The organism is Janthinobacterium glycogeni (assembly GCF_051380725.1).
In the GTDB taxonomy this organism is placed as follows: domain Bacteria; phylum Pseudomonadota; class Gammaproteobacteria; order Burkholderiales; family Burkholderiaceae_D; genus Janthinobacterium.
The window spans coordinates 55,473-499,952 of the sequence record NZ_JBNYXP010000003.1; the positions used below are offsets into that span (position 1 = coordinate 55,473).

At 64.3% G+C, this 444,480-nt stretch carries 435 protein-coding genes, 3 pseudogenes and 1 riboswitch (1 of these 439 cut by a window edge); of the genes and pseudogenes, 220 read left to right on the forward strand and 218 right to left on the reverse strand.

What is annotated here, in order from left to right; genetic code table 11:
• The first annotated feature begins 246 nt into the window (after positions 1-246).
• From ppc to ACQ4W4_RS08605, 12 genes are all read left to right on the forward strand, one after another.
• Positions 247-3,000 (forward strand): phosphoenolpyruvate carboxylase, encoded by a 2,754-nt coding sequence (gene ppc / locus ACQ4W4_RS08550; protein ID WP_436541600.1) that lies wholly within the window; start codon positions 247-249, stop codon positions 2,998-3,000.
• Positions 3,001-3,165: 165 nt separating this feature from the next.
• Complete coding sequence (gene gap / locus ACQ4W4_RS08555; RefSeq protein ID WP_436541601.1) at positions 3,166-4,176, forward strand: type I glyceraldehyde-3-phosphate dehydrogenase; 1,011 nt, start codon at positions 3,166-3,168, stop codon at positions 4,174-4,176.
• Between the two features lie 90 nt (positions 4,177-4,266).
• Entirely contained in the window at positions 4,267-5,727 is a 1,461-nt protein-coding gene (pyk, locus tag ACQ4W4_RS08560) for a pyruvate kinase (RefSeq protein ID WP_083292642.1), read from the forward strand.
• Between the two features lie 79 nt (positions 5,728-5,806).
• Positions 5,807-6,058, forward strand: a complete 252-nt coding sequence (locus tag ACQ4W4_RS08565; RefSeq protein ID WP_436541602.1) for a hypothetical protein — start codon at positions 5,807-5,809, stop codon at positions 6,056-6,058.
• 61 nt (positions 6,059-6,119) lie between these two features.
• Entirely contained in the window at positions 6,120-6,596 is a 477-nt protein-coding gene (locus tag ACQ4W4_RS08570; RefSeq protein WP_436541603.1) for a DUF3617 domain-containing protein, read from the forward strand.
• A 134-nt stretch (positions 6,597-6,730) separates the two neighbouring features.
• On the forward strand, positions 6,731-7,237 hold the full coding sequence (locus ACQ4W4_RS08575; RefSeq protein ID WP_326457154.1) for a sigma-70 family RNA polymerase sigma factor: 507 nt from the start codon (positions 6,731-6,733) through the stop codon (positions 7,235-7,237).
• A complete protein-coding gene (locus tag ACQ4W4_RS08580; protein ID WP_436541604.1) occupies positions 7,234-8,202 on the forward strand; it encodes a FecR domain-containing protein in 969 nt (322 codons plus the stop codon). Before ACQ4W4_RS08575 ends, ACQ4W4_RS08580 begins: the two co-directional genes overlap by 4 nt.
• A 236-nt stretch (positions 8,203-8,438) precedes the next feature.
• Positions 8,439-10,898, forward strand: a complete 2,460-nt coding sequence (locus ACQ4W4_RS08585; RefSeq protein ID WP_436541605.1) for a TonB-dependent siderophore receptor — start codon at positions 8,439-8,441, stop codon at positions 10,896-10,898.
• 75 nt (positions 10,899-10,973) lie between these two features.
• Positions 10,974-11,342 carry a hypothetical protein gene (locus ACQ4W4_RS08590; protein WP_436497356.1) on the forward strand — a complete coding sequence of 123 codons (369 nt, stop codon included), beginning with the start codon at positions 10,974-10,976 and terminating at the stop codon, positions 11,340-11,342.
• Positions 11,339-11,995, forward strand: a complete 657-nt coding sequence (locus ACQ4W4_RS08595; RefSeq protein WP_436541606.1) for a hypothetical protein — start codon at positions 11,339-11,341, stop codon at positions 11,993-11,995. Before ACQ4W4_RS08590 ends, ACQ4W4_RS08595 begins: the two co-directional genes overlap by 4 nt.
• 354 nt (positions 11,996-12,349) lie before the next feature.
• The gene (locus ACQ4W4_RS08600; protein ID WP_436541607.1) at positions 12,350-16,057 is read left to right on the forward strand and encodes a PAS domain S-box protein; all 3,708 of its coding nucleotides are present in this window, start codon (positions 12,350-12,352) and stop codon (positions 16,055-16,057) included.
• Between the two features lie 13 nt (positions 16,058-16,070).
• Complete coding sequence (locus tag ACQ4W4_RS08605; RefSeq protein ID WP_436542011.1) at positions 16,071-17,066, forward strand: response regulator; 996 nt, start codon at positions 16,071-16,073, stop codon at positions 17,064-17,066.
• 10 nt (positions 17,067-17,076) lie between these two features.
• On the opposite strand, the gene ACQ4W4_RS08610 is transcribed toward ACQ4W4_RS08605, so the two are convergent.
• From ACQ4W4_RS08610 to ACQ4W4_RS08625, 4 genes are all read right to left on the reverse strand, one after another.
• Positions 17,077-17,751, reverse strand: a complete 675-nt coding sequence (locus ACQ4W4_RS08610) for an RES family NAD+ phosphorylase (RefSeq protein ID WP_436541608.1) — start codon at positions 17,749-17,751, stop codon at positions 17,077-17,079.
• A 6-nt stretch (positions 17,752-17,757) separates the two neighbouring features.
• Positions 17,758-18,402, reverse strand: a complete 645-nt coding sequence (locus ACQ4W4_RS08615) for a hypothetical protein (protein ID WP_436541609.1) — start codon at positions 18,400-18,402, stop codon at positions 17,758-17,760.
• 117 nt (positions 18,403-18,519) lie between these two features.
• The gene (locus ACQ4W4_RS08620) at positions 18,520-20,403 is read right to left on the reverse strand and encodes an esterase/lipase family protein (protein ID WP_436541610.1); all 1,884 of its coding nucleotides are present in this window, start codon (positions 20,401-20,403) and stop codon (positions 18,520-18,522) included.
• Position 20,404: 1 nt separating this feature from the next.
• Entirely contained in the window at positions 20,405-21,181 is a 777-nt protein-coding gene (locus ACQ4W4_RS08625; RefSeq protein ID WP_436541611.1) for a DUF481 domain-containing protein, read from the reverse strand.
• A 247-nt stretch (positions 21,182-21,428) separates the two neighbouring features.
• On the opposite strand from ACQ4W4_RS08625, the gene ACQ4W4_RS08630 reads away from it, so the two are divergent.
• The 19 genes from ACQ4W4_RS08630 to ACQ4W4_RS08720 all read left to right on the forward strand — a co-directional run bounded on the left by ACQ4W4_RS08630 (position 21,429) and on the right by ACQ4W4_RS08720 (position 43,985).
• Positions 21,429-22,115 (forward strand): winged helix-turn-helix domain-containing protein, encoded by a 687-nt coding sequence (locus ACQ4W4_RS08630; RefSeq protein WP_152253375.1) that lies wholly within the window; start codon positions 21,429-21,431, stop codon positions 22,113-22,115.
• Positions 22,108-23,460 carry a sensor histidine kinase gene (locus ACQ4W4_RS08635; protein ID WP_436541612.1) on the forward strand — a complete coding sequence of 451 codons (1,353 nt, stop codon included), beginning with the start codon at positions 22,108-22,110 and terminating at the stop codon, positions 23,458-23,460. Before ACQ4W4_RS08630 ends, ACQ4W4_RS08635 begins: the two co-directional genes overlap by 8 nt.
• A gap of 245 nt (positions 23,461-23,705) precedes the next feature.
• Positions 23,706-24,788, forward strand: coding sequence for an acyltransferase family protein (locus ACQ4W4_RS08640; protein ID WP_436541613.1), 1,083 nt, complete (start codon positions 23,706-23,708; stop codon positions 24,786-24,788).
• A gap of 424 nt (positions 24,789-25,212) precedes the next feature.
• The gene (locus tag ACQ4W4_RS08645; protein ID WP_436541614.1) at positions 25,213-26,301 is read left to right on the forward strand and encodes an acyltransferase family protein; all 1,089 of its coding nucleotides are present in this window, start codon (positions 25,213-25,215) and stop codon (positions 26,299-26,301) included.
• Positions 26,302-26,475: 174 nt separating this feature from the next.
• The gene (locus ACQ4W4_RS08650) at positions 26,476-27,372 is read left to right on the forward strand and encodes a VirK/YbjX family protein (protein WP_436541615.1); all 897 of its coding nucleotides are present in this window, start codon (positions 26,476-26,478) and stop codon (positions 27,370-27,372) included.
• 112 nt (positions 27,373-27,484) lie between these two features.
• On the forward strand, positions 27,485-28,459 hold the full coding sequence (gene hemB / locus ACQ4W4_RS08655) for a porphobilinogen synthase (RefSeq protein WP_070218449.1): 975 nt from the start codon (positions 27,485-27,487) through the stop codon (positions 28,457-28,459).
• A 106-nt stretch (positions 28,460-28,565) separates the two neighbouring features.
• Entirely contained in the window at positions 28,566-29,909 is a 1,344-nt protein-coding gene (locus ACQ4W4_RS08660; RefSeq protein ID WP_436541616.1) for an MBL fold metallo-hydrolase, read from the forward strand.
• A gap of 56 nt (positions 29,910-29,965) precedes the next feature.
• Positions 29,966-30,475 (forward strand): peptide-methionine (S)-S-oxide reductase MsrA, encoded by a 510-nt coding sequence (gene msrA / locus ACQ4W4_RS08665; RefSeq protein ID WP_436541617.1) that lies wholly within the window; start codon positions 29,966-29,968, stop codon positions 30,473-30,475.
• A 24-nt stretch (positions 30,476-30,499) separates the two neighbouring features.
• A complete protein-coding gene (locus tag ACQ4W4_RS08670) occupies positions 30,500-31,318 on the forward strand; it encodes a helix-turn-helix domain-containing protein (protein WP_436541618.1) in 819 nt (272 codons plus the stop codon).
• A gap of 216 nt (positions 31,319-31,534) precedes the next feature.
• Positions 31,535-31,933, forward strand: a complete 399-nt coding sequence (locus ACQ4W4_RS08675; RefSeq protein ID WP_436541619.1) for a DUF1842 domain-containing protein — start codon at positions 31,535-31,537, stop codon at positions 31,931-31,933.
• 218 nt (positions 31,934-32,151) lie between these two features.
• Positions 32,152-33,495 (forward strand): MFS transporter, encoded by a 1,344-nt coding sequence (locus ACQ4W4_RS08680; RefSeq protein WP_436541620.1) that lies wholly within the window; start codon positions 32,152-32,154, stop codon positions 33,493-33,495.
• Between the two features lie 12 nt (positions 33,496-33,507).
• On the forward strand, positions 33,508-35,187 hold the full coding sequence (locus tag ACQ4W4_RS08685) for an FAD-dependent oxidoreductase (protein ID WP_436541621.1): 1,680 nt from the start codon (positions 33,508-33,510) through the stop codon (positions 35,185-35,187).
• Between the two features lie 12 nt (positions 35,188-35,199).
• Positions 35,200-35,385 carry a hypothetical protein gene (locus tag ACQ4W4_RS08690; protein ID WP_436541622.1) on the forward strand — a complete coding sequence of 62 codons (186 nt, stop codon included), beginning with the start codon at positions 35,200-35,202 and terminating at the stop codon, positions 35,383-35,385.
• Positions 35,382-36,686, forward strand: coding sequence for a homogentisate 1,2-dioxygenase (gene hmgA / locus ACQ4W4_RS08695; RefSeq protein ID WP_436541623.1), 1,305 nt, complete (start codon positions 35,382-35,384; stop codon positions 36,684-36,686). Before ACQ4W4_RS08690 ends, hmgA begins: the two co-directional genes overlap by 4 nt.
• Before the next feature lie 111 nt (positions 36,687-36,797).
• On the forward strand, positions 36,798-37,991 hold the full coding sequence (locus ACQ4W4_RS08700) for a sigma-54 interaction domain-containing protein (RefSeq protein WP_436541624.1): 1,194 nt from the start codon (positions 36,798-36,800) through the stop codon (positions 37,989-37,991).
• A gap of 233 nt (positions 37,992-38,224) precedes the next feature.
• Positions 38,225-39,304, forward strand: coding sequence for an LLM class flavin-dependent oxidoreductase (locus ACQ4W4_RS08705; protein WP_436541625.1), 1,080 nt, complete (start codon positions 38,225-38,227; stop codon positions 39,302-39,304).
• Between the two features lie 27 nt (positions 39,305-39,331).
• Positions 39,332-40,486, forward strand: a complete 1,155-nt coding sequence (locus ACQ4W4_RS08710; protein WP_436541626.1) for an LLM class flavin-dependent oxidoreductase — start codon at positions 39,332-39,334, stop codon at positions 40,484-40,486.
• A gap of 219 nt (positions 40,487-40,705) precedes the next feature.
• Entirely contained in the window at positions 40,706-43,078 is a 2,373-nt protein-coding gene (locus ACQ4W4_RS08715; RefSeq protein WP_436541627.1) for a TonB-dependent receptor, read from the forward strand.
• Between the two features lie 74 nt (positions 43,079-43,152).
• Positions 43,153-43,314, forward strand: a riboswitch (FMN riboswitch).
• A 170-nt stretch (positions 43,315-43,484) separates the two neighbouring features.
• Positions 43,485-43,985 (forward strand): 6,7-dimethyl-8-ribityllumazine synthase, encoded by a 501-nt coding sequence (locus ACQ4W4_RS08720; RefSeq protein WP_436541628.1) that lies wholly within the window; start codon positions 43,485-43,487, stop codon positions 43,983-43,985.
• 65 nt (positions 43,986-44,050) lie between these two features.
• Here the strand turns inward: ACQ4W4_RS08720 and ACQ4W4_RS08725 are convergent, their stop codons facing one another.
• Complete coding sequence (locus ACQ4W4_RS08725; protein ID WP_436541629.1) at positions 44,051-45,103, reverse strand: ABC transporter substrate-binding protein; 1,053 nt, start codon at positions 45,101-45,103, stop codon at positions 44,051-44,053.
• 259 nt (positions 45,104-45,362) lie between these two features.
• Between ACQ4W4_RS08725 and ACQ4W4_RS08730 the strand changes: the two genes are divergently transcribed.
• The 8 genes from ACQ4W4_RS08730 to ACQ4W4_RS08765 are packed head-to-tail and all read left to right on the forward strand — an operon-like array spanning position 45,363 to position 53,141.
• Positions 45,363-46,112: a class II aldolase/adducin family protein gene (locus tag ACQ4W4_RS08730; RefSeq protein ID WP_436541630.1), complete on the forward strand. Its 750-nt coding sequence runs from the start codon at positions 45,363-45,365 to the stop codon at positions 46,110-46,112.
• A 20-nt stretch (positions 46,113-46,132) separates the two neighbouring features.
• Positions 46,133-47,206 carry an ABC transporter substrate-binding protein gene (locus ACQ4W4_RS08735; protein ID WP_436541631.1) on the forward strand — a complete coding sequence of 358 codons (1,074 nt, stop codon included), beginning with the start codon at positions 46,133-46,135 and terminating at the stop codon, positions 47,204-47,206.
• Entirely contained in the window at positions 47,203-48,045 is an 843-nt protein-coding gene (locus tag ACQ4W4_RS08740; protein WP_436541632.1) for an ABC transporter permease, read from the forward strand. Before ACQ4W4_RS08735 ends, ACQ4W4_RS08740 begins: the two co-directional genes overlap by 4 nt.
• Positions 48,042-48,806, forward strand: a complete 765-nt coding sequence (locus ACQ4W4_RS08745; protein ID WP_436541633.1) for an ABC transporter permease — start codon at positions 48,042-48,044, stop codon at positions 48,804-48,806. Before ACQ4W4_RS08740 ends, ACQ4W4_RS08745 begins: the two co-directional genes overlap by 4 nt.
• Entirely contained in the window at positions 48,799-50,064 is a 1,266-nt protein-coding gene (locus ACQ4W4_RS08750; RefSeq protein WP_436541634.1) for an MFS transporter, read from the forward strand. Before ACQ4W4_RS08745 ends, ACQ4W4_RS08750 begins: the two co-directional genes overlap by 8 nt.
• The gene (locus ACQ4W4_RS08755) at positions 50,061-50,942 is read left to right on the forward strand and encodes an ABC transporter ATP-binding protein (protein ID WP_436541635.1); all 882 of its coding nucleotides are present in this window, start codon (positions 50,061-50,063) and stop codon (positions 50,940-50,942) included. Before ACQ4W4_RS08750 ends, ACQ4W4_RS08755 begins: the two co-directional genes overlap by 4 nt.
• Before the next feature lie 39 nt (positions 50,943-50,981).
• Positions 50,982-52,040: an ABC transporter substrate-binding protein gene (locus ACQ4W4_RS08760; protein WP_436541636.1), complete on the forward strand. Its 1,059-nt coding sequence runs from the start codon at positions 50,982-50,984 to the stop codon at positions 52,038-52,040.
• Positions 52,041-52,088: 48 nt separating this feature from the next.
• The gene (locus ACQ4W4_RS08765; protein WP_211549908.1) at positions 52,089-53,141 is read left to right on the forward strand and encodes an ABC transporter substrate-binding protein; all 1,053 of its coding nucleotides are present in this window, start codon (positions 52,089-52,091) and stop codon (positions 53,139-53,141) included.
• 19 nt (positions 53,142-53,160) lie between these two features.
• On the opposite strand, the gene ACQ4W4_RS08770 is transcribed toward ACQ4W4_RS08765, so the two are convergent.
• Positions 53,161-53,286, reverse strand: a complete 126-nt coding sequence (locus ACQ4W4_RS08770; protein ID WP_256608825.1) for a hypothetical protein — start codon at positions 53,284-53,286, stop codon at positions 53,161-53,163.
• A 161-nt stretch (positions 53,287-53,447) separates the two neighbouring features.
• On the opposite strand from ACQ4W4_RS08770, the gene ACQ4W4_RS08775 reads away from it, so the two are divergent.
• Together ACQ4W4_RS08775 and ACQ4W4_RS08780 are read left to right on the forward strand one after the other, a co-directional pair.
• On the forward strand, positions 53,448-56,141 hold the full coding sequence (locus tag ACQ4W4_RS08775) for a polysaccharide deacetylase family protein (RefSeq protein WP_436541637.1): 2,694 nt from the start codon (positions 53,448-53,450) through the stop codon (positions 56,139-56,141).
• A 2-nt stretch (positions 56,142-56,143) separates the two neighbouring features.
• Positions 56,144-56,518: an immunity 22 family protein gene (locus ACQ4W4_RS08780; RefSeq protein ID WP_436541638.1), complete on the forward strand. Its 375-nt coding sequence runs from the start codon at positions 56,144-56,146 to the stop codon at positions 56,516-56,518.
• On the opposite strand, the gene ACQ4W4_RS08785 is transcribed toward ACQ4W4_RS08780, so the two are convergent.
• Positions 56,503-57,726, reverse strand: coding sequence for a response regulator (locus ACQ4W4_RS08785; protein ID WP_436541639.1), 1,224 nt, complete (start codon positions 57,724-57,726; stop codon positions 56,503-56,505). The two genes, ACQ4W4_RS08780 and ACQ4W4_RS08785, sit on opposite strands and share 16 nt — an antisense overlap.
• A gap of 95 nt (positions 57,727-57,821) precedes the next feature.
• Between ACQ4W4_RS08785 and ACQ4W4_RS08790 the strand changes: the two genes are divergently transcribed.
• Together ACQ4W4_RS08790 and ACQ4W4_RS08795 are read left to right on the forward strand one after the other, a co-directional pair.
• Positions 57,822-59,891: a TonB-dependent receptor gene (locus ACQ4W4_RS08790; protein ID WP_436541640.1), complete on the forward strand. Its 2,070-nt coding sequence runs from the start codon at positions 57,822-57,824 to the stop codon at positions 59,889-59,891.
• 17 nt (positions 59,892-59,908) lie between these two features.
• Positions 59,909-60,454, forward strand: coding sequence for an RNA 2'-phosphotransferase (locus tag ACQ4W4_RS08795; RefSeq protein WP_436541641.1), 546 nt, complete (start codon positions 59,909-59,911; stop codon positions 60,452-60,454).
• Here the strand turns inward: ACQ4W4_RS08795 and ACQ4W4_RS08800 are convergent.
• From ACQ4W4_RS08800 to ACQ4W4_RS08835, 8 genes and pseudogenes are all read right to left on the reverse strand, one after another.
• Positions 60,438-61,427: pseudogene (locus ACQ4W4_RS08800) on the reverse strand (aldo/keto reductase). The gene ACQ4W4_RS08795 and the pseudogene ACQ4W4_RS08800 sit on opposite strands and share 17 nt — an antisense overlap.
• A gap of 165 nt (positions 61,428-61,592) precedes the next feature.
• Positions 61,593-62,275, reverse strand: a pseudogene (locus tag ACQ4W4_RS08805) (aldo/keto reductase).
• Positions 62,276-62,385: 110 nt separating this feature from the next.
• Complete coding sequence (locus ACQ4W4_RS08810) at positions 62,386-63,504, reverse strand: HupE/UreJ family protein (RefSeq protein WP_436541642.1); 1,119 nt, start codon at positions 63,502-63,504, stop codon at positions 62,386-62,388.
• A complete protein-coding gene (locus ACQ4W4_RS08815) occupies positions 63,501-64,712 on the reverse strand; it encodes a hypothetical protein (RefSeq protein WP_436541643.1) in 1,212 nt (403 codons plus the stop codon). Before ACQ4W4_RS08815 ends, ACQ4W4_RS08810 begins: the two co-directional genes overlap by 4 nt.
• Before the next feature lie 72 nt (positions 64,713-64,784).
• Complete coding sequence (locus ACQ4W4_RS08820) at positions 64,785-65,033, reverse strand: hypothetical protein (protein WP_436541644.1); 249 nt, start codon at positions 65,031-65,033, stop codon at positions 64,785-64,787.
• An 18-nt stretch (positions 65,034-65,051) separates the two neighbouring features.
• Complete coding sequence (locus ACQ4W4_RS08825; RefSeq protein WP_436541645.1) at positions 65,052-66,563, reverse strand: DUF4331 domain-containing protein; 1,512 nt, start codon at positions 66,561-66,563, stop codon at positions 65,052-65,054.
• 120 nt (positions 66,564-66,683) lie between these two features.
• Positions 66,684-67,331, reverse strand: coding sequence for an NrsF family protein (locus tag ACQ4W4_RS08830; RefSeq protein ID WP_436541646.1), 648 nt, complete (start codon positions 67,329-67,331; stop codon positions 66,684-66,686).
• Positions 67,328-67,918, reverse strand: a complete 591-nt coding sequence (locus ACQ4W4_RS08835; protein ID WP_436541647.1) for a sigma-70 family RNA polymerase sigma factor — start codon at positions 67,916-67,918, stop codon at positions 67,328-67,330. The genes ACQ4W4_RS08830 and ACQ4W4_RS08835 overlap by 4 nt, the downstream gene beginning before the upstream one ends.
• 130 nt (positions 67,919-68,048) lie before the next feature.
• On the opposite strand from ACQ4W4_RS08835, the gene ACQ4W4_RS08840 reads away from it, so the two are divergent.
• The 4 genes from ACQ4W4_RS08840 to ACQ4W4_RS08855 all read left to right on the forward strand — a co-directional run bounded on the left by ACQ4W4_RS08840 (position 68,049) and on the right by ACQ4W4_RS08855 (position 70,703).
• Complete coding sequence (locus ACQ4W4_RS08840; protein ID WP_436541648.1) at positions 68,049-68,855, forward strand: DUF1223 domain-containing protein; 807 nt, start codon at positions 68,049-68,051, stop codon at positions 68,853-68,855.
• Positions 68,855-69,451, forward strand: coding sequence for a cytochrome b/b6 domain-containing protein (locus ACQ4W4_RS08845; RefSeq protein WP_436541649.1), 597 nt, complete (start codon positions 68,855-68,857; stop codon positions 69,449-69,451). The genes ACQ4W4_RS08840 and ACQ4W4_RS08845 overlap by 1 nt, the downstream gene beginning before the upstream one ends.
• Before the next feature lie 50 nt (positions 69,452-69,501).
• Positions 69,502-70,233 (forward strand): molybdopterin-dependent oxidoreductase, encoded by a 732-nt coding sequence (locus tag ACQ4W4_RS08850; RefSeq protein WP_436542012.1) that lies wholly within the window; start codon positions 69,502-69,504, stop codon positions 70,231-70,233.
• Positions 70,234-70,421: 188 nt separating this feature from the next.
• Complete coding sequence (locus ACQ4W4_RS08855) at positions 70,422-70,703, forward strand: pentapeptide MXKDX repeat protein (protein WP_436541650.1); 282 nt, start codon at positions 70,422-70,424, stop codon at positions 70,701-70,703.
• 104 nt (positions 70,704-70,807) lie between these two features.
• Here ACQ4W4_RS08855 and ACQ4W4_RS08860 read toward each other — a convergent pair whose 3' ends face one another.
• Complete coding sequence (locus ACQ4W4_RS08860) at positions 70,808-71,170, reverse strand: hypothetical protein (RefSeq protein WP_436541651.1); 363 nt, start codon at positions 71,168-71,170, stop codon at positions 70,808-70,810.
• 231 nt (positions 71,171-71,401) lie between these two features.
• Between ACQ4W4_RS08860 and ACQ4W4_RS08865 the strand changes: the two genes are divergently transcribed.
• Genes ACQ4W4_RS08865 through ACQ4W4_RS08875 form a run of 3 tightly spaced genes read left to right on the forward strand, consistent with a single transcriptional unit; the run spans position 71,402 to position 73,704 of the window.
• Positions 71,402-72,622, forward strand: a complete 1,221-nt coding sequence (locus ACQ4W4_RS08865) for an MFS transporter (RefSeq protein ID WP_436541652.1) — start codon at positions 71,402-71,404, stop codon at positions 72,620-72,622.
• A 13-nt stretch (positions 72,623-72,635) separates the two neighbouring features.
• Complete coding sequence (locus ACQ4W4_RS08870) at positions 72,636-73,025, forward strand: DUF5071 domain-containing protein (protein WP_436541653.1); 390 nt, start codon at positions 72,636-72,638, stop codon at positions 73,023-73,025.
• 1 nt (position 73,026) lies between these two features.
• Positions 73,027-73,704 carry a CatA-like O-acetyltransferase gene (locus tag ACQ4W4_RS08875; RefSeq protein WP_436541654.1) on the forward strand — a complete coding sequence of 226 codons (678 nt, stop codon included), beginning with the start codon at positions 73,027-73,029 and terminating at the stop codon, positions 73,702-73,704.
• On the opposite strand, the gene ACQ4W4_RS08880 is transcribed toward ACQ4W4_RS08875, so the two are convergent.
• The gene (locus ACQ4W4_RS08880; RefSeq protein ID WP_436541655.1) at positions 73,701-74,459 is read right to left on the reverse strand and encodes an AraC family transcriptional regulator; all 759 of its coding nucleotides are present in this window, start codon (positions 74,457-74,459) and stop codon (positions 73,701-73,703) included. The genes ACQ4W4_RS08875 and ACQ4W4_RS08880 overlap by 4 nt on opposite strands.
• Before the next feature lie 85 nt (positions 74,460-74,544).
• Between ACQ4W4_RS08880 and ACQ4W4_RS08885 the strand changes: the two genes are divergently transcribed.
• Entirely contained in the window at positions 74,545-75,309 is a 765-nt protein-coding gene (locus ACQ4W4_RS08885; RefSeq protein WP_436541656.1) for an alpha/beta fold hydrolase, read from the forward strand.
• A 2-nt stretch (positions 75,310-75,311) separates the two neighbouring features.
• On the opposite strand, the gene ACQ4W4_RS08890 is transcribed toward ACQ4W4_RS08885, so the two are convergent.
• Together ACQ4W4_RS08890 and ACQ4W4_RS08895 are read right to left on the reverse strand one after the other, a co-directional pair.
• Positions 75,312-75,953, reverse strand: coding sequence for a LysE family translocator (locus tag ACQ4W4_RS08890; RefSeq protein WP_436541657.1), 642 nt, complete (start codon positions 75,951-75,953; stop codon positions 75,312-75,314).
• Between the two features lie 97 nt (positions 75,954-76,050).
• Positions 76,051-77,130 (reverse strand): YeiH family protein, encoded by a 1,080-nt coding sequence (locus ACQ4W4_RS08895; protein ID WP_436541658.1) that lies wholly within the window; start codon positions 77,128-77,130, stop codon positions 76,051-76,053.
• A 107-nt stretch (positions 77,131-77,237) separates the two neighbouring features.
• On the opposite strand from ACQ4W4_RS08895, the gene ACQ4W4_RS08900 reads away from it, so the two are divergent.
• The 5 genes from ACQ4W4_RS08900 to ACQ4W4_RS08920 all read left to right on the forward strand — a co-directional run bounded on the left by ACQ4W4_RS08900 (position 77,238) and on the right by ACQ4W4_RS08920 (position 80,119).
• Positions 77,238-78,137, forward strand: a complete 900-nt coding sequence (locus ACQ4W4_RS08900; protein WP_436541659.1) for a LysR family transcriptional regulator — start codon at positions 77,238-77,240, stop codon at positions 78,135-78,137.
• A 32-nt stretch (positions 78,138-78,169) separates the two neighbouring features.
• Positions 78,170-78,742, forward strand: coding sequence for a helix-turn-helix domain-containing protein (locus ACQ4W4_RS08905; protein WP_436541660.1), 573 nt, complete (start codon positions 78,170-78,172; stop codon positions 78,740-78,742).
• 7 nt (positions 78,743-78,749) lie between these two features.
• The gene (locus tag ACQ4W4_RS08910) at positions 78,750-79,280 is read left to right on the forward strand and encodes a GNAT family N-acetyltransferase (RefSeq protein ID WP_436541661.1); all 531 of its coding nucleotides are present in this window, start codon (positions 78,750-78,752) and stop codon (positions 79,278-79,280) included.
• A 212-nt stretch (positions 79,281-79,492) separates the two neighbouring features.
• The gene (locus ACQ4W4_RS08915; RefSeq protein WP_083287945.1) at positions 79,493-79,756 is read left to right on the forward strand and encodes a DUF378 domain-containing protein; all 264 of its coding nucleotides are present in this window, start codon (positions 79,493-79,495) and stop codon (positions 79,754-79,756) included.
• Positions 79,757-79,768: 12 nt separating this feature from the next.
• Entirely contained in the window at positions 79,769-80,119 is a 351-nt protein-coding gene (locus tag ACQ4W4_RS08920; RefSeq protein WP_436541662.1) for a hypothetical protein, read from the forward strand.
• Positions 80,120-80,177: 58 nt separating this feature from the next.
• Here ACQ4W4_RS08920 and ACQ4W4_RS08925 read toward each other — a convergent pair whose 3' ends face one another.
• Positions 80,178-80,600, reverse strand: coding sequence for a c-type cytochrome (locus ACQ4W4_RS08925; protein WP_436541663.1), 423 nt, complete (start codon positions 80,598-80,600; stop codon positions 80,178-80,180).
• 103 nt (positions 80,601-80,703) lie between these two features.
• Entirely contained in the window at positions 80,704-81,582 is an 879-nt protein-coding gene (locus tag ACQ4W4_RS08930) for an EamA family transporter (RefSeq protein ID WP_436541664.1), read from the reverse strand.
• A 215-nt stretch (positions 81,583-81,797) separates the two neighbouring features.
• Here ACQ4W4_RS08930 and ACQ4W4_RS08935 point away from each other — a divergent pair, with 215 nt between their 5' ends.
• The 4 genes from ACQ4W4_RS08935 to ACQ4W4_RS08950 all read left to right on the forward strand — a co-directional run bounded on the left by ACQ4W4_RS08935 (position 81,798) and on the right by ACQ4W4_RS08950 (position 83,867).
• Positions 81,798-82,283 carry a hypothetical protein gene (locus ACQ4W4_RS08935; RefSeq protein WP_436541665.1) on the forward strand — a complete coding sequence of 162 codons (486 nt, stop codon included), beginning with the start codon at positions 81,798-81,800 and terminating at the stop codon, positions 82,281-82,283.
• 79 nt (positions 82,284-82,362) lie between these two features.
• On the forward strand, positions 82,363-82,845 hold the full coding sequence (locus ACQ4W4_RS08940; protein ID WP_436541666.1) for a hypothetical protein: 483 nt from the start codon (positions 82,363-82,365) through the stop codon (positions 82,843-82,845).
• 20 nt (positions 82,846-82,865) lie between these two features.
• Positions 82,866-83,426: an NMCC_0638 family (lipo)protein gene (locus tag ACQ4W4_RS08945; RefSeq protein WP_436541667.1), complete on the forward strand. Its 561-nt coding sequence runs from the start codon at positions 82,866-82,868 to the stop codon at positions 83,424-83,426.
• Between the two features lie 24 nt (positions 83,427-83,450).
• Positions 83,451-83,867 carry a hypothetical protein gene (locus ACQ4W4_RS08950; RefSeq protein ID WP_436541668.1) on the forward strand — a complete coding sequence of 139 codons (417 nt, stop codon included), beginning with the start codon at positions 83,451-83,453 and terminating at the stop codon, positions 83,865-83,867.
• Positions 83,868-83,921: 54 nt separating this feature from the next.
• Here ACQ4W4_RS08950 and ACQ4W4_RS08955 read toward each other — a convergent pair whose 3' ends face one another.
• Entirely contained in the window at positions 83,922-85,799 is a 1,878-nt protein-coding gene (locus ACQ4W4_RS08955; RefSeq protein WP_436541669.1) for a phytase, read from the reverse strand.
• On the reverse strand, positions 85,799-88,324 hold the full coding sequence (locus ACQ4W4_RS08960; RefSeq protein WP_436541670.1) for a TonB-dependent receptor: 2,526 nt from the start codon (positions 88,322-88,324) through the stop codon (positions 85,799-85,801). Before ACQ4W4_RS08960 ends, ACQ4W4_RS08955 begins: the two co-directional genes overlap by 1 nt.
• 316 nt (positions 88,325-88,640) lie before the next feature.
• On the opposite strand from ACQ4W4_RS08960, the gene ACQ4W4_RS08965 reads away from it, so the two are divergent.
• The 6 genes from ACQ4W4_RS08965 to ACQ4W4_RS08990 all read left to right on the forward strand — a co-directional run bounded on the left by ACQ4W4_RS08965 (position 88,641) and on the right by ACQ4W4_RS08990 (position 95,690).
• On the forward strand, positions 88,641-89,549 hold the full coding sequence (locus ACQ4W4_RS08965) for a GGDEF domain-containing protein (protein WP_436541671.1): 909 nt from the start codon (positions 88,641-88,643) through the stop codon (positions 89,547-89,549).
• Positions 89,549-90,574, forward strand: a complete 1,026-nt coding sequence (locus ACQ4W4_RS08970) for an AraC family transcriptional regulator (RefSeq protein WP_436541672.1) — start codon at positions 89,549-89,551, stop codon at positions 90,572-90,574. The genes ACQ4W4_RS08965 and ACQ4W4_RS08970 overlap by 1 nt, the downstream gene beginning before the upstream one ends.
• Positions 90,575-90,847: 273 nt before the next feature.
• Entirely contained in the window at positions 90,848-92,242 is a 1,395-nt protein-coding gene (locus tag ACQ4W4_RS08975; protein ID WP_436541673.1) for a class I SAM-dependent methyltransferase, read from the forward strand.
• Positions 92,242-93,585, forward strand: coding sequence for a sensor histidine kinase (locus ACQ4W4_RS08980; RefSeq protein ID WP_436541674.1), 1,344 nt, complete (start codon positions 92,242-92,244; stop codon positions 93,583-93,585). Before ACQ4W4_RS08975 ends, ACQ4W4_RS08980 begins: the two co-directional genes overlap by 1 nt.
• Position 93,586: 1 nt before the next feature.
• A complete protein-coding gene (locus tag ACQ4W4_RS08985; RefSeq protein WP_436541675.1) occupies positions 93,587-94,684 on the forward strand; it encodes a hybrid sensor histidine kinase/response regulator in 1,098 nt (365 codons plus the stop codon).
• Positions 94,677-95,690 carry a response regulator gene (locus ACQ4W4_RS08990; protein WP_436541676.1) on the forward strand — a complete coding sequence of 338 codons (1,014 nt, stop codon included), beginning with the start codon at positions 94,677-94,679 and terminating at the stop codon, positions 95,688-95,690. The genes ACQ4W4_RS08985 and ACQ4W4_RS08990 overlap by 8 nt, the downstream gene beginning before the upstream one ends.
• A 58-nt stretch (positions 95,691-95,748) precedes the next feature.
• On the opposite strand, the gene ACQ4W4_RS08995 is transcribed toward ACQ4W4_RS08990, so the two are convergent.
• Positions 95,749-96,276 (reverse strand): SRPBCC family protein, encoded by a 528-nt coding sequence (locus ACQ4W4_RS08995; RefSeq protein WP_436541677.1) that lies wholly within the window; start codon positions 96,274-96,276, stop codon positions 95,749-95,751.
• Between the two features lie 227 nt (positions 96,277-96,503).
• Between ACQ4W4_RS08995 and ACQ4W4_RS09000 the strand changes: the two genes are divergently transcribed.
• Together ACQ4W4_RS09000 and ACQ4W4_RS09005 are read left to right on the forward strand one after the other, a co-directional pair.
• Complete coding sequence (locus ACQ4W4_RS09000; RefSeq protein WP_436541678.1) at positions 96,504-97,286, forward strand: DNA/RNA non-specific endonuclease; 783 nt, start codon at positions 96,504-96,506, stop codon at positions 97,284-97,286.
• Between the two features lie 27 nt (positions 97,287-97,313).
• Entirely contained in the window at positions 97,314-97,568 is a 255-nt protein-coding gene (locus tag ACQ4W4_RS09005) for a hypothetical protein (protein WP_436541679.1), read from the forward strand.
• Positions 97,569-97,598: 30 nt separating this feature from the next.
• Here ACQ4W4_RS09005 and ACQ4W4_RS09010 read toward each other — a convergent pair whose 3' ends face one another.
• The 7 genes from ACQ4W4_RS09010 to ACQ4W4_RS09040 form a co-directional block, all read right to left on the reverse strand.
• Positions 97,599-98,198: a hypothetical protein gene (locus tag ACQ4W4_RS09010; RefSeq protein ID WP_436541680.1), complete on the reverse strand. Its 600-nt coding sequence runs from the start codon at positions 98,196-98,198 to the stop codon at positions 97,599-97,601.
• Positions 98,195-98,968, reverse strand: a complete 774-nt coding sequence (locus ACQ4W4_RS09015; protein ID WP_436541681.1) for a hypothetical protein — start codon at positions 98,966-98,968, stop codon at positions 98,195-98,197. The genes ACQ4W4_RS09010 and ACQ4W4_RS09015 overlap by 4 nt, the downstream gene beginning before the upstream one ends.
• 160 nt (positions 98,969-99,128) lie before the next feature.
• Positions 99,129-101,996: a M16 family metallopeptidase gene (locus ACQ4W4_RS09020; RefSeq protein WP_436541682.1), complete on the reverse strand. Its 2,868-nt coding sequence runs from the start codon at positions 101,994-101,996 to the stop codon at positions 99,129-99,131.
• Positions 101,997-102,084: 88 nt separating this feature from the next.
• Positions 102,085-102,417, reverse strand: coding sequence for a type II toxin-antitoxin system RelE/ParE family toxin (locus tag ACQ4W4_RS09025; RefSeq protein ID WP_436541683.1), 333 nt, complete (start codon positions 102,415-102,417; stop codon positions 102,085-102,087).
• A gap of 1 nt (position 102,418) precedes the next feature.
• The gene (locus ACQ4W4_RS09030) at positions 102,419-102,706 is read right to left on the reverse strand and encodes a type II toxin-antitoxin system Phd/YefM family antitoxin (protein ID WP_070279745.1); all 288 of its coding nucleotides are present in this window, start codon (positions 102,704-102,706) and stop codon (positions 102,419-102,421) included.
• A 72-nt stretch (positions 102,707-102,778) separates the two neighbouring features.
• Positions 102,779-103,765, reverse strand: a complete 987-nt coding sequence (locus tag ACQ4W4_RS09035) for a sensor domain-containing diguanylate cyclase (protein WP_436541684.1) — start codon at positions 103,763-103,765, stop codon at positions 102,779-102,781.
• Between the two features lie 90 nt (positions 103,766-103,855).
• The gene (locus ACQ4W4_RS09040) at positions 103,856-104,755 is read right to left on the reverse strand and encodes a sensor histidine kinase (protein ID WP_436541685.1); all 900 of its coding nucleotides are present in this window, start codon (positions 104,753-104,755) and stop codon (positions 103,856-103,858) included.
• 289 nt (positions 104,756-105,044) lie between these two features.
• Between ACQ4W4_RS09040 and queE the strand changes: the two genes are divergently transcribed.
• From queE to ACQ4W4_RS09080, 8 genes are all read left to right on the forward strand, one after another.
• Entirely contained in the window at positions 105,045-105,680 is a 636-nt protein-coding gene (gene queE, locus ACQ4W4_RS09045) for a 7-carboxy-7-deazaguanine synthase (protein ID WP_436541686.1), read from the forward strand.
• Positions 105,681-105,689: 9 nt separating this feature from the next.
• Entirely contained in the window at positions 105,690-106,136 is a 447-nt protein-coding gene (queD, locus tag ACQ4W4_RS09050) for a 6-carboxytetrahydropterin synthase QueD (protein ID WP_035819191.1), read from the forward strand.
• Positions 106,129-106,638, forward strand: a complete 510-nt coding sequence (gene tadA, locus ACQ4W4_RS09055; RefSeq protein ID WP_436541687.1) for a tRNA adenosine(34) deaminase TadA — start codon at positions 106,129-106,131, stop codon at positions 106,636-106,638. The genes queD and tadA overlap by 8 nt, the downstream gene beginning before the upstream one ends.
• Before the next feature lie 254 nt (positions 106,639-106,892).
• Complete coding sequence (locus ACQ4W4_RS09060; protein ID WP_436541688.1) at positions 106,893-109,256, forward strand: TonB-dependent hemoglobin/transferrin/lactoferrin family receptor; 2,364 nt, start codon at positions 106,893-106,895, stop codon at positions 109,254-109,256.
• Between the two features lie 61 nt (positions 109,257-109,317).
• Positions 109,318-110,475 carry a hemin-degrading factor gene (locus tag ACQ4W4_RS09065; protein WP_436541689.1) on the forward strand — a complete coding sequence of 386 codons (1,158 nt, stop codon included), beginning with the start codon at positions 109,318-109,320 and terminating at the stop codon, positions 110,473-110,475.
• A 153-nt stretch (positions 110,476-110,628) separates the two neighbouring features.
• Positions 110,629-111,546, forward strand: coding sequence for an alpha/beta fold hydrolase (locus ACQ4W4_RS09070; protein ID WP_436541690.1), 918 nt, complete (start codon positions 110,629-110,631; stop codon positions 111,544-111,546).
• 32 nt (positions 111,547-111,578) lie between these two features.
• Positions 111,579-112,496 (forward strand): muramoyltetrapeptide carboxypeptidase, encoded by a 918-nt coding sequence (gene ldcA, locus ACQ4W4_RS09075; protein ID WP_436541691.1) that lies wholly within the window; start codon positions 111,579-111,581, stop codon positions 112,494-112,496.
• A gap of 5 nt (positions 112,497-112,501) precedes the next feature.
• Positions 112,502-113,680 carry a DUF418 domain-containing protein gene (locus tag ACQ4W4_RS09080; RefSeq protein WP_436541692.1) on the forward strand — a complete coding sequence of 393 codons (1,179 nt, stop codon included), beginning with the start codon at positions 112,502-112,504 and terminating at the stop codon, positions 113,678-113,680.
• On the opposite strand, the gene ACQ4W4_RS09085 is transcribed toward ACQ4W4_RS09080, so the two are convergent.
• Complete coding sequence (locus ACQ4W4_RS09085; protein WP_436541693.1) at positions 113,677-114,393, reverse strand: SOS response-associated peptidase; 717 nt, start codon at positions 114,391-114,393, stop codon at positions 113,677-113,679. The genes ACQ4W4_RS09080 and ACQ4W4_RS09085 overlap by 4 nt on opposite strands.
• Positions 114,394-114,537: 144 nt before the next feature.
• On the opposite strand from ACQ4W4_RS09085, the gene ACQ4W4_RS09090 reads away from it, so the two are divergent.
• Complete coding sequence (locus ACQ4W4_RS09090; protein ID WP_436541694.1) at positions 114,538-114,759, forward strand: hypothetical protein; 222 nt, start codon at positions 114,538-114,540, stop codon at positions 114,757-114,759.
• Between the two features lie 7 nt (positions 114,760-114,766).
• Here ACQ4W4_RS09090 and ACQ4W4_RS09095 read toward each other — a convergent pair whose 3' ends face one another.
• The 6 genes from ACQ4W4_RS09095 to ACQ4W4_RS09120 form a co-directional block, all read right to left on the reverse strand.
• Positions 114,767-115,012, reverse strand: coding sequence for a hypothetical protein (locus ACQ4W4_RS09095; protein ID WP_436541695.1), 246 nt, complete (start codon positions 115,010-115,012; stop codon positions 114,767-114,769).
• Positions 115,013-115,085: 73 nt separating this feature from the next.
• Positions 115,086-115,403: a hypothetical protein gene (locus tag ACQ4W4_RS09100; RefSeq protein WP_436541696.1), complete on the reverse strand. Its 318-nt coding sequence runs from the start codon at positions 115,401-115,403 to the stop codon at positions 115,086-115,088.
• 129 nt (positions 115,404-115,532) lie between these two features.
• The gene (locus tag ACQ4W4_RS09105; protein WP_139842750.1) at positions 115,533-115,739 is read right to left on the reverse strand and encodes a hypothetical protein; all 207 of its coding nucleotides are present in this window, start codon (positions 115,737-115,739) and stop codon (positions 115,533-115,535) included.
• Positions 115,740-115,834: 95 nt separating this feature from the next.
• Positions 115,835-116,404, reverse strand: a complete 570-nt coding sequence (gene mntP, locus ACQ4W4_RS09110) for a manganese efflux pump MntP (protein WP_070218395.1) — start codon at positions 116,402-116,404, stop codon at positions 115,835-115,837.
• Between the two features lie 60 nt (positions 116,405-116,464).
• Positions 116,465-117,319: an undecaprenyl-diphosphate phosphatase gene (locus tag ACQ4W4_RS09115; RefSeq protein ID WP_436541697.1), complete on the reverse strand. Its 855-nt coding sequence runs from the start codon at positions 117,317-117,319 to the stop codon at positions 116,465-116,467.
• A 77-nt stretch (positions 117,320-117,396) separates the two neighbouring features.
• Positions 117,397-118,017 (reverse strand): LysE family translocator, encoded by a 621-nt coding sequence (locus tag ACQ4W4_RS09120; protein ID WP_436541698.1) that lies wholly within the window; start codon positions 118,015-118,017, stop codon positions 117,397-117,399.
• A 172-nt stretch (positions 118,018-118,189) separates the two neighbouring features.
• On the opposite strand from ACQ4W4_RS09120, the gene ACQ4W4_RS09125 reads away from it, so the two are divergent.
• The gene (locus ACQ4W4_RS09125) at positions 118,190-119,074 is read left to right on the forward strand and encodes a LysR substrate-binding domain-containing protein (RefSeq protein ID WP_436541699.1); all 885 of its coding nucleotides are present in this window, start codon (positions 118,190-118,192) and stop codon (positions 119,072-119,074) included.
• 9 nt (positions 119,075-119,083) lie between these two features.
• On the opposite strand, the gene ACQ4W4_RS09130 is transcribed toward ACQ4W4_RS09125, so the two are convergent.
• The 6 genes from ACQ4W4_RS09130 to ACQ4W4_RS09155 form a co-directional block, all read right to left on the reverse strand.
• Entirely contained in the window at positions 119,084-119,947 is an 864-nt protein-coding gene (locus ACQ4W4_RS09130; RefSeq protein WP_436541700.1) for an alpha/beta hydrolase, read from the reverse strand.
• An 88-nt stretch (positions 119,948-120,035) separates the two neighbouring features.
• Entirely contained in the window at positions 120,036-120,677 is a 642-nt protein-coding gene (locus ACQ4W4_RS09135; protein ID WP_436541701.1) for a hypothetical protein, read from the reverse strand.
• Between the two features lie 84 nt (positions 120,678-120,761).
• Positions 120,762-121,094, reverse strand: coding sequence for a hypothetical protein (locus tag ACQ4W4_RS09140; RefSeq protein ID WP_436541702.1), 333 nt, complete (start codon positions 121,092-121,094; stop codon positions 120,762-120,764).
• Positions 121,095-121,118: 24 nt separating this feature from the next.
• Complete coding sequence (locus tag ACQ4W4_RS09145) at positions 121,119-121,808, reverse strand: hypothetical protein (RefSeq protein WP_436541703.1); 690 nt, start codon at positions 121,806-121,808, stop codon at positions 121,119-121,121.
• A gap of 98 nt (positions 121,809-121,906) precedes the next feature.
• Positions 121,907-123,574 carry a DUF6138 family protein gene (locus tag ACQ4W4_RS09150; RefSeq protein ID WP_436541704.1) on the reverse strand — a complete coding sequence of 556 codons (1,668 nt, stop codon included), beginning with the start codon at positions 123,572-123,574 and terminating at the stop codon, positions 121,907-121,909.
• Positions 123,575-123,696: 122 nt separating this feature from the next.
• Complete coding sequence (locus ACQ4W4_RS09155) at positions 123,697-124,014, reverse strand: hypothetical protein (RefSeq protein WP_436541705.1); 318 nt, start codon at positions 124,012-124,014, stop codon at positions 123,697-123,699.
• 176 nt (positions 124,015-124,190) lie between these two features.
• Here ACQ4W4_RS09155 and ACQ4W4_RS09160 point away from each other — a divergent pair, with 176 nt between their 5' ends.
• The 3 genes from ACQ4W4_RS09160 to ACQ4W4_RS09170 all read left to right on the forward strand — a co-directional run bounded on the left by ACQ4W4_RS09160 (position 124,191) and on the right by ACQ4W4_RS09170 (position 126,240).
• A complete protein-coding gene (locus ACQ4W4_RS09160) occupies positions 124,191-124,994 on the forward strand; it encodes a sensor histidine kinase (RefSeq protein WP_436541706.1) in 804 nt (267 codons plus the stop codon).
• Positions 124,984-125,241, forward strand: coding sequence for a DUF1488 family protein (locus tag ACQ4W4_RS09165; protein WP_436541707.1), 258 nt, complete (start codon positions 124,984-124,986; stop codon positions 125,239-125,241). The genes ACQ4W4_RS09160 and ACQ4W4_RS09165 overlap by 11 nt, the downstream gene beginning before the upstream one ends.
• 306 nt (positions 125,242-125,547) lie before the next feature.
• A complete protein-coding gene (locus tag ACQ4W4_RS09170) occupies positions 125,548-126,240 on the forward strand; it encodes a DUF3334 family protein (RefSeq protein ID WP_092708686.1) in 693 nt (230 codons plus the stop codon).
• A gap of 57 nt (positions 126,241-126,297) precedes the next feature.
• Here ACQ4W4_RS09170 and ACQ4W4_RS09175 read toward each other — a convergent pair whose 3' ends face one another.
• From ACQ4W4_RS09175 to ACQ4W4_RS09185, 3 genes are all read right to left on the reverse strand, one after another.
• The gene (locus ACQ4W4_RS09175; RefSeq protein WP_436541708.1) at positions 126,298-126,744 is read right to left on the reverse strand and encodes a GNAT family N-acetyltransferase; all 447 of its coding nucleotides are present in this window, start codon (positions 126,742-126,744) and stop codon (positions 126,298-126,300) included.
• 47 nt (positions 126,745-126,791) lie between these two features.
• On the reverse strand, positions 126,792-127,463 hold the full coding sequence (locus tag ACQ4W4_RS09180; RefSeq protein WP_436541709.1) for a hypothetical protein: 672 nt from the start codon (positions 127,461-127,463) through the stop codon (positions 126,792-126,794).
• A 74-nt stretch (positions 127,464-127,537) separates the two neighbouring features.
• Positions 127,538-128,086 carry a DUF2939 domain-containing protein gene (locus ACQ4W4_RS09185; protein WP_436541710.1) on the reverse strand — a complete coding sequence of 183 codons (549 nt, stop codon included), beginning with the start codon at positions 128,084-128,086 and terminating at the stop codon, positions 127,538-127,540.
• A gap of 211 nt (positions 128,087-128,297) precedes the next feature.
• On the opposite strand from ACQ4W4_RS09185, the gene ACQ4W4_RS09190 reads away from it, so the two are divergent.
• The 5 genes from ACQ4W4_RS09190 to ACQ4W4_RS09210 all read left to right on the forward strand — a co-directional run bounded on the left by ACQ4W4_RS09190 (position 128,298) and on the right by ACQ4W4_RS09210 (position 134,055).
• The gene (locus ACQ4W4_RS09190; RefSeq protein WP_034756044.1) at positions 128,298-129,896 is read left to right on the forward strand and encodes an ABC-F family ATPase; all 1,599 of its coding nucleotides are present in this window, start codon (positions 128,298-128,300) and stop codon (positions 129,894-129,896) included.
• Positions 129,897-130,112: 216 nt separating this feature from the next.
• Positions 130,113-131,246, forward strand: coding sequence for a quinolinate synthase NadA (gene nadA / locus ACQ4W4_RS09195; RefSeq protein WP_070218383.1), 1,134 nt, complete (start codon positions 130,113-130,115; stop codon positions 131,244-131,246).
• The gene (gene nadC, locus ACQ4W4_RS09200; protein ID WP_436541711.1) at positions 131,243-132,109 is read left to right on the forward strand and encodes a carboxylating nicotinate-nucleotide diphosphorylase; all 867 of its coding nucleotides are present in this window, start codon (positions 131,243-131,245) and stop codon (positions 132,107-132,109) included. The genes nadA and nadC overlap by 4 nt, the downstream gene beginning before the upstream one ends.
• Positions 132,109-132,867, forward strand: a complete 759-nt coding sequence (locus ACQ4W4_RS09205) for a substrate-binding periplasmic protein (protein ID WP_436541712.1) — start codon at positions 132,109-132,111, stop codon at positions 132,865-132,867. Before nadC ends, ACQ4W4_RS09205 begins: the two co-directional genes overlap by 1 nt.
• Before the next feature lie 108 nt (positions 132,868-132,975).
• The gene (locus tag ACQ4W4_RS09210; protein WP_436541713.1) at positions 132,976-134,055 is read left to right on the forward strand and encodes a TIGR03118 family protein; all 1,080 of its coding nucleotides are present in this window, start codon (positions 132,976-132,978) and stop codon (positions 134,053-134,055) included.
• Between the two features lie 45 nt (positions 134,056-134,100).
• Here ACQ4W4_RS09210 and ypfJ read toward each other — a convergent pair whose 3' ends face one another.
• Both ypfJ and ACQ4W4_RS09220 read right to left on the reverse strand, forming a co-directional pair.
• Positions 134,101-134,988, reverse strand: a complete 888-nt coding sequence (gene ypfJ, locus ACQ4W4_RS09215) for a KPN_02809 family neutral zinc metallopeptidase (RefSeq protein ID WP_436541714.1) — start codon at positions 134,986-134,988, stop codon at positions 134,101-134,103.
• Positions 134,989-135,096: 108 nt separating this feature from the next.
• Positions 135,097-137,619 (reverse strand): excinuclease ABC subunit UvrA, encoded by a 2,523-nt coding sequence (locus ACQ4W4_RS09220; RefSeq protein WP_436541715.1) that lies wholly within the window; start codon positions 137,617-137,619, stop codon positions 135,097-135,099.
• 146 nt (positions 137,620-137,765) lie between these two features.
• Between ACQ4W4_RS09220 and ACQ4W4_RS09225 the strand changes: the two genes are divergently transcribed.
• Complete coding sequence (locus tag ACQ4W4_RS09225; protein WP_436541716.1) at positions 137,766-138,653, forward strand: GNAT family N-acetyltransferase; 888 nt, start codon at positions 137,766-137,768, stop codon at positions 138,651-138,653.
• Between the two features lie 6 nt (positions 138,654-138,659).
• On the opposite strand, the gene ACQ4W4_RS09230 is transcribed toward ACQ4W4_RS09225, so the two are convergent.
• The gene (locus tag ACQ4W4_RS09230) at positions 138,660-139,358 is read right to left on the reverse strand and encodes a DAPG hydrolase family protein (protein WP_436541717.1); all 699 of its coding nucleotides are present in this window, start codon (positions 139,356-139,358) and stop codon (positions 138,660-138,662) included.
• Between the two features lie 107 nt (positions 139,359-139,465).
• Between ACQ4W4_RS09230 and ACQ4W4_RS09235 the strand changes: the two genes are divergently transcribed.
• Complete coding sequence (locus ACQ4W4_RS09235; protein ID WP_436541718.1) at positions 139,466-140,149, forward strand: TetR/AcrR family transcriptional regulator; 684 nt, start codon at positions 139,466-139,468, stop codon at positions 140,147-140,149.
• Here the strand turns inward: ACQ4W4_RS09235 and ACQ4W4_RS09240 are convergent.
• From ACQ4W4_RS09240 to ACQ4W4_RS09270, 7 genes are all read right to left on the reverse strand, one after another.
• Positions 140,112-140,792 (reverse strand): DNA alkylation repair protein, encoded by a 681-nt coding sequence (locus tag ACQ4W4_RS09240; RefSeq protein WP_436541719.1) that lies wholly within the window; start codon positions 140,790-140,792, stop codon positions 140,112-140,114. The two genes, ACQ4W4_RS09235 and ACQ4W4_RS09240, sit on opposite strands and share 38 nt — an antisense overlap.
• A 198-nt stretch (positions 140,793-140,990) precedes the next feature.
• On the reverse strand, positions 140,991-141,767 hold the full coding sequence (locus tag ACQ4W4_RS09245) for a peptidylprolyl isomerase (RefSeq protein WP_034756072.1): 777 nt from the start codon (positions 141,765-141,767) through the stop codon (positions 140,991-140,993).
• Between the two features lie 111 nt (positions 141,768-141,878).
• Complete coding sequence (locus ACQ4W4_RS09250) at positions 141,879-142,658, reverse strand: peptidylprolyl isomerase (RefSeq protein ID WP_436541720.1); 780 nt, start codon at positions 142,656-142,658, stop codon at positions 141,879-141,881.
• Between the two features lie 84 nt (positions 142,659-142,742).
• The gene (locus tag ACQ4W4_RS09255; protein ID WP_436541721.1) at positions 142,743-143,045 is read right to left on the reverse strand and encodes a BolA family protein; all 303 of its coding nucleotides are present in this window, start codon (positions 143,043-143,045) and stop codon (positions 142,743-142,745) included.
• The gene (locus ACQ4W4_RS09260) at positions 143,042-143,671 is read right to left on the reverse strand and encodes a septation protein A (protein ID WP_436541722.1); all 630 of its coding nucleotides are present in this window, start codon (positions 143,669-143,671) and stop codon (positions 143,042-143,044) included. Before ACQ4W4_RS09260 ends, ACQ4W4_RS09255 begins: the two co-directional genes overlap by 4 nt.
• Positions 143,672-143,755: 84 nt before the next feature.
• On the reverse strand, positions 143,756-144,157 hold the full coding sequence (gene msrB, locus ACQ4W4_RS09265) for a peptide-methionine (R)-S-oxide reductase MsrB (protein WP_034756083.1): 402 nt from the start codon (positions 144,155-144,157) through the stop codon (positions 143,756-143,758).
• Between the two features lie 9 nt (positions 144,158-144,166).
• Positions 144,167-145,723 (reverse strand): protein adenylyltransferase SelO, encoded by a 1,557-nt coding sequence (locus tag ACQ4W4_RS09270; protein WP_436542013.1) that lies wholly within the window; start codon positions 145,721-145,723, stop codon positions 144,167-144,169.
• 137 nt (positions 145,724-145,860) lie between these two features.
• Here ACQ4W4_RS09270 and ACQ4W4_RS09275 point away from each other — a divergent pair, with 137 nt between their 5' ends.
• Complete coding sequence (locus tag ACQ4W4_RS09275; RefSeq protein ID WP_436541723.1) at positions 145,861-147,513, forward strand: 3-(methylthio)propionyl-CoA ligase; 1,653 nt, start codon at positions 145,861-145,863, stop codon at positions 147,511-147,513.
• Between the two features lie 6 nt (positions 147,514-147,519).
• Here ACQ4W4_RS09275 and ACQ4W4_RS09280 read toward each other — a convergent pair whose 3' ends face one another.
• Genes ACQ4W4_RS09280 through ACQ4W4_RS09295 form a run of 4 tightly spaced genes read right to left on the reverse strand, consistent with a single transcriptional unit; the run spans position 147,520 to position 152,394 of the window.
• Positions 147,520-149,052 (reverse strand): chemotaxis protein CheW, encoded by a 1,533-nt coding sequence (locus tag ACQ4W4_RS09280; RefSeq protein ID WP_436541724.1) that lies wholly within the window; start codon positions 149,050-149,052, stop codon positions 147,520-147,522.
• Entirely contained in the window at positions 149,039-149,569 is a 531-nt protein-coding gene (locus tag ACQ4W4_RS09285) for a chemotaxis protein CheD (RefSeq protein ID WP_436541725.1), read from the reverse strand. The genes ACQ4W4_RS09280 and ACQ4W4_RS09285 overlap by 14 nt, the downstream gene beginning before the upstream one ends.
• Positions 149,566-150,390, reverse strand: coding sequence for a CheR family methyltransferase (locus ACQ4W4_RS09290; RefSeq protein ID WP_436541726.1), 825 nt, complete (start codon positions 150,388-150,390; stop codon positions 149,566-149,568). Before ACQ4W4_RS09290 ends, ACQ4W4_RS09285 begins: the two co-directional genes overlap by 4 nt.
• 3 nt (positions 150,391-150,393) lie before the next feature.
• A complete protein-coding gene (locus tag ACQ4W4_RS09295) occupies positions 150,394-152,394 on the reverse strand; it encodes a methyl-accepting chemotaxis protein (RefSeq protein ID WP_436541727.1) in 2,001 nt (666 codons plus the stop codon).
• Positions 152,395-153,011: 617 nt separating this feature from the next.
• Between ACQ4W4_RS09295 and ACQ4W4_RS09300 the strand changes: the two genes are divergently transcribed.
• The gene (locus tag ACQ4W4_RS09300; protein WP_436541728.1) at positions 153,012-155,099 is read left to right on the forward strand and encodes a 3-hydroxyacyl-CoA dehydrogenase NAD-binding domain-containing protein; all 2,088 of its coding nucleotides are present in this window, start codon (positions 153,012-153,014) and stop codon (positions 155,097-155,099) included.
• Positions 155,100-155,266: 167 nt separating this feature from the next.
• Here the strand turns inward: ACQ4W4_RS09300 and ACQ4W4_RS09305 are convergent, their stop codons facing one another.
• The 3 genes from ACQ4W4_RS09305 to ACQ4W4_RS09315 form a co-directional block, all read right to left on the reverse strand.
• Complete coding sequence (locus ACQ4W4_RS09305) at positions 155,267-156,115, reverse strand: alpha/beta fold hydrolase (protein WP_436541729.1); 849 nt, start codon at positions 156,113-156,115, stop codon at positions 155,267-155,269.
• Between the two features lie 100 nt (positions 156,116-156,215).
• Positions 156,216-156,614, reverse strand: coding sequence for a VOC family protein (locus ACQ4W4_RS09310; RefSeq protein ID WP_436541730.1), 399 nt, complete (start codon positions 156,612-156,614; stop codon positions 156,216-156,218).
• A gap of 100 nt (positions 156,615-156,714) precedes the next feature.
• Entirely contained in the window at positions 156,715-156,954 is a 240-nt protein-coding gene (locus ACQ4W4_RS09315) for a DUF2798 domain-containing protein (RefSeq protein ID WP_436541731.1), read from the reverse strand.
• A 111-nt stretch (positions 156,955-157,065) separates the two neighbouring features.
• Between ACQ4W4_RS09315 and ACQ4W4_RS09320 the strand changes: the two genes are divergently transcribed.
• Positions 157,066-157,971: a LysR family transcriptional regulator gene (locus ACQ4W4_RS09320; protein ID WP_436541732.1), complete on the forward strand. Its 906-nt coding sequence runs from the start codon at positions 157,066-157,068 to the stop codon at positions 157,969-157,971.
• Here ACQ4W4_RS09320 and ACQ4W4_RS09325 read toward each other — a convergent pair.
• Positions 157,968-158,717, reverse strand: a complete 750-nt coding sequence (locus tag ACQ4W4_RS09325) for a nucleotidyltransferase domain-containing protein (RefSeq protein WP_436541733.1) — start codon at positions 158,715-158,717, stop codon at positions 157,968-157,970. The genes ACQ4W4_RS09320 and ACQ4W4_RS09325 overlap by 4 nt on opposite strands.
• A 193-nt stretch (positions 158,718-158,910) precedes the next feature.
• Between ACQ4W4_RS09325 and ACQ4W4_RS09330 the strand changes: the two genes are divergently transcribed.
• Positions 158,911-159,114 (forward strand): hypothetical protein, encoded by a 204-nt coding sequence (locus ACQ4W4_RS09330; RefSeq protein WP_070218363.1) that lies wholly within the window; start codon positions 158,911-158,913, stop codon positions 159,112-159,114.
• Positions 159,115-159,202: 88 nt separating this feature from the next.
• On the opposite strand, the gene ACQ4W4_RS09335 is transcribed toward ACQ4W4_RS09330, so the two are convergent.
• Positions 159,203-160,903 carry an MFS transporter gene (locus ACQ4W4_RS09335; protein WP_436541734.1) on the reverse strand — a complete coding sequence of 567 codons (1,701 nt, stop codon included), beginning with the start codon at positions 160,901-160,903 and terminating at the stop codon, positions 159,203-159,205.
• Positions 160,904-161,131: 228 nt separating this feature from the next.
• Between ACQ4W4_RS09335 and ACQ4W4_RS09340 the strand changes: the two genes are divergently transcribed.
• The 4 genes from ACQ4W4_RS09340 (at position 161,132) to ACQ4W4_RS09355 (ending at position 164,291) form a co-directional block, all read left to right on the forward strand.
• Positions 161,132-162,310 (forward strand): acetyl-CoA C-acyltransferase, encoded by a 1,179-nt coding sequence (locus ACQ4W4_RS09340; RefSeq protein ID WP_436541735.1) that lies wholly within the window; start codon positions 161,132-161,134, stop codon positions 162,308-162,310.
• Between the two features lie 127 nt (positions 162,311-162,437).
• Positions 162,438-162,740, forward strand: a complete 303-nt coding sequence (locus ACQ4W4_RS09345) for a Dabb family protein (RefSeq protein WP_436497143.1) — start codon at positions 162,438-162,440, stop codon at positions 162,738-162,740.
• Positions 162,741-162,803: 63 nt separating this feature from the next.
• On the forward strand, positions 162,804-163,805 hold the full coding sequence (locus tag ACQ4W4_RS09350; RefSeq protein ID WP_436541736.1) for an NADP-dependent oxidoreductase: 1,002 nt from the start codon (positions 162,804-162,806) through the stop codon (positions 163,803-163,805).
• A 60-nt stretch (positions 163,806-163,865) separates the two neighbouring features.
• On the forward strand, positions 163,866-164,291 hold the full coding sequence (locus tag ACQ4W4_RS09355) for a GNAT family N-acetyltransferase (protein WP_436541737.1): 426 nt from the start codon (positions 163,866-163,868) through the stop codon (positions 164,289-164,291).
• A gap of 97 nt (positions 164,292-164,388) precedes the next feature.
• On the opposite strand, the gene ACQ4W4_RS09360 is transcribed toward ACQ4W4_RS09355, so the two are convergent.
• The 9 genes from ACQ4W4_RS09360 to ygfZ all read right to left on the reverse strand — a co-directional run bounded on the left by ACQ4W4_RS09360 (position 164,389) and on the right by ygfZ (position 173,947).
• Positions 164,389-165,396, reverse strand: coding sequence for an ABC transporter permease subunit (locus tag ACQ4W4_RS09360; protein WP_436541738.1), 1,008 nt, complete (start codon positions 165,394-165,396; stop codon positions 164,389-164,391).
• A gap of 26 nt (positions 165,397-165,422) precedes the next feature.
• A complete protein-coding gene (locus ACQ4W4_RS09365; RefSeq protein ID WP_436541739.1) occupies positions 165,423-166,922 on the reverse strand; it encodes a sugar ABC transporter ATP-binding protein in 1,500 nt (499 codons plus the stop codon).
• A gap of 77 nt (positions 166,923-166,999) precedes the next feature.
• Positions 167,000-167,935: an ABC transporter substrate-binding protein gene (locus ACQ4W4_RS09370; RefSeq protein ID WP_436541740.1), complete on the reverse strand. Its 936-nt coding sequence runs from the start codon at positions 167,933-167,935 to the stop codon at positions 167,000-167,002.
• 63 nt (positions 167,936-167,998) lie between these two features.
• Positions 167,999-168,949 carry a transaldolase gene (tal, locus tag ACQ4W4_RS09375; protein WP_436541741.1) on the reverse strand — a complete coding sequence of 317 codons (951 nt, stop codon included), beginning with the start codon at positions 168,947-168,949 and terminating at the stop codon, positions 167,999-168,001.
• Positions 168,950-168,955: 6 nt separating this feature from the next.
• Complete coding sequence (gene xylB / locus ACQ4W4_RS09380) at positions 168,956-170,437, reverse strand: xylulokinase (protein WP_436542014.1); 1,482 nt, start codon at positions 170,435-170,437, stop codon at positions 168,956-168,958.
• 31 nt (positions 170,438-170,468) lie between these two features.
• Entirely contained in the window at positions 170,469-171,470 is a 1,002-nt protein-coding gene (locus ACQ4W4_RS09385) for a LacI family DNA-binding transcriptional regulator (protein WP_436541742.1), read from the reverse strand.
• A gap of 335 nt (positions 171,471-171,805) precedes the next feature.
• Positions 171,806-172,543: an NRDE family protein gene (locus ACQ4W4_RS09390; protein WP_436541743.1), complete on the reverse strand. Its 738-nt coding sequence runs from the start codon at positions 172,541-172,543 to the stop codon at positions 171,806-171,808.
• Entirely contained in the window at positions 172,534-172,824 is a 291-nt protein-coding gene (locus ACQ4W4_RS09395; protein WP_070311863.1) for a DUF4936 family protein, read from the reverse strand. The genes ACQ4W4_RS09390 and ACQ4W4_RS09395 overlap by 10 nt, the downstream gene beginning before the upstream one ends.
• 7 nt (positions 172,825-172,831) lie before the next feature.
• Positions 172,832-173,947, reverse strand: a complete 1,116-nt coding sequence (ygfZ, locus tag ACQ4W4_RS09400) for a CAF17-like 4Fe-4S cluster assembly/insertion protein YgfZ (RefSeq protein ID WP_436541744.1) — start codon at positions 173,945-173,947, stop codon at positions 172,832-172,834.
• A 176-nt stretch (positions 173,948-174,123) separates the two neighbouring features.
• Here ygfZ and mltG point away from each other — a divergent pair, with 176 nt between their 5' ends.
• Genes mltG through ACQ4W4_RS09415 form a run of 3 tightly spaced genes read left to right on the forward strand, consistent with a single transcriptional unit; the run spans position 174,124 to position 176,821 of the window.
• On the forward strand, positions 174,124-175,110 hold the full coding sequence (gene mltG, locus ACQ4W4_RS09405) for an endolytic transglycosylase MltG (protein WP_436541745.1): 987 nt from the start codon (positions 174,124-174,126) through the stop codon (positions 175,108-175,110).
• 24 nt (positions 175,111-175,134) lie between these two features.
• Complete coding sequence (gene tmk, locus ACQ4W4_RS09410; RefSeq protein ID WP_436541746.1) at positions 175,135-175,776, forward strand: dTMP kinase; 642 nt, start codon at positions 175,135-175,137, stop codon at positions 175,774-175,776.
• 16 nt (positions 175,777-175,792) lie between these two features.
• Positions 175,793-176,821 (forward strand): DNA polymerase III subunit delta', encoded by a 1,029-nt coding sequence (locus tag ACQ4W4_RS09415; RefSeq protein ID WP_436541747.1) that lies wholly within the window; start codon positions 175,793-175,795, stop codon positions 176,819-176,821.
• 59 nt (positions 176,822-176,880) lie between these two features.
• Here ACQ4W4_RS09415 and ACQ4W4_RS09420 read toward each other — a convergent pair whose 3' ends face one another.
• A complete protein-coding gene (locus ACQ4W4_RS09420) occupies positions 176,881-177,234 on the reverse strand; it encodes a hypothetical protein (RefSeq protein ID WP_436541748.1) in 354 nt (117 codons plus the stop codon).
• Positions 177,235-177,387: 153 nt separating this feature from the next.
• Between ACQ4W4_RS09420 and ACQ4W4_RS09425 the strand changes: the two genes are divergently transcribed.
• From ACQ4W4_RS09425 to ACQ4W4_RS09455, 7 genes are all read left to right on the forward strand, one after another.
• Entirely contained in the window at positions 177,388-177,774 is a 387-nt protein-coding gene (locus ACQ4W4_RS09425; protein ID WP_436541749.1) for a VOC family protein, read from the forward strand.
• Positions 177,775-177,831: 57 nt separating this feature from the next.
• Complete coding sequence (locus ACQ4W4_RS09430; RefSeq protein ID WP_436541750.1) at positions 177,832-178,464, forward strand: carbonic anhydrase; 633 nt, start codon at positions 177,832-177,834, stop codon at positions 178,462-178,464.
• An 89-nt stretch (positions 178,465-178,553) separates the two neighbouring features.
• A complete protein-coding gene (locus ACQ4W4_RS09435; RefSeq protein ID WP_436541751.1) occupies positions 178,554-179,333 on the forward strand; it encodes a TatD family hydrolase in 780 nt (259 codons plus the stop codon).
• A gap of 16 nt (positions 179,334-179,349) precedes the next feature.
• Complete coding sequence (locus ACQ4W4_RS09440) at positions 179,350-180,000, forward strand: ankyrin repeat domain-containing protein (RefSeq protein WP_436541752.1); 651 nt, start codon at positions 179,350-179,352, stop codon at positions 179,998-180,000.
• Between the two features lie 268 nt (positions 180,001-180,268).
• On the forward strand, positions 180,269-181,192 hold the full coding sequence (locus ACQ4W4_RS09445) for a class I SAM-dependent methyltransferase (RefSeq protein ID WP_436541753.1): 924 nt from the start codon (positions 180,269-180,271) through the stop codon (positions 181,190-181,192).
• Positions 181,193-181,292: 100 nt separating this feature from the next.
• Entirely contained in the window at positions 181,293-181,541 is a 249-nt protein-coding gene (locus tag ACQ4W4_RS09450) for a hypothetical protein (RefSeq protein WP_436541754.1), read from the forward strand.
• Between the two features lie 153 nt (positions 181,542-181,694).
• The gene (locus ACQ4W4_RS09455) at positions 181,695-181,892 is read left to right on the forward strand and encodes a hypothetical protein (protein WP_070218341.1); all 198 of its coding nucleotides are present in this window, start codon (positions 181,695-181,697) and stop codon (positions 181,890-181,892) included.
• 65 nt (positions 181,893-181,957) lie between these two features.
• On the opposite strand, the gene ACQ4W4_RS09460 is transcribed toward ACQ4W4_RS09455, so the two are convergent.
• Positions 181,958-183,076, reverse strand: coding sequence for a phospholipase A (locus tag ACQ4W4_RS09460; protein ID WP_436497115.1), 1,119 nt, complete (start codon positions 183,074-183,076; stop codon positions 181,958-181,960).
• 285 nt (positions 183,077-183,361) lie between these two features.
• On the opposite strand from ACQ4W4_RS09460, the gene fusA reads away from it, so the two are divergent.
• Positions 183,362-185,470, forward strand: a complete 2,109-nt coding sequence (gene fusA, locus ACQ4W4_RS09465) for an elongation factor G (protein ID WP_436541755.1) — start codon at positions 183,362-183,364, stop codon at positions 185,468-185,470.
• 54 nt (positions 185,471-185,524) lie between these two features.
• Here the strand turns inward: fusA and ACQ4W4_RS09470 are convergent, their stop codons facing one another.
• Genes ACQ4W4_RS09470 through ACQ4W4_RS09490 form a run of 5 tightly spaced genes read right to left on the reverse strand, consistent with a single transcriptional unit; the run spans position 185,525 to position 190,163 of the window.
• The gene (locus tag ACQ4W4_RS09470) at positions 185,525-185,971 is read right to left on the reverse strand and encodes an HlyD family secretion protein (protein WP_495542787.1); all 447 of its coding nucleotides are present in this window, start codon (positions 185,969-185,971) and stop codon (positions 185,525-185,527) included.
• A gap of 33 nt (positions 185,972-186,004) precedes the next feature.
• Complete coding sequence (locus tag ACQ4W4_RS09475) at positions 186,005-186,694, reverse strand: HlyD family secretion protein (protein WP_436541757.1); 690 nt, start codon at positions 186,692-186,694, stop codon at positions 186,005-186,007.
• A 21-nt stretch (positions 186,695-186,715) separates the two neighbouring features.
• Positions 186,716-188,161 (reverse strand): efflux transporter outer membrane subunit, encoded by a 1,446-nt coding sequence (locus ACQ4W4_RS09480; RefSeq protein ID WP_436541758.1) that lies wholly within the window; start codon positions 188,159-188,161, stop codon positions 186,716-186,718.
• A gap of 5 nt (positions 188,162-188,166) precedes the next feature.
• Positions 188,167-189,672 carry a DHA2 family efflux MFS transporter permease subunit gene (locus ACQ4W4_RS09485; RefSeq protein ID WP_436541759.1) on the reverse strand — a complete coding sequence of 502 codons (1,506 nt, stop codon included), beginning with the start codon at positions 189,670-189,672 and terminating at the stop codon, positions 188,167-188,169.
• A 56-nt stretch (positions 189,673-189,728) separates the two neighbouring features.
• The gene (locus ACQ4W4_RS09490) at positions 189,729-190,163 is read right to left on the reverse strand and encodes a MarR family winged helix-turn-helix transcriptional regulator (protein ID WP_436541760.1); all 435 of its coding nucleotides are present in this window, start codon (positions 190,161-190,163) and stop codon (positions 189,729-189,731) included.
• A gap of 130 nt (positions 190,164-190,293) precedes the next feature.
• Here ACQ4W4_RS09490 and ACQ4W4_RS09495 point away from each other — a divergent pair, with 130 nt between their 5' ends.
• The gene (locus ACQ4W4_RS09495; protein WP_436541761.1) at positions 190,294-190,824 is read left to right on the forward strand and encodes an SRPBCC family protein; all 531 of its coding nucleotides are present in this window, start codon (positions 190,294-190,296) and stop codon (positions 190,822-190,824) included.
• 412 nt (positions 190,825-191,236) lie between these two features.
• Here ACQ4W4_RS09495 and ACQ4W4_RS09500 read toward each other — a convergent pair whose 3' ends face one another.
• From ACQ4W4_RS09500 to ACQ4W4_RS09510, 4 genes are all read right to left on the reverse strand, one after another.
• Positions 191,237-191,773 carry a hypothetical protein gene (locus ACQ4W4_RS09500; RefSeq protein ID WP_436541762.1) on the reverse strand — a complete coding sequence of 179 codons (537 nt, stop codon included), beginning with the start codon at positions 191,771-191,773 and terminating at the stop codon, positions 191,237-191,239.
• 103 nt (positions 191,774-191,876) lie between these two features.
• The gene (locus tag ACQ4W4_RS09505) at positions 191,877-192,569 is read right to left on the reverse strand and encodes a hypothetical protein (RefSeq protein WP_436541763.1); all 693 of its coding nucleotides are present in this window, start codon (positions 192,567-192,569) and stop codon (positions 191,877-191,879) included.
• A gap of 138 nt (positions 192,570-192,707) precedes the next feature.
• Positions 192,708-193,100 carry a hypothetical protein gene (locus tag ACQ4W4_RS27570; RefSeq protein WP_495542788.1) on the reverse strand — a complete coding sequence of 131 codons (393 nt, stop codon included), beginning with the start codon at positions 193,098-193,100 and terminating at the stop codon, positions 192,708-192,710.
• Positions 193,101-193,156: 56 nt separating this feature from the next.
• Positions 193,157-194,059, reverse strand: coding sequence for an alpha/beta hydrolase (locus ACQ4W4_RS09510; protein WP_436541764.1), 903 nt, complete (start codon positions 194,057-194,059; stop codon positions 193,157-193,159).
• A gap of 140 nt (positions 194,060-194,199) precedes the next feature.
• Between ACQ4W4_RS09510 and ACQ4W4_RS09515 the strand changes: the two genes are divergently transcribed.
• On the forward strand, positions 194,200-197,400 hold the full coding sequence (locus tag ACQ4W4_RS09515; RefSeq protein ID WP_436541765.1) for a PAS domain-containing protein: 3,201 nt from the start codon (positions 194,200-194,202) through the stop codon (positions 197,398-197,400).
• Here ACQ4W4_RS09515 and ACQ4W4_RS09520 read toward each other — a convergent pair.
• The 4 genes from ACQ4W4_RS09520 to ACQ4W4_RS09535 are packed head-to-tail and all read right to left on the reverse strand — an operon-like array spanning position 197,394 to position 205,856.
• Positions 197,394-200,276 carry a hybrid sensor histidine kinase/response regulator gene (locus tag ACQ4W4_RS09520; protein ID WP_436541766.1) on the reverse strand — a complete coding sequence of 961 codons (2,883 nt, stop codon included), beginning with the start codon at positions 200,274-200,276 and terminating at the stop codon, positions 197,394-197,396. The genes ACQ4W4_RS09515 and ACQ4W4_RS09520 overlap by 7 nt on opposite strands.
• A gap of 7 nt (positions 200,277-200,283) precedes the next feature.
• Positions 200,284-201,474 carry a hybrid sensor histidine kinase/response regulator gene (locus tag ACQ4W4_RS09525; RefSeq protein WP_436541767.1) on the reverse strand — a complete coding sequence of 397 codons (1,191 nt, stop codon included), beginning with the start codon at positions 201,472-201,474 and terminating at the stop codon, positions 200,284-200,286.
• Positions 201,464-202,345: a CheR family methyltransferase gene (locus ACQ4W4_RS09530; protein WP_436541768.1), complete on the reverse strand. Its 882-nt coding sequence runs from the start codon at positions 202,343-202,345 to the stop codon at positions 201,464-201,466. The genes ACQ4W4_RS09525 and ACQ4W4_RS09530 overlap by 11 nt, the downstream gene beginning before the upstream one ends.
• Before the next feature lie 28 nt (positions 202,346-202,373).
• On the reverse strand, positions 202,374-205,856 hold the full coding sequence (locus ACQ4W4_RS09535; protein WP_436541769.1) for a response regulator: 3,483 nt from the start codon (positions 205,854-205,856) through the stop codon (positions 202,374-202,376).
• Positions 205,857-206,138: 282 nt separating this feature from the next.
• Between ACQ4W4_RS09535 and ACQ4W4_RS09540 the strand changes: the two genes are divergently transcribed.
• Positions 206,139-206,591 (forward strand): Hsp20/alpha crystallin family protein, encoded by a 453-nt coding sequence (locus tag ACQ4W4_RS09540; protein ID WP_436541770.1) that lies wholly within the window; start codon positions 206,139-206,141, stop codon positions 206,589-206,591.
• 102 nt (positions 206,592-206,693) lie between these two features.
• Here the strand turns inward: ACQ4W4_RS09540 and ACQ4W4_RS09545 are convergent, their stop codons facing one another.
• Complete coding sequence (locus ACQ4W4_RS09545) at positions 206,694-208,040, reverse strand: MFS transporter (RefSeq protein WP_436541771.1); 1,347 nt, start codon at positions 208,038-208,040, stop codon at positions 206,694-206,696.
• A 217-nt stretch (positions 208,041-208,257) separates the two neighbouring features.
• Here ACQ4W4_RS09545 and cyoA point away from each other — a divergent pair, with 217 nt between their 5' ends.
• The 7 genes from cyoA to ACQ4W4_RS09580 all read left to right on the forward strand — a co-directional run bounded on the left by cyoA (position 208,258) and on the right by ACQ4W4_RS09580 (position 215,041).
• Complete coding sequence (gene cyoA / locus ACQ4W4_RS09550; RefSeq protein WP_175444764.1) at positions 208,258-209,241, forward strand: ubiquinol oxidase subunit II; 984 nt, start codon at positions 208,258-208,260, stop codon at positions 209,239-209,241.
• 84 nt (positions 209,242-209,325) lie between these two features.
• On the forward strand, positions 209,326-211,329 hold the full coding sequence (gene cyoB, locus ACQ4W4_RS09555; RefSeq protein WP_436541772.1) for a cytochrome o ubiquinol oxidase subunit I: 2,004 nt from the start codon (positions 209,326-209,328) through the stop codon (positions 211,327-211,329).
• Positions 211,322-211,960 (forward strand): cytochrome o ubiquinol oxidase subunit III, encoded by a 639-nt coding sequence (cyoC, locus tag ACQ4W4_RS09560; protein ID WP_086144570.1) that lies wholly within the window; start codon positions 211,322-211,324, stop codon positions 211,958-211,960. Before cyoB ends, cyoC begins: the two co-directional genes overlap by 8 nt.
• On the forward strand, positions 211,957-212,343 hold the full coding sequence (gene cyoD, locus ACQ4W4_RS09565; protein ID WP_436541773.1) for a cytochrome o ubiquinol oxidase subunit IV: 387 nt from the start codon (positions 211,957-211,959) through the stop codon (positions 212,341-212,343). Before cyoC ends, cyoD begins: the two co-directional genes overlap by 4 nt.
• A complete protein-coding gene (locus ACQ4W4_RS09570) occupies positions 212,340-213,182 on the forward strand; it encodes an SURF1 family protein (RefSeq protein WP_436541774.1) in 843 nt (280 codons plus the stop codon). The genes cyoD and ACQ4W4_RS09570 overlap by 4 nt, the downstream gene beginning before the upstream one ends.
• Positions 213,166-214,515 carry an ATP-binding protein gene (locus tag ACQ4W4_RS09575; RefSeq protein ID WP_436541775.1) on the forward strand — a complete coding sequence of 450 codons (1,350 nt, stop codon included), beginning with the start codon at positions 213,166-213,168 and terminating at the stop codon, positions 214,513-214,515. Before ACQ4W4_RS09570 ends, ACQ4W4_RS09575 begins: the two co-directional genes overlap by 17 nt.
• On the forward strand, positions 214,505-215,041 hold the full coding sequence (locus ACQ4W4_RS09580) for a response regulator transcription factor (protein WP_034788474.1): 537 nt from the start codon (positions 214,505-214,507) through the stop codon (positions 215,039-215,041). The genes ACQ4W4_RS09575 and ACQ4W4_RS09580 overlap by 11 nt, the downstream gene beginning before the upstream one ends.
• 13 nt (positions 215,042-215,054) lie before the next feature.
• Here the strand turns inward: ACQ4W4_RS09580 and ACQ4W4_RS09585 are convergent, their stop codons facing one another.
• From ACQ4W4_RS09585 to ACQ4W4_RS09645, 13 genes are all read right to left on the reverse strand, one after another.
• A complete protein-coding gene (locus ACQ4W4_RS09585) occupies positions 215,055-215,711 on the reverse strand; it encodes a hypothetical protein (RefSeq protein ID WP_436541776.1) in 657 nt (218 codons plus the stop codon).
• Between the two features lie 286 nt (positions 215,712-215,997).
• Positions 215,998-216,396, reverse strand: a complete 399-nt coding sequence (locus ACQ4W4_RS09590; protein ID WP_436541777.1) for a hypothetical protein — start codon at positions 216,394-216,396, stop codon at positions 215,998-216,000.
• Positions 216,389-216,901: a GNAT family N-acetyltransferase gene (locus ACQ4W4_RS09595; protein ID WP_436542015.1), complete on the reverse strand. Its 513-nt coding sequence runs from the start codon at positions 216,899-216,901 to the stop codon at positions 216,389-216,391. Before ACQ4W4_RS09595 ends, ACQ4W4_RS09590 begins: the two co-directional genes overlap by 8 nt.
• Positions 216,902-216,924: 23 nt before the next feature.
• Positions 216,925-217,275: a hypothetical protein gene (locus tag ACQ4W4_RS09600; protein WP_436541778.1), complete on the reverse strand. Its 351-nt coding sequence runs from the start codon at positions 217,273-217,275 to the stop codon at positions 216,925-216,927.
• A 239-nt stretch (positions 217,276-217,514) separates the two neighbouring features.
• Positions 217,515-218,156 carry a putative DNA-mimic protein gene (locus tag ACQ4W4_RS09605; RefSeq protein ID WP_436541779.1) on the reverse strand — a complete coding sequence of 214 codons (642 nt, stop codon included), beginning with the start codon at positions 218,154-218,156 and terminating at the stop codon, positions 217,515-217,517.
• Between the two features lie 54 nt (positions 218,157-218,210).
• Positions 218,211-218,576, reverse strand: a complete 366-nt coding sequence (locus ACQ4W4_RS09610; protein ID WP_436541780.1) for a hypothetical protein — start codon at positions 218,574-218,576, stop codon at positions 218,211-218,213.
• Positions 218,577-218,601: 25 nt separating this feature from the next.
• Positions 218,602-219,411, reverse strand: a complete 810-nt coding sequence (phnE, locus tag ACQ4W4_RS09615) for a phosphonate ABC transporter, permease protein PhnE (protein WP_436541781.1) — start codon at positions 219,409-219,411, stop codon at positions 218,602-218,604.
• A complete protein-coding gene (locus ACQ4W4_RS09620; protein ID WP_436542016.1) occupies positions 219,408-220,220 on the reverse strand; it encodes a PhnE/PtxC family ABC transporter permease in 813 nt (270 codons plus the stop codon). Before ACQ4W4_RS09620 ends, phnE begins: the two co-directional genes overlap by 4 nt.
• 17 nt (positions 220,221-220,237) lie before the next feature.
• Positions 220,238-221,050: a phosphonate ABC transporter ATP-binding protein gene (locus ACQ4W4_RS09625; RefSeq protein ID WP_436541782.1), complete on the reverse strand. Its 813-nt coding sequence runs from the start codon at positions 221,048-221,050 to the stop codon at positions 220,238-220,240.
• A 125-nt stretch (positions 221,051-221,175) separates the two neighbouring features.
• On the reverse strand, positions 221,176-222,045 hold the full coding sequence (locus ACQ4W4_RS09630; protein WP_436497063.1) for a putative selenate ABC transporter substrate-binding protein: 870 nt from the start codon (positions 222,043-222,045) through the stop codon (positions 221,176-221,178).
• Between the two features lie 26 nt (positions 222,046-222,071).
• Positions 222,072-223,136 (reverse strand): selenide, water dikinase SelD, encoded by a 1,065-nt coding sequence (gene selD / locus ACQ4W4_RS09635; RefSeq protein WP_436541783.1) that lies wholly within the window; start codon positions 223,134-223,136, stop codon positions 222,072-222,074.
• A gap of 45 nt (positions 223,137-223,181) precedes the next feature.
• Positions 223,182-224,273 carry a tRNA 2-selenouridine(34) synthase MnmH gene (gene mnmH, locus ACQ4W4_RS09640; protein ID WP_436541784.1) on the reverse strand — a complete coding sequence of 364 codons (1,092 nt, stop codon included), beginning with the start codon at positions 224,271-224,273 and terminating at the stop codon, positions 223,182-223,184.
• A 79-nt stretch (positions 224,274-224,352) separates the two neighbouring features.
• Positions 224,353-225,495, reverse strand: coding sequence for an FAD-dependent oxidoreductase (locus ACQ4W4_RS09645; RefSeq protein WP_436541785.1), 1,143 nt, complete (start codon positions 225,493-225,495; stop codon positions 224,353-224,355).
• Positions 225,496-225,584: 89 nt separating this feature from the next.
• Between ACQ4W4_RS09645 and ACQ4W4_RS09650 the strand changes: the two genes are divergently transcribed.
• Complete coding sequence (locus ACQ4W4_RS09650) at positions 225,585-226,268, forward strand: TetR/AcrR family transcriptional regulator (protein ID WP_436541786.1); 684 nt, start codon at positions 225,585-225,587, stop codon at positions 226,266-226,268.
• Here ACQ4W4_RS09650 and ACQ4W4_RS09655 read toward each other — a convergent pair.
• Complete coding sequence (locus ACQ4W4_RS09655) at positions 226,265-226,954, reverse strand: LrgB family protein (RefSeq protein ID WP_436541787.1); 690 nt, start codon at positions 226,952-226,954, stop codon at positions 226,265-226,267. The two genes, ACQ4W4_RS09650 and ACQ4W4_RS09655, sit on opposite strands and share 4 nt — an antisense overlap.
• Positions 226,951-227,409, reverse strand: a complete 459-nt coding sequence (locus ACQ4W4_RS09660) for a CidA/LrgA family protein (RefSeq protein ID WP_436541788.1) — start codon at positions 227,407-227,409, stop codon at positions 226,951-226,953. Before ACQ4W4_RS09660 ends, ACQ4W4_RS09655 begins: the two co-directional genes overlap by 4 nt.
• A gap of 102 nt (positions 227,410-227,511) precedes the next feature.
• On the opposite strand from ACQ4W4_RS09660, the gene ACQ4W4_RS09665 reads away from it, so the two are divergent.
• The 7 genes from ACQ4W4_RS09665 to ACQ4W4_RS09695 all read left to right on the forward strand — a co-directional run bounded on the left by ACQ4W4_RS09665 (position 227,512) and on the right by ACQ4W4_RS09695 (position 234,950).
• Complete coding sequence (locus ACQ4W4_RS09665; protein ID WP_436541789.1) at positions 227,512-228,420, forward strand: LysR family transcriptional regulator; 909 nt, start codon at positions 227,512-227,514, stop codon at positions 228,418-228,420.
• A gap of 115 nt (positions 228,421-228,535) precedes the next feature.
• Positions 228,536-229,276, forward strand: coding sequence for a glutaminyl-peptide cyclotransferase (locus tag ACQ4W4_RS09670; protein ID WP_436542017.1), 741 nt, complete (start codon positions 228,536-228,538; stop codon positions 229,274-229,276).
• Between the two features lie 39 nt (positions 229,277-229,315).
• Positions 229,316-230,212: a hypothetical protein gene (locus ACQ4W4_RS09675; RefSeq protein WP_436541790.1), complete on the forward strand. Its 897-nt coding sequence runs from the start codon at positions 229,316-229,318 to the stop codon at positions 230,210-230,212.
• Positions 230,209-230,856, forward strand: a complete 648-nt coding sequence (locus ACQ4W4_RS09680; RefSeq protein WP_436541791.1) for a hypothetical protein — start codon at positions 230,209-230,211, stop codon at positions 230,854-230,856. The genes ACQ4W4_RS09675 and ACQ4W4_RS09680 overlap by 4 nt, the downstream gene beginning before the upstream one ends.
• Before the next feature lie 281 nt (positions 230,857-231,137).
• The gene (locus tag ACQ4W4_RS09685) at positions 231,138-233,159 is read left to right on the forward strand and encodes a ferritin-like domain-containing protein (RefSeq protein ID WP_436541792.1); all 2,022 of its coding nucleotides are present in this window, start codon (positions 231,138-231,140) and stop codon (positions 233,157-233,159) included.
• The gene (gene bufB / locus ACQ4W4_RS09690) at positions 233,159-234,094 is read left to right on the forward strand and encodes an MNIO family bufferin maturase (protein WP_436541793.1); all 936 of its coding nucleotides are present in this window, start codon (positions 233,159-233,161) and stop codon (positions 234,092-234,094) included. The genes ACQ4W4_RS09685 and bufB overlap by 1 nt, the downstream gene beginning before the upstream one ends.
• Positions 234,084-234,950 (forward strand): HvfC/BufC family peptide modification chaperone, encoded by an 867-nt coding sequence (locus ACQ4W4_RS09695; RefSeq protein ID WP_436541794.1) that lies wholly within the window; start codon positions 234,084-234,086, stop codon positions 234,948-234,950. The genes bufB and ACQ4W4_RS09695 overlap by 11 nt, the downstream gene beginning before the upstream one ends.
• Before the next feature lie 65 nt (positions 234,951-235,015).
• Here the strand turns inward: ACQ4W4_RS09695 and ACQ4W4_RS09700 are convergent, their stop codons facing one another.
• The 10 genes from ACQ4W4_RS09700 to ACQ4W4_RS09745 all read right to left on the reverse strand — a co-directional run bounded on the left by ACQ4W4_RS09700 (position 235,016) and on the right by ACQ4W4_RS09745 (position 241,740).
• Positions 235,016-235,264 carry a DUF3297 family protein gene (locus ACQ4W4_RS09700; RefSeq protein ID WP_010398340.1) on the reverse strand — a complete coding sequence of 83 codons (249 nt, stop codon included), beginning with the start codon at positions 235,262-235,264 and terminating at the stop codon, positions 235,016-235,018.
• A gap of 190 nt (positions 235,265-235,454) precedes the next feature.
• A complete protein-coding gene (locus ACQ4W4_RS09705; protein ID WP_436541795.1) occupies positions 235,455-235,781 on the reverse strand; it encodes a hypothetical protein in 327 nt (108 codons plus the stop codon).
• A 197-nt stretch (positions 235,782-235,978) separates the two neighbouring features.
• Entirely contained in the window at positions 235,979-236,380 is a 402-nt protein-coding gene (locus ACQ4W4_RS09710) for a GFA family protein (RefSeq protein WP_436541796.1), read from the reverse strand.
• A 10-nt stretch (positions 236,381-236,390) separates the two neighbouring features.
• Positions 236,391-238,163 (reverse strand): ABC transporter ATP-binding protein, encoded by a 1,773-nt coding sequence (locus ACQ4W4_RS09715; protein ID WP_436541797.1) that lies wholly within the window; start codon positions 238,161-238,163, stop codon positions 236,391-236,393.
• Positions 238,160-238,714 (reverse strand): hypothetical protein, encoded by a 555-nt coding sequence (locus ACQ4W4_RS09720; RefSeq protein WP_436541798.1) that lies wholly within the window; start codon positions 238,712-238,714, stop codon positions 238,160-238,162. The genes ACQ4W4_RS09715 and ACQ4W4_RS09720 overlap by 4 nt, the downstream gene beginning before the upstream one ends.
• A complete protein-coding gene (locus ACQ4W4_RS09725; RefSeq protein WP_436541799.1) occupies positions 238,714-239,235 on the reverse strand; it encodes a MauE/DoxX family redox-associated membrane protein in 522 nt (173 codons plus the stop codon). The genes ACQ4W4_RS09720 and ACQ4W4_RS09725 overlap by 1 nt, the downstream gene beginning before the upstream one ends.
• A complete protein-coding gene (locus ACQ4W4_RS09730; RefSeq protein WP_436541800.1) occupies positions 239,229-240,095 on the reverse strand; it encodes an SDH family Clp fold serine proteinase in 867 nt (288 codons plus the stop codon). Before ACQ4W4_RS09730 ends, ACQ4W4_RS09725 begins: the two co-directional genes overlap by 7 nt.
• The gene (locus tag ACQ4W4_RS09735; RefSeq protein ID WP_436541801.1) at positions 240,077-241,090 is read right to left on the reverse strand and encodes an ATP-grasp domain-containing protein; all 1,014 of its coding nucleotides are present in this window, start codon (positions 241,088-241,090) and stop codon (positions 240,077-240,079) included. The genes ACQ4W4_RS09730 and ACQ4W4_RS09735 overlap by 19 nt, the downstream gene beginning before the upstream one ends.
• Before the next feature lie 77 nt (positions 241,091-241,167).
• The gene (locus ACQ4W4_RS09740) at positions 241,168-241,359 is read right to left on the reverse strand and encodes a hypothetical protein (protein ID WP_436541802.1); all 192 of its coding nucleotides are present in this window, start codon (positions 241,357-241,359) and stop codon (positions 241,168-241,170) included.
• A gap of 192 nt (positions 241,360-241,551) precedes the next feature.
• Complete coding sequence (locus ACQ4W4_RS09745) at positions 241,552-241,740, reverse strand: hypothetical protein (RefSeq protein ID WP_436541803.1); 189 nt, start codon at positions 241,738-241,740, stop codon at positions 241,552-241,554.
• A gap of 306 nt (positions 241,741-242,046) precedes the next feature.
• Here ACQ4W4_RS09745 and ACQ4W4_RS09750 point away from each other — a divergent pair, with 306 nt between their 5' ends.
• Together ACQ4W4_RS09750 and ACQ4W4_RS09755 are read left to right on the forward strand one after the other, a co-directional pair.
• The gene (locus tag ACQ4W4_RS09750; protein WP_436541804.1) at positions 242,047-242,421 is read left to right on the forward strand and encodes a hypothetical protein; all 375 of its coding nucleotides are present in this window, start codon (positions 242,047-242,049) and stop codon (positions 242,419-242,421) included.
• 7 nt (positions 242,422-242,428) lie between these two features.
• A complete protein-coding gene (locus ACQ4W4_RS09755; protein ID WP_436541805.1) occupies positions 242,429-242,758 on the forward strand; it encodes an immunity protein Imm33 domain-containing protein in 330 nt (109 codons plus the stop codon).
• A gap of 23 nt (positions 242,759-242,781) precedes the next feature.
• Here the strand turns inward: ACQ4W4_RS09755 and ACQ4W4_RS09760 are convergent, their stop codons facing one another.
• The gene (locus ACQ4W4_RS09760) at positions 242,782-243,963 is read right to left on the reverse strand and encodes a metallophosphoesterase family protein (RefSeq protein WP_436541806.1); all 1,182 of its coding nucleotides are present in this window, start codon (positions 243,961-243,963) and stop codon (positions 242,782-242,784) included.
• Between the two features lie 154 nt (positions 243,964-244,117).
• Positions 244,118-245,587, reverse strand: a complete 1,470-nt coding sequence (locus ACQ4W4_RS09765) for a hypothetical protein (protein ID WP_436541807.1) — start codon at positions 245,585-245,587, stop codon at positions 244,118-244,120.
• Between the two features lie 318 nt (positions 245,588-245,905).
• Here ACQ4W4_RS09765 and ACQ4W4_RS09770 point away from each other — a divergent pair, with 318 nt between their 5' ends.
• A complete protein-coding gene (locus ACQ4W4_RS09770) occupies positions 245,906-247,279 on the forward strand; it encodes a serine hydrolase domain-containing protein (RefSeq protein ID WP_436541808.1) in 1,374 nt (457 codons plus the stop codon).
• Here ACQ4W4_RS09770 and ACQ4W4_RS09775 read toward each other — a convergent pair.
• On the reverse strand, positions 247,276-247,851 hold the full coding sequence (locus ACQ4W4_RS09775; RefSeq protein ID WP_436541809.1) for a type 1 glutamine amidotransferase family protein: 576 nt from the start codon (positions 247,849-247,851) through the stop codon (positions 247,276-247,278). The two genes, ACQ4W4_RS09770 and ACQ4W4_RS09775, sit on opposite strands and share 4 nt — an antisense overlap.
• Before the next feature lie 199 nt (positions 247,852-248,050).
• On the opposite strand from ACQ4W4_RS09775, the gene ACQ4W4_RS09780 reads away from it, so the two are divergent.
• Positions 248,051-249,682: a phosphoethanolamine transferase gene (locus ACQ4W4_RS09780; protein WP_436541810.1), complete on the forward strand. Its 1,632-nt coding sequence runs from the start codon at positions 248,051-248,053 to the stop codon at positions 249,680-249,682.
• A gap of 68 nt (positions 249,683-249,750) precedes the next feature.
• On the opposite strand, the gene ACQ4W4_RS09785 is transcribed toward ACQ4W4_RS09780, so the two are convergent.
• Together ACQ4W4_RS09785 and ACQ4W4_RS09790 are read right to left on the reverse strand one after the other, a co-directional pair.
• Positions 249,751-250,524 (reverse strand): ferredoxin--NADP reductase, encoded by a 774-nt coding sequence (locus ACQ4W4_RS09785; protein ID WP_086136806.1) that lies wholly within the window; start codon positions 250,522-250,524, stop codon positions 249,751-249,753.
• A gap of 233 nt (positions 250,525-250,757) precedes the next feature.
• Positions 250,758-251,897 (reverse strand): acyltransferase family protein, encoded by a 1,140-nt coding sequence (locus ACQ4W4_RS09790; protein ID WP_436542018.1) that lies wholly within the window; start codon positions 251,895-251,897, stop codon positions 250,758-250,760.
• A gap of 268 nt (positions 251,898-252,165) precedes the next feature.
• Between ACQ4W4_RS09790 and ACQ4W4_RS09795 the strand changes: the two genes are divergently transcribed.
• Entirely contained in the window at positions 252,166-253,671 is a 1,506-nt protein-coding gene (locus ACQ4W4_RS09795) for an anion permease (protein WP_436541811.1), read from the forward strand.
• 6 nt (positions 253,672-253,677) lie between these two features.
• Here the strand turns inward: ACQ4W4_RS09795 and ACQ4W4_RS09800 are convergent, their stop codons facing one another.
• The 8 genes from ACQ4W4_RS09800 to ACQ4W4_RS09835 form a co-directional block, all read right to left on the reverse strand.
• Positions 253,678-254,325, reverse strand: a complete 648-nt coding sequence (locus ACQ4W4_RS09800; RefSeq protein WP_436541812.1) for a hypothetical protein — start codon at positions 254,323-254,325, stop codon at positions 253,678-253,680.
• Positions 254,326-254,387: 62 nt separating this feature from the next.
• Positions 254,388-254,762 (reverse strand): hypothetical protein, encoded by a 375-nt coding sequence (locus tag ACQ4W4_RS09805; protein ID WP_436541813.1) that lies wholly within the window; start codon positions 254,760-254,762, stop codon positions 254,388-254,390.
• A 19-nt stretch (positions 254,763-254,781) separates the two neighbouring features.
• Positions 254,782-257,322, reverse strand: a complete 2,541-nt coding sequence (locus tag ACQ4W4_RS09810) for an EAL domain-containing protein (RefSeq protein WP_436541814.1) — start codon at positions 257,320-257,322, stop codon at positions 254,782-254,784.
• Positions 257,319-260,966 (reverse strand): response regulator, encoded by a 3,648-nt coding sequence (locus ACQ4W4_RS09815; protein WP_436541815.1) that lies wholly within the window; start codon positions 260,964-260,966, stop codon positions 257,319-257,321. Before ACQ4W4_RS09815 ends, ACQ4W4_RS09810 begins: the two co-directional genes overlap by 4 nt.
• 37 nt (positions 260,967-261,003) lie before the next feature.
• Positions 261,004-262,161, reverse strand: a complete 1,158-nt coding sequence (locus ACQ4W4_RS09820) for an ABC transporter substrate-binding protein (protein WP_436541816.1) — start codon at positions 262,159-262,161, stop codon at positions 261,004-261,006.
• Positions 262,162-262,285: 124 nt separating this feature from the next.
• Positions 262,286-263,293, reverse strand: a complete 1,008-nt coding sequence (locus ACQ4W4_RS09825) for an NADP-dependent oxidoreductase (RefSeq protein WP_436541817.1) — start codon at positions 263,291-263,293, stop codon at positions 262,286-262,288.
• A 38-nt stretch (positions 263,294-263,331) separates the two neighbouring features.
• Positions 263,332-264,141: an oxidoreductase gene (locus ACQ4W4_RS09830; protein ID WP_436541818.1), complete on the reverse strand. Its 810-nt coding sequence runs from the start codon at positions 264,139-264,141 to the stop codon at positions 263,332-263,334.
• Between the two features lie 89 nt (positions 264,142-264,230).
• Positions 264,231-264,854 (reverse strand): TetR/AcrR family transcriptional regulator, encoded by a 624-nt coding sequence (locus ACQ4W4_RS09835; RefSeq protein WP_436541819.1) that lies wholly within the window; start codon positions 264,852-264,854, stop codon positions 264,231-264,233.
• A gap of 150 nt (positions 264,855-265,004) precedes the next feature.
• Here ACQ4W4_RS09835 and ACQ4W4_RS09840 point away from each other — a divergent pair, with 150 nt between their 5' ends.
• Positions 265,005-265,325 carry a hypothetical protein gene (locus ACQ4W4_RS09840; RefSeq protein WP_436541820.1) on the forward strand — a complete coding sequence of 107 codons (321 nt, stop codon included), beginning with the start codon at positions 265,005-265,007 and terminating at the stop codon, positions 265,323-265,325.
• 60 nt (positions 265,326-265,385) lie between these two features.
• On the opposite strand, the gene ACQ4W4_RS09845 is transcribed toward ACQ4W4_RS09840, so the two are convergent.
• The 3 genes from ACQ4W4_RS09845 to ACQ4W4_RS09855 all read right to left on the reverse strand — a co-directional run bounded on the left by ACQ4W4_RS09845 (position 265,386) and on the right by ACQ4W4_RS09855 (position 269,328).
• Entirely contained in the window at positions 265,386-267,335 is a 1,950-nt protein-coding gene (locus tag ACQ4W4_RS09845) for an FTR1 family protein (protein ID WP_436541821.1), read from the reverse strand.
• Positions 267,336-267,493: 158 nt separating this feature from the next.
• Positions 267,494-268,198, reverse strand: coding sequence for a hypothetical protein (locus ACQ4W4_RS09850; protein ID WP_436541822.1), 705 nt, complete (start codon positions 268,196-268,198; stop codon positions 267,494-267,496).
• A 92-nt stretch (positions 268,199-268,290) separates the two neighbouring features.
• Positions 268,291-269,328 carry a zinc-dependent alcohol dehydrogenase gene (locus ACQ4W4_RS09855; RefSeq protein ID WP_436541823.1) on the reverse strand — a complete coding sequence of 346 codons (1,038 nt, stop codon included), beginning with the start codon at positions 269,326-269,328 and terminating at the stop codon, positions 268,291-268,293.
• Positions 269,329-269,543: 215 nt separating this feature from the next.
• Between ACQ4W4_RS09855 and arsH the strand changes: the two genes are divergently transcribed.
• On the forward strand, positions 269,544-270,278 hold the full coding sequence (gene arsH, locus ACQ4W4_RS09860) for an arsenical resistance protein ArsH (protein ID WP_436542019.1): 735 nt from the start codon (positions 269,544-269,546) through the stop codon (positions 270,276-270,278).
• 4 nt (positions 270,279-270,282) lie between these two features.
• Here arsH and ACQ4W4_RS09865 read toward each other — a convergent pair whose 3' ends face one another.
• Complete coding sequence (locus ACQ4W4_RS09865; RefSeq protein WP_436542020.1) at positions 270,283-271,236, reverse strand: acetoacetate decarboxylase (ADC); 954 nt, start codon at positions 271,234-271,236, stop codon at positions 270,283-270,285.
• A 70-nt stretch (positions 271,237-271,306) separates the two neighbouring features.
• Complete coding sequence (locus ACQ4W4_RS09870; RefSeq protein ID WP_436541824.1) at positions 271,307-272,536, reverse strand: NADH:flavin oxidoreductase/NADH oxidase family protein; 1,230 nt, start codon at positions 272,534-272,536, stop codon at positions 271,307-271,309.
• A 347-nt stretch (positions 272,537-272,883) separates the two neighbouring features.
• Here ACQ4W4_RS09870 and ACQ4W4_RS09875 point away from each other — a divergent pair, with 347 nt between their 5' ends.
• A complete protein-coding gene (locus ACQ4W4_RS09875; RefSeq protein WP_436541825.1) occupies positions 272,884-273,561 on the forward strand; it encodes a type 1 glutamine amidotransferase domain-containing protein in 678 nt (225 codons plus the stop codon).
• A gap of 16 nt (positions 273,562-273,577) precedes the next feature.
• Positions 273,578-273,991, forward strand: a complete 414-nt coding sequence (locus ACQ4W4_RS09880; protein WP_436541826.1) for a MerR family transcriptional regulator — start codon at positions 273,578-273,580, stop codon at positions 273,989-273,991.
• Positions 273,992-274,010: 19 nt separating this feature from the next.
• On the opposite strand, the gene ACQ4W4_RS09885 is transcribed toward ACQ4W4_RS09880, so the two are convergent.
• The 3 genes from ACQ4W4_RS09885 to ACQ4W4_RS09895 form a co-directional block, all read right to left on the reverse strand.
• Positions 274,011-274,505, reverse strand: a complete 495-nt coding sequence (locus ACQ4W4_RS09885; RefSeq protein WP_436541827.1) for a MarR family winged helix-turn-helix transcriptional regulator — start codon at positions 274,503-274,505, stop codon at positions 274,011-274,013.
• The gene (locus ACQ4W4_RS09890; protein WP_436541828.1) at positions 274,498-275,829 is read right to left on the reverse strand and encodes a S41 family peptidase; all 1,332 of its coding nucleotides are present in this window, start codon (positions 275,827-275,829) and stop codon (positions 274,498-274,500) included. Before ACQ4W4_RS09890 ends, ACQ4W4_RS09885 begins: the two co-directional genes overlap by 8 nt.
• A 513-nt stretch (positions 275,830-276,342) precedes the next feature.
• Positions 276,343-276,642, reverse strand: a complete 300-nt coding sequence (locus tag ACQ4W4_RS09895) for a hypothetical protein (RefSeq protein ID WP_436541829.1) — start codon at positions 276,640-276,642, stop codon at positions 276,343-276,345.
• Between the two features lie 256 nt (positions 276,643-276,898).
• Here ACQ4W4_RS09895 and ACQ4W4_RS09900 point away from each other — a divergent pair, with 256 nt between their 5' ends.
• Positions 276,899-277,243, forward strand: a complete 345-nt coding sequence (locus tag ACQ4W4_RS09900; RefSeq protein WP_436541830.1) for a hypothetical protein — start codon at positions 276,899-276,901, stop codon at positions 277,241-277,243.
• Positions 277,244-277,251: 8 nt separating this feature from the next.
• On the opposite strand, the gene ACQ4W4_RS09905 is transcribed toward ACQ4W4_RS09900, so the two are convergent.
• The 20 genes from ACQ4W4_RS09905 to ACQ4W4_RS10000 form a co-directional block, all read right to left on the reverse strand.
• Positions 277,252-277,641: a DUF6232 family protein gene (locus ACQ4W4_RS09905; RefSeq protein ID WP_436541831.1), complete on the reverse strand. Its 390-nt coding sequence runs from the start codon at positions 277,639-277,641 to the stop codon at positions 277,252-277,254.
• A 238-nt stretch (positions 277,642-277,879) separates the two neighbouring features.
• The gene (locus ACQ4W4_RS09910) at positions 277,880-278,044 is read right to left on the reverse strand and encodes a hypothetical protein (protein WP_436541832.1); all 165 of its coding nucleotides are present in this window, start codon (positions 278,042-278,044) and stop codon (positions 277,880-277,882) included.
• Between the two features lie 15 nt (positions 278,045-278,059).
• The gene (locus ACQ4W4_RS09915) at positions 278,060-278,233 is read right to left on the reverse strand and encodes a hypothetical protein (RefSeq protein ID WP_436541833.1); all 174 of its coding nucleotides are present in this window, start codon (positions 278,231-278,233) and stop codon (positions 278,060-278,062) included.
• A gap of 2 nt (positions 278,234-278,235) precedes the next feature.
• Positions 278,236-278,526 (reverse strand): hypothetical protein, encoded by a 291-nt coding sequence (locus ACQ4W4_RS09920; RefSeq protein WP_436541834.1) that lies wholly within the window; start codon positions 278,524-278,526, stop codon positions 278,236-278,238.
• Positions 278,527-278,916 (reverse strand): hypothetical protein, encoded by a 390-nt coding sequence (locus tag ACQ4W4_RS09925; protein ID WP_436541835.1) that lies wholly within the window; start codon positions 278,914-278,916, stop codon positions 278,527-278,529.
• The gene (locus tag ACQ4W4_RS09930; RefSeq protein ID WP_436541836.1) at positions 278,913-279,554 is read right to left on the reverse strand and encodes a glycoside hydrolase family 24 protein; all 642 of its coding nucleotides are present in this window, start codon (positions 279,552-279,554) and stop codon (positions 278,913-278,915) included. Before ACQ4W4_RS09930 ends, ACQ4W4_RS09925 begins: the two co-directional genes overlap by 4 nt.
• Positions 279,551-280,288, reverse strand: a complete 738-nt coding sequence (locus tag ACQ4W4_RS09935; RefSeq protein ID WP_436541837.1) for a hypothetical protein — start codon at positions 280,286-280,288, stop codon at positions 279,551-279,553. The genes ACQ4W4_RS09930 and ACQ4W4_RS09935 overlap by 4 nt, the downstream gene beginning before the upstream one ends.
• A gap of 2 nt (positions 280,289-280,290) precedes the next feature.
• Entirely contained in the window at positions 280,291-280,842 is a 552-nt protein-coding gene (locus ACQ4W4_RS09940; protein ID WP_436541838.1) for a hypothetical protein, read from the reverse strand.
• A 1-nt stretch (position 280,843) separates the two neighbouring features.
• Positions 280,844-281,245 (reverse strand): hypothetical protein, encoded by a 402-nt coding sequence (locus ACQ4W4_RS09945; RefSeq protein WP_436541839.1) that lies wholly within the window; start codon positions 281,243-281,245, stop codon positions 280,844-280,846.
• Positions 281,242-281,535, reverse strand: coding sequence for a hypothetical protein (locus ACQ4W4_RS09950; RefSeq protein ID WP_436541840.1), 294 nt, complete (start codon positions 281,533-281,535; stop codon positions 281,242-281,244). The genes ACQ4W4_RS09945 and ACQ4W4_RS09950 overlap by 4 nt, the downstream gene beginning before the upstream one ends.
• On the reverse strand, positions 281,535-281,786 hold the full coding sequence (locus tag ACQ4W4_RS09955; RefSeq protein WP_436541841.1) for a hypothetical protein: 252 nt from the start codon (positions 281,784-281,786) through the stop codon (positions 281,535-281,537). Before ACQ4W4_RS09955 ends, ACQ4W4_RS09950 begins: the two co-directional genes overlap by 1 nt.
• A gap of 9 nt (positions 281,787-281,795) precedes the next feature.
• Positions 281,796-282,620 carry a major capsid protein P2 gene (locus ACQ4W4_RS09960; protein WP_436541842.1) on the reverse strand — a complete coding sequence of 275 codons (825 nt, stop codon included), beginning with the start codon at positions 282,618-282,620 and terminating at the stop codon, positions 281,796-281,798.
• A 9-nt stretch (positions 282,621-282,629) separates the two neighbouring features.
• Positions 282,630-282,788 carry a hypothetical protein gene (locus tag ACQ4W4_RS09965; RefSeq protein WP_436541843.1) on the reverse strand — a complete coding sequence of 53 codons (159 nt, stop codon included), beginning with the start codon at positions 282,786-282,788 and terminating at the stop codon, positions 282,630-282,632.
• Positions 282,789-282,895: 107 nt separating this feature from the next.
• The gene (locus ACQ4W4_RS09970; RefSeq protein WP_436541844.1) at positions 282,896-283,516 is read right to left on the reverse strand and encodes a P-loop NTPase family protein; all 621 of its coding nucleotides are present in this window, start codon (positions 283,514-283,516) and stop codon (positions 282,896-282,898) included.
• Entirely contained in the window at positions 283,513-283,998 is a 486-nt protein-coding gene (locus ACQ4W4_RS09975) for a hypothetical protein (protein ID WP_436541845.1), read from the reverse strand. The genes ACQ4W4_RS09970 and ACQ4W4_RS09975 overlap by 4 nt, the downstream gene beginning before the upstream one ends.
• 309 nt (positions 283,999-284,307) lie before the next feature.
• Positions 284,308-284,487, reverse strand: a complete 180-nt coding sequence (locus ACQ4W4_RS09980) for a hypothetical protein (RefSeq protein ID WP_436541846.1) — start codon at positions 284,485-284,487, stop codon at positions 284,308-284,310.
• Between the two features lie 2 nt (positions 284,488-284,489).
• A complete protein-coding gene (locus ACQ4W4_RS09985) occupies positions 284,490-284,636 on the reverse strand; it encodes a hypothetical protein (protein ID WP_436541847.1) in 147 nt (48 codons plus the stop codon).
• Entirely contained in the window at positions 284,629-286,455 is a 1,827-nt protein-coding gene (locus tag ACQ4W4_RS09990; RefSeq protein ID WP_436541848.1) for a replication endonuclease, read from the reverse strand. The genes ACQ4W4_RS09985 and ACQ4W4_RS09990 overlap by 8 nt, the downstream gene beginning before the upstream one ends.
• A 76-nt stretch (positions 286,456-286,531) precedes the next feature.
• Positions 286,532-286,957, reverse strand: a complete 426-nt coding sequence (locus ACQ4W4_RS09995; RefSeq protein ID WP_436541849.1) for a hypothetical protein — start codon at positions 286,955-286,957, stop codon at positions 286,532-286,534.
• Positions 286,954-287,628 carry a hypothetical protein gene (locus ACQ4W4_RS10000; RefSeq protein ID WP_436541850.1) on the reverse strand — a complete coding sequence of 225 codons (675 nt, stop codon included), beginning with the start codon at positions 287,626-287,628 and terminating at the stop codon, positions 286,954-286,956. The genes ACQ4W4_RS09995 and ACQ4W4_RS10000 overlap by 4 nt, the downstream gene beginning before the upstream one ends.
• 212 nt (positions 287,629-287,840) lie before the next feature.
• On the opposite strand from ACQ4W4_RS10000, the gene ACQ4W4_RS10005 reads away from it, so the two are divergent.
• Positions 287,841-288,167 carry a hypothetical protein gene (locus tag ACQ4W4_RS10005; RefSeq protein WP_436541851.1) on the forward strand — a complete coding sequence of 109 codons (327 nt, stop codon included), beginning with the start codon at positions 287,841-287,843 and terminating at the stop codon, positions 288,165-288,167.
• A 155-nt stretch (positions 288,168-288,322) separates the two neighbouring features.
• Here ACQ4W4_RS10005 and ACQ4W4_RS10010 read toward each other — a convergent pair whose 3' ends face one another.
• Positions 288,323-288,979 (reverse strand): SDR family oxidoreductase, encoded by a 657-nt coding sequence (locus ACQ4W4_RS10010; protein WP_436541852.1) that lies wholly within the window; start codon positions 288,977-288,979, stop codon positions 288,323-288,325.
• An 81-nt stretch (positions 288,980-289,060) separates the two neighbouring features.
• Here ACQ4W4_RS10010 and ACQ4W4_RS10015 point away from each other — a divergent pair, with 81 nt between their 5' ends.
• Both ACQ4W4_RS10015 and ACQ4W4_RS10020 read left to right on the forward strand, forming a co-directional pair.
• Positions 289,061-289,774 carry a hypothetical protein gene (locus tag ACQ4W4_RS10015; protein WP_436541853.1) on the forward strand — a complete coding sequence of 238 codons (714 nt, stop codon included), beginning with the start codon at positions 289,061-289,063 and terminating at the stop codon, positions 289,772-289,774.
• A 269-nt stretch (positions 289,775-290,043) separates the two neighbouring features.
• A complete protein-coding gene (locus tag ACQ4W4_RS10020; protein ID WP_436541854.1) occupies positions 290,044-291,423 on the forward strand; it encodes a chitinase in 1,380 nt (459 codons plus the stop codon).
• 36 nt (positions 291,424-291,459) lie between these two features.
• Here the strand turns inward: ACQ4W4_RS10020 and ACQ4W4_RS10025 are convergent, their stop codons facing one another.
• On the reverse strand, positions 291,460-292,044 hold the full coding sequence (locus ACQ4W4_RS10025; RefSeq protein ID WP_436541855.1) for a TetR family transcriptional regulator: 585 nt from the start codon (positions 292,042-292,044) through the stop codon (positions 291,460-291,462).
• A gap of 91 nt (positions 292,045-292,135) precedes the next feature.
• Here ACQ4W4_RS10025 and ACQ4W4_RS10030 point away from each other — a divergent pair, with 91 nt between their 5' ends.
• Both ACQ4W4_RS10030 and ACQ4W4_RS10035 read left to right on the forward strand, forming a co-directional pair.
• Positions 292,136-292,537 (forward strand): nuclear transport factor 2 family protein, encoded by a 402-nt coding sequence (locus ACQ4W4_RS10030; protein WP_436541856.1) that lies wholly within the window; start codon positions 292,136-292,138, stop codon positions 292,535-292,537.
• 147 nt (positions 292,538-292,684) lie between these two features.
• Positions 292,685-293,107: a DUF2061 domain-containing protein gene (locus tag ACQ4W4_RS10035; RefSeq protein ID WP_436541857.1), complete on the forward strand. Its 423-nt coding sequence runs from the start codon at positions 292,685-292,687 to the stop codon at positions 293,105-293,107.
• A gap of 9 nt (positions 293,108-293,116) precedes the next feature.
• On the opposite strand, the gene ACQ4W4_RS10040 is transcribed toward ACQ4W4_RS10035, so the two are convergent.
• Positions 293,117-294,553: an amidase gene (locus ACQ4W4_RS10040; protein ID WP_436541858.1), complete on the reverse strand. Its 1,437-nt coding sequence runs from the start codon at positions 294,551-294,553 to the stop codon at positions 293,117-293,119.
• 101 nt (positions 294,554-294,654) lie between these two features.
• On the opposite strand from ACQ4W4_RS10040, the gene ACQ4W4_RS10045 reads away from it, so the two are divergent.
• From ACQ4W4_RS10045 to ACQ4W4_RS10055, 3 genes are all read left to right on the forward strand, one after another.
• Positions 294,655-295,611 (forward strand): LysR family transcriptional regulator, encoded by a 957-nt coding sequence (locus ACQ4W4_RS10045; RefSeq protein ID WP_436541859.1) that lies wholly within the window; start codon positions 294,655-294,657, stop codon positions 295,609-295,611.
• Positions 295,612-295,674: 63 nt separating this feature from the next.
• Positions 295,675-297,765 carry a c-type cytochrome gene (locus ACQ4W4_RS10050; RefSeq protein WP_436541860.1) on the forward strand — a complete coding sequence of 697 codons (2,091 nt, stop codon included), beginning with the start codon at positions 295,675-295,677 and terminating at the stop codon, positions 297,763-297,765.
• 81 nt (positions 297,766-297,846) lie between these two features.
• Positions 297,847-299,127, forward strand: a complete 1,281-nt coding sequence (locus tag ACQ4W4_RS10055; RefSeq protein WP_436541861.1) for an NRAMP family divalent metal transporter — start codon at positions 297,847-297,849, stop codon at positions 299,125-299,127.
• Between the two features lie 3 nt (positions 299,128-299,130).
• Here the strand turns inward: ACQ4W4_RS10055 and ACQ4W4_RS10060 are convergent, their stop codons facing one another.
• Entirely contained in the window at positions 299,131-299,925 is a 795-nt protein-coding gene (locus ACQ4W4_RS10060) for an SDR family NAD(P)-dependent oxidoreductase (RefSeq protein WP_436541862.1), read from the reverse strand.
• 70 nt (positions 299,926-299,995) lie between these two features.
• Here ACQ4W4_RS10060 and ACQ4W4_RS10065 point away from each other — a divergent pair, with 70 nt between their 5' ends.
• The 7 genes from ACQ4W4_RS10065 to ACQ4W4_RS10095 all read left to right on the forward strand — a co-directional run bounded on the left by ACQ4W4_RS10065 (position 299,996) and on the right by ACQ4W4_RS10095 (position 304,973).
• Positions 299,996-300,394, forward strand: coding sequence for a MerR family transcriptional regulator (locus ACQ4W4_RS10065; RefSeq protein ID WP_436541863.1), 399 nt, complete (start codon positions 299,996-299,998; stop codon positions 300,392-300,394).
• On the forward strand, positions 300,391-301,041 hold the full coding sequence (locus ACQ4W4_RS10070) for an SMI1/KNR4 family protein (protein WP_436541864.1): 651 nt from the start codon (positions 300,391-300,393) through the stop codon (positions 301,039-301,041). Before ACQ4W4_RS10065 ends, ACQ4W4_RS10070 begins: the two co-directional genes overlap by 4 nt.
• A 100-nt stretch (positions 301,042-301,141) precedes the next feature.
• Complete coding sequence (locus tag ACQ4W4_RS10075) at positions 301,142-301,693, forward strand: DUF4142 domain-containing protein (protein WP_436541865.1); 552 nt, start codon at positions 301,142-301,144, stop codon at positions 301,691-301,693.
• Positions 301,694-301,816: 123 nt separating this feature from the next.
• Positions 301,817-302,197, forward strand: a complete 381-nt coding sequence (locus ACQ4W4_RS10080; RefSeq protein WP_436541866.1) for a hypothetical protein — start codon at positions 301,817-301,819, stop codon at positions 302,195-302,197.
• 28 nt (positions 302,198-302,225) lie between these two features.
• Positions 302,226-302,642, forward strand: a complete 417-nt coding sequence (locus ACQ4W4_RS10085) for a hypothetical protein (RefSeq protein ID WP_436541867.1) — start codon at positions 302,226-302,228, stop codon at positions 302,640-302,642.
• A gap of 239 nt (positions 302,643-302,881) precedes the next feature.
• Positions 302,882-303,349 carry a cache domain-containing protein gene (locus tag ACQ4W4_RS10090; protein ID WP_436541868.1) on the forward strand — a complete coding sequence of 156 codons (468 nt, stop codon included), beginning with the start codon at positions 302,882-302,884 and terminating at the stop codon, positions 303,347-303,349.
• Positions 303,350-303,440: 91 nt separating this feature from the next.
• On the forward strand, positions 303,441-304,973 hold the full coding sequence (locus tag ACQ4W4_RS10095) for a methyl-accepting chemotaxis protein (RefSeq protein WP_436541869.1): 1,533 nt from the start codon (positions 303,441-303,443) through the stop codon (positions 304,971-304,973).
• Here ACQ4W4_RS10095 and ACQ4W4_RS10100 read toward each other — a convergent pair.
• Both ACQ4W4_RS10100 and cadR read right to left on the reverse strand, forming a co-directional pair.
• Positions 304,970-306,052, reverse strand: a complete 1,083-nt coding sequence (locus tag ACQ4W4_RS10100) for a hypothetical protein (RefSeq protein ID WP_436541870.1) — start codon at positions 306,050-306,052, stop codon at positions 304,970-304,972. The two genes, ACQ4W4_RS10095 and ACQ4W4_RS10100, sit on opposite strands and share 4 nt — an antisense overlap.
• A gap of 10 nt (positions 306,053-306,062) precedes the next feature.
• The gene (gene cadR, locus ACQ4W4_RS10105) at positions 306,063-306,494 is read right to left on the reverse strand and encodes a Cd(II)/Pb(II)-responsive transcriptional regulator (protein ID WP_034787498.1); all 432 of its coding nucleotides are present in this window, start codon (positions 306,492-306,494) and stop codon (positions 306,063-306,065) included.
• Between the two features lie 99 nt (positions 306,495-306,593).
• On the opposite strand from cadR, the gene ACQ4W4_RS10110 reads away from it, so the two are divergent.
• Both ACQ4W4_RS10110 and ACQ4W4_RS10115 read left to right on the forward strand, forming a co-directional pair.
• Positions 306,594-308,876: a heavy metal translocating P-type ATPase gene (locus tag ACQ4W4_RS10110; protein WP_436541871.1), complete on the forward strand. Its 2,283-nt coding sequence runs from the start codon at positions 306,594-306,596 to the stop codon at positions 308,874-308,876.
• A 71-nt stretch (positions 308,877-308,947) separates the two neighbouring features.
• Positions 308,948-310,012 carry an alpha/beta hydrolase gene (locus ACQ4W4_RS10115; protein ID WP_436541872.1) on the forward strand — a complete coding sequence of 355 codons (1,065 nt, stop codon included), beginning with the start codon at positions 308,948-308,950 and terminating at the stop codon, positions 310,010-310,012.
• A 20-nt stretch (positions 310,013-310,032) separates the two neighbouring features.
• Here the strand turns inward: ACQ4W4_RS10115 and ACQ4W4_RS10120 are convergent, their stop codons facing one another.
• Both ACQ4W4_RS10120 and ACQ4W4_RS10125 read right to left on the reverse strand, forming a co-directional pair.
• On the reverse strand, positions 310,033-310,842 hold the full coding sequence (locus ACQ4W4_RS10120; RefSeq protein WP_436541873.1) for an anti-sigma factor family protein: 810 nt from the start codon (positions 310,840-310,842) through the stop codon (positions 310,033-310,035).
• A 1-nt stretch (position 310,843) separates the two neighbouring features.
• Positions 310,844-311,356: a sigma-70 family RNA polymerase sigma factor gene (locus tag ACQ4W4_RS10125; protein ID WP_436541874.1), complete on the reverse strand. Its 513-nt coding sequence runs from the start codon at positions 311,354-311,356 to the stop codon at positions 310,844-310,846.
• Positions 311,357-311,634: 278 nt separating this feature from the next.
• On the opposite strand from ACQ4W4_RS10125, the gene ACQ4W4_RS10130 reads away from it, so the two are divergent.
• The 3 genes from ACQ4W4_RS10130 to ACQ4W4_RS10140 are packed head-to-tail and all read left to right on the forward strand — an operon-like array spanning position 311,635 to position 313,368.
• The gene (locus ACQ4W4_RS10130; RefSeq protein WP_436541875.1) at positions 311,635-312,030 is read left to right on the forward strand and encodes a c-type cytochrome; all 396 of its coding nucleotides are present in this window, start codon (positions 311,635-311,637) and stop codon (positions 312,028-312,030) included.
• Positions 312,031-312,087: 57 nt separating this feature from the next.
• Complete coding sequence (locus ACQ4W4_RS10135; protein ID WP_436542021.1) at positions 312,088-312,981, forward strand: metallophosphoesterase family protein; 894 nt, start codon at positions 312,088-312,090, stop codon at positions 312,979-312,981.
• A 3-nt stretch (positions 312,982-312,984) separates the two neighbouring features.
• The gene (locus ACQ4W4_RS10140; RefSeq protein ID WP_436541876.1) at positions 312,985-313,368 is read left to right on the forward strand and encodes a cupredoxin domain-containing protein; all 384 of its coding nucleotides are present in this window, start codon (positions 312,985-312,987) and stop codon (positions 313,366-313,368) included.
• Between the two features lie 24 nt (positions 313,369-313,392).
• Here the strand turns inward: ACQ4W4_RS10140 and ACQ4W4_RS10145 are convergent, their stop codons facing one another.
• Positions 313,393-314,409: a formylglycine-generating enzyme family protein gene (locus ACQ4W4_RS10145; RefSeq protein WP_436541877.1), complete on the reverse strand. Its 1,017-nt coding sequence runs from the start codon at positions 314,407-314,409 to the stop codon at positions 313,393-313,395.
• A 274-nt stretch (positions 314,410-314,683) separates the two neighbouring features.
• On the opposite strand from ACQ4W4_RS10145, the gene ACQ4W4_RS10150 reads away from it, so the two are divergent.
• The 3 genes from ACQ4W4_RS10150 (at position 314,684) to ACQ4W4_RS10160 (ending at position 317,377) form a co-directional block, all read left to right on the forward strand.
• Positions 314,684-315,715, forward strand: coding sequence for a sensor histidine kinase (locus ACQ4W4_RS10150; RefSeq protein WP_436541878.1), 1,032 nt, complete (start codon positions 314,684-314,686; stop codon positions 315,713-315,715).
• Complete coding sequence (locus tag ACQ4W4_RS10155) at positions 315,712-316,464, forward strand: LytR/AlgR family response regulator transcription factor (RefSeq protein ID WP_436541879.1); 753 nt, start codon at positions 315,712-315,714, stop codon at positions 316,462-316,464. Before ACQ4W4_RS10150 ends, ACQ4W4_RS10155 begins: the two co-directional genes overlap by 4 nt.
• A gap of 103 nt (positions 316,465-316,567) precedes the next feature.
• The gene (locus tag ACQ4W4_RS10160) at positions 316,568-317,377 is read left to right on the forward strand and encodes an alpha/beta fold hydrolase (RefSeq protein ID WP_436541880.1); all 810 of its coding nucleotides are present in this window, start codon (positions 316,568-316,570) and stop codon (positions 317,375-317,377) included.
• Positions 317,378-317,487: 110 nt separating this feature from the next.
• Here ACQ4W4_RS10160 and ACQ4W4_RS10165 read toward each other — a convergent pair whose 3' ends face one another.
• The gene (locus ACQ4W4_RS10165) at positions 317,488-318,966 is read right to left on the reverse strand and encodes an MFS transporter (RefSeq protein WP_436542022.1); all 1,479 of its coding nucleotides are present in this window, start codon (positions 318,964-318,966) and stop codon (positions 317,488-317,490) included.
• Between the two features lie 129 nt (positions 318,967-319,095).
• Complete coding sequence (locus ACQ4W4_RS10170) at positions 319,096-319,680, reverse strand: GNAT family N-acetyltransferase (protein ID WP_436541881.1); 585 nt, start codon at positions 319,678-319,680, stop codon at positions 319,096-319,098.
• Between the two features lie 97 nt (positions 319,681-319,777).
• Between ACQ4W4_RS10170 and ACQ4W4_RS10175 the strand changes: the two genes are divergently transcribed.
• The 3 genes from ACQ4W4_RS10175 to ACQ4W4_RS10185 are packed head-to-tail and all read left to right on the forward strand — an operon-like array spanning position 319,778 to position 321,477.
• A complete protein-coding gene (locus tag ACQ4W4_RS10175; RefSeq protein WP_436541882.1) occupies positions 319,778-320,659 on the forward strand; it encodes a LysR family transcriptional regulator in 882 nt (293 codons plus the stop codon).
• A gap of 36 nt (positions 320,660-320,695) precedes the next feature.
• Positions 320,696-320,986 carry a DUF6434 domain-containing protein gene (locus ACQ4W4_RS10180; protein WP_436541883.1) on the forward strand — a complete coding sequence of 97 codons (291 nt, stop codon included), beginning with the start codon at positions 320,696-320,698 and terminating at the stop codon, positions 320,984-320,986.
• A gap of 32 nt (positions 320,987-321,018) precedes the next feature.
• Complete coding sequence (locus ACQ4W4_RS10185; RefSeq protein WP_436541884.1) at positions 321,019-321,477, forward strand: hypothetical protein; 459 nt, start codon at positions 321,019-321,021, stop codon at positions 321,475-321,477.
• Between the two features lie 3 nt (positions 321,478-321,480).
• On the opposite strand, the gene ACQ4W4_RS10190 is transcribed toward ACQ4W4_RS10185, so the two are convergent.
• Entirely contained in the window at positions 321,481-322,536 is a 1,056-nt protein-coding gene (locus ACQ4W4_RS10190) for an NAD(P)/FAD-dependent oxidoreductase (RefSeq protein ID WP_436541885.1), read from the reverse strand.
• A 22-nt stretch (positions 322,537-322,558) separates the two neighbouring features.
• A complete protein-coding gene (locus ACQ4W4_RS10195) occupies positions 322,559-323,101 on the reverse strand; it encodes a GNAT family N-acetyltransferase (protein WP_436541886.1) in 543 nt (180 codons plus the stop codon).
• A 100-nt stretch (positions 323,102-323,201) separates the two neighbouring features.
• On the opposite strand from ACQ4W4_RS10195, the gene ACQ4W4_RS10200 reads away from it, so the two are divergent.
• Genes ACQ4W4_RS10200 through ACQ4W4_RS10210 form a run of 3 tightly spaced genes read left to right on the forward strand, consistent with a single transcriptional unit; the run spans position 323,202 to position 325,402 of the window.
• On the forward strand, positions 323,202-324,383 hold the full coding sequence (locus tag ACQ4W4_RS10200; protein ID WP_436541887.1) for a citrate synthase: 1,182 nt from the start codon (positions 323,202-323,204) through the stop codon (positions 324,381-324,383).
• 45 nt (positions 324,384-324,428) lie between these two features.
• Positions 324,429-324,920, forward strand: coding sequence for a MarR family winged helix-turn-helix transcriptional regulator (locus tag ACQ4W4_RS10205; RefSeq protein WP_436541888.1), 492 nt, complete (start codon positions 324,429-324,431; stop codon positions 324,918-324,920).
• 29 nt (positions 324,921-324,949) lie between these two features.
• Positions 324,950-325,402 carry a PaaI family thioesterase gene (locus tag ACQ4W4_RS10210; protein WP_436541889.1) on the forward strand — a complete coding sequence of 151 codons (453 nt, stop codon included), beginning with the start codon at positions 324,950-324,952 and terminating at the stop codon, positions 325,400-325,402.
• A gap of 222 nt (positions 325,403-325,624) precedes the next feature.
• Here the strand turns inward: ACQ4W4_RS10210 and ACQ4W4_RS10215 are convergent, their stop codons facing one another.
• Positions 325,625-326,875 (reverse strand): MFS transporter, encoded by a 1,251-nt coding sequence (locus ACQ4W4_RS10215; protein WP_436541890.1) that lies wholly within the window; start codon positions 326,873-326,875, stop codon positions 325,625-325,627.
• Positions 326,876-326,937: 62 nt separating this feature from the next.
• Here ACQ4W4_RS10215 and ACQ4W4_RS10220 point away from each other — a divergent pair, with 62 nt between their 5' ends.
• The 3 genes from ACQ4W4_RS10220 (at position 326,938) to ACQ4W4_RS10230 (ending at position 328,814) form a co-directional block, all read left to right on the forward strand.
• Positions 326,938-327,930, forward strand: coding sequence for a cupin domain-containing protein (locus ACQ4W4_RS10220; RefSeq protein ID WP_436542023.1), 993 nt, complete (start codon positions 326,938-326,940; stop codon positions 327,928-327,930).
• A 106-nt stretch (positions 327,931-328,036) separates the two neighbouring features.
• Positions 328,037-328,450: a hypothetical protein gene (locus ACQ4W4_RS10225; RefSeq protein ID WP_436541891.1), complete on the forward strand. Its 414-nt coding sequence runs from the start codon at positions 328,037-328,039 to the stop codon at positions 328,448-328,450.
• 64 nt (positions 328,451-328,514) lie between these two features.
• Positions 328,515-328,814, forward strand: coding sequence for a hypothetical protein (locus ACQ4W4_RS10230; protein WP_436541892.1), 300 nt, complete (start codon positions 328,515-328,517; stop codon positions 328,812-328,814).
• A gap of 59 nt (positions 328,815-328,873) precedes the next feature.
• Here the strand turns inward: ACQ4W4_RS10230 and ACQ4W4_RS10235 are convergent, their stop codons facing one another.
• Positions 328,874-329,893 carry a site-specific integrase gene (locus ACQ4W4_RS10235; RefSeq protein ID WP_436541893.1) on the reverse strand — a complete coding sequence of 340 codons (1,020 nt, stop codon included), beginning with the start codon at positions 329,891-329,893 and terminating at the stop codon, positions 328,874-328,876.
• Between the two features lie 221 nt (positions 329,894-330,114).
• Here ACQ4W4_RS10235 and ACQ4W4_RS10240 point away from each other — a divergent pair, with 221 nt between their 5' ends.
• Entirely contained in the window at positions 330,115-331,137 is a 1,023-nt protein-coding gene (locus ACQ4W4_RS10240; RefSeq protein ID WP_436541894.1) for a DNA-binding protein, read from the forward strand.
• Between the two features lie 265 nt (positions 331,138-331,402).
• Here the strand turns inward: ACQ4W4_RS10240 and ACQ4W4_RS10245 are convergent, their stop codons facing one another.
• Genes ACQ4W4_RS10245 through ACQ4W4_RS10260 form a run of 4 tightly spaced genes read right to left on the reverse strand, consistent with a single transcriptional unit; the run spans position 331,403 to position 333,056 of the window.
• On the reverse strand, positions 331,403-331,690 hold the full coding sequence (locus ACQ4W4_RS10245) for a hypothetical protein (RefSeq protein ID WP_436541895.1): 288 nt from the start codon (positions 331,688-331,690) through the stop codon (positions 331,403-331,405).
• A gap of 3 nt (positions 331,691-331,693) precedes the next feature.
• Entirely contained in the window at positions 331,694-332,245 is a 552-nt protein-coding gene (locus ACQ4W4_RS10250; protein ID WP_436541896.1) for a hypothetical protein, read from the reverse strand.
• Positions 332,242-332,676 (reverse strand): DUF1801 domain-containing protein, encoded by a 435-nt coding sequence (locus ACQ4W4_RS10255; protein ID WP_436541897.1) that lies wholly within the window; start codon positions 332,674-332,676, stop codon positions 332,242-332,244. Before ACQ4W4_RS10255 ends, ACQ4W4_RS10250 begins: the two co-directional genes overlap by 4 nt.
• A gap of 29 nt (positions 332,677-332,705) precedes the next feature.
• Entirely contained in the window at positions 332,706-333,056 is a 351-nt protein-coding gene (locus ACQ4W4_RS10260; RefSeq protein ID WP_436541898.1) for a hypothetical protein, read from the reverse strand.
• Between the two features lie 189 nt (positions 333,057-333,245).
• Here ACQ4W4_RS10260 and ACQ4W4_RS10265 point away from each other — a divergent pair, with 189 nt between their 5' ends.
• The 3 genes from ACQ4W4_RS10265 to ACQ4W4_RS10275 all read left to right on the forward strand — a co-directional run bounded on the left by ACQ4W4_RS10265 (position 333,246) and on the right by ACQ4W4_RS10275 (position 337,080).
• Positions 333,246-334,220, forward strand: a complete 975-nt coding sequence (locus tag ACQ4W4_RS10265) for a VirK/YbjX family protein (protein ID WP_436541899.1) — start codon at positions 333,246-333,248, stop codon at positions 334,218-334,220.
• Between the two features lie 11 nt (positions 334,221-334,231).
• On the forward strand, positions 334,232-335,602 hold the full coding sequence (locus ACQ4W4_RS10270) for a serine hydrolase (RefSeq protein WP_436541900.1): 1,371 nt from the start codon (positions 334,232-334,234) through the stop codon (positions 335,600-335,602).
• Positions 335,603-335,727: 125 nt separating this feature from the next.
• Positions 335,728-337,080, forward strand: coding sequence for a serine hydrolase domain-containing protein (locus ACQ4W4_RS10275; protein ID WP_436541901.1), 1,353 nt, complete (start codon positions 335,728-335,730; stop codon positions 337,078-337,080).
• 3 nt (positions 337,081-337,083) lie between these two features.
• On the opposite strand, the gene ACQ4W4_RS10280 is transcribed toward ACQ4W4_RS10275, so the two are convergent.
• From ACQ4W4_RS10280 to ACQ4W4_RS10290, 3 genes are all read right to left on the reverse strand, one after another.
• The gene (locus ACQ4W4_RS10280; RefSeq protein ID WP_436541902.1) at positions 337,084-337,437 is read right to left on the reverse strand and encodes a hypothetical protein; all 354 of its coding nucleotides are present in this window, start codon (positions 337,435-337,437) and stop codon (positions 337,084-337,086) included.
• The gene (locus ACQ4W4_RS10285; RefSeq protein WP_436541903.1) at positions 337,434-339,002 is read right to left on the reverse strand and encodes an EAL domain-containing protein; all 1,569 of its coding nucleotides are present in this window, start codon (positions 339,000-339,002) and stop codon (positions 337,434-337,436) included. The genes ACQ4W4_RS10280 and ACQ4W4_RS10285 overlap by 4 nt, the downstream gene beginning before the upstream one ends.
• Before the next feature lie 92 nt (positions 339,003-339,094).
• Complete coding sequence (locus ACQ4W4_RS10290) at positions 339,095-340,612, reverse strand: MFS transporter (protein ID WP_436541904.1); 1,518 nt, start codon at positions 340,610-340,612, stop codon at positions 339,095-339,097.
• 63 nt (positions 340,613-340,675) lie between these two features.
• On the opposite strand from ACQ4W4_RS10290, the gene ACQ4W4_RS10295 reads away from it, so the two are divergent.
• The gene (locus tag ACQ4W4_RS10295) at positions 340,676-341,572 is read left to right on the forward strand and encodes a LysR family transcriptional regulator (protein ID WP_326459476.1); all 897 of its coding nucleotides are present in this window, start codon (positions 340,676-340,678) and stop codon (positions 341,570-341,572) included.
• Here the strand turns inward: ACQ4W4_RS10295 and ACQ4W4_RS10300 are convergent.
• Complete coding sequence (locus ACQ4W4_RS10300; RefSeq protein ID WP_436541905.1) at positions 341,569-342,141, reverse strand: helix-turn-helix domain-containing protein; 573 nt, start codon at positions 342,139-342,141, stop codon at positions 341,569-341,571. The genes ACQ4W4_RS10295 and ACQ4W4_RS10300 overlap by 4 nt on opposite strands.
• A gap of 91 nt (positions 342,142-342,232) precedes the next feature.
• Between ACQ4W4_RS10300 and ACQ4W4_RS10305 the strand changes: the two genes are divergently transcribed.
• The gene (locus ACQ4W4_RS10305; protein WP_436541906.1) at positions 342,233-342,763 is read left to right on the forward strand and encodes a GNAT family N-acetyltransferase; all 531 of its coding nucleotides are present in this window, start codon (positions 342,233-342,235) and stop codon (positions 342,761-342,763) included.
• A gap of 27 nt (positions 342,764-342,790) precedes the next feature.
• Here the strand turns inward: ACQ4W4_RS10305 and ACQ4W4_RS10310 are convergent, their stop codons facing one another.
• From ACQ4W4_RS10310 to ACQ4W4_RS10320, 3 genes are all read right to left on the reverse strand, one after another.
• On the reverse strand, positions 342,791-343,975 hold the full coding sequence (locus ACQ4W4_RS10310; RefSeq protein ID WP_436542024.1) for a low temperature requirement protein A: 1,185 nt from the start codon (positions 343,973-343,975) through the stop codon (positions 342,791-342,793).
• 20 nt (positions 343,976-343,995) lie between these two features.
• On the reverse strand, positions 343,996-344,982 hold the full coding sequence (locus tag ACQ4W4_RS10315) for a 2-hydroxyacid dehydrogenase (RefSeq protein ID WP_436541907.1): 987 nt from the start codon (positions 344,980-344,982) through the stop codon (positions 343,996-343,998).
• 231 nt (positions 344,983-345,213) lie between these two features.
• Complete coding sequence (locus ACQ4W4_RS10320) at positions 345,214-345,882, reverse strand: hypothetical protein (protein ID WP_436541908.1); 669 nt, start codon at positions 345,880-345,882, stop codon at positions 345,214-345,216.
• A gap of 233 nt (positions 345,883-346,115) precedes the next feature.
• Between ACQ4W4_RS10320 and ACQ4W4_RS10325 the strand changes: the two genes are divergently transcribed.
• The 9 genes from ACQ4W4_RS10325 to ACQ4W4_RS10365 all read left to right on the forward strand — a co-directional run bounded on the left by ACQ4W4_RS10325 (position 346,116) and on the right by ACQ4W4_RS10365 (position 356,806).
• Positions 346,116-348,326 (forward strand): TonB-dependent receptor, encoded by a 2,211-nt coding sequence (locus ACQ4W4_RS10325; RefSeq protein WP_436541909.1) that lies wholly within the window; start codon positions 346,116-346,118, stop codon positions 348,324-348,326.
• A gap of 85 nt (positions 348,327-348,411) precedes the next feature.
• Complete coding sequence (locus ACQ4W4_RS10330) at positions 348,412-349,284, forward strand: hypothetical protein (RefSeq protein WP_436541910.1); 873 nt, start codon at positions 348,412-348,414, stop codon at positions 349,282-349,284.
• Between the two features lie 83 nt (positions 349,285-349,367).
• The gene (locus ACQ4W4_RS10335) at positions 349,368-350,495 is read left to right on the forward strand and encodes a sensor histidine kinase (RefSeq protein ID WP_436541911.1); all 1,128 of its coding nucleotides are present in this window, start codon (positions 349,368-349,370) and stop codon (positions 350,493-350,495) included.
• A gap of 170 nt (positions 350,496-350,665) precedes the next feature.
• Complete coding sequence (locus ACQ4W4_RS10340) at positions 350,666-352,120, forward strand: circularly permuted type 2 ATP-grasp protein (protein ID WP_436541912.1); 1,455 nt, start codon at positions 350,666-350,668, stop codon at positions 352,118-352,120.
• The gene (locus ACQ4W4_RS10345; RefSeq protein WP_436541913.1) at positions 352,114-353,058 is read left to right on the forward strand and encodes an alpha-E domain-containing protein; all 945 of its coding nucleotides are present in this window, start codon (positions 352,114-352,116) and stop codon (positions 353,056-353,058) included. Before ACQ4W4_RS10340 ends, ACQ4W4_RS10345 begins: the two co-directional genes overlap by 7 nt.
• The gene (locus ACQ4W4_RS10350) at positions 353,058-353,867 is read left to right on the forward strand and encodes a transglutaminase family protein (RefSeq protein ID WP_436541914.1); all 810 of its coding nucleotides are present in this window, start codon (positions 353,058-353,060) and stop codon (positions 353,865-353,867) included. The genes ACQ4W4_RS10345 and ACQ4W4_RS10350 overlap by 1 nt, the downstream gene beginning before the upstream one ends.
• Positions 353,868-353,958: 91 nt before the next feature.
• A complete protein-coding gene (locus ACQ4W4_RS10355; protein ID WP_092604876.1) occupies positions 353,959-354,837 on the forward strand; it encodes a proteasome-type protease in 879 nt (292 codons plus the stop codon).
• Between the two features lie 108 nt (positions 354,838-354,945).
• On the forward strand, positions 354,946-356,277 hold the full coding sequence (locus ACQ4W4_RS10360) for an alpha/beta hydrolase (protein WP_436541915.1): 1,332 nt from the start codon (positions 354,946-354,948) through the stop codon (positions 356,275-356,277).
• 103 nt (positions 356,278-356,380) lie between these two features.
• A complete protein-coding gene (locus ACQ4W4_RS10365; protein WP_070218730.1) occupies positions 356,381-356,806 on the forward strand; it encodes a Fur family transcriptional regulator in 426 nt (141 codons plus the stop codon).
• 13 nt (positions 356,807-356,819) lie between these two features.
• On the opposite strand, the gene ACQ4W4_RS10370 is transcribed toward ACQ4W4_RS10365, so the two are convergent.
• The 4 genes from ACQ4W4_RS10370 to zigA are packed head-to-tail and all read right to left on the reverse strand — an operon-like array spanning position 356,820 to position 360,416.
• Positions 356,820-357,338 carry a GNAT family N-acetyltransferase gene (locus ACQ4W4_RS10370; protein WP_436541916.1) on the reverse strand — a complete coding sequence of 173 codons (519 nt, stop codon included), beginning with the start codon at positions 357,336-357,338 and terminating at the stop codon, positions 356,820-356,822.
• A 45-nt stretch (positions 357,339-357,383) separates the two neighbouring features.
• The gene (locus ACQ4W4_RS10375; RefSeq protein ID WP_436541917.1) at positions 357,384-358,172 is read right to left on the reverse strand and encodes a HoxN/HupN/NixA family nickel/cobalt transporter; all 789 of its coding nucleotides are present in this window, start codon (positions 358,170-358,172) and stop codon (positions 357,384-357,386) included.
• Positions 358,169-359,167, reverse strand: a complete 999-nt coding sequence (locus ACQ4W4_RS10380) for a CobW family GTP-binding protein (protein WP_436541918.1) — start codon at positions 359,165-359,167, stop codon at positions 358,169-358,171. Before ACQ4W4_RS10380 ends, ACQ4W4_RS10375 begins: the two co-directional genes overlap by 4 nt.
• A gap of 22 nt (positions 359,168-359,189) precedes the next feature.
• Positions 359,190-360,416: a zinc metallochaperone GTPase ZigA gene (gene zigA, locus ACQ4W4_RS10385; RefSeq protein WP_436541919.1), complete on the reverse strand. Its 1,227-nt coding sequence runs from the start codon at positions 360,414-360,416 to the stop codon at positions 359,190-359,192.
• A 148-nt stretch (positions 360,417-360,564) separates the two neighbouring features.
• Here zigA and ACQ4W4_RS10390 point away from each other — a divergent pair, with 148 nt between their 5' ends.
• The 7 genes from ACQ4W4_RS10390 (at position 360,565) to ACQ4W4_RS10420 (ending at position 367,993) form a co-directional block, all read left to right on the forward strand.
• Positions 360,565-361,221: an ABC transporter ATP-binding protein gene (locus ACQ4W4_RS10390; protein ID WP_436541920.1), complete on the forward strand. Its 657-nt coding sequence runs from the start codon at positions 360,565-360,567 to the stop codon at positions 361,219-361,221.
• Positions 361,218-362,405, forward strand: coding sequence for an ABC transporter permease (locus tag ACQ4W4_RS10395; protein ID WP_436541921.1), 1,188 nt, complete (start codon positions 361,218-361,220; stop codon positions 362,403-362,405). Before ACQ4W4_RS10390 ends, ACQ4W4_RS10395 begins: the two co-directional genes overlap by 4 nt.
• 10 nt (positions 362,406-362,415) lie before the next feature.
• Positions 362,416-362,883 (forward strand): DUF3299 domain-containing protein, encoded by a 468-nt coding sequence (locus ACQ4W4_RS10400; protein WP_436541922.1) that lies wholly within the window; start codon positions 362,416-362,418, stop codon positions 362,881-362,883.
• Positions 362,880-363,344 carry a TlpA family protein disulfide reductase gene (locus tag ACQ4W4_RS10405; protein WP_436541923.1) on the forward strand — a complete coding sequence of 155 codons (465 nt, stop codon included), beginning with the start codon at positions 362,880-362,882 and terminating at the stop codon, positions 363,342-363,344. Before ACQ4W4_RS10400 ends, ACQ4W4_RS10405 begins: the two co-directional genes overlap by 4 nt.
• Positions 363,345-363,427: 83 nt before the next feature.
• A complete protein-coding gene (locus ACQ4W4_RS10410) occupies positions 363,428-365,524 on the forward strand; it encodes a bifunctional 2',3'-cyclic-nucleotide 2'-phosphodiesterase/3'-nucleotidase (protein WP_436541924.1) in 2,097 nt (698 codons plus the stop codon).
• Between the two features lie 56 nt (positions 365,525-365,580).
• On the forward strand, positions 365,581-366,273 hold the full coding sequence (locus tag ACQ4W4_RS10415) for a tetratricopeptide repeat protein (RefSeq protein ID WP_436541925.1): 693 nt from the start codon (positions 365,581-365,583) through the stop codon (positions 366,271-366,273).
• 283 nt (positions 366,274-366,556) lie between these two features.
• Positions 366,557-367,993, forward strand: a complete 1,437-nt coding sequence (locus ACQ4W4_RS10420; protein WP_436541926.1) for a catalase — start codon at positions 366,557-366,559, stop codon at positions 367,991-367,993.
• A gap of 79 nt (positions 367,994-368,072) precedes the next feature.
• Here ACQ4W4_RS10420 and ACQ4W4_RS10425 read toward each other — a convergent pair whose 3' ends face one another.
• Together ACQ4W4_RS10425 and ACQ4W4_RS10430 are read right to left on the reverse strand one after the other, a co-directional pair.
• Complete coding sequence (locus ACQ4W4_RS10425) at positions 368,073-368,405, reverse strand: hypothetical protein (RefSeq protein WP_086136727.1); 333 nt, start codon at positions 368,403-368,405, stop codon at positions 368,073-368,075.
• A 149-nt stretch (positions 368,406-368,554) separates the two neighbouring features.
• On the reverse strand, positions 368,555-369,733 hold the full coding sequence (locus tag ACQ4W4_RS10430) for a chymotrypsin family serine protease (protein ID WP_436541927.1): 1,179 nt from the start codon (positions 369,731-369,733) through the stop codon (positions 368,555-368,557).
• A gap of 257 nt (positions 369,734-369,990) precedes the next feature.
• Here ACQ4W4_RS10430 and ACQ4W4_RS10435 point away from each other — a divergent pair, with 257 nt between their 5' ends.
• From ACQ4W4_RS10435 to ACQ4W4_RS10445, 3 genes are read left to right on the forward strand one after another with little or no spacing between them, the layout of a single operon-like run.
• The gene (locus ACQ4W4_RS10435; RefSeq protein ID WP_436541928.1) at positions 369,991-371,958 is read left to right on the forward strand and encodes a serine protein kinase; all 1,968 of its coding nucleotides are present in this window, start codon (positions 369,991-369,993) and stop codon (positions 371,956-371,958) included.
• A 2-nt stretch (positions 371,959-371,960) separates the two neighbouring features.
• Positions 371,961-373,178, forward strand: coding sequence for a DUF444 family protein (locus ACQ4W4_RS10440; RefSeq protein ID WP_436541929.1), 1,218 nt, complete (start codon positions 371,961-371,963; stop codon positions 373,176-373,178).
• Complete coding sequence (locus ACQ4W4_RS10445) at positions 373,175-374,686, forward strand: SpoVR family protein (protein ID WP_436541930.1); 1,512 nt, start codon at positions 373,175-373,177, stop codon at positions 374,684-374,686. Before ACQ4W4_RS10440 ends, ACQ4W4_RS10445 begins: the two co-directional genes overlap by 4 nt.
• Before the next feature lie 72 nt (positions 374,687-374,758).
• Here ACQ4W4_RS10445 and ACQ4W4_RS10450 read toward each other — a convergent pair whose 3' ends face one another.
• Together ACQ4W4_RS10450 and ACQ4W4_RS10455 are read right to left on the reverse strand one after the other, a co-directional pair.
• Complete coding sequence (locus ACQ4W4_RS10450; RefSeq protein WP_436541931.1) at positions 374,759-376,033, reverse strand: SDR family oxidoreductase; 1,275 nt, start codon at positions 376,031-376,033, stop codon at positions 374,759-374,761.
• Positions 376,033-377,349 (reverse strand): nucleotide sugar dehydrogenase, encoded by a 1,317-nt coding sequence (locus tag ACQ4W4_RS10455; RefSeq protein WP_436541932.1) that lies wholly within the window; start codon positions 377,347-377,349, stop codon positions 376,033-376,035. The genes ACQ4W4_RS10450 and ACQ4W4_RS10455 overlap by 1 nt, the downstream gene beginning before the upstream one ends.
• Positions 377,350-377,575: 226 nt before the next feature.
• Between ACQ4W4_RS10455 and prsT the strand changes: the two genes are divergently transcribed.
• The 3 genes from prsT to ACQ4W4_RS10470 are packed head-to-tail and all read left to right on the forward strand — an operon-like array spanning position 377,576 to position 383,598.
• Positions 377,576-380,359 carry an XrtA/PEP-CTERM system TPR-repeat protein PrsT gene (gene prsT, locus ACQ4W4_RS10460; RefSeq protein ID WP_436541933.1) on the forward strand — a complete coding sequence of 928 codons (2,784 nt, stop codon included), beginning with the start codon at positions 377,576-377,578 and terminating at the stop codon, positions 380,357-380,359.
• Positions 380,360-380,362: 3 nt separating this feature from the next.
• On the forward strand, positions 380,363-382,825 hold the full coding sequence (locus ACQ4W4_RS10465) for a hypothetical protein (protein WP_436541934.1): 2,463 nt from the start codon (positions 380,363-380,365) through the stop codon (positions 382,823-382,825).
• Entirely contained in the window at positions 382,822-383,598 is a 777-nt protein-coding gene (locus tag ACQ4W4_RS10470; protein WP_436541935.1) for a S1 family peptidase, read from the forward strand. The genes ACQ4W4_RS10465 and ACQ4W4_RS10470 overlap by 4 nt, the downstream gene beginning before the upstream one ends.
• A gap of 4 nt (positions 383,599-383,602) precedes the next feature.
• Here ACQ4W4_RS10470 and ACQ4W4_RS10475 read toward each other — a convergent pair whose 3' ends face one another.
• Both ACQ4W4_RS10475 and ACQ4W4_RS10480 read right to left on the reverse strand, forming a co-directional pair.
• Positions 383,603-384,349 carry an N-acyl amino acid synthase FeeM domain-containing protein gene (locus ACQ4W4_RS10475; protein ID WP_436541936.1) on the reverse strand — a complete coding sequence of 249 codons (747 nt, stop codon included), beginning with the start codon at positions 384,347-384,349 and terminating at the stop codon, positions 383,603-383,605.
• A 200-nt stretch (positions 384,350-384,549) separates the two neighbouring features.
• Positions 384,550-385,173: an XrtA/PEP-CTERM system exopolysaccharide export protein gene (locus ACQ4W4_RS10480; RefSeq protein ID WP_436541937.1), complete on the reverse strand. Its 624-nt coding sequence runs from the start codon at positions 385,171-385,173 to the stop codon at positions 384,550-384,552.
• 242 nt (positions 385,174-385,415) lie between these two features.
• On the opposite strand from ACQ4W4_RS10480, the gene ACQ4W4_RS10485 reads away from it, so the two are divergent.
• From ACQ4W4_RS10485 to ACQ4W4_RS10550, 14 genes and pseudogenes are all read left to right on the forward strand, one after another.
• Entirely contained in the window at positions 385,416-386,945 is a 1,530-nt protein-coding gene (locus ACQ4W4_RS10485) for an XrtA system polysaccharide chain length determinant (RefSeq protein WP_436541938.1), read from the forward strand.
• 19 nt (positions 386,946-386,964) lie between these two features.
• Positions 386,965-387,789: an XrtA-associated tyrosine autokinase gene (locus ACQ4W4_RS10490; RefSeq protein ID WP_436541939.1), complete on the forward strand. Its 825-nt coding sequence runs from the start codon at positions 386,965-386,967 to the stop codon at positions 387,787-387,789.
• On the forward strand, positions 387,773-389,296 hold the full coding sequence (locus ACQ4W4_RS10495) for a TIGR03016 family PEP-CTERM system-associated outer membrane protein (RefSeq protein ID WP_436541940.1): 1,524 nt from the start codon (positions 387,773-387,775) through the stop codon (positions 389,294-389,296). The genes ACQ4W4_RS10490 and ACQ4W4_RS10495 overlap by 17 nt, the downstream gene beginning before the upstream one ends.
• Before the next feature lie 12 nt (positions 389,297-389,308).
• Complete coding sequence (gene wecB, locus ACQ4W4_RS10500) at positions 389,309-390,469, forward strand: non-hydrolyzing UDP-N-acetylglucosamine 2-epimerase (protein ID WP_436541941.1); 1,161 nt, start codon at positions 389,309-389,311, stop codon at positions 390,467-390,469.
• A complete protein-coding gene (locus tag ACQ4W4_RS10505) occupies positions 390,466-391,326 on the forward strand; it encodes an XrtA system polysaccharide deacetylase (protein WP_436541942.1) in 861 nt (286 codons plus the stop codon). Before wecB ends, ACQ4W4_RS10505 begins: the two co-directional genes overlap by 4 nt.
• Positions 391,326-392,417 (forward strand): FemAB family XrtA/PEP-CTERM system-associated protein, encoded by a 1,092-nt coding sequence (locus ACQ4W4_RS10510; RefSeq protein ID WP_436542025.1) that lies wholly within the window; start codon positions 391,326-391,328, stop codon positions 392,415-392,417. The genes ACQ4W4_RS10505 and ACQ4W4_RS10510 overlap by 1 nt, the downstream gene beginning before the upstream one ends.
• 15 nt (positions 392,418-392,432) lie before the next feature.
• Positions 392,433-393,722, forward strand: a complete 1,290-nt coding sequence (locus tag ACQ4W4_RS10515) for a TIGR03087 family PEP-CTERM/XrtA system glycosyltransferase (RefSeq protein WP_436541943.1) — start codon at positions 392,433-392,435, stop codon at positions 393,720-393,722.
• Positions 393,719-395,302, forward strand: coding sequence for an exosortase A (xrtA, locus tag ACQ4W4_RS10520; protein WP_436541944.1), 1,584 nt, complete (start codon positions 393,719-393,721; stop codon positions 395,300-395,302). The genes ACQ4W4_RS10515 and xrtA overlap by 4 nt, the downstream gene beginning before the upstream one ends.
• Positions 395,292-396,506, forward strand: coding sequence for a TIGR03088 family PEP-CTERM/XrtA system glycosyltransferase (locus tag ACQ4W4_RS10525; protein ID WP_436541945.1), 1,215 nt, complete (start codon positions 395,292-395,294; stop codon positions 396,504-396,506). The genes xrtA and ACQ4W4_RS10525 overlap by 11 nt, the downstream gene beginning before the upstream one ends.
• A gap of 10 nt (positions 396,507-396,516) precedes the next feature.
• Positions 396,517-398,469: pseudogene (locus tag ACQ4W4_RS10530) on the forward strand (XrtA/PEP-CTERM system amidotransferase).
• 4 nt (positions 398,470-398,473) lie between these two features.
• Positions 398,474-399,697, forward strand: a complete 1,224-nt coding sequence (locus ACQ4W4_RS10535) for a TIGR04063 family PEP-CTERM/XrtA system glycosyltransferase (protein WP_436541946.1) — start codon at positions 398,474-398,476, stop codon at positions 399,695-399,697.
• A complete protein-coding gene (locus ACQ4W4_RS10540) occupies positions 399,694-402,129 on the forward strand; it encodes a glycosyltransferase (RefSeq protein WP_436541947.1) in 2,436 nt (811 codons plus the stop codon). The genes ACQ4W4_RS10535 and ACQ4W4_RS10540 overlap by 4 nt, the downstream gene beginning before the upstream one ends.
• Before the next feature lie 84 nt (positions 402,130-402,213).
• On the forward strand, positions 402,214-402,924 hold the full coding sequence (locus tag ACQ4W4_RS10545; protein WP_436541948.1) for a hypothetical protein: 711 nt from the start codon (positions 402,214-402,216) through the stop codon (positions 402,922-402,924).
• Between the two features lies 1 nt (position 402,925).
• The gene (locus ACQ4W4_RS10550; RefSeq protein WP_436541949.1) at positions 402,926-403,540 is read left to right on the forward strand and encodes an RES family NAD+ phosphorylase; all 615 of its coding nucleotides are present in this window, start codon (positions 402,926-402,928) and stop codon (positions 403,538-403,540) included.
• A 168-nt stretch (positions 403,541-403,708) separates the two neighbouring features.
• Here the strand turns inward: ACQ4W4_RS10550 and ACQ4W4_RS10555 are convergent, their stop codons facing one another.
• From ACQ4W4_RS10555 to ACQ4W4_RS10565, 3 genes are all read right to left on the reverse strand, one after another.
• Complete coding sequence (locus ACQ4W4_RS10555; protein ID WP_230515844.1) at positions 403,709-403,909, reverse strand: Sec-independent protein translocase family protein; 201 nt, start codon at positions 403,907-403,909, stop codon at positions 403,709-403,711.
• A 140-nt stretch (positions 403,910-404,049) separates the two neighbouring features.
• On the reverse strand, positions 404,050-404,523 hold the full coding sequence (locus ACQ4W4_RS10560; RefSeq protein WP_436541950.1) for a MepB family protein: 474 nt from the start codon (positions 404,521-404,523) through the stop codon (positions 404,050-404,052).
• On the reverse strand, positions 404,520-404,753 hold the full coding sequence (locus ACQ4W4_RS10565) for a hypothetical protein (protein WP_436541951.1): 234 nt from the start codon (positions 404,751-404,753) through the stop codon (positions 404,520-404,522). The genes ACQ4W4_RS10560 and ACQ4W4_RS10565 overlap by 4 nt, the downstream gene beginning before the upstream one ends.
• Positions 404,754-404,851: 98 nt before the next feature.
• On the opposite strand from ACQ4W4_RS10565, the gene ACQ4W4_RS10570 reads away from it, so the two are divergent.
• Complete coding sequence (locus ACQ4W4_RS10570; protein WP_436541952.1) at positions 404,852-405,214, forward strand: TfoX/Sxy family protein; 363 nt, start codon at positions 404,852-404,854, stop codon at positions 405,212-405,214.
• On the opposite strand, the gene ACQ4W4_RS10575 is transcribed toward ACQ4W4_RS10570, so the two are convergent.
• The 7 genes from ACQ4W4_RS10575 to ACQ4W4_RS10605 all read right to left on the reverse strand — a co-directional run bounded on the left by ACQ4W4_RS10575 (position 405,203) and on the right by ACQ4W4_RS10605 (position 414,964).
• Entirely contained in the window at positions 405,203-406,207 is a 1,005-nt protein-coding gene (locus ACQ4W4_RS10575; protein WP_436541953.1) for a 2-hydroxyacid dehydrogenase, read from the reverse strand. The two genes, ACQ4W4_RS10570 and ACQ4W4_RS10575, sit on opposite strands and share 12 nt — an antisense overlap.
• Before the next feature lie 87 nt (positions 406,208-406,294).
• Positions 406,295-407,488, reverse strand: a complete 1,194-nt coding sequence (locus tag ACQ4W4_RS10580) for a hypothetical protein (protein ID WP_436541954.1) — start codon at positions 407,486-407,488, stop codon at positions 406,295-406,297.
• Between the two features lie 29 nt (positions 407,489-407,517).
• Positions 407,518-408,708 (reverse strand): hypothetical protein, encoded by a 1,191-nt coding sequence (locus ACQ4W4_RS10585; protein WP_436541955.1) that lies wholly within the window; start codon positions 408,706-408,708, stop codon positions 407,518-407,520.
• A gap of 2 nt (positions 408,709-408,710) precedes the next feature.
• Complete coding sequence (locus ACQ4W4_RS10590; protein WP_436541956.1) at positions 408,711-410,285, reverse strand: MBOAT family O-acyltransferase; 1,575 nt, start codon at positions 410,283-410,285, stop codon at positions 408,711-408,713.
• The gene (locus tag ACQ4W4_RS10595; protein ID WP_436541957.1) at positions 410,275-411,348 is read right to left on the reverse strand and encodes a glycosyltransferase family 4 protein; all 1,074 of its coding nucleotides are present in this window, start codon (positions 411,346-411,348) and stop codon (positions 410,275-410,277) included. The genes ACQ4W4_RS10590 and ACQ4W4_RS10595 overlap by 11 nt, the downstream gene beginning before the upstream one ends.
• 37 nt (positions 411,349-411,385) lie before the next feature.
• On the reverse strand, positions 411,386-412,864 hold the full coding sequence (locus ACQ4W4_RS10600) for an oligosaccharide flippase family protein (RefSeq protein ID WP_436541958.1): 1,479 nt from the start codon (positions 412,862-412,864) through the stop codon (positions 411,386-411,388).
• A 15-nt stretch (positions 412,865-412,879) separates the two neighbouring features.
• On the reverse strand, positions 412,880-414,964 hold the full coding sequence (locus ACQ4W4_RS10605) for a glycosyltransferase (protein WP_436541959.1): 2,085 nt from the start codon (positions 414,962-414,964) through the stop codon (positions 412,880-412,882).
• A gap of 138 nt (positions 414,965-415,102) precedes the next feature.
• On the opposite strand from ACQ4W4_RS10605, the gene ACQ4W4_RS10610 reads away from it, so the two are divergent.
• Positions 415,103-416,395, forward strand: coding sequence for a putative O-glycosylation ligase, exosortase A system-associated (locus tag ACQ4W4_RS10610; RefSeq protein WP_436541960.1), 1,293 nt, complete (start codon positions 415,103-415,105; stop codon positions 416,393-416,395).
• Positions 416,392-417,327: a polysaccharide deacetylase family protein gene (locus tag ACQ4W4_RS10615; protein ID WP_436541961.1), complete on the forward strand. Its 936-nt coding sequence runs from the start codon at positions 416,392-416,394 to the stop codon at positions 417,325-417,327. The genes ACQ4W4_RS10610 and ACQ4W4_RS10615 overlap by 4 nt, the downstream gene beginning before the upstream one ends.
• Here ACQ4W4_RS10615 and ACQ4W4_RS10620 read toward each other — a convergent pair.
• The 3 genes from ACQ4W4_RS10620 to ACQ4W4_RS10630 are packed head-to-tail and all read right to left on the reverse strand — an operon-like array spanning position 417,236 to position 422,036.
• A complete protein-coding gene (locus ACQ4W4_RS10620) occupies positions 417,236-419,179 on the reverse strand; it encodes an asparagine synthetase B family protein (RefSeq protein WP_436541962.1) in 1,944 nt (647 codons plus the stop codon). The two genes, ACQ4W4_RS10615 and ACQ4W4_RS10620, sit on opposite strands and share 92 nt — an antisense overlap.
• Complete coding sequence (locus ACQ4W4_RS10625) at positions 419,176-420,435, reverse strand: pyridoxal-dependent decarboxylase, exosortase A system-associated (RefSeq protein ID WP_436541963.1); 1,260 nt, start codon at positions 420,433-420,435, stop codon at positions 419,176-419,178. Before ACQ4W4_RS10625 ends, ACQ4W4_RS10620 begins: the two co-directional genes overlap by 4 nt.
• Positions 420,432-422,036, reverse strand: a complete 1,605-nt coding sequence (locus ACQ4W4_RS10630; RefSeq protein ID WP_436541964.1) for an acyl-CoA ligase (AMP-forming), exosortase A system-associated — start codon at positions 422,034-422,036, stop codon at positions 420,432-420,434. The genes ACQ4W4_RS10625 and ACQ4W4_RS10630 overlap by 4 nt, the downstream gene beginning before the upstream one ends.
• Positions 422,037-422,244: 208 nt before the next feature.
• Here ACQ4W4_RS10630 and ACQ4W4_RS10635 point away from each other — a divergent pair, with 208 nt between their 5' ends.
• From ACQ4W4_RS10635 to ACQ4W4_RS10660, 6 genes are read left to right on the forward strand one after another with little or no spacing between them, the layout of a single operon-like run.
• Entirely contained in the window at positions 422,245-423,009 is a 765-nt protein-coding gene (locus ACQ4W4_RS10635) for a GNAT family N-acetyltransferase (protein WP_436541965.1), read from the forward strand.
• Entirely contained in the window at positions 422,988-423,233 is a 246-nt protein-coding gene (locus ACQ4W4_RS10640) for an acyl carrier protein (protein WP_436541966.1), read from the forward strand. The genes ACQ4W4_RS10635 and ACQ4W4_RS10640 overlap by 22 nt, the downstream gene beginning before the upstream one ends.
• A complete protein-coding gene (locus ACQ4W4_RS10645) occupies positions 423,230-424,087 on the forward strand; it encodes a hydrolase 2, exosortase A system-associated (protein WP_436541967.1) in 858 nt (285 codons plus the stop codon). Before ACQ4W4_RS10640 ends, ACQ4W4_RS10645 begins: the two co-directional genes overlap by 4 nt.
• Entirely contained in the window at positions 424,084-424,992 is a 909-nt protein-coding gene (locus ACQ4W4_RS10650; protein ID WP_436541968.1) for a hydrolase 1, exosortase A system-associated, read from the forward strand. The genes ACQ4W4_RS10645 and ACQ4W4_RS10650 overlap by 4 nt, the downstream gene beginning before the upstream one ends.
• Positions 424,986-426,272 carry a glycosyltransferase gene (locus ACQ4W4_RS10655; RefSeq protein ID WP_436541969.1) on the forward strand — a complete coding sequence of 429 codons (1,287 nt, stop codon included), beginning with the start codon at positions 424,986-424,988 and terminating at the stop codon, positions 426,270-426,272. The genes ACQ4W4_RS10650 and ACQ4W4_RS10655 overlap by 7 nt, the downstream gene beginning before the upstream one ends.
• Complete coding sequence (locus ACQ4W4_RS10660; protein WP_436541970.1) at positions 426,269-426,970, forward strand: ABC transporter permease; 702 nt, start codon at positions 426,269-426,271, stop codon at positions 426,968-426,970. Before ACQ4W4_RS10655 ends, ACQ4W4_RS10660 begins: the two co-directional genes overlap by 4 nt.
• Here the strand turns inward: ACQ4W4_RS10660 and ACQ4W4_RS10665 are convergent.
• The 9 genes from ACQ4W4_RS10665 to ACQ4W4_RS10705 all read right to left on the reverse strand — a co-directional run bounded on the left by ACQ4W4_RS10665 (position 426,957) and on the right by ACQ4W4_RS10705 (position 439,313).
• On the reverse strand, positions 426,957-427,700 hold the full coding sequence (locus ACQ4W4_RS10665) for a hypothetical protein (RefSeq protein ID WP_436541971.1): 744 nt from the start codon (positions 427,698-427,700) through the stop codon (positions 426,957-426,959). The genes ACQ4W4_RS10660 and ACQ4W4_RS10665 overlap by 14 nt on opposite strands.
• 16 nt (positions 427,701-427,716) lie before the next feature.
• Entirely contained in the window at positions 427,717-428,154 is a 438-nt protein-coding gene (locus tag ACQ4W4_RS10670; RefSeq protein ID WP_436541972.1) for a DUF6678 family protein, read from the reverse strand.
• Between the two features lie 8 nt (positions 428,155-428,162).
• Positions 428,163-429,386 (reverse strand): formate-dependent phosphoribosylglycinamide formyltransferase, encoded by a 1,224-nt coding sequence (gene purT / locus ACQ4W4_RS10675; RefSeq protein WP_436541973.1) that lies wholly within the window; start codon positions 429,384-429,386, stop codon positions 428,163-428,165.
• Positions 429,387-429,476: 90 nt separating this feature from the next.
• Entirely contained in the window at positions 429,477-429,974 is a 498-nt protein-coding gene (locus tag ACQ4W4_RS10680) for a VOC family protein (RefSeq protein WP_436541974.1), read from the reverse strand.
• A 66-nt stretch (positions 429,975-430,040) separates the two neighbouring features.
• A complete protein-coding gene (locus tag ACQ4W4_RS10685; RefSeq protein ID WP_436541975.1) occupies positions 430,041-431,438 on the reverse strand; it encodes a TolC family protein in 1,398 nt (465 codons plus the stop codon).
• Positions 431,428-432,771 carry an HlyD family type I secretion periplasmic adaptor subunit gene (locus tag ACQ4W4_RS10690; RefSeq protein WP_436541976.1) on the reverse strand — a complete coding sequence of 448 codons (1,344 nt, stop codon included), beginning with the start codon at positions 432,769-432,771 and terminating at the stop codon, positions 431,428-431,430. Before ACQ4W4_RS10690 ends, ACQ4W4_RS10685 begins: the two co-directional genes overlap by 11 nt.
• Positions 432,768-434,951 (reverse strand): type I secretion system permease/ATPase, encoded by a 2,184-nt coding sequence (locus ACQ4W4_RS10695; RefSeq protein WP_436541977.1) that lies wholly within the window; start codon positions 434,949-434,951, stop codon positions 432,768-432,770. Before ACQ4W4_RS10695 ends, ACQ4W4_RS10690 begins: the two co-directional genes overlap by 4 nt.
• Positions 434,952-435,053: 102 nt before the next feature.
• The gene (locus ACQ4W4_RS10700) at positions 435,054-438,095 is read right to left on the reverse strand and encodes a calcium-binding protein (protein WP_436541978.1); all 3,042 of its coding nucleotides are present in this window, start codon (positions 438,093-438,095) and stop codon (positions 435,054-435,056) included.
• Positions 438,096-438,431: 336 nt separating this feature from the next.
• The gene (locus ACQ4W4_RS10705; RefSeq protein ID WP_436541979.1) at positions 438,432-439,313 is read right to left on the reverse strand and encodes a LysR family transcriptional regulator; all 882 of its coding nucleotides are present in this window, start codon (positions 439,311-439,313) and stop codon (positions 438,432-438,434) included.
• Positions 439,314-439,423: 110 nt separating this feature from the next.
• On the opposite strand from ACQ4W4_RS10705, the gene ACQ4W4_RS10710 reads away from it, so the two are divergent.
• Positions 439,424-440,923: an MFS transporter gene (locus ACQ4W4_RS10710; protein ID WP_436541980.1), complete on the forward strand. Its 1,500-nt coding sequence runs from the start codon at positions 439,424-439,426 to the stop codon at positions 440,921-440,923.
• Here ACQ4W4_RS10710 and ACQ4W4_RS10715 read toward each other — a convergent pair.
• The 3 genes from ACQ4W4_RS10715 to ACQ4W4_RS10725 form a co-directional block, all read right to left on the reverse strand.
• Positions 440,905-441,441, reverse strand: a complete 537-nt coding sequence (locus tag ACQ4W4_RS10715; RefSeq protein WP_436541981.1) for a hypothetical protein — start codon at positions 441,439-441,441, stop codon at positions 440,905-440,907. The genes ACQ4W4_RS10710 and ACQ4W4_RS10715 overlap by 19 nt on opposite strands.
• 88 nt (positions 441,442-441,529) lie before the next feature.
• Positions 441,530-443,110, reverse strand: coding sequence for a methyl-accepting chemotaxis protein (locus tag ACQ4W4_RS10720; protein ID WP_436541982.1), 1,581 nt, complete (start codon positions 443,108-443,110; stop codon positions 441,530-441,532).
• A 266-nt stretch (positions 443,111-443,376) separates the two neighbouring features.
• Positions 443,377-443,811, reverse strand: a complete 435-nt coding sequence (locus ACQ4W4_RS10725) for a hotdog fold thioesterase (RefSeq protein ID WP_436541983.1) — start codon at positions 443,809-443,811, stop codon at positions 443,377-443,379.
• A 143-nt stretch (positions 443,812-443,954) separates the two neighbouring features.
• On the opposite strand from ACQ4W4_RS10725, the gene lpxO reads away from it, so the two are divergent.
• On the forward strand, positions 443,955-444,480 hold the 5' portion of the coding sequence (lpxO, locus tag ACQ4W4_RS10730) for a lipid A hydroxylase LpxO (protein WP_436541984.1). It continues 374 nt past the right edge of the window; only the first 526 of its 900 coding nucleotides appear in the window; the start codon lies at positions 443,955-443,957; its stop codon lies beyond the right edge, outside the window.

Here is a 444,480-nt window from a genome sequence, read left to right on the forward strand (position 1 = left end):
TGAAAGACAAAAGTTGATTGCCTTTCGCTTAAATGCGTAGTAAATTTTCATATTGTTGCCCTGGCAAACAGCTTGCAAGCCCTTGTTGGTCCTGTGAGTAGGATTTTTATTGATGAAAATCAAGAGGATGGTGAAGCAATAAGGTAAATTTACTACAAAAATAGGATGATGGGCGTTTCCCGGCCGGGAAGCGCGTACTACGCAATCTGTGCGGTGCCGCCGTGGCCGCCCCAGGAAATACATACCATGCAAATGAATGAAGTGAAAGACGAGCTGCTGAGCAGCGATATCCGCCAGCTGGGCCGTCTGCTGGGCGACGCCATCCGCAACCACCTGGGCGACCCCGCCTTCGAGCGCATCGAACATGTGCGTCAGCTGGCCATTCGTTTCCGCCGCGACAATGATGAGGCGGCGCGCGCGCAGCTGTCGGACGCGCTGCAAGCGCTGTCGCAGGAAGAAACCACGCAATTGACGCGCGCCTTCAGCTATTTTTCGCTGCTGGCCAATATTGCGGAAGACCAACATCACATCCGCCGCACGCGCGCCCACCTGATCGCCGGTTCGCCGCCGCGCCAGGGTAGCCTCAGCCATGCCGTCGGCAACGTGTTTGACGCGGGCAAGGCCGATGCGCTGGAAGTTTTCTTTGAAGATGCGTTCGTCAGCCCCGTCTTCACGGCGCACCCGACGGAAGTGCAGCGCAAGAGCATCCAGAATTGCCAGATGGCCATTGCGCGCCTGTTGAGCGAGCGCGACCGCGTGCAAATGACGCCGGAAGAGGCGGAACAGAACGAAGAAGCGCTGGGCCGCGGCATCGTCACCCTGTGGCAGACGCGTCTGCTGCGCACGAGCAAGCTGTCCGTCATGGATGAAGTGGCCAACGGCCTGTCGTTCTATGACCACACGATCTTGCGCGAATTGCCGAAACTGTATTCGTCGCTGGAAACCATGCTGGCCCAGCGAGATGCCCGCTGGGAAGATGCGGAATTGCCCAATTTCATGAAAGTCGGCAGCTGGATAGGCGGCGACCGCGACGGCAATCCGTTCGTCACGGCCGACATCCTGCGCAGCACCCTGCAGGCGCAGGCGGACAAGGTGCTCGATTTTTACCTGGGCGAATTGCGCAAGCTCGCTTCGCAACTGTCGCTGGCGCAAATCCTGAACGCCTGCAGCGAGCCGCTGCGCGCGCTGGCCGAGCGCTCGGCCGACGCCTCGCCGCACCGCGTCGACGAGCCGTACCGCCGCGCCTTGCACGGCATCCATGCGCGCCTCGACGCCACGCGCGTGGTGCTATCCGGCAAGGGCAAGCAAGCGGACGGCGTGCAGCCTTACGCGGCCGCCGCCGACCTGCTGGCCGACCTGGACGTGGTCCAGCATTCGCTCGTCAGCAATGGCTTGCGCGCGCTGGCACGCGGCCGGCTGCGCCAGCTGCGCCGCGCCGTCAAGGTCTTCGGCTTTTCGCTGGCGCCGCTCGACTTGCGCCAGAATTCCGACGTGCATGAGCGCGTCGTGGGCGAACTGTTCGCCGGCGCCCAGCCGGGCCTGGTCTACCTGGACCTCGATGAAGAGCAGCGCATCAGCTTGCTGCTGGCCGAACTGGAGTCGCCACGCCTGCTGACCTCGCCATATGCGCAATACTCGGAAGAAACGACGTCCGAACTCGACATCTTCCGCGCCGTGCGTGCAGCCCACGTCAAGTACGGCCGCGAATCGGTGCCGAACTGCATCATCTCCAAGGCGGCCAGCGTCTCGGACTTGCTGGAAGTGGCCTTGCTGCTGAAAGAAGTGGGCTTGCTGCGCCAGGACAGCCGCGAAGTGGGCGTCAACATCATTCCCCTGTTCGAAACCATCGACGACTTGCGCGCCGGTCCCGCCATCATGGCGCGCGCCTTCGGCTTGCCGTTCTACCGGGGCTTGCTGGCGTCGCGCGCGGACCAGCAGGAAGTCATGCTCGGTTACTCGGACAGCAACAAGGACGGCGGCTTCTTGACGTCCGGCTGGGAACTGTACAAGGCCGAGATCGAGCTGGTGACGGTCTTCAAGGAATATCACATCAAGCTGCGCCTGTTCCACGGCCGCGGCGGCTCCGTGGGACGCGGCGGCGGACCCAGCTATGAAGCCATCCTGGCCCAGCCGGCCGGCGCCGTGCAGGGACAGATCCGTTTGACGGAGCAGGGCGAAGTCATCACGGCCAAGTATGCGAACCCGGAAGTGGGGCGCCGCAACCTGGAAGTGCTGGTGGCCGCCACCATCCAGTCGACCCTGCTGCCGCAGGCGCAGCTGCAGCCGAAGGCTTCGGCCGGCGCGGGCCACCTGGCCGCGATGGAAGAACTGTCCGGCACGGCCCTGAACGCTTACCGCGACCTCGTCTACGGCACGGAAGGCTTCGAGCAGTATTTCTGGGAATCGACGGTGATTTCGGAAATTGCCGCGCTGAACATCGGCAGCCGTCCCGCCTCGCGCAAGAAATCGACCTCGATCGAGGATTTGCGCGCCATTCCCTGGGTCTTGAGCTGGGCGCAATGCCGCTTGATGCTGCCTGGCTGGTTCGGTTTCGGCTCCGCCGTGCAAGCCTACCTGGCCGCCCATCCCGCCGATGGCGCGGACGTGCTGCGCGGCATGTACACGGATTGGCCATTCTTCACGTCCCTGCTGTCGAACATGGACATGGTCCTGGCCAAGAGCGACATCGCCATCGCTGGCAAGTATGCGGAACTGGTCAAGGACAAGGCCTTGCGCGACGCCATCTTTACGCGCATCCGCGCCGAATACGCGGCCACCCTGGACGCCCTGAAGCTGATCACGGGCCAGGAAGAGTTACAACAGGCCAATCCGCTGATGCAGCGCTCGATACGCAACCGTTTCCCTTACATCGACCCGCTCAACCACGTGCAGGTGGAGCTGTTGAAACGTTTCCGCGAAGGTAAACAGGATGCGGCGGCGCGCACGGGTATCCACTTGTCGATCAATGGCATTGCGGCCGGCCTGCGCAACAGCGGTTAGATGGCACCGAACCAAACCTACTGCGCGTCGTGATTTGCGGCCTGCGATGCTCACTGTGCTCAAGCACAGTTCCGCTTCTCAGCCACAACTCCCTTCCGCTCGCTACGGTTTTGTTCGGCGCTGTAAGTGTCAGGTGAATCATTTAAATAATATCAAGGAGACAGCATGACCATCAAAGTTGCCATCAATGGCTATGGCCGCATCGGCCGCAATGTCTTGCGCGCGTTTTATGAAGGCGGCAAGCAGCAGGATATCGACATCGTCGCCATCAACGACCTGGGCGACGCCAAGTCGAATGCGCATTTGACGCGCTACGACACGGTGCACGGCAAGTTTCCCGGCGTCGTCGCCATCGATGGCGACAATATGCTCGTCAATGGCGACCGCATCCGCGTCTTCGCGCAGCGCGATCCGGCCCTGATACCGTGGGGCGAGCTCGGTGTCGACGTGGTGCTCGAATGCACGGGTTTCTTCACCACCAAGGAAAAAGCCTCGGCTCACTTGAAGGGCGGGGCGAAGAAAGTCATCATTTCCGCGCCGGGCGGCAAGGACGTGGACGCCACCATCGTGTTCGGCGTCAACCAGCACGTGCTGAAAGGCACGGACACGGTCATTTCGAATGCCTCGTGCACGACGAATTGCCTCGCGCCACTGGTCAAGCCGCTCAACGACGCCATCGGCATCGAATCGGGCCTGATGACCACCGTGCACGCCTACACGAACGACCAGGTATTGAGCGACGTGATGCATGAAGACTTGCGCCGCGCCCGCTCGGCCACGCATTCGATGATCCCCACCAAGACGGGCGCGGCGGCCGCTGTCGGCCTCGTCTTGCCGGAACTCAATGGCAAGCTCGACGGTTTTGCCATCCGCGTGCCGACGATCAACGTCTCCTTGGTCGACCTGTCCTTCATCGCCAAGCGCGATACCAGCGTCGAGGAAGTCAACGCCTTGCTGAAAACGGCCTCGGAAGGCGCGCTGAAGGGTATTTTGACGTATCAGACGGAACCGCTCGTTTCCATCGATTTCAACCATAACCCGGCCTCGTCGAACTTTGATGCGACCCTGACCAAGGTCTCGGGCCGTCTCGTGAAAGTGTCGTCATGGTACGACAACGAGTGGGGCTTCTCGAACCGCATGTTGGACACCACTGTCGCCCTGATGGCGGCCAAGTAACAAGAACCACCGCTGATCCAGCGAACCAGGACGGCCGGCCCACAAGGCCGGCCCTTGTAGCAGCACGAACTTTATAGAAAGCAGCACACCATGACCATGCAAGTACAGCAACGCGCCACCAAGATCGTTTCCACCATCGGCCCCGCTTCGAACGATATCGATACCCTGGTCCGCATGTTCAAGGCCGGCGTTGACGTCGTGCGCCTGAACTTCTCGCATGGCAAGGCGCAAGACCATATCGACCGCGCCCGCATGGTGCGCGAAGCGGCAGCGCTGTGCGGCCGCGAAGTGGCCATCATGGCCGACTTGCAAGGCCCGAAAATTCGCGTCGGCAAGTTTGAAGAAGGCAAGATTTTCCTGGAAAACGGCGCCAAGTTCATCCTGGACGCGAAATGGGGCGAAAACGGCGAGCTGGGCAACATCGAGCGCTGCGGCCTCGACTACAAGGAATTGCCGCGTGACTTGCGCGCCGCCGACGTGCTGCTGCTCAACGACGGCCTCATCGTCCTGACAGTCGACAAGGTGGTCGGCAGCGAAATCCACACGACGGTGAAAATCGGCGGCGAATTGTCGAACAACAAGGGCATCAACCGCCAGGGCGGCGGCTTGTCGGCCCCGGCCCTGACGGCCAAGGATATGGAAGACGTGAAAACGGCGATGAGTTTCCAGGCCGATTACGTGGCCGTGTCCTTTCCGAAAAATGCCACCGACATGGTCATGGCGCGCCAGCTGGCCAATATCGCCGGCGAAGCGTGGGACCACAAGCCGATGATGATCGCCAAGATCGAGCGCGCGGAAGCCATTCCCGCGCTGCAAGAAATCCTCGACGCGTCCGACGGCATCATGGTGGCCCGTGGCGACCTGGCCGTGGAAGTGGGCAATGCGGCCGTGCCGGCCTTGCAAAAGCGCATGATCAAGATGGCGCGCGCGTCGAACAAGCTGGCGATCACGGCCACGCAGATGATGGAATCGATGATCGTCAACGCCGTGCCGACCCGCGCGGAAGTGTCCGACGTGGCCAATGCCGTGCTCGACGGCACGGACGCCGTCATGACGTCGGCGGAAACGGCCTCGGGCCGCTACCCGATCGAAACGGTGGAAGCGATGGCCGCCATCTGCCTGGACGCGGAAAAATGGGATACCTGCAAGCTGGACGCCGATTTCCTCAACGCCACGTTCTCGCGCATCGATCAGTCGATCGCCTATGGCGCGCTGTTTACGGCCCATCACCTGCGCGTGAAGGCGATTGCCACCCTGACGGAATCCGGTTCCACGGCCCTGTGGATGAGCCGTTGCAACATCGATATCCCCATCGTCGCGCTGACCCCGAGCGTGGGCACGCGCCGCAAGCTGGCCCTGTACCGCAACGTCAGCACCCTGGAACTGACGTCCGGTACCGACCGCGACAAGGTCTTGCAGCAGGCGGAAGACTTGCTGGTCGAACATAAAGTCGTGGCCAAGGGCGACACCGTCGTGCTGACCTGGGGCGAGCCGATGGGCAAGGTGGGCGGCACGAATGCGTTGAAGATCATGAAGATCGGCCAGCACTGACCGTCTCGTCAGCCGCCAGCCGCCTGTAATCTTAAGAATGGCTGAAAAATAGGCCGCTGGCCGCCAAGCGCAATGGCCGATGCCCGATTTGCCATTGCGGTGGCCGCATTTCCGTGTCAGCATGGCTTTCCTGCCTTGCAAGGCGCATCCGGAGCGCATGATGACTGAATACCTGCCTGCCCTGATCTGGTCGCTGTCGGCCTTCGCCTGTCTCTTCATTGCCAAGCGCCGCTCCTTGAAAACGACGGCTGTCAGGGCCATCCTGGTGGTGCTTCTGGGGCCGTTAGCCATTCCCTTCGTGCTGGCCGCCAGGCCCGAGATGCACGGCTAAGCGTGCGGCCTGCGCGCGTTCCTCTTTGCTATATTCACACTTTTAGCTGAATGGAATGCCCATGAAACGCAGTGCGACCTTGTTCCTGATGACTATTTTTTGCGCAGCCGCGTCCGCCTCGGCGGCGCAACCGGCGCAGCGTTTGCAGCGCGCCACAGGCTTGTGGAAGGTAACGCCCGCCACCTCGCCGTTTTCCTGGGAAATCTGTGTCGATCAGCAACGCGACCGTCTGATCGATGACGACTTGTGGAGCGATTTCGAGCAGGAATGCCAGATCGCGTCGCAAAGCCGCCAGGGCGACAGTTATACCTTCCAGTCCAGCTGTCCTGGCGCGAAGCTTGCGGGCAGTTTCCAGGGCGACCTGGCCAAGGCGTATACCCTGACCGCCGACACCACTATCGAACTGAACGGCAAGACCGAGGTGCAACGCACGGAACTGGCGGGCGTATTCCTCGGTGCCTGTCCCGCCGGGCTGGCGCCGGGCGCGAAGAAAATGCGCGGGGGCATGGTCATGAAGAGCTTGTATCTCAGCCGCTAAGAGCCGGCAACCGCGCTGAAACAACGGTTTCCAGCGATAGGCAGGCGCCGGCATTGACGCCCGAGGCAATGATTTGTGATAATGAGAATTATTATCAATTAGACGCGCCTTGCCTTGCGCATCGGAGTCCCCCAGTGAACATTGCGCAGTCCAGCGATTCAATAGCCGGCATCTACAGCCACCACCACGGCTGGCTGATGCGCTGGCTGCGCGCCAAGCTGCAGTGCGCCGACCATGCTGCCGACCTGGCGCACGATACCTTTGTGCGCCTGCTGACGGCGCCGCCGGAAGGACGGCAGAGCCTGCGCGAACCGCGCGCCTATCTCACCACCGTGGCGCAGCGCCTGCTGATCGACCATTACCGGCGCGTGTCGCTGGAGCAGGCGTGGCTGGAAACCCTGGCGCAGCAGCCCGATCTGCTGATGCAGTCGCCTGAAGAGCGTTTGCTGGTATTGGAAGCCTTGCAGCGCATCGATGCCATGCTCGACGGCTTGCCGCCGCTGGTGCGCAATGCCTTCCTGCTGGCGCATGTCGATGGCCTCGCTTATGGAGAAATCGCCCGGCGCCTGGGCGTGAGCGAGCGCAGCATCAAGCGCTACATGGTGCAAGCGTTCGAGCGCTGCATTCTCTTGATCCTGTGAACGCCGCGATCGACCCGCGCGCCGCCCGCGCGGCGGCGCAATGGCTGGTGCGCCTGCACGGGGGGCCTTTGAACGTTGACGAACAGCAAGCCTTCCAGGCCTGGCGCGCCAGCGATCCCGCGCACGAAACGGCCTGGCAGCGGGCCGAGCTCGTGTGCGGCACCCTGGCCGGCGTGCCGCCCGCGCTGCGCCAGGCGGCGGACGGGGCGCCGCAGTCGCCGCATCGGCGTGCCGTGCTCTACGGCCTGGCCGGGCTGATCGCGGCCGGGCCGGTGCTGTGGCTGGCAGGCCAGTCGGCGCCGTGGCAGGGGTGGCGCGCCGCCATCCGCACGGCCAGGGGCGAAATCCGCCACATGACACTGCCTGATGGGACACAACTGGTGCTCAATACGGACACGGCCATCGACCTGCGCTTTGACGGCGCAGCGCGGCAGGTTGTGCTGCGTGCGGGGGAGATCCATGTCGCCACGGCGCACGACGGGGCCGTGCCTGCGCGCCCCTTCCTCGTGCGCAGCAGCAATGGCACCGTGCGCGCGCTGGGCACGCGCTTCAGCGTGCACCAGGGCGGCGGCGTGCTGGCGCCGCGCACGCAGGTGGGCGTCAGCGAGGGCGCGGTGGAAATCGAGCCGGCGCAAGCGCCCGGCGCTTTGCGCAGGGTCGATGCGGGCCGGCAGGGCAGTTTCGACGACATGGCCGTGTCGCCGTTGACGCCGCTGGCGCGGCATGCGGACGCATGGCTGATGGGCGTGCTGGTCGCCGAGCGCATGCCGCTGGGCGAGGTGCTTGAGCAGGTGGCCCGCTACCGCTATGGCGTGCTGCGCTGCGATCCGGCGCTCGCTGCCATGCCTGTGGACGGCATCTTCCAGTTGCACGACCCGGAGAACATCCTGCTCTTGCTGCAGCGCGCCTTGCCGATTCGGCTGGCGCGCCGCACGCGCTACTGGATCAATGTCGAGGCGGCTTGAGATTGTCGGCTTACGCGTGGCCTTGCCACGCTAAGCCGACCTACGACTAAGCCGACCTACGACTGTCGCGCATAGTAGGTCGGCTTAGCCCGCAGGGCGTAAGCCGACATGCTCCAATTTACTTTTGCCTGTCCCTTTTTTCGGCTTGCTTCGTCATACAAGGTAGAGAACGAACAATCCGAACCATCGAAAGGGTTTACATGGCTTTGCAACACCGTACTTTGACAGCAGCACGCATGACGCTCCATCCCACCACCGGCGCCGTGCGCGCCGCGCTGCTCTTGTTCCTTGCCGTGGGCGCGGCCGGCGCCACTTTGCCGCAAAAGGCGCTGGCGGCCGACTCCAGCCAGGCAGCCAGCGCACGCGACTACAGCATTCCCGCCGGCAGCCTGCGCGATGCGCTGGCCTCGTTTGCCGTCGCCGCCGGCGTGAACCTGTCCATGCAGGGCGTGGCGCTGGACGGCCTGGTGACGCCGGGCTTGCAGGGCCGTTATGGTGTCGCGGCCGGTTTGCAAACGTTGCTGCAAGGCAGTGGCCTGGAGGTGACAGCCAGCGGCAGCGGCAATTATCTGTTGCGCAAAATGAATGCCGGCACGGCCGATGGCGGCCTGGCCAGCATGCCCGCCGTGGTCGTCAGCGCCGAGGCGGACCGCGCCACGGAAGGCACGGGTTTATATACGGCGCGCGCGATGTCGACGGCCACCGGGTTGAACCTGTCGCAACGCCACACGCCGCAAACGGTCAGCGTGATTTCGCGCCAGCAGATGGAAGATTTCGATTTGACCACCTTGCAGGACGTGGCGCGCGCCACGCCTGGCCTGTATGGCAAGACGCAGGGCGTGTCCGACCAGGAAACCACGTATTTTGCACGCGGTTTTGCTTTGAGCCACGTCAACGTCGATGGCTTGCCGCTGGATGTCACGGGTTTCAATGAACGCAACGTCTCGGCCGACATGCTGATGTACGACCGGGTGGAAGTGGTGCGCGGCGCCACGGGTTTGATGGAAGGGGCGGGCGCGCCGTCGGGCAGCATCAACATGATACGCAAGCGCCCCACGGCCACGCCCCTGCTGAATGCGTCCGCCCACCTGGGCAGCTGGAAGGACCGGCAGTTGACGGTGGACGCCAGCAATGCCTTGAACGCCTCGGGCAGCGTGCGCGGCAGGGTGGCGGCCAGCTGGCGCGACAGCGACAGTTTCGTCGACGTGGTCAACAATACCAATGGCACCGTGTATGCGATCGTCGAGGCGGACCTGACGTCGTCCACCACGGCCGGCGTCGGCTTTTCGCGCCAGCACAGCCGCACCGACGGCGTGTCCGTCGGCTTGCCGACGTTTGCCGACGGCCGTCACATGGATTTGCCCCGTTCCACTTTCCTGAATAACGCCGATTCCTTCCAGAAACGCGACAACAACGTCGTCTTCGCCGACCTGGAAACCAGGCTGGAGCAGGGCTGGCGCAGCCGCTTCGCCATCACGCATATCGATGCCTCTTCATCGACGCGCAACACCACCAATAGCCGCATCGCTGGCGAGATTTATCGGTTCAGCCAGTCGGAAACGGGCTGGAAGTACAACACGGAACAGGTGGTGGCTGACTGGCGCCTGAGCGGACCCGTCACCTGGTTCGGCCGCCAGCACGACGTCATCGTGGGCGCCAGCTATCGCCACGACGATTCGGATGCGGGGCAGAGCTGGGAGGGCGCCGGGACGCGCGTGATCGATATCCGCCACTGGAATCCGCGCGCCTATCCGATGCGCGGCGCGGCGTTCGAGCCGTACAACTGGGGCCGCAAGACGGACGAGAAGGGCATTTATGCGGCCGGCAACTTCAGCCTGGCCGATCCGCTGCGCCTGGTGCTGGGCGGGCGCTTCGGCTCGTATGCGCAGGATGTCACGGGATGGTACTCGACCAATCCGACCTCGCGCCGCAGCCTGACGGAAAATGCCAAATTTACGCCGTACGCGGGCCTCGTCTATGACGTGGATCAACACCATTCCGTGTATGCGAGCGGCACGCAGATCTTCGAGCCGCAAAGCTCGCTGGACGTGCGTGGCAATACCTTGCCGCCGTTGAGCGGCACCAACCTGGAAGTGGGCGTCAAGGGCGAGTATTTCGGCGGCAGGCTCAATGCCAGCGGCGCTCTGTTCCGTATCCGGCAAAACAACCGCGCCATGGCCGACGAACTCAATTGCCCCACGGGCGGCGCCATCTATTGCGCCCGGGCGGCCGGGCAGGTGCAGAGCGAAGGCGTCGACCTGCAATTGTCGGGCTCGCCCTTGCCGGGCTGGCAGGTCGCGGGCGGCTACACCTATGTGCTGGCCAAGTACACGCAGGACAGCGTGGCGGCGAATATCGGCCAGCGCATCGCCACGGACGAGCCGAAGCAATTGTTCAAGCTGTACACGACTGTGCAGCTGCGCGGCAGCCTGGCGCGGTGGAATCTGGGCGGCTCCGTGTACGCGCAGGACAAGATCTACCGCCGCGACACGGGCTACCTGACGCAGCAGGGCGGCTACGCCATCGTCGGCTTGACGGCCGGGTACCGCCTGAGCGAGCAGGTGCAGCTGCGCGTCAGCGTCGACAATGTGCTGGACCGCCGCTACTATCAGGGCCTCGGCTATGCATGGTCGGGCGGGCTGGAACGCTACGGCGCGCCGCGCAGCGTGCTGCTGTCCCTGAACTACAAGCTGTAGCCGTGGCGCCAGCGGAGCGCGCCCGGGCGGGCGCCTCTGCTACACTGCCGCCGTCTTCACTTTTACACGGTTCCCATGTCCGCCACGCCTGTCTTCACGCCCCTGAAAAGCGCTTTCCAGCAATCGCGCGCCGAGAATAACATCGAGCTGATCTTGCCCGAACTGCTGGCCGCGCAATTGCACGTCGTTATCGGCGGGCAAAGCGAGCAGATCGACCTGTTCCTCGTGCCGTCGCCGAACCCGGAGCGCCGCTGCGTGACGGTGGCGGAAGACCCGGCCTTCCTGGCCGGCATCAATTTCCCCAACATTCCCGTGACGGGCGCGCAACTGCTCGCGTCGATTCCCGCCGAGGTCGAGATCGTTATCCTGCATGGCGACGGCGCCAACTACCTGACGCGCGAGCAGCTGGCGTGGTTCCGCGGCATGCTGGCGCCGACCGCTTGAGCGGAAAGCCGGCACCCCAGCTGAAAGGGGCGCGCGCCGAATGGATACGCTTTGCGCCGGCCGACGATGCCAGTTCCCAGGCAGCGATGATGGCCAATCTGCGTCCCGTGCTGTGGCGCAGCGTACTGCTGGGCGGCTGCGCCCTGATCCTCGCCTTTGTCCTGCAAGCCGTCTGGCGCGACGCGTCCTACGCGGGCGAGGCAGTGCTGCTGCTCCTGCCGGCGCTGGCCGCCTGGATCGCGGGCCTGGTGCTGTTTCCCGGACGCGCTTTGCTCTTTCATGTGGAACTCGACGATGCGGGCCTGCTGCTGCGGCGCCATGCGCGGCGCTTGCCCGGCTGGGACAGGACCGTGCGGCTGGAGCTGGCGCAATTGCAGCGGCTGGACGTGGTCACGTATGGGGGCGCATTGCAGGTCTACCGGACCGCGGCACCGCTGGCGCGCGTGGAGCTGCTGCTCTACACGCGCCTGGCGGACTGTCCGCTGATCCGCGTGGTGGGCTTGCACCTGCCCGTGCCGCAGCGCTGGTCGCTGTGCCAGATCAAGGAGGAGCTCAGCCGCCGCTGTGGACTGGCCGGCATCCCTGTCAACGAGACGTTCGGCCCGCTGAGCCAGCAATCCGAGGCCATCCGCGCGCGCTGGCCGCAGGCGTAGGCCGACCATTGTCGTATCGCCGCCGCAATAACTATCATTTTTGATAACTGTATTGCTGAAGTCCTATGAATATGTTCACAAAGCAACTATACTACTAATTCTTTTAAAAATCATCGTCACGCTGGCGGCCAGCTATCCGCGCCAGAGTTCGTACGCATTCCGCTTTTTCCCTCTGTAAAAAGCACCTTTCCCCCGCGCGGCAGGCGCGGGCGTGATGACCGAGCCTTGCCCTGGTCGATTGCTGCCGTTGTCATTTTCGCTGTGTTGCCGCTTTACTAAAAAGCCCGGCGCCGGCGCGCGGTGCGCCGTCATGTTTTGCGACGTCACGTTTCACTCTATTCGGTTCACGACAGTATGCTGAGTTCCATCTTTGCCGTATCGAACGATACCTTGCCGTACATCTATGGCACGCACAATGCCTGGCTGGTGCTGTTTTCCATCGGCATCGCCATCTTTGCCTCGTTCATGGCCTTGCAGATCGCCGGCATGGCGCGCAGCAGCGAACGCGGCTTCCAGCGCCAGACGGCCATCATCACGGGCGCCATCGCGCTCGGCGGCGGCATCTGGTCGATGCACTTCATCGGCATGCTGGCCTTCGACATCTGCACGCGCGTGTCCTTCGCTCCCGGCCTGACCCTGCTGTCGATGCTGCCCGGCATGGCCGCTTCGTGGGTGGCGCTGCACCTGCTGGCGCGATCGAGCATCAATTGGCGGCAATTGGTGGTCGGCGGCGTGCTCGTCGGAGTCGGGATCGGCTCCATGCATTACAGCGGCATGGCCGCCATGCAGACGTCGCTGGTCCTGCGCTACGAACCCTGGCTGTTTGTGCTCTCGCTGCTGGTGGCCGTCACCATGGCCATGCTGGCGCTGTGGGTGCGATTCGGCCTGAACGCCATGCGCCAGCGCGTCAGTCCGCTGGCATCCCTGCTGGTCAGCAGCGTGGTGATGGGTCTGGCCATTTCTGGCATGCACTACACGGGCATGCTGGCGGCGCGCTTTTCGGGCACGCCCACGGCAGGCGAGAACACGATTACGGTGCAAGCCTCGTTCGTCGCCCTGGCCGTGGCCCTGATCACCGTCACGCTGACCGTCTTTGTGGCCGCCGCGAACGGCTTGCTGCGCTACCGCCAGCTGCTGCGCCACGCCAGCGCCAGCGAATCGCGCCTGCGCGCCATCGTCGACACGGCGGCCGATGGCCTGATTACCATCGATGGTCAGGGCAAGGTGCGCTCCTTCAATCCCGCCGCGCAAAAGCTGTTCGGCTGGCGCGAAGCGGAGATCGTCGGGCGCGACGCCAGCGTGCTGCTGCAACCGGCCGACGCGGCCGAATACGAGGGTTATCTGCGCGACTATCTGGAAACGGGCGCCTCGCGCATCCTCGACAGCGGACGCGAACTCGATGGCTGCCACAAGGATGGCGCCGTGCTGCCCATGCGCGTGGCCATCGGCAAGATCGATACGCCGGGCCAGCCCCTGTTCGTGGCGTTTGTCACGGACATGCGCTCGTCGCGCAGCATGGAGCAGGCGCTCAAGGACAGCGAGCGCCAGTACCGTACCCTGATCCGCAATATCCCCGGCGTGTCCTTCCACTGCAGCTTCGCGCCCGAATGGAAGATGATTTTCATCAGCGACGCCGTTTTCAACCTGACGGGCTGGACGCCGCAGGACTTCATCGAAGGGCGGGTCAGGCTGTTCGACCTCGTGCATCCGGACGACCGCCAGCGCGTCAACGACACCTGCGTGCAGGCGGCCGGCGAACAGCGCGACTTCGAGAACGTCTACCGCCTGATCCACCGCGACGGGCGCGAGCGCTGGGTGCGCGAAAGCAGCGGCCCCGTGCTCGATAACGACGGCGTGGTGCGCTGGATCGACGGCGTCATCCTCGACATCACGGAAAGCGAATTGCGCAACGCCGAATACGAAGGCAAGGTGACAGCCATCTCGCGCGCGACGGCCGTGGCGGAATTCGACCTGCAGGGGCGCATCCTGGCGGCCAACCAGAACTTCCTCGACCTGGTCGGCTACCAGCTCGACGACGTACTGGGCCTGCACCACAGCATTTTCTGCGAGCCCGCCCAGGTGACCTCGCCCGACTACATCGCGTTCTGGCGGCACCTGGCTGGCGGCGAATTCAATACGGGCGAATACAAGCGCATCGGCAAGGATGGCCGTGAAGTGTGGATACAGGCTTCGTACAACCCGATCTTCAATACGGACGGCAAGCCGTTCAAGGTGGTCAAGCTGGCCACCGACGTGAGCGAGCGGCGCGCCATGCAGGAAAACCTGCGCGCGGCAAAAGACCGCGCCGAGCTGGCCGCCGAATCGAAGACCAGTTTCCTGGCCAACATGAGCCATGAAATCCGCACGCCGATGAACGCCATCATCGGCTTTACGGAAGTGCTGCTGGGGACCGCCCTGGACAGCCTGCAGCGCCGCCACCTGGGCACCGTGCGCCAGTCGGCCCGCTCCCTGCTCGAACTGCTCAACGACATCCTCGACACGGCCAAGCTGGAAAAGGGCGCCACCGAGCTGGAACTGGTGGACTTTTCGCTGCCCGACCTGGTCGACCACGTGGCCGCCTCGCTGCGCATTACGGCGCACGCGCGCGACCTGGTGCTGCACGTCGATGTCGATCCCGGCATGGGCCAGTTCTTCCTCGGCGACGCGCGCCGGGTGCAGCAGGTGCTGACGAATTTGATCGGCAACGCCGTCAAGTTCACGGAAGTGGGCCATGTGCGCGTGGCCGTCGGCATGCAGGGCGAGCAGGTGCATATCGCCGTGCACGACACGGGCATCGGCATTCCGGCCGACCGCCTGGACAAGATCTTCGCGCCATTCACGCAAGCCGATTCCTCGATGAGCCGCCGCTTTGGCGGCACGGGCCTGGGCACGACGATTTCGCTGCAGCTGGTCGAACTGATGAAAGGCACCATCACGGTGGAAAGCACCCTGGGCGTGGGCAGCGTCTTCCACGTGTTGCTGCCGCTGGCGCCGGGCAAGGCCGTGGCGCGCCGCAGCGAGCAGCCCGTCGTGGCCTTGCCGCCGCTGCGCATCCTGGCGGCCGACGACGTGCCGCAGAACGTGGAGCTGCTGCTGATCAGCCTGGGCGCCGCCGGCCACCAGGTGATCGCCGCCAGCGATGGCGAGAGCGCCGTGCGCGAGTTCAGCAAGGGCAGCTTCGACATCGTCCTGATGGACGTGCAGATGCCGCGCATGGATGGACTGGAGGCGACGCGCCTGATCCGCGTGTACGAGCGCGAGCAGGGCTTGAAGGCGACGCCCATCATCGCCCTGACGGCCAGCGTGCTGGAACAGGACCGCCGCGCCGCGCAGACGGCCGGCATGAACGGCTTTGCCTCGAAGCCGCTGGAGATGCACAAGCTGACGGCGGAAATCGCCCGCCTGCTCGATATCGCCGTGGCCATGCCGCCGCCGGCGTCCGGCGCGGCGGCGCGTGCGGCCGCCGGCCAGGTCGACTGGCAGCGCGGCATCGCCCTGTGGGGCGGCCGCGAAGCCCTGCAGCGGGCGATCGGCCGCTTCGTGCAGGCCAATGGCGATTGCGCCGCCATGCTGGCGGCGGAACTGGAACGCGGCGGCGGCAGCGTGGCCGGCCACCTGCTGCACCGTATCAAGGGCGCGGCGGGCAATCTGTGCCTGGTGCAGGTCGAAAGCCTGCTGGGACGCATCGAACAAGCGATCGCGCGCCAGTTGCCGGCCACCGAATTGCTGGTGCAGCTGGCCGCCGCCTTCATGGCGCTGGCCGGCGAACTGGAAGAGGTGGAGATGCCGGCCGTGGCCACGCCGGCGCCTGCTGCCAGCGCGCCCCTCGATGTAGCCGCCGCTGGCGCCTTGCTGCGGCAAGCCATCGCCAGCCTGGAGGGCGGACAGCTGGACGACGCCCTGATGGCGCAGATCGCCGCCATGCTGGCGCCGCATGGCCAGCAGCAGCGCCTGCAGGCGCTGGCCAGCGCCATCGACGACTTTGAATTTGCGCGCGCCGTGGGCGTGCTGCGCCAGCTGCTGGCGTGGCTCGAGGCGCCAACGGCTGCCGACCTTTCCTGATATTGGGCTAATGATGACCTTACAAGAAGACAAACCGATCCTGCTGCTGGTCGACGACGAAGCGACGAATCTGCAGGTGCTGCGCCAGATCCTGCAGGACGATTACCGCCTGCTGTATGCCAAGGATGGTGAGAAGGCGCTGGAACTGGCGCAGAACAACCCCGTCGAACTGATCCTGCTCGACATCATGATGCCGGCCATGACCGGCTATGAAGTATGCCGCCAATTAAAAGCCATGCCGGCCACGGCGCCCATTCCCGTGATATTCGTCACCGCCCTGTGCGACGTGAAGGACGAGGCGGACGGTTTTGACGCGGGCGCCGTCGACTACATCACCAAGCCCGTCAGCCCGCCCATCGTGCGCGCCCGCGTGCGCACGCATCTGTCGCTGGTGGACGCCGAGGAATTGCGCCGCTCGCGCCTGCAGGTGATCCAGACCCTGGGCCAGGCGGCCGAATACAAGGATAACGAGACGGGCATGCACGTCATCCGCATGAGCTATTACGCGCGCCAGCTGGCGCTGGCGGCCGGCTACGGCGCGGCCAGGGCGGAGGATTTATTGAACGCGGCCCCCATGCACGACGTGGGCAAGATCGGCATCCCCGACGCCATCCTGCAAAAGCCGGGCAAGCTCGATGCGGACGAATGGCAAGTCATGCGCCGCCACGCGGAAATCGGCGCGGCCATCATCGGCGAGCACGCGGGCGGCCTGCTGAAAATGGCGTGCACTATCGCCCTGACGCACCACGAGAAATGGGATGGCAGCGGCTATCCGCAAGGTTTGAAAGGGGAGGAAATCCCCCACGAAGGCCGCATCGTCGCCATCGCCGACGTCTTCGACGCGCTCACCAGCGAGCGCCCCTACAAGCGCGCCTGGACGGTCGAAGAGGCCATCGCCACCATGCAGCGCGATAGCGGCACGCACTTCGATCCCGCGCTGCTGGCGCTGTTTATCGAGCAGTTGCCGGCCATGCTGGAGATCAAGGACAAGTGGCGCGAGCCGGCGTAGGGGCGGCAGGTCAGGGCGGTTCCACGCGCAGGCGGTCGGCCAGCAACTGTGCATACGCAGGACTGTCGCCGAATGTCAGCTGTGAGCACGCCATGGCCTGGCCCAAGGTTGCCATGTGGCGCGATGAAATGGCATAGGCAAGTTTGCCGGGCTGCCGGCGCGATGGATACACGAAGCCATGAATCGCGCCTGCCTCCTGCGCAATGATCTGGTCCAGCTGCCAGCCCAGCCATTGGCACCAGCCGTGATCGGGGCTGCGCAATTGATCGTAGATACCCAGGCGGCTGGCGGCCAGCCCTGTCAGGTCGAGCAATTGCAGCGGGGCGCTGAACGACAGCGTGGCGATCAGCGCCAGTTCCGCACCATGCGCGATATAAAAGGTGCCCGGACGCGTCACGTCGTTCTGGCAAAGCTGGGCTTCCCAGGCCGCCGTGTAGGCATCGTCCGCAATATACGCCCAGTGATAGGGGAAGCCGGCCGCATCTGCCAGGTCGGCGGGCGGGCCGAAGCGGTATGTGCGTTCGACCTTCGCGGGCCAAATAGACGCCTCGTTCCACGCCGCGCGTACCAAGGCTTGGCCTGCTGGATGGGTGATGATATGACTCAATAATTCAGCGCGCAGCGATGCCAGCGCCGGCAGGCGCGCGGTCATTTCTGGCGGGATGGGCGTTAATTCAAACGTCATGCGGGGCTAGCCTACGATGTCGGCCATGCCCCTATGCTGCCACTTCGCCGCCGCCAGCACCTTGCGCAATCTCTCGCTGGCGGGCAAATCCAGCAGCGCCTGCTGACTGGGGTGGATGTCGGCCCGCGTTTCGAATGATTTTCCTGCGAGCATCTCTGCCGGCGAAAGTTCGTTGAGTTCGTCTGCGCTGCTGATCCAGAAGGCATGGATGTCACTACTGGGCTGGCCGGCGAGGACGGCCAGCACGGGCGCGATCAGTTCCGGCACAGGCTGGACAAATTGCCAGGCCGGAAACTCCTTGCCGATACTGCGTCCCTTGGGCGTCACGCAATAGAACCGCTGGCTTTCCACGGCGCGATACAGCGACGCCTGCGACAGTTCCACCCATCCTTGCTCAATGACATCGGATACCTTGAGTTTTGACACGGGAAGTTGCAGCAGGATCGAAGGCGGTGTGGCGAGCAGCGAAGCGCGCGCCGCATCGAGTGCGCGCGTGACCAGGCCGACCAAACGCTGGCGCTCGGGACCTTGCGCCAACAGGTCGAGTTGTGCGTTTACTAATTGCGAGAATTGTTCCACTACCCGCAGGTCGTTGTCGGTCCATTCCCGGTGCTCGGGCGCCAGGGTGTCGTGATGCAGATGCGCTGTCATGTTCGCTCCTCGGGTATATGCGCCAGGCATGCTACACACAAGATTATCATGTTTCGCAACTTTATCAAGCAAAAAACGCATTTTTCCTGCATCAGACAGCGAGATATATGCGGCTGATCAGGGCAAGCTGTCAGGCAACCGCAAGATCCGCCGTATCTCCAGGATCGCCTGCGGGCTTTCCTGCACGCTGTGCCAGGACGGGATGACTTTTTCCGACAGGGCGCCGTCGAGGTGGGCGCTGGCGTAGGGCACCACGCCGTCGCTCGACTCCGCCAATGGCAGGTCCGGCGTGTCGTTGCCCATGATGGAGTAGTAGCGCACTTTCGGGCTGATGGGCAGGTCCGCCACCAGGCGCACGAACGGGTCCTTGTCGCTGAGGTTATCGATGCTGTTGGGGATGCGCAGCGGTTCGCTGCTGCCCGTGTCGAGCTGCGCCAGGCTGCCGGCCGCGTCGGACAGCTGGTCGAGCATGGTGATGGGCAAGGTGACGAGGTTGGCGATCCAGCGCGCCACCTTGTGGTTGGCGAACGAGGTGCCGCGGTGCGGCGCGGCGATGAAGATGGCGCGGTTCACCTGCGGCATGGCCGTGAAATTGAGGTAGGGCGCCAGGCCCGCGCGCACCTTCTCCGCCTTCTTGCCCTTCAAATTGTATTCTTCCGCGATGGCGTCGAGCAGGGTGTTGCTGGCGTCGGACACCATCAGGCGCGCCAGCACGCCGCCCATGCTGTGGCCGATCAAGACCATGTCGTTCGCGGCGTCCGCCTTGCCCGCCGGGTCGAACTGCGCCAGGGTGGCGGCAAGCGCCTGGCGGATGGCGGCGTTGTTGGCGGCCAGCGGCGCGTTGCTCGGGTAGTACACTTGCCAGATCTGGTAGCGGCGGCGCAGCTGTTCGTCGCCCATCAGTTCATTCGCCACGTTGATCCACGCTTCCGGGCTGCTGGCCAGGCCGTGCAGCATGACGATGGTGCGCTTGTTCGGGTCGTACGGCTGCATCAGGTGCACCTGCGGGCGCGAAATGCCGTCGGCGCGGCCGAACAGGGTGCGCAGCGCCTGCACGCCGAAGCCGGAGCGGGCCAGCCACAGGCCATAGCCGGCCGTGAAATTGGCGGCCACGGGCAGTTCCTGGCCCGCCATGCGCGTCGATTCGCTGCGCGTCGGGTCGACCAGCATCACCAGCAACTGTTGCGTGGCCAGCACTTCCTGCAGGCTGTTGCCGTCGAAGCGGATCAGCGCCGTGACGACGGGGAAGCGCGTTTCCTGGTACGGCACATAGTCGCCTTTCGACGCCTGCGGCTTGGGCATGACGGCCACCAGGTCGGCGCCGAAGCCGTCGCGCCGGTACACATTGCGCAGGCCGGAAAACGTCAACGAGGTGGCCGGCAGCAGTTCTTCCGGCAGGGTGCCGTCTTCGGGCAGGCGCAGGGCCGACAGTTCGCTGTCGATCTGCCAGCCGGCGACGCGGATCACGTGGCCGTCCGGGCGGTACTCGCCGCGGTGGCGGAACAGGTTGCCGACGGCCTTTTGCACGGCATAGTTATAGTAGTCGCGGATTTGCGTCTGGCGTTCCTCGAAGGCGCGCTGGCCCGGCGTGCGCGTCGTGTAGAACAGGTAGGCATAGGCGTAGCGGGCCGATTCGAGCCACGCGGCCAGCAGCTCGGCGCTGGGGTGGCCGCCCTGTTTTTCTTCCGCCAGCGCGCTTTCCAGCCACAATTCGGAGAGGGTCGCCAGGCGCTGTTCGTCGCTGAGCAGCTCGGAGCGGGCCAGGTCGGCGCGGCAGCTGCCCGTATTGGCTTCGCAGGCGGCGATGTCGCTGCCGATGATGCGCAACACCTCGCTGGCTGCGGCGCTCAGTTTGCCCGTGGTGAGGATGTCGCCGCGCCGCTGCTGCAGGTAGTCGGCCGGAGAAATGGCGCTGACGGTGACGGCGGCGCAGCCGCTCAGCAGCGCCGCGGCGCACAGCAGGGCGCCCAGGCGCAAGCGCCGCATCAGCGTGGCCGGCATCTCAGAACGAGTAGACCAGGGTCAGCGAGGTTTGCGTATCTGTGTTCTTCTTGTCGTCCGGTACGCGCGTGTCGTTGCGGGCGCTGAAGGCCGCCTTCATCTGCATGGTGCCGTTGATTTTCGTGCTGAGGGCCGTTTCGGCGATCGAGTGGGTGTTCGAAGTGCCCCGTTCCACGCTGACCGTCTGCGTAAACATGGCTGACTGGCTGATCTTCCACTTCATGGCGGCCGCGCCGCGCACCGTCAGGCCGTGTTCCGATTCGCCCGCGTCATTGGTGCCGCTGAAATAGCCGGGACCGAATTCCACGTCGACGCTCTTGTCGCTGGACTGGTACCAGCGCGAGCCGTGACCGACGGCCAGGGTCGAGTACTTGGTGTAGGCGCCGAACTTGTCGTTCACGTGCGAGGCCAGCACGAACAGCTTTTCATGATCGGCCATCAGCTTGTAGGCGGCCTTGGCGGAGGCGGAAAAGCGCTCGGCCGAGCGCTCGCGGATCTTTTGTCCTTCGTCGTTCGTCGTTTCGTCTTCCTTGAAGTAGCCGCTGAAGATGTATTGGTTGCTCCAGTCATCGAGTTCCTGGCGCGCGTCGATCTTGCCCGTGACGGAGGTGCCGACCGTGTTGCCCGAGGTGGTGATGGCGCCCAGTTCGGCGGACGTGCTCCAGCTGCCGATGGGGATTTCATCGAACAGCATGCTTTGTTTGGTGTCTGCTGCGGCGGCGCCGCCGCAAGTGATGGCCATGGCCAGCGCCAGTGCGAGAGAAGAGGTCGATTTCATGGCTGTATTGGTCTGTGGCGCGCGCCAGGCGCGCCTGATGTTCGTTAGTGGCAGTGGTGGCTATGCTGGCCGCGGCAAGCCGGGAGGCGCCGATAAAACATGCGCGCGCGGGCGCGGCCAAACATTGTCGAGGCTGTATTGTACCCGACCCTGTCATCGCGCGCCGCACGCGGCGGGACTGGCAAGCGGCGCGCGCCTGGCGTATGCTGCGCATGTTTGCTGTCCCGATTTTTTACAAGGAACTCCCGTGCGCTGCCTGGTCATCGAAGACGAAGCCGAAACTTCCCGCTATATCTGTGCCGGCCTGCGCGAGGCGGGCCACGACGTGACCGCCTGCGACAATGGCATCGACGGCATGCGCCTGGCCTGCGGCGAAGACTGGGATGCGCTGGTGCTCGACCGCCTGCTGCCCGGCGAAATCGACGGCCTGGCCATCGTCGCGCGCCTGCGCGGCATGGGCCGCAACACGCCCGTGCTGGTACTGTCGGCCCTGTCCAGCGTCGACGAGCGCGTGCGCGGCCTGCGCAGCGGCGGCGACGATTATTTGTCGAAGCCGTTCGCCATCGCCGAACTGCTGGCCCGCATCGAGGCGCTGCTGCGGCGCGCCGCGCCCGTGCCCGAAGCGACGCAGCTGCAGGTGGCCGACCTGGTGCTCGACATGCGCACCATGCGCGTGACGCGCGCCAACCGGCAAATCGCCCTGCAGCCGCGCGAATTTCGCCTGCTCGAATACCTGATGCGCCACCAGGGCCAGTCCGTCACGCGCGCCATGCTGCTCGAAGCCGTGTGGGACTACCATTTCGACCCGCAGACCAACGTCATCGACGTGCAGGTGAGCCGCTTGCGCACCAAGGTGGACAAGGAATTTTCGCCGCCGCTGATCCACACGGTGCGCGGCGTCGGCTACACCCTGGGCGTGCTCGACGGTGCGTAAGCTGCACCGCTCGATCGCGGCCCGGCTGGCGCTCGGCTATGGCGTGCTGGTGGTCATGTCGATCAGCATCGTGTGCGCCGTGTTCTATTTCGGCACCATCGGCGTGCTCGATCGCAGCGTGGACCGCAAGCTGACCCTGCTCTCGGAGCGCCTCGCCGCGCTGTACGAACAGGGCGGCAGCAGCCGCACGACGGCGGAAATCGCCCATTTGCTGACCGACCGCACCGACAGCGACACGGAGATCTTTTTGCTGGTGGACGCCGATGGCCGCCGCGTGGCGGGCAATCTGTCGTCCTGGCCCGACCTGGGCAGCCCCGTGGGCCGCCTGCTGCACCGCGACGTCACGCGCGAAGGGCGCCGGGTGCCCGCGCGCATGCTGATCCGCGATCTGGCGGGCGGCGCGCGCCTGTTCGTCGGGCGCGACATGGAAGAGGGCAAGTCGATCCGCACCCTGGTGCTGCGCTCGCTGGCCTATGGCGGCGGCGTGGCCATCGTGCTGGTGGCGGCGGGCGCCTGGCTGTTCCGCCGCCAGCTCGAGGCGCGCATCGGCCAGATCCGCCGCACGGCGGGCGAGATCGAGGCGGGCGACCTGAGCCGGCGCATTCCCGTCGCCAGCGAGGATGAATTCGGCTTGCTGAGCCGCGACATCAACCGCATGCTCGACCGCATCGAACACCTGATGGAAGGCGTGCGCCACGTGTCGAACGCCATTGCGCACGACTTGCGCACGCCGCTGGCGCGCATCCGCAACAAGCTCGACGGCGCCTTGCGCCAGCAGCAGGACGTGGCCGGCTACGAGAGCGCGGCGCAGGCGGCCATCGACGACATCGACGACCTGACGCGCGTGTTCGACAAGCTGCTGCAGATCGCGGCGGCCGAATCGGGCATGCGCCCCGAGAATTTCGACGACATCGACCTGCACCAGATCGGCGCCGACATCGTGGAAATGTATGAAGCGACGGCCGACGAGCAGGGCGTGTTGCTGGTGCAGATGTATGGCGAGGGCGTGCCGGCGCGCGGCGACCGCAACCTGCTGGGCAGCGCGCTGGCCAGCCTGGTCGACAACGCCATCAAGTACGCGGGGCCGGGCGCCACGGTGGAAGTGTCGGCCGGCAGCGATGAGCAGGGCAGCTGGCTGGCCGTGCGCGACAACGGGCCCGGCGTCCCAGCGGAAGAGCTGCCGAAGCTGACGCAGCGCTTCTACCGCCTCGACAAGAGCCGCCATTTGCCCGGCAATGGCCTGGGCCTGTCCATCGTGGCCGCCATCGCGGCCCTGCATGGGGGCAGCCTGGAGATCAAAGATGCGGCGCCGGGCTTGCGGCTGAGGCTACGCCTGGTCAACTGAGCGCGCCGGCTTGCGCTGGCCCCGCGACGTGCGACTATTCCTGTGGTACCAATTCATGGAATTGTATATTTTGCATTTTAATATTGCATCATGTTATGATGTTGGTGATGTAAAAATGTTATTTCATTTGACAGAAAAGCAGTGCCAGGGCAGGCCAAACCTTGCCGGTATTGATCATTGTCTTCAGGCAGCGCGTTGCTGTTCTACCCATACAGTTCGGTAAACGATAATCAAGCGAAATTGAAATGATTGATGCAAGTGTCCAGCGTCAGGATGACGGGCGTATTATTTCCCTCGATGCCATGCGCGGGATCGCCTCCCTCGTGGTGGTGGTGTATCACCTGCCTTATATCTACGGTTTTAAGATGCAGTATGCGTATCTTGCCGTGGAATTTTTCTTTATCCTCTCGGGCTGGGTCATGGCCCACAGCTATGAAGAGCGTATCGGCAACGGCTTGCCGTTCAAGACCTTTGCCTTGAACCGTCTGGCGCGCCTGTATCCGCTCTATCTGTGCGCGACTTTGTTTGGTTTTTTCGTCATGCTGGTCAAGATGCGGTTCGGCACGCCGTCGGCCAATCTGGCCTGTCTCGTGCCAAATGCCCTTTTATTGCCCTGTATAAATCCCATCGGCACGGCGTTTCCCCTGAATGGGCCGGCCTGGTCGATCTTTGTGGAGGTGGCGGTCAATATCCTGTGGTTTTTTGCGGTGTGGCTGGGCTTGTCCACCTTGCGCTGGAAATTCTCCCTGCACCTGTGTTTTACGATCTTGCTATGGGGAACAGCTATCTACAGCCACCGCTACATGGGCGGTTTCAATCCGAATGACTTGCATGAGGGTTTGTACCGGGGACTGTTGGGATTTTCGGGAGGCATTTTGCTCTTCAGTTTCCGTCGGCAGCCGTGGATACTCGTCTATTTTGCGCTATTGACGATCGCCCTGCTCCTTGCTTTCAATTTGCGCGGCGACAGTGGCGGCGTCACGCCACTGGTTTTTGTCGTCATGGGCTTGCTGCCCGTGCTGGTGTGGCTGGCAGCGTGGTGGCGCCCGGCGATACTGGAAAACGGTTTCTGCGCTTATCTTGGCGATATTTCTTATGCCGTTTATCTGCTGCATTTGCCTTTGGCAATCTTGTTGCAAAAACCACTGCGTTTGATGTTGCCGGGACCCGGGATTTCCAGCATCGTGCTCAAATCCCTGATCTTCAGCGGCCTGTTGATCGCGCTGAGCACGGCCAGCTTCCGTTGCCTGGAAATGCCGGCCCGCCGCTGGCTGATGCGCCGCTTCCGCAAAGACGACAGGCAACAGCTGCCTTTTCCTGTCCGTTAAACGGTCTTCGACTCGAAAGATTTTGGCTCTGTCCTCGCTAAGTCGGGGGAGTGCAGGAATTTTTATCTGCCCCGGCTGTCTGACGTTCTATAGCAGACAGACGGGAGCCGCCCATGCAGCCAGCCCAGCGGGGAAACCTTCATCGCCTTGCTGCGCAGGGCCGTTGTATTGATCGTATGCATGGCCCGGCAGTGGTTGCGCTGTCCAACATGCAACAGCAGCCATGCTCACCGGCATGGCCAAGCGGGGACATATCCAATGTTTAACAAAGATTATAATTTTATATATTTAAAAAGATATTAATTGCTTTTTTTGCATGCCCATGGAATAGTCTTGCGTCAGGCAATTTTGCCGACGGAATCTTCCGCCCAGCATGCTGCCTGGCGAGGCAGCATGCTGGCGTCTTTCATTCGTAGGGGGGGAAATGGGAAATGCAGCGCCAGATGGCGTGATGGCAGGCGGCCGCGTCGTGTCGCTGGACGGTATACGAGGCATCGCCGCCCTGATGGTTATGGTGTATCACCTGCCGATCATTTTCGGTTTCCATATTCCGCATGCCTACCTGGCGGTCGACCTGTTTTTCATGCTCTCGGGCTGGGTCATGGCCTATAGCTACGAGGAACGCATAGCCCAGGGAATGGCATTCCGGCAATTTGCATTGCAGCGTTTTGCGCGCCTGTATCCCCTGTATGGCGTGGCGCTGGCATTGGGATTCTCATTTGCCTTGGTCAAATACCTGTTCGGCACGCCGACTGCCGCTACCTTGGTGTGCATCGTCCCAAATAGCATCATGTTGCCCTGCATGCTAGATGACCCTGAAAACTTTCCATTGAATCGCCCCGCCTGGAGCATTTTCGTTGAAGTGGCCGTCAATCTCGCCTGGTATTTTGTCGTGCGTTTCGGAATGAACACCGGGCGCTGGAAATTCGCCTTGCATCTTGGGTCGGTGCTGCTGTGCTGGGGTATGGCCTACTTGGTCGAGCGTTTCTTGCGCGGTTATACGCCTGCGGATGTGACTGAGGGGCTGCTGCGCGGCATGCTGGGTTTTTCGGGTGGCTTGCTGTTGTTCTATTGCCGTAAGCAAGCCTGGATACTCGCCTATTTTGCGGCGCTGTCCCTGGTCATTTTGCTGGTCTTTGGCCTCAAGGGGCGCAGCGTCGAACTGATGCTGCTTGCCTTCGTGGTCATGGCCCTGTTCCCCGCGCTGCTGTGGCTGCTGGCCGCCATCCGCCCAGCTGTACTGGAAGGCAAAATATCCGCCTTTCTCGGTGACATTTCTTATGCCGTCTATTTATTGCATGTCCCCCTGGGCCTGATTCTTGTCAATCCCCTGCTGCGCCTGGTGCCTGGCACCGGCCTGGCGCCGACTGCCATCCGCGCCGCATTGTTCACAGCGGTGCTGATCGCCCTGAGCAGCCTTAGCTATCACCGTCTGGAAAAACCGGCGCGGCGCTGGCTTGTGGCCCGGTACGGAAAACCGGCTCAGCGCATGGGGGCTGCCGCGGCGCCGTAGGCGCTCAGGTTCGCAAGCGGCACATTACCAACTTGTAACCCCCTTCATTTTCACCTCCCCCTATCATCCGCACTATCCGGTGTCGCGCGGGTGCCTGCGTGCAGCCGCCTGTCCCGGCCTGCGTGCGGCTGCGGCCGCGCCCCGTTCGTACAGACCCGTCGTAGAGCCGTTCGCATGCATACTTTTACCATCACCGGAGAACTGGCCGCTGTGCCAGCGGCGCGCCAGCATGGCCACCGTATCAAGGCCGCGCTGGGCGCCGTTGTCTTTCCCCTGCAGCGCGCGCGCTGGCAAGCCTTTGTCGCCGGCACGCCTGGTCTGGCGGCGCTGGCGCACGCCCACCCCAGCCTGCGCTACAAGATTTATCGGCCCTACGCCAGCCGCCAGCTCGGCTGCGCGGCGAGGGTGGACCTGCTGTGCGGGCATTACCGCTTCCTGTGGCAGGCGGGCGCGCGGCCGCTGGTGGAGTACGCGGCGCGCCGCGCGCTGGTGCTGGCCGCCATCGAGGGCAAGGATGGCGCCACCTACCGCCTGCAGCTGACGGCCATCCACGACAGCCACCGCGAAGGGGAGCTGTGCCTGCGCCTGACGCGCGACGGCGTGCCGCTGTACCTGGCCAGTTTCCTGTTCCGTCCCCAGCCCGGCGGCGCCGTCATCCAGCTGGGCGCCTTGCAGGGCTTGCGCTCGTCCGCCGGCGCGCAGGCGGTGAAAGAGGCCACGCGGGCGCTGCACGGCTGCCGGCCGAAAAACCTGATGGTGGCCGCCTTGCGCGACCTGGGCGATTTTTTCGGCTGCGCCCATCTTGACCTGGTCAGCAACGCCAACCGCATCGCCCTGAACTGGCGCCGGCGCCGCCATATCTCCTGCGACTACGACCTGGCGTGGCGCGAACTGCATGCGCTGCCTGCCGGCGACGGCAATTACCGCCTGCCATGCGGCCCGTGCCGGATGCCGGACCTGGAGCAGGTGCCGTCGAAAAAACGGGCGGACGCGCGCCGCCGCGGCGCCATGCTGGTGCAGCTGGCGGCGGACATGCGCTGGCAAGTGGCGGCCCTGCTGCACGCGCAGTGAGGTCGCAGGGCGGTGTTTCTTGACCTGCGCGGCTTTTTTGCCGGGCGGCCCGGCGCAAGCGGCGCGATCGGCGTATACTGATCGGCGTTGTTAACCTGAAGCCAGTCACCCCATGCCAGCACAATTCCCCACTTCGCGCATGCGCCGCCTGCGCGCGACCCCGCAACTGCGCGAGCTGTTCCGCGAAACCGAGATCAATCCGCGCGACCTGGTCCTGCCGATCTTCGTCGACGAAGGTTCCAGCGATTTCATCGACATCAAGTCCATGCCCGGCGTGCGCCGCATTCCCGAAGCGAAGCTGGCGCAGGAAATCGAGCGCTATGCGCGCGCCGGCCTGCGCTCCGTCATGACCTTCGGCATTTCGCACCACAAGGACAGCCACGGCACCGACACCCTGAACCCGGACGGCCTGGTGGCGCGCATGTCGCGCATCATCAAGGACGCCGTGCCGGAAATGGTGGTCATGTCCGACACCTGCTTCTGCGAATACACGGACCACGGCCATTGCGGCATCCTGCATGGCGACACGGTCGACAACGACAGCACGGTGCTGAACCTGGGCAAACAGGCCGTCATCGCGGCGCAGGCGGGCGCCGACATCATCGCCCCGTCGGCCGCCATGGATGGCCAGGTGGCGGCCATCCGCAGCGCGCTGGACGCGGCAGGCTTCCACGACACGCCCGTGATGGCGTATTCGACCAAGTTCGCCTCCGGCCTGTACGGCCCGTTCCGCGACGCGGCAGGCAGCACCCTGAAGGGCGACCGCAAGACCTACCAGATGGACCCGATGAACCGCCGCGAAGCGGTGCGCGAGTCCCTGATCGACGAAGCCGAAGGCGCCGACGCGCTGATGGTGAAGCCGGCCGGTGCCTACCTGGACATCATCCGCGACCTGCGCGAAGTGACGCGTTTGCCGATCGGCGCCTACCAGGTCAGCGGCGAGTACGCGATGATCAAGTTCGCCGCGCAGGCGGGCGCCATCGACGAGCGCCGCGTGGTGCAGGAAACCTTGGGCGCCATCAAGCGCGCGGGTGCGGACATGATTTTTACTTACTTCGCGATGGATGTGCTGAATAATCCGTATTAAACATTTCCCATCAAGTTAGTGCTTGTTTTCACCCCCAAAGCAAGAGCTGGGGTCAGACCCGGCGGGTCTGACCCCGGAATTTGCCGTTGGGTTTATTTAGCTTCCCATGCCCCTGAAAATCTCCCGCATCCTGCACGCCGGCTATGTCTTCGAATGCGAAGGCACGGCCATCGCCTTCGACCCCATCGTCGAAAACCCCTTCAGCCGCAACTGCCACGCGTTTCCGTCCGTGCGCTTCGACCTCGACGCCGTGCGCCGGCTGCGCTGGGATGCCGTCTTCATCTCGCATTTCCACGACGACCACTGCTCGCTCGACAGCCTTGACGTGCTGGATCGCGCCACGCCCATCTACCTGTACTGCGTCTTCGAGGAACTGTTCGCGATGCTGCGCGCGCTCGGTTTCACGCAGGTGGAGAAGCTGCAGGTGGACGTGCCCGTGCGCGTGGGCAGCATCGAGGTGATCCCGCGCCGGGCGCTAGACGACGACGTCGATTCGCTGTTCCAGGTGCGCGCCGATGGCCTCAATGTGCTCAACGTCGTCGACTCGTGGATCGGTCCGGAGACGCTCGAGCAGCTGGCCGCGTTCGCGCCCTGGGACATGGTCTTGTGGCCATTCCAGACCATGCGCGAGCTCGCCGTCATCGCGCCGTCGCAGGCGCAGCCTGGCCCGGTCGAGCTTCCCGACGACTGGGTGCCGCAGCTGCGCGCGCTGGCGCCCCGTTACCTCGTGCCCAGTTCCTGCCAGTTTGTGCAGGAGGACTGGTCTTGGTACAACCACGCGATGTTCCCGATCACCTACCGCCGGTTCACCGATGAAATGGGCGCCGCGCTGCCGGACGCGCACATCTTCCGCCTCGACCCGTCGACGGCCGTGCTGCTCGACGCGCACGGCATGACGCCGGCCGCGCCGCTGCCCTGGGTCATGCCCGTGGGCCCGCAGGACGTCGATTTCGACTACCGTCCCGAGGCGCTTGCGCCCGCCACGGCGGACATCGCCCGCCGTTTCGCGCCCTTGAGCGACGCCGACACGGCGCTGGCGCTCGATTTTTGCCAGAACGGTTTACTTGAACGCTACCGCGACATGGAGCTGCCCGAGGACAGCTACTTCCAGCAACCGCGCCTGTGGCGGCTGGCCCTGTACGGCCATGACGGCGCGGCCACCATCCTGCATTACCGCACGCATGGCGACTTGATCGACCTCGTGCCCGACACCGGCGAGGCGCCCGGGTGGACCACCGAGGTACCCTTGGTGAAATGCCATGGCGCGCTGGTGCTCGGTGAATCGCTGACCTCGATGTACATGCGCATCAACGATGGCCCGTTCGATGCCGGGGCGCGGGCCGCACTGGCGGAGGCCGACATCGTCGACGATCCCTTGATCCGCTGCCTGTTCAACGACGCCATCGGCGCCTATCAGGCGGCGCAGCTCAAGCGCTTGCTGGCCCGCTGAAGAAAGTCGCGCGACAGGGTAAGATAGCTGCTTCTGACTACAACGGGAAAGACACCATGGCACAAGACAAGGAAACCGCAATCCTGGCGGGCGGCTGCTTCTGGGGCGTGCAAGACTTGCTGCGCCGTTATCCGGGCGTGATCGCCACGCGCGTGGGCTACAGCGGTGGCGACGTCGCCAACGCCACCTACCGCAACCACGGCACGCATGCGGAAGCGATCGAGATCATCTTCGATCCGAACACCATCAGCTACCGCAAGATCCTGGAATTCTTCTTTCAGATCCACGATCCCAGCACGGAAAACCGCCAGGGCAACGACCGCGGCACCAGCTACCGCTCGGCCATCTTTTACACCAGCGATGAGCAAAAACGGGTGGCCGAAGACACGATACGCGACGTCGACGCCTCCGGCCTGTGGCCCGGCAAGGTGGTGACGGAAGTGGCGCCGGCCGGCCCGTTCTGGGAAGCGGAACCCGAGCACCAGGATTATCTGCAGCGCTTGCCGCACGGCTACACCTGCCATTACATCCGGCCGGACTGGGTCTTGCCGCAGCGCGCGCAGTAAGCGCAGAGGCGGAGGGGAGCAGGCATGCGTTACTGGCGCGTCGAGCGACGGCAGGCGGAAGGGCAGCTGGACTTCGGGCGTACCCTGGAGCTGATGGCTGCCATCGGCCATGCCGACGTGAACGCCGTCGCCGGGGCCATCCTGAAAACGGTCAGCACGGCCGCGCCCATCGCCCAGTGCACGATCTTTGCTTATGAATTCGGCAACCGGCCCCGCACGGTGGCGGTGGCCGACCGGCGCGGCGGGCGGTTTTTGCAGGATATTGCCGACAGCTATGCCCGCCATTACTATGCGCTCGATGGCAACCAGCGCGTGATCGCGCCCGCGCCCGGGCGGAAAATCGATCCCGCCATCGTGCTGCACCAGCAAGCGAGCGACGAGATCGACCATCCCGGCTACCGCGCCACGTGCTACCTGAAACCGAACGTGTCGGACCGCCTGTCGCTGCTGGTGCAGCCGGCCGGCGATATCTGGCTGTCCGTCAATTTTTACCGCGACAGCAGCCAGGGCCAGTTCCAGCCCGGCGAAATTGCCGCCATCGAAACCCTGTCGCCGCTGTTTGCCCATGCCGTCAAACACCACTACCGCCTGAACGGCCAGCCCGCGCAAGGCGTTGCGCCCATGATGCTGGCAAGGCTGCGCCAGCATTGTCCCGCCTTGAGCAAGCGCGAACTGGACGTGCTGCGCGGGGTGCTTGAGGGACTGACGGCTGCGGAAATTGCCGAGACCATGGGCGTGCAGCCATCGAGCGTGATCACCTACCTGAAGCGCGCCTATAAACGCCTGGGCATTGCCAGCCAGCGTCAATTGTTTGCGCTATGTCTAGGGCCGCAAGCTTCTTGAGTGATAGCAAATGCGCCACATGGGGCACAGCATAAAATTGCCGAAATTCAAGGCAACAATGTGAGCATATTGCCATGAAAATAGGAACTATGCTGGTTGCAGAGTGTCGATGCGCCTCAGCATGACGGTTATCGGCAAGGCTGATCAGCCAGTGCCTGTCGCCGCGCGCGATCTCCGCTTTTCATGGCTCAGGTATCATTCCCGAAGGAGTCCATTGTGTCCTCATCTGAATTGAATGCCGTAGAACACGTCTATCTGATCGCAGGCAATCTCGGCCTGCCCGGCGCGCCCATCCTGAATCTGGCCCTGTTTTACAACCCTGACGATGGCACCGTCAGCGGCGAAGCCCTGATCACGCAATCGGTCACGCCGCCGCATGGCCGCGTGGTGATCCGTCCCGTCAGCGGCCCCGTGCACGGCCTGGGCCTGGGCGACGCCACACGCGTCTTTAGCCTGAACGGCGAATATGTCGTCTCCGTGCCGCCACCGGCCATAGGCAGCTACCTGGCCAAATTCGAAGCCACCTTTGTCACCGACAACAACTGGAGCGGTCACGGGTCCTTCAGCTATGACCAGCAGAAGGTCAAAAACGTGCCCATCAAGAAACGCGGCTAAACCCGTCCGCTGACGGCGGGCAAGCCTGGCGGCGGCGTCCTTTCCGGGAGCGCCGCCGTTTTTGCGTGTGTTTTCTACTCCTTCCGGCCGGCGTCTGTCCCCAAAATGGGGACAGCCATGGTCGTAGTGGTCTGCATACTGTGTCGCACGCCGGAGCATCCGGCCGCTCTCACCCCAGAACAACAACAAGGGGAGAGCGACACCTTATGGAGACCAGCATGACCATCGCCCAAGGGGCCACCCCCGCCACCCATGCGCCCGTCCCCGACGCGGCCGCCAATCAGCTGGAACAGCAAGTGATGCGCAAGGTATCGCGCCATCTGCTGGGTTTTCTGTTCCTGCTGTTCGTGTTTTCCTTTCTGGACCGCATCAACATCGGCTTTGCCGGCCTGACCATGATGCAAGACCTGGGCTTGTCCGGCACCCAGTTCGGCTTTGCCACCACCCTGTTTTACATCGCCTACATCGGGTGCAGCATTCCCAGCAACATCGTGCTGGCGCGCATCGGCGCGCGCAAGTGGATCGGCAGTATGATGATCGCCTGGGGCCTGGCCTCGACGGCGACCCTGTTCGCCAGCGGCCCGGCCAGCCTGTATGCGCTGCGCTTCTTAGTGGGCGTGACGGAGGCGGGCTTTCTGCCCGGCATGCTGCTGTACCTCACGTACTGGTTTCCCAGCGCCTACCGTGCGCGGGCCAATGCCCTGTTCATGATCGCCATGCCCGTCACGGCCGCCATCGGTTCGGCCTTGTCGGGCCTGATCCTGGGCCTCGATGGCCACTGGGGCTTGAAGGGATGGCAATGGCTGTTCTTGCTCGAAGGCATGCCTTCCGTGCTGCTGGGCCTGGCCGTCTACGGTTATCTCGACGACTCGCCCAACAAGGCGAACTGGCTGGGCAAGCTGGAACAGCAGATGCTGGCGCGCATGCTGGCGGCCGAGCATCAGCCTGATGCGCCCCGGGAAAAAGTCTCGGTACTGGCGGAAATGTGCTCGCCCACCGTGCTGAAATTCGGCATCGCCTATTTCTGCCTGGTCAATACCCTGGCGATGGTGGCCGTGTGGACGCCGCTGATCGTGAAGAGTTTCAATAGCAATGCCAGTAACACGCAGATCGGCTTGCTGGCGGCGATACCGCAAGTGTGCACCGTGATCGGCATGATCGTCTGGGGCCGCCGCTCGGACCGCTTGCAGGAACGCCGCTGGCATATCGTCTGGCCCATGCTGCTGTCGGCCGCCGGCTGGCTGTTCACGGCCTATGCAAGCAATCCCGTCGTGCAGCTGCTGGGCGTTTGCATGGCGTCGACGGGCGCCTATACGGCCATGTCCGTCTTCTGGACCACGCCGGACCGGGCCCTGAGCCTGGGCGCGCGCGCCATCGGCATCGCCGTCATCAATGCCACGGGCAATATCGGCTCGGCCCTGAACCCCGTCGTCGTGGGCTGGCTGAAGGACTTTACGCACAGCTTTGCCACGGGCTTGCTGTATGCGAGCGTGCTGCTGGTGGCGGGCGCGGCCATCGTGCTCACGCTGCCCATCGCACGCGGCGGCAAAACACATTCTTGAGAGGAGACCATCATGCGCGACACGTTTCACCCTTACCCCCATGTGCCGAAGGTGTATCCGCCCGGCAAGCCGGCCGGCGCCGCCACGCAGCATGTCCCCGTCCTGATCGTCGGCGGCGGCCCCGTGGGCCTGGCCACGGCCCTGGGCCTGGCCCGCCACGGCGTACGCTCGGTGCTGATCGAAGCGGACGACGGCGTGTGCACGGGCAGCCGCGCCATCTGCATTTCGCGGCGCAGCCTGGAAATCATCGAACGCCTCGGTGCGCTCGACGGTTTTATCAGCAAAGGCTTGCCGTGGGCGGGCGGACGCAGCTTTTACCGCGACGAGGAGGTGCTGCACTTCACCATGCCGCAAGACGCGAACCAGAAGCTGCCGCCGATGGTCAACCTGGCGCAGTACCATATCGAGCAATTCCTGCTCGATGCGGCCGAACGCCAGCCCGAGTTGATCGATATCCGCTGGCAAACGCGGGTCACCGGCGTGGAGCAGCGCGCCGATGGCGCCAGCGTCACCGTGGCTACGCGCGATGAAACCTATAAAATCGACACGGACTGGCTGGTGGCGGCCGACGGCGGGCGCAGCGTCGTGCGCGAGGCGCTGGGCCTCAAATTGCAGGGCACCAGCTATGAAGGCCGCTATGTGATCGTCGACATCCACCTGAAGAGCGAGCGCCCGACGGAGCGCCTCGCGTATTTCGACCCGCCGTCGAATCCCGGCTCGACCGTGCTGGTGCACAAGCAGCCCGACGATATCTGGCGCATCGATTACCAGTTGCGCGACGACGAGGATGCGCAGGCGGCCGTGCTGCTGGAAAACGTGGCGCCCCGCGTGGACAGCCTGCTGGCCATGATGGGGGAAACGGCGCCATGGCACCCCGTGTGGATCACCATCTATAAAGCCAATGCCTTGACCCTGGAGAAATACCGGCATGGCCACGTGCTGTTCGCGGGCGACGCGGCCCATCTGGTGCCCATCTTCGGCGTGCGCGGTGCGAACTCGGGCATCGACGACGCGGACAACCTGGCCTGGAAGCTCGCGTACGTGGTCAAGGGGCAGGCGCCCGATAGCTTGCTCGACAGCTATTCGGACGAACGGGTGTACGCCGCCCGCGAAAACCTGCGTCACGGCACGAAAAGCACGGAATTCATGGCGCCGCCCACGTTTGCTTTCGAACTGATGCGCACGGCCGTGCTGGGCCTGGCGGGCAAGCACGCGCACGTGCGCTCGCTGATCAACCCGCGCCAGACCAGCGCCATCGCGTATGCGCAGTCGGCGCTGAACGCACGGGAGGTCGATGCTTTTGCGGCCGGTCCCGCGCCGGGTACGGTCTTGCCCGAATGCCCGCTCGCGCTGACGCAAGACGGCGCGCAGCAAGCGCGGTATATTACCGATTTGCTGAAACGCGCCGATGGCCATTTTACGGGCCTGTATTTCAGCGCCGATGGCGCTGTGCCTGTGGAACTGCTGGCGCTGGGCGACAGCTTGCCGCTGACGACCGTGGCGATCGCCCGCAGCGGCGAGCAAGGGTGCGCCTGGGACCACACGGCGCAGGTATGCTCGCTGTTCGACGCGCAGCCCGGCAGTTTTTACCTCGTGCGCCCGGATGGGCACGTGCTGGGGCGCTGGCGAGAGGTGAGGGTGGGGCAGGTGGCGGCAGCGCTGGCGGCGGCCGGCATCGTCCAATCAAAGTAACAAGGAGACAACATGACCGACATCGAACTCGATAATCTATATACCGAGCTGTGCCACACCATGGGCGGCCTGGGCGAACAGCGTTCGCCCCTGTTCCTCGCCCGCTTCGCCCTGCTGGCCATGGGCGCCATCGGCAAGGCCGACGTGGTGCACGGCTTGCTGCGCGACGCGGCCGACGGCCTGGCGGAGAGCGCATGATAGGCGCCGGCTACCAAAGCGGCTTCGGCAACGAGTTTGCCACGGAAGCCGTGCCCGGCGCCTTGCCGCAGGGGCAGAATTCGCCGCAGCAGGCGCCCATGGGCCTGTACGCGGAACAATTGTCGGGCACGGCCTTCACGGCGCCGCGCGCGCAGAACCGGCGCTCGTGGCTGTACCGCATCCGTCCCGCCAGCCAGCACCCGCCGTTTACCCTGGCTGAAAACACGCGCATCGTCAGCGACTTTCACGTCATGCCCCCCACGCCGCCCAACCAGCTGCGCTGGGACCCGCTGCCGCTGCCCGACGCCAGCCAGCCGACGGACTTCATCGACGGCTGGCAGACCATGGCCGGCAATGGCAGCGCCGAAGCGATGAGCGGCTGCGCCATCCACGTGTACGCGGCCAACCGTTCCATGCAGCGCTTCTTTTATTCGGCCGACGGCGAATTGCTGGTCGTGCCGCAGGAAGGGCGGCTGGCGATTGCCACGGAACTGGGGCTGCTCGAACTGGAACCGCAGGAAATCGCCGTCATCCCCCGCGGCGTGCGCTTCCGCGTGACCCTGCCGGACGGCAAGGCGCGCGGCTATGTGTGCGAAAACTTCGGCACGGCTTTCCGTTTGCCGGACATGGGGCCCATCGGCTCGAACGGCCTGGCCAACAGCCGCGATTTCCTCACGCCGCACGCGGCCTATGAAGACATCGACGGCGAATGCGAACTGGTGGCCAAGTTCGGCGGCCATCTGTGGCGCACAACCCTCGACCATTCACCGCTGGACGTGGTGGCCTGGCATGGCAATTACGCGCCCTACAAATACGATTTGCGCCGCTTCAATGTCATCGGCTCGATCAGCTACGACCATCCGGACCCGTCGATCTTCCTCGTGCTGCAGGCCCCGAGCGAAAATCCGCTGTTCGGCGCCATCGACTTCGCCATCTTCCCGCCCCGCTGGCTGGCCGCCGAACACACGTTCCGGCCGCCCTGGTTCCACCGCAACGTGGCCAGCGAATTCATGGGACTGATCCACGGCGTATACGACGCCAAGGCGGCCGGCTTCGTGCCGGGCGGCGCCAGCCTGCACAACTGCATGTCCGGCCACGGCCCCGATGCGCAGACCTTCGACAAGGCATCGCACAGCGACACGTCCGCGCCCGCGAAGGTGGCCGACACCATGGCCTTCATGTTCGAGACGCGCACCATCCTCAAGCCCACGCCGTTCGCGCTGGACGGCGGCCTGCTGCAAAACGACTATTTCGAATGCTGGCAAGGCTTGCGCAAGCATTTCGATCCGGACCAGGCTTAATCAAACGTTGGTCACGCAGCCCGCGCCAGCGCTCCGCATATGCAAAATCCGGATAAGCTAGCGCGGCACCATTCGTTCCCGCCCGGCGATGGCGCGCGGTATAGTCGCTCCATGGAACTCTTAGCCCACAACTTCAGCAGCGATTTCGCGCGCAGCGCCCACCTTGCCCGTGGCGCCGGCGATGACGGCGACAGCGAGGCGCTGGTCGCCTTCCGCGACCCGCAGCAAATGAGCTTGCTGGTGCGCGCCACGGCCTTTGTCTTTGCCGACCCCCGTTCGCGCCAGCTGCACGAGCTGATCGAACGCATCGCCCCCAGCGAGGCGACGGTGCTGATCACGGGCGAGACGGGGACGGGAAAAGAACTGATCGCGCGCCACGTGCACGGCTTGAGCGGACGCGCCGAACAGACCTTTGTGGCGGTCAACTGCGGCGCCTTTTCCGAAACCCTCGTCGAGAGCGAACTGTTTGGCTATGAAAAAGGCGCGTTTACGGGCGCGCAGCAGGGCAAGCCCGGCTGGTTCGAGACGGCCAGCGGCGGCACCCTGTTCCTCGATGAAATCGGCGACTTGCCGCTGGCGATGCAGGTCAAACTGCTGCGCGTGCTGCAGGAACGCGAAGTGGTGCGCCTGGGTGCGCGGCGCGCCATTCCCATCGACGTGCGCCTGATCGCCGCCACCAATGTCGACCTGGCCGAAGCCGTGCGGGCCGGGCGCTTCCGCGAAGACCTGTATTACCGTCTGCAGGTGATCGGCCTGCCGCTGCGCCCCCTGCGCGAACGCCCGGGCGACATCATGCCGCTGACGCGCCACTTCATGGCCATCTATGCGCAGCGCCTGCACCTGGGCGAGGTGGAACTGGGCCTCGATGCGCAGGAGGCCTTGCTCGGCTATCCATGGCCGGGCAATATCCGCGAACTGGAAAACGTCATTCACCGCGCGCTGCTCGTTTGCCGCAGCGGCGTCGTGCGCGCCGAAGACCTGAGCTTGTCGGGCTGGCACCGCGCACCGGCGCCTGCATCCGCCCCGGTGCCCGTGCCGGACGCGTGGGCCGGCGGCGCCGACATCGCCTATGCGGCCCATGGCGCGGCCGGGCAGGAAGACCTGCTGGCCGCCGAGCGCTTCGCCCGCGCCTGGCAAGCCTTGCTCGACTCGGGAGAGACCGTGGCATTCGAAGCGATGCAGCAGGAACTGGTGCGCGCCGCGTGGGAGCGCAATGAGCGCAACCAGGTACGTACGGCGAAACACCTGAACCTGAGCCGCAACATCCTGCGCACATTCCTGAAAAAGGCGGGCGCCATCGACTAGTCACACGACTACTCGCCTGAAGCCGGACCCGCAGCGCTGCGGCTCCGGCTTTTTTCATGCCTGCTGCGGGCGCAGCACATTGCTGCGATGGACGCAGCCGATTGCTGCGCAAGCAGCAGCTTCGGGCGTCGATGGGTATCGAGCGCATGGCATGCTTTCTGCGAGGAGGGAAGGACAGGCCGCTGCGCGCTGCGCGTACGGCCCTTTCTTCGACCCACGACAGGAGTCCATGCATGACCATCGAATTCATCTGGCAATTGCCCACCGGCGGCGATGGCCGCTACGCGGCGCCCGGCATCACGCGCCGGGGCGAACGGGCCGCCGGCGCGCCCAGCCCCTTGCAGGCGGGCGTGAGCGACCCGCGCGGCGCGCGTCCGCCATTCAATTATTTCGACTACCTGCACCAGATCGCCCGCGCAGCCGATCTTTCCGGCTTCGACGGCATCCAGGTGCGCCACGATACGCAGGGCGATGAAAGCTGGATCGTCGCGGGCTACCTGGCCCGCAGCACGCGCCACCTGAAGCTGATCGCCGAATTCGATGCGGCCTGGGGTTCGGCCGTGTACGCGGCGAAGAACGCCGTCAGCTTTCAGCGCTTCACGGGCGGGCGCTTCGCCTGGCAAATCGGCCATGGCGGCGATGCGGCAGCGCGCCGGCGCCAAGGCGATGCGGCGCCGGAGACGGACATCTTGCCGCGCATCGATGAATTCATCACGGTGGCGCGCGGCGTGCAAAGCACCTCGCCGTTCAGCTTCAAGGGCAAGTTCTTCGAGGTGCAGGACGGCGGCTTCAGGGGGCCGCTGGCGCACCATCCAATCAGCGGTATCTATCTGACGGGCGATAGCGCCGAAGCGCTGGCCCTGTCGGCGCGCCAGGCCGACGTGCACGTGTTCGACGCGGCGCCCGTGACGGACTTGCGGCCTGCCATCGCCAGCCTGGCCGTGCAGGCGCGCCAGCTGGGCCGCGCCGTGGCGGCAGGCCTGCGCATCGACGTGCTGGCCCGCGAAACCTTCGACGAAGCCTTGCGCGATGCGCGCCGCTACCGCAGCGGGGCGGGGCTGCCAGACGAGCTGCCGTCCGATGGCGGCGCGGCCGCGTACTGGCCCGGCTTTGCGCAAGCGCAGACGGGCGCCCACGGCGCCCTGGTCGGCAGCTACGACCAGGTCAGCGCCGCGCTGCAAGCCTACGCGCAGGCGGGTGTCTCGAGCTTCGTGCTGGCGGCCATCCCGCATTTCGAGGAAGCCTACCGCATCGGCGAACACGTGCTGCCTCACGTGCGGGCAGCGTTGACCGCGCAGCTGCAGGCGGCCTGAATCCACACTATTTGAAGGAGTACCTTGATGGCAATCGATTTTTTCTGGCGCATCCCCACGCATGGCGAACCGAGTTCGCACCGCGCCCGCACGCCGTTTCGCGGCGACTGGTTTCCCGGCAATGACAACCTGCGCCAGGCCGGCCTCGGTGGCGGAGGTGCCGACGGTTTTACGTATATCGACTACCTGGCGGAGATCGCCCGCGCGGCCGAGCTATCGGGTTTCCAGGGCGGCCTGATACCGTCGTTTCCCATGACGGACGAGCCGTGGGCCATTTCCGCGCTGCTGGCGCGCGAGACGCGCACCTTCCGCTTCATGATCCCGTTCCAGCCCGGCTTCCTGAATCCCGTGGTGGCCGCGCGCATGACGGCCAGCCTGCAGCGGGCCACGGGCGGCCGCGCCCTGTACAACGTCATCACGGGCGGCGGCGGCACGGCGCAGCTGTGGTGGGGCGATGCGGCCGGCCACGACGACCGCTACACGCGCACGACCGAATTTCTCGACGTGGTGCGCGGCGTGTGGCGCGGCGGACCGTTTTCCTACCAGGGCAAGTTCTACCAGGTGGAGGATGCGGGCCTGGCCACGCCGCTGTCGGAGCAGGATTTCCCCGAAATTTACTTTTCCGGCTCGTCCGACGCCGCCTTGGGTTCCGCCTCGAAGCACGCCGATTACTACCTGACGTGGCTGGAACCGTTCGAGCAGCTGCGCGAGAAATTCGCCCGCGTGCATGAAAAGACGGCGCTCTTGGGCCGCAAGATCAAGTGCGCCGTGCGCGTCGACATCGTGGCCCGCGCCACGGAAGAAGAGGCGTGGGACGAGGTGCGCAAGGGTTTTGAAGCCGTCGATGCCGCCACCCTGCGCCAGTTTCTCGGCGCCGACGGCGGCGATTCCGTGGGCGCGGCGCGCCAGCGGGGCAACCGCCCGACGACCCTGAACAGCTACAAGGACCTGATCACGGCGCCGAACATCTGGTCTGGCTTCAATCTGCTGCGCGGCGGGCAGACGCAGGGCATCGTCGGCAGCTACCAGCAGGTGGCCGAACGCCTGGACGAACTGGTGCAGCTGGGCGCCGACGCCTTTATCCTGGCCAGCACGCCGCACCTGGAAGAAGCGTACAGGGTGGGCGAGGAAGTGCTGCCGCTCGTGCGCGGACACACGTCCGCACTCTTGCGCGCGGCCTGATTCTCCCTGTTGCCGCGACAGCAGCGCCATCGCGTGCTGTCGCGCAGGCAGCATGCGGCGGCGCCGCTGCTGCCAAATCAACAGCGCTATCATGATGATAGTCTTCCTTTGAAATCAATCACTTACCTACCATTTTGCTGCGCTGAGGCAGCGGGCATGCCCCTTGCAATACAGGTCATCACCATCTCGCGTTTTGACTTTCATCAAGGATAATCACCCATGCGCCGTTCGACTGCCCCCGCCGCCGTTTCCTCTTTCCCCTTTCATTTGACGCCGCTGCGCCGCGCGCTGCGCTCGGCCTTCGCCATCGGCGGCCTGATGCTCGCCCCAGGTCTGGCCCATGCGGAAACGCCAGCGGCCGATGTCATGGCCTTCGCCGACGCGAATGGCGTCGGCGAAGGCGCCGCGCTGCAATCGGTGACGGTGACGGCGCAAAAGCGCGAGGAATCGGCACAGAAGGTGCCGAGCGCGATCACGGTGTTAGGTGGCAAGGAGCTGCTCGACACGGGCATCGGCCGCTCGGCCAGCGAAATCCTCAACTACGTGCCGAACGCTTCGGCCGGCACGCTGCAGCACGGCCGCCCGCGCTGGTGGATACGCGGCGTGGGCGCGGGCCAGCAGCAGGTGGATTTTCCGAACCCCGTCGGTTTTTACCTCGACGACGTCTACATCAGCAATTCCAGCGCCACGGGCTTCCCCCTGTTCGACCTGGACCGGGTGGAGGTGCTGCGCGGCCCGCAAGGCACCTTGTGGGGCAAGAACACGACGGGCGGCGCCATCAACGTGATCTCGCGCAAGCCCTCGTTCAAATCCAGCGGCTACGCCAAGCTGGACTACGGCAGCTACGACACCAAGCTGGCCGAAGGCGCCATCGGCGGCGCGCTGGTCGACGAGGTGCTGGCGGGGCGGCTGTCCTTTCACACGGAGCAGCAGGACAAAGGCCGCTTCCACAACCAGTTTACGGGCGAGCGCGATGGAAAACTCAAGGACAGCGCCATCCGCGGCCAGATCAAGGCCCTGATCGGGCGCGACCTGACGGCAAACCTGAACCTGCATTACCGCGACTACACGACCAAGGGCGCCACCACCACGGTGGCCAGCTATGGCGCCAATGGCGTGTACCGCAACGGCTACGTCCCCAGCACCAATCCCGACGACGTGAGCACGAACGCGCCGGCCGACAGCGACGTGCAGCAGGGCGGCGCCCAGCTGAACCTGGAATATGCGCTGGGCGAGCTGACCCTCACCTCCATCACCGGCTATGAAAATTTCAGGAACGAGGCCACGGGCGACAGCGACAACACGCCGCTGGAAGTGGGCCGCAGCCGCGCCAAGGCCAGCAGCCGGCAAGTGTCGCAGGAGCTGCGCCTGACGTCGCCGCAGAACGGCACGGTGAGCTGGGTGGCGGGCCTGTTCTACTTCAATGAAAAGATCGATGCCGATGCGGCCGGCGCGCGCCTGCCCAACGGCACGGCGCCGGCGCTGGCGGGCAGCACGCAGCCCGTCGGCTACAACCGCACCGTCTACCGGCACAAGGCGCGCAGCGCGGCCATCTTCGGCAGCACGACCGTCAACTTCAGCGAGCAACTGCTGTCCACCTTCGGCCTGCGCTGGACCACGGAAACCAAGGACCTGGACTTGCAGCGCGTGCAGGCCGCGTCGAACACGGTGACGTTCGGCGATGCGGCCAACTGGTGGAACACGGTCAAGGGCGGCAATTACGCGGCCGCCTCGGTCGTCAACAACAATTTCACGTCGAATCCGTCCACCACGTGGAATGCGCTGACGTACGACGTGACGCCCGAGTACCGCTTCAGCCGCACCCTGCGTGGCTACCTGAAATACGCGCACGGCATCAAGTCGGGCGGCTACAACACGAGCGCCACGGACGTACGGGCGTTGAACACGGTCAGGCCGGAAACCCTGAACTCGTTCGAGGCGGGCATCAAGTCCGAATGGCTGGACGGACGCCTCAATTTCAACGCCAACGTTTTTCACTACGATTACAAGAACGTGCAGGTCAATATCACGGGTGTGTACAACGGCGACCCCACGCAAAGCGTGAATTACCTGCAGAACGTGCGCAAGGCCCACGTGAACGGCGCGGAATTCGAGATCGAGGCGCAGCCGACGGACAACCTGCACATCAACGCCAATCTGGGCCTGCTGCGCACGGAGTTCGACGACTTCGCCATCCAGAACAATGGCGGCGACCGATCCGGCAACGAATTCGTGCGCTCGCCCCACGTGACGGCCCTGCTGGCGGCCGACTACCGCTACCCGCTGGGCAATGGCGCGCAGCTGGTCTTCAGCGGCGACGTGCGCTACACGTCGAAGCAGTACTACTATGTGGACCCGCAAAGCGATGCGCGCGGCTTGCTGAACCAGGGCGGCTTCGCGCTGGCCAACGCGCGCCTGTCGTATGTGCTCCCGGGCGGCAAGCAGCGCATCACGGCATACGCCAACAACCTGGCGGACAAGGTCTACCGCAACCATACGCTCACCAGCTTCGTGCCGGGCGCCGTCAACGGCGACACGGTGATCATCGGCCAGGGCCGCACGGTGGGCGCGTCGTACACGATCCAGTTCTGATCGCGCAGGGCAGGGGCAGGGGCGATATGCTATAGTCGCCGGGCGTGGCGGCCGCACCCAGTGCGGTGGCCATGCAACGTTCTCAGGGCGGGGTGCGATTCCCCACCGGCGGTAATGGCATGCGTGCCTCGCCCGCGAGCGCTTGCCGGCGCCGTCTTCGGACCATGTCGGCAAGGTCAGCAGACCCGGTGCGATCCCGGGGCCGACGGTATAGTCCGGATAAAGAGAGAGCGGGATGCATCATTGTATTGGTGCCGGCATGCGCCCGGCGCATGGACGGCCTTGCCGTCGGTGCGCGGGTGCGCGTGCCTGTATGCGCAGTCGGGCGTGGCTTTCATGCGCCTGTCATATCCCCTTCGATCCCATGCCCTGTTTTTTGTCATTTTTAAAAACAGGAGTCTTTTGTATGTCACAAGCACACGCAACACCGGGCAAACGCATCGCCTTCATCCAGGCGGGCTGGCACCGCGACATCGTCGCGCAATGCCGCTTGTCCTTCATCGCCGACATGGCGGCCCTGGGCTTTGCCGAGAGCGATATTGACGTCATCGACGTCGCCGGCGCCTTTGAAATCCCCCTGCACGCGCAGGTGCTGGCCAAAAGCGGCCGGTACGCGGCGATTGCCGCCTCGGCCCTCGTGGTCGACGGCGGCATCTACCGCCATGACTTCGTGGCCGATGCCGTCATCTCCGGCATGATGCAGGTGCAGCTGGCGACGGGCGTGCCCGTGCTGTCGGCCGTGCTGACCCCGCACCACTTCCACGCGGGCCACGAGCACCAGGAATTCTACTTCCAGCATTTCAAGGTCAAGGGCGCGGAGCTGGCCGCCGCATGTGCGGCCACCATCCGCTCGCTGCAGCGGCTGGCGCAACCGGCCGCCGCACCGCACGAAGCCCTGGCTGCCTAGGGCGCGTTTGCCTTGATGGCGTAGTCCCCGGGGCCAGCGCCTGTGCATGCGCTGGCCCCGTTTCTTTACGCGGCTTGCCGCAGCAGCGCGTCCAGCCGCCGCTGCGCTTCTTCCAGGGGGCGGCGGTCGATCCAGTGATCGATATCGACGTCGCGGTCCAGGAAGCCGTGCTGCAGCTGAAAATCCTTTTGCTGGCGGAACAGCGCCACCTTGTCGTCGGACAGGTCGGGCGCCAGCGTCAAATGAAAACCGTCGCGGTAGGCTTCGGCCACGGCATCGGCGCCTGCCCGTGTCTCGCCTTGCAGGATGGCCAGCACGTCCTCTTTGTGGCTGCGCGCCCAGTGCGCGGCGCGCAGGGTTTGCGTCAAGAAGCGCACGACGAGATCGAAATGCTGTTCCAGCATCGTTTCATGCACGGTGATCGGCCGCGGCGTGCCGTTATTCACGCGGAAGCGCCGGTCGGGCAGGGCGTCGATGTCGATGCCCACTTCCAGCCCCGCCGCGCGGGCCGCCTCGGCCGCCGCCGCGCCTTTCACGTAGACGGCGTCGACTTCGCCGCGCAGCAGCGGCGCGATGCCTTGCCACAGTCCCGCGCCCAGGTTGGCTTGCGCCGGCGCGTCGGCCCCCACTTCCACCAGCTGCACATCGTCGAGCGTCAAGCCGGCGGACGCCAGCACGCCCTTGTAGCCGGCCAGGCTCATGCCGCGCGCGATGCTGCGGCCGCGCCGGTTCTCGCGCAAGTCCTCGGCGCGGAACACGGGCAGCGCCAGGCGCTTGCCCTGCAGCTGCGCGGGCGTGGTGATGCCGGAACCGGGTCGCACGAGGATGGCTTGCCACTCGTCGATCCAGGTCAGGCCGATCAGGCGCGTGGGCGCCCCTTGGGCGCGCGCGGGCAGGGCCAGCAGGTTGCCCCCTTCGCGCACGAGCGTGGACAGGCCGTGGTCGTAATGGTGGCGCGCCAGTTCGCCGCCCACTTCCTGCAGCGTCTTTAAGGCGATGCCGTCGCGGGCGAATTCCTCGTCCAGCCAGCCCAGTTTATAGGCCAGGCCCGTGGCCGTGGGTACGGGGCAGCGCGTGAACCAGACGGTATCGACGGCGGGGGAGGTTGCGGTAGTCATGGGATTCCTTGGTGAGGTGAGGAAGACCGAACGCTGCACGAAATATGCCTGCTGCCGGGGGCAGACCCGCCGGGTCAGACCCCGGACGTCGCTTGCTGGCTGGCCGACAGCGCGTGCCGGCAACGCTGCTGCCGCGCCAGCAGCCGCTGTTGCGCAGGCAGCAGCGCGCTGCCATTTGTGCGGCCCCGGCGCTGGCACGCGTCTTGCGAAAGTACCGGCATTACTGATTCGTACCTCAACCTCAAGAATGGAGCATGACATGACGGACGTGGCACAAGCGGCAGCACAACAAGTACAGGCGCAGGCATTGACGGCGGCCGAACTGGCCTTCGTCGAGCAGGTGCGGCGCGATGCGCAGATCGCCTTCGATGGCTTGCGCGAGACGGGCAGCCTGACGGCCAACGGCACGGTGGGCTTCGTCGAGCGCACGCCGGGCGGCGACAAGGTCGTGGTGGTCAACGATCCGGGCCCGTTCCGCCGCGGCCAGCCTTTGAAGGCGGCCGTGCTGGCGCTCGATGGCACGGTGATCGTGGGCGACGCCAACAACGGCGGCGCGCGTTACTTAAAACTGTTCCGCGAGCGGCCCGAGGTCACGTCGATCTCGCACGTGCATTCGCCATCGCTGGGCGCATGGGCGCAGACGCACCGCACCCTGCCCATCCGCTACGTGCCCGTGCAGCGCTTCCAGCTGATCCGCGAAATCCCCATCTATATCGACCGCCGCCAGCCCGAGGTCGATTTCATCCTCGGCGAAATCGCCCGCAACACGCATGCCACGGCCATCCTGGAAGCGAACGGCGGCGCCACCGTGTGGGGCAAGCAGGGCTTGCTGAAGCTGGCCGAATTCATCCTGCTGCTGGAAGAGGGCGCGCAGATCCAGATCGCGGCCGAAGCCATCGGCGGTTCGCGCGACTTCGGCCCCGGCGTGCTGCTGCAGCAATGGAAGATGAGCAAGCTGATCGACACGGCGCGCGCGCTGTCTTTGCTGCCTGCCACCGATTTGGTTTAACCTTCAAGAATAGGCTCCCGATGTCATTGCAATTCTTACGTTTGAGCTGGCGCAAGCTGTCTGCCGCCATCGTGGCGGCCAGCCTGCTGGCGCCAGCGATGGCGGCCGCCGCCGATCCGCTGCCGGCCGCCGTGCGCATCGCCGTCGTGGCCCGCACGGCGCCGTCCGGCAAGACCGTGTTTGCCGGTTCCGCCGCCCAGGTGGCGTCGCAAGGCTGGCTGGCGGCCGAGCTGGGCAAGCTGGGCGTGAAGCTGGAATGGGTGCCCGTCACCACCAATTCCGTGGCCACGCAAGTCAATGAGGCGTTTGCCAACCACTCGATCGACCTGGCCCAGTATGGCGATCTGCCATCGATCATTGCCAATGCCTCGGGCTTGCAGACGCGGCTGATCCTGCCCGGCGGCAGCGCCAACAACACCTATCTGGTGGTGCCGAACGCTTCCACGGTGAAATCCATCAAGGAGCTGAAGGGCAAGAAGATCGCCTTGCACCGTGGCCGGCCGTGGGAATACCCGTTTGCCCGCCTGCTGGAAGCGAATGGCATGACCTTGCGCGACGTGAAAATCCTCAACCTGAATCCGCAGGCGGGCGCCGCGGCCGTGGCGACGGGCGGCGCGGACGCCTTCTTTACCCTCAGCGACGCCTTCCTGCTGGAAGATAAAAAGGTCGGCAAGATCATCTGGTCGAGCAAGGCGCCGCCGCAGGACTGGAAGATGCGCGCCGAGCTGTGGGCCGACAGCGGTTTTCTGCAACGCTGGCCGCAGCTGGCCCAGCTGGTGGTGACGGCCTATGTGCGCGAGCACCACCGCGCCGCCGGCGCGGGCGGCGAAGAGGACTATGTGCGCACCGAGGCGGCGGCCGGCCAGGTGGAAAGCGTGGTGCGGCGCGAGCTGGCGGGCGACCATACGCCGTGGCAGGCGCGCTGGTCGCCGTTGTTTACGGCCAGCCTGCGCCAGCATTACGTGGGCGAGGCGGCGTATGCGAAGAGCGCGGGCCTGATCGGGCGCCCCCTGCAAGTGGACAGCCTGTTCGCGCCCCAGTTCGTCAACCAGGCGCTGGCACAGCTGAAATTGCAAACGTACTGGACGCCATGACTTCCCTCGCCAACGCCATCGCCTTGCCGCGTGTCCCTGCGCCCGCACGCGCAGCGCATAGCCCCTGGCTGCAGCGCTTTATCCGCTCGCCCTGGTCCGTGTGGGCGTCGCCGCTGGCCTTGCTGCTGCTGTGGACGGCGGCCACCACCTTCGAGTGGATGCCGGCGCATATCTTGATGTCGCCATGGCAAGTGCTGCTCACGGCCCGCGACCTGGCCGAGAGCGGCGAGCTGGGCCAGCACCTGGGCATCAGCCTGTTCCGCCTGCTGGCCGGTTTCGGCCTGGGCGCCAGCGCCGGCCTGGCCTTTGGCGTGGTGCTGGGGCTGTCGCCTGGCTTGCGCAGCTATGTCGATCCCACCTTCCATATCCTGCGCCAGCTGCCGACCGTCGCCCTGATCCCTTTGTTTATCCTGCTGTTCGGCATAGGCGAGAGTTTCAAGGTGTTTATCGTGGCCAAGGCCAGTTTCTTCATCGTCGCGCTGGCCGTGCATGACGCCATCCGCAACCTGTCGCAGCGCTACTTTGAGGTGGCGCAAGTGTATTGCTTCTCGCGCTGGCAGCGTATCCGCCTGATCGTCTTGCCCGCCATCGTGCCGGCCGCGCTGACGGGCATGCGCATCGCCCTGTCGCGCTCGTGGATGGTGCTGGTGGGCGCGGAATTGCTGGCCGCCGACAGCGGCCTGGGCCAGATGATGGAAATGGGCCGGCAAATGTTCCGCCTCGATGTGGTGATGGTGGGCGTGGTGCTGACGGGCGTGATCGGCTTTGGCCTGGACCGGCTCTGCCACGCGCTGGAAGCACGGCTGATGCGCTGGAAGCGCAGTGGAGAGAACGCATGAAGCAACGTTTGAGTGTGATCTTCAAGGGCGCGCTGCTGCCCCTGGCCTTGCTGGGCGCCTGGCAATGGGCTTCCGGCCAGGGCGCGGCCGCCGCCTACATCTTTGTGTCCCTGGGCGACCTGGCGCACAGCTTGCGCGACCTGGTGATCACGGGCGAGCTGTGGGTGCATTTGCAGGCTAGCCTGGGCCGCACCCTGGCCGGCTTGCTGCTGGGCGGCAGCGCCGGCATCGTCACGGGCGCGCTGATGGCGCAGTCGCCGCTGGCGGACCGGCTGATCGGGCCGCTGTTCCACAGCATCCGCCAAGTGCCGCTGCTGGGCCTGATACCCTTGCTGGGCCTGTGGGTGGGCAATGGCGACGGCGCCAAGCTGCTGGTGATCGCCATCGCCGCCTTTTACCCGACCGTGCTCAACACGTATGCGGGCATGCGCCAGGTAGAGGGGCGCTTGCGCGAAGTGGGGCAGGTGCTGACCCTGACGCGCTGGCAGACCCTGCGCCAGATATTGCTTCCGGGCGCCATGCCGGCCATTGTTACCGGTGTCACGCATGCGCTGGCGTTTGCCTGGCTCGCGTGCCTGGGCGGCGAGCTGCTGTTTTCAGCCGGTCCCGGCATGGGTTCGTTGCTGCTCAATGGCGAAGTGTCGGGCCGCATGGATGTCGTGCTGCTGGCCGTGCTCGTGATCGCCTTGCTGGCGCAGGCGATGAACGTGGCGTTTGCGCGTCTCGCGCGCCTGCTGGTGAAGGGGCGCAGCAGTGAGTGAATCCTTGCCATTCCAGCCAGACGCGGCCGTCAGCGCGCGTGAAGGCGAGCTGCGCGCCTTCTTGCTGCGCTTTATCGGCCTGACCCTGCTGTCGGGCGTGACCATCGGCATGAACAAGGTGCTGGCCACCTTGCTGGGCTTGCATCTGCACGTGAGCAATTTCCAGCTGGCCGCGATCAGCAGCGCGGAAACCCTGGCCATGGCGCTGGGCACCATACCGGCCGGCTACATCTTGTCACGCGGCAATCCGAAGCATCTGTACGCGGGTGTCAGCCTGAGCCTGGCGCTGGCCTTTTGCGTGCTGCCGTGGCTGCCCGGCTGGCAATGGGTGGCCTTGCTGATGTTTTTGGTGGGCTTGTGTATCTCGCTGCGCATCGTGGCCATGAGCACCGTGTTTCTCGTGCGCCTGCCGGAACTGGGGCAGGGCAAGGCGGGCTGGTACAAGGGAACATTAATTCTCGGCATGCAATTCCTCGGCCCCTTGTGCGGAAACTACCTGATCGCGCAACTGGGGCTGAAGGCAGGCTTCTTGATTTCGGCCCTGATGTTCGCCATCCTGGCCGTGCTGGGCTGGCAAGTGTTGCCCAGCAATACGGCGCCGCGCAAGCTGGAAGGCCAAGCCTTGTTGCCCGGCGCGGCCAGCTTGCGCGAACTGCTGCGCCTGCCCATCGTGCGCGTGACTTACCTGTTCGAGATCCTCGCCAGCTTCACGGCGTCCAGCGTTGGCGTGTTTTCCATCCTGCTGGCCATCCGCGTGCTGCACTGGCCTGCGCATCATTCCGTCTGGCTGATGGCCGTGCAGGGACTCAGCTGCGTGCTGGTGCTGCTGTTCCTGGGACGCTTCGTGCTGGGCAGCCGCTACCGCGAGCAGTTGTATGGCGGCGCCCACCTGGCCATCATGGCCGCCTTGCTGATCCTCGGCTTGTGGCCCAGCAGCATCGCCTACCTGGCCGCCTCCGTGCTGCTGGGACTGGGCCTGGGCGTGAATAACCTCGTCAATACAGACAATATCGCCCGCGCGCCCGTCGACAAGGCCAGGGTCTCGGCCCACTTGACCCTGTTCGGCATGGTGGGCGGCACGGCTGGCGCGCTGGCGGCGGGCCGCCTGGCCGACCTGACGGGCTTGCGCAATGTATTCCTGATCTGGCTGGCGCCGTGGCTGGCCGCCTGGCTGGTTTTCCACGGCAGCCGCTGGTTGCGCCGGGCGCCGCCCGCCGCCATTCCTTCCTTCGATCCTAACGCAGAGAGTGCGCCATGAATGATGTTGTTTCCCCCTCGGCCCTGTCACCGCACAAGCAGCACTCGAGCGGCGGCTTGCAGGTGCAGCACGTGAGCAAGTCGTTTTCGCTGAAAGGCGCGCCGCTGCTGGTGCTCGACGATATTTCGCTGACGATTGCCCCGGGCGAATTCGTTGCCATCGTCGGTGCGTCCGGCTGCGGCAAGTCCACCTTGCTGCGCCTGCTGGCGGGCCTGGACACGGACTACACGGGCTTGCTGCTGCACGATGGCGTGCCCATCCGGGGCACGGATCTGCACCGTGGCCTCGTGTTCCAGGATCACCGCCTGTTTCCCTGGCTGACGGTGCAGCAGAACGTGGCCGTGGCGTTCAGCAATACCCGTGTGCCCTTGGCCGAGCGCGCATCGCGCGTGGCGGCGGAAATTGCGCGCGTGGGCCTCGACGGCTATGCAGATGCGTATCCGCATCAATTATCGGGCGGCATGTCGCAGCGGGCCGCGATTGCCCGCGCCCTCGTGGGGCGGCCCGACGTGCTGCTGCTGGACGAGCCGCTGGGCGCGCTCGACGCGCTGACCCGTTTGCGCCTGCAGCAGGAACTGCGCCGCCTGTGGCAGGACGAGGGCATCACCATGGTCATGGTCACGCATGACATCGATGAAGCCGTGTACCTGGCCGACCGCATCGTCGTGCTCGATGCGCGTCCGGGCAAGGTGCGCCGCGTGCAGGACGTGCCGCTGGCCCACCCGCGCCAGCGGGGATCTCCGGGCTTTGTCGCCATCCGCGATGGCTTGCATGCGGATTTCAGCGACCTGGACGACACGCATGCGCCCGTGGCGCAGGATGTAGATCCCAGCAGCTCATGGGATGGCAATGAATGGGCGCGCAGGATGGCGCTGTAGTTTCCTTTTTGACCGGTCCACCCACTCTGGAGATACAAGATGAGCAATAACAACGCACTCGACACCCTGTGGTACACGCGCTGCCCCGTCCCGACGGGCCTGGGAATAGCCTTGCAGCAAGGCTGGCTGGAAGAGGCCTTGCGCGCCGACGGCACCAGCTTGCGCTCCTTGCGCGAGTCGGACCAGGAAGCCGTGCGCGAATCGCATTTCGACCACACCCTGCAGAACTCCGTGCGTCACGGCGGCAATATCCCGGCCCTGTGGGCGCGCGCGGCGGGACGCGAGACGCGCGTGATCGGCCTGTCATGGTCGGACGAGACGCAACTGATACTGACCTTGCCCGGCAGCGGCATCCAGTCGGTGCGTGACTTGAAGGGGCGGCGCTTCGGCTTGCCATTATGGAGCAAGGCGCAGATCGACTTTGCGCGCGCGCAAGCCTTGCGCGGGCTGGAAAACGCGCTGAGCCTGGAAGGGCTGGCCGTGGCGGACGTGGAACTGGTCGATTATGTGGTCAGCACGGGCCAGAGCGAAACGGCGCCGGAGAAGGGCGCGGCCACAAACCTGTTCAGCGGCGCGCGGCGCGGCGGGCAAAGCCCGGAACTGCTGGGGCTGCTGCGGGGCGAAGTGGACGCCATCTTCCTGAAAGGCGCCTCGGCGGCCCAGCTGGCGCAGCAGCTCGGCCTGCATACGGTGATCGACACGGGCATCCATCCGGAGCCCTTGATCCGCGCCAACAATGGCACGCCGCGCACCCTGAGCGTCGATGCGCACCTGCTGGACAATCATTTCAGCTCTGCCGTGACCCTGGTCGACCAGGTGCTGCGGGCCGAAGCGTGGGCGCGCGGCCATGCGGACGAGACGCGGCGTTTCCTCGCGCGCGAATCGAATGCCAGCGAGTACTGGGTGCAAGTGGCTTACGGCAAGGATGCGCATCTGCGCCTGGACACGGACCTGGCGGAAACGTCGGTCGCGGGTTTGCAGGATTTCAGCGACTTCCTGTTCCGCTGGAACTTCCTGCCCAGCAAGGTCGACGTGCGCGCGTGGATCGATCCCCGTCCCTTCGAAGCGGCGCTGGCGCAGACGCGCCGGGCGGCTTGAGCGGGAAGCACGTCGACAGTGGCCATGCATGATGATGAGGAGAATGCGATGCGGCGACGCACGGTGATGGGTGGGCTGGCCTTGCTGCCCCTGGCGGGACAGGCGGTATCGGCGGCGAAGGCGGGGGCGCCGCCGGCGGCCTTGCGCATCGCCTCGACGGGTTTTGCGGAAAACGGCAAGGCGGAACTGGGCGGCATCGCTTACCGGGTGCAGCAGGAAGGCTGGCTGGCGCGCGAACTCAAGCAGCGGGGCGTGCGGCTGGAATGGCTGCCCGTCACGGGCGACACGGGCGCGACCATGAATGAAGCGTTCGCCAGCGGGCGCATCGACATGGCCGCGTATGGCGACTTGCCGTCCGTCATCCTCAATGCGGGCGGCGTGCGCACGCAGGTGATCGTGCCGGCGGGGCGGGGCACGGACCAGTTCCTGCTGGTGCCCACCAGTTCGCGCGCCACGTCATTGGCCGAACTGAAGGGCAAGCGCATCAGCGTGCACCGGGGCCGGCCATGGGAACTGGGCTTGCGCCAGCTGATCGCCGACCAGCGCATGTCGCCCACGGATTTCCGCCTGATTAATATGGACCTCAAGCCGGGCACGGCCGCGCTGGCCACGGGCGCCGTCGACGCCTTGTTCATGATCAATGGCTATCCGCTGGAAGACAAGGGCATCGGCCGCATCATCTGGTCCAGCAAGGGCTTGCCCGAGCGTAAAATGCGCGCGGAACTGTGGGCGCGGCGCGACTTTACGCAAGCCCATCCCGATATCGCGGAACTGGTGGCCACGGCCTGGCTGCGGGCCCAGCACTGGGCGGCGCTGGACGGCAACCGTGAAGCGATCATCAAGGATGGCACGCGCAACGGCACGCCCGACAGCGTGGTGCGGCGCAGCTATGACGATCCGGGCTTGCAGTGGAAGGAGCGCTGGTCGCCCTTGTACGACGACGCCGTGTACCGCCATTACCGCCGGGTGCTGGCGTTTGCGCAGGAACAAAAATTGATCCGCCTGCCGTTGACGGCGGAAGAATTGCTGGAACCGCGCTTCGTGGCGGCAGGCTTGAAAAAGCTGGGCTTGGCCAATTACTGGGAGCCGGCCAAGGTGTAGCGTCAGCGCGAGGCGTGGTTCAGTGCGGCAGGCACACGCGCCCGGCCACAACGTTGTCCGTGCCATCGCCCGCATGCGCGCGTAGTTGCAGCAGCATCAGGGCCACGCCCAGCATCAGCGCGGCTGCGCAGAGTTTCTTGTGCATCGTCTTTTCCGTTTTCACTATCTATGAAGGTGTTCAGCGATATTATTGCCCAAATTCAGCGTGCGGGCTGAGCTTGTGCCTAGCGTGCTTTACAATTATGCATCGGGCGCATCCGCGCCATCTGAATTCTATGCATAGTATGTGAAGGGAATGACAAGCCTGTGACTTCCAAGCCGATCAAGATCGCCGCCACCGTCGTCGTGGCACTCGCCGCTGGGGCCGGCATTTATAGCTACACCCGTCCCGCCGCCACCGCCACGCCGGGCGCACCCGCCTCGGGCAGCCCGGCCGCCGCGACCCAATCGACCGTCGATACGGCCGCCGTGGCCGCCCAGTTCCGCGACTTGCTGGGCAATTTCCGCAAGATTATCGTGCTGCTGGCCGACGAGCAAAGCCTGCCGGAAGGCGCGCGCGATGAAGCCCGCAAGGTGGGGCAGGCCCTGTTCCATGAAAACCAGGAACGCATCGCCAGGCTCGATGCGGCGCTCGACCAGCTGACGGCGCCGACCAATCCGGGCCGCTTCGAAGCGCTCGACAGCCTGCTCACGTATATCGAATCCGATCCCGGCCTGTACGACGCGGACCGCCTGGCTTTCCGCGAACTGCTGCAAAGCATGCTGGCCGACGTGGCCAAGGATACCTCCCTGCCGGCGATCAAGCTGCACAAACGTATTTCCGAGGACCTCGACGCGCTGGGCGAGATCGAGCGTAATTACGAGAAGGAAATCCGGCAAATCTTCGGCAACCTGGGCCAGCGTTCCATTGAACTCAAGCGGGAACGCTGGGACGATTACGTGGCACAGCTGAAAAAACTCTACAGCCGCGAACAGATTCTGAAGGAAAACGGCATCGTCGTGCCGTATGCGGTACCCCCGGCCGGTTCTGTCCCGGAAGCCAAGCCGGCGCCAAAAAAAGATGAAGCGGAAATCTTCGGCCTCGGCTTGCCGAAGAAAACCATCGTGCTGACCTTCGACGATGGCCCGCACCGCCGCTACACGGAAGAAATCAGCGCCATTTTGAAACAGTATGGCGTGCCGGCCGTGTTCTTCAACGTGGGCCGCAACCTCGGATCGCTCGACGCGGAAGGCCACGCCAAGCTGGGCGCGGGCGCGGAAGTGAGCCGCAAGCTGATGAAAGAAGGCTATGCCGTGGGCAACCACAGTTTCAGCCACGCACAATTGTCGAAACAGACGGGCGACAAGCTGAAAGGCGAGATCCTCGGCACCGATACGCTGTTGAAGGCCATCAGCCCCGACCGCGCCGCGCTGTTCCGCTTTCCATATGGCGCGCGCAACAGCGAAGGCATGGCCGCGCTGGCCGACGCGCATTTGAAATCCGTGATGTGGAATATCGATTCGCTGGACTGGGCCGACCCCGTGCCCAGTTCCATCACGAACCGGGTGCTGGCGTCCGTCGACAAGGCGGGGCGCGGCATCGTCCTGTTCCACGACATCCATGAACGCACGGTGAAAGCCTTGCCGGCCGTGCTCGACAAGCTGATCGCCGAAGGTTATCAATTCGCGGGCTGGGATGGCACGAGCTTCCAGGTAGCCAAAAGCACGGCGCCCGCGCCGGAAAAAGTGCCCGTCACCACCGGTTACGCCAATTCCTGGGCCGTCGTGATCGGCATCGACGATTATGCGAAATGGCCGAAACTGCAATATGCGGTGCGCGACGCGCAAGGCATCCGCGAAACCCTGATCGAGAAATTCGCGTTTGCGCCCGAGCGCGTCGTGACCCTGAAAAATGGCGAAGCGACGCGCAACAATATCCTGGCCGCCTTCCACGACAAGCTGGCGCATGGCGGCGTGCAAAAGAATGACCGCATCTTCGTCTTCTTCGCCGGCCACGGCGCCACGCGCAAGCTCAGCTCCGGGCGCGACCTCGGCTACATCGTGCCCGTCGATTCCGACCCGGCGCAGTTTGCCACGGATGCGATCCCGATGACGGAAATCCAGAATATCGCGGAGTCCTTGACGGCCAAGCATGCGTTCTTCGTCATGGATGCCTGCTACAGCGGCCTGGGCCTGACGCGCGGCGCCGGTTCCAGCTCGTTCTTGCGCGACAACGCCAAACGCATCGGCCGGCAAATGCTGACGGCCGGCGGCGGCGACCAGCTGGTAGCCGACGGCGGGCCTAACGGCCATTCCGTGTTCACGTGGACCCTGCTGCAGGGCCTGGCGGGCAAGGGCGACCTGAACGGCGATGGCTTGATCACGGCCACGGAACTGGCGGCCTATGTGGCGCCCGCCGTGTCCAGCGTATCGAACCAGACGCCCGCGTTCGGCAGCTTGCCCGGCTCGGAAGGGGGCGATTTCGTCTTCGAATTGCCGGGCGAGACGGAATTCCTCAGCCCGAACACGACGCAGCTGTCGACGGAAGCCATTGCCCTGAACAGCAAGCTCGACGCCAAGCCGGCGACGGCCAGCGTGACGGTGAAGGATTTGCAGGGCGGCGAACAGAAGATTGTCACGCCGGGCGCCGTGCCGACGTCCACGCGCCAGTTGGCGCAGCGGGCCAACGACCGGGGCTTGCAGCTGTACAAGGAGAAACAGTATGCGGCGGCGGAAGCGCAATTTACGGAAGCGCTGAAATTGCGTCCCGACTTCGCGCTGGCGGCCAACAACCTGGGCTTTGTCTTCTACAAGCAGGAAAAATACCGCGAAGCGGCCCGCTGGTTTGAAAACACGGTCAAGATGGACCCGTCGCGCGCCATCGCCTATTTGAACTTGGGCGACGCCTATGCCAAGGCCGGCGATGCCGCCAAGGCGAAAGCGGCCTATAAAACCTATCTGGAACTGGCGCCGACGGCTTCGACGGCGCCGGCCGTGCGGCAAAAGATGGAGAAGCTGTAAACGTGTGCGACAGCGTGCCCACGGTCCACGTGTTTGTCTGCAGCGGCCGCTTTGCCAGCTGGGAAGCGCTGCAGGCTTACTTGTCTCCCGCGTACACGGAAGACGGCGATGCCGTGCCGTCGCCATTCTTCCTGGAAACGGGCCTCACGTGCTATGAGCCGGCCTGTTTCGAGAGCGCGCTGCTGGCCTCGCCCGCGCCGCTGGCAGAGTTGCTCGATGGCGTGTCGTATGCGGACAGCTGGCTGGCGCAGGCGTGCGTGGATGGGCAGCGCTTGCTGGCCGATACGGTCGTCTGCGTGTTTGCGCCGAATCAGCTGGCGCATCCGCAGCGCAGCTCGCTGCACCATGTGGGCAGCTACGCCTACGACGGTGGCTGAGCGCCATCCTCGCGTTTTTCATGTATGAGCTTGTTGACGCTGGCCAGCAGGCTGGTGCCTGACGTGGTGATGAAACGGGCGCCGGCCGCCTGCGCTTCCGTGCCGTAACTGGCGACCGTATCCTTGCTGCAATACACGACGATGGGCAGGTCCGGCAAGGTCTGGCGCACTTCGCGCACCGTGCGCACACCCGCATCCTTGACCCGGCGGCCGTTTTCCACCCTGGCCATGTCCGTGATGAATAGCGCGTAATGCTTCTGTTGCAGCATGGCCAGCGCCTGCCGCGTCGACACGGCCTGGTCTACCTTGATGTTTTCCCGTTCCAGTTGCTCGACCAGCAAGGTATTGTTGCGAGGATGGTCGTCCAGCCACAGCACCAGGCTGGCAGGCTTTTGCGCCGTCGGCACGCCGGCCAGGGCCGCGACGGCGGCGCCGCCATCGGGCGGGTGGGCCAGCAGCAGTTGCGTGACGGCTTCCTGCATGTCGTCGAGCGACTTTTGCTGCAGGCGGCTCAGTTCCGTCACTTCGATTTCCTTGCCGCTCTCCAGCCGCACGGACTCATTCTTGACGAGGCTGTCAGCCCGCTTGATCATGATCGACAGGTAAATGCGCGTGAGCAAATAGCCGATCAAAAAGCCGTGCACGGAAAAGAACAGCATGATGCCGCCCACTACCGCCATCGCGGTGGCCGTATCGGCAGCCAGGCTGGGCGCGATGAAGGCGGCCATGCTGCGCGCGCTGCCGGGCAGGCTTTTGAGCTCGATCAAGCCCACGCCGACGATGATCTTCGTCAGCCAGTCCGACACTTCCACCAGATTCGAGTTGATTTCCATGGGCGTGGGCGTGCCCAGGAACAGGGTATTGCTGGGGGTGCCGGCCGCCGCTTCGGCGCCTGCCGGCGGCGCCTCGTCGCTAGGACGGCTCTTGCCATTGGTCCGCTCGTCGGGCGGCGCCATGTTGACCGTGCCCGAAGGCAGGGTGCGCGGGATGCCGAACAAAAAACCCAGCAGCATGCCGCTGACGCAAAAGCCCAGGCTCCACAGCAGGGCCGGCACGGCGTGGTAGTAGGGCGGCAGCAGGGCGCCCGCCAGCACGGCCAGCAAGCCCGCCAGCAGGATGAACAGCAGGATGTAGGGCAGCACGTCGCGCTTGCGCACGGCCGCCGTGGCGGTTTTTGTCGCCTTGCCGCTGCTGTCGCTCAGGTCCACGGTCGCTCCTTGAAAAAGGCTGAATCCAGGCAGCCAGCCTGCCGCGTATATATCCCGTAGGAGCCTGTACTGACATCATAAAAAGGGGAGACGCGATGCGATTGATAAAGCGCAAACAGCTGGCAGCTTGTGCCTTGTTGCTGCTCGCCGGCGCCGGCAAGGCGGCTGCGCCGGAGGCCGCATCGAACATGGAATCGTCGCGCACCGTGCGCGTGACGGGCCATTACGACAACGCCGTCGGCACGTCGGACGCGGCCAGCCAGGGCGTCATCACCAATGAGCTGATCGTCAACCGGCCCGCCTTGCGCACGGGGGAGTTGCTGGAATTCGTGCCGGGGCTGATCGTCACCCAGCACAGCGGCGACGGCAAGGCCAACCAGTATTTCCTGCGCGGCTTTAACCTCGACCACGGCACGGATTTTGCCACCTATGTCGACGGCATGCCCGTCAACATGCGCACGCATGCGCATGGCCAGGGCTATTCCGACCTCAATTTCCTCATTCCCGAACTGGTGCAGCGCATCGATTACAAGAAGGGGCCGTATTTCGCGGGCGAAGGCGATTTTTCCTCGGCAGGCAGCGCCCGCATCCGCCTGGCGGACGAATTGCCGCAAGGCCAGGCCAGCGTGTCCGTGGGCCAGCACGGCTATGTGCGCGGCGTCGTCGCCGATTCGGTCGCTGTCGGGGCTGGCACCTTGCTGTACGGCCTGGAAGTGCACCGCAACAACGGCCCCTGGGACGTGCCCGAGCGCGTGCGCAAGGTCAGCGGCGTGCTGCGCTACCGCCAGGGCACGCAAGACGACGGCTTCAGCGTGACGGCCATGGCGTACAGGAACAGCTGGAACGCCACCGACCAGGTGCCGCTGCGCGCCGTGGAGTCCGGCAAGATCGGTCGTTTCGGCTCGCTGGCGCCCGGCGACGGTGGCGATACCTCGCGCACCAGTCTGTCGTACGCGATGCGCCAGCGCACGGAAAACCGGCTGTTCGAACTGGACGCCTACCTGATCCGCTCGCAGCTGGAACTGAACAGCGATTTCACCTACTTCCTCGCCAATCCGGCCACCGGCGACCAGTTCCAGCAGAGCGAGCGGCGCACGGTGGCGGGCGTGAATGCCAGCGAAAGCTGGACCACGGCGCTGTTCGGTCTTCCCTTGCGCAACAAGCTCGGTGTGCAGGCCCGTTATGACCGCCTGTCGCCCGTGGGCCTGTACAGCACGGTGGACAGAGTGCGGCAAAGCACGGTGCGCGAAGACAAGGTGCGCGAAGCCAGCATCGGCCTGTACGGCGAAAACACGGCCCAGTGGCTGCCGTGGCTGCGTTCCGTGGCGGGCGTGCGCTACGACGCCTACCGTTTCAATGTGGCCAGCAGCATAGCCGGCAACAGCGGCGCGGCAAGCGGCCACGTAGTGTCGCCCAAGCTGTCATTGATCCTCGGTCCATGGAGCAAGACGGAATTCTTCGTGAACTATGGCAAGGGTTTTCATAGCAATGATGCACGGGGCACGACGCAGACGCGCTTGTCCGATGGCACGCCTTCCGCGCCCGTCACGCCCCTGGTGCCGACGAAAGGCATGGAACTGGGCGCGCGCACGGAATGGCTGCCGGGCTTGCAAAGCTCGCTGGCCCTGTGGCGGCTCGACGTGGCGTCGGAACTGCTGTTCGTCGGTGACGCGGGCGAAACGGAAGCGAGCCGCGCCAGCCGCCGCCACGGCATCGAGTGGAACAACCATTATGTTGCCGCCCCGTGGCTGCTGTTCGACCTGGACCTGGCCGCCTCGCGCTCGCGCTACACGCAAAACGATCCGGCCGGCAACCATATCCCCGGCGCCATCGACAAGGTGGCGTCGTTCGGCGTGACGGTGACGGACCGGGGCCCGTGGTCGGGTGCGTTCCAGTTGCGCTATTTCGGCCCCCGTCCCTTGATCGAGGACAATAGCGTGCGCTCCGCCTCGACCACCCTCGCGTATGCGCGCCTGGCGTATCAGCTCAACCGCAAGACGCGGCTGTCGCTCGACGTGTTCAACCTGTTCAACAAGCGCGCCAGCGACATCGATTATTACTATGCGTCGCGCCTGCCCGGCGAGGCGGCGGACGGGGTGAATGACCGGCATTTCCATCCGGTCGAACCGCGTTCCGTACGCCTGACCTTGTCATATGCGTTCTGATAACGGTAGACTGGGGCATGACAGATCATTTAGTACATACCAGTAAATTCCTCTCCCTCATATTACGCCACGCCCCCGAAAAAATCGGACTCGCGCTCGATAGCAACGGCTGGGCCGACATCGGCCAGCTGCTGGCGCAATCGGCCCGGCATGGGCGCCGCCTTTCCCGTGAACAATTGGATGACGTGGTGGCGCGCGACAGCAAGACGCGCTATGCGATCAGCGATGACGGCTTGCGCATCCGCGCCAACCAGGGGCATTCCCTGGCCGCCGTCGATATCGCCTTGCCGCCCGCCACGCCGCCCGCCGTGCTGTACCACGGCACGGCCAGCCGCTTTGTCGAGGCGATCCGTACCGGCGGCCTGCTGCCGGGATCGCGCAACCACGTGCACTTGTCGGCCAGCCGTGAAACGGCCATGGCCGTGGGGGCGCGCCATGGCAAGCCGGTCGTGCTGACGGTCGATGCGGCCGCCATGCAGGCGCAGGGTCACGCGTTTTACGTGTCGGCCAATGGCGTGTGGCTGGTCGATACCGTGCCGGCGGGGTTTATCGGCTTTCCCTGAGGCCAGGCCGGACTGCGGCTTCCACGCCGGAGTAGGCCAGCACGGCATCGGGCAGCCTTGCCCCTTGCACCCGGATGGCGGCCACGGCCTGGTTCAATTCCTTCACTTCCGCTGGCGTCAAACGCACGCTGGCCGCGCCGATGTTGTCGAGCATGTGCGCCAGCTGCGTGGTGCCGGGAATGGGCACGATCCACGGCCGCTGCGCCAGCAGCCAGGCCAGGGCGATCTGGGCCGGTGTCGCGTTCTTGCGCGTAGCCCAGCTGTTGAGCAGGGTCACGAGCGCCAGGTTATGCGGCAGGTTTTCCGGTGAGAAACGCGATTCGATCCGGCGGATGTCGCCGTCGGCAAAGCGCGTTTTGGCGTCGATGGCGCCCGTCAAAAAACCCACGCCCAGCGGACTCCACGGCACGAAGCCGATGCCCAGTTCCTCGCACAGGGCCAGCACGCCATCTTCCGGCCCGCGCCACAGCATCGAGTATTCGCTTTGCACCGCCGAAACGGGCAGGGCCGCATGGGCGCGCCGCAGGGTGTTCAAACCCATTTCCGACAAGCCCCAGTGCAAGATTTTTCCTTCGCGCATCAGCTCCTGCACGGCGCCGTCCACGTCCTCGATCGGCACTTGCGGGTCGACCCGGTGCTGGTACAGCAAGTCGATGCGGTCCGTGCGCAGGCGCTTGAGCATGCCTTCCACGACCAGCTTGATGTGCGCGGGGCGGCTGTTCAGGCCGGGGCGGCGCTGGCCCGTCTGCTGGTCGATATTTCAGCCGAACTTGGTGGCGATGACGACGTCCTTGCGAAACGGCGCCACGCCTTCGCCGTGGATGCGTTCCACCTCGTGCGGGCCGTAGGCTTCGGCCGCGTCAAACAGAGTGACGCCCCGTTCGTAGGCCGTGCGGATGATTTGATGCATTTCGGGACGGCTGGGAATCGTCGTCTGGTAGCTGCGGCTCATGTTCTGCACGCCCAGGCCGATGCTTGATACTTCCAGCTGGCCCAGCTTGCGGCGGCCCGCCAGCGTCGCGTGCGCCGTCTGGCCCTGCGCCGAGCTGATCAAGGGCGTGGCGGCAAGGGGGCCCGCCGCCAGCAGGAACCCGCGGCGGCCCGTGCTTGTATCTTTTGTTGGCATGTGTGTTTTCCCTTAAATATCAAGCTTGCGTTCAGCCATCCACTGGACGATGGCCGGGTCGCGGTGCGAAAAGAAGCTGCTGCTGCCCGTTTCCAGGGGGGCGATGGCGGCCATGTAAGGTTGTTGCGGCCCTCGGCGAACGGCGCCCACGCTTGCGGCTGCACGCCGTGCTCGAGCATGAAGGCCACGCTGTCGGCCTGCTGGTGGAAGGGATTGACTTCGATCTGGTTGACGGCGGGTGCGATGTCGTTGAAGGCGATGAGGTCCATCAGCCGGTCGGGCTGGAAGTTGCTGACGCCAATGGCGCGCAGTTTGCCGCTGCGGTACGCGTCCTGCATGGCGCGCCAGGAACCGTGCACGTCGCCAAACGGCTGGTGGATCAGGAACAAGTCCAGGTAATCGAGCCGCAAGCGTTGCAGCGACCGCTCGATGGCGTCGCGCGTGCGCTCGTAGCCTGTGTCCTGCACCCACAGCTTGCTGGTGATGAACAGTTCCTCGCGCGCCACGCCGCTGCGGGCAATGCCCTGGCCGACGGCCGCCTCGTTCAGGTAGGACGCGGCCGTGTCGGTCAGGCGGTAGCCAGAAGCGATGGCGTCGATGACGCTGCGCTCGCACTCGGCGGGATCGGGAATCTGGAAGACGCCGTAGCCGGCGAGGGGCATCGTTACGCCGTTGTTCAGGGTGACATGGTTCATGGCAAAGCTCCTTCGGTCATAGACAGGAGCTACTCTACGGTGTCATCTACTCTTTGATAAGCCGCTGGAATCGGCATGGTCTTATTAGCCGCGTTAATGAATGGCCCTGCTCATGCGCTGATCAGCTTGATATCGGCCACCCGCTCCACCAGCCACACGCACGCCACCAGGGCAATCGCCAGCGAACCGACGGTCAGCACTTGCCGGTACAGCCAGGTCTTGCGCAGCAGCCAGGCGAGGGGCAGGAAGGCGGCGACGATGGCCAGCTGGCCCAGCTCCACGCCCACGTTGAAGCCGAGCAGGCTGGCCAGCAGGGAACCCTGCGGCAAGCCCAGGTCGCGCAGCACGCTGGCAAAGCCGAAACCGTGGATCAGGCCAAAGGCGAAGGCGGCCACGGGACGCTTGCCGTGGAACAGGGGCAGCAGGTTGTTCAGCGCGGCCAAAATGACGGAAGCGGCGATGGCCGACTCCACCCAGCGCGACGGCAGCGAGACGAGCGACAGGCTGGCCAGGCTCAGGGTGATCGAATGGGCCAGCGTAAAGGCCGTGACGACCTGCAGCACGTCATAAAATGCCGCTTTCAATCCCTGCCGCTGGTCGCGCAAGCCCGGCAGCAGCACGGCCGGCAGCAGCAGCGACAACAAAAACAAGATATGGTCGTAGCCGATCCAGATATGCCAGACGCCGTGTTTCACGTAGGCGCCGAACTGCGCCAGGCGGTCGGGCGCGGCCAGGGACATCGTCTGGCGCGGGTTGTCCGGGTCGAAGATGGCCGTTTGCGTCGTGCCGCCGCTATCGATCTTGAGCAGCCCCTTGTGCTGCGGGTCGAGGTCGGCGAACAGCGTATAGCCGATAGTCACACTGGCAGGCGCAGTGCCGGGGCAAGTGGCCCGGAAGCGCAGCACGTTGTAGGCGCCGTCCGTGTGGCTGTCGACCAGCTGTTCGACGGCTTGCAAGGGGCAGACGCCCTGGTCGCTGGCCAGCTGCAGGCGCTGCAGCGCGTAGGCGGCAATCGCCGCATGGCGCGCGCGGATTTCATCCCAGGTCAGCGCGCCGTCGCCATTGCCATCGAGGCCGATGGCGAAATCGAGGTCGCGCAGCGCGATGTCCCATTGCCCTGCGATCTGCTGGCCGTGCACCGCCAGGCTCAGGTAGCTGTCGCTGGGCTTGTGGGCCTGCGCGGGGGCGAGCCAGGCCCACAGGAGCACGATGAACAGGCAGCGTTTCACAGCACACCTGCTTTCTTCGCGGTACTGATTTTCTGTCCACCCTGCGGCCCCAGCTGCCTGACGAGGCGCCGCAGGGCCGCGTCTTCCACGCCATGCGCCGCGATCCAGGCCAGCACCGGTTGCGCCGCCGCGTAGTTGCGGGCGGCCAGGGCCGCTTCCAGCACGATGCGCATGTCGGCCACTTCCTTCTGGATGGCCCAGTTCTGCTGCGCCAGGTGCATGGCGGCCGGCGCATCCTGCTGCAGGAACAGGGCGAAACGGGCCTGCTCGCGCTGGTGCACGGTGTCGCCGCGCTGCATGGCGGCGTTGAAGCGGGCCGCCAATTCCGCTTTCGCCGCCTGGAAGGCCGCTTGCCGGCCGGGCAGCGCCTGCAGGGCCAGCGCGTAGCGCAGCAGCAGGGCGTCGATGCGCTGCTGGTCCTTCAGTAAGTTGACGACTTCCTGCGGGCGCTGCCGCTCGAGCAGGAAATCCGCATAGGCGCCCAGCAGGTAGCTGTCGCGCGGCTGCCGCGCCAGCGAGGTCTTGTAGCGCGCCTCGGCCAGCGTGGTTTCCCCGCGCCGCGTGGCCATTTCCGCCAGCAGGGTGGCGGCCCAGCTTTCCAGCTCGGGCGCCGCGCCGGCGCTGCGCCGCAGGGTCAGGTCCAGCAAATGTTCGCTGCTGGCGGCGCGGCCCGTGACGCTGGCGATATTGGCAAGGCAGGTGACGGTGACCAGCTGCGTGGAAAGCGCCGACAGGCGCGCGCAGGCCGCTGTCGCCTGGGCGTAGTCGCCCTGCACGGTGAGCACGGTGGCGCGCGTCAGCCAGGCCTGGCCGTTTTGCGGCTGCTGCGCGATGACGGCATCGAGGTCTTGCAGGGCGGCGCCGAAATGGTGGGTGCTTTGCAGGATGGTGGCGCGCAGCAGACGCACGGGGACGGGCGGCGCCGCCTGCCGCCACCACGGCGCCAGCGCCGCCTGCGCATAGCCGAGGTAGCGCGGGTCCGTTTCGCTGCGCGCCAGGGCGATGTAGCGCTGGGCCAGGCCGGTGGCCAGCGCCAGGTCCTGCGGCGCGGCGTCGAGTTGCTGGCGCAGGCCGCGCAGGGCGAGCTGCGTGGCGTCGGCGCGGCGCGGCAACTGTTCGATGACGGCGCCGCCATCGTTCGGCGTGTAGGGCGCGCCCCAGGCCAGCAGGGGCAGGCAGGCGCACAGCAGGAAAAGCGGTGTTTTCATTGCGGATGCTTCCGTGTCGACGGTGGAAGGGCGCAGGCGCCGGGCATTCATGCCCCGGCGCCCGCGTGAGGCTTACAGCGGCACCGGTTCCGTGTCGTCCGGCGACGTGGCCACGATGGCGTCGATGTCGATGCCATCCTTGTCGTCGCCGGTGGTCGTGATGACGTCGCTGACGGCGGCATAGAAGGCGTCGGGCATGACCACGGGCGGCGGCGTGGTGCCGCCATTGCCGTTATCGCCGCCATGGCTGCTGCCGCCGCCACCGCAGCCGGCCAGCAGGGTCGTGAGCGCCAGGGCGCCGATTGCTTGGAGCTTTTTCATCGCATTCTCCTCGTTGGCTTACAGTTGCGGCGAACCGGCGATGGGGTTTTTCAGGTAGGGGAAGCCTGCCGTGAAGTAGGTTTCATCGAGGAAGGCGCCGTCCGTGAAGTGCAGGCCGCCGGCGGGTGCATCGGCCGGGGCGCAGCCGATGTTCAGCGTGCACAGCTTGCCCATGGCCACGCGCAGCACCACGTCGACCACGTCGTCGCCGGGGCGGCGGCCGTTCGGGAAGCCCGCGTTGTCGCCGTCGATCACGCCCAGGCGCTTTTGCGCGCCGACGGCCGTAGGAGCGATCGCGGTATTCAGGCGCAGCATTTCAGAGGCGACGACCGTCGCTGGCTGGTTGACACCCTTGATGCCCGTCAGGAAGGCGGCCACCAGGTCGTTGCGGGGGAAGTTGGTGGGCGCCTTGGCGCCTGCCGAGCCGAACAGCACTTCCACCAGGGCGGGCACGGTGGGATTTTTCACGTAATCGGCGAATTGCGCATCGCCCGACGGCTTGCTGGCGTTGAAGCGGTCCTTGTCCTTCAGGCCGATTACCACTTCATTCACCAGGGGCATGCCCAGGCGCGACACCTGCACCCACGCGCCGCCTTCCTTCGATGCGGGAATGGCGCTGCCCGGCGCGGGGTTGAGCAAGCGTCCCTGGCGCAGGCTGGCCGTGGTCCAGCCGCCGATGACGGGGTCGCTGCCGGCCGTCAGGCAAGCGGTCGGCACTTCCAGTTCGAGGGCCGTGACGTTCTTGCGCGCCAGGTCATCCTTGGCGGCCGATTCCGCATTCGCCGCGAACTCCGTGGCGGGCGCCTTGATGTTGATCAAGTCGAACGTTTCGCCCAGGTTCACCACGAAGGGGTCCTTACGCTGGCCGACGAACATGCGCGCCGGCGCGGCGCAGCCTGGGATGTTGACCGTGTAGACGTGCTGCGCGGCATACGCGGCATAGTTGGGAATGGCCTTGTTGCCGATATTGTCGACGGGCTTGTCGAACGTCGTGCCGCCGCCCGTGGCATTGGTCACGGCGCTGCGGGTTCCGCTGCGCCGGTCGCCCCGCACCACCGTCACGCTGTAGGTTTCGCGCACGTTCAGGCCAGCCGGGTTGACGGAATCGATGGCGCCGCCGTTGATGACGAGCGGAATCGAAATTTTCTTGCCGCCCACGGTGAACTGATCGTTCTTGATGGTGTTGGTGAAGCGGAACTGGAAGGTGAGGTCTTCCTTGCCGTCGCCATTGTTATCGATATGGATTTCGTACAGGGCGTTCGGGTCCATGGAGAAATAGTTCGGGCCGCCGTACGCGTCTTGCAGCGGCAGGTAGTCGGCCACCAGGGTCGTGTAGGCGCCGCGTCCCGCCTCGTAGCTGCGGAACATGTAGAAGTCGGTACCGTCGACTTTCGGATTTTGCGTGATGAACGGCGCTTCGCGGTGGCTGGAAGCGTGGGCGGCTGGCGCGACGGCCAAAGGTAAGGATACGGCGAGCAGGTTGCCCAGCAGTGCGGCGCCCAGTGCGGTTTTCGAGCGTGACAAAGACATTTCAATTCTCCCCAATTTTTGTTGGCGTTGACAGACAAGTCCAGGAAAATGCAGGCTGCCTGACTTATACGCACGGGGAGAGAAAGCGGATTCAGTTCTTTGACAAGGGCGTCCCAGGGCTTACCAGGCCAGCACCTTGGGGCCGATGGCGGCGCCGATGGCGGCCGGCACCAGCATGCCCAGCACGTACCAGAAACCGACGAAGCTGGCCGCCAGTTCCGGGCAGTGCAAGCAGTACACGAGGGCGGCCAGGGCCCCGGCGGCGAAGCCGGCGGCCGCGCCCGCCAGGCGCAGGCGGGTGGGTGCCAGCGTGCGCATCAGGCGCAGCACGGCGGCCAGCAGGGGCAGCGACAGCATGGCGATCAGCAGGGGGCAGCTGCGCCAGGTGGCGCCCCAGAACAGGTCGGCGCGCTGTTCGGGCGCGGCTTCCTGCAGGATGACGGCGCCCAGCGCCCACATCAGCAGCAGGGGCATGGCGAGCAGCAGGGGCAGGGCGCGCGTCGGCGCACCCGGCACGCACAGGCGGCGGCTGACATGCCAGGCAGCCAGGCAGACGCAGACGACAAAACCCACCTTGATCCAGAAGTCGGGCAGCAGGGCCAGCTGTTCCAGGTTGGGGCGCACGCCCAGCAGCATGGCCATCAGGGCCACGCTGGCCAGCAGGCCGGCGCCCAGGGTGCCGGCGGCGCGCCAGCCGGCGCCCGGGGGCGGCGCGGCGGCCACGTCGGGGCCGCTGGCCAGCATGGCGATCAAGTCATCGGTTTTCATGATGTGTGTCCTTCTATCCTCAAATTGGCGGCCAGCGCCTTCAAGCCGCGATGCACGGCCACCTTGACGCTGGCTTCCGAAATGCCCATGGCGGCCGCCGTGTCGCGCACGGACCAGCCATCGAGCTTGGTATGCACGATGGCGTCGCGCTGCTGCACCGGCAAGGTGGCCAGCAGCTTGCCCAGGTCGCGGCTGGCCTCGGCCGCCTCGGCATCGGCGCTGGAAAACAGTTCCTGCGCGCTATCTTCTTCGTCATACGGCAAATGCTGCGCCTCGCGCCGACCATGCCGGCGCAGCCAGTCGATCATTTTGTAGCGCGCGATCGCATGGATCCACGACGTCAGCGGCACGCCCGTGTCATACGTCAGCCGCTGGTTGTGGATGGCCAGCAGGCACTCCTGCACCAGGTCTTCCACCTCGTCCGGCCAGCGTTGCAGGCGGCGCCGCAGGAACGCGCGCAAATGGCTGCTGCTGGCTTGCAAGAAACTGCGGTACGCCGCCGCATCGCCTTCGAGCCCGCGCAGCATCAAGCCATGCAGCCGCAATTCCGTGCCATGCAGGTGCTCACTGACTGGTATTCGTTGCATGCGGGCCTTTGGTGACAGGCATTGAAAAAAATAAATATCACTAATTTTGCCGGCGACTGTAACCAATCCGGCCATCGCGGCGAATTGACAGGCAAGCACGTTTCTTCATTCACTATAACGGGTAGTCATCATGCATATCAAGCACCGCCTTGCCGCCAGCCTCGTTCCGCTCTGCCTGTGGGCCGCGACGGCGCCCGCGTACGCGCAACTGGCGTCCGGCCAGCGCTGCGAAGTCAAAAGCGGTGCGCAGACGGCGGCGCTGGTGGAACTGTACAGCAGCGAAGGCTGCTCCAGCTGCCCGCCCGCCGACCGGCGCCTGAACGCCTTGCGCAAGGAAGCGGGGGCGGCCAGCCTGGTCGTGCCGCTGGCCCTGCACGTCACGTACTGGGACCAGATCGGCTGGGCGGACCCGCTGGCGCAGGCGCAATTCGATGCGCGCCAGGCCGAGCTGCTGCGCCACCAGCCGCGCCATGTGGCTTACACGCCGCAGTTCTTCGTCGGCGGCACGGAATTGCGCGGCTGGGATACGCAACTGCCGTCCGCCATCCGCCGCATCAATGCGACCGCCGCGCCCGTTGCTATCCGCCTGTCCGCCGCGCCGGGGCCGGACGGAAAATTATTGCTGGAAGCCGATGCCAGCGCGCCGGACGCGCGGACGGACGGCCAGCTGTATGTGGCCATCAGCGAAAGCGGCATCGTCTCGACCGTGCTGCGCGGCGAAAACCGCGGCGCCACCCTGCGCCACGATGCTGCCGTGCGCCTGTGGCTGGGGCCGGTTGCGCTGGCGCAGGGCCGCGCCCGGCTGCGCCGCGCAGTCAACCTGCCGGCCAGCTGGCGTCCGGAGCAGCTGCAAGTGGTGGCCTTCGTGCAGCGGGCCGACAGCAGCGCCATCCTGCAAGCCGTCAGCACGGCATCCTGCGCGAAGGGAGCGATGTGATGAATGGACAAACGAGCGTGATCCATCCCGCCTGGCTGCGCCTGACGCACTGGCTCAATGCCGTGGCCGTCGTGGTGCTGGCCACCAGCGGCTGGCGCATCTATAACGCGGCGCCATTCTTCCCGTTCGAACTGCCGCGCGCGCTGACCCTGGGCGGCTGGCTGGGCGGCGCCCTGCAATGGCATTTCGCCGCCATGTGGCTGCTGGTGGGCAATGGCTTGCTGTATCTGGTCATCAATATCGTCTCGGGACGGCTGCGGCGCCAGTTCTTTCCCCTGTCGCCGCGAGCGCTGCTGGCCGATTTCATCGCCGCGCTGAAGGGCAAGCTGGCCCATGCGGACCCGCGCCGCTACAACATGGTGCAGCGCGCCGCCTATCTGTTCGTCATGCTCGACTGCATCGTGCTGGTGCTGTCCGGTCTGGTGCTGTGGAAATCCGTGCAGTTTCCCATCTTGCGTGAACTGCTGGGCGGCTACGAGAGCGCGCGCCGAGTCCACTTCATCGCCATGGCGCTGCTGACGGGCTTTGTCGGCGTGCACTTGCTGATGGTGGCGCTGGTGCCGCGCACTCTGGTCGCCATGCTGCGCGGCCGCTAAAGGAAACGATCATGAAAAAAACCATCATTGTGCAAGAGCAGGGCCAGGCCATGCTGGCGGACGCCTTGCGCCAGATCAAACAGCCGTCGCGGCGTTTGTTCCTGCAGCGCAGCCTGACCCTGGGCGGCCTGTCCTTGCTGACCGGCTGCAACGCCAGCGACCCGTCCAGCATCGAGACGGCGTTGACGGCCGTGTCGCGCTTCAACGACAAGGTACAGGGCTGGCTGTTCGACCCGACCAAACTGGCGCCGACTTACCCGGACTCCATGATCACGCGGCCGTTTCCCTTCAACGCGTATTACGGCGAAGATGAGGTGGAAGAAGTCGATGGCGACGCCTGGCGCCTGGAATTGAGCGGCTTGATCGCCGACAGAAAGCCGTGGAGCTTGCCGCAGCTGCGCGCCTTGCCGCAGGAAACGCAGATCACGCGCCACATCTGCGTGGAAGGCTGGAGCGCCATCGGCAAGTGGGGCGGCGTGCCGTTTTCCCATTTCCTCAAGCGCGTGGGTGCCGACACGACGGCCAGATACATCGGCTTCAAGTGCGCCGACGATTATTTCACGAGCATCGACATGGCCACGGCCCTGCATCCGCAAACCATCATGGCCCTCACGTACGATGGCCAGCCATTGCCGCCCAAATACGGCTACCCGATGAAATTGCGCATGCCGACCAAGCTGGGCTACAAGAACCCGAAGCACATCCAGGCTATTTTCGTCACGAATACCTACCCGGGAGGGTATTGGGAAAACCAGGGCTACAACTGGTTCGGCGGTTCCTAGGAAGGCCGGGGAGCTGGCCAGGGCGGCGTTGCATTGCCTTGTCGTACTAGTCGTACTGCCTGCGGCAATGCGCCTGGCCCTGACCACCTCCCGGCCGTCCTATTATTTATCAGCAAGCAGCACCCGTAGCACCGCAGTCGCTTTCACACCGGGCATTCGCCCAACCAACCTAGAGACAAGGATATATCATGAAAACCACGATCACCAGCTTCGCCGCCATCCTCGCTTCCGCCATCCTCATGTCGGGCGCCGCGTTCGCCCAGGATGCCATGAAGAAAGATCCGATGGCCAAGGACGCATCGGCCGATGCCATGCACAAGGACGCCATGCACAAGGATGCGATGGACAAGGACGGCATGAAAAAGCCGATGGCCAAGAAACACATGAAGAAGGACCACATGGCCAAGGATGGCATTGCAAAAGACGGCATGAAGAAGGATGAAATGAAAAAGGATGAGATGGGCAAGTAAGGCCGGCTACCTTGCGCCGCCGTGATGGGGCGCAAGGACTGTTAGACGTATGGGGAGTCGGGCCGATTCCGGTGCCGACACGTGGCTAACAGTGCTGTTATCGCTTAGGCGCTTTTACGACTGTGATGGAAATATAAATAAGCCAGGCCGATAGGTGCAATCAATGGTGCCAACATCAGGCAGGCAATCATGGTGACGATTTTTACAATCACCATCATGATGGCATTCACAAAAAAGACATTGTCGCCAACAATAAATTCAATAATGCTTTCATACACGAAGCGAGAATAGGGATAAAGGGGTACGCACACAAGCAGCCGCCATGGCATGCTGTTTTCGGGGTGTGTTTTGTTGGCCGTGGAACCGATCCAGAAAAACAGTACCGCCATTAAGGCGGCAAAGAAAAATTGGCGGATATAATACTTTTTGGACAGGCCGCCAAACGTTTTAACCAAAATTGTATTCATGTTTTTCATGCGAAAATTTAAATATAGATAATACATTGCTCATGTATTATTTCCAAGTGGAAACTTTTGAAAAAATGAATGTTTGTATGTTACTAACTGGCTGCTCTTCCTGTTGACTTGTCGCTAGCAGGAAGACGCTACGTTGGCGGTGTTTGATGGACTGACCCGGCAGCGTGCGGCTGGCGAGTTTGGTGTAAGCTGCTGGCCTCCTGATTTCCTGCATGCACTGTCATGACCGACCCCTCCGCCACCACGCTGTCCGCCGCCTCGTCCCCTGCCGACAAATCGATCCGCCGCCGCTCGCTGTTCGCCGCCTGCAGCGCGCATGCCGTGCATGACGGCTTGACGGATGTCATCTATGTGCTCCTGCCCATCTGGCAGGCGCAGTTTGCCATCAGCTATGCCATGGTGGGCCTGTTGCGCGGATCATACTCGGGCATGATGGCCGGTTTCCAGCTGCTGGCCAGCCGCATGGCGAAACGCTGGGGCCGCGAGCGCCTGCTCGTGGGCGGCACTGCGCTGGCCGGGGTCGCCTACCTGATCGCGGGGCAGGCGGGCGGCCTGGCCGTGCTGCTGATCGCCTTGCTGCTGGGTGGCCTGGGCGCCAGCACGCAGCATCCACTGGCCTCGTCCATCGTCACCGACACGCATGAGGCGGGCGGCGGCGTGAAGGAAGCGCTGTCGCACTACAACTTTGCGGGCGATATCGGCAAGACCCTGATCCCCGCCCTGGTGGGCTTGCTGTTGCTGGTGTGCAGCTGGCGAGCGAGCGTCTCCTTGCTGGGCTTGCTGGGCCTGGCGGCGGCCGGCTTGCTGTGGTGGCTGCTGCCGAAGCCGGAAGACATCCAGGCCAGCCAGAAGAAAGCGGTCAAGCCCATCATTGGCAGCGGCTCCAAGGCAAGCTTTCGCGCGCTGCTGGCGACGGGCACCCTGGACAGCGCCGTGCGCATGGGCTTTTTGACTTTCCTGCCATTCCTGCTGAAAAGCAAGGGCGCGGGCACGGCCGGCATCGGCGTGGCCTTATCTCTGCTGTTCGTGGGCGGCGCCTTCGGCAAGCTGCTGTGCGGCTATCTGGGCGCGCGCATCGGCATGATGAAGACCGTGTGGCTGACGGAATCGATGACGTCCTTGCTCATCGTCGCAGCCCTGTGGCTGCCGCTGGCCGGCATCATGGCCATGTTGCCCCTGCTGGGACTGGCGCTCAATGGCACTTCGTCCGTGCTGTACGGCGCGGTGCCGGAACTGGCCGAGCCCGGCAAGCGCGAGCACGCGTTTGCCCTGTTCTACACGGGCAGCATCGGCGGCGGCGCGCTGTCGCCCGTGCTGTTCGGCGCGCTGGGCGACCATACGAGCGTGCATACGGCCTTGCTGGTGCTGGCGGCAGTATTGCTGCTGACCTTGCCGCTGGCGTGGAAGGTGCAGCGGGGTCTGGCGCATGGCGGCGCAGCATGACAGGATACCTCGCATGAGTCTGCCATTGCCGCGCGATAAACACGATACGGGCAATGCGCAAGCCCTGACCGCCTTGCCATGGGAGGAAATCCGTCCCGCCATGCCGCAGATCCTCGAGTGGGTGCAGGATGCGAACTGGCCCGTGTCCGCCATCCTCCTGCCTTTTCTGGCCGGCATCGGCCCACGCCTGGCTCCGTATATCAAGACGGTGCTGGCCAGTGACGATGAACAGTGGAAATATGTTGTTTTGCTGGGCATCGTGCGCCATTCCCCCGGGCTTGCTGCCTCCGTGGACGGGGAATTGACCCGTTTCGCCCTGGCGCCAACGGCTGGCGAGCTGGAAGAAGGCGTGGCGGAGGTGGCCCGGGAAATTTTGGCGGGCAGCGCTGCCGGTGTGGCGTAACTTGCCCGCCAGCACCCCCATCGTCTACACTCGCCGCATGAAAAATTTTGAAAAGCGGCGCGACCGCTATGACTTGTTCCGGGCGTTTGACAATCCCCTCGTCAACATCAATTTCCAGCTCGACGTGCCGGACTTCCGGCCCTGGTGCAAGGAACGGAAAATTCCCGTGTTTCATTTTTTCCTGTTCTGCCTGCTCAATACGGTCAGGGACATCGATCAATTCATGTACCGCATCTACCAGGGCGAAGTGATCAGGATCGACGAGTTTCCCGCCTCGTACACCGTCATCAACGGCGACGACAACCTCAATTACACGCGTTTTACGATGACGGACCAGTTAGACCTGTTCATCGAACGCAGCCTGGCAGCCAAACGTATCGCCGAAGCGAGTTCTGCGCTGATCAATACGGGCGAGGGGGAGACCGAGCGCGAGCAGCGCAACAATATCTTTATCACCTGCCTGCCTTGGCTGGAACTGGCAGCCATCGAGCACCCGATCCACCGCCACCGCGACGCCGATATCCCGACCTTTACCTGGGGCAAATTCGGCCCCGCACAGCAGGACGGGCGCATGCGCATACCGTTTTCCGCCCAGGCCCACCATGGCTTTGTCGACGGCTATCATGTGCAGAAACTGGCGCAGGCGTTGTCGCAGCGCATCGCCGCCATCATCGACTAGGTTAAATAGTCGCTGGGCGTCTGGCCCAGCACGCGGCGGAAGGCGGCCGTGAAGGCGCTGGGACTGGCATAGCCGAGGTCGAGCGCCACGCGCGTGACGGCTTGCCCGTCGGCCATGCGGGTGATGGCGGCCAGCAGACACGCCTGCTGGCGCCACTGGGCAAAGCCGAGACCCGTCTGGGCGCGGAATTGCCGCGTAAAGGTGCGCCGGCTCATGCCCGCCTGCGCCGCCATCGCGTCCAGGTTGCTGTCCAGGCTCGGTTGCCGCAGCAAGTCCATGCACAGCCGCGCCAGCCGCGCTTCCTGCGGCAGGGGCGCGCTCAGGGGCAGGGGGCGGGCAGCGGCGATCTCGTCGAGCAGCAAGGCCATCAGCCGTCCGGCGCGCGATTGTTCCACGTACAGGGCTTCCACGGTCACCGCTTCGGCCAGCAACTGGCGCAGCAGCGGCGAGGCGTCCAGCACCTGGCAGTGGGACGGCAAGCCGGCCCCGGCGATGGCGGGAGGATCGATAAACACATTGTGCATGGTCACGGCGCCATGCATGCGCATGCCGTGGACGAGTCCGGCAGGTACCCAGCAAGCGCGTTGCGGCGGCACGAGCCAGTTGCCTTGCGGCGTGTGCACGCTGATGACCCCGCGCGCCGCATACGCGAATTGCCCGCGCACATGGCTGTGACTGGGAAATATCTCGCCGGGGGCATAGTCGCGCGCGGTGGCAATCAAGGAGCGCGGCACTTCCGTATAAAAATCATTCATGGCCCATACTCTACAGTATATGACCTGGCATCGAAGGCGGGCCGATTGATCTGCGCTTACCATCGACTCTTTTTCAGGAGAGCGTATGCACAATAGCTATCATCGCGTGGGCCATGGCCCGCACGCCGTCATCGTCCTGCACGGCTGGTTTGGCGACGCGCACGCGTTCGCGCCGATGGAAACGGCCCTCGATGGCAGCGCCTTCAGCTACGTCTTTATGGACAATCGCGGCTATGGCGGCATGCGCGGCGCGGCGGGTGCGTATTCGATCGACGAGGTCGCCCGCGACGCGCTGGCCCTGGCCGATGCGCTGGGCTTTGCCACGTTCAGCGTGGTCGGTCACTCCATGGGCGGCATGGCGCTGGAACGGCTGGCCTTGCTCGCGCCCTTGCGCCTGCGCAAACTGGTGGCCGTGGCGCCCGTGCCCAGCTGCGGCGTGGCGTTCGATGCGGCTGCCCGCGCGGCGTTTCTTGCCGCCGCCGACGACGTGGCGGCGCGGCGCGCCATCATCGACCGCAGCACGGGCGGGCGCCTGCCGGGCACCTGGCTGGACTGGAAGGCGCAATACTCGTGGGAAAGTGCGGATCAGGCCGCGTTTGCACGCTACTTCCTCGCGTGGAGCGGGACGGATTTCAGCGGCGAAGTGCGAGGAACGGCGTCGAACCTGCCCTTGCTGGCGCTGGTGGGGGAGCACGATCCCCGTTTTAATGCGGACTTGATGCGCCGCACGTATCTGGCGTGGTACCCGCAAGCCCGGCTGGAGGTGCTGGGCAATGCGGGACACTATCCGATGAATGAAACCCCGCTGGCCCTGGCGGCCAGCATCGAGGCGTTTCTATCGGCGCTGTGACCTTATGAGGCCTTGCTGCGCAGGCGCAGCAGGCTCAGGCCCAGCAAGACGAAGGCGCCGCCCGTAATGCGGTTGAACAGCCTGGCGCGGCCCGGCGTGGCCAGCTGGGTTTTCAGCAGGCGCGCCAGGTTGGCGTAGAACAAGTGCGCCAGCATGGCGCAGGCGACAAACGAGGTCGTCAGCACGGTGAACTGGATGGCCACCGGTTCGCCCGGCGTGATGAATTGCGGAAACAGCGCCGAGAAGAACAGGATGGCTTTCGGATTGGTCAGCGCGACCGTCAAGCCCTGGCGGAACAGTTTCCAGAATGAATTTGGATTCGCCGCGCCGGCCACCACGGGCGCATCGGCCACGACACTGGTCTTGCTGCGCCATTGCTTGATGCCCAAGAACACCAGATACAGGGCGCCAGCCAGTTTCAGCAGCATGAAGGCCGTGGCCGAGGTGGCCAGCACGACGCCCATGCCGGCCATGGCTACGCCGGAAATGATGAACAAGCCAAAACCATTGCCCATGCTGCTGATCATGGCGCGGCGCGGGCCGACGGCGATGGCATTCGAGATGGCCAGCAAGACGGCCGGGCCGGGAGAAAACGTGACGAGCAGGGCGACGCTGCAGAAAAGCAGCCAGTTCGAGAGATGCATGGGTGTTCCTGGGTGGGGCCGAAGCCGGATTGGCGGAGTCAAAACAACTGTATTGTACGAAGTTTTCGGCTCCCGCGTCAGCGGCCCCGGCTTGACATCATGCAAACAGGCTGGCGACCACGTGGTTGATGGCGGCGCCGCCGGCGATCAGCCAGCAAAACAGCAGGCCGGCCAGCAGCAGTGGCTTGATGCCGGCGCGGCGGATGGCCGACATGTGCGTCGTCAAGCCCAGAGCCGCCATGGCCATGGCCAGCAGGGCCGTATCGAACTCGGTAATGGCGGCCACGGTGCTGGCTGGCAGCAGGCCCAGCGAATTGAAGGCCACCACGCCGATGAAGATGAAGGCGAACCAGGGGATGGCCAGCTTGGCCGCCTTGCCGTCGCCGCTGCCGGCCCTGGCCTTGCCGCGCGCCAGCACCGCCGACAGGATGACGAGGAAGGGCGCCAGCATCATCACGCGCACCATCTTGGCGATCACGGCCGCATTCGCCGCTTCCTGCCCGATCGACTTTCCAGCCGCCACCACTTGCGCCACTTCATGCACGGTCGAGCCGATGTACACGCCAAAGGCGGATGGTGTTGCCGACAGCACATGCCAGTCTTGATTCAGCTGGTACAGCAATGGATACAAAAAGATGGCGATGGTGCCGAAGACCACGACGGTGGAGACGGCCACGGTGACGTCCTCGCTGCGTCCCTTGACGACGGGTTCCGTCGCCATCACGGCCGCCGCGCCGCAGATCGAGCTGCCCGCGCCGATCAGGATGGCGCTGTTGCGTTCCAGCTTGAACACCCTGGTGCCGAGGAGCATGGCCAGGCCGAACGTGGACGCCAGCACCAGCGCGTCGATGGCGATGCCGGCCAGGCCCACCTGGCCGATATCCTGGAACGTCAGGCGGAAGCCGTACAGGATGATGCCGAGTCGTAATAATGTCTGCTTGGAAAAGGCCACGCCCGCGCCGCAGGTGGGCGCCAGGCGGCCATACACGCTGTTGCCCAGCACAATGCCCAGCATGATGGCCAGGGTCAGGGCGCTCATGCCGTGGCTTTGCAGCCATTCCAGCTTGCCCAGCGCGATGGCGCCCCAGGCGATCACGCCGCTCAGCAGCAGGCCGGGCAGCAATCGGCCGTAGCGGTGGTTGACACTGTTTGTATTCGTCGTTGAGAGGGATGACATGCCGTACTCCATGGTTCTGTGTTCGTATGGACAGACTGTACAGTTCGTCGATTAAATGGTAAAACGGATTGTTTTGGTATATTCAACCAATTTAATGGGTAGATGAGATGGCTTTGACCTTGCGGCAACTGCAGATTTTTCTGGCCGTGGCGGACACGGGCAGCACCAGCGCGGCCGGCGAGTTGATCGCGCTGTCGCAATCGGCCACCAGCGCGGCCCTGAACGAACTGGAAACCTTGCTTGGTGCGCAACTGTTCGACCGGGTGGGCAAGCGATTGCTGCTCAACGACAATGGCCGCCTGCTGTTGCCGCAGGCGCGGCAGATGCGCGACGCGGCCGCCAGCATCGAGCGCCAGTTCGCGGGCGCCGACCCGTCCGTGCCCGTCAGCCTGCAGATCGGCGCCAGCACGACCATCGGCATTTATCTGTTGCCGCAGATCCTCGCGCAGGCGGCGCAGCAGTACGGGCGCAACATCCCGCAGGTGACGATTGCCAACACGGCCGACATCGCCGCCGCCGTGGCGGAATTCCGTGTCGATATCGGCCTGATCGAAGGGCCGTGCCACGAGGCGGGCTTGCTGGTGGAGCCGTGGCTGACGGACCAGATGCTGATCGTGGCCGCGCCTGCGCACCCGCTGGCGCAACTGCGTCACCTTCTCAGCTTTGCGGAGCTGAACCAGGCGGGCTGGCTGCTGCGCGAAGCGGGCTCGGGTACGCGCGAAGCCGTGGAGCAGGCGCTGGTGCCGTATCTGCACTACCTGCGCGCCGCGGGCGAGTTCAGCAACTCGGAAGCGATCAAGTATGGCGCGGCGGCCGGGCTGGGCATCGCCTGCTTGTCGCGCGTGGTGGTGGCCGATTTGCTGGCCAGCGGGCAATTGGTGGAATTGGAAACCATGCTGCCGCCCCTGGAGCGCAATTTCTATCTGATCCGCCAATCGAAGAAAATCCTCTCGCCCCGTTTGACGGGATTCCTGGAACTGTGCCGTCACGCCTCGCGCATGGCTTGACTGTTTTTCTTATATGGAATAAATTCCCATATATGGAAAATTCGACATTTGCAGAGAATGATACGGAACAGCGGCTGGCCGTGCGGCTGAAACAGTTGCGCGTGGAGCGCGGCTGGTCGCTGGACCAGCTGGCGAACATGAGCCAGGTCAGCCGCGCGACCTTATCCCGCCTGGAAAATGGCGAAGTCAGCCCGACGACGGCGGTGCTGGGCAAGCTGTGCGCCGCGTATGGCCTGGCCATGTCGCGCCTGCTGCGCATGGTGGAGGACGATTTTCCGCCCCTGCTACGGCGGGCTGAGCAAACCGTGTGGACGGATGCGGACACCGGCTTTGTCCGCCGCTGCGTGTCGCCCCCGTCGCGCGCGCTGGCCGGCGAAGCGCTCGAATGCGCGCTCGCTGCCGGCGCGACGATCAGCTATGCCGCCTCGCCCCGGCCCGGCATGGAACACCATCTGCTGCTGCAGGAGGGCAAGCTCAACGTGACGCTCGACGACCGTTCGCACGATTTACTGCCGGGCGACTGCCTGCGCTACCAGCTGCATGGCGCCAGCGCATTTACGACGCCGGCCGACAGCGGCGCCCGCTATTTTTTGTTCATCGTCTGAGGTTGATATGTCCCTGTCGCTACGCCATTTCTCATCCACCGATATTCTCGAACGCCTGCCGGAACTGGGCGCGCTGCTGCAAGACTGCGTGCACGACGGCGCCAGCATCGGTTTTATCTTGCCCTTCGATATGGCGGCCAGCCAGGCGTTCTGGACGGACAATGTGTTGCCGGCCGTCACGCGCGGCGTGCGCCTGCTGATGGTGGCCGAAGTGGAAGGCAGGGTGGCGGGCGCCGTGCAGCTGGATTGGGACACCAATCCCAACCAGGGGCACCGGGCCGAAGTGCGCAAGTTGCTGGTCGCGCCCGCTTTCCGCCGGCGCGGCCTTGCGCGCCAGCTGATGCAGGCGCTGGAAGCGCAGGCGCGCCTCTTGCCGCGCAGCTTGCTGACCCTGGACACGCGCAGCGGCGACCATGCGGAACCGCTGTACCTGTCGCTCGGCTACATGGTGGCGGGCAGCATCCCCGGCTATGCGCTGGCGCCTGCCGGCGACCGGCTGGACGCCACCACCATCATGTACAAGCACCTGCAGCAATGAACTGGCAAGGGGAACTCAGGCATCGCAAGGACCGCATGATGCCGCCGCCCGCCACCGTGGGCTGGCTTGTTGCCAGATAAAATTACCTGTCTTATTACAGAGCCGTCCTACCTCGATACCCGGCATCGTCCGACTGGCGTGTGCCGGTGCCGCGCCTACACTGTTGTTTGATAGACCCGGCGGCGGGTCCTTTCTTCTTACAGGAGGCTGATATGGCGAATATCCAGGCAGGATCGGACGGTGCGGCAAAACAGGAAATGTCGGCAAAGCGCTTGAACGTGGTCGACTGGATCTCCATGATCCTCTTGATTGTGGGCGGCTTGAACTGGGCGTTGGTGGGCCTGTTCGATATCGACATCGTGGCCCGCATCCTCGGTGCCATGACGGCGGCTTCGCGCGGCGTGTACGTGCTGGTGGGACTGGCGGCGCTGTATTCCATTTACCTGTGCCTGCGCAAGTTCCCGGCCAAATCCTAGACGGGAGGACACATGCCTGTTGGTGCAAGCCCCAAGCGTGAACGCGAATTCAAGAAGCTGGAACGGGATTTCAGGCAGGAAGAACGTTACCCGGGCCGCGAGGAAGAGGTCGCGGTGCGCATCGTGAACAAGCAAAGGGCGCAGTCGGGTGAAACCAGGGTGGCGCAGGAGCGGAAAAAAGCCGGCGGCGCTGCCTTCGATGCGTCACCGCCTGACTTGCCCATCGCCGGCTACCAGCAACTGACGGCGGCGCAGATCCGCGACAAGCTGGATGGCCTGTCCGCTGCCCAGCGCAAGCGGCTGCGTGCTTATGAGGCGGCACACAAGAAGCGCAAGGGCGTGCTGCAAGCGCTGGAGGCTTGAGCTGGCGTCATGCGCCGGATGCGGTGTGCGCCTCTCCATGCCTGCGTAATGGAACGGCTTACTGCGTGCGCAGGTAGGCCAGCAAATCGGCTACTTGCTGTGCATTGCCGATGCCCCAGAAGCGCATGTTGTTTCCGGGAATGAAATCGCTGGGCGCCTTGAGGAAGGCGGCCAGGTTTTGCTCGGTCCAGACAATATTCGCGTTTTTCATGGCCGCCGAGTATTTGTAGTCGGTGGTGGCGCCGGCCTTGCGGCCGATCACGCCCGTCAGCTTGGGGCCGAAACCGCCGCGCGCCGATGGTCCCACCTGATGGCAGGAAGCGCATTTGCGAAATGCTGCCTTGCCCGCCTCGGCGTTGCCGGTGAGGGGGACAGGAGCGCCAGCCTGCGCTACGGCTGCCGGCGCCAGCAGCAGGGTTGCAGCGGCCAGAGGGGAGAGCAGGCGACAAAGAAAGGTGGAGGTCATCGGTGAGGCGGGCATGCAATGCGTGGCAAGCGATGACGCATTTTACAGGCGCACGTCAAAACCTGCCCGCCAGCACAACATGGAGCCTTGGAAGCGGCGCACGATGGACGCAATACCGCTAGCGCTTGCCGCCCTGTGCGCCCAGCGCCGCCATGGCCGACGCGAACACGATGCAGGCGATGGCCAGCCACTGGGTCAGGCTCAGCAATTCTCCCAGCACGGCCATGGCGGCCAGCGCGCTGACGGCCGGCGCCGCGCTGCTGAACATGCCGAACACCCCTTGCGGCAGGCGGCGCAAGGCAAAGATTTCCAGCGAATACGGCAGGGCGCTGGAGAGCATGGCTATGGCCAGGCCCATCAAGGCAATCGACGGCGCCAGCAGGGCCGTGCCCGAATACACGACGCCGATGGGCACGGTCACCATGGCCGCCACCGTCATGCCCCAGGCCACGGCTTGGCCGCCTTGCAAGGTCGAAGCGCGCTTGCCGAAGATGATGTACAGCGCCCAGCACAGCGCCGCGCCCAGCGCGTAGGCCACGCCGACAGGGTCCAGGCTGCCCGGACTACCCTGCAGCGGCAACAGTAAATACAAGCCGAACACGGCGCACGCCACGGCCAGCAAGTCGCGCGGCCGCCGTGACGACAGCATGGCCACGGCCAGCGGCCCCGTCACCTCGATGGCCACGGCGATGCCGATCGGTATCAACGCAAACGCCCGGTAGATCAATAAATTCATCAGCCCCAGCACGGAACCGTAGACCAGCAAATTCAGCACATCCTTGCGCGTCAGCCGGTAGCGCCAGGGCCGGAAGATGGCCAGCAGGATCAGTGCCGAAAACCCCACGCGGTACGCCGTAATTCCTTCCACGCCGATGACGGGAAACAGATTCTTCGCAATCGCCGCCCCCAGATTGACGGAAATCTGCCCTCCCAGTACGGCCAGGGAAGGGAGCAGGATGCTGTCGGGGAGGGAAGAGGTCGAGGTGGGGGAGGTCATGGGGCGCCATTTTAATATGCAACAGGCTGCTAGTCGCTGGCAGATCAGCAACGGACGGCATTTATCCGCCCGTACTGGCTGCAAAGCGGAGCGGACACTGTTGTAATAGTGCAAGTATTTTCTGATAATGTTATTCTGCCAGTACTCCACGGAACAGTGGGGTGCCGCCACCGATTCTTTGTCTCTAATGGAGCCGCTCTATGAATTGCAAAAGCATGGCAGTGACCGTCGCCTTGGTGTTTGCCGCCGGCATGGCTGGAGCACAGGCCTTGCCGCCGCAGGCGCAATTGCCGGGCTGGGCAACGCAACAGCTCGATAGTCTGGCCAAACGCGAAGCGATCGAAGTGAGTGCGCGCATGAACCCGTTTGTCCTGCGCGGCGATTTCGATGGCGATGGCAAAGGTGATCTGGCCGTGCTCGTCAGGAACAAGGACAGCAAGAAGGAGGGCATCGCCTTCCTGTTCAGGCAAAAGACGGCGCCCTTCATCGTCGGTGCCGGACATGCCTTCTCCAGCGGCGGCGACGATTTCGCCTGGCTGGAAGTGTGGCAGGTGGAAGACAAGGGATCGTTGCAGCACAGCTATCATGAAAAATCCCTCAAGCTGAAAACGGATGGAATCGTGGTGGCGAAAGAGGGGTCTGCCAGTGCCTTGATCTATATCAAGGGCGGCAAGGCGTTTTGGCAACAGCAGGGCGATTGATGGATTGCCCGCGCATGGCCGCTGGCTGGCAAGCAGCCCACGGGAATGGGCAGAGCCTGAATCTGCATGAATTGAGAATATGACAGCACTGGCAGTGGATTTCGTTGCATCCTATACCCCCTCATCCGAAGCGAAAATTGCCTTTGCCTGGAATGGCAGGCATGGGGCCGATTTCGACGATGCCAACATGGCGTTTCGCACCGTCATAGGCGACTATTTCGAAGAGCATGCGCAGGCATGCTCCTTGCCGCTGATTGCCGCCCTGTATCGCGCGGAGACGCAGTGGGCGAAGGAAGCCTGGTGCGTCAAGAGCGTGGTGGCTGAATTGGCGCAGGAACTGCTGCAGCGCGGTGGCGTCGCTTATCTCGACGTGTACCTTGCCGGCGCATGCTGCGGCATGGATGCCTGTATGGAATCGGGGAATATTTCGCTAAGCAAGACGCGTTGCGAAGAGCTGCTTGCCTATTGCAAGGCCTCGGCATTCAACGCCGAGGCCGGTCTCCGGGAGCGATGGACCATGCTGGCACAGCGCTTTGCCTGCCTGCTTGCCGGTGCGGCTTGATGGCGCAAATGAGGGAACCAATGAGAGAAGCAGTTAAGGGGCAATACGGGAAGAAACTCGTCGGATGCACAATATTGGCGTTCGCCTTGGGGGGCAGTTGCGGCGTCCGCGCGGCAGAGCCTGAAACCGTTGAAAAATTGGCGATGCAGTTGTTTCTCGGCGTTTGCGTGCCTTCTCAAGGGGATGTACAGCAGATCGAAACGGCAGTCAGGCGTGTGAAGCTGGTCGAGGTGACGTCAAAAGAGGCGTGGGCACTGCCGGATGATGTGCCTGGCAAGTCCTGGTCCACGAGCGAAACAGGCGGCCGCTTTACGGTAGTTGCCACGCAGCCGCAAACCTGCGCCGTTGTGGTGAAACAGATAGCTCCAGCCGACTTGAAGCGCGAGTTTGAACGGTGGCTTCCTCCGGCGAGCACCGGCTACACCGTGATGCAGAAAGCCGAGGACAGGCAGGGCGATATGGCGACCTCGTCTTACGCCATCTTGCGTGAGGGGCGGCTCAAGTACAGCTGGGTGCTGCGCATGTCCTTGACCCAGCCGGGCGCGACGGGAACGCTTTCCGTGCGTGCCGCCGTGCCCTGACTTGTTACGATGGAGTAGTGTTGAATGCATGTATTTAGTATCGGCGACACCAATTTTACCGTGGATGCCGCAAAATCCAGTATCAGCGTGGCGGCACTTGCCAATGGCATGCGGGAAATTAATATCACGGTCGAGGCCGACGATGAGGAGTTCATGCGGCTGACGGAAGACGACGACGCACCGTGGTCGTGGGCGCTGTATCCGCCGTCATTCTCTTTGCACGGTTTGCTCGTCGCGGGAACGGCTGCCGCGCCCCTGCATGGGCTGGCCGTCGATGCCAGCAGTACGGACTGTGAATGCAGTCTCTACATGATGGAATACCGCGATGTGGTAGACCTGTGCCTGGTGGAACTGTCGGTGCATCGGCTGGCGCTGACGGGCAAGGTGGATTTTTTTGGCGACAGCCTGCCCTTCGTCATCGATCTGGCGCGCGCGGCGTAGCGCCTGTCTGTCGCGCGGCGGCAGGGGCGGCCTGCGCAGGCCTCCCCCGTGTCACTAGTCCAGCTTCAAGGCCTTCGCCACATCCGCCCATGCCACATACTTGAAGTTCTGCGGCCCATCGGGCAGGCGCTTGTAGCCGTCCTGGATCACCAGCATGCCTTGCGCGTACGCGCCGCCCAGGTTGGCGGAGGTGACGTCGAGGCCGTCCGTTTCCGAGGTGCCGTCGATGCCGGCGGGCAGGTTGAAGCCCACCTTGAAGCGGCCCCGCACCTTGTACGGCGCTTGCGCGTCGAGCACCACGTAGCTGCTGTCGCCCTGGCTGGAGACGATCAGGTAGCCCGTGTTGGCCTTGGCGCCAGGCTGGCGATAGATGGCCATGCCTTCCACATCGGCCGTCAGGTGCGGGCCGACGGGCAAGACCATCGCGAGGGCGTCCGGCCTGGCGGCGTCGGCCGAGGTGGTCCACACGCCGCGCGTTTCCTCGCCCAGGAACAGTCTGGCGTTGGCGTCGTCGGCCACGCAGCCTTCCGGTTGGGTATCAACCTTGAAGCTGCGCAACAGAGTCGCACTGAATTTGTTGCCTTCCAGGCCAATGCTGTACTGCTGGAAGGTGCCGTCCTTGTCGTTGATGAACGCTTGCACGCCGCCGCTGGCCGGCTGATACAAGCACATGCCGTAGATGCTTTTCAGGCCGGTCGGGAAGCGGCCCGCTTCCGCCACCTCGCCGCCGGCATTGATGGTAAATAACATCATGCTGTTGTCGTCGCGCTGGGTGGCCACGGCCAGGTCGACCTTGCTGCCGCCGAACTGGATGTTCTGCCGCACGTCGACGTTGTTCAGGCGTCCCACTTCCAGCAGCTGCGTCTGCTTGCCTTGCAGGTCGTAGACGAGCAGCCCCTGTTTCTTGTTGGTGCCGAGGATGCGGGCGTCGGCGGGGTTGCTGGACAGCCAGATGGCCGGATCGTCGGCCGCATCGCCCTGGCGCGCCATCGGCTCCGTCTGCGCTTGCGGGGCAATGATGGCCACCGCCGGTTGGGTTTCCGCCTTGCCTGTCCATTTCAAGGACCGCGCCTGCCAACCGTTCTTGCCGCGCAATAGCAAGGAGTCCTTGTCCAGCGCGAGCTGGCTGTCGCCCTTGCGCACGTTCAAGGCGACCGCCTGGGCTGGCTGCGCCGTCCAGGTATCTCCCTGATGGGTGTACAGGTGCAGTTTGTCCGCCTTGCCGTCGAGCACGGCCACGCCGCCCGGCAGCACGGCCAGGGCGCCGGCGCCGCCGTCGACCTGGCCGTATGGCTTGCGCAGGGCCACCACTTCGCGCTTGCCCATGCCTTCGGAGTCGGCGTCATACGCCCACACGCCCATGTTGGACTCGCTCACCAGCAGGCGCCGGGCGCCATCGTCGGCGCGGCAATGTTTCGCGTGCGGCGGCAAGGCCAGTTTGCGCACCAGGCTGCGCTGCTCGCCCTGCATCACCCACTGTTCCGCTTGCCCATCCTTGCCGATCAAGAACAGATGGGCCAGCTGCTGGGCGTCGCGGTACAGGCACGACGCTTCGACGGAAAAGGTGGGAACGGGAAACGGCGACAGTTTCACCAGCTTGCCGGCCTGCACATTCACGGATACGGGCAGCGGGCGCTGCGTGTCCGCTTCCAGGAAGACGGCCAGCACCTTGCCGCCATCGATGCGCGTGTCGAGCTGCTTGGCGCGCACGGCGATGCGGTCCTGCTCCTGGCCGGCCGCGTTGAACAAATGCAAGCCCTGCTTGTCCAAAGTCAGCCAGCCGCCGCCGGGCAGGCGCGCCAGTTCTTCCGCTTCCTGCGTGAAGGAAGGGACAGCGGCGGCGGGCGCGGCCTGCGCGATGCCGCCGAGGCAAAAGGCCGCCAGCAAAGCGCTGCAGAGTACGGTTTTTTTCATGGTATTGGAAATCATCATCAGAAGGCGCTGGCTTTCAGGCTCACCTTGAAAGTGCGGCCGTATTGTTCGTTTTGCACGTTGTATTGCTTCGTGCCCTGGTAGACATAGTATTTCTCGTTGTTCAGGTTGGCTGCCTCGAACGTCACCTGGAACTGCTTGTTGATCTGGTACGACAGCGAGAAATCGAGCTGTTTCTGGCTGTCCACGATACGGTCCTGGCTTTGGTCGAGGATATCGCCGCCCATTTCCAGCAGGTAGGGCGACTTGTAATTGAGGGCCAGACGGGCGCTGACGGGCCCCGTTTCATAGCCCAGCATCAGGTTCATGACCTGGTTCGACTGGCCCGGCAGACGGATGTCGCGGTTCATCTGCTGTTTGCCCGCCTTGTCGTAGCGGCCGATTTGCGCGCGCGAGGTGCTCAGGGTGCCGTTCACGCCCACGAGAAACTTGTTGAAGGGCGCCGGCAGCATGCGCAGCGGCTGCATGTAGGCCAGTTCGATACCTTTGACTTTCGCCGCGTCGCCGTTCGCATACGAGGTGGCCGTCGTGTAGCCAGCCCATGCTCCCGTGCCGGCCAGGTTGGTCGTGTAGGTGAAATTCTTGATGTCCTTGTAGAAGCCGTAGGCCGACATCACGCCGTCGTTGCCCAGCACCCTTTCGACGCCCAGGTCCAGGTTGTTCGCTTTCAGCGGTTTCAAGTCCGGGTTGCCGATCACGGCTTCCGTGTTGCTGGCCAGGCTGATGCCGGGCGCCAGCTGGCTGAAGTTGGCGCGCACGACGGCTTGCGTCCAGGCGGCCCGCACGCTGGTTTTTTGATCGAGGTCATAACGGGCTTGCAGGTTCGGCAGCCAGTTGGTGTACGAACGTTCGCGCGTCAACGCCGTGGCCACGCCGGCGCTGTCCACCTGCGAGCCGGCTGCTTCGAAACTGGTGCGCTCGGCGCGCACGCCGCCAAGGATGTGCCAGGCATCGAAGTCATAGCTGTTCTGCACATACATGGCGTTGATGTCTTCATGCATGCGGTAATCGTTGATGATCGATTCCGTGCTCAGGCGCGCCTTGCTGCGGTCCAGGCCGGCCACGCGGGCGCGTATCAGGGCCGGGTCCAGCGCCACGCCGATGTTGCCCAGGTCGTAGTCGAGATTGTGGCCTTGCACGAAGGCGCTCATCGAGGTGGAACCGGCGCCCCAGTAATTGCCGCTCGACGTCTTGCTGCTGTTATACGCCCATTGATCCGTGTCATTGGTTTTTTCGCGGCGGCTGACTTTGGCGCCGAATTTCAGGGTGGCGATGTCGAACTTGCGCGCCAGGTCGATGCGTGCATGGTGCTCATTGTCCTTCGAGTAGCGCTTTTGCAGGGTGATGGCGTTGAGGGCGTAGCTGGCCGGGTCGTACAGCGAGGCGGGGCCGCTCAACAATGGTTGCTCGGTGCCATTGAAACTGATGCCGGCGAAATTGCTGATGCCGCGGAAACGGCCGTCGTTCAAGGACTCCGGCGTGTCCTCCGTGGCGCGGCTCAGGCCGCCTTTCACGTCCAGCGTCCAGTCGCCCGATTTCTGCTGCGTGCCCAGCACGAGCGAACGCACTTGCTGCGTGTACTTGCGCTGGCGGATGCGGCGCTCGGCGCGCGCGCTGGCCGTCTGCTCTTCGGCCAGGCTGCCGCCGGCGATATTGCTGATGGTCAGGCGGTCGCGCACTTCATCGTCGGAAAATTCGCTGACGAACGAGCGCAGGAACCAGCTGTTGCCCGCTTCGGGGCGGTAGTCGAGGTTGACGGCCAGGGCGCCGCGCTTGCGCACCGGCAGATAGTCGCGCAATTCCAGGCCCGACAATTTACCCTTGCTCCAGGCGCCGCCCGTTTCCACGTCATCGGAGCCGAACGAACGCTTTTCCGCGCTCAGGCCGGCGGCCACGCCCAGTTTGCCGTCGAGAAAGCGCTGGGCCCACAGGACGCCGCCGCTGGGGCTGGTCTTGCCCGTCTTTTCATCATGGCTGGCGGCCACGTTGGCCGACAGCAGCTTGCCCGGCAAGTCGAAGGCAGACAGCGATTTGACTTCGATGGTGGCGCCCAGCGAGTTGGCGTCCATTTCCGGCAGCAAGGTCTTCGAGACTTCCAGCGTGCGGATCAGGCCGGCAGGCAGGATGTCGAGCGCCACGGCGCGGCGGCCCGCTTCCGGCGACGGCACCAGCGCGCCGTTGATGGTGACGGCGTTCAGGTCCGGCCCCAGGCCGCGCACCGTGATGTAGCGGCCTTCGCCCTGGTCGCGCTGCACGGACACGCCCGGCAAGCGCGCCAGCGCCTCGGCCGCGTTTTTATCGGGCAAGCCGCCGATATCGTCGCTGCTGATGACGCTGATGATGTTGTCGGCTTTCTCTTGCGCGGCGATGGCGTTGCGCAGGCTGGCGCGCTGGCCGCTGACGACCACGGTGGCTGCCGGCTGGCCGTCGTCCTGTGCCTGTGCTTGGCTAGCGCCGCTGAAGACGGCCATGATGGCCAGGGACAGGGCCGTCAGGCGCAGCGGGGAGGGGAAGGAAGTGTGCATGGTTTTCATGAAGAGCTCGGTTAGGGGGAAGGAACCGGGCGGATTCTAGGCAGCAAATATGACGGTTGCGTGACAGGCAAGCGATTGCCACCCTGAAAACAACGGCGGGTGAAGGCTTTCCAGCCGGAAATGAACCGGGGTGAGCTGAAATGACCTGCCGGCGCAGGGCGCGTGGGCAAATGCTTGCCGTATTTGCATGGGTGTCCCTGGTAATGATGAGCCGTTTGCACCTGCCGCACGGGAGCGGCGCATGTCATCGTGCCGTCATGGGCGGGCGCTATCGTGGCGGCAGCACCACTTTTAAAGGTTTTCCCACATGCTGCCATTGCACCGTAACAGCCTGATTGCCGCCGCACTGGCCTTGCCCCTGTTCTTGTTCCTGTACGCCACACTGGGCCACGTTAAACCGTTTGCCGTCTGGAAGTGGATGGATATCGTCTGCGAAGGCGGCACGGCCGTCATGGCGGGCGTCTGGTTTTTGTTTACCCTCAGCAGCCGGCCGCGCGGACGGGTGACGAGTTTGATCGCTGGCGGCCTGTGCGCCATCATGCTGGGGTCCTGGGCCGACTGCCTCGACGAATTCTTCGCCATCGACAAGCAGGAAGTATGGGATAACTGGCTCGAAGCCTTGATCCCGTTCGGCATGCTGGTGCTGACGATCGGCATGTATTACTGGCGCCAGGAACAGTTCCGCCTGAACGAACACCTGCAAAAGCGCGAACGCCTGTTCCGCGACCACCGCGCCTTCGACCGCATCACGCAGCTGGCCGACGCCAGCTACCTGCGCACGCAGATGCGCCTGGAGCAGGAACGCCGGCCCGGCCTCGATTGCGCGCTGGTCTTGCTCGATATCGACAGCTTCCACCTGATTAACCGCGAATACGGCCACCGCGAAGGCGACCGTGTGCTGCAAGCCGTGGGCCACATGCTGCTGTTGAACTTGCGCAATGACGACTTGCTGTGCCGCTATGCGGGCGACCGCTTCGCCGTGCTGATGCCGGGCGTGTCGCGCGAAGATGCGGCCGTGCGGGCGCGCCACCTGTGCGTCATGGTGGGGCAGATGCGCCACCACGCCAACGACAACCGCGAAATCCGCCTGAGTCTGCGGCATGCGTGCTCGCTCACCGATGGCGTGCCGGAAGTGGTGCTGGCCGAGCTGAGCCGGGCCGTGGAAACGCCGGGCCGCAGCGCCAGTCCCAGGGCCAGCAGCGCCGCGCCTGCCTGATGCCGCTGATCCAGCAGGGCGACCCCAGCATTGCAGCCCATCACCAGCCGGCGCTGGTGCTCGACTATGCGCGCAGCCGCGACCTGGCCACCGCGCCGCTGCTCAAGGGCACGGGCCTCGATGGCGGCGCGCTGCCGTCCGCGGAAAGCCAGGTGAGCGCCGCGCAATATCTGCAATTGCTGGCCAACGTGGCGCGCGGCCTGGACAGTGCCGACACCAGCTTCATGCTGGGCCAGCAAATGCTGCCCGGCCATTACGGCGCCGCCAGCCACGCCTTGCTGCAGGCACAGAATCTGCGCCAGGCCTTGACCATCCTGTGCGATTTTCATACCTTGCTGTGTCCGCTGCTGCAACCGCGCCTGCGCGCGGCCGGGGACATGCACGTTCTGTATTGGGTCGATGCGTTCGGCGCGCCCAGCCAGCTGCCGTTTCTGGTGGAAATGCACATGACGGCGCTGGCGGCCATGTGCCGCTGGCTGGCGGGCGAAGCACTGCCGTGGCGCTTCTGCTTCAACCGCGCGCGGCCCCGCCACGTGGAGCAGCACGAGGTGCACCTGGGCCAGGCGCTGCGTTTCGATTGCCAGGTAGACGCCATGCTCATCGATTCCAGCTGGCTCGACAAGCCCTGGCCGCGCGGCAATGCCACGGCGGCCGCGCTGGCCTTGCGCGCGGCGGCCCTGGAGCCCGTGCCGGCAGCGAGCCTGCTCGGTGCGCTGTACGACTACCTGCTGGCCAATATCCGCTGCGCACCGACCCTGGAGCGCACGGCGCAGGAATTCGGCGTCAGTCCCGCCACCCTGAAACGCCATTTGGCGCGCCATGGCACGCATTTCCAGGCCGAGCTCGATCAAGTGCGCGCACACAAGGCCATCTACCTGTTCCAGGCGCATGGCTACGACAATGATGCCGTGGCCGCCTATCTCGGCTTTCATGATGCCACCAACTTCCGCCGCTCGTTCAAGCGCTGGACGGGGCAAACGCCACAGCTCTTACGTCACGCGCTGGCCTTGTTTGTTGCTGGCTGAAGACGTTCTGCTGGCGGCGTTGCGCGCCAGCGCCATGAGCAGTCGTTCCTGAGGGAACAATTGCTCGTTCTGCTACATCCATAGTACACTCGATCAGAGAGCGAACAGACGCGCTTTGAGGCGCTCCGGTACGGCGTCACGCGACGCCGCAATACCGCCATCACGATGGCGGACCGGCGGCAGACAACCGGTGTGCCGTGCCTTAACCCAGCCTGGAAACTGGCGTCACCAGTGTGGTGCGCTGGAAACCGGGCAACTTGATAATGCTCAATCGTGTATTCACAATCGCAGATCGATCCAGTCGTCAGTTTCCGCAACACCCAGGGTGAGGCGGTGCGCGGCACGATTTTCAACTTGCAGCGCAATTCGCTGGTCATGGAAATCTATAATCCATACTCGATTGTGCAGGTCAGCGAGGTGCTCAATGATGTGACCGTGCGCATGGGGGCGAAAAACGCCTACGTGGGCAAGGCCGTCGTCATCAGCAGCGTCAACACGGGCCTGACCGCCATCGTTTCCGTGACCCTGATCGACGAGTGGCGCGAGTTGAGCGACGTGGTCGTCGTCAAGGGCGCCGTGGCGAAAGAGTCGAGCGCCTTTGTCGCCGGCTGGGGCGAGCGCTTCCGCATCCGCCGCGACTACCAGATCGTCGTCAATGAAATGCGCGCCTTCCTGTCGGAAGTGGCGCGCTGGGTCGAGCAGGTCGACTTGTCGGACTCGCTGCCGAAGGAAAACGGCCGCCTGCGTCCCGATATCTTCGACGAGCTGGCCTTGCCGCTGATGGAGCAGACTCAGCTTTACTTGCGTCAGCTCGAGGTGGAAGCGTCGCTCGTCGAGGAAGAGCGGGCGCCGGCCCACCGCGCCTTCGCCCAGGCGGCGCTGCATCCTTTGATCCTGCGCGCGCCCTTCGTCTTCCGCACGTTTACCAAGCCGCTCGGCTATGCGGGCGACTACCAGATGGTCAACCAGCTGCTCGACGATCCGCGCCAGGGCCCGAGCACGTATTTTCAGATCGTCAATGCGGCCTTCCTGCAGGCGGCCGTGGCCACGGCGCACCGCAACCGCATCGATATCCTGACGGAATTTTTGGCGCAAAAGGCGGCTGCCGCGCGCGCCGCCGGGCGCGTGTATAAAGTGCTCAACGTGGGCTGCGGCCCGGCCATCGAGGTGCAGCGTTTTCTCGACACCTGCCCCGATGCGCAATGGCTGGCCTTCGAGCTGGTCGACTTCAGCAGCGAGACCCTGGACTGGACGCGCGCGCGCCTGACCACCATCATGCAGCGCACGGGGCGCGTGGTCGAGATCGATTATGTGCACGATTCCGTGCATAACCTGCTCAAGCGCCGCCATGGCTCGGGCGCCACGGGCTTGCCCGGCAGTTTCGACGCCGTGTATTGCGCCGGCCTGTTCGACTATCTGTCCGACAAGGTGTGCGCGCGCCTGCTGATGCACTTCGCCTCGCGCGTGGGACCGGGCGGACGTTTGCTCGTCACCAATGTGCACGCGAATAACCCGGGCAAGTTCGGCATGGAGCACTTGCTGGAGTGGCATTTGATCTATCGCAATGAAGCGGGGCTGTCGGCCTTGCTGCCCGAGCACGCGACGGATCCGCTGATCTACGTCGACGCGACGGGCGTGAATGTGTTCGCGGAAGTGAGCATTCCTTGATGGATACTCCAGGCCTGCACGCCGGCTACACGGCCGTTTTGCGCGACTTCCGCCTGGAATTCAGCCGCGGCGGGGCGTACACGGGGATCGTGCTGATCCTGCTGGGCATGGGCCTCGATTCGGCCCTGTATCCGGACAAGCAGTCGGCGTTCACCAGCGCGCGCATTGTCGTGTCCGTGCTGATCTTTTGCGTCGTGCTGGCCATGCGCACGCGCTGGGCGCAAGACCGCATCCAGGGCCTGACTTTTGTGTGGCTGATCCTGCCGCAAATCATGATCGCCTGGATGATCGCCGTCACGGAAGGCGCCACCTCGATCTATTATGTGGGCATGACCCTGGCCATTTATTCGTCGGGCATCGTGCTGGCCTTCGGCCTGTGGCAAAATATGGTCTTTGGTGCGATTTCCTGCCTGCTGTACGTGGCTGCGTGCGCCTGGCATGCGGGCGGCTTCGACTTGCCAGGCACGTTTGTCGTCAACTGTTTATTCCTCATCATGTCGGCCAGCATCAGCGCCGTATTTACCTATTTTAACGAGCGTGCCCGCTTCATGCTGTTCCAGCTGAAGGCGGAAGTGGCGCAAAAGAACACGCAGCTGGAAGAAACGAATAAAAGCCTGGCCGATATCAAGGGACAGATGCTGCAGCAAGAGAAAATGGCCGCCATCGGCACCCTGGCCGCCGGCATGCTGCACGAAGTGAACAACCCCGTGAACTTCTGCATGATGGCCATCGAGGTGGCCATCGAAGACCCGGCCGCCAAGCAAAGCGCGCTCGTCAGCGAATGCCTGGCCGACGCCAAGCAGGGCATGCTGCGCGTGCAGCACATCGTGTCCGATTTGAAAACCTTCGCCTACCGCAAGAGCGGCAACCAGCTGGAAACGGGCCACTTTCAGTTCCGCAGCGCGCTCGAGGCCGCCATTCGCCTCGTGGGCCACGAAACGAAGAATGTCAGCATCAGCCACGACTTGCCCGTCGACACCCTGGTGCGCGGCGACGAGGCGGCCATCGTGGGTGTGTTGATCAATTTGCTGGGCAATGCCGTGCTGTCCATGCGCAAGGGCAATGCGCCGCCGTTCGAGATCCGCATCACGGCCCACTGGGATGACAACCGCCTGCGCATCAGCGTGCGCGACAACGGCCCCGGCATCGCTCCGGAAAACCTGGCGCGCGTGTTCGAGCCGTTCTTCACCACGCGCGAAGTGGGGCAGGGCCTGGGCCTGGGCCTGAGCATCAGCTATGGCGTGATCGAGCGCCACGGCGGCACCCTGAGCGCCGAAAGCGTGCTCGGCGAATGGGCCAGCATGAATTTCGACTTGCAGCGCTCCGACTGGGAGGGCCGCTAGCATGGACAACGATAGCCGCGCCAGCGTGCTGTACGTGGACGATGAAGCGCTCGCCTGCAAGTATTTCGAGCGCGCCGTCGGCCAGCGCTACCGCGTGCTGACGGCGCAGAGCGTCGATGCGGCGCTGGCCTTGCTGGAAGGCGAGGCCGGTCAGATCGACGTGCTCGTCACCGATTACCGCATGCCGGACCGCCTGGGCAGCGAATTGCTGCAGGAAGTGGCGCAGCGCTATCCGCACATCGTCTGCATGCTCGTCACCGCGTATGCGGACAAGGACGTGCTGCTCGAGCTGATCAACGGCGGCACCTTGTTCCGTTTGCTGGAAAAGCCGCTCGACCTGGCCGCCATGCAAACGGCGCTGCAACTGGCCGTGCAGACGGGCCGCGAGCGGGCCGTGCGCCGCCAGGGCCTGGTGGCGATGGAGGAATCGCTGGCCTTTCTCGCGCATGAATTGAACACGCCGCTGGCGGCCATCGCCAATTTTGCGCGCGGCATCGCGCGCCGCGCGCAAGCGGACGCCGCACCGCAGGCCGAGATCGGCGAAGCGGCCGCCTTGATGCACGACAATGCGCGTTATTGCCTGTCGGTCCTGGCCAGTTTTGTCGATACGGTGCGCCTGGCCAGCGCCGGTCCCGGCATGCAGGGCGGACGCCGCTCCGGCAGCGCGCGCCAACTGCTGGACGCCTTGCTCGACAGCTACCCCTTGAGCACGGACCAGCGCGCCGCCATTACGGTGGAAATGGGCGACGATTTCTCCATTGCCGAGTCACCCAATTGCGTCGCGCTGATTTTATCGTCGGTGCTGGGCAATGCCTTGCGTTCGGCCGGCGAGCAAGCCCATCCTGCGATCGGCATCCGCATCGATGCCGGCCGCATCGCGGTGCGCGACAATGGCGCCGGCATCGCCCCCGAGATCGTCGCACAGCTGTTGATCGACCCCGTCAGTGCCGGTGGCGGCGAAGGCAAGGGCTGGGGCATGGTGTTTTGCCACCGCATGATGCAGTCGTTCGGCGGCAACCTCGATATCGCCACCGAGTTTGACACTTCCACCACGGTAACCCTGAATTTTCCAGTACATATAAGGAACGAGCATGATTGACGCCAATCTGCGTTCACCGGCTCAGCGTGAGCCGGTGCAAGGCTTGCCGACGATACTTTACGTCGATGACGAGGCCAACGCCCTCAAATACTTCCAGCGCGCCATCGCGCCGCTGGCCGACGTACTGACGGCCACGTCGGTCGAGGAAGGCAAACGCATCCTCGACGAGCAGGCCGACCGCATCGCCGTGCTGGTCTCCGACCAGCGCATGCCCGGCGCCTATGGCAACGAATTGCTGTCGTATTGCTGGGATCGCCATCCGCACATCGTGCGCATTCTGACCACCGCGTACTCCGAGCTCGAGCACACGGTGGAAGCCGTCAACCAGGGGCAGATCCACCGCTACATCCAGAAGCCATGGGATATCGCGGCGTTGCGCATGGAACTCAAGCAGGCGCTGGAACTGGCGCGCTTGCGCAACGAGCACGCCCAGTTGCTGCGCGAAAAGCTGATGGTGCGCCAGCGGCAAGCCGTCGCCAACCGCATCGGCACCCTGTACGCCTTGTGCGCCAGCCTGGCCGGTCCGGAACAGCAGCTGCCCGTGGAAGCGTATCTGTCGGCGGCCCTGACGGCCGGCGTCACGCCGCCCGAGCCGGACTGGCTGCTGATGGATTATGCCGACCTGGTCAGCTCGGAAGCCTTCCGCGGCACGGCCTTTGCCGCCGCCGTGCGCCAGCAGCTCGACACGCTCGAGCGCGAGCATCCGGGGCGTGGCGTGGAACAGGCGATCGACATGCTGCTGCCCGTGTTTGGCGCGGCGCTGCAAAACCAGGGCGGCACGGCGCTGTTCCTCGATGGACGCCTGCTGACGGAATTTCTGGAAACGCCGACCACGGCGCCCGTCTCGCCCATCCACTCGTTCTGGCTGGCCAGCTTGCTGTGGCTGGCGCGGCGCGGCTGGTCCCTGCAACTGAGCAAGACGGACCTGGGTTTGCAGGGCAAGGTGGTGCAGGCCGAGCCGGCGCTCACGCCGGACCACCTGGCCGCCTGGATCGAGCAATTCTGACGGGGCATCAAGTAAAACAGGGCCGCGCGGGCCCTGTTTCCATTTGCGGCAAGCAGACTTAGCGTTCCGCAGCCGCCTTCAGGTTGTTCAGACCCTTTTCAAAATCCTTGCCAATCATCCGGTCCATGCTGACGAAGACCGTCATGACCTTGCTCACGTAAGGGCTGGGGCCCGTCATGGTCCAGTTCACCTTGGTGCCGTCGCCCTCTTGTGTCATGGTAAAGGTGGTGGTGTTGTGGCTTTCAAACGGCTTGAGGAAGTCCAGCTTGATGACGGTGCGGTCGGGCTGGGCCGCCTCCGTGATTTCCATGCGCCCGGCGCCCACCTTGTCATTGCCTTGCCACGCATACTGCGCGCCCTGGCCGCTGGCAGGGCCCGTAAACGTGCGGCGCATGCCCGGATCGAGCTTCTCCCACGGCGACCAGGCGGCCCAGTAATGGAAGTCCGTGATCAGGCCGGCGATCTTCTCGGGCGGGGCCTTGATGGTGATTTCGCGCTGGACACTGAAGGTGTCGGGCTTGGTGGTGGCATAGCCGAGGATGGCGGCGACGACAACAACGATCAGCAGCAGGGTTTTTTTGATCATATGCTCTCCAAATCTTGAATGGTCGATGCGAACGAATCAAGGCAATCTTAGCAGATATGAATGGCTGTGCGCAGCCGCTTGGCCTTTATTTGCGCCAGCTCTGCGCAGGGCCGCGTGCACACTCGTTCGCCGCCGCGCGCACCCGCGCACGCCAGGTGTGTGCCGGTTTGTGGCGAGGGCCGGCGTCCGCTAGAATGCTGGCCTGCAACGATTTCATTTAGGGAAATATGATTCAACGATCGATCGCCAGGCTGACCCTGGCGTGCGGCTTGCTGGCGTCCGCCTTTGCCGCGAACCTGGCGCATGCCGATGCCTGTCCCGGCCATTACGTCGATGGCCGCAAGCCGGAAATCACCAACCCCAAGCTGGACGTGGCGACCAAAGAGCTGTGCTACAACGTGTTTGGCGTGATGCACTCGGGGATCACGCGCACGCCGTTGTGGTCGGCTGAACACCTGACGGCGAACAACCTGGAAGCGGCGCAGGATTTGTCGCGCGAAAACTCCTTCCACGCTGAACGCAAGCTGCCCGCCGCCCAGCGCGCCGAATTGGCCGACTATGCGCGCAGCGGCTTCGACCGTGGCCACATGGCGCCCAACGGCGACATGCCGGACCGCCAGAGCCAGCGCGACAGCTTTACCTTGGCCAACATGGTGCCGCAGGATGCGCGCAACAACCGCTATGTGTGGGCCGGCATCGAAGGCGCCGTGCGCAAGATGGCCAAGAAAGAGGGCGACCTGTACGTGATCACGGGGCCGGCGTTCATTGGCGGCAACCTGCGCAAGGTGGGAAGAGTGATCGTGCCCAGCCATCTGTACAAGGCCGTGTACAGCCCGCGCCAGCGCGCCGGCGCCGCCTATTTCATAGCAAACGTCGATACGAAGACGTATGAAGTGCTGAGCATTGCGCAACTGGAAGACAGGATAGGCATCGATCTGTTACCGTCGCTGACGCGCCAGCAGAAACTGCGCATGCTGAGTTTGCCCAAGGTGAAGAGCAAGTCCAAGTAATAACAAGACCGTCAAAAAGGAAATCCCATGTGCGCAAAAAAATTCGTCCCCTATGCCAATGAAAGCGATGTGCTGGAAATCGGCAGCCTGAGCATCGAAAACCGGATCGACCGCATCAGCATCAGCGGCGACATCGACCTGACCCTGGACAAGCCGGGCCTGGCGCTGGCAAAGCAGCTGCAAAAGCTGCTGGCCGACGTGGTGGCGCAGCTGGAAAAGCAGGAACTGCCCGACCGGCTGCCCCCGCCAGAGGTGACGTCGGTGGCCAATCCCTTCGAGTGAGTTGGCCATGGCCGGGCCGCTTTAGTATCGTCAGCCCAGGCCCGGAAGCCGCTTGAGTTCGGCCAGCAGCAAATCCCAATGCCAGATTTGCTCTGGAATATACAATGCGCCGCCCGACCCCGGGCGCAGCATAACTTCGGTTGCCACGCCTTTTGCCATGAGCTCGCGTTGCGCCCACTGCATCACGCGACGCCGGCCCGTCAGCCAGCTGCGATGTTCAGGCGACAGCAGCGCCAGGGCGTGGGGCAGGCGACAAGCCAGGGTTTGCCGCAGGCGGACGACGGCTGCTTTGTCTGACCGCTCAAAGGCAGGTTCAAGCACGTAAGCTTGGCCGGCCGCGTCGCGGCTGTCATATTTATCCTGCAGGTAGTGACTGACACGGTTTCCGCTCACAACGGTCTCGATCTCGCCCGATACGACGTCAAGCAGGAATGCATTGACGCCGACGTAGCAATACTCGCTGCGGCCATGTACCACATATGCCTCTGAATTGGCGCGGATGATCCAGTAGTCGCCGCGTTCGGACAGGACGCAACACTGGATCGCGTGCTTCATGTAGTGCGGCGACTGCGTATCGCCTTCGCAGAACCGCAATATCATTGCTTGTGCAGCGTCAGCGTCGATCATCATTTTCGCCGACCCCGTGACCACTGCAGATAATGCAGGGCAATTGCGATGCAGCTCATGCCGATGGCCCAGTTCCGCAGTTGCCACAGCGATGGCCCAATTTGAACGGCGTACGGTGAGATATATTTGTAGAAAAACATCTGCACCAGGTACAGGGCGAATGCGATGGACAGGATGCTGGCCCTGGCCAAGCGTCCCGGTGTGTTGCCCACCCACTCCGCGATAAAAATGATCGGCACGGTAATAAAGATCAGCTTGTCGCGATGCAGGCTTGCCGGATAGATCTCGGTAATGCCCAGTACAATCGCATTGAGGCACCAGTAAGCATAGACGGCGGCGATGATGTAGAGGCACGCGCCGATGCGCCGCCGGCCGCCAGGGCTGGGGCGGGGCAGTTTCGCTGATGCAAAGTAGAGCCGGGCATCCTCGCGGTACAGCAGGTAGAGGAAGGTCGCGAACGCCGGTACGGCGAACAGCAGTCGCAGGGCGAGGCTGCCCTGTGCCGGTGATTCGATGGTGATCATCACCCCCATGCCGATCAGGCCCGCAATGACGTAGGCCATGCGTGCCCAGCGCTGTGCGCGGAGCAGGCCAATGGCAATGAAAAAGTCGGCATAGCCGGATGCTTCAAGGAACTGCTGCGCACCGGACGCCGCGTGGCGGCCGAACAGCAGGGAATAAATGACCACGCCGCTCGCGTTCATGAGTAATAAATAGGCAATCACCGTGACGGCTGCAGGACGCGGGCGTCTCGCCTGGCTGCTGTCAGGCATGGCCGGCGGGCGCGTTTCTGTTCGTGGGGAATCTGGTGCTTCGGATGTCATGAGGATATAGGTGCTATGAATTTGCTACGGCAGAGCGAGCGGCAGGCGCCCGTACGGAATGGAACCCCATCCGACGGTGTGCATCGGATGGGGATGATACTGCGCCGGCTTACTTCGCGAACGCCTGCGCCGCCGGCGTCACGGTGACGGCCTCCGGCTTGATGTTCAGCTGCATCGCGCCGATGACCTTGTCTTCATCGAGCAGGGCCTGCGGCTTGTTGCCGTCATACTTGATGGGAGAAAACGCGTCGCTGACGAGCTTTTCCTTCAGGCCGGCCGCTTCCTTGGCAACGATCACCACGGACAGGTTCTTCGCCGACAGATGCTGCTTGATGGCGCGGTTGACGTCGGCCACCGTCAGTTTCGACAAGCCGTCACGCATCAGCTTGGTGAACTCGGGCGTGCCATACCATTGCGAGTCGAGCGCGTAACCGAGTTGCTGGTCTTGCGTCGACGTCATGACGAAGACGTTCTTCATCAGGTAGTCGCGCGTGGTGGCGAAATCGTCCTGCGTCAGGCCGTTGTCGATGAGCTTGCCCAATTCCGTCAGCGCCACGCGCAGGGCGAAGTGCGCGTTGTCCGGCGCCACGGGGCGGATCCAGATTTCGAACAGCTGCGCCTTGCGGCCCAGGTTCGGGTTCGGGAAGAACTGGACCATGCCGCGCGGGAAGGCTTCAATGTATGCGTAGTCGCCATAGTTCATGCCGCGGAGCTCGCGGATGCGCTGGTACAGGTAGGAATTCGAGGCGCGGTGCTCGCCCAGCCAGGTCTTCGCCAGCCACAGGGCGGGGAAGTCCGGGTGCGTGCGCGTCACTTCCAAAGGCAGGCCGAACGAGATCGCCGTGGCGCGCGTGTTTTTCTCGATGATTTCCACTTCCAGTCCGTTTGCCTTGCGGCCCGCGGGTTTCACGGTGGCTGGCAAGCCGGGGCCGGCCGGCAGCTTGCTTAGTGCCTGCGTCAGCGAGGCCGTCATGGCGTCGGACACGTCGCCGGAAATGCCGACCTTGACGGAGCCTTGCGCATACGCGCTCTTCCAGAACTGTTTGACGTCATCGAGGGTGATGGCGTCGATGCCGGCCACCGTGCCCAGCACGGGGTGGCCGTACGGCGTGCCCGCATACACATTCGTTTGCAGCCGTTCCTTGGCGAATTCCTCTTCGTTATTGTCCTTCAGGTCCAGCAGCAGCGCGTTCTTTTGCGCATCCTTCAGGCGGCGGAAATCGTCTTCGCGGAAACCGGGCGAGAGCAGCAGGGGCAGGGCGATGGCGTTGAACTGGGTCCAGTTATCCTTGTGGATGGAGCCCGTAAACGTCGTCATTTCCTTGTCCGTCTGCTGGGAAAAACTGCCGGCCAGCGGGAACAGGGCGGCGTTGACTTCGTCGATCTTGCGCTCGGACGAGCCGCCCGACGCCACCATGGCGGCCGTCAGCGCGGCCAGGCCTTCCTTGCCTTGCGGGTCTTGCGCGGAACCGGCCATGAACAGCAGCTTGTAGCGGATCTGCGGCAGCGCCGATTTTTGCACCAGCACGTCGAACTTCGCGTTCGAGGCGGCCGGCAGCAGGCTGGCCAGCTTTGGCGTGGCGGCGATGGCGGCCGCCATCGGCTGGTGCGACAGGGTCGTCACCACCAGGCCGTCGTCCGTCAGGTATTTGCGCGCGGCCGCCTGCAGGTCGGCCGGCGTGAGCGTGTCGATCAGGCGGTAGTACTGGTTGATGGTGGCGTAGGAGCGGTCGAAGTGCACGAAGGACGCCAGGGTGCCGGCGATCTGTTCCGTGTTGTCGAGCGAGCGGATCAAGCCATATTTTTCGGCCGACTTGGCGTCCGCCAGGTCTTTTTCGCTCACTGGCGTGTCGCGCAGCCGCGCCACGGTGGCCAGGATGGCGTCGCGCACGTAGACGGCGTCATCGATGTTTTTCACGCGCGCGCCCAGCACGGCCAGGGTCGGATCGACGCGGTCCGGCGTCATCTCGAACAACTGGTCGACCTTCTGCTCGTTCTGCACCAGGCGTTGATACAGCGGCGAGGTGCGGCCGAACGACAGCGAGAGCAAGGTCGCCAGGGCGGCCTGGTCCTTGTCCTTCACGGAAAACGCGGGTGCGTGGAAGCCCACGGCCACCCACGGCAGGGTCGGCGTGGGCCAGGCCACGTGCTTGTAGACGGGGCCGCGCGGGGCCGGTTCCACGGGCACGGCCGCCTGCTGCTTGCCGCGCTGCCAGGCGCTCCAGTATTTTTCCACCAGGGCGATGGCTTGCTGCGGCTCCACGTCGCCGGCGATGATGATGGTGGTGCGCTCGGGACGGTACCAGCGGTCGAAGAAGAGCTTCGAATACGCGTACTGGTTCGGCATGTCTTCGATGTCCTGGATGAAACCCATCGTCGTATGCTTGTAGGTATGCGTCGTGTAGGCGCTGTCGCGCATCACTTCGAACAGTTTCGAGACGGGATTGGCGCTGTTCTTGTTGTATTCGCCCAGCACGGCCCGCGATTCCGTCTTGAACGCGTCTTCCGCATAGTCGAGGTGCTGGAAGCGGTCCGCTTCCACCTTCAGCACGGTTTCCAGATCCTGCTTGGCAAACGTCGTGTGGTAATTGGTCAGGTCGTCGCTGGTATACGCGTTCTGGCGCGCGCCGGCGCGGGTGATGACTTCCTGGTATTTTTCGGGCGGATACGCCTTGGTGCCGCGGAACATCATGTGTTCAAAAAAATGGGCGAAACCGGACTTGCCCGGCTCGACTTCATTGCGCGAACCCGTCTGCACGGGAATCTGCAGCGAGACGAGGTTGGGAAAGCCGGTCGGCACGATGATGATCTTCAAACCGTTGGCCAGGGTTTTTTCCGTGGCCTTGAACGGCAGCAAATCGGCCTTGCTGGCGGCCGCGCTATGGGCGGCGGCCGCCGGTTTGACGGGCGCGGCGCCCAGGTTCGACGAGGCCATGGCCGACAGGGCCAGGGCGAAAGCGGGTAATAACACAGGCATGATTCTTGACACGGGGGCTCCTTCTTTTCTTGGAATGTGGAAAGTGCAACGCCGCAGCATAGAATATTCGTGCCGCCCTGCATAGGGGCTAACAGTCGGGCCGCAGGATGCGCGCCGTCAAGTGGGCGAGGAAGTCGCGTTTGGTGGACAGGAACATGCGGAGGTACACGGTGTCGTGCGCGCGGTCATGGTGATACACGGCGCGGATCTCTGCGCATAGGCATTGCCGCACATCCATGCCGACTTCGCGGGCGGCCTCGACGGGCGTGCCGCTGTCGGGAAAGGTCTTGAGATCAGCGAATAATTGCCGGAAAGCCAGGAGGAGCTGCGCATGGGCGACCGCTGTGTGGCGTGCCTTGAAGTCGCTGCGCAGTTCATTGAAATCGGCTTGCGCGCTTTTCAGCACGACGATGCGCGCCATGTCAGTCGTGATCGAGGCTGGCCAGGAAGTCTTCTTCGGACACCACGTCGCCACGCGCGATGTCCTGGTTACCCATGGCAATCAGTTTCATGAATGCATGCTGCTCCTGCATGTGCCGCGCTTGCCGCTTGCCTTCCTGATACGCGTGCATGGACAGCACGACCATCTTCGCTTCGCCATTTTGCGTGATGATGATGGGCTCGTCCTGGCCCGCGTCAAAGCTGTTGACGATCTCGGTGGTATTGGCCTTGAGATAGGAAATCGGCTTGATACGTTCCTTGAGGTCCATGGCGGCTCCGAATGCGAAAAAAAATACGATAGGACCAAATATGCACCAAATTTGGTCGTGCTTCCGTGTTGCCTAGGTGAGCGTCGTTTCCGGCAGGCTGATGCGGTTGCGGCCCAGGTGCTTGGCGCGGTACAGGGCGCAGTCGGCCGTGTGGATCAGCTGGCCCAGTTCCGTGCCGGGGCCGGGCAGGGCCGTGGCGGCGCCGATGCTGACGGTGACGCAGGCGCCGTCGGCGCGCTTGCGCGGCAGCTGCAGCCGCTCCACGCGCTGGCGGATGCGTTCGGCCACGATGGCCGCCCCCTTGAGCGACTGATTCGGCAGGATCACGGCAAATTCCTCGCCGCCGTAGCGGGCCACCAGGTCGTTGGTGCGCATTTCGCTGGCCACGGCGCCGGCCACCTTGCGCAGGCACAGGTCGCCGCCTTGGTGTCCGTGGCTGTCGTTATATTCCTTGAAATTGTCGACGTCGACCATCAGCAGCGACAGGGGCTGCTCCTGCCGCTGGGCGCGCTGCCACTCGGCCAGCATGGTATCGTCGAAGCAGCGCCGGTTGGCCAGGCCCGTCAAGCCATCGCGCGTGGCCAGGCGTTCCAGCTCCACCTGCGCGCGTTTTTCATCGGTCATGTCGCGCAGGGTTTCGACCACGGCGATCAGTTCGCCGTGATTGCCGTAGATGGGGCTGGCATCGACGGCCAGGTAGCGCCGCCGCCCCGTGCGCGGCATGTCGCACCAGTTTTCCGCGCACAGGTTGCTGCCCGTGCCGCTGCGATATTGTTGCTGGGCATGCAGGGCGCGCATGTCGCCGCCGCGCCCGGTCAGCAGCAGGTCGGCCAGGGTGGGGCGCTCGTCGTTGTAAAAGCAGCGGCCCGGCTCGCGTGCGCCCAGCACTTCGGACGCTGGCACGCCCGTCAGCTGCTCACAGGCGCGGTTCCAGATCATCACCCTGCCATGCACATCGAGTACGAAGGTGGGCACGACCAGTAATTCCATCATCTTGACGGCGAAACCCTGGGCTTCACCATACGGCGATGCGCTGGCATGTGCGTGGCTATCCGGCATGAAAGCATCCTTCTTGGGCGTGAGTGGGGGCTGGTTCGTTGGCCATGATGCAGCGTGGCGGGCCGAAGGTGTTGATATTGAGCAATATCTTCAGCGATGGACCATCGCCTCGTCATGGCGGATCGGCAGCGGCAGCGACAAGCGCAAGGTGGTGCCGGCGCCGCTGCGGCTGTCGATGTGCAGGCTTCCGCCGGCGGCGGCCACGCGCTCATGCATGCCGGACAGGCCGCAACCGAGGCGCGGCGGCGAGTCCGACAGCCCGATGCCGTCGTCGCTGATGCGGCAGGCCACGGTGGCGTCCACTTGTTGCAGGCATAGCTGCACATGCGTGGCGCGCGCATGGCGGGCGATGTTCGCCAGCGCTTCCTGCAGCACGTGATACAGCAGGGGGCCATGCGCATTGCCGGCGCCGGCGTCGAGCCGGTAATCGCAATGGCAGTCAATGCCCGTGGTGCGCTGGAAGTCGGCCAACAGCTCTTCGCATGCCGCTTGCAGGCCGGCGTCGAGGGCGGGCGGGCGCAGGTCATGGATGACGCAGCGCAGCGCAGCGATGCTGAGGTCGACATTGCGCACGATCACGGCCAGTTGCTGCGCCAGATGGGGCGCCGCGCCATGCGTGCTGGTCTGCAGCATGGACAGGTCGATCTTCAGCGTCAGCAGATGCTGGCCCAGGTCGTCGTGGATGTCGCGCCCGATGCGCTGGCGCTCCTGTTCGCGTGCCTGCTGCTGTCCGCTGGCCAGGCGGTCCTGCTCGGCATCCGCGCGCAGCTGTTCCAGCGCCCGCAGGCGCAGCGCCAGGCGGTGCTGGCGCCACAGCATCAGCGCCAGCGCACCGCACAGGATGGCGCAGGCCAGCATCAGGGGCAAGGGTGTGGCGGTCTGCGGCATTGGGCCGGCGGCGTAACCGGCGTGCAGGGAAGCGAGCGCGCCGGCCGCCAGGCAAGCCAGAATGATCAGGCGACACGGCGGGCGTAGCCAGCGTTGCATCATTTTCTCGCTCCCTAAATGTTTTCCAACGGGCAATGTTCTTACAGAAAATATATTAACCTTGGATTATTTATATTGTCTAAACGCAAAAGCTGCGCAGTTTTGCCGGCCGCTGTGGCTTTCTTGCTGCCGGATGCCGCAGCGCCAGACGGCAGGCACGGCATTTGCACGGGAAGTGTCGTGGCGGCATATAATAGAGGGTTGTCAATCGGCTTTTTGCGGTGGCGGCGCTGTGCGCCGGCACCGGTGCGCACGCCCTGCGCGATGCGCCAGCCAGCTCTTAGGAAATACAGTGACTTATAGCATCAAAGAGATTTTTTACACCCTGCAGGGCGAAGGTGCGCACGCGGGCCGTCCGGCCGTGTTTTGCCGCTTTTCCGGCTGCAATCTGTGGACGGGCCGCGAAAGCGACCGCGCCACGGCCGTGTGCCAGTTCTGCGACACGGATTTCGTCGGCACCGATGGCGAACTGGGCGGCAAGTTCAAGACGCCCGAGGAACTGGCCGCGCTGATCGACAGCCTGTGGCCGGCCAGCTACGCGCCGAGCAAATACGTGGTGTTTACGGGCGGCGAACCGCTGCTGCAACTGGATGCGGCCCTGATCGACGCCATGCACGCGGTGGGCTTTACCATCGCCATCGAAACCAACGGCACCTTGCCCGTGCCGGCCGGCGTGGACTGGATCTGCGTCAGTCCGAAGATGGGTTCGACACTGGTCGTCCACAAGGGCAATGAGATCAAGGTGGTCATCCCCCAGTTCCAGCAAAACCTGGCCGCCTACGAAGGGCTCGACTTCGAGAACTTCTTCGTGCAGGCGATGGATGGCCCCCTGGCCGCGCACAACATGAAGCTGGCCATCGAGACGTGCAAAAGCAACCCGAAGTGGAAGCTGAGCCTGCAAACCCATAAACTCCTGCAAATACCTTAATAAAACAATATGCTGACTATTACACGCAAGCTCGAATTCGACGCGGGCCACCGCATTCCCGACCATAAAAGCCAGTGCCGCAACCTGCACGGCCACCGCTACACGGTGGAAATCACGCTGGTCGGCAAGGTCATCGAAGCGGAAGGCAATTCCGACAATGGCATGATCATGGACTTTTCCGACGTGAAAACCCTGGCCAAGCAGCACCTGGTCGACGTGTGGGACCACGCCTTCCTCGTCTACGAAAAAGACACGGCCGTGCGCGACTTCCTGGCCAGCCTGCCCGACCATAAAACCGTCGTCATCGACCGCATCCCGACCGTGGAAAACCTGGCGCGCATCGCCTTCGAGATCCTGAAAGCGGCGTTTACCGACCATTTCGGCACGGGCTTGCACCTGCATAAGCTGGTGCTGCATGAAACGCCGAATTGCTGGGCAGAAGTGACCGATGACTGAAACGCACGCTAGCGCGCAGGACGCGCGCTACATGCAGCTGGCGCTGGAACAGGCGCAGCACGCATGGGACCTGGGCGAGGTGCCCGTCGGCGCCGTCGTCGTCAAGGATGGGGAAGTCATCGCCGTCGGCTACAACCAGCCCATCGGCCGCCACGACCCCACGGCGCATGCGGAAGTGATGGCCTTGCGCGCCGCCGCCGAAAAGCTGGGCAACTACCGCTTGCCCGGCTGCGAGCTGTACGTGACCCTGGAGCCGTGCGTGATGTGTTCGGGCGCCATGCTGCATGCGCGGCTGGCGCGCGTCGTATACGGCGCGGGCGATCCGAAGACGGGCGCCTGCGGTTCCGTGCTGAACCTGTTCGAGCAGCCGGCGCTGAACCACCAGACGGCCATCGAAGGCGGGGTGCTGGCCGACGAGTGCGGCGCTTTCCTCAAGCGTTTCTTTGCCGAGCGCCGCCGCGCGCAGGCCGAAGCGCGCAAGCTGGCCCAGCCTCCTGCCTGACACCGGCCCAGGCAGGGCAGGGCCGCCATGGCCTTGTCCGGTCTATTGCTCACGCCAGCCCTGTCAGCCATTCCGGCTGGCATTTTTTATAATTGTTGCGAAATAACATCTGTCTGGATCACTTCGCCATTCTCAAATGAGAATGATTCGTGTTACAGTATTGTTTTCGCCAGCAAACTTTCCTTATGCGTCGTTAACATTATCGTTATCGATCCGGGTTCAAGAGCCAGCCTTTACTCTTAGACCGGATCATCATGACTACAGTGCCTACGCAGCGCTCCGCTGCCCCCGTTGTTCCTGCCGCTCAACTTCCTGCCCGCCGCCATAACCTGGTGCTGCGCGCCGCCTTGCTGGGGCTGTTCGCCGCGCCCTTGCTGCCGGCTGTCGCGCAAACGGCCGCCATCAACGCGGGCGTGGCCGCCCAGGAACCGGCCAAGCTGCCTGTCTTCCCGGAAATCGTCGTCAACGCCAAGCAGGATTACGAGCGCCGTGCCGGCACCAAGACCGTCGTCACGGCCGATGACCTGGAACGCCGCAATGTCACCGAAATGGGCGGCATCGTGCGCTACCTGCCCCTGATCAGCGCGCCAGCGGCAGCCTCGGGCAGCGGCAGCGTGTGGGATGGTTCGGGCAATACAGGCTACAACATCCGCGGGCTGGAAGGCAACCGGGTCAGCCTGGAGCTCGACGGCATTGCACTGCCGGACGCGGCGCCCAAGCCCGATGGCAATACCCTCAACGCCTTCGGCACGGGCCGTGATTATTTCGATCCAGAAACCTTCCGCGAAGTGCGCATCGATTCGGGCACGACGGCCGTCAGCGGCGCCAGCCCTGGCCTGGGCGGTGGCGTGGCCTTCGTCACCAAGTCGCCCGAGGATTATCTGGGCGAGGGGCAGGATCATTATGTCGCCTATAAATACGGCCGTGCCACGGCCGACCGCAGCAATGCACATACCCTGACGGGCGCTGCCAGGATAGGCGGCACGCTGCAAGGCCTGGCCGTGTACGTGCACCGCGATGGCGAGCAGACGGACAGCCGCGGCACCACGCCGCCCAATCCCGATGACTGGCATTCGAATGCCTTGCTGTCCAAGCTGGTGTGGTCTCTGCCAGGCGAACAAAAGCTGGACTTGACGGTCGACATGTTCGAGCGCAAGAACCAGCGCGATCTGCGCAGCAAGGTCAGCGCGTATTACCCGACGGGCGTGCAGCAGGATTCCACCACCAAGCGCACGCGCGTCAGCCTGGGCCACGACGTGGTGCTCAAGGATTTTGCCCTGTTCGACCGCCTGACGTCGAAAGTGTATCTGCAGAATGCGAAAACCGATGACAAGACGCAAGGCGTCTACACGTTCGGCAGCCCGGCGCAGCGTTCCATTGAAACGAGCTTCAAGAACGACAGCATCGGCGTCACGTCGGAAGCGTTCAAGCAGCTCAATGCGGACAACGCGCTGCTGTACGGCGTACAGCTGGAACAGCTGAAAACGCGCCGTCCGTGGCGCGAAGACCGTGTTATCGTGGCCACGGGCCAGCATCAGGTCACCAACAAGAACCGCATGGCCGACATGGACACGACCAGGCTGGCCGTGTACGTGCGCGACGATCTCGGTTTCAGCCTGGCCGGCAAGAAAGCCGTGCTGACGCCGGGCCTGCGTGCCGATTACCGCAAGAACGCCCCGAAAAACCTGCAAACCTATGCGATCGCCGTGCCGAACGCGGCCAGGGAAGTGCGTACCGAGAGCGACACCTATTTCACGCCCAGCCTGAGCCTGTCCGTGGAAGTGCTGCCGCAGATGAGCGCGTACGCCACCTTCACGCGCGGCACGCGCCTGCCGACGGCGGCCGAGCGCACCGGCACCTACGATTCCTTCAGCTATACGGGCACGGGGCAGGGCTATGCCGTACTCGGCAATGCCAGCCTGCGCAAGGAAACCAGCAAGGCGTATGAACTGGGCTTGAAGGGCGACGTCGTCAAGGGCTTGAGCATGCACGCCTCCGCGTACCAGACGGAATACACGGACATGGTCGACTATGTGATGCAAAAGGATGACCCGGTGAACTTCCCGACCATCACGCGCGGCCTGTTCCGTCCGGAAAATATCGGCAATGCCCGCACCTGGGGCGCCGAGCTGACCCTGCGCGCGGAACTGGGCGCCTGGGCGCCGGTCATGCAGGGCTATCACGTGGACCTGGCCACAGGTGTGGCCAAGGGCCGCTCCTTCAATTCACGGACGGGCGAGAGCGGCGGCCTGAATTCGGTGGCGCCGGCCAAGTCGGCCTTGACCGTGGGCTACGACCATGCGAACCAGCTGTTCGGCCTGGCGTTGACGGCCGTGCATGCGGGCGCCAGGCAGGCGCCGGAAAACCTGCTGATCGGCGATGCGGGGCCCCTGTTTACCGTGCCGTCGTACACCATCTTCGACCTGTCGACCTACTGGAACGTGCACAAGAACGCCAAGATCGTCGTCGGCGTGTACAACTTGACGGATCGCAAGTACTGGGATTACGCCTCGGCCCGCGGCCTGGCCGCCGGCACCACGGCCGCCAGCCGCGCCGAGATCGAGCGCTACGCCAAGCCGGGCCGCAACGTCGCCGCCAGCCTCAGCGTGAATTTCTAAGTTTTACCGGGGAGGGGTGTTTGCCCCTCTTTTTTTCCATGTTTGATTGAATGGTCTCTCTATGAAGTTATCCAAACTCGTTCTATCCCTGCTAGGCAGCCTGCTGATCGCAAACGCAACCGCGGCCCCAGCCACTTTGGCGGAACGCTGGTCCACCTTGCGCACGGAACAGCCGAAGCTGCAGATCCGCGACGCGGCCCGCGCGCTGGGCGTATCGGAAGCGCAATTGCTGGCAACCAACATCGGCAAGGGCGTCACCCGCCTGCAGGCCGACGGCAACCAGCCGCGCGAAATCATGCGCGCCGCGCTGGACCTGGGCATCGTGCAAGCCATCACGCGCAATGAAAACGGCGTCATCGAAACGACGGGCGTCGCCAGCAAGTTCAAGCAGGCGGGCGACAAGTCGGAACAGGCCGACGCGAAACAGGACCCGGAAACGGAAGCGCGCCAGCGCAATATCGCGGGCGGCTACCTGGGCGGCCAGATCGACCTGCGTTTCCACTTTGAAAACTGGAAATATGCCTTTGCGGTAGAACAAGCAGGCCGCGACGGCAAGCCGACGCGCAGCCTGCAATTTTTTGACGCCAACGGCACGGCCGTGCACAAGATCTACCTGCGCAACGAGCCGGGCGTGGCCGTCTACGATAAATTGGTGGCAAGCTTCCGCATGCCGCAGCAAAGCGCGGAACTGAACGTGCTGGCCGTGGCGCCGAAGGCGGCGGAAAAGCCGGATGCCGAGATTGACGTCAAGGAATTCCAGCTGGCCTGGAAAGACATGACGGACGTGCACCAGTTTGCGCAAATCATGCGCGAATTCCACCTGACGCGCGAGCAGGCGCTGCGCCTGGCGCCGGCCGGCGTGGTCGAGCGCGTGACGCCGCAAGCGCTGCACGCCTTGCTGGAAAACGCAGCCAAGGACAAGGTCGCCATTATGGTGTTCCTGGGCAATGACGGCTTGACGCAGATCTACAGCGGCAAGATCGAGAAAACCATGGCCGCCGGCGGCTTCTTCAATGTGCTGGATCCCGACTTCAACCTGCACATCCGCGACACGGCCCTGCGCAGCGGCTGGGTCGTCAAGCGCGGCGGCGTCACGTCCGTCGAGTTCTTCGACAATGACGGCACGCAAGTGGTCTCCTTCTTCGGCGTGCGCGAACGGGGCAAGCCGCAGCCGCAAAGCTGGGTGGACCTGGCCGATTCCTTGCCTAAGGCCAAGTAACTAGCCGCACCGTTGCCGCCCGGGCGTACCGGCGCGGCAACACTTCAGATGGACTTCCGCATGAGCCGTGATGGCAAGATCACAATAGTGGTATGCTGACTCCATGGCCGCAGCGATCGTGCCTGTGTGCTGGTTCCTGGAAGAGAGGCAATCATGGCAACCATCATGGCGAACGGCCTCAACATAGCTTATGAAAGCCACGGCAACCCCGACGATCCGTGCGTGCTGCTCGTCATGGGCCTGGGCATGCAATTGATCGCCTGGCCGGCGGACTTCGTCGAAGGCATCGTGGAACAGGGTTTTCGCGTCGTGCGTTTCGATAACCGCGACAGCGGCCTGTCGAGCAAGATGGCGCAGGCGGGCAAACCGTATCTGCCGCTGGCCTACGTGAAAAACCTGCTGGGCTGGCCCCTGAAAACGTCGTACACCTTGAATGACATGGCGGACGACGCGCTGGGCTTGCTGGCGGCTTTGCGCATTGCGCAGGCGCACGTAATCGGCGTGTCGATGGGCGGCATGATCGCGCAAGTGATGGCGGCGCGCGCGCCGCAGCAGGTGCTCAGCCTGACCTCCATCATGTCGAGCAGCGGCCGGCGCGGCTTGCCCGGCCCCACGCGGGCGGCACGCAATGCGCTGTTGCAACGGCCGAAACGCAATGCCAGCCGCGCCGAACTGATGGCCCACATGGCGGCCACCGTGCGCGTCATCGGCAGTCCCGCCTATCCCGTGTCGGAAAAGCTGCTGTACCAGCGCATCGAAGCGGCGTTGCAGCGCGGCAGTTGCCCGGAAGGCGTGGCGCGGCAGATGGTGGCGATCGCCGCCTCGGGCGAACGCACGCAGCTATTGCCCAGCATCCGTTGTCCGGCGCTGGTGATCCATGGCGCGGCCGATCCCCTGATCCCCGTCGCCTGCGGCATCGATACGGCCAGGCTGATTCCGGGCGCCACGCTCGAAGTGATCGAAGGCATGGGACACGACATGCCGCCCCAGCTGATCGAGCGTCTGCTCGCCTTGATCGATGTGCATCTGCAAGGTAAGATGGCGCCCCAGATGCGCTCCCAGCCAGCCTAGGCGCGCCCACCACTTTTGAAGGCACGGGCATTTTGAAGACACCTGAAATTGGCATCGCCATCGTGGCGCCCGGCGGTTGCGCGCCCGACGAGGCGGCACTGACGCGCGGCATCGCCCGCTTGCAGGCGCAAGGCGCCACCGTCCACAATTACTACAAGCCCGAGCACACCTTTCAGCGTTTCGGCGGCACGGATGCGGGCCGCCTGGCGCAGCTGAACGCGGCGGCCGCCGACCCGGACGTGCAGGTGGTGATCGCCTTGCGCGGCAGCTACGGCATCAGCCGCATCCTGCCCGAGATCGACTTTAGCGCCATGGCCGACAGCCGCAAACTGTTTGTCGGTTACAGCGATTTCACGGCTTTCCACATGGGCTTGCTGGCGAAGACGGGCCGCGCCAGCTTTGCCGGCCCCATGGTCTGCGACGATTTCATCCGTGACGAGCCCGAGCAATTTACGCTCGACCAGCTGTGGTCGTGCCTGGCCGGCCCCACGCACACGGTTACGGGCGCGTCGGTTGGCAATCCGCGGGCCGAGGCAGTGGGGACTTTGTGGGGCGGCAACCTGGCCATGCTCGTGCATCTGCTGGGGACGCCATATTTCCCCGAGATCGACGGCGGCATCCTGTTCCTGGAAGACGTCAACGAACACCCGTACCGGGTCGAGCGCATGCTGCTGCAATTGCTGCATGCGGGCGTGATTGGGCGCCAGCAGGCCGTGGTGCTCGGTGACTTTTCTGGCTATAAATTGAGTCCCATGGACAAGGGCTACGATGTCGACGCCATGCTGGCCTATGTGCGCCAGCGCCTGCCCGTGCCCGTGCTGACGGGGCTGGAATTTGGCCACATCCGCCGGCGTGTCACCTTGCCGTTCGGCGGCCAGGCGCGGCTGCAATCGGATGCGTCCGGCTTCAGCCTGCAGGTGACGGATTACCCGACCCTGGCGCGGCCCTGAACGTCGTGAGCGCCAGGCCCGGCAGGTTGCTGCAGCTCGATGTGCTGCGCGGCATCGCCGTGTTTGGTATTTTGCTGGTGAATATCTGGGGCTTTGCCTGGGGGACGCTGTCCTTGCGCTACGGCACCTTGCCGGCGCAGCCGCCCGTGTTCGACCAGCTCGTCATTTTCGGTGTGGCGGCGCTGGCGCAGTTCAAGTTCTATCCCATCTTCGCCTTTTTGTTTGGCGCCGGTTTTGCCCTGCAAACACGCTCCCTGAAACGTCAGCTGGGCAGCTGGGAGCAGGCGCAAGCGGCCTACCGGCGCCGGCTGCGCTGGCTGCTGGTGTTCGGCCTGCTGCATGGCTTCTGCATCTGGAGCGGCGACGTGCTGACCTCGTATGCGGTCGCGGGCATGCTGATCCTGCCGCTGGCAGTGGCCAAATTGAGCCGCATACGCAACCGTGCCTGGCTAGTGGCGGCCGGTTTCCTGTTGTTCATGTGTTTGCTCATTCCCGTGGGACAGCAGGGCGGCGCGCCGGACACCGCGCGCGAGCTGCAAGCCTTTGCGGACCGCTACGCCATCTACACGCAGGGCGGCGCGTGGGGCGTCGCCAGACTGCGTGCCAACGATTTCCTCGTCTCGCTGCTGTACGCCGCCGTCATGCTGCCGCATATCATCGTGCTGTTCTTGCTGGGCATCTTGTCCGTGCGCTTAGGCTGGCTGACGCGGCCGCACCGTCACTTGGTCCTGTGGCGCCGCGTGCGTGCCGTGGGGCTAGGCGTGGGCTTGCCGTTCAACCTGCTGGCGGCGGGGGCCGTCGCCTGGCAGGTGGCCGATCCGTATCAAACCGTGTTCGATACGGCCCTGTTTGAAGTAGGCCTGTTCGCCGGCGGTCCCGTGCTGGCGGCCGGTTATGTAGCGGCATTGATGCTGGCCGGTCCCTTCCTGCTGCGCTGGCTCGGGGCATGGCTGGCGCCCGTGGGACGCATGGCGCTGAGCAATTATCTGCTGCAATCGGTGCTTGGCACCTGGCTGCTGCAGGGGCCTGGGCTGGGCTGGGGCGCCACGCTGCGTCCCGCCGGGATGCTGGGCCTGGCGGTTGTGATCATGGCCGGGCAGGTGCTATTGAGCCGTTACTGGCTGCGGACGTTCCGCCAGGGACCGATGGAAGCGCTGTGGCGCCGCCTGGCGCGCCTGCCTTAATCCGTACCCCAGTCGAATGTACTTTGCGCCGCGGCCGGCGGCGGCGCCTTGGCCTTGGCGGACGGCACCAGCGGATTATCGACGGCATGCCATTCGAACAAGTCCACGTCGAGCATGCAGGTGCGCGCCAGGTGCAGCGCCTGCTCGGGCGTCAGTGCGGGGGCTAGCCAGCGGTGCGCGTCTTCCTGGCTGACGGCGACGGGGCGGCGGTCGTGGATATCAACCATGCCGCCCAGGCTGTCGGCCGTCACCAGCACGAAACCGGCTTCCTCGCGGTGGAATTTGCAGGGGCCGAATTGGGCCAGCGCCAGCAGGAACAGCGGCGCGCGGTCCTGGCGGTGGATGTGCCACGGCTGCTTGCTGCCTTTTTCGCCAGTCCATTCATACCAGCCGCGGACGCAGACGATGCCGCGCCCCGCGCGCAGCAGCGGTTTCCAGTAGGCGCCGGCGAGCTTTTCCAGCCGGGCATTGATGGCGATGGGGATTTTTTTCTTGCCGGGGGCGGGCACGGCTTGCGCGGCCCAGGCGGGGCGGTAGCCCCAGAAGACATCGTCCACCCTGTGCACGCCGTCCTGGATATGCAGCACGGGCCGGTAAGTGCCGGGCGACACGTTCAGGTGCGGCTCGGCCTCGCTGTCGAACACCGCGTCCGTCCAGCCGAACGATGACGCCAGCACGCGCGCCGTGTCATTTTGATCGAATCGTCCACACATGGCGAAATCATACCCGATCGCCATGGCGCGTGCAGTGCGCGCACGCTAGGCGCGGGTGTGGGCCAACGTACAGACCATATGCGGCGCATGGCGCACAGTAGAGCCATGTCAGATCCCTGACGCTACGTTTGCATCGGAGGAATTATGTCTTTTGAAAACCCCACCATCCACAAAGGTTTTACCATCAGCGCCACGGCCAGCCAGCGCCGCGACGGCCGCTGGGTCGGCTCCTATGTCAGCCAGAACCAGGCGCGAGGCGCGTATGCGGACACCTGCGATTATGATGATTGCAGCAATGAAAAAGAGGCGCAGCAAATAGCCTTGTCGGTAGGTTGGCGCCTGGCCGATGGGGTGCCGGTGCGCTGAAACGGGCTTAGCGCTTGCCTCGCAAGGCCAGCAGCAAGCCTGCGAGCGGAAACAGCAGGGCCGTACCCAGCCGGACGGAAGTCAGCGACGCGGCCTCGACGCCCAGCACATGGGGCAAGGCAAGCAGCAACAGGGGAGCGGGCACGGCAATCGCGAAGAAAAACAGGTACCACGAATAGCCATTCTTTTTGGCCAGCACGGCGATCAGCGCGCAGCCGACCAGGAAGACCAGCGGTAGATTCACAAATTCCATGGTGTTGAATTTTCGTCCGGGAAAGCGCGCCATTATACGCGCCGCGCCGGATGGCCGGATGAGCTTGCAGGCATCAGTTGCCGACGAAATCCGGCGGCTGCGGCGCCTGTGTATTTGGCTGTGCACCCGTCAGTGGCGCATCGGCCGGCAGTAGCGCCTTGATGGCGCCGTTATAGATGAGTTCCTGGGCATACGCCGATGCCTCGATCAGGGCCGCATGCACGGACTTGAAACTGCTCGGCGTTTCTATGAGCACGGGCTTGGCGTACACCTGCAGGGTATCGCCGCGCTTGCTGAGCAGTATCATGCCTCGGTAGCGCCCATCCTTCTCCAGCGCCCCCGCCACATGAAATTCATAACCCCTGATCTGGTGTTTTTGTCCCTGATCCATGTCTCCGCCTCCAGACCTGATTGTCGTGGGCCAGAACCATCGACGCGTATCGAACGGTAGAGTATTTGATCTCGATCAATGCTTGAATTCTTGACCACGATCCAACGCACGTCACGACGGCAGCCGTCATCACCCAGCGCGAATGGCTCTGATTTGTTGGGCTGTTTCTTCGATCTCGCGATACGCTTCCTGGATATAGCCATTGATCGGGTGCCCATCCATCCACTCGAAATAGGCGCGTTCATCGTGTTTGATGGCAAAAGGGACGTGGTGGTCGCGTATCGACTCGGCCGTTTCGCGCACAAGCGCGGCAAAAAGCAGCTCAATAGTTTCCATGATGGTCACCTTGCGAGACAGGAATGCAGAGCATTGAATGTAGCACAAAGCGCGCCGCCAGCCACGCCAGTGCTTGTGCCGTGCGCGCCCGGGCTTCAGGCCGGATGGCCGATATGCTCGTACAGGATCACGCAGCCGATGACGATCAGCACCAGGCCGCCCACCAGTTCGGCGCGCCGGCCCGCCACCGTGCCCAGCACGCGGCCCAGCATCACGCCCAGGGTCACCATGACGAAGGTGGAAAAGCCGATGGCGGCGGCAGTCACGACAATATTGGCGCCCAGCAAGGCCAGGCCCGCACCCACGACCATGGCGTCGATGCTGGTCGCCAGGCCGGTCACGGCCAACACCCAGAACGAGTGCGACTGGGCCGGCGCTTCTTCCTCGTCGGCGTCGGACAGGGCATTGCGTATCATCAGCAAGCCGATGATGCCCAGCAGGCTGAAGGCGATCCAGTGATCCCACGCTTCCACATAGGGCGCGGCCACGCTGCCCAGGGCCCAGCCGATGATGGGCGTGATCGCCTCAATGACGCCAAAGATCAGCCCCGTGCGCAGCGCCTCGCGCCATTGCGGTTTGTGCAGGGCGGCGCCCTTGCCCACGGCCGCCGCGAAGGCGTCGGTGGACATGGCAAGGGAGAGGGCGGCGGTGGCGGCGAAATTCATCGTTGGCTTTCTGTAAAACCTGGCTGGGATGGTGAGTGGCAAATTACAAACCCGGCGATTTTACCCTACGTACAACACGACCATGGAAGCGGCCAGGCAATACGCGCCAAAGAAATGCCAGCGTCCCTGTTCCAGCCAGCGCGACAGCCAGCGCAAGGCCAGCAAGCCGGCCAGGAACGAGAGCAGCATGCCCAGCAGGCTGGGGCCGAGCAGGTGCAGCACGCCGCCGCCATGTTCCAGATGGTCCAGGCTGCCATTTGCCACGGCCTGGTAAAAGCGCCAGCCTTCCTTGACCAGCACGGCCGGCGTCAGCACGACGGCCAGGGCGAAGCTGAACTCTTCCGCGCGGCGCTGCGGCACGCCCATGGCGATGCCGGCTGAAATAGTGGCGCCCGAGCGGGAAAAGCCCCGGAATGGCAGGCACAGGCCTTGCACCGCGCCGATCACCATCGCCTTGCCGATAGACAAAGTGCCATGCTGGCGCGCCTGCAGGCGCGACGACACGATGATCAGCACGCCGGCGGCGGCCAGCGCGGCGGCCATCAGTTTCGCGTTGCCGAACAGGTGTTCGATTTCAAAGCCGGGCGCATCCTTGCTCATGACGTGCGTAATGCCCTTCAACAAGCCGAAGCCGACGATGCCTGTCAGCACCGTGGCGGCCGCGAGCAGCAGGACGTTGCTGCGGAAGGCGCTGGCCGAGCTGAAATACGTGGCGCGCCAGGACTTCCAGAAATACACGATGACGGCGAACATGGTGCCCGTGTGCAGCATCACCAGCAGCATGGTCAGTTCCGGCGACGTGGGGTCCAGGCCCATCATTTTTTCTGCCATGATGACGTGGGCGGAGCTGGAGACGGGCAGCAGCTCGGCAAAGCCCTGGACGATGGAAAGAATAAATAGTTGCAAAAAACTCATGGGTATCTGTACTCGGCGGGCTGAAGAAGGGTGGCCGATTTTACCCGCCAGCTGCGGCGGGCACGCCCCGCGCCGGATTACAGTTTGTCCATGTTGGCGCAGGCGAGCGCGACGCCCAGCGCCATCAGGACCGCGCCGATCAGCCGGTCGAGCGTGCGCTGGTGCCTGAGCAGGCGGGAGCGAAAGCGCGCTTGCGAGAAAAAGAGGGCGACCAGGGCGAACCAGAGCAGGTGGATGGCGGACATGCACAGCCCGTAGCCGAACCGGATGGTCAAAGGCGTGCCGGGCTGCACCACCTGGGTATAGGTGCTGATGACAAACAGGGTCGTTTTCGGGTTCAGGGCATTGGTCAGGAATCCATTGAGCAAAATTTGTCGCTGCGGCACGGGGGCGCCGCCATGCAGGTCGATGACGAGTCCGGCGCGGTTGGCCCAGGTTTTCCCGCCGATCACGATCAGATAAATGGCGCCAGCCAGCTTGATCGCGGTAAATACGGGCGGTGAGCTGGCGATGAGCAGCGCTACGCCAAACATCGTATAGCACACGTGCACCTGCACGCCCAGCGCGATGCCGAACGCGGCCAGCAGGCCGGCGCGGCGGCCATACAGATAGCTGGCGCGCGTGACCATCGCGAAATCGGGACCGGGGACGATGGAGGCCAGCAGGGTAATCAGGGCAACGGCAAGCAATGCGATCATGTGTCTTCCTTGAATAGTGGTGGCGCCTGCATGGCCATCGGTGACTATTTCTCGCCTGTTGGGCAAGGGCGTGGCGCGCATGGGGGCTGCCGGAAGACAAATTATCCCTATAATGGCGGGGGATGAATAACGATGATATCTTGCGGATATATGTGAGAAAAAATGACAGATCATGACTAGGCAGGCAGCCCTCGGCACCTTGCGTTTCTTCGAGGCCGCGGCCAGGCTGGGTAGTTTCGTCCAGGCCGCTGACGAGCTGTACGTCACGCACGGGGCGGTCAGCCGGCAAATCCGCCTGCTGGAAACGTCGTTGGGCACGCCCCTGTTCGAACGCCGCAACCGTGGCGTGTTCCTCACGCCTGCGGGCGTGCAGCTGCGTGATGCCGTGCAGCTCGCGTTCGAGCGGCTTGACGCCGCCCTCGAGGCCGTGCGCCAGCCGGTGCGCCAGGGGCCGCTGGTGGTGTCGTGCGAGCCGACGATCGCGATGAAATGGCTGATTCCGCGCCTGGGCGACTTTTACCGGCGCCATCCCGAGGTACAGTTGCACCTGTTCGCCTCGGGCGGGCCGGTGGCGTTTCAGCGCGACGCCGTGGATGTGGCGCTGCGCCGCAACGATTTTCTGTGGGATGCGGGCTTGCATGCGGAAAAGGTGTGCGATGAATGGATCGCGCCCGTGTGCGCGCCGGCCCTGCTGCGGCAAGGCCGGCTGGAGTTGTCCGCGCAGCGCCTGCTGCACACGGCGTCGCGGCCGTCCGCCTGGGCACACTGGCGCGCCGCCGGCAAGCACGATGGCGGCGGCCAGGGCGACAGCCAGACCTACGAGCACTTCTATCTGAGCCTGCAAGCGGCCTGCGCCGGCCTCGGCGTGGCCATCGGCTCCGTTTTCATGGCACGGGAAGACCTCGACAGCGGGCGCCTGGTCGCTCCCTTTGGCTTCCGGCGCGATGGCAGCGGCTATTTCCTGCTGTCGCCGCTGCCATTCGATGGCGACGCGCGCCGCACCACCTTGCTGCGCTGGCTGCGCGAGCAGATGGCGCAGGCGCTGCCGGCGCCGTAGCCGTTCCGATTATTGCGGCGGCGTGGCCGGCTTGAAGACGGCGCGGAAGGCCTTCAGTGCCGCCGGGTGATAGATCGTGCCATGGCTTTCTTCCGGCAACTTTTCCACGTGCCATTGCAAGCCGGCCGGCGCCTGTTTTTGCAGCACGTCGGCCAGGCGCTGCACTTCCACGGCGATGCCCGCTTCGCTGCTGGACGCCAGGTACAGGTCGCGCTTGCCCGGCTTGCCCTTGGCCAGCAGGGCCGCCGCCTCGCGCGGCAGGGCGCCATGGTTCCACCACAGGCTGGGGTCGAACGCCAGGTAGTGGTCGAACAGCTGCGGTTCCAGCAGATAGGTTTCCACCACGAACAGGCCGGCCAGCGATTCGCCGACGATGGCCGTCTCGCCCGTCGTGCGGTAGCGGCGCTTGATTTCCGGCATCAGCTCATCGCGGATGAAGGCGCGGTAGGCTTGCGAGCCGCCCACCACAGGGGCGATCTTGCGGTCTTGCGCATTCTCGGTCGGTCCCGTCAAATCGCGCCGGCGCTGCGTGTTTTGCATGCCGACCAGCATGAAGGGACGCATCGTGCCATTCGCCACCGACACTTGCAGCAAGCCGGCCACATGTAAAAAGTCTTCGGCCACGCCGCCGTCCGGCATGTACAGCACGGGCAGCGGTGCGTCGGGCGGGGTATCCCAGGCGCGCGCCATGTACACATTGATGTGGCGCTTTTCCTTCAGCGCCTGTGAATCGATGTTGAAACTTTCACCGATGACGAGCGGCGTGGCCGCGCTGGCGGCAGCGGTAGCGGCGGGCGCGGCAGCGGCGAGATGGAGGGGGCTGGACAGCAGCAGGGCGGCGGTGAGGTGCAGAGCAAGGCAAGAGCGGCGCATGTTTTCCTGTGATAAGTAAGTTTGGATCGATGGCATGTACTCGTATAGACATGCCATCAAGCAATTCTATCTTATCTTTGATGCAGCCTTACTTGATCGTCAAGAGTTTTCGCTCGAGCACGATACCATCCTTGTCGATCGTGTAGGCGACCAGCAGCGCGCCATCGTCCGCGCAGGCATGGCAGCTCTTCAGGGGCGTGGAAAACAGCACGCTCTGGCCGCCATCGCTGGTGGCCGTGCTGCCGACGAACTCGGCGGGCGCATACGGCATGGCGTCCCGGTGGGCGGCGGTAAACGCTTGCCAGGCAGGCGTGGCGCGGTCTTCCTCGCGCACGGAGTGCTCGTCGACATCGATGGCCGCGCCATCGCTGCCGATCAGCAAGGTGCTTTCATTCGTGTTGGCGCGAAACGGATAGGTGACGGTGGCCAGCGCCACCTTGCCCAGCGGGCGCCAGGCGGAAATGAAACCGGCCTTGTTCGCCTTGACGAGCATTTTCGCGGCGGCGATGGCTTGCGGGCGAGCGCCGCTGCGCTGCATGGTGCGCAGCAGGCAGACGTCGGGCGCGGTGGGCGAATCTTCGCTACGGCAGGCCGACAGCGAGCGTTCCTGCCACACGGCGCGCGCGTCGATGGGCCCGATGTGTGGGGCATGGTCAGCCTGCGCGGTCGCCAGGCTGGACAAGGCCAGCAGGGCGCAGCCGATTACATGGCGGGAGATTGACGTGGGCATGGGGAATCCTTTCAGTGCGGGAAACAATGTATCGTCACCGATTATAGAAGGCGGGCCGCGCCCGCCCGCGCACCGCAGGCCCGTTCAGCGCCGCTTTGCGGCCGCCTGGCGCAGGGCCTTCGCTTCCTGCTTGTTGGGGATGTGCGGGCGCGTGGCCAGCTCCGCCTTGACGGCGGCGATGGCGGCGCCGAACTGGTGCTCGGCCTGCGCTGGGCTGGCGCCGGCATAATCCTGCTGGTTGGATTGCGCGGCGCGCAGCCGGCGCAGCAGCGCCAGCAATTGCTTGCCGTGCAGGCTGGCCAGGTCTTGCGCCAATGCCTGCTTGCTCAGCGCGCCTTCCACGTGGTCGGGATCGAGCAGGCGCAGCAGGGCCAGGCCTGCTGGCTGGGCGACGGGTGTCAGTTTGGGTGTATCCACCGGAGTCCAGAGATGAGTGAAGGATTACAGATATTCCCAGATTTCATCGAAGGTTTCGCGGGCGAAATCGTTGCGCCAGGCTTCCGAGTTCTTTTCGCGGTTGACGGCAAACACGGCGCGCCACGTCTGCTTCGGCGAGCTCGTGTAGGTGGCGGCGATCTTTTGCAGGCCGGCCTTGCATTGCTCGACCTTGCAGCCGCTCTTCGCCAGTTGCTGGGCGGCAGGCGCCCATGCCACCGGTACCTTGACCACCTGGCATTCGAAGCTGACGGTAGCCGTCTGCATGCCGTTTTCCACCGTCACCGGGTCCGCCTTGGTGGCCTGGCACGCGGCGCCATTCTTGGCAGCGATGACATTGGCGGCCAGCTGTTCCGCGGCAGGCGTGACGGCCGCGCGCATGGCGGCGGGGAACAGGTCGGCGATCAATTTGCCGGTTTCCGTCGGAAACTTGGCATCTGCCTCCTTCAAGCCGCTGTACGACGCGTATTCGGCGCTCTGCTGGCCCGCCAGGCGGGTGGGGCGCAGGTAAGCGTTGAGCTTGGCGACGCTCGCTTCATCCTGATTGATGATGGTCTTGATGTACAGGTTGGCCACGTCCAGCGGCGCCAGTTCGACGGCGGTTTCCGCGGCGATGGCAGGCTGGGTCAGCGCCACGGCGGCGGCCAAGGCTGCCGCCAGCAGCGCGGTGCGCGATGTTTCTTGCGTTTGATACATGTATTTTCTCCACGATTCGATGTCAGGCGCCAAAAGATGCCTTGCGGCAATTCTGGCGAGCCGCATTATATATGGTGAAAGTCATAACGTTGCACACTTCAGGCGTGCGCCTTGCTTGCCGCTGCCAGCAAGGCCAGCAGCAGCTCCCTGCGCCGGCCCTCCGCCTTGCGCGCCAGGGCCGCCAGTTTTTCCAGCTTGCCCCAGATCGGATACAGCATGTGCTCGACCAGATAGCCTTCCAGTCCCTGCAGTTGCTGGCAGAACAGTTCCAGTTTTTCAAGGTCCTCCAGCTCCGCCTGGATTTTCACTTTTGCGTTGTCCGTGCACGCGCGCAGGCAGGAAGCCAGCACGGGAAGGGACGCTGTCGTCACGCCATGCGTTTCGGCGAAGGCGGCCGTGAACTGGTCCTGCACGGACTGGTGTTCCTCATCGACGTTCGCCATGTAATGCTGCACCAGGGGGAAGTGGCGCGCATCGAGCAAGCCCAGGCCAAACGTGGCGTAAGTGCCGGGCATGCAATTCTTTTCGCCTTCCGTGTCGGCATAGAATTCGAATTGCTCGATGGCGGCGCGCGCATAGGCTTCCAACTGCGGCTGCAGGGCGGCGTAGGCGAGGGCATTGGCAAAGAAACGGTGCGTGTCGGATTTCGCCAGGCCCTTGATCGGCAGATATTGCTTGACCTTGGACTTGAGCTTGATCTGGCAGCTTTTCGGGAAACCGTTGTTCAGCAAATGCGTGATGAAGGCCAGCGCCTGCGCATACGCGCCTTCCTCTTCCCGGGCAATCGTGATGCTGATGGTGACAAACACATCGTTGGCGCGGCATTCCAGCAGCGCATTTTTCACGTGGATGTCGGCATCGGGGAAGGTGCCGCTGCCTTCCTTGAGCATGCGCACGGCCCGTTCGCTGCCCAGTTCGCGCGCGATTTCCAGGAATTTGAGTCCGGTCGACTTGGCATAGCTCGGTTCGTGGCGCAAGATCATGACGGCGCCATACAGCAGCAGGTCGATGGGCGCCAGCGCTTGGGCATCGGGCGCCGCGCCCGCCTTCAAGGCGTATTCGGTACCGCGGTAGCTGGATCGCTGCACGTCGTAGAACTGCGGCAGGAACTGCTTCTCCGCCCAGGCCGACACGGCCTGGATGATGTCGCTGCGATGTTCGGCCAGCGCTTGCGGGCGCGACTTGTTCAACTGTTCGATGCGCTCGAATTGCGCGATCGTCCACGCGATATCGGGCTGCGGGAACAGCAGGGGATCGAGCAGGTGGCGCGTCAGGAAGAACGTTTCCAGCGGCTTCGTCGGATGGCTGCCCTGCGTGAGCTTTTTGCCGATGTACGCATGTATGTTTTCCAGCAAGGCCAGGCGCTTGCCGTCGTTGACGTATTCCAGCAAGGTCAGGTGCAGCTTGCCCTGCGCCGTCTGGAATTTGCCGCGGACGGTGAAGCGGTAATCGATCATCGGCGTGTCCACCAGCGGCGCCAGGCGGGCTTGCACCAGCGCCGTCAGCTGCGGCGCGATCAGCTCGCGCACCTGCGCATCGTCAAGACGCACCGGCGTCCTGGAACGGGCGTCGTCGAGGCCCAGGTCGAATTCGTCGACGGTGGTGCGGCCCGGTTTGTAGTCGAGCAGGAGTTCATTGAAGATGCCTGCTTGCAAGGTCGTGCGCTTGACGGCTTGCTCCAGGTCCGTGCGCTGCAGGCGTTCATCGAACCAGGCGTGGACGGCCGTCATCATTTCCTGTGTTGCCTGCTCTACAAGTGTACTCATCGATGTCGTCGTCTTTCCCTGTCTTGCGCGTGACGGCGCCACCGGCTGCCGTCACGGTCATGTTTAATATAAAGCACTATTTTAGGTGCTCACGCCTGGCCGCAACAAGGGCCGCACGAACGTCAGGAGGGGGCGGTGAGGAAGCGCGGGTCGATGTCGCCGGACTGCGGGCCCACGGTGATCGTGGTGTGCCAGCCGGACGGCTTGTCGTTGCCATCAAACAAGGCGATGCGCGTGTGGACGAACAGGACCGCATACACGCCGGATTTCATGTCGCGCTTCAAATCCCAATGCATCAGTTCGATCGCTTCGCCCATACGCGGCAGATGGGCGCCCGGCGGCAGCAGAATGTTCTGGTTGACGAATTCCCTGCTGGGTCCCGCTTCCTTGTGGCGCGGATCGATGTAGCGGAACGAGACGCTGGTAACGATGTTGCTCATGCATGGCTCCTTCCTGGCGATGTAGCTGACGACAATAGCACAGGGGGAGGGCCGATGCGTGCGCTGCACGACCCCAGGGCAGGCGCGCGGTTAAATATGTACGGTAACAGACGGTAGTTGGCGAGCCATGGCGCTACGCTGGCTTGTTATTGATCATTGAGATTGCCGGAAACATCATGATGCATAGATTCCTACCCGAAAATCGCGAAGAGCTGGAGCGCCGTTGCCGTGAAAAGGTGGCCAAACGGTCCCAGCGTTTTTCGACCGAGATTCCGTTAAGGGAAGGCATCCCTTTCTTCCCGGACCAGCTGACCCGTACCTTGAAAGCGGAAGAAGCGGGCAAGATGGTGCAAAGCCTGGCCATGTCCGGCCCTGCCGATGGTGAGACGATGGACACGTCCGAACTGGGCGACAGTGCCGCCATGCACGGTTGGCCATTGCCGGCGCCCGGCCGTTCCGTCGGTTCGGTCTTTATCCCGAACAACTTCATCAGTGAACGCCGTTATTCGGCCGGTTTCGAAGCGGACTTGCTGCGTTGCACTCTGGTCGTGGAAGAGGTCGCTTCCTTGCTGCAGCTCCATGCCGACCAGGATTTGCCGCTCTCCGCCGTAGGCAATCTGCTGCAAAATGCCTTCAAGCTTGGCGCGCGGAATGGCACCGTGGTGCTGCGCGTGTATGCGCATGGTGAACGAATCCGGATCGAGGTGGAGGATAACGGCGCGGGCCTGGCGCCCGGGGCAGCGGATGACATGTTTCTGCCATTTACGCACACCGGCGCCAACAGGGCGGGCCGGGGGATTGGGCCTGTCGATCGCCCGGTGCAGCGTGAAAGCGCATGCCGGTGCCGTGAGCGTGGAAAGCCTGCCGGGCCAGGGCTGCATCTTTATCATCGATTTGCCTGCCGCTACGTTCGCCATATGAACGGGTGCCTCGGGCCAGAACAGGGCGTGCACCGCAGGGAGAGTGGCCATGCCCTATGAAATCCTGCGCGACAGCATCGTGCTTGAGCAGGCGGGCGACGCCATCCGCTTCCATCTGACCGTCTTCGGCGCGGAAAAGACCTGCCGCATCACCGTCATGGCATTGCACAGCCTGGATCAGGGACAGGGCGGCAACTTGCTGGACATCTTCGACACCCACCGCCTGCGCATCGGCCAGCGCGCGTTCGCCTATCTGAGCCGCGATCTGCTGGTCAGCGGCGTGGTCTTGCGCGCACTTGATTTTTAGTTACTATTTCTTCTGCCTGCCCCCGTGTCCTGGCCAGATATGGTATTTCCGCACAGATCGTCAAGTAAATGCAGGTATGGCTGGACGGAAATGTTACATCTCGGTATTCTGCGCATCTAATACTTATTTCTATACAGAAAAAGGTAAGAGGGCGGTGCGGGCCGGCGGCATCGCGGCGCGCACTGCCACGCAAGGTCAGGCATGCAAAGGTGAAGTCGTCCGCCAGCTGAGCGAAACGGTCGTGTTTCGGCTCGCGGCGGGCAGGGAACAGTGCTGTCATCTTTAAAATAGTAGGAGAGGTTGCTCATGGATGCAGAAAAGGATGTTGTGTACGGTACAGAAGATTTGTTGATGAGTTTGTGCAACTCGGTGGTTCGGGTGCTCAACGTGGCAACGCAAAGCAAGGTCAATTATTCGGGCATGGTGCAGCGCATCACCAAGACGGGCCTGAAGCCGGACATCGGCTGCTTCGTGATGTTCGATGGCGGTTTCACGGGCCTGGTGGTGCTCAATTTTGCTGCCGATACGGCGATGGAAATTTACGAGCGCTACATGCTGCACATGGGTATGCCGAAGTCGGAGCTGGCCAGCTTCTACACGTCGGACGAAGTGTCGAACATCATGGGCGAACTGATGAACCAGATCGTCGGCGACTTCACGGGCAAGGTGCGGCGCGAGCTGCAAACGAATATCACCCAGAGCCAGCCGAAGATGCTGGTGCTGAACAAGCAGGTGATGCTCAGCGTCGACACGCCGCTGGACCGCCCGGAAATGCGCCGCGTCACCTTCTACACGGAAAAGAACAATATTTTCTACCTGGAACTGGCTATCGACCGTACCGAGTTCATCAAGCTGCATGATTTCGATTCGCGCGAAGTCGATGCCGATTCGCTGATGGATAGCGAATATGCAAACCGCGAACGCGACGCCGCCCCGGCGCCTGCGGCGGAACCGGAAGACGACGACAACGCCGACCTGCTCAAGTCCCTGGGCATGTAAAGCGGTATCGGAGAGCGGCCGGCGGGAGGTTTGCCGCCGGCCACTGCCGTTGACAGCCTACAAGGTCTTGCTCATGAAGATACGGCTCGTGCCTTCGGGACTGCAGGCGATGTTGCCAAAGCGGCGCCAGCCGCGGCGCTCGTAAAATTCGGGCGCCTGGAAACTGATGGTGTACAGCACCGCCGAGGCGCAGCCGCGCCGGCGGCCTTCCTCTTCGAACTGCGCCAGTATCTGGCTGCCCAGTCCCAGCCCCCGCAAGGCGGCGGGCAAATAAAACAAATCGAGAAACAGCAGGCCCAGCGAGGTCCGGCCCATGGCGCCGCCCAGCACGCGCTGGCTGTCGCGGTCGCGCACGACCACGCTCAACACCTGCCTGTCCTGGTATCCCGTGACCGCATCGTTGTAGGCATTCAAGCCGTCGAGGATGATTTGCTCGACTTCCGCGTCGAGCGTGGCGCTGACGCTGATGGTGTAGGGTAAGGCGTTGTGCGGGTTGGCAGGCATGGCGGACAGGAGAATAGTCGATAACTGTATAAATATACAGTATTTCTCTATTCCTGTCCGTTTTGTTGTGGCAACGTCAATGTTTCCATGCGGCGCGTGCCCACCATGCCGCTTTGCTGGCTGTCATCGTGCGACCAGTATTCGAGCGCATACGCATAGCTGCCGTCGATGATGGTCAGCGATTCCTTCTGGCGGCCGTTGGGCGCCTTGTAATACAGGCGACGCGCGGGCCTGCCATCCACAGTCTGCCTGAACGCCTGCGGGCTGAGGGTGGCGCGCTTGCCTGCCTTGCCCGCCATCGACATGGCCGTGATCGTCACGTAGGCACGGTCCGGGCAGCGCGCCAGCAGGTGGGCGCCGCTCAGGACGGTGGGCTGCGTTTGATTGAGCGGCAAGCCGAACGGATGCACGCCGGCGATATCCTGGCACCCCATCTGCTGCGCCAAGGTGCTCAGCACGGCCGGATCGAGCGCGCTGGTATAGTGTTTTTCGGCGGTTTGCGCCTGGCCCAGCGCCAGGCGGCGCTCCAGTTCGGCCAGCGAGATATCGCTGGGCACGGGCAGCGGCGCGGGGGCGTCGGGGGCGGCCGCGCTGGACGTTTCCGCCTGCATGCGCGCGGCAACAGAGTGGCTGCTCCCGGCTGTGCCATCGAGGGCGCGGGCCAATGGCGCGGCACAAGCCAGGGTCATTGCCAGCGATAAAGCCATGTGTTTCAGCATGAAATTTCCTGCAATCCGAGGCGAAATGACACGCATTGTGTCTCAGATCGCCTGCGCCTGCGCGTTCCTTTCCTTTAACGTGCGGCCATCGCCGACGCGATCTCGATCGAACTCAGTTTCCAGCCCCACACGCCATGGCGCTGCAGGACCAGCGCGCCGTCCTGCGCATTGCCGTCTTGCGCGCGCACGACGAAGGTGTTCAGGCCGGTATAGCCTGCGGAATACGCGGCTTTTTTCCGGGCGCCGTCGGCAGGCGCGTCCGCGTCGCCGGCGGCTCCCGCTTGCGGGCTGACGGCGCTCTTGTTGACCAGCGCGACGACACCTGCGGGCGAGACCATGGCATCGACCATCTTGCCCAGCATGGCGCCGGCGATCGACTGGCCCAGGGCGGCCAGCGGGTTATCGCTGCCGGCCGTCGCCGCGATGCTGCGCGCCATGCTCGCCTCCAGTTGCGTCTTGACGCTGGCGCGCAGGGCGGGGAAGTCCACGTGTTCGGCCAGGGCGTCGGCATTGCGCTCGGCCAGGGCGGTCTTGATCTGGTGCAAGGTGTAATACGGCGTGGCGTAGGCGGTGGCGGCGACGGCAATGACGGCCACGGCCGCGGCGAGGGTGATTTTTTTCAAGTGAAGCCTGTGAGGTGGAGGGGTGGAAACGGATGCCGCGCAGCGTATCCGTTAAATTGAAATGAGGCAATCATATTTTCTTGCCATTATTTCTCCGCATGGACTCCGGTCGCCCCTCGGCGGACCACTATAGAGTGATGAGGGTGGGTGCTGTATAATGGGAGAAAAGTATTTAACTAGCTGTTTTAACTGAATAAAGACCCAATATCACATGCTATCTACAGCAAATATTACGATGCAGTTTGGCGCCAAGCCATTGTTTGAGAATATCTCCGTCAAGTTCGGCGACGGCAACCGCTATGGCTTGATCGGCGCCAACGGCTGCGGCAAGTCGACGTTCATGAAGATCCTGGGCGGCGACCTGGACCCGTCCGGCGGCAACGTCATGCTCGATACCAACGAGCGCCTGGGCAAGCTGCGCCAGGACCAGTTCGCGTTTGAAGACATGCGCGTGCTCGACGTGGTCATGATGGGCCACACGGAAATGTGGGCCGCCATCCAGCAACGCGACGCCATCTACGCGAATCCGGAAGCGACGGACGACGACTACATGCAGGCGGCCGAACTGGAAGGCAAAGTTTCCGAATACGACGGCTATACGGCCGAATCGCGCGCCGGCGAACTGCTGCTGGGCGCCGGTGTCGCCATCGACCTGCATCAAGGTCCGATGAGCAATGTCTCGCCAGGCTGGAAGCTGCGCGTGCTGCTGGCGCAGGCGCTGTTCTCGAACCCGGACATCCTGCTGCTCGACGAGCCGACGAATAACCTGGACATCAATACGATTCGCTGGCTGGAAGACGTGCTCAACGAGCGCAACTCCACCATGATCATCATTTCCCATGATCGCCACTTCCTGAACCAGGTGTGCACCCACGTGGCCGACATGGATTACGGCACCCTGAAGATTTATCCGGGCAACTACGACGAATACATGTTCGCCTCGACCCAGGCGCGCAACCAGCAACTGGCCAACAACGCGAAAGCGAAAGACAAGGTTGCCGAGCTGCAGGAATTCGTGCGCCGCTTCGCCGCGAACAAGTCGAAGGCCCGCCAGGCGACGTCGCGCGCCAAGCAGATCGAAAAGATCAAGGTCGACGACATCAAGCCATCGTCGCGTGCCTATCCGTTCGTGCGTTTCGACGGCGAAAAGAAACTGCACCGCCTGGCCGTGGAAGTCGAGAATATCTCGAAAGGTTTTGATCGCCAGCTGTTCAAGAACTTCAGCATCATGGTCGAAGCGGGCGAACGCATCGCCATCATCGGCGCCAACGGCGCCGGCAAGACCACCATGCTGCGCTGCATCGCGGGCGACATCGCCGGCCTGCAGCCGGACCAGGGCCGCGTGAAGTGGGCGGAAAACGCCAACGTCGGCTACATGCCGCAAGATCCGACGGAAGATTTCGCCAAGGATACGAACCTGACCGACTGGATCGGCCAGTGGACGAAAGAGGGCGACGACGACCAGGCCGTGCGCTCGATCCTGGGCCGTTTGCTGTTCGGCGGCGACGATGTCAAGAAGGCCGTCAAGGTGCTGTCCGGTGGTGAAAAGGGCCGCATGATGTACGGCAAGCTGATGCTGGGCCGCCACAACGTGCTGATGCTCGATGAGCCGACCAACCACATGGACATGGAATCGATCGAATCGCTGAACATCGCGCTGGAAAAATACGCGGGCACCCTGATCTTCGTGTCGCATGACCGCGAATTCGTGTCCTCGCTGGCCAACCGCATCATCGAGATCAAGGAAGATGAAGTGGTCGATTACCGCGGCAATTACGAGGATTACCTCAAGAGCCAGGGTATCGATTAATTTGTACGCTAACGTTGCGTCGGATTACGCGCTGTGCGCTAATCCGACCTACGTCAGATGCAAGCGCTCAGTTGGGTAGGTCGGATTAGCGCAGCGTAATCCGACATTACAAGGCCAGCCACCCAGCACCACACCGACGCGCCGCGGTCCATTCGTTCCGGCGCACCTGCTTCATTGCAATCGTGCCGGTCTATCCCGTTCTTGTTTGACACAGCCATGCAAACTTTAGCCATCAAATCCGTCGAGTACGAACATCCACAAGACGGAGCCAGCTGCACTGCCCACGCCTGGGCACGCACGCCAGCGACGCCGTCCCCGGCCGAGAAAGCCGAACTGATCACGCGCATCAAGCGCCTGTTGATCGAGCGCGAAGCCGTGCTCGTTGCCCACTACTACGTTGATGCCGACCTGCAAGACCTGGCCGAAGCCACGGGCGGCTGCGTCTCCGATTCCCTGGAAATGGCCCGCTTCGGGCGCGACCATCCGGCCAAGACCCTGGTCGTGGCCGGCGTGCGCTTCATGGGCGAAACGGCGAAGATCCTCAGTCCCGAAAAAACGGTCTTGATGCCCGACCTCGACGCGACCTGTTCGCTCGACCTCGGCTGCCCGGTGGACGAATTCACGGCCTTCTGCGACGCCCATCCGGATCGCACTGTCGTCGTCTACGCCAACACCAGCGCGGCCGTCAAGGCGCGCGCGGACTGGATGGTGACGTCGTCGATCGGTCTCGACATCGTTGCCCACCTGCATGCGCAGGGCAAGAAAATCCTGTGGGCGCCCGACAAGCACCTGGGTTCCTACATCCAGAAGGAGACGGGCGCCGACATGCTGCTGTGGCAAGGTTCCTGCCTCGTGCACGACGAATTCAAGGGCATCGAACTCGATCTGCTCAAGGAAGAGTATCCGCAAGCCAAGGTGCTCGTGCATCCGGAGTCGCCCGCCAACGTGGTGGCCCTGGCCGACATGGTCGGTTCGACGTCGCAAATGATTGCGGCGGCGCAGACCATGGACACGGACACGTTTATTGTCGCCACCGACAACGGCATCCTGCACAAGATGCGCGCCGCCGCGCCGGGCAAGCGCTTCATCGAAGCGCCCACGGCCGGCAACAGCGCCACGTGCAAGAGTTGCGCGCACTGCCCGTGGATGGCCATGAACGGCTTGCTGAACCTGGCGCAAACGCTGGAAAACATGCACAACGAAATCCACGTCGATCCCGCCGTCGGCCAGCTGGCCGTGCGCTCGATCAACCGCATGCTCGACTTCGCCGCCGCCAAGAAGGCGGGCCTCAAGCCGGGCGCGGACCTGGCAAAAGAAACCACATTGTTCCAAGGAATCGGTCCAGCATGAGTACCCTCGTTAATTCTTTCGCTCCTTTCGACCCGGCCCTGGCGCGTGCGTTCGAAGGCAATCTGCTGGCCGCCTTGCTGGAAGACGTGGGCCAGTGCGACCTGACGGGCGAGCTGGTGCCGCCCGACCACATCGTCACGGCCCGTGTCATCGTGCGCGAAGCGGCCGTGCTGTGCGGCGCGCCATGGTTCGAAGGCATCATGAAAAGCCTGGACCGCAGCATCGACATCGCCTGGCATTACGCCGAAGGCGACATGATGACGGCCGACAGCGTTGTCTGCACGATTCAAGCGCCGGCGCGCGCCTTGCTCACGGCCGAGCGCAGCGCCCTCAATTTCCTGCAGCTGCTGTCGGCGGTCGCCACGGCCACGCGCCGGTATGTCGACGTGGTCGCCGGCACCAAGGCGTCCATCCTGGACACGCGCAAGACCTTGCCTGGCCTGCGCCTGGCGCAAAAGTATGCGGTGCGCGTGGGCGGCGGCAAGAACCAGCGCCTGGCCTTGTACGACGGCATCCTGATCAAGGAAAACCATATCGCGGCGGCGGGCGGCGTCAGCCAGGCCCTGGAAAACGCGCGCAACCTCGACGCGGGCGTGCCCGTGCAGATCGAGGTGGAAACCCTGGCGCAATTGCAGGAAGCGCTGGACGCGGGCGCCGTCTCCGTCTTGCTCGATAATTTCAGCAACGACATGCTGCGCGCAGCCGTGGCCCTCACCAACGGCCGCGCCTTGCTCGAAGCGTCGGGCGGCATCAATGCCGACACCGTGCGCGCCATCGCCGAGACGGGCGTGGACCGCATTTCGATCGGCAGCCTGACGAAGGATGTGCGGGCCACCGATTACTCCCTGCGCATCGTCGGCTGATGAAAGGAGCAGGGCGGCGCCTGCTGGCCTTGGCGCTGCTGTGGCCGGCATTTGCCGCACCCCTGCAGGCGCGCGAGCTGCTGGCTGTGGGTGCGCAGTTCGAGCGCGTGTTCGAATATCAGGACAGCGGTGAATATGCTGGCCTGGGCGCCGAACTGCTGCGCCTGATGGCGGCGCGCACGGGCAACACCGTGCGTTTTCGCATGGTGCCCTGGGCGCGCGCGCAAGCCATGCTGGTGCAGGGACAGGCCGATATCCTGATCGGTCCCTACAAGACGCCCGAGCGCATCGCCAGCATGGCGTTTTCCGACAAGCCGTTCTACCAGGACCAGATGGTGTTTTATACGCGCCAGGACGCCAGTTTCGGCTGGGATGGCGATTACGCCGCGCTGAAGAACCGCAGGGTGGTGCTGCTCAATGGCTGGGCCTATGGCGCGGACTGGGAGCGCGTGCGGCCCGGCCTGCAGGTCAGCGTGGCCAACAATGTGGAAAATGGCTTGAAGATGCTGGTGCACAGCCACGTCGACGTGTTTATCAGCAACCGCCGCAATACCGACCCCGTCATCGCCCGTCTCGGCTATGGCCGCCAGGTGAAACCCTTGCCCAGGATCATCGACATACAAAACGGCTATTTCGCCTTTCCCCGCTCTTCCGCTTTCGACAAGCTGCGCCTGCAGTTCGACCAGGAGCTGAACAGCCTGATCGAGACGGGCGAGCTGAAAAGACTGGGCAAGCGCTACGACGTCAGCATACCCTGACACGGCTTATCTTGGCCGCGTTTGACACGCCTCAAGCATGCTCCATGGCCTGGTTCTACCCTGAAAGCAGGCAGCACAATACTGTCCATCACGCCGAGGGGGAATACCATGGATACGCACCGCATCAAGCAACTGATCTGCACCGGTTTCGCCATCGCACTGGCCGCGGCCCTGTTTGCCTGCGGCGGCGGCCATCACCACCATCCACCGGCCGTGAGCGCCTATGCGGCCACCCGCCTGGTGTCGGACACGCCCGCCTTGCCGGCGGCGCACACGGACCCCAACCTCGTCAATGCCTGGGGCGTGGCCTTCAATCCGCGCGGCTTCGTCTGGGTGGTGGCGAATGGCACGGCGAAGTCCACTTTGTACGATGGCAACGGCGTGCCGCAATCGCTGGTGGTCAGCACGCCGGCCGGGCCCACGGGTATCGTCTTTAACGGCACGCAGGACTTCAAGCTGAGCCAGAACGGCGTGACGGCGCCCAGCCCCTTCATCTTCGCCAGCGAAAGCGGGACTATTTCCGCGTGGTCGCCGACGGTCAGCCCGACGACGGCCCTGGTCGTGTTCGATGGCAGCGCGGGCGGCAGCGTCTACAAGGGCCTGGCCATCTCGCGCTACGCGGGCGCCAATTACCTGTATGCGAGCGATTTCCACAACGGGCGCGTCGATGTCTTCGATGCCAGCTTTGCCAGGGTCGCCCTGCCTGGCGCATTCAGCGACCCCGGCTTGCCGGCCGGCTATGCGCCGTTCGGCATCCAGGCCATTGGCGAGCGCATCTATGTCGCGTACGCGAAGCGGGAAGCCAGCGGCGACGATGAAGAGGCCGGCGCCGGCCTCGGCATCGTGAATGTGTACGACACGGGCGGCACATTGATCAAGCGGCTGGTGAGCGGCGGCGCCCTGAATGCGCCATGGGGCATGGCGCTGGCGCCCGCCGATTTCGGCACGGCCAGCAATATGTTGTTGATAGGGAATTTTGGCGATGGCAAGATCAATGCCTATGACCCCGACACGGGTACCGCCGCTGGCGTGCTGCTCAAGACGGATGGCACGCCGCTGGCGATCGACGGCCTGTGGGGCATCGCCTTTGGCAATGGACTGAACGGCCAGCCCGTCAATACGTTGTTCTATGCGGCCGGACCGGATGACGAGACGCATGGGCAGTACGGGCGCATCGATTTGAAGTAGACGGAACGCCCCCGTGTGCGCGCAGGGCGGCACGGGGGCCGATCTTTACAGCTGGCGCGCCTCGAACGTATTGCACTGGGCAATCTGGCCGCTCTCGATGCCCTTGCTGAACCAGCGCACGCGCTGCTCCGAGGTGCCGTGCGTAAAGGAGTCCGGCACGACATGGCCTTGCGCCTGGCGCTGCAGCGCGTCGTCGCCAATGGCCGTGGCCGCTTTCAGGGCCGCTTCCATGTCGCCCTGCTCGAGGATCTTGCGGTCGGCGTTCGCGTGGAATGCCCACACGCCGGCAAAGCAATCAGCCTGCAATTCCAGGCGCACAGACATGGCGTTGGCCTGGCGCTCGGAGGCCGTGCGGCGCGCATTGTCGACCTTCTCGGACAAGCCCATCAGGTTCTGCACGTGGTGGCCCACTTCATGCGCGATCACGTAGGCTTCGGCAAACTCGCCCGAGACCTTGAAGCGCTGCTGCATCAGCTTGAAGAAATCGAGGTCCAGGTAGACTTTCTGGTCGCCTGGGCAATAGAAGGGCCCGCTGGCGCTCTGTCCCGTGCCGCAGGCTGTCGGGATGCTGCCGGAAAACAGCACCAGCTTGGGTTTCACATAGCTGCCGCCTTCGGCCTTGAACAGGGCGCCCCACGTGTCTTCCGTATCGGCCAGCACGGTTTTCACGAAGCGGGCCATCTCGTCCGATTCGGGCGGCTGGCGCGCCGGGGCCTGGCTTTGCTGGGTGCTGACCTGGCCGCCACCGCCGCTGAGCAGGTTGAGCAGGGTCAGGGGATTGACGCCCAGCACATATGAGCCGACGAGGGCGATGACGATGGTGCCGATGCCGATCGAGCGCCCGCCAAAACCGAAGCCGCCCCCACCGCCGCCGCCACCTTCGCCACGGCGGTCTTCCACATTGTCGCTTTCGCGATTGCCTTCCCATTTCATGATCTTTACTCCTGCTGCGATGATTTTTATTGATGCCGCATAAGACGCTGCGGCGGTTTTTGTAACTATGTGTTGTGATTATCTCAGCAAACGTGGCTGCGCACAGGCTTATCGCAGGGCTTTTTTCAGGAAGGGCGCCGTGCGGCTGGCCCGTGTTTTCGCCACCTGCGCCGGCGTGCCGCTGGCCACGATGACGCCGCCGTCGTCGCCCGCGCCGGGGCCGATGTCGATGACCCAGTCGCTGGCGGCCAGCACGCGCATATCGTGTTCGACGGTGATGACGGTGTTGCCGCCAGCCACCAGGGTATCGAGCTGGGCCAGGAGGCGGTCGATGTCGGCCGGGTGCAGGCCCGTCGTGGGTTCGTCGAGGATGTACAGGGTGTCGCCCCGCTGGGGGCGCTGCAGCTCGGTGGCCAGCTTGACCCGCTGCGCTTCGCCGCCCGACAGTTCCGTGGCAGACTGGCCCAGCCGCAAATAGCCGAGGCCCACATCGGCCAGCACGGACAGGGGGCGCTCCAGGGCCGCCTCGTCCGCGAAGAAGGCCAGCGCGTCATCGACCGTCAGTTGCAGCACTTGCGCGATATCCTTGCCCCGGTATTCGACCTTTAACGTTTCCGCGTTATAGCGCGTCCCGTGGCACACGGGGCAGGGGGTGTAGACGCTGGGCAGGAACAGCAGTTCCACCATGACTTGTCCTTCGCCTTCGCAGTTGGCGCAGCGGCCCTTGCCGAGGTTGAAGGAAAAGCGCCCCGCGTCGAAATGCCGGCGCCTGGCGGCCGGCGTGGCGGCAAACAGCTTGCGCACGTGGTCGAACAAGCCCGTGTAGGTCGCCAGGTTGGAGCGTGGCGTGCGGCCGATGGCTTTCTGGTCCACCGTCACCAGCCGGCCGATGCCCTCCAGGCCGCCGGCGATGCGCCCGCCCGTGGGCGCGGCCGCGGGCGCCAGCGGCGACTCGTCGACCTCGTCCGTTGCCGTGCCCTGGCCCAGGGCGGCGCCCACCAGTTCCACCAGCGCCTGGCTGACGAGCGTGGACTTGCCCGAGCCGGACACGCCCGAGACGCTGCACAGCACGCCCAGGGGAAAGCGCGCATCGAGGCTGCGCAGGTTGTTGCGCGTCACGCCGGCGACCTCCAGCCAGCCGGCAGGCGCGCGGGGCGTGCGTCGCGGCGCCGCATCCTGCTCGAACAGGTAGCGCCGCGTCTGCGAATCGGCCACGCTGCGCAAGCCTGCGGGCGCGCCGCTGTAGAGGATTTTCCCGCCATGCTCGCCCGCATGCGGGCCCACGTCGACGATCCAGTCCGCTTTGGCGATGACGTCCAGGTCGTGTTCGACGACAAACAGCGAATTGCCGGCCGCCTTCAGGCGCGCCAGCGCGCGCAGCAGCGCTTGCGTGTCGGCAGGATGCAGGCCCGCCGACGGCTCGTCGAGCACGTAGACGACGCCAAACAGGCTCGAGCGCACCTGCGTGGCCAGCCGCAGACGCTGCAATTCCCCGGGCGACAGCGTGGGCGTGCCGCGCTCCAGGCTCAGGTAGCCCAGGCCCAGGTCCAGCAGCACGTCCAGGCGGCCCGCCAGGTCTTGCGCGATGCGCTGCGCGACGATTGCCTTTTCCGGGTGCCGCTTGCCATCGCGCAGCCTGGCCTTGCTGGCCGCGTAGGGCGCCATCAGGTCCGCCAGCGCGGCCAGGCTCAGGCGCGACATGTCGGCGATATCGCGGCCGGCGAAGCGCACGCTCAGGGACTCCGGCCGCAGGCGCTTGCCGTGGCACAGGGAGCAGTCCGCGCCCAGCATGTAGCGGGCCACGCGCTTTTTCATTTGCGCGCTGGGGCTGCTGGCGAACGTTTGCAACACATACTTGCGCGCGCCGGTGAAGGTGCCCATGTAGCTGGGCGGCAGCTTGGCCTTGAGCGCCGCCCGGGTCTCCTGCGGCGTCAGGCCCGCATATACGGGTACCACGGGCTGCTCGTCGGTAAACAGGATCCAGTCGCGCAGCTGCCGCGGCAGCGCGCGCCATGGCGTATCGACGTCATGGCCCAGTGAGGTGAGGATGTCGCGCAAATTCTGGCCATGCCAGGCCGTGGGCCAGGCGGCGACGGCCCGTTCGCGGATGCTCAAACTGTCGTCCGGCACCATCGAGCGTTCCGTGACGGCATACACGCGGCCCAGGCCGTGGCAGGCGGGACAGGCCCCCTCCGCCGTATTGGGCGAGAACGATTCCGCGTACAGCAGCGCCTGGCCCTTCGGATAGTCGCCCGCGCGCGAATACAGCATGCGCAGCAGGTTGGACACGGTGGTGACGCTGCCGACCGACGAGCGCGTGGTGGGCGTGCCGCGCTGCTGCTGCAAGGCCACGGCGGGCGGCAAGCCGTCGATGCGGTCCACTTCGGGCACGGCCATCTGGTGAAACAGGCGGCGCGCGTACGGCGAGACCGATTCCAGGTAGCGCCGCTGCGCTTCCGCATACAGCGTGCCGAAGGCCAGCGAGGACTTGCCTGAGCCGGACACGCCCGTAAACACCACCAGCGCATCGCGCGGGATGTCCACGTCCACGTTCTTGAGGTTGTGTTCGCGCGCGCCGCGCACGCTGACGTGGCCGGCCAGGGGAGCGGCGGACGATCGTTGTCGGGACATGGGGCGGCCTCATCGCTATAAAAGGCTATTCTGGCGCTACTCCGCAGACGCTTCCGTTCCACCGCGCACACAAGCGCGTTGTGGAAGGAAAATGCAGGAGGCAAAGAAAACGTTATAAAATCAGCCATCTTCCACGGAACCACGCCATGACCGACCTACTGCACGCCGCGCCCGCCGCCATCGTCCAGGCCCAGCTGGACGCCTACAATGCCCACGACGTGTCCGCCTTGCTGGCCATCTATGCCGATGATGCACAGCAATTCCAGCATCCCGACACCTTGCTGGCCACAGGCGGCGCGCAGATCGGCCCCCGTTTCACGGCCCGCTTCGCCGCCAGCAAGCCCCATGCGCAGTTGCTTAACCGCATCGCCTGCGGCAAGCTGGTGATCGATCATGAAATCGTCCATGGCGACACGGACGATGGGGTGTCGGCACAGGAACTGGCGGCGACCTATGAGGTGGAGCAAGGCCGCATCAGCCGTGCGTGGTTCAGTTTTGGCGCCTTGACGCGCCTGCGCGTGGCGCTGCCGGCCGATGTGCCTGCCATGAACGCGCTGATCGCCCGTTCCGGCGTGGTGCTGAGCGCGGGATTTTATACGCAGGAACAGGCCGAGGCCGTGACGCGCCACGTATTCGGCGTCGATACGCAGCTGGTGGCCGACCGGACGTATTTCGTCATCGAACGCGACGGCGTCATGCTAGCCTGCGGCGGCTGGAGCCGGCGCGCCACGCTGTACGGCGCCGATCGCGCCAAGAGCGGGCCGGACCCGTTGCTCGACCCGGCCAGCCAGCCGGGCCGCATCCGCGCCTTCTTTGTGGAACCGGCGGCGGCGCGCCAAGGCCTGGGCAGCATGCTGATGCGCCACTGCGAGCGGCAGGCGCGGGCCGCCGGTTTTACGGCGCTGGAACTGGCCGCCACCTTGCCCGGCGTGCCGCTGTACCTGGCCAGCGGCTTTGCCGTCACGGAAGATTTTTACCTAGACTTGCCCAACGCGATCAAACTGCCGCTGGCGCGCATGCACAAGCGGCTGTAAGGCTGTCTACCAGGGCAGCGGCGCCTTTTCCCCGTTGGCATGCTCGCCATAATACAGCGATGGTAAAAAGCGCGACAGATAGGTAAATTCGCTGTAGCAATGGCGCAGCAAATTCAGGCCGAGCACGTCGGGCACGTCGCGCACGGGGTCCAGACTATTGCGGCCCAGCAAGAAGCGGCTGCGCAGCACGCAGCCCGTGGTCGTGTCGCGCGTCAGGTGCAGCATTTCGCCATCGAGCGGGTCGCCCTGCGGGTCCAGTTGTACATGCTCGCCAAAGCCGATGCGCGCGCAGATGGCGGCCGACAGGGCGCCGCTGTCACGCGCCTGCTGCAGCTGCACCGGGTCGAAGACTTCCTTCGGATCATGGAACTTCAGCTTGGCTTTCACGGGTGGAATGTCGCCCAAGGATTCCACCGCCTCGATAGAGGCCCCGTGGTAACTCTCTCCCTTTTTCCACGCGCTGTTCCAGCCGTGATGGGCCACGTGGTCGTGCGGGTGCCACCACTTGATGTGTTGCGTCGTCTCGAAAAACGTAAACCACCAGTCCAGCATGCGTCCGCTGCAGCCGTGCAGCTCCGTGCGCGCCGCCACCAGCAGGCAGCCATTTTCCAGGCGTGTGATGCCCGTTTCCAGGTGCAGCGGAAACGGGTCGAGCAAGTCGCCCGTACCGGTGATGCTCCATGGGAATTCAATATGCTTCGTCATGTCGTTCTCCTTTGTTTGGGTGAAGCAATTATATATTAAAGAAACGAACAACGTTTCCTAAATATGTTTCAGTGTAAAATTGGCCATCGATCACGCCTGGAGCCGGCATGCAGGAAGTAGAGAGCAAGACTGTGCGTGGACGGGGCCGTCCGGCGCGCCCGCCCGAGGAAGCGCGCGAGGCGGCCGTGCAGGCGGCCACCTGGCTGCTGTTGCACGAAGGCTATGCAGCCACGACTATGGAGGCGGTGGCGCGCCACGCGGGCATGGCCAAGAAGTCGCTGTATCAATACGCGGCCAACCGCGAGGAACTCGTGGCCCTGGTGGTGCGCGGCTGGACGGACGCCTTTTTACCGGCCATGGCGCACGATGCGGCCGGATCCGGCGAAGTGCTGCCCTTATTGAAAGATATCTTGCAGACGATGGCCGCGCGCGTGCTGACGGCGGACGCCGTGGGCCTGTTCCGTCTGCTATGCACGGAATTCCCCGCGCGCGCCGATCTGCTGGCCGTGTATCAGCGCAACGGCATCGAGCGGGGCACGGCCTTGCTGGCCGAGTGGTTGCAGCGCCAGGCCGCGCGCGGCCATCTGCTGCTGCAGGATGGGCACGATGGTCAGGAACTGGCCGGCTTGCTGCTGGCCATGGTGATCGCCGAGCCGCTGCGGCAGATGGCGCTGGGCTTGCTGGCGCCCGTGCCGGCCTGGGATGCGGCGCCGCGCATCGACGCGGCGCTGCGATTGCTGGGTGGTCAGTCGTTCAAGGTGGCTGGTGCTTCAGCGCTTCGCGGTAGCTGAGGGGAGAGAGCCGTTGGCGGTGCTCTTTGGCAAAAGCTAGTACCTCTGTCGGCGCGTGGCGCGCGTAATCGCGCAAGGCCCAGCCGATGGCCTTGCGGATGAAAAACTCGTCTTCGTGGGCCAGCGCCAGTGCCGCGTCGAACAGCCAGCGGGCATCCGTGTCGGCGCGCCAGCCCAGCTGGTGCAGCATGGCGATGCGGCGCAGCCAGAAATCCGCATGGCGCAGGGCCGCGTCCATGTGCGCATGGCCGTCGCCGCCGCTCTGCAGTTCCGCCTGCAGCACCTCGCCGACGATGCCCGCCATGCCGTCGACGCTGTCCCACCACGCACGCTGACGCGCCAGGCCGAGCAGGGCGGGGAGGTGTTCGACCCCCAGTTCCCGCCGGTGCAGCGCCAGCATGTCGAGCGCCACGTGCTGGTATTCGCGCTCCGGCTGCTGCCACAGCAGTTGCGCGTGTTCCAGCAAGGCGTCGGCGCCGATGCCCTTCAGGCGCGCCAGCAAGGCCTTCGCAGCGAGCCGGCGCTGCGGCGCGGCCACGCCCAGGAACACGAACTGGTCGCGCATGTAGGCCTGCATGGGTGCCGCACGGCTGGGGTCGGCAACCGCTTCCAGCGCGGCTTTCAGTTCTGCATGTAAATCCATCGCATCTCGCTTTTTTCAGGCGTAAAAAAAGCGCCCCGAAGAGCGCTCTTGTCCAGCCATCCAAACGGCTGATAGAAGCGTAGCGAGCGGCAGCGATTTGTGGCCGAGACGCGCAACCGTACGAAAGTACGGGGCCGCCGAGGCGGTGAGCATCGCAGGCCGCAAAGCGCGACGCGCAGTAGCTTATATCAGGCGTTTTTACTGGATTTTGGCCTTCTTCATCAGTTCGTCGCGGTAGGCGGCGAGTTTCTTCTGTTGCAGCGACTCGGCCACCTGGCCCTTGACTTCTTCCAGTGCCGGCAGCTTCGTCGGACGGGTTTCTTCCAGCTTGATCACGTGGAAGCCGAATTGCGATTGCACGGGCGTTTGCGTGACCTGGCCTGGTTTCAGGGCGACCATGGCGTCGGAGAATGGTTTCACGTACGAAGCCGGGCTAGCCCAGTCCAGGTCGCCGCCATTGGCTGCGGAACCGTCTTTCGATACTTTCGCCAGTTCTTCGAACTTGGCGCCGCCTTTCAGCTTGGCGATGATGTCTTTCGCTTCCGCTTCGGTGGCCACCAGGATGTGGCGTGCATGGTATTCCTTGTCGCCGGCTTGTGCCTTGAACTTGTCGTACTCGGCCTTGATTTCAGCGTCCTTGACAGGGTTCTTCTTGACGTAGTCGGCCAGCAGGGCGTTGATGATGATGCTTTGACGGGCATTGTCGATCTGCGACTTGACTTCCGGACGCGTGCCGTAGCCTTGCTTGTCGGCTTCCTGGATCAGCACTTCGCGGCCGATCAGGTCTTTCTTGATGGCTTCGCGCAATTGCGGCGAATCGGCTTGCTTGCCTTGGGCGACGACTTGTTTGACGACCTGGTCGACGCGCGACGATGGGATGGCCTTGCCATTCACGGTGGCCACGTTTTGCGCGAACGCAGGGATCGCGACGACGGCGACCAGGGCTAAGATCAGGCGGGCTGGCTTCAAAATCATGTTCATTCCTAATAAATATACTAAAAATCGATATGCGCGACTGTCGCGCAGTGCGCATTCAGGCGCAGAATACACGACCGGCGCCGAAAAGGGCGCCGGGGAGGTCGGTTCTTACTGAACTTTCGCTTTTTTGATCATTTCTTCTTGATACGCTTGCAGTTTCTTTTGCTGCAGCGCTTCGGCGATCTGTGGCTTCACTTCTTCCAGGGTCGGCAGTTTTGCCGCGCGGGTGTCGTCCAGCTTGATCACGTGGAAACCGTTAGGCGTTTGCACCGGGGTTTCCGTGACCTGGCCTTTTTGCAGTTTCACGAAGGCGTCCGAGAACACTTTCGGGAAGGACGATGGGGCTGCCCAGTCCAGGTCGCCGCCATTGTCGGCCGAGCCGGCATCTTTCGATTGCTTGGCCAGGTCTTCGAACTTGGCGCCGCCTTTCAGCTTGGCGATGATGTCTTTCGCTTCCGCTTCGGTGCCCACGAGGATGTGGCGCACGTGGTATTCCTTGTCGCCGGTCTGTGCCACGAACTTGTCGTATTCGGCCTTGATTTCAGCGTCGTTGACCGGGTTCTTTTTCAGGTAGTCGCCGACCAGGGCGTTGATGACGATGGCCTGGCGTGCGTTCTCGATTTGCTGCTTGACGGCTGCATCTTTACCGAAACCTTTGTTTTCCGCTTCTTGCATCAGCACTTCACGGCCGATCAAGTCTTTCTTGATCATTTCGCGCAGTTGCGGCGAATCCGGTTGCTGGCCTTGGGCGACGACTTGCTTGACGACTGCATCAACGCGCGACGATGGGATAGGCTTGCCATTAACAACGGCAACATTTTGCGCAAAAACAGGTACCGCGACAACGGCGAGTAGTGCGATCAGCAAGCGGGCTGGCTTAAAAGTCATTATTAAATCCTGTTAGGGAAAGTTTCGTAAAAAACGCATGGGAAGAAATCCATAACATGGCTCGGGTACGCCAAAACGCCATCCTTACACTACTTCGGACGGCGCCAGGGCCACAATTGCCAATGCATGTATCTCATTATGCATCATATCGTGCACGGAATCATACACCAGTCGATGGCGCATGACGAGTCTGAGCCCCTCAAATCGACTAGAAATTATACGCAGATTGTAATGGCCTCCGCCCGAGGCGGCGCCCGCATGGCCCCGGTGGCGCGCCGAGTCGTCTTCCAGCACGCATTCCAGAGGAGAAAGTGCCGTTTCCAGGCGGGTACGAATGCGCTCCATGCGCGTTGCCGGCGAAGTGTGTTCGGTGGTGGTATGCATCATGCGTCTTCCTTGATATGTTTGGCCAGGAACAGGGTTTGCGCCACGATGAAGGCAAAGAAGATGCCCGTCGCGCCAAACGCCTTGAAGCTGACCCAGGCGGCCATGTCGCCCTTGTACAGCACGAAGGCGACGAACAGGTTCAGTGCGCCGATGGCGCCGAAGAAGATGATCCATGCGGCCAGCAACTGGTTCCAGACGGCATCGGGCAATTGCACTTGCGCTTCCATGGTCTTGCGGATCAGGTTTTTCTTGAAAACCACGTGCGCGATCAAGAGGGCCAGGCCGGACAGCCAGTAGATCAGGGTCGGCTTCCATTTCAGGAAGAAATCGTCATGCAGGTAAATGCTGGCGCCGCCAAACACGACAAAGATGAACAGCGACAGCCACAGCATGCCGTCCACCTTGCGCCCGCGCAGCAGCAGATAGCTGACCTGGCAGGCGGTGGCGACGATGCCGACGAGGGTGGCAAGTATCCATGGCGCCTGATCGGCCTTGATCAGGCCGCCAGACACGAAGCCGGACAAATATTGCTGCACAAAATCATGCGTGGCCGTTTCATACATGCCGCCCAGCTTGAAGGCGGTGAAGAAGGCAATCAGGGGGAAGAGGTCGAATAGAAATTTCATGGCGAGACTTTACTATGGGCGTGGTGTAAACATCTTAGGAATGACTTAGGAGCAACATTCGCGCTCTCCGTCATTCCTGCGGCATCAAGGCTGCGGATCGAAGCGCAGCGATGCCGAATTGATGCAATAGCGCAAGCCGGTCGGCGGCGGGCCGTCCGGGAAGACGTGGCCCAGGTGGGCATCGCAGACGGCGCAGACGATTTCCGTGCGCACCATGCCGTGGCTGCGGTCGACGATTTCCGTGACATTCGCGGGATCGAGCGCCTGGAAATAGCTGGGCCAGCCGCAGCCGGAATCGAACTTGGTATCCGAGGCAAATAATGGCGTGTTGCAGCAGACGCAGGTGTAGACGCCATGTTCATGGTGATCCCAGAATTTGCCCGTGAAGGCCCGTTCCGTGGCCGCGTGGCGCGTGACTTCGTATTGCATCGAGTCGAGCATGGCGCGCCATTCGGCGTCGGTTTTCTTGACTTTGTTCGTGGTCATAATGACTCCTCAGGATGAGCAACTGACTTCAAGGTGGCTGGCCCAGTCGGGCGGCAGGGCCGCATAGTGCTGGTGTTCGGGCTGTTCGTCAAATGGCTTTTGCAAAACTTCCAGCAATGTCGCCACTTCCGTGTAGTCCTGCTGCTGCGCTTTCTCGATGGCCACCTGCGCCAGATAGTTGCGCAGCACGTATTTCGGGTTGACGCCGTTCATGGCCGCTTGCCGCTCGGCATCGACGCTATTCTCAAGCATCAGGCGCGCGCGGTATTGCGCTGCCCATGTATCGAAGGCGGGGCGGTCGATGAACATGTCGCGCAGCGCCGTGTCGTGTTCGGGCGCCGCCACCTGCAGTGTAGCCAAGGCGCGGAAGAAGTTGGTGAAATCCACGTGATTGGCTTGCATCAGCGCAAACATGCTGTCGAACAGGGCCGTATCGCCGTCCTGGCTCGTTTGCAAGCCCAACTTGGCGCGCAGCAAGCTATTCATCTTCTCCGCGAACGCGCTCTGGTACGTGTCCAGCGCCGCCTGCGCCAGTTCCACTTCACCGATCAAGGGCAGCAAAGCCTGGCCCAGCGCATAGCAGTTCCAGTGGCCCACCTGCGGCTGGTTGGCATAGGAATAGCGGCCTTGCTGGTCCGTATGGTTGCAGATGTGCTCCGCGTCAAACGCTTCCATGAAGCCGAAGGGGCCGTAATCGAGGGTCAGGCCCAGGATCGACATATTGTCCGTATTCATCACGCCATGCATGAAGCCGACGGCTTGCCATTGCGCGATCATGTGCGCCGTGCGCACGCAGACCTCGGCCAGCAAGGCCTGGTATGGATTTGCTGCGGCGCGCAAATCGGGGTAAAAACTGTCGATCACGTAATCGGCGAGGATTTTCAGTTCGTCCGGCTGCTTGCGGTAAAACCAGTGCTCGAACGAGCCGAAGCGCACAAACGTGGGCGCCATGCGCGTGACGACGGCCGCCGTTTCCACCGTTTCGCGCATGATGCCTTGCTGCGAACCCATGATGGCCAGCGCGCGCGAGGTGGGAATGCCGAGCGCCGCCATGGCTTCCGAGCACAGGAATTCGCGGATGGACGAGCGCAGCACGGCGCGCCCGTCGCCCATGCGCGAATACGGCGTGGCGCCGGCGCCTTTCAGCTGCAGCTCCATCGGCCCGCTTGCTGTGGCGATATCGCCCAGCAGGATGGCGCGGCCGTCGCCCAGCTGGCCGGCCCAGACGCCGAACTGGTGGCCTGAATATACGGCCGACAGGGGCTGCGAGCGCCCGGCAACCGCATTGCCGGCCAGCAGCGCAACGTAATCAGGCTCGGCCAGACGCGCCGCATCGAGGCCGATCAGGGCGGCGGCGGCTGCGCTGGCGGCCACGAAATATGGGGCGGGCAGGGGTGTGGGCATCAAGCGCGTATAGAACGCGGGCGGCAAGGCCGCAAAGGCGTTATCCAGTGGTAAGGTATGAGCGGTAATGGCAATTCCAGTCAAAGAAGATGGACCGGCAAGGTGCGCCAGCCTGGAATGCGATTTTACCGCACCGCGCCAAGGCGCGTGGCGCTTGCCCATGCGGCTGAAAACGGAATCAAAAATTCCATGCTGCATTGCAATATCGAAATGCGTTGACGATTTCCGCACGACCGTACGAAACTAAGGAAAGTCTGTTAATTCCAACAATAACTGAGCATCTACTTCCAGGAGACACGATGTCGGCATTCCCCTTGAGTCCAGTGATGGGCCAGATGATGAATCAGCCCCTGCTGATTTCCAGCATTATCGAGTTTGCAGCGCGTCATTATGGGGGCAGCGAAATCATTTCGCGGCGGGTGGAGGGCGATATGCACCGCTACACCTACCGCGATTGCCACCAGCGCGCGCGCCGGCTGGCGAACGCCTTGCACGGGCTCGGTGTCGGCATGGGCGACCGGGTTGCCACGCTGGCCTGGAATGGCTACCGCCACCTGGAAGCCTACTATGCCGTGTCCGGCTCGGGCGCCGTGCTGCACACGATCAATCCGCGCCTGTTTCCCGACCAGATCGCCTACATCTCGAATCACGCGGAAGACCAGGTCTTGCTGTTCGATCTGACCTTCCTGCCCGTGGTGGAGAAAATCGCCGCCGACTGCACCTTTGTCCGCCATTTCGTGCTGATGTGCGACCGCGAGCGGATGCCCGCCAGCAGCAGCATCCCCGACCTGCTGTGCTATGAAGACTTGATCGCCACGCATTCCGACGATTACGCATGGCCCTTGTTCGATGAAAATGCGGCCGCCACCCTGTGCTACACGTCGGGCACGACGGGCAACCCCAAGGGCGCCCTGTATTCGCACCGCTCGACCGTGCTGCACGCGTACGCGTCGGCCATGCCCAGCGCCCTGAACGTGCGCGCTTCCGACACCGTGCTGCCCGTCGTGCCCATGTTCCACGTGAATGCCTGGGGCTTGCCGTATTCCGTGCCCCTGTCCGGCGCGCGCATGGTGTTTCCCGGCGCGGCGCTGGACGGCAAGTCGCTGTATGAATTGTTCGAGGCGGAAAAAGTGACCTTCTCGGCCGGCGTGCCGACCGTCTGGCTGGGCCTGCTGAATCACGCCTTGCAGAATGATTTGAAGTTCTCCTCCTTCCGCCGCACGGTGATCGGCGGCGCCGCGTGCCCGCCGGCCATGATGGATACCCTGATCGACAAGTTCGACATCGAAGTCATCCACGCCTGGGGCATGACGGAAATGTCGCCGCTGGGCACGGCCGGCGGCTTGCAGACCAAGCACCTGGACTTGCCGAAGGAGGAGCAGCGCAAGATACTGCAAAAGCAGGGCCATGCCATTTACGGCGTGGACATGAAGATCGTCGACGACGACGGCAAGGAATTGCCGTGGGACGGCGTGGCCTATGGCCATTTGCTGGTGAAGGGACCGTGGATCATCTCGTCGTACTACAAGAACGAGGGCGGCGAGGTGCTGCAGGACGGCTGGTTCCCCACGGGCGACGTGGCCACCATCGACACGGATGGCTATATGCAGATCACGGACCGCAGCAAGGACGTGATCAAGTCGGGCGGCGAGTGGATCGGCACCATCGACCTGGAAAACCTGGCCATGGCCCACCCGGCCGTGCTGCAGGCGGCCTGCATCGGCGTGTTCCACCCGAAATGGGACGAGCGTCCCGTGCTCGTCGTGGTGCTGCGTCCCGGCATGACGGTCACGCGCGACGCGCTATTGCAATTTTTCGAGGGCAAGATCGCCAAGTGGTGGACGCCCGACGACGTGCTGTTCATCGACGCCTTGCCCATGGGCGCGACGGGCAAGATCCAGAAGAACAAGCTGCGCGAGCAGTTCAAGGGACACCAGTTACCGGGGATGTAAGGAAACCTAGGCCGCTTGCGGCAGCGCCGACCCCAGCTTTTCCAGCAGATGATCGCACTGGAAGACGGACAGGGTCTGGCGCTGCGCCTCCGTGCCGATGTCGATCATTTCATCCATTTCGCTGCGCAAGTCGTCGTGCTCTCCCGTGCGGATGATTTGCGGCGCCGCAAAGCGCTGGCTGTCGGAGATGGTCATGATGTTGTCGACATGGTCGACGAGGAAGCCGTAGCGTTCGGCGCCCCGTTCCACGATCAAAATCTTGCTGGCCTTATCATCCGGCAGGGCCGGCATCGCATACAACTGGCGCAGATCGATGATGCTGATCATTTGCTGACGCAAGTTGAGCATGCCGCGCATGCAGGCCGGCATGCCCGGCGGCGTGGTAATGGCGCCGCTGAAGTCGATGATTTCGCGCACTTTCCCGATTTCCACGGCGAAGCGGGTTTGCACCGTAAACGTGATGTAGACGCGGCGCCGCGCCTTGTGCGTGGCGACGCCCGTTTCCGTGTCGGCCGGGTACAGCCGTGCGTGGCCGTCGCGCATCTCGACGATCTCGGCCTGCGACAGGATGCCCTTGTGATCGAGGAAAATAATGTCGCCCAGGCCTTCTTTCGTGATGCAGCCGGCAAACATGGCGGCGCGCGCCTTGCTCAGCAGGGGAATCGGCAACACCTCGTCGCCAAAGAAATGCACGATGCTGTCGACGGAGTCGACGAGGAAGCCCACGGTCGTGCCGTCGAGGCGCACGACGATGACGCGCTGGTCTGGCGTGGCTTCCCCTGCCGCCTTGCCGCACGCAGGGGCCTGCAGCAGGGCGCCGAAGTCGACGACGGCCACCTGGTTGCCGCGGAAATGCATGCGCCCCAGGCACAGTTCGTTGTTCAGCAGGGAACTGTGCAGTTCCGGCACCTTGATGATTTCCTGGATGGCCAGCATTTCGAAGGCAAACGTGGCGCCGGCCGCATGGAAGCTCACGCACTGGCGGCGTTCGCTTTGCGCATGGTAGCGGGCCGTGCTCAGCCTTGCGCCCGTCGCCTGCAGGGCCAGTACATGGGGCACGTTTTCGATGCGCAGCAGGGCGTGCGGGTCGAGCACCTGCAGCAGGCGCGCGCCGCCATCGAGCAAGATCGTGCCGGCGATGACGGCGTGGCTGTCGCCGGCCGCATACTGCAGGGCACTCCGGGCGCTGGCGGGCACGCGCAGGATTTCGCCCGTATCCTGGAAGACGATGCCGATCAGCACCTGTTGGAAATCGAGGATGGCGATCTTGTCCGTGGCCACGGCGCGCGGCGCATCGGCGCGGAACAAGCGACCCAGGTTGACCACCGGAATGACGCTGCCGCGCAAGGTGAACATGCCTTCCAGGTATGCGGGCGACAGAGGCAGGGCGGTGACTTTCGCGGGGTAGTTCACCACTTCGCGGATGCAGCTGGCAGGCAGCGCGAATTCATCGTCGCCCAGGTGGAAGGAACCGAACAGCTCGGTGGCCGTGTCGCTGGCGCCCTGCGCTTGCAAGCCCGTTGCTTCATGCATATCCATATGCGCCTTCCTTGCGTGGAATTAATTCGGGTGGCGTCACCACGTCGGTGACGGCATAGCTGTGCCGGGCGCAATCGATCAGCAACTGGCGTCCGTGGCGCCCGCCCAGCGCGCAAAAACTGACGTGCAAGCCGCACTGGTCCAGGTATTTTTGCGCCGCTTCCGCGTTTTGCCGGCCCACCTGCAAGCGCCCATGGCCATTCTCGGGGCCAAACATGCTGGCGCCGCCCGCCAGCACCACGTCGATATCGGCGTAATCGGCCTGGCGCACGCCCATCAGGCGCAGCAGCGAGGGCACGGCCTGGCTCACATAGCGCGCGCCCAGGGCGCTGTCGGCGCCGGGTGCTTCCGGCAGCAGACAGTGGGCCAGGCCGCAGCAGGGGCCGTTCTTCCAGAGGAAGCCGATGCCGATGCAGGAGCCCAGCAAGGCTTGCAGCTGCTCGCCATGCGTACCGACGCTAAGTTGGCCCATGCCGACATGGTGCAGCGCCGGGCCATGGTCGATGATGATGCTCATGCGCTACCCGCCTTATAAATCATGGGAAACTCGAATTGGTAGCCGGTACCGAGGCGCGCGATGGTTTCCGACTCGCCCAGAATCAGCCTGCCTTCATCCTTGAGGCTCAGACGCGCCTGGCGCAGCACGGTTTCCTGGTGTGCGGCGTCGAAATAGATGAGCACATTGCGCAGGAAGACCAGGTCGAAGCGCTGGGCCGGGCGCAGCGCGTCGAGCAGGTTATGCCGGGCAAAGCTCACATGTTGCCGCAGCGCTTCGTTGACCTGCACGCCATACGGCGCGGGCGTGAAATATTTGCGCAGCAAGTCCGGATGCGACAGGCGGATGCGCTCGACGGAGCGCCCGCTGTACTGGCCGGCCCGCGCCGCGCCTAGGATCTGCTGCGAAATGTCGCTGGCCAGGATCTGGTAGCGGAAGGCGGGCGTTTGCAGCTTGAATTGCTCGCACAGCATGGCGATCGAATACAGCTCCTCGCCGCTGGCGGCCGCCGCCGACCAGATGGCGAGGCAATCGCCCGGATGGGCGCGGGCCCAGGCGGGCAGGTAGCGGTCGCGGAAGTAATCCCATATTTGCGGCGTGCGGAAGAACAGGGTGTCGTTGGTGGTCACCAGGTCGATGAAATGGGCCACCTCGTCGCGGTCGCTGGACACGCGCTCCAGGTAAGCCTGATAGCTGTGCAGGGACAGCGCCCGCAGCCGTGGCTGCAAGCGCCGCTCCAGCAAGACGCTCTTGCGCGCCGTCATGGCGATGCCCGTATGCTGGCGCACCAGCGCGATCAGGGTCGTCAGCACCTCGGGCGTCAAGGCGGCCGCGTGGCTCATGGCCTACACCACGAAGCCGGAGACAGTCTGGTTCAGGCTGCCAGCGCGCTCGTTCAAGCCGTCCGTCGAGCGGGCGATGCTGTCGCAGTTGGCGGCCGACTTTTCCGTTTCCTCGGCGATGTACTGGATGGCGGTCGATACTTCGCGCGCCGTCAGCAGCTGCTCGTTGGCCGCCTTCGAGATATCGGAAATGGCCAGGGTGGTCTTCGCCACGCCCGAGACGATCTTGTCGAAGGCGTCGCTGGCCTGACGCGAGATCTCGCTGCCCGTCGAGACGCGCTTGACGGATTCGTTGATCAGCTTGGAGATTTCCTTGGTCGCCTGCGAGGAGCGCTCGGCCAGCTTGCGCACCTCGTCGGCGACGACGGAAAAGCCCAGGCCGTGTTCGCCCGCGCGCGCCGCCTCGATGGCCGCATTGAAGGCCAGCATGTTGGTCTGGTTGGCGATCTCGCTGATGACCTTGACGATCTCGCCGATGTCTTCCGACGAGCGGTTGATCAAGTCCATCGCCTCGATCGACTTGGCGACGGCGCGCGCGCCCGCTTCCGCTTCCTGCTGCGTGGCTTTCGCGAGGAAATCGGCACTCGAGGTGTTTTCCGCGATGGAATTGATGGAAAAGGTCAAACCGTCGATGGAGGCGTTCATTTCTTCCACCGTGGCGCCCAGCGCCTGCGTGCCCACGGCCACGCCCGTGGCCCGCTCGGCGATCGTGTGCGAGGCGTCGGCAAAGCCGTTCGCCGCCGACACCACGTTGCCGATCACGCCGCGCAAGTCGCCGATCATCTTGCTGATGCCGCCGGCCAGCAAATCGATCGGCTCGCCGCCTTCGGGCACGATCTTGCAGGTCAGGTCGCCTTGCGCCGCGCGCGCCACCGAGTCGAGCAGGGCATTGACCTTGCGGCTGTCGTTGGCGGCCTTGGCCTGGATGCTGTTTTCCAGGTTCACCTGGTCCGTGATGTCGATGGCGAACTTGACCACTTTATACGGCTTGCCGTTCAGGTCCAGGATGGGGTTGTAGGTCGCCTGTATCCACACCACCTTGCCATGGTTGCCCAGGCGCTTGTAGCGGCCCGCGTCGAATTCGCCCCGGTTGAGCTTTTGCCAGAATTTCTTGTACTCGGCGCTGCCCGCATACTCGGGCTCGCAGAACATGCGGTGGTGCTCGCCCTGGATGTCGCTCAAGTCATAGTCCATGACGGCGAGGAAATTGTCGTTCGCGTCCAGCACCTTGCCCTGCATGTCGAATTCGATCACGGCCTGCGCCTTGCCGATGGCGCTGACCTTGCCTTCGTATTCGGCGTTGCGCTTTTTCAGGGCCGTCACGTCGCTGGCGAACTTGACCACCTTGAAGGGCCGGCCCTCCGCGTCGAAAATGGGATTGTACGAGGCATTGAGCCAGATCTCGCGGCCATCCTTGGTCACGCGCTTGTATTCGCCCGCGTCGAACTGGCCTTGCCCCAGCTTGTGCCAGAACTGCGCGTACGCGTCGCTGTTGGCGTAGTCTGGCAGGCAAAACATGCGGTGGTGCTTGCCCTTGATCTCGTCAAGCGTGTAGCCGACGGACTTGAGGAAGTTGTCGTTGGCGTCGAGGATGGTGCCGTCGAGGCGGAACTCGATCACGGCCTGGGCCTTGCTGATGGCGTCGATCTTGCCTTCGTAATCGGCGTTGCGGCGCTTGCTGGCCGTGATGTCGGTGGCAAACTTGATGACCTTATACGGATTGCCGTCCGCGTCGAGGATGGGGTTGTAGGAAGCGTTGATCCACACTTCGCGGCCATCCCTGGCGCGGCGCTTGTATTCGCCCTGGTCGAATTCGCCGCGTGCCAGCTTGGCCCAGAAGTTCGCGTATTCGACCGTTTTTACATACTCGGGATCGCAGAAGATCGCATGGTGCTTGCCTTGCACCTCAGCCAGGCTGTATCCGACGACACGCAGGAAATTGTCATTCGCATGCAGGATGGTGCCGTCGAGTTCGAATTCGATGACGGCCTGGACACGGTTCAATGCAGTATTTATCGCTTGTAAGTCCAGATCCTGAGTGGGGCTGACATGGCTGGCTGCGTCCATAGTAGGTCCTTCGATGTGAGAAGAGGAATGGGGGCGATAAGGCTGCTGTTATTATTTTTCTGCTATCCGTAAAGGCAAGGATGTTATTGCATGGGCCGTGATTTGGTGATAATCGGTGAGAATGTGCGCAATGCACGGCCGCCAGTGTTTTTTCTGCGCTTGGCCCCATAGTGGATAAATTGTAGAGTATTGATTTGAATCAATAATTTTATTATTCCCCAGCGTCTGGCGAAAAACAAGGGGAGGGAATAAATAATGTAAGAATTGTCGTAATTACCCCATGCCGGCATATCGCAAACGCATTCCTTCGCATAATAAAACGCCGTTATGATTATTGCGGTTTTGTTATTTGAATCAATATCCAGTTGATAGCTTCTGCTGGAGCTCGCCGCTGGCCACAGAATCGAACCGCAAACGATGTTGTACCATGGCGTAGCATGCTGGCGGCAGGGCGCACCGTACAAAAATAATACGAGCGTTCTTTTATGCGGTATAGTAAAGCTTCATCCCTTGCAACCACCTCATACGTTGAGCAAAACCAATAAGGAAGAGACATGAGTGCTGAATATCAAGTGAACGGCGCCGTTGCCGTCATTACCCTGGCCAATCCGCCCGTCAATGGTCTGGGCCTGGCGACGCGCACGGCCGCCGTGGCCGGCATCCGCCAGGCGCTGGCGGACGAGTCCGTCAAAGCCATCGTCATCACGGGCGCCGGCAAGGCATTCTCCGGCGGCGCCGATATCAAGGAATTCAATTCGCCCAAGGCGCTCACGGAACCGACCCTGCACACCCTGATCAACGTCGTCGAACAGTCGACCAAGCCCGTCGTGGCGGCCATCCACAGCGTCTGCATGGGCGGCGGCCTGGAGCTGGCGCTCGGCTGCAACTACCGCGTGGCGGCGCCCGGCGCGCAGATGGCCTTGCCGGAAGTCAAACTCGGCATCTTGCCGGGCGCGGGCGGCACGCAGCGCCTGCCGCGCGTGCTGGGCCTGGAAATGGCCTTGAACATGATCGTCTCGGGCACGCCCGTGGCGTCCGAAAAACTCGCCGGCACGGCCCTGTTCGACGAAGTCATCGCCCCTGGCGCCGACTTGCTGGCCGCCGCCGTGGCCTTCGCCACGAAGGTGGCCGACGTGCGCCCGCTGCCGAAGGTGCGCGAGCGCAAGGTCGATTACCCGAACCACGAAGCGTTCCTGCAGTTTTCGCGCAATACCGTCAAAGCCATGTCAGGACCGTTCCCTGCACCGCTCAAATGCGTCGATGCCGTGGCGGCCGCCGTGATGATGAAGTTCGAGGACGGCTTGAAGTACGAGCGCGAGCTGTTCATGCAGCTGGTGCAGTCGCCTGAATCGAAAGCCTTGCGCCACGCCTTCTTTGCCGAAAGGGTCGCCAGCAAGGTGCCCGACGTGCCGTCCGACACGCCCGTGCGCGCGATCGCCAGTGCGGCCATCGTGGGCGCCGGCACCATGGGCGGCGGCATCGCCATGAATTTCGCCAACGCGGGCATCCCCGTGATGCTGCTGGAAACGAAGCAGGAAGCGCTGGACAAGGGCCTGGCCACGATCCGCAAGAATTACGAGAACACGGTCAAGAAGGGCAAGCTGACGCAAGAGAAGGCCGAGCAGCGCATCGCACTGGTCAGCGGTACGTTGGCGTATGCCGACATCGCGCAGGCCGACATCGTCATCGAAGCCGTTTTCGAAGAGCTGGGCGTGAAGGAAACCGTCTTCAAGCAGCTTGACGCCGTCATGAAGCCGGGCGCCATCCTCGCCTCGAACACGTCCACCCTGGACCTGGACAAGATCGCCGCGTTCACCCAGCGTCCGCAGGACGTGATCGGCACGCATTTCTTCAGCCCGGCCAACGTCATGAAGCTGCTGGAAATCGTGCGCGGCAAGGAAACGGGCAAGGACGTGCTGGCCACGGCGCTGGCGCTGTCAAAAAAGCTGAAAAAGACGGGCGTCGTCTCGGGCGTGTGCGACGGCTTTATCGGCAACCGCATGATCGAGCAATACAGCCGGCAAGCCGGTTTCCTGCTGGAAGAAGGCTGTTTGCCGGAGCAGGTCGACAAGGCGGTCGAGAAATTCGGCTTTGCCATGGGCCCGTTCCGCATGGGCGACCTGGCCGGCAACGACATCGGCTGGGCCATCCGCAAGCGCCGCTATGTGGAAAAACCGGACGTCACGTATTCGAAGACGGCCGACCTGCTGTGCGAACTGGGGCGCTATGGCCAGAAGACGGGCGCCGGCTGGTACGACTACAAGGCGGGCGACCGCAAGGCCTATCCGTCGGAACAGGTCAACGCCATGATCGTGCGGCACTCCGCCGACATCGGCGTGGCGCGGCGCAAGATCGGCGACCAGGAAATCGTCGAACGGCTCGTGTATGCGCTGGTCAATGAAGGCGCGCGCATCCTGGAAGAGGGCATCGCCTTGCGCGCCTCGGACATCGACATGGTGTATTTGACGGGCTACGGCTTCCCGCTGTTCCGCGGCGGCCCGATGTTCTACGCGGACACGGTCGGCTTGCCGAACGTGCTCGATACGATCGCCGGCTACGCGAAAGGCCGCCACGGCGAAGCGTGGACGCCGGCGCCGTTGCTGGTGAAACTGGCGGGCGAAGGCAAGGGCTTCAATAGCTGAGTAGGTCGGATTAGCGCGCAAGCGCGTAATCCGACGTCACCAAAAGCGCCAACAATGGTGTCGGATTACGCGCGGCTTCGCCTCGCTAATCCGACCTACGCTTTGACAATGGCTTCAATGGTGGAGCAGGTCGGATTAGCGGCGGTACGCCGCGTCATCCGACGCCACTACTTCTTCTTCGCCACCATCTTGACCGCCTCGTTGACGATGACGGGGTTGTCTTTCTGAATGTAGTGGCCGGCGCCCGTGATGCGCTCGATGGCTGGCGCGCCGGACAGGCGCAGCCAATCCTTTTCCTGGGCCCGCACCACGTTTTCAAACGAACCCATTTCCTCGATGCCGAACTTGTCGCGCACCAGCAGCATGGCGGGCACGCGCAGCGGGCTGCTCATGTCGACGTGCTGCAGGCATTGCGTCTGCGCATCGAACTCGGCCGATTCCGTACTGTTGAACATGACTTTGCGCCGCGTCTTCACGAGCATGGCGTAGGTGGACGCGTCCGTCTGCAGGCGATTCCACTGCTGCGGGTGCGTGGGATCGAGCAGGACCAGGCCGGCCACGTCCTGCGGGTACAGCCTGGCATACACATATTGGTACAGCCCGCCCAGGCCATGGCCGACCAGTACGTACGGCGGCTTCAGGCCCGCTTGCGTCAACAGGGCGCGCTGCTGGGCGGCGATGGTGCAGGGGTCGCGCGGCGTGGTGGTTTTCTGGCTGTCGCCGTAGCCGGGACGGTCGTACACGAGCACGCGGTGCTGTTTGGCCACTTCGGGCACCACCTTGGCCCACACATCCTTGCCGTCGCCCATGGCCGACTGAAAGACCACGGGCAAGCCGTCCTGGCCGCTCAGGGTGTAGGCGATGCTGGCGTCGGGCAGGGCCGCAGTGGCCGGCACGCCTGGCGTGGCCGGGGCCGATGGAAACAGAGAGCAGCCGGAAAAGCAGCCTGCCAGCAGCAAGCCGGCGCTGGAGAGGAGCATGGTGCGCGCGGGGCGGCCGACGAATAGATGATGCATGAATCTCCTTCTTTGTTCACGGACCGGTATGGCGTGCCAGCCATTATAGGCAAATCGTCTCGAAGTGGAAATGCCGAACAGAGCCGGATTTCCCGTCCTGTCATCCGGCGTCGGCGCGGTGGCAGACGGCTTCGATGCGGTTGCCGTCCGGATCGAACAGAAAGGCCGCGTAATAGCTGGCGTGATAGTGGCGCAGGCCGGGCGCGCCCAGGTCGATGCCGCCATGCGCCAGTCCGGCCTGCCAAAACGCTTCCACGGCCGCGCGCGAGGGGGCCTTGAAGCAGCAGTGGCGGCGCGGCGCGTCGTCGGGTTTCGGGCCCAGGCGCACGGAAAAGTAGCTGCGTTCAGAGTGTTCGGCATCGCTGCGCTCGCCGTAGCCTATCCACGCATTGGCATGGTCGCTGCCCACCTTGGGCACGTCGAGCGCGGCAAACACGGCATCGTAGAAGCGCTCGGCGCGCTCCAGGTCGCTGACGGTGAGGGAAACGTGATCGAGCATGGGCACTCCGCTGTAAAAAAAGGACGGCCATAGCATAGCCCGGATCAGGGCGGCCGTGGGCGGCAGTGACCGAGTGATACCGTTGCTGGTTGACTGCCGGTTAAGGATGGCGGGCGAGCCGCGTCACGATACTGCGGCTCAGCAGCTGCACGCGGGGGGCGAACAGCATCACGGCGCAGAAGGCCACAGGCCAGGCGGCAAAGAAGGCGTGGCGCCAGCGGGGCAGGAAGTCCGCCTGCAGGCCGATATTGAGCCAGGTGACCCAGGCGCTCATCAGTAACGTCATGACCAGGGACATCAGGAAGGCAAATACGCAGCGTAAACGCAGGGCTTCGGACATGGTGCACTTTCAAAATTATAAAGAGAAGGCAGCGTAACGACTTGCAGCAATCTATACTAGAGCCATATTTTTAATTTCAAATTCCGAAAATGCAATCATGCTGGACAATCTATGCTCGATGACCTGGCCCTGTTCGTCGCCATCGTCGAGGCGGGCAGCCTGCATGCGGCGGCCGTCAAGGAAGACTTGCCCGCCGCTACCGTCACGCGCCGGCTGCAAAAGCTGGAAAGCCAGCTCGGCTACCGCTTGCTCAACCGCAGCGCGCGCCGTCTGCAGCCGACGGCGGAAGGCTGGCAATACTACGAGCAGTGCAGGCCCCTCGTGCACGCCTTGCGGCAGGCGACGCAGCAGCTCGACGCCAGCCTGTCGGCCGTCTCCGGCAGCATCCGCGTGCTGGCGCCCGTCAACTTCGCCAGCGGCTTGCTGACGCCGGCCTGGGTCAGCTTCATGCAGAAGTACCCGGACATCCGCCTGGAGCTGGAACTGTCGAACCTGCTGCAAGACCTGGTCGGCAGCGGCGCCGACCTGGCCATCCGCGTGGGCGCGCTCGACGATTCCTCGCTGATGCAGCGCCGTCTGGGCAGCGCCGCACTGGTGATGGTGGCCGCGCCCGCCTACCTGGCGCGCGCCGGCGTGCCGCGCGACTTGCAGGAACTGGAAAAACACGAGCTGATCGTGGCCGAACCGCTGCGCAGCTGGCGCTTGCGGCGGCCCGGCGACGGCGCTGACATGGCGATCGAGCCGCAGGCGCGCCTGCGCGTCAATGAAATGCGCCTGGCCGTGGAGATGGCCGATGCGGGCATCGGCATACTGCTGTGTCCGCTGCTGCAGTGCCGCGACGAAGTGGCCAGGGGCAGCCTCGTGCGCGTGCTGCCCGACTGGATGCCGCAGCCGCGCCATGTGTACGCCGTGTGGACGCAGCGGCGCTACCTGCCGGCCCGCGTGCGCGTCTTGCTCGAGCACCTGGCGGCGTTTGCGGCGGACAATCCCTTGCTGAACGAGGCCGCCGGCGTTTAGCGCGCCTGCTGCCGCGCCAGCCACTGCGTGAACTGGCGCAGCGCTGGCGCAAAACCGCTGGCTGGCGCGGCGCCGGGCCTGGCCTGGGCCAGGAAATACGCCATATGCGCCTGCATGGCGGGAGCGTGGCGCAGCAACAGCGCGGCATGCTCGTCCAGGCTGGACGGCCAGCCGGGATCGCTATCCAGGCGCAGCAGGTTGCAGGAACGGATCAGCTTGCGCGACGCTTCGCGCTGCAGGCGGACGATGGCGGCAGGGTCGCGCTCGTCGTCGAGGCGCCGCGCATAATCGTCCAGCACGCTGGCGAAGTCGGCATTCACGGCCAGGGCGATGGCGCGCGAGGGCGCGAATGGCGCAAATTGCGGCGCCAGGTCATTGCCCCACAGGCAGCGGCATTGATGCTTGAGCCAGTAGCCCCAGCTGTACAGGTGCTCCGGCGCCAGCACCTGGGCCCGGTGGCCGATGTCGAAATCGATCTTGATCACTTCCCGGTGGCGCGCCTGCAAGGCCAGGCGCAGCGCTTCCAGCGTTTCCCGCTGCGGCGGCGTGGGCGGCTCGCGCAGCACCAGGGTCAGGTCGAGGTCGGAGACGCCCGGTGTGGCGTCGCCGCGGGCGATGCTGCCGTACAGGTATATGCCGTCCAGAAAGTGGCCGGCTTGCGTGGCCAGGCTGGCGCAGACGTCTTGCAGCACGGCGTCGAAATGGGGCTGCAGCGGGCCGCAGGGAGCGGGGGCGATGGTCGGCATGCCTGGCACGAGTGAAGTGGAAGAAACGTCCACCATAGCATGCGGTGGCGCACACACAGGGAAATCCTTTCCATTCAGTAATACCGAGCGCTTGTACTTTTCGCCAGGATCGCGTTAAGATAAAGCCGCACGCTTATCCAGCGGGCAATCTGGTGTTTTTTCGCGCAATCCGTCCCTATCCATGAGAGTAGCAATGAAATATCTGATCGTTCCCTTCTTGCTGGCCATTACTGGCTGCGAAGTACTGTATGACGCGAACCGGGACAAGATCGGCGAGTATTGCAATAGCCTGAACAATTTCGACGACCGCAACGCCTGCCGCAAGCGCAACCAGACCAGCTACCAGGAATACGTGCAGCAGCGCGACCAGCTAAAAAAGGGCAAGAGCGAAAAGTAAGCTTGCCGCCACATAAAAAAACGCCGCTGACCAGTCAGCGGCGTTTTGCTTTGCGGGCCCCGGCCTGGCGGCCAGGGCTTGCATCAAATCAATCGTCAGCGTAGATATTGTTATCCTTGGTTTCCTTGACGAACAGGGTGCCGATCACGACAGTCGCAAGGGCGACGACGATCGGATACCACAGGCCGTAATAGATATCGCCCTTGAAGGCCACCAGCGCGAAGGCCGTGGTCGGCAGCAAGCCGCCGAACCAGCCGTTACCGATATGGTAGGGCAGGGACATCGAGGTATAACGTATACGCGTCGGGAACATTTCCACCAGCATGGCGGCGATCGGGCCATACACCATGGTCACGTACAGCACCAGGATGAACAGCAGCAAGACGACCATCGGCTTGTTGATCTGGTCCGGATCGGCTTTCGCAGGGTAGCCCGCTTCCTTGATGCCGGCGCCGATTTCTTTCTTCAGCGCCGCTTCGTGGGCCTTGCTGTCGGCATCGAAGTTCAGGCCGTCCGGCGTCATGACGGCGTTAAACGAGCTAAATTCCTTCGTGCCGATGCGTACCTTGGCGATGCTGCCCGCTGGGGCGTCTTCCTTCGTGTAGTTCACCGAGCTGTTCGACAGGAAGCCCGTGGCGATGTCGCACGACGATGGGAACTTCTTGGTACCCGTCATGTTGAACTGGAAGTGGCAGGAAGCGGGATCGGCCACCACCACCACTGGCGAGTTCTTCAGTGCCGCTTCCAGCTGCGGATTGGCGAAGTGGGTCAGGCCGTTGAAGATCGGGAAGTAGGTCGCCGCGGCGATCAGGCAGCCGCCGAGGATGATGTACTTGCGGCCGATGCGGTCGGACAGGCTGCCGAAGAACAGGAAGAACGGCGTGGCCAGCAGCAGGGCGATGGCGACGAGCACGTTGGCCGTGGCCAGGTCCACCTTCAGGGTCTGGATCATGAAGAACAGGGCGTAGAACTGGCCCGTGTACCAGACGACTGCCTGGCCGGCGGTCAGGCCGATCAGGGCCAGGATGACGATCTTCAGGTTTTTCCACTTGCCGAATGCTTCCGTCAGCGGGGCTTTCGAGGTCTTGCCCTCTGCCTTCATCTTGGCGAAGGCCGGCGATTCATTCATGGCCAGGCGGATCCACACGGAAATACCCAGCAGGATGACGGAGACGAGGAAGGGAATGCGCCAGCCCCATGCCTCGAAATCCTTCTCGCCGGTCGCCAGGCGGGTGCCCAGGATGACCATCAGCGACAGGAAGAAGCCCAGGGTGGCCGTCGTCTGTATCCACGCCGTGAACGCGCCGCGCTTGCCTTCAGGCGCGTGCTCGGCCACATAGGTGGCTGCGCCGCCGTATTCGCCGCCCAGCGCCAGGCCTTGCAGGATGCGCAGGATGACGAGGATGATCGGCGCGGCGATGCCGATGGAGGCGTGGCCCGGGAGCAAGCCGACGATGAAGGTGGAGCCGCCCATGATCAGAATCGTAATCAGGAAGGTGTACTTGCGGCCGATCATGTCGCCCAGGCGGCCGAAGACCAGCGCGCCGAACGGACGCACGATGAAACCGGCGGCAAAGGCCAGCAGCGCGAAAATAAAGGTGGTGGTGGGGTCGCCGATGAAGAATTGCTTGGCGATGATCGATGCGAGCGAGCCGTACAGATAAAAATCGTACCATTCAAAAACGGTGCCCAGGGAGGACGCAAAGATGACCTTGCGTTCCTCGGGCGTAATCGGCGTTCCCTTGGTGGACATTTTCCGTACGTCGGCCGAGCCGGATGGTGATGCCATGGTTTGTCTCCCTATGTTTTATAGTGAACCATTGCCGAGGTCTTTTTGACCATTCTTGCAACAGCTTGGGCCGAGTGTGTTCTCCGAACCTTACGTCATGCTTGCTTGAAACTTACACCAAGCTTACAAATTGCCGCCCATCATAACTTTGCGAACGACCGTACTTAAATGTGCTATTCTCATTCCGCAGACACCCCACCCAATAATATCCCCACAAGGAGACACAGCATGAATGAAGCCGTCATCGTATCGACCGCCCGCACGGGCCTGGCCAAATCCTGGAAGGGCGCGTTCAACATGACGCATGGCGCCACCCTGGGCGGCCACGTGCTGGCGGCCGCCGTCGAGCGCGCGCGCATCGAGGCGGAAGAAGTGGAAGACGTGCTGGTCGGCTGCGCCTTTCCCGAAGGCGCCACGGGCGGCAACATCGCGCGTCAGGTGGCCTTGCGCGGCGGCTGTCCCGTCACCACGGCCGGCATGACCGTCAACCGTTTTTGTTCTTCGGGCCTGCAGGCCATCGCCCTGGCGGCGCAGCGCATCATCGCCGGCGAAGGCGATATCTATGCGGCGGGCGGCGTGGAGTCGATTTCCTGCGTGCAAAATGAAATGAATACGCATATGTACAGGGAAGTCTGGCTGCAGCAGCACAAGCCGGAAGTGTACTGGCCCATGCTGCAGACGGCCGAAACCGTGGCCAAGCGCTACCAGATTTCGCGCGAGCGCCAGGATGCCTACGGCGCGCAAAGCCAGCAGCGCGCCGCCGCGGCCCAGGCGGCCGGCCTGTTCGATGCGGAAATCGTGCCGATGACCACCATCATGGGCGTGGCCGACAAGGCCAGCGGCATGCTGGTGTCGCGCGAAGTGACGATTGCCGCCGACGAAGGCATCCGCGCCGACACGACGTATGACGGCGTGGCGAAGATCCGCCCGGCCATTCCCGGCGGCGTCATCAGCGCCGGCAATGCCAGCCAGTTTTCCGATGGCGCCTCGATGGCCATCGTCATGAACGCGAAAGTGGCCGAAGCGAAAGGCTTGCAGCCGCTGGGCGTCTTCCGCGGCTTTGCCGTGGCCGGCTGCGAACCCGATGAAATGGGCATCGGCCCCGTGTTTGCCATTCCGAAACTGCTGAAAAAGGCGGGCTTGACGGTGGCCGACATCGGCCTGTGGGAACTCAATGAAGCGTTCGCCGTGCAAGTGCTGTATTGCGCCGATACCCTGGGCATCCCCATGGAGCGCCTCAACGTGAACGGCGGCGCGATTGCCGTGGGCCACCCGTACGGCGTGTCGGGCGCGCGCCTGACGGGCCACGCCTTGATCGAAGGCAAGCGCCGTGGCGTCAAATATGTGGTCGTGACCATGTGCATCGGTGGCGGGCAGGGTGCGGCCGGCCTGTTTGAAGTGCTGTGATGCTTGCTTGACAGCCAGTCTGCGGGCGGCCTGGGTGCCGCCCGTTTTCTTTTGCTGCTCACTTTCTGCAAGGCGCGCCGATAGCGGGTACAGTAATGCTTCATTTATAAACAAGCAGCCTGCCACCATGCTCAAGCACATCGTTTTCTGGAAACTCAAAGACCACGCCGAAGGCGCCGACCGCGCCACGAATGCCCTGAAACTGAAAGCCCTGCTCGATTCCTGTTCGGATTTGGTGCCTGGCATCCTGAAATTCGAGGCAGCCGTGGCCCAGCCGGGCCTGGAAGCGACCTACGACATCGTGCTGTACAGCGAGTTCGCCAGCCGCGAGGCGCTCGATGCCTACCAGAACCATCCCGAGCATGTGAAAATCAAGCCGTTTTTTGGGGCTGTGCGCGAAGCGCGGCAGTGTATGGATTATGAGATTTAGCTTTACGCAGCAGACACCTTGTTCATCAGCATGTAACTCTCTCACTTTTTTGACTGGAGCATCATGACCACCTACCAACGCATCGTCCTCGCCTCGCGCCCCGCCTCCAATGAGGAAGTGCAGCCGGCACATTTTCGCCTGGAAACTAAAGAGATTCCCGCCATCGCGGATGGCCAGTTGCTGGTGCGTAACCAGTATCTGTCTCTCGATCCCTACATGCGCGGGCGCATGAGCGCCAATAAAAGCTATGCGGCGCCGCAGGCGCTCGATGAAACCATGATAGGCGGCACGGTGGGCGTGGTGCTCGAATCGAAGCACCCGAAGTTCGCCGCGGGCGACACGGTGGTGGGGACGTTGGGCTGGACGGAAGTGGCCGTATCCGACGGCACCATGCTGCGCAAGGTCGATACGACGCATATTCCCGCGTCCGCCTACCTGGGTGCGGTCGGCATGCCGGGCATGACGGCGTGGTATGGCTTGAACCAGATCATGGCGCCGAAAGCGGGCGAGACGGTCGTCGTGTCGGCCGCCAGCGGCGCCGTGGGCAGCGTCGTGGGCCAGCTGGCGAAATTGAAAGGTTGCAGGGTCGTCGGCATCGCGGGCGGGGCGGAGAAGTGCGCGTATGTGGTGAATGAACTGGGCTTCGACGCCTGCGTCGACTACAAGGCGGGCAATCTGGCGTCCCACCTGGAAGCGGCCACGCCGGACGGCATCGACGCCATCTTTGAAAACGTGGGCGGCGCTATCTTTGATGCAGCGCTGGCGCGCACCAACGCGTTTGGCCGCGTGGCCGTGTGCGGCTGGATCGCCGGCTACAACGGCGAACCGACGCCGCTCGACAATGCGCGCCTGATCCTCACCAACCGCCTCACCGTGCGCGGCTTCATCGTTTCCGAGCAGCCGGAATTCTGGCCGCAGGGCCTGGCGGAACTGGGCACGCTGGTGGCGACGGGCAAGCTGAAATTCCGCGAATCCGTGGCCGACGGCCTGGCCAGCGCGCCCGAAGCGTTCATCGGCCTCTTAAAAGGGCGTAACTTCGGCAAGCAGCTGGTCAGGCTCGGCTGATCTCTCTGCGGAACGGCAGGCCGTGCGACAATAACGGCCTGTCTCTTTCTACATTACACCATGACCAAGCACACCATCCGCCTCGGCGACTGGGCCACCCTGGGCCTTGATGCCACCGCCATCCGTTTCGAAGTCTTCGTCGATGAACAGAAAGTGCCGGCCGAGATCGAACTCGACGACATGGACGCCGTCTGCCTGCATGCCGTGGCCTATGACGACGCAGGCAACGCCATCGGCACGGGTCGGCTATTGCCCGATGGCCACATCGGCCGCATGGCCGTGCGCCAGCCTGGCCGCGGCACGGGCGTGGGCGGCGCCATCTTGACCTTGCTGATGGACAAGGCGCGCGCACGCGGCGATGCGGCGGTGGTCTTGAACGCGCAAACCGTGGCCGCGCCATTCTATGCGCGCCACGGTTTTGTGCAGCAGGGGGAACAATTTGAAGAGGCGGGGATTGCGCATGTGGAGATGCGGCTGGTGTTCTAGGGTGTTGTCGGATTACGCGCGTAGCGCTAATCCGACCTACGACGTCAACGGTAGGTCGGGTTAGCGCGCAGCGCGTAACCCGACACCACCAGCACAATCAGTTCTGCGCGTGGCTCTGGCGCCATTTGTCCAGAATCACGGCCAGCACGATCACGACACCCTTGGCCACATACTGCCAGAACGACGACAGTCCCAGGATCGTCAAGCCATTGTTCATCACGCCGATGATCAGCGCGCCGATGACGGTGCCCCAGACGGAACCGACGCCGCCCATCAGGCTGGTGCCGCCGAGCACGACGGCCGCGATGGCGTCCAGCTCATAGCCCGTGCCCCAGTTGCCGTTGGCCGCGTACAGGCGGCTGGCCGACATGGCGCCGCCCAGGCCCGCGAACAGGCCGCTGATCGTGTAGACAAACATCAAGACGAGACCGACCTTGATCCCCGTCAAACGGGCCGCCTGGATATTGCCGCCGACGGCGTAGATATGCAGGCCAAGCGTCGTCTTGCGCAGGATGAACCAGGTCAGCAGCACGACGGCGGCCGCCAGCCAGATCAGCCAGGGCACGGCCAGGAAGCTGCCATTGCCCATCCATTCAAAGCTGGGGATTTCCGTGTTCAGCACGCTGGTGCCGTCGGCCAGCAGGTAGGCGGCGCCGCGCAGGGCCGTCATCGTACCCAGGGTCACGACGAAGGGGTTCAGGCCGACGAGGGCGACCAGCACGCCATTGAGCGCGCCCAGCAGCAAGCCGACGATGAGGAAGGCGGGGATCGAAAAGCCGGCGAACTGGGCCGACAAGGACATCAGCATGCCTGCCACGGCCGAGACGGCCAGCACGGAGCCGACGGACAGGTCGATGCCGCTGGTCAGAATGACGAAAGTCATGCCCGACGCCAGCACGATGTTGATCGACACCTGGCGGAAGATGTTCATTGTGTTGTTGCTGGTCATGAAGGTCGACGTACCGTCGGCCGAGAAATACACGGTCAGGCCATACATGGCCAGGTACAGCACGACCAGCACGGGCAGCATGCCCAGGCGGCGCATCAGGTTCGAGGCATTGAAGGGTTCGCCGGCGCGCGCGGCGCCGCGGGTGGTAGTTGTCATGATTTGCTATCTCCTGTTGATTGTTCTTATGCCGCTTCCAGCTGCGTAGCGTAGGCGAGGATGTTTTCCTGCGTGATGTCGTCGCCCGTCACTTCGCCCGTCAGCCGTCCTTCGCACATCACCATCACCCTGTCGCAGATGCCGACCAGTTCGGCCAGTTCGCTGGAAATGCACAGCACGGCCGTGCCCGCGTCCGCCAGCTGGTGGATGATCTTGTAAATTTCACTCTTCGCGCCCACGTCCACGCCCCGCGTCGGTTCGTCGAGGATGAGGACCTTGGGCGCGATGGCCAGCCAGCGCGCCAGCAAGACTTTCTGCTGGTTGCCGCCGGAGAGTCCCCCCACGATGCCGTCCGGCCCCGAGACCTTGACGTTGAGGTTGGCAATGGCCTCGCGCGACAGCTGCGTCAGGGCGCCGCGGTTGACGACGCCCGCCGTCGCATGCTTGGACAGGATATTCATCGACATGTTTTCCATGGCCGACAATTGCATGAACAAGCCCAGGCTCTTGCGGTCTTCCGGCAGGTAGCCGATGCCGTGGCGGATCGCCGCCAGCGGGCGGTGGATATGCACTTCCTGGCCGTCGAGCCACACTTGCCCCGTTTGCTTTTTGTCGGCGCCAAAGATCAGGCGCGCCAGTTCCGTGCGGCCCGCGCCGACCAGGCCGGCCAGTCCCGTCACTTCGCCCGCATGCAGGGCGAACGAGGCGGGCTTGACCTTGCCGCCGCCCACGTTGGCGACGCGCAGGCGCTCGGCGCCCCGCGTGGTGCGGCGCTGGTGCGAATAAAAATCGTCGGCGGGGCGTCCCACCATCATTTGCACGACTTTCTTTTGATCCAGTTCGTCCTTGCCCAGCTCGCCCACATAGGCGCCGTCGCGCAGCACCGTGATGCGGCGCGCCAGGCGCTCCACCTCGGCCATGCGGTGGCTGATGTACAGCACGGCCAGGCCCTTGTCGCGCTGTTCTTCGATGATGCGGAACAATTGTTCGGTTTCCCGGTCGGACAGGGCAGCGGTGGGCTCGTCCATGATTAGGATGCGGCTTTCGTGCACGAGGGCGCGGGCGATTTCCACCTGCTGCTGCTCGGCGATCGACAGGGTGGACACCATGGTGTCGGCGTCGAAACGGGAACCGAGGTCGGCCAGGATGGCGTTCGTGCGCGCGCGCATTTCGCCGCCCTTGACGGTCCAGAAGGGGCCCTTGGGCTCGCTGCCCATGAAGACGTTCTGCGCCACCGTCATGTTCTTGGCCACGCTCAGTTCCTGGTAGATCAGGTTGATGCCCAGCGCGCGGGCCTCGCCCGGGTTGCGGATACGGATCGGTTTGCCGTCAAGGATGATCTCGCCCGCATCCGGCGTGTACACGCCCGACAGGATTTTCATCAGGGTGCTCTTGCCGGCGCCGTTCTCTCCCATCACGGCATGGATTTCGCCGCTGCGCACCGTCAGGTGCACGCCGCGCAGCGCGCGCGTGGCGCCAAAGCGCTTCTCGATGCCGCGCATTTCAAAAATAATATTGTCGCTCATGACTGTCCTTCCTTGCTGGTGAAACTGGCGCCGCCAGCCGTCTGGCCGGCGGCGCCACGTGGTTCAGGTCAGGCAGATCAGTTCCGTACCCAGCCCGTATAGGTGGCGACGTTTTCCTTGGTGATGGCCGGGGTCGGCAACAGCACCATGGTCTGTTTCGGCGTGCGGCCGTTCATGATGTCGTAGCCCATCTGCACGGCATCGGTGGCCATGCGGTACGGGTTTTGCGCCGAGGTGGCGGCAAACAGGCCGGCCTTGTTTTTCAGGGCGTTCTGGCCATCGGGCGCGCCATCGACGGCCGTGATCAGTTTCACGTCCGTGCGCTTCGATTGCTTGATCGCCAGTTCGGCGCCGATACCGGTCGGATCGTTGATGGCGAACACGCCGTCGATCTTCGGATAGGCCGTCAGCAGGTTCGACATCACGGTCATGCCGCCGTCGCGGCTGCCGCCCGCGTTCTGGTTGTCGGACAGGATCTTGATATCCTTGAACGCGGCCAGGGTCTTCTTGCAGCCGTTCACGCGGTCGATCACGGACGTGACGGGCGGGCCGTTGAGGATCACCACATTGCCCTTGCCACCGATCTGCTTGGCCAGGTAGGCGCACGAGACGTCGCCGGCCATGGTGTTGTCGGACATCACGGTGGCCGAAGCGCCCACGGCGCCCACGTCGACGGCGATCACGACCACGCCTGCATTGCGCGCTTTCTTGATGGCTGGCGCGATGCCCTTGGAATCGACGGCGTTCAGGATGATGATGTCGGTCTTGTTGGCGATGAAGTTCTCGATCTGGTCGACCTGGGTGTTCAGGTCATACTTGCTGGACACCGTCGTGACTTTCACGCCAGGGCCGCCCAGCTTTTTCGCGCTTTCTTCCGCGCCGCGGCCGATGGCGACAAAAAACGGGTTGGCCAGGTCGCCCACGCTCACGCCGATGGATTTCAGCGGTTTGTCGGCAGCGAAGGCGCCGCAGGCGGCGGACAGCAAGAGGGAGGCGGTAATGACTTTTTTCATGAGGATCTCCAAGGGTTTTTATTGTAAAAACAAACAGTGCTACGGGTGAAAACCGGGTTTAACTTAGTGACTGCGCAATTTCTCGATCATGGCGTCCAGCTTGCCCGCATCGACGGCGAAGCCGCGGATGCCTTCGGCCAGCTTTTCGGTTGCCATCGCGTCGTCGTTCAAGGCGTAGCGGAAAGCGGCCTCGTCATACGTGACGGCCGGCTGCGGCGCGCCCAGTTCGGCGCCCAAGGCGCGTTCGAACGGCGTATCCGCCGCTTCCAGCTTGGCCAGCAAGTCGGGGCTGATGGTCAGCAAGTCGCAGCCGGACAGGGCGGTGATCTGGCCCACGTTGCGGAAGCTCGCGCCCATCACTTGCGTGGCGATGCCATGTTGTTTGTAGTAATTAAAGATGCGCGTGACCGATTGCACGCCTGGATCGTTGGACAGGCTGCGCGCCGCTTCGTCCCATGCCGCTCCCAGCGATTTTTTATGCCAGTCGTAGATGCGGCCCACAAATGGCGAAATCAGCCGCACTTTCGCGTCGGCGCAGGCAACGGCCTGGCAAAACGCGAACAGCAGGGTCAGGTTGCAAAAGATGCCGTCTTTTTCCAGTTCACGCGCGGCCTGGATGCCTTCCCAAGTGGCGGCGACCTTGATCAGCACGCGCTCGCGGCCAATGCCGGCTTGTTCGTACAGGGCGATCAGGCGGCGCCCGCGGGCGACGGTGGCGTCGCGGTCAAAGCTCAGGCGCGCATCGACTTCCGTCGACACGCGGCCCGGCACGACCTTTAAAATTTCCAGGCCGAAGCGCACCAGCACCTGGTCGACGATATCGTCCAGGCTGGCGGATTGATGCGCGGCGACCGTGCTTTCCAGCAAGGGCGCGTATTCGGGCTGCAGCACGGCTTTTAAAATCAGCGACGGGTTGGTGGTGGCGTCTTGCGGCGCGAAACGGGCCAGTTGCAGGAAGTCGCCCGTGTCGGCGACGACGGTGCTGTGTTGCTTCAATTGTTGCAGTTGATTCATTGCTGCTTATCCTTTGCTGAGTTGGTGCAAGGCTTGCACGGCGGGAAACAGGCTACGGTAGCGACCGTAGCGGAGGCTCAAGGCTGCGCTATGCGCGGCATCGGGCAGGAAAGTGTTTTTGATGGGCAAGCCGGTGGCCAGCAACTGGCGCTGGCCGATGGCGGCAAAGCCCAGCTTGGCAGCGCCCAGGCTGGCCGACAGTTCGCTGTTGTGCAGGGTGCGCATGTCGCGTCCCAGCACATTGGCCAGCAATTGCGCCCAGTACTGGCTGCGCGCGCCGCCGCCCACCAGCATGCAGTGGGGAACGACGGCACCCGTCGAGGTGACGGCCGCCATGGCGTCGCGCAAGGCAAAGGCCACGCCTTCGAGCACGGCGTAACCGAGCTGCGCCGGCGTGCTGTCGTGGCCCAATTGCAAAAAGGCGCCGCGCACCTGCGGGTCGTTGTGCGGCGTGCGCTCGCCCGACAGATAGGGCAGGAACAGCGGTGCGGATGGCGCGATGGGCGCGTCGAGCGGCAAGGCGCTTTCCACCAGCGCCAGCAGGGCGGCCTCGTCGGGCTGGCCCAGCACGCTAGTCGCCCAGCGCAGGCAGCTGGCGCCGGACAGGATCGCGCCCATGGCATACCAGCGGCCGGGCAGGGCGTGGCAAAAGCTGTGCACGCCGCCGGCCGGGTTGCCCAGCGGCTCCTCGGTGACGGAGACGATGGCGGCGCTGGTGCCCAGCGAAATGAAACTGTCGCCGCCGTTGACGGCGCCGATGCCCACGGCCGAGACGGGATTGTCGCCGCCGCCGGCGGCCACCACCACGTCCATGGGCAAGCCCAGCTGATCCGCGACGGCCGCCAGCACGGTGCCCGTGGCCGCGTCGCCTTCGGCCAGCGCCGGCATCTGTTGCGCACGCAAACCGCAGGCGGCCAGCATGGGGTCGAACCAGGCGCGGCTGGCCTCGTCCAGCCACAGGGTGCCGGCCGCGTCGGACATGTCGGTGACTTTGTTGCCCGTCAAGCGCAGGCGCAGATAATCCTTCGGCGACAGCAGGCAGGCGATGGCGGCGAAGGCGTCAGGCTCGTGCGTTTGCAGCCACAGCAGTTTCGGCGCCGTCAAGCCCGCCATGGGCAGGCTGCCAGTCACGTCCGCATAGGCGGGATAGTCTCGCGCCAGGGTCGCCGCTTCGGCTTCGGCGCGCGCATCGTTCCACAGGATGGCGGGACGGATGATGTTATCGTCGGCGTCGAGCAGCACGGCGCCGTGCATCTGACCCGACAGGCCGATGCAGGCGATCTGCGCGTATTCCTGCGGCCAGCCGGCGCGCAGCTGGGCCAGCGCGTTGACGCAGGCGGCCCACCAGTCCTGCGGCGACTGTTCGGACCAGCCCGCTTGCGGACGGCTGGTATCGATGCGCACGGACGCCTGGCCGCGCACGGCGCCTGCGCTGTCCATCAGCACGGTTTTCAGTTCGGAGGTACCGAGGTCGATACCGAGGGAAATCGCTGGATGCATGTTGGTTTGCTATAAAAAGTCAGGGGCAGCCGCAGGAATTGCGCACGCGCAAGGTCGGCGACAGGCGCTGCACGTGCTGGGCGCGGCCCGGATTGGCGATGCGGTCGATCAAGAGGTCGACGGCCATGGCGCCCAGCTCTTCGAGCGGTTGCGCCATCACGGTCAGGCGGGGGCTGAAGTAATCGGCCCAGTCGAAATCATCGAAGCCGGCCAGGGCGACGTCTTGCGGTACCGCAATGTGCGCGTCGCGCAAGGCGTGCATGGTGCCGATGGTCATCAGATTATTGCCGGCCACGATGGCCGTGGGACGCTGCGGCAATGCCAGCAATTCGCGCGTGGCCGCGCCGCTGCGCTCAAGGTTCGAGTCGCCCGAGCGCAGCAGCTCGGGGTCAAAGGCGATGTCGGCGCGCTGCAAGGCCAGGCGGTAGCCGTCGATGCGCTCGTCCGTCGTGGACAGGCCGGGCGCGCCCGCGATGAAGCCGATGCGGCGGTGGCCGTGGACCGCGATCAGATGGCTGACCAGCTGCGCCGTCGCTTCGCTGTTTTCCACGCCCACCTGGTCGAATGGCTGCGGCGACATGCGGTCCACCAGTACGGAAGCGATCTTGTTGCTGGTCAAATAGTCGAGCGTGCGGTGGTGCGGATCGCCGGACGGCGCCAGCACGATGCCGTCGACCCGGCGCTGGTGCAGGTTCTGCACCACTTTCAATTCCTGCGCGGGATCGTCATGCGTATCGGAAAACAGCATCATCAAGCCATGGCGCGTGCAGGCCGCCTCGATGGCGCGCACGGTTTCGCTGAAGTAATGATTGGTGAAGGCGGAAATGGCCACGCCGATGGTGCCCGACGAGGAGCCGGCCAGGGCGCGCGCCAGCATGTTCGGCACATAGCCGATCTGCTGCATGGCCGCGTTGACGGCGGCGACGGTTTTCGGGCTGACCTTGCGGGTGCCGTTGAGTACGTGAGAGACGGTCGACAACGATACGTCCGCCGCCCGCGCTACATCTTCCATGGTGGCCATGGTGTCTCCTGATGGTATTTTTTTGTTTTTATGTGTTTGATGCACGGCTTTGTTGCCGCGTTTGCATCCATCGTAAACAAAAGAAAGCGCTTGCGCAAGCGCTTTCTTTTTTGTGCGGATGGATGGTGTGTGGGTTCTCGATGAGGATAGGGGAAGCTGGCGCAGGTCGGATTTGCGCGCCGGAGGGGCGCGTAATCCGACAGCGGCGATGGCGGTGATGCCGGTTGCGTGTAGTGGTGGTGATGGTGGTGTCGGCTTACGCGCTTGCGCGCTAACCCGACCTACCCTGACTGTTGGGGGGGGGCTGACCCGACGGGTCAGACCCCCGCATTGACTTACTGTATCACCAGCTCATGCAGTTCGCCGGGCGAATCGGGGAACAGTTTCACGACGGTGGACGTGCGCGTGCCGTAGCCCGGCGTTTCGATGCAGACGGCGGACAGCACGCGCTCGAGGTCGAGCGGCACGCCCGTGTCGGGCAAGCGGAAGTCGGGCGCGCGCGTGGTGTCGGCCAGCATGTCGAAATACGCTTCGTCGGGCGCGCCCTGGCACAGCAGGCTGGCGAACTGGGCCTTGGTCTTCAGGACCTTCGGCCACGGCGCGTCGAGCAGGGCGTTCGACAGGCCGTAGATGCCCGGTTCCAGGGGCTGGCCGTTGCGCGCATCGCCATCGCCCCGGTTGGAAAACCAGATCAGGGTATCCGCGTCGCCCAGCACCAGGTTGAAGCCGTTGTAGGCTTTGCAGCCGGGGCGGATTTGCGCGATATAGTCTTGCGGCGACATATCGCCGGCCAGGTAATCGGCCACCAGGGCGCCGCGCGAGGGGGCGTCCGGGTTGCGGTCTTGCGGGCTGCGGATGTTCGTGATGGCGGCGAAGCGCGAGCTGCCGCTGCCGGCCTGGGTGATGCCCATCCAGCTGCCGCCCGCCTGCAGGTCGCGGCCCGCATACACTTGCGGGTGCTCGGGCCAGACCGCGGCGGGGGCGCTGGCGCGTTCATAGAATTCGTCGCGGTTGGCGGCGGCAATCAGCGGGATGTGCGGATTGACTTTCCAGGCAAAAACGATCAGGCACATGGGGGCAAATCCATGAACACTTCCGTATGGCGCGCGCCGGCCGTCAGGGCCAGCAAGCCCGCCTCGTCGGCGGCTGCGGCCAGCAGTTCGGCAAAGCCTTCGCCGACGACGGGATAGATTTCCATCCACGTCTGCAAGCCATCCTTGGCTTCCGGGCGGCGCTTCAGTTGCGGCGCCACGCCGGACGCGGCCGCCAGCTTTGCCTGCAAGGCGCGGACCCGCGCTTCCAGCGCCTGGGCGTGCTCTTCCTTGACCTGATAATAAATGTACAAATCTTTCATGGCATTCTCACAAGTCGAGTGCGTCAAGCACGTAAGGCATGGGCAGGAATTGCACGTGAACGCCTTGCGCCGAACCGTAGCGCACGGCGCCGGCGGCGCTTGAACCTTCGGCTATCGCCCCCAGCTTCATTTCGACGAGGGCGTCGCTGCCGCCGCTGCCGTTGGGCGCGGCGTTGACGACCATGCCGCAAGGCTGGTCCGGGTCACTGACGGTGTACAGTTCGCCGCCGGCCACGACGGCGGCGTCAGCGATGCTGACGAGGGTGGTGCGGCGCTTGAGCTTGCCCAGGTATTGGCTGCGCGCGACGATTTCCTGGCCCGGGTAGCAGCCCTTCTTGAAATTGACGCCGCCCAGCAACTCGAAATTGACCATCTGCGGCACGAATTGCTCTTGCGTGGCGGCCGTGATCTGCGGGATACCCGCGTGGATGTCCGACAATTGCCAGGCGTCATTGCCGCCCTTGGCCAGTTTTTCAGCCAGCTGCGGCCACGCGTCGCGCGCCGTGGCGGCCGACGTCAGCCATTCATAGCGGGCGCTGCCGAACGCATCGGCCACGCGCAGCAGGGTGCCCAGCGCGTGCTCGACCTTGCTGAACGGCGTGGCGGGCAGGGCGGGAAACCAGGCGGACAGGACCGCGCCGGCTTGCTTGCCGCCCAGGCCCAGGATGACCTGGTTCGCGTCATCAAACGATGCATCGTGCAGCTTGGCCTTGGCGCGCAGCACGAACATCTGCAGGCGCTTCTGGATGGCAGGCTGTATGGCGCGCGGCAATTGCAGATAAATGGTGGTGGCGTTGCGCCACATCAGGAAACTGGCCAGCAGCCGGCCCTTCGGCGTGCAGTAGCCGGCCAGGCGCACTTGCTCCTGGTCCAGGTGTTCCACATCGTTGGTCAGCTGGCCGTGCAGGAAACTGGCTGCCTCGTCGCCGTTCAGGCCGATCAAGCCCTGGTCCGTGATGGCGGCGACAAAACCTTCTTGCAGCTGGGGCACTGTCAGGGACTGGCCGAAATCGGCGATAGGGGCGGCGGCGATGGGGGCGGTGCTGTCAGGCGCGCCATCGGTGGCAGCGGGGCGGGCGCCTTGTGCGGTTAAAAATTGATTCCAGTTATTCATAATTTCCATTAGATCAGCGATTAAGCATTATCATTACGGGTTCATTATAGTGATGTCGCGCAGATTGCGTCGGCAGCGGCAAGAATGCCAGTGTTGGCGCCGCTTTGCGCGTACTTTCTTCACAAATGAACGATCATAACAAGCGCGCGCTGCCCGTCAGCGAGCGCATCACAAGAATCGGAACAATGGCTTTCTTTAAAAAACTTGTAGTCAGTTCAGTCATCGCCGCCATCGGCGTGGGCGGTACTTTTGTGTACTGGGCGCAGCAGCCCATCACCACGGACGGTGTAGCGATTCCGTTTACGATTGCGCCCGGCAGCGGCGCGCATGCGGCCGGCCAGCAGATCGCGGACGCGGGCGTGCCCATCGTGCCCATCCTGTTCAACATGCTGGCGCGCATCGAAGGCAAGACCTCGAAGATCAAGGCCGGTTCCTACGAGCTGAAGCCGGGCACGACGCCGCAGCGCCTGATCACGCAACTGGCGCGCGGTGAATTCGCGCAAGAGTCGCTGACCATCATCGAAGGCTGGACCTTCAGGCAGATGCGCATGGCCATGGCCAGCCATCCCGGCCTCAAGCACGATACCGTGGGCCTGTCCGACAAGGAACTGATGGCGAAGATCAGCCCCGAATATGTGCTCCCGGAAGGCCTGTTCTTCCCGGACACGTATCTGTTCGCCAAGGGCGCCAGCGAAATGCAGATTTTCAAGCAGGCGCACGCGGCCATGATAGGCCGCCTGTCCGAAGCGTGGTTCAAGCGCGATCCGGCCTTGCCGTATAAAAACCCGTACGAGGCGCTGATCATGGCGTCCATCGTGGAAAAGGAAACGGGGCAAAAGTCCGAGCGCGCCATGATCGCCGGCGTCTTCGTCAACCGCCTGAAGACGGGCATGCTGCTGCAGACGGACCCGACCGTGATCTATGGCATGGGCGACAGCTACCAGGGCAAGATCCGCAAACGCGACCTGGAAGCGGACACCCCGTACAATACCTACACGCGCGGCGGCTTGCCGCCCACGCCGATCGCCCTGGCTGGCGCACAATCGCTGACGGCGGCGCTGGCGCCGGCCCGCACGCAGGCGCTGTATTTCGTCGCGCGCGGCGACGGCACCAGCCAGTTCTCGGCCAACTTGCCCGACCATAACCGCGCCGTGAACCAGTACCAGCGCTAATATCCTTATCACATCAAGAGCTTCATGACACAACACTATCAACCGCGCTTCATCACCTTCGAAGGCATCGATGGCGCGGGCAAGTCGACGCATATCGGCTTTGTCGCCGACTACCTGCGGCAGCGGGGCGTGAGCCTCGTCTCGTCGCGCGAACCGGGCGGCACCAGCCTCGGCGAAAAGCTGCGCGAACTGCTGCTGCATGAAAAGATGCACCTGGAGACGGAGGCCTTGCTGATGTTCGCCAGCCGCCGCGAACACATCGCGCAAGTCATCGCGCCCGCGCTCGAGCGTGGCGAGTGGGTCATTTCCGACCGCTTTACCGATGCCAGCTTCGCCTATCAGGGCGGCGGCCGGGGCATGGACTTGCGCAAGATGGAGCAACTGGAAGCGTGGGTGCACCCGCACCTGCAGCCGGATATCACTTTCCTGTTCGACGTGCCGCTGGCCGTCGCCCGCGCGCGCCTGGACGCCACGCGCGCGCTCGACAAGTTCGAGCAGGAGCAGGCGGACTTCTTTGCCGCCACGCGCAACGAATATCTGCGCCGCGCGGCCCAGTTCCCGCAGCGTTTCCGCATCATCGATTCCACGCAAAGCATTGCCGACATCCAGGTGCAGCTCGCGCAATTACTTGATGTATTGCTTGCACAAAGCATTGTAAATCGCTGATTTAAAAGAAGAAGATATGACCAGTTCTCTCTATCCGTGGCAACAGGACGCCTGGCAGCAATTGCAAGCCTTGCGTCCGCGCATGCCGCACGCCATCCTGTTCCATGGCGCGCAAGGCATCGGCAAGGCCGACTTCATCGAGCACTTTGCGCAAGCCTTGCTGTGCGAAGACGTGCGCGCCGACGGCCATGCCTGCGGCGCCTGCGCCTCGTGCGGCTGGTTTAGCCAGGGCAACCATCCCGATTACCGCCGGGTGCGTCCGGAAGCGCTGGAGGATGAGGTGGCCGATGACGGCGAAGAGGGCGACGGCGCGAAGAAAAGCGCCAAGACCAAGACGCCGTCGAAAGACATCAAGATCGAGCAGATCCGCAACCTGGCCGACTTCATGAACATTTCCACGCACCGCCAAGGCTTGCGCGTGGTCGTGCTGTATCCGGCCGAGGCGCTGAACACGCCCGCGTCGAACGCCTTGCTGAAGACCCTGGAAGAGCCGCCGCCGGGCACCCTGTTCCTGCTGGCATCGAACAGCCTGGACCGCCTGTTGCCAACCATTCTGTCGCGCTGCCGCAAGTTCGCCTTGCCCATGCCCAGCCACGAGCAGGCTTTGACCTGGCTTAAGGCCCAAGGTTTGAACGATGCGGACAGCTGGCTGCGCGAGCAGGGCGGCGCGCCGCTGGCCGCGCTGGCCCAGTCCGAATCGGGCGGGCGCGAAGAAACGGAACAATTGCTGCAGGTGCTGGCCAACCCGGGCGTGGAAGCGGCACTGAAGGCGGCCGACAAGTTGCAGAAATCGCCGCTGGCGCCGCTGGTGGCGTCCTTGCAGCGCTGGCTGTACGACGTGTTTTCTGTCAAGCTGTCGGGCACCATCCGCTACTACCCGCGCCACCGGCGCGAGCTGGAAGCCTTGGCGGGACGCATCAACGTGAGCCGTCTGATGGCCGCCATCAAGGCCGCCAACGAACGCCGGGCGATTGCCGAACACCCCTTGTCGCCCAAGCTGTTCCTCGAGGACATGCTGCTCGACTACGCATCCAGTTGTCAATAGAATCAAGGGCTTACGTTACCAAGCCAATCCAGATTCTTTGATCTGGCGCGATTCGGGACTTAGCCGCAGGCGCGCGTGCAGCTGCGGTATTGCACTTCGCACGCTTGCTGGCGTTCGGCGCGCCGGGCGCGGAAGGCCTGGGCTTCGGTTGGGCGCAGCTGCTCCGCTTGCGCGTCGACATTCCTGCCAGCCGCGACGTAGGGATTGCTGCTGGGCTTCATCGACAAGATGGGGCTGGTATCGCTTTCCGTCGCGCCTTGCGCTTGCGCCCGGCAATCCTGGCGTGCCGAGGCACAGACGGGCTGGCACAGGCTGCCATCGGGGATGGCCTTGGGCGCATCGCGCTTGTCTTGCGCATGCGCTGTGAGGGTCAGGCAGGACAGCAGTATCAAAGGGCCCGTAACTTTCAGCATGAACTATCTCCAGGTAGCCGCGCGCAACCCCATGGTTGCGTTCCGGCAAGTCACTATATATCTTGATAAGGTTTTTGCCTACCGTTCATGTCCGATTGCCACGTTCTGACCCCGGTGTTACAGTCAAGGCACTGGACAGCAACGGAGGCGTGCATGCAACGAGTCACTGGCATTGGCGGTATCTTTTTCCAGGCGCAAGATCCGGCCGCGCTGCGCGCCTGGTACCAGCGCCACCTGGGCCTGGACGTGCAGCCCTGGGGCGGTGCCGCCTTCACCTGGACGGATAGCGCTGGACAGCCCACTGGCGGCACCACGATCTGGTCCGTGGCGGCCAAGGACAGCGAGCAGTTTGCGCCCGGCAAGGCGTCCTTCATGATCAATTACCGGGTCGACAACCTCGATGCGCTGCTGCAAGCGCTGCGCGACGAGGGCTGTAATGTGCTGGACAAGGCGCCGGACTCGGAATACGGCCAGTTCGGCTGGGTCATCGATCCCGAGGGCAACAAGGTGGAACTGTGGCAGCCGCCCGAAGGGCAATAGGCAATGCAGGCGCCAGATCAGCGATAATACGGGTTCGGCTAACCATTTCATTTATTTATGCGCGACATTATTGCTGGATTCCTACGTTTCCAAAAAGAGGTTTTTCCTGAGCGCCGCGAGTTGTTCAAGAGCCTCGCCACGGGACAGACCCCGAAGGCCCTGTTCATTTCCTGCTCGGACAGCCGCATGGTGCCCGAACTGGTGACGCAGCGCGAGCCGGGCGAACTCTTCGTGATCCGCAACGCGGGCAACATCGTGCCCTCGTACGGCCCTGAACCGGGCGGCGTCAGCGCCACGGTGGAATTTGCCGTGTCCGCCCTGAACGTGAGCGATATCGTCATTTGCGGCCATTCCGATTGCGGCGCGATGAAGGCGATCGCCACCTGCGCCTGCCTCGATCACATGCCGGCCGTGCGCAGCTGGCTGCACCATGCGGACGCCGCGCGCATGATCAACGAATCGCTCGACCATCCGACGGAGCAGTCGCGCATCGACGGCATGGTGCGCGCCAACGTGGTCGCGCAACTGAATAACCTGCGCACCCATCCCTCGGTGGCGCTGGCCATGGCGCAGCATCGTCTGACCCTGCATGGCTGGGTGTACGACATCGAGAACGGCTCTCTCGACGCGCTCGACGAGTCGACCGGCAACTTTGTTCCGCTGGCCGAACACCCGGCCTCGCAGATGTAATCGGCTGCCAGCATCCGCACCGCCCCGGCAGGGCATGCGCGCCGCCGTTTCCCTGCCAGTTTTCGCTCCCTCCGGTACAATCCCGCCTTATGTATATCGATTCCCACTGCCATATCAATTTCCCCGAGCTGGCCGCTCGCATGCCCGAGATCCTCGCCAAGATGGCCGAGAACAAGGTGACGCACGCGCTGTGCGTGTCCGTCGACCTGCCGGACTTCCCGCAGGTGCTGGCCCTGGCCGAGCAGTATCCGCATATTTTCGCCTCCGTCGGCGTGCATCCCGACTATGAAGACACGCCGGAACCGTCGGTGGAAGACCTGGTGCGCCTGGCCGACCACCCGAAGATCATCGCCATCGGCGAGACGGGCCTCGACTATTTCCGCCTGACGGGCGACCTCGAGTGGCAGCGCGAGCGCTTCCGCACTCACATCAAAGCTTCAAGAATCACGCGCAAGCCCTTGATTATTCACACAAGAGCGGCCAGTGAAGACACGCTGCGCATCATGCGCGAAGAAGGCGCGGGCGTGGCCGACGGCGGCGTGGCCGGCGTCATGCATTGCTTTACAGAATCGCTGGAAGTGGCGCGCGCCGCCATAGCCATGGGTTTCTACATTTCGTTCTCCGGCATCGTCACGTTCAAGAGCGCCAAGGATTTGCAGGCCGTGGCGCTGGAAGTGCCGCTCGAGCGCATCCTCATCGAGACGGATTCGCCATATCTGGCGCCCGTGCCGTTCCGCGGCCGCATGAACGAACCGGGCTACGTGGCCCACGTGGCCGAGTACCTGTCGACCCTGAAAGGCATTCCTTTGGCCCAGGTGGCGCAGCAGACGACGGATAATTTCTTCAAGTTATTCAATCAGTTGCCATAACTTATTAAGGTAAAACATGATGAAAAAACTCGCGCTGGCGATGCTGCTGTGCTGGGCGACGGCCGGCCAGGCGGCGCCGGAACCGGACGCCTTCTTCCGCGCCGTGTCCGTCAACAACGCCAGCGGCGTGCGCGGCATGCTGGCCGAGGGCATGAATCCGAACCAGCCTGACGCGCAGCGCGGTGACATTCCCCTCGTGCTGGCCCTGCGCGACGATGCGGACAAGGTGTTCCAGCTGCTGCTCGACACACCCGGCATCGACATCGAGGCCCGTTCGGCCAACGGCAACACGGCGCTGATGATGGCCGCCTACAAGCACAAGCTGGACGCGGTGAACGCCTTGCTGGCCAAGGGCGCCAAGGTCAACCAGAGCGGCTGGACGGCGCTCCACTATGCGGCCTCGGCCGGTGACTTGCCAATCATGAAGATATTGCTCGACCGCGACGCCATGGTCGATGCGCGCGCGCCTGCCAATGTCACGCCGCTGATGTTCGCCGCCCGCGAAGGACAGGAGGGCGCCGTCAAGCTGCTGCTGTCCTGGGGCGCGGACGCCAGCCTGAAAAGCGACCATGGCTGGACGGCCGTACAATTCGCCCAGGCCGGCGACAAGCCGGGCGTGGTCGCCATCATCGAAGCGGCACAGAAGGCGCGCGCGGGACGTAAATAAGTACATGTAAGTAATCTTTCTAGCAATACTTTCCATGCCAGCGCTGAAACTGGCATGGAATTGCCTCTCACCTCAGCCCTTTGTTCTCCCTGCCGATTAACGATAATGATCGTGTCGCATTAATCAGGAGATTTCTCGCATGGGCCATCCCACCACCGTCAGGCGCCGGCTGTATTGTCGCCGCCCCTCGCGCAGCCCGTGCGATATCACTGCTTTCTGGAATGACAAAACCGATCGGCCATCGGAGCCAGACTCCAAGAGGACAGACATGCTGAATGAACGAGAAATCGAGAGTTGTTACCTGGGGCAATTTATCCCCGTCCATTACCACCACAATATGTTGATGGACCAGAACCGCATGCACGGGTTCAAGTCGGCGATCGATTACGCGGTGAAACCCGGCATGAAGGTGCTGGAGCTGGGCGGCGGCACGGGCGTGCTGTCGTGGTTTGCGGCTGCGCGCGCCGACAAGGTCTGGTGCGTGGAGTTCAATCCGGACATGGTCAAGGAAGCGCGCAAGATGCTGGCGCTCAATCCCAACGGTGAAAAAGTCGAAGTCGTCCATGCGGACGCCTTCGAATACCTGCCGCCCGAGCCCGTTGACGTGGTCATCTGCGAAATGATCCACGTGGGCATGCTGCGCGAAAAACAGGTGGAAGTGATCGAATCGTTCAAGCGCCGCTACCTGGCACGCTTTGGCGGCCCGCTGCCCATCTTCCTGCCCGAGGCCGTCATCATGGCCGTGCAGCCGATGCAGCAGGAATACGATTTCGAGGGGTTTTATGCGCCCATCGTGCAATTCCAGGAAACCGCGGCCATCCACCCGGGCGTGCTGGAACTGGCGCCGCCGTCCGTGTACAGCATCATCGACTTCAGCCAGCCGACGGACAGCGTGTTCGGCTTCGACGGCAAGTTCGTCGTCGAACGCAGCGGCACCCTGAACGCCTTGCGTTTCGTCACCAAGAACATCCTGGCAGTCGTGCCCGAGCGTTCGACCACCATCGACTGGCTGAACCACTACATGTGCCTGCCGCTGGCCGCGCCGTTGGCCGTGAAGGCGGGCGACGTGCTGCAGGTGAGTTTCCAGTACCGCGCGGGCGGTTCGATCCCTTCGCTGGAAGCGTCGATCCGCGCCCAGGTGATCTATGACGTGAATCTTCAGCCCGCTATGCAGAACGCCGTCTACGCATAAGCATCGTTAATTCCAAGGCAACGCCGCAGCGATTTCATCCTGCGGCGTTTGTCCATTCAGGGTATATTTCGTCTTTTACCCACTGGACAGCTTTATTATCATGGAACAGATCGATCAGCGTTACCTCGTGCAACAGAACAAAATCAGCGACGGCGAGACCCGGCCGCCCGTGTTTGCCAAGGTGATGCGCAGCAAGGAAGGCGTGTTTGAAGGCGTGTCCTTCATCAAGTCGAAGGACAAGGCCTCCATCCTGACCATCGAAGAGGCCAACCAGGCTATCAAATGGGCCACCAGCAAGAAGCCGAACGCGCATGAATACATCACGAAAGTGATTTGCGTCGGCCAGTAAGCCCCCGTTCATTCCCGTTTTTGCACCGTTCATCCCCGTAGCACGCAGTTCATCGCATGGCCGTTGCCGCCGTGGCGGCGCTTGACTATAGTGCTGTCACGGTAGCGGGGCAAGCACGGCTTGCTCCGCACATTTCATTTGAGGGGGAAGGCGATGCTGGGATTCGTGCTGTGGCTGCTGCTCTTGCTGGTGTGCTGGCCCCTTGCCTTGCTGGCCCTCGTGCTGTATCCGCTGGCCTGGCTGCTGTTGCTGCCATTCCGCCTGATCGGCATCGGCGTGGAAGGCGTGTTCGAATTGCTGCGCGCCATCGTCATGCTGCCGGCCCGCGTGCTCGGTGGCGGGCGGCACTGAACTGGATTCCCATAAAAAAATGGCGCCGTCGGCGCCATTTTTTATGCATGTACCGTTTACACCGCTTACAGGTCGACCATGAAACCGGCGCCGATCGATTTCTGCGAATAGTTATAGTCGATCAGGCTCTGGCCGTAGCCGGAGAACAGCTGCAGATAGCCTTTCAGGTTGGCTTTCAGAGGGAAAGCCCAGCTTGCCTGCATCGAGCCATGCTTCTTGCTGAAATTGCGGCGCGCCGTCACGGCGTATTCATGGCCCTTGTTGCGGTAGCTCACGCGCAAGTCGCCATGCCCCATGTAATCGGTGATGTCGATATTGTCGTTGTCGGTCGCGCTATTGTCGAGGCGGTGCCAGACGCGGCCTGTGATCGCCAGGTTGTCTTTTTCCACGCCCAGTTCCGCATACACGCGGTTCCAGCTGCGCGACAGGGTCGACGTCTGGCCATTCGACTGGTGCACGAGGCCCAGGTTCAGGTAATTGAATTCCAGGCCCGCGAAATTCTTGTTGATCGGCAAGATCAGCATCAGTTCAGGCTGGTAATTGGTCTCACGGAAGGGGCTCGATGCCTTGCGGTTATACGCCTGCCAGAAACTTTGCTGCGTGTAGCCGAACCACATGTCGATGGGCGTGCCGGCGATGTCTTCCAGCAGCTTCATCTTGAAGCTCAGCTGGAACGTCAATTCCACGTGCTGGCTTTTGATGCCGGCCGGCGTGAAGTCCTGGAATGGCTCATCGTTGGAAGCGTCGCTGTAGTTGGCCAGCAGCAGATAGGTGTCGCGGTGCGGGCGGAAGTTGAACAGGCCCCGTTTCGAGGCGTCGTTCAGTTCCCATGATTGCTGGGTGCGCGAAATCGGTGCTTCCGGCGGTGCCGCACCCGCCTGCGCGATGGCGGGAATGGCGGCGTTGACGGCTTCCGGCGTGGCCACGCCAGGCGGGCTGACGGGCGTGATGGGGGCGACCTCGGCAGCGGCCGCCAGGGTGACGGCAGCCGTGGCAGGGTCGCCGCCGGCGGCGATGGTGGCTTTTTCCGCCGCCTTGGCCAGGGTGTCGAAGCAGCCCAGGCGGGCGCTGGCGTCACCGAGCACGGCGCAACGCTGCATTTGCTGTTCCAGTTCGCCGGCCATGGCCAGCGCCGGCGACGCCAGCAGGGAGGAGAGGATTATTTTTCTTAGTCGGATAGTCATAGGCTGAGTGGGGCATGTCATTCGGTGCGCACCTGGGCTGGCATGCCGGCGGCGTCGCCTTGCACGATAATTTACGGTGCGTATTGATTTTGATTAATCTTTGCTGGATTAATAAAGTTGAAAGTATAGCCGAAACTCTTGTTTGTCCTGTGCAACGCGCGTGCGCGTTAATGTCGGTGTTGCGCGCGTGGTAAAAACCGGTCACCCGTGCCGCTCAAATCGATGTCTGCTACACTGGAAAACCGGTGCAAACACTGGCGCGCCGGGCTAGCCATGGAGATTGTGATGACCCGCAAAACACCTATCGAGCGCTACCGCAATATTGGCATCAGCGCCCATATCGACGCCGGCAAGACCACCACCACCGAGCGCATCCTGTTTTATACGGGGGTGAATCACAAGATCGGCGAAGTGCACAACGGCGCCGCCACCATGGACTGGATGGAGCAGGAGCAGGAACGGGGCATCACCATCACCTCGGCCGCCACCACCGCGTTCTGGAAGGGCATGGCCGGCAACTTCCCCGAACACCGCATCAACATCATCGACACGCCCGGCCACGTGGATTTCACGATTGAGGTGGAGCGCTCGATGCGCGTGCTTGACGGCGCCGTGATGGTCTACGATGCCGTCGGCGGCGTGCAGCCGCAGTCCGAGACCGTCTGGCGGCAAGCCAACAAATACCATGTGCCGCGCATCGCCTTCATCAACAAGATGGACCGGGTGGGCGCGGATTTCCTGCGCGTGCGCAAGCAGATCGCCGAGCGCCTGAAAGGCGTGGCCGTGCCTATCCAGCTGCCCATCGGCGCCGAAGAGCATTTCACGGGCGTCATCGACTTGCTGAAAATGCGCGCCATCACCTGGGACGACGCCAGCCAGGGCGTGCAGTTCAGCTATGGAGAAATTCCCGCCGAGCTGCTGGCGCAGGCGCAGGAGTGGCACGAGCACATGGTCGAACAGGCGGCAGAAGCCAGCTTCGACATGACGGAGCGCTACCTGAACGGCGACACGTTTACGGAAGCGGAACTGAAACAGGCCTTGCGCGCGCGCACCATCCGCAATGAGATCGTGCCCATGCTGTGCGGCAGCGCCTTCAAGAACAAGGGCGTGCAGGCCATGCTCGACGCCGTCATCGAATACCTGCCGTCCCCGCTGGAAGTGCCGCCCATCATGGGCCATGACGAGCACGACAACGAGGTGGAGCGTCATCCGACGGACGATGAATACTTTTCCGCGCTGGCCTTCAAGATCATGACGGACCCGTTCGTGGGGCAGCTGACCTTCTTCCGCGTGTATTCGGGCGTGGTGAACTCGGGCGACATGGTCTACAACCCCACCAAGAGCGCGCGCGAGCGGCTGGGGCGCATCCTGCAGATGCATGCGAACGAACGCAAGGAAATCAAGGAAGTGTATGCGGGCGACATCGCCGCCGCCGTGGGCCTGAAAGCCGTCACCACGGGCGACACCCTGTGCGCCATCGACCACGTCATCTTGCTGGAAAAGATGATCTTCCCGGAACCCGTGATTTCCCAGGCCGTTGAACCGAAGACCAAGCCGGACCAGGAAAAGATGGGCATCGCCCTGAACCGCCTGGCGCAGGAAGACCCGTCCTTCAGGGTCCATACGGACGAGGAATCGGGCCAGACCATCATGTCGGGCATGGGCGAGCTGCATCTGGAAATTCTGGTGGACCGCATGCGGCGCGAATTCGGCGTGGAAGCCAATGTCGGCAAGCCGCAGGTGGCGTACCGCGAAACCATCACGCGCGCGGTGGAAGATATCGAGGGCAAGTTCGTCAAGCAATCGGGCGGACGGGGCCAGTACGGCCACGTGGTGCTGAAACTCGAACCCTTGGAGCCGGGCACGGGCTACCAGTTCGTCGACGCCATCAAGGGCGGCGTGGTGCCGCGCGAATTCATTCCCGCCGTCGACAAGGGCATCATCGAAACCCTCAAATCGGGCGTGCTGGCCGGCTATCCGGTGGTGGACGTCAAGGCGACATTGACGTTCGGCTCCTACCATGACGTCGATTCCAACGAGAATGCCTTCCGCATGGCCGGCTCCATCGCCTTCAAGGACGGCATGCGCAAGGCGTCGCCCGTGCTGCTCGAACCGATGATGCAGGTGGAGGCGGAAACGCCGGAAGAATTCATGGGCAACGTCATGGGCGATTTGACGGCCCGGCGCGGCATGGTGCAGGGCGTCGACGACATCCCCGGCGGCGCGGGGCGCATCGTCAAGGCCTTGGTGCCGCTGGCGGAAATGTTCGGTTACTCGACAACCTTGCGTTCGCTGACCCAGGGCCGCGCCACGTACACGATGGAATTCAAGCACTATGCGGCCGTGCCCAAGCATATCCTCGACCAGGTGGCGGCGGCGGGCAAGGCGAAGTGATACGGGTAGGTCGGATTAGCGCGCAAGCGCGTAATCCGACAGCATCGTTACATCTCAATTCAGAAGATTCTGCGCAATGATGGCGTCCGCCATCTTCTCCGCCTCGCCCACGGGCTGGCTCAGCGCCTCGGTCGTGTAGACGGTGGACGCCACCATCGGCTGGTCCAGGGTCGCCCCTTCGCCATGGCTGGTATCGACTGTCACCGTGGTCGACAAGCCGATGCGCAGCGGATGGGCGGCCAGTTCCTTCGGGTCCAGGGTGATGCGCACGGGAACGCGCTGCACCACCTTGATCCAGTTGCCCGTGGCGTTTTGCGCCGGCAGCAGGGAAAACGCGCTGCCCGTGCCGGCCGACATGCCCAGCACCTTGCCGTGGTAGACCACCTTGCTGCCATACAGATCCGTTTCGATGGTGGCCGCCTGGCCCACGCGGATATTGCGCAATTCGGACTCCTTGAAGTTCGCGTCGACCCATAACTGGTCGAGCGGCACGATGGACATCAAGGGCGTGCCCGGCGTCACGTGCGTGCCCAGCTACACGCTGCGCTTGGCCACATAGCCCGAGACGGGCGCGACCACGGCGTTGCGGCGCACGGCCAGCCATGCCTGCAGCACGTCGCCCTTGGCCGACAGCACGGCCGGATGGCTGGCCAGGTTGACGCCGCTCACGCCCGCTTTGGCGGACTCGGCCTGGCGCTGCGCCACCGTCAAGGCCGCTTTCGCGTCATCGACCGCCTGTTTCGCATGGGCCAGGTCTTCGCCCGAGATCGTGTGGTCCGCCGCCAGCGGCGCGCGGCGCGCCAGGTTGCCCTGCGCCGTGGCCAGGGCCAGGCGGCGCTGCCCGATGACGGCGTCGTACTGCGCCACGCTGGCATAGCGCTCGCGTTCCTGGCGCACGACGTTGCCCAGCCGCGCTTGCGCCTGGCTCAGGGCCAGGTCCGCATCGATGGCGTTGAGGGTGATCAGCGGTGCGCCCGCTTTCACCATCTGCGTCTCGTCGGCGCGGATGGCGTCGACATTGCCCGTAACCTGGGCGGACAGGGTGACCAGGTTGCCGCCCACGTAGGCGTTGTCCGTCACTTCTTCCCTGGACAGCACCAGTTGATAGTAGGCGGCCCAGGCGGCGCCGGCCACGAGAAAGGCTGCCGTGATGGCGATCAGGACGGCCTTGCGCTTGCCCGGCTGTTCGGTGGAGGAGGTGGTGGCTGTGGTTTCGCTGCTCATGATGTGTTCCGTAATCGATCGTTATTGTTTAGTCGTCGTGGCGGCAAAGTCGCTGCTGCCCCGGTAGCCGCCGCCCAGCGCCACGGTCAGGTTGATTTCCGCGTTCTGGCGCTGGTTTTGCAGCTGCATGCCCAGGTCCACCTGGCCGCGCACGGTCATTTCCGCATTCAGCTGGGTGGCGCGGTCGGCCAGCCCCTGTTTCAGGCGCGCATTCGCGTTGCGCAGCTGCGCTTCGCTGGCGCGCAGGTTTTCCTGCTGCAGCCGCAGCTGGTTTTCCACGCCCTGCACCCGGGCGCCCGCCTGCGCCACGTCGCGCACGACATTGAAGACGTTCTGGTTGTAGTCGGCGATGATTTCATTGCGTTCGCTGCGCGCGCCGGCAAGCTGCGCCTGCAGGCGGCCGCTGTCGAACAGGGGCAGCGACAGGGCCGGGCCGATGAACAGGGTGCGGCTGCCGGACTGCAGCAGCTTGCCGAGTTTGATGGCGTCGAGGCCGAACGAGGCCCCCAGGTCGATATCGGGGTAGAACGAGGCCTGCGCCGCCTCGATTGTGCTCATGGCCGCCTGGACTCGCCAGCGGGCCGCCTGCAAGTCGGGCCGGCGCGCCAGCAATTCCATGCCCAGCTTGCCGGGCAGGGCGTGCGGCAGCGCTTGCGCCTGTTTTGGCTGCAGGCTGGCCAGCGCCGAGCTGTCGCCGCCGAGCAGGGCGCGCAGGGCTTCCCGTTCCGTGACGATCTGCGTTTCCAGCAGGGCAATTTGTTGTTGCAGCAGGCTCAGACGCGTTTGCGCGGACAGATGGTCGTCGCTGACCCCGAGGCCATTGGCGATGCGCTTTTCCTTGTCGACCACCAGCTGCTGCTGCAGCCTGACCAGCGCATGCAGGTTGTCCATGCGGGCCCAGCCGTTTTGCATGCTGAAGTAGCGGCGGGCGATCTCGGCGGCCAGCATCTGTTCCGCCATCGCATATTCGGCGCGGCGCGCGTTGACTTCGCCCAGACTGGCCGCGATCTGCGCCTTGTGCTTGCCCCACCAGTCCAGGTCGTAATGGGCTTGCACGCCCACGGTGATTTCATTGTAGTAATTGCCGCCGATGGGGGCGGGCATCAGGCCATTGCCCGAATAGCGCTGGCGGTTGGCATCGGCGCCCACGCCCACCGTGGCGCCGCGCTGCGCGTGTTGCGCGTCAAACGCGGCAAGGGCCGAGCCGATGCGGGCATGCGCCACGTCCAGGTTCGGGCTGGCGGACAGGGCCTTTTCGATCAGCTGGTCCAGCTGGCTGTCCTGGAGCTGGCGCCACCATTGGGCGGCGGGCCAGCCTTCGCTGGCCAGGTGGATGTCGGCCGCCAGTTGCACGGTGGCCAGGTCTTGCTGCGGCAACGGTTGCGTGTCGGGCGCAATGCTGGCGCAGCCGGCCAGGGACAAACTGAGCGCCAATACGCGCAGGGAGCGTTTCATCGGTGTGTGCATGAGGGTTATTCCATGGCCGCGTGGTCGACCACGACGGGCGCATTTTTCTTAGGTGGTTTGATCAGGAGCAAGAGCGGCAGCACGAGGATGGTCAGCCACATCATCAGCCAGAAGTCGTCGAGGTAGGCGATCATCGACGCCTGCCGCGTGATCTCGCCATTCAGCGCCGCCATGCCAGTGCTTGTGCCCAGGTCGAACACCTGGGCAATGCCGGCGTCATGCAGGGCCGGGTTGGCGATAGTGATGTGTTCCGTCAGGGAGGCATGGGCGATCTGCGTATTGCGTACCAACAAGGTCTGCACGAGGGCGATACCGATGCTGCTGCCGATGTTGCGCACCAGGCTGTAGATGGCCGTGCCTTCCGCCCGCATCTGCGGCGACAGGGTGGCGAACGTGGCCGCGCTCAGGGGCACGAAAACGAGGCCCAGGCCGATGCCCTGGATGATGCCGTTCCACACGACCGTCTTCGGCACGAGGTCCAGCGTGAAATTGGCCATTTGCCATAGCGAGAACGCGGTGATGGAAAAACCCACGCCCAGCAGGATGCGCGTATCGATTCTGCCCGTTAGCCTGCCGACGATCAGCATGGCCAGCATTGTGCCCAGGCCGCTGGGCGCCGTCACCAGGCCGGCGATGGCCGCCGGGTAATTCATCAAGCCTTGCAGCATCGACGGCGTCAGCGCGCGGGTGGCGAACAGCACCATGCCGACGATGAAGATGAACAGCAAGCCGCTCACATAATTCGAATTCTTCAGCAGGCGGTAATCGAGGAAGGACTTGCCGGCCGGCCGCAAGGCCGTGTGGGCGATGAAGTAGCACAAGCTCATGGCCAGCACGATGGCTTCGATCCACGTTTCCGTCGAGGAAAACCAGTCGTTCTGCTCGCCCCGGTCCAGCAGCATCTGCAAGGCGCCAATGGACAGACTCAGGGTGGCAAAGCCGAACATGTCGAAATGCATGCGCCGGTTCGGCGGGTCCTTGCGGATGTAGCGCCAGATGCCGTAGAAGGCCATGGCGCCGATGGGGATGTTGATGAAGAAGACCCAGCGCCAGCTGTAGCTGTCCGTCAGCCAGCCGCCGAGGGTGGGGCCCAGGATGGGGCCGATCATCACGCCCATGCCCCAGATGGCCATGGCCGAGCCATGTTTCTCGCGCGGATTGATGTCGAGCAAGACCGCCTGCGACAGCGGCACGAGGGCCGCGCCGAACACGCCCTGCAACAGGCGGGCGGCGACGATCTCGGACAGGGTGCCGGACAGGCCGCACAGCACGGAGGCAAGGGTAAAACCGGCCACGGAGACGAGAAAGGTATTCTTCTGGCTGAAGCGGTCGCACAGCCAGCCCGTCAGGGGCGTGGCGATGGCGGCGGCGACGATGAAGGAGGTCAGTACCCAGGTGATCTGGTCTTGCGAGGCGGACAGGCTGCCCTGCATGTGGGGCAGGGCGACGTTGGCGATGGTGCCGTCGAGCGCCTGGATGATGGTGGCGAGCATGATCGAGATCGTGATCATGCGCCGGTTCAGGGTGGGGTCTTGTGAAGTGGGTAAGGGTGCTGCCGTCACGGAATTCACGCAAACTTCTCCGTTGCCGCCTGCAACGCTTCCAGCAGTTCGGTGGCGGCCCGTAGTTGATCGGGATCAATGCCCTGCAGTAACTCCTTGCGGAAACCGTCCGCTTCCTTGCGCACCGTGTCATACACCTGCATGCCCGCCTCGGTCAGTATCACCAGCTTGACGCGGCGGTCCGTTTCCGACGGCTGGCGCTGCACGAAGCCCGATTTCACGAGCCGGTCCAGCATCGACACCATGGTGGGGTTTTCCACGCCCAGTTGGTGGGCCAGCTCGCTTTGCGAGGGCGGCTGCGGCGACTTGGCGATCATGGCGATGGCCATCCAGCTCGCTTGCCCCAGGTCCAGGTCTTTCAGGCGCCGGTCGATGGCATGGCGCCAGCCGCGCGCCGTCTTGTGGAGCGCGGCGGAAAAGCGCTCTTCAATAGAAATCATAAGGTGAGTCTTCTAATGGTTAGGTGTCTAACTAATATTCTAGCATGCCGATTTCGCAGGCGTACAGGCCTTCCCGTTTATCGGCGCCGCTGGTACATTAAGGGCCAGTCCACCAACGCAGGGAGAGAGCATGAGCACCGCAGAACACAAGCAGGACGGCCAGCACCGCGACAGCAGCGACTTTGTCATCACGCAAACCTTCGACGCGCCGCGCGAACTGGTGTTTCAATCGTGGGTTGAACCGGAACGCCTGGCGCAATGGTGGGGGCCTGTCGGTTTTGAACTGAGCGTGCTGGCGCTGGACTTGCGGCCGGGCGGCGTCTTCCACTACGGCATGCGCGCCGACAATGGCTACGAGATGTGGGGCAAGTTCACCTACCAGGCGATCGAAGCGCCTGAACGCATCGTGTCCATCCTGTCATTCGCCGACAAGCAGGGCAATGCCGTGCAGCACCCGGTCAGCGCTACCTGGCCGCTGGAGTCGTTCAATACCATGACGCTCACCGAGGAAAACGGCAAGACGACGATGACCTTGCGTTCGACGCCGCACAAGGCCACCGATGAGCAGCATGTGACTTTCAAGCAGGGGTTTGAGTCGATGAAGGAGGGATTCAAGGCTACCTTCGCGCAGCTGGCCCAGTACCTGGCGCGGGTTCAGTAATATTTAAGAACGGCGGGCCGGAGCCGCGGGCCTGAGAAAATGCCCATGGCTGCGTTGCTTGGGCTCGCCGTACATGCGTACTGTCTTCGCCCGCGCGCCTTGCCCTGGCCATTTTTCAGGCTCGCTGGGCCCGGGGAACCTTTGTTTGGGGCGGGGGCGTGTTCATGCTGTCGTTGCCGGTTCGCGATTGAGGAAGCTCTGCTTACGCCCGAGGTTGTGTAAAAACGCAGAAAAAATCGGCCCCGCAAAAAAACGGCCTCTTAGGACGCCTGCTACGCGATTTTTTCGGCGTGGGGAATGGTCAACCTTGCCCATGAAAATTTCGTGTTTTTGCGTTTTCACACAGCCTGGCCCCAAAGCAGACGTCGGATGCACTCGTCAACTTCGGTGCGTAGCGCAATTTTCGGAGTATTTAGTTTAGTTCAGCGATAGTATTTTTTATCATCGCTATGTCATATTCGGGCAAACGTCTGGTGAGCGATAATTCGAGATACTTTCTTGCGGTCGGCCTGAAATCATCAAAATTGGCACCTAAAACGCCCAATATGTCTACATACAGGCTTGCTAGTTTCACGTCATCAAGCTGAAGTCCATAAATAAAATACCAAGTCGCCTGACGAAGTTCAAGCAAACAATCCCGATGGAGGTTTGGCGAGCTCGGCCCAGACTCTGAGCCGGCGATATCCCCCAAAAGGTCCAGACATTTCTCGCGCGCTATGCCAGTGCATCCAGGAAGTGCCGCCAAAATCGTCTTGATGACGGAAAGCGCACACGGATATATCACCTTATTTATACCAGTCGCTTCAGAGATATCATCGTACGCAAGGTACGCCTGTTCCAGATTCTTTGAATGAATTAAATTCGCTACAGCCGAAGGGGAAAGTACAATCCCATGATCGCCTTTTTGACTCCAGTCAAGCGTTAACATTTCCCAGGTTTTAATATTCATGCTTAAACTTTAAAGAATTCAACGGCGGCCTCTGGCTGCGGATTCAATCGGTGGTCGCAACACTCTAACCTAAACGACTGGTGATCAAAATCTATCCTCGTCGTCATGAATATAGTAATGTTGCCAATGTCCAATAGCTAATCAACAGGATGCCCGGGACATGAAACCATGAAAATTTATATCTAAAGCGGAAACGCCGTTTTGGTATTTGCTGCGTTAACGATTTTGGTGGAACGATTTGCTGCGGCCATACAAACGAACTTACCCCATCGACAGGCGGCCAAGATTCAAAACGATACGCGTACGCGTCAAAGTTTATTCTGTTAAATCGAGTCTGTTCTTGAACAGCTTGATTGAAGGCAACCTCGCCCAAGGACGCGACTTCCTCTCCGTCCGCATAGAAATAACCATCGCTTTCTTTCGCCAGTATTGCCATCGAAAGCATTTGCATGGCAGCAGTGGAGTCGTTTCTTCCTGCGGCCGTTCTGGAGCTTATCGTATAGGTATAAGCACCGACGCCTCTTGGCGGCCATAGCATGCTGCGAGCTTCTTTCTTTCCTCTTTTTTGCACTCCAAAGTCAAACGCAATCAGCAACGGAGTTGTTGGTTCCATGCGCAGGAATTCAGGCGGAGTCTTGGTAAGACGTAGGTAAAGGACTCCCTCCACCGAAGACTTTGTCAACGTGAGGTCCGGATGCAGTTGCACATCAAAGCCAAGAGTCGAGAATGTCTGAATAAAGCGCGCATCCAGGTCATCGGTTTTTTTGCCAAGGAAAGCTGAAATATTAATACTCATCGTCGGGATTGAATGTAGCCATAAATAATGATTTACTGTCAGTGATGGAGCGAGCGGTATGGGAATGTTAACGTCTTCGTCGGGCCAGTGACAGAACTTGGCTGCTTGCGCCCCAAGTTCTGGCGTCTGGATGGATCGCTAGTAGTCCAAGCCACAGTCGTCGATTGCTATCGGCATACCGAATAAGGCCGCCAGTTTGTCGGTATTGCTCTGTAGCCAGCATAATGCGTCCTCATTGAAATGGTCCGTCGCGAAAAGGACTGCAGTGCCTCGATTTTCCGACATCTTTACCTCAAATGAAACAAAGCCGGGACCCTTCGCCTTGCGCATGAAGCAGACCGATAAGGCCTCTATGTGTTCAACGTTAATCGAGATTGCCTGGTTATTTCTGGCTATCCCGATGGAATTCGAACTACCGTCCCTCCACCCGATTAAATGCCAGACCTTTGCATTTACGCTGAGTTCGTCCACCCGCGGTGGAGTTCCATCGTGATTGCTGCGGCCGGGGGGAATCGTGAATGGCCATGACACGCTTTCGTCGAGAACTTCTACTTGAATCTTGCATGGCCCCAAACCGGAATGATGCTTCAAGGCAGCATCCCCAGCATCTCCCGCACCACCGGCAAAATCATCCCCCAGGCATTCGACGTCGCCGCAATCTCGTCATAGTGGCTGGCCCCGGGCAAAATCAGCACTTCCGCATGGTCGCCGGCGAGCTTGGCCTTGGCCGCATAGTCGTGCGCGACTCTGGGCGGGGAGATGGTGTCGAGCTCGCCCGTGGCCAGGACGGTGCGGCTGCCGTTAGGCATGAGGTCGGCGGCGTTGGTGTCGCTGTAGATGTCGGGGCGCTGTGCGCTGGGCTGGCCTGCCAGCTGGGCGATGTCGCGCTCGCAGCTGGTCTTGATCAACTCCTTTTCGTGGCGCAAGTCGGCCAGGCCGCCCAGGCTGAGGATATTCTTGATCGGCAGATACTGTTCGCGGTACAGGGGGCTGGTCTTGGGCAGCTTTTCCCTGCCGGCGATCCATTGCACCAGCTGGCCGCCGGCCGAGTGGCCCATGGCGAGGATGCGGTTCACGTCCAGCTGGTACTGGGGCGCGTGCTGCTGCAGGCTGTCGAGCGCCGCGTGCATGTCCTCATACGTGCCCGGATAGCCGCCGCCTTCCTCGTCCGCCCGGCGGTACTCCACATTCCACACGGCGATGCCTTGCGCCACGAGGGCGCCGGCCACGTTGCGCATCTGCTGGATGCCGCCGAAGGCCACCGTCCAGCAGCCGCCATGGACGAGCACGACGACGGGGAACGGTCCGCTGCCTGCGGGCCGGAACAGCTGCGCGTATTGCGACGGCGCGGGGCCATAAGCGATCTGCGCCGTGGGGGCGGGGCCGTTCAGGGCCAGGTAGTCTTCGAGGCGCATGGGGGCGGCGACGGCGCTATGGACGGAGGCGAGCAGGGCGGTGGCGATCAGGGACGATGGCAGGGAGGTAGGCATGCTGGAATTCGCTTGAGAAGAGAGCAACACTTTAGCATAGGCCTGCACGGCCGCGCAGATCAAGTCGTGGACTGTTTTCCTCCTGCAAGACCGTTGCCCCATGGTATATTTCGGGCATCTGTTTTCCCCTGATCGACACGGTGCACGCAAACAACATTCTTTCCTTGCTGGACGCCGAACATAGTGCGCTGGGCAGCATCGCGGCAGGCGCCGACCTGGCCCATGCATTGGAGCATTTGTTGCTGGCGCTGCAAGACCTGGCCGAGGGTGGCGCGCATGCCTGCCTCGTGCTCATCGACGAGGCCGACCGCTTCTGCGGCTTGTCCGCGCCCAGCCTGCCGCAAGACCTGTGCCTGGCCCTGCGCCACGGCGGCGAACAGCCTTCCCCATTCGGCACGGCGGCCTTTTCCGGCGCGCCCGTGTATTGCGGCGACATCACGCGCGACGTGAACTGGAGCGCGGGACGCAAGGAAGCCATGCTGCACGGCTACCGCGCCTGCTGGGTCGCCCCCGTCTTTGGCGCGAAGGGGCATATCCTGGGCGTGCTGGGCCTGTTTTTCCCGGCGACATGCCATCCCACGCAACCGGAAATCGAACTGCTGGCGCTGGCCGCCCGCGTAGCCGCGCATGTCATCGAGCGGGGCCAGCTGGAGCAGGCGCTGCACGACAGCCGCGAACATTTTCATTACGCCATCGAACTCAACACGCAAGTGCTGTGGACGGCCGATGTGGACGGCAAGCTCGATTATGTGGCGCAGCGCTGGCGCGACTGGACGGGCGGCAGCGGCCTGGGCGCCAGCTGGCTGGACGCCATCCATCCCGAGGACGTGCCCCGTACACTGGCGGCGTGGAGCGAAGCGGTGGGCAGCGGCCAGCCCCTGGACCAGGAAATGCGCGTGCGCCGGCAGGATGGCCAGTACCGCTGGGTGCATTCGCGCGCGTATTGCCGGCGAGACGAGCGCGGCCAAGCCGTGAAATGGTATGGCTCGTGCGACGATATCGACGAACACTGGCAGGCGCGCAACGCCTTGCTCGACAGCGAGGCGCAGTTCCGTTCGCTTGCCTCGACCATGCCCAACCAAGCCTGGCTGGCGCATGGCAGCGGCGCCACCTACTGGGTCAACGAACAGGTGTGCGAATACACAGGGCAATCGATGAAGTCGCTCGTATCGAGCGGCTTTCGCCACTGCGTGCATCCGGACGACGTGCAGATCACGCAGAAGAGCTGGGACCGGGCCGTCGCCACCGCCAGCGCCTATGAACAGGAGTTCCGCATGCGCCGCGCCAGCGACGGCGCCTACCGCTGGTTCCTGGCGCGCGCCTTGCCCCTGTTCGACGAGGCGGGCAAGGTGCTGCGCTGGGTGGGCACGAATACGGACGTGCAGGAACAGAAGAACGTGCTGGAAAAGATGGCCTATCTGAATTCCTCGCTGGAAGTGGAAATGGCGAACCGTACGGCAGACCGCGACCGCATGTGGCGGCTGTCCACCGACATCATGCTGGTGGCGGACCTGTCCGGCATGATCATTGCCGTCAACCCCGCATGGAGCAAGATCCTCGAGCGGCCGGAAGTCGAATCGCTGGGCATGGATTTCATCAGCCTCGTGCATCCCGACGACCGCATGGCGGCCCTGCAGGACTTGTCGCGCCTGGCCCACGGCGCGCCCACCTTGCGCATGGAAAACCGCTACCGGCGCCGCGATGGCGGCTACCGCTGGATTTCCTGGACGGCCGTGCCGGCGCAAAAACTGATCCACGCCATCGGCCGCGACGTCACCGATGAAAAAGAGGCGCGGCTGGCGCTGGTGCGCAGCGAGCAAGCCTTGTTGCAGGCGCAAAAGCTGGAATCGATCGGCAAGCTGACGGGCGGCGTGGCCCACGATTTCAATAACGTGCTGCAAATTATCTCCGGTAATTTGCAGTTGCTGAAGCTGACCGTGGCCGACAATCCGCAGGCGGCCAGGCGCCTCGATTCGGCTGCCTCGGCCGTCGAGCGGGGCGCCAAGCTGTCGTCGCAACTGCTGGCCTTTGCGCGGCGCCAGCCGTTGAAACCGCTGGTGACGGACCTGGGGCGCTTGCTGCGCCGCATGCACGAGCTGATCCGCCGCGCCCTGGGCGAGGCGATTACCGAGGAAACCTTCATCAGCGAAGGCTTGTGGCATACCCTGGTCGACCCGAACCAGATGGAAAACGTGTTGCTGAACATGGCCATCAATGCGCGCGACGCGATGGACAAGGGCGGACGCCTCACTTTTACCTTGAGCAACGTCACGCTCGACGCCGACTATGCCGGCCTGCATGCCGACGTGCTGGAGGGGCAATACGTGCTGCTGACCATCACCGACACGGGCCATGGCATGGAGCGCGACGTGATCGACCAGATATTCGAGCCCTTCTTCACCACCAAGCGCGAAGGCGAGGGCACGGGGCTGGGCCTGTCCATGGCTTACGGCTTCATCCGTCAGAGCGCGGGCCACATCAAGGTGCACAGCGCGCCGGGCGCCGGCACGACGTTCAAGATATATTTGCCGCGCTCGCTGGAAAAGCTGGCCGAGCCGCCGACCAGCCTGACGGGCCCCGTGCTGGGCGGCAGCGAGACCATCCTCGTGGTGGAAGACGACGCGCCCGTGCAGCACACGGTGGTCGACATGCTGCGCGGCCTTGGCTACGACGTGCTGCATGCGGACGACGGCGCCTCGGCGCTGGCCCTGCTGAGCACGGGCGTGGCCATCGACCTGCTGTTTACGGACGTCGTCATGCCCGGTCCCGTCAGCAGCAAGGAACTGGCGCAGCAGGCGAGATTGCTGCTGCCGGACCTGGCCGTGCTGTTTACCTCGGGCTACACGCACAACGCCATCATGCGCGGCGGGCGGCTGGACGCGGGTGTTGAGCTGTTGAGCAAGCCCTACCAGCGCGAAGACCTGGCGCGGCGCATCCGCCATGTGCTGGCGGACCGCCGCCTGGTGGGCGCGCCCGATCCGTCGGGGCGGCGCATTTTGCTGGTCGAAGACAATGACGATGCGCGCGAAATGACCACCGAGATGCTCAATATGCTGGGGCACACCGTGCACGGCGTGGCCAGCGCGGAAGCGGCCATGCCGCTGTTGGCCCTGCCGGGCCTGGACGTGCTGGTGACGGACATCAGCCTGCCCACCATGTCCGGCCTGGAACTGGCGCGCCATGCGCGCACGCACTGGCCGCAGCTCGATGTGGTGTTTGCTTCCGGGCACGACTGGGGCGCCAGCCTGATGCAGGACGCCAGCGCGCGCTTCCTGCGCAAGCCGTTTGGCCTGGAAGAGCTGGCCAGCGCACTGAAGGCGCGCCGGCTCGACGTCTACTGACCTGGCGGCAGCAAGGCACGCTGCAATTGCTTGACGGTAAATGGTTTCACCAGGAAGCGCGCCTGCGGGTCGAGCACGCCGGAATTGGCCGGCGCATGGCCGGTGGAAAACACCACTTCCAGTTGAGGCTGCTCACGGGCCGCGACCTCGGCCAGCTCGGCGCCCGACATCTGCGGCAGACTGATATCGGTCAGCAGCAGGTCCAGTCCGGGCGTGCCCAGCAGGGGCAGGGCTTCCTCGGCCGTGCCCACGGCCAGCACCGTGTGACCGAGCATGGCCAGCAGTTCGCTGGTCATCGCGCGCGCGTCCGCATTGTCTTCCACCAACAGGATATGCCTTCCCTGCGGCAGCGTCGGCGCAGTCTGCGGCGCCAGCTGCGCGCGGTACCGGTGCAGGGCCGTCACGTGGCGGCCATTGGCCAGCAAGTGGCGGATGCGCCGCGCCAGGTCTTCGCGCCGGTACGGTTTGCTCAACAGCTCGACGCCCGGTTCCAGCCGGCCGCCCTGCATGATGGCGTCCTGCGTGTAGCCCGAGGTAAACAATACTGTCAGATGGGGCAGCAGTACGCGGGCCTGGCGCGCCAGTTCCGTGCTGGCCACCTTGCCCGGCATCACCACATCCGTAAACAGCAGGTCGATGGGGACGCCGCTGCCGACGATGGCCAGCGCGCTTTCGCCATCGCTGGCGCGCAGCACGCCATAGCCAAGGCCGCGCAGCATGTCCACCACGGTCGTCTGCACCTGCACGTCGTCTTCCACGACGAGAATGGTTTCCTTGCCGCCCAACACGGGGCCGTCCAGTTGCAGCGGCAGTTCCGTTTCCGCTTCTAGCGAGCGCGGCAGGTAGATGCGGAAAGTACTGCCATGGCCGGGCAGGCTGTCCACCGTCAGGTGGCCGCCGCTCTGGCGCAGGAAGCCGTACGCCATGGACAGGCCCAGGCCCGTGCCTTCGCCTTTGGTCGTGAAGAACGGCTCGAAAATCTTGTCCAGCAGCTCGGCGGGAATACCCGTGCCCGTGTCCGACACGGCCAGCTGCACGTAGTCGCCTGGCGCCACGTCCGCATGGCGGGCCGCGTAGTCGCTGCCCAGCACGCTGTTACTGAGCTCGATGGTCAGCTGGCCCTGGCCAGCCATGGCGTCGCGCGCATTGATGGCCAGGTTGAGGATGACGTTTTCCAGCTGGTGCGGGTCGACCAGCGCGCGCCAGCAGTCGTCGGCCAGCAGCAAGCGTGTTTCGATGGTTTCGCCCGTGGCGCGGCGCAGCAGCTCCTCCGTCGAGCGCAGCAGTTGCGCCAGGTCCGTCACCAGCGGCTTCAACGGCTGACGCCGCGCAAAGGCCAGCAGCTGGGCCGACAGCTTGGCGCCCCGTTCCACGGCGGCCGAGGCGCTGGCGATGCGCTTGGCGGCCAGCGGGTCGTCGTCCAGGGTCAGCTGCAGCAGCTGCAGGTTGCCCGAGATAATTTGCAGCACGTTATTGAAATCATGGGCCACACCGCCCGTCAGCTTGCCCAGCGCTTCGAGCTTTTGCGATTGCAGCAGGGCCATTTCGCTGTGGCGCAACGATTCCTGCATGCTGAGCAAGGTGCTTTGCGCTTCCTTTTCCACCGTGACGTGGCGTCCGGTGGCGAAAATCAGGTCGCCTTCGGGCGCCGCCACCCACGACAGCCAGCGGTGGCCGCCATCGCGGTGCCGGTAGCGGTTTTCAAAGCTGGGCATGGCTTCGTGCGTCACTTGCGCCAGCGCCTGGCGCGTGGCGGCGGCATCCTCGGGCAGCACGAAGTCGAACAGGCTGCGGCCCAGCATTTCCTCGGGCAGCCAGCCCAGGATGGCGCCGGCGGCCGGGTTGACGGCGGTAAAGCAGCCATCGGCATCGATGGCCACCATCAGGTCTTGCGCGCTGCGCCACAGCCGCTCGCGCGCGCTGTTGCGGGCGGCCAGTTCGGCTTCGAGCTTCTTTTCCACCGTGATGTCGCGCGCGCTGCAATACACCTTTTCGCCCTCGGGCACGGCCACCCACGACAGCCAGTGCCAGCCGCCCAGCTTGTGGCGGTAACGGTTTTCGAAGCGCAGCGCCGGCTGGCCCTGGTTGGCCGCGTCCCAGGCCGCAAGGGTGCGCGGCAAGTCGTCCGGGTGGACCAGTTCCAGGAACTTTGTCGTGCGGATTTCCTCCGCCGTCCATCCCAGGGTGGCTTGCCAGGCAGGGTTCGAGTGCTCGAAATAGCCGTCGAGGTTGAGCACGCCCAGCAAGTCGGGACTGACGTTCCAGGTGCGGCCGAACTCGCGCGTGCGCTCGGCCACCTGTGTTTCCATGGTGGCGCTGAGGGCGCGCAGGCGCGATTCCGCCCGGGCCCGCAAAATGGTCGACCAGACCCGTTCCGATACTTGCACAGCCAGTTCGATCTCGTCCGCATGCCACAGGCGCGCCGCGCTGCTGTGCACGACGAACAGGGCCGCCAGCCGGCCTTCCTTGGCGATGGGAATGTTCAGGAAGGCGCGGATGCCCAGGCGCGCGAACGTGGCCAGCGCGGCAGGCATGGCCGTGCGCGGGTCGTTGGCCACGTCGCTGACGGCGAGCGCCTGCCCGGCGGCCAGCGCATCGGCCAGGCCTGCCGCGTAATCGCCGAGGAAATATTCGCCGGCGGCGCCCGGCGCCAGGCCGTCGCTCCACGCATGCTGCAGGGTAGGGCATTGCAGGCTCTGGTCGATATCGAAACAGGCTACCTGCTGCACGCCCAGGCGCTGTCCCAGCAGCTGCGCCGACAGGGACAGGATCTCGCCCGTATCCTGCAGCAGCCGCAGCCGGCGTTCCAGTTGCAGCAGGAAGGCAACGCCGCTGGCGCCGGCCTGGCTGCGGGAGGCGGGTGTGGTGATGGTCATGGGGGCCTCAGCTGCCGGCCAGCGGCAGGGTGACGCTGAACAGGGCGCCATTGCCGGGCTGGCTTTGCAGGGTGATGGCGCCGCCATGCGCGTCCACCAGCTGCTTGGTGATGAACAGGCCCAGGCCCAGGCCGCCCGTGCGGTCCTGGTGCATGACGCGTTCGAAGGCGTCGAAGATGCGCTCCTGGTCGCGCGCGTTGATGCCGATGCCATGGTCGCGCACTTCGATGACGGCGCTGTTCTGCGTGTGCGCCAGACTGATTTCCACGGGCTGGCCCTGGCCGTAACGCACGGCATTGCTGATCAGGTTGACAACGATTTGCTCGACGCGGAAGGCATCCCAGTAACCCTGGATGGGCTCGAAGGCCATCACTTCCAGCACGCTGCCGGCCGCGGCCGCATACGGCGACAGGTCGTCGGCCACCCGACGCACCAGGCTGGTGAGGTCGACCGATTCGCGGCGGATCGACAGCTTGCCGCTGGTGATGCGCGACACGTCGAGCATGTCGTCAATCAGGCGCACCATGCTGCGGATCTGCCGCCCGTCGCGCGCCACCATCTTGCCCAGCTTTTCCGGTTCGAAAGCGGCCAGGTTGCCCCGCTCGAGGTTGACGGTGCGCATCTGCGTTTCCAGGAACAGCGTGTTCAGCGGCGTGCGCAGCTCGTGCGCCACCATGGACATGAATTCGTCGCGCAGGCGTAGCGAGCGCTGCAGTTCCGCCTGGGTGGCGCGCAATTCTTTCAGCAATGCTTCCTGCTGCTGGCGGCTGTGCTCGAGCGCCTGCACCTGGCGCCGCGTTTCGCTGCGCTGCTGGTGCAGGGCAACAAAAACGTTGACCTTGCTTTGCACGGCATTGATGTCGAGCGGCTTGTGCAGGAAGTCGACGGCGCCGCTTTCATAACCCTGGAAGGCGAAATTCATTTCCTTGCCGGCCGCCGTGACGAAGACGATGGGGATGTGGCGCGTCTTTTCCGTGCCGCGCATCAGTTGCGCCAGCTCAAAGCCATCCATTTCCGGCATTTGCACGTCGAGGATGGCCAGCGCGAAATCGTGTTCGAGCAGCAAGGCCAGCGCTTCTTCACCGGACGATGCCTGGTAGACGCTGCGGTCGCTCTCGCGGATCAGCGCATTGAGCGCGCGCAAGTTTTCCGGCAAGTCGTCGACGATCAGCAGTTTGGTGCTTGTTTCATTCATCATGTTTCATTCCTGGCATGTTCCGCCCAGCGTAATGGGAAGCGGCGTGCGACGGCGCACGCTTGCGGTAGAGCTTTTCGGGACCCGGCAATGGCTCGAAGTCGGCGGCAAAGCGCGTGAAATGCGTGCTTTCCTTGCTGCCCAGGCCCAGGAAGCCCCGGTGGCACAGCGAATCGTGGAACAGGCCCAGGGCCCGTTCCTGCAAGGTTTTATTGAAGTAAATCAGTACGTTACGGCACAAAATCAATTGCGTTTCAATAAAGACGCTGTCCGTGGACAGGCTGTGGTCGGCAAGATTGATACTGTCGAGCAGACGCTGCTGGAAACGCGCCGTGGCGTGCTCGACCGTGTAGTAGTCGGCCAGCCGGCCCAGGCCGCCCGCGGCCAGGTAGTTGTCGCCATAGTCGGCCATGCGGTGCAGCGGATACGCGCCGCGCGCGGCCGTGGCCAGCGCTAGCGGATTGATGTCGGTGGCGTAGATCGTGCTGCGCTCGAGCAAGCCTTCCTCGTGCAGCACGATGGCCAGCGACAGCGCCTCTTCGCCCGTGCAGCAGCCGGCCACCCAGATGGTCGGCGACGGGTAGGTTTTCAGCACGGGCACCACGTGTTCGCGCAAGGCGCGGAAAAATGCCGGGTCGCGGAACATTTGCGTGACGGGCACGGTCAAAATCTGCAGCAGCTTGCCAAAGGCGGCGGCATCGTCCAGCACCAGCTGCTGCAAGGCGGATAGGTCGGCGCAATGCAGGCGTTCGAGCGCCTGATGCAGGCGGCGCCGCTGCGAGGGTAAAGAGTAGTCGCGAAAGTCGTAGCTGTAACGCTGATAGATCGCTTCCATCAGCGCGTGCAGTTGCTCGTCCGTGTAGCGCGGGGACATCAACGGCTTTCCATCGAGTGGCGTGGCATCAGATGCGTTCCATCTTCGGCATCCACACGCGCAGCAGCGAATACAAACGGTCCAGGTCGATCGGCTTGGCCAGGTAATCGGACGCGCCCGCCTGCAGGCATTCTTCCTGGTCATTCTTCATGGCCTTGGCCGTAATCGCGATGATGGGCAGCTTGTTGTAACGGCCATCGGCGCGGATCAGGCGCGTCGCTTCCAGCCCATCCATGCCGGGCATCATGACGTCCATCAACACCAGGTCGATATCGTCTACGCTGTTGAGCTTGCTGATGGCTTCGAAGCCGTTGCGGCCGATTTCCACCACCACGCCTTTTTGTTCCAGCGCATTCGTCAGGGCAAAGATATTGCGCACGTCGTCGTCCACCAGCAAAATCTTGCGTCCTTCAAACACGCGCTCGCGGCTGCGCACCTGCTGCAGCATGCCCTGGCGCTCGCTCGACAGTTCGGACTCCACCTTGTGCAGGAAGAGGGTCACTTCGTCGAGCAGGCGCTCGGGCGAGCGCGCGCCCTTGATGATGATCGAGCGCGAATATTTCATTAAATCCGCTTCTTCCTCGCGGCTCAGATTGCGGCCCGTGTAGACGATGACGGGCGGGAACGAGCACAGCTCCTCGTGTTCCATGCGTTCGAGCAATTCGTTGCCCTGGATGTCGGGCAGCTTCAGGTCGATGATCATGCAGTCGAAAATCTGCGTCTTCAGCAATTCCAGCGCCTGCTCGCCCAGCGCCACGGCCGTGATCTCCACGTCGTCGTCGCTGATCAGGTGGACCACGCTTTCGCGCTGGCGTTCGTCGTCCTCGACCAGCAGGATGCGCTTCATCTGCTGCGTGAATTTCGATTCGAGCTTGCGGAACACTTCCTTCAGCTGCTCGCGCGTGCGCGGCTTGGTGGCGTAGCCGATGGCGCCCAGCTGCATGGCTTCCTGGATCTGGTCGTTGCCGGAGACGATGTGCACGGGAATATGGCGCGTCCGCGGGTTTTCCTTCAATTGCTGCAAGACCAGCAAGCCCGGGCGGTCCGGCAAGCCCATGTCGAGCAGGATGGCGTCGGGCAGGAATTCTTCCGCCAGGCGCAAGCCTTCGTCGGCGCCGTGCGCCACCAGGCAGCGGTATTGCATTTCGTGCGCGAGGTCGAACAGAATGCCGGCAAACGACGGTTCATCCTCGATCACCAGCACGGAACGCTGGCCCGTCTTGGCCGGGGGTACGCTATCGCGGTCATCCTGGAACGTGGGCAGCGGCACGGGTTTGGCGGCCGGCGCCGCCTTCGGTGCGGCGGCTGCGGTTTTTGCGGGCGCTTGCGGCGCCGCGTGGGGCGCTGCCGCCGCTTCCGCGACCCGTTCCGGCATGACGGCCGGCAGCACCAGTGTAAACGTGCTGCCCTGGCCCGGCGTGCTGGCCAGCTCGATGCCGCCGCCCAGCAAGGCGGCCAGGTCGCGCGAAATCGACAAGCCCAGGCCCGTGCCGCCGTAGCGGCGGCTGGTGGTGCCGTCGGCCTGGTGGAAGGCGTCGAAAATCTTGTGCTGCTGGTCGTCGGCGATGCCGATGCCGGTATCCTGCACCTGGAAGCGCACCTGGCCCGCCGCATCGGCGCTCACGTGCAGCGACACCGTGCCCGCATCGGTAAACTTGATGGCGTTCGACAGCAGGTTTTTCAGGATCTGCTCCAGGCGCTGGCGGTCGCTGACGAAGGAGGGCGGCGTGTCCGGCGCCACCTTGACGTCAAACACCAGTTTCTTTTGCTGCGCCTGGGCGCCGAACAGCATCCTCATGCTGCTGAGCAGTTCGTCGAAAGGCACGGCGTCCGGCGTCAATTCCAGCTTGCCCGCCTCGACCTTGGAAATGTCGAGGATGTCGTTGATGAGGGTCAGCAGGTCGTTGCCGGCCGAATAAATGGTTTGCGCAAACGTCACTTGTTCCGGTGTCAGGTTGCCGCCGCTGTTGTCCGACAGCAGCTTCGACAGGATGAGCGAGCTGTTCAGCGGCGTGCGCAGCTCATGCGACATGTTCGCCAGGAATTCGGATTTGTAGCGGCTGGCCCGCTGCAGTTCTTCGGCCCGCGCTTCCAGCTGGGCGTGCGCCTGGACGATCGCCATGTTCTTCTGGTCCAGCGACAGCGCCTGCACGGCCAGCTGCTCGTTCGACTGTTCCAGCGCCGCCTTTTGCTCTTCCAGGTGGGCTTGCGACTGTTCCAGCACGCGCGATTGCTCGCCCAGCTCTTCATTGGCCGTGCGCAGTTCTTCCTGCTGCACTTCCAGCTCTTCATTCAATTGCTGCGTTTCTTCCAGCACATTTTGCAGGCGCTGGCGGTACAGGGCCGCTTCCAGCGAAGTGCCGATATTGGCGCCAATCAGGTTCAGCCATTCCTTGGCGCGGGCGCTGACGGGATGCGTAAAGCCCAGTTCGATGACGCCGTTGACGAGGCCTTCATTGTTGACGGGCACCAAAACCAGTTCCAACGGTGCGCCGCTGCCCAGGCTCGACGTCACGGTCAGGTAATTCTCGGGCACTTGCTGCACGTGCTTGAGGCGCTTTTCGCGCGCCGTCTCGCCCACCAGGCCTTCGCCCAGCTTGAACACCTGTTTTTCCTTCACGCCCTGTTCGTTGAAACCGTACACGGCCGTGCGGCGCAGGCTGCCATCCTCGTCGACGACGTACAGGGTGGCGACGGCTACGTCGAGGCGGTGCGCCAGGAAGTCCAGCACGTGACGTCCCAGTTGCGGCAGGCCCAGCTGGCCGCTCGTGTGGGCCGCCAGTTCCGTCTGTCCCGTGCGCAACCACGCTTGCTCCTGCAACACGTCGTTATCCTTGCCGCGCTGCTCGAGCGCATCGTTATAGATATCGGACAGGCGCAGCAGTTCGCGCCGTCCCAGATAGGCGAGCAAGCCGGACATGCCCAGGCTGAGGATCAGGAACACCACCACGGCCAGCATGGTGCGGCCCTCGGCCGAGTCTGCCCGCTCCTGGCGCAAGCGCTGTTCCATGGACAGGAAGGTGAGGAATTCGCGTCGGATTTCGTCAAATTCCAGCTTGCCTTCGCCTTGACGCACGCGCGCGAGGAATTCCTGGTTGTTGCGGCGCTGGGCGATCACGGCTTCCGCGTACTCCATCCACTGGCCTTGCAGCGCGCGGATGCGGCGCAGCCGGTCGACCTGGATGGAGCTGTCGGATACGAGCTCGAGCAGGGTGCTCATTTCCACGGCGATCTTGGCCTTGCCCGATTTATACGGCGCCAAAAACGTTTCATCGCCCGTCAGCAGGTAGCCGCGCATGCCTGTTTCCAGGTCGACGGACAGCTTCATGACCTCGTTGGCGTTGCCGATCACCCGTTCGGAATGCTCGACCGAGCGCAGGGCCGAGAGCAGGTAGGCGATCAGGCCGACAAAGACGAGGGCCGTGACGACCCCGATAACCAGCGGCAAGGTGACGTTGCGGGCGAGGATGCGGCGAAAGCTGAAGGAGTCGATCGGGGTCTTGGTATTCATCATGTCCGTGGTAGGCTGTCGCGAAAAAGTCAATTTTAATTGAAATGCAAGGTTTCTGGTGGTCAAGCCTAGCGTGCGCTAGCATAACAGTCTTGCGGCCAATTGCCGACTCGCAAGCCCGTGCAAAGCGCGGTAGCGCACAGATGAAAGTAGAAGGAAAATCAAGCCGGCCGCGATTGAGGCAGATCAAAGAGACTAGCGCTTTGCATCCTAAGATGCAGGAGGTGGCGGCGTCCCCGCGGATGACCGCCGTGTGCACACCAGCCCATGCAGGAGGACATCATGGCTAATCAATTGATGCGTCGCGATCCGCAAAACCCACTGGCACGTTTTGACCCGTTCAGCGACATGGAAGATTTCATGCATGACTTTTTCGCGCCCGCCTTGCGCTTGCGCGATGCGGGTTCGTCACGCATGCGTGTCGATATTTCCGAAACCGAGCAAGCCTATCAGGTGCAGGCAGACATTCCAGGCGTTAACAAGGACGATATCAAGGTCTCCATCGACGGGAACCGCGTCTCCATCAGTGCCGAGCTCAAGGATGAAAGAGTGACGCGCGACGGCGGCGGCAAGACCGTGCGCAGCGAACGCGAATACGGCCAGCAATACCGCAGCTTCGTGCTGCCGCACGAGGTGGACGAGGCCGGCGCGCAGGCGCGTTATGAAAATGGCGTGCTGTTGCTGGACTTGCCGAAGAAGGAAGGCACGGGCGGGCGGCAGCTGGCGATACAGTAAGCCGGGCCAAGGTGCGGACATGAAAAAACGCCGGATGGTGCCGGCGTTTCTTGGGGTGTTCTGGGTGGCAGCGCGCTGGCACCCAGATTGCATCTATATATGTCAGTCGCGGATTTCCAGCGCCCGGTTCAGGCTCAGCGCGGCCAGCGAGGCGACGGCGCCCGACAGCAGGTAGAAGCTGACATAGGCGAGGCCGAAGTTGGCCGACAGGCCCAGCGCCACCAGCGGGGCGAAACCGGCGCCGACCAGCCAGGCCAGGTCGGACGTCAGGGCCGCACCCGTGTAGCGGAAGCGGGCAGGGAAGTTGGCCGTCACGGCGCCGGCAGCCTGGCCGTAGGACAGGCCCAGCAGGCTGAAGCCCACGAGGATGAACACGTCCTGGCCAGTATTGCCGCCGCCCATCAAGGTCGGCACGAAGGCGCTGAAGATGGCGATCATCACGGCCAGCACGCCCAGGGTGGTGCGGCGACCCACTTTATCGGCCAGCAAGCCGGAAATCACCACGCCGATGGCGGCCAGCACGGCGCCGACCATCTGGATTTGCAGGAAGTCCGGAGCCGAACGCGTCTGGTAGACGGAAATCCACGACAGCGGGAACACGGTGACCAGGTGGAACAGGGCGTAGCTGGCCAGCGCGGCGAGGGCGCCGATCAGCACATTGCGGCCCTGGCCGCGGCTCATTTCAAACACGCTCACGGGCTGCAGCTCGCGTTCGTCGAGCAGGCGCGCATATTCATTCGTCGACACCAGGCGCAAACGGGCAAACAGGGCCACGACGTTGATGGCGAAGGCCACGTAGAACGGATAGCGCCAGCCCCAGTCGAGGAAGTCTTCATCCGTCAGGTTGGTCAGCATGAACCAGAACAGGCCGGCGGCGATCAGGAAACCGGCGGGCGCGCCCAGCTGGCCCAGCATGGCGTACCAGCCGCGCTTGTTTTCCGGCGCGTTCAATGCCAGCAGCGAAGGCAAGCCATCCCACGAACCGCCCAGGGCCACGCCCTGGCCGATGCGCAGCACGGACAGCCAGATGATGGCGGCAAAGCCCAGGTGGGAGTAGGTCGGCAGGAAGGCGATGCCGGCTGTCGACACGCCCAAGAGGAAGAGGGCGAACGTCAGCTTGGCGCTGCGTCCCATGCGGCGCTGGATCTCCATGAAGATCACGGTGCCGAACGGACGGGCGATGAAGGCGAACGAGAAAATCAGGAACGCATATAAAGTACCTTCCAGGCGTTCTTCAAACGGGAAGAAGACGCGCGGAAACACCAGCACCGAGGCGATGGCGTAGACAAAGAAGTCAAAGTATTCGGAAGCGCGGCCGATGATCACGCCGACGGCGATCTCACCGGGGTCGATATGCGATTCGACCGTGCCGGCCCCGCGTGCGTCGCGCAGGGAGTGGGGGGAAAAGTCGGCGGGTACATCGCCGTTGTGTGTGCGCGTGCTGGACATGATGATCGTCTCCAATATCGTTTCGAGTTCGGCCAACGCGTAACTTACCCCGGGTGTCTCACGCCCGGAGCAGGACTATTCATTAGATAGTTGTAGGAAAAGTCCTCGTCTACCAAGTGAAAGTCCGAGCAAGGGGTAGGACAAAACGTCCAATTGCCAGTGCGCTCCAGTGAGAATACAGTACCATATCTTCATCCCCTGTACTGGACTTTCCTGTATGTTTTCATTAAAAGTTCGTCGCGGACTGCTTCTTTTACCTCTCGCATTGTTGGCTGGTTGCAATACGGTGGTACTGAATCCGTCTGGTGACATCGCAGTTCAGCAAGGCAATCTGATTGTCATCTCGACATTGCTGATGCTGTTGATTATCGTTCCGGTAATCGCCCTGACCCTGCTGTTCGCATGGCGCTATAGAAAAAACAACACCGCGGCCAAATACGAGCCGGACTGGGACCACTCGACTCGCCTCGAGCTGATTATCTGGGGCGCGCCCCTGTTGATCATCATCGTGCTGGGCCTGCTGACCTGGATCAGCACCCACACCCTCGATCCATACCGCCCATTGAGCCGTATCGACGCCAACCGTCCCATTCCCGCCAGCCACAAGCCGATGATCGTCGAAGTCGTGGCCATGGACTGGAAATGGCTGTTCATCTACCCGGAGCAAGGCATCGCTTCCGTGAATGAACTGTACGCGCCCGTCGATCGTCCGATCCGCTTCAAGATCACCGCGTCGTCCGTCATGAACTCGTTCTTCATCCCCGCACTGGCAGGTCAGATCTACGCCATGCCGGGCATGGAAACGCAGTTGAACGCCGTCATCAACAAGCCGGGCGTCTATAAAGGTTTCTCCGCGAACTACAGCGGTGCCGGTTTCTCGGGCATGCGCTTCAAGTTCCACGGCGTCAACGATGCGGACTTCGACAAATGGGTGGAATCGGCACGTGCCGGTGGCGGCGCGCTGAACCGCGACGACTACCTGTCGCTGGCCCAGCCTAGCGAACGCGACCCGGTACGCCGCTACAGCGCCGTGCCTAACGATCTGTACAAGGCAATTCTGAACCGCACCATCGTTTCCGACGCCCTGTGCGTGACGCCGGTCGAGCCATACAAATTGACGATGGCAAAAAGCCCGGTAGCGGCCGTAACGGCAGTAGTCGCTAGCGATGCAGTGGTTGAAAAGGGCGTTCAAGCCAAGTAACGACTGCATGAATCCCGCAGCGCATTGCGCTGCAGATACTGGCGCCGCTTGCCTGGCGCCTCCCTTTTTTCTCTGAGAGTAACAATGCTAGACCATATTGATCTGACGAAGCTTATATTCGGCCGTCTGACTTGGGATGCAATTCCATTTCACGAACCTATCCTGCTGGCGACCTTTGCAATGGTCGCCCTGGGCGGTATCGCACTCGTTGCGGCACTGACGTATTTCCGCGTCTGGGGTACCCTGTGGCGCGACTGGATCACCAGTATCGACCATAAAAAAATCGGTATCATGTACATGATCCTGGGCTTGGTCATGCTGCTGCGCGGCTTTGCCGACGCGCTCATGATGCGTACCCAGCAGGCGATCGCCTTTGGCGACAATGCCGGCTTCCTGCCGCCGCATCACTACGACCAGATCTTCACCGCCCACGGCGTGATCATGATCTTCTTCGTCGCGATGCCTTTCGTGACGGGTCTGATGAACTACGTGGTGCCGCTGCAAATCGGCGCGCGCGACGTGGCTTTCCCTTTCCTGAACAACTTCAGCTTCTGGATGACCACCATGGGCGCCGTCCTGGTGATGGCTTCGCTGTTCGTCGGCGAATTCGCCCGCACGGGCTGGCTGGCGTATCCACCGCTGTCGGGCATCGTCGGCAGTCCGGACGTGGGGGTAGACTATTACATCTGGTCCTTGCAGATTGCCGGGGTCGGGACGCTATTGTCCGGTGTCAACCTGATCGCCACCATCGTCAAGATGCGCGCGCCAGGCATGACCTGGATGAAAATGCCAGTCTTCACCTGGACCGCATTGTGCACCAACATCCTGATCGTCGCCGCCTTCCCGGTGCTGACGGCTGTATTGGCCATGCTGTCGCTGGATCGCGTTGCCGGCTTTAACTTCTTCACGACGGAACTGGGCGGCAACGCCATGATGTACGTCAACCTGATCTGGATCTGGGGTCACCCAGAGGTGTACATCCTGATCCTGCCGCTGTTCGGCGTGTTCTCGGAAGTCGTCGCCACGTTCAGCAGCAAGCGCCTGTTCGGCTACGCCTCGATGGTGTACGCCACCTGCGTCATCATGATCCTGTCCTACCTGGTATGGCTGCATCACTTCTTCACCATGGGTTCGGGCGCCAGCGTCAACTCCTTCTTCGGCATCACGACGATGATCATTTCGATCCCGACGGGCGCGAAGATCTTCAACTGGCTGTTTACCATGTACCGCGGCCGTATCCGCTTCGAACTGCCGATGCTGTGGACGATCGGCTTCATGGTCACCTTCACCATCGGCGGCATGACCGGCGTATTGCTGGCCGTACCACCAGCGGACTTCGTATTGCACAACAGCCTGTTCCTGATCGCCCACTTCCATAACGTGATTATCGGCGGCGTGGTCTTCGGTGTATTCGCTGCGATCAACTACTGGTACCCGAAAGCCTTCGGCTACAAGCTCGACGCGTTCTGGGGCAAGTGCTCGTTCTGGTTCTGGTTCGTCGGCTTCTACCTGGCCTTCATGCCGCTGTACGTGCTGGGCCTGATGGGTGTGACCCGTCGTGTCAACCACTTTGAAGATCCATCGCTGCAAATCTGGACCATCATCGCCTGGTTTGGCGCCGTCTCGATCGCGCTGGGCATCGGCTCGCTGCTGATGCAGTTCTATGTCAGTTTCCGCAACCGTCACGCCCTGCGCGACGTCACCGGCGACCCATGGGGCGGCCGTACGCTGGAATGGTCGACGTCGTCGCCACCGCCAGACTATAATTTCGCCTTCGCGCCGCAAGTGCACGAACTCGATGCATGGACCGACATGAAGAAACACGGTTACCAGCGTCCGACGTCCGGTTTCACGAAGATCCACATGCCGAAGAATACCTGGGCCGGTTTCGTGATCGCCGCACTGTCCGCACTGGTCGGTTTTGGCCTGATCTGGCAAATGTGGCTCGTAGCCGGCATTGGCTTTGCGGTCATGATGATTACGATCATCGTCCATACCTTTAACTACAAGCGCGATTACTACATTCCTGCGGAAGAAGTGGTCCGTACCGAAGACGCTTATACTAAATTGCTGAGCAGCCATGTCTGATACCATCGCCCATAACACCGGCGCCGCTGGCGCCGCACCAAGCACGCGCAGCTACTTTGTGCGCGAGCACCATCCGGAAAACGGCAGCTTGCTGGGTTTCTGGCTCTACCTGATGAGCGATTGCCTGATCTTCGCCTGTCTGTTCGCCACGTACGCCGTGGTCGGCCGCAGCTACGCGGACGGCCCGACGGGCGCCGCGCTGTTCGACCTGCCACTGGTGGCCGTCAACACGGCCATGCTGCTGCTGTCGTCGATCACCTACGGCTTCGCCATGCTGACCATGCAGCGCAAGCAATTGCGCAGCACCCTGGTCTGGCTGGGCATCACGGGCCTGTTCGGCCTGGCCTTCCTGTCGCTGGAAATGTATGAATTCATTCATCTGATCCACGAAGGCGCCGGTCCGCAGCGCAGCGCGTTCCTGTCGTCGTTCTTCGCCCTGGTCGGTACCCACGGCTTGCACGTGACGTTCGGCGTGATCTGGCTCGTGACTCTGATGTTCCAGTTGAACAAGCATGGCCTGACCCCGGAAAACGGCCGTCGCATGATGTGCCTGTCGCTGTTCTGGCACTTCCTGGACGTCATCTGGATCGGCGTCTTCACCTTTGTCTACCTGATGGGAGTGCTGCCATGAGCGACCACAACACACACGGCGATAGCCACCACCATGACCATCACGATCATGGCAGCCTGAAAAGCTACGCCATCGGCTTCATCCTGTCGGTGATCCTGACGGCCATTCCTTTCTGGCTGGTGATGACGAAAGCCATCACCAACTCGGGCACCATGGGCCTGGTCCTGCTGGCGTTCGCGGCTGTTCAAGTGGTCGTGCACATGGTGTACTTCCTGCACATGAACACCAAGTCCGAAGGCGGCTGGAACATGATGGCGCTGATCTTCACGATCATGATCGTGGGCATTGCCATGGCCGGTTCCCTGTGGGTCATGTACCACATGAACCACAACATGATGCCGGATCTGATGCCTGAGTACATGCATACGAAAACGGCTCCATGATGAGTCAACCGCGCCCAAGCAACACCGGGCGCGCCCCTGGCGCCGCATCGCAAGATGCCGCGCCAGGCCCACGCGGCATGGCTGTGCATTATTCAAAAATTGCACTGGCCTTGCTGGCGGGGATCTTGTTTGCCGGTTTCTGCGCCCTGGGAACCTGGCAAGTCAAGCGCCTGTTCTGGAAGCTTGACCTGATCGAGCGCGTCGAACAACGCGTACATGCACCCGCAACGGACGCACCTGGACCCGCAGCCTGGGCCAGCATTACGCCTCAAACGGATGAATACCGCCATGTGCGACTCTCCGGTACGTATCTCCCCATTTTCAATACCCTGGTGCAAGCAACGACGGCACTGGGCAGCGGCTATTGGCTGGTGACGCCTCTGCGCCTGGCCGATGGCAGCATCGTGCTCATCAACCGCGGCTTCGTGCCGAAACGCGCCAGCATCGCCGCCAGCACCCCGGCCGGCATCGTCGAGGTCGACGGCTTGCTGCGCATCAGCGAGACGGGCGGCGGTTTTCTGCGCGAAAACAGTCCTGCCACGCAGCACTGGTATTCGCGCGACGTGGCCGCCATCGCCGGCTCGCACATGCTGAGCAACGTGGCGCCATACTTCGTCGATGCGAAGGCAAAGTCGGAAACGGCCGTCGACGCTCCCGTGGGCGGCCTGACCGTGATCTCGTTCCATAACAACCACCTCGTGTATGCCTTGACGTGGTTCGCGCTGGCCTTGATGGTGGCCGGCATCACGTGGTGGATCGTGCGCGAGGGCAAGCGCCGCCGCGCGCGCCGCGCCGCCGGTCACAATACGCAAGAAAGCGACCATGCCGGGCAGGATTGAGATCCTGCCCAACCGCGAGGTGTTAGAACGCGGCGCCGTGGCGGCCGAGATGGAACATCCGGCCGGCCACCAGAACATGAAGCTGCTGATCCAGCTGCGCTGGCTGGCCGTGATCGGCCAGATCAGCACGATCTTCGGCGTCGGCGTGGGACTGGGCATCGCCTTGCCCGTGCCCTACATGCTCGAAGTGCTGTCCTGCCTCATCGCTTTTAACTTAGCCAGCCTGCTGCGCTGGCACGAACGCCAGCCCGTTTCCAACACGGCGCTGTTCCTCGCCTTGCTGGTCGACGTCACCGTGCTGACGGCCCAGCTATACCTGAGCGGCGGCATCAGCAACCCGTTCGCCTTCCTGTATCTGCTGCAAGTCATCCTCAGCGCCGTCCTGCTGGAAGTATGGTCGACGTGGATCATGGTGGCCATCACCAGCCTGTGCCTGGCCGGCCTGGCCGTGCTGCCCGGCCCCTTGATCCTGCCGATCGACCCCGAGCGCGGTTTTTCCAGCCTGTACGTGCAAGGCTTGCTGATATGTTTCATCCTGAACGCCGCCTTGCTGGTGGTGTTTATCACGCGCATCAACCGCAACCAGCGGGCCGGCGACGCCAAGGTGGCTGACTTGCGCCAGCGCGCGGCCGAAGAAGAGCACATCATCCGCATGGGCTTGCTGGCCTCGGGTGCCGCGCACGAGCTGGGCACGCCGCTGGCAACCCTGTCCGTCATCCTCGGCGACTGGCGCCGCATGCCGGAACTGAGCAAGAACAGCGAGATGCTGGAAGAAATCACGGAAATGCAGGCGCAATTGCAGCGCTGCAAGAGCATCGTCAGCGGCATCCTGCTGTCGGCGGGCGAGGCGCGCGGGGAATCTTCCGTGAAAACGACGATCAATACCTTCCTCAACGACCTGGTCGACGAGTGGCGCACGAGCCGTCCGATCCAGGATTTCGAGTACGATAACCGCATCGAGCACGATATTCCCGTCGTCTTCGATTCGACCCTGAAGCAAACCATCTGCAATGTGCTCGACAATGCGCTGGAAGCGTCGCCCGAATGGCTGCGCTTCGAGGCGACGCGCGAAGCGGACGCCCTGCACCTGGTTATCACCGATGCGGGGCCCGGCTTCGAGCCGTCGATGCTGACGCACCTGGGTAAACCATATCAAAGCAGCAAGGGCAAGCCCGGCGGCGGCCTCGGACTGTTCCTGGTGGTGAATGTCGCGCGTACCCTGGGCGGCACGGTGACGGCGCGCAACCGGGTGCAGGGCGGGGCGGTGGTGCACCTGGCCTTGCCGCTGGCGGCCATCAAACTGGAAAGAGAAAGCGACCACCATGCAGGATGACCGTCTGTTACTGATCGTGGAAGACGACGCCGCGTTTGCCCGCACCCTGGGCCGCTCGTTCGAACGGCGCGGCTACCAGGTCATCCTGGCCACCAATTTCGACGAGGCGAGCGCCCTGCTGGAGCAGCATTGTCCCGACTACGCCGTCGTCGATTTGAAGCTCAATGGCAATACCTCGGGCCTGGCCTGCGTGCAGATGCTGCACCAGCACGACCCGGAGATGCTGATCGTCGTGCTGACGGGCTACGCCAGCATCGGCACGGCCGTCGAAGCGATCAAGCTGGGCGCCTGCCAGTACCTGGCGAAGCCGTCGAACACGGACGACATCGAAGCGGCCTTCGGCCACGTGGCCGGCAACGCCGACATCGAACTGACCAACCGCGCCACCAACATCAAGACCCTGGAATGGGAACGCATCCACGAAATGCTGGCCGAGACGGATTTCAATATCTCGGAAACGGCGAGAAGGCTGGGCATGCACAGGCGCACCCTGGCGCGCAAACTGGAAAAGCAGCGGGTGAAATAGACGCCGCGACCAGCTAGTCGTCGGCGAAGGTCAGTTCGAGCACGCTGTCATCGCTCCAGTCCTGCTCCCGCAGCGGCGGCGTGAACGACGCGCCGTTGAAGGGCACGGGCGCGCTCTTGCCATTAAAACTGATTGTTGCCGCCGTGATGCGCCGCGCTTCGGCAAAGCTGTAGGTACCCTTTTGGGACACGAAATTGCACGGCCCGCCCAGCGCTCCCATCGCCGTGCGCATGGCGAAAGGCAAGGTTTCCTTGTCGATGGCCCAATGGACCTCGCACGCCAGCCGCAGGTCGCCCAGGCGGCGCAGCGTATCGCTGGTCGCCGCGCTCCTGACGTAGGGTATCCACCTGACCGAGCCCGCCTTGCGGTTCACGGTCAGCTCGGCCTTTTCATACAACGGCCCCTGCTCGACGGGCAGGGTGAAGATGTTCGTTTCCCCCAACGGAATCGCCATGCCCGCCTCGTCGCTTTCCAGCCTGAGCGTGATGGCGTGCATGTCGACATCGGCACGGCGCGGTTCCAGGATGAAGCGCAGCTGCGCGCCAGGCGCCAGCGCATGTTTTTCCTCGAAGCGTTTGACGCCCTTGAGCATGGCGCTGTAGGGCTTCCAGTCCGGATCGCGGATGCCTTTGATATTGACGGACGCCGCCTCCTGGCCCGCTTGCTCCATGGCTTGCACCGTATCTGCCCGGGCCTGTGCTGCGGCACCACCTAAACACAACAGAAGACCAGCTATTGCACGCATATTTATCCTGTTCATTTGAATCTCATGTCCTTGTTTCTCAAAGCCCACTTTGGCATGAGTGTAGAAAAAAACAGAAGTGCCAGGAGGTTTTTAAGACAGAGTGTCAATTGGGATGAATGGAATGCTGGAAACCGCTGCTTTTCCGCGGTGCGTGCTTTAAAACGCCAATCGAATTTCCGATTTGGCAATGTCGATTTGATATGTGCGATGATTACTGCAAGTGTGCGTAGCAGACGAAACGCCCGTTCAAGGCCAATCCAGTGCAGTTTTTAAACAAACACCATTCCTCAGAAAACCCGCCATGTGCAAGCACTTCCAGAAGAGCCTTCTGCGCCGCCACACCAGGCGACTTTCCAGTGAGCTTGCCCGCCACCTCTTTCATCGCAAACAACGGCCAGGTTGTCTGCTCGGGAGCGCATTCCACATACCATTTTTGCGAGCAAATTCTGCACTCGTAGTTTGAAATCTCATAATCGAGTGCTGGTGAAAGATCGTCGCTGTCCAGGCGCTGAAAATACGCTGAAAATTCTTTTGCACCTTTGTAATCAAAGGGCGTTTTCCAGTAATCGATATCCGCGATTGCCGATGGTAATTTCTTACAATTACACATGAAACGCCAAGCCTGGCTTTGATGTGGCTGCCAGCCACTCCATCTTCTGCACCCGGATATGCGGATGGCTTTCCAGCGCTTCCCATTCCGGCAAGAAGACAAAGCCCTGTTTCTGGTAAAACGCGGCCGCGCGGGTGTTCTCCGGCGCCACGTCGAGCACCAGGCGAGGATGGCCGTTGTCCATGGCGCACCGTTTGACGGCATCGACCAGTCCTTGCGCCACGGCCAGGCCCCGATAGTCGGACTGCACCCACATGGCGATCAGGTGGCACTCGCCATTGCCGGCCACCACCTGTGCGGCCAGGCCGATGGGCTGCTCTCCATCGAAGGCGAGGAAGAACGTGCGCTGCGGCGTGCTGATGGCGCGCTGCTGCCAGTCGGCATCGGAAAAAGCGGCCGCGCTGGTATGGCTGGCGCCGAAAGCCGTGGGGGCGTCGAGCAGGGCGGCCAGGCGCGCGGACTTCAGCGCCGGCCAGTCGGCGGCGCCGGTGGGGCGGATAATCATATTCTTCAAATCTGCGACATTCCTTAACTGGCGGGCGCGTCCGTGGACGACGAAATCTTTTTGTACGCTTCCGCCAGCATCGTGACGGTCGCTACGTCGTTCACGCTGTGCGCCTCGATGATGGTCTCGCCGGCTTGAATGGTGACATCGCCGTTCGCATAGCTGGCGGGAAAGCGCCGCTCGGTGATCTTGTTGGTCAGCACATTGCGCGAGTAGCGCAGCGCCACGAGCCGGTCGCCTTCCTGCTTGATGACGACATAGTTCGGGACGGTCGTGCGTTCCAGTTTCCACGTGCCGATAAAGTCTTCGACAGGGGCGGCGCCGGCATGCAGTGCGCAGCAGGCGGTGAGGGCGCCCAGGAGCAGTTTTTTCATGGTGTAGACAGCCTATGCAAGAGTGGCCTGCGGTGCAGGAAAATACGTCACATATGCTTGAATGGCGTGGCGCTTGTCCATGGGGCAGCGCCAGTCATTTAAGTATTTAGCAATATTAACAGGGTCGTCGACGTGTTTGCCGCCGTTCCCGCAATTTTGCTCAGGCCGTGTTGTATGTGCGCCCTGACAGTGCCAGTAGCGCCTTGGCCTGGGTTATGACCAGCGTGCCGGCAGCATGCTCAGTTGAAGACGATCGCCGTCTTGTGTTCGATGCTGAGCCGGCATGCCTCGTACGCGGCCAGCCAGGCGATCAGTTCGCGCTCGAGGCCGTCTTCGTCGTCGATGCGTGCATTGATGCGCGCAGCCTCTTCATCGCTCAGCTCGTCGCCGAGCAGGAAAATGCCCAGCGCGGGCGCCACCGTGACCAGTTCGGCGCGCAGGCTGTACGAGGAGCCGAGCATGCCGCCCAGCAGTGCATTTTCCTCATCGGCAAAAATGACTTCCTCGAAGACGAGGGGGAAGTAAAAGCCTTCGCAGTCGGAATGGCAGATCAGATGGCTGTCGAAGTCATCCTGCGCGGCTTCGAGCACTGGATCCTGCGTTGCATCCTCGCCTTCGGCCAGTGGCGTGGCACGCCATTGCGCATCCAGGCGCGCTTGGGCATAAGCGCGGCGCAGGGTGTGCAGGAAACCGTATGGGAAGGAATCGAGCATGGCGCGCGAATCCAGTTGCGGCAGCGCGGCCGGTTCGCTGTGCTGTGGCAGCCCCGCCTTTTGCAGCAGCAGGTTGGCTTCCTCAAAAGCGGTGACGAGCCACTGCGCGCCTTCCGGGTCTTCTTCCAGCAGGTCGGCTAGGGCGCCGACCGAAATTGCCAATCCCATGTATGAACTCCTCTAGTTGGGCATCAGTCTAAACCATTTGCCTCTGTTCATCATTTACGATTGGTCCCACACTTCAATCGTCAGCAGCTGCCCGGGCGCGCACGCGGCGATGCGCTCCGGATGCACGGTGATGCTGCCGGGCCAGCCCGTCAGCTTATCTTGCGGAAACTCGCCATCCTGCGCCTCGGCGATGCCCGCCAGCAGCAGGGGCGCGATGACGCCGGCCGGGGCCGTGTAGCGGTTGGGAAAGCCGTTGAACGTCAGCTGGGTCGCCTTGCCGTGCTCGCATAATTGCGCGATCCAGTCCGCGCCGAACAGGCCTGCCTCCCAGCTGGCGAGAAAAGCGTCCTTGTTGACTTTCGTCATATCGGCCAGTTGTTCCGGCGTTTCTGTCGAGATAATCGTCCACCAGCCTGACATGGGCATTCCTTGTGAAAAGTGACAATTAACGGGTCATGGCGCGGCGCAGCAGGTAGCTGAGGCCATCGACGGCGGCCACCATCAGCAGCATGGCGACGATGACGGTGGCGGCGCTCTGCATCTGGAACAGCGACAGATGATATTTCAGCATCTGCCCCAGGCCGCCCGCGCCGACCACGCCGAGAATGGCGGCGGCGCGGATATTGTTTTCCCAGCGGTACAGGGTGTAGGACATCATCTGCGGCCCGCATTGCGGCAAGGTGGCATATAAAAAGGCCACGGCGGGCCGAGCGCCGTTGATGCGCAACGTCGTCGCCGGCAAGGGCGGACAATTTTCAAACGCATCGGCAAACAGACGGCCCAGCACGCCCACCGTGTGCAGGGCCAGCGCCAGGGTGCCCGCGAACGGGCCCAGGCCGGCGGCGATCAGCAGGATCGAGGCCCATACCAGTTCGGGGATCGAGCGCAGCACATTCAACACGCCGCGCGTCGCGTTGCGCGCCAAGTGACCAAAACGGCCGCTGGCGGGCAGGGCCAGCAGCGCGCCCAGGACGGCCGCAATCACCGTGCCGATGGCCGACATGGCCAGGGTCTCGAACGTGGCGATGCCCACTTTCATCAGGAAGGGACTGGCCAGCTCCGGCGGGGCGAAGCCGTGCAGGAAGTCGGCGCTCGTGCGCACGGCGTCGGCACTTAAGAATTCTCCCCATTTCAGGGGCAGGGTGGCGAAGCTGGCGATGACCAGCAGCAATAAACCGCCCAGCAAGGCCCAAGTGGACCAGCGCACAGGCGCAGGAGGAGGCAATGCAGGCAGCATGGACGTGTCGCCCTTCATGCCAGCCTCCGGCGCAGCATGGCGGATACGGCGTCAGCGCCCGCCACCAGCAGCACGAACACCATCAGCATGGTGGCCAGTTCATTGCCTGCCATCATTTTCATCGATTCATCCATGCGCTGGCCCAGGCCGCCCGCGCCGACAAAACCCATGACGACGGAGCCGCGGATCGCGCATTCCCAGCGGTAAATCGTGTATGACACGAGTTCGGCGGCCGACTCTGGCAGGGCGCCGTACAGCAAGGCTTTCAAGCGGCCGCTGCCATTGTGCAGCAGCGCGTTGCAGGCGGCGGCGTCCGACGATTCGAGGATTTCCGCGTACACCTTGCCCAGCATGCCGCAATAGGTGAGGGCGATGGCGATCACGCCCGCCGTCGGTCCCAGGCCGACGATGCGGACCAATAACAAGGCCCAGACCAGTTCCGGCACGCTGCGCAGCAGTACCAGCAGCGCGCGCACGCCATGGCGCACGCTGGCGGCCAGCGGCGACACCTGGCCGGAACCGATGCGCGAGATCGACAAACGCTCCGTCACCAGCAAGGTCAAGGGAATGGCGCCCAGCATGGCCAGCGCCATGCCGGCCGTGGCCATGGCGATGGTTTCCCAGCTGGACACCGCCACCAGCTGCAAAAATTCCAGCGAGTGGGCGGGCGGCACGAAGCTGGCCAGGAATTGCCAGGTGGCCGCCAGGCTTTGCGCATCCCAGAGTATCCACGGCTTGAACTCGGCCTGCACCAGCATCGGCCACAGCACGAGCAGCACGATGGCCGCCCCGGTCAGGCGGCCGCGCCAGGCGGGGTCGCGCGGCATGGCGGCGTCGGCGCTCTTCAGCAAAGGGGCCTCGCGGCGTCCAGGTTCGCCTCCACCGATTCGAACTGGGGCGCGGCGTCGGCCTTGTTGCGGTACAGCTCGGCGATCATGGCGTCGCTGACCTCGCTGCCAGGCAAGTCGAAGACGATCTGGCCATCGCGCAAGGCGACGATGCGCGTAAAGCAGGCGCGCGCGATCTCGACCTGGTGCAGGCTGCAGATCAGGGTGGCGTTGCGCGCCGTCGCTTCCGCCTGCAGCACATGGATCGTCTGCAAGGCGAGGGTGGGGTCGAGCGCGGACAGCGGTTCGTCGACGAGGAACACTTGCGCATCCGACACGAGCGCGCGCGCCATGCCGCAGCGCTGGCGTTCGCCGCCGGACAGGCGGTCGACCCTGGCGTACAGTTTATCCTGCAGGTTGAATTTACCCAGCGCTTCCCACGCGGCGCGCGGATCGACGGGTGCCAGCAGCGAACGGATGGCCGTCCACAAGCGCCATTGCGGCAGGCGTCCCGCCAGCACGGCGTTGACGACGCGCTGGCGCGGCGGCAGCGGCGGCGTTTGCGGCGCGAGGAACAGGCGCGCGCGCAAGGCATGGCGTTCGCCGCTGGCGAGCTGCCACGGAGAAGTCCCGAGTACGCTCAAGCTGCCGGACTCGGGACGCAGCGCGCAAGCCAGGGTATGCAGCAGGCTGGTCTTGCCGGCGCCCGAAGGGCCGATCAGGGCGATCTGCTCGCCCTGGGCCACGTCCAGGTCCACGTCGCGCAGGGCCAGCGCATTGCCGGCGGCGCCCGCGTGGTGGACGCAGACCTTGTGAAGTTGGAATGTCATGCGATGTGTCGGTGTGGGGACGGTGGGTGTCGGATGACGCGGCTGCGCCGTTAATCCGACCTACGCCATGCGACGGCAGCGTAGGTCGGATTAGGCCGGAGGCCGTAATCCGACAGATTCAGCAATTACTTCAACAGCTTCGCGTCGCGTGCGGCCGCTTCGATATCCTTGTAGTTCTCGGCCTTGGTCGGGATGAACTTGGTCGCGCGCTGCAGCTCGAGGATTTCCTTGCCTTCCGGCGTGGAAGCATCGAGCGCCAGGAAGGCGTCCGTCAGCTTCTTGCGCACGACGGGATTCATGTCGGCGCGCACGCTCCAGTTGTAATCGTAGTAGCCCGGTGTCGTGTAGAACACGCGCACCTTGCTTGGATCAACCTTTTTCGCTTCGACCAGCTTTTCCCACACCGAAATGTTCAAGGTGCCCGCATCGACCTTGCCGCCGGCCACTGCCGCCACGGTGGCGTCATGTGCGCCCGAAAACGCGATGCGCTTCATGTCCGTGTCCGGGTTGATCTTGGCGGCCAGCAAGTAGTAGCGCGGCATCAAGTGGCCCGAGGTCGACGATTCCGAGCCGAACGTGAAATTCTTGCCTTTCAGGTCCGACAATTGATTGATGTCCTTGCTGGTGGTCACGAACACGGAGCGGAACTTCGTGTCTTCCTCGCGCTGCACCAGCGGCACGATCTTGCCGCCGCTGCGCACGTTCGCTTGCACAAAGGTAAAACCGCCGAACCAGACCATGTCGAGCTTGTGATTGATCAAGCCTTCCACAGACGCCGCGTAATCGGTGACGGGCGTAAATTCCACCTTCATGCCCAGCTTTTTCTCCAGATAGCTGCCCAGCGGCTTGAACTTGCGCTGCAATTCCGTCGGCGCTTCGTCGGGAATGGCGGACACGCGCAATACTTGCTGCGCCTGCGCCAGGCCGCTGTGGATGGCCAGGGTGGCGGCGACGGTGGCCAGGATGGCGGGGAATTTGTTGGAGAACGTGGTCATGGGACTGCCTTTGCAAAAAATATTCATTAGATTACGGAAACCCCGGTCGTACCTTCCTGCATCTCGCCGATGACGACGGCGTCGCCAAAGCCTTCGGCGCGGAAAATCGCCAGCACTTGCTCGACGGCTTCCGGCGCGCAGGCCACCAGCAGGGGGCCGGCCGTCTGCGGGTCCGTCAAAATCGCCTTGTCGATGGCGCTCAGGCTGTCGGACAGCGCCACTTGCGCGCCATAGCCCTGCCAGTTGCGGCCCGAGGCGCCCGTGATGTTGCCATTCTGCGCCAGTTGCTGCACCTGCGGCAGCAGCGGCACGTCGTCCATGGCGATGCGCGCCTGCAACTTGGCGCCGCGCGCCAGTTCCAGGGTGTGGCCCAGCAAGCCGAAGCCCGTCACATCCGTCAGCGCATGCACGCCGTCGAGCAGGGCCAGTTTCTTGCCCGGGGTATTCAGTTTGGTGGTGTTGGCGATCAGGGAGGCATAGCCATCGGCGTCGAGCGCGTTCTTTTTCAGCGCGGCCGACAGGATGCCCACGCCGATCGGCTTGCCCAATACCAGCTTGTCGCCGGCGCGCGCGCCCGCGTTGCGTTTCACCTGCGACGGGTGGACCAGGCCCAGCACGACCAGGCCGTAGATCGGTTCGACGGAATCGATGGTGTGGCCGCCCGCGATGGGGATGCCGGCCTGGGCGCAGATGGTTTCGCCGCCTTTCAAGATGAGGCCGATGGTTTCCACCGGCAGCTTGTTGATCGGCATACCCACCAGGGCCAGCGCCATGATGGGCGTGCCGCCCATGGCGTACACGTCGGAAATGGCGTTGGTGGCGGCGATGCGGCCAAAGTCGAACGGGTCGTCGACGATGGGCATGAAGAAATCCGTCGTGGCGATCAGCGCCTGCTCGTCGTTGAGCTGGTAGACGGCCGCGTCATCGGAGGTTTCTATGCCGACCAGTAATTCCTTCGGCAGGGGAAAGCCGCCGCTGCCCTTCAAGATGTCGGCCAGCACGCCCGGTGCAATTTTGCAGCCGCAGCCGCCGCCATGGGCAAATTCGGTCAACCGGATGGGTGTATTGGGTGTTGCTGCGCTATCGGACATGGTCGTCATCCTGCTCAAAAAGGTCATTAAAAGCTGCGCCGACGCTTACGCGGCGCTGGCGGTACGGGGTTCGCCGACGATAGCACATAATGCGCGCGCGGCTTGCTCAAAGGCATGTTCTGAAATATCGGGCAAGACCAGCGGCGTCGCCTGCGCGTAGCGGCTGAAGTTGCGGGCGATCGATTGCCGGTAGACGGGGTCGTAATGCTGGACCAGCAGTTCTTCGACCAGCTCGGCCATCTGGCCCGAGGTCGCCAGTTGCTGCCAGTGGGCAATTTTCTCCTTGCCATGCAGCTGCGTCAACAGGGCCAGCTGCACGTTCAGGCGCGCCGGGTCGCCGACGAAATGTTCATAGTCCTGCATCAGCAGTTGCACGCGCTGCTCCGTGGCCAGCCGCACGTCCGTGCAGGCGGCCGCGCGCATCTTGTCCATCAGCGCGTCGGGCACGCGCAGGCGGCCCACTTTCTTGCTTTCCGATTCGATGAAGACGGGCAGTGCCGGGTCGAAAGTACGCAGTTGCTGCCACAGCGCGCTTTCAAACGCTTTTTGCGACGGCTGCTCTGCCTCGGGCAAGCCGCCCAGCACGGAGCCGCGGTGGGCCGCCAATTGTTCCAGGTCGATCACCTGCGCGCCCTGGCGGTCCAGCACCTGCAGCAAGCGGCTCTTGCCGCTGCCCGTGGGGCCGCACAGCACGTTGATGAAATCGAAGCGCTCGGGCAGGGTGGCCAGTTCGGCGTTCACATGGCGCCGGTAATCCTTGTAGCCGCCCTCGAGCTGCGTGACGGGCCAGCCGATGCGCGCCAGGATGTGCGCCATGGCGCCGCTGCGGTTGCCGCCGCGCCAGCAGTAGACGAGCGGTTTCCAGTGCTGCGGATGAGCGAGGAAACTGTCTTCGATATGCCGCGCGATATTTTTTGCTACCAGCGCCGCGCCCAGCTTCTTCGCCTCGAAAGCGCTGGTCTGTTTATACAAAGTACCGACGCGCACGCGCTGCTCGTCGTCGAGCACGGGCAGGTTGATGGCGCCCGGCAAGTGGTCTTCCGCGAACTCGGACGGGCTGCGCACGTCGATGATGGCGTCGAATTCATGCAGGCGCGGCAGGATGTCGCGGAAGGGAAGGACTGCAGGGTATTTCATCGTGGCGCGGCTGCTAGCAATGGGGAAAGACGTATTATCCCCGATAAAGGCCGCTGGCGTGGGGCTTTGGCGTCGCCGTTCACACTGCGCGCGCCGGGCCGCCATCTTGCATGCCCGTAAAGAACTGCACCAGGCCGTGCGGGGCATCGTCTCTAAAGCACAGGCGCAGGATGCGTTCGGACTCCGCCGCGGCCGCGCCGCTGCGCGCAAACAGCGCCGTTTCATATGCCAGCAGTGCCGCCGCCACGTCGCCCGGCTGCGCGGCAAGCGCCTGCGCCAGCTCGGCGCCGTCCAGCATGGCCAGGTTGGCGCCTTCGCCGGCCGGCGCCATCAAATGGGCCGCGTCGCCCAGCAAGGTCACGCCCGCCACGCGCTGCCAGCGGTGGTCGACGGGCAGCAGGTGTACGGGACGGGGCACGGGCGGCGTGTCCGCGTCCGTGATCAGGGCCGTGAGCGCCGGCGCCCAGCCGGAAAATTCCGCGGCGATGCCCGCCCGGGCGGCGGCAGGGTCGGCAAAATCGATGCCGGCCAGCCAGCTTTCGGGCTTGCGCAAGGCCACATACGCATGCAGCACGCCATCGGCTTCGCGGTGGGCCTGGATGCCCTTGCCCGGCGCCAGCGCGAACAGGGCGCCCGCGCCGACGGCTTGCGCGCTGGCCGGATGGCGGCGGTCGCTGTCGAACAGATACGTTTCAATGAAGGCAATGCCGCTGTAGGCGGGCTGCGCGCTGGAGAGCAGCGGCCGTACCCGGGACCAGGCGCCGTCCGCGCCCACCAGCAGCTCGCTGGCCGCCGTGGCGCCATGCGCAAAGTGTAAAAGATGCCGGCCGCCATCCAGCGTTGTGATGCTTGTCAATTTGTGGCCCCAGCGCACGCAGCCCTCAGGCAAGGCATCGAGCAGGATGCGGCGCAGTTCGCCGCGCGGCACTTCCGGGCGCCCGCCCGTGCCATCGTCGCCCTCGTCGTGCAGGACGGTGCCGTGCTGGTCGAGCACGCGGCTCGCTTCGCCGCCCGCATGGATGAGGGCGCGGAAGGCGTCGTGCAGGCCGGCGGCGCGCAGCGCTTGCTGGCCCGTTTCCTTGTGGATATCGAGCATGCCGCCCTGACGGCGCGCCTGCGGCGAAGAGTCTGCTTCATACACGGTGGCGGCGATGCCGTGGACGTGCAGCACGCGGGCGAGCATCAGCCCGCCCAGGCCTGCGCCGATGATGGCGATATGCATGGTGATCCTTCAGGTGGTGTTTAAAATGGCAATGGAACGGCGTTCCAGAAGAATTTTGCTGCAAGCCGCCATCTGTGTCAAGATAAGCTATGCCCCATACCGTAGCGAACCCACCACGACGCGCCGACTCGCTGACGCGCGACTCCATCATCGACGCCGCCATTGCCCTGCTCGACACAGCGGGCGAGGGCGGCCTGACCTTCCGCGCCCTGGCCGCGCGTCTGGCGACGGGGGCGGGCGCCATCTACTGGCACGTGGCCGACAAGGATGATTTATTCACGGCCGCCAGCGACGCCATCGTCGCCCGCGCCATGGAGGCTGCCCCGCCCGGCGATACGCCGCAGGCGGGCATCCGCGCCGTGGCGCTGGCCATGTTTGAGGCGATGGATGCGCATCCGTGGCTGGGCTCGGCCTTGTCGCGCGCGCCGGGCCAGCTACCCACCGTGCGCATCCTGGAACGCCTGGGCCGGCAAGTCGATGCGCTGGGCGTGCCGCAGGAACGGCAGTGGATGGCGGCATGCGCCTTGCTCAATTATCTGCTGGGCGTGAGCGGGCAGAATGCGGCCAATGCCGTCCTCGCCAGGGAACAGGGCCTGGAGCGCGCGCATTTCCTCGACACCCTGGCGGGCGCGTGGTCACGCCTCGATGCGCAGGCATTTCCATTTGCGCGCAAGGTGGCGGGCCAACTGCGTGCGCACGACGACCGCGAGGATTTTTTGGCGGGAATCGACCTGATCGTGCATGGCATGCAGGCGCTGCAAGCGGGCCGCTAGCCCAGCAGGTGCCCCAGCAGCGGCGCCAGCAGCACCGTCACGACGCCGGAAAAAATCATCGTCAGGCTGGCCACGGCGCCTTCCTCCGTGCCCACGCGGCGCGCCACGGATAAGCCAAAACCGTGCGCGGCCGCGCCATACGGGGCGCCGCGGGCGATGCGCATGCGCAAGGGCAGCAGTTTTAACAGCGGCTTGCCCAGCATCAGACCGAACAAGCCTGTCATCACGACGAAGATGCCCGTCAGCTGGGCCGAACCGCCCATGTGGCGCGACGCTTCCAGTGCGAACGGGGTGGAGACGGAACGCGCCAGCAGGCTGCGCGCCATGTCGCCGTGCACGCCCAGCAGCCGGTCCAGCAGCAACGTGGCGGCCACGGACGCGACGATGCCGGCGCAGCTGCCCAGCGACAAGGCCAGCCAGTGCTTGCGGATCAGCTTGCGCTCCTGGAAGATGGGCAGGGCAAACGCGATGGTGGCCGGACCCAGCAGCCACGGCAGCCAGCGCGTCTCGCCGAAATACGTGGCGAACGGCGTCGACGTGGCCTGCACGATGACGATCAATATCGCCGAGGTGCAGATGGCGGGCGTGAGCAGGAAATGCGGATGGCGGCGGTGCACGGCCTGGTTGGCATAGAACAGTGCCAGGGTCAGCAGCAAAAACAGCAGGGACAGCAGCAGCGTGCTCATGCTTGCGCCCTCGCGGCGCGCTGGCGCAGCAGTTTTTGCAGGCGCAGCTTGCGTTCATAGCGGCACACCCATTCCACCGTCAACGCCGTGGCCAGCATCACGCTGGCAAAGCCCAGGCCGATATTCACAAACAGCATCAGCCCCTGCGACTTCAACAGTTGCGTAAATTGCACCACGGATACCACCAGCGGTATAAAGAACAGCAGCATGTTGGCCAGCAGCCAGTTCGCGCCCAGTTCGATGGCGCTTGGGCGCACCCAGCCCGCCAGCAGCAGGGCCACGAGCACGAACAGACCCACGACGCCGCCGGAGAACGGCAAGTGCAGGGCGGAGGCGGCTTCGTCGGCCAGCCACCAGGCGGCAATCAGGATGCCCACTTGCCACACGGTCTGCGCGGGCTGGCGCCAGGCAGGGATGGCGAGTGGGGCGGTGGTGGAACAAGGGACGGCTTTCACGGCAGGCTTTCAAACGGATGGGGAGGTTTTCATTGTAGTGAGCCCACATCAAAAGATAAAATGACTTAAACTCATGATTATCATTCGATATTGGAATGCATCATGGATATCCGCTCCCTGCGCTACTTCGTCGAAGTGGTCGAGCAAGCCAGTTTTACGCGCGCGGCCGCCAGGCTGCACGTGACGCAGCCCACCGTCAGCAAGATGGTGCAACAGCTGGAACAGTCGCTCGACCTGGCCTTGCTGGACCGCGCCGGCAAACGTTTTACCCTGACGGACGCGGGCAAGGTGGTGCTGTCGCGCGCGCATGAACTGCTGGCCCTGCACGCGGAACTGAAGGTGGAATTGCGCGACTTGCAACATCTGGAGCGGGGCGAGCTGCGCGTCGGCGTGTCGCCGCAGACGCACTCCACCCTGGCGCCGTGGCTGGCCGAATACCACCAGCGCTATCCGGGCATCGAACTGAAGATGTACGAGAGCGGCACGCAGGCGATCGAACGCGACTTGCGCACCGGCACGGTGGAACTGGGCACCATGCTCGACTACCCGGGCAATGCGGCCACCTGGCAGGATTTCGAAGCCTTGCCCCTCGTGCGCTCGCCGCTGTGCCTGCTGGCCGCGCCCGGCTCGCCGTGGCACGGGCGCGCTGCCGTCGCCCTGGCCGAGCTGGCCGACAGCCCCTTCATTTTCTACGGCGCCGCGTTTGCCCTGAACGACATCGTGCTCGATGCCTGCCAGCGGGCCGGTTTCGCGCCGCGCATCACGGGCCGCAGCGGCCAGTGGGATTTCATTGCCTCGCTGGTGCGGCTGGGCGTGGGTATCTGCCTGCTGCCGAAAATGTATTGCGACACGCTGGAGCCAGCGCAATTTGACGTGATTCCCCTGGACGGCCCGCCCGTGGAGTGGAATTTGATGCTGGCCTGGCGCCGGGGCGGGCGGCTGTCGTTTGCCGCGCGCGCCTGGCTGGAGCTCGTCAGGGCGCGCATGGCGGACGCCGCACGTTTACAATAGGCGCTCGCCAACCACCGCCAAGAATATGAAGAACACAGGGAACGCCAGGGTAACAGCCAAAATCAAACGCACGGCCGGCTCATTGTTGCTGGGATTGTTATGCACCGTGGGTCTGATGAGCGAAATGGGCTATGCCCAGGCCGCGCTTCCCGTGTATGGCTATTTCGTCAAGAACACTTACCCGCATGACCCGCAGGCTTTCACGCAGGGCTTGCTGTTCAAGGAGGGGCATTTATATGAAAGCACGGGCCAGAACGGCCAGTCCTCCCTGCGCAAGGTGGAATTGACGACAGGTAAGGTGCTGCAGAAAAGCATGCTCGACAAGAACGTGTTCGGCGAAGGCATCACGGACGTGGGCGACGAGATCCTGGGCCTGACGTGGATTTCGCAGACCGGCTATGTCTTCGACGTGAAAACCTTCAAATTGAAACGCAAATTCAGCTATGCGGGCGAAGGCTGGGGCCTGGCCAGCGACCATCAATTCGTCTACATGAGCGACGGCACGTCCGCCATCCGCGTGCTCGATCCGAAAACCCTGAAGGAAGTGCGCCGCTTCGAAGTGAAAGCCGAGGGCCGCCCCATCGACCGGCTGAACGAGCTGGAAATGGTCGACGGGCAACTGTTTGCCAATGTGTGGGGCGCGGACGTCATCGCCCGCATCGACCCGGCCAGCGGCAAGGTCGTCGGCTGGATCGACCTGACGGGCTTGCTGCCGCCCGAGCAGCGGGGCACGGCCAATCCCGACGCCGTGCTCAACGGCATCGCCTGGGATGGGCGCGGCAAGCGCTTGTTTGTCACTGGGAAACTGTGGCCCAAGCTGTTCGAGATCGAACTGATCGAAATCCAGCGCCGTTGATGTTTCCTATCGGACAGTATTGCTGGCGATGAATCGTTTATGATGACGATCCTTCGCCCGGTGCGACCCTTGCAGGATGCCATGCTGTTCTCTCCTTTACATCGCCTGGCGGCCGCCGCCAGCTTGCTGGCCGCCGTCTTGCCCGTCGTGCAGGCGCAGACACCCTACGTGCCGGTGATGCAGCAATACGGCGACTTTGTCGTCACGCGCGACCGCCACGGCGCGACCGTCACCTTGAATTTCCGCCGGCACGGCTATTGGCCCGGCGGCGCGCGCGAAGTGGCGGAGGTGCGGCCCATCCAGGCCACGCGCGAGGGCCAGCCCATGCTGCTGGCCTTTACCAAGGGCTACACGGGCCAGGGCACGATATTGATCGGCGTGCAGAACGGCGAACCGCTGATGCGCCCCATCAGCCCTCTGCAGCGCGACGACATGGTGCGCACGGAACGCGACCCCGAATGGGGCGTGCCGCAGCCGGGCCGTAGCGAAATACTGCTGTTTGCCCGCGATGGCCGCGCGCTCGACACGGGCACGGGCGAACTGCTGTGGTTTGACGTGCCGGGCAGCGTCACCGGTGATTATCCGCAAGCCATGCTGGTCTCCATCTCGCCCGACGGCCGGCGCGGCGCGTATCTGACGAATGCGCTGACGAAGGTGGGGATCATCGTCGCCACGCGCGACGACGGCGTGGCCGGCGTGCTGGCCTTGCCGCCCGATACCTATCAACAGTGGCTGAAGCCCTTGTCGGAGGCCGCTTCCGCACAGGCCCGCGCCGCCATCAAGACGGGCCAGGGCCGCACGGATAGCAACCGCATCCGGCGCGAGCTGGAACTGGCCTGGTTCGGGCAGCAATTTCAATGGAAACAAGGCAGGGGTGGCTGGCAAGTGACGGGCCTGGGTCTCAGTTCCGCGCCGCCCGAAGGAAAACAGCCATGAGCAAGCCTCAACTCATCGCCGGCTGCCTCGCCGCATTGTTGCTGGCCGGCTGCGTGCACAGTGAGATCGCCTCCAGGGATTATCTGGCGCAGGACATCGACAAGAGCCACGCGCTGGTGGAAGTGGACGTGGTCTTCGGGCAAGCGCCCGACGACAAGCTGACGTCGCGTACCACGTCCCGTAACAGCGTGGAATACGCGGGCGCGCCGCATATCGTCGTGCCGTTCTACCAGAAGGGCCTCGGCTTCGACCAGGGCTTCGCGGGCACCTATATGTTTGCCGTGCCCTATCCGATCGCCAAGGTCGAGACGGCCACGGCCAGCAGCCGTGTCTTCGGGCAGAAACTTGACGGCCAGCAGCCGGGCAGCCCGCGCTACCGCTTCCGCGTGCCGGGCAAGGCGCAGTGGAACAGTAATGAGACCTTCATGCTGAGCTTTGCGCGCAAGGGCCGCCGCGAGGAAATCACCTTCCGCTTCAGCAATGAGCAAAGCTGCCCGTCCGCCTTCCTGGCTACCACGCCGAAATACGGCTTCCCCATCAAGGTCGTCGCCACGTTCAAGGACAATCACGGCTGCCTGAAAGTGTGCGACAGCCGCGACCAGTGGCCTGGTTTCTGCGCCTTCCAGCCGCCGCCGGCTGCGTAACTATCATCATGCAAGCGACGTGCCGGCGTTGGACGGTGCGGCGCTTATACACGCGCGCGTTTTGCCGATTCTATTCAATTGTCATCGAATGGCGGTGTAGAACGCTTATTTTTACGCGCAAAGGCAGGCTGAATTGACGCAGATCAATGCGTCGGCCAGCGCGTAAATCTTGCCGCAAAAATATCTTTCTCAGGCGTATGATTTCTGTGCCGTGATCAGCGCGCGCAGATGGCGCGGTACGGCCCGATATCCGAAACGCATCGTTCCTGTGGAGAGACAGAATGAAAATGCCCGTGTTAGGAAGCACCCAGCCCGCCATCACCAACCGTCCGCTCGACATGCTGGACACCGACACGGCCGCCGTGCGCGCCATCGCCCAGGCGGCCGTCAGCGTCGAGCTGTTTACCATTCCCCTGTACATGGCCACCATGTATTCGATCCAGGGCACGCACCAGATCAACTCGCAAGGCATCTCCTACTACGAAGGGCGCCAGTGGCCCGGCATGGGCACCACGGCCCGCCCCGAGCTGGCGGAGCAAAAGGCCTTCAACATCATCTTCAGCGTCTTTATCCAGGAAATGCTGCACCTGCAGATGGCGGCCAACCTGGCCACGGCCATCGGCACGGCGCCATGCTTCACGGGGTCGGAGCTGCAGTCGCAGGACCACGGCTGGACCTGCTATGGCAAGGATTGCACGGTGATCCCGCACATCGTCGACTTGCAGGACACGGCCGGCTACCGCCACGTGCGCGTCAACCTGGAAGAACTGAACGCCAACCAGTGCGACCTGTTTCTCGCCATCGAGCAGCCGGAGGAGCAGGCCCGCGCCCAGCTGGCCGAGTTCGACAAGCACAACCACACCAAATATTTCCCCGAGGTACCGTTCGTGGGCTGGACGCCGGGCAAGCACGTGCACGACCTGCCCCTGTTCGGTACCATCGGCTACATGTACGAATGCTATGCGCGCTACATCAGCATCGAATACACGGATGGCCAGACCCTGTGGCAGAAGCTGTTCGTCAACGGCTCGGTGCAGCAGGACATGTTCAACAGCCAGGTCCAGGGCCATGCCAAGGCGGAATTTCCCAAGTTCGACACCTGCTTCGGCCCGCAGGATCAGGATGGCGGCCAGACGGGCTCGTTCAACAAGGCCATCGACATGATGGCGGCCATCACGGACCAGGGCGAGGGCAGCGACACGGCCATCCAGCGCTACCGCCGCGACAGGGCGCAGCGTCTGATGGCCGTGCAGCCCGATTACCGCGAAGACCTGGCCGCCTTGAAGTGCGATTACCCGTCCTATACGAACAATGGCAAGGATGCCGAATCGCGCGATGCGCAGGCGCGCCACGACAGCGCCCCGTTCGACCACTACGAGCGTTTCGGCCAGGTCAAGGCCATGCTGCCAGTAAAAACCTGGGCCGCCTGGCACCAGGAAGGCGGGCGCTGGAGCGAAGCCATGCTGACCAACGAGCGCTACAACCCGGCCACCGCGCCAAAGAATATCCCCGCGCCGGCGGCCGTGGCGGGCGCCCTGAACCGCCTGAAGGATGCCAGCGGCACCCTGGATATGCTGAGCACGGTAGCCACGGGCGCCATCTACGGCATCACTTCCGTGCTGGACAAATACTGGCTGAACCAGAAACTGGACTTCCCGTATCCGTCGATGGTGGGCGCGGGCGACCGCATGGCCATCTGCTGGGCCGTGCTGGGCCAGGCGCCCAACCTGGCGACGGGCGTGCCGCTGGCCGAGAAAGGCGTGCTGTACCACGCTTGCCAGGGCATGCACCTGGAGGGCGAGGCCTCGTCCACCTGCGCCGCGCTGGCCGTCTACCATACGTGCCGCGGCTCCAACGGCTGCCACGCCCAGGGCGGCTGCGGCTTTGCCCAGGCCGATACCGGCGGCTCGTCCTGCGGCCACTCGGTCAAGGCTGCCGCGGCGCCGGGCACGCCGTGCCACGTGCCGCCCGAACGGGAGGACGATAAAGTCTACAGCGCGCCCAGCGACAACAAATGCGGCGGCTTCGGCGGCTGCGCCGTGCCGATTTCGGCTTCGCAGCTGTATCCGAACACCACGAAGAAGGACCCGCCCGAGCCCGCCACTATGACCCTGTACGATTTCGGCCCCGCGCCCGAGCACCGCAGCATTGCGCTGGGCCAGACCATGAGTTTCGCGCTGGGCGACAATGTCTACGACAAGGCCTGGGAAGCCTATGGCAAGGTGATGGCGGCGCGCGGCACGCCGGTGGGCGCGCCGCCTGCGCCCACCGACCTGCGCCTGGCCTTGCCCCCATCGACTTGATGCGGACCGTCAAGCCAGCGGTGCTTCCGCGCCTGGGCCTGCCGAATCTGGGCCTGGGCGTGGGGCTGCGTCCGCCCCATTACGCGCACATCCTCGAACACGGTCCGCAGGTGGACTGGTTCGAGATCATCAGCGAGAATTTCATCGATAATCACGGCTATGCGCGCCATGTGCTCGAGCAGGCGGCGGCGCAGGTGCCCATCGTCATGCATGGCGTCTCGCTGTCGATCGGCAGCAGCGACCCGCTGAGCCTGGCCTACCTGCGCAAGCTGCGCCAGCTCGCCGCCGAGATCCGGCCCGCGTGGATTTCCGACCACCTGTGCTGGACGGGCGCCGCCTCGCTCAACAGCCACGACTTGCTGCCCTTGCCGCTGGACGAGGCCAGCCTGCGCCACGTGGGCGCGCGCGTGCGCCAGGTGCAGGAATTCCTGGGCCGGCCCCTGGTCCTGGAAAACCCGAGCACCTATGTGGAATTTGCCCAGTCCAGCATGCCCGAATGGGAATTCCTGGGCCGCCTGGCCGAAGACACGGGTTGCGGGCTCTTGCTCGATGTTAATAATGTCCACGTCAGCGCGCATAACCACGGCTATGACGCGGCCGCCTACATCCGCCAGTTGCCGCACGACCACATCGTGCAGATTCACCTGGCCGGACCCACTGTCTGCGGCGCAATGCTGATCGATACGCACGACGCCCCCGTACCGGCCGCCGTCTGGCGCCTGTACGCGCTGGCGCAGCAGCTGACGGGCGGCGTATCGGCCTTGCTGGAATGGGATGCGGACATTCCGGCTTACCCGCAGCTGCTGGCCGAACTCGACAAGGCGCGCGCGGCCGGGCGGGGAGAATTCGCCGACACATCGCCAGCCACGGCCAAGCTTGCCGCCGCCGTCTCCACGCCGCTGGGCTTTCATCTGGAGGCGGCCCATGCCCCGTAGCGCCGATGGGGAAGCCTGCGTGCCGCTGGCGCAATTGCAGGCGTGGTTCCTGACGGCCATGACGGCGCCCGGCGGCGCGGCGCGCGGCGCGCAGCTGGCCAGCGAGCGCCACGGCTTGACGCAGGAGCAAGTGTTGAAACGGGCGCGCGGCGCGGCGGCGCCGCTGCACATCCATGCGGATGGCTATGTGCAGCGCCTGCTTGAATGCCTGCAGGCCGACTATCCCGTGTTGCGCAAGGTCATGGGCGGCGAGCTGTTCGCGTTTTTTGCCCGCGCCTATGTCTGGCGCCACCCGTCCGCGTCGCCGACCTTGTATGACCTGGGCGGCGGCTTTGCCGAGTTTCTCGCCGCCAGCCAGCGTGCCGCCGGGGCGCAGGGAGACGGCTTGCGCTTTGCCGTCGAACTGGCGCAGCTGGAACGGGCGCGCAGCGAGGCGGGCAGGGCGCCGGGGCTGGAAAAACGGGCGCCGCCATTGTTGCCTTCCGGCCTGGACTTGTTGTTGGGAAAAGCCCCGGCCTGGCGCCTGGCGCCGTGCACGCGGCTGCTGGCCCTGTCATTTCCCTTGTGTGCGTTCTGGCAACAGGCTCAGGCCGCGCCGGACGACGCCGTGCCGGCCCAGCCGAAGCCCAGTCCCGCCTTTGTGGCCATTTCGCGCATGCATTACCGGCTGGCCATGCACGAGCTGCTGCCATGGCAGTTTGACTGCCTGCAGGCGCTGGCCGGCGGCGCGCCGCTGGCGCAGTGTGCGCAGCAGGCGGCGCAGTCGAGCGGCAGGGAGCAGGACGAGGTGCTGACGGACGCCATGCTGTGGCTGCCCATGGCGGCCGCGGCCGGGCTGGTCGCCATCGACGCTTGAGCGCAATGGGGCGGACGCAAAAAAGGCCGATGCAAATCGGCCTCGATGACGACTGAATGTGTTGCTTAGCGGTAAAACGCTTCGACTTTGCCCTTCAGCTTGATCTGCAGCGGACGGCCGCGGCGGTCGAGGGACTTGGTGGAAGCGACCTTGATCCAGCGTTCGCTGATGCAGTATTCTTCCACGTCAAGGCGTTCCTTGTCGTTGAAGCGGATGCCGACGTCGTTCTCGAACACGGCTGCAACGTGGTAAGGGCTGCTAGGGTCGATCGACAGGCGATCGGGCAATGGGGGTAAGGTGGTGGTATCGTTCATGGCCGTAATTATCGCCCAGAATGCCGATCCAGACAACGGCCTTTCGCGCGTCGCCTGGCATCGCCTGTCATGCGGGGCGCGCCATGGCGGGATGACCGTACGGTGCCCATGGGCCGGCACGGCACTGCCGCACCGGCCCATGCTGCGGCGGATTACCGGTTGCGCTACCGGGAATCACACGGCCCGGCAATCAGGATTTGTCGTCATTCTTGTGGCTTTGACGGCCCGCTTCCACGTGTTGCTCATGCGTGCCGCCGCGCGTGCCCGAGCCGGAAGCCGATTGCTGGCTGCCGCCGCTCTTGCCCTGGCCCGATTGCTGGCCCGACTGTTGTGAGCCTGATTGCTTGTCGCCGTCATTCCTGTGGCTTTGGCGGCCCGCCTCGACATGCTGCTCGTGCGTGCCACCCTGGGTGCCGCCCGACGATTGGCGGCTGCCGGACTGTTTGTCCGACTGCTGGCTGCCCGATTGCTGTTTGTCCGATTGGCTGCCGGATTTGTCGTTGCTGTTCGAAGTCATGATCGTGTCCCCTATAGTTAGTCTGCGTCATCGTCCGCTCCAACATTGGGTCGGATGTTCCTGCCCGAGCTCCGGTGCCGTGCAGCACCGTTGAGACCATTCTCGCTGCATGCGTCGGGCTTAACCATAGGGACACTACTTGTCGCCACGTAGGAAAACTCCGGCGTAGCAGACAACCATTTGTATATTTGCATGGTTTACAAGTGCCGCGTTTCCTGCGGCGGCCTGTCCCAGTCGTCATGCCGGCCATCGACAAAGATAACGGGCGCCCGGGCCAGCTCGGCCGCCGCAGCATCGTCGAGGCAGTTCACGCCGATGCCGACAAACGGGCCGCTGCGGGGCGAATCGCCGTAGCCAAACGGCCGTACGCCGCAGTGGCGGCAAAAATAGTGACGTTCGCGCCCGGCGCCGAAGCGGTATTCGCTCAAGTCGCCTTCTCCGGCCAGCAGGCGGAAGGCTGCGGGAGGCACCTGGCTGGCCCAGCAGCGGATTTTCAGGCAGTAGGAACAGTTGCAGCGCAGGCTGGGGGCCGCCAGGTCGATCTCGGCCGCGAAGCGCACGGCGCCGCAGTGGCAGCTGCCATGGTAGGTTCTTTTCATCTGGCCCACTTTACAGGGTGGCCGTACTGTCATGCAACTGCTGGAATTGCGACAGCTGCCGCTGCATCAGCCGCGCATACTGGCCGCCCTCGCGCAGCAGCTCGGCGTGCGTGCCTTGCTGACAAATCCGGCCCTTGTCCATGACGATGATGCGGTCCGCTTTGACGATGGTGGAAAAGCGGTGGGCGATGATGATGGTGGTGCATCCTTGCATCAGCGCATCGAGGGCGCGCTGCACCAGCTGTTCGCTGGCCGCGTCGAGCGCGCTGGTGGCTTCGTCCAGAATCAGGATTTTCGGCGCGCGCAGGATGGCGCGGGCAATCGCGATGCGCTGCTTTTGTCCGCCGGATAATTGCACGCCCCGTTCGCCCACCAGGGTGTCGTAGCCGTCTGGAAAGGCCGCGATAAAATCGTGGGCATGCGCCAGGCGCGCCGCCGCCACCATCGCTTCGCGCCCCACGACCCGGTCCGGCACGGCAAAGGCGATATTGTCGGCGATGCTGCCGGAAAACAGGGCCGGTTCCTGTTCCACCACGGCCATCTGGCGCCGCAACTGCGTCACGCCCAGCACTTGCGCGTCGATGCCGTCGAATTGCAGGCTGCCCGCGTCAATCGCGTAGTGGCCCAGCACCAGGCTGGCGATGGTGGATTTGCCCGCGCCCGAGGCGCCGACGAGGGCGATCTTTTCGCCCGCGCGGATGGTCAGGCTGACGCCGTCGAGGGCCGCGACCTGTGCGCGCTCGGGATACGCAAAACGCACGTCGCGCAGCGCGATGTGGCCGGCCAGCGGGGGCTGCGGCGGCGCCTCGGGCACGGCACGGTGGCTGCGCAGGATCTCGAAGATGCGGTCGGTCGAGCCCATGGTGCGCATCCACGTGTTCCAGAATTCGCTGATGGAACCGGCCGTGTCCGTCACCATGCTGGCATAGATGACAAAGGCCGTCAGCTCTCCCACGCTCAAGCGGCCCTGGCCGATCAGGTGGGCGCCGAAGCACAGCGTGGTCAGCAGGGCAACAAACGCGAGCAAGCCCTGCGCGCCCTGGAACACGGCCAGCAGCCGCGTGCCGGCCAGGGACACGCCCAGCAGCTCCCGCATGGCTTGCGCATAGCGTGCCATGGCGCCGCCTTGCTGGTTGAACGCCTGCACCAGGCGCGCATGGGCAAAATATTCCTGCGCCACCTTGCCGCTGGCGGCCAGGGTGGCCGAAATGGCCCGCGCGCGCTGCCGGTAATTACTGCCGGATAACTTGCCGAGATACAGGCTGATGGGAATGAACAGGGCCAGCGGCAGGCTCAGCATGGGCGACAGCTGCAGCAGCAGGGCGATGCCGCCCACAAAGATGCACAGCGAGCGCAGGGCGTTGGCCGCGCCGATGGTCAGGCTTTCATGCAGCGCCGACACGTCGGACGTCAGCCGGCTGTTCAGTTCGCCACCATGGTGCTTGTCGAAGAAGGCGATGGGCTGGTTGATCACCACGTCGAACAGGCGCCGGCGCACGCCCATGACGACCATGTGGCCGCTCGATTGCAGCAGGTAGAAGCGGGCGGCCGAGGCCAGCGCATACAGCAGGCTGAAGGCCAGCATGGCGGCGACCATGCCCGGCGTGACGCCGTGCCGGGTGAGGGCGGTCACGTTGTCGATGAAATACGCGATGGCTTGCGGAAAGGCCAGTTGCGCGCCCACGGTAAGCGCCATGCACAGCAGGCCTGCGGCGATGCGCCAGCGCACCGGGTACAGCAGGCGCAGGCGTTCCAGGTGGGGGCCGACGTTCAGATGGCTCATGCGGCGCGCTCCTGCGACGGTTCGGCGTTCAATTGCCCGACGAGGGCCAGCCAGTCGTCGTCGCCGATCAGGCCGGCAGCTTCCACGCGTCCCTGGGAATTGACGAAGACATAGGAAGGTGAACTCATCAGGGGATTGACGTGCCGGTAGTCGCGCAGCGTCAGCCGTGCCGCCGCCGCCCGCAAGCCGTCGCCGGGCAGGAAGGCGCGCAGCCGGCGGGCCGGTTCCTCGCTGAGCAGCCACAGGCTCAGACCCGCGTTGCGCGCCAGCGGCAGCAGCTGTTCGATGCCGGCCAGCTTATCCGCGCATTTCGGGCAGCGGCTGGCGAGGAACAGCAGCACAGCCGCCTGGCCCCCCGCGCCCGGCTGGAAACGCGCGCCGCCAGTCAGCGGGCGGGCTTGCACGGCAGGCAGGGGCTGGCCCGGTTCCAGCGCCGTGGGCGCGATGCGTTCGCGGCGGCTGGCGCGCAGCACGGCCAGGGTCAGCCAGATATTGCCGGCAATGGCAAATGCCAGCACCGCCAGCACCAGTTGCAAGGTCGCGGCATCCATCAGCCGGCCTTTGCCAGGGTGGCGATGTCGTGCAGGGAAATGATGGCCACGCAGACGATGGCCGCCAGGCCGGCTGCCAATACAGTGGTGGCGACGGGCAAGGCGGCTTGTTGCGCGAAGGCGAAGTAGCTGCCGTTGACGCCCACGGCCAGCATGTTGCGCAGCAGGTCGTACTGCGAGACGGGCCGCGCCGCTTCGCCGAAGCAGCTGCAGCGCACCACGCTGTGCGTGAAGTAGCGCCAGGCCAGGACGGCGCTGAGGGTAGTCAACAGCAAGAGCGACAGCAGCATCGGTATGTGGGTACCGCCCGCCAGCAGCCAGCCGGCCAGCAGCAGTTCTGCCGTCACCAGGGCCGGCGCGGCGACTCTGGCGGCGGCGGGCGGCAGGCCGAACGAGGTGGCCAGGTTGCCGCGAAAGTCGCCGTAACTGCGCAGCTTGCCCACGCTGGCCGCCAGCAGCAGCAAGGCGATGCAGCAGCGCGCGGTATCGGCCAGTAACGCGGCCAGCACGGACGTCAGCATTGTGTGCTCCACACGGGCGCGAAGCCGCCTGGACGCTGGCGCCGCAGCTGCACGCTGTCGCGCGAGGCCAGCAGCGCATCGTTCCACGGTTCGTCGGGCGCGCTGCGCAGGGCGCCGCCTATGTGCGCCTGCAACTGGGTCGAGATGGCCCAGCCCAGCCGTTCAGCCTGGGCATCGCGCACCATGCTCAGGCCCAGCTGCGCCAGCTCTTCGCGCGTCAAGGCATAGTTATGCGAGTGATAACCTGTCACCAGTTGCGCGACGATGGCCCGCCGCGCCGCGGGTGTGGCATCGGGCAATTGCCAGGCCAGCAACTCCTCGCCGATCTGCGCCAGTTCCAGCGTGGTGCGGTAAAAGGCCGTCAGGGACGGGGGGAAGATGCTGCCGCACAGCAGGGACAAGGATTGCTGGCGCGCTTCGCTGGCGTCCACGCCGAACCACTGCTGCGCCATCTCGCCGAAGACCTTGATGTCGAGGCTGGAAATGGCGCCGCCGTCGACGCCGTCGAGCTGCGGGTCGATGGGCGAGAACAGGGCCAGGTCGCCGGCGATGATGTCATCGGCGCCCAGGGCCAGCAAGGTGGCGGCCGACTGGCAGTGGAAGGGCACGATAAAGCTCAGGTGGCGCGCATGCTGGCGCAGCACGATGGCGATGCGGCGCGCCGCGTTGACGATGCCGCCCCGCCCGTGCAGCACCACATCGAGCCGGGGGACCTGGCCGATGTCCTGGCACAGCTCGTACAGGGCGGGCAGCAGTTCCATGTCCAGGTGCGAGGCGGCCAGGACGATGGCGCGGCTGTCGCGCACCAGCTCCAGCTCGCGCAGCTGGAGAGAAATCCGGCTCAGGTCTGGCTGTGGCATAGGGCTCCTTCGATCAGGGTATCGGCCACGCTTTCCAGCAGGGGCAGGGCGGGCACCAGTTGTTGCACATATAAAAATTGCCCGACAGGATTGTTTTCCAGGAAAACATATTCGCCGCCTGGCGTGACGATCAGGTCCAGCGCGCCGTACTCGAGGCCATAGCTGTGCACGAAAGTGAGGCAGCGTTCGTGTATGTCGTCCGGCAAGGTGGTCGCCTCGTAGCGGATGGGGGCCGACATGTCGCGCGAATCGATGGCCGTGCGGGCATCGTCCTGCGAATACAGGCGGGCGGCAAACAGCTGCTTGCCGATCACGGTGATCCGTAGTTCATATTGCTTGGCGATATATTCCTGGAACTGGCAGCCCAGTTCGCTGACGGCGTCCAGGCTGTCGAGCATGGCGTCATCGACGATGGTGGTGCCGAGGCCGGCGCTGACCCTGTCAACGTCTTCGACGGTTTCTGCGGCCAGGCTGGGCGTGGACATGCTCTTGAAAATGATGGGCCCTTTGATGGCGGCGCGGAAAGCGCGCACGTCATCGGGCACGTTGCTGATCACGGTGGCGGGCACGCGAAAGCCCATGCGCGCGGCGCGAGCCAGCTGTTCGCCTTTCCATTGGGCGCCGCGCAGGGCCAGCGGATGGCTGAGCCAGTAGCAATCGAGGCTGTACAGCACGCTGAAGATGGCTTGCTCCGTTTCCAGCCGGGCGTAGGCGCGTTCCTGCAGTGTCAGGTCGGCGCTGGCATAGGCATAGTCGGCCGGCTTGCGCAGCCAGACGGCGCCCACTTGCTGCAGGTCAAGCCAGTCGCCGTCGGGCAAGTGGCGCAGGCGGGCGCTGGCGCGGCCGTCCTGCAGGCGCTGGCACAGCTGGTAATCGCGGGGAAAGGCGTCGAGGTCGAGACGGAAGGGGGCATGGCCGCGGGCGGCGAGGATGGATTCGACCAGGTCGGCGTGCAGATCGCCGCTATGGCTGATAATCAAAACCTTTTTATGCATGTCGGGGCCTGCGGTAAAGGAAGATGAAAAAGCCTTGCCGCGGCAAGGCTTTCAGCTGGTGCGGGTATCAACTGAACTCAGCAGAACGCTCCACCATCACTCGATCCGATACGCGAATAGCGGTATTGTTCTTCGCTGTCGACAGCCGTGCAGCCGGCCACGGCGACACCGTCGCGTACTTTCCAGGGCGCCGGACGCACGGGCTTTTCCTGTTCCTTCTTTTCCGCCAGTTTGAATGCGAACAGCTTGGCTTCTTCTTTCTTGTGCATAAAATATCCTCTGTTAATGGTTGTATTCCGATTTCCTTCAATAATTTCTTATTTAAAAATGGAATCGCCAATTGAAGTTAATGATATGACGTTGTTCATTGCGCGCGGAAAAGCCGCGCCGCACGGCGCCAGTGTGAATATCAGGGAGTAAATGACAACCCCGCCGGGCGGGGCTTTATGATGCGGCGAAGATCAGCAATACTGGCCGCTGTCGTTCGGCTTGAGGCGCGAAGAGTCGCGATACTGGTCATTGGTGCCGACGGCGGTGCAGCCGGCCACGGCGACGCCGTCGCGCACTTTCCATGCCATGGCGGGCGCCGCCTGTTTTTGTACCTGTTTTTCAGCCAGTTTGAATGCGAACAATTTGGTTTGATTTTGCATTGTACTATCCTCTTGTGATGGTTAAGTACTGCTTGCGCTGTATGCCACGGTATATGGCCATTCGATATTAGCGCCGGAATAAATGAGCGTCAACGTGAAAATGAATCGTATTCTCGATTATCTGCGCGCAATACTCACCAAATATCACGCGGCTCATTTATATTATTGCAGTGCGATAAATGAAGGATGCCGATTGTAATGACGGCATCTTGTTTGATTATTGATGGCAAGCGGATCGCCATTGCCCGCGGCCACGCACTATAATGGCGCCTGTTGAATGGAGATTGCAGGAGTCGCTATATGGAAATGGCAGTTACTGACAGCCTGCGGCAGCTGGCCTACGCGCAGGCCGCCGCGTTCGTGCAGACGCTCGACCGGCGCGATCCTGTTGCGCTGCAACGCGACTGGGGTCTGTCGCCCGGCGTGGCCGACGAGATCATCGAGATGCTCGACAGTTATTTTGCGGCAAACGAGGCGCTGTCCCTGGCGCCGCTGGCGCAAGCCTTCGTGCCGGGCAAGGGTGGCCGCCTGGCCGTCGATGTGTATGCCACCGATGCCGGGCCGCTGGGCCTGGAATGCATGCTGCTGGCCGATGGCCAGCCGGGCGAGGCGACCTTGCACCTGGAAATGTCCGGCCACGATGGCGCGCTGCGCCTCCATTACCGCTACATCGGATCCTGAAAACACCATGATTGAACTCATCAGCGAAGCACAGCAGCGCATCTGCGACAAATTTGGCTTGCCCGCGCAGACGCCCGAGCCCATGGTGGCCCTGGCCATCGGCAGCCTGGCCCAGTCGCCCATCTACGGCACGCGCATCGCGCTGCCGGACAACGGCACCATCAGCTGGTTCATCCACTGCGGCGAACACGACGACGCCAGCGGCTTTTACCAGCCCCTGCACGCGGAGCACCTGCACGAGATGCTGCCGCAGGTGGTCGATTACCTGGCTTTGCCCAGCGGCGCCAGGTTCATCCTCGACCGCGAAGGCTACGAGGACGTGTGGCTGGAAGCATAGCCGCAGCGCACCGGACGCGCCAGTCATGACAAGGTGTTGGGCAGGTAGGCGTGCCGGTTGAAATCGAAGCGGAAGTAGTCGAGCAAGTGGCTGCCCTTGCTGAACGGCTCCTGCGGACGCGGTACCTCATAGTATTTTCCCAGCATGACGCCGTCTGCGATTTCGACGCGCAGGAAGCCATGGTGGTCGTCGGAATAGTTTTCCAGGGTGACGGCGTCTCCGCTATCGTCGTGGAAAACGGCTGGCGGGATCAGGCGCTGGCCATTAACCTTCATGATCTGGTGCAGATTGTGATAGCCGCCCGCGCCCGTGACGAGGTACAGGGTCTTGCCGCCGTCCGCATTGTCGCGCGACAGGCGCTGGTAGTTGTGGACGTGGCCGGCAAGGATGGCGTCCGGCTGGCGTCCCGCATCGGCGGATGCCGCCGCGACCAGATCTTTCATGTAGGTACTGCCGGAATGGTGGTCGTCCGCCGAGTAAATCGGATGGTGCAAGGCCAGCAGCAGGGGCTGGTCGCGTGGCAGGGTGGCCAATTCCGACGCAAGCCATTCCTTCTGGGGCGAGCGGACCTCGCCGCCGGCGGGAACATTGCTGTAGAGCCCCACGATATTGGCTTGCGGCGTGAGCAAGGTCCAGTAGACATTCGGCTGCACCATCGCCGTGCGGTGGGAATCGCCCGATTCCGGCATCTTGACGGCCTGGGGCGCGCAAAAGTTGCGCACGAAACCGTCGAGTGTCTGCTCGTCCGGCAGGTTTTCGCCATCGTGGTTGCCCGGCACGGCAAAGACGGGGGCCAGATAGAATTCGTAGGGCTGGTAAAACTGCTTGTAGTATTCGCTGACCTGGCCGTTGAAATAGACGCAGTCGCCGGTGACATACAGGAAGGCCGGCGGCTCGCTGGCGTCGCTCTGGAAATCGTTTTCCATGCCTTTGGCCACCAGTTCCTGCGGCACCGCATACTGGATGCCGCCCATGTCGCCATTCAGGTGGAAGACAAGCCTGCCGTTCCTGACGATGGCTTCGTACACGGCCGGCGCCACGACATCTTTCAGATCGAGGCGAAATGGCGCGCTGCCTGTGGGCGGCGGCAGGTCGCGAAACGCCGTGTTGCGGGGCGGCGCCTGGTGCAGCGACGACGCCGCAGTTGCATGGGGCCGCTCCAGGCCAAAGACATGCGCATTGTTGCCAGTGACGAGATCGGCCATGATGGTTCCCTCCTGCGGTCTTCCTGGCCGTTCACGCGCCGGGCAGAATTCCAGTGTAGCCGCGTGGCGCCGCAAGGCCGGCCCGCACGCGCCGACCTTCGATCTGGATCAATACGATGCGCGCGCCTGCGTGCGGCCACGGCCATCCCGGCATTCAGCGGTCGTCGCCGTCGCGCCCCTCCGAGGCGCGCACGGTGGGACTGACCGTCGTGGCCATGCCGCTCAGCACCCAGGCGCGCTGGCTGGGCGCGAAGCGGGGCGCCAGCAAGCCGTCGTTGATTTCACGCGTGACGGCGAAGCGCCGGAACGACGGCGCCGGCAGGAACAGGCGCGAGTTGTCGGCGAAACCGTCGCTGGCACTGTCGACGTCGCCCTCCAGCGCGGAAATGACGCCATCGCCGTTCTGGTCCACGCGTTTCACTTCCGCCGCATAGGCATCGTACAGCCGCTGCGGGAAGCCCACGCCCGGTTCGAACGATGCCAGGCGCACATAGGTGTCGAGCAGGATTTCACGGGCCAGCCCGCTGGGGATGAAGCGCTGGCGGTATTCGCGCTGCGCGTCGTCTTCGGCATCGAACTTGTCCGGGTCGCGCGGGCCCGATGCCTGCAGCGTGCCGGCCGTGTTCGGATTGTCGCCGTAATCGATGGGATTGTTCTTGACGCCGGCCGGCCCCGAGCCCGGGATCAGCGAGGACAGCGCGCCGATATTGCCGGCCTCAAAGGTGCCGGGCAGGCCGCCCGTGAAGGGCAATTCATACAGTGGATGGATCCAGTTGGTCGTGTAGTTGAACTCCCAGTAGCCATGGCAGTCCGTTTGCTGCATGCAATTGACGGCGCCCATGCTCAGCTGGATGGGCACGATGTTCGTCTGGCGCGCCGGAAACTGGTCGCTGGAATTGGGCAGGTGCGGGGGATTGCGATCCATCGTAAACAGCTTGCCCGGTTCATTGTTATGCGAGCCCATCGCCCGCAGCGCCGCCGCATCGGCCGCCGTTATCGTGCCGAACTGGGCCCGGCCGTCGGCATGCGGGGACGCCACGGCGGGCACTGCGAGGTCATGAATCATCCAGCCTTCGTACCAGCCGCTTTCATTATTGATCACGAACAGGTTCGACAGATCGGTGAAGACATCGATGAAGGCGCGCACGTCTTGCGGATCGGTGGGCAGGTCCGGCTTGGGCTCGACCACCAGGCGCACGGCGCCGATCGTGGACAAGCCGCAGTTGCCGCCCGTGGCCGTCAGCATGGCTTGGTCATTGACGCCGGGGAAACGCGCCGTGAAGGGATTGGCTTCGAAACCGGTGGTATCGAGCAGGTAGTACTGGAATAGCTGGCTGGGCTTGTCGGCCTCGGCGAACGCCTGCATGGGCAGGTAGGTATGCGGCCGCTCGGCCATGCGTTCCAGCCGCTCCTGCAGCCGCCTGGGCAAATTGCGCACATCGCCGCGCAGGTGCACGATGGCCCGGTCGAACAGGGCGTGGGGATTCGGGTGGCATGGCGGTGGCGGCTGTTCCGCCAGGGCGGAGCCCGAGGCTGCCAGCGCAAGGAAGACCACGGCGGCGCGCGCGGCGGCCATGGTCTTGACGGTAATGCCGGATCGGTGCTGCACAGGCGCTTTCATCATGCATCCCATTTCAGTTGGTCCCCGCAGGGGGGGCGCCGCCGCCGCGATGGCCCGGCGCCGATTCGATTATCTCAACAGGGATGGCGCGCCATTTGATCTGTGACAGGTGCGGTCAGGGATGCTGGCCCGGCAAAGAAAAAGCGCAGCGCAGGCATGCGAATATAGTAAGCTTGTGTTTCCATACATAAATAAAAACAGGTATCCACGATGTCCATTCGCATGCAGCCTGGGCTGCGCCTTCTAGTACTTGCCGCGGCGTTGGCCGCTGGCGTAGCGGCTGTCGTACCCGCCGCCATGGCCGCGCCGGCAGGCCTTGCCGTGGATGCCGGGCAGCCACTTGCCGCCTTCCTGCAGGACGAGATGCGCGAACGCCAGATTCCGGGCCTGCAAATTGCCGTGATCCAGCGCGGCAAGGTCGTGCTGGCGCGCAATTTCGGCCTGGCCAGCCTGCAATACCAGGTGCCGGTGACGGACGCCAGCCTGTTTTCCATCAACTCGGCAACGAAGGCGTTTGCGGGCGTGGCCGTGATGCAGCTGGTGCAAGAGGGCAAGGTCGACCTGGCTGCGCCCATCGGCCAGTACCTGACGGGACTGCCTGTCGCCTGGCAAGCCGTGACGGTGACGCAATTGCTCAACCATACCTCGGGCTTGCCCGACGTGCTGGACCAGCGCAGCGGCAAGCTGGTGGGGCCGCAGCCGGACGATGCCGCGGCGGCGTGGACCGCCGTGCAGGCGCTGCCCGTGGAAGCCCAGCCGGGCCAGCGCTACCGCTACAACCAGACCAATTACGTGTTGCTGGCGCAATTGATCGAGCGCCAGAGCGGCCAGCCTTTTACCGCCTTCATCCAGCATCGGCAGTTTGAGGCGGCGGGCATGCGGCACAGCGGCTTTGGCGACGCGAAGGACGTGATCGTCAATAAGGCCAGTTCCTATGTGCTGGACAGGGGCGGCAACGGTTACCGCAATGTGATCGAGGACTTTCCCGTCTTCATGCGCGCCGGGGCCGGCATCAACAGCAATGTGGGCGAACTGGCCAACTGGCTCATCGCCCTGCAGTCGGGACGCCTGCTGGCGCCCGCCAGTGTGGAACGGCTGTGGCAGCCGACCAGCTTGAATGACGGCAAGCCGGCGCCGTGGGCGCTGGGCTGGCCCACCATCGGCCGCGATGCGCACCGCGCCGTGGCCGGCATCGGCGGCGCCCGCTCGGCCTTTTATGTGTATCCGGACGATGGCCTGGCCGTCATTATCCTGAGCAACCTGGCCGGCGCCCAGCCGGAACAGCTGATCGACACCGTCGCCGGCTTCTACCTTCCTGTCCTGCGCCAGCAGCGCGGCGGCGCGTATGCCGCGCACCTGCTGCGCAAGCAGGCGGCCGACAGCGGTTTCGACGGGCTGGAGCGGAAGCTGGCGGCCATCCGGCGCCAGCATGGCTTGTCCGCGCCCACGGAAGACGACTTGAATGCCTGGGGCTACCGCCTGCTGGGCCGGCAGCAGCCGAAACAGGCGATTGCCGTCTTCCAACTGGGTGTGCAGCTGTACCCGCAAGGGGCGAATGGCCACGACAGCCTGGCCGAAGCGTACGAGGCCGATGGCGCCACGGCGCTGGCCGTCACGCATTACCGCCGTTCGCTGGAACTGGACCCGGGCAATACTCACGCCACCGGGCGCCTGCGCGCGCTGGGCGCCAACTAGCGGGCCGTCTTGCCGTGCTCGGCGCCGTGCATGGCCAGATAGGCGGCCAGGTTGTCGTCGCCTATGCCCAGGGCGCGCAAGACTTCTGCTGTAAAAGTGACGGGCGCCGTGCCGGGCGCCGTGATGACGCGCTGGTCGGCCACGGCCCAGGGCACATCCTGGTACAGGGCGGCGCCCGCATAGCCCGTTTCCAGCAAGTTGCCCGCGCTGTTGGAGGTATGGCGCACGGTGTCGAGCACGCCCGCCTGCGCCAGCACGCGCGTGCCGTCGCAAATGCCGGCCAGCACCACGCCCTTGTCGCGGGCCGCGCGCAGCAAGGGGCCCAGGTCGGGCGCCTTGCCGCTTTGCCAGTGGCTGCCGCCACAGACCATCAGCAAATCGAGTTCCTCCAGCGAAATGGCTTCCAGCGCCAGCTGCGGCGTGACCAGCATGCCGCCGGACGAGGTGACGGGCAAGCCGCCCGGCGTGGCGAACTGCGTGTAAAAACCATAGTACAGACGCGCCGTGGAATTGAGCAGGGCGGTTTCCCAATCGGCAAAGTTCTCGGTCAGAATGGTGATGGCACGTGTCATGAAAAGTCCTGTCGCAGGTGGAGATATCAATAATACTGGCTAGCTGGCCAGCTGGTGCCGAAAGCATAATAAAAAGCACTGACAATTTCTGTCAGGAGCGCACGAAAAATGATGGTACGAGGCGCAACAGGCTGCGCTACAATCGCTGGCCCGTCCGCGCGGGCTTGTCACTGTCTAATGTTTACTTGCCATCGCCTCCATGCTGATTCTGTTTTGCCGTGTCCTGCTCAGCATTGCTGGCCTGCTGGTTTTCTTCCTCTTCGATCAGTTAAGCGCGAACGAATGCCTGAAATTGAGCGTCTTGCTGGCGGCCTTCCTGCTGGGCGTGGGCGGCGTGCTGCACGCATGGCGCTGCCGCGCTGGCGCAATCACCGTGCTGGTGCGCGTCGTCGTGCCCGTGTTTTACCTCGATGCCGCCATCAAGGGCTTCTTGCGTGGCTATTTTGGCATGCGGCCCAATCCCAATGCGGTTTTGCAGGCGATGTTTGCGACGGATCAAACCGAAACGGCCGAATTTTTCCTGCACAACAGCGCCGCCCTGGCGCAAGCGGCCGGCTGGTTCGTGCTCGTGACGGCGGCCGTGCTGCTGGCCGACCGCCAGCTGCTGCGCTGGCAGGCGGTGAGTGCCGCTGCCGCGCCGGGCTGGCCGCAAAAGTGCTTTGCCGCCGGCATGGCCGTCTTTCTCGTGCTGCTGCACGTCAATACCACCATGCGGCGCGAAAATCCGGCCCTGTTCTGGCCGCTGCGCTACCAGCAGTACAGCGCGCAACTGGACGCGATGCAATCGATGCAGCGGGCGCTGACGGCGGCCATGGCCGCGCCGCGCGACTGGAATGTGCGCTATGCGGGCGAGGATGCCCGCACCGTCATCCTCGTGATCGGCGAGAGCACGAACCGCGCCTCGATGTCGCTGTATGGCTATCCGCGCGCCACCACGCCCCGGCTCGACGCCATGCGGGCCAAGCTGCTGGTCTTCAATGACGTGATTTCGCCGGCCGCCAGCACGGTGGAATCGATGATGTCGATGCTCACGCCCGCCGATATCGGCAACCCCGATGCGTGGATAGGCAAGCCGAACCTGCTGATGCTGGCCGAGGCGGCCGGCTACAAGACGTTCTGGGTGTCAAACCAGACGCGCAACGATGGCTGGATCGGGCTGCTGGCGGGCGAGGCCGATGAAAGCGACTTCATCAACTACGGCACTGGTCGTGGCGAAAACAATTTCGACGGCAACCTGTTCCCGCCGTTCGCCCATGCACTGCGCGACGCGGCGCCGAAAAAACTGATCGTCGTGCATCTGCTGGGCGCGCATCCCAGCTATGACATGCGCTATCCCAGCCGCTTCGCCCATTTCGACCGGGCGCAGGACGCCGTCAGCGCGCAGATGGAACTCCAGGGCCGATCCAGCTGGATACGCAACCAGCGCGACGAATATGACAACGCCATCCGCTATGGCGATTACGTGCTGGGCACCCTGATCGGCATGGCGGAGCAAGCCAAGACGGACCGCGCCGCCTCGCTGCTGTTCGTCTCCGACCATGGGCAGGAAGTGGGCTACAGCCGCAATCACGCGGGCCATTCCGCGTCGGACAAGAGCGGCTATGAAATTCCCATGCTGATCTGGAACAACCGGCAAGCGCCGCAGTCGACGGCCGCGCGCGCCGCGCTGGAAAACCGGCCGTACCAGACGGACAAGCTCGATGCGACCGTGCTGGGCCTGCTGAAGATCGAGACGCGCTATTACGCCGCGCAGGACGATATCCTCAGCGGCGCTTTTCAGCCCGTGCAGCGCTTCATGAATGGCTTGCAGTACCAGCGCGGCCGTCAATGAAAAGGCCCGGCGCCGCCGCGGGAAGCGGCGGGGCCGGGCCCCTGGATGTGCTGCGTATTTGCTCTCGATTACTTCTCGGCGAATGCGCGCTCGACAACGAAGTCGCCAGGCGTCGAGGTATTGCCTTCCTTGAAGCCACGCGCTTCCAGCATGTCTTTCAGGTCGCGCAGCATCTCCGAGCTGCCGCAGATCATGACGCGGTCTTCGGCCGGGTTCAGCTCTGGCAAGCCCAGGTCTTTGGCCAGCTTGCCGTTCTCGATCAGTTCCGTGATGCGGCCCATGTTGCGGAAGTCTTCGCGCGTCACGGTCGGGTAGTAGCGCAGCTTGTCGCTGACCATTTCGCCCAGGAACTCATGCTTCGGCAGGTGTTCTTCCAGCAAGTCGTGGTAAGCCAGTTCATCCACCTGGCGCACGCCGTGCACGAGGATCAGCTGGTCGAAGCGTTCGTAGATGTCCGGATCGCGCACGATGCTGAGGAAAGGCGCCAGGCCCGTGCCCGTCGACAGCATGTACAGGCGCTTGCCTGGCAGCAGGTAATCGGATACCAGGGTGCCGGTCGGCTTGCGGCCGACGATGACGGTGTCGCCCACTTGCAAGTGTTGCAAACGCGACGTCAGGGGGCCGCCCGGCACCTTGATGCTGAAAAATTCCAGGTGGTCTTCGTAATTGGCGCTGGCGATACTGTAGGCGCGCAGCAAGGGCTTGCCGTCGACGCGCAGGCCGATCATGGTGAAGTGGCCATTCGAGAAACGCAGCGACGGGTCGCGCGTGGTGGTAAAGGAGAACAGGGTATCCGTCCAGTGGTGCACGCTTAAAACGCGCTCTTCATTCATCGAACTCATAGTATTTGTTGGCTGGTCAAAAAAATGGTTAGTTGCTGGCAACTGCTGGCAAAAGTGAAACCCTGTGTAGGCCCAGACGCTATTGTACTGGCCTCCACACGAAATTGTTACCGTCTATCGCCGCCAATGCTGCCGCACGCGGTGCCGACATTATAGTGCGAACGGCAAGGCGGGGCTGAAATTCGCCCGGAAACGGGCTGTGGGCATGCGGTCTCTTGACCTGGCTCAGTTTTTCAGGGCGCCGTGCCAGCGCTGTCGCCAGCGCACGCCGGCGCGGCCGTGGCGGCGCCCCGGAAGCGCCGCCGCAGGGCGGCATTGGCCGGGTCGGACACGTAGCGGGCCACGAGGGCGGCCGCCAGCGCCGTCGCTGCCAGGAACAGCGCCAGCCAAGGCAGGCGTTCCGCGTAGCCCAGGCCCGCCTTGTCGACCACATTGCGCATGCCGGCCAGCACGATGATATGGAATAAATACAGCTCATAGCTGTGCCGTCCCAGCCATTGCAGCGGGCCGGGGCGGCCCAGGCCCGCCGCCTGGCCCGCCGTGGCGCCCGCGATGAAGGCGGCGCTGGCCACGGCGATCCACGTAAAACCGAACACCTCATGGCCGCCGATGCCGCGCACGTACAGGGCCGCCAGGGCCAGGCCCGCGGTCCAGCGCAAGAATCGCCCGGTCCGCGCGGCCGGTTGCCGGTGTTGCGTCAGCAGGGCCGTCAGACAACCGATGGCGATGGCGTCGAAACAGGCAAGGTAGCCGTACATGAAGTAAATCTCGTTGTCCGCATGCAGGCTGCGGTACACGGGGCCGGCGATGATGGCGGCGCCGCACAGCAGCATGATCCAGTGCCGCTGGCGCAGCACGCGGCACGACAGGGGCAGCAGCAGATAGAACATTTCTTCAACGGATAGCGACCAGTACACGTTCAGGCAGTAATTGAAATAGCCGGCGCTTTGCATCAGCACGTTGTGCCAGAAGGTCAGGACGGAAGCGATGGCGATGACGAAGTAACTGGCGGGCAAGTTCTTGCCGCCATCGGAATTGGCAAAGAAGGGCACGTCGAGCACGCCGGGCAGTACGATGATGGACAGGGCCAGCAGCAGCGCGGGCAGCAGGCGCGCGATGCGGTAGGCATAAAACGCCGCCAGGTCGATGCGCGCCAGGTCGCCCCAGCGGCGCAGCGAGGTCGAGGTGATCAGGTAGCCGGAAATAACGAAAAACATGGTCACGCCGTAATTGCCCTGGTAGGCGGCGCGCAGCAGCCAGGATGGCAGGACTTCGAGCGGACTGTTCTTCAAACCGTAGGCGAGCGCAAAGTGCAGGACCAGCACGCACAGGATGGCGGCGCCGCGCAGTGCGTCGATATGGCTGTTCCGGATATTCAATATGAGTCCTTCGCAAGATGGTTGGCGACGCAAGGGGCAATTATGTGACAAATGTCGCTTGCCGGTCAATGATTTTGAAGATAAGAACGCGCGCTGCCGTAACGGAGCGGTGGCGGGGTAGTCTTGCGTGTATGATATTGCCGAACAGAATTGTTGGGCATCTGTCATCTCGCGGAGGCGTTTTTTGGCTTTCCGGCCCATGAATCTGCGTGCACGATTGTGTGTTGCCACGATGCCCGGCCCACAGCGAAAGGTAATAAAGATGTATAAAACAGTGCGCGACATGTTCCTGCATTTCAAGGAAGCCGTCCCATTCCGCCTCGTCCCCGCCCTGATCTGCACCGCCTTGCTGGTCGGCATGCTATTGCTGCCGGCGCCCGAAGGCTTGACGCCGAAGGCCTGGGGCCTGGTGGCGATCTTCCTCACCACGATTCTGGCGATCATATTAAAAGTCATGCCGATTGGCGTGATGGCGATGATGGCCATCGTCATTGTTTCCTTGTCGCAGGTGACGTCGACCTCGTCCAAGGGCGCCATCACGGATGCGCTCAGCAGTTTCTCGAACCCCCTGATCTGGCTGATCGTCGTGGCGATTCTGATATCGCGCGGCCTGAAAAAGACGGGGCTGGGCAGCCGCATCGGCCTGCTGTTCATCTCGCTGCTGGGCAAGCGCACCATGGGCATCGGCTATGGCCTGGCGATTTGCGAACTGGTGCTGGCGCCCTTTACGCCCAGTAACACGGCGCGCGGCGGCGGCATCGTCCACCCCGTCATGAAATCGATCGCCAACGCCTTCGATTCGGACCCGGCCAAGGGCACGGAAAAGAAAGTCGGCACCTATCTGGCCCTCGTCAACTACCACGCCAACCCGATCACGTCGGCCATGTTTTTGACGGCCACGGCGCCGAACCCGCTGGTGGTCGATTTCGTGGCCAAGGCCAGCGGCCAGAGTTTCCACCTGACGTGGACCACCTGGGCCCTGTGCATGCTGTTGCCGGGCCTGGTCTGCCTGCTGGTGATGCCTTTGATTATCTATTGGCTGTCGCCGCCGGAACTGAAAGCCACGCCCGACGCCGTCACCTACGCCAAGGCGCAATTGAAAGGCATGGGGCCGCTGTCGCCGCCGGAAAAAGTCATGCTGGGCACCTTCGCCCTGTTGCTGCTGCTGTGGGCCAACGTGCCCGCCATGCTGTTCGGCCCCGCGTTTTCGCTCGATGCGACGGTGGTCGCCTTTGTCGGCTTGTTCGTGCTGATCATTACCGGCACCATCGACTGGGACGACGTGCTGTCGGAAAAGAGCGCCTGGGACACCCTCGTGTGGTTCGGCGCGCTCGTCATGATGGCCGAGCAGCTGAACAAGACGGGCGTGATCGCCTGGTTCTCGGCCGGCATGAAGGCGGCCATCGTTGCCAGCGGTATGGACTGGCTGCCGATCGCCGGCGTCCTCGTGCTGGTGTTTGTCTTCTCGCATTATTTCTTCGCCAGCACGACGGCCCACATCAGCGCCATGCTGCTGGCCTTCCTGACCGTGGGCCTGCACCTGATCCCGGCCGAGTACCACGTGCCGTTCATGCTGATGATGACGGCCGGCTCGGCCATCATGATGACCCTGACCCACTACGCGACGGGTACCTCGCCCATCATCTTCGGCAGCGGCTTCGTGACGATGGGCAACTGGTGGCGGGTCGGCTTCATCATGTGCGTGGTGGAACTGCTGATCTTTGCCGTCGTCGGCACGACGTGGTGGAAAGTGCTCGGCTACTGGTAAAGCAAGCTATAGCTGGCGCGCCAGCTGCCGCACCGTCGCCAGGCAGTGCGCCAGCTCGCCGCCGACGGCGCGTTTCCACAGGACGGCCGCCTGCGACCACGCTTGTTGCGCCAGCAAGTCCTTGATTTCTCTTTGCAATTCGCCCGGCAAGCCGCCGAACTGGCGCAGTTCCAGTGTACGGGGCTGGCCGTGGCGGCCCGCCGGGTCCAGTTCTTCCAGCGCGTCGTGCAGGCTGCCGTAGCGGTGCAGGGCACCGGCTTCGTCGACTGCCGTCAGCGCCAGGTCGGGCGTTTCCTCCAGATCGTAGCCAAGGTCGCGGCAAGGCTCGTCGATCAGCTGGGCGATGTTATAGATCGTCAATACCTGCGCGGAACGCACGACGTCCGTCAGGTCGTGCACGTCGACACCGGCGTCCAGCAGGCGCTGCAGGGCAGGGGAGTTGATGAAGGGAAAGCCCGATTCGCCCAGCTCGCGCCAGCGCGCGAGCCACTGCGGCTGCGGCATGCCTTCATCGACGACGTCGGCCCACAGGCCGCGCAGCAGCAACTGCCGCAGCAAGGGGCCATATTTCTTCTGTTGGATATCCTGCGCCAGGGCCTCGGCCTGTCCGGCATCGATGCCGGATTCCTGCAATCGTTGTGTTATGGTTGTCATGGTCCGCCGCCAGCCTTTTCCTGTCAGTGTGTACAGGCGGCATCATATACGCGAGCTCCCGGTCACGGCAGCTCGCCGTGCACGACTTGCAGCAGATAGGCGCGCGCCGCGGCCCGCTCCATGCCTTTTTCTTGCAATAGCGGCAATAGCTGCTCAAACAGCTGGCGCCGCTGCAGCGATGGTTCGGACCTGTCGCGCCGGTCCGAAAAGAAATCCATCAGGGTCGAGCCGCACAGGCAATTGCGGTAGACCTCGACGATGGCCACATTGTTGTCATCGAAACTTTGCTTGAGCCCCGAGACATTCTGGCGCATCGCCTGCGTCTGCAAAATGAACTCGTGCGCCGTGGCGAAGACGCGCCCGCAGCAGGCGCAATGCTTGGGAAAGGCCGCTTCGGCCAGGGCGCGCAAGCCTTCGAAGAACAGCTGCTCCTGCATGATGGCTCCTGGCGGTGCGTTAGGCGGCGCGGTTGCTGATCTCGATGCCATGGGGACCCCGTGGCGGCCGCTGGACGCCCGATTCGAAGCGCTGGAAGGCTTCCAGCAAGTGGTCCTTCAGCAAGGTTTCGTCCCAGGGCTTGGTGATGAATTTGTACACCGAGCCTTCGTTGATGGCCGCCGTGACCGAATGGAGCTCAGGGTAGCCGGACAGCATCACGCGCACGATCTCGGGATAGACGCCCTTGATGCGGCGCAATAGTTCGTTGCCCGACATGCCCGGCATGCGCGCATCCGTGAGGATCACGCCCACCGCGTGGGAGGCGACCAGTTCCAGCGCTTCCTGCGGATTGGTGGTGCTGAGTATCTGGTAGCCTTCCTTGCGCAGCGAGCGGCGCAGGGCGGACAGGATATGCTCCTCGTCGTCCACCAGCAGCAGCACGCGCTGGGGCGCCACGGCATGGCAGCTCTCGGGCGGCAAATGGGTGCCTGCATGCAGCATCAGATCCATCTCGGCGCCGGGCAGGGGGCGGCTGAAGTAATAGCCTTGCATGGCGTCGCAGCGGTTGGTATTGAGAAAACCCAATTGCCCCTCCGTTTCCACGCCCTCGGCCACCGTGGTCAGGTGCAGGGACTTGGCCATGGCGATGATGGAGCGGGTCAGCGAAGCGCCATCGACGCTGTCGGTCACGTCGCGGATGAACGATTGGTCGATCTTGACCACGTCAATGGGGAATTGCTTCAGATAGGACAGGCTGGAATAGCCGGTGCCGAAGTCATCCAGCGACAGGGTGACGCCGATTTCCTTCAACTGCTCCAGCGCCCGCACCACGAGGTCGCGGTTTTGCATCAGCACGCTCTCCGTCAGCTCCAGCTCCAGGCAGTGCGCCGGCAGGCCGCTGTCGGCCAGCACTGCGCGCACCAGTTCCGGCATGTCGACCTGGCGGAACTGGCGTGCCGACACGTTGACGGCCATCGTCAGGTGCGTAAAGCCGTAGGCATGCCACACGCCCAGTTGTGCGCAAGCGGTGCGCAGCACCCATTCGCCGATGGGCACGATCATGCCCGTTTCCTCGGCCAGGGGAATGAAGCGGTCCGGCGGCACCAGCCCGATGCCGTCGCGGCGCCAGCGCAGCAGCGCTTCCATGCCGTAAATCTTGCCGCTGGTGAGGTCGACCTTGGGCTGGTAATGCAATTCCAGCTCGTTCAGCACCAGCGCCTGGTGCAGCGCATGTTCGATTTCGGCCCGCTCCTCCACCAGCACGCCCATCTTGTGATTGTAGAACTGGCAGCCATTGCGGCCCTTGTCTTTGGCGCTGTAGAGGGCCGCGTCGGCCGTCTTGAGCAGCATGTCGGCGCTGTCGCCGTCGGAGGGAAAGACGCTGGCGCCGATACTGGTGCTGACGTGCAAGGTATGTTCGCCCAGCACGACAGGATCGGCGAACAGCTCGAGTACTTTTTTCACGATTTCTTCGGCCGTCTCGATGTCGGGCAGGTCCGTCAGCAGGACAACGAATTCGTCGCCGCCCTGGCGGGCCACGGTGTCGCCTTCGCGCACGGCCAGCTTGAGCCGGCGGGCCACTTCCTGCAGCAGCGCATCGCCCACCGGGTGGCCATAGCTGTCGTTGACGAACTTGAAACGGTCGAGGTCCAGCATCAGGGTAGCCAGGTGCAGGCGGGTGCGACGGGCATGGGCGATGGCCTGGCCGATGCGGTCGTTCAGCAACTGGCGGTTGGGCAAGTCCGTCAGCGCATCGTGGTTGGCCAGGTATTCGATGCGCCTTTGCTGCAGCTTGCGTTCCGTGATGTCCTGCACGGTACCGCGCATCAGCAGCACCTGCTGGCCTTCGCGCACGGCTTCGGCCTGGTGAAAGACGATGCACTCGCCGCCATCGGGCTGCCGCACCTTGTGCTCCAGGCTGTAGCTGGTGCCGTTGGCATGCAGTTCCATGAAGGCATCGAGCAGCAGGGGGCGCTGGTCTTCGGGCAGGCATTGCAGAAAACGGTCGAAGCTGGTGGGGCCGGAATCGGCATCCAGGCCCAGGATGCGCAGCAGTTCCGGCGACCAGTAGCCGTCGCCGCCGGTGCCCCGGTACTCCCAGTTGCCGAGGCGGGCCAGCGCCTGCGCGTGGCTGAGGCTTTCCTGGATACGACTCAGCTCGGTGAGCGCGCTGCTGGCCCGCAGCAGGTAGCGCAAGCGGTGCGCCAGCAGCCGCCATTGCATCGGCTTGGAGATGAAATCGCTGGCGCCCGCTTCCAGCGCCTGCTTGATGGAGTCATCGTCGTCGTTGCCGGTCAGCACGACGATGGGCACGTGCGCGCCGCCGGGCAGCCGGCGCAGCTGGGCGCAGCATTCGAAGCCGCTCATGCCGGGCATGGCGACGTCGAGCAGGATCAGGTCGGGCACGCCGCGCTGGAAGGCGGCCAGCGCTTCCAGGCCGCTGGCCGCCTCTTCGATGTGGAAGCCTTCCGGCTCCAGCGCTTCCGTCACCAGGATGCGCGTCATGGTGTCGTCATCGACCACCAGGACCAGTGCTTGCGGGGGCTGTGCGGTATTCATAGGGTTTCCTTCTCAATGGCCAAGGCGGCGAGGACACGGTCGAGTTCTTGCTGGATGCCGCGGATATGGTGTAGCGCGCTGCCGACGTCATTGCCGCGCGCATATTGTTCGATTTCACGGCAAGTGGCCGACAGGCCCAGCGCGCCCACGTTGGCGCAGCTGGACTTGAGCGTGTGCGCGGCCAGCTGCAGCGCCGCGGCGTCGCTGGCCTCGGCCGCCACTTCCAGCTGGCCCAGCAGGCGCGGGGCGTCGCTGTAGAACAGGTCGATGATACGGCCGAGCACGTCGGGACGGCCCGGGCGCCGCATGGCGCGCAGGTTTTGCAGGGCGGCGGCGTCGAGGATGGAGCTTGTTTCAGCCGCCGCCGGGGCAGCCTGCGCCGGGACGGTTTCCTCGGCCGTCTCCACCGTCTCCGCTGCCGCCGACGGGCGCCAGCGGGCCAGCACGGCCAGCAGGGCGGCGCGCGTGTACGGCTTGGCGAGGTAGTCGTCCATGCCCGCCTCCAGGCACAGTTCGCGGTCGCCCAGGATGGCGTTGGCCGTCAGGGCAATGATGGGCGTGCGGCTGCGGCCTTGCTGGGCTTCCATGCGGCGCAATTGCCGCGTCGCTTCGAAGCCGTCCATTTCCGGCATCTGGCAATCCATCAGGATCACATCGAACGGATAGCGCTCCCACAGGGCCAGCGCGCGCCGCCCGTTGTCGGCCGTCGTGGCTTCATAGCCCGTGTCTTCCAGCATGGCCAGGGCGATTTCCTGGTTGATCGCATTGTCTTCCACCAGCAGCATGCGCAGCGTCGCATCGCCTGCGGCTACGGTGTCCGCTTGAGCGGGCAGGGCATGTATCGTTGGCGCCAGGGTACCGTAGCCGCAGACGGCTTCGATGCAGTGGCGCAGCTCCATCGCCCGCACGGGCTTGGTCAGGCAGCATTCCACGCCCAGCGCTGTCACCTGGCGCAGCTCGGCCGAGGCGTCCAGTGAACTGAGCATGATGATTTTCAGGGCAGCCATGCCGGCGTCGGCCTTGATCGCCCGCACCAGCTCGGCGCCATCCATGACGGGCATGCGCATATCGATGATCGCCAGGTCGAACGGGCGCCCGCTACGCAGCGCCCCTTGCAGCAGGCCCAGCGCTTCGGCGCCGTCGGCGGCGCTGGCGGCGGCCATCTGCCACTCGATCGCGTGCTGCAGCAGGATACTGCGGTTGGTGGCGTTGTCATCCACGATCAGCACGTTCAAGGCGCCCAGCGACACGCGCTTCGGCGCCGATGGCGCATCCTCGGGCGCCACCTCGCCGACGACGACGGTCACGGCGAAGCTGGAGCCCTGTCCCGCCACGGACTGGAGCACAATGCTACCGCCCATCATTTCCGCCAGCTGCTTGATGATGGCCAGACCCAGGCCCGTACCGCCGTATTTGCGCGAGGTGGTGCTGTCGGCCTGGCGGAACGGCTGGAAGACGGCCGCCGCCGCTTCCGGCGCCATGCCGATGCCCGTGTCGCGCACTTCCAGGCGGATCCGGCCGGCAGCGGGACAGCTGACATCGACGGCAATTTCGCCCCGTTCCGTGAACTTGGTGGCGTTATTGAGCAGGTTGGTGAGGATCTGGCGCAGGCGCACGGGGTCGCCGCGCACGTGCTGCGGCACGTCGGAGGCGATGCGGCAGGTAAATTCGATGGCCTTGCGCTGGATGCCGTTGGCAAACAGCGCCACCACGTCGTCGATCACCTGGCGCAGGTCGAAGGGGATGTGTTCGAGCACCAGCTTGCCCGCCTCGATCTTGGAAAAGTCGAGGATGTCGTCGATGATGCTGAGCAGGCTTTCGCCCGAACGGTGCACCGTGTGCACGAAACGCTGCTGCTTGGGACTCAGTTCCGTACGCTGCAGCAATTCCGTCATGCCCAGCACGCCATTCATCGGCGTGCGGATTTCGTGGCTCATCTTGGCCAGGAATTCCGATTTGGCGCGGTTGGCGGCGTCGGCCTCGGCCTTGGCCTGCGTCAGCGCCAGGTCGCGCTGCTCGACGTGCTCGAGCATGCCGTTGAAGCCCGTGATCAGCTGCCCCAGCTCATCGCTGCCGTGCTGCGCAACGCGCACCGACAACGCCTTGCCGTCGCGGATATGCGCGATGGCGTAGGACAGACGCGCCAGCGGCCTGGCGATCGATGCGCTGATCAGGCCCGTGATGGCCACGCAGGCCAGCAGCAGGACCAGCGCAATGCCGAGGATTAGCACGAAGGCATGGCGCACGCCGTCGCGCACCTTGGCCACCGCATCCTGCTGCTGCCCCGTGATGCGCGCCACTTGCTGCGCGGAATAGGCGGCCTGTTCGCGCTCGAAGGCGCGCACGTGGTCGATGACCTCGTCCAGCGCCTTTTCGCTGTCCAGCACGCTGCCCTTGGCCTGCACCAGCCGCTGTCCCGAGCGCTCCACCGCGTCCAGATACGTATTGACGGTGCGCGTGTCGGCCAGCAAGCCCAGCTGGCCTATGCTTTGCTGTAAGGCCTGCATGGTGGCCATGTCGCGGTGCAGGGCGCTGACGCGTTGCGCGATGTCGCGACCCAGGCGCGTGACGTCGGCGGCGGCCGTGGCCAGCATGACTTCGCCCACGTCGATGCTGATGGCGTCGACGGCCAGGTTGATTTCACCGCTGGCATCCTCGATGCGGGCCGAGGTGCGCATGTAGCGGCCGGCCTCGGCCAGCCGGTCGCGCCCCACAGCCAGCTGCAGTTCGATGGGATCGAGCTCCTCGGCCAGGCGCAGGTGGGCAGTGGCCAGGGCCATGCTGGTTTTTTCCTTAAGAGCAAGATAGGCAGCCTGCTGCGCCGCGCTGGCGCCGCCCTCGGCCAGCAGCCCGGCGCGCAGGGCCAGCAAGCCGGCGGCGGGATCGAGCATCTGGCGCGCCGTGGCCAGCAGTGCCGCCCGCAGCGCGTGCTGGGCGGGGCTGATGTCGCGCTCGCTGGTTCCCGCCAGATGCGCGACGGCCGCCGCCAGCCGCTCGCGCAGGGGAGCGATGCGGAAACGGTTCTTCACGGCTTCCGTTTCGGCCAGCGCGATCTGCATGTCGTGGATGCTCTTGCGCAGGTCGGTCAGGTAGCGGGCATTCTGGTTCAGGCGCTGGCTTTGCAGCTGCACCTCGGCGGCCGTGGCCTGGGCCTGGCTGTCGACCACGCGGATCTTGCTGCGCGCGCCCTTGGCGGCGGCCTTGATCTGCGCCAGCACCTGCCCCATCTCCGTCGCCTGCGCCTTGTAATAGGCCTCGTTTTCCAGGCGCTTGCGCACGGCGACGCGCATGCGCTGGAATTCCCGTTCGAAGGCCGCATGGTAGGGAGGCGCCTGCGACTCGCCATGGCGCCGCAAATCGTCGCTGATGCTCTCGGCGGTCTGGATATTGGCGCCGATCTTGTTCGACACCTGCTCGAGCTGCGCCAGGTCTTCGGCCTTGCCCAGCTCGAAAAAGTCCGACGCCATATCCTGCACGGTATAACGCAGGCGCAACACGTCCGTGTACAGCGGCACCGTCTCGTCGGTCAAGCCATGCACATGGGTTTCGATGCCTTTCACCAGCAGCAGGCTGGCCGCCGCCATGGCCGCCACGCCCGCCAGCAGGACGGTGGTACTGATGATCAGCTTGGTCCTGATTTTCATGCCCGGCTCCAGGGAGGGCTGGAAAAGTGGGTGCGCATCACTTTGCGCCAGGCCCCGGATCCGCCGGAACGATCCTGCCGTCGACGATGCGGGTCAGGAAAACGGCCGTCGACGCCTGGTGATTGTCCGGCCGCAGCGTTACCAGCATGCCGCCCAGATCGAGCCGGTCGAACGTTTCGAAACTCTGGATCAGGCGCTCGCGCGTGAGGTCGGCGCCCGTGCGGCGCAGCGCCGCGACCATCAGCGTGGCCGAGATGCAGCCCTCGAAACTGACGAAAGACAGCCTGGCCGCCGGCACGTGCCGGGCCAGCAGCGCGGCGCAGCCGGCGGCAATCGGCAGCTGGCGGTCTTCGGGCAGGGGCACCACTTGCGAAATGACGATGTTGTTGCCTTCCGTTCCCAGCAGCTGCAGCAGGCTGTCGGTGCCGACAAACGATACCGTGGCCAGGGCCGCCTTCAGCCCGGCCTGGCTTGCCTCGCGCACGAACGCCGCCACGGGCGTGTAGGGGCCGGCCATGATCACCGCTTGCAGGTCGTGCCCGATCAGGGCCGCCAGTCCCGCCTTGACGGCCGTCGTGCCGCGCTGGAACGCACCCTTGGCAACGAGTTCCATGCCGCGCCGTTGCAGTGCGCGCACGGTGCCGTCGAGGACGGCATTGCCGAAACCGTCGTCCTGGTACAGCATGCCAAAGCGCTTGACGCCGCGGCTGGCGAAATACTGCACCAGGGCATCGGACTCATCGTCATAACTGGCGCGAAAGTTGATGATTTCATGCACCACGGGACGGCGCAAGGTCATCGCGCCCGTAAAAGCGCCCACCAGCGGCACCTTCATTTCCTGCACGATCGGTATGACGGCGTTGGTGGTGGGCGTGCCCACGTTGCCGAACAGGGCGAATACCTGTTTTTCCTCGACCAGTCTGAGCGTTTCGCTGATGGCGCGGTCCGGATCGTAGCCGTCATCGGCCACCACCAGCTCGATGCTGCGGCCGTGGATGCCGCCGCGCTGATTCGCTTCCTGGAACACGGCCGTCGCGCCATCGAGCATGGCCCGCCCCAGCCCCGACGCCGCGCCCGTTTGCGCGTTGACCATCCCCAGCCGGATGTGCGTATCGGTGACGCCCGGTTCGGCGGCATGGACTATGCCGGGCACGAGAGCGATAACGAGCCAGCAGCATTCCAGCCAAACGCGCATGAGCTACCTTTATGGAGGTTGACCGACATCAATCGGCATAGGGTTGACAACGAGTATGGAGCAAATTGCCAACGCAAAACTCACACATAGTCACGGCGCCCGAAGCCGTTGCGGCGCAGCTCGTTCAAGGCACGGTCAGCTGCACCACCACCTTGCCGCGCGCGCGGCCCTGCGCCAGGTAGGCAAGCGCCTGTTTTGCTTGAAGAAAAGGAAACACCTGGTCGATGACGGGGCGGATGGTGCCCGCTTCGAGCAGGGCGGCGATCTGCGCCAGCTGGCCGCCGTCGGGACGCACGAAGTGGAAGGAGTAGCTGGCGCCGCGCCGTTTCGCCAGGCCGATGACCTTGCGGCTGAGCAAACCGAACACCAGTTTCAGCACCACGTTCATGCCGCGCGCGCGGGCGAAAGCGGCGTCCGGCGGGCCGATCAGCGAGACGACGCGGCTGCCAGGCTTGACGATGCGCAAAGCCTTTTCCAGCCCGTCGCCGCGCACCGTGCCCAGCACGGCGTCGTAATCGCGCAGCACGTCCTCGAACGGCTGTCGTTTGTAATCGACCACCTCATCGGCGCCCAGGCTGCGCACCAGTTCCACGTTTGCCGTGCTGGTGGTCGTGCCCACGCGGGCGCCCAGGTACCTGGCCAGCTGGATGGCAAACGTGCCGATGCCGCCGGAACCGGCCGGGATGAACACTTTCTGGCCCGGCCGCAGCTGCATGCGCTCGTGCATCGCTTGCCACGCCGTCAAGCCCACCATGGGTATCGACGCCGCTTGCACGAAATCGAGGTTGGCCGGTTTCAGGGCGGCCGCCTGTTCGGGCACGACGGCATAGTCGGCCAGGCTGCCATGTGGCGTGTCGAAAATGCTCGCATACACGGCGTCGCCGACCTTGAAGCGCGTGACGCCGCTGCCGACTTCCACCACCACGCCGGCCAAGTCGCTGCCCAAGGTGACTGGCAAGCGCATTTTCAAGATCGGCTTGAAGTCGCCCCTGGGGATCAGGTAGTCGATGGGATTGAGTCCCACGGCGTGCACCCGCACCAGCAATTCGCCGGGGCCGGGAGTGGGGCGGGGCAGTTCGGCAAACGCCACGTGATCGAGGCCGCCGTATTTTCTAAGTTGCAAGGCTTGCATGATGTTCTCTCTGAGTGAGTGCTGAAAAAGCGTGGCGTTCAGGCCAGGCGCAGGTCCTTGCGCAAACCGGCGTCCATCAGCGCGGCGGGCAGGAAGCGGCGCATCAGGCGCAAGCGTGCCGCCAGCGGCCCGGCCGTGTAGCGCAGCTTGGGCTGACTTGCCTGCGCCGCCGCCAGGACCGTGTCGGCCACGACGCCAGGGTCATCGGCGCCGGCCATCAGCGTTTGCAGCCGGCTTGTCACGGCCGCGCTCACTTGCCGGTAGGCGGACAGCGGCGCATCGGGCGCCAGCAGATTGGCTTCGAACGTGGTTTTCGTATAGGCCGGCTCGATCACGCTGGCGCGGATGCCCCAGCCGCGCACTTCATGGTCGAGCGATTCCGTGTAGCCCTCGATCGCGTGCTTGGTGGCGGAATACAGCGCGCCGTAGGGCATGGGCAAAAAGCCCAGGACGGAACCGATGTTGAGGATGCGCCCGCCTCCTTGGGCCCGCATGTGCGGCAGCACGGCCAGGGTCATGCGCAGCACGCCATAGAAATTTGTGTCGAAGATGGCTTGCACCTGCGCCATGCTGCTTTCCTCGGCGCCCGCCGGGGCCACGCCGAAGCCGGCGTTATTCACCAGCAGGTCGATGCGGCCTTCGCGCCGCATCAGCTCGGCCACGGCGGCAGCGACGGACGCATCGCTGGTGACGTCGAGCGCCAGCATCGTGTAGCCGACCGCATCGGCTTGCGCGCCGCGGCGGCTGGTGCCGTACACCGTGTAACCCGCCTGCGCCAGGCGTTGGGCCGTGGCCGCGCCGATGCCGGACGAGGCGCCGGTGACCAGGGCAATCTTGTTATCGTTCATGGCAGTCCTTCAGTGGTTGATAGTGTTGAATATGATGATCGTCATATTGTTGTTTGAAAAAAACCCGGGGCGGACCCGGGCCATGGGCGTTACGGCTGGTTTGTCTCTTGAAACTGCGCCAGGGTGGCCGCGCACAGCGCGTCCGACAGGGCCGGCTCGTCGACGGCGCGCGCCAGGATGGTGGTGCCGATCAGGGCGCACACCGTCGCCATGGCTTGCGCGTGCGCTTCCGGCTGGCCCCAGTTCGGCAACTGGCGCGCGAACAGGTCGATCATTTCCTTGATGTGGATGGTGGCGGCGCGCCGCACCTCGGGCGCCTGGCGCGGCATTTCCGACCCCAGCGCCGACACGGGGCAACCCACCTCGATGGCGGCGATGTGCTCGGGCGACAGATAGGCCGCCATCATGGCCTGCAGCGCCTGGCCGGGCGGGGCGGCGGCGGCCACCCTGGCCGCCAGCGCCACCGATTCGGCGCCCGCGCGGTCGCCCGCTTCGGCCAGCAGGGCGTCGCGCGAGGCGAAGTGCGCGTAGAAGCCGCCGTGCGTCAGGCCCGCTTCCTTCATGATGTCGGCTACGCCCGTGCCCGCATAGCCGCTGCGGCGGATGGCGCGCGTAGCCACCTCGACGATGCGGTCGTGGGTGGCTTCCTTGCGGCTTTGCGCCGCAGGTCGGGCCGCTGATTTGTTGGGTAAGTTCTGCATGATGGTCATCATATCGCAGTTTTCAAAACCGTGCAGGGCCTGTGCCGGCAAAAGGCGTTACGATGCACGCTATCGACATGCGACCAGGAGAGACAAATGGCAACTATTCCAGCGGCAACGACAGAACAGCTGTTTTCCTACGGCACCTTGCAGTAGCCCGAGGTGCAACTGGTCACCTTCGGGCGCCTGCTCGACAGCCGGCCCGACCGCTTGCCCGGCTATCGTCTGGCGTTGCTGGCCATCGACGATGCGCAGGTGGTGGCGACCAGCGGCAAGACGCATCATCCGATCGCCTCGCGCGGCGCAGCGACAGATGGCGTGCCGGGCGCCGTGCTGGCCGTCTCGCCGAGGAATTACGGCAGGCGGACGGCTACGAGGTGGCCGCCTACCGGCGCGAGCGCGTCACCCTGGCGTCGGGCCTGCAAGCCTGGGCCTACGTGGATGCGCGCGATGCCGCTCCTTGAGCGGCATGGCAACAGGTGAATGGGGGAAAAGTGCGGAAGTGCCGGCACGGGCAGCTTGCCCATGCCGGCTATTGCAAGGTCAGGCCGGCTTGCGCTTGCCTGCCGAAACGCGGTTCCAGCCATAGCCGGCGACGATGATGGCCACGATGGCCGCCTGCGCCAGCAGGGTTTCCGCCGTCGGCAGGATGCCCAGCAGGTCAATGCGCATGAAATCGACGGGGGTGACGCCGACCCAGCCCGCTTCCTGCAGCGCGGCCACGCCTTTGCCCATCAAAATCACGGCTAGCACGGCCACGAAGGCGGACGTCCACGAGAAGAACTTGCCGATCGGCATGCGGGCGCTGGTGCGCAGCAAGGCCCAGGCGATGACGACCAGCAGCACGATGGCCACGAGGAAGCCGCCCAGCAGGGCGCCGCCATTGCCGTCCGCCGCCAGGGCGGAATAGAACAGCACGGTTTCAAAGACTTCGCGGTAGACGGCGATGAAGGCCAGGGCGAACAGGCCCCAGGCGGAACGCCGGGACATGGCTGCCGTGAGTTTCTCGTGCAAATATTCCTGCCAGCGCCCGGCGCTGCTCTTCTGGTGCATCCACAGGCCCACGCTGAGCAGGACCAGGGCCGCGAACACGGAACCGAGACCTTCGCTCACTTCCCGGCTGGCGCCGCTGATGGTCACCAGGTACGTCGCCGCCACCCACGTCAGGCCGCCCGCCACCAGCGCGCTGGCCCAGCCCGCATGCACGTAGGGCAGCACGTCGTTGCGCTTGGCCTTGCGCAGGAAGGCGATGATGCCGATGACGATCAGCAGCGCTTCCACGCCTTCGCGCAGCAGGATCGTCAGCGCGCCGACAAAGGTCGTCATCGGGTCGGCCTGGGCGTCGCCCAGTTCCGCTTCCACGTGGGTAAACAATTGCTGCAGCTTGTCGCCCGCCGCTTCGGCGTCGGCCAGCGTGCCCTTGGCCACGGCGGAACGGTAGGCCAGCATGGCGTTTTCCACGGCCAGCAGCAGGGATTTGTTGCGCGCCCCGACCATCGGCTCGATCGGCTCGAAGCCGTCCAGATAGGCGGACAGACCCAGGCGCGTGGCGCCCGCGCGGTCGCCCGCCTGCATGGCGGCGAGGCTTTCGGCCAGGCGCAAGCGCGACAGGGCCAGGCCGGCCGGCTTGTGCGCCTCGGCCTTGTCAGGATGGCTGCGCAGGTACGCCGTCAAGGCTCGCGCCTCGTCCGCGCCCAGCTTGGCGGCCGCCGCTTCCTGCGTCACGGTCGTTACGGCGGCCAGGTCCGCGTACAGTTTTTTGCTGCGCGGATCGTCCTGCCACAGCTTTTCGCCGCGCGCGCTTGCCGCCGCGTCGTGCGACATGCCGCCGATATAGAACGCCAGATCCCAGCGCTCGTTGTCGGACAGCTGGCCGAAACTGGCCATCGAGGTGCCGGCCACGCCTTGCGAGATGACCTGGTACAGCGCCATCACGCTGCGCGACTGCGCCCGTTCGCCATCCGTGAAGGCGATCGGTTTCGGTTCCAGGCTGGCCGCCAGCGGACCATCGCCGCCGCCGGCCACGCCGTGGCAAGAAGCGCACTGGGCCGCATACAGGGCCGCGCCGCGCGCCAGGTTGGGCAGCGTTTTCGGCGCCACGGGGATCGGGTAGGCGGCGATCAGCAAGCCATTTGCATGGTGCGCCAGGCGCTTGACCTCCGCGCCGTCCGCCTTGGCGACGACGGCTTTGCGCAGCTCGGCGATGGCGGCGGCGATGGCCGGCTGCGAGGCGTGGGCGGGCAGGGCGGCGATCTGCGTCGTCGCGTTGTCCGTGAAGTCGAGCATTTCCGCGTATTCCGCCTCGCTGACCACCTTGCCGTGCTCGACGGCGCCGCTGTAATCGACGGCAACGTAGTCAATCAATTGCCACAATTGCTTGGCGCCGGCGCCAGGATCGGACGCTTGCGCCTGCGCGCCGCCGGCCAGTAACAGGCTGAGGCTGGCGGCCACGAGCGGATAGCACACGAGCCATTTCTTGATAGAACTGAACATGATTCTCATTCTCATTTGTCGTTAACCCGGCGACTATAGGACAGACAGTGCGAGGTGTCAACGGCGCACGGGCGTGCGCGGGTGCAAACAGCGCTGTCCTGGTCAATATGCTTGACCGGGGCGGCGTGTCTGGAGATGGGAACGAGGGAGAAGGATGCTTACTGATTCGATGCCGGTTTGGCGTACAGTCCCCTGGAGAGGCCATTGTCCGCATCGTCGACTTTCAGGCCGCCGTCGACGATACGCAAGGCCAGCTTCTGGAATGCCTGGCCTCTGAGCCACTGCGGGTCGGTGACGGCGAACGCGGCGATGCGTTCCTGCGCGCGCGCCGCCGGCACGGCCAGCCATTGATAGTCGGTTGTTGCACCCTGGCGGCGCAAGCCGGCGCGCACCCAGCGTTCCGATGCCGGCATGCGGACGATGGCGTCGCCGTTCGCCACGCTCACCGCCGTGGCCGTCTTGCCGCTGTGCGCCTCGAACTTCACTTCCACGCCAGCCATCGGCCCGACTTGGGGGAAGCCGACGATGGCCACCCACAGGCCCGCTTCGGCGGGTTTCTGGATGCGCATTTCCGCTTCCTCGAACACGCGGAACTGCGGCTCCTTGCCGCCGTTGCCCGCCACCAGGGTCACCGTGTCGCCGGTCACGCGCCACGCGCCGCTGGCTTGCTGGTCGGTATTGCCGTAGCTGAGCACCCATTCGAAGGTGCCGTCCTTTTTCAGCAGCAGTTCGGAACCTGTTTCCATGACGCCTTGCAGGTAATAGTGTCCGGGCAAGGAAGACGCGGCCGGCTCGGCCGCGCCGGCCGGGATGGCAAAGGCGAGGGCGGCGCAGGCCAGCAGGCTGGAAAGGGATTTTGTCATCGCTGTGTCCTTGTTGTGTCTTTTATGAAATGCCATCATAGCAACGGCAATTGCTTGCCGTCGCACGACACATCACACAGCAGGCGAGGCGTTTACTTGTCGCTGAAATCGATCACCACGCGCGAGGCAACCTTGCCATGTTCCAGGCGGCTGAAGATCTCGTTGATGGCCGACAGCGGCTGCAATTCGATGCCGGCCTTGACCTTGCCGGTGGCGGCGAAGGCCAGCGCCTCGGCCATGTCCTGGCGCGTGCCCACGAAGGAACCGCGTATCGTCACGCAATTGGCGACGACGTCGAACAGCGGCGTCGGGAAGTCGCCCGGCGGCAAGCCGACCAATACGCAGGTACCGCGCTTGCGCGTCATCGCCACGCCTTGCTGGAAGGCGTCGATCGACGGCGCCGTGATCAGCACGCCGTGGGCGCCGCCCCCGGTCGCTTCGCGCAAGGCCGCGACGGGGTCGCCCTGGCGCGCATTGATGGTCACTTCGGCGCCCAGGGCGCGCGCATGCTCGAGCTTGCCTTCGTCGATGTCGACGGCCGCCACGCGCAGGCCCATGGCCACCGCGTATTCGATGGCCAGGTGACCCAGTCCCCCGATGCCGGACACGGCCAGCCACTGGCCCGGCCGCGCGCCCGTTTCCTTTATGCCCTTGTAGCTCGTTACGCCGGCGCAGATGATGGGCGCCGCTTGCACGGCGGAAAGACCTGCCGGAATGTGCGCGACATAGCGCGGGTCGGCCAGGATGTACTCGGCGAAGCCGCCATTCTTGGTGTAGCCGCCGAACTGCGCCTCGGCGCACACGGTTTCCCAGGCCGCCAGGCAATGTTCGCAATGGCCGCAAGCCGAGTACAGCCAAGGCACGCCGACCCGGTCGCCCAGCCGCACCTCGGTCACACCCGCGCCCAACTCCACCACCACGCCGATGCCTTCGTGGCCGGGAATGAATGGCGGCGTCGGCTTGACGGGCCAGTCGCCGCGCGCCGCATGCAGGTCCGTGTGGCAGACGCCGCACGCTTCCGTCTTGACGAGGATCTGGCCGGGGCCGGGCACGGGCACGGGTATGTCGCGCAGCACCAGCGGCTGGCCCAGTTGCTCGACAACGGCGGCTTTCATGGTAGTGGGGATCATGGTATTCCTTATGAAGTGGGTACGGAGTAGTGCAGGGCGCAGGCCATCGTCTACTGGATAGCGACTTGCGCATGATCATATTCTGCTGCACACGCTACAAAAATTGATTGATCTACATCAACGTATGCCGGAAGGGATGGCGCGTGCTCAGGCACAAAACACGCTTACATTAATTCTATAATTCGATTATTATGGAATGATTGAATAAGGAAACGATCATGCTTGACTTGCCCAACATCAGCGCGGCCCACCTCGATACCCCGACCCTCGATAAACTGGCGCCGCCGACGGTGGCCACGCATCCGCCACGCATCCTCCTGCTGTACGGCTCCTTGCGTGAACGTTCATTCAGCCGCTTGCTGACCCTGGAGGCGCAGCGGCTGCTGCAGCATTTCGGCGCCGAGACACGCGTCTTCGACCCGCATGGCTTGCCCATGGTCGACAGCGTCGGCCCCGACCATCCCAAGGTGCAGGAATTGCGCGCCTTGTCGCTGTGGTCGGAAGGCCAGGTCTGGTGCAGCCCGGAACGCCATGGCGCCGTGACGGGCGTGTTCAAGTCGCAGATCGACTGGCTGCCGCTGGAAATGGGCAGCGTGCGTCCCACGCAAGGGCGCACCCTGGCGGTGATGCAAGTGTCGGGCGGCTCGCAATCGTTCAACGCCGTCAACGGCTTGCGCGTGCTGGGCCGCTGGATGCGCATGGTGACGATCCCGAACCAGTCGTCCGTCGCCAAGGCTTACCAGGAGTTCGACGACAACGACCGCATGAAGCCTTCGCCGTACTACGACCGCCTGGTCGACGTCATGGAAGAATTGTACAAATTCACCCTGGTCGTGCGCGACCGCTCGGATTACCTGACCAGTCGCTACAGCGAGCGCAAGGAATCCATGCCGCTCGATACGCGCGCCCTTGCCGCGGCGGCCATGGCGCACGAGACGCCGGGCAAGTAGCCTGTCAATGGTCTATTGACAATGGTTTCGGCGCATACAGCGCATTTTGGAATTCCGGCACATATTCATATTTCATCATCTTCCCCAGCTTCAATGACTTGAGATAGCTGGAGAAGCTGCCGTCGCCCAGTGCCAGGTCGACCGCTTCCGCGCTCGTGCTCGTTGCATGGCTGAGCTGGCGCGAAACGGCATAGCCATAAGTGAGCTGGCCAGCGCGATTCTTGTTGGTGAAGCTGTTCGTCACCAGCTCGGCCTGGTGCGACAGGCCGTCCAGCTTTTTCCCCGCGAAGACAAAATCGAGCTTGCCTGTTGCGCTATCCATGACTTCAAACGAGACGGCGGCGTCCGTTTCCTTGCGCTCGATGCCGGTCAGCCACTTGGGCAGGTTGTAGCCTACGACACCGCGCACCCTGGCCAGTTCCGTGTTCACGGGCAGCTTGAGCACATAACCCCAGAAATCCTTCGACAGCGATTGCCCCAGCAAGGTGAAAGGGCCGAAACTGGACGTGCCGGGCTTGTTCGTCACGATCGCCAGGGAAATTTCATTGTAGCTGTCGTTGTCGCAGTATTCATAGGCGTAGGCCGTCAATGCCACCGCGCCCCGGCCCGGCCACACTTGCAATGGCTGCACCTGCTTCAGTATGTCTTCCGGCATCAGTTCCTTCAGCCTCGCCAGGTCGGCCGTAAAGACGGCCGTGATTTTGCTGTTTTTATAATAGAAATTCGGCGAATACGAGTCAAAGCCGATGGCGACTTTTTCCTTTTTGATTCCCTTGAACCAGCTCAGGTCGAGCTCCGGCGCTTCCGCCGCGATCACCGATAAGGGCGGATTCGAGCGATAGCGGTCATACAGGCCGCCGGCCGCCACTGGCACGTCATGGCCGGCGATATTGATGATGACTGGCTTGTTTTCGGGGGCATTCTCGGCCCACGACGGGACAGCGGCGTTCAATATCACTGCGGATACCGCCGCGGCAATTTTCATGTTCATTGCTTCCACCTTTTATGTTGGATTTAAAAAATTCAATTCACACGCCGCTATTCATGCGGCGGCGATACTGCCGGTTCCTGATGGCGGTTTCCCATTGCTGCATCGCCAGCGCCAGGGCGGGCGCCACATTGGGCTTCGTTGGCTTGCCCTGGCTCAGGCGCCGCAGCTGATACTTCACCATCGCCATGTAGCCGATCGACGACAGCACCTTGTTTTTCCACGTAATGGCCCTGAGCAAGGGGCTGGCCGATTGATCGGCACGCCATGCTTTCGGCAAGTGCGGGTCGATGGCCAGCGCCGTTCCCATGCCTGCCATGGCGATGCCGCTGCCCAGCACTTGCTCGACCACCGGGTAGCGGCGTATGCCGCCCGTCACCATGATGGGCATCGTGGCCACGGTGGCGATGTCCTTGGCAAACTCCAGGAAATACGCTTCGCGGGCCAAGGTGCGGCCGTCGCGGGTCTGGCCATGCATGGCAGGGGCTTCATAACTGCCGCCGGACAATTCGATCAGGTCCACGCCCAGGCTGTTGAGCATGGAAACCACCTGCCTGGCGTCCTCCGAGCTGAAGCCGCCTTTCTGGAAATCCGCCGAGTTGAGCTTCACGGCGACGGCAAAGCCTTTGCCCACGGCTTGCCGCACCTCGTTGACGACGTCCACCAGCAGCCGCGCCCGGTTCTCGAGCGAGCCGCCCCAGCGGTCCGTGCGTTTATTTGTAATAGGGGAGAGGAACTGGCTGAGCAGGTAGCCGTGCGCCGCATGGATTTGCACACCCGTAAAGCCGAACTGTTCCGCCAGCTTGGCGCTGTTGACAAAACGCTGCTTCACGTCGGCAATGTCGGCTTCCGTCATTGCACGCGGCGCGGAAAACTGCTTGGAAAAGTTGCCCATATCCATGGGCACGGCCGAGGGCGCGATGGTTTCCTGTCCCATGGCGGCCGGCATCTGGCGTCCGGGATGGTTAATCTGCATCCAGATCTGCGCCCCGCGTGAACGGGCGGTGCGCGACCATTGCTCGAAGCGGGCGCCAAATTGCGCAGAATCGAGCACCACGCCGCCCGGTCCCGTCATGGCGCGCCGGTCAATCATCACATTTCCAGTGATCATCAGGCCAACGCCACCGTCGGCCCATGACTGGTACAAGCGGATCAGTTCCTGTGAGGGCGCGTGATCGCCGTCAGCCATGTTCTCTTCCATGGCGGCTTTGGCGAGGCGGTTCGGAATGACGCTTCCATTGGGCAGCGTCAGTGCAGTAAAAGGTTTCATGCTTATCTCCAGGGTTGCGATGGCCTTACGATAAGCTTTAAGCTAACTTGAAGGTCAAGCTCTAAAACGCACTTTTTTTGCATGTGTCCCGTTCGCAACACAGGCTGGAAGAAACGCAGCAGCCTGAGACAACAAAATTCCTTTCACCGCCCATCTGCCGCTTGACATTCAAGTTGGCTTTAAGCTTATAGTGGATCACATGGCGCAGGCCACTCAACCATCAGGAGGACGACCCCATGTCAGTTTTCAAGCAGCTTTTCCTCGCTCTCATGCCCATGCTGTTCATGCAGATCGTCGCTGCCGAACCAGCGGCGCCAAAACGGGTACCAGGTACGGTACTCGTGGTCATGACCAATCATTCCCAGTATCCGAGCAGAAACGACCATACCGGGCTCTGGCTCACGGAGCTGACGCATGTGTATGACGCGCTGAAGGACGCCGGCTTTGGCGTCGACTTCGTCAGCCCGAACGGTGGCGTCGTGCCGCTCGATGAGCGCAGCCTGGGATGGCTGTATATGGATGCCGCCGCAAAAAGCCACTTGAAAGATCCCGCTTTCATGGCGGCGCTGGAATCGACACGAGCGGCGGCCGACATCGATCCTGCTGGCTACCGGGCTATTTTCTACACGGGCGGCCATGGCACGATGTGGGATTTCAAGGGCAACCAGGACCTCAAGCGCATTGCCGAGGCGATCTACCGCAACGGCGGCATCGTTTCTTCCGTCTGCCATGGCGCCGCCGGCCTGCTCGACCTGCAGGACGAAAACGGCAAGCCGCTGATACAAGGGCGCCGTGTGACGGGTTTTTCGAATACGGAGGAATCGCTGGCCGGCATCAAGGATCAGGTACCCTATCTGCTGCAAAGCGAGCTCGAGGGCAGGGGAGCGCTATATGATAAAGGCTTCATCCCGTTCGGCAGCTTCGTCATGACCGATGGCCGGCTCGTCACGGGCCAGAACCCCGGATCGAGCAAGGAAGTGGCGCAAGCGCTGCTCGCGGCCCTGCGGAATAACACACCACAATAAGGGAGCAGGAAAAAAGATGAAAATCGGCGAACTGGCCAAGCGCAGCGGCCTGGCGGCGTCAACGATACGTTTCTACGAAGCCAAGGGCTTGCTGAAAGCCGTGGACCGGCAATCGAACGGCTACCGCGACTATCCGCTGGAAGCGGTGGCGGTACTGTCCATCATCACCGACGCCCAGCAGGCGGGCTTTTCCCTGGACGAAATCAGGCAAGTCTTGCCGGAGGATATTTCATCATGGAAACATGATGAGCTGATGGTGGCGCTCAAGAAGAAGATCGCCGATATCGAATCCCTGGAAGTGCGGCTGGCGCAGAACAAGGCGCATCTGCTGTCGCTGATTCAGATGATCGAGGCAAAACCCGATGAGCTGGACTGCAAGGATAATACAGCCAGGATCATGGAAAGCATGGGGATAGCCGGTAAAAACTGAATACAAAACTGCTTGTGCATCAGGTCAAACGCACCGGGGAATGGATGCGCTTGTCCAGCGGCTTCTCGTTGAGCGCATCGGCGGCCCGGTCCACGAATTGCCTGACATCCCCCACCTCGGCAAACAGGCCGGCATAGGCTGCCCGGATCAGCACCGTGCACTGCTCGAATTTCGCGAGCTGCGACAAGCCTTCCTCCGTGGGCACCAATAGTCGGCGGCGGGCATCATTGTCATCGTTCCGATACCGTATGAGGCCCAGACGGAGCAGCTTTGGTATCTTCTGCATGACCAGCTGATGCGAATGTCCGAGCTCGCGCGCCAGATCCGCGGCGGAGGCCGTGCCGCGCGTTGCCAGAACAGTCATCAGCGAACACGAACGAACCGGGATGACGATCCCCATCGTATCGAAGACAGTCTTGGATTGCTCAGCGATCAGGACGCTCAGCCGTTCGACAGCGCGGCCGAGAAACACGGCGTCATCGATCGCGGCCGGGTGATGGGTCTCTTTAGTCAAGGCGCTTGTACCTCTGGATGCTGCCATCCTTGTTCACGCGTTCCAGCGCCGTCACTTTGCCGCGTAAGGTATTCAGGCGGTATCGAAAATCTGACACGCCTTCCACCGCGAAGAGGTTGGGACCGATCGGCTCAAGCGCGACCCGAAACCGGTCGCGCCAGAGATAGTAGAGCGTGCCATTGTCCAGGATAATCTGGCGGCCTTCGTATTTTCCGGCGGCTGTTGTCAACACCGCGGCATCGGCGTGCGGGCGCTCGATAGCTGCCGTCAGGCTCGGGAGCAGCCAGGCAAGTTCGGTTCGCCTGGCGTCATCGGTCTTCGCCAGAGTTTCAAGCGCGAGCTTGTGCGCCAGAGGGAGCGCGCGAATAGAGGGGCTAGGGATATCAGGTTGCACGCCGACACCTTCGAAATCGCCATGGTCCACGGGATCCCGGATCTGTCCGATCGGCACTTGCACGAAAAAATCATCGTTGAGCGGCTTGCGCGCAACCGGATGCGCACCGCCAGCGGTCCGCTCCCCGATCAGCGTTGCTCGCCCGAGCTTCTTCATCGCATAGGAAAACCATTCTGCGGAGGAAAACGATGTGGAGCCGGTCAGTATATAGACCGGCTTGTCCACCATGCGTTTGCCTGGCAGGCCCGGCAGCACCCATTGTCCGCGCTGGATGCGCTTGCCATCCTCATTGTAATAGTAGTCGAATAGCAACTGGTCTTTCTCGCTGGAGAAGAAATAGCTCGCCAGGAATTGCGCCATTTCCAGATGCCCGCCATTGTTATAGCGCAAATCGATGATGAGGGCATCCGTATTGCCGACGAAGCGCATAACGGACGCGGCCGTATCATAGGCCAGCTCGGGATCGGCAAAATAGCTGAACCGTAAATAACCGATATTGCCCTGCAGGCGAGCGACCTCGTCGAAGCCGAAATTGGTCTCTTCCAGCCTGCTCAATTCTTCTTTTCGTATTTTGGCCTTGAGCGCCGGGTTGGTCTTCGCCTTGAACTCCGCGATCCATTGGGCGTCGGCTCCCACCAGGAAATGCAGGTCGCCGCTGACTTTGATGAGATCGTCGGTCAGCTTGCTCGCAAACTCCGCCTTCGTGATCGCCGAATCATAATCTCCCTTTTTCAGCCGTTCCTGAAGCACGGGCGCAATTTTGCGTGCGATGTCCGGAAACGCGTAGTTCGTATTCAAGGTGCTGTCGAGAGAGGCGATGATCGCGCCCTTTTCGCCTCGCGAGATGCCCGGCGCCTCGGCAAACGCGCCCGATGCGCAAATGATGGACAGCGCCGACAGCGCTTGAAGCAGGCATAAGTGGTGGCGCATTCTACGGTTTCTCCTCGATGAGACTCAAGAATACAATATATTGCACAATATGTTGTATAAAAATTCAAGCAACATCGGGCGGGCGGCTTTCTGCCTGTGCCGACCGGCGCGTAATGAAACCTGAACTGACGAGGGCTACACCATAAGCAAACGAACGCCGCCGCCGCGCAAGGCAAACGGACAATTCCGCAAGCGCAAGAAGAAATAGACAAGGCCCGAAAATTGCGTGCCTTGTTACAAAATGTAACGTGATAAACCGTTTACTTGATAGAATAAATTTTCTTTCTGACATTGTTGAGAATTAAATGAGCCCATACCATATCGACCTCGCAATAGGAATCGCTCTGATAATCGTCTGCATACCCATATCTGCATGGTGCTTCTGCCTGGAAGCGAAGAAAAATAAGCGTGAGCGCTGCGAGTGCTGCAAGCGACATCTATAGCGCGATCTGCACGTGAGCAATTCCGCAAGCGCAAGAAGAAATAGCAGAGGCCCGCAGATCGCGGGCCTTTTTACATGATGGCGTGCATTGCCAGGCGGGCATGCCATGGGCGCGACGGGCGATCCTTGATGGCGTCGAACAGGTCGTGCAGCTTTGCGTGGCGCAACTTGGCGGAGACGTCGTAGCCGCGCACGTAGTTGGCGAAGGCCCGGGGGCTGAGGTGTAGCGGCGCGACAGAGGCCACCCAATCGTATAGATCGTCCTCAATGACGGCAATCTCTCCAAAGAGGTCGATTGCTGGCTGGCGTAGCTGGTAGGAAAAATAGGCTGCTGGCGGCTTCGGCTTGCGGCGGGTTGTTGTCTTTTTCATTCGGATATAATGCCCGGCGAACTGGGGCGGCAAAACGGGGAATAGAGGGGGATTTGGCGTTTTACATAATTTCGTAAAATGCTAGACTTTTTCGAGGAACTACATGTACTGCTTTGATTCTGCACTCTTTTTGCTATTTTACATAATATAAATTATGCGAAGTGTAGTGCCAGTGAGAAAAAATCCTCCTTTTCATCGTTATGGAAATCGCAATACCGATTTATGGTATGCGATCTTCCATAATCAAAAATAACAAATGAGATTCCCAAACCTCCGATACGGCAACCCTACCGAGTTTGCCCACTACGCCATGGGCATGCCCGTGGCCGACTTGGCGCGCACCCTGCGCCGCGACGAACGCACCGTGCGCGACTGGCTCAGCGGCAAACAGCGCGTGCCGTGGTGGGTTCCTGAATACATGCGCCTGCGCCAGATGGAGCAAGCCGATATCCGGCGCCAAATGAACATGGCCGCCCTTGGCCCGCGCCTTGGCATTGTCCGCGGTGACGTCATCGAACTGGCCGTGCGCCGGCCAAAAAAAGAGCCGCAAATCACTGATTTGCGGCTCGATGACTTCGACCAGGCGCGCATCGCGCTTTGATCACCTTTCTAGGCTCTACGTACAATCGCCTGGTTTATGGCTTCTACGACTTCGCTTACAAACGGTTTTACCTTGCTTTTCAAAGCCCGACTTTCGCCGGACGCACTTGCAAGCGTGACCGTATAGTGTGTGCGCTGCAGTGACAGCCAGATTATTCCCGGCAGCAGGATAACGGCCCAGTGCACTATAGAAAGTGACGCATAGCTTTCACCCCTTGAAATCGCAAAAAATTCAAGAAGAATAAGCGCTATAGGCAAGAGTCTATTTGGCCGCTTCACCCCAAGCTTTACCGATGTAATTCCACTTATTGCATGTGTTTCGTCACCAACTATAAGACGGGCATTTGTAACCGTAACCTTGCCATTTGTGTAGTATGTGGTTTCTGTTGTACCGCTCATTGTTTCTCCCCGGAAAAGAGATTCAATATTAACAAAAGGCCCGCGATCTGCGGGCCTTTTTCACTTCTTCTTGCGCTTGCGGAATTGTCCGTTTGCCTTGCGCGGCGGCGTGCGGCGGCCCATTATGCGGCCTCCAGCGCTTCAACGCGGGCTTCGATCTTCGCGGCCCAGCGCATGGCGCCCAGGCCTTGCAGCAGGACGCCGGACGACGTAATGCACAGGAACAGGTCTACGGCGCTCATTTCGCCACCGGGCCTTTCTCAGCGATCACGCCAGCCAGCGCGCCCGCCATTGCCGTGGCGCCGTCGACCACGATATGGTATTGAGGCGGCACCACCATCTTCGCCAGTTGGAACAGCGCCGCGAAGCCCGCCCAGGTGGACGGCTCTTTCAGTCGATTCATGCATTTCCCCTTGTTTTAATAAAGTGTGCGGCCGCTCGTGTCTTTTACCGTTATCGACTGTGCGGCCACCCAATCGCGGATTTTCGGGAAATGGCTCAGCACGTAGGCAGCAATCAGGATGCCGCCCAGCACGATCAAGCCTTCGCGGGCCACTTCGGGCACCGTCGGAACGATTTTGGACAGGTTCATTGTTACCGCCAGACGTAGGACAGGAAATCACCCGCTGGGCAGACAAACGATGCCTCCCAGGTATCGCCCGCTGCCTTTGCCGCCTCGCAAGCACTCATTTCTGTGCGTGGCAGGTTCAGCCAGTCGCCAATGGTCAACGCGCCTCCCGCAACCACGCCGCCGGCCGCCTCAACTACTGCACCCCCCACAGCCGCACCCAGATCGCCCGCCGCCCCTTTTTTTTTGAGCAGGTAGACGATTGCCAGCAGGCCCAGCACCACGGCGCCAATTTTCAGCTGGTCAGCAGTGCCCATTTATTGCCACTCCGTGCCAGCCAGGCTCGGGAACAGGCCGCCAATAAAGTTTGTGGTTGATCCGTAATCAACGCTGTCCTGCACCCCGTCGCCGTAGGCATACGGGAACATTTCAGCCAACTGCGAACCCACTGGCTTTCCGTCGCTGGTGACGGTCTGCCCCATCCAATTTTTCTTCAAGAATGCCAACGTGCCGTCCGGATTCTTCGCGTCACGGATCATCGTCCAGGCGCCGCCCAGGAGCGACGTCCAGAGCTGGTCGCTAACGTTTAGCGTGTCACTGTTGTTCGGGTTCGTGCCGCCGGCAACCGCCGTTTTCTTGCGGCTTTGCATGTAGATGACGGCGCCGACGCCCAGCGCGGCCAGTACTAAAATATCCTTGGAACTCATGCGACGCTACCCCCTGCATTTGCGTAATGGTTGACGAAAGAGGCAAGCGCAACTTCGCCCTGGCCGTAGCCAGCGCCTGGCAGGCTGGCCCACACCTTGCGCACCTTGCTGACGGCGGCGGCCACGCGGCCCGCCGCTACATCGCTCAAGGCGCCCTTTTCCCGGATCAGTTCGATTGCGGCCGCTTCCTGGCTTGCCTGCGTGAAGTCCGTCAGGCCCAGCTTGTCCGCCACGCGGTTCCACGTCGGCTTGTTGATCTGGAAGGCGCCCGCCGCCGTGGATACGCAGCCAGGCCCGAAGCCTGCGCCTGCGCACATCGACGCCGACAAGGGCGTGCCACGCCAGCCCAGGCGGGCCGGATGATCTGCGAAGCTGTCAAACAGCGCGCCACCCATGAGCGTGCGCCAGCCGTCCCGCCCTGCTGTTCCCTCCCCCACCCGCAAGGCGGACAGGAAGGCATTCACGTTGTTGTTCATTTCTTCACTTTCAAAAATGCTGATTGCCTGATAGGCGTAGTCTTCAAGGCCTGGCGCCTGGTCAGTCTCGCCGCTATCTTCATTGGGCCCCATTTCGTAAGCCGCATAGGCCACCACTGCTACCACTATCAGGGCTGCAATTGCGGACTCGCTCAGATTCACGTTATCAACTCTTCGAAATGCTCAGCCGTCAGGATCAGCGCGCCATTTGCCACTGTGTGCGCGATGGTCAGGCAGTGCCCTGGCAGCAGCACAATCGGTTCCGTCAGGCGGTATGTGTATGGCTGGCCGGCGACCAAGAAGTTATCGAATACCGCCTTGCCCGTGTAGGGGTTCGCCGCCACCGACGTATTGCGCGTGAAAATGCATGCCGAGTCTGCGCCGCCCGACAATTTCGATGACGGCGAGGACACCACGGATTGATTGTTTGGAACCTGGCTCAAGCCGATGTAGCCGCCAATTTCCCCGCTTGTGTTCGAGGAAATAACAAGCTGCTCGATCATCACCCGCGATGGCGATGCGGCCGGATTGAACAGGCTCAGCGTGCCGAACTGGCCGGCGTTTGGCGTAATGGCCACCGCACCGGAAAATGCGCGTCCAGTTATCACGCGGGCCTTGCCGCCGTCCACCACATCGACCGTTCCGGTAATGCGGTCGTCTCGAAAATCGAAGTCTCCCGCAATGATGGAGCCGGCATTATTTGCGCCGCTACGGTCTTGAACCGTCAAGCCAGCGTAATCGACACCCCAGACGCCTTGACCTGGCAGCAGATCGACGTAGCCGCCATTAGACATGCGCACGCGAATGCTGGAATTTCCCGAACGGTATTTGACGAAGCGGCCCTTTACGTCAATGACCTGGCCACCGTTTGGCGGCAAATTGAAGTCGTATTGCATGGTTACGCCTTTTTAAACGCCGACATGGCAAAAATGCCAGCGACGACCAGCACCGCCAGAATTATCTTTTCCTGCGCCGCGCTCGTGCCCTTGGCATCCGCGTAAGCGCCCTGCAACTGGTTGATCGCACCCGACTGCACCGCCGACGCCCGGTCATACGCACTTGCCAGGCGCGCATCATTCGCGCCAGCGAAGTCAAGCGCGGAATTGAAAAGGCCGTCCGCATAGCTGTAGCCACTTTTTGTGGCCGCCGTCGCCGCTCCGGTTGTCGCCTCCGCAAGTCCGAACATTTTGCTCAGCGCGTCACTCGCCACGGCCAGGCCGCCCGCGATGGCGCCACCGTCCAGCGTGCTGTTATAGGTGTTGGTCGTCGTGTTCGTGCTGCTGGCGTCGTACAGATTGTTGTTGCTGTTCGACTGGCTCTTATCGCTCAAGTCGTAAGCATTGGTACTGCGATTGCTCAGGTCATATGACGAACTGGTGTTCGTGATGACCTGGCGATTGTCTTGCGTGGTTGACGCTTGCGACGTCTTCGATGATGAACTGCCGCCCATGTTATGCCCTCAGTTTCTTTTGCATGATTTTTGCCACTTCGGCATACCCGGCTTGTTCCAGCTTGCGCACCAGCCCCGTGCGGCGTGTATAGATGTTCATCACGTCGCAGCCCACGCCAAACACGCGCTCGATTTCCGGCAGGATGGTTCTCGTCAGGTCGCCGCGTGCGCCCAGGTGCTGCGCCGCGCACACTTCCAGCGCCCTGCCCCGCTCACGCTGGACCACTTGCACCGCAAACGCCGCCAGCGCCTGGCCGTCGCTGCCGGTCAGCAGGAAAGACAGGCCATCCCCGATAAAATCGGCGATGCCGGCAATGCCGCCCGACGTATCCGTTTTCGGATTGAGCGCCAGGCCCGCCATCAAGCGGCAGGCGTCATCGTGAGGGAGCGCGACGAACTTCATTTGCGCAGGACGAAGTACAGCGCAGCAGCCAGACCGATCAGCAGCAACGGATTTTTGAACAGGCCAGCCGCCGCCGACGACACGGGCGAATCGGTTTTCGCATTCGTCGCCGACGCCGAAGTAGAGCCGGAACCCGTCCCCACGCTTACGGACCATGCGGAGCCGTCGTAATCGTTGTTTTGCTGGTTGCCCCCGGCGCTCGACGGCCCGCCAGGCTGCATTGCCGATTTGGCAATGCCGCCTGCCGCCATCAGGCCGGCGCTCCACGGATCCACAGGAACGCCCGCCATTACTTCTTCACCATCAGGACGATGACGACGGCAATCAAGGCCAGCGTCAGCGGGTTCATGCCAACGCTGACGGTGCTACGGCCGTTGTTGGTCTGGCCCAGGTTGTACAGGTTTCCGTTGCTGTCCACGCCGTACGCGGCGCTGGAATCGTGTACCACCTGGGGCCGGTTGATCGTACGATCAACATAGGCGTCAATGACGTTGCCCAGCTTGGAGAGCGTCCAGGCGCCCAGGTCGGAATTTTCGTCCATGGCGCCCCCTTAGAACGCGTCCAGCGGTTCCAGCACTTCTGATTCGATGGTAATGGTTTCGCCGGCCGAGAAGGTGCCCAGGATTTCCATGGTCTGTGCGTTGCGGGTATTCAAAATCTGCGACTGGTTGTCGTCAACGATGAAGTCCTGCATGAACAAGCCCGCTTGCGGCACCTTGCGATATTCCAGTTGCGAGAAGTCGTTCAGCGCCTTCGTGTTTTCTTCGATGACGATACCGTTTTTCTTGATGAGCAAGCCCGTCATGTTGGCCGAGAAGATCGCCCAGCGCTTGAACAAGCTGCCGCCGCTCGACACTTCGACGTGCGGGATTGGCAACGAGAACGTGCCGCCGGCGCCAATGGTCACGGTCGTGCTGTGGATGCGTGCAATCAGGTTGCGCGTTGCCAGTTCGGCACCGTCCACCTGTGGACGACTCACTTCGGCATAGCCCTGGATCGTCGGCGCTGTGGCGCCGGCAATCGTCAGCTCCAGTTTCAGGTTTTGCATGCCGACGGTCGTGTCGATGGCGCCCAGGCTCTGGCCGAGCTCGGTTTTGCTGCGCACTTCGGAAAAGTCGATTGTCAGGAAGCCAGCGGCGGCGGCGATGCCGCGATACTGCATGCGGGCGTCCTGGCGGGCGCCGGTGCTGTCCCAAATGATTTTGCCGTTTGCCTTCAACTGGATACTGGCGAGCATGGCTTTCGTCAGCGCAGTACCGCCCAAGACGAACGTCATGCGCTCGATTGTGTAGCCCAGCAGGTTGTTCAGGTCGAGCGTGGCAACGCCGTTGTTCACGACGTTGTTGAAAGGAAGGAGTTTCAGACGTTGGCCCATGTCGCCCCCTTATGCCAATGCGGCGGACAGGTACGGCACTTTTTTGGCGACAATCACGGCGCCGACGGCAACGGCCGCGCCCTTGACCATCGGATTGCCCACGAATTTGTATGCGGCGTAGCACACCCCCAGGGCGATGCCCAATTTAGTCAGTTCAGCTTGCGTCATTTCAGGTTTCCCCTGGTGTATGGATAAAAAAAGTGAATTCGGAAAATCAGAATTCACTGTATTTTTTTGCCCCTACAGACGCAAAATTGTTGCCTTAGGCACGCTCCCTAAGAGAACTTGACCCGGCCCTTCACATTTTCTTTCGTTCGCACGTTTCTGTGTATGTATTGCAACGGTTCCAGGCCTTTTATATCGTCAACAGTGACGCATAGCGACGATGCCATGACTTTTTGGTCAGCTTCAAAATTGAGGAACCCGCAATGAATTTCCGTGCAGTTCGACCAGAACGCCTTATCGACCTGGGCGGGCCGCTGGCTGGCGCCGATGATGCGCAAGCCCTTGTGACGCCCTACCGATGTCGCCATTTTCCAGCCTGCCGGCGCATGCGTGGCCGCCGTGACGAAAGCAAGCTCTTCGATCACCAGCCGCAGATTGCCCGCATGCACGGCAGCGCGACAGAACAGGTCGAATTGCTGGGCGCGGATTTTGTCATCGAACGATGGCTGAAATGCGATGCGGAACTGGCCCGCTTTGAGTGCCTGAATGGCCACGCCCAACTTGTCCGTAATCACGTCCACGAACGCGCCGTATTCGCGCATGTAGTCCCATATCAGCAGGCGCTTATCGGACTTTTTCAGGGCATATTGCTTGATGAAGACGCCCTTGCCGCTGCCGGTGGCGCCGATGACGGCGATCACCTCGGCGCTGTTGGATTGATCTGTTTTCATGCTATCGCCGTCCCGAGCACCGCATGATCCATCACCGGCGCGGGCGTGACAGGCACCCGCTGTTGCGGCGCCTTGTCCATCTGCACCGCTTTGGCCGGCGCGCGCGATGCGATATCCGCCTTGACGCCCTGCACCGTCGCCCAGGCAATCGGGCCGCACACGAACAGCGCCGCGATTTCTTCCTGATACTTCCCGCCCCACTCTTCCAGATTGATGCCGTACTTTGCCAGCACCGGCCCCAGCGAGGCGGCCACCTGGCCGCACGCCTCAGGCGTATAGACGCCTTCCAGCGAGGGATACAACTTGCCCAGGATCGGCACGGCCAGGGCCATGATCATCGACACGCCCCGGCTGTTCTGTTCGGCCAGGCCCATGACGGCGGCCTGTTCCTGCTGTTCCAGCATCGCGCCTGGCGTCGTGCTGGCCACCTCACCGTCAAGGTTTGCGGCCTGCATGGCCAGGCTGTCTAACTCTTCCATCATGCACCCTTCACGAGATAATCGAACGGGCCAGCCTTTTTTACTGGCGGCGGCACCACCTTAGGCACGCTCTCAGGAGCGTGCGCAACTGGCGGTTTTACTGGCGCGGGCGCGGACTCCTGGACGTCTGCCTTAGGCAACCTGCTGCGCCAGCGGCTGGCCGCTGCCGTGCCGCGCTTTGCAAACGCCGACACGTCGCACTCGTCGCATGCCATGGTCAGCGTGCCCGCTTCGTTTTCCTTCAACAAGACAGGATGGCCGCAGCAATCACACGGAATACGCCCCAACTTCGTTTTCACGGCGGCCATGGTCTTACAAGCCCCGGATTTGATCGAGGGTGAATTCCGACGATAACGCGCCGTCGGAATCCGCTTCTTCAAACTTGACCGTCACGGGCGTGCCGTCCTGACTGGCGCTGACAACAACGCCCACCTGGCCGTGGCGCTCGAGCTCTTCGTCAACTACCTTTACTGCCGTATATACCTGATACATGGTTATTTCCCTTTCAGTTCATCAACTTCCGCCCGCAGGCGGTCTATTTCCATTGCCATTTGCAGCAATGTTTCTTTGTAGCCGGACGGCAGGTACGCCGCCGCTATCGCACTCAGTTTTGAGAACGCGGCCTTCAATTTTTCATGCATGATCGTCCTTGTATTTGCGCTGCAAGTGCAGCAGATGGGCCGACGGCGCGCCCGCTGGGCGTTTCTTGTGCCGCAGGTAGGTTTGGATCGCCTCTGGCGGCGCGCAGGGCTTGCCGTCCCGGTCAAACGTCCGGCCAACATCGAAGGCCGGAACGAATTTTTTATTTTCAGCCTGGTACGGCGCCGGTTCTTTGGCTGGGCGCGAACAGTTATTTACACCAGTCCGAGGAACGGCAAGGGCCACCCCGGCCCGGTCTATCGTCCAGCGGTAGCGGGTGGACTCATAGACCGCATGCGGCTGCGCCGCCAGATATACGCCTACTGGCCTGTGCGCTTCCACCTGTTCATAGCGGCCTACTACGCCCTCTTCCCTTGTCGCAAGCCTGATCGTGGCACCGCGCCCCACCGTAGGCCCGCCCATGGCCCATATGAAGCGGGCGAAGTCGGCGCGCTGGGCGATGGCTGGGTTTTCGGACTCGACTTTTTGCGCGGCCTGGTAGGCTTCACGGATAGGCTCAGGCGCATTGCGCACCGACTCCTCCGACAGGCGGCGGAACTCGCGCCACACGCCCACCGGCACGCCGCCGATCTGCTGGAACTGGCGAATTCCGTGTACCTGCGCCCAATAGGTGACGCGCTGGGATGCCGTGAATTCCTTCTTGTCGAACATATCGGGCACGATGACGTAAGTGCGGCCATCCTCAAATGCCTTGTGGTCGCCTACGCCTGCGCCGTCAATGCTCTTGCAGACGTATTTGATGATGTAGCCCGCCGCCGTGCCCTTCCCCGCCTCGATCCGCACCAGCTTGACGCGGTTTTTGATGGCGCCTGGCTCGTCGCCATCCTCGCGCATGGCGTAGGCATGAATGACCGTTTCCATGGTCGCCTGATGCTCAGGCGCGACGAACAGCAGCATGTGCCAGTGCGGGCACCCGTCCGTGTGCGGCTCAGCGATGCGGAAGCCGTAGGGCTGGATACCCCGACGGTGCAGCGCGGAACGGATGGCAGACCACACCTTGACCAGATACGCCTGCGCCGCGCGCGGCGTTGGACTGCCGAATTCCGCGTACTTCGCGTTCGTGCCCCCCACCGAGTGGTATTTGCTGGGGCAAGTGATGGTCCAGAACATGCCTACGTGGCGCATCTTGTCGGCCACCTCTTCAAAGCCGCGTATGCGCAGCATCAATTCGCCACGGCGCAGGGTTTTATTACCCATGCCCAGCTCGGCCAGTTCGGCCAGACTGTAGACGTCGCCGTTTTCATTGGTGGCCGTGACGGCCGCCAGCGCCTTCTTGTTCGCCTCGTTTTGCGCCGCTTGTGCCAGGCACGTTTCACGGCTGACATACGGATCAGCGCGCACGTAGGTCAAGCCCAGCTGAATCGACGTATGTTCGAATCGGCGCATCAGTTCCTTGCGTAGTGCGCGGCGCCACCACGCATGATCTGCTGCGCGTGCGATGTAGCCGCCTATCGTTGCCGCCACTGGCGGCTTGACGCCGCGCCGGCCGCATATCGCGTCAATCCGCGCCTTGATGGCGTGCTCGTCGTGCAGGCTCGAACAAACCTCGTAGCACTCGCGCGCGGCCTGCAAGGCGGCCACCGAGATAGCGCCCTGGCCAGTCATTGCGCCATTGCTGTCGGCCAGCGGCAGGCGCTGGTCGTCGGCTAGCACGGCGTCAACCACGCGCTGGCGCGACACGTTCAGGCCGCCAAACATGCTCTTCACGGCGCTGGCCATGCGCGACGGTATGCCCATGTGCAGATGCATCAGTCGTACCTGCCCATAAACACCAGATAAGCCATACGTAACATGATGCATATGAGGACCGCCAAACAAGCCGCCAACGTTCCCATCAGCAGAGCGGCCACCCCCTTCATTAACCAATAGGTAACCATCAGTGCGCCTTCCCGGTAGTTCCAGGCATGCGCCCGCCGTTCATGCACTTTTGCACCACTTCCAGATTGGCGCGCAGTTTTGCGACTTCGCACCAGATGCGGCCACGTTCCAGCGCATCGAACTTGCACAGCGCATCGCTTGCGCGCTCCTTCGGCATGCGCGCCGACATTACGGCCACCATGCGGGCGGCCATCGGCAAGCGCATCCAGTACGCGGCGCGCACGGCCTCGACGTCTGCCGGCGTGGCGATCGTCGCCAGCACGGCAGCGGCGCGTTCCATGCGCACCTCGCGCGGCGTCGCATTAATCTGCGCGCACACGGCGTCCATTTCGGCCAGGAATGCCTTCGTTTCCAATTCCTGCTTTGTCAGCTGGGGGCCAGCGACGGCGGCGACGGCCACCAGCTCATGCGCCAGGTGTCTCATGCTGGCACCATGCAGCGTTGAGCCAGGGCGACGAGCCAATGCGCCAGTTCGGCCGGCGTATGTTCGCGCTCAGCCTTACTGATTTCCGGCCGGTGGCCAAGCATGCCCGGACGCGTTGAACGGCTGGTGCCGACTACATGCGTGGCATAGCCAAGGTCCAGAGCGGGCAAATCGGGGATTTCGGCCGGCATGCAGCCCACCACGTACAGGAACGTGGCCTTTTCCGCCTTATGGCCAAAATCGCTTTGTAGAATCGGCAGCGTCCAGCCGCCGAACTCGTCGCGCTTGCCTGGCATCGGCAAACCACAGTGCGCCCACAGCGTGGACCGTCGCGGATGCTCCAGCACGCCGCCGTTCTGGCGCACCATAGCCACAGACCACACCGCCAGCTCCTTTTCGTCTGGACGGCCCTTTGTCGCCATATGGCGCAGACCAGCCCACAGGCGGCACGGTGGATGCGCTACCACCGGCATGCCCCCCCGCCAGTTGCGGGCATCGCGCTTTGCGTCCCAGGCGTCAACGGCCGGCATGGTCTTGTAAATGGAATTGGCGCGCACGAACAGGGCGGCCACATTGTGCAATGGGAGTTCGCCGGTCGCGGCGTCGCCGGCGTGCCTCATGCTGGCAATGCCGTTTTGTAATTTTGTGTAACTGACATGATCGCCTCCCAAGGCATTCTCCCCGGCAAAGGAATGTGAGCGGCCCCGCATGCCTGCGGGCTTTGCCTTGGGAGCGATTGATAAAACCGCCCAACAGGACGCAATATAGTCCCGCTTCGCGGTACTAGTCAAGCGATTAGGCACGTTGCTAGTGTCGGGACTATGGACTATGCTTTGACAATCAGCGCCCAGGCATGGGGGCTTTCGACCTTGGGAGAAATACGATGAACACCTGCGAATACCTTGATCGGGTTCGGCTGCGGCTTGATTTGCCGTCCGACTACGCCCTTCAAACGCCCCTTAATCTGTCTAAATCCCAGTTGAGCCGCTACCGCACGGGCAAGGACTTTTTGAGCGACGATGTTGCGCTTCGGGTGTCAGAAATTCTTGGCATTCCAGCTGGCACAGTGTTGCTAGATATGCACATTGAGCGGTCGCGCTCGCCAGAGGTGCGCGCCGCATGGCTGTCTGTGGTGGAAAAGTTTTCAGCGTCTTTTAATTTACTGTTATTGGGCGCCAGCCCGCGCCAAGCCTCGTTCTTGACGCGCTGATAACAGTTTTCGCGCTGGCACTACACTCTATAAATTATGCGAAGTTATCGAAGAATTTGAGAACCCCCCCATTTTGCCAACCGCCCGATCGCAAATGCGATTTCTCCCATCTGCGCGCCGCTGTCGCCGCCGCTAGCCAGCGGCGCTTGAGCACGCTACATGAAATACGGCTTGTCCCCGTCCGTGTTCGGTTTGTTCACGCCCAGGTTGGCGTGCCGGTGCAAGTCTGGCGCTTCGATGATGCTGGCGATCAGGTCTGCCACGCTCTTGCGTGATACCACGGTGCCTTTGAATGGCGCGTGGCGCGTCGTCAGTTCGTAGTCGACTTCGTCTTCGTCCGTCATCCAGGCTGGACGCACGATCGTGTATGCCAGGCCCGATGCTTCGATGGCGTCGGCGGCGCGGCGGAATGGTTTCAGGTCTTCGGCCAGCATGGCGTTGTTCCAGGCGCCGAATTTGCCGGGAACTTCATCGTAGATGCCCATCGACAGCACGAAAACCAGGCGTTCGACACCTGAGGCCCGCATGGCGGCAATGATGCTGTTGGCCTGGTCTTCCATATCGTCGCCCACCAGATTGGCGTAGACCAGCTCGTGTCCGGGCATCGTTTGCCGCAGCAATGCCTGGTCCAGCACGTCGCCGGCCAGCACGCTGGCGTTTGCCCGGACTGGCGTGGGCAGCTTGGCGGGATTGCGCAGCAGCAGCGTCAAGGCGATGTCGTCACGGCCCGCCAAGGCGCGGATGACCCATTGCGCCACCTGTCCGCCTGCGCCCAGTATCAATATCTTTCTCATCATTTTCGCTTTCATCATGGCACGGTGTTTTCCAGGAAGTTACAGGCTTTCTTTAACGAATGGAACTGGGCGCGCTGGAAAACAGGATATCGCCTCCTGATGCGTGTCGGCCGATTGCCTAGTCCCGTGGTAAATTGCGGCCCGCGACAAGCTGAGCGCCGCCTGCGCGCCACGGGATCGCCCAAGCATGAAGCCTATATCGACGCCCTGCATGAACGCCTGGCGCGCGCCGGTGTCAAACAGCTGCGCTTCGACCCTGTCGGCTTCCGGCAATGGTCGGTGCAGCCGGAAGGCTGGGGCCTGGAAGTGGTGTCCGGCGACAGGCCTGGCGTGGGTATCGAGCAGTTTTTCAAGCGCCACCAGGACGATGGATTGACGCAGCGCATGGCCGTCATGCTGGCCATCGAGCACCTGGGCGCGATGGAGGTGCTGCCCGACAGTAATGGATATTTGCATCCCACGGGCAAGTTCGAGCCGGCCGCCTTGTTCTCGCCGCGCACGCCCGCACTGCTGGAGGCGTCCTACGCCATGCTGAGCCAGGTCAACGCGGCACCCGCGTTCGTGCTGCCGTCGACCAAACCCGGCCAGCAGCATGCCGCCTGGTTTGGCGAAGCCACGTATATGCGCGCTTCCCAGCCCATTCCCACGCTTCATTACATGGCGCAACCATATTATTTGCTCGACCATGGCATCGACACCACGACCCAGCTCGACTACCGGCTGATGCAGCGCCAGATACTGGCCTTGACGCAGATGCTGCTGGATCTGTCGCGCGTGCCGTCTGCCGATTTGCGCAAGGAAACCGCACCGTAACTGCCGCCGGACCCTGCCTGGCGTCCACCTCCCTTCCCCGCCCTGCTCCCGGCCTCATTCCGCACACCATACCAGCGCGCCAGAAAACAGCCACTGGTATGGCTCGCATCGCCCTTCTTCCGGCATAAGGTGGCAACTGGTATTGTGATCTAGCGCAAAGAATAAAACCAGTTGACTACCACCTGCAATGCTTGCACTCTGAAAAAATCGGACGGTGTCCAGCCGGTCGGTCTAAAAATATACAAGGAGATGCAATGAACCGGACAGTCATGAATACCCTCATCCTTACCCTCTTCGGCGGCACCCTGGCCGCCTGCGGTGGCGGCAGCGGCGGATCGAACGGCGGCGCGAGCCAGCTGCTGGCCGCCTCGACGGAAGCGGTCGCCTGTTTTACACCGTGGAGCAGCGGCACCGCCTACAACGGCGGCGGCAAGGCCAGCTACAACAACGTCAATTACACGGCCAACTGGTGGACGCAAGGAAATAACCCGTCGACCAGCAGCGGCGGCGCCGGCAGCGGCCAGCCGTGGACGGCGGTGGGAGAGTGCGGCACGCCGACACCAACTCCAACGCCCACGCCTACCCCAACACCTACGCCGACTCCCACTCCGACACCCACGCCTACCCCAACACCTACGCCGACTCCCACTCCGACTCCCACTCCGACACCTACGCCAACCCCGACTCCAACACCGACGCCCACCGGCCTGGCCAAGCACGCGCTGATCGGCTACTGGCACAATTTCACCAACCCCAGCGGCGCCACGTATCCGATCAGCCAGGTCAGCGATGACTGGGATGTGATCGTCGTCTCGTTCGGCGACAATGCGGGCGGCGGCAATGTCAGCCTGACCATCGATCCGGGCGCGGGCACGGAAGCGCAATTCATCGCCGACGTGGCCGCCAAGCGGGCCAAGGGCAAGAAGGTCATCCTGTCGCTGGGCGGGCAAAACGGCTCCGTTTCCGTCGGCAACACGGCCGAAGCGACCAATTTTACCAACAGCCTGTACGCCATCATCACCAAATATGGCTTCGACGGCATCGACCTGGACCTGGAAAACGGCGTGGCGCAAGGCGCGGCCATCCAGACTTATCTGCCGATCGCCGTGAAAAACCTGAAAGCCAAGGTCGGCAACGGCTTTTACCTGTCGATGGCGCCGGAATGGGTGTATGTGGAAGGGGGATACACGAGCTATGGCAGCATCTGGGGCGCCTACATTCCCATCATCAATGCCTTGCGCAGCGAGCTGACGGTGCTGCACCCGCAGTACTACAACAATGGCGACATCTACACGCCGTACGCCACGGGCGCCATCAAGGCGGGTTCGGCCGACCAGCTGGTGGCCACGGCGCGCATGCTGATCGAAGGTTTTAACTATGGCGGCAATACCTTCGCCGGCCTGCGTCCGGACCAGGTGGGCTTTGGCGTGCCGTCGGGGCGCAGTTCGGCCGGCTCGGGTTTCACGACGAATGCCGACGTCAGCAATGCACTGAATTGCCTGACGCGCCTGCTCAATTGCGGCACCATCAAGCCGCTGCAGGCGTATCCGGACTTCCGCGGCGTGATGACGTGGTCGATCAACTGGGACCGCCACGACAACTATAATTTCTCCGTGCCGACGAAGAACGTGCTGAAAACCTTGCCGTAACAGCCTTTGCCCCACTGCGCATGCGAGCTTCGCCGCTCACATGCGCAGCAGCGCCGCGCCCAGCACGCGCATGTGCAGCGCGATGCCCTGACGCAACGCCTCCCCTCCCCCTTGCATGTGCTTGATGCCGTCCATGCTGGCCACCAGCAAGGCGGCCACTTGCGCGGCATCGGCGTCCACCCGGCGCAGCGCGATATCGCCCGCCGCTTCGGCCTGTTCCAGCGCGCCCGCCAGCGACGCCACCAGCGTTGCCCGCGCGTTCAAGGTGATGTCGGCGGCCAGGGCCATGTTGGCGTCGAACAATTCCTGCCCATGGGCGCTGGCCGCAATGTCCGCCATCAAGCCTTGCTGGAATGCCAGCAGCGCCGTTTCGATGCGCGCAATCACGGGACCGGACTGGGCCAGCGCTGCCGCCACCTGGGCCATCACGGCCGCATGGGCCCGTTCGGAACCGGCCCGAAACACGTCTTCCTTGTTCTTGAAGTGCAAATACAGCGCGGCGCGCGACATAGCGGCCGCCTGCGCGATGTCGAGCATGGACGTCTTGCGGTAGCCGTAACGGCAAAACACGGGCAGGGCCGCGTCGAGGATGTGCTGGCGTTTCAGGGGGGCGGTCGTCATGCGGGAATCTTGACACTATGGTCATATAGTGTCAAGATAACTTTGGACAAAAACCGTCAAAGTGTCAATCACCTACCCGGACAGGACTGCCATGACCGATTTCAATACAGCGATGAATACTGAACAGCAGATGGAATTGCTGCGCCATACCGAACGCGAGCGCTTGCGTGCCCTGGTGGCGGCCGATACCGAAGCGGCGCGCGCCCTGCACGCCGACGACTTCCAGCTGATTACGCCGATCGGCAGCATGCTGTCGCGGGAACAATACCTGGGCGCCATCGCCGCCGGCCACATACGCTATGTGAGCTGGGAGCCGCAAGCGATCAGCGTGCGCCTGTACGGCATGGCCGCCGTCCTGCGTTACCAGGCGCAACTGGAAATCGTCTTCGGCGGCCACGCCGTGCCGCGCGCACGCTACTGGCATACGGATAGCTACGAATGGCGCGACGGGCGCTGGCAAGCCGTCTGGTCGCAGGCGACGGCGGTTGCCTGAACCGGCGCTAGCATCATTGCAAATGAATGTCTTTTTTCGATAGTTTTAAACTATAGTGCCGGTTGAAATATTTTGCTTCCTTTTGTAAATGAGAATCGTTACTATCTAAATCAAGGATAAGCGAATTCAACAGAAAAGGAGGCTCCCTTGTTCACCGCCATCAAAACAGTCAGCCAGGTGTGCACGCACATGTCGATCGCCTTCGGCCTCGCCTATTTGCTGACGGGGTCCCTGGCGCTCGGCGGCTTGGCCGCGATCATCGAACCGGTCATCAACGTGGCCCTGCTGCCGTGGCACGAGAAAGCCTGGCACGCGATCCGCCGGCGCCACGCCGCCAGCCGCCTGGGCTTTGCCGCCCTGGCCGGCGAAAAACTCAGCCAGACGACCCTGCACATGGGCGTGGCCTTCGGCGTCATGTACTGGGCCACGGGATCCATGGCCTTCGGCGGCTTGCTGGCCGTGGTCGAGCCGATCTGCAACGTGATCGTGCTGCCCTTCCACGACCGGCTGTGGGAGCGATTTCGTTTAGGTATGGAAAACCGGGGCGCAGCGCGCCTCGCCGCCCTGTAATCGCCCTGCTTAATTCCCTGCCCACACGGATGGGCGACGCTGCCCCCACGGCGCCGCCCGCTCCAGCTGGCCCGCCAGGCGCAGCAGGACGCCATCCTTGGCATAGCCGGCCATGAATTGCATGCCGATCGGCAAGCCGTCATTCGACATGCCCAAGGGCACGGACATGGCCGGCAAGCCCGCCACGTTGGCCAGCGGCGTGTAGGGCGAGTGTTCGAACAGGCGCGCCGTCCAACCCAGCCCATCGAGCTGTTCTTCCTTTTCGCCGTAGCGCCCCAGCGGCCACGGCACATCCCGCATGGTGGACGTGAGCACGACGTCATGCTGGCCGAACACGGCGCCCGCGCGGCGCGTAACCGTGTTGCGCACGTCGAGGGCGGCGACGAAATCGACGGCCGATACCGTCCGCCCGTACCGGTAGCAGGCCAGGGTCGCCGCTTCCAGAGTGTCCAACGACACGGCGCGCCCGCTTTCCTGCGCCAGGGCGTCGATCCACGGCACCAGGTTGGCGCACCAGATACCGGCATTGGCGTGCACGAACGCTTCCCACGACACGCCCAGCGCGGGTGACACTTCTTCCACGTGGTGGCCCAGACTTTCCAGCAGGCGCACGCTGGCGTCCAGCGCGGCCGCGATGGCGGGCGCGGGCCGGGCGCCATTACAGGCGGCGCGCTGCACGCCGATGCGCAGCTTGCCCGGTTCCTGGCTCACCTGCGACAGCCAGCTGTGGCCTGGTGCACTGGTCACGTACGGCTCGCCCGGCAGTATTCCCTGCACGGCGTCGAGCAAGGCGGCGCTGTCGCGCACGCTGCGGCTCACGCCCAGCTGCACGCCCAGGCCGCTGAAGATCTCGTCCATGGCGGGGCCGTTCGATACCCGTCCCCGGCTAGGTTTCAGGCCGAACAGGCCCGTCGAGGCGGCCGGCACGCGGATGGAACCGGCCGCGTCCGTCGCATGGGCCAGCGGCACGATGCCGGCCGCCACGGCCGCGGCCGCGCCGCCGCTGGAACCGCCCGCGCTCAAAGTCAGGTTCCACGGGTTGCGCGTGGCGCCATAGAGCACCGGTTCCGTGGTGGTGGCAAACGCCATTTCCGGCGTGCTCGTGCGGCCGAACGTCGCCAGGCCGGCGGCGCGGAATTGCGTCATCAGGTGGGAATCAAAGGACGCGACATGGCCGGCGCCCAGGCGGCTGCCCGCTTCGCTGCGCCGTCCCGCCATCGTCACGGCCACGTCCTTGATCAGGAATGGCACGCCGGCGAACGGCGCAACGCTGTCGATGGCAGTCAAATCCGCCGGCCACAGCTCGACCACGGCATTGATCTGCGGGTTGACGGCGGCGCAGGCGCGCCTGCCCGCGTCGTGCAATTCGGCGGCCGAGACGCTGCCTTCCCGCAGCAGTTGGGCCAGTCCCAGGCCATCAAAGCTTGTATATTCATGGAGTTGCATCAGTTAGCTCCTGTAATAAATGAAGAGTGGAAATCACAGGAACTACTGTAGGGCTTGCGCTATCATAGTGGAAATGAATAAAGTAAATACTAGGTATAGTCATGGACAATTTACGTAAGCTCGACTTGAACCTGCTGCTGACCCTGAACGCCCTGTTGATCGAGCGCAACGTCACGCGGGCGGCGGCGCGGCTGCACCTGAGCCAGCCTTCCGTCAGCGTGCAGCTGGGCAAGCTGCGCGCCGCCTTCGACGATCCGCTGCTCTTGCCCGGTCCGCGCGGCATGCTGCCCACGGCGCGCGCGCTGGCCCTGTTCGCACCGCTGCAAGCCGTGCTGGCCCAGCTCGAGCAAGTCTTGCAGCCGGAACAGGCGTTCGACCCGGCCAGGGCCGAAGTGCGCTGGAATCTGGCGGCGGCCGACGCCACCGAGTATGCGATCCTGCTGCCCATGCTGCCATCCTTGCGCGCGCAAGCGCCGCTGTCGCGCATGGCCGTGTTCGAAGCGGTGCCGGCGCGCATGGCACACGACCTGGAAAGCGGCCAGGTCGACCTGGGCTTTTTGGCACAGGAAGAAGCGCCGCCCGGCTTGCGCCACCGCACCTTGTTCACGGAACACTATGTGCTGGCGAGCCGGCGCGGCCACCCGCTGCTGCAATCGCCGCCCGGCCTCGATCAATTCTGCGCGCTGGAATTCATCGTCGTCTCGCCCAACGGCGGCGGCTTCCGCAGCAACGTCGATACGGCGCTGGAGCTGCTGGGCCGGACGCGCAAGGTGGTGCTGTCCGTGCCGCATTTCCTCATCGTCCCGCCCCTGCTGGCGGCGTCCGACATGGTGGCCCTGCTGCCGTCGCGCCTGCTGAAGAATGCGCTGGGCGCCGTGCGCACGTGGGAGCCGCCCGTCACCCTGCCCGATTACGAGATGGCCATGGTGTGGCACGAGCGCATGCATTTGGACCCGGCGCACCGCTGGCTGCGCGAACGCATCATGGCCAGCTTGCAGGCGCCCCTACAGGATTTCCCAGTGCAAGACACTAGGGAAGATTACCTAGTCGATCGATAGAAATTCCCAATTTTCGCCGTGGTGACGAATGCGTAAGCTTGCGCGTAATAATAAAGGATCACCATGAACGCCATTTCCATCCTGCATCGCGGCTCGCGCCGCCCTCCCGCTTCCTCCCCTTCGATGTTTGGCCGGCTTGCCGTCATGCTCCTGGGCATGCTGGCCTGCTGCGCCAGCGCCTGGGCCGCGCCTGCGCCCACGGCCTCGGTCGAGCTGATCAAGCGCGGCGAGTATGTCGCCCGCCTGGGCGACTGCGTGGCCTGCCACACCAGCCCGAACGGCGCCGCCATGGCCGGCGGCCTGGAACTCAAAACGCCGTTCGGCACCATTTACAGCACGAATATCACGCCGGACGTCAGGACGGGCCTGGGCACGTACACCTTCGCGCAATTCGACCGCGCCATGCGCAAGGGCGTGGCGGCGGACGGTCACAACCTGTATCCGGCCATGCCCTACCCTTCCTACGCGAAGATCACGCCCGGCGACATGCAGGCCCTGTACGCCTATCTGCAGCGCGGCGTGGCGCCCGTGGCGCAGCAAAACCGCGAAACGGACATGAAGTGGCCGTTCAGCATGCGCTGGGGCTTGTCCTTGTGGAACGCCGCCTTCCTCGACGATGCGCCATTCAAGCCCGACAGCGCCAAGTCGGCCATGTGGAACCGGGGCAGCTATCTGGCCCAGGGACTCGGCCATTGCGGCTCCTGCCATACGCCGCGCGGCGTGGCTTTCCAGGAAAAAACCATGGGCCAGGACGGCAGCGGCGGCAAGCATTACCTGTCCGGCTTCACCTTCGACGGCTGGCACGCGGTGAACCTGCGCAATCTGTGGACGCCGGCCGATATCGTGCAATTGCTGAAAACGGGCCGCAACAGCTTCGGCACGGCGGCCGGCAGCATGACGGAAGTCATCACGCACAGCACGCAGTACTTCACGGATGCCGACCTCGACGCGTTGGCGCACTACCTGCACGGCTTGCCCGCCAAGGACAGGGCGGCCGCACCGCCGAAGAAAGCGGTGCCCCAGGTGGCAGCCAGCAACGATGCGCTGTACAACACGCGCGGCGGCCTCGGCTACCTGCAGTTTTGCGCCACCTGCCACCGCCGCGACGGCCGTGGCGTGGACAACATCTTCCCGCCGCTGGCGCAAAACGACTCGGTGCAGTCGAAAGACGCCACCTCTGTCATCCATATCGCGCTGACGGGCTGGCAGTCGGCCGTCACGCAGCACTCGCCCCGTTCCTTCGGCATGCCCGCGTATGACCGCCTGTCGGACACGGAACTGGCGGAAATCCTCACCTTTGTGCGCGGCAAGTGGGGCAATCAAGGCGCCCCCGTCACGCCTGCGCAGATCGCCAGGGTGCGCAAGGAGCTCAAGCTCAAGGCGCCGGACGCGGGCGGCTTCGTCACGCCCCGCTTCGCCGCCCTGACGGCCGATCCGAATGCCAATCAATTGATCCACGGCATGCAGCTGATGACGGAAACGCGCGCGCGCCTGCCGCAAAACGTGGGCAACGACCTCAATTGCAGCAGCTGCCACCTGAATGGCGGCACGGTGGCCAACGGTTCGCCCTTCCTCGGCATTTCCGCCTTCTTCCCGTCGGAAGCGCCGCGCGCCGGCAAGGTGATCAGCCTGGGCGAGCGCATCAACGGCTGCTTCCGCCGCTCCATGCACGGCAAGCCGCTGCCCGTGGACGGCCCCGACCTGCAGGCGATGGTTGCCTATATAGACTGGATGAAGGGCGCCACGCAGGCGGGCGACAAGGTGGCGGGACGCGGCGTGGCGAAGATCGACCGCAAGCTGCTGCCCGATCCCGTGCATGGCAAAAAGGTGTATGCCGAGCAATGTGCCGTTTGCCATGGCGCGAATGGCGAAGGCATCAAGGGCGCCAACGGCGTGGTGGCCTTCCCGCCGCTGTGGGGCGAGCGTTCCTTCAATATCGGCGCCGGCATGGCCCGCACCTATACGGCGGCTGGCTTCGTCAAGGCCAATATGGTGATGGGCCACGGCCAGAAATTCCCGCTGGGCCAGGGCAACCTGTCCGACCAGGACGCCGTCGACGTCGCCGAGTATTTCACCCACATGCCGCGCCCGGACTTCCCCGACAAGGTCAAGGATTGGCCGAAGGGCGGCAAGCCCAAGGATGCGCGCTACTGAGGCGCGCGTTTCCAGGGGACGGCCCTTCTTGGCGACGCCCGCCTGTGATACGCTGCTCGCTCCACCACACAGGAGCGATGCATGCAGACCGACAGCGGCCACGCGGACCCGTCCGACACCTGGCTGGGCAAGCTGGGGCCCGGCCTGATCACGGGCGCGGCCGATGACGACCCCAGCGGCATCGCCACGTATTCGCAGGCCGGCGCCCAGTTCGGTTTCGGCATGCTGTGGACCGTGTGCCTGACGTTTCCCCTGATGCTAGGTATCCAGGTCATCAGCGCGAAGATTGGCCGGGTCAGCGGCCATGGGCTGGCGACGAATATCCGCCGCCACTATCCCCGCGCGCTGCTGTACGCCATTGTCGGCTTGCTGCTGTTGGCCAATGTCATCAATATCGCCGCCGACGTGGCCGCCATGGGCGACGCCCTGACCCTGATCATTGGCGGTCCCACGCACCTGTACGCTGTGGCCTTCGGCCTGCTGTCCCTGCTGCTGCAAGTGTTTATTCCCTACCAACAATATGTACGCTTCCTGAAATGGCTGACCCTGGGCTTGCTGGCCTATGTGGCCACCGTGCTGACCGTGCATATTCCCTGGGGCGAAGTGGCGCTGCGCACCGTCTGGCCGCGGTTTGCCTGGTCGGCCGCCTCGGTGACCATGATCGTGGCGGTGTTCGGCACGACGATCAGCCCCTACCTGTTTTTCTGGCAAGCCTCGCAGGAAGTGGAGGACTTGCAGGCGGACGCTGGCGCGCAAGCCTTGCGCCGCGCGCCGGAGCAGGCGCCACGCCAGTTCCAGCGCATCAAGATGGACACGGCCATCGGCATGGGCTTTTCCAACCTGGTGGCGTTTTTCATCATGCTGACCACGGCCGTGACCCTGGGCGCGCAAGGCATCACGCATATCGACACGTCGGCGCAAGCCGCGTCCGCCCTGCGCCCGATCGCCGGTGAATTCGCCTTCGCCCTGTTCAGCCTGGGCATCATCGGCACGGGCTTGCTGGCCATTCCCGTGCTGGCCGGCTCGGCCGCCTACGCCATGGCCGGCGCCTTTCACTGGAAAAACAGCCTGGAACTGGCGCCCAGGGCGGCCAAGAAGTTCTACGCCATCATCGTCACGGCCACCGTGATCGGCGCGGCCCTGTGCTTCACGCCGCTCGACCCCATCAAGGCCCTGTACTGGAGCGCCGTCATCAATGGCGTCATTTCCGTGCCCATCATGGCCCTGATGATGGTGATGGCGTCGCGCCCCGCCATCATGGGCACGCTCACCATTTCAAGACGCCTGCGGGCGCTGGGCTGGCTGTCGACTCTCGTCATGGCGACGGCCGTGCTGGCCATGTTCGCCACCATGGCGTTCTGATGCCTAGACTGCCTTCGGCTTGAGCATGCCTTCCACGATGCCCAGCACGGTCTGGCGCGGCAGCAAACGCGGCAGCCAGGCCAGCAGCCGGTTGGGCCTGCCCGCCACGTGGCTGCTGCGGCCCTGGTCCAGCGCGCGCAAGCCTTCATCGACGACGGCTTGCGGCGCCATGCGCTGGCCCACGGCCGCCTCGGGGGCGGCCACCACGTCGAAGAAGGCCGTGTCCGTGGCGCCCGGGCACAAGCCCAGCACGCGCACGCCGCGGCTGCGGTTTTCCGCCCACAGCGCTTCCGAGAACGACAGCACGAACGCCTTGCTGGCGCCGTACACGGCCATGTAGGGATCGGGCTGCAGGGCCGCCGTGGACGCCACGTTGATGACGGCGCCCCGCCCCTGGGCCAGCATGTGCGGCAAGACGCAGTGCGTCAGTTCCATGAGGGCCGTGCAATTGACGGTAACCTCAAGCATTTGCCGCGCCAGATCGATGCTTTCGAAGCGGCCGTGCGTGGCGAACCCCGCGTTATTGATCAGCACGTCGGGCGGCATGCCCAGCGCGCAGGCCTGTGCATGGGCGGCGGCCGCCGCTCCTGGCAGGCCCAGGTCGACCGCCAGCGCGTGCGCGCGGATGCCGTGACGCTGGGAAAGTTCCTTGGCCAAGCTGTCGAGCACGGCGCCGGAACGGGCCAGCAGCAGCAAATGGGCGCCGCGCGCGGCCAAAGTTTCCGCAAAGACGCGGCCGATGCCGGACGAAGCGCCCGTGATCAGCACGGTCTGGTTGGTGTAGTTGAAGGCGGTCATGGCAATTGAATCGTAGTGAAGAGAAATTCACTGTAAACTGTAGACTTTAGTCCACGGTCAAGGGGAATCGATGCGTATCGGAGAAATCACCCGCCTGACGGGCGTCAGCAAGGATACGGTGCGCTTTTACGAGCGCCAGGGGCTGCTGGACGAAGCGCCGCAGCCGGGCCTGACGAATAACTATAAGCAATATTCGGCGCAGGCCTTGCGCCGGATCGAGCTGATCGGCCACGCCAAGGCGCTGGGCTTTACCTTGAAGGAAATCGCCGAAGTCATTGCCGTCTGGCAGGAAAACGCGCTCGATGCGGCCACCAAGCGGGTCATGCTGGAAACGAAAATCGCCCAGATCGACGACAAGGCCCGCTCGATGGCCGTGCTGCGCGCGGGACTTGTCGATGCGCTGGCCAAGGTGGAGACGGGCTGCGAGGATGGCTCGTGGCCGAAAGAAATTTACAAGGATAAACAATGACTTATTACACACGATACCGCCACCTGGCGCTCGAGGGCGCCAAGCCCGCACCCACGGCGCAGCAGATCGCCGCCATCGAAGCCTTGCTGGAAGCGCCGTTGCCGCCCGCCTTCCTGGCATTCCTGCAAGCGGCCAACGGCGCGTATTTCGACTACACCACGGATGTGCCTGACGGCAATGGCGGCGTGGAAAAAATGGGCTTCAATACCTTTTTCAGCGCCGACGAAGGCGATTTCTGTGATGAAACCTTGGTCGGCGAAATTCGCGCCGCGCGCCAGCACACGGACATGCCGGTGCGCATCCTGCCCTTCGCCCGCGATGGCGGCAATTCCATGGTGTATCTGGATCTGACGGAGGAAGGCGGCGGCCGCGTGCTGGCCTATGTACAGGAGTTGCCGGACTGGACGGGCAAGCACGCCCATGGCCTGATGGAACTGGCGCCTTCGTTCGACGCTTGGCTGGACAGGCTGTATATCGACCGCGACACGGTGCTTGACGAACTCGAACACAGCATGTCGCAACCGTCGCACCTGGAAGCGATGGCGGAATGGCTCGATATCGGCATGCCCGCCTGGCGCCGCGATGCCGGCATCGCCGCTTTGTTCGCCTTGAAACAAGTCGAACTGTGCGCTAGCGAACAGGACTAGTCCTACTAACAGCTTCGAAAATGTCCTATGGGTGTGCGCGGGTTGACGGCTTAACATTGTCATCAGTTTGCAGAAAAAACCACACTCGAAAGGATTTCCCATGCCTATTCCGACCAGCACTTCCCGTACCCCGTCTTTTAAAAGCGTGGCCATCGGCGCCGCCGTTGCCTTATTGAGCGGCATCGCCATCAACAGTATCGCCGCTGCCGCGCCGGGCGCGTATGACAAGCAGTTCCTCAGCAAGGCCGCCGACGCGGGCAGCACGGAAATTGCCGCCAGCAAAGTGGCACAAAGCAAGAGCAGCAATGCGGAAGTGAAGAAATTCGCTGATGCCATGGTCACCGATCACACGAAAGTGGCGGACGAGCTGAAACAGTTGGCCAGCAGCAAGCAGATCGAGGTCAGCGACCAGCCCGGCAAGAAGCATCAGGCGCAGATCGACAAGCTGAGCCGGCTGGAAGGCGCGCAGTTCGACAAGGAATATGCGGCCACCATCGGCGTGGCGGCGCACAAGGAGGCGGTGAAACTGTTTACGGATGCCAGCCAGAAGGCGAGCGATCCTGACATCAAGGCCTTTGCCGCGAAGACCTTGCCAGGGTTGCAACATCACCTGGAAATGGCCACGACCCTGCACACGGCGGTGGGGAAATAGCCAAGCGAATAGCCAAGTTACCGGCAATTAGCGGGGATATGCTTGCTGTACGTGCCGTACGGCAAGCATATCTGCTCTTGACATACAATGCGGCAACTTCGTTTTTGGCCATGCCATGACCTCATGCAGCTACTCAAGAAAACCGGCCTGATCGCCGCCGCCTTCCTGCTCATCCTCCTGCTGGCAGGCTGGCTCTTCATCAAAGTCAGCGCGGCGCGCAATGCCACCGTGTATGCACAGCAGTGGAACGACCAGGGCACATGCGTGATCAAGACCTATGTGCCCCACTACGGCAACGGCGTGCCGCAGAACATCGTGCGCGCGCTGAGCACGTCCACCTTTTTCCGCGTCTACCACAAGGATGGCACCTTGCTGGAAAGCACGGAATGGGTGCTGGACATGCATGAAGACGGCATCCTCGACCACGCCCGCTGGGGCCAGAACCGCGCCATCTACCCGACGGACCTGGGATATGAAGGCTGGACCTTGCCCGAATGCGCGTGATCATTTAGCAATCAAACGAAAGACTGCCATGCTGCGCGGCCCCTGGAGCGACGCTCCCTATCTTCCCACGCTTCACCATTTCCTCGGTCCCTTCGACGTGTATGACCGCGAAGAAACCCTGGGCGTGGAACTGGACCGCTGGGACATGAACGACCCGGTCCAGCGCGCGGCGCTGATACGGCGCGACATCACCTCGCAATACAAGGAACTCAGCTATCGCCACCGCCATGCGCTGGTGGCCGTGCTGGCGCAGGCGCTGCAGGATCCCGGCTATGACTTCCAGGCCATCCTCGAGCATGACCCCGACAGCACGCACGCCCTGCCCGCTCTGTGGGATGACATGGACGACCCGCGCGCCTTCTTTGCCGATATCTACCGCCTGGTGCTGCAAGATTGGCACGACGACCTGGCGCGCGCGGCGGCGGAAGACCCGGCCAGCTGGTAACGCGGCGCCCGCGCCACACTATCGATACGCTAGCCTGCGCTCTCACTTTCCCTCTGTGAACGCGATTGCGGCCATTTGCACGCCACGTTGCAAAAACGCCCCATTCAAAAAAAATCTGTTGCACCAGCGCATGCCTGCCGCCATCGCGCTACTATGAAACGTCGGCACTTCGATAGGCGCCGCCTCACCGCACCGGTTCCCCGCCGGCTTTCCCCTGCCGCAATGTGAAGGAGATTCTTATGCCCAAGTTCGCCCCTGCCATTTGCCTGTCGGTCATGCTTGCCGCCGGTATGCTGGCCTGTATTGCCAGCGCTGCCGAAGGCGGCGCCACGCGCGCCGACGCGGAAGCGATGGTCAAGAAAGGCGTGTCCTACATCAAGAGCGCCGGTGATGCCAAGGCGTATGGCGAGATCACGGCCAAGTCGCCGCAATTCATCCTGCACGATCTGTACCTGGTCGTGTACAAGCTCGACGGCACGGTGGTCGCGCATGGCGCCAATCCGAAAATGGTCGGCAAGAATTTGATCGAGCTGAAGGATATCGATGGCAAGGCTTTCGTGAAGGAACGAGTCGACCTGGCCAAGAGCAAGGGCACCTTCTGGCAGGAATACAAATTCACGAATCCGGAAACCAAGAAGATCGAGCCGAAGGTGATGTACTGCGAAAAGCTGGCCGAGACCGTCGTCTGCGGCGGCATCTACCTGTAACCTGCGACCGCGCCGCCAGCGCCGGGATGGTACACCGACCTCTCAACGAATTTCTCAACGATATGGGCCGCATGTGAAAATCGCACAGAAGATGTTGATCGTCCCGGTGGTCGCGCTGGCTTGCCTGCTGGCCATGGGAGCCTTGTCCTATTTCGCCATGCAGCAAAACGAAAGCCGCATGCGCGACCTGAAAGACGTGACCTTGACGGCCGAGCGGCTTGCCAACCAGCAAGCCATTGCCCTGGGCCAGGTGCACGCCGACGTGTATGCGAAGATCGCCATCGCCGCCAGCCTGTCGGACGAACAGTTCAAGCAGTTCGGCGCGCAGACGGATCGCCAGCTCAATGCCATCGCGCAAGGCTTGAAGGAACTCAAGCAATTCTCGGGCGCCGCCACGGAAGCGGGCCAGGCGCTGCCGGGTGTCGAACGCTACCGTGCCAGCGTGGCGCAGGCGCTGGACCTGGCCTCGATGGACCCGAATACGGGCGTGGCGGCGAGGCAAAATGCCGCGGGGCACTACCAGCAAGTGCGCGGACAGCTGCGCCAGGTGCTGCTCAACCTCGACCTCCGCACGGTCGAGGCGCTGCAGGAGACAAAAAATGCGGGCCAGCGCGCCGGCTGGCTGTCGCTGGGCACCATGGCGGTCGGTTTTGCCCTGCTGGCCCTGATCGCCACCTGGGTGGCGCGCTCCGTCGTGCGGCCTATCGACGAGGCGTGCCGCGCCGCTGAAAGCCTGGCGGCCGGCGACCTGACCACGCGCATCGACGCCCGGAGCGACGATGAGGTGGGCAAGCTGTCGCGGGCGCTGGCTACCGTCTTGAAAAACTGGAACACATTATTGGGCGAGATACGTCAGGCGGGTTCCACCATCACGGTGGAAGCGAGCGAAATCGCGCTCGGCAATGCGGACCTGTCGGCCCGCACGGAGTCGCAAGCCCATTCCTTGCAGGAAACGGCAACGTCCATGCACGCCTTGACCGATACCGTGCGCGAAAACGCCAGTCATGCGCATCAGGCCAACCAGATGGTGCTGTCGACCTCGAACGTGGCGCTGGAAGGCGGCCGCGTCGTGGGCCAGGTGGTCGAGACGATGGGTTCGATCAAGGCCAGTTCCGGGCGCATCGTCGACATCATCGCCGTCATCGACGGCATTGCCTTCCAGACCAATATCCTCGCCTTGAACGCGGCCGTGGAAGCGGCGCGCGCGGGCGAACAGGGGCGCGGCTTTGCCGTCGTCGCCACGGAAGTGCGGGGCCTGGCGCAGCGCTCGGCCACGGCGGCGCGCGAAATCAAGCAGCTGATCGAGGATTCCGTTGCCAGGATAGAAACGGGCAGCGAGCTGGCCGACAGCGCCGGGCGCACCATGGGCGATATCGTCGCCTCCGTTCAGCAGGTGACGGAGATCATGAACGACATCACGGCGGCCAGCCAGCGCCAGAGCAAGGGCATCGAGGAAGTCAACAATGCCATCACGGAAATGGACGAATTGACCCAGCGCAATGCCGCCCTGGTCGAGCAATCGGCCGCCGCCGCGCAAAGCATGCAGGACCAGGCGCATGATTTATTGCGCGTGGTCGATGCTTTCCGCCTGGGCGACGGCGGCCCGCCGCTGCTGCCGCGTTAGCGCCGGTGCGGCATGGCCGCCTGGGAACAGGCTCGCATGGCCTTGCCTGCTTCGACCAGCGCGGGGTCTGTTTCACGCAGCAAGACATTGCCCATGCGAAATTGCTGATCGTAATCACCGAGCATGGCGGAATACAGAAAAACCTGATCCTGCCTGCGCCAGGCGGCACTGCGGTTACTGCCGGGCGCGACGGGGATGGCGGCGCTGAAATAACTGTACAGGCCGCCAACCTTTTTCTTGTGCAGCCATTCCAGCAATTGCACGATGCGGTACTGTTCCAACAGGCTCAGTTCGCTGACATTGGCGCTGGACAAGGCGTAGTACAGTTCCAGCCGGGCCATCCAGTTACCCTTCTCGCCTGCTGCCGCCAGCGCATTCCAGGCGGGGCCGGCGCGCACCTTGCGCACGTCGGCCGGCGAACCCATCCATGCCTCGACGGCGCCCTGGTCGGGCACGGAGCCGTAGTAATCGGGCGCGCGGCAGACGAACTGGCGTGCGTCGGGGCCACCTTCCTTGACCTCGTCGGCGATGTGCCGCGCGACCTTGTCGCCGATGCCCAGCAGGCGCTTGCCATAGCCTTCCAGGGTCCAGCTCGACGGCAGGCGCCCCAGCCAGGCCAGCGCATCGTCGTTGTCCCTTGCCGCCACGGCATAGGCGGCGATTTTGGCCTGCATTTTCACTGCTTTCTGCTGCGCCGCCAGCTTGAGCGCCTCTTGCTCCTCGTCATAGCTGCTCGTGGTCTTGGCCAGCTTCACGCAGCCGAGGAAATCCTCCGGCGCGCCCAGCCAGCACTGGGCCGGCACCTTCAGTTGCCAGCGCATGCTGACGGTTTTCAGGATATAGTTTTCTTCGCCCTGCTCCCCTTTGACATAGGCGCGGCCGTCCGCCTTGGTCACGCCTTTCGTCAGCTGCTTGCCACCCACCGTGCTCCAGGTGTACGGGTCATCGTCTTGCGGCACGCCGGGCACGGCGTACAGGGTCAGGTAGTGGCCGGCTGCCGCAGGCGCATCGGCGGCATGGCAGAGTGGGGACAGCAGGGATAAGGTGAGTAAAGTTTTTTTGGATAACAGTTTCAGCATGAAGCATTCATCAATGAAGTTCGGTATGGCAGGCGCAGTCGTGGCCGCTGGCCGCCTCGGACAGGTTTTGCAAAATCGCGCAGTCTTGCGACGGCTGCGGCTGGTCGCACTGGTGGCGCAGGGTCACCAGTTGCTGCTGCAGGGTTTGCAAATTCGCCATCTGTTCGGCGATGCGCAGGATGTGGTGGTCGAGTAATTCATTGACGCTCTGGCACCCTTCGGCCGGGTTGTTCTTAAATTCCAGCAAGGCGCGGATATCGGTCAAGCCGATCTGCAGCGAGCGGCAATGGCGGATGAATTGCAGCCGTTCCTGGTGTTCTTCGCGGTATTCGCGGTAGCCGGCGCTGTTGCGGCCCGGTTCCTGCAGCAAGCCCGCCTTTTCATAGTAACGCACGGTTTCCACGTCACAATCTGTCCGTTTGGCCAGTTCTCCGATACGCATGGCATCCCCTTTTCATTCCAGTCTGCAAATTTCGCTTGACCCTGTAGCCGCTACAGGGTTTCTAATGGAAGCATACACGAAACCGGAAGGACGAATGCGATGCCGCACGATAGCCACGATCATATCCACGAGCACAAGCACGACCATGCGCAAGACGCCAAGCCCAGCCACGGCAGCTGCTGTTCGCACAGCCACGCTGCTCCGGGAGGCGACTCCGCGCCCGCCCTGCCCAGCGCCCCCATCGACGGCGCGAGCACGGCCAAGTACCGCATCGCCAACATGGATTGCCCCACGGAAGAACGGCTGATCCGTAACAAGCTGGCCACCATGGCGGGCGTCGTGGGCCTCGATTTCAACCTGATGAACCGCGTGCTCGACGTGCACCACACCCTGCCCTCGCTGGCCACCGTGGAAGCGGCCCTGCACGGCATCGGCATGCAGGCGATTCCCATGAAAGCGGACGCGGCCGTCACGCGCGACCCGGACGAAGGCAGCCTGAGCAACCTGCAAAAAGGCTTGCTGGTGGTCTCCGGCCTGGCCGCGGCCGGCGCCGAAGCGCTGGCGTGGACCACGCATGAAGACAGTTCACCCCTCGTCATCGCCCTGGCCCTGCTGTCGATCGCCACGGGCGGCTGGCCGACCCTGAAAAAGGGCTGGATCGCCCTGAAAACGTTCACCCTGAATATCAATTTCCTGATGAGCCTGGCGGTGTTTGGCGCCATCGCCATCGGTCAGTGGCCGGAAGCGGCCATGGTCATCTTCCTGTTCGCGATTGCCGAGCTGATCGAAGGCTTGTCGCTGAACCGCGCGCGCAACGCCGTGCACAGCCTGATGCAGCTGGCGCCCGACACGGCCACGGTTGCCGACGCCAGCGGCGTCTGGCAGCAAGTAGCCGTCGCCACGGTGGCCATCGGCGCGACCATGCGCGTGAAACCGGGCGAGCGCATCGCGCTCGACGGCGTGGTGGCCAGCGGCGAGTCGTCCGTCAACCAGGCGCCGATCACCGGTGAAAGCATGCCGGTGGACAAGGCCGTGGGCGACGTCGTGTATGCGGGCACCATCAATGAACGTGGCTTGCTCGACGTCACAGTCACGGCCAACAGCGGCAACAGCACCCTGGCGAAGATCGTCAAGGTGATCGAGGAAACCCAGGGCAAGCAGGCGCCCACGCAGCGCTTTGTCGACAACTTCGCCCGCTACTACACGCCCGCCGTCGTCGTGTTTGCCATTCTGGTGGCCGTGCTGCCGCCCTTGCTGCTGGGCCAGCCCTTCATGGCCTGGGTGTATAAGGCGCTGGTGATGCTGGTGATCGCCTGCCCGTGCGCGCTCGTCATTTCCACGCCCGTCACGGTCGTCAGCGGCCTGACGGCGGCCGCGCGGCGCGGCATTCTGGTGAAAGGCGGGCAATTCCTGGAAACGGGTTATCGGATCAAGGCCATCGCCGTCGACAAGACGGGCACCCTGACGATGGGCAAGCCGGCCGTCACGGACGTGGTGGCATTGGCAGGCAGCAGCCGCGACGCCATCCTGCAGCTGGCCGCCAGCCTGGACGCCAATTCCGCCCACCCACTGGCCGCCGCCATCGTCAAGGCCGGTCCGCCCGCCAGCAGCCATGTGCCCGTCAGCCAGTTTGCCGCCCTGCATGGGCGCGGCGTGCGGGGCGATATCGCCGGCCAGACATACTACCTGGGCAATGCCCGCCTGATGACGGAATTGAACGTCCTGACGCCGGCACTGCAAGCTATCCTGGCGCGGCTGGAACAGCAAGCCTATACGGCCATGGTGCTGGCGACCAACGCCGGCGCGCTGGGCGTGATCGCCGTGGCCGACGTGCTGCGCCCGACGGCGGCGTCCGCCATCGCCCGCCTGAATGCGCTGGGCGTCACCACCGTGATGCTGACGGGCGACAACTTGCTGACGGCGCAGCGCATCGCGGACGAGGTCGGTGTCAGCCTGGTCAAGGCGGAATTGCTGCCGGAAAATAAACTCGATGAGATCAAGGCCTTGCAGCAACAGTTCGGCGTGGTCGCCATGCTCGGTGACGGCGTCAACGACGCCCCGGCCCTGGCGCAAGCGGACATCGGCTTTGCCATGGGCGCGGCCGGCAGCGACACGGCCATCGAAACGGCGGACGTGGCCCTGATGGACGATGAACTGGGGAAATTGCCCGAATTCATCAGCCTGAGCCAACGCACGCGCAGCATCCTCGTGCAAAACATCAGCTTTGCCATCGGCATCAAGGCCGTGTTCTTCGGCCTGGCCCTGGCCGGCATGGCGACCCTGTGGATGGCCGTGTTCGCCGACGTGGGCGCCAGCCTGCTGGTGGTGGCCAACGGGCTGCGCCTGCTGCGCGGCAGCAAGCAGGCCTCGTCCCAGGCATAAATAGTTCCATCTGGACAATTCATGTAAACAACGCTAGCTTGGGGCTGTCCACAACCGTCCCAGGGTAGCCGATGCCTCCTTCGCTCCGCCTCACCGTGCTGGCCGCCCTGCTGCTGCCGCTGACCTGCCTGCACGCCGCAGGGCCGCCTCCCCCCGCTGCCACCGCCTGCGTCTCGCCCGCCCAGCCCCTGCGCGAACAGGGCTACGTGCCCATCAACGGCATCGGGCAATGGATCACGATCACGGGCGCGGCCTGCCGCAATCCCGTCATCCTCTTCATCCATGGCGGTCCCGGCAATGCCTTGAGTCCGTATGCGGATGCCATCTATGCGGGCTGGCAGCAGGATTACACCCTGGTGCAGTGGGACCAGCGGGGCGCGGGCATGACGTACGCGCAGCAGCGCCCGTCCGACGACGTGCCCCTGACGGTGGCGCAGATGCGCGACGACGGCATCGCCGTGGCCGCCTACCTGCGGCAGCACCTGGGGCTGGACAAGGTCATCCTGATGGGCAGTTCCTGGGGCTCGATCCTGGGCGTGCACATGGCCAAGGCCCGCCCCGACCTGTTCCACGCCTATGTGGGCGCGGCACAGGTGGTCAATGCGCGGCAGAACGAGGCGGGCATGTACCGGGAGGTTCTGGCGCTGGCGCAGGCGGCCGGCGATACGGCCACGGTGGACAGGCTGGCGGCGCTGGGTGCGCCGCCATGGCGCGACCCGCGCAACTTCGGCATCCTGCGCCGCTTCGACCGCAAATATGAAGCGCTGGCTACGGATGCGCCGCCGAAACACTGGTGGCAGCCGGCACCGTTCTACGCCACGCCGGCAGCCCTGGCCGCCGCCGAGGCGGCCGACGATTATTCCTACCTGCAATTCATCGGCCTGCACGGCGACGGCATGTTCGCCAGCATCGACCTGCCCGCGCTGGGCACGCGCTTCGACTTGCCCGTGTTTCTCGTCATGGGCGAAGCCGACCTGCTGACCTCGCCCGCCATCGCGCGCACGTATTTCGACAGCATCACGGCACCGGCGAAGGGTTTTACCGTGGTGCAACGGGCCGGGCACGACCCGAACCAGGCCATGCTCGACGCGCAGTGGAAGGTCCTGCGCGAGCAGGTGGCGCCCCTGCTCCGGTAGCGCGCCCGGTGCCGCCCGCCTTAGGGCATGGCATCCCTGTCGATCCGCGCCGTCAGCCGGCGCTCGAAATCCTGCAGTTCCGCCCCGTTGAGGTCCGATATCAGCTGATAATGCATGCCGGCGCGGCTCCAGCGTATCAGGTGATAGCCCTGCCGCGTGCTGGCGCGGGGCGGCGCCTCTGCCGCGTCGGGCCAGACGTACAGGTTCAGCACGTGCTGGTGCCGGCGGTACGCGAGGGCGGCGACGGGACGCTGCCCGATATAGTCGAGGCGCCCGCCTACCAAGGGATAGCCTTCCTGCGCCAGGTCCACCACGGGCGGTGAAAAGTCGAGCTTGCCGCTGAACCACGGCTTGACGGTGTGCTGGTCGGAAGATGCCACGTCGGCCAGGTGGTTGGGCAGCAGCGAACGGAAATGGCTGGCGACGATCTCCTGGTCCAGCCGCTCCGTGTCGGAAGGCGCGGACAGGTATAGGGCCAAGGTGACGGCCAGGGCGGCCGTGCTGGCGCTGGCCACGCCGAAGTTGATCCACGCCCACGGCAGCCGCGCCCAATGCCGGCCACGGTGCACCTCTTTCTCCTCTTGCACCTCCTGTTTCTTCCCTTTCACCTCGTCCCGCAGCGCCCCCTGCAGGCGCTGGCGCAGGGCGGCCGGCGCCGTATGCCGCGTGCCATGCGTGCCGACGGCCGCGCGCAAGGCCTGTATTTGCGCGCTGGCCCTGGCGCAGTCCGGACACCGGTCCAGGTGCTGGCGCAGTTGCGCCGCCGCCTGGGCATCGAGTTCGCCATCGGCCAGGGCGGACAGCTTGCGGCGGGATTCCTTGCACTCCATTTCATTTCTCATCGGTATGTTGTTTCAGGTAGTCAAGCAGCAGCTTGCGGCCGCGCGCCAGGCGCGACATCACGGTGCCCAGCGGAATTCCGACGATGTCCGCAATCTCCTTGTACGAACAGTCGTCCATCTCCTTCAGGACCAGCACTTCCCTGAAATGCCGCGGCAGCGCTTCCAGGGCGTGATCGACGGCGTCCTTCACGTCGGCCCGGGCGAGGATGTTTTCCGGGTTGCCGCCCGCCGCCGGCGCCATGCCGCATGCCCCGTCGTCCTGGCCATGGAGCTCCTCGTCAAAGCCGATGTCGCCCTGTTCCGCGCGGTTGTCGCGCAGGGAGGTGTAATACGTGTTGCGCACGATCGTCAGCAGCCAGGCGCGCGCGCCATCGCCATGGTAGCCATCCATGAAGCGGTAGGCCCGCAGGAACGCCGTCTGCACCAGATCCTGGGCATCCTGGTCATTGCGCGTGAGCCACCGTGCCAGGTTGTAGGCGGCATCCAGGTGAGGCAAGGCCATTTTTTCAAAGTACCTGGTTTTATCGATGTCACTCAAATGAACACCCGTCAGCCTGTCTATCGTCTCGGTCTCTCTTGCTAAGACTCGCCTTGCCTGCCGTTTATTCCCGCCGCCGCGACTTTTTTTGCGCCGTGCCGGCATTTCACGGCCGGCCGCCCTCGCCGGCAGGAAAACTGGCGCAAACGGGAATATTTTCCGCGCCTTTGGAGTTATAGCACTTGCAGGCCCCGGCTGCATCGCGCCGGTGCCAGGCAACTGCAAAACGAAAGGATGCCGACATGAAACACCCCTGTTTCCTCCCCGGCCTGGCCGCCGCCATGCTGCTGGCCGCCGGCGGCGCCAGCGCCGGCGATGCCGCTCATGGCCAGGTGCTCTACAAAACCATGTGCATGTCCTGCCACTCGATCGACTACAACGGCGTCGGTCCCGCGCACAAGGGCGTGTTCGGCCGCAAGGCGGGCAGCGCCGCCGGCTATGCCTACTCGCCCGCCGTGAAGGCGTCCGCCATCGTGTGGAACGAAAAGACGCTGGACCAGTGGCTGGCGGGGCCGGAAAAACTGATTCCGGGCCAAAAAATGGGCTATCTGGTGCCGTCCGCGCAGGACCGCGCCGACCTGATCGCCTACCTGCAGCAGGAATCCGCGCGGGCCAGCTCGGCGCAGGCCGCCAAATAGAGACCGTTGTACCACCGCCTGCCAGCCATGCCAGGCACTTAAAGGAGAGTCATTATGATGGACCGTAGAAGTTTCATGAAACTGACCGCCATCGGCGGCGGCGCCGTATTCCTGTCCGGGCTGCACGGACATGCGCCGGCGGCGGCAGCCGGCGGGGCGGCCGCCCCCTACGAGGATTTCTATTTCGTCCAGCTGTCCGACGTGCACTGGGGTTTCACGGGCGCCGCCAACCCCGATGCCCGCAACACCTTCAGGAAGGCCGTCGCCACCGTCAACGCGCTGGCCGTGCAGCCCGACTTCATCATTTTCACGGGCGACTTGACGCACACGACGGACGACCCGAAGGAACGGCGCCAGCGCATGGCCGAATTCAAGGACATCGCGGCCGGCCTGACGGTGAAGACCGTGCATTTCATACCCGGCGAACATGATGCCTCGCTCGACAACGGCGCCGCCTTCCAGGAAAACTTCGGCCCGTCGAATTACACCTTCGAGCACAAGGGCGTGCACTTCATCGCCCTCGACAACGTGTCCGACCCCGGCGCCAGCATCGGCGAGGCCCAGCTGGCATGGCTCAAGAACGACCTGGACCGGCAGGCAAGCGATGCGCGCATCGTCGTCTTCACCCACCGGCCCCTGTTCGACCTCGTGCCCAAGTGGGACTGGGCCACGCGCGACGGCGACCAGGCCCTGGCGCTGCTGGCGCCGTACCGCAATGTGACGGTGTTCTATGGCCATATCCACCAGGAACACCACCACATGACGGGGAACATCGCCCACCACGCCGCCAAGTCGCTGATTTTCCCCCTGCCCGCGCCCGGCTCGCAGGAAAAGCGCACGCCCCTGCCATGGGACCCGGCCGCGCCGAACAAGGGACTCGGTTGGCGCGAGGTGGAGGCGCAAGCGGCTAATGATTACAAGCTCGCGGAATTTCCCGTGGCCGGGAGCTGAACCATGGACCGCGCAAGACGACAGTTCTGCATCCGCAGCGCGTGCGGCTTCGGCGCGCTGCTGGCGGTGGCCGCCATCGAAGCCCGGGACCTCAAGAATGTTGCTAGAAAGGAAAGAGTCATCACCATCGAGGCGAAGAAATTCGTCTACACGCCCAACGAAATCACCCTGAAGACAGGCGAGCCGGTGGTGCTGGCCTTCACGGCCATCGATTTCATGCATGGTTTTTTCATCCCGGACATGAAAATTCGCGCGGACCTGCAGCCGGGCCAGGTCACGCAAGTGCGCCTGACGCCCGCGCAGGCCGGTGAATACCCTTTCCTGTGCGACAATTTCTGCGGCAGCGGCCACGAAGAGATGAGCGGCAAGATCATCGTCACGGACTAGGCCGGCGCGCGCGCCGCCCGCCCGTCAGTCCCGCGGCGGGCGCGCCGCCTGCCGGGCCGCTGCCAGCGCCGCGACGAAGGCGGCGTCGCCGTCGGCGCAGGCGCTGGCCGTGCAGCTGCCCACGTCCTCGGCGATGCGGAAGCCTTCGCCCAGGCTGCTGGCGTTGCCGCGTCCGCCATGCCCGCGCGCGGCGCTGCGCAGCACCTGGCGCGAGGCAGAATAGCTGCCGCCCCGCGTGATGAAGTAATCGCCTTCCGCCTCGCAACCCTCGCTCCAGGCCGCGCCATCGGCGGGTGCGCCCCGGTAATCGGGGTGCTGGCAATCCGCCACCCACTCGGCCACGTTGCCCATCATGTCGTGCAAGCCACGGCCGTTGGGCGCATACAGGCCGACGACGGCCGTGTACTCGGCGCCATCGTCGCAATCCGTGACGAGCATGTCGAGGCCGAAGTCGCGCCGGGCGGCAGCCTGGAAGCGCCGGTCCTTCATGTTGGCGTAGGTACATAATTGATCTGGCGCATCGCCGGACGGGTATTTCGTCGTCGTGCCCGCGCGCGCCGCGTATTCCCACTCCGCCTCGCTGGGCAGGCGGAAGGCGCGTCCCGTCTGCTGCGCCAGCCATTGCACGTAGGCATGGGCATCGGTCCAGCTGACGCACATGACGGGGTGGTAGTCCGTCGGCGCGTGCGCGGGCGCATCCCAGCCCGCTTGCTTGAGCGCCATGCCGTCGCCGCGCTCGAATTCCCAGCATTCACTAGCCGCCCGGTAGCCGGTGGCGGCGACGAATTGCCGGAACTGCGCCACCGTCGTCTCGTATTTCGCCAGGCGGAAGGCTGCCACGCGCACGGCGCGGGGCGGTCCCTCGGCCGGATTGTGGCTGCCGTCGCCGATGGGCGGCTCCGTGCTGCCCATGATGAACGTGCCGGCGGGAATGCTGGCCATGGGCGGGAGGATGGGCGGCTGCGGGGCCGCCGGTGCGGCCTGGACGCTGCATGGGAGCGCGCAGGCGAGGCAAAGCAGGCCGTGTTTCAGGTGGTTCATGGGCTTCCTGGTCATGGTGGGTGGAGGTCCAGATTGCCAGCCTGTCCCGCCCCGTGCCCTGCCCATGCGACGAATCGACAGTACGGCCGACGAATGGCAAGCCAAGTTCTGGTCAATCAAGCAAGGGGCCGCTACACTACGCCCATGATGCAAAAAACAACCTTGTCGCAGGGCCGGCGCTCGCTATGGGAGCTGCGCGCCCCGGCATGCCGTCCCCCTCCCGACCCGCCTGCTGCTCATTTCGCTGATCGGCGTCGCCCTGGCACTGGGCCTGATGGCCATCGTCGCCATCTTCGGGCGGGTCGACCGGCCGCGCTGGTGGTGGGCTTCGCTGCTGCCGAACATCGGCATCTGCCTGTGCATCGTGCATACCCTGTTCGGCGCCCTGCGCCTGGCCGGGCGCTGGCTGCCGGCGCCGCTTGCCGAGCGCATGTCGGACGTGCGCGACGTGCGCGCCGGCATGGCGCTGGGCGCGCTGGCCCTGGCCGCCATCATCGCGGGCATGACGATCGGCTTTACCATCGTGCCCATCCTCGTCGGCTTCAAGCTGTGGGGCATGTTCGTCTCCCTGCCCGCCGCGCTGACCAAGTTTGCCGTCTTCATCCTCTTCATCATGGCCGCCAACTGGGCCTGGTGGCGTGCGCGCCTGCGTCAGCAGCAGCTGCAGACCGAAGTGACGGATGCCCGCCTGCGCCTGCTGCAGGGGCAGATCGAGCCGCACCTGCTGTTCAACACCCTGGCCAACATCCAGAGCCTGATGGACTACGACCCGCCCCGCGCCAAGCGCATGCTGGAAACGTTTTCTGGCTACCTGCGCGCCAGCCTGGCGCAGCTGCGCCAGGGCGACAGCAACGTGGACGCGGAACTCGACATGGCGCAGCAGTATCTTTCCTTGCTGCAAATACGCATGGAGGAGCGGCTGCGCTTCCGCATCGACGCCTGCGCGCAGGCGCGCCTGGCCCGCATGCCCGCGCTGATGTTGCAGCCGCTGGTGGAAAACGCCATCGAGCACGGACTGGCGCCCACCCTGGACGGCGGCAGCATCGTCGTGCAGGCCGTGGTGCGCGCCGGCCGCCTGGAAGTGCGCGTGCTGGACGACGGCGCGGGCCTGGCCGCATCCGGCAAGCCGGCGCGCCCGGGCAGCGGCATGGCGCTGGCCAACCTGCGCTCGCGCCTGCAGGCCCAGTTCGGCGCCGACGCCAGCCTGAGCCTGCGCAAGCGCGATGGCGGGCCTGGCACCGAAGCCGTGCTGGAGCTGCCCTGCCAGCCTGGCGCCGGCGCCACCGCCATGCCGGCGGCGGCATGATGCGCGCCCTGATCGCGGACGACGAGCCGCACCTGGCGCTGTACCTGCGCGACCAGCTGCTGGCCCTGTGGCCGGACTTGCAGGTCGTCCACGTGGCGCGCAACGGCATCGACGCCGCCGCCCGGATCGTCGAGCTGGAGCCCGATATCGCCTTCCTCGACATCCAGATGCCCGGCCTGACGGGGCTGGAGGTGGCGCAAGGCATCGAAGGCGCGACGCGCGTGGTCTTCGTCACGGCCTACGATGCATTTGCCCTGCAGGCGTTCGAGCACGCGGCCCTCGACTACCTGCTCAAGCCCGTCACGGCCGAGCGGCTGGCCCGCACCGTGACGCGCCTGCGCTCCGTTCCACCCCAGCCGCCCGCCAGCGCGGCCATGGCGCAGACCTTGCAGCAGCTGGCGCCCGCGCCCGGCCCTGCCCGCCCCCGGCTGCGCTACATCCTTGCCTCCCGGGGCGAGCGCGCGCACCACCTCGACGTGGCCCAGGTGCGCTTTTTCCATGCGGACGACAAGTACACGGTGGTAGCCAGCGTGGAGGGCGAATTCCTGATCCGCACGCCCATCATCGAGCTGGCCGCCCAGCTTGATCCGGAACAATTCTGGCAGGTGCACCGCTCCACCGTGGTCAACCTGGCCTGGCTGGACGGCACGCGCCGCGACGAAGCGAGCCGCTTGTTTCTGCGCATGCACGGCCACGCGGGCGAGCTACCCGTGAGCCGCGCCTTCGTGCACCTGTTCAGGGCCATGTAGCGCCCGGCTTGCCATCCGTCGTGCCGGCTGTCGATACGTCGCAAGTCCCGTGCGGCGGGCCTGGCCGTCGGCGATGCTGGGGTTTTCCCTGCCGGAGACATCCATGCTCATCCCCTTCCTGCTTTCCTTTTGCGCGGCCACCGCCGCGCCGGCCCTGCCCGTCCCCGCCATCGACAGCATCGGCGGGCGCCAGCTGGAGTCGCTGACCCTGCGCCACGCCACCTCGCGCGACGTGGTGGTGTTCGAGAACGGCTCGCGCGCCACCATCGAGAAATGGGGCACGGTGCCGGCGCGGCTGGCGCAGCAGGCGAGCGTGTTCGCCTACAACCGGCCCGGCTATGGCCACAGCGAGGCGGCAGCCACGCCGCGCGACGGGCGCACCATCGTCGAGGAGTTGCGCGCCGCGCTGCGCTTCAAGGGCCTGGCGCCGCCCTACGTGCTGGTCGGCCATTCGCTGGGCGGCCTGTACCTGCAGCTGTATGCGCGCGCCTATCCGCGGGAAGTCAAGGCACTGGTGCTGGTCGACGCCCTGTATCCGCGCATGGTCAGGCCCGTGCAGGAGTTTCCGTGGCTCACGCGCATCGCGGGCCGGCTGGCCTTTTCCCGCACCGTATGGCGCGAAATCGAGCACATCGACGCGACGGGCGAGATGGTGCTGGACTTGCCGGACGCCGGCACGCCCGTCGTGCGCCTGGAAAACCGGCCCGTTTCCAGCACGGCGATCGCCGTGGACTTCGGCGCGTTCAGGATGGACCAGGCCAGCCGCGACGCCGTCAAGGCGCTGTATCCGCAGGCCGTCAACATGGCGGCCGATTCCAGCCACCAGATGGCCCTGACGTCGCCGGACGTCGTCGTGGCCGCGATCCGGCAGGTACTGCCGCCGGCGGCCGAGAAAGTTGCTTTGGGAGAATGATTTCCGGGCCAGCCATGCCTGATGTGGGGCCGGGCTGTAAACGCGACCGGCCCGCCGTGTGTGCGGCGGGCCGGTCGTCGTGCGGTATGGCGGGGCGCGAAGCCCGTGCATCACGCGGCGCGGCGCGCGCGCAAATGCAGGTAGCGGATGGCGGCGGCAGCCACCATCAGGATGGCGGAAGCCGTTGCCAACACGACAATAAATGCCTTATCGAAGGCCGAGCGGGCCAGTTCCGACACTTGCAGGCCCAGTTCGGCCGGCAATTGCTCGGCGGCCAGCAGCGCCGCGTCGAGGGTGTCATGGGCGTTCGGCAACAAGCCCGCGCTTTCCGGAATGACCAGGGTGGCGCTGTAGACGGCCGACATGATGGTGCCCAGCACCGTCACGCCGATCACGGCGCCCAGTTCGTACGACACTTCCTCGATCGAGGCGGCCATGCCGGCCTGTTGCGGCGCCACGTTGAGCATCACGGCGCTGGACGCGGCCGTCATCACGGCGCCCAGGCCCAGACCCAGGATCACCAGGCTGGCCACTTGGGCCGAGACGGCGGCGTCATGCAGCAGCAGATACGATGCCATGCCGATGCCGGACAGCAGCAGCGAACCCCACAAGACCTTGGCCTTGTCGGCGCGCGGCAGCATGAAACCTGTCAGCGGGCCGGCAAAGACGGACGCCAGCGGCAACGGCAGCAGCAGCAGACCCGCTTCCAGCGGAGATAACTCACGCACCAGCTGCATGTGCTGGCTCAGCGCCAATTCCATGCCGATCAGGGCGGCCGAGGCCACCATGGCGGCGGCCACGGCGCTGGAAAACGGCAATTCGCGGAACAGGGCGAAGTCGATCAGCGGCCGGGCTTGCCGCTTCTGGCGGCGCACGAATTTCAGCATGAAGAAGGCGCCCACGGCGAAGGCCAGTGCGGCAATCGCATACGACGGCTGCGACTTGCCCAGCTCCTTGATCGCATACACGCCACCAAGCAGACCCATCATGATTTGCAGGGAGCCCTTCAAGTCCCACGGCTTGTCGCGGTTACCGGCCCGCTTCGGCAGCACGATGGTGGCCAGCACCAGGGTCAGCAGGACGATGGGCACGTTAATCAGGAAGACGGAACCCCACCAGTAATGTTCCATCAGGAAACCACCAAGCACGGGGCCGAAGGCGGCGCCGCCGGAGGCGATGGCCGCCCACACGCCGATGGCGAACGAGCGCTCGCGGTTGTCCGTAAAGGTCAGACGGATGATGGACAAGGTGGCCGGCATCATCAAGGCGGCGCCGATGGCCAGCAGCACGCGGGCAAAGATCAGCCATTCCGGCGCAGGCGAAAACGCGGCGCACAGCGAGGCGATGCCGAACACGGCCAGGCCGGCGAGGAAAACGGGTTTGTGGCTCAAGCGGTCACCGAGGGTGCCGAGGCCGGGCAACAGACCGGAGACGACCAGCGCGTACACGTTGATGATCCACAGTTTTTGCGAGGAAGTGGCCTGCAAGTCGCGCGTCAGCGCGGGCAAGGCGGTGTAGAGCACGGTCATGTCGACCACGATCAGGAACAGGGCGCTGGAGACGATGGCCAGCGTCAGCCATTTTTTCATTGGATGCATAAACAACTCGTGTGATTTTAGTGTAACTTTTAACAACTATCGGTGTGGATGAATTTGGTGCTGCGCAAATATTTACGTTCCAGGCTGCCACGGGCCTGGGCTGGTCGGAGGCGGCGGGCGTCAGCCACGGTCGCCATCCTTGTCATCCACCACAGCGGTGACTGCCGGCGCGTCGAGTTCGCGCAGCATGACGACGGAGACTTGCTTGAAGCCGCGGCCCTGGAAGAAGGTCTGCGCCGTCAGGTTGTGCGCGCCGCATTCGAGGAACAAACGGGCGATGCCGTGATCGCGCAATTCGCTTGCGACCCACTCCACCAGCTGGCTGCCGATGCCGCTGCCGCGCACGGACGGCAGCAAGACCAGGTCGTCCAGCGCGGCGAACGATTTCGAGGCGCGCTGGCGCGTGTCGATGGAGACTAAAGCCATGCCGACGATGGCCTCGCCCAGGGTAGCCACGGCCAGCAGGGTCGAATCGCCATGTGCCCAGTCATGCGACAGGGCGGCGCGGATCTCGCCGCGTATCACCTCAGGCAAGTCCGCGCGCCAGTTGCCGGGCGCATCGGCACGCTCGCCCTGCAGCTCCGAATGGGAGATATAGTCGGCGCTGACGTTGTCAAGATATAACTTGCACAAGGTATCTTCGACGGTGGCGTCGTGACACCAGGCAAAGCTGATGGCGGGGGAATTGGTTTGGGCGTTTTTCATGGCGGATCTCGTGTTATTGAACATGTAAACGCATTTTATGTCGCCCTGGAATGGCATTCAAGTTAAAATCCATCTGTAAAACAGATAGGTTGATGCCATGCACTGGACTTTGGAACAAATGCGTTACTTTGAAGCGGCCGTTGCGGCCGGCTCTTTCTCGGGCGCGGCGCGCCGGCTGGGCCGCGCGCAATCGGTGGTCAGCACCTCGATCGGCTTGCTGGAGGCGGAATTCGGCGTGGAACTGTTCGACCGTTCGCGCCGCAGCGCCGTGCTGACGGAAGCGGGCAAGGTGATGCACCTGGAAGCGTGCGAACTGCTGCGCCAGGCCGAGCGCCTGCAGCTGCGCGCCCAGCTCTTGAGCGCCGCGCCCGAAGCCCAGCTGACCCTGGCGCTGGACGAAGCCCTGCCCTACCTGGCCATCGGCACCCTGGTCAAGGAATTGGCGGCGCGCTACCCGGCGCTGGAACTGGTGATGCTCAACGCCACGGCGTCCGAGGTGGCGCAATACGTGGAGCAGCAGCAAGCCGACGTGGCCTTCCACTTCGACCGCGGCCCGATTTCTCCCGTGCTGGAGCAGCAGCACATCGGCAGCGTGGCGCAAGGCGTGTTCGTGGCCAAAGGCCATGCCATGGCGCACGGCCAGGAAGTGAGCCGCAACGAGCTGACCCGCTACCGCCAGCTGATCATGGATTCAGAACTGAACCGCGAACACGCCTTCAGCCCCGCCGTCTGGTTTTCCGACAGTTTCTACAGCATCTCGGAAATGGTCGCGGACGAGCTGGGCTGGGCGATTCTGCCGCTGAATATCGCCAATTACGACAATTACAAGGGCTATCTGCAGGAAGTGCCCTGCCCTGCCCTGGCTTTATCCAGGCTGCCGGTGCGGCGGCTGTCGATTCATGGCAAGAAACTGAGCGAGACGAGTTTGTGGCTGACGACGAGGCTGGCGGAGTTGCTGGCGGATGGGCCGAGGGGGTGAGCAACTGGACAGTCGAACTGTTGCACATGATCTAGAATGGCACGCTCCGGCCATCCAAGGGAATACAGCAAAGGGAATACAGCAAAGGGAATACAGCAAAGGGAATACAGCATGGAATTCGATTGGCACGGCGGCATTATTTCCCGCCACACTGTCGTTGATGCGCACTACAGGAATACGCAGAACGTCAGGCGCTTCCTGCTCGCCCAATGCGGACCGCAATTTACGTTCCAGCGCGATTTCATGGCCTGGATACGCGACGGCGCCGTGAAAACCATGGGCGATGTTGCCGATGAATGGCTACGCCGTCACCGCGTGGCCGGTTAGCCGCTTGCACGCACGAAAATAGAAAGATTGACATGACACTATCAACGGTGCTCAGCAACTGGCTCGCCATGGCCAGAGACGATACCGTCGAGATTGATCCCGACGACATCAATCACGAAGCGATGACCAATATGTGGAGCTTTTCGCCCACGGACGAGGAAACGCCGCAGATTCATGCGGCCGATATCGTCGAGTTCATCGGTGAGGTGATCGCGGCGCGCCGCGGCGCACTCACAGGCGAAGACATGCTGTTGTATTGCTGGCACGATGCGCAGTGCCGCCAGTTGCGCTTTAGCCTGGTGTCGCGCTCGCATGGGCGGCTGCCGTTTCGCTGCGAGCTGCGCGAAACGCAGGATCTGACCTTGATCGCCGACCGGGTGGTGAACGGGGACTGGCGCAACGAGGATGTTATGCAGGCCCCGTCGGAGGAAGGCGATGAGCAGGAGCCGGCGCCGTCCTACCTGCCCGTGTTCGTGACGCCTGTGCCCTAGGAATCAGCGCACCAGAAAACGCGCCGGCCGGCAAGCTTCCAGGGCTGCCGCCGGCTGGCCATCGACGATTTCCCCGCTGGCCTGCTGCCCAACGATGGCCGCCAGCACCACGCCCGGATGCATGGCGCAGACGTACACGCCTTCGATATTTGGCAAATAGCCGATGACGGGCACGCCGTCAAAGGGCATGGGGCGCAGGCCGATGCAGGCGAACTCTGGCACGATGGCCTCGGCGCCTTCCAGTTCATTGCGGATCGCGCTGGCCGTGCGCTGCGCCATCGCGGCGGGCTGGTTTTCCGGCGTGTCGTCCAGGTAATCTTCCGCCGCCAGCATGGTGCCGTCCTCGGCTTGGCGCACTTCCATGGCATGGCTGGAAATGATGCCGCGCACGAGGCCGGGCGGCGCCTGGTAGCGCAGGAAGATGGCGGGCGAGGCGTGAATCGGCAAGTCAACTCCCAGCTGCGCGGCCAGTTTGGCCGTGCCCGTGCCTGCCGCCAGCACGACCAAATCAGCCTCGATGAGGCCCGTGGCCGTTTCCACGCCTGTCACCTTCCCGTCCCGGACGGCAAAACCCTGCACGGGCGTCTGCGTGCGGACTGTCGCATCCAGCGCCTGGGCCGCTGCCAGCAAGGCGTGCGTCGCGGCAACGGCGTCAAGGGCGCCCTGCTCCGGCTCGTGCAGTGCTTGTTCCGGCGGCCGCCGCAAACCTGGTTCAAGCTGGGCGATGCGCGAGCGGTCTATGACTACGGACTCTGGCGACAAGCGCCCATCCTGCGTGCCATACGACAAGGCGCCGTCCCAGCGCACTTGTAAGCCCCGCACCTGCGTTTCCAGCCGGCGCCAGGCGCCGATGGCGCCGCCGCGCAGGGCTGCGATGGGGTCCATCCCCGCGCACGACGCGTTGATCCAGGCAAACGAGGTGCCCGTCACGCCGGAAGCGATGCCGCCCGCCTCGACCACGGTGACTTGCGCACCCTTGCTGGCCAGGTGGTAGGCGAGCGACGCGCCGACGATGCCGGCGCCGATGACGACGATGCGTTTTGATGCTTCCTGATTCATATCTGGCAACTTTGCATATTAATCATAGGACAGAGTCTACCCCAGCCGAGCGCAAATCCAGCGCATAGGCATGGCCATCGACAACGTTGCCCGCCACGATGGCAATATCGGATACGGCCATTCCCTGCACGAAACCGCAGCGTTCCAGCACGCGGATCGATGCTGCATTGCCGTCGATGGCGTAGGCAGACAAGCTGGCCAGCCGCCACTCGTCTTGCGCCAGGGCGATCAGGTGGTGCAGTGCGGCCGTGGCCAGGCCCTTGCCCGCGTGCCCCTCGCCGATGCGGTAGCCGACTTCGGCCGTTTGCGCTTGCCCGTCGATATCCTTGAGGTTGGCGCGCCCGATCAATTCCCCGTCTTTATCGAGGATGACGCAGGGGTGCATGCGGCCCTGTGCGTGTTCTTCCAGGAATTGCGCGACGTGCGCGTGGATGCCGTCAACGCTGTAAAAAGTGTCCGGGCGCCGGTCGATATGGCGCTCGAACCAGGCCCGGTTGGCTTGCTCGAATGCCAGTAACGGGGCGGCGTCGTCCGGACGCAGGGTGCGAATGGTAAATGTGCTCATGGATACTCCGGGAAAGGCATCAGTCTAGTGACGCGCCACCCGGGCCGTCAATCTTGATTCCATCAATCAATATAAAGTGACAAACGCTACAATGGTCGCCATGAACAACGATCTGTCCGCTCCTGACGCGGCGCGCCTCTTGGGCGTCAGCCTGCCCACCCTGTATTCCTATGTGAGCCGGGGCTTGCTCGCTTCCGTCAGCAATGGAGAATCGCGCCGCAAGCGCTATCCGCAGGAAGACGTGCTGCGCCTGGCGGCGCGCAGGAACGACGCCAAGCGCGGTGGCCAGACGGCCGTGGCCGCCATGCACTGGGGCGTGCCCGTGCTGGAGACGCGCATTTCCCACATTCTCGACGGCCGGCTGCTGTACCGGGGCCATGATGCGACGGCGCTGGCCCAACACGCCACGCTGGAAGCTGCCGCCGGCCTGCTGTGGGACGATGGTGCGAGTGACTATTTCCGGCAAGACGCGCCCATCCTGCCGCCAGGACTGGCCGGCGCGCCCGATGCGGCGCCGCTGGTGCGCGCCATGCTGGCCATGGCCATGCTGGCGACAGCGGACACTGCGCACGCGCTGCAATCCGGCCCCGCGCTGATGCGCATCCTCGCCGCCGCCCTGCTGCAAACGGCGCCATCCGCCTTGCCGCTGCACCGGCAGCTGGCCCGGGCGTGGCATGCCGATGCGGAGCAAACCGAACTGCTGCGCGCGGCGCTGGTGCTCTTGGCCGACCATGAATTGAATGCGTCGACCTTTGCCGTGCGCTGCATCGCTTCGACGGGCGCCAGCCTGCCCGCCGCGCTGGGTGCGGGATTGGCGGCCTTGTCCGGAGACAAGCACGGCGGCGGCAGCGCGGCGGCCAGACGCATGCTGACGCAGGCGCTGGCCGCGCCGGATGCCAGGGATGCCAGGGCAGCCATCGGCAAGTACTACGCGGCCATCGCGCCGGCATTCGCCGGTTTCGGCCACCCGCTGTATCCGCATGGCGACCCGCGCGCCGCGTATCTGCTTGGCCGTTTGGCTACGCTGTCGCACGGCTACCCGCAGCTGGGCGCCATTTTGGCCGCGTGCGCCACGGCGGGCGACTTGCTCGAAGTAAAACCGAATGCCGATCTGGCGCTGGCGGCCATGGAACTGGCGTTCGGCTGGCCCGAGGGCGCGGGCATGCGCGTGTTTGCCCTGGCCCGCTCGGCCGGCTGGATCGCGCATGCCGCCGAGCAGGCCGGCAGCGCGGTGCTGATCCGCCCACGCGCCCGCTACATCGGGCGCCACCAATGCGACTGAAAATGGACGCTTGATTTATTACGCATACGTAGTAGTATGCTCCGTATGCGTACCAATGCCGCCCCCACCCCAGACGTACCCGATGCCGCAGCCTGCCCGCTGGGCGAGCGTTCGCCGCGCCTGTTCAATCTGCTCAATCTGGCGCGACAGAACCTGTTTCGCTCGGCCGATGCCGTGTTCACCAGCGAACTGGGATTTTCCGGCACGCAAGTGGTCGCCCTGTTTGCCCTGAAGGGCGAGGAAGGCTGCCAATTGAAGGATCTGGGACGGGCGCTGCAGCTGAAAAACTCGGCCGTCACGGGCCTGGTGGCGCGCATGGAAGAAAATGGCCTGATCGTGCGCGGCCAGTCGGCGCTCGACGCGCGCGCCGGCACCCTGCACATGTCGCCCAAAGGTGGCGAGGTGCTGGCCGCCGCCCTGCCCCTGCTCGATAGCCTGAATGAACAACTGAAAGCCGGTTTCAGCGAGGAAGAGCTGGCCGTTGTCGCCCGCTTCCTGCTGCACGCCTCGCGTCTGCGTTTCCAGCAAGACATTTAACCCATCCATCACCCCTCACAGGAGTTACCATGCACCCCAACGACATGACCGGCTTGCAACTGATGCAAGCGTTCGCGCAAGGCCTGTTTCCCCGCCCCGGCATTTCCAAAACCATGCCAATGGATGCCCACACGATCGAGCATGGCAGGGTCGTCTTCACGGCCACGGCGAATGAAAACCACACGAATCCCATGGGCGGCGTGCACGGCGGTTTCGCGGCCACCGTGCTCGACACGGTCACGGGCTGCGCCACGCACACGGTCTTGCCGGCTGGCGAAAGCTACGGCACGACGGACCTGAACATCAAGATGTGCCGCCCCCTGCCCTTCAACGTGACGGTCTACGCCGAAGGCAAAGTCATCAATGCGGGACGCAACCTGGTCATTTCCGAAGGCACGATCCGTGACGAAGCCGGCAAGGTGTATGCGCACGCGACGGCCACCTGCATGATCATCCGTCCCCGGGAGCAAGCCGCCGCATGATCCATATTGGCAACATCGAAGAAGCCTGGCAAGTGCTCGATACCCGAATTCGACCAGCGGCGCAGTTCAATCAGGGATTGGCCAGGCATATGTTCCTCATTTGCTGACGCGTTGAGACAACTCGGTTCGAGATGTCAGCTTACCCAATAATGGAAAGTCAGCTATCGTTTAAAGGCTTTCCATCTTCTTCGTCATACAAGCATCCTGAAGTGAGCCAAAAAGTCAAATGTGCAGCACTGGGGCTCCCGTCGCGCCGTCCTGCGGCGATTCGACTTGAACTTTCAAAGCGATGAGGAGAGCAGCAAACAGCATCACAACGCCAGCAATAATGAAAACGCCTGTGACGCCACCAAACCCGAACATCATGCCACCCAATGCAGCGCCGGCAGCGATGGAAGATTGCACCGCAGCGACAACCATGCCGCCAGCCGTCTCCGCCTGATCCGGGACAGCACGAGCCACCCAGTTGGACCAGGCGACAGGTACGCCGCCGAACGCCAGCCCCCACAGAGCCACCAAAAACATCAGGCTGGTTCCCTGGACTGGCAGCAAGATCATGCCGAATGCCGCGAGGCCCACCAGCGCAGGCATGAGCACTAAAGTGGCACGCAGGCTACGCTCCATGAGCCAGCCGGCCAGCAGCGTGCCAATGAAGTTGGCGACACCAAAACCCAGGAGCATCAGAGACAGACTGTTTACATCAATATGGGCAACACTTTCAAGAGCGGGGCGAATATAGGTGAACAATGCGTATTGCCCCGTATGGGCAAGGACACAGCCCAACATCCCGATCCCAATCCCCGGGCGACGCAGCAATCCCAGTACCGACGTGGTGCGCGTCATCGTGCGCGGCGCCATACGGGGCAGTGTGAACAATTGAAACAAAAGTGTTAGCCCTCCGACAGCTGCGGCGGCTATAAATGCACTGCGCCAGCCATATATCCCCCCTAAGTAGCTGCCCAGCGGTACGGAAACAACCGTCCCGATGGCGATACCGCTGAATATGATGGATAGCGCTCGCGGCACTGACCTTGCTGGCACCAGTCGCATAGCCACGGCTGCCGCCATGCTCCAAAAGCCTCCCAACGCGACGCCCAGCAGTATGCGCATCACCAACAGAACTGTCAGGCTTGACGATAACGCCACCAGCAAGTTCGACGCGATCATCAGCACTGTGAAAGCCAACAGGACGACACGTCGGTCAAAATTACGCGTCAGGCGCGGCACCGAAAGTCCGGCGAACATGGCCACGACGGCCGTCACCGTCACTGCCTGACCAGCTAGCGCCTCCGATACACCAAGATCGAAGGCCATCGGGGTCAATAGGCTGGCTGGCAGATACTCCGCCGTCAGGAGGCCGAAAACTCCCATGGCCAGTGAAAACACTGCCATCCATGCCGCCGCCGCTGGCTCTACAACAGAGGCATCGCTCGCGTCGGGCGTTTGCCCGTTACTCAAAACATCATTGTTCATCTCTAAAATTCCTAAAACGATCAGAGTCGAAAGTCTAGAGCTAAAGTCCAGGATGATCTATGATGACAAGTCTTGATGTTTTGATCGAAACTCCTGAAATGACCAAGAAGAATCCAGTTTTCCTGTCCTCTAGTCTCGTCAGTGAACTGTTGATGGGTATGCGCCTGCGTGGCGTCCAGTACCGGCGCATTCAGACCGGTCCCACTTTCGGCATGGGCTTTGAAGACAAGCCAGGCCACGCCTACTTCCACTTTGTGGCTGTTGGCACAGCCTACATATGCACGGATGATGGCGAGTTGCATAAGCTGTCCGCCGGTAGCGCCGCGTTCATGCCGCACGGCAGGAGGCACCAGCTGCTGTCGGATGCGGGCATTGCATTTCAGGACATTGAAAAATTCGATGCCGCGCCCCTGGGTGAAGCCGTTAGCGGAGTAGACACATGTCCCAGTACGGCCTCCGTGCCCAGTGCCGTTATTTTTTACGGCTGCATGGAATTCGATCTCGGCGGGATGCAGGGGGTCGGTAAGTTGATGCCAACCGTCATGGTGGCCGACACGCAAGCGCAAGGCTATCCTGGCTTACTGCCTGTGCTTGATTCAATGAAGCGTGAAATCTGCGCCGGTCGTATTGGCTTTGCAGGCATTCTGGCTCGACTGGCAGAGGTTGCGGCAGCAATGATCGTGCGCGGCTGGATTGAATGCGGTTGTGAAAACGCCTCCGGCCTCCTTGCCGCATTGCGTGATCCGCGCCTCGCCCTTGCCATATTGGCGCTGCACCGCCAGCCTGGACGGGAATGGACAGTTGCACAGTTGGCTGCGGAGTCCCATGTCTCTCGCTCTGTCTTCGCACGACGCTTTCAAACCACCATCGGAATGCCGCCCCTGCGGTATGCCACGGAACTGCGGATGCGTCTTGCCAGACAATTGCTTACGCACGAAAAAGTGTCCATCGACGTCGTTGCCCGACGCCTTGGCTATACATCTCAAGCCGCGTTCAGTCGTGCCTTTAAGCGCGTCATCGGCAGGCCGCCGGGTGGCGCTCGGGAAATGCCGTGACGAGAATAGCGTTCGGGGTTCAAATAATGATCTGACGCGCCACTTTTCAAACCTCGCCACTATCGAAGAGGCCCCGATGTGGGCATCGAACCATCACTGAAACTTAATGCAAATGTTGAATAAGAGACTATTTGATGCTATTGCATCTGCGGTGGACTTGAATGACCCTGCAGAGCAATTGTTAGCGCAGCGATTCATGATTGAGGCGATAGAAAGGGTGACCTCACAATTGCCTGAGGCTGCTAAGTCAGTCGCCGCTGTGGCGAATCGGTACATCACCGGTGCGGTGACGGCTGAGGAAGTCATTGCTGAGCGTGTACGCCTCTGGCGGGCAATCGAAGGACGCGATCAATCGGACGAGCCAGATGTTTTAAAAATAAGAACTGCTATCTGCGTCTTGCATCCCATGGATATTGGCGCCCCTGCCGAAACACTGGAGTATTTTTTTGAATTTTGGCGGCGAGGAGGCTTGCCGCAGGCTGAGCTTAAATCCACTGTTCACAACAAGTATGGAGTTTGAAATGGCTTCTGTCGCCCAGGTCTCGCCTTCGGAGTTCGAAATGAATCCTTTTCTTTGAGGTCAAATGCTGGCCAAAAAGATCGTCTTTATTGTCCTCGGGTTCCTGGTTGGCATCGCCTTCGATATGGTGCCTCATGCGGTTGAGGTCGTTGCAAAGACCAACGTGTGTCGCGAATCATGCTCCAAACTGCTAAAAATCGTGTCAGTCGTCATCTATGCGATCTTGCCAATCGCATGGGCTGGACTCTTGGGGATCGTGATTGGACAGCCCCGCGCACAACGCATACTGTTCATCAGCGCCCTATTCTCTCTGCTGATCATGGCAGTATTCACCTGGCTTCTCTACAAGCAGCAGCACCCATGATTATCATCAGGCCTTCCATTGCCTGCTGAAGGCGCGCCGCAAGGTCTTGCCGGGCACCCTCACCCCACCGGCTTCCTCTTCCCCTTCAACAAACTCCCGGCCGCATTTTCCTCGAAGCGCCCCGCCTCCTCTATATACCCATGCACGGTGCCGTCGTGGCGCCAGCCGCCCTGGCGCTTGATGGCCTGGAAATCGGCGCCGGCCCGGTGGGCGCTGGTGGCCATGCCGCGGCGCAGGCTGTGGCTCGATAGTTCCGGCACGTAATCGAGCCCGGCCAGCCGGGCGCAGCCTTCCAATATCGTGTTGATGCTGCTCGCGTGCAATCCCTTTCCTCCCACATGGCCCCACTGGTTGACGGTGCGCAAGAGCGGACCGCTGGCGATGCCCGCCACGCCCAGCCAGGCGCGCAGGGCCGTGGCCGGGCAGCAGACGCCGTCGCCGAACGGGATCGCCTTGACGATGCCCTCCCCCAGTTGATCCGTTTTCGAGCGGGGCAAGGTGATCACCAGGCCTTGCGGCTCCCAGCGCACGTCTTCCAGCTTTAAACCCACCAGTTCGCTGCGGCGGAATCCGCCAAAAAAGCCCAGTTGCAGCAAGGCGCTGTCGCGCAAGGCTTTCGTTGTGCCCAGGGCAGCCAGCCTGGCGACGATCAGTTCCATGTCTTCCAGGGGCAGCGCCCTCGCCTTCTTTTTCGGCTTGCCGTGCAGGCGGGCGATGCCGGCCAGGGTCTTGCGCACGGTGGGCGTGGACGCAGGGTCGGCAAAGCCCTGATACACATGCCATTGCGACAGGGCCGTCAGCCGCAGGGCCAGGGTGCGCGCGTTCAGGCTGTCCGCATACGCCATCAGGTAGCGGATGACGGTGGACTCGTCGGCAGGCAGCGCCCCGCCCCAGGCCTGGAAGTGGCGAATGGCGGAACGGTAGGCGCGGCGCGTGTTGTCGGACGTGGCGGCGGCGAGAAACGCTTGGTGGCGCGTGGCCAGCTCGGCATCGACCAGGGCGCCGCGTAACGGCACAGCAGCGATGGAGGCGCTTTTGGGCGCGCCAACACGGCGTTTCGGGAGGGGCAAATCGGGCATGGCGGCGGCGAAATCACGGTTTTGTACTGGGAGACACACAGAATAGCATGCCAAACACCCCTATAACACGCGATAAGCAATCTTATCGTGACTTATATTTTTTAAAAACAATGAAAATTTATATCGTAATATTATGCGATATTACGTATCATGTAATACGTTACTAAATTTCGTTCATAGGTGGTTTTATGGCCCGCACCGGTATTCTGTACTCTGATGTTATGAAAGCAGCCCAAATCGTCGCGGCCGATGGGCGCAATCCCACGGTTGACAGCGTGCGCGAAGCGCTGGGCAGCACGGGCAGCAAGAGCACCATCGCGCCCCTGCTCAAGCGATGGAAAGAAGAGTTCCAAGGCGCGGGCGCCGTCAAAACGGAGGCGGGCTTGCCGGCCGAACTGATGGAAGCGATGCGCGGCGTCTATGACAAACAGCAGCGCGATGTCGCGCAGCAGCTGGAAACGGGCATGCGGCAGAACCGCGCCGAGCTCGATGCGGCGCTGGAAAAACTGAAGAAGACGGAAAACGAACGGTTGAAACTGACGGAGGCGCGCGCCGCCCTCACCCAGGAATTGCGCGCCACCCAGCATGCGCTGGCGCAACTGAAGGAAGAACACCATTTTCGCGCCGTCACCCTGGCTACCTTGCACAGCGATAACGCGGGCCTGACGCAGCGCCTGGCCGACCGCGGCGAGGAAATCGCGGCCCTGAACCGCCAGCTGGCGCAGGTGCGCTCGCAGTTCGACCATTACCAGGAAGCGGCCGCGATCCAGCGCAGCGAGGAACGGGCGCAGGCGCAGCAACGGATCAGCCGTCTGGAGCAGGACAACGCGCAGCTGCAGCAGCGCGTGCAAGGCCAGCAGGCGACCTTGGTGCAGCAAGACATGCGTTTGGCGCAGCTGCAGGCCGAACATGCGCGCCTGGCCGATGAAGCGGCCGCCGACCGCGCCGCCCTGGCCACCGTGCGTCCCGAGCGCGACCAGTTTGAATTTCAATACTTGCAGGCGGCCGCCTCGGCCGACGCCCTGCTGGCCAAGCTGGACACGGCCCTGCTGGCGCTGAACGACGCCAAGGTGGCGCTGGCCGCGCAGGACAGGCAGCTCGACATGCTGGCGGAGCATACCCAGGCGTCGCAGCAAAAAATGGCATCATTGGCGCAGGAACGCGATGGCTTGCTGCGCGACAATGCGGGCATGGCGGCCAGGCTGGCCCTGCTCATGGATGGCAAGGCGAAGCGCGATGTCTGAAGCTGCCAACATGGCGTCAGCAAGCGATAGCCGGTAAGTAGTAACTGCATGCGCTTGCCCGTCCGCATGACTATCTGGCAAAGCCCCTCGCAGGGCGCGATGTGGTGCGCCCAGTCTCACGGCCGTTCGCCCGTGTCCAGGCTATCGACAAGTCTTTGTTGACTTGGGAACTGTTCGATCACCCGGGCTGCCGTTGAGCCAAAGCCGCGCTGTCCGCCATTTCTCTACGTCTGGACGCCGCCGAAGCCCAACCGTGCCGGCCGTGTCAAGCAGGTCTGCGGCGCGCCAGCACCAGGCCGAGCGCCGTATCGGGAAATTTTCGCCATCGCCTGGGCGGCGTAGCACGCACGCGGTGCTCGACCGCTGCCAACTGTTCGGCGTCGTCCGCTTTCAGCGTGGCTGCCAATAGTTGCTCTTGCGTATGTCTTTCCTTGCGATTCGCCCGTGCCTTGGCGCCGTGGATAGCCTTGCGCGAGGATTTACTGTTTTCCCCATAAGTATTGCGGCGGTCTTTGGCGTAACTGAGGTGTTTCTTTTCTTGCGGTGTTTTCATGGGCTACAGGCGGCGATTCAACACGCTGTCGATGTCGTGGGTGCTCAGTTCAAGGTCGAGTACGCCGTTTTGCAGCCAGTAGCCATCGTTCCCCTGGCGCAGGGCATCCAGGTCGAGCGCGCCCAGCGCTGGCGGGATGGCGCCCGCGAGCAGAGCCGCCACATCGCCCCACGCCGCATACAACAGCTTCAGATACCAGCCGTCGTCGTGGGCAAAGGCGAGAAAGCGGCCGCGCAAGGCGGCAGGCGGCCTGAGCGCGCCCCGGTGGTCAAGCATCGTGGCCACGTCTGCATCCACGGAAGCCGGCGGCGCGCCCTGCCAATCGGCCCAGGCGTGGCTGCCCCAGGCATGGCTGTCCTCATGCGCCAGCGCTGGCAATTGCTGCCGCGCCAAAGTTTGGTAGCCGGCACCTTTCCTGGGCGTCCCGGCGCCGCCCGTGCGCAGCACGATGCCGTCCGCGTCCAGGAGCGCGGGAATCACATCCTTGAATTCGATGCCGGAAGCGACCAGCATGCGCTCGGCCGGGTCGTGCCAGATGTACAGATAATGTCTCAAGTCGTCGTCCGTTTTGGTTTTGGCGCCGTATTCGCGGCCACGGCGGCGCGTATCAACGCCTTGAACGCCGCGGCATCGAGATGCTCGCCTTCGTGGAGATCGATGGCCCGGCGCGTGTTGCCGTCCAGGCTGGCATTGAACAGGTGCGCCGGATCGGGCAAGGCGGCGCCCTTGGCAAAGGTGAGCTTGACGGCCAGTTGATAGGTTTCACCCGTGCAAATCATACCCGCATGCGACCAGACGGGCACGCCGCGCCATTTGACTTCTTCCACCACATCCGGGTCCGCCTGGCGGATCAGTGCGCGCACCGTGGCCAGGGTTTTGCCGCGCCAGTCCGCCAGGGAGGCGATTTTCGCGTCGATCTGGCGGGCGGCCGATTCGGTGCTTGCCGCTTCCTCGGCGGGCGGCGTGCTTGCTGCTGCTTTTTTCATGGCTCACGTCTCCTTCCTGTGCGCTTGCCTTACCGCGCAGGGTCGGCCATGCAGCGGGCAAGCGAGGCAATCAATTGGTTGCGCAGCGCCTGGTATTGCGCATCCGTCGCAAAGTCGCGCGGATCGGCAGGCTGGCTCAGTATGTAGGCGGTGGCGACCGTTCCGCTGGCGGCGTGCAGCATGCCCGACGTTTGCGCGATACCGGCGTTATTCAATCCTAGCACTTCCACGCCATCGTGCGCGTCCGTTACCAGCGGCAACTGATGCGGCGGCTTGCCCTTGGTTGCCATGTCCCGCATCTGCGCCACGATGGTCTCGCGATCGGCGGCAAACTGGCCTTCGGCGCTGCGTTCGATCGCAAGCAAATGGCTGTGCTTCATGAAAGGCGTCGTTCATCGAGTTCAGGTGCGGCGAGCATAACCGCCCATATTGCCGGAGGGCAAACGTTTAGTTGCCATCCTCTAAATTTGCATGGAAACAGCTTCTTAATATGAAATTCACCTGCCCCGCGTAGCATTCATATTGGCAAGGCTCTCATTGTGCAGCGCCTGCCATTTTCCGGCAGAATCATGAATGACATCGCTTTGACCCTGCGCCACGGTGCCGCCGTGCCACCCGCCGTACCACCACCCTCCGCCAGCAGCCACCGCCTGAAAGCGGCCCTGGGTGCCCTCTTCTTTCCCCGCCAGCGCACGCGCTGGCACGCCTTCCTGGGCAGCATGCCGGGCTTGAGCTCGCTGGCGCAGCTGCATCCCTGCCTGCGCTTCAAGATCTACCGTCCGTACGCCTCGCGCCGGCTCGGTTGCGCGGATCGCCTGGCCTTGCTGGAGGGACATTACCGCTTCCTGTGGCAAGCGGGCGCGCGTGCGCTGGTCGAGCGTGCCGCGCGCGAAGCCGTGGTGCTGGCCGCGTTCGACGGCAAGGATGGGGCGCAATACCGTCTGCAGCTGACGGCCATCCACGACAGCTACCGCGAAGGCGAACTGTGCCTGCGCTTGACGCGCGACGGCCTGCCCCTGTACCTGGCCAGCTTTCTGTTCCTGCCGCGCGCCGATGGCGTCTCCTTGCAGCTGGGCGCGCTGCAAGGCTTGCGCTCGGAGGCGGGCAAGCTGGCCATCAAGGACGCCACTCGGGCGCTGCACGGTTGCCGTCCGAAAAACCTGATGGTGACGGCTTTGCGCGATTTTGGCGATTTTTTCGCCTGCACCAACTTGTTTTTGATCAGCAACGACAACCGCATCGCCCTGAATGCGCGCCGCCGGCGCCATATCGCCGCCGATTACGACCTGGCGTGGCAGGAATTGCATGCCTTGCGCATGCGTGACGGCAATTATCACTTGCCCTGCGCCCCCTACCGGGTGCCGGATCTGGCCGATGTGCCGTCGAAGAAACGGGCCGATGCGCGCCGGCGCGGCGAATTGCTGCTCGGCATGGCCGCCGACATGCGCGCGCAACTGGCGTCCATGATCGCCGCACCATCTTGCCAAAACAGCCATCTTGCCGACGAAGCTGCTATGCTGTATTCCCATCAATCACTTTCCTGACGGAACCGACGATGCCCCCACGCTTGCGCCCCCTGCTGTTGCCCATCCTGTCCCTGTCTGGCGCCGCCCTGGCCGCGCCCGCCCTCGATACCGCCGTGCGGGAGCGGGCGGAAGCATTGGTGCGCGACGGCAAACATGCGAGCCTGGTCATCGCCGTGATCGACGGCAAGGACAGTGCCGTCTACGGCTTCGGCCGCGCCCGGCCCGGTGACGCGGGCGTGCCCGATGCCGACACCGTGTATGAAATCGGCTCCATCACGAAAACCATGACGGGCCTGCTGCTGGCGGACGCCGTCGTGGCGGGCAAGGCCAGGCTGGAGCAGCCGGTGGCCGAGCTGCTGCCCGCCTACGCCATCCCGGCCTTTGCCGATCAGAAAATCACGCTGGGCCAGCTGGCCACGCACTTTTCCGGCCTGCCGCGCCTGCCCGCCAACCTGGCGCCGGCGGACAAGCGCAATCCCTACGCCGACTATGGCGAGGCGCAGCTGCGCACCTTCCTGGCCGGCCATACCCTGGCGCGCGCGCCCGGCGCCGTGTACGAATACTCGAACCTGGCCTATGGCTTGCTGGGCACGGCCCTGGCCACGCAGGCAAACATGTCGTATGAGGAACTGCTGCAAGCCCGCCTGTTCCGTCCGCTGGGCATGGCTTCCAGCACCACGCTGACCACGCCCGCTCTGCGCGCGCGCCTGGCGCCGGGCCACCTGGCCGATGGCAAGCCGGCCGCGAACTGGGATTTCCAGGCCATCGCGGGGGCTGGCGCCGTGCGCTCCAGCGCGCGCGACATGATTGCCTACGTGCAATCGTACATGCAGGGCGCCAGCCCGGCGCAGCAGCTGGCCGTGCAGCCGCGCCTGGCGCTGGCCGGCGAAGGCGATGGCGACGGCGTGAAAAAGATCGGCCTGGCGTGGATGCTCGACCGGGTCAAGGGCCAGCCTCTCGCCTGGCATAACGGGCAGACGGGCGGCTATGCCAGCTTTGCCGGCTACACCCTGGACGGCAAGCGGGGCGTGGTGGTACTGAGCAACACGGGGCGCGAAGTGGACGCCCTGGGCATGGGCACCTTGCGGCCCGGCAGCCTGCCGCCGACAAATGGACCGGCGACCAAGGAAATCGCCATCGCCCCTGCGGAACTGGCGCAATATGCGGGCCAGTATGTGCTGCTGCCTACCTTTGTCCTCAGCGTGCGCCAGGGTCCGGACGGCTTGCTGGTGGGTGCCACGGGCCAGCCTGAAGCGCCCGTGTACGCCAGCGCGAAGGACACCTTCTTTTACAAGGTGGTCGAGGCGCAACTGGTGTTTGAGCGCGATGCCCAGGGCGCCATCACCGGACTCGTCCTGCACCAGAATGGCCAGGCCATGCCGGCCAGGCGCAAGCCTTGATTTTTCATTAATAATGGCATAAAACTCAGGCAAGCTTCATGTTGGGGCCGTATGCTTTCCAGGGCATGCCAGCCATCTTATCCAGGTGCCGGCGTGCATACAGCCCACCCTGGACAAGGTTACCCATGACACCCACTTTCGCCCTTCTCCCCCTTTGCCTGCTCGGCGGCGCCGCGCTGGCCGCGCCCGTCCTCGATGACGCCGTGCGCCAGCGCGCCGAGGAACTCACGCGCACGGGCATGCACCCGAGCATCGTCATCGCCGTGATCGACGGCAAGGACAGCGCCGTCTACGGTTTTGGCAGCGCGCATGCAGGCAAGAACATCAAACCGGGCGCCGACACCGTCTACCAGATCGGTTCCGTCACCAAGACCATGACGGCCTTGCTGCTGGCCGACGCCGTCGTCGAGGGCAAGGTGACGCTGGACGCGCCCGTGGCAGCATTCTTGCCCGGCTATACGGTGCCTGCCTTTGACGGCAAAACGATCAGCCTGCTCGACCTGGCCACGCATTATTCCTCGCTGCCGCGCCTGCCCGACAATTTCACGCCCAAGGACCCGGCCAATCCGTATGCGGACTACACGGAAGCGAAGCAGCGGCAATTTCTCGCCGCCTACCATCTGCCCCGCGCGCCTGGCACCAAATTTGACTACTCGAACATCGGCTATGCCGTGCTGGGCACGGCCCTGGCCGCACAGGCCGGCAGCAGCTATGAAGCGCTGCTGCAAAAGCGCATCGCCGTGCCGCTGGGCATGCGCTCGACGTCGAACACGCCCACGCACGGCATGCTGGCGCGCCTGGCGCCCGGCCATTTGCTGTCGGGCGAGCCGACACCCGCCTGGGATTTGAACGTGGTGGCGCCGGCCGGCGGCGTGTATTCGAGCGCGCGCGACATGGTTGCCTACCTGCAAGCGTACATGTTCAAGCCGCTGCGCCCGTATGCGCTGACAATCAAACCGCAGCGGGCGCTGGCGCCCGGCAGCGAGACGAAAATCGGCCTGGCCTGGCTGCTGGAGCAGCGGCAGAGTCAAAGCTACGCCTGGCACAGCGGCCAGACGGGCGGCTACACCAGCTACGCGGCGTTCACGACGGATGGCAAGCGGGGCGTGGTGGTGTTGACGAACACGGCGCGCGATATCGACGCGCTGGGCCTGTCCGCCTTGCTGCCCGGCACGCCCTTGCCGCCGCTGAAAAAGCCGAAAACCGCCATCGAACTGCCGCGCGCCGCGCTGGCCGAATACGTGGGCGAGTATCCATTGGACAAGGATTTCACGTTGACGGTGACCCTGGGCAAGCATGGCCTGGAAGCGGCAGGCACGGGCATCGGCTCGGCCGCCCTGTTTGCCAGCGCGAAAGACGCGTTTTTCTTCCGCGCCATCGAGGCGGACCTGGCGTTTACGCGCGATGCCGCGGGCAAGATCGCCGGCGCCGTGCTCACGCAAGGCGGGCAGGACGTGGTCTTGCCGCGCAAGCCGTAGCGCTCAGGCTGCCGGGTCCTGCATGAATTGCTCGACCCGGGCGACGAACGCCGCCTTGCTGCGCGTGCGAAATTCACCGAGGAAGGCGTCGCTGCCCTGGACGATCTTGCCGTGGCGGTCGTATGCCACCTTGCCCATCTCCAGCACGAATTCACCGGCGGGATCGTCCTCCGGCTCGAAATGCGAGTTGAAGCAGTAACCGGAGTCGCGGCAGCTGCCCCACAGCAGCAGCGCGCTGCTGAACCATTGCATGGTGTCGGGGCCCGGCTCGACCTCGAACAGCGTGTTGACGGTGATGTGCCAGCCGCCCGGCACGCGCAGCGGCTGCAATGGATAGGGAAAGCGTGGCTGTTTCATATGGACGATGGCAAGCGGCGGCTTGCGTAAAAGGCGAGGAAGTCCAAGGCCGGCAGCGCTTTGGCAAACAGCCAGCCCTGGCCGAATTCGACCTTGCGTTCCAGCAGATAATCGGCTTGCTGCTGCGTTTCGATGCCTTCGGCCACGATCAGCATGTTCAGGGTGCGCGCCATGGCGATGATGTGCGGCGTGACGCTGCTGGTGGCCGCGTCCGTGCCGATGGTGTCGACGAAGGACTTGTCGATTTTCAAGGCGTCGAGCGGCAGGTTTTGCAGGCTCGACAGGCTGGAGTATCCCGTGCCGAAGTCGTCGATGGCCACGGCATGGCCCCGCGCCCTGGCCTTTTCGATGGTGGCGCGGGCCGCTTCCACGTTGATGAAGCCCCGCTCCGTCGCTTCCAGCCAGATCTGCTGCGCCTCGATGCCCGTGCCGGCCAGGGCACGCTCGAGCACGTCGAGCACCCTGCCCGTCTCGATGTCGCTGGCGCACAGGTTGATGGCGATGTGCAGCTCGCGGTCGGCCAGCAGCGCGGCGCGCATGTCGGCGATGACGCAGGCGATCACCTGGTCCGTGATGGGCAGAATCAGGTCGCTTTCCTCGGCCACGGGGATGAACAGGTCGGGCCGTATCATGCTGCCGTCGGGACGGCGCCAGCGTATCAGTGCCTCGGCACCCACGCACACGCCCGTGTCGAGCGCGATGATCGGCTGATAATGGACAAAGAATTCGCGCCGCTCGACCGCCGTTTCCAGTTCGCCGCGCAAGGACAGCCGGCGGCGCGACAGCCACACGACGATGCCGAAGATAAAGGCGGCCATCAGCAGTCCCAGCGGCAGGAGCAGCAGCTGTTCGCGGCGCAGCCTGTCGTTGAGCTTGCTGCGCGGCTCGATCATGACGGCCGTCAAGCCATCGCGGTACAGCGTCGCATGGATGCTGCCATCGTGCGTGAAGTCGCCCGCCGTGGGTTTTCCGGCAAGCAAGGCTTGCACCTGCGCCGGATCGGGATGGTGCAAGGTGTCGAGCACGCCTTCCCTGCCGATGGCCACGGCCATCTGGATATCGCTGTCGACGATGACGTCGGAAAAGCGCACGGGATCGATCAGCACCTTGTAGGCGCGGTAGGACAGCCCCACCATGCGCTTGCCGCCGCTGACGACGGGGCGCAGGTTGAAATCGATGCCCATGCCGTTGGCCAAGGTGAAATCGGCGGGCGTGACGGCGATGCGCGTCTCTTCGAGGCCCGTGGACGTGCATTTGAGCAAGCCGTTTTCCACATAGCCGATATCGTCGATGCTGCGCGTGGTGATGGTGATGCGGCGCAACTGCTGGATATGCGCCTCCGAACACGGCGCCAGGTCCAGCGCATCGGCGCTGCGCAGGGCGGCGCCGGCCGACGCAATGGACCGGTGGGCACGCTCGAGCGCATAGCCGGCCAGCAGCCGCAGGCGTTCCTGCTCGCCCTGCTCGGCGCGCACGGACGACAAATAGAAGGCCAGGCTCAGAGGGGCGGCCACGCCGATGACTGCCACCAGCACGCTGGTGAAGATAATCCGTTTTCTGCGCATGCACTTCCCTGCGGTAGTTATATGATTGCCATGTATTTCTCGATGGCATCATATTACAAGTGCGGGCAGGGCACGCGCATATTGCTGAACAGTTACACTTTTCCCGCTGCCTGTGCGGCAGGCAACATCGGCCGCGCCAGCACGAACACCAGCGCCGCCACCACGGCCGCCAGCCCGCCGGCCAGATACAGCACGCTGGCAAAGCCGTCGATGAAGGCGTGCCGCGCCGCTTCCAGCGCCACGGCTTGCAGCGCGGGCGGCAGCTGGCCGAAGGCGTCGGCCGCGTTGCCGGCGACGATGCGCCCGATCATCTCGGGCGACGCCTTCAAGCCGTGCAGCCACGCCAGCTTCTCGAACGAGGCGGCCGTGCGCATGGCCAGCACGGCCCCCAGCGCGCCGACGGCCAGCACGATGCCGACGAAGCGCGTGGTGGTGCTGATGCCGGAACCCATGCCCGTGCGTTCGCGGGGGATGCAGGCGAGGATGGCCTTCTGCGTCGTGCCGTTCAGCAATCCCGCCCCCGCGCCGGTGACGACCATGCCGGCCGCCACCCATCCGTACTGCAGGCTGGCGGCGGCCAGGGCCGTGGCGACGTTGCCCACGGCGACGATCAGCAAGCCCGTCACCAATATGCCGCGGTCGTCCAGCACCCGCATGGCGCGCGGCGCCAGCCGGGACAGCACCACCATGGCGACGGCGAACGGCAGCATGGCGCAGCCGGCCAGCACGGCGGAAAAGCCGAAGCCGTTCTGCAGGTACAGCGGTAAAAAAGTCATCATCACTTGCGCGGCGATGGCGTAGCCGAACATGCCCAGCACGGCGCCGACGAACACGCGCCGGCCAAACAGGGATAAATCGACCATGGGCGCGCGCTGGCGCCGTTCCACCAGCACGAAGACCAGCAGCAGCGCGGCACCGGCCGCAAAGCGCAGCATGGTGGCATGGCTGGACCAGCCCGCCACGCTGGCGTCGATCAAGCCCCAGATGATGCAGAACAGGCCGGCGGAAAACAGCAGCGCGCCCGCCGGGTCGAAGCTGGCGTTCGAGGCATCCTTCGACTCGTCCACGTGCTTGCCTACCAGCCACATCAGGATGGCGACGACGGGCAGGTTCAGGTAGAAAATCCAGCGCCAGTTGACGGCGCTCGTGACGAGGCCGCCCAGCAGTGGCGCCACCGTCATGGCCACGCCCATGGCGGCGCCCCACACGGACCAGGCGCGCGCCCTCTCCTTTTCCGCGTGAAACGTGTGGCCGATGACGGCCAGCGCGGACGTCAGCAGCAGCGCGGCACCGAGTCCCTTGACGGCGCGCGCCACGTTGAGCACGAACGGCGTCCACGCCAGGCCGCACAGCAAGGAGGCCAGCGCGAACACGGCCAGGCCATACAGCATCACTTTGCGCCGTCCCAGGCGGTCGGCGATGCTACCGGCCGGCAACAGGAATGAGGCGAACGCCAGCATGTAGGCGCTGACCACCCATTCCACGTCGACGAAGCTGGCGTTGAGCGAGCGGGCGATCGAGGGCAGCGAGACGGCCACGACGTTGGTGTCGAGCATGATCAGCGCGCACACGCCCGAGCACGTATATAAAGTCCAGTTGGTATTCTTCATGCCTGTATTTTAAGCAGACTGGTGTTATTTCCTGTTATAAGACAGCCGACTTATAATTCACCCATGGTGAATACTGAAAAAGACATGGAACTGCGGCATTTCCGCTGCGTGCTGGCCGTCGCGCACAGCCTGCATTTCGCGCGGGCGGCGGCCGAGCTCGGTATTTCGCCGCCCGCGCTGACCAAGCAGGTGCAGGAAACGGAGCAACTGCTGGGCACGCGGCTGTTCCAGCGCAGCAAGCGCGCCGTGTCCCTGACGGCGGCCGGAGAATTGTTCGTGCTGGAAGCGGCGCGCGCGCTCGAGCAGCTGGCGCAGGCGCAGGACGTGGCGCGCCGGGCGGGACGGGGCGAACTGGGACGCCTGGAAATCGGCTACGTGGCTTCGGCCGCATACTCAGGCGTGCTGCAGGGCCAGTTCGCGCGCTTTCGCGCCAGCCACCCGGGCATCCACATCGGCGCGCGCGAATACGCGATGGACGCCCTGCCCGGCTTGCTGGACCAGGGCCGCGTCGACCTGGCCTTCGTGCGCCCGCCCCTGCACTTGCCGGAAGGACTCGACAGCGTGGTGTTGCTGCGCGACCGCTTCGTGCTGGCCGTGCAGGCCGACAGCCCGCTCGCCGGGATCGACGTGGCAGCACCGGCCGCGCTGGCGCAGCAGGCCTTCATCGTGCCGGAACAGGAATTGGGAACATTGGAGGTGAGCCGGCGCGGCGGCTTTGCGGCGCAGGTGGTGTCGCGCCCGGGCAGCCTGGTGGCCGTGCTGACGGAAGTGTCGCTGGGCGTGGGCTGCGCCATCGTGCCCCACTCCGTGATGGCCAGCGTCCGATTGCCCGGCGTGGTCTTCCGCGAACTGGCAGCACCGCAGATCAGCTCGGAAATCGCCGTGGCGTTTCGCCGCCACGAACAGGCGCCCGCCGCGCGCGCCTTCATCGCCCAGCTGCGCGCTGTAGCGCTGGCTTAGCCTCGGTTCTTCAGGACGGCCACGGCATAGGTGCAAGCGGATGCCGTTTCATTGCGGAATACGCAGTCGGCCGGCGGGCCCAGCTCCAGGCAATCGCCCTCGTCCAGCACGTGGCGGGTCTCCCCTTCGATGAAGACGAGGCTGCCGCTGAGTGACCAGATCAGCTGGCGCCGCGCCACATAGGCGGCGGCCGGCATGGCCACCACGGCGCCCGGCGGCAAGGTAATGTGCACGAGGTCGAGCGGCATGTCGGACGCGGGCGACACGTGGCGCCGCACATAGCCGCTCTGCGGGTCGATCCACACGGGCTGCTCAGCCTGGCGCAGCAGGCGCCCTGCGCGCATCTCGGCGCGGGCGATCAGTTCGGACATGCTCAGGTCGAAGGCGCCGGATAAGCGCGCCAGCAAGGTGGCCGTGGGGCTGCACTCACCGCGCTCCACCTTGTGCACCATCGCGCGCGATACCCCCGAGCGGGCCGCCAGCTCCGTCAGCGACCAGCCCAGGTTTTCCCGCTCCAGGCGCACCCGGGCGCCGATACGCTGGTTCAATTCGTCTGGTTTAGTGGACATGTATCAGCTTCCATTCGGATTTTATTGGACAAGTAGCTAGCAGCAATCTATGATTTGTCCATTATAGTAGACGACTTGTGCGGAGATCAACATGCAGATACGCGATGCCCATGCGGGCGACATCGAGGCAATACTGGCCATCTACAACGATGCCGTCAGCAATACTTTAGCCATCTGGAATGAGCGGACGGTGGATGCGGCCAACCGCGCCGCCTGGCTGGCCGACCGCGCACGGGCCGGCTATCCGGTGCTCGTCGCCATCGATGCCGACCAGAACGTGGCCGGCTACGCCTCGTTCGGCGACTGGCGCCCGTTCGAGGGTTACCGGTATACGATCGAGCATTCCGTGTATGTGCGCGCCGATCGCCGCGGCGGCGGCATCGGCAAGGCCTTGATGGTGGAGCTGATCGCGCGGGCGCGCGGGCTGGGCAAGCACGTGATGGTGGCCGGCATCGAGGCGGGCAACGCCGCCTCGATCGCCCTGCACAAGCAGCTGGGCTTCGAGGAAGTGGGCTTGATGCGCGAGGTGGGCACCAAGTTCGGCGCCTGGCTGGACCTGGCGTTTTTACAGCTGCAACTCGATGCGCGCAGCGATCCGGACGGCATCGCGCCGCCCGGCTAAGGTCACGCAGGCATCAGGGATCGCGGATCAGGGATCGATCTCCGGCGGCGGGCGGCGCAGCGCCATGTGTTCCCACACCGCCACCAGGACCAGCACGCAGCTGGTGATGGTGGCCAGGGTCAACGGCGTGTACAGGCGACCGTAAGCCATCGGGATCAGCGCCAGGATGATCAAAATGCCCAGCAGGTGCGACAGCGGCGGCGCGGCGCGGTCGCTGCTGACCCATTTAAACAAGGCATTACCCAGCAAATACAGGATCGGGCCGGCCAGCAAGGCGCTGATGCCGGCGAAGCTTGCTTCATCCGGATGCACGAGGGCCAGTTCATCGGCCACGGCACTGACGATCACGCCGCCCACGATCAGCACATGGATATACGTGTAGGCCTTGCGGGCGATGCGGCCCGGGTCCTTCGAGTGGGCGATGCGGTGGTGGCCCGCCTCGGCGCCCGTGTCGAAATAAATCCACCACATGGCGATGCTGCCGACCAGGGCAGACAGGAAGCCCAGCCAGTTGGCGGCCGTCCATTCCAGGCCCGCGAACGTGGCGCCCGTCACCAGCAAGGATTCGCCGAGGGCGATGATGACGAACAGCGCGCAGCGCTCGGCCATGTGGCCGCCGTCCACATCCCAGTCGGCCGTCGAGGAACGGCCCAGGCCAGGCAAGCCGAACTGCATCCAGGGGCCGGCCAGGTCGATCAGCAGAGCCGCGCCCCACCAGAAGAGGCGCTGCTCGGGCGACGCGATGCCGCCGGCGATCCAGAAGACGCCGGACAGCACTGCCCACAGGGCGATGCGCTGGAAATTGCGGCGGCGCGCCAGCGCTTCATGGCGCACGGCCCACCAGGCGAACAGGGGCCGGCCCACCTGCATGGCCACGTAGGCGAGCGCAAAGCCGAGGCCCCGCGTGCCGAACGCTTCCGGAATCGAGGCTGACATGAGCAGGCCGCCCAGCATCATGACGAACAGGCTGATGCGCACGGGAATGCGCTCGGGATCGAGCCAGTTGGTGATCCACGACGTGAAGATCCACACCCACCAGACGGCCATCAGCAGCAGGCCCGTCTGCAGCCAGCCCATGGCGCTCAGGTGCGCCAGCAAGCCATGCGACAGTTGCGTGACGGCAAACACGAACACCAGATCGAAGAACAGCTCGATCATGCCCACCTTGCCGCTGTCCTGCCCGCCGCGCGTGCGCAACAGCGATTTTCTCAATTCCATAGCTACTCTTTCATTCAAGCTTGATTAAAACGTTCAATTGGGGACTTTGATAATGTGACTGGCGTCAACAAGGGCAAGCCGGCGAAATGCGCGGCCAGATTATCGACCACCAGTTGCCCCATTGCATGGCGCGTTTCCACGGTCAGGCTGCCCACGTGCGGCGTGAGCACGACGTTGGGCAAGGCGCGCAAGGCCTTGGGTACGCGCGGTTCGTCCGTGAACACGTCGAGGCCGGCCGCACCCAGGTGGCCGTCCTGCAAGGCGGCGATCAGGGCGTCTTCGTCGATCAGGGCGCCACGGGCGATATTGATCAGCGTGCCTTGCGGGCCCAGCGCGTCGAGCACCGTGCGGTCGATGATCTTGCGCGTGGCCGGCGTGCCCGGCGCGCAGATGATCAGATAATCGCTTTCCTGCGCCAGGGCCAGCAGCGATTCGGCGCGCGGCACGTCGGTGCCGGCAATGGCGCGCGGCTGGAAGTAGCGCACATGGATGCCGAAGGCGGCCAGGCGCGGCGCGATGGCTTGCCCGATCTGGCCGAAGCCGAAGATGCCGGCCGTCTTGCCGCGCAGGGTAGATGCGGGGGCGATGGCCTCGCGGCGTTCCCAGCCCCCATCGCGCACGAAACGGTCGAGTGCCACGACATGCCGCGCGCTGGCCAGCAGCAAGGCCAGCGCCATGTCGGCCACATCGTCCGTCAGCACGTTCGGCGTGGTCGTAACGGCAATGCCGCGCGCGCGCGCCACGTCGAGCGCCACGCCATCGAGGCCCACGCCATTGACGGCGACGATTTCCAGCTTCGGCAGCAAGCCCATGTCGGCGGCGTTCAAGCCCAGCGCGCCCGTCGTGACGACGGCGCGGATGGCCGGCGCCCGTTCGGCCAGCCAGGCGTGGCGTTCGTCCGCCGGCACTTGCCAGGCATGGTGGCAGGCATAGCGCTGTTCCAGCTGCGCGTTGACGGCAGCCGAGGGGCTGGGGGCGAGAATGAGGAGTTCGGGGGGCATGGGCGTCCTGGGGCGTGTCGACAAGATTTGCAGACGCAACTTAGCATATTTGAGACCCGGCCGGGGATGGCATACCCTATTCCCGCCGCTAAAACCCTGCACGCCGCGCGGTTTTTGCCTGCCCGATTCCGCCGTAGGTCGGCTTAGCCCACCGGGCGTAAGCCGACAAGCGCGCCCGCAGCCTGTCAGATTACGCTGCGCTAATCTGACCTACACAGCCTTCAATCCGGCTCAACCAGGGCAAGGCACGCGTTTGACCTTGCCGCCCGTCTTGAACGGGTCGGCGCCCGCGCCCGGGTTCGCGTCCATGCCAAAGCACGTGGCGCCGCCGGGGTTGACGACGCGCGTGGCGGGACGCCCATCGGCCGTCAGGTATTCCTCCACGCGGATGACCGGGCCGCCGCGCCAGGCGGAGGCGACCTGTTTCTGGAATGTGCTGCCGCCTTTGAGGTCGGCCGCGGCCAGCCACGGCTGTTCTTGCCTGAGTTCGCCGCGTAAGGCCTTGTCGGCGGCGCCCGCGGCCAGGCGCGCGCGCGTGCGCAAGTCGGGGCCTGCTGGTGCGGGGGGCGCGGCAGGCAATTCCTCGGCGGGCATGGTGATGGCTTCTGCTGTCACGGGCGGCATGTCAGGCACGACGGACGGAACCCGGGCCCGCGCGCGCGGCACGGGAATCGGCATGGGTGGCGGCATGGCCATCGGCGGCGCCGCCGGCGTGGGCCGGGGTGGCAGCAAGGTCATGAAGGCCACTTCCGTATATTGCTTGAGCTGCCGCGCCGGCAGCAGGAGGAAATACAGACCCAGCGCATGCATCGCCAGGATGAGGGCGACAGCGGCGCCTTTGAAGCTCAAGCCGCCCCGTATGCGCATGGAAAGGGACTGTAGATGGCGGTGCAATGGCATGCGGTTTCCTGTGGGCGCCGGGCGCGATGGTTTATTTTAGCGAAACTTGACCATTGGCATTAATAAATCCACAAGGTATCGCCTGGTGCGCCTTTTCCCGCCAGATTCCGGCACCCTCGCGTATCGGATGTTGTGCAAATGATGACTTTTTCATCGCTTTCTCACACTTTCCCACGCGCCGCTCCCTGCTGAAATATAATGATAATCATTCTCATTAATATCCGGATAACTCCATGCGCACCTTCCGCCTCGTTCCTACTCCTTTCGCCCTGGCAGCCTTCCTGCTGGCCAGCAGCGCCGCCCACGCCCAGAACACGCCGGCGGACGATGCCATGCAGAGCATGCCCACGGTGCTCGTGCATGCCTCGGCAGATGCGTCGGCGCAAGGTTTATCCAGGGCGTATGCGGGCGGCCAGGTGGCGCGCGGCGGACGCGTGGGCATCCTCGGGTCCGTGGACATGATGGATTCGCCCTTCGGCAGCACCAGTTATACACAGCAATTCATTGCCGACCAGCAGGCGCGCAGCGTGGGCGACCTGCTGCAAAGCGATGCCGCCGTGCGCGTCTCGCGCGGCTATGGCAATTTCCAGGAAGTGTATGTGATCCGCGGCTTCGCCCTCGATTCGGACGACGTGGCGTACAACGGCCTGTACGGCGTCTTGCCCCGCCAATATGTCTCGCCGGAACTATTGGAAAGAGTGGAAGTGTTCCGCGGCGCCAGCGCCTTCCTGAATGGCGCGGCGCCGGGCGGCAGCGGCATCGGCGGCGCCATCAATCTGATGCCCAAGCGTGCCGGCAACACGCCGCTGACGGAATTGACGGTGGGCGTGGAATCGGGCGGCCATGCTTATGCGGCCATCGACGTGGCGCGCCGCTTCGGCGAGCAGCAGGAATTCGGCGTGCGCGTAAACGCCGCCAAGCGACAGGGCGAGACCGGCATCAAGCGCGAAGACCACGACGTGGGCATGTTCTCGCTCGGCCTCGACTACCGGGGCCGCGGCTATCGCCTGTCGGCCGACGCGGGCTACCAGAATTTTGACCTGACGGCGCCGCGCCCTTCCATCCGCACGGGCAGCCTGACGGCCTTGCCGGGCGCGCCCGATGCGTCGAAGAACTTTGCCCAGCCATGGAGCTATTCGAAGGAGCATGATGTGTTCGGCACGGCGCGCGCTGAAGTCGACCTTGCCAAGGATGTGGTGGCCTGGGCCGCGTTCGGCGGCCGCTCGACGAAGGAAGCGAACAGCCTGGCGCAACCGACGTTGAGCGCGCTCAATGGCGATGCCAGCGTCTACCGCTTCGACAACGCGCGCAAGCAGGCAATCCGCACGGGCGAACTGGGCATCCGCGGCAAGCTCCATACCGGCGCCGTCCGGCACACTCTGGTGGCCAGCTGGTCCGGCCACTGGAACGAAGCGAAGAATGCGTATGCGATCAGCGACTATGCGGGCTTGCCGACGAATATCTACCATCCGCTGGACGCGGCCATGCCGCCCACCCTGCCCGCCAACTCGGGCGGCGTGATGAGCGACCCGCGCCTGACGCAAAAGACTATCCTCAGCAGCTACGCCGTGGCCGATACCATGGCCTTCCTCGACGACCGGCTGCTGTTGACCGTGGGCCTGCGCCGCCAGCAGATCCGCGACGCGGCATATGCCTATGGCACGGCCGTGCAATATTCCAGCTACGACAAGAGCGCCACGACGCCCGTGGCCGGCATCGTCTACAAGGCAGGCAAGAACGTGTCGCTGTACGCCAACTACATCGAGGCGCTGGTCAAGGGGCCAGTGGCCAGCGGCACCTACTTCGACGGCCAGAACGACGTACCGCTGAGCAACAAGGGCGAAGTCTTCGCGCCGTACAAGTCGAAACAGAAGGAAATCGGCATCAAGTATGACGGCGGCAGGCTGGGCATGAGCGCCGCGCTGTTCTCGACGGCCAAGCCCTTGCCGGCCGTGGTCGGCTCGCGCGCCACCCTGTCGGGCGAACAGCGCAACCAGGGACTGGAACTGTCCGTCTTCGGCACGCCCATGGCGGGCGTGCGCCTGCTGGGCGGCCTGACCTGGCTCGATACGCAACAGCGCAAGACGGACAAGCCGGCCAACCAAGGCAAGAACGCCATCGGCGCGCCAACAACACAGCTCAGCGTGGGCGGCGAATGGGACGTGCCCGGCGCACCAGGCTTGAGCCTGAATGCCCGCACCGTCTACACCTCGACGCAGTATGCGGATCTGGCCAACACCAAACAGCTGCCCTCCTGGACCCGGGTCGACATCGGCGCGCGCTACCTGACGCAGGTGGCGGGCCACGACGTGACCTTGCGCGCGCGCATCGACAACGTGGCCGACCGCAGCTACTGGGCCTCGGCCGTCTCCTCGTTCGACGCGGGCAGCCTGGTGCTGGCCGCGCCGCGCACCTTCGTCGTATCGGGCAGCATGGCGTTTTAAGCCGGCCGACGCGAAGTTGCCGCTTCCTTGGGCGGCTTCACGTGCGCGCCTGTGCCAACGGCCGAATTTGGGCGACAATGCCTGCATGAAACTCCCTGCCCTGCTGTTATTGCTCTGCCTGTCCCTGCCCGCCGCTGCCCAAAAGCAAGCCGCCTGTCCCTACGCCGCCTGGAAAAGCGGCTTCAAGGGCGATGCGCGGGCGCAAGCCACGTGCTTGTTGCGCCCCGTGAAACAGTATGCGCGCCTGGGCGACAGCGCGCCGCTGCCGGCCTTTCTTGCCGCGCGCATCGGCCAGCGCACGGGCATCGCCCCCGTCGCCCTGCGCGCCTGGCTGGCCGGGCAAGGCATCGCCGAAGCGGACGCGGGCGGCGCCGTCGATGCACCGCTGTCGCGCGCCGTGGGCCGTCTGGCCGCGCCCATGGCCCGCTATTTCGTCATCCACGACACCAGCTACCCGAATTTCTTGTTAGAAACTATTCCCGACCACATCAACGAAGCCAGCTGGGATTTCAACGATTTCACTATACGTAACCCCACGCTGGGCGGCGGCCCGAAAGGCCATGTCTACGTGAACCGCCTCGGCGATTCATTGGCCGTGCGCGACTTCGCCACGGCCGGCTACGCCAGCAAGCTGGAAAAGGACAAGCCTTCGCTGACGGGCCTGTTCCTGCACGTGGAACTGGTACAGCCGCGCCGCTCGGTGCCCGGCGGCGGCAAGGGCAACGACGGGCTGGCGCCCGATCCCGGCTTTACGCCCGCGCAATACGAGCGCCTGGCCCTGCTGTACATCGCCGCCAGCGTGCGCAAGGGCACGTGGCTGATCCCCGCCTTCCACGCCGTGCTCGATACGGGGTATGCGAACGGCCATGACGATCCGCAGAACTTTTCGCTGGAGCAATGGGATGCGGCCCTCAGCCATTTGAGCGCCGTCATTGCGGGCGCCCACGCGCCACATTGAACACCACCTGCGCGCCGATTTGGAGGATACTTTAGCTCCCGCTTTGCATCGTGCGGATGCCGGGATGTCGATGGGGAGCCGCGATGACCTATGCCTCTGACCAGAAAATGCATGCGCTGGACATGCCCGCCCGCACGCGGCGCATCTTCAGCATGCGCGATGCCGTGCTGACGCAGTGGGAACACGAGGTGCGCGCCAAGGTCCGCGGCGCCGATGCCTTGCTGACGCCCATCCTCATCAACACCTTGCCCGCCTTCTTCGACAACCTGGCCGAAGCGCTCACGCCAGGCTACCCGCGCGACGATGCCACCAGCAACACCAACGCCCCCGCCGTGCATGGCAACGAACGGGCGCGCATGACCAGCTATGGCCCGGAACAGGTGATCCAGGAATACCAGATTTTCCGCGACTGCTTCGCCGCCGCCGCGCTGGAGGCGGGCGTGCCGCTGCGGCGCCGCGACTGGAAGGTGATCAATGCGTCGATCGATACGGGCATCCGCGAAGCCATCCTGGAATTTACCGCCATGCACGCAAGCTTTCAGCGCCGCATCGCCGCCGGCCTGTCGCACGACATGCGCAATCCCCTGTCCGTCATGCTCAACAGTGCGCAGCTGCTGCAGCGGCGCGCGCAACAGCCGGACGTGGCGGCGCTGGCGCTGAAAATTCTCGAGCACGGCAAGCGCCTCGACAACATGATCCAGGAATTGCTCGATACGCTCAGCTACCACCGGGGACAAAAACTGCCCCTCGTCCTGCGGCGCTTCGACATACTGCCGCTGGCGCGGCAGGTGGCCGACAGCGTCAATATCGGCCATCCGGGCAAATGCGTGGTCAGCGGCGCCTCCGTGACGGGCTGGTGGTGCGAAAATTCGCTGCGCCGGGCGCTGGAAAACCTCGTGGTCAACGCCGTCAAGTATGGCGATGCAGGTCCCATCCATATTCATATCAGCAGTTTGCGCGAACGCATGGTCTTGAGCGTGCACAACACGGGCAGCAATATCGCGCAAGACCAGACGCAGCGCATCTTCGAATACCTGCGCCGCGAGCACGAAGGCAGTGCGCCCGGCTGGGGCATCGGCCTGCCCTTCGTGCAAAACGTGGCGGAAAGCCACGGCGGCAGCGCGCTGGTCGACAGCGCACCCGAAACGGGCACCACGTTTACCATCGACCTGCCCATCGATTGCCGGCCCTTCGTCACGCCGGGCGCCTGAGCGCAGCTGCGCCCCATCTGCCTGCAAAATCGATGTCGTAGCGCACCAAAGCGGTGCGGATGGCGGTTTTACGCCACAAAAGTGGTCATTTTTTACATACTTTCGGGTGTGCGCCATTGGCACGCTTCCTGCTGAGCTATAGTCAGACACGGCTCAAGGGAAATCACAACATGGCAAATTTTTTCAATGAAATGACTGCAGATGACGTGGGTACGGACAGCAAGGTACGTGAACACTATCGTGAATTCAACAACTGGCTGGAACAGCAATCGCCCGAGACCATCGCCCGCAAGCGGGCCGAAGCCGACCTGACGTTCCGCCGCGTCGGCATCACGTTCGCCGTCTACGGCGACGATGCCGGCACGGAACGCCTGATCCCGTTCGACACCATCCCCCGCATCATCCCCGCCGCCGAATGGGCGCAGATGCAGACGGGTCTGGTGCAGCGCGTGCAAGCCTTGAACATGTTTATCCATGACATTTACCATGAGCAAAACATCATCAAGGCGGGCATCATTCCTGCCGAGCAAATCTACAAGAATGCCCAGTACCGCCCGGAAATGCAGGGCATTGCCGTCGCTTCCGACATTTATGCGCATATCGCCGGCGTCGACATCGTGCGCGCGGGCCAGGGCGAATTCTATGTGCTGGAAGACAACTTGCGGGTGCCGTCCGGCGTGTCCTACATGCTGGAAGACCGCAAAATGATGATGCGCCTGTTCCCGGAACTGTTCGCCCGCAACCGCATCGCCCCCGTCGACCATTATCCGGACATGCTGCTCGACAACCTGCGCTCCGTCGCGCCCATGGGCGTCGACGACCCGACGGTCGTCGTCATGACGCCCGGCATGTACAACTCCGCCTACTTCGAACATGCGTTCCTGGCCCAGCAAATGGGCGTGGAACTGGTCGAAGGCAAGGATTTGTTTGTCAACGACAATTCCGTCTACATGCGCACCACGCGCGGCCCCAAGCGCGTGGACGTGATCTACCGCAGGGTCGACGACGATTTCCTCGACCCGCTGGCCTTCCGCTCGGACTCGTCCCTGGGCGTGCCGGGCCTGCTGTCCGTGTATCGCGCCGGAAGGGTGACGCTGGCGAACGCCATCGGCACGGGCGTGGCCGACGACAAGTCGATCTATCCTTTCGTGCCCGACATGATCAAGTTTTATTTGTCGCAGGAACCGATCCTCAACAACGTGCCCACCTACCAGTGCCGCAAGAGCGCCGACCTGTCCTACGTGCTGGCGAATCTGGCAAAACTGGTGGTCAAGGAAGTGCATGGCGCGGGCGGCTACGGCATGCTGGTGGGCCCGGCCTCGAGCGCCGCGCAAATCGAGGATTTCCGCCAGCGCCTGCTGGCCAATCCGGGCGGCTACATCGCCCAGCCGACGCTCGCCCTGTCCGCCTGCCCCACGTACGTCGAGGCCGGCATCGCGCCGCGCCACATCGATCTGCGTCCGTTCGTGCTGTCCGGCAAGACGATTTCCATGGTGCCGGGCGGCCTGACCCGCGTGGCGCTCGGCGAAGGCTCGCTGGTGGTCAATTCCTCGCAAGGGGGCGGCACCAAGGATACCTGGGTATTGGAAGACACATCCGTTTTTGCAGGAGAAAAAACATGCTGAGCCGCACCGCCGATCATTTATTCTGGATGGCCCGCTACACGGAGCGGGCGGAAAACACGGCCCGCATGCTCGACGTCAACATGCAAACGTCGATGCTGCCCCAGTCCGAGCAGGACGCGGAACAGGGCTGGCGCGCCACCCTGGGCATTTCCGAGCTGCAAAGCGCGTACGACCACAAATATGGCCGCTTCCATACGCGCGACGTGCTCGACTTCATGGTGCGCGACCCGAACAACCCCTCGTCCATCCTCGCCTGCCTGACGGGCGCCCGTGAAAACGCCCGCGCCGTGCGGGGCACCCTGACGACGGAAGTGTGGGAAATCCAGAACGCCACCTGGCTCGACATGCAGAAGCGCCTGAAAAGCAATCTGCTGGAAACGGACCCCAGCGCCTTCTTCGAATGGGTCAAATACCGCTCGCACCTGTCGCGCGGCGTGACCCTGGGCACCATGCTCAAGGACGAGGCCATCCATTTCATCCGCCTAGGCACCTTCCTGGAGCGGGCCGACAACACGGCGCGCATCCTCGACGTGAAGTTCCACGGCGCGCGCGACACGTCGAAAGACATCAGCCAGCGCGATTTTTACTACTGGGCGGCTTTGCTGCGCTCCGTTTCCGGCTTCGAAATCTACCGCAAGGTCTACCGCGACGTGATCACCCCGGAACGGGTGGCGCAATTGCTGATGTTGCGCGGCGACATGCCCAGGTCATTACTTGCCTGCATGGATGACGTGGTGGAAAATTTAAGACACATCCGCAACGACGTGTCGGCCGATACGGAGCGTTTCGCCGGCAAACTGCACGCCGAGCTGAAATTCGGCCATATCGACGACATCATGAAGGCTGGCTTGCACCATACATTGACGCAGTTTCTGGAAAACATCTATGACCTGGGCAACCGGGTCAGCCGCGACTTCCTCGTTCCCCTGGCGGCCTGATGCAGCTCACCATCCGCCACGAAACCCATTACGCCTACAGTGCGCCGCTGGCCTACACCATCCAGCAGCTGCACCTGACGCCGCGTATCGAGCCGCAGCAGCGGGCCCTGTCCTGGCACATCGCGACGCCGGGACAGTGCCACGCCTATACGGATGCCTACGGCAATTTGTCGCACATGCTGACCATCAATGGCAGCCATCAGTCCTTGAGCCTGGTGGCGCACGGCGTGGTGGAAACCATCTACCCGCACAAGGGACGGCTGAATCTGGTCGATACCCTGTCGCCGCTGTTGTTTACCATGCCGACGCCGCTGACGGAAGCGAACCCGGCCATTGTGGAACTGACGGCCGCCAGCCTGCCGGACCGGCGCGTCACGGCGGGCACGGGCCATCTGCTGCGCCTGGCCGAGCACATCGTCGGCAAGGTGGCGTATGAAAGCGGCGCCACCATGGTCACCACCACGGCCGGCGACGCGCTGGCCCTGGGGCGCGGCGTGTGCCAGGACCACGCCCATCTGTTCCTGGCCTGCTGCCACGCCTGGGGCATCCCGGCCCGTTACGTGTCCGGCTATATCGATCCGGGCACGACGGGCCACGCGGCCAGCCATGCCTGGGTCGACGCCTGGACGGAAGACACGGATTTCGCGGGCTGGGTCAGCATCGACGTCACGCATGCGCGGTTGATGACGGACGCGTATTGCCGTCTGGCCATCGGGCGCGACTACGATTCGGCGGCCCCCGTGCGCGGCGTGCGCCAGGGCGGCGGCACGGAAACCCTGCACGTGGATGTGCAGATCGTGCCCGTATAAACGGGCAGGAATGAGGCTGGCCGGGGCTTGCAGCGGATACTCAAGCCCCGGCTGGTGTAGAATGCTCCCCCTTTTGACTTGATTTACGACGATGACTTATTGCATAGGCATGCGCCTGAACGAAGGCCTGGTCTTCCTGTCCGACTCCCGCACCAACGCCGGCGTGGACCAGGTGGGCACCTTCCGCAAGATGAGCGTGTTCGAAAACCCGGGCGACCGCATGCTGGTCCTGATGACGGCCGGCAACTTGTCGATCTCGCAGGCGATCCGCCAGATCGTGTCCGAACACGTGGATGCGGACGGACGCAGCATCTGGAACGTGGCCAGCATGTACGACGCGGCCCGCATCGTGGGCGAAGCCGTGCGCACCGTGCACCTGCGCGAAGCGAAGGCCCTGGCCGACTGCGGCATCGATTTCAATGTCAGCATCATCCTGGGCGGCCAGATAGGCGCCGAGCGCTGCCGCCTGTTCCAAGTGTATTCGGCCGGCAATTTCATCGAATCGCACGATGAAAACACGTATTTCCAGATCGGCGAAGCCAAATACGGCAAACCCATCATCGACCGGGTCATCAACCCGTTCACGCGCCTGGACGAGGCGGCCAAGTGCGCGCTCATTTCCATGGATTCGACCCTGCGCTCGAACATTTCCGTCGGCTTGCCGCTCGATCTGCTCGTCTACGAGACGGGCAGCCTGGCCGTCACGCGCTTCGTCACCATCGATGAAAAGAACCAGTATTTCCGCATGATCCGCGACACCTGGGGCGAACAATTGAAGCATGTGTTCGAAGGCATCGTCGACCCTGTGTGGAATGCGGCGCCGGAAACCACGACGAACGTGCTGTCGTCCGCCAACATGCACAGCAAGCCCGTGCGCGTGGCCATCCCCGAACACGTGAGCCGCGGCGGCCTGACCGTGGCGCCCCTGCAATCCCTGGCGCAGCAGTTCAGCGACGACAAGCAGCATTGACCTGCCGCGCACGGCGTGCGCGCGGTGCTGGACAAGTCGCTTTCCGCGTGCTTTTATGGCAATATGGGTTGACATTCAATCCAGATTGACCTGAAAGGCAGGTGGCGCATGGACTTGATCACTTCCGCCGTCGTGGCGGCCATCGCACATGGCGCGCCCGGCAACGCGCCGGAAGCCGTCGCCAGCCACTATCAGCGCCTGAAGCTGGCCATCGCCAGATTCGACAGCGCCGCCGCCATCCTGGCCGCCATCGCCGCGCTGGAGGCCGAACCCGCCAATACCCAGCTGCAACTGGCCCTGTCGGCCGCCCTGTCCACGGCAAAAGTACCCGAAGACATGGAAACCCTGTTCGCCGCGCAAGGCTTGCTCGATGCGCTGCGTCCGCCCGCAGCCCTGCCGCCCACGGCGCCCGCCCCCGCAGACAAGAGCGCCGTCGTGTCGAACTACGCGGTGGTCAAAGTGTATTTCGCCACGGACCGCCAGCGCGACGTGGGCAAGCCGCCGGCCCAGCGCTTCAGCGGCGAACGCAACATCATGGGAGGCAATGGCCCGCTCAGCTATGGCAGCTGCGACATCAGCATCCCGCGCGACCACCGCATGGGCCAGCTGGAATCGCCGTCGCTGTGGCGCCTGGAATTTCGCGACGACCCGGCCAAGCACGTGGTGGTGCTGTCGGCCGACGTGCAAGACAGCGACAACTTCTTTGCCGCACTGAAAACGCAAATCCGCGCCTCGGCCGGCAAGAGCGCCTTTATCTTCGTGCACGGCTACAACGTGAGTTTCGAGGATGCCGCCCGGCGCACGGGACAGATGGCCTACGACCTCGGTTTCGACGGCGCGCCCGTGTTCTACAGCTGGCCGTCGCGCGGTGAAGTGGCCAGCTACACCATCGATGAAAACAATATCGAGTGGAGCACGCCCCACCTCACGGCCTTCCTGGGCGACTTTCTCGCCAGCACGGAGGCGGCGCAAGTCTATCTGGTGGGCCACAGCATGGGCAGCCGGGGCCTGGCGCGCGCCGTGGCCGACTTGCTGGCCGCGCAACCGCAGCTGGCGCAAAAGATCACGGAAATCATCCTGTCCGCCCCCGATATCGACGCCGCCATCTTCAAACACGATATCGCGCCGAAACTGGCCGGCGCACGCAACCCCGTCACCTTGTATGCCTCCTCGCAAGACCTGGCCCTGGCCGCCTCGAAAGCCGTGCACGGCTACGCGCGCGCGGGCGACAGCGGCGCCGGCATGCTGATCGTGGCGGGCGTGGAAACCATCGACGCCACCGGGGTCGACACGAGCTTCATGAAGCACTCCTACTTTGCGGAAAAGCGCTCGGCCCTGTCCGACATGTTTTATCTGATACGCAACCATGCGCGCGCCGACCAGCGCTTTCTCGAGCCCGTCGATACGGCCGCCGGCCGCTATTGGACGTTCAAACCATGACGCCGTTCCATCCGGTGCGGCACGCATGCTAAGATACGGCCCAGAGGGTGGCAACGGGCACGGCGATGACGCCGCCAGCCGATCCCCCGCAAGCAGGCTTATCATGTTGACATCATCTTCTACACCGCACGCCGAATCGCTGATCCGCAACACCAACGCCCGCGTCACCAAGACGCGCGTGAAGGTGCTCGACTTCTTAATGGCGCAAAGCCGTTCGCTGACCCACCATGAAATCCAGCAGGCGCTGTCGCAGGACAGCGATATCGATTCCGTCACCCTGTACCGGGTGCTGGAATGGCTGACGGAAAATGAACTCGTGCACCGCATCGCGGGTGCCGACCAGGTGTGGCGCTTCAGCGCCGGCGCCGGCCACCAGGCGCACGAGCACGCGCACTTCCAGTGCACCAAATGCGCGAACGTCACCTGCTTCAATGAAGTCAAGCTGCCGCCGCCCGTGCTGTTGCCGGAAGGTTTCAGCGGAGGCGAAGTCGATTACCTGATCAAGGGCCTGTGCCCGCGCTGCAAGTAAGACCCTTCTGATATCACTTGAGCAGCAAGGCCAGGTGATGCTCGTCATAAAACAGGTCGCCCACGCGCATCGAGCGCGGCTCCGTGCCATACGCGATAAATCCCAAGGATTCATACAGCCGCAGGGCGGCATTGTTTTCCGCATTCACGCTCAAGTGCACTTGCATGATGGCAGGGTCAGACTCGGCCTGTTCGATGCAGGCGTTGACGAGCCGCCTCGCCACGCCCTTGCCCCGTTGCGTCACATCGACGAACACGCCCCATAGCAGGGCCTTGTGCGACAGCTGGCGCATCGGGTCGCGCCGCAAGCCGGCAAAACCCACGAGACGATCGCCATCGAAGGCGCCAAAGCCGCGCTGCATGGAACCGCCGGCGATGCGCTGCACATGTTCTTCCGGCGTGCGCGCCAGTTCATCCTCGCGCGACGAGGAAAACGAGCTGGGCGAATCAAGGATGGCGCGCAGGCGCAGCGCGCAAAAGGCGGTGGTGTCGGCTGGCGTCAGCAGGCGGATGACGATATCGGATGCGGGCATGGGAGGACTCGGCAGTTTTTTTCCCATTATACCCACGCCCTTCCCTTACGCACGCACGCGGCGCAAGCCCAGCAAGGTCCAGCTGTACAGGGCCGCCATCAGCAGCACCATGGCCGCGCCCAGCGCCGCCATCCAGCTTTCCGGCAGCGACCAGGCCGGTTCCAGCTTGCCAGCGGCCATGTAGCCGGCCATGGCCACGCAAATGGCGACGATGGGCCAGCCCAGGCGGCGCCGGAAGGCGCGCACGATAGCCGCCTGGCCGGTGCGCATGACCTTTGCCGTGACCCAGCCATCGAAGGTATCCGTCACGCCCATGCCGACGGCAAACACCGTACCCGTGAGCAAGGCCGGCCCCATGCCGCCCAGCGCGACGGCCGCGTAACCCCAGGCGGCGGCCTGCAGCGCCGTGTCGAACACGAGCGCGAACAGCATGCCGACGAGGATGGCGCCCAGCGGCCCGGAAGCGCCCCGCAGCCAGCGTGGCAGCAGCCGGCCGCGCACCTCGGCCAGTTGCCCGCCGGCCAGCAAGCTGCGCGCATTCAGGGCGGCGATCAGCAGCAGCAAGGCGATGGGCAGCCACTCCAGCCAGCCGAACACGGTTTCCGATGGCGACAATTGCCGCGACGCCACGGCGGCCACGGCCACGATGGCCAGCACGGTAAGGCCATGCCCCAGCGCAAACAGCGCGCCCATCCACGGCGTCCAGCGCGGATAGGCGGACTGGCTGCGCAGGGTCAGGCCGTCGACGGCGGCCAGGTGGTCCGGTTCCAGGCCATGGCGCATGCCAAGCAGAAAGATCAGCGCCAGGGCGGGCAAGCCCGCTTCCACGCTCATGCCGCCACCTCGGTAGCACTGGCCACCACGCAACGGTCAAGGCCCCGGATCAGCATCTCCTGCGGCAAGTCGCGGCCGATGAAGATGATCTTGCTGCCCCGCGTCTCCCCGTCGCGCCACGGCGCGCCCAGTTCCGAGCCCATCAGCATGTGCACGCCCTGGAAGACGGCGCGGCATGGCAGGTCGGCCACATACAGAATGCCCTTGTAGCGCATCAGCTGGCTGCCGAACAGCTGCACCACGGCATCGAGAAAATTTTCCACCTGCGGCAGATCGAGGGGCCGGGACTGGTGATACACGAACGATTGCACGCCGTCGCCATGGCGGTGCCCCAGTTCTCCGAGGAAATCCGGCACCAGCTCGACGATCGCGTTCAAATTGAAACTGCGGATGTTCAGGATGTCGCGCAAGGGCACATTGCCAAAGCGCACTTTCTGTATGCCCGCGCGGCCATTGATGGCGACCAGCCGCTGGCGCAGCGCGGCCAGTTCGTCCTTGCCGACCAGGTCCGTCTTCGACAGCAGGATGCGGTCGGCAAAGCCCACCTGCTCCTGCGCCTCCTTGTGCGCCGTCAATTGCTGCTGCGCATGGCGCGCATCGACCACCGTCAGGATCGCGTCGAGCATGTAGTGCTCGCTGACGGACGGTTCCGCAAAGAAGGTTTGCGCCACGGGACCGGGCGCGGCCAGGCCCGTCGTTTCGATGATCACATGATCGAAGGCGATCGTCCCTGCCGCGCGTTTGGCGTGCAGCTCGCCCAGGATGCGGATCAGGTCGCCGCGCACGCTGCAGCAGATGCAGCCATTGTTCATTTCCACGATCTGCTCGTCGCTGTCCTGCACCAGCAAGCCATGGTCGATGCTTTCGGCGGCAAACTCGTTTTCGATCACCGCGATGCGCACGCCGTGATCGCCCTGCAATATGCGCTTGAGCAAGGTGGTTTTCCCGCTGCCGAGAAAACCCGTGATGATGGTGACGGGGATCAGTTCTGTCATGGGGTGTGCTTTCTGTTCAAGGTTAATCTTCCAGTTCTTCCATGCGCTGCCACTGCGGAAACGGGTCGGGCAGCTTGCGCCAGGTGGCCATGCCCTGGCGCGTTTCCGTGGTGTTGAGTTGGCATTTCTTCAAGTCCGCCTCGATGGCGGCCTGGTCCATGTCCTGTCCGATGAAGACGAGCTCCTGGTAGCGGTCGCCATATGGCTCGCTCCAGCCCGCTTTGACTTCCGCCAGCGAGGCCGCGTCCGTGGGCCAGCGCTCCTTCGGCACGGACGCCCACCACAGGCCCACGGGCTCGATATTCATCAGCTTGCCCGCGCCGGACAGGCTGGCCACCCACTCGGGCCGGCTGGCCAGCCAAAAATATCCCTTGCTGCGCACCACGCCCGGTATCGGCTGCGAAATATAGTCATGCAGGCGCTGCGCGTGGAACGGTTCCCTGGCCCGGTAGACGAAGCTGCCGATACCGTATGTTTCCGTCTCCGGCACGTGCACGCCGGCCAGTTCCCGGGCCCAGCCCGGCATGCTGGCCGCCTGCTCCAGGTCGAACAAGTTCGTACCGAGGATGGCGTCGAGCGGCACGACGGACTGGTTGGTTTCGATGATGCGCGCGCCGGGATTGAGGGCTTTTACGATGGCCAGCACGCGCAGGCGCTGGGCCGTATCGACCATGTCGACCTTGTTGAGGACAATGACGTTGGCAAACTCGATCTGTTCCGTCAGCAGATTGGCCAGCTGGCGGTCATCGCCCTCGCCCGCCGTTTCTCCCCGCTGCTCCAGGCTGTCCTCGCTATGAAAATCGGCCAGCAGGTTGGCGCAGTCGACGACGGTGACCATGCAGTCGATGCGCGCCACGTCGTTCAGGCTGTCGCCGTGCTCATCCTCGAAGTCGAAAGTGGCGGCCACGGGCATCGGCTCGCCCACGCCCGTCGATTCGATCAACAGATAGTCGAAGCGGTCTTCCGCGGCCAGGCGCCGCACTTCCAGCAACAGATCGTCGCGCAGGGTGCAGCAGATGCAGCCGTTGGACATTTCCACGAGTTTTTCTTCCGTGCGCGACAGCGCCGCGCCGGCCGCCTCCGCGCCATCCCTGACAAGCGAAGCGTCGATATTGACTTCGCTCATGTCGTTGACGATGACGGCCACGCGCTTGCCTTCGCGGTTGCGCAGTATGTGGTTGAGCAAGGTGGTCTTGCCGGCACCGAGAAAGCCGGACAGGACGGTGACGGGGAGTTTGCGCTGGGACATGCTGGAAATCCTTCGGAGTGGGGTCGATTGATGGAGGCCATGGACGGTTGCATTTTAAATGCAAGTCGATTGCGTTTGAATTATAATGCAGCTCAGTTGCATTTGTGCGGCAATCTTTGCCAGCCGGCCAGCTTTCCGAAAGAATTCCATGCTCCACCTCGACTCACTGACCTACGGCTATGACAGCGCCCGCCCCGTGCTGGACATCGCCGCCTTTCACTTGCCCATCGGACAGCACGCGCTGCTGCTGGGGCCGTCCGGCTCCGGCAAATCGACCTTACTGCATTTGCTGGCCGGCATCCTGGCGCCCCAGGCCGGCCGTCTCGAAGTGGCGGGCACGTCCCTGCCCGGCCTCACCCCGCGCCAGCGCGACAGCTGGCGCGGCCGCGCCGTCGGCTTATTGCCCCAGCAACTGGCGCTGGTGCCCAGCTTGAACGTGCTCGATAATATCTTGCTGCCCGCCTACGCCAGCGGCCAGCGGCCCGATCCGGCCCGCGCGGCCAGCCTGCTGGGCCAGCTGGGCCTGGCGGACAAGCTCGATGCCTATCCGCATGTCTTGAGCGGCGGCCAGCGGCAGCGGGCCGCCATCGCGCGCACCGTCGTCATGCGCCCGCAACTGATACTGGCCGACGAGCCGACGGCCAACCTCGACGACGACGCCTGCGCCACCGTCGTGCAGCTGCTGGCCAGACAGGCGGCGCAAGCCGGTGCCTCGCTGGTGATCGCCAGCCACGACGCACGCGTGCTGGCCGCCTTGCCCCACGCGGCCGTGCTGCGCCTGCCCCGCGCGAGGCTGGCGGCATGAACGCGGCGACACTCACCTGGCGCGCCCTGCGCCACAAGCCGCTGGCCTCCAGCCTGAACCTGCTGCTGGTCGCCATCGGCATCGCCATGATGACGTTCATACTCGGCGTCTCCGCCCAGCTGGAAGAGCGCGCGGAGCGCGATGCGCAAGGGATCGACCTCGTGGTCGGCGCGAAAGGCTCGCCCCTGCAGCTGATCCTGTCGTCCGTGTATCACGCGGATATTCCGACCGGCAACATCCCCGCCAGCACGCTGGCGACGCTGGCCGCGCAGCCGCTGGTGCAATCGGCGATCCCCCTTGCGCTGGGCGACAATTTCCACGGTTTCCGCATCGTCGGCAGCACCCCGGCGCTGCCCGCCCATTACGGCGCGCGCCTGGCGCAAGGCCAGTTCTTCACGCAACCGATGCAAGCCGTGTTCGGCGCCCGGGCCGCCCGCGAAACGGGCGCGACACTCGGCGCCCGCTTTGCCGGCTCGCATGGACTGGCGGCCGGCGGCGAACTGCACGCGCATGCGCCGTACACGGTGACGGGCATCCTGGCGCCGACGGGCACGGTGCTGGACCGGCTGATCGTCACGCCCGTCGCTTCCGTGTGGCAAGTGCACGAAACGGACCCCGATGAACCAGCCGCCGCAGCGCCCGGGCGCGAACTGACGGCCGTGCTGGTGCAATACGCTTCGCCCCTGGCCACCGTCAGCCTGCCGCGCTGGGTGAATGGTCAGCCGCGGCTGCAGGCGGCCCAGCCTGCTTTCGAGGCGGCACGGCTGTTCAATCTCTTGGGCGTGGGCATCGATGTGCTGCGGGCGATCGCCGCCGGCGTGCTGCTGGTGGCGGCCCTTTCCCTGTTCGTGGCGCTCTACGGCGCGCTGGAAGAGCGCAAGTGGGACCTGGCCATCCTGCGCACCCTGGGCGCTTCGCCCGCGAAACTGCTGCGCCTGCTGCTGGCGCAAGGCTTGCTGCTGTCATTGACGGGCGCGGCACTGGGCTGGCTGCTGGGCCATGCGGCCGTCGGTCTGCTGGGCTGGCACGAATCGCTGCAGGACCTGGACTTGCAAGTCTGGCGCATCGCGCCCGAGGAAGCGTGGCTGCCCGTCATCGCCGCGGCGGTGGGCTTGCTGGCCGCAGGCCTTCCCGCCCTGCGCGCCTACCGCACCGATATCGCCGCCACCCTGGCGCGCCCCTGAAAGGAAAAAGATGTTGAAAATCATAGCCTTATGCGCCTGCCTGCTGCTGGCTGGCATTGCCGCAGCGGCGCCAGCCGACGAACCGCCGTCGTTCTTCGCCCCCTTGACGGACGTGCCGGGCGTGGTGTCGTGGAAACTGCTGGGCCAGGCCACCACGGTGAAGGCGAAAAAGGGCCGCATGGTGCCGAAGTACACGCCGGAAATCAGCGCGCTCGACAATACGAACGTGAAAGTGCAAGGTTTCATGATGCCTTTGGAACCGGGGCAGAAGCAGAAACACTTCCTGCTGACCGTCACCTCGGCCAGTTGCCCGTACTGCCTGCCGGCCGGTCCGGAAGGCGTGGTGGAGATCAAGAGCCGCACCCCCGTGAAATTCAGCTATGCGCCCTTCATCGTACAGGGCAAACTGAAAGTGCTGGCCAGCGACCCCATGGGCCTGTATTACCGCATGACGGATGCGGCCGTGGTGACGCCATGACGCGCTGGCCCGCACTGCCGCTACTGCTGCTGGCGCTCGCCGGCCATGCACACGCCGCGCCGCCGGCGTTCGACTTGCCCCGCCTCGATGGTGATGGCCGGCTGAAGCTCAGCCAGTTCGCGGGGCAGCCTGTGGTGCTGAACTTCTGGGCCAGCAACTGCCCGCCCTGCATCCAGGAGTTGCCGATATTGAATGCCTACGCCGCCCGCCAGACCAAGCACGCCTTCATCGGCATCGCCATCGACACGCGGGCGGCCGCACAGGCATTCCTGCGGCGCTACCCGGCCAGCTATCCCCAGGCCCTGGCTTCGCCCGCCATGCCGCCCACCTTTGGCAATCGAATCAAGGGCTTGCCGTACACAGTGATTGTGAATTCTCAACATCGGATCTGCACCCAGCGCCTGGGGGCCATCGATGCGGACTGGCTGGCCAAGGCCGTGGCCGCTTGCGCGCGCCCCTGAATCCATGCGCCTTGCACGGCTGTCATCGCGCCGTCATATGGCGGCGTTACAGTCGCGTCCTTTGAATCTTTCCGAGGGCGGTAATGAAAACAAATTGGGTCATGCTGGCGGCGCTGGCAAGTGCGGGTCTCGTCGGTTGCAACGGCAGTTCGAATACGGCGCCAGCCATTCCCGAAGGCACGACGGTCACCGTGGCATTGCTGGAAACCACCGATATCCACTCGAACGTCTTGAGCTACAACTATTACGCGCTGGCCGAAGACACGAGCCTGGGCCTGGAGCGCACCTCGACCCTGATCCAGGCGGCGCGCGCGGAAAATCCGAACAACGTCTTGCTCGACGATGGTGACGTCATCCAGGGCACTTTACTCGCCGACCTGCAGGCCGTGGCCGCGCCCGTCCCCTGCTCCGGTACCTTGGCCGTGCACAAGGCCATGAACGCGCTGAAATACGACGCGGGCGGCATGGGCAACCACGAATTCAACTATGGCTTGCCTTACCTGAGTCAGATCACCAACACGGATTTCGGCATTCCCGGCGTGGCCAAGCCGACGGGCACCTGCGGCGCGCCCGCCTTCCCTTCCGTGCTGAGCAATGTCGTCGGCGTGTCCAGCGGCAAGCCGATTTTCCAGCCCTACGCCCTGCTGCCGCGCGATTTCGCCGCCACGGCGCCCGACGGCAGCAAGCTGACCGTCAAAATCAATGTGGGCGTGCTGAGCTTTGTGCCGCCGCAAATCCTCGAATGGGATCAGAAAGTGCTCGCTGGCAAGGTCAGCGTGACGGGCGTGCAGGAAGCGGCGAAACAGTACGTGCCGGAATTGCGCAACAAGGGCGCCGACCTCGTCGTGGCCCTGTCGCATGGCGGCCTGGACACGAGCGCCTACAGCCCGAAGATGGAAAACGGCAGCTATCACCTGACCAGCACGGGCATCGACGCGCTGATGATCGGCCACTCGCATTTGATCTTCCCGAAAGGCAAAGAGACGGGCGCGGCCGCGCTGGACGCCTCGTTTGCCGCCTTCCCAGCCAGCGCGAAGGTCGACGCCGTCAACGGCTTTGTGAACGGCGTGCCCACCGTCATGGCGCAAAGCTGGGGCCGCCGCCTGGGCATCATCAAGCTGACGATGGTGTACCAGGCCGGAAAATGGGTGGTGCAGCCGGCCAAGACGACGGTGGAATCGCGCGGCTTCAAGTACACGGATGGCACTACCCTCGTGAAAGCCGACCCGGCCATCGCGCCGCTGGTCGCGACCGAACACGCGGCCACCATCGCCTACGCCAAGCAGCCGCTGGGCATCAGCACGGATTTCGAAATGTCGGCCTATTTCGCGCTGGTGGGCGACGTGAGCGCCATCCAGCTGGTGAACCAGGCCCAGCTCGATTACGTGAAAAACTTCATCGCCACCAGCACGGATGCCACCTTGTCCAGCTACAAGAATATCCCCGTCATCTCGTGCAGCGCGCCGTTCAAGGCGGGCCGCAACGGACCATCGGACTTCACGGACGTGGCCGCGGGCGCGACGCCGGCCGCGCCAGTCGGCTTGCAAGTGCGCAACCCGGGCGACCTGTATTTATATAGCAACAACAACCTGCAAGCCGTGAAAATCAAGGGCGCGGACTTGAAGGCGTGGCTGGAAACGTCGGCCAAGCAATTCGCCCAGATCGACCCGAGCGCCACGGCCGAGCAAGACCTGGTGCCGTCGTATGGCACGATCTATAACTATGACGTGTTCTACGCGGAAAACAATGCGCTCACGTACCAGATCGACGTGACGAAGAAACCGGGCAGCCGCATCGTCAACCTCACGTACAAGGGCGCGCCCGTGGCCGACGGCGATGATTTCATCGTCGCCACCAACGATTACCGCGCCGGTGGCGGCGGCGCCGTGCCGGGCATCGATGGCAGCAAGACCATCATCAAGTCGCCCGATGCGAGCCAGGCCGTGGTCAGCAATTACCTGGCCTCCCTCAGCACCAAGGGCGGCAAGGTGACCCTGGCGGCCAATGGCAGCGCGCGCAGCTGGAGCTTCGTCAAGACGGCCACGGCCGGTCCCGTGATCCTGCGCTCGGCGCCGGGCCACCTGGCGCTGGCGCAAGGCAGCGGCATCGCCAGCGTGGCGGCCGAAGGCGGTCTCGACGCCAGCGGTTTCGCCAAGTACCGCATCGACCTGAGCAAATAAGGTCCATGGGCCGGAACAAGCGCCGTTCCGGCCTGTCTTGATGAAAGGAGATCCCAATGAAACACGCACTCTCCCTGCCCGCCGTCGTGCTGGCAGCCGTCCTGGCCGCCTGCCAGGCATCGCCGCCGCCCACGGCGGTGGAAATCGAAGCCGTCGCCATGCATGCGCGCCAGGCGGGCGACCACCAGGCCGAACGCAAGGTACGCAGCTGGGCCGGCAAGGACATGCCCGTCGCCGAGCGCGAACTGGCGCTGATTTACCAGCCCCGTCCCGAACGCCGCGCCGAAGCGTTAAGCCTGTTCGAACAGGCGGCCCGCGCCGGCGACACGGAAGCGGCATTCGAGCTGGGCCAGATGCTGCGCGCGGCCACGCCGGCCCAGGCCTGGCTGTGGTACCGGCAGGCGGCGCAGCAAGGCCATGCGAAGGCGGCATTGATGCTGGGCTTGCTGGCGGCGAATGGCGAAGGCGTGCCGAAAGATCAGGCCGAAGCCGCGCGCTGGCTGGAAAAATCGAGCGAACTGGGCAATCCGCACGCCATGTTCCTGCTGTACAACGCCTACCGCGAAGGCCGCGGCGTGCCGCGCGACCTTGCCAAGGGCCGTGAGTTGCTGGAAGAAGCAGCCCACCACGAATACCCGCCCGCCATCCAGGAGCTGGCCATGACCGTGCAAGCCGATGACGCCTTGCGCGCCGGCCACCTGATGAAGGAAGCGACGGAGCACCGGCATAACAACTGGAACAAGTTTTAAGAACTGGGCAAAAGGCCAGTGGCGTGACCGTAGTCTGCCTTTATATACTGGCAACTTGCAAGCGTGCGGGAGCGGCAACCGTTCAGCGCTTATGATGCAAGTACGCCGGCTGAGCTAGCTCGGGCGGCGTGGCAAGCCATCCCGCACAAAAAAAGTTTACACTGGTTTGCATTTTAGAAATTTTACTCTGGACCAGCCCCGGTGAGTGTGCATTCAGCCCAGCCAGTGTTTGAGTAGCGCCGGTGCGTCCATTGCTCTGCCTAGCCATGAAAGAAAGAGTCCAATGAAAAAGCTGACCACCGCCTTTGGCGCGCCCGTAGTCGACAACCAGAATATCCAGACGGCCGGCCCGCGCGGCCCCGCCTTGCTGCAAGATGTGTGGTTCCTGGAAAAACTGGCGCACTTCGACCGCGAAGTGATTCCCGAGCGCCGCATGCATGCCAAGGGTTCCGGCGCGCACGGCACGTTTACCGTCACGCACGACATCACGCGCTACACGCGGGCGAAAATCTTTGGCGAAGTGGGCAAGCAAACGCCGATGTTCGCGCGCTTTTCCACGGTGGCCGGCGAACGGGGCGCAGCCGATGCGGAACGCGACATCCGCGGCTTCGCCCTGAAGTTCTACACGGAAGAAGGCAACTGGGACCTGGTCGGCAACAACACGCCCGTCTTCTTCATGCGCGACCCGCTGAAATTCCCCGATCTGAATCACGCCATCAAGCGCGACCCGCGTACGGGTTTGCGCAGCGCCAACAGCAACTGGGATTTCTGGACCTCGCTGCCCGAAGCCCTGCACCAGGTGACGGTGGTGATGAGCGACCGGGGTTTGCCGCGCAGCTTCCGCCACATGCATGGCTTCGGCAGCCATACCTTCAGCTTCCTGAATGCGCAAAACGAGCGTTTCTGGGTCAAGTTCACCTTTAAAACCCAGCAAGGCATCCAGAACCTGACGGATGCCGAAGCCGAGGCGCTGGTCGGCAAGGACCGCGAAAGCTCGCACCGCGACCTGTACGAGAGCATCGAAAACAAGGATTTCCCCCGCTGGACCCTGTACGTGCAGATCATGCCGGAAAAAGAGGCAGGCACGTATCACCTCAACCCGTTTGACCTGTCGAAAGTGTGGCCGCACGGCGACTATCCGCTGATCGAAGTGGGCGTGCTGGAACTGAACCGCAATGCGGACAACCATTTCGCGGAAGTGGAGCAAGCGGCCTTCAATCCGGCCAACGTGGTGCCAGGCATCAGCTTTTCACCGGACAAGATGCTGCAAGGCCGCCTGTTCTCGTATGGCGACGCGCAACGCTACCGCCTCGGCGTCAACCACAGCCACATCCCCGTCAACGCGCCGAAATGCCCGTTCCACAGCTACCACCGCGACGGCCAGATGCGCGTCGACGGCAACCAGGGCGGGACCCTGGGCTATGAGCCGAACAGCGAGCAGGAATGGGCCGAGCAGCCTGATTTCCGCGAGCCGCCGCTGAGCATCGAGGGCGCGGCCGACCACTGGAACCACAGGGTCGACGAGGATTACTATTCGCAGCCGCGCGCCCTGTTCCGCCTGATGACGGCGCAGCAGCAGCAAGCCTTGTTCGACAACACGGCGCGCGCCATTGCTGGCGCCTCGGAGCAAGTCAAGCAACGCCACATCGGCAATTGCACGCTGTGCGACCCCGCCTATGGCGCGGGCGTGGCCGAAGCGATAGCCCGCCTGAACAAATAAGGCAGCAGCAAGGACCCGGAAGGCTTGGCAACAAGCCTTCCGTCGCCACGTCAGCGGCAAGGCGGCCAGGCCTGCCGGCCTACCAGCGCTGGATATCGATCTGGCCAGTGATGCTCGTTTCCACCGGATAGCCCTCGACCTGCGACGGCACGCGCCGCTTGACGGACGAGTCGCGCAAATACACGACGAGCGCGTCCTTGCCCACGGCCGTGTGCCCCACGCTGACGCCTTCCACGCCGTCGATGGCCATCAGCGCCCGCTCGTTGCGCCGCTTTGCCGCTTCCAGGCGCCCCTGGGGCGCGGCCGGGGTGTACTGCCCCATGCCCTGTCCAGGAATCTCATCCGGTAAGTACGGCATGGCAGCGTCTTCGAAGACGGCATATGGCGATGGTACGAATTTACTGTTTGACATGACAACCCTCCTGAGGCATTCCATGATACACGCGGCCATCCGGCGCTGCGGCGCCGTTCGCCGGGCACAACCATGCATGGCTGCGGCCTCTCATACAATCATCATCGTGCAAAAAGCAGCGTTATGCAAGGCGGCGCCTGGCAGCGTGCTCAAGTGTACAAATTGATGTCGAGCGCCACCACGACCCGCCGCATCTGGTTGGCAAACGTGATGTTATTGCCGCCGGCAAACAGAAGGCCGACGGGATTGCGCTGCTGGTTCCAGGTCCAGATGGACGAGCCGGAATCGCCGCCCGCGCTGAATGCCCCGCTCACGCCCGTGATGGCGATCTGGTCCTGGAACAGCGCGATCCTGCCGCCGCCGTAATTGACGTTGATGGTGGCGCCCAGGCCCGTGATGCGGCCCTGCGTCAATTGCGTCGTGCGGCCGGACTTGCCGACCATCATGCCCAGCGCGGGTGCCACCAGCGCATTGCTGATACGGAAGTAGGCGGGCACGCCGCCGTTCAGGTAGACCAGTTCGGGACGCACCCGGTCTGGCCAGGCCCAGCCGGTGGCGCAATCGACAAAATTGACGCCGCCGCTGAAATTGATGGGCACGAAGCGTTCGAGCACGGCCACCTGGTCTTGCGGACAACGTCCCCCGTCGATGGGACCAGGCTGCACGATGCAGTCGTTGAACACGCCGCCGTTGGAATTGGCCAGCACGTGATTATTGCTAAGGATCATCAGGCGGCTGTTACGCGGCGCGCTGCGGCCCACGGCCAGGCAGCCGATGGTGCCGGCCGTGATGCGGAAATGCCCGACCGACACCCCGCCCGGCGCCGGCCGCAAGCGGAAACGGTGGGGCTGCGCGTCGATCACGCCAGTGACGACGATGTTGACGGGCACTTTGTCGCTGGCCACGGCGCGCACGCCCATGGCCCCAACGATGGCGGCCTTGGCGCGGTCGACGGAAGTGGGTTCGGCCACGTACAGGGTCAGGGCGGGCATGCCCGGCTCGCCGGACGAACTGTCGCTGGCGCCCTCGCCCAGTCCGATGGACACGCCCTGGATATTGCCGCCGTCGCTGAAGGCGTCGGCCGCCCGCGCGCCGCCCGCCTGGGAAATACCCTGGCGCATGCCGTCTTCGATGCTGCGCTTGATTTCCAGCAGTTCCATGCTGACGCCGCTCAGGGCGTCGGGCACCTCCGAGACGGACGCGCTCTCGATCGTATTGTCGTCTTCGCCGGGCACGGAAAATTGGCCGACGGCCTCTTCATCGTCCGCACTTTGTCCCCTGCCGCTGCCGCCAGGCGGAGCGCTGAAACCATTCTCGTTACCTATCATTATGTTCTCCTCGTGGGTCGTCGCAAGATCAGTGTGGACGTGCCGTGCGGGCCGGTATTGATCTGGATTGAACGGCGCTGAGGCAGGGCTGCCCTGTCTTAAATGGGCGCAGCGAGGATAAAAATAGTTCCCTCGTCAAGGTTGAGCGAGATCAGTCGTGCGGGCAGAGGCAGGGCCGTATACTTGACTGGCAGGCTGGAACTGGGCCTGCACACGGCAGCAACGGTATGGATGGGGAAATAATGAAGAGTCCTGGTATGCCACGCCAATCCGATGACGACGCGCCTGCGGGCGAGCAAGGCCAGCATGCGGGTTTTGTGCAGGGCATGGCGGCCTGGGCGGAAAAACACCGCATCAGTCCCTGGCGTGGCAGTTTTGCCGACTTCATCGAGCAAATCCTGCCCGGCCGCGCGGGCCTGCTGACGCGCAGCGCGCACCAGTATCTGTGGGACATGATGCGCTGGAACGGCCAGACCGACGACAGCGGGCGCTTCCGCTGCCGCCTGTTCGACGACGAGCTGTTCGGCATCGACGAGGCGATCGACCGGGTCGCCGCCTACTTCAAGGCGGCCGCCGCCGGCTCCGAGGTGGGCCGGCGCATGCTGTTGCTGCTGGGCCCGCCATCGGGCGGCAAGTCGACCATGGTGATCCTGCTCAAGCGGGGGCTGGAAGAATACAGCCACAGCAGCGAAGGCGCGCTATATGGCATCGCCGGCTGTCCCGTGCACGAATCGCCGCTGCATCTGGTGCCGCACAGCATGCGCGCCGACTTTCGCGCCAGCTATGATGCCGAGCTGCACGGCGAACCGTGTCCCCATTGCCGCGCCCGCCTGGAAGAACAGTATGGGGGCGACTTCCTGCGCATGCCTGTCGAGCGCATCCACCTGTCCGAGGCGGGCCGCTGCGGCATCGGCACGTATGCGCCGCACGATCCCACCACGGCCGACCTGGCCGACCTGGTCGGTTCCGTCGACCTGTCGAAAGTGGTGCAGTACGGCGACGAAGGCGATCCGCGCGCCTGGTCGTGGTCCGGCGCCGTGTATGCGGCCAGCCGCGGCATGCTCGAAATGATCGAAATCCTCAAGGTCAAGCGGGAATTTCTCTACCTGCTGCTGACATTGACGCAGGAAAAGAATGTCAAGGTGTCGCGCTTCCCCCTGATTTACCTCGATGAAACCATCGTCGCGCACACGAATCTGGCGGAATTTCGCAAGTTCATGCAAGAAAGCGAAAACGAGGCCCTGCTCGACCGCATGGTCATCGTGCAAGTGCCGTATACGCTCAATTACCGCGAAGAAGCACGCATTTACCGCAAGTTGATCCAGGCGGCAGCACCCGCCTTCCGCGACGTGCACCTCGATCCGCATGTGCTGCATGCGGCGGCCGTGTTTGCCATCCTGAGCCGCTTGCCCGAGGGCGACGACAAGGAAGCCGAGCTGGTCAAGAAACTGCGCGTATACGCCGACGAAGACGTCGACGACTTGCAGCATGCCGATATCCGCCGCCTGCGCGAGCGCGACAAGGCGCCCGACGAAGGCCTGGCGGGCGTGTCGCCCCGTTTCGTCATCAATGCCCTGTCGCACGCCATCATTTCCGCCCAGCGCAACAGCCTGTCCACCATGGACGTGCTGCTGGCCCTGAAAGACGGCATCGAAAGCGATGCGCGCATCGAACCGCGGCGCAAGCGCAAGTGGGTCGATTACCTGGTGCTCACGCGCAAGGATTTCTATAACCGCTGGGTCAAGGCCGACGTGCACAAGGCCTTGTTCGTGTCATTCGAGCAGGAAGCGCACGACTTGCTGAACAAATATCTCGATGAAGTCGAAGCCATGCTCGACAACCGCCAGATCCGCGACCCCATCACCAGCGAAGAACGCCGTCCCGACGAACGTTTCCTGCGCGCCGTGGAAGAAAAAATCCACATCAGCGACTCGGGCAAGCAGTCGTTCCGCCAAGAAGTGGTGCGCAAGGCCATGAGCGCCTTCAAGCGGGGCGAGGCGTTCGGCCTGGGCAGCCATGCGCAACTGCACGACGCCATCCAGCAATATCTGTTCGAGCAGCGGCGCGACGTGCTGCGTCTGGTGGGTTCAGCCAAGCGCCCCGATGACGACGTGCGGGCCAGGATTTCCGCCGTCGAACAGCGCCTGGTCGACGAATACGGCTACGACGCCCACAGCGCGCGCGAAGCGCTCAACTACGTGACTACCTTGCTGGCGCAGGAATAGCCATGTCCGCCACCATCTCGCCAGGCAAGGGCAAGCAGGATGGTCCTGCGGGAGCAACCGCGCCCGACCTGGCCCAGCCGTGGTACGGGCTGTTCTCGCGCGGCGCGCGCGACTGGCTGCGCCACAACCAGAAAGTGCGCGACGCCGTGCAGGCGCACTTGCCCGAGCTGATCGCCACGCCTGACCTGATCGGCGGGCCGCAGCAGCGCACGGTGCAAGTACCCATGCGCCTGCTCGAACATGCGCGTTTCCGTCTGGCGCCGGCGCGCAACAGCATGGGCGCGGGCCAGGGCGACGGCCAGCCCGGCGATATCCTGCGCGCGGCCGACCCTGCCGCCACGGGCGGGGCGGGAACGCAAGGCGAAGGCGGCGATGGCGAGGGCGCCGTGCGCCTGCTGCTGGAGTTTCCCATCGACGATATTCTCGACTGGCTGTGGGACGCCTTCGAGCTGCCGCACCTGAAGCCACGCCACGTGGGGCCGATCGACGAGGTACAGCTCGTGCGTAGCGGACTGGACCGTCATGGCGCCCGGTCGCGCCTTGACCGCCGGCGCACCGTCAAGGAAGCGATCAAGCGGCGCGCGCTGCAAACGCAGCCCGTGCCCTTCACCAATGAGGACTTGCGATACCGCCAAGTGCTGCCTCAGCCCCGGCCCAGCACGAACGCCGTCGTGTTTTTCGTGCTGGACGTGTCGGCCAGCATGGCGCAGGCCGAGCGCAAGCTGGCCAAATCCTTCTTTTTCTTTGCCTTGCAGGGCTTGCGCCGCAGGTATGCGCGCGTGGAAACGCGCTTTATTGCCCATACGACGCGGGCCTGGGAATTTTCCGAAGCCGATTTCTTCCAGGTCAATGGCATGGGCGGCACCATGGCGTCCACCGCCTTTCGCCTGAGCCGCGAACTGCTACAGGAACACTATGCACCGGGCCGCTACAACGGCTACCTGTTCTATGCCTCCGATGGCGAAAATTTCAGCGAAGACCGGGCGGCGGCCAGCCTGGTCCTGGGTGAACTGGCCGCCTTGCTCAATTACATGGGCTATGTGGAAACCGTGCCCGGCGTGCCGCGCAGCCTGGAAACGGAAATGCACAGCCTGTGCGCCGAGCAGGAACGCCGGGGCTTGCCCTTGCACAGCAGCATACTGAGCAGGAATGACGATATCTGGGCGGCCATCCGCACCTTTTTCCAGCACGAGGCGGCCGATACGGAGGACGCGGCATGACGCGGCATGACGCCCAGCACCATGGCGGCACGGCAAACATGGCCGGCCTGGACGCCTACGCGGCACGCATCGAAGCGCTGGCGCGGAAATTGGGACTGGAATTTGCCCCCGTCGAGTTCGAGCTGGTGCCGGACAGCTTCATGGCCGAGATCGCCATCTATGGCTTGCCCGTGCGCATGCGCCATTGGTCATTCGGCGTGCGCTACATCCACCAGCTCGTGCATCAAAAGATGGGCAACTCGCATATGTTCGAAGTCATGTTTCCCGGCGACCCTTGCCATGCCTACATGGCCGAGCACAATTCCGTGGCGGAAAACACCCTCGTCACAGCCCACGTGCTGGGCCACGCCGACTTTGCCAGCCGCAATGCCCTGTTCCTGCGTTTCGGCGCCATGGCGGGCCAGCACATCCTGGAACAAAGCGCGGCGCGGGCGCAGCGTCTCGAACTGGCGCTGCAACGCCATGGACAAGAGCAGGTGGAAGCCGTGCTCGACGCGGCGCTGGCGCTCGAGCAGCACGTGGACGTGCACGCCGAACTGCACCGGCCGCCGTATGCGGCGGCAGCGGCGGCGGCCGGGGTGGCCGGCACGCAAGACAGGGCCGGCACGGAAGATCCTTTTGCGCAACGCTATCGGCGCTTGCCCGGCGAAGCGGCCGCGCTGGCGGCGCATGAGGCGGCCCGGGCAAGGCTGGCGCAGCGCCCGCTCCTGCCGCCGCAGCCCGAATACGATTTACTATGGTTTATCGCACAACATGGGCCGGAACTGGCGGACTGGGAACGCGACATTTTCCTGGCCGTGCGCGAAGAGTCGTTTTACTTTTATCCCGTGTACGCCTGCCAGATCATGAACGAAGGCTGGGCCTCGTACTGGCATGCGCGGCTGCTGCGAGAAGCCGGCTTCCTGCCGCCGGCCCTGTACCTGTCCGCCATCAAGTCCCATTCGGACGTGGTGCGCCCTTACGCGGGCGAGCATCAGCAGGCGCTGGCCGTCAATCCCTATCACCTGGGTTTTTGCATGTGGGAACACATCATCGAGCGCGAAGGACTGGCGCGGGCGCGCCAGATTTGCCGCGATGACGATGACTGCAGCTTCATACGCAATTATCTGGACGGCGAACTGGCTGACCGCCTGGGCCTGTTCGTGCACGAAAGCCGCCGCGACGGCGAGACCCGCCTGGCCAGCCGCGACTTGCGGGCCATCCGCGAAGCCATCCTGGCGCCCAAATACAACTATGGCGCGCCGTGCATCGCCGTCACCCTGCTCAACGACGACGGCAGCCTGGTGCTGCGCCATGATCACCAGCGCGATGGGCGCGGCCTCGACCTGGAGCGGGCGGAACAGGTGCTGGCGTACATCGCCCGCGTCTGGCGCCGGCCCGTCACCCTGCATACGGCCGATTTTCGCGGCACGCCCCGGGTTCTCCGCAGCAAGGCCGATGGCGTGCCGGAACCGCCCGCGCCGACAGCGTCATCAACAACGCCGACAGCGCCGCCCGTGCAACGCTAAAAGGCCGGCGATCGGACGGATAGCGGCGTGTACCTGGCCAGCTTGTGTATAAGAACCTGGCGGGCCAGGTTCTTATACGCGGCCCGCCTGCGCCACATACCAGGCGATGGTCTGCCGCAAGCCTTGCGCCAGATTGTGCGTGGGGACATAGCCGAGCAGGCTGCCCGCCTTGGCGATGTCCGCCTGCGAATGGCGCACGTCGCCGGCGCGAAACTCGCCGTAGTGCGGTGACTGCGGCACGTGCTGCGGCCGGACGGCAAGCAGCATCTGCTGCATGGTGGCGTGCAATTGGGTCAGGCTGGTACGGGCGTTGACGGCCACGTTGTAGACCTGGTTGACGGCCGCCGGATCGGTGCGCGTGGCGGCGAGGATATTGGCTTGCACGGCATTGTGCACGAAGCAGAAGTCGCGGCTGGTGGCGCCGTCGCCGTGGATGTGCACGGCCTGATTGTCCAGCATGGCGGCGATCCAGCGGGGAATGACGGCCGCGTAGGCGCCCAGCGGGTCCTGGCGCGGACCGAAGACATTGAAGTAGCGCAAGCCCACCGTCTGCATGGCGTAGCAGCGCGCGTACACCTGCGCGTACAGTTCGTTGACGTATTTGCTCAAGGCATATGGCGACAGGGGCGCGCCGATGTGCTGTTCCACTTTCGGCAAGGCCGGATGGTCGCCATACGTGGCGCTGGACGCGGCATACACGAAGCGCCCCACGCCCGCCTCGCGCGCGGCGGCCAGCATGTTCAGGAAGCCGCTGACATTGACGGCGTGGCACAGCAGCGGGTCTTCCAGCGAACGCGAGACGGAGCCGAGCGCCGCCTGGTGCAGCACATAGTCGACGGCGGCGCCGGCGACGTGAGCGTCCGGATCGGCACGGCCGTCCCGAGGGTCACCACTGCCCGCGCTGGCAACGGCGGCATGGCGCCCCGCATGACACGCGCCGGTACTGGCGGTGGCGGCACCGGCAACGCTGCCTGCGCCCGCCATGCTGGCAATACTGGCCACGCCGGCGCTTCTTCCGCAGGCGCGCGCGCACGCCTGCGGGTCGCGGATATCGCCTTCAATGAAGGTGAAGCGGCGCCACGCCTGCTCGCCCACGCTGGCGCGCACCTGTTCCAGGTTGTGGCGATGGCCCGTCATGAAGTTATCGAGGCCGCGCACTTCCTGTCCCAGTTGCAGCAGGGTTTCCAGCAGGTGCGAACCAATAAAGCCGGCCACGCCCGTCACCAGCCAGCGGCGCGGCGTTTGCCGCAGTTGCGCGCAGGCTTGCGCGTACGTGCTGGCAGCCGGGCCGCCGGCGGGCGCGCCTTGCGCCGCGTTTGCGTCCTGATCGAAGGCATCGGCCGCCATCACAGCCGCCACACGTGCAGTCCGCCGTCCTCCAGCGGACGGGGGTCGAAATGCGATTTGATGTCGATGAAGCAGCCGTTTTCCAGCACCTTGGCCTGGAAGTCGGCCAGCGGGCGGGCCAGCAGGGCCTGGTGCGAGACGGCGCTGATGATGGCCTCGGCCTGCGGCAGCTGTTCCCAGCTTTCCAAGGTCAAACCGTATTCTTCCAGCGCTTCGCGGCCATCGGCGACGGGGTCGTGCACGTGCACCTGCACGCCGTACGATTGCAGTTCATGGATCATGTCGACCACTTTCGAGTTGCGCAGGTCCGGGCAGTTTTCCTTGAAGGTCAGGCCCAGCACGTTGACGTGCGACCCTTTCAATTTGAAGCCGGCCCGCACCATTTCCTTGATGGTCTTTTCCGCCACGAACTTGGCCATGCCGTCGTTGATGCGGCGCCCGGCCAGGATCACATGCGGGTGGTAGCCCAGCATTTCCGCCTTGTGCGTCAGATAATAGGGGTCGACGCCGATGCAGTGGCCGCCCACGAGGCCGGGACGAAATGGTAAAAAATTCCATTTCGTGCCCGCCGCCTGCAGCACTTCCAGGGTGTCGATGCCGATGCGGTCGAAGATGATGGCCAGCTCGTTCATCAGCGCGATGTTCAGGTCACGCTGCGTGTTTTCAATCACCTTGGCCGCCTCGGCCACCTTGATGCTCGAGGCCCGGTGCACGCCCGCCTCGACCACGCCTTCATACAGGGCGGCCACCTTGTCCAGGGTGGCGGCGTCATCGCCCGAGACCACCTTGCGGATGCTGTGCAGGGTGTGATCCCTGTCGCCGGGGTTGATGCGTTCGGGCGAAAAGCCCACATGAAAGTCTTCCTTCCAGCGCAGGCCCGAATGCTGTTCCAGGATGGGAATGCAGATGTCCTCGGTGGCGCCCGGATACACGGTCGATTCGTAGATGACGATGGCGCCGCGCCGCATGTGGCGGCCGACGGCCGCGCTGGCGCCGGCCAGGGCCGAGAAATCGGGATTGTGCGCGCTGTCGACGGGCGTGGGCACGGCCACGACGATGAAATCGGCCAGTTGCAGCTCGGCCGGGTCGCAGCCCACGCTCAGCCATTGCGCCGCCAGCAACTGTTCATGGCTGACTTCGCCCGTCGGGTCGATGTGGCGCCGGTAGCTTTCCACCTTGCGCGCCGACAAGTCCAAGCCGATCGTGCGCTGGCGTGTGCCAAACGCCACGGCCAGCTGCAAGCCCACGTAACCGAGCCCCACCACCGCCACCACGCCCGCCCTGCTCTCCACCTTGCTATCCGCCTTGCTGTCCATATGCATGTGCTCCGAATGGTTGCGGCCTGCGCATCGCCGTCCGGGAAATTCTACGGTTGCCGGTCTGGCTATTCTTGAGCGGGAACAAGAAACACGGGGCGGCGGCAAACATGCGTGCGGACAATCGGCGGCTTGTTGAGCGCAATCAAGGAGAGCGGCGGCCATCTTTTTAAGCTAGGCCATGCCCATCGCCCATCGTTCATGCACGCCGCTACCGGAGACTTCCATGGCCCGTTCCCTGCCCCGCCCTTTTCCCGGCCTGCCGGCCGCCGCACTGTGCTGCACCCTGCTGCTGCCCTTGCTGACGGCGTGCCACGGCACGCAGAGCAGCGAAACCCTGCTGGCCGACGCACAGCAGTACCGGCAGAAAGGCGAAGCGCGGGCCGCCATCATCCAGTTGAAGAACCTGCTGCAAAAGGAGCCGGACAACGCGGCCGCGCGCTTGCTGCTGGGCAGCATCTATATCGACACGGGGGAAGGGCTATCTGCCGAGAAAGAATTGCGCAAGGCAAAATCGCTGGGCCTGACGCCGCAGCAGGTGATGCCACTGCTGGGCAAGGCCTGGCTGATGCTGGGCCAGTTCGACAAGGTGCTGGCCGAAATCGCCGACGATGCGACCCTGCCCGCCAGCGTGCTGGCCCTGCGCGGCGACGCCCTGCTGGCCCTGGAGCGCAAGGACGAGGCGCGCGCCCTGTACGCACGCTTGCTGGAAGCCCATCCCGACCAGGTCGAGTCCTTGCTGGGCCTGGCGCGGCTGGCGGCGCTGGAGCAGCAAGTGACGTCGGCCGAGCTGCTGCTGGCGCAAGCCCTGAAAAACGCGCCCGCCAACCTCGACGCCTTGCGCCTGCAGGGCGACCTGCTGCGCCTGCAAGGCAAGAGCGACGCGGCGCGGCGCGCCTACATGCATATCCTGAAAATCAAACCGGACAATACCCAGGCGCATATCGACCTGGCCAACCTCGACATCGTGGAAAACCGCTACCTGGAAGCGGCGGCCCAGCTGGCCACGGCGCGCAAGACGGCGCCCAACAGCCTGGGCTTGCTGCAAGCCCAGGCGCTGCTCGATTTCCGCCAGGGCAAGAACAAGGCGGCCTTGCAAGGCTTGCAGCTGGTGCTCAAGGCGGCGCCCGATCACATGCCGTCCATCCTGCTGGCCGGCGCGGTGCAGCTGGCGCTCGGCTCGCCGCAACTGGCGGAAAGCTACCTGCGGCGCTTCCTGGCCGTGTATCCCAAGCATCTGTACGCCGTCAAGATGATGGCCTCGATCGAATTGATGCGTGGCAAAACCGATGCGGCCATCGACTTGCTGCAGCCCCTGCTGGCCGCCTTCCCCGAGGACGTGGAATTGCTGTCGCTGGCAGGCGAAGCCCACCTGCGCGCGCGCCAGTACGACAAGGCGACGGCGTATTTCGAAAAAGCCAGCACCCTGGCGCCGGACACGGCCAGGCTGCACGCGGCCCTGGGCATCAGCCGCCTGGGCCAGGGCGAGAACGGCCGCGCCATCAATGAGCTGGAACGCGCCAGCATGCTCGACAAGAGCACGCCGCAGGCGGGCACCATGCTAGTGATGACCTTGCTGCGCAACAAGCAGAACGACAAGGCCCTGGCCAGCGTCAAGATGATGGAGCAGCAGCAGAAAGGCACGAATCCCTTGCTGCTGAACCTGAAAGGCGGCGTCTACCTGGCCCTGCGCGATTTGCCGGCGGCGCGCGCCAGCTTCGAGCAAGCCTTGAGCATGGACCCCGTGTACCTGCCCGCCTTGAACAACCTGGCGCAGATCGACCTGGCCGAGAAGAAGCCGGAGCAAGCGAAACAGCGCTTCGAGAAGGCGCTGGCGAAGGCGCCGAAAAATGCCGACCTGTGCGCGGCGCTGGCCAAGCTGGCCGCGTCGCAAGGCAACACGGACGAGGCGCGCCGCTGGCTTGAGCGGGCCCAACGCGACAATCCCGACGCCGTCGCACCGGCTCTGCTGCTAAGTAACTTTTACCTGAAGACGGGCGCGCCCGACAAGGCGCTGGAACTGGCGCGCACCTTGCAGACGGGGCATCCGGGCGACGCCGATGCCTTAGCCTTGCGCGCCCAGGTGGAGTACAGCGCCGGCCTGGCGCCGGCCGCACTCGACAGCTACAACAAGCTGGCCAGCATACAGACCTCGTCCGCGCCCTTGCAGATGCGCATCGCCAGCCTGCACCTGGCGCTGGGCGACCATCATCATGCGCTGCAAGCCGTCAAGCGGGCGCAAGCGCTTGACCCGGCCCTGCTCGAGGCGCGCGTGGTGGAAGTGGCCTTGCTGCTGAGCTTGAACCGCCAGCGCGAGGCGCTGGCCGTGGCGCGGCAAGTGCAGGAACAGCAGCCGAAGCTGGCGGCCGGCTACAAGCTCGAAGGCGACGTGCTGATGGAACAAAAGCTGCCGCAGCAAGCCGTCAAGCTGTACCAGCACGCCTTCGACATCAGCCCCATCGGCCCCTTGCAGGTGCAGCTGTACCGCGCCCTGCAGGCATCGGGACAGGAGCGCGAAGCCGATGCGCGCATGGCCGCCTGGCTCAAGGAGCATCCGGAAGACTTGCCGACGCGTACCTACCTGGCCGGCACCCGGCTGGCGGCCAAGCAATACCGCGCCGCCATCGAGCACTTCCAGTATGTCGTCGCCAAGGATGCCAACAATGTCGTGGCGCTGAACGACCTGGCCTGGGCGTATCAGCAGGAAAAAGATCCGCGCGCGCAAGCCACGGCCGAGCAGGCGCTCAAACTGGCGCCCGACAATCCCGCCGTGCTCGACACGCTGGGCTGGATCGTGCTGCAGCAAGGCGACGCCAAGCGCGCCACGGCCCTGCTGCGCCAGGCGGCGGGGCTGGCGCCGAAGTCGCCCGAAGTGCAGTACCACCTGGGCGCGGCCCTGGCGAAATCGGGTGACAAGGGCGGTGCGCGCAAGCAACTGGAACAATTACTTGCCGCCAACAAGGACTTTCCGCAGCGGGCCGAGGCACAGGCCTTGCTGACCCAGCTGTAGGCCATGGCTGTGCAAGCTGCCGTGGCCGGCCTGGCGGCGCGTCCGCTGGCCCTGCTGGCAGGCGTGGCCTGCGCGCTCGCTTTGCGCCACTATCCGCTGGGCCACGGCTGGCCCGGCCTGCTGTTTGCCATCCTGCTGCCCGCGTATTTCCTGCTGCTGTGCTGGCGCCCCGCCTGCTGGCTGTTCTGCGTGCCCGCCCTGCTGCCCGTGCTGGACCTGGCGCCGTGGACGGGCTGGTTCTTCCTCGAAGAAATCGACGTGCTGCTGTTGCTGACGGTGGCCTGCGGCTACTGGCGCCTGGGCGGCCCCGTCCAGAGCGCCGCGGCCACGCTCCCGCCCGCCGCCCGCGCCTGTTTGCTGCTGTGCAGCCTGGCCTGGCTGGCGGCGCTGCTGCGCGGCGTCCTGCCGCTGGCGCCCCTCGACCTGAACGCCTGGGATAATTATTTGAGTTCCTACAACAGCCTGCGGCTGGGCAAGGCCTGGGCCTGGAGCATGCTGCTGCTGCCGCTGCTGCTGCGCGATGCCAGCCCGCACAACTTGCGCCGCTACGCGCTGCCGGGCATGCTGGCCGGCCTGGCCATGGTGTCGCTGTTCGCGCTGTGGGAACGGGCCGTGTTTCCCGGCCTGTCGAACCTGTCGAGCGACTACCGCATCACGGCGCCGTTTTCCGCCATGCACACGGGCGGCGCCGCGCTCGACGGCTACCTGGCGCTGAGCCTGCCGTTTGCCGCACTGTGGCTGGCGCGCGCCCGCAGCCGCTGGCAGGCGGCGCTGGCCTTGCTGCTGCTGGCCCTGGCCCTGCACGCGGCGTTCACCACTTTTTCACGCGGTCTGTACGCGGCCCTGGCGGCCGCCATGCTGCTGGCCTTCTGGCAGACCCAGCGCACGGCGCCCGGCGCGGCGCGGCGTCCGCCCGGCCGCCCGCGCGTGCGCGGTGTGCTGCTGCGGCTGCTGCTGGCCGGGCTTGGCACTGTCCTGCTCGCATACATGTTCAGCCTGGCCGGCTACCGGGGCTTGCTGGCCGCCGTCGTCCTGCTCGCGGCCAGCTTCGTGCTGGCGGCGCGGCCCTTGCCGTGGCGTCTGGCCCCGGCCAGCCTGCTGTGCGCGCTGTGCCTGCAGGGCTTGCTGGCCGCCTGGTGGCCGGAGCCGGCCGGCCAGCACACGGCCGGCTGGCTGAAAGGCCCGTATTTCCTGTTCCTGCTGGCGGCCGTGCTGCTGGCGGCTGTGCTGTGGCCCGGCGCTGGCGCCCCTAAAGGGCCTGTCAGACTGGGCCTGGCGATGATGGCGTGGACCATGCTGGCGTGCAATCTGGCCTGGATAGGCTGGCACTGGGCCGGTCCGCCGGCCCTGCTGCCGGCCGGCCTCGTCGTGCTGCTGGCCATGCTGATGCTGTGCAACGGACGCTTGCGCCCGCCGCTGTGGCGGCTGAACCGGGCCAGCCTGAGCATCGCGGGCGCGGCCGGCATCCTGCTGCTGCTGGCCATCCCCGTGTCGGCCAGCTATTACGCCACCGAACGTTTCGCCACCACGGCCTTCGACATGCAAGGCCGCTTGCGTCATTGGCGGCAAGCGCTGGCCATGCAGCCGTCCGACTTGGCCAGCCGCCTGTTCGGCATGGGTACCGGCAGCTTTCCCGCCACCTATTACTGGCACAATCCCCAGCGCGAGGTGCCGGCCAGCATCGCGTATGCCGCGGAAGGGGAAAACCGGTATGTGCGCCTGGCCAGTCCCGGCTACAGCGCCGGTTATGGCGAGCTGCTGCGGCTGCTGCAACGCCTGCCCGTGCAGCCCGCCACGCGCTACACTCTGGCGCTCGACGTGCGCCGGGCGGGCCCCATGCCCGTGCTGCTGGTGCGCCTGTGTCAGCGGCAATTGCTGTATGCACAAGGTTGCGTGAATGTGCCCCTGCGCCTGCGCCCTCATCCACCCGGCAGCCCCGCGCCAGCCTGGCAGCATTACGAAGTGCCGTTCGACAGCGCCTGGCTGGGCGCGGGCGCCTGGCTGCTGCGCCCGCCCGTGCAGCTGGAACTGGCGGCCAGCGGCACGGCGGACTCGTCCGTGCTTGAAGTCGACAATCTGAGCTTGCGCGCCCCGGGCGGCGAGGAATTGATCGCCAACGGGCGCTTTACGCAAGCCAATAATTACTGGTTTTTCAGCAGCGACCACCATCATTTGCCCTGGCATATCAAGAGCATGGCCTTGCATGTGCTGATCGAAACAGGCTGGTGCGGCGCACTGTCCATGCTGGCCCTGCTGGTTCTGGCTGGCGCGCGCCTGCTGCGCCAGGCGGCGCGCGGCGATTCCGGCGCGCTGGCTTGCGCCGCCGCCCTGCTGGGTTTTCTCGTCGTCGGCCTGTTCGACAGCCTGCTCGACGTGCCGCGCATCGCCCTGCTGTGCTATCTGATGCTGCTGTGCGCGCTGCTGCAGCCCGCGCCACCTCCTCACGTTGAAAGTGCACCGCCATGAAAACCCTGCCGTTGACATTCTTTTCCGCCCTCTGGTTTTGCCTTACCCTGGCCAGCGCGCCATGCCGCGCCGATGCGCCGCTGGCGCAAACCATCGCGCGCATCAAACCATCGATCGTCGGCGTGGGCAGCCTGCAAAAGACGCGCACGCCGCCGATGAATTTCATCGGCACGGGCTTTGTCGCCGGCGATGGCCTGAGCGTGCTCACTTGCGCCCATGTGATCCAGAAACTGCTCGACGCCAATCCGAACGAAGTCATCGGCATACTCACGGGCCAGGGCGAGGCAGCGCAATTTCGCCCCGCCCAGGTCCAGGCGCTGGACACGGAACACGACCTGGCCTTGCTGCGCCTGACGGGCGCGCCCCTGCCTGCCCTGGCGCTGGGCGACGCGGCCACGGTGCGCGAAGGCCAGGCCATGGCCTTTACGGGGTTTCCGCTAGGCACCTTGCTGGGCTTGCACCACGTGACCCACCGCGCCACCGTGTCATCGCTGACGCCCGTGGTCATGCCCAGCGAAAACGCGCAGCGCCTCGACGTCCGGCGCCTGGCGCAGCTGCAAAAAGCGCCGTACACCGTGTTCCAGCTGGACGCGACGGCGTATCCGGGCAGCAGCGGCAGCCCCTTGTTCGATCCCGAGACCGGTCTCGTCTACGGCATCGTCAACATGGTGTACGTCAAAGGCCTCAAGGAGGCGGCCATCAGCGCGCCGAGCGGCATTACTTACGCGATTCCAGGCAGCTACATGCAGGCGATCTTGCTGAAAAACAAATGAACAATCAGTTGCGCCCCTGCCTCAGCCGGTCGGTAATGCCGGGCTCATCCCATGTCGGAAAAAAAAAGGGGTAAAACGACCGTTCACCCCCATGCTGTTCCATCAGGCCACCGTATTTGCGGATCTGGGCGCCCATGTAATCGAGGTCCAGCCGTAGCAGCACGGCCGGCGCCCCCACGCGCGTGCACTCGCGCTCGCCGCCGAAGTCCTGGAAACCCAGCATGCGCTTGTAAAACACCACGTGGCGCGGGTTGACTTCGATCACGTAATCGGTAAAGCCGTGGATATTGTGGGCATAAATATAAGAAATATGAATCAGCGCCGCAAACACGCGCTTGCTCACGCCCTTGTCGATGGCCAGGCGCGACGGTTCGCACAGGCGCCGGCCCTGCTCGCGCAGGATGTCGAGCTTGTCGCGGAAGTTTTCATCGGCGGGCAAGCCCGTCTCGTCATTGTCAAGGCACAAGGTCATGGTGCCGACGGTGGTGCCGGCCGTTTCCGCAAACAGCGTGATTTTATTGAGCGCATGCGCGATGCCGGGATCGACGGCATAGCCGCGCCAGCCGTACATCTTGCGGATCAGCAAACTTGCCGCTTCGCGCCGCCCACGCGAATTGGCCATGCGGATATGAAAGCGCTGCAGGTCGAGCTCGTGCTCCATGGCCGGGTCGATCTGCCCCTCGCCCACCACCAGGTCGCTGAAGCTACCTGGCGTGTCGAAGGAAATAATAGGTTCATCTTCAAAGCTCATCTTGTCCTCACGTTCATCGGCAGCCGTCGAGACGGACTGAAGCCAATGCCTTGTGACAAGAGAAAAACTGGAGAAGTTCCCAGCAATAGCTAAAAAAACAGAAGAAATTTGCCTTTAGATAGCAAAATAGCACGCTGAAATTTGCCTGCAAGTACAAAATGACAAATATAAGTGCTGTTTTGATATTGCCGAGGCCGTTGCTAAAAAAAGCTCTCCGGGATCAGCAAGACGTCGCCCGGCCGCATCATGACATTGGCGGAAATATCGCCATCCTTCAGCAAATCGTCGAGCCGTACCGCCAGCTGCTGCTGGTTGCCTTCGCGCATGCGGATGATGCTGGCTTTGTTGCCCGCCGCGAAGTCGGTGATGCCCCCCACGGCGATGAGCACGTCCATCAGCGACATGCCCTGCCGGTACGGCAGCGCCTGCGGCTTGGCCGCCTCGCCGATCACCCGGATCTGCTCGCCGTACGGCCCCGAGAAATTGGTGACGATGACCGTCACCACGGGCTGCTGGATGAACTTGCTCAAGGCTTGCTCGATATCGCGCGCCAGCTGCGTCGACGTCTTGCCGCTGGCGGCCAGATCCTCGACCAGCGGCGTGGTGATCTTGCCGTCCGGCCGCACGGCCACCGTCAGCGATACTTCCGGATTGCGCCAGACGATGATGTTGACGGAGTCGCCCGGACCGATCAGGTAATCGTGCAGGGGAGCGCTGTCGTCGGAAGGCGCCAGCGGATAGCGGGTGCGGCAGGCGCCCAGCAGACTGGCGGCGCCGGCCAGGACCAGCGTGTTGCAGAGAAATACACGGCGAGATGGATTCATGCGGAGCCTCTTCGAGTCGATGCGCGTCCATGGGCAGCCCCGCAGAACCAGCCTGGGCCGCGAACTTCCTATGATTATTAAAACCCGGCAAGTCAACCTTGAGGCGTATCAAGAAGCAATCATCTTGGGAAATCTTGCTCCGCAGCCGCCCTATACTTTGCTTACTCAACAAGCAAGTATTTTTTGCAAGACGTCGTCGCCAGCCCATCTCCCGTGCAGCACCGCCATCTGAAGGAAGCGACATGGAACAATTGATACAGCAACTGCTTTCCGGCTTGAAAGGTATCTGGAAGTACCGCTGGCATGCGGTGCTGGTGGCGTGGCTGGTGGCCATCGGCGGCTTCATCAAGGTGATCACCCTGCCCGACGACTACCAGACGTCGGCGCGCGTGTTTGTCGATACGCAAACCATCCTCAAGCCGCTGATGTCCGGCATGACCAGCGTGCCGAACACGGAACAGCAGGTGGCCATCATGAGCCGTACCCTGCTCAGCCGTCCGAACGTGGAGCGGGTCATGCGCATGGTCGACCTCGACCTGGACTCGAAGACCGTGCGCGAGCACGAGGCCCAGCTGGACGAGTTGATGAGCCGCATCAAGATCACGGGCACCAACGCCTATGACATCTACACCATCAGCTACAGCGGACGCGACCCCAAGCTCGTGCGCGACGTCGTGCAAAGCCTGCTGACCATCTTTGTCGAAGGCAGTTTCCAGGGCAAAAAAGGCGATTCTCAGAAGGCCGTGCAGTTCATCGACGAGCAGATCAAGAATTACGAGGACAAGCTGAGCGCGGCGGAAAACCTGGTGAAGGAATTCAAGATCCGCAACAACCTGCTGCTGCCGCGCCAGGGCATCGACTATGGCAGCCAGTTGCTGATGTCGTCCGATAGCCTGAACAATGCCAAGCTGGAACTGGTCGAGGCGGAACAGGCGCGCAAGGCCATCCAGAGCCAGATCGAGGGCGACGAGCCCGTGCTCGACATGGAGCCGAATGCGGCGTCCATCACGAATCCCGAACTCGACGAGCGCATCGCCTCGCTCAACAAGAACCTCGACAACCTGCGCATGCAATTTACGGAATTGCACCCCGATATCATCGCCTCGAAGCGGCTCATTGCCCAGCTGGAAGAACGCAAGATCGAGGAAAGCAAGCTGAAAACGGCGTCCGGCGACCCGGGCAAGAACTACAGCCCCATGCTGCAGCAGTTGAAGGTGGCGCTGACGGACGCGGACGCCAAGGTGGCCGCCATCCGCGCCCGCGTGCAGGAATACACGGCGCGCAACGAACGGCTGCTGGCGCAGAGCAATGCCGTGCCCGAGGTCGAATCGCAACTGGCGCAGCTCAACCGCGACTACATCATCAACAAGGAAAACTATGAAAAGCTGATCGGCCGGCGCGAAGCGGCCAAGCTGTCGGGCGAACTCAGTTCCACCACCGAAATGATGGCCTTCAAGATCATCGACCCGCCCACGGTGCAATATGCGCCCGTCGGCCCGAACCGGCCGCTGCTGTTCAGTGCGGCGCTGGGCGCGGCGCTGGTGGCGGGCGTCGCCACGGCCCTGCTGATCAGCCAGGTGCGCCCCACCTTCCTCAGCCCCGCGGAACTGCGCGACGCGACGGGCTTGAACGTGCTGGGCACCGTATCGATGAACTGGACGCCGCTGCAGCAGGTACGCCGCCGCCGCGCCCGCTATGGCTTCGGCGCCTGCCTGGGCAGCCTGTTCCTGCTGTACGGCGGGGTCATGACGGCCGCGCTGCTGAAATTCTAGAGCCACCAAGGGAGCGACGATGAGCAGCAAGGACAGCGGCAAGCAGGAACCCACGATCCTCGGCGTGGCCGAGGCCGGCGTGCCCTATGGCGTGGATGGCGCGCAGGCGGCCCGGTCGCCCCAGTACCGGGCCCTGAACCTGGACCGGCTGGCCGAGCAAGGCATGCTCACGCACGATGGCGGGCGCAGTTCGGTGGCCGAGGATTTCCGCATCATCAAGCGCCCGCTGCTGCGCCAGGCGCGCGCCAGCGGCGCCGAGGCCATCCGCCACGGCAACCTGATCGTCGTCACCAGCGCCATGCCCGGCGAAGGCAAGACCTACTGCGCCATCAACCTGGCCATGAGCATCGCCATGGAAATGGATATCACGGTGCTGCTGGTCGATGCCGACGTGGCGCGCCCGTCCGTGCTGAAAGTGCTGGGCCTGCCGCCCGAACCGGGGCTGATGGACGTGCTGCTCGACCCGCAACTGGCCATGGCCGACGTGATCCTGAAAACCAATGTGGACAATCTGAGCATCCTGCCCGCCGGGCGCAGCAACAAGCACGCGACGGAATTGCTGGCCAGCCGGGCCATGAGCCGGCTGCTGGCCGAAATCGCCAGCCGCTATGGCGACCGCATCGTCGTCTTCGATTCGCCGCCCCTGCTGATCACCAGCGAAGCGCACGCGCTGGTGGGGCAGATGGGACAAGTGGTGATGGTGGTCGAGGCGGAAACGACGACACAGCACGCCGTCAAGGAGGCGCTGCGCCAGATCGAGTCGTGCGAACACATTCATTTGATCTACAACAAGACCAAATCGTTCCCCGGCAACGACTACTACGGTTATGGCTATTACGATTAGCCGCCGCGCGCCGCTGCCGCTGCTGCTGTCCCTGCTGCTGCCGGCGCCGGCGGGCGCGGTCGACTGGCTGGTGAAACCGTCGCTGCGCCTGCGCGAAAGCTATACGGACAACGCCTTGCGCGCGCCGCCGGGCCAGGCGCAATCGGACTTCATCACGGAAATCGCGCCCGCCATCGCCCTCATCGGCACGGGGCCCCGGCTGCGCGTGCACCTCGACTACAGCTGGCATAAATACCTGTCGGGACAGCGCGCCGATACGGACAACCACGAACTGCATGCCTCGGCCGACGCCGAACTGGTGAAGGACTGGTTCTTCATCGATGCGGACGCCAGCGTCAGCCGACGCAACATCTCACCGTTCGGCCCGCAGCTGATCGACGACCTGCCCGAAACGGACAATACCAGCACAGTGCGCACCACGGGCATCAGCCCCTACCTGCGCCACCGTTTCCACGGCCTGGCCACGGCCGAGCTGCGCTACACGCGCAACTCGGTCGATAGCGGCGGCGACTTGCTGTCCGTACACAGCGATGAGATGGAATTGCTGCTCAGCGGGGAGCCGCGCGGCAACGGCTGGACCTGGAACGGCAGCCACGACGTACGCCGCACCCAGGACAGCAAGCTGGCGCCCGTGCGCATGCAGCGCAGCAGCGTGGGCCTGCGCTATCCGTTCAACAGCAAATGGTCGGCCACGGCCAGCGGCGGCATGGAAAAGGAAGGTTATATCTCTACCAGCGGCAAGGCGCCTGAGGGCCGCTTCTGGTCGCTGGGCGGCGTGTGGACGCCGTCGCCGCGCACCAGCATCGCCTTCAGCACGGGCAAGCGCTTTTTTGGCACCACCTATAGCCTGGACGCCAATTTTCTACAGCGCCATACCAACTGGCAACTGAACTACAGCGAAAACATCACGACCATGCCGACGCAATTTTCGCGCCTGGGAAACCGCGACGCGGGCCAGTTGCTTGATCAATTGTGGCGCGGCATCTTTCCCAACGCACGCGACCGGCGCCTGCGCATCGACGCCTTCCTGCGCTACGCCAACAGCCTGGGGCCGGAACGGGGCGCCATCAATTATTTCAGCCACCGCTATTTCCTGCAAAAGCAGCTGAAGCTGACGATGGCGCGCGCCACGGCAAAAAGCACGATGATCGCCGGCATCACGGCCGTCGACCGCACGGCGCAGACGGCCAGCGGCGTCGACAGCGGCTTGCTGCCCGGCGTGGAATTCGGCAGCGAAGACCGCACGCGCCAGATCGGCGGCAACCTGGGCTGGAGCTGGCAAGCCAGTTCGCGCACCAGCGTGAATGTCAATGCCGGCTACGCCAGCGTGCGCTCGCTGACCGTGCCCCGGCGTGACAACAACATCACCGTGACGGCGGGTTACACCCGTCTCCTGCAGCCGAACATGACGGCCAGCATCGACGTGCGGCATACGCGGCACGCCAGCAACCGGGGCGGCGACTACCGCGAAAACGGCGTCAGCGCCACCCTCAACATGCAGTTCTAAGGAGGCCGCAGCATGTCCGATCCCTCTCTCGCGTCCGCCGCGCCGGCGCACCTGCTGTGCGTGGTGGCCGCGCGCCCCAATCTGATGAAGATGGCGCCCATCCTGGCCGCCCTGGCGCGACAGACACCTGCCGTGCGCGTGACCTTGCTGCATACGGGCCAGCATTACGACACGGCCATGAACGGACAGCTGTTTGCCGACCTCGACCTGCGCCCGCCCGACATCGCCCTCGACGTCGGCTCCGGCAGCCACGCGCAGCAGACGGCCGAGATCATGCGCCGCTTCGACGCCGTGCTCGACGCGCATCCGCCGCTGGCGCCCGACGCCGTGCTGGTGGTGGGTGACGTCAATTCCACCCTCGCTTGCGCGCTGGTGGCGGCCAAGCGCAGCACGCCCGTGATCCATGTCGAGGCGGGCCTGCGCAGCGGCGACCGTCGCATGCCCGAGGAAATCAACCGCGTGCTGACGGATCAATTGTCCGATCTGCTGCTCACCAGCGAAGAAGGCGCGCGCGCCAACCTGCTGCGCGAAGGCATCGCCCCCGAACGCATCCACTTCACGGGCAACGTCATGATCGACAGCCTGCGGCAGCAGCTGCCGCGCGCGGTCAAGCCCGCCGCCACCCTGCGCGCGCACGGCCACGCCTGCCCGCGCGCGTATGGACTGTTGACCTTGCACCGTCCCTCGAACGTGGATGATCCGGCGCAGCTTGCAGCGCTGCTGCGGGCGCTGGGGCAACTGTCAGCCCGTTTGCCGCTGCTGTTTCCCATCCACCCGCACACCCTGGCCGGCCTGCGCCTGGCGGGCCTGGAACCGCTGCTGGCGCAACATGCCATCGTCCGCCTGCCGCCGCTGGGCTACCTGGAAATGCTGGGCCTGATGCAGGAGGCGCGCCTGGTGCTGACGGATTCGGGCGGCATCCAGGAAGAAAGCACGGCCCTGGGCGTGCCCTGCCTGACCCTGCGCGCCAACACGGAGCGCCCCGTCACCGTGACCGATGGCACGAACACGCTGGCCGGCACGGACCCGGCCGCCATCCTGCAGATGGCCAGCACCATCCTGGACACGGGCGGCAAGCGCGGCCGCATTCCGCCCCTGTGGGATGGCCATGCGGCCGAGCGCATCGTGGCCGTCATCGCGCCGTGGCTGGCGGCGCGCCGGGGACAACCATGACCCCGCCGCCTTCCTCCCTGATACTGCGCAATGCGCTGACCGTCGACGTGGAAGACTATTTCCAGGTATCCGCCTTTGCGCCGCACATCGCGCGCGCCGACTGGCCGCGCTTGGAATGCCGGGTCGAGGCGAACATCGAGCGCATCCTGCTGTTGCTGGAGAGCCGCCGCATCCACGCCACCTTTTTCACCCTGGGCTGGATCGCCGAACGCTATCCGGCCATGCTGCGCCGCGTGGCCGACGCCGGACACGAAGTGGCCAGCCACGGCTATGCGCACCTGCGCGCCAGCGAGCAGTCGGCCGCGCAGTTCGCCGACGATGTGCGCCGCAGCAAGGCCATCCTGGAGCAAATAACGGGGCTGGCCGTGCGCGGCTACCGGGCGCCCAGCTTTTCCATCGGCGCGGCCAATCTGTGGGCCTTCGACGTGCTGCAGGACGCCGGGTACCGCTACAGTTCCAGCATCTACCCGATCCGCCACGATCATTACGGCATGCCCGATGCGCCCCGCTTCGGCTGGCGCCCGCGCGGCCCGCACGGCGTGCTGGAATTGCCCGTCAGCACCGTGCGCCTGCGCGGGCGCAACCTGCCGGCCGGCGGCGGCGGCTATTTCAGATTGATGCCGTATGCACTGTCGCGCTGGCTTTTGCGACGCATCAATTCGCGCGACGGGCAAGCTGGCATATTCTATTTTCATCCTTGGGAACTCGATCCCGGCCAGCCGCGCCCGCCAGGCCTCAGCACCAGGACGCGCTTTCGCCACTACCTGAACCTGGGGCGCATGGAAGCACGGCTGGGGCGCCTGACCCGCGACTTTGCCTGGGACCGCATGGACCGTATTTTTCTGGAAAGCACATGATGCACGAGGCCAGCCTTGCTCCCGACCCGGCACAGTCCAGCGCCGCCATCGCCGTGCGCTCCCTGCAGGGGCACGAGCATGCGCGCTGGGATGCCTTTGTCGACACGTGCCCGGAAGCGACCTTTTTTCACCGGGCCGGCTGGCAAACCATCATGGAGCAAGGTTTTCAGCACGACAGCTATTTCCTGTACGCGGAACAGGATGGACGCATCGCCGGCGTACTGCCGCTGGCCCATCTGCGCAGCCGCCTGTTCGGTTCTTCCCTCGTCTCGCTGCCGTTTTGCGTCTACGGCGGCGTCGCCGGCGGCGGCGCGGGGGTGCGCCAGGCGCTCGACAGCGCCGCGCTGGCGCTGGCCCGGCGCCTCGGCGTGGGGCACGTGGAATACCGCTGGCGCGAAATGCATGAAAATGCGCCAGAAAATGCGGATGCGCCCTGGCTGCACCAGCCCCTGTACGCGACCTTCCGCAGGCCCTTAAGCCCCGATGCCGAACAGAACCTGCTGGCCATACCCCGCAAGCAGCGCGCCGTCGTGCGCAAGGCCATCGCGGCCGGCCTGCACAGCGCCGTCGACCATGACCTCGAGCGCTTCTACCCGCTCTACGCGGCCAGCGTGCACCGGCTGGGCACGCCCGTCTTCGCGCGCCGCCATTTCGCCCTGCTGCGCACGGTTTTCGGCAGCGATTGCGAGATCCTCACCGTGTATCACGGCCAGCAGGCGCAGGCCAGCGCGCTGCTGTTCTATTTCCGCGATGAAGTGCTGCCCTACTACGGCGGCGGCAGCGTCCTGGCGCGCAGCACGGGCGCCAACGACTTCATGTACTGGGAAGCGATGCGCCGCGCCTGCGCGCGCGGCTACCGCCTGTTCGACTTCGGCCGCAGCAAGCTGGGGACCGGCGCCTACGATTTCAAGAAGAACTGGGGTTTTACGCCGCAGCCGCTGCCCTATGCCTACCAGCTCGTGCGCGCCAAGGCCTTGCCATTCGTCAATCCGCTGAATCCGAAATACGCGCTGTTCATCCGCGCCTGGCGCCGCCTGCCGCTGCCGCTGGCCAACCTGCTGGGGCCGCATATCGTGCGGCAACTGGGCTAAGCAAGGAGATTCACCATGCGCGAACTGCTCTTCCTCGCCCACCGCCTGCCGTATCCGCCCAACAAGGGCGACAAGATACGCTCGTGGCACATGCTGCAATACCTGAGCCGACATTTCCGCGTGCACCTGGGCTGCTTCATCGACGATGACGACGACTGGCGGCACGCGAAAACCGTGGCCGCCCTGTGCGCCAGCACGCGCTTCATCGACTTGCGGCGCGGCCCGGCCCGCTGGCGCGCCATGCAGGCGCTGCTGTCGAGGCAAGCCATGAGCGTGCAGTACTACCGCGATGCACGGCTGCTGCAATGGGTCGACGGCTTGTTATCGGGCAACAAGGTGCGTCACGCGCTGGCCTTCTCCGGACCCATGGCGCAATACATCGACGGCAGCGCGGGCCGCGGCCTGCACCGCGTGATCGATTTCGTCGACGTCGATTCCGACAAGTGGCGCCAATACAGCGACAGCAAGCCCTGGCCCATGTCGCTGCTGTACCGGCGCGAAGCGCAGCTGCTGCTGCAGTACGAACGCCATATCGCCCAGCAGTTCACGGCCGCCAGCTTCGTCTCGCCGGCCGAGGCGACCCTGTTCCGCCAGTGCGCCCCGATGGCGCGGCGCAAGACCGGCTACGTCAACAATGGCGTCGATACGGCGTATTTCACGCCCGTGCCGGCCCAGCCCGGCGTGTATCCACCGGGCGTGCAGGCGCTGGTATTCACGGGCGCCATGGATTACTGGCCGAACGTCGACGCCGTGCAATGGTTCGTGCGCCACGTCTGGCCCGCCCTGCGGCGCCAGTTTCCCCAGCTGCAGTTCTATATCGTCGGCAGCGCGCCCGTGCCCGCCGTGACGGCGCTGGCCAGGATTCCCGGCGTGGTGGTGACGGGCAAGGTGCCCGATATCCGGCCCTACCTGGCTGGCGCAGCGCTGGCCGTGGCGCCGCTGCGCATCGCCCGCGGCGTGCAAAACAAGGTGCTTGAAGCGATGGCGATGGGCAAGATCGTGCTGGCCACGCCGCAAGCGCTCGAAGGCATCGCCGCCCAGCCAGGCCTGGAACTGCTGCTGGCGCGCGACGACGCCGAATTCATCCACCATGCCGCGCGCGTGCTGCGCAATGTCCGGAATGGTGCGGCCGAAGGCAGCGGCGCGGCCATCGGCGCGGCGGCGCGCCAGCTGGTCCTGCAGGAATACGACTGGGAACGCAATCTGCGCGCACTGGGCGCCATGCTGGGCCTGCCTGCGGGGGCCGATGCGGCTGTCAGCGGCGCCGCCACGCCCTTGCAGCCGGTGCGGGAGCCGTCCACATGAGCTTGCAGCTCGACCAGGTGAGCCGTTTGCCGGCGGCGGCCGTCTTGCCGCCGGACCGGCGCCAGGCCGCGCTGGCGGCCTTGCTGCTGTCCCTGGCAGGCGTCGTGCTGCTGTACCACGCCACTTTCTGGTCGATGGTGGAACTGTGGGCCCGCTCGCAAACCTTCGCGCACGGTTTCGTGATCGTGCCCATCAGTTGCTGGCTGGCATGGCGTCAGCGCGCCCGCCTGGCGGCGCTGGCGCCCCAGCCGTCGCCGCTGGGCTTGCTGCTGCTGGGCGCGCTGGGCCTGGCGTGGCTGCTGGCCGACGCCGCCAACGTGCCCGTGGTGGAACAGTATGCGGCCATGGCCATGTTGCCCGCCTGCGTGCTGGCCATTCTCGGCTGGCCGGCCGTGCGCCTGCTGGCTTTTCCATTGGCCTATCTGTTCCTCGCCGTGCCGTTCGGCGAAGTGTTCCTGGAACCGCTGATCGACTTCACGGCCGCCTTTGCCGTCACCGCGCTGCAATGGTCGGGCGTGCCCGTGTTTCGCGATGGCAGCAATTTTTCACTGCCCACCGGCAACTGGTCGGTGGTGGAAGCGTGCAGCGGCTTGCGCTACCTGATCGCCGCGCTGGCCCTGGGCGCGCTGTTCGCACATGTCAACTGTCACAGCACGCGGCGGCGCCTGGCGGTCATGGCCGCCGCCCTGCTCGTGCCCATCCTCGCCAATGGCGTGCGCGCCTACCTGATCGTGATGCTGGGCCACCTGAGCGACATGCGCCTGGCCGTGGGCGTCGATCACCTGATCTATGGCTGGCTGTTCTTCGGCCTGGTGGCGCTGCTGCTGTTCTGGCTGGCCGCGCGCTGGCGCGAATCGCCGCCGCCACGCGCCGTGCCGCCCGCTCAGCCCATGCGCCTGAGCGCCACCAGCGCGGCCAGCCCGCGCGCCGTCGTGCGCGCCGGCATCGCCTGCCTGCTGCTGGCGGCCGTGTGGCCGGCACTGGCCCTGGCCAGCCACCGCGACGACGGCCCGGCGGCAACCGATTCCCCCACCGTATTGGCCTTGGCCGATCCGACCGGCTGGCACCGCCTGCAAGACGCGGCAGCCGCCTGGCAAGCGCCATATGCGGGCGCGCCCGCGCGATTTGCCGCCACGTACGCGCACCGGGACGGCGACGGCGCGCCGGTGGGCCTGCAATTGCACTGGTATGCGCGCCAGGCGCGCGATGCCGAACTGCTGACGCACCAGGCCTCGCCGTATGGCCCCCGCTGGATGCCGCTGGCGCAGCGCGTGCAAGATGTCAACCTGGCCAGCGGCCAATTGGCGGTGCGCGAAAGCGTGCTGGCGCAAGGGGGCGCACGCCTGCTGGTATGGCGCGTCTACCGCCAGGGCGGCATCGTCACGGCCAGGCCCGTGCTGGTGAAACTGCTGCTGGCGCAAGCCAAGCTGCTGGGCAGGCGCCAGGATGGCGCCGACATCATCGTCTTTGCCGCCTACGACGAGCTGGCGCCGCCGCCGCGCGCGCGCCTGCAAGCCTTCCTGCGGGCGGCCTTGCCCGTCATCGAACAACGCTTGCAGGAGCTGCCGCATGGCCCTTGACTTCGATACCGGCGGCACGCGGCAGGCTGCCGAAGGGGCCGGCGCCGCTCCCCTGATCGTGCACGTGATCCACCAGCTCGACGTGGGCGGGCTGGAAAACGGTCTTGTCAACCTGATCAACCATTTGCCGCCCGAGCGCTACCGTCACGCCATCGTCTGCATGAAAAACGCCACCGCGTTCCGCCAGCGCCTGACTGCCCCTGGCGTCGACGTGATCAGCCTGGACAAGCGCGAAGGCAAGGACTGGCGCCACTACCTGCACCTGTACCGCGTGCTGAAACAGCTGCAGCCGGCACTGGTGCACACGCGCAACCTGGGCTGCCTCGAAGCGCAGCTGCTGGCCTGCCTGGCCGGCGTACGCCTGCGCGTGCATGGCGAACACGGGCGCGACATGAGCGACTTGCACGGCACCCGCCGCAAATACCGGCTGCTGCGCAAATTGATGCTGCCGCTGGTGCAGCACTTCATCGCCGTCAGCGCCGACCTGGGCCACTGGCTGGTGGACGCCATCGGCGCGGCGCCCGCGCAGGTGTCGCACATCGGCAACGGCGTCGACAGCGTGCAATTCCATCCGCGCCTGGGTCCTGCGGCCGCCGTGGGCCCGCCCGGTTTCCTGTGCAACGGCGCCTTCGTCATCGGCAGCGTGGGCCGCATGGCGGCCGTCAAGGACCATGCCTCGTTGGTGCAGGCATTCCTGCAGTTGCTCGAGCAGCCGGGCGCCCGCGCGCGTCTGCGCCTGATCATCGTCGGCGACGGGCCGTGCCGCCAGGCCTGCCTGGAGTTGCTGCAACAGGCCGGCGCGGCGCACCTTGCCTGGCTGCCCGGCGCGCGCGACGACGTGGCGCAACTGCTGCGCGCGATGGACCTGTTCGTGCTGCCGTCCTTGGCCGAAGGCAGCTCGAACACCATCCTCGAAGCGATGGCGACGGGGCTGCCCGTCGTCGCCACGCAGGTGGGCGGCAACGCGGAACTGGTGCAGTCGGGCTGGAGCGGCACGCTGGTGCCGCCAGGTTCGCCCGAGATGCTGGCCGACGCCATGCTCGACTACTACAGCATGCCCGAGCTGGGCCCGCGTCACGGCGCGCGCGGACGCCGCCAGGTGTTGGCCGAGCACAGCCTGCCCGCCATGGCCGGCGCCTACCTGGCCGTGTACGACCGCCTGACGGGCGCGCGCCAGCCGTCCCACCTGTCCACTTATCCCTGAAAGGCCTTCCATGTGCGGCATCAGCGGCATCTTTGATTTGCAGGGCCAGCGCGACATCGACGTGCTGCTGCTGGCGCGCATGAACCATAGCCTGCGCCACCGCGGGCCGGACGAAGGAGGACTGCACCGCGAGCCGGGCCTCGGCCTGGCGCACCGGCGCCTGTCCGTGATCGACCTGGCCAGCGGCCAGCAGCCGCTGTTCAACGCCGACCGCAGCATCGCCATCGTCTTCAATGGTGAAATCTACAACTATCGCGCCCTGATGGCGGAATTGCGCCAGTTCGGCCACCCCTTCCGCACCAGCAGCGACACGGAAGTCATCGTCCACGCCTGGGAACAATGGGGAGAGCAATGCGTGCAGCGCCTGCGCGGCATGTTCGCCTTCGCCCTGTGGGACCGCCGCCGCCACGTGCTGTTCCTGGCGCGCGACCGCCTGGGCGTCAAACCGCTGTACTACGGCGAGGCGCAGGACGGCACCCTGCTGTTCGGCTCCGAACTCAAAGCCCTGCTCGCGCATCCGGCCATGCCGCGTGAACTCGACCCGCTGGCCGTGGAAGAGTATTTCGCCTACGGCTACGTACCCGAGCCGCGCAGCATCTTCCAGCACGCGCGCAAGCTGCCGCCCGGGCATACCCTCTCCATCCGCGCCGGCCAGCCGCTGCCCGCGCCGCAAGCGTATTGGGATATTCCGTTCACGCCGAACCCGCCCGCCAGCGAGGCGCAGGCGGCCGACGAACTGCTGGCGCGCCTGCGCGAGGCGGTGCGCATCCGCATGGTGGCCGAAGTGCCGCTGGGGGCATTCCTGTCCGGCGGCGTCGATTCGAGCGCCGTCGTGGCGCTGATGGCCGGGGCCAGCACCACGCCCGTCAACACGTGCTCCATCTCGTTCGGCGACCCCGCGTACAACGAGGCGCACTACGCCGACCTCGTGGCGCGCCGCTACGGCACGGCGCACCACGCGCGCCAGGTGGAGCAGGACGACTTCGAGCTGATCGACCTGCTGGCCAATCTGTACGACGAGCCGTTCGCCGACAGTTCCGCCATGCCCACTTACAGGGTCTGCCAGCTGGCACGCCAGCGGGTCACGGTGGCCCTGTCGGGCGACGGCGGCGATGAAAGCCTGGCCGGCTACCGGCGCTACCGCCTGCACACGCGCGAGGAAAAAGTGCGCAAGGCGATGGACCCGCTGCTGCCGGCCGGCCTGCGCCAGTCGCTGTTCGGCACCCTGGGGCGGCTGTATCCGAAGGCCGACTGGGCGCCGCGTTTCCTGCGCGCCAAGACCACCTTCGAAGGCCTGGCGCGCGACACGACGGACGCATATTTTCACGGCGTCAGCCTGCTGGGCGACGCCATGCGTGCGCGGCTGTTCAGCCCCGCGCTGCGGCGCAGCCTGCAAGGCTACCGCGCCGTCGAGGTACTGCGCCGCCACGCGCTGGCCAGTCCCGCGCAGGATCCGCTGTCGCAGGTGCAGTACCTGGACCTGAAAACCTAGCTGCCCGGCGACATCCTCACGAAAGTGGACCGGGCCAGCATGGCGCATGCGCTGGAAGTGCGCTCCCCCCTGCTCGACCATGAACTGGTGGCGTGGATGTCCGGCCTGCCGCCGCAATTCAAGCTGCGGCGCGGCGAAGGCAAGTACCTGCTGAAAAAGGCCCTGCGCCCGCTGCTGCCCGACACCCTGCTGTACCGCCAGAAGATGGGCTTTTCCATCCCGCTGGCCGACTGGCTGCGCGGCCCGCTGCGCCAGCGCCTGCAGCAGCGGCTGCTCGGTCCCGCGCTGGCGCAGTGCGGCCTGTTCGACATGGACTACGTGCGCCTGCTGCTCGAGCAGCATGCGAGCGGGCGACGCGACTACAGCGCGCCGCTATGGTCGCTGCTGATGTTCGAAGCCTTTTTGCGCCAGGTGCTGCCCGTCGACGGCCGCAAGGCGGCGGTACCCGCGCCGGCCATGGCCATGGAGTGAACCCATGCGCATCCTGCACATCCTCGACCACTCGCTGCCCCTGCACAGCGGCTACACGTTCCGCACCCTGGCCATCCTGCGGCAGCAGCGCGCGCTGGGCTGGCACACCATGCAGCTCACCAGTGCCAAGCAGGGGCCGTCCGATGGCGCGCAGCAGCTGGTCGACGGCTGGCATTTCTACCGCACAGCACCCGATGCCCGCTGGTGGGCGCGCCTGCCCGTGCTGCGGCAGGCGGCCGTCATCGTCGGCCTGGCCGTGCGCCTGCGCCAGCTGGCGCAACGGCTCAAGCCCGACATCCTGCACGCGCACTCGCCCGCCCTGAACGCCATCGCCGCCCTCAACGCGGGCCGCGCGCTGGGCATTCCCGTCGTGTATGAAGTGCGCGCCTTCTGGGAAGACGCGGCCGCCGACCATGGCAGCAGCCCGCCCGGCGGCTTGCGCTACCGCCTCACGCGCGCGCTGGAAACCTATGCGCTGCGCCGCGCCGACGCCGTCACCACCATCTGCGAGGGCTTGCGGCGCGAGCTGTGCGCGCGCGGCGTGCCCGCGCATAAAATCACCGTGATCCCGAACGCCGTCGATGCGGGCGCCTTCAGCGTCACGGCGTCCGACGACCTGTGGCTGGCGCATAAACTGGGCCTGCATGGCCACCTGGTCATCGGCTTCATCGGCTCTTTCTATGCCTACGAGGGCCTGGCCCTGCTGCTGCGCGCCATGCCGCGCATGCTCGCGGCGCAGCCGGCATTGCGGCTGCTGCTGGCCGGCGGCGGGCCGCAGGACGGGGCGCTGCGGGCGCTGGCGGCGCAACTGGGCATCGCCCACGCCGTGGTGTTTGCGGGCAGAGTGCCGCATGCGCAGGTGGCAAGCTACTATCAGCTGGTCGACATCTGCGTGTATCCGCGCCTGCCGATGCGCCTGACCGAGCTGGTGACGCCCTTGAAACCGTTAGAGGCGATGGCGCAGGGCCGCCTCGTGGTGGCGTCCGACGTGGGCGGCCACCGCGAACTGATCGACCATGGCAAGACGGGCGTGCTGTTTCGCGCCGGCGACGCCGGGGCGCTGGCGCAAGCCATACAAGCCCTGCTGCTGGCGCCCGCCAGCTGGCCGGCGTTGCGGCAGCAGGCGCGCGCGTTCGTCGAAACGGAGCGCAGCTGGGGCGCCAGCGTGGGCCGCTATGCGCCCGTGTATGCGCGCGTGGCGGCGGGTGCGGTCGGAGTCGTGCCATGATCTTCACGGGCTTGCGCATCGCGCTGGTCGGCCCGCTGCCGCCGCCGGCCGGCGGCATGGCCAATCAAACGCAGCAGCTGGCGCGGCTGTTGCGCGAGGACGGCGCGCAAGTGCAGCTGCTGGCCGTCAACGGCCCCGTGCTGCCGCCGTGGCTGGCGCGCATCCGCTACCTGCGCGCCGCGCTGCGCCTGCCACTGCTGCTATGGCGCCTGTGGCGCGCCGCCAATACGGTCGACCTGTTCCACGTCATGGCCAATTCCGGCTGGTCCTGGCATCTGCAGGCCGCCCCCGCGCTGTGGATCGCCAGCCTGAAAGGCAAACCTGCCCTGCTCAATTACCGGGGCGGCGAAGCGGCGGCCTTTTTCGCCCGTTCACCGCGCCTGGTGGCGTTCAGCCTGCGCCGCGCCAGCGCCATCGTCGTGCCCTCGGCCTACCTGGCCGGCGTCTTCGAGCAGTACGGCCATACGGCCCACATCGTGCCGAACGTGGTGGACTTGCAGCGCTTTGCGCCGGCCGCGCCGCATGCGCCTGGCGACGACGGCCCGCGCATCCTCGTGGCGCGCCACCTGGAACACCTGTACGACAATGCCAGCGCCGTGCGCGCCTTCGCCCTCGTGCGGCAAAGCTATCCATCGGCGCGCCTGGTGCTGGCCGGGGGCGGGCCGCAGCGCGCGGCGCTGGCGCGCCTGGCCAGATCGCTCGGCGTGAAAGATGCCGTGCGCTTCGCCGGCCCCGTCGACAACGCCGCCATGCCGGCCCTGTACCAGGCCAGCGACATCGTCCTCAATCCCAGCCTGGCCGACAACATGCCCAATTCCGTGCTTGAAGCGCTGGCTTGCGGCATCCCCGTCGTCAGCACCAATGTGGGCGGCATCCCCGCGCTGCTGCAGGACGGCGTGACGGCGCTGCTGGTGCCGCCCGGCGATCCGGCCGCCATGGCGCAGGCCATCGTGGCGCTGCTGCGCGACCCGCCGCGCGCGCGCGCGCTGGCAGAGGCGGGTCTGGCGCACGCCGCCGCCTTCGGCTGGCCCGGCATCGCCCCCAGGCTGGCCGCCCATTACCGCCGCATCCGCGCCGCGCCGCGCCCAGGCGCCTACACGCGCCTCGTCGCCCATTGGCTGTTTCCCCTGCACGAATGGCTCAAGGGCCACCACAGCGCACGCCTGCTGCGCCGGCTCGAACGCTCGCAGTGGTGGAGCGCGCAGCAGCTGCAAGAGTGGCAGCTGGCGCGCCTGCGCGCGCTGCTGCGCCATGCGGGCGCGCACGTGCCCTACTACCGCGCGCTGTTCGCCCGCAGCGGTTTCGACCCCGAGCAGGTGCGGCAGCTGGCCGATCTATCGCGCCTGCCGCTGCTGCGCAAAAGCGATATCGCCGCCGCGCGCGACAGCTTCAAGTCCGCCCGCGCCGTGGGCTTGCGCCCGTTCGCCACGGGCGGCTCCAGCGGCGAACCGCTGCAGTTTTTCCTCGGCCGGCGGCGCGTCAGCCACGACATCGCCGCCAAGTGGCGCGCCACGCGCTGGTGGGGCGTCGACATCGGCGACCGCGAAGCCGTGCTGTGGGGCTCTCCCATCGAGCTGCATGCACAGGACCGCCTGCGCCGCCTGCGCGACGCGCTGCTGCGCACCACCTTGCTGCCCGCGTTCGCCATGTCGCCCGCGCGCCTCGACGGCTACGTGCAGCAATTGCGCCGCTGGCGCCCGCGCATGCTGTTCGGCTATCCGTCGGCCCTGTGCCGCATCGCCAGCCATGCCGGCGCGCGCGACCTGCCGCTCGACGGCCTGGGCGTGAAAGTGGCGTTCGTCACGGCCGAGCGCCTGTACGACGAGCAGCGCGCGCAGATCGCCGCCGCCTTCGGCTGCCCCGTGGCGAACGGCTACGGCGGGCGCGACGCGGGCTTCATCGCCCACGAATGCCCGGACGGCGGCATGCACATCACGGCCGAAGACCTCATCGTGGAAATCCTTGATAGCCAGGGCCGGCCGCTGCCGGCCGGGGCCACCGGGGAAATCGTCGTCACCCACCTGTCCACGCAAGACTACCCCTTCATCCGCTACGCCACGGGCGACGTGGGCGCGCTGGGCACCGAGCCGTGCGCCTGCGGCCGCGGCTTGCCCCTGCTGCAGAAAATCGAAGGGCGCAGCACGGATTTCCTCACGGCCGTGGACGGCACCGTCATGCACGGCCTGGCCCTCGTCTACATCGTGCGCGAACTGCCGCAGGTGCGCAGCTTCAAGATCATCCAGGAAAGCCTGCTGCGCACGCGCGTGCTGCTGGTCTGCCTGCCGCGCCTCGATGACGCCACGCGCAGCACCATCGTCACCGGCTTCCAGGCCCGGCTCGGCGCGCAGGTGGACGTCATCATCGAGGAGGTCAACGAGATCGCGGCGGAGGCGTCGGGGAAGTATCGGTATGTGGTGAGCAAGGTGGCTTAACGACGAAACGCCACCGAATAAGGTTGCTTTGGTTGTCAATATCAGCTTATGGAGTAGAATCTGGTATGGTAACTGGAGGGTGTCATGGCAAAGTTGGAAGTCTCAAAGCCGGCAAAAGCGAAGAGCGCGCATCGAATGACAGTGCCTGACGCAAGCAAGGCCCTGGGTGATTCGCTCCGAAAGATCGGCGCAAAAGGCATCGACCTTGGCGAGGGCTACGTATTGGTCAAGATACGACGCCCCAAACAGCTAGCGCATCATGCGCGTGAAAAGGATGCGGCGTATGTACCGCGACAGCTGCCGGGAGTGCCTGTGGTTTCTAGTGCAGATCTCCAGGAATTGATCCAGCGATTCCAGCGCACACATACAATGCAAGCCGGTATAAGCACGATTCCGCCAGAAAATCAGGCATTCCTCGATCAGTTTTCCCGCCAGGAAATGCAAAGATATGCGAGCCTGGAAAAGAAAGGCGAATTGGTCGATTCAAGAACACTGGCCGAGCAAATGGGCGTGACGCGGCAGGCGATCAGCAAGGCCGTGACGGAACAGCGAATGTTTTCCATGGATAGTGTCTCCGGCAAGAAGCTGTACCCTGCCTTCTTCGCCGATCCCACCTTGAACCGTCGCCAGCTCAGCAAAGTGAACAAGGAATTGGGCCAGCTGGCTGGGTCCAGCAAGTGGCAATTCTTCACCACTGCGCGGATGTCGCTCAACGGCAGCAGTCCGCTCAATGCTTTACGGAAAGGAAAATTTGCCGACGTCATCGCCGCAGCGACAGCGTTCAGGGAGGCATGATGTGGCCGCGACCAGGCTGAAACCACCTCCGAAGGTGCTGGCAACGAGCGCGACGCTTCCCGTCGTCGGGTTGCCGGTGCCCAGTCTGTACCGTATCTCGGGACATGCGACTGGCGAACCCTATTTTGGCTCCAGCGGAGGGAACCGGTTTGATGCACCTGGCTGCAAGAAAGGCCATCCCGAATACAAGACTTGCTATCTGGGGCCGAGCTTTGATGTTGCTCTTGCCGAGTCCCTGTTGCACGATGCAGTGCCTGTGAAGGGTGCATTTCCTATCGCCAAATCCGAGATTGATCGCCGGTGGGTACATCAATTCATTGGTAGTTTGCGACTGTTTGACCTGACCGGCCATTTGCTCAAGCAGATGGGCGGACATGCTGGCCTGACCGGCACCTCAAGTTACACGCTGCCGCAACAATGGGCGCTGGCCGTGTATCGCAATCCGCTCCAGGTCGATGGCTTCCTGTATATGTCGCGTCATTTCACCAACGAAAAAGCGGTCGTGGTATTTGATCGCGCCAGGTCCTATCTCACGGCCGTCGGTGGACCTGTCCAGCTTATAGCGGCACCGGAAATGCCGGATGCCATGCGACTGTTTAATATCATTCCTGCGTGAGATCGCCAGCCGTCCAATAAAAACGCAAAACCCTGCTTACTGCGCAACAGGTCTGTTTCATCATATACGTGCGGCGCCAAAATTGCCGCACACCATAGACATGGCACTCCGTCGAGATCGATTTCTCATATGCACGGGGCCATAGCGCAGGCCTGACAAATAATCACATTACTTCTCGTTGCGTACCTTAGCAGGCCATTCGATCAGTGCAAATGCCCACAGGGCAAAAAAACCGACGACTGGAATGAATGACAACAAACTCCACCAGCCAGAAAACCCAGCCTTGGAGACGATCTTCCAAGCGGGAAAAATAGCGGTGAACATAATTACCAAAACAATCAGCCAATGCCAGATACTGAGGCTACCCATCTTTTTCTCCCAGATGATTCAAAAAATGACAGTGCTGGCTGCCATAACGTTGCAAGACTATACAGATAAATTCCACGCGGAAACTATCCAATAGTTACAAACTGGCTGCCGCCGGGATTGATTTGCCTGAAAACTGACATTTAGAGAGCCGGCCCCAGCAGCCACCCCAGCCGCACCTGATCCCCCGCCGCCACAAACCACTGCGCCTGCCACCGCTGCGTGCGCTGCGCCAAGGTGGACTCCGGCGCGCACCACGGCGGATACACGCGCAGCGCGCGCTTGCCGCCCTGGCCGGCGCGCGACATCACGCCGCGCTCGATCAGCGCGCTGCGCGGGAAGATGAAAAAGCCGTGCCGCGCGCCGTCGCCGTCGGCCACGGCGATGATGACGGCATCGACGGGATCCGCTTCGTCCAGCGGGGCGATGTCGGCGTCGGAATGGGGGCGCTTCCAGACGGTGACGAACTGGCCGGTTTTCGTCGGCGTGGTCTTGGCCACGCGCAGGACCAGGCGCTTGCCGTGCAGGTCGGCGCGGCAGGCGCCGTATTCCGCGCTTTCCGCTTCCGGCACCGGGGCTTGCGGCAAGCCCAGGAAAGCCCAGGGACTGACCTTCATTGCGCGCTGAACTCGGCTGCGGCCTTGGCCGCCCACAGCGCTTCGGCGTGGCTGGCGAACGGGCTGTCGTAACCGTCGACGGTACCGTCCTCGTCGACAAAATACAGCCACCAGCCGTCAGCCTGCTCACGGATGGCCGACTGGCCCGGTGCGCAATGGGTTTCGACGGCCTGGTCAGCCGTCAGGGTGGCGATGGTGATGCCACGGTGAATAATATGGTGGGATGTCATGGCAAAATAGCTAATGCAAAATAAATAATGGCGATAGTGTAGCCGCACCGCCCAGTCCTGGCCAGTGCGCTACACTATTCCTTCATACGGAGGACGACATGGCATCACAGCAAGGCACGGTGGATTTTTTGCTCGACCAGATGGCGGGCGCGGGCAGCATCAGCGCGAAAAAGATGTTTGGCGAGTACGGCCTGTATTGCGACGGCAAGATGTTCGCCATCGTCGCCGACGACCAGCTGTTCATCAAGCCGACGGATGCGGGCCGCGCCTGGATCGGCGCGCAAGGCGCGTTGCAGGAAGCGCCGCCCTACCCGCAAGCCAAGCCATACTTTTTGATCGATGGCGGGCTGTGGGACGAGCGCGACTGGCTCAGCCAGCTGGCGCGGCGCACGGTCGATGCCTTGCCGCCGCCAAAGCCCAAGCCGCCGCCCAAGCCCAAAAAACCGGCATCAAGCAGCTAATACGCTGTTCTCGCAGGCCTTGCCCTGGCGGAAGCACGCCAGGTTGTGATAGGTGATGGCGGCGATTTCGCGCAGCGCCTCGATGGTGAAGAAACCCTGGTGGCCCGTCACCAGCACGTTCGGGAAGGTCATCAGGCGCTGGAAAATGTCATCGTCGATGATGTCGGACGAGCGGTCCTGGAAGAACAGATTGCTTTCCTGTTCGTAGACGTCGATGGCCAATGAGCCCAGCTGGCGCGATTTGAGCGCCTCGATGACGGCGCCCGTGTCGATCAGGCCGCCGCGCGAGGTGTTCACCAGCATGGCGCCCGTCTTCATCAGCGGCAAGGTCGCTTCGCTGATCATGTGGCGCGTGCTGTCCATCAGCGGGCAATGCAGCGAGACGATGTCGGACTCGGCCAGCAGCTGCGGCAATGCCACCATCGTGCCCAGGTCCGCGAACGCGGGCGCCGGGAACGGGTCGTGGCCCAGCACTGTGCAACCGAAACCCTTGAAAATGCGCGCCGTGGCCAGGCCGATCTTGCCCGTGCCGACGATGCCCACGGTCTTGCCGTGCAGGGTGGTGCCCAGCAAGCCGTCGAGCGAGAAATTGCCTTCGCGCACGCGGGCGTAGGCGCGGTGCGTGTGGCGGTTCAGGGTTTGCACCAGGGCCAGGGTGTATTCGGCCACGGCTTCCGGCGAGTAGGCGGGCACGCGCGCAACGAACAGGCCCAGGCGCCTGGCCGCTTCCAGGTCGAGGTTGTTGTAGCCGGCGCAGCGCAGCAGGATGGCGCGCACGCCGTAGCTGTGCAAGGCTTCCAGCACGGGGGCGTCAAGCACATCGTTGACGAAGACGCAGACGGCGTCAGCGCCCTGCGCCAGAATCACGGTTTCCTGGCTCAGCAAGGCGCTGTGGTAGACCAGTTCGATGCCGGCGGCGTCGGGCTGGGACGGCAAGGCTTCGTCGAAGAAACGGCGGTCGTAGGGCTGGCTGGCAAAGAAGGCGATTTTCATGGGGCGTCCTGGAACTTGCTGGATGGCAAAACATCATCATAGCGCAAGCACCCTGCCCCACGGCGTACGCCTGGCGCCAATCGCCCCCTATTTGGGTTCGCGGGGCAAGGTCAGCACGTGGCGCAGGTAGGCTGTTTCCACGGGGTGCTGCGCGTGATAGCGCGCGCGCGCGGCGCGCGTGGCCGCCTGGTGGGCCGCGATGCCGCTTTCCGTCAACTCGACGCCGAAGTCCGCCGGCGGCGGCAACTCGCCGCCAAACAGGCGCGCCAGGATGAAGCGGCCCACATTGTCGCGGTAGTGCGACGCTTCCCAGTAATAGCGCATCTCGCGCGCGCCCGTCACTTGCGGGATCGGTTCGCTGGTGATGCTGTTGAAACCGGAAAAATCAACCAGGCGCACGTCGCAGCCCTGGCGCCGGTAGCGTCCGGCCATCTGCGCCAGGTCGCGCTGCCATGCTTCCATGGCGTCCCACTTGCCGCGCCAGTACAGCGCGTCGAGCGTGAGCGCGTGCGTGGGATTGATGTACAGGCGCAAGCGCGTGCCGCCAAGGCACAGCTTGCCGACGCTGGCATCGAAAGCCTGCAGCGCGGGCGCCGTCGGCCCCAGGCCATCGCCGAACTCCTGCAGGCGCGGCGTGAAGGCGCGCGCCGTGCCGGTCCAGGTTCGGTGGCGGCTGGTGAGGCAGGACTCGTCGCGCTGACCGTGCAGCGCCAGGCTGGACAGGCACACGCCGTCATAGGTGCCGCTGAGGATGCGCCAGGTGTCGCGCGTCATGTCCACCGTCAGGCCGCGCTTGATGTTGAGCAATGCACGCCGCGCGAAAAACGCGGGGCCGCCGTCCGTCAAGCCCGGCTCCACGCCGGCCGAGCCCAGTTCCAGCGAGAACGACGGCGCGTCGATGCCCCACACCATGGTATCGACCTGGCTGACCCTGGCCGCGTGCTCGGCCAGGCGGATGGCCTCGCCGATCGAGGCGCCCGAGACGGCGCTGTTAAATACGCTCTTGCCATCGAACAAAGTACGCATGCTGTTCACCGGCAAACCCATTTCCGTACGCGAATTGCCGATGTAGACGACGGCGGGCCGGTAGCGCGCCACGGCATACGTCTTGCCCCACACGCTGAGTTTTTCCGTCGTCGGCCGCAATCGCTGCAGCAGCGGGCTGTCCCACTGGTGCAGCAAGTACGGATCGACGTGGTAATTGACGGCGGAAACGAGGGCCAGCGCGGCCAGCGCACAGGCAAAGAAGATGGCGAGATAGCGGCGGGCGTTGGTATCCATGGTCAGCTTTGAAAGTAGAGAAATGGCGCTCAACGTCTGATCAGCGGTCCGTCCAGCACCCGCTGCGTATACGCCGCTTCGCGCGCATGTTCCACGCGATAGCGCTCGCGCGCCGCGCGCGTGGCCGCATGGTGGGCGTCGACGTTGGTCTGCGTCAGCTCCACGCCGAAATCGGCGGGAGGCGGCGTGTCGCCGCCGAACAGGCGCGCCAGGATCAAGCGGCCCACATTGTCCCGGTAATGCGACACTTCCCAGTAATATTGCATGTCCGGCTTGCCGCTGACGAGCGGAGTCGCTTCGGTCGTGATGCTGTTAAAGCCGGAAAAATCATACAGGCGCACGTCGCAGCCCTGCCGGCGGTGGCGCTCGACGACTTGCACCAGTCCCCGCTGCCAGGCCTGCATGGCATCCCACTTGCCGCGCCAGTGCAGCGCGTACAAGGTCAGCGCGTGCGTGGGGTTGATGTACATTCGCAGGCGCAGGCCGCCCCGGCACAGTTTGCCGATGCTGGCGTCGAGCGCTGGCGTCGATGAGGGCGTCGGCCCCAGGCCATCGCCGAATTCCTGCAGCCGCACGGGAATGGCTTCCGCCGTTCCCAGCCAATGCCTTATCCCCTTGATGGTGCACGTCTCGTCGCGCTGCCCATACAAGGCCAGGTTGGAACGGCAGACATCGCCGGCATTGCCGGTGAGGATGCGCACGCTGTCCTCCGTCATGTCCAGGGTCAGGCCGCGCTTCAGGTTGACGAGGGCGCGTTGGGCGAAAAAGCCGTGCCGGGCGCCCGTCAGGCTGTCCTCCACGCGCGCCGCGCCCATGTCCAGGGAAAACGTGGGCGCGTCTATGCCCCACACCATGGTCTCGACGCGGCTGACCCTGGCCGCATGCTCGGCCAGACGGATGGCGTCGCCGATCGAGGCGCCGGATACCGCGCTGTTGAAGATGCTCTTGCCGTCGAATAAGGCGCGCACGCCCGTCGGCAAGCCCAGTTCCGTGCGCGAATTGCCGATGTAGATGATGGCCGGCCGGTAGCGCGCCACGGCATAGGTCTTGGCCCAGGCGCCGAGCTTTTCATTGAGCTGGCGCGGGCGCTGCACCAAGGGACTGTCCCACTGGTGCAGCAGGTAGGGGTCGACCTGGTAGTTCAGCAGCGAGACGGCGCCCAGCGCCAGGAAGACGCAGGCGAAGAAACCGATGACGTAGCGGCGGGCGGCGGCATCCATGGTCAGAACTGGAAGTAGAGAAATTCGGTGACGCGGTTCATGCCGAAGATACAGGCGACGAACAGCGCGGCCAAGCCTACGCTCCAGCGGGACGTGGGCCGCCAACTGAAAGCCCAGCGTCCCGCAGGCTGAAAGATTCTTTCAATGGCGGGCTCGTAGAGAAAGAATATTTCTTGCGTGTTCGGCGCCTTGAAAGCCAGCAGCATCGCCGCCAGCAACACGGGCAAGCCGGGACCGGCCAGTTCGATCCAGCGGATGCCGTCGAATGCGGGCTGCCAGCCCCATTGCGCCAGGCTGGGCGCGTGGCTGGCCAGCCCGCGCGGCAGGCTCACGCCATTCGCGCCCACCAGCGCGCCCGCGATGTCCCAGGCTGTGGCCACGTCGGGCGCGCGGAAGAAGATCCAGGCCAGCATGACGGCAAGAAAAGTCAGGACGCCGGGCCACCAGCGCAGCCAGCAGTACCCCGGCGCCGCGCCGAAGAGCCGCTGCCACGCCTGCTGCAGCACCAGGTACAGGCCGTGCAAGCCGCCCCAGATGACGAAGGTCCAGCCGGCGCCATGCCACAGGCCGCCCAGCAGCATGGTCAGCATCAGGTTGCGGTAGCGCATGGCCTCGCCGCGCCGGCTGCCGCCCAGCGGTATGTATAAATAGTCGCGCAGGAAACGCGACAAGGTCATGTGCCAGCGGCGCCAGAAGTCGGCGATATTGGCCGCCTTGTACGGCGAATTGAAGTTCAGCGGCAATTTCACGCCGAACAGGCGCGACAGGCCGATGGCCATGTCCGAATAGCCGGAAAAGTCGAAATACAGCTGGAAGGTGTAGGCCAGCACGCCGATCCACGCTTCGATCAGGGTTGGCTGGGCGCCGGCCGCGAAGACGGGAATGGCCAGCGGCGACAGGTTGTCGGCGATCAGCACCTTCTTTGCCAGCCCGATGGTGAATATCGACAGGCCGACGGCGAAATTGGCGGCGCGCGGATGGGCATTGGCCGGGTCGGCGAATTGCGGCATCATGTCGCGGTGGTGCAGCACGGGGCCGGCGATCAGGTGGGGAAAGTAACTGACGAACAGCACGTAATGGATGAAGCGGTATTCGCGTACCTCACCCCGGTAGCAATCGACGAGAAAGGCGATCTGCGTGAAGGTAAAGAACGAGATGCCGATCGGCAGGATGATGTCGAGGCCGTGCCACGGCAGGCTGTCAGCGCCAGCACCGGCAGCCACGGCGACGGCATTGATGCTGTCGATGAAGAAATTGGCATATTTGTAGTACGCGAGCAGCCCCAGGTTCAGCGCCAGCGCCGCGACCAGCACGCGCTTGCGGGCCGCGCCGGCGCGCGCGCCGATCAGCCGCCCCGCGCCGTAATTGACGCAGATCGAGGCCAGCAGCAGCGGCAGGTAGCGCACATCCCACCAGGCATAGAAGAACAGCGAGGCGAGCGCCAGCCAGGCGGTTGGCGCCAGGCGGCGCCAGCTGGCGGACACACCGGCGGCAGGCGCCAGGCGGTCGAGCAAAAAATAGCCGGCCAGCACGATGGGCAGATAGCCGAACAGAAAGGCGAAGGAGTTAAACAGCATGTTGTCTCCTGGCAGGCAGTGACTGCGCCTGGTAGTAACAATCGACGATCTGCGCCGCCACCCTTTCCCACGTAAAGCGTTCCACCAGGGCTTGCACGCGGCAGCGCTCGGGCGGCTGCGCCAGCAGGTCGAGGATGGCCTGGCGCTGTGCGGCGCCATCGTCCCAGCGCACCTTGCGCAGCGCAAACACGGAGTCGGGCAAGTCCAGCGCGCTTTGCGCCGTCATGACGACGGGCGTGCCGGCCGCCAGCGCTTCGAGCACGCTCAAGGGAAACACCTCGCCCTGGCTGGGCAAGGCCGCCACGGCCGCCGCATGGTAGGCGCTGGCCAGCAGCGGGTCGGCATGGTCGAGTGCGCCGAGCCAGCTGACGTGCGGCAAGTCCAGCAACTGCTGCAGATACGCCTGCTGCTCGCGCGGCGCGGCGCCGATCAGCACCAGGGGCAAGCCGGCGCCTGCCAACGCCTGAGCCAGGCCCAGCTGGTTTTTATACGGTGAAATGCTGCCCACCATCAACGCGAACGGCCCGGCAATGCCCGTCTCGCGCAGGAACAGGTCGCCATTGGCCGTGAAAAAATGCGGGTTGATTCCATTTGGCAAGACGCGGATGGTATCGGCCCGCATGCCGAAACCGTGCACGATGGCATCGCGTTCGGCGTCGCCCAGGGCGATCACCACGTCGGCCAGCTGCAAGGCGCGCCGCGTTTGCGCATAGCTCGTTTGCACCATCCATTCCGTCAGGCGCCCGGCCAGCCGGTCGGCCAGCCGCGCCCGCCAGGCGCTGGCGCGGCCCCAGCCGGGAGACAGCAGCGGCGACAGCACCACGGGCACGCCTTGCTCGCTGGCCATCTCCATGATGCGGTAAGTGCCATTGCTTGCCGAAAACACGTGCAGCACGTCGAAATCGGCCAGCCGCTCATGGTTGGCGTCGACCAGCTGCACCTCCAGGGGCCGCGCCGGCTGCCGGGGCAGCCGGTTCAGCGCGGCAATGGTTTCGCGTACCTGGATCTGCAAGCCGCCGTCGCGCTGGAACAGCATCGGGTAGGACAAGATACCGACACGCATGGTCATCCTTTCGTGCGCCCGCGCCGCTGCTGGCGGCTCAGTGCGGTGATTTGACTGCCAGCCAGCGGCCGGCCAGCTTGCGTTGCAATAACAGAAATTCGCCAGCGAGCTCATGCTTCAACAGGAACAGACCGGCCAGCCAGCACAGCAAGGTGACCAGCGCCGTGCCGGTCAGCGCCAGCAATGCCGGCGTATCGGCAGGCAGCCACAGCAGCGAAGCGACGGGCGCGACGGCGCTAAAGCCGCAGAGCAGCAGGCTCTTGCGCAATGCCCGCGCGAGGATGCGCCAGTCGAGTGCGCTCAAGCGCCGCAGGGAGCCATAATTGAGCCAGCTGCGCAGCACGTTGCTCAGCACCACGGCCCAGGCCACCGCCACCAGGCCGAACGGCGCCGCGGCCAGCAGCAGCGCCACTTTGATACCGCTGGCGCAGGCATCGAGCCGCACTTGCGCATGCAGCTGGCCCGTCGCCACGAACAGATAGCGGGCCATGCTGAACATGCTATACACGGCCGAGGACAGGCACATGATGCGGATCAAGGGCACACATCCGATCCATTGCGCGCCGTACAACACCTTGACCAGGGGCAAAGCCATGCAGGCGAGAAAGAGAAAAAACGGCCACGCCAGTGCCGTCATGTAGCTGATCGTACGCAAATACACGCGTTCCGCCCCGCCCTGCCCGCCTTGGCCGCCCCCTTCCCGCGCACGGGCCGCGAACAGGGGAAACACGACGGGAGAAATCGCGCTGGTGATGGCCTGGTTAAAAATATTGAGCACGCTTTGCGCCTTGCCGAACAGGGCCAGGCTTTCAACGCCGATCAGCTTGCCGATGATGAGGTCCGGCGCCGCCACGCCCGCCTCGTCGACGAGGCCGCCCCCCGTCGCATACGCGCCAAACCGGGCAATGTCGCCCATCCCGCGCCGTCCTGGCAGCCACGGCAGTTCGCGGGGCCGCACCAGCAGGCTCACCAGCAGCGAAGCGCAGGAACCGGCCAGCGCCGCCCACACCATGCTCATGTAACTGTAGCCCTGCAGCGCCAGCAACACGGCCACCAGCAGGTTGACCACGCTGTTGGCCGCGTTGATGGCGTAAATGGCGCGAAAGCGCAGTTGCCGGCGCAGCATCGGCAAGGTCAAGGCGCTGAACGGGATCAGGAGGAAATTGAGCGACAGCAAACGCAGCACGAGGGTCAGCCGTGGTTCGCCATAGAAATGCGCGAGCGGCGCGCTGGCCAGCAGCACCAGGGCCGCCAGCAGCCAGGCGACGAGCAGGCTGGTGGCCAGCGCGGCCCGCAGTTTCAAGGCATCGAGCTGCTTTTCCTGGATCAGGTATTGCCCCACACCAAAGTCGCGCACCACTTGCGCCAAGGCCACCAGCACGGCCCCCAGTGAATACACACCCACCTCGGCCGGCGTCAGCAGGCGCGACAGCACCATGGTGGCGACAATGCCCAGCAGCAGCACCGTGTATTTCTCGGCAAACGAAAAGAAAAACGAATGGCGGGTGGCGCTCATGCGGGCCGCCCGCGCCTACACCAGGCCGGCGTAAAATGCGCGCAGCTGGCGTTCCAGGCGCGGCATCGAATAGCGCTGCACGGTTTCCTCGCGCGCCAGCCGCCCCATGCGGGCGCGCCGGGGCGCGTCCATCAGCAGCTGCGCCACGGCGACGCAGGCGGCGTGCTCGTCGGCAAGCGGCAGCAATAGTCCGCCTGCGCTATCGTGCAGGATATCGTACGTGCCCGGCACGTCCGTCCCCACGGCCGGCACGCCGCAGGCCATGGCCTCGATGGTGGCGATGCCGAAGCCTTCGTTCTTACTCAGCAGCACATGCAGGTCGAAGGCCGGCATCAGCAGCTCGATGCGCTGCTGGAAACCGGCAAACACGACTCTGTCCTGCCAGCCCGTCTGCTGCGCCTGCTGCCGCAGCATGGCTTCCAGCGGCCCGGTGCCCACCAGCACCAAATACAGGTTGGGAAACTGCGGCGCCAACCGGGCAAACAGGGCCAGCAGCGCTTGCGGACGCTTTTGCGCGGAGAGCCGCGCCACGGAGCCGAGCACGAGCGCGTCCGGCGGCAGCCCCAGTTGCTTGCGCGCCTGTATTCTCCGTTCGGGCGAGACGATAAACGTCTCCGTATCGACGCCATTGGGAATGACGGCCAGCCGCGTCTGCGGCGCCAGCATGTCGCGGTAGAGGTCGAGGAAATGCCGCATGGCCGACGGCGACACGGCATACACGCCTTTGACCCCGCGAAAAGCCTCTTCCAGCCGGGGCCGCTGCCAGGCGCTGAAGGCTTCCAAAGGAAACGCATTGTGCACGCTGATCACGGCCGGCAGCCGGCATTGCCGCGCCAGCCACAGGATGGAAGCGCCGTAACTGGTCCAGCAAAACGCCACGTGGACGAGGTCGGGCCGCAGCCGCCGCAGCCGCCACGCACCCGTGACCCTGGCGCGCAGCCAGTTCCAGCGGCGCCACGCCCAGTGTTCGAGAAACAGCGGCGGTTCATACACGCGCACTTGCATCTGCCCTGCACGCAAGCCTTGCGCCCAGGCAGTAAAACCGGGAAAGCGCCGCAGCGCCAGCACGCTGTCGTAGCCGTTCGCGCCCAGTATGCTCGCCTCCTGCGCCATGCGCAGCTCCATGCCGCCCAGCTCGCCCGAATAACTGCTGATGACGATGCGCGGCAAGCGTTTTCTACGTCCCCGCCACGCTTCATGGAAGAAACCACGCAGCCAGGCCCGTTCCCACTGGCGCAGGAACAGGTCGGCGTGGTCGCGCCGCAGCCAGGCCCGCACGGCGCCCAGGGTATCGCGCACATATCTGCCCAGCATCCAGCGCGGCACGCCGAATAACTCCACGCTGGGCGCCAAGGTCGCCAGCCGGCACTGGCCCCGGCCAAACAGCATGGCGCGGCGCAAGATCCAGGCCCGCTGCACGTGCGGGGCGCGGATGATGTGCGCCACCCGCGCCTGCGGACAGAACCAGGATGGGTTTCCAGCCGCATGCATCTCCAGGTTGAGCCGGGTTTCACTGCCCATGGCGTAATTGGCGCCCTGCGGGCCGATGCTTTCGTCATAGCGGGCGCCCGCCTCGAAGATGCGGCGGCGAATCGCCATGTTGGCGCCCCACACGAGGCCCGGATAGATGGGGGCGTCGGGCAAATCGGGGCTGGTGATGCCCCACGTCAAACCGACCGGGGTCAGGCGCAGCAGCCACTCGGCCGGCTGTTCGCGCCAGGCGGGCACGATGGCGCCGCCGAACAGCGCGTAGCCGGGGTGCGCGCGCGCGCAGTCCTGCAGGCGGCACAGCCAGTCGTGCGCCGGCATGGCATCGTCGTCGCCAAAGACGAACAGCTCGCTGCCATCGCCGCCCAGCCGCAAGGCGTGCTCGACGGCTCCGTTCAGGGCGGGACTGCGGCCGCGCCGCGCCACGTGGACGGAACTCAAGGGCAGGCGCCCGCGGAAGGCGGCGATCACCTGGGCCGTGGCGTCCGTGCTGCCATTGTCGGCGATAACGAGGCGCCAGCCTCCCACGGGCGGTCGCAAGCCCATGTAGGCGCGCAATACCTGGGGCAAGGTGCCGGCGCCATTGTAGGTCGCCATGAGAACGGTCAACAAGGACATGCCTCCTTGGTCTTACCATGACAAAACTATGTACGACAGCAGTGTTGATCCAGTGTACTGAACCTGTCCGCCAGCCCGTTGACAGGCATCAAGACCTTGCCAACCCGGGCACAACCAGGAGCGCCCCCTTTCATGCGCGACATACTGATTACCATCATCATCCTGGGCTCCCTGCCCTTCATCCTGAAGGCGCCGGCCATCGGCGGCCTGATGTGGGTCTGGGTCAGCGTGATGAACCCGCACACGCAGGGCTGGGGCTTTGCCACCCACATGCCCTTCGCCTTCATCATCGCCATCGCCACCCTGATCAGCCTTGCGATGACGCGCGAGCCGAAAAACCTGCCGCTCACGCCCGTCAGCGTGCTGCTGCTGCTGTTCGTCGCGTGGATGAACGTCACGGCGCCGTTTGCCCTGCTGCCGGAATCGTCGTGGGTGCAGTGGAACAAGGTCATGAAGATCATGCTGATGAGCTTTGTGATCATGATGGTGATACGCACGCGGCGCGACATCGTGCGCCTGGTCTGGGTGCTGGTGGGCTCGATCGGCTTTTATGGCGTGAAGGGCGGCATCTTCACCATCCGCAGCGGCGGCACGGAACGGGTATGGGGTCCGGAAGAAACGTTTATTGGCGATAACAACGCGTTGGCCCTGGCCCTGATCATCACCATCCCCCTCATGTATTACCTGCAGCAAAACACGGATAAACGCTGGGTGCGCCATGGCTTGTCCGCAGCCATGCTGCTGTCGGCCCTGGCCGCGCTGGGCTCGTATTCGCGCGGCGGGCTGCTCGCCATCGCGGCCATGGGCCTGTTCATGTGGCTGAAAAGCGACCGCAAGCTGGTGCTGGGCGCGCTGCTCGGTGCGGTCACACCACTGCTGCTGGCCTTCATGCCCGAGCGCTGGGCCGAACGCATGGACACCATCAACAGCTACCAGGACGATGAATCGGCCATGGGCCGCCTGAATGCCTGGCGCATGGCCTGGAACCTGGCGCGCGACCGCTTTCCCGGCGGCGGCTTCGACGTATCCGACGCATCCGTCTTTGCCCGCTATGCACCGAATCCCATGGACGTGCATGCGGCGCACAGCATCTATTTCCAGGCCCTGGGCGAACACGGCTTCGTCGGCCTGTTGATCTATCTGGCGCTGGGCGTCGCCACCTGGCGCACGGCGGCCGTCATCATCCGCCGCACGCGCGGCCAGCCGGAACTGCGCTGGGCGCACGGCCTGGCCACCATGAGCCAGGCCAGCCTGATCGGCTTTGCCGTGGGCGGCGCCTTCCTCAGCCTGCTGTACTTCGACATGCCGTACTACCTGATGGCCGCGCTCATCGCCACGCGCATCATCGTCGAGCGGCAAGCGCCGGCCCCGACATCGCGCCAGGCCAGGGTCAAGGCCCAGGCCGCCATCGCGGAGCAGCCATGACGACCACCCTGTCCATCCTGATCTACCACCGCGTGCTGGCGCGGCCGGATCCGCTGTTTCCCGGCGAAGTCGATGCGGCCCTGTTCGAGCGCCAGCTGCGTCTGTTGAAGCGTTTTTATGCGCCGCTGCCCCTGGCCGAGGCCGTGCAGCGCCTGCAAGAGGGCAACTTGCCGCCGCGTGCCGCCTGCATCACCTTCGACGACGGCTATGCGGACAATGCGCAAGTCGCGCTGCCATTGCTGCAGCGCCACGGCTTGCACGCCACGTTTTTTATCGCCACCAATTATCTCGATGGCGGACAGATGTGGAACGACACAGTGATCGAGGCCATGCGCCAGGCGGCCGGCCCCGTGATGGACTTGCGGGAACTCGGCCTGGACTGCCTGCCCGTCGCCAGCCTGGCGCAGCGGCAAGCGGCCATCGCCGCCTTGCTGGGCCAGCTCAAATACCTGCCGTTCGACCGGCGCCAGCAACTGGCCCTGCAGATCCGCCGCCAGGCGGGCGCCACGGGCGGGCCGCCAGCCATGCTGAGCACGGCCCAGCTGCGCCAGCTGCAGGCGGCGGGCATGGGCCTGGGCGCGCACACGGCCAGCCACCCGATTCTGTCCACCTTGCCGGACCACGCCGCGCAGCGCGACATTGGCGACGGCAAGCGCCAGCTGGAAAGTGTGATCCAGGCGCCCGTCACCCTGTTTGCGTATCCGAACGGCAAGGCCGGGCGCGACTATGGCGCGCCGCACGTGGCGATGGTGCGCCGTCTGGGTTTCCAGGCGGCCGTGACGACGGACTGGGGCGTAGCGCGCCCCGGCGCAGGTCTCGACCTGCTGCAGCTGCCCCGCTTTACGCCGTGGGATCGAGGACGCCTGGCGTTTCTGTGGCGTTTGCGGCAAAACCGCCGGCAAGCGCACCCAGCGCACCCGGATGCTGGCTGAGCCACTGTTCCAGCATCAGCAGCAGCCACACCATGGTGCCGTGATAGGCCGGGTGTTCCGCCAGCAAGCGCCCCTTTAAATCGTCGATGAAGGCGGGCCGCACGATGCCGCGCCCGCGCAGCTGCGTGAGGTTGTCGAACGCAAATTCGCGCAGCGGCGCGTGGCTGTGCAGCCACTGGCCGAAAGGCAGGCCAAAGCCGTGCTTCTTCTTGCGCACGATGGCCGGCGGCAGGATTTCCGCCAGCGCCCGCTTGAAGAAGGGCCGCAGCCGCCTGCCGTCGAGCTTGTCCCGTGGCGCGAGGCGCGACGCAAACGCCACCATCGCATCGTGCAGGAAGGGAAACGCCGCTTCGACGCCGGCCAGCTCGCATGCCTTGCGGACCTTGAACAGGTCGTTGTCGGCCAGCGTAAAGCGCATGTCCAGGGCCAGCAATTCATTGATCTGGCTCAAGCCCTGGCCTTGCCGCTCCCAATACGCGCCATTCACGCATCCGGGCGCCATGCCCGGGTCGATGGTGTCGATGAAGCCCGCTTCCAGCACCGTGCGGTAGCCATGGCGCAGCAGCAGGTTATAGCCGTCGAGTCTGGCCGGCAGCGGCAGGCTCGCCTGTTCGATGTAGCGGCGCGCCTTGTCGCCCAGGCGCCAAGGCGCGCCCTTTTGCTGGCGGAAGAGCAACGGCTCGATGATGGCCTGGCGCAGCATGACGGGCAAGCGCTCGTACTGCGACAGCAAGGCCTGGTGCGCATAGCGCTCATTACCGCCAAACAATTCATCGCCGCCGTCGCCGCCCAGCAGGCGGATCACACCATCCTCGCGCGCCATCTGCGCGCAATAGTAAGCGGGAATGGCCGAGGCGTTGCCGAAAGGCTGGTCGAAGATGGCCGCCATGGCGGGAATCGCGGCCAGCACGTCGGCTGGCGTCACGTAACGCTCGTGGTGGATGCTGCCCGCGTGCCTGGCGGCCAGGCGCGCATACGCCATTTCGTCATAGCCGGGCGCATCGAAACCGATGGAATACGTGCGCGCGGGCCGGCCCGTCACCTGGCCCATGATGGCGGCCACGGTGGAACTGTCCGTGCCGCCGCTGAGAAACGCCCCCGTGTCCGCCCCATCCGCGCCCAGGCTGCTTTCCACGGCCTGGCGCAGCAGGCGCAGGAATTCCTGCTTGTTGCTGGCAAAGCTGGCCCGCGTGCGCCCCGCTGGCGGCTCGTGAAAGGCCAGCTGCCAGTAGCTGCCCTTGCATTGCTTGCCGCCCCGCACATGCAGGTATTCGCCGGGCAGCAAACGCTGCTGGCCAAGATAGGCCGTGGCCGGGCCGGGCACCATGTGGAAGAACAGGTAGTGATACAGCGCTTGCGGATCGAGCGCGCCGCGCACGGATGGATGGGCCAGCAAGGCATCCAGCGAGGACGCAAAGAACAGGCCCTGCGCATTGCTCGCATAGCTGAGCGGATGCATGCCGGCGCGGTCCACGGCCAGCAGGGCCGAGCCGGAAAAGGCATCGAGGATGGCTAAACAGAAAGGACCGGACAGGCTGGCGCAGGCGGCCACGCCCCGGCTCAGCCACAGGGACGCGAGGCGGCACGCCACGTCATCGGCAGAACCGTCGAGCATGGGCCGGCCCCAGATGGCCACTTGCAAGCCATCCTGCTGATATACATGGCGGCTGCCGTCGATGGCGGCCACGGCCACGCCGCCCACCTCGCTGATACAGGCGGCCTGCGGCGCGCTATCGAAACGCGACAGGGGCGCGGCCATGCCGGCCAACGCAGTAGGTGCGGCGCCATCGGCATCGGCGGTGGCCAGGCCCGCGGCGCCGCCCGCCGCCAGCCAGCCGCACAGCCCGCTCATACGAGCACCTCGGCCGGCAGCGGATGGCCGAGAAACGCCGTCGGGCTGGCCGTCAAGCCATACGCGCCCGACTGGAACACCACCACCAGGTCGCACTCCTCGGCGCGCGCCAACTCCATCTGGTCGGCCAGCAAGTCCAGCGGCGTGCACAGCGGCCCCACGACGGACGCCACTTCGCGCGGCCCGCCGTGCAGCCGGTTGCCGATGGCTACCGGATAATTCTTGCGGATCAGCTGACCAAAATTGCCCGAAGCGGCCAGGTGATGGTGCAAGCCGCCATCGGTCACGAGAAAGACCTGTCCATGCGACACCTTGCGTTCGAGCACCTTGCACACATAGATACCGGCCTCCGCCACCAGATAGCGGCCCAGTTCCAGGTTCAGGCGCACGCCGGGCGCCGCCTGGGCCAGCAGATCGAGCTGCCGCTGCAAGCCGTCCGCGACGGGCGCCAGGTCGAGCGCCTGGTCGCCGGGAAAATACGGCACGCCGAAGCCACCGCCGATATTCAGCGTGCGCAAGGGCGACGGCGCGCTGTCGGCCAGTTGCAGGGCCAGCTGCACGCTGAGCGCCTGCGCATCGGCCAGGGCCGCCCCCGACAGGCTTTGCGAGCCCGCATACAGGTGAAAGCCGTGAAAATCCAGCCCCAGCTGGCCGATGCGCCCCAGCAGCGCAGGGACGCGGGCCGCATCGACGCCAAACGGCTGCGCCCCGCCGCCCATGCGCATGCCCGTGCGGCGCAAGGCGAAATCGGGATTCACGCGCACGGCCACCCTGGCCGTCACGCCCAGCCGTTCGCTGGCCAGCGCCACCCTTTCCAGCTGGGCGCCCGACTCCAGGTTGATCAGCACGCCGGCGGCCACCGCACGCGTCAGTTCGCCCTCGCTCTTGCCTGGCCCCGCAAAACTGATGCGTTCGGCCGGCATCGGCGTATCGAGCGCCGTGGTCAGTTCGCCGCCCGAGGCCACGTCGATGCCGTCGACCAGACCGGCCAGCCACTGCACCACGGCCGGCATGGGATTGGCCTTCATCGCATAATGCACGTGCACGCCGGCGGGCAAGGCGGCGCGCAGATCGGCCATGCGGCGCGTGATGTGCGCGCGTTCATAAGCGTAGAACGGCGTGCTGCCCACCCGCTGGGCCAGCTGGCGCAAGGGCACGCCGCCGAACTGCAGCATGTCGTTTTCCACGGCGAACTGCTGGCCCAAGGCCGAGTGCAACGGTAATTCCGTACTGCTCGAACGGATCAAGTCCTTCATGCCGTATCTCCTGATTGGACCGCATATGCCTGCGCCAGTTCCCTGGCCAGCAAGGGACGGTCGATCTTGCCGTTCGGGTTGCGCGGCAGCACGCCGTCGCGGATTTCCACCCACTGCGGCACCATATAGCTGGGAAGGCGGGCGCGGCAGGCAGCCAGCACCTTCTCGCGCAGCAATTCCACACCGGGTGCGGGCGTGACGAGCAAGGCGATGGCCTGGCCCAGCACGGCATGGGGCAAGCCCAGCGCGGCGGCCTCGCCCACCAGCCCGCTCGCATACACGACTTCCTCGATCTCCGCCGGGCTGACCCGGTAGCCCGACGTCTTGATCATGTCATCGCTGCGCCCCACGAAATACAGAAAGCCCTCCGCATCGCAGCGCACCGTATCGCCCGACCAGACGGCCAGTTCCGGCAGCACCAGGCCGCTGGCCTGCGGCGGCAGCGGCTTGAAGCGCTCGGCCGTGCGCGCCGCATCGTTCCAGTAGCCGAGCGCCACCAGCGCGCCACGATGCACCAGTTCGCCCGGTTCGTCGGCATCGCACACGCTGCCGTCCGGGCGCAGCACCAGCACTTCCGCATTGGGAATCGCCTGTCCGATGGAATCGGGGCGCCGCTCCAGCTGTTCCGGCGCCAGATAGGTGGAGCGGAACGCTTCCGTCAAGCCATACATCAGGTAAACCTGCGCGCGCGGCAGCGACTGGCGCAGCTTGTCCAGCGTGGAGCGCTGCATCACGCCGCCCGAATTGGTGATGTAGCGCAGGGGCGTGGACAAGGGCCAGCTCAGCTGCGACAGCTGCACCCACAGGGGCGGCACGGCGGCCAGGCCCGTGATGGCTTCCTGCTCGACGGCTTCGACGATATCGCGCAGCAGCAGATAATTCATCAGCACGGCGCAGGCGCCGCTGGCAAACGCCGTCGTCAGCTGGCTCAGGCCATAATCAAAGCTGAGCGGCAGCACGCACAAAATCCGGTCTTCCGGCGTATTGCGCAGATAGCCCGAGACGCTGAGCGCACCCGCCAGCATGTTGCGGTGCGACAGCACCACGCCTTTCGGGCGCCCCGTGCTGCCCGAGGTGTAAAGAATGGCGGCCATGTCCATGTCGATCGCCGCGTGCGGCCTGGGCGCGCCAAAGCCAGCTGCATTGGCGGGCGCTGCAGCCCATGGCAGCACGCGCAGCTTGCCCAGGTGTGTTGCCGTCTCCCCTTCGCCCGTCAGCAACACCGTCTGCAAGTCCGGGCAGGCGGCCAGCGCGGGGACCAGCTGGGCCAGGCGTTCGCGCGAGGTGACGAGGATGGCCACGTTGCAGTCGGCCAGGATGTACGCGACCTGATCCGGCTTGAGCAGCGGATTGACGGGCACGAACACGCCGCCGGCCGCCGCCGCGCCAAACATGGCGCTGACGTTTTCCGGGCGTTTTTCCAGGTATACGGCCACGCGCGCGCCACGCTGCAAGCCCAGGGTCAGCAAGGTATTTGCGCCATCGCGCACGGACTGCGCCAGCGCGCCATAGCTGAGCTCCTCGCCCTGCCACGACAGGGCCGGCGCGTGGGGTGCGCGCTGCGCCGTTTCGAAGATCAGATCGTGTATCAGTGTCGCCATCGTTTCATCCCGGGTTGTCATGATTGCCATGTATTCCCCTATGATTGGGACAAACGGGAGCGGCAGTGTTGATTTTTATCAAGTAAGCACCTCGCCCGACCGGTGGCGGCCTATCTGGCGCAATGCTTGAGGCCGCGCAACACCGATCACTGGCCGCTGCGCTCTAATGGACAGCGTTGGCTGCATAGCCGCCCCATCGTTGATCGCCATGGCCAGCCTCGCCCATTTCCGCCATTTTCCCCGCTTGCAACGGCTTGCCGCCAGCCTGCGCCAGCTGGGCTGGCGCGACAGCGCGTGGCTGGCCGTGGCGCGGCTGCTGGAAAGCGTGCCGGGCGGGCGCTGCGCGCTCTACCGCTATCAATTCGTGGCGCAAGCGGTGGCGCCCGGCTCGCTGTGCCGCGGACGCGGCCGGTCGATCGCTGTCGCGCCCTGCCTGGCGGAAGCGGACTTGCCGCCCGGTCCCGCACGCCGTCCCGGCGCGCTGCGCGAACGCTACCGGCAAGGCGCGCAATGCCTGGTGGCACGGGACAAGTCCGGCATGGTTGGCTGGATCTGGCTGTTGCGCCACGGCTGCCAGGAAGACGAGGTGCGCGCCCGCTATGCGCTGGCGTCGCAGCAGTCGTCGTGGGATCTCGACGTGTGGGTGCATCCCGAGCAGCGCGGCGGCCTGGTCTTCGCGCGCCTGTGGGAGGAAGCCAACGCCGTGCTGTACGCGCAGGGCGTGCGCTGGTCGTGCAGCCGCATCTCGCGCTTCAACCGCGCCTCGCTGGGCGCCCATGCGCGCCTGGGCACGCATGGGCTGGGCACGGCCACCTTTATCCGCTGCGGGCGCTGGCAATGGATGGCCGCCAGCCTGGCGCCGTATCTGCACCTGTCGTGCCGCCCCGACGACATTCCTTGCCTTGCCTTCGATACGTCGTCCCTGCCGCACTACCCATCCCTGGAGCTGACATGCCGCATCTTGAAGCAGTAAAACGCATCCTCGACACCACCCTGGGCTTGAACGGGCGCGCGCTGGAAGCCCACACGCCGCTGCTGGGCAGCGTGCCGGAACTCGATTCGATGGCCGTGATCGGCGTGATCGCCGCGCTGGAAGACCATTTCGGCATCCTTGTCGCCGACGACGACATCCACGCGCGCCACTTCGCCACCGTCGGCACCCTGCACGATTTCGTGTTTGCGAAGCTGCGACCATGAGCCGCGCCGCCATCGAAGCACTGCCGCTGCTGCCCTTCTTCCTGCCTGCCAGCGGCGGCCAGCGCTACTGCCTGCTGCACTTGCCGCCGCCGGGCCGCAGCGCGCGCGGCGGCATCGTGTATGTCCACCCGTTCGCCGAGGAGCTCAATAAAAGCCGCCACGTGGCCGCCGCGCAGGCGCGCGCCTTTGCCGCCGCCGGCTACAGCGTGCTGCAGATCGATCTGTTCGGCTGCGGCGACAGCAGCGGCGACTTTGGCGAAGCGCGCTGGGACATCTGGCGCAACGACCTGCACCTGGCTTGCGCGTGGCTGGCGCAGCGCGTCGACGGCCCGTTGACCGTCTGGGGCTTGCGCCTGGGCGCCCTGCTGGCCCTCGATTTCGCCAGCCGCGCGCCGCTGCCGCTCGCCCATCTGCTGCTGTGGCAACCGGAACTCGATGGTCGGCGCGTCATCGACCGCTTCCTGCGCCTGCGCCTGGCGTCGGGCATGCTGGCCGGCGGCGCGCGGGAAGCGCCCGGACATGCGCGCGCCGCGCTGGCGAATGGCGAGCCGGTGGAAGTGGCGGGCTACCTGCTGGCGCCGGAACTGGCGCACGCCATCGATGGGGTCAGCGCTTCCGCCCTGATGCCGGCGGTGCCGGTCTACTGGCTCGATTACCAGGCGCCGGGACAACATGCCCCGCCATTGCCGCAACTGGCGCGCGAATGGCGCGAACACGGCGCCGCCGTGCACGTGGCCAGCTTCGGCGACGGGCCGTTCTGGCACAGCGGCGAGCTGCTGGCGTGTCCGCAACTGCTGCACGCCACGCGTGCGCTGTGCCGCGACTGGCTCGACGAGGAAAGGAAGGCGCCATGAAGCGCGACAGCAGCCAGCAGCACCGCGCAGGGCACGCCGTGCGCGAGCTGGCGCTGCGCTTTCGCAGCGCGGCAGCCGTTCCCGATGTCGGCCCCGGTGACGACGAGGCGCACGCGCACATGGTCGGCATCCTCAGCCTGCCCGCCGCACCCGGCCCGCGCGGCGTCTTGATCGTTACGGGCGGGCCGCAGTACCGGATCGGCAGCCACCGCCAGTTCGTCCTGCTGGCCCGCGCCCTGGCCGCGCAAGGCTGGCCCGTGCTGCGTTTCGATCTGCGCGGCATGGGCGACAGCGAGGGCGGCGCGCACGATTACCGCGCGGCCGGTCCCGACATCGCCGGGGCGCTGGCGCAATTCTTCGACGCCGTGCCGTCCTTGCGCGAAGTGGCGCTGTGGGGCTTGTGCGACGGCGCCACGGCGGCCGCCTGCCATGCGCCGCGCGACGCACGCGTCCATGCCCTGGTCCTGCTCAACCCCTGGGTGCGCAGCGACGCCGGCCTGGCACGCGCCACCTTGCGCCACTATTATTTGCGGCGCCTGCTGCAAGGCGCGTTCTGGCGCAAGCTGGCGGGCGGCGGACTGCAGCTGGGCGCCAGCCTGGCGTCGCTGCGGCAGGTGGCGGCCGCCACGCAGACACCGGCAACGCAGGAAGACGATGCGCCCGCGCCAGCCCTGCTGCGGGCGCTGACGCAATTCCAGGGCAAGGTGCTGCTGATCCTCAGCGGCGACGACCTCGGCGCGCGCGAGTGGCAAGCGCTGGTCGCTGACGACCCGGCATGGCGCGGCGTCACAGCGCGCGCGCAATGGACGCAGGCGCAGGTCGAGGGTGCCAACCACACGTTCGCCAGCGCCGCCTGGCGCGGCGACGTGGAACAGCTGTGCGCACGGTGGCTGCAGTCATGGTAGCGACCACGCCGGACGCGGCCCGACCAAAACGGGTGCTGATGGTCGCCTACCATTTTCCGCCGCTGTCCGGCGGCAGCGGCATTTTGCGCACCCTGGGCTTTGCGCGCCATTTGCCCGAGTGCGGCTGGCAGCCGTTGGTGCTCAGTCCCAGTCCTGTCGCGTATGCGCAGAAAGGAACGTCGCAGCTGGCGCAGATCGGAGAGCGCGCCACCGTGCGGCGCACCCTGGCGCTGGACGCGGCGCGCCATTTGTCCATCGCCGGACGCTATCCGCGCTGCCTGGCCCTGCCCGACCGCTGGAGTTCCTGGTGGCTGAGCGCCGTGCCGGCCGGCCTGCGCATGATCCGCGAGTATCGTCCCGATGCCATCTGGTCGACCTATCCGATCGCCACGGCGCACCTGATCGCGCTGACCCTGCAAAAACTCAGCGGCCTGCCGTGGGTCGCCGACCAGCGCGACCCCATGCTGGACGACAGCGACCCGCTGGCGCCGTATCCGCCCGAGCCGCGCCTGCACCGCATGCATGCATGGATCGAACAGCGCATCGCGGCGCGCAGCGCGGCCATCGTCTGCACCACACCGGGCGCCATCGATGCGCACCGGCGCCGCCTGGCGCAGCTGACGCGCGAGCGTTTCCACCTGATCGAGAATGGCTACGATGAAGACGGCTACCCGGACAGCCCGGCGCGCACGGGCCACCGCAGCCGCTTTTTGCTGCTGCACAGCGGCGTCATCTACCCGTCCGAGCGCGACCCGCAAGCGCTGTTCGAGGCCCTGGCCCGGCTGCGCCAAGACGGCGTGCTGCATGCGCGCAATTTCCAGCTGGTGCTGCGCGCCACGGGCCACGATGCGTGGCTGGCGGGCCTGCTGGCGAGGCACGGCGTCCAGGACCTGGTCAGCCTGGAACCGTTGCAGCCGCACGGCGCGGCGCTGCAGGAAATGCTGGCCGCTGACGGCCTGCTGCTGCTGCAGGCGGCCAACTGCAATGCGCAGATTCCCGCCAAGCTGTATGAATACCTGCGCTGCCGCCGCCCTATCCTCGCGCTGACCGACCTGGCGGGCGACAGCGCGGCCAAGCTTCGCCACTGCGGCATCGACACCATCGGCCAGCTGGCCTCGAGCGGCGACTGCGCGCGCGCGCTGCTGCGCTTCCTCGAGCTGGCGCGCCATGGCCGCGCGCCGCTGGCCAGCCCCGCGGCCATCGCCCTGCAATCGCGGCAAGCCCGCAGCAACGCCCTGGCCGATGTGCTGGACCAGGTCAGCCACAGGAGTCCGACATGAAGCATCGCTTGTTAGCCTGCACCCTCGCCGCCTGCTGCGCCAGCGCCAGCGCCGCCGATTGCCCGCCCTACGTCAAGCGTACGCCGGGCGGCGACTACACGAACGCGGAAGACCGCGACGGTCTGTCCGTGATTGAAAAATTCCATTTTTCGCGCGCCGTGGAAACGCTCACGCAAGGCATGACGGGCAGCCTGGGCGCCGACATCGGCTACACCCTCGAGCACTTCCCGAACCACCACCGGGCGCTGGCGTCGATGGCCAAGCTGGGGTTGCGGCTGAAAAGCGCGCAGCCGGTGGGCGCCCGTTACACGGTCAGTTGCTACTTCGAGCGGGCGATCGCCTTCGCGCCGCAGGACGTGACGGCGCGCATGGTGTTTGGCAACTACCTGCTGGCCACGGGCCAGGATGCGATGGCGCTCGAACAGCTGGACTCTGCCAGCCGCCTGGCACCCGACCAGGCCACCATCCAGTACAACCTGGGCCTGATGTACGTGAAAAAGAAGGAATACGAAAAGGCCAGCGCACACGCGCAAAAAGCCTATGCGCTGGGCTTCCCCTTGCCGGGGCTGAAGAACAAGCTGAAGGCGGCTGGCAAGTGGAAAGAACCGCCGCCGGCGCCGGCCGTCGTCGAAGCGAAGGAAGCACCGAAAACCGAGGAACCGGCCGTGCCGCCAGTCGAAGAACCTAGCGGGGAATGACGGCCGGCCGCTGGGCCACGCTCAGATGCCCCGTCGGCGAGGCGGCCAGCGCGGCGGCCAGATCGCGCCGCGATTGCGCCTTGTCGGCGGCCTCGCTGATGAACGCCAGTTCGGCCGGCTGCAGCGCGGTGACGGTGAGCAGCAGCACTTCGCCATATGGCGTATCGAACGATGGCGCGATGCTGCTTGCGCCCTGGGCAAGCAGCACGCCCACCTGTCCGTGTTCATCTTCCAGGCCTGCCGGGGCATCGCGCACGTCCAGCACCATCGACACGCTGCCGTGGCGCTGCACCAGCAAGTCGATGGAGCCATGGTCGGCCACGTTCTGGCTGACCTGGTAAATCAGGTCGAACAGCCAGGAATGCGCCACGTCCTTGCCGTCGAAGGCGGACAGCGGCGCCTCGATGCACACTTCGAGCAGGTGGCCGCGCGGCACAAATACGTCGTCGTCATCCTCGAACGGATCGCTCAAGCCATCGCTGGCGATGATGACGGTATCGGCCCGGCGGATCACCCTCCAGGCCTGGCGCAGCGATGGCCAGCGGGGGCCGCCCATGAAGGCGGGATTGACGAGGGGCGCCAGCACGTCGGCGTCGACGTCGCCCAGGGTGGCATAGAAGGCGTCGCGCGCGGCGCAGGCCGTGGCCAGCATCTGCGCGCCCGCAGCCTTGCCGACGACGGCGTCGTCTGGTTGCGGTACTTGCGGGATAGCGTGTTCGTTTTGAGACATGGCGATACTCTGAGAATTAGTCGGCGGGGGGAAAGTCTTCATTATTGCGGGGCAGATAGCCCCAGATGCGCGCGACCCGGTCCCGCACCTCGAAATCGAAGCCGATGCGCTGGAGCTCCGGCACGATCCACACGCCGTGGTCGATGATTTTCTTCGGCAGCAGCATGGCCACGTGTTCTTCCGAGTACAGGCTGATGTCGAACCACTCAACGCCCAGGAACGGGAACGGCGGGTGGTAATCCCATTCCGTATCCCAGCGCGAGACGTAGCCGGTGACGGAGCCGTAGCGGTACGACGGCACCCAGTCGGTCTGCCCGCGCATGAAGGCCAGCAGCTCGTTCCACTTGCAGTCGTTGGCGGCGCCGGCCAGATTGCGCCGCGCGATGTGGCCGCGCAGCTTGCGCTTGATGTCATCGCCGCCGGCATCGGCCAGCGGCAGGCTGGGGTCCGCCACCAGGGCCATCAGCGGGCGACCGGCTTGACTTTGGACGCGGCCAGCACGGCGCGCTGGCGGGCCGTGTCGATATCGTCGGCCGTGGCCAGCGCCACGCCCATGCGGCGGCGGGCGAACGATTCCGGCTTGCCGAACAGGCGCAAGTCGGCGCCCGGCACCTTCAAGGCCTCGGCCACGCCTTCGAAGGCGATGCCTTTCGCTTCCAGCTGGCCGTAGATGACGGCCGAGGCGCCTGGCGAACGCAGCGCCACGTTGACGGGCAAGCCCAGGATGGCTTTCGCGTGCAGCTCGAATTCGCTCTGCACCTGACTGGCCATGGTGACCATGCCCGTGTCGTGCGGACGGGGGCTCACTTCCGAGAACCACACCATGTCGTCCTTGACGAACAGCTCCACGCCGAACAGGCCCAGGCCGCCCAGATTGTCCGTCACCTTGCGGGCGATCTCGCGCGAACGCTCGAGGGCCAGCGGCGCCATGCGGGCCGGCTGCCACGATTCCACGTAGTCGCCGTGCACCTGCAAGTGGCCGATCGGCTCGCAGAACTGCGTCTCGACCTGTCCCGACGCGCCCACGGCGCGCACCGTGAGCAAGGTGATTTCGTAATCGAAGTCGATGAAACCCTCGACGATGACCCGGCCCGTATCGACCCGGCTGCCGCTGGCCGCATACGCCCATGCGGCGTCCACATCAGCGGCGCTTTCGAGCTTGGACTGGCCCTTGCCCGACGAGGACATCACGGGTTTCACCACGCACGGGAAGCCGATTTCCTGGCAAGCGGCCTGCAACTCCTGCAGGCTGCTGGCGAAGCGGTACGGCGACGTCGCCACGCCCAGGGTTTCGGCCGCCAGGGTGCGGATGCCTTCGCGGTTCATCGTCAGCACGGCCGCGCGCGCGTTCGGGATGCACGTGATCTGTCCCGCCGCTTCCAGCGCCGCCAGGGTGTCGGTGGCGATGGCCTCGATTTCCGGCACGATCAGATCCGGCTTTTCCAGGTCGATCAGGGCCGCCAGCGCCACGCCGTCGCTCATGTCGATCACGTGCGAGCGGTGCGCCACCGGGTGGCCCGGCGCGTTCGGATAGCGGTCGACGGCGATCACTTCCACACCCAGGCGCTGCAGCGAAATGATCACTTCCTTGCCCAGCTCGCCGGAACCGAGCAGCATGACTTTGATGGCGGTGGAAGACAGCGGTGTGCCGAAGGTGCGCGGTGCGATGGTGGTGCTAGTGGTCATGGCAGGGTCTGTAAGCGGATGGAAAGATGGCTGGGACTATAACAAATGCCGGCCATCTTGGACAGGGCGCGCCGCTGGCGTGCGGCCACGCTACCCCGCGTACGCCCGCTTGATCTCATCGATGTCGATCTTTTTCATGCCCATCATGGCCTTCATCACGCGCTGGGCCTTGACGGGATCGGGGTCGCCCAGCAGCTTGACCATGATGGTGGGCACGATCTGCCATGACACCCCGAACTGGTCCTTGAGCCAGCCGCATTGCTGCGCTTCCGGCGGCCCGCCTTTGGACAGCAGGTTCCAGTAGTGGTCGACCTCGTCCTGGGTTTCGCAATTGACCTGGAACGAGATCGCTTCGGAAAACTGGAACAAGGGGCCGCCATTCAAACCCGTGAACGTCTGGCCATCGAGCTCGAAGGCCACCGTCAGCACGCTGCCAGGCTCCTGGCCGTGGATTTCCTTGCCTTCCTCACCATAACGCAGGATCTGGCCGATCTTCGAATTGGGAAATATTTCCGTATAAAACCGGGCCGCCGCCTCGGCGTTGCCGTTGAACCATAAACATGGGGTAATCTTTTGTACGCTGTGCATGATGTCTCCCTAGTCCGAAACAGGAACGCCTTCCCTGTGCGGGAAGGACCGCCACCAATATAGTCATTATTGCGCCGCCGGGGCGCGCAATTTGCCTGTCCCTTGCGCGACATCGTCGCGCGCCAGCATGCCGGCGCCGGCCAGCAGCCGCAGCCGGGCCGATCGCCATTCCGCCTGGCAACGGATGCGCTCCTGCTGCGCCTCGAGCAGCGCCGACTGCGTATTGAGCATTTCCAGGATATCGGCCGCGCCCAGGCCGAACTTGCGCCGCACGCTGGCCAGGGCGTCCTGCGCCGCATCCAGCCACGCCTGCGACGCGGCCAGGTTCGCCAGCGCCGTGCTCGCTTCCGCATGCGTCTTCACCAGTTCCATCAGGGTCTGCTGCTGCACTTCTTCGGCTTCCGCTTCCCTTTGCGCTGCCTGCGCCTGCGCGCCGCGCACCTTGTAGTGGCGCGCAAAACCGTCGAACAAGGGGATGTTGAGCGAGATCCCCACCAGGGTTTCGCGCGTGGACGCGGCGGACAATCCCTGGTTGGGACGGCCGTTCTGGTAGACATTCGCCGTCAGGTCGATGCTGGGGCGCCCCTCCGAGCGGGCAATGTCCACCCGATCGCGCGCCGCCGCCAGCTGCGCCTGCGCCGCCAGGATGGCCGGATGGCGCTCTCTGGCCCTTTCCAGCCAGGCGTGCAGCTCATCGTGCAAACCCCCGCGCAGGTCCGCCGCCGCACCGTCCGCAGCATCGTCCAGCGTCACGCCCGCATCGGCCGGCAAGCCCAGGGTGTACACCAGCACGGCGCGGGCTTTCCGGAATTCGCCTTCGGCGCGGCTGGCGCCCAGGGCCGCCTTGGCCAGGGCGCTCGCCGCCTGCAGGGTGTCGCTGTGCGCGCCGAGCCCCCTCTCGGCGCGGCGCTGCGTGGCCAGCACCGTTTCATTCGCCAGCGCCTGGTATTCCTGTCGCATGCGCACGCTGGCGCGCGCCGTCTGCGCCTCGAAATACGCGCCGACCGTCGCCGCCAGGGTCTGTTGCAGCACGGCGTCGCGGTTGGCCAAGGCCGCGTCCAGCATGGCTTGCGCCGAACGCTGGCCCGCCGCGCGCCCGCCGAAGTCGAACAGGCGCCAGGACAGGCTCAGCGAAGCCGTATTGCTGGCCAGGCTGCTGGAAGCCGTTTTGGCGCCAGGATAGGCCGTGCGGTCATGCACCCGGCTCAGCCCCCCATTCAGCGCGGGCAGATAGGCGGCCCTGGCCTCGCCCACCCCGGCCGCCTGCAGCCGGATGCCGGCCCAGGCGCCGTGCACCTGCGGATTGCGGCACAGGGCCAGGTCGACGGCCGCTGGCAGGGTCAGGGGAACGCCTGCGTCGTATGTGGACGGACATGGCGCGGCGTCCAGGGGCTGCGCCAGGACGGGCGCCGCGGCCAGGCACAGGCCGGCGGCGAGCAAGGCGGCGCGGTCGCTAGCGTTCATGCAGCGCCTCCTTCTGGTGCCGCACCAGCGGCGAGAGCACGTAGTCGATCACCCTGCGCGTGCCCGTGCGGATTTCCGCGCGCACGGCCATGCCGGCCGACAGCGGCACCGATCTGCCGTCGATGACGATGGCCGGCTGGCGCAAGGTGATCCTGACGGCGTAGACCGGCCCCTTTTTTTCATCCTCGATGGCGTCGCGCGAGACGCTGCTGACGACGGCCGGCACGGTGCCGTACTTTGTGTAGTCGAAGGCGTCGACCTTGACGGCGACGGCCTGCCCTGCCTGCACGAAGCCGACGTCGCGGTTTTCCAGCATGGCGTCGATTTCCAGCTTGCCCTGGCGCGGCACGATCTGCATCAGCGGCTGCGCGGCCGGCACCACGCCGCCCACCGTGTGCAGCTTCAGCTGCTGCACCGTGCCGTCGACGGGGGCCGTCAGGCGCAGCAGGCTGCCGCGGGCGCCCGCGCGGCGCGCATCCTGGCCGCTGGCGGCCGCCACCCTCGCGCCTTCCGTCAGCGCGTCATACGCGTCTTTCCTCGTCTGCGCCACCAGGGCCGCCCGTTCGCTGCGGGCCGACGCCAGCTGGCCGGCCAGGTCGATGCGCGCCTGTTCCTTGTCCAGCCACGCGTGTTCGGCCACGTCGCGCGAGGCCAGCAGCGCCCGGTAGTCGCCCGCCCGCTGCGTGGCCAGCGGCAGCGCCTGGGCATAGCGGGCAATCTCTCCGTCCAGATGCGCCAGCCGGGCGCGAAAACTCGCGTACTGGCCATCCACGTGCGCCTGCGCGGCCGCGCGCTCCAGGGCCGGGATCGCGTCCGGCGCCGCCAGCTTCGGCATCGTCAGGGTGTCGACGGCGGCGATCAGCGCGCGCGCGCGGGCCACCTGCAAGGCGGCGGCCACGGCGTCGCCGGCCGCCTTGTCGCGCTCGGCGTCGGGTCCCCGGCTGTCGAGTTCCACCAGCAGTTGGCCCGCCTGCACGGCCTGCCCCTCGCGCACGTGCAGGGCGCGCACGGCGGCCACGTCGACGGAAGCGATGGTCTTGGTGTTACCGGATGGAATGATCTTGCCGGCCGCATGGACGATGATGTCGACCTGGCCGAAGATAGCCCACAGCACGACGCAGGCGACGAGCAGCATCAGCACGCGGGCAGTGAAGCGCAGCGACGGCGACACGGGCCGCTCCTGCAGGGCCAGCGCGGCCGGCAGGAAGGCCGCCTCGTCTTCGCTGAGCACGGGACCGCCCAGGGTGGCCCGGCTTTGCCAGCTGTGCCGCAGCACCTGGCCATAGCGTTTCAATAACTCGCCATACGCGGCGACACGGTGGCTGGCGTTCATGTTGCGTCCCCTGTTGCGCTCCCGGCGCCGCCCTGCTGCAGGCTGTACAGATGGGCATAGATGCCGCCCGGCCGTTTCAGCAGCGCGTCGTGGCTGCCCAGTTCCGCCACCTGCCCCCGCTCCATGACGACGATGCGGTGTGCTTCGCGCACGGCCGACAGGCGGTGGGCGATGATCAGCACCGTGCGCCCCGCGCAAATGCCGCGCATATTGTCCTGGATGATTTTTTCCGATTCGTAGTCGAGCGCGCTCGTCGCTTCGTCGAAGATCAGGATGCGGGGGTCGCCGATCAGCGCGCGGGCGATGGCGATGCGCTGGCGCTGGCCGCCCGACAAGCCCGTGCCATGCTCGCCCACCATGGTGTCGTAGCCTTCCGGCAGCTCGCAGATAAAGTCATGGGCACCGGCCAGTTTCGCCACGGCGATGACCGCATCGATGGGCAGCGCCGGATCGCTCAGGGCGATATTGTCGCGCACGGAGCGGTTGAACAGGATGTTTTCCTGCAGCACCACGCCGATCTGGCGCCGCAGCGACGCCGTATCGATGACGGCGATATCCTGCCCGTCGATCAGCACCTTGCCCCGCTCGGGGATGTACAGGCGCTGCGCCAGCCGCGTCAGGGTGCTCTTGCCGGAGCCGGAACGCCCGACGATGCCGATCACTTCGCCGGGCGCGATGGCGATCGACACATCGCGCAGCACCTCGGCAGCGTCGGGGCGGTAGCGGAAGCCCACTTGCTGGAAGTCGATGGCGCCGGCGATGCGCGGCAGGCGCGCCTTCTGGCTGCCTGCTTCCGTGCGGGCGTTGAGAATATCGCCGAGCCGGCTCATGGAGATGCCCACTTGCTGGAAATCGTTCCACAGCTGCGCCAGGCGCAGGATGGGCGACGCCACCTGCCCCGCCAGCATGTTGAAGGCCACCAGTTCGCCCACCGTCATCCTGCCGTCCATGACGAGGGTGGCGCCCCACCACATGATGGCCGCCGTCACCAATTTACTCACCAGGGTGACGCCGCCGCTGGCCAGCATGCCGATGTTATTCGCCGACAGGCCCGCCGAGACATAGCCGGCCAGCTGCTTTTCCCACTGCTGCTGCCAGCGCGGCTCGACGGCCATGGCCTTGAGCGTATCGACGCCGCTGATGGTTTCAACGAGAAACGACTGGTTTTCCGCGCTGCGGCTGAATTTGTCGTTCAGGCGACCCCGCAGCACGGGCGTGAGCAGCATCGACAGGGCCGCGTAGACGGGAATGGAAACGAGCACGACTACGCTGAGCGCGGCGCTGTACCACAGCATGGCGGCGATGAAGATGAAGGAAAACAGCACATCGAGCACCAGGGTCATCGCATTGCCGGTGAGAAATGAGCGGATGTTTTCCAGTTCATGGATGCGCGCCACGGAATCGCCCACGCGGCGCGCCTGGAAATACGCGATCGGCAGGGCCAGCAGGTGACGGAACAGGCGCGCGCCCAGTTCCACGTCGATCTTGCTGCTGGTGCGCGCGAATACATAGGTGCGTATCTGGCCCAGCACGGCTTCGAAGACGATGGCGCAGACCAGGCCGATGGCCACCACGTTCAGGGTCTGCATGGCGTGGTTGACCAGCACCTTGTCCATCACCACCTGGAAAAACAGGGGCGTGGCCAGGCCGATCAGCTGCAGCACGAAGGAAATCAGCAATACTTCGCCGAGCAGCCTGCGGTATTTGACGATGGCGGGGATGAACCAGCTGAAGTCGAAACGGGCCGTCTCGCCCGCAAAGCTGGCCTTGCTGGTGAAAAAGATCAATTCGCCCGTCCAGGCGGCGAGGAAAGCGTCGCGGCCCAGGATCTGCGGCGGCTGGCCCGGATGCTGGATCAGCACCTTGCCCACGCCGCCATCGCCCGTGTCGACCTTGCCGAGGATAAAGAAACGGCCGTCGTGAGCGATGGCGATGGCCGGCAGCGGCGCCTGCGCCAGCCGTTCAGGCGCTTGCTGCACCAGCCTGGCCGTCAAGCCCAGCTGTTTTGCGCCCAGCAGGACGGTTTGGCGCGTGAACACGGACTGGCCGAAAGCGTGCTTGAGCTGGGCGCCGTCGGCGGCAATGCCATGCAGGCTGGCCATCAGCAGCAGCGAGAGCAAGCCCGTGTCGGGCGCAGGTTCTGTGGACGAAGTGGCGTGGCGATATGGAAGTACGGTCATCGGATCATGTCGAAAATCAATGGCGCAGCCGGGCCGGCACGTGCAAGGCCGGCCCGGCTGCGCGGGGGTGGAACTACGTACTCAAGCGATCAACGTAAGCGATCATTGCGCTGCCGCCAGCTGGATCTGCGTCGACGGGTTGCCGTGGCCGGACCAGGGCGCCGATGCGGCCGCCGGCACGGCAAAATCGGCCATGGCTTGCACCAGCTGCGCGGGATCGGCTTGCCAAGCACCGGAACCAACCTGGCTGGCAACGCCGGATTGCTGCGCGGCGCGCCAGTTCTGCGCCAGGGCCGGCGCCAGGATGGCGGCCGTACCGGCAGGCAAGGTCAGCTGGCCGGCCGGCGGCGGCGTCAGGCCCGCCATCGCCTGCACGAGGTTTTGCACATTGCTGCCTTGCAAGACGCGGCCGTCGGCCGTGCGGAATTCCTCGATACGCCGCAGCGTGCTCTCGTACCAGCCACTGACGGTGACCTTGTCGCCCGTGCCGATGGTGCTCACTTCCAGGGCCGTGCCCACCTGGCGGAACCACAGCTGCTCGGCACTGACGCCGGCGAGAAAAGCAACGACATCGCGGCTGCCCGCCTCGTCCGCCTCGGAAATCGTGTCGGCGCCGTCGCCGCGGGCAAAGACATAGGTATCGTTGCCCAGCGCGCCGGACAGCGCATCGTCGCCCTTGCCCCCTTGCAGGGTATCGTTGCCCAGGCCGCCGGCGAGGATACTCCTGATGTCGTTGCCAATCAGCACGTCATCGAAGGTGCTGCCGACCACCGCGTTGAAGTTGGCCAGCACGTCGACGCCGGCACGCGCCACCAGCGGCCCGCCGACGGGCGCGAAGGCGGCCGTCACGCCCGCGCTGGCGCCGTTGTAATTGAGCACGTTACCCGCTCCGCCGCCGTCGAGCACGTTGCCGCCCGGGGTGGAGACGAAAAAGCTGTTGCTGGTGTAGGCGCTGCCCGTCACCGTCAGGCCAGTGCCGTTCAGGCGCACGTTTTCCACGTTGTCAGCCACCGTGTAGTTGACCTTGGTGTACACGGTATCGTTGCCGCCGTTGCCCCGCTCGTCGATGAAGTCGCCGCCGTGGTTGACGTAATACGTGTCGTCGCCGCCCAGGCCCTGCAGCAGGTCGGCGCCGGCGCTGCCGTAAAGAATATCGGCATTCGCCGTACCCGTGAAGGTCTGTCCCGTCGGCTGCGTGGGAGCGTTGAGGTGCCATGCCTGGGCCAGCGCGGGCGCCAGGGCGGCGGCCGTGGCGCCCGGCAAGGTCAGCTGGCCCAGCGGCGGCGGCGTCAGGTTCGCCATCGCCTGCACCAGCAATTGCACATCGGCGCCGCGCAGGACGTGGCCGGCGGCCGTGCGGAATTCCTCGATATTCGGCACGGCCGTGTTCCAGGCGCGGATGGTGATCTTGTCCGTCGTGCCGATGGTGCTCACTTCCAGGTCCGCGCCCACTTGGCGGAACCACAACTGGTCGATGTTGACGCCGGGCAGGAAGGCGATGGCATCGTAATTCGCATCGGCGGACGATTCGGCGATGACGTCGGCGCCGTCGCCGCGGGCGAAGACATAGGTATCGTCGCCCAGGCCGCCCGTCAGCACGTCGTTGCCCTTGCCGCCTTGCAAGGTATCGTTGCCGAGGCCGCCGGACAGGCTGTTGTCCAGCTCGTTGCCGGTCAGCACATCGTCATAGGCGCTGCCTGTCACGCTGGAAATATTGACCAGCTTATCGCTGCCAGGCAAGAACGCGGTACTGCCGCCGACGGGAACGATGGTCGCCGTGGCGCCCGCCCTGGAACCGGCATAGGTCGCGGAATTATTGCTGCCGACGCCATACAATACGTTGCCGCCGGCAACGTCGACGTGGAAGACGTTACCGCTGCCGTTACCTATCACACCCAGGCCAGCAGCGGCCAGGTGTACCTCTTCGACGTTGGCGGCCAGGGCGTAGTCGACCGTCGTGTAGACGGTGTCGCGGCCGCCGCCAGCCTGTTCGATGACCACGTCTGCGCCATGGTTGACGTAATAGATGTCGTCGCCGGCCAGGCCTGCCATCACGTCGGCGCCCGCCGTGCCCTTGATGATGTCGGGGTTTGCCGTGCCGGTGAAACTGCCATTGGCGGGCTGGCTTGGTCCCTCGGTGCGCCAGTTCTGCGCCAGCACTGGCGCCAGGACGGTGGCTTCGTAGACATGCAAAGTCAGCTGGCCCAGCGGCGGCGGCGTCAGGCCCGCCATCGCCTGCACCATGTTTTGCACGTCGCTGCCCAGCAGCACCCGGCCGTCGGCCGTGCGGAATTCCTGGATGCGCGGCACCGTACCGGAATACCAGCCATTGACGGTAACCTTGTCACCGGTACCGATGGTGCTCACTTCCAGGTTCGAACCGACCTTGCGGAACCACAGCTGGTCGGCGCTGACGCCGGCCAGGAAGGAAACGACGTTGTGGCTGCCCCCTTCCACCATCTCGGTGATGCCGTCGGCGCCGTCGCCGCGGGCAAAGATATAAGTATCGTCCCCCTGCATACCGAGCAGCAGATCATCGCCCTGGCCACCGCGCAAGGTATCGTTGCCAATACCGCCCAGGAGATTGTTTTTAAGTTCATTGCCGATCAGCACATCATCGAATTTGCTGCCGATGAGGTTGGCGAAGTTGAGCAGCAGGTCGCTGCCCGCTGGCGCCGTCAGAGGGTCATTCGCGCCCAGCAGCGTTGCCGTCACGCCCGTGCGGGAACCGATATACACGACCGAGTTGCCCGTGCCGCCGCCATCGATCCTGTTGCCGCCGGCCGTGTCGACGTAAAAGATATTATTGGTATTGGCGTTGCCCGTGACCGTCAGCCCGGCGGCGGTCAGGTAGACTTTCTCCACGTTCTCGGCCACCGTGTAGTTGACGCTGGTGTACACGCTGTCGTTGCCGCCGTTGGCCAGTTCGACGATCACGTCGCCGACGTCGTTGACGTAATACGTGTCGTCGCCGGCCAGGCCTTCGAGCACGTCGGCGCCCGTGGTGCCGGTGAGCACATCGGCGTCCGCCGTGCCGGTGAAACGCTGCGGGGCGGCCGCGACAGCGTTCAGGTATGCCTCGATGGCGGTCATGCCGTCGGCAGAGGCGGCGGTGGAAGTTTGCGATGCAAATTTTTCAGTCATGTTGCAGTTTCCTGTCATTAAACGTCAAAACCAAGAGTGAATATGTCGGCGCAAGCTGACATGCAAGGCAAAAGTCCGGGCCGCCTGCACTTGTCGTTCAGCGTGCACTCGCAACGGTCCGGCACTTTCGGCGCATCGACGGCGCGCCGTTGAGCGTCGCCTCGCATGCACGCCTTAATGACGCGCAAGCGGGATAGGCACTGTTATTTGTCATGCAAATGTCACACTGCACGGGGGGAGGAAGGAAGGGGAAAGGAGGGAGGAAGCGAGCCTGCGCGCCCGGTGGCGCGGGCCCATGCAACTAGCGTCAGGAAAAATCCGCCGTCATGGCTGGGTTCAAAAAGTGTGATCCTGTAGCTGCCGCACCAGGAAATCGATGAACACGCGCAGGCGCGGCGGCAGGTAGCGGCTGGCCGGCCACAGCAGCCAGAACGCCGTGCGCGCCTGCGTATGCTCGTCCAGCAGCGTAACGAGCTGCCCCGCCGCCAGCTCGTGCTGCACGGCGAATGCGGGCAGGTAGGCGATGCCCTGCCCCTGCACGGCCAGGAAGACGCGCATTTCCACGCTGTTGCAGACCATGCCGGGCACCGGCTGGGCAGCCTCGTCCATCAGCGGCCACTGTTCCAGACGGCCCGTGGCGGGGAAACGGTAATGCAGGCGCTGGTGCCGCAACAGCGCGGCGCCATCGGCGGGCCGGCCATGAAGGGTCACGTAGGCGGGCGACGCCACCAGCAGGCGGCGGAACGTGCACAGTTTGCGCCGCATCAGGCCTGAGTCAAGCAACTCGCCCGTGCGCACGACGGCATCGAAGCCGTCGCTGACGATGTTGACCATGGCGTCGGAGAAATCGAGGTCGAGTTCGATGGCGGGATACGCCTGCATGAACGCGGCGATGGCCGGCTCGAACAGGCCGCTGTAGCGTGGCAGGCTGATGCGCAGCCGGCCGCTCGGTGCGCCGCCCGCTTCACCCAGCTCGCGCTCGGCCGCCGCCACCTCGGCCAGGATGCGCTTGCAGCGCCGCAGGAATTTTTCCCCTTCGTCTGTCAGCGCCAGGTGCCGCGTGCTGCGCTGGAACAGGCGCGCGCCCAGCCGCGCCTCCATGCGCGCCACGCTCTTGCCCACGGCCGACGACGACAGGCCCAGCAGCCGGCCCGTGGCCGAAAAGCTGCCGCTGTCGGCCACCTGCACGAACATGGCGATGCCGCCCAGGCTATCCATACGATTTTCCATTGAAGACATTTTTGTCCGATATGTTCGGCAGTTTAGCCCATTTTTCTTCAATGACGGGCGCGCCATACTCGCCCCTCTTTCTTTCATATCCGACACCGATGCCCTTTTCCTCTCGCCTTTCACTCCCGCTGCAAGTGCTGGCCGCCTGCCTGACGGGCTTGCTCATTCCCCTGTGCTTCACGGGCCCGGCCGTGGCCTTGCCCGCCCTGGGCGCCGAACTGCACGGCAGCGCCGCCGCCCTGAACTGGGTCATCAATGCGTATATCCTCAGCTATGGCAGCGCCATGATGGTGGCCGGCAGCCTGACGGACGTGCTGGGACGGCGCCGCGTCTGGCTGGCGGGACTGGCGCTGTTTTGCGCGGCGACCCTGGCCATCGCCTGGGCGCCCTCGGTGGCTTGGATCGCCGCGCTGCGCTTCGTGCAGGGTCTCGGCGGCGCGGCCGCGTTCGCCGCCGCCATGTCGTCGCTGGCGCCCCTGTTCCACGGCGCGGCGCGCGGCCGGGTGATGAGCGTGCTGGGCACGACCTTCGGCCTGGGCCTGGCCTTCGGTCCGCTGACGGCCGGCGCCATGCTGGCGCTGGCCCGCTGGCCCGCCATTTTTTATGCCACGGCCGCGCTGGGCGCCATCGGCATGCTGCTGGTCTGGGGCAGCGTGCCGGTCGATCCGCCGCGCGGCAAGGGCCGGCTGGACTGGCCGGGCGCCATCAGCTTCAGCGCCGCGCTGGGCTTGCTGACCCTGGGCATGCTGCTGGCGCCCGGACACGGCTGGCGCAGCGGCGCCGTGCTGCTGTCCGTTGCCGCGTCCGTGCTGCTGTTTTTCTCCTTTGGCGCCATCGAGCGCAGGACGGCGCAGCCCCTGCTGGACCTGTCGCTGTTCCGCCAGCGCCGCTTTCTCGCCGTGCAAGTGCTGGCCGCCTCGCCCGCCTTCCTGTTCATCGTGCTCATCGTCATGCTGCCAGGGCGTTTCATCGGCATCGACGGCATGTCCGCGCTGGCGGCGGGCCGTTTGATGGTGGCCCTGGCCGCGCCGCTGCTGCTCGTGCCCGTGCTGGCTGCGCTGTTGTCGCGCTGGATCAAGACCGGCGTCCTGTGCGCGGCGGGGCTGCTGCTGGCTGCGGCGGGCCTGGCCTGGCTGGCGCAGGTGCTGGGCCATGGCGGCACTGCGGCGCTGGCCGGCCCCTTGCTGCTGATCGGCGCGGGGATCGGCTTGCCGTGGGGCTTGATGGATGGCATGGCCTTGAGCGTGGTGGAAACGCAGCGGGCCGGCATGGCGACGGGCATCTTCAATACCGTGCGCATCAGCGCCGACGGGGTGGCGCTGGCCCTGGCGGGCGCGGTGCTGGCGGGCTTGATCGGCACGAACCTGGCGCGGCAGCTGCCCGCCGGCCTGCCCGTGCTGGCCGCCGCCAGCCGCGCCGCGCTTGGTGATATGCAACAGGCAACACAGCTGCTGGGCGGCCAGGAAGCGCTGCTGCGCGCCAGCTATGACGCCGCATTCCGCCAGCTGCTGAACGGCCTGGCCGTGCTGGCCATGGCGCTGGCGGCGCTGGTGCCGTATTTACTGAGAAAGGATGGGATTCACGCATCCAAGCCGTAAAACACGGCCACCAGGATGGCGATGTTGTTGCAGGCGCGGGAAAAGGTGGTTGTCGCGTAGGCCACGGCCACGGTGGGCGCGCGGTAGCGCAGGTAGACAAAGCTGAACATGGCGCCCGAACCGAGCGCGACGATGGCGTGCAGCAAGCCGCCGCTGATGTAATGCACGATGGCCCACAGGATGGCGCCGATAAAAATGCTCAGCTGGCGGCTGGCGCCCAGGCGCTTGAGGATTTCCAGCGGCAGCAGCTGGCCGAGAAACGTTTCCAGGATGGGAGAATAGATGACGACCCAGAATACCAGCAGCGGCAGCGACATTTCGCGCTTGAACTTGGACAAGCCCGTGTGCGCGCCCCAGTATTCGGGCGGCAGCAGCCATTTGGTGAGGAACAGGATGGCAAAGCACAGCATGCAGGTGAGTAAGCCCCAGCCGAGACCGGCAAGGGCCAGCTGCAGCACGGGCGGCGCCGGTTTGTCGTCGTCCGGGCTGGAGAGATCATGGCTGCTGCGCACTTGCATGAGTCGTCCTGGCGTTGATCCAGCGCTCATTGTAGCGCGGAATACGACTATTGGCGCGTTGGCGCGCCGCGCTGCCGTGCTATCGGAGTCAGGCCGTCAGGCGCAAAGGGCCGTTCGCCGATGAAGCCAGTTTGAAGATGCCCACTTCCTGTTCCAGCTGCGCCGCCTGCTGCTGCAATTCGTGCGCGGCGGCGGCCGCCTGCTCGACCAGGGCCGCGTTTTGCTGGGTCACCCTGTCCATGTCGACGATGGCGCGGTTGACTTGCTCGATGCCGGCGCCCTGCTCCTGCGTGGCATGGCTGATCTCGGCCATGATGCCCGTCACCCTGCCGATGCCAGCCACCACCTCATGCATGGTGGCGCCCGCCTGCTCGACGAGCACCGTGCCCGTGCCCACCTTGCTGACGGAATCGTCGATCAACGCCTTGATTTCGCGCGCAGCGGCGCTCGAGCGCTGCGCCAGGTTGCGCACTTCCGTCGCCACCACGGCAAAGCCGCGCCCCTGCTCGCCCGCGCGCGCCGCTTCCACGGCCGCGTTCAGGGCCAGGATGTTCGTCTGAAACGCGATGCTGTCGATCACGCCGATGATGTCGACGATCTTGTTCGACGAGGCATTGATGAGACCCATGGTGTGCACCACTTCGGCCACCGCCTTGCCGCCCTGCTCCGACACCTTCGACGCTTCGCGCGCCAGGTGGTTTGCCTGCTGGGCATTGTCCGCATTCTGGCGCACGGCGGAAATCAGTTCTTCCATCGACGAGGCCACTTCTTCCAGAGAGCCGGCCTGCTGCTCCGTGCGCTGCGACAGGTCGCGGTTGCCGGTAGCGATCTCGGTCGAGGCCGTGGCGATGCTTTCAGTCCCGTGGCGCACCTTGCCGACGATGGCGGCCAGGTTGTCGCGCATGGTCTTGATGGCGAACAGCAAGCTGCTGTCGTCGCCGTGGCGCGTATGCACGTCGATCGCCAGTTCGCCGAGCGCGATGCGTCCGGCGATCGTGGCGGCATACGCCGGTTCGCCGCCCAGCTGGCGCAGCAACCCCCGCGTGATGACGGTGGCGACCGCAATACAAATGAGCACGCTGAGCGCGGCCAGCACGCCGATCCAGCGCAACGACTGGCCGTAGATGGCGCGCGCGGCCACGCTGGCCTGTTCCGATTCGCGCTGCACGTTTTTCAGCACGGCATCGATGTCGGACACGATCTGGCGCCGCAGCGGGCTGCATTCCTCGACGAGGAAGGTGCCGTACTGCTCCATCTGTCCTGTGGCGCGGAACTGGCGCGGACGCAGCAATTCCTGCGCCATGGTTTTCAGGCCCGTGCTGACTTTCTCGAATTGCGCATCGCCGGCGAACTGCGGCGCCAGCTTCGCCAGCGCTTCCAGGTACAGCGCCTTCTGGCTGTCGAGGAAGGCCAGCTCTTTTTCGGCGGCGGCCTGGTCATGGAAAATATACGCGTTGCGGGCAGCCAGGCCCGTCTGGTCGAGCGCTTCGCGCGCCACGTACAGCGGTTCGAGTTTTTCCAGCTGCACTTTTTCTTGCGCGTCCATGGCGCCGGAGATGGCGCCTATGCGCAGCAGCGCGAAGGCGGCCAGCACCAGCATGAGCAAGACCAGCAGCCCGAAGCCTGCGCTCAGGCGCGCGCCTATCGTCAAACGATTGAATGACATCATTGTTGTTATTGCCCTGTATAAAGTTGATTGTTGCCGGCTCCGCTAGAGCCAGCGATCTGCTCGCCGTCGTGTTGCCTTTCCCGCATGGAGCAGGATGGGTCTCTAACTGGCGTTTTTTGGGCAGTCAGCTTCTAATTTCGGGCAATGTCGTTGCGCGGGGAGCACCTCGCGCCATACAACAGCACACTCAATTATATGCGAACAGCGTTACGGATGATTCCACGCGCTCGCTTTTAGTGCCTTGATGCAAGTCAAGGGCCGCCGTGTCAGCCCGCGCGCGGAGCGTCGATGACGGCCATGGTGATGCGCGAGATGCAGCACAGTTTGCCGCCATCATCGACGATGCGGATTTCCCAGACCTGGCTGGTGCGCCCCCGGTGGATGGGTGTGGCGCGCCCCGTCACGTGGCCGCCGCGCACGCCGCGCACATGGTTGGCGTTGATTTCCTGGCCCACGCTCACGTGGCGGCTGCTGTCCAGGCAGGCATTCGCGGCCATGCTGCCCAGGGTTTCGGCCAGCAGGACGGACGCGCCGCCATGCAGCAGTTGAAAAGGCTGCATGGTGCGGTGGTCGACGGGCATGGTCGCCTCGATCCAGTCGGGGCCGAAGGCAGTGAATGCGATGCCCAGGTGGCGCATGGCCGTGCCCTCGCTGGCGGCGTTGAGGGCGGCCAGGTCGAGCGGTGCGTGCCAGATTTCCATCATTACCTCGTATCAGTGTGAAGAACAGCCATTGTAGGACAGCCGGCCCGCGCGCGCCGCTTCATCTTTCCTTCACCGTGGCACGGAGTGGCGAGGGCATTAACTGGTTATAATTGCCCCATTCTTAAAAAACGAGGTTGTGTATGAAGTGGGCCTTGCTGGGCATTTTTGTGTTTTCTGTTTTACATATTCATTTTCGTGGCAAGGTGCGCCTGCCGTTTCGCCGCCAGATATTCGATCACTCCTCGTTCATGGCGCCGCTGAACCTGTTCATGCACACCTTTTCCAAGGTGCCGGCCACGCCATATTTAGCCGTCGAGCAATTCCCGGAACTGGCGCCGCTGCAGCAGAACTGGCAGATCATCCGCGATGAAGCGCTGCGCATGCAGGAAATGAAAAAGATCAAGGCGGCCGAACAGAACAATGACGTGGGTTTCAATTCCTTCTTCAAGTATGGCTGGAAGCGTTTCTACCTGAAATGGTATGACGCGAACCACCCTTCGGCGCAGCAGATGTGCCCGCAAACCTATGCGCTGCTGCAATCGATTCCCTCGATCAAGGCGGCCATGTTCGCGGAACTGCCGCAAGGCGGCAAGCTCAACCCGCACCGCGACCCGTTCGCCGGCTCCCTGCGCTACCACCTGGGCTTGCAGACGCCGAACGACGACC

Excerpts from the sequence above, each read along its gene's own strand:
- ACQ4W4_RS10685 (WP_436541975.1), bottom strand. The coding sequence starts at position 431,438 with ATGAACGCTAGCGACCGCGCCGCCTTGCTCGCCGCCGGCCTGTGCCTG.
- ACQ4W4_RS10050 (WP_436541860.1), top strand. The coding sequence starts at position 295,675 with ATGAACGCCATTTCCATCCTGCATCGCGGCTCGCGCCGCCCTCCCGCT.
- ACQ4W4_RS09300 (WP_436541728.1), top strand. The coding sequence starts at position 153,012 with ATGAGTGCTGAATATCAAGTGAACGGCGCCGTTGCCGTCATTACCCTG.
- ACQ4W4_RS09715 (WP_436541797.1), bottom strand. The coding sequence starts at position 238,163 with ATGAGCCATCTGAACGTCGGCCCCCACCTGGAACGCCTGCGCCTGCTG.
- ACQ4W4_RS10100 (WP_436541870.1), bottom strand. The coding sequence starts at position 306,052 with ATGCTGAAACTGTTATCCAAAAAAACTTTACTCACCTTATCCCTGCTG.
- ACQ4W4_RS08570 (WP_436541603.1), top strand. The coding sequence starts at position 6,120 with ATGAAACGCAGTGCGACCTTGTTCCTGATGACTATTTTTTGCGCAGCC.
- ACQ4W4_RS09205 (WP_436541712.1), top strand. The coding sequence starts at position 132,109 with ATGAAAGGAGCAGGGCGGCGCCTGCTGGCCTTGGCGCTGCTGTGGCCG.
- ACQ4W4_RS08670 (WP_436541618.1), top strand. The coding sequence starts at position 30,500 with ATGCGTTACTGGCGCGTCGAGCGACGGCAGGCGGAAGGGCAGCTGGAC.
- ACQ4W4_RS09590 (WP_436541777.1), bottom strand. The coding sequence starts at position 216,396 with ATGTGTAATTGTAAGAAATTACCATCGGCAATCGCGGATATCGATTAC.
- msrB (WP_034756083.1), bottom strand. The coding sequence starts at position 144,157 with ATGACCACGAACAAAGTCAAGAAAACCGACGCCGAATGGCGCGCCATG.
- ACQ4W4_RS09450 (WP_436541754.1), top strand. The coding sequence starts at position 181,293 with ATGGAACAGATCGATCAGCGTTACCTCGTGCAACAGAACAAAATCAGC.
- ACQ4W4_RS10505 (WP_436541942.1), top strand. The coding sequence starts at position 390,466 with ATGACCCCGCCGCCTTCCTCCCTGATACTGCGCAATGCGCTGACCGTC.
- ACQ4W4_RS09440 (WP_436541752.1), top strand. The coding sequence starts at position 179,350 with ATGATGAAAAAACTCGCGCTGGCGATGCTGCTGTGCTGGGCGACGGCC.
- ACQ4W4_RS09245 (WP_034756072.1), bottom strand. The coding sequence starts at position 141,767 with ATGATTTTGAAGCCAGCCCGCCTGATCTTAGCCCTGGTCGCCGTCGTC.
- ACQ4W4_RS10380 (WP_436541918.1), bottom strand. The coding sequence starts at position 359,167 with ATGACAGAACTGATCCCCGTCACCATCATCACGGGTTTTCTCGGCAGC.
- ACQ4W4_RS10340 (WP_436541912.1), top strand. The coding sequence starts at position 350,666 with ATGGCAAATTTTTTCAATGAAATGACTGCAGATGACGTGGGTACGGAC.
- ACQ4W4_RS09060 (WP_436541688.1), top strand. The coding sequence starts at position 106,893 with ATGACTACAGTGCCTACGCAGCGCTCCGCTGCCCCCGTTGTTCCTGCC.
- ACQ4W4_RS08920 (WP_436541662.1), top strand. The coding sequence starts at position 79,769 with ATGCCTGTTGGTGCAAGCCCCAAGCGTGAACGCGAATTCAAGAAGCTG.
- ACQ4W4_RS09780 (WP_436541810.1), top strand. The coding sequence starts at position 248,051 with ATGCTGATTCTGTTTTGCCGTGTCCTGCTCAGCATTGCTGGCCTGCTG.
- ACQ4W4_RS09620 (WP_436542016.1), bottom strand. The coding sequence starts at position 220,220 with ATGCCGCGCGACCCCGCCTGGCGCGGCCGCCTGACCGGGGCGGCCATC.
- ACQ4W4_RS09575 (WP_436541775.1), top strand. The coding sequence starts at position 213,166 with ATGCCGGGCAGGATTGAGATCCTGCCCAACCGCGAGGTGTTAGAACGC.
- ACQ4W4_RS09625 (WP_436541782.1), bottom strand. The coding sequence starts at position 221,050 with ATGACATTCCAACTTCACAAGGTCTGCGTCCACCACGCGGGCGCCGCC.
- ACQ4W4_RS09490 (WP_436541760.1), bottom strand. The coding sequence starts at position 190,163 with ATGATTTCTATTGAAGAGCGCTTTTCCGCCGCGCTCCACAAGACGGCG.
- ACQ4W4_RS09230 (WP_436541717.1), bottom strand. The coding sequence starts at position 139,358 with ATGACGAAGCATATTGAATTCCCATGGAGCATCACCGGTACGGGCGAC.
- ACQ4W4_RS09980 (WP_436541846.1), bottom strand. The coding sequence starts at position 284,487 with ATGTATCAGGTATATACGGCAGTAAAGGTAGTTGACGAAGAGCTCGAG.
- ACQ4W4_RS08690 (WP_436541622.1), top strand. The coding sequence starts at position 35,200 with ATGACCGACATCGAACTCGATAATCTATATACCGAGCTGTGCCACACC.
- ACQ4W4_RS10555 (WP_230515844.1), bottom strand. The coding sequence starts at position 403,909 with ATGGGTAGCCTCAGTATCTGGCATTGGCTGATTGTTTTGGTAATTATG.
- ACQ4W4_RS10080 (WP_436541866.1), top strand. The coding sequence starts at position 301,817 with ATGCAGCTACTCAAGAAAACCGGCCTGATCGCCGCCGCCTTCCTGCTC.
- fusA (WP_436541755.1), top strand. The coding sequence starts at position 183,362 with ATGACCCGCAAAACACCTATCGAGCGCTACCGCAATATTGGCATCAGC.
- ACQ4W4_RS08855 (WP_436541650.1), top strand. The coding sequence starts at position 70,422 with ATGAAAACCACGATCACCAGCTTCGCCGCCATCCTCGCTTCCGCCATC.
- ACQ4W4_RS10320 (WP_436541908.1), bottom strand. The coding sequence starts at position 345,882 with ATGCCATTGCACCGCCATCTACAGTCCCTTTCCATGCGCATACGGGGC.
- ACQ4W4_RS10205 (WP_436541888.1), top strand. The coding sequence starts at position 324,429 with ATGCGTACCAATGCCGCCCCCACCCCAGACGTACCCGATGCCGCAGCC.
- ACQ4W4_RS09135 (WP_436541701.1), bottom strand. The coding sequence starts at position 120,677 with ATGCCCACGTCAATCTCCCGCCATGTAATCGGCTGCGCCCTGCTGGCC.
- msrA (WP_436541617.1), top strand. The coding sequence starts at position 29,966 with ATGGCACAAGACAAGGAAACCGCAATCCTGGCGGGCGGCTGCTTCTGG.
- ACQ4W4_RS10350 (WP_436541914.1), top strand. The coding sequence starts at position 353,058 with ATGCAGCTCACCATCCGCCACGAAACCCATTACGCCTACAGTGCGCCG.
- ACQ4W4_RS09250 (WP_436541720.1), bottom strand. The coding sequence starts at position 142,658 with ATGACTTTTAAGCCAGCCCGCTTGCTGATCGCACTACTCGCCGTTGTC.
- ACQ4W4_RS09670 (WP_436542017.1), top strand. The coding sequence starts at position 228,536 with ATGAGCGAAATGGGCTATGCCCAGGCCGCGCTTCCCGTGTATGGCTAT.
- ACQ4W4_RS10195 (WP_436541886.1), bottom strand. The coding sequence starts at position 323,101 with ATGAGCACATTTACCATTCGCACCCTGCGTCCGGACGACGCCGCCCCG.
- ACQ4W4_RS08830 (WP_436541646.1), bottom strand. The coding sequence starts at position 67,331 with ATGAAAACCGATGACTTGATCGCCATGCTGGCCAGCGGCCCCGACGTG.
- ACQ4W4_RS09535 (WP_436541769.1), bottom strand. The coding sequence starts at position 205,856 with ATGAATACCAAGACCCCGATCGACTCCTTCAGCTTTCGCCGCATCCTC.
- ACQ4W4_RS08995 (WP_436541677.1), bottom strand. The coding sequence starts at position 96,276 with ATGATCAAAAAAACCCTGCTGCTGATCGTTGTTGTCGTCGCCGCCATC.
- ACQ4W4_RS09940 (WP_436541838.1), bottom strand. The coding sequence starts at position 280,842 with ATGGGCGGCAGTTCATCATCGAAGACGTCGCAAGCGTCAACCACGCAA.
- ygfZ (WP_436541744.1), bottom strand. The coding sequence starts at position 173,947 with ATGGAAATTATGAATAACTGGAATCAATTTTTAACCGCACAAGGCGCC.
- ACQ4W4_RS10570 (WP_436541952.1), top strand. The coding sequence starts at position 404,852 with ATGGCATCACAGCAAGGCACGGTGGATTTTTTGCTCGACCAGATGGCG.
- ACQ4W4_RS09095 (WP_436541695.1), bottom strand. The coding sequence starts at position 115,012 with ATGGAATTTGTGAATCTACCGCTGGTCTTCCTGGTCGGCTGCGCGCTG.
- ACQ4W4_RS09105 (WP_139842750.1), bottom strand. The coding sequence starts at position 115,739 with ATGGAAACTATTGAGCTGCTTTTTGCCGCGCTTGTGCGCGAAACGGCC.
- ACQ4W4_RS10245 (WP_436541895.1), bottom strand. The coding sequence starts at position 331,690 with ATGAAAACACCGCAAGAAAAGAAACACCTCAGTTACGCCAAAGACCGC.
- ACQ4W4_RS09835 (WP_436541819.1), bottom strand. The coding sequence starts at position 264,854 with ATGATGACCATCATGCAGAACTTACCCAACAAATCAGCGGCCCGACCT.
- cyoC (WP_086144570.1), top strand. The coding sequence starts at position 211,322 with ATGTCTGATACCATCGCCCATAACACCGGCGCCGCTGGCGCCGCACCA.
- ACQ4W4_RS09500 (WP_436541762.1), bottom strand. The coding sequence starts at position 191,773 with ATGAATATTAAAACCTGGGAAATGTTAACGCTTGACTGGAGTCAAAAA.
- ACQ4W4_RS08605 (WP_436542011.1), top strand. The coding sequence starts at position 16,071 with ATGACCTTACAAGAAGACAAACCGATCCTGCTGCTGGTCGACGACGAA.
- ACQ4W4_RS10330 (WP_436541910.1), top strand. The coding sequence starts at position 348,412 with ATGAAACTCCCTGCCCTGCTGTTATTGCTCTGCCTGTCCCTGCCCGCC.
- ACQ4W4_RS10525 (WP_436541945.1), top strand. The coding sequence starts at position 395,292 with ATGGCCCTTGACTTCGATACCGGCGGCACGCGGCAGGCTGCCGAAGGG.
- ACQ4W4_RS09750 (WP_436541804.1), top strand. The coding sequence starts at position 242,047 with ATGGCAGTTACTGACAGCCTGCGGCAGCTGGCCTACGCGCAGGCCGCC.
- ACQ4W4_RS10175 (WP_436541882.1), top strand. The coding sequence starts at position 319,778 with ATGCACTGGACTTTGGAACAAATGCGTTACTTTGAAGCGGCCGTTGCG.
- cyoD (WP_436541773.1), top strand. The coding sequence starts at position 211,957 with ATGAGCGACCACAACACACACGGCGATAGCCACCACCATGACCATCAC.
- ACQ4W4_RS09430 (WP_436541750.1), top strand. The coding sequence starts at position 177,832 with ATGCGCGACATTATTGCTGGATTCCTACGTTTCCAAAAAGAGGTTTTT.
- ACQ4W4_RS09335 (WP_436541734.1), bottom strand. The coding sequence starts at position 160,903 with ATGGCATCACCATCCGGCTCGGCCGACGTACGGAAAATGTCCACCAAG.
- ACQ4W4_RS09190 (WP_034756044.1), top strand. The coding sequence starts at position 128,298 with ATGCTATCTACAGCAAATATTACGATGCAGTTTGGCGCCAAGCCATTG.
- ACQ4W4_RS09545 (WP_436541771.1), bottom strand. The coding sequence starts at position 208,040 with ATGTCCAGCACGCGCACACACAACGGCGATGTACCCGCCGACTTTTCC.
- ACQ4W4_RS08685 (WP_436541621.1), top strand. The coding sequence starts at position 33,508 with ATGCGCGACACGTTTCACCCTTACCCCCATGTGCCGAAGGTGTATCCG.
- ACQ4W4_RS09595 (WP_436542015.1), bottom strand. The coding sequence starts at position 216,901 with ATGATTATCCGCCCCACCGGCGCCGCCGACTGGCCGGCGCTGAAGTCC.
- ACQ4W4_RS10725 (WP_436541983.1), bottom strand. The coding sequence starts at position 443,811 with ATGGAAATCTGGCACGCACCGCTCGACCTGGCCGCCCTCAACGCCGCC.
- ACQ4W4_RS10705 (WP_436541979.1), bottom strand. The coding sequence starts at position 439,313 with ATGGATAGCCTGGGCGGCATCGCCATGTTCGTGCAGGTGGCCGACAGC.
- ACQ4W4_RS08865 (WP_436541652.1), top strand. The coding sequence starts at position 71,402 with ATGACCGACCCCTCCGCCACCACGCTGTCCGCCGCCTCGTCCCCTGCC.
- ACQ4W4_RS09705 (WP_436541795.1), bottom strand. The coding sequence starts at position 235,781 with ATGACTTCGAACAGCAACGACAAATCCGGCAGCCAATCGGACAAACAG.
- ACQ4W4_RS10185 (WP_436541884.1), top strand. The coding sequence starts at position 321,019 with ATGACACTATCAACGGTGCTCAGCAACTGGCTCGCCATGGCCAGAGAC.
- ACQ4W4_RS09765 (WP_436541807.1), bottom strand. The coding sequence starts at position 245,587 with ATGATGAAAGCGCCTGTGCAGCACCGATCCGGCATTACCGTCAAGACC.
- ACQ4W4_RS10305 (WP_436541906.1), top strand. The coding sequence starts at position 342,233 with ATGCAGATACGCGATGCCCATGCGGGCGACATCGAGGCAATACTGGCC.
- ACQ4W4_RS09360 (WP_436541738.1), bottom strand. The coding sequence starts at position 165,396 with ATGACAACTACCACCCGCGGCGCCGCGCGCGCCGGCGAACCCTTCAAT.
- ACQ4W4_RS08645 (WP_436541614.1), top strand. The coding sequence starts at position 25,213 with ATGGGAAATGCAGCGCCAGATGGCGTGATGGCAGGCGGCCGCGTCGTG.
- ACQ4W4_RS10660 (WP_436541970.1), top strand. The coding sequence starts at position 426,269 with ATGAAGCATCGCTTGTTAGCCTGCACCCTCGCCGCCTGCTGCGCCAGC.
- ACQ4W4_RS10655 (WP_436541969.1), top strand. The coding sequence starts at position 424,986 with ATGGTAGCGACCACGCCGGACGCGGCCCGACCAAAACGGGTGCTGATG.
- ACQ4W4_RS10130 (WP_436541875.1), top strand. The coding sequence starts at position 311,635 with ATGAAACACCCCTGTTTCCTCCCCGGCCTGGCCGCCGCCATGCTGCTG.
- ACQ4W4_RS09810 (WP_436541814.1), bottom strand. The coding sequence starts at position 257,322 with ATGAATACCGCACAGCCCCCGCAAGCACTGGTCCTGGTGGTCGATGAC.
- ACQ4W4_RS10635 (WP_436541965.1), top strand. The coding sequence starts at position 422,245 with ATGGCCAGCCTCGCCCATTTCCGCCATTTTCCCCGCTTGCAACGGCTT.
- ACQ4W4_RS10535 (WP_436541946.1), top strand. The coding sequence starts at position 398,474 with ATGCGCATCCTGCACATCCTCGACCACTCGCTGCCCCTGCACAGCGGC.
- ACQ4W4_RS09385 (WP_436541742.1), bottom strand. The coding sequence starts at position 171,470 with ATGGCCACCATGGAAGATGTAGCGCGGGCGGCGGACGTATCGTTGTCG.
- ACQ4W4_RS10345 (WP_436541913.1), top strand. The coding sequence starts at position 352,114 with ATGCTGAGCCGCACCGCCGATCATTTATTCTGGATGGCCCGCTACACG.
- ACQ4W4_RS10625 (WP_436541963.1), bottom strand. The coding sequence starts at position 420,435 with ATGAAGGACTTGATCCGTTCGAGCAGTACGGAATTACCGTTGCACTCG.
- ACQ4W4_RS09125 (WP_436541699.1), top strand. The coding sequence starts at position 118,190 with ATGACTAGGCAGGCAGCCCTCGGCACCTTGCGTTTCTTCGAGGCCGCG.
- ACQ4W4_RS10145 (WP_436541877.1), bottom strand. The coding sequence starts at position 314,409 with ATGAACCACCTGAAACACGGCCTGCTTTGCCTCGCCTGCGCGCTCCCA.
- ACQ4W4_RS09085 (WP_436541693.1), bottom strand. The coding sequence starts at position 114,393 with ATGTGTGGACGATTCGATCAAAATGACACGGCGCGCGTGCTGGCGTCA.
- ACQ4W4_RS09030 (WP_070279745.1), bottom strand. The coding sequence starts at position 102,706 with ATGGACCTCAAGGAACGTATCAAGCCGATTTCCTATCTCAAGGCCAAT.
- ACQ4W4_RS09800 (WP_436541812.1), bottom strand. The coding sequence starts at position 254,325 with ATGACAACCATAACACAACGATTGCAGGAATCCGGCATCGATGCCGGA.
- ACQ4W4_RS10640 (WP_436541966.1), top strand. The coding sequence starts at position 422,988 with ATGCCGCATCTTGAAGCAGTAAAACGCATCCTCGACACCACCCTGGGC.
- ACQ4W4_RS09390 (WP_436541743.1), bottom strand. The coding sequence starts at position 172,543 with ATGTGCCTGATCGTTTTTGCCTGGAAAGTCAATCCGCACATCCCGCTG.
- cyoA (WP_175444764.1), top strand. The coding sequence starts at position 208,258 with ATGTTTTCATTAAAAGTTCGTCGCGGACTGCTTCTTTTACCTCTCGCA.
- ACQ4W4_RS09965 (WP_436541843.1), bottom strand. The coding sequence starts at position 282,788 with ATGACGCAAGCTGAACTGACTAAATTGGGCATCGCCCTGGGGGTGTGC.
- ACQ4W4_RS09270 (WP_436542013.1), bottom strand. The coding sequence starts at position 145,723 with ATGGGCAAGCGCCACGCGCCTTGGCGCGGTGCGGTAAAATCGCATTCC.
- ACQ4W4_RS10140 (WP_436541876.1), top strand. The coding sequence starts at position 312,985 with ATGGACCGCGCAAGACGACAGTTCTGCATCCGCAGCGCGTGCGGCTTC.
- ACQ4W4_RS10335 (WP_436541911.1), top strand. The coding sequence starts at position 349,368 with ATGACCTATGCCTCTGACCAGAAAATGCATGCGCTGGACATGCCCGCC.
- ACQ4W4_RS09070 (WP_436541690.1), top strand. The coding sequence starts at position 110,629 with ATGGCAACCATCATGGCGAACGGCCTCAACATAGCTTATGAAAGCCAC.
- ACQ4W4_RS08760 (WP_436541636.1), top strand. The coding sequence starts at position 50,982 with ATGAGCAATAACAACGCACTCGACACCCTGTGGTACACGCGCTGCCCC.
- ACQ4W4_RS08940 (WP_436541666.1), top strand. The coding sequence starts at position 82,363 with ATGACAGCACTGGCAGTGGATTTCGTTGCATCCTATACCCCCTCATCC.
- ACQ4W4_RS10700 (WP_436541978.1), bottom strand. The coding sequence starts at position 438,095 with ATGACTGAAAAATTTGCATCGCAAACTTCCACCGCCGCCTCTGCCGAC.
- ACQ4W4_RS09915 (WP_436541833.1), bottom strand. The coding sequence starts at position 278,233 with ATGAACCTGTCCAAAATCGTTCCGACGGTGCCCGAAGTGGCCCGCGAA.
- ACQ4W4_RS09160 (WP_436541706.1), top strand. The coding sequence starts at position 124,191 with ATGATGCATAGATTCCTACCCGAAAATCGCGAAGAGCTGGAGCGCCGT.
- ACQ4W4_RS09020 (WP_436541682.1), bottom strand. The coding sequence starts at position 101,996 with ATGCCTGTGTTATTACCCGCTTTCGCCCTGGCCCTGTCGGCCATGGCC.
- ACQ4W4_RS10255 (WP_436541897.1), bottom strand. The coding sequence starts at position 332,676 with ATGAAAAAAGCAGCAGCAAGCACGCCGCCCGCCGAGGAAGCGGCAAGC.
- ACQ4W4_RS10370 (WP_436541916.1), bottom strand. The coding sequence starts at position 357,338 with ATGCCCGCATCCGATATCGTCATCCGCCTGCTGACGCCAGCCGACACC.
- ACQ4W4_RS09330 (WP_070218363.1), top strand. The coding sequence starts at position 158,911 with ATGAAATATCTGATCGTTCCCTTCTTGCTGGCCATTACTGGCTGCGAA.
- ACQ4W4_RS09320 (WP_436541732.1), top strand. The coding sequence starts at position 157,066 with ATGCTCGATGACCTGGCCCTGTTCGTCGCCATCGTCGAGGCGGGCAGC.
- ACQ4W4_RS10180 (WP_436541883.1), top strand. The coding sequence starts at position 320,696 with ATGGCACGCTCCGGCCATCCAAGGGAATACAGCAAAGGGAATACAGCA.
- ACQ4W4_RS09775 (WP_436541809.1), bottom strand. The coding sequence starts at position 247,851 with ATGACACGTGCCATCACCATTCTGACCGAGAACTTTGCCGATTGGGAA.
- ACQ4W4_RS09855 (WP_436541823.1), bottom strand. The coding sequence starts at position 269,328 with ATGATCCCCACTACCATGAAAGCCGCCGTTGTCGAGCAACTGGGCCAG.
- ACQ4W4_RS09905 (WP_436541831.1), bottom strand. The coding sequence starts at position 277,641 with ATGAGCGGTACAACAGAAACCACATACTACACAAATGGCAAGGTTACG.
- ACQ4W4_RS10150 (WP_436541878.1), top strand. The coding sequence starts at position 314,684 with ATGGCCATCGTCGCCATCTTCGGGCGGGTCGACCGGCCGCGCTGGTGG.
- ACQ4W4_RS08720 (WP_436541628.1), top strand. The coding sequence starts at position 43,485 with ATGTCACAAGCACACGCAACACCGGGCAAACGCATCGCCTTCATCCAG.
- ACQ4W4_RS09150 (WP_436541704.1), bottom strand. The coding sequence starts at position 123,574 with ATGAGTACACTTGTAGAGCAGGCAACACAGGAAATGATGACGGCCGTC.
- ACQ4W4_RS10490 (WP_436541939.1), top strand. The coding sequence starts at position 386,965 with ATGAGCAGCAAGGACAGCGGCAAGCAGGAACCCACGATCCTCGGCGTG.
- ACQ4W4_RS08680 (WP_436541620.1), top strand. The coding sequence starts at position 32,152 with ATGACCATCGCCCAAGGGGCCACCCCCGCCACCCATGCGCCCGTCCCC.
- phnE (WP_436541781.1), bottom strand. The coding sequence starts at position 219,411 with ATGAAGGGCGACACGTCCATGCTGCCTGCATTGCCTCCTCCTGCGCCT.
- ACQ4W4_RS09260 (WP_436541722.1), bottom strand. The coding sequence starts at position 143,671 with ATGAAATTTCTATTCGACCTCTTCCCCCTGATTGCCTTCTTCACCGCC.
- ACQ4W4_RS09900 (WP_436541830.1), top strand. The coding sequence starts at position 276,899 with ATGAGATTCCCAAACCTCCGATACGGCAACCCTACCGAGTTTGCCCAC.
- ACQ4W4_RS09580 (WP_034788474.1), top strand. The coding sequence starts at position 214,505 with ATGCAGGATGACCGTCTGTTACTGATCGTGGAAGACGACGCCGCGTTT.
- ACQ4W4_RS08790 (WP_436541640.1), top strand. The coding sequence starts at position 57,822 with ATGCGATTGATAAAGCGCAAACAGCTGGCAGCTTGTGCCTTGTTGCTG.
- ACQ4W4_RS09735 (WP_436541801.1), bottom strand. The coding sequence starts at position 241,090 with ATGCATAAAAAGGTTTTGATTATCAGCCATAGCGGCGATCTGCACGCC.
- xrtA (WP_436541944.1), top strand. The coding sequence starts at position 393,719 with ATGAGCTTGCAGCTCGACCAGGTGAGCCGTTTGCCGGCGGCGGCCGTC.
- pyk (WP_083292642.1), top strand. The coding sequence starts at position 4,267 with ATGACCATGCAAGTACAGCAACGCGCCACCAAGATCGTTTCCACCATC.
- ACQ4W4_RS10715 (WP_436541981.1), bottom strand. The coding sequence starts at position 441,441 with ATGCAAGTGCGCAGCAGCCATGATCTCTCCAGCCCGGACGACGACAAA.
- ACQ4W4_RS09035 (WP_436541684.1), bottom strand. The coding sequence starts at position 103,765 with ATGCCGGATAGCCACGCACATGCCAGCGCATCGCCGTATGGTGAAGCC.
- ACQ4W4_RS08945 (WP_436541667.1), top strand. The coding sequence starts at position 82,866 with ATGAGAGAAGCAGTTAAGGGGCAATACGGGAAGAAACTCGTCGGATGC.
- ACQ4W4_RS10125 (WP_436541874.1), bottom strand. The coding sequence starts at position 311,356 with ATGGCCTTGCCTCACCTGGATGCCGCCTACAACCTGGCACGGTGGCTC.
- ACQ4W4_RS10300 (WP_436541905.1), bottom strand. The coding sequence starts at position 342,141 with ATGTCCACTAAACCAGACGAATTGAACCAGCGTATCGGCGCCCGGGTG.
- bufB (WP_436541793.1), top strand. The coding sequence starts at position 233,159 with ATGCGGACCGTCAAGCCAGCGGTGCTTCCGCGCCTGGGCCTGCCGAAT.
- queD (WP_035819191.1), top strand. The coding sequence starts at position 105,690 with ATGCTGACTATTACACGCAAGCTCGAATTCGACGCGGGCCACCGCATT.
- ACQ4W4_RS09505 (WP_436541763.1), bottom strand. The coding sequence starts at position 192,569 with ATGAGTATTAATATTTCAGCTTTCCTTGGCAAAAAAACCGATGACCTG.
- ACQ4W4_RS09990 (WP_436541848.1), bottom strand. The coding sequence starts at position 286,455 with ATGCATCATGTTACGTATGGCTTATCTGGTGTTTATGGGCAGGTACGA.
- ACQ4W4_RS10215 (WP_436541890.1), bottom strand. The coding sequence starts at position 326,875 with ATGAACAATGATGTTTTGAGTAACGGGCAAACGCCCGACGCGAGCGAT.
- ACQ4W4_RS09650 (WP_436541786.1), top strand. The coding sequence starts at position 225,585 with ATGCCCCATACCGTAGCGAACCCACCACGACGCGCCGACTCGCTGACG.
- ACQ4W4_RS09720 (WP_436541798.1), bottom strand. The coding sequence starts at position 238,714 with ATGGATGCCGCGACCTTGCAACTGGTGCTGGCGGTGCTGGCATTTGCC.
- ACQ4W4_RS10190 (WP_436541885.1), bottom strand. The coding sequence starts at position 322,536 with ATGAATCAGGAAGCATCAAAACGCATCGTCGTCATCGGCGCCGGCATC.
- ACQ4W4_RS10485 (WP_436541938.1), top strand. The coding sequence starts at position 385,416 with ATGGAACAATTGATACAGCAACTGCTTTCCGGCTTGAAAGGTATCTGG.
- ACQ4W4_RS09445 (WP_436541753.1), top strand. The coding sequence starts at position 180,269 with ATGCTGAATGAACGAGAAATCGAGAGTTGTTACCTGGGGCAATTTATC.
- ACQ4W4_RS09015 (WP_436541681.1), bottom strand. The coding sequence starts at position 98,968 with ATGCCTGACAGCAGCCAGGCGAGACGCCCGCGTCCTGCAGCCGTCACG.
- prsT (WP_436541933.1), top strand. The coding sequence starts at position 377,576 with ATGGCCCGTTCCCTGCCCCGCCCTTTTCCCGGCCTGCCGGCCGCCGCA.
- ACQ4W4_RS09920 (WP_436541834.1), bottom strand. The coding sequence starts at position 278,526 with ATGGGCACTGCTGACCAGCTGAAAATTGGCGCCGTGGTGCTGGGCCTG.
- ACQ4W4_RS10075 (WP_436541865.1), top strand. The coding sequence starts at position 301,142 with ATGCCTATTCCGACCAGCACTTCCCGTACCCCGTCTTTTAAAAGCGTG.
- ACQ4W4_RS08840 (WP_436541648.1), top strand. The coding sequence starts at position 68,049 with ATGCATATCAAGCACCGCCTTGCCGCCAGCCTCGTTCCGCTCTGCCTG.
- ACQ4W4_RS08970 (WP_436541672.1), top strand. The coding sequence starts at position 89,549 with ATGCCGCTGATCCAGCAGGGCGACCCCAGCATTGCAGCCCATCACCAG.
- ACQ4W4_RS08700 (WP_436541624.1), top strand. The coding sequence starts at position 36,798 with ATGGAACTCTTAGCCCACAACTTCAGCAGCGATTTCGCGCGCAGCGCC.
- ACQ4W4_RS09455 (WP_070218341.1), top strand. The coding sequence starts at position 181,695 with ATGCTGGGATTCGTGCTGTGGCTGCTGCTCTTGCTGGTGTGCTGGCCC.
- ACQ4W4_RS10400 (WP_436541922.1), top strand. The coding sequence starts at position 362,416 with ATGTTGAAAATCATAGCCTTATGCGCCTGCCTGCTGCTGGCTGGCATT.
- ACQ4W4_RS08910 (WP_436541661.1), top strand. The coding sequence starts at position 78,750 with ATGTCCCTGTCGCTACGCCATTTCTCATCCACCGATATTCTCGAACGC.
- ACQ4W4_RS10115 (WP_436541872.1), top strand. The coding sequence starts at position 308,948 with ATGCCTCCTTCGCTCCGCCTCACCGTGCTGGCCGCCCTGCTGCTGCCG.
- ACQ4W4_RS09600 (WP_436541778.1), bottom strand. The coding sequence starts at position 217,275 with ATGAAAAAACTGCTCCTGGGCGCCCTCACCGCCTGCTGCGCACTGCAT.
- ACQ4W4_RS09510 (WP_436541764.1), bottom strand. The coding sequence starts at position 194,059 with ATGCCTACCTCCCTGCCATCGTCCCTGATCGCCACCGCCCTGCTCGCC.
- ACQ4W4_RS08815 (WP_436541643.1), bottom strand. The coding sequence starts at position 64,712 with ATGAAAACACCGCTTTTCCTGCTGTGCGCCTGCCTGCCCCTGCTGGCC.
- ACQ4W4_RS09145 (WP_436541703.1), bottom strand. The coding sequence starts at position 121,808 with ATGTATCAAACGCAAGAAACATCGCGCACCGCGCTGCTGGCGGCAGCC.
- ACQ4W4_RS09745 (WP_436541803.1), bottom strand. The coding sequence starts at position 241,740 with ATGCAAAATCAAACCAAATTGTTCGCATTCAAACTGGCTGAAAAACAG.
- ACQ4W4_RS09420 (WP_436541748.1), bottom strand. The coding sequence starts at position 177,234 with ATGCTGAAAGTTACGGGCCCTTTGATACTGCTGTCCTGCCTGACCCTC.
- ACQ4W4_RS09645 (WP_436541785.1), bottom strand. The coding sequence starts at position 225,495 with ATGCATATCGCCATCATCGGCGCAGGCCTGGGCGGGCTGATGCTCGCC.
- mnmH (WP_436541784.1), bottom strand. The coding sequence starts at position 224,273 with ATGAAATACCCTGCAGTCCTTCCCTTCCGCGACATCCTGCCGCGCCTG.
- ACQ4W4_RS09325 (WP_436541733.1), bottom strand. The coding sequence starts at position 158,717 with ATGCCGACCATCGCCCCCGCTCCCTGCGGCCCGCTGCAGCCCCATTTC.
- ACQ4W4_RS10160 (WP_436541880.1), top strand. The coding sequence starts at position 316,568 with ATGCTCATCCCCTTCCTGCTTTCCTTTTGCGCGGCCACCGCCGCGCCG.
- ACQ4W4_RS10545 (WP_436541948.1), top strand. The coding sequence starts at position 402,214 with ATGGCAAAGTTGGAAGTCTCAAAGCCGGCAAAAGCGAAGAGCGCGCAT.
- ACQ4W4_RS08705 (WP_436541625.1), top strand. The coding sequence starts at position 38,225 with ATGACCATCGAATTCATCTGGCAATTGCCCACCGGCGGCGATGGCCGC.
- ACQ4W4_RS08650 (WP_436541615.1), top strand. The coding sequence starts at position 26,476 with ATGCATACTTTTACCATCACCGGAGAACTGGCCGCTGTGCCAGCGGCG.
- selD (WP_436541783.1), bottom strand. The coding sequence starts at position 223,136 with ATGTCCGATAGCGCAGCAACACCCAATACACCCATCCGGTTGACCGAA.
- ACQ4W4_RS08885 (WP_436541656.1), top strand. The coding sequence starts at position 74,545 with ATGCACAATAGCTATCATCGCGTGGGCCATGGCCCGCACGCCGTCATC.
- ACQ4W4_RS08980 (WP_436541674.1), top strand. The coding sequence starts at position 92,242 with ATGGATACTCCAGGCCTGCACGCCGGCTACACGGCCGTTTTGCGCGAC.
- ACQ4W4_RS08955 (WP_436541669.1), bottom strand. The coding sequence starts at position 85,799 with ATGATGATTTCCAATACCATGAAAAAAACCGTACTCTGCAGCGCTTTG.
- ACQ4W4_RS08585 (WP_436541605.1), top strand. The coding sequence starts at position 8,439 with ATGACGCTCCATCCCACCACCGGCGCCGTGCGCGCCGCGCTGCTCTTG.
- ACQ4W4_RS09220 (WP_436541715.1), bottom strand. The coding sequence starts at position 137,619 with ATGTCCCGACAACGATCGTCCGCCGCTCCCCTGGCCGGCCACGTCAGC.
- ACQ4W4_RS08835 (WP_436541647.1), bottom strand. The coding sequence starts at position 67,918 with ATGCAACGAATACCAGTCAGTGAGCACCTGCATGGCACGGAATTGCGG.
- tal (WP_436541741.1), bottom strand. The coding sequence starts at position 168,949 with ATGAATCAACTGCAACAATTGAAGCAACACAGCACCGTCGTCGCCGAC.
- ACQ4W4_RS09895 (WP_436541829.1), bottom strand. The coding sequence starts at position 276,642 with ATGAAAAAGACAACAACCCGCCGCAAGCCGAAGCCGCCAGCAGCCTAT.
- ACQ4W4_RS08770 (WP_256608825.1), bottom strand. The coding sequence starts at position 53,286 with ATGCACAAGAAACTCTGCGCAGCCGCGCTGATGCTGGGCGTGGCCCTG.
- ACQ4W4_RS10515 (WP_436541943.1), top strand. The coding sequence starts at position 392,433 with ATGCGCGAACTGCTCTTCCTCGCCCACCGCCTGCCGTATCCGCCCAAC.
- ACQ4W4_RS10720 (WP_436541982.1), bottom strand. The coding sequence starts at position 443,110 with ATGATGTCATTCAATCGTTTGACGATAGGCGCGCGCCTGAGCGCAGGC.
- ACQ4W4_RS10265 (WP_436541899.1), top strand. The coding sequence starts at position 333,246 with ATGAATGACATCGCTTTGACCCTGCGCCACGGTGCCGCCGTGCCACCC.
- ACQ4W4_RS09120 (WP_436541698.1), bottom strand. The coding sequence starts at position 118,017 with ATGATCGCATTGCTTGCCGTTGCCCTGATTACCCTGCTGGCCTCCATC.
- ACQ4W4_RS09435 (WP_436541751.1), top strand. The coding sequence starts at position 178,554 with ATGTATATCGATTCCCACTGCCATATCAATTTCCCCGAGCTGGCCGCT.
- ACQ4W4_RS10440 (WP_436541929.1), top strand. The coding sequence starts at position 371,961 with ATGTCCGCCACCATCTCGCCAGGCAAGGGCAAGCAGGATGGTCCTGCG.
- ACQ4W4_RS10580 (WP_436541954.1), bottom strand. The coding sequence starts at position 407,488 with ATGGATACCAACGCCCGCCGCTATCTCGCCATCTTCTTTGCCTGTGCG.
- ACQ4W4_RS09480 (WP_436541758.1), bottom strand. The coding sequence starts at position 188,161 with ATGCACACACCGATGAAACGCTCCCTGCGCGTATTGGCGCTCAGTTTG.
- ACQ4W4_RS08890 (WP_436541657.1), bottom strand. The coding sequence starts at position 75,953 with ATGCATCTCTCGAACTGGCTGCTTTTCTGCAGCGTCGCCCTGCTCGTC.
- ACQ4W4_RS10495 (WP_436541940.1), top strand. The coding sequence starts at position 387,773 with ATGGCTATTACGATTAGCCGCCGCGCGCCGCTGCCGCTGCTGCTGTCC.
- ACQ4W4_RS10270 (WP_436541900.1), top strand. The coding sequence starts at position 334,232 with ATGCCCCCACGCTTGCGCCCCCTGCTGTTGCCCATCCTGTCCCTGTCT.
- ACQ4W4_RS09665 (WP_436541789.1), top strand. The coding sequence starts at position 227,512 with ATGGATATCCGCTCCCTGCGCTACTTCGTCGAAGTGGTCGAGCAAGCC.
- ACQ4W4_RS10260 (WP_436541898.1), bottom strand. The coding sequence starts at position 333,056 with ATGAAGCACAGCCATTTGCTTGCGATCGAACGCAGCGCCGAAGGCCAG.
- ACQ4W4_RS08820 (WP_436541644.1), bottom strand. The coding sequence starts at position 65,033 with ATGAAAAAGCTCCAAGCAATCGGCGCCCTGGCGCTCACGACCCTGCTG.
- ACQ4W4_RS09155 (WP_436541705.1), bottom strand. The coding sequence starts at position 124,014 with ATGAGCAACATCGTTACCAGCGTCTCGTTCCGCTACATCGATCCGCGC.
- ACQ4W4_RS08725 (WP_436541629.1), bottom strand. The coding sequence starts at position 45,103 with ATGACTACCGCAACCTCCCCCGCCGTCGATACCGTCTGGTTCACGCGC.
- ACQ4W4_RS09240 (WP_436541719.1), bottom strand. The coding sequence starts at position 140,792 with ATGGATTTACATGCAGAACTGAAAGCCGCGCTGGAAGCGGTTGCCGAC.
- ACQ4W4_RS09950 (WP_436541840.1), bottom strand. The coding sequence starts at position 281,535 with ATGGCGGGCGTTCCTGTGGATCCGTGGAGCGCCGGCCTGATGGCGGCA.
- gap (WP_436541601.1), top strand. The coding sequence starts at position 3,166 with ATGACCATCAAAGTTGCCATCAATGGCTATGGCCGCATCGGCCGCAAT.
- ACQ4W4_RS09355 (WP_436541737.1), top strand. The coding sequence starts at position 163,866 with ATGACCAAGCACACCATCCGCCTCGGCGACTGGGCCACCCTGGGCCTT.
- ACQ4W4_RS09850 (WP_436541822.1), bottom strand. The coding sequence starts at position 268,198 with ATGACAAAATCCCTTTCCAGCCTGCTGGCCTGCGCCGCCCTCGCCTTT.
- ACQ4W4_RS09100 (WP_436541696.1), bottom strand. The coding sequence starts at position 115,403 with ATGGATCAGGGACAAAAACACCAGATCAGGGGTTATGAATTTCATGTG.
- cadR (WP_034787498.1), bottom strand. The coding sequence starts at position 306,494 with ATGCGTATCGGAGAACTGGCCAAACGGACAGATTGTGACGTGGAAACC.
- ACQ4W4_RS09180 (WP_436541709.1), bottom strand. The coding sequence starts at position 127,463 with ATGCTGAAACACATGGCTTTATCGCTGGCAATGACCCTGGCTTGTGCC.
- ACQ4W4_RS09460 (WP_436497115.1), bottom strand. The coding sequence starts at position 183,076 with ATGACTATCCGACTAAGAAAAATAATCCTCTCCTCCCTGCTGGCGTCG.
- ACQ4W4_RS09065 (WP_436541689.1), top strand. The coding sequence starts at position 109,318 with ATGAAGTTATCCAAACTCGTTCTATCCCTGCTAGGCAGCCTGCTGATC.
- ACQ4W4_RS09285 (WP_436541725.1), bottom strand. The coding sequence starts at position 149,569 with ATGAGCATCATCATCGACCATGGCCCGGCGCTGCACCATGTCGGCATG.
- ACQ4W4_RS08715 (WP_436541627.1), top strand. The coding sequence starts at position 40,706 with ATGCGCCGTTCGACTGCCCCCGCCGCCGTTTCCTCTTTCCCCTTTCAT.
- ACQ4W4_RS09425 (WP_436541749.1), top strand. The coding sequence starts at position 177,388 with ATGCAACGAGTCACTGGCATTGGCGGTATCTTTTTCCAGGCGCAAGAT.
- ypfJ (WP_436541714.1), bottom strand. The coding sequence starts at position 134,988 with ATGAAATGGGAAGGCAATCGCGAAAGCGACAATGTGGAAGACCGCCGT.
- ACQ4W4_RS10395 (WP_436541921.1), top strand. The coding sequence starts at position 361,218 with ATGAACGCGGCGACACTCACCTGGCGCGCCCTGCGCCACAAGCCGCTG.
- nadA (WP_070218383.1), top strand. The coding sequence starts at position 130,113 with ATGCAAACTTTAGCCATCAAATCCGTCGAGTACGAACATCCACAAGAC.
- ACQ4W4_RS09805 (WP_436541813.1), bottom strand. The coding sequence starts at position 254,762 with ATGCAGGAGCAGCTGTTCTTCGAAGGCTTGCGCGCCCTGGCCGAAGCG.
- ACQ4W4_RS10475 (WP_436541936.1), bottom strand. The coding sequence starts at position 384,349 with ATGAGCTTTGAAGATGAACCTATTATTTCCTTCGACACGCCAGGTAGC.
- ACQ4W4_RS09350 (WP_436541736.1), top strand. The coding sequence starts at position 162,804 with ATGACCACCTACCAACGCATCGTCCTCGCCTCGCGCCCCGCCTCCAAT.
- ACQ4W4_RS09530 (WP_436541768.1), bottom strand. The coding sequence starts at position 202,345 with ATGTCCCCGCGCTACACGGACGAGCAACTGCACGCGCTGATGGAAGCG.
- ACQ4W4_RS09470 (WP_495542787.1), bottom strand. The coding sequence starts at position 185,971 with ATGTCCATCGTGCCGCTCGACCAGTTATGGGTCGACGCGAACTTCAAG.
- ACQ4W4_RS08730 (WP_436541630.1), top strand. The coding sequence starts at position 45,363 with ATGACGGACGTGGCACAAGCGGCAGCACAACAAGTACAGGCGCAGGCA.
- ACQ4W4_RS09520 (WP_436541766.1), bottom strand. The coding sequence starts at position 200,276 with ATGACCATCACCACACCCGCCTCCCGCAGCCAGGCCGGCGCCAGCGGC.
- ACQ4W4_RS10450 (WP_436541931.1), bottom strand. The coding sequence starts at position 376,033 with ATGGCGGCCGATGCCTTCGATCAGGACGCAAACGCGGCGCAAGGCGCG.
- ACQ4W4_RS09695 (WP_436541794.1), top strand. The coding sequence starts at position 234,084 with ATGCCCCGTAGCGCCGATGGGGAAGCCTGCGTGCCGCTGGCGCAATTG.
- ACQ4W4_RS10210 (WP_436541889.1), top strand. The coding sequence starts at position 324,950 with ATGCACCCCAACGACATGACCGGCTTGCAACTGATGCAAGCGTTCGCG.
- ACQ4W4_RS10610 (WP_436541960.1), top strand. The coding sequence starts at position 415,103 with ATGCGCGACATACTGATTACCATCATCATCCTGGGCTCCCTGCCCTTC.
- ACQ4W4_RS10135 (WP_436542021.1), top strand. The coding sequence starts at position 312,088 with ATGGACCGTAGAAGTTTCATGAAACTGACCGCCATCGGCGGCGGCGCC.
- ACQ4W4_RS09655 (WP_436541787.1), bottom strand. The coding sequence starts at position 226,954 with ATGAGCACGCTGCTGCTGTCCCTGCTGTTTTTGCTGCTGACCCTGGCA.
- ACQ4W4_RS09540 (WP_436541770.1), top strand. The coding sequence starts at position 206,139 with ATGGCTAATCAATTGATGCGTCGCGATCCGCAAAACCCACTGGCACGT.
- ACQ4W4_RS10420 (WP_436541926.1), top strand. The coding sequence starts at position 366,557 with ATGAAAAAGCTGACCACCGCCTTTGGCGCGCCCGTAGTCGACAACCAG.
- ACQ4W4_RS09010 (WP_436541680.1), bottom strand. The coding sequence starts at position 98,198 with ATGATGATCGACGCTGACGCTGCACAAGCAATGATATTGCGGTTCTGC.
- ACQ4W4_RS09700 (WP_010398340.1), bottom strand. The coding sequence starts at position 235,264 with ATGAACGATACCACCACCTTACCCCCATTGCCCGATCGCCTGTCGATC.
- ACQ4W4_RS09975 (WP_436541845.1), bottom strand. The coding sequence starts at position 283,998 with ATGATGGAAGAGTTAGACAGCCTGGCCATGCAGGCCGCAAACCTTGAC.
- ACQ4W4_RS10005 (WP_436541851.1), top strand. The coding sequence starts at position 287,841 with ATGAACACCTGCGAATACCTTGATCGGGTTCGGCTGCGGCTTGATTTG.
- ACQ4W4_RS08965 (WP_436541671.1), top strand. The coding sequence starts at position 88,641 with ATGCTGCCATTGCACCGTAACAGCCTGATTGCCGCCGCACTGGCCTTG.
- ACQ4W4_RS08640 (WP_436541613.1), top strand. The coding sequence starts at position 23,706 with ATGATTGATGCAAGTGTCCAGCGTCAGGATGACGGGCGTATTATTTCC.
- ACQ4W4_RS09820 (WP_436541816.1), bottom strand. The coding sequence starts at position 262,161 with ATGCGCGTTTGGCTGGAATGCTGCTGGCTCGTTATCGCTCTCGTGCCC.
- ACQ4W4_RS08765 (WP_211549908.1), top strand. The coding sequence starts at position 52,089 with ATGCGGCGACGCACGGTGATGGGTGGGCTGGCCTTGCTGCCCCTGGCG.
- ACQ4W4_RS09370 (WP_436541740.1), bottom strand. The coding sequence starts at position 167,935 with ATGAAAAAAGTCATTACCGCCTCCCTCTTGCTGTCCGCCGCCTGCGGC.
- ACQ4W4_RS09995 (WP_436541849.1), bottom strand. The coding sequence starts at position 286,957 with ATGAGACACCTGGCGCATGAGCTGGTGGCCGTCGCCGCCGTCGCTGGC.
- ACQ4W4_RS10045 (WP_436541859.1), top strand. The coding sequence starts at position 294,655 with ATGGACAATTTACGTAAGCTCGACTTGAACCTGCTGCTGACCCTGAAC.
- mntP (WP_070218395.1), bottom strand. The coding sequence starts at position 116,404 with ATGAATTTCGCCGCCACCGCCGCCCTCTCCCTTGCCATGTCCACCGAC.
- ACQ4W4_RS09280 (WP_436541724.1), bottom strand. The coding sequence starts at position 149,052 with ATGGATATGCATGAAGCAACGGGCTTGCAAGCGCAGGGCGCCAGCGAC.
- ACQ4W4_RS10275 (WP_436541901.1), top strand. The coding sequence starts at position 335,728 with ATGACACCCACTTTCGCCCTTCTCCCCCTTTGCCTGCTCGGCGGCGCC.
- ACQ4W4_RS09605 (WP_436541779.1), bottom strand. The coding sequence starts at position 218,156 with ATGGGATTGGCAATTTCGGTCGGCGCCCTAGCCGACCTGCTGGAAGAA.
- ACQ4W4_RS10170 (WP_436541881.1), bottom strand. The coding sequence starts at position 319,680 with ATGAAAAACGCCCAAACCAATTCCCCCGCCATCAGCTTTGCCTGGTGT.
- zigA (WP_436541919.1), bottom strand. The coding sequence starts at position 360,416 with ATGTCCCAGCGCAAACTCCCCGTCACCGTCCTGTCCGGCTTTCTCGGT.
- ACQ4W4_RS10010 (WP_436541852.1), bottom strand. The coding sequence starts at position 288,979 with ATGATGAAAGCGAAAATGATGAGAAAGATATTGATACTGGGCGCAGGC.
- ACQ4W4_RS10410 (WP_436541924.1), top strand. The coding sequence starts at position 363,428 with ATGAAAACAAATTGGGTCATGCTGGCGGCGCTGGCAAGTGCGGGTCTC.
- ACQ4W4_RS08590 (WP_436497356.1), top strand. The coding sequence starts at position 10,974 with ATGTCCGCCACGCCTGTCTTCACGCCCCTGAAAAGCGCTTTCCAGCAA.
- ACQ4W4_RS09340 (WP_436541735.1), top strand. The coding sequence starts at position 161,132 with ATGAATGAAGCCGTCATCGTATCGACCGCCCGCACGGGCCTGGCCAAA.
- purT (WP_436541973.1), bottom strand. The coding sequence starts at position 429,386 with ATGACCACTAGCACCACCATCGCACCGCGCACCTTCGGCACACCGCTG.
- ACQ4W4_RS10560 (WP_436541950.1), bottom strand. The coding sequence starts at position 404,523 with ATGAAGGTCAGTCCCTGGGCTTTCCTGGGCTTGCCGCAAGCCCCGGTG.
- ACQ4W4_RS09005 (WP_436541679.1), top strand. The coding sequence starts at position 97,314 with ATGTGCGCAAAAAAATTCGTCCCCTATGCCAATGAAAGCGATGTGCTG.
- ACQ4W4_RS10040 (WP_436541858.1), bottom strand. The coding sequence starts at position 294,553 with ATGCAACTCCATGAATATACAAGCTTTGATGGCCTGGGACTGGCCCAA.
- ACQ4W4_RS09785 (WP_086136806.1), bottom strand. The coding sequence starts at position 250,524 with ATGAGTTCGATGAATGAAGAGCGCGTTTTAAGCGTGCACCACTGGACG.
- ACQ4W4_RS10110 (WP_436541871.1), top strand. The coding sequence starts at position 306,594 with ATGCCGCACGATAGCCACGATCATATCCACGAGCACAAGCACGACCAT.
- ACQ4W4_RS08930 (WP_436541664.1), bottom strand. The coding sequence starts at position 81,582 with ATGACCTCCCCCACCTCGACCTCTTCCCTCCCCGACAGCATCCTGCTC.
- ACQ4W4_RS09255 (WP_436541721.1), bottom strand. The coding sequence starts at position 143,045 with ATGATGCATACCACCACCGAACACACTTCGCCGGCAACGCGCATGGAG.
- ACQ4W4_RS10065 (WP_436541863.1), top strand. The coding sequence starts at position 299,996 with ATGCGTATCGGAGAAATCACCCGCCTGACGGGCGTCAGCAAGGATACG.
- ACQ4W4_RS10465 (WP_436541934.1), top strand. The coding sequence starts at position 380,363 with ATGGCTGTGCAAGCTGCCGTGGCCGGCCTGGCGGCGCGTCCGCTGGCC.
- ACQ4W4_RS09945 (WP_436541839.1), bottom strand. The coding sequence starts at position 281,245 with ATGAAGTTCGTCGCGCTCCCTCACGATGACGCCTGCCGCTTGATGGCG.
- ACQ4W4_RS10585 (WP_436541955.1), bottom strand. The coding sequence starts at position 408,708 with ATGGATGCCGCCGCCCGCCGCTACGTCATCGGTTTCTTCGCCTGCGTC.
- ACQ4W4_RS10565 (WP_436541951.1), bottom strand. The coding sequence starts at position 404,753 with ATGACATCCCACCATATTATTCACCGTGGCATCACCATCGCCACCCTG.
- ACQ4W4_RS09415 (WP_436541747.1), top strand. The coding sequence starts at position 175,793 with ATGACCAGTTCTCTCTATCCGTGGCAACAGGACGCCTGGCAGCAATTG.
- ACQ4W4_RS09755 (WP_436541805.1), top strand. The coding sequence starts at position 242,429 with ATGATTGAACTCATCAGCGAAGCACAGCAGCGCATCTGCGACAAATTT.
- ACQ4W4_RS09880 (WP_436541826.1), top strand. The coding sequence starts at position 273,578 with ATGAAAATCGGCGAACTGGCCAAGCGCAGCGGCCTGGCGGCGTCAACG.
- ACQ4W4_RS09955 (WP_436541841.1), bottom strand. The coding sequence starts at position 281,786 with ATGGACGAAAATTCCGACCTGGGCGCCTGGACGCTCTCCAAGCTGGGC.
- ACQ4W4_RS09825 (WP_436541817.1), bottom strand. The coding sequence starts at position 263,293 with ATGCAAGCCTTGCAACTTAGAAAATACGGCGGCCTCGATCACGTGGCG.
- ACQ4W4_RS09365 (WP_436541739.1), bottom strand. The coding sequence starts at position 166,922 with ATGAGCGACAATATTATTTTTGAAATGCGCGGCATCGAGAAGCGCTTT.
- ACQ4W4_RS10090 (WP_436541868.1), top strand. The coding sequence starts at position 302,882 with ATGCCCAAGTTCGCCCCTGCCATTTGCCTGTCGGTCATGCTTGCCGCC.
- ACQ4W4_RS09525 (WP_436541767.1), bottom strand. The coding sequence starts at position 201,474 with ATGATGAATGAAACAAGCACCAAACTGCTGATCGTCGACGACTTGCCG.
- ACQ4W4_RS09570 (WP_436541774.1), top strand. The coding sequence starts at position 212,340 with ATGATGAGTCAACCGCGCCCAAGCAACACCGGGCGCGCCCCTGGCGCC.
- ACQ4W4_RS08925 (WP_436541663.1), bottom strand. The coding sequence starts at position 80,600 with ATGCCCGCCTCACCGATGACCTCCACCTTTCTTTGTCGCCTGCTCTCC.
- ACQ4W4_RS10095 (WP_436541869.1), top strand. The coding sequence starts at position 303,441 with ATGTTGATCGTCCCGGTGGTCGCGCTGGCTTGCCTGCTGGCCATGGGA.
- ACQ4W4_RS08870 (WP_436541653.1), top strand. The coding sequence starts at position 72,636 with ATGAGTCTGCCATTGCCGCGCGATAAACACGATACGGGCAATGCGCAA.
- ppc (WP_436541600.1), top strand. The coding sequence starts at position 247 with ATGCAAATGAATGAAGTGAAAGACGAGCTGCTGAGCAGCGATATCCGC.
- ACQ4W4_RS10235 (WP_436541893.1), bottom strand. The coding sequence starts at position 329,893 with ATGCCCGATTTGCCCCTCCCGAAACGCCGTGTTGGCGCGCCCAAAAGC.
- ACQ4W4_RS09610 (WP_436541780.1), bottom strand. The coding sequence starts at position 218,576 with ATGTCAGGCTGGTGGACGATTATCTCGACAGAAACGCCGGAACAACTG.
- ACQ4W4_RS08850 (WP_436542012.1), top strand. The coding sequence starts at position 69,502 with ATGCTGGCGGACGCCTTGCGCCAGATCAAACAGCCGTCGCGGCGTTTG.
- ACQ4W4_RS10055 (WP_436541861.1), top strand. The coding sequence starts at position 297,847 with ATGCAGACCGACAGCGGCCACGCGGACCCGTCCGACACCTGGCTGGGC.
- ACQ4W4_RS08600 (WP_436541607.1), top strand. The coding sequence starts at position 12,350 with ATGCTGAGTTCCATCTTTGCCGTATCGAACGATACCTTGCCGTACATC.
- ACQ4W4_RS08935 (WP_436541665.1), top strand. The coding sequence starts at position 81,798 with ATGGCAGTGACCGTCGCCTTGGTGTTTGCCGCCGGCATGGCTGGAGCA.
- ACQ4W4_RS08880 (WP_436541655.1), bottom strand. The coding sequence starts at position 74,459 with ATGAATGATTTTTATACGGAAGTGCCGCGCTCCTTGATTGCCACCGCG.
- ACQ4W4_RS09235 (WP_436541718.1), top strand. The coding sequence starts at position 139,466 with ATGCAGGAAGTAGAGAGCAAGACTGTGCGTGGACGGGGCCGTCCGGCG.
- ACQ4W4_RS10390 (WP_436541920.1), top strand. The coding sequence starts at position 360,565 with ATGCTCCACCTCGACTCACTGACCTACGGCTATGACAGCGCCCGCCCC.
- ACQ4W4_RS10425 (WP_086136727.1), bottom strand. The coding sequence starts at position 368,405 with ATGTCAAACAGTAAATTCGTACCATCGCCATATGCCGTCTTCGAAGAC.
- ACQ4W4_RS10445 (WP_436541930.1), top strand. The coding sequence starts at position 373,175 with ATGACGCGGCATGACGCCCAGCACCATGGCGGCACGGCAAACATGGCC.
- ACQ4W4_RS09475 (WP_436541757.1), bottom strand. The coding sequence starts at position 186,694 with ATGAGCAGCGAAACCACAGCCACCACCTCCTCCACCGAACAGCCGGGC.
- mltG (WP_436541745.1), top strand. The coding sequence starts at position 174,124 with ATGGCTTTCTTTAAAAAACTTGTAGTCAGTTCAGTCATCGCCGCCATC.
- ACQ4W4_RS09290 (WP_436541726.1), bottom strand. The coding sequence starts at position 150,390 with ATGAGCCACGCGGCCGCCTTGACGCCCGAGGTGCTGACGACCCTGATC.
- ACQ4W4_RS10325 (WP_436541909.1), top strand. The coding sequence starts at position 346,116 with ATGCGCACCTTCCGCCTCGTTCCTACTCCTTTCGCCCTGGCAGCCTTC.
- ACQ4W4_RS10615 (WP_436541961.1), top strand. The coding sequence starts at position 416,392 with ATGACGACCACCCTGTCCATCCTGATCTACCACCGCGTGCTGGCGCGG.
- ACQ4W4_RS09730 (WP_436541800.1), bottom strand. The coding sequence starts at position 240,095 with ATGCCACAGCCAGACCTGAGCCGGATTTCTCTCCAGCTGCGCGAGCTG.
- ACQ4W4_RS09225 (WP_436541716.1), top strand. The coding sequence starts at position 137,766 with ATGACCGACCTACTGCACGCCGCGCCCGCCGCCATCGTCCAGGCCCAG.
- ACQ4W4_RS09795 (WP_436541811.1), top strand. The coding sequence starts at position 252,166 with ATGTATAAAACAGTGCGCGACATGTTCCTGCATTTCAAGGAAGCCGTC.
- ACQ4W4_RS09925 (WP_436541835.1), bottom strand. The coding sequence starts at position 278,916 with ATGAGTTCCAAGGATATTTTAGTACTGGCCGCGCTGGGCGTCGGCGCC.
- ACQ4W4_RS09845 (WP_436541821.1), bottom strand. The coding sequence starts at position 267,335 with ATGTTCAGTTCTATCAAGAAATGGCTCGTGTGCTATCCGCTCGTGGCC.
- ACQ4W4_RS08845 (WP_436541649.1), top strand. The coding sequence starts at position 68,855 with ATGAATGGACAAACGAGCGTGATCCATCCCGCCTGGCTGCGCCTGACG.
- ACQ4W4_RS10540 (WP_436541947.1), top strand. The coding sequence starts at position 399,694 with ATGATCTTCACGGGCTTGCGCATCGCGCTGGTCGGCCCGCTGCCGCCG.
- ACQ4W4_RS09890 (WP_436541828.1), bottom strand. The coding sequence starts at position 275,829 with ATGCGCCACCACTTATGCCTGCTTCAAGCGCTGTCGGCGCTGTCCATC.
- ACQ4W4_RS10710 (WP_436541980.1), top strand. The coding sequence starts at position 439,424 with ATGCCCTTTTCCTCTCGCCTTTCACTCCCGCTGCAAGTGCTGGCCGCC.
- ACQ4W4_RS10650 (WP_436541968.1), top strand. The coding sequence starts at position 424,084 with ATGAAGCGCGACAGCAGCCAGCAGCACCGCGCAGGGCACGCCGTGCGC.
- ACQ4W4_RS10295 (WP_326459476.1), top strand. The coding sequence starts at position 340,676 with ATGGTGAATACTGAAAAAGACATGGAACTGCGGCATTTCCGCTGCGTG.
- ACQ4W4_RS09725 (WP_436541799.1), bottom strand. The coding sequence starts at position 239,235 with ATGCTGACGTCCGTGCTGGCCGCGTTACTGGCCGATACCGCGCGCTGC.
- ACQ4W4_RS10290 (WP_436541904.1), bottom strand. The coding sequence starts at position 340,612 with ATGAAGAATACCAACTGGACTTTATATACGTGCTCGGGCGTGTGCGCG.
- ACQ4W4_RS10690 (WP_436541976.1), bottom strand. The coding sequence starts at position 432,771 with ATGAACGCCAGCCACCGTGTCGCCGCGTATGGCGAGTTATTGAAACGC.
- ACQ4W4_RS10230 (WP_436541892.1), top strand. The coding sequence starts at position 328,515 with ATGCTGGCCAAAAAGATCGTCTTTATTGTCCTCGGGTTCCTGGTTGGC.
- ACQ4W4_RS08990 (WP_436541676.1), top strand. The coding sequence starts at position 94,677 with ATGATTGACGCCAATCTGCGTTCACCGGCTCAGCGTGAGCCGGTGCAA.
- ACQ4W4_RS09685 (WP_436541792.1), top strand. The coding sequence starts at position 231,138 with ATGAAAATGCCCGTGTTAGGAAGCACCCAGCCCGCCATCACCAACCGT.
- ACQ4W4_RS10480 (WP_436541937.1), bottom strand. The coding sequence starts at position 385,173 with ATGAATCCATCTCGCCGTGTATTTCTCTGCAACACGCTGGTCCTGGCC.
- ACQ4W4_RS10695 (WP_436541977.1), bottom strand. The coding sequence starts at position 434,951 with ATGACCGTACTTCCATATCGCCACGCCACTTCGTCCACAGAACCTGCG.
- ACQ4W4_RS09875 (WP_436541825.1), top strand. The coding sequence starts at position 272,884 with ATGACCAATCATTCCCAGTATCCGAGCAGAAACGACCATACCGGGCTC.
- ACQ4W4_RS10680 (WP_436541974.1), bottom strand. The coding sequence starts at position 429,974 with ATGCACAGCGTACAAAAGATTACCCCATGTTTATGGTTCAACGGCAAC.
- ACQ4W4_RS08985 (WP_436541675.1), top strand. The coding sequence starts at position 93,587 with ATGGACAACGATAGCCGCGCCAGCGTGCTGTACGTGGACGATGAAGCG.
- ACQ4W4_RS08625 (WP_436541611.1), bottom strand. The coding sequence starts at position 21,181 with ATGAAATCGACCTCTTCTCTCGCACTGGCGCTGGCCATGGCCATCACT.
- ACQ4W4_RS10070 (WP_436541864.1), top strand. The coding sequence starts at position 300,391 with ATGACTTATTACACACGATACCGCCACCTGGCGCTCGAGGGCGCCAAG.
- ACQ4W4_RS09760 (WP_436541806.1), bottom strand. The coding sequence starts at position 243,963 with ATGGCCGATCTCGTCACTGGCAACAATGCGCATGTCTTTGGCCTGGAG.
- ACQ4W4_RS10575 (WP_436541953.1), bottom strand. The coding sequence starts at position 406,207 with ATGAAAATCGCCTTCTTTGCCAGCCAGCCCTACGACCGCCGTTTCTTC.
- ACQ4W4_RS08895 (WP_436541658.1), bottom strand. The coding sequence starts at position 77,130 with ATGTCATCCCTCTCAACGACGAATACAAACAGTGTCAACCACCGCTAC.
- ACQ4W4_RS09960 (WP_436541842.1), bottom strand. The coding sequence starts at position 282,620 with ATGGGCCAACGTCTGAAACTCCTTCCTTTCAACAACGTCGTGAACAAC.
- ACQ4W4_RS10165 (WP_436542022.1), bottom strand. The coding sequence starts at position 318,966 with ATGAAAAAATGGCTGACGCTGGCCATCGTCTCCAGCGCCCTGTTCCTG.
- ACQ4W4_RS10120 (WP_436541873.1), bottom strand. The coding sequence starts at position 310,842 with ATGGAGTGCAAGGAATCCCGCCGCAAGCTGTCCGCCCTGGCCGATGGC.
- ACQ4W4_RS10600 (WP_436541958.1), bottom strand. The coding sequence starts at position 412,864 with ATGAGCGCCACCCGCCATTCGTTTTTCTTTTCGTTTGCCGAGAAATAC.
- ACQ4W4_RS08795 (WP_436541641.1), top strand. The coding sequence starts at position 59,909 with ATGACAGATCATTTAGTACATACCAGTAAATTCCTCTCCCTCATATTA.
- ACQ4W4_RS09935 (WP_436541837.1), bottom strand. The coding sequence starts at position 280,288 with ATGCAATACGACTTCAATTTGCCGCCAAACGGTGGCCAGGTCATTGAC.
- ACQ4W4_RS09165 (WP_436541707.1), top strand. The coding sequence starts at position 124,984 with ATGCCCTATGAAATCCTGCGCGACAGCATCGTGCTTGAGCAGGCGGGC.
- wecB (WP_436541941.1), top strand. The coding sequence starts at position 389,309 with ATGTCCGATCCCTCTCTCGCGTCCGCCGCGCCGGCGCACCTGCTGTGC.
- ACQ4W4_RS09115 (WP_436541697.1), bottom strand. The coding sequence starts at position 117,319 with ATGAGTTTTTTGCAACTATTTATTCTTTCCATCGTCCAGGGCTTTGCC.
- ACQ4W4_RS09830 (WP_436541818.1), bottom strand. The coding sequence starts at position 264,141 with ATGAACGATAACAAGATTGCCCTGGTCACCGGCGCCTCGTCCGGCATC.
- ACQ4W4_RS08710 (WP_436541626.1), top strand. The coding sequence starts at position 39,332 with ATGGCAATCGATTTTTTCTGGCGCATCCCCACGCATGGCGAACCGAGT.
- ACQ4W4_RS09630 (WP_436497063.1), bottom strand. The coding sequence starts at position 222,045 with ATGACCACGTTCTCCAACAAATTCCCCGCCATCCTGGCCACCGTCGCC.
- ACQ4W4_RS10220 (WP_436542023.1), top strand. The coding sequence starts at position 326,938 with ATGACAAGTCTTGATGTTTTGATCGAAACTCCTGAAATGACCAAGAAG.
- ACQ4W4_RS08960 (WP_436541670.1), bottom strand. The coding sequence starts at position 88,324 with ATGCACACTTCCTTCCCCTCCCCGCTGCGCCTGACGGCCCTGTCCCTG.
- ACQ4W4_RS09710 (WP_436541796.1), bottom strand. The coding sequence starts at position 236,380 with ATGAAAAGAACCTACCATGGCAGCTGCCACTGCGGCGCCGTGCGCTTC.
- ACQ4W4_RS09275 (WP_436541723.1), top strand. The coding sequence starts at position 145,861 with ATGTCGGCATTCCCCTTGAGTCCAGTGATGGGCCAGATGATGAATCAG.
- ACQ4W4_RS08615 (WP_436541609.1), bottom strand. The coding sequence starts at position 18,402 with ATGACAGCGCATCTGCATCACGACACCCTGGCGCCCGAGCACCGGGAA.
- ACQ4W4_RS08900 (WP_436541659.1), top strand. The coding sequence starts at position 77,238 with ATGGCTTTGACCTTGCGGCAACTGCAGATTTTTCTGGCCGTGGCGGAC.
- ACQ4W4_RS10430 (WP_436541927.1), bottom strand. The coding sequence starts at position 369,733 with ATGATAGGTAACGAGAATGGTTTCAGCGCTCCGCCTGGCGGCAGCGGC.
- ACQ4W4_RS09310 (WP_436541730.1), bottom strand. The coding sequence starts at position 156,614 with ATGCTCGATCACGTTTCCCTCACCGTCAGCGACCTGGAGCGCGCCGAG.
- ACQ4W4_RS10020 (WP_436541854.1), top strand. The coding sequence starts at position 290,044 with ATGAATACCCTCATCCTTACCCTCTTCGGCGGCACCCTGGCCGCCTGC.
- ACQ4W4_RS08860 (WP_436541651.1), bottom strand. The coding sequence starts at position 71,170 with ATGAATACAATTTTGGTTAAAACGTTTGGCGGCCTGTCCAAAAAGTAT.
- ACQ4W4_RS10025 (WP_436541855.1), bottom strand. The coding sequence starts at position 292,044 with ATGACGACCGCCCCCCTGAAACGCCAGCACATCCTCGACGCGGCCCTG.
- nadC (WP_436541711.1), top strand. The coding sequence starts at position 131,243 with ATGAGTACCCTCGTTAATTCTTTCGCTCCTTTCGACCCGGCCCTGGCG.
- ACQ4W4_RS08755 (WP_436541635.1), top strand. The coding sequence starts at position 50,061 with ATGAATGATGTTGTTTCCCCCTCGGCCCTGTCACCGCACAAGCAGCAC.
- ACQ4W4_RS10365 (WP_070218730.1), top strand. The coding sequence starts at position 356,381 with ATGTTGACATCATCTTCTACACCGCACGCCGAATCGCTGATCCGCAAC.
- ACQ4W4_RS09210 (WP_436541713.1), top strand. The coding sequence starts at position 132,976 with ATGGATACGCACCGCATCAAGCAACTGATCTGCACCGGTTTCGCCATC.
- ACQ4W4_RS09130 (WP_436541700.1), bottom strand. The coding sequence starts at position 119,947 with ATGCGCCGCTCTTGCCTTGCTCTGCACCTCACCGCCGCCCTGCTGCTG.
- ACQ4W4_RS08740 (WP_436541632.1), top strand. The coding sequence starts at position 47,203 with ATGACTTCCCTCGCCAACGCCATCGCCTTGCCGCGTGTCCCTGCGCCC.
- ACQ4W4_RS10360 (WP_436541915.1), top strand. The coding sequence starts at position 354,946 with ATGGACTTGATCACTTCCGCCGTCGTGGCGGCCATCGCACATGGCGCG.
- ACQ4W4_RS09970 (WP_436541844.1), bottom strand. The coding sequence starts at position 283,516 with ATGAAAACAGATCAATCCAACAGCGCCGAGGTGATCGCCGTCATCGGC.
- ACQ4W4_RS09985 (WP_436541847.1), bottom strand. The coding sequence starts at position 284,636 with ATGCATGAAAAATTGAAGGCCGCGTTCTCAAAACTGAGTGCGATAGCG.
- ACQ4W4_RS09305 (WP_436541729.1), bottom strand. The coding sequence starts at position 156,115 with ATGCATCATCTATTCGTCGGCCGCCCCGCGCGCACCATGCTCCTCTCC.
- cyoB (WP_436541772.1), top strand. The coding sequence starts at position 209,326 with ATGCTAGACCATATTGATCTGACGAAGCTTATATTCGGCCGTCTGACT.
- ACQ4W4_RS08905 (WP_436541660.1), top strand. The coding sequence starts at position 78,170 with ATGGAAAATTCGACATTTGCAGAGAATGATACGGAACAGCGGCTGGCC.
- ACQ4W4_RS09485 (WP_436541759.1), bottom strand. The coding sequence starts at position 189,672 with ATGATCACGATCTCGATCATGCTCGCCACCATCATCCAGGCGCTCGAC.
- ACQ4W4_RS08620 (WP_436541610.1), bottom strand. The coding sequence starts at position 20,403 with ATGCCGGCCACGCTGATGCGGCGCTTGCGCCTGGGCGCCCTGCTGTGC.
- ACQ4W4_RS09815 (WP_436541815.1), bottom strand. The coding sequence starts at position 260,966 with ATGAAAATCAGGACCAAGCTGATCATCAGTACCACCGTCCTGCTGGCG.
- ACQ4W4_RS10415 (WP_436541925.1), top strand. The coding sequence starts at position 365,581 with ATGAAACACGCACTCTCCCTGCCCGCCGTCGTGCTGGCAGCCGTCCTG.
- ACQ4W4_RS09675 (WP_436541790.1), top strand. The coding sequence starts at position 229,316 with ATGATGACGATCCTTCGCCCGGTGCGACCCTTGCAGGATGCCATGCTG.
- ACQ4W4_RS10470 (WP_436541935.1), top strand. The coding sequence starts at position 382,822 with ATGAAAACCCTGCCGTTGACATTCTTTTCCGCCCTCTGGTTTTGCCTT.
- ACQ4W4_RS10085 (WP_436541867.1), top strand. The coding sequence starts at position 302,226 with ATGCTGCGCGGCCCCTGGAGCGACGCTCCCTATCTTCCCACGCTTCAC.
- ACQ4W4_RS09345 (WP_436497143.1), top strand. The coding sequence starts at position 162,438 with ATGCTCAAGCACATCGTTTTCTGGAAACTCAAAGACCACGCCGAAGGC.
- ACQ4W4_RS09170 (WP_092708686.1), top strand. The coding sequence starts at position 125,548 with ATGGATGCAGAAAAGGATGTTGTGTACGGTACAGAAGATTTGTTGATG.
- ACQ4W4_RS08950 (WP_436541668.1), top strand. The coding sequence starts at position 83,451 with ATGCATGTATTTAGTATCGGCGACACCAATTTTACCGTGGATGCCGCA.
- hmgA (WP_436541623.1), top strand. The coding sequence starts at position 35,382 with ATGATAGGCGCCGGCTACCAAAGCGGCTTCGGCAACGAGTTTGCCACG.
- ACQ4W4_RS10455 (WP_436541932.1), bottom strand. The coding sequence starts at position 377,349 with ATGGACAGCAAGGCGGATAGCAAGGTGGAGAGCAGGGCGGGCGTGGTG.
- ACQ4W4_RS10280 (WP_436541902.1), bottom strand. The coding sequence starts at position 337,437 with ATGAAACAGCCACGCTTTCCCTATCCATTGCAGCCGCTGCGCGTGCCG.
- ACQ4W4_RS10375 (WP_436541917.1), bottom strand. The coding sequence starts at position 358,172 with ATGAGCGTGGAAGCGGGCTTGCCCGCCCTGGCGCTGATCTTTCTGCTT.
- ACQ4W4_RS09040 (WP_436541685.1), bottom strand. The coding sequence starts at position 104,755 with ATGATGCAACGCTGGCTACGCCCGCCGTGTCGCCTGATCATTCTGGCT.
- ACQ4W4_RS08825 (WP_436541645.1), bottom strand. The coding sequence starts at position 66,563 with ATGTCTTTGTCACGCTCGAAAACCGCACTGGGCGCCGCACTGCTGGGC.
- ACQ4W4_RS10155 (WP_436541879.1), top strand. The coding sequence starts at position 315,712 with ATGATGCGCGCCCTGATCGCGGACGACGAGCCGCACCTGGCGCTGTAC.
- ACQ4W4_RS09315 (WP_436541731.1), bottom strand. The coding sequence starts at position 156,954 with ATGTCCGAAGCCCTGCGTTTACGCTGCGTATTTGCCTTCCTGATGTCC.
- ACQ4W4_RS10645 (WP_436541967.1), top strand. The coding sequence starts at position 423,230 with ATGAGCCGCGCCGCCATCGAAGCACTGCCGCTGCTGCCCTTCTTCCTG.
- ACQ4W4_RS08610 (WP_436541608.1), bottom strand. The coding sequence starts at position 17,751 with ATGACGTTTGAATTAACGCCCATCCCGCCAGAAATGACCGCGCGCCTG.
- ACQ4W4_RS10240 (WP_436541894.1), top strand. The coding sequence starts at position 330,115 with ATGAAAGCAGCCCAAATCGTCGCGGCCGATGGGCGCAATCCCACGGTT.
- ACQ4W4_RS08915 (WP_083287945.1), top strand. The coding sequence starts at position 79,493 with ATGGCGAATATCCAGGCAGGATCGGACGGTGCGGCAAAACAGGAAATG.
- ACQ4W4_RS10060 (WP_436541862.1), bottom strand. The coding sequence starts at position 299,925 with ATGACCGCCTTCAACTACACCAACCAGACCGTGCTGATCACGGGCGCT.
- tmk (WP_436541746.1), top strand. The coding sequence starts at position 175,135 with ATGACACAACACTATCAACCGCGCTTCATCACCTTCGAAGGCATCGAT.
- ACQ4W4_RS10510 (WP_436542025.1), top strand. The coding sequence starts at position 391,326 with ATGCACGAGGCCAGCCTTGCTCCCGACCCGGCACAGTCCAGCGCCGCC.
- ACQ4W4_RS10225 (WP_436541891.1), top strand. The coding sequence starts at position 328,037 with ATGCAAATGTTGAATAAGAGACTATTTGATGCTATTGCATCTGCGGTG.
- ACQ4W4_RS09025 (WP_436541683.1), bottom strand. The coding sequence starts at position 102,417 with ATGGCGCGCATCGTCGTGCTGAAAAGCGCGCAAGCCGATTTCAATGAA.
- ACQ4W4_RS09090 (WP_436541694.1), top strand. The coding sequence starts at position 114,538 with ATGTCTTTTGAAAACCCCACCATCCACAAAGGTTTTACCATCAGCGCC.
- ACQ4W4_RS09495 (WP_436541761.1), top strand. The coding sequence starts at position 190,294 with ATGAGCACCGCAGAACACAAGCAGGACGGCCAGCACCGCGACAGCAGC.
- ACQ4W4_RS10665 (WP_436541971.1), bottom strand. The coding sequence starts at position 427,700 with ATGTCTCAAAACGAACACGCTATCCCGCAAGTACCGCAACCAGACGAC.
- ACQ4W4_RS08735 (WP_436541631.1), top strand. The coding sequence starts at position 46,133 with ATGTCATTGCAATTCTTACGTTTGAGCTGGCGCAAGCTGTCTGCCGCC.
- ACQ4W4_RS10030 (WP_436541856.1), top strand. The coding sequence starts at position 292,136 with ATGACCGATTTCAATACAGCGATGAATACTGAACAGCAGATGGAATTG.
- ACQ4W4_RS10595 (WP_436541957.1), bottom strand. The coding sequence starts at position 411,348 with ATGCGTGTCGGTATCTTGTCCTACCCGATGCTGTTCCAGCGCGACGGC.
- ACQ4W4_RS09680 (WP_436541791.1), top strand. The coding sequence starts at position 230,209 with ATGAGCAAGCCTCAACTCATCGCCGGCTGCCTCGCCGCATTGTTGCTG.
- ACQ4W4_RS10285 (WP_436541903.1), bottom strand. The coding sequence starts at position 339,002 with ATGCGCAGAAAACGGATTATCTTCACCAGCGTGCTGGTGGCAGTCATC.
- ACQ4W4_RS10200 (WP_436541887.1), top strand. The coding sequence starts at position 323,202 with ATGAACAACGATCTGTCCGCTCCTGACGCGGCGCGCCTCTTGGGCGTC.
- ACQ4W4_RS09910 (WP_436541832.1), bottom strand. The coding sequence starts at position 278,044 with ATGAATCGACTGAAAGAGCCGTCCACCTGGGCGGGCTTCGCGGCGCTG.
- ACQ4W4_RS08565 (WP_436541602.1), top strand. The coding sequence starts at position 5,807 with ATGCCCGATTTGCCATTGCGGTGGCCGCATTTCCGTGTCAGCATGGCT.
- ACQ4W4_RS10590 (WP_436541956.1), bottom strand. The coding sequence starts at position 410,285 with ATGCTGTTTAACTCCTTCGCCTTTCTGTTCGGCTATCTGCCCATCGTG.
- ACQ4W4_RS09870 (WP_436541824.1), bottom strand. The coding sequence starts at position 272,536 with ATGAAACCTTTTACTGCACTGACGCTGCCCAATGGAAGCGTCATTCCG.
- ACQ4W4_RS10620 (WP_436541962.1), bottom strand. The coding sequence starts at position 419,179 with ATGAGCGGGCTGTGCGGCTGGCTGGCGGCGGGCGGCGCCGCGGGCCTG.
- ACQ4W4_RS10405 (WP_436541923.1), top strand. The coding sequence starts at position 362,880 with ATGACGCGCTGGCCCGCACTGCCGCTACTGCTGCTGGCGCTCGCCGGC.
- ACQ4W4_RS09000 (WP_436541678.1), top strand. The coding sequence starts at position 96,504 with ATGATTCAACGATCGATCGCCAGGCTGACCCTGGCGTGCGGCTTGCTG.
- ACQ4W4_RS09585 (WP_436541776.1), bottom strand. The coding sequence starts at position 215,711 with ATGGAGCAAGCGGGCCAGGAGGCGGCGTCCGTCAATATCAAAGGCATC.
- ACQ4W4_RS10630 (WP_436541964.1), bottom strand. The coding sequence starts at position 422,036 with ATGGCGACACTGATACACGATCTGATCTTCGAAACGGCGCAGCGCGCA.
- tadA (WP_436541687.1), top strand. The coding sequence starts at position 106,129 with ATGACTGAAACGCACGCTAGCGCGCAGGACGCGCGCTACATGCAGCTG.
- ACQ4W4_RS09740 (WP_436541802.1), bottom strand. The coding sequence starts at position 241,359 with ATGCACAAGAAAGAAGAAGCCAAGCTGTTCGCATTCAAACTGGCGGAA.
- ACQ4W4_RS08660 (WP_436541616.1), top strand. The coding sequence starts at position 28,566 with ATGCCCCTGAAAATCTCCCGCATCCTGCACGCCGGCTATGTCTTCGAA.
- ACQ4W4_RS08745 (WP_436541633.1), top strand. The coding sequence starts at position 48,042 with ATGAAGCAACGTTTGAGTGTGATCTTCAAGGGCGCGCTGCTGCCCCTG.
- hemB (WP_070218449.1), top strand. The coding sequence starts at position 27,485 with ATGCCAGCACAATTCCCCACTTCGCGCATGCGCCGCCTGCGCGCGACC.
- ACQ4W4_RS10355 (WP_092604876.1), top strand. The coding sequence starts at position 353,959 with ATGACTTATTGCATAGGCATGCGCCTGAACGAAGGCCTGGTCTTCCTG.
- ACQ4W4_RS09395 (WP_070311863.1), bottom strand. The coding sequence starts at position 172,824 with ATGAAAGATTTGTACATTTATTATCAGGTCAAGGAAGAGCACGCCCAG.
- ACQ4W4_RS10435 (WP_436541928.1), top strand. The coding sequence starts at position 369,991 with ATGCCACGCCAATCCGATGACGACGCGCCTGCGGGCGAGCAAGGCCAG.
- ACQ4W4_RS10315 (WP_436541907.1), bottom strand. The coding sequence starts at position 344,982 with ATGCCCCCCGAACTCCTCATTCTCGCCCCCAGCCCCTCGGCTGCCGTC.
- ACQ4W4_RS10015 (WP_436541853.1), top strand. The coding sequence starts at position 289,061 with ATGCGTGTCGGCCGATTGCCTAGTCCCGTGGTAAATTGCGGCCCGCGA.
- ACQ4W4_RS09175 (WP_436541708.1), bottom strand. The coding sequence starts at position 126,744 with ATGCCTGCCAACCCGCACAACGCCTTACCCTACACCATCAGCGTCAGC.